The sequence below is a fragment of the Streptomyces sp. SID8352 genome, assembly GCF_009862265.1.
Taxonomy (GTDB): domain Bacteria; phylum Actinomycetota; class Actinomycetes; order Streptomycetales; family Streptomycetaceae; genus Streptomyces.
Map to the genome: position 1 here is coordinate 1 of NZ_WWGX01000030.1, position 399878 is coordinate 399878.

Annotated in this window: 298 protein-coding genes, 10 tRNA genes, 1 other RNA gene, 8 pseudogenes and 1 riboswitch; of the genes and pseudogenes, 167 read left to right on the forward strand and 150 right to left on the reverse strand. The window is 74.3% G+C overall.

The features are described from left to right. Window positions 1-1146: 1146 nt before the first annotated feature. Window positions 1147-1947 (reverse strand): annotated as a pseudogene (locus GTY84_RS09390) (ABC transporter ATP-binding protein); the annotation flags it as partial. Next, a complete protein-coding gene (locus GTY84_RS09395) occupies window positions 1940-2896 on the reverse strand; it encodes an ABC transporter permease (protein ID WP_161225694.1) in 957 nt (318 codons plus the stop codon). The pseudogene GTY84_RS09390 and the gene GTY84_RS09395, both read right to left, overlap by 8 nt. 209 nt (window positions 2897-3105) lie before the next feature. Between GTY84_RS09395 and GTY84_RS09400 the strand changes: the two genes are divergently transcribed. Beyond that, the gene (locus tag GTY84_RS09400; protein WP_161225695.1) at window positions 3106-3729 is read left to right on the forward strand and encodes a TetR/AcrR family transcriptional regulator; all 624 of its coding nucleotides are present in this window, start codon (window positions 3106-3108) and stop codon (window positions 3727-3729) included. Between the two features lie 564 nt (window positions 3730-4293). Here the strand turns inward: GTY84_RS09400 and galE are convergent. Both galE and GTY84_RS09410 read right to left on the reverse strand, forming a co-directional pair. After that, on the reverse strand, window positions 4294-5274 hold the full coding sequence (gene galE, locus GTY84_RS09405; protein ID WP_161225696.1) for a UDP-glucose 4-epimerase GalE: 981 nt from the start codon (window positions 5272-5274) through the stop codon (window positions 4294-4296). A 98-nt stretch (window positions 5275-5372) separates the two neighbouring features. Beyond that, entirely contained in the window at window positions 5373-5915 is a 543-nt protein-coding gene (locus GTY84_RS09410) for a MarR family transcriptional regulator (RefSeq protein ID WP_161225697.1), read from the reverse strand. A 144-nt stretch (window positions 5916-6059) separates the two neighbouring features. Here GTY84_RS09410 and GTY84_RS09415 point away from each other — a divergent pair, with 144 nt between their 5' ends. After that, window positions 6060-6473 (forward strand): organic hydroperoxide resistance protein, encoded by a 414-nt coding sequence (locus tag GTY84_RS09415; RefSeq protein WP_161225698.1) that lies wholly within the window; start codon window positions 6060-6062, stop codon window positions 6471-6473. A gap of 125 nt (window positions 6474-6598) precedes the next feature. Here GTY84_RS09415 and GTY84_RS09420 read toward each other — a convergent pair whose 3' ends face one another. The 13 genes from GTY84_RS09420 to GTY84_RS09480 form a co-directional block, all read right to left on the reverse strand. Continuing rightward, window positions 6599-8155: a hypothetical protein gene (locus GTY84_RS09420; RefSeq protein WP_161225699.1), complete on the reverse strand. Its 1557-nt coding sequence runs from the start codon at window positions 8153-8155 to the stop codon at window positions 6599-6601. 92 nt (window positions 8156-8247) lie between these two features. After that, a complete protein-coding gene (locus GTY84_RS09425) occupies window positions 8248-9525 on the reverse strand; it encodes a hypothetical protein (RefSeq protein ID WP_161225700.1) in 1278 nt (425 codons plus the stop codon). Beyond that, entirely contained in the window at window positions 9522-11750 is a 2229-nt protein-coding gene (locus tag GTY84_RS09430; protein WP_161225701.1) for a bifunctional glycosyltransferase/CDP-glycerol:glycerophosphate glycerophosphotransferase, read from the reverse strand. Before GTY84_RS09430 ends, GTY84_RS09425 begins: the two co-directional genes overlap by 4 nt. A 7-nt stretch (window positions 11751-11757) precedes the next feature. Then, window positions 11758-13995, reverse strand: coding sequence for a CDP-glycerol glycerophosphotransferase family protein (locus tag GTY84_RS09435; protein ID WP_161225702.1), 2238 nt, complete (start codon window positions 13993-13995; stop codon window positions 11758-11760). A 145-nt stretch (window positions 13996-14140) separates the two neighbouring features. Then, the gene (locus GTY84_RS09440) at window positions 14141-14458 is read right to left on the reverse strand and encodes a hypothetical protein (RefSeq protein ID WP_161225703.1); all 318 of its coding nucleotides are present in this window, start codon (window positions 14456-14458) and stop codon (window positions 14141-14143) included. 214 nt (window positions 14459-14672) lie between these two features. Further along, on the reverse strand, window positions 14673-15587 hold the full coding sequence (locus GTY84_RS09445; protein ID WP_161225704.1) for a carbohydrate ABC transporter permease: 915 nt from the start codon (window positions 15585-15587) through the stop codon (window positions 14673-14675). Further along, window positions 15584-16867 carry a sugar ABC transporter permease gene (locus GTY84_RS09450; protein WP_161225705.1) on the reverse strand — a complete coding sequence of 428 codons (1284 nt, stop codon included), beginning with the start codon at window positions 16865-16867 and terminating at the stop codon, window positions 15584-15586. Before GTY84_RS09450 ends, GTY84_RS09445 begins: the two co-directional genes overlap by 4 nt. A gap of 100 nt (window positions 16868-16967) precedes the next feature. After that, a complete protein-coding gene (locus tag GTY84_RS09455) occupies window positions 16968-18383 on the reverse strand; it encodes an extracellular solute-binding protein (protein WP_161225706.1) in 1416 nt (471 codons plus the stop codon). A 465-nt stretch (window positions 18384-18848) separates the two neighbouring features. Further along, complete coding sequence (gene fabG, locus GTY84_RS09460; protein ID WP_161225707.1) at window positions 18849-19631, reverse strand: 3-oxoacyl-ACP reductase FabG; 783 nt, start codon at window positions 19629-19631, stop codon at window positions 18849-18851. Further along, complete coding sequence (locus GTY84_RS09465; protein ID WP_161225708.1) at window positions 19628-19897, reverse strand: acyl carrier protein; 270 nt, start codon at window positions 19895-19897, stop codon at window positions 19628-19630. Before GTY84_RS09465 ends, fabG begins: the two co-directional genes overlap by 4 nt. A gap of 50 nt (window positions 19898-19947) precedes the next feature. Continuing rightward, complete coding sequence (locus GTY84_RS34560) at window positions 19948-20955, reverse strand: beta-ketoacyl synthase N-terminal-like domain-containing protein (protein ID WP_161225709.1); 1008 nt, start codon at window positions 20953-20955, stop codon at window positions 19948-19950. Next, window positions 20952-22085, reverse strand: a complete 1134-nt coding sequence (locus GTY84_RS09475; protein ID WP_161225710.1) for a beta-ketoacyl synthase N-terminal-like domain-containing protein — start codon at window positions 22083-22085, stop codon at window positions 20952-20954. Before GTY84_RS09475 ends, GTY84_RS34560 begins: the two co-directional genes overlap by 4 nt. Continuing rightward, window positions 22082-24028, reverse strand: coding sequence for an AMP-binding protein (locus tag GTY84_RS09480; RefSeq protein WP_161225711.1), 1947 nt, complete (start codon window positions 24026-24028; stop codon window positions 22082-22084). The genes GTY84_RS09475 and GTY84_RS09480 overlap by 4 nt, the downstream gene beginning before the upstream one ends. 456 nt (window positions 24029-24484) lie before the next feature. On the opposite strand from GTY84_RS09480, the gene GTY84_RS09485 reads away from it, so the two are divergent. The 4 genes from GTY84_RS09485 (at window position 24485) to asnB (ending at window position 30175) form a co-directional block, all read left to right on the forward strand. Next, the gene (locus GTY84_RS09485; protein ID WP_161225712.1) at window positions 24485-26194 is read left to right on the forward strand and encodes a class I adenylate-forming enzyme family protein; all 1710 of its coding nucleotides are present in this window, start codon (window positions 24485-24487) and stop codon (window positions 26192-26194) included. After that, entirely contained in the window at window positions 26191-26673 is a 483-nt protein-coding gene (locus GTY84_RS09490) for a hotdog fold thioesterase (RefSeq protein ID WP_265294875.1), read from the forward strand. The genes GTY84_RS09485 and GTY84_RS09490 overlap by 4 nt, the downstream gene beginning before the upstream one ends. A gap of 133 nt (window positions 26674-26806) precedes the next feature. Beyond that, window positions 26807-28264, forward strand: a complete 1458-nt coding sequence (locus tag GTY84_RS09495) for an MFS transporter (protein ID WP_161225713.1) — start codon at window positions 26807-26809, stop codon at window positions 28262-28264. Between the two features lie 57 nt (window positions 28265-28321). Further along, window positions 28322-30175 carry an asparagine synthase (glutamine-hydrolyzing) gene (asnB, locus tag GTY84_RS09500; RefSeq protein ID WP_161225714.1) on the forward strand — a complete coding sequence of 618 codons (1854 nt, stop codon included), beginning with the start codon at window positions 28322-28324 and terminating at the stop codon, window positions 30173-30175. A gap of 566 nt (window positions 30176-30741) precedes the next feature. Here the strand turns inward: asnB and GTY84_RS09505 are convergent. After that, window positions 30742-34233: an FHA domain-containing protein gene (locus GTY84_RS09505; RefSeq protein WP_161225715.1), complete on the reverse strand. Its 3492-nt coding sequence runs from the start codon at window positions 34231-34233 to the stop codon at window positions 30742-30744. An 842-nt stretch (window positions 34234-35075) separates the two neighbouring features. Here GTY84_RS09505 and GTY84_RS09510 point away from each other — a divergent pair. From GTY84_RS09510 to GTY84_RS09525, 4 genes are all read left to right on the forward strand, one after another. After that, window positions 35076-36722 (forward strand): serine/threonine-protein kinase, encoded by a 1647-nt coding sequence (locus GTY84_RS09510; RefSeq protein ID WP_161225716.1) that lies wholly within the window; start codon window positions 35076-35078, stop codon window positions 36720-36722. 633 nt (window positions 36723-37355) lie between these two features. Beyond that, entirely contained in the window at window positions 37356-38597 is a 1242-nt protein-coding gene (locus GTY84_RS09515; protein ID WP_161225717.1) for a serine/threonine-protein kinase, read from the forward strand. 67 nt (window positions 38598-38664) lie between these two features. Continuing rightward, the gene (gene prfB, locus GTY84_RS09520; RefSeq protein ID WP_161225718.1) at window positions 38665-39771 is read left to right on the forward strand and encodes a peptide chain release factor 2; all 1107 of its coding nucleotides are present in this window, start codon (window positions 38665-38667) and stop codon (window positions 39769-39771) included. A gap of 287 nt (window positions 39772-40058) precedes the next feature. Further along, complete coding sequence (locus GTY84_RS09525) at window positions 40059-40730, forward strand: hypothetical protein (protein WP_161225719.1); 672 nt, start codon at window positions 40059-40061, stop codon at window positions 40728-40730. 95 nt (window positions 40731-40825) lie between these two features. Here GTY84_RS09525 and GTY84_RS09530 read toward each other — a convergent pair whose 3' ends face one another. Further along, window positions 40826-41011, reverse strand: coding sequence for a hypothetical protein (locus GTY84_RS09530; RefSeq protein WP_161225720.1), 186 nt, complete (start codon window positions 41009-41011; stop codon window positions 40826-40828). A gap of 242 nt (window positions 41012-41253) precedes the next feature. Here GTY84_RS09530 and ftsE point away from each other — a divergent pair, with 242 nt between their 5' ends. The 13 genes and pseudogenes from ftsE (at window position 41254) to GTY84_RS09595 (ending at window position 60569) form a co-directional block, all read left to right on the forward strand. After that, complete coding sequence (gene ftsE / locus GTY84_RS09535; protein WP_161225721.1) at window positions 41254-41943, forward strand: cell division ATP-binding protein FtsE; 690 nt, start codon at window positions 41254-41256, stop codon at window positions 41941-41943. Between the two features lie 29 nt (window positions 41944-41972). Further along, window positions 41973-42890: a permease-like cell division protein FtsX gene (gene ftsX / locus GTY84_RS09540; protein ID WP_161225722.1), complete on the forward strand. Its 918-nt coding sequence runs from the start codon at window positions 41973-41975 to the stop codon at window positions 42888-42890. A gap of 68 nt (window positions 42891-42958) precedes the next feature. Further along, window positions 42959-44131, forward strand: coding sequence for a S41 family peptidase (locus GTY84_RS09545; RefSeq protein ID WP_202550235.1), 1173 nt, complete (start codon window positions 42959-42961; stop codon window positions 44129-44131). Between the two features lie 111 nt (window positions 44132-44242). Continuing rightward, entirely contained in the window at window positions 44243-44722 is a 480-nt protein-coding gene (gene smpB, locus GTY84_RS09550) for an SsrA-binding protein SmpB (RefSeq protein WP_161225723.1), read from the forward strand. A gap of 148 nt (window positions 44723-44870) precedes the next feature. Beyond that, window positions 44871-45270, forward strand: a transfer-messenger RNA (tmRNA) gene (gene ssrA / locus GTY84_RS09555). A 2071-nt stretch (window positions 45271-47341) separates the two neighbouring features. Beyond that, a complete protein-coding gene (locus GTY84_RS09560) occupies window positions 47342-48079 on the forward strand; it encodes a hypothetical protein (RefSeq protein WP_161225724.1) in 738 nt (245 codons plus the stop codon). Then, on the forward strand, window positions 48079-50277 hold the full coding sequence (locus GTY84_RS09565; RefSeq protein WP_161225725.1) for a glycosyltransferase: 2199 nt from the start codon (window positions 48079-48081) through the stop codon (window positions 50275-50277). The genes GTY84_RS09560 and GTY84_RS09565 overlap by 1 nt, the downstream gene beginning before the upstream one ends. 509 nt (window positions 50278-50786) lie before the next feature. Next, window positions 50787-52025, forward strand: a complete 1239-nt coding sequence (locus tag GTY84_RS09570; protein ID WP_345943392.1) for an acyltransferase — start codon at window positions 50787-50789, stop codon at window positions 52023-52025. A 108-nt stretch (window positions 52026-52133) separates the two neighbouring features. Then, complete coding sequence (locus GTY84_RS09575) at window positions 52134-53066, forward strand: hypothetical protein (protein ID WP_161225726.1); 933 nt, start codon at window positions 52134-52136, stop codon at window positions 53064-53066. A 229-nt stretch (window positions 53067-53295) separates the two neighbouring features. Then, window positions 53296-54261, forward strand: a pseudogene (locus GTY84_RS09580) (uroporphyrinogen-III synthase); the annotation flags it as partial. Between the two features lie 809 nt (window positions 54262-55070). Beyond that, window positions 55071-57446 (forward strand): UvrD-helicase domain-containing protein, encoded by a 2376-nt coding sequence (locus GTY84_RS09585; protein WP_161225727.1) that lies wholly within the window; start codon window positions 55071-55073, stop codon window positions 57444-57446. Window positions 57447-58252: 806 nt separating this feature from the next. Next, entirely contained in the window at window positions 58253-59668 is a 1416-nt protein-coding gene (locus tag GTY84_RS09590) for an NAD-dependent malic enzyme (protein ID WP_161225728.1), read from the forward strand. Window positions 59669-60287: 619 nt separating this feature from the next. Continuing rightward, on the forward strand, window positions 60288-60569 hold the full coding sequence (locus GTY84_RS09595) for an HU family DNA-binding protein (protein WP_003950507.1): 282 nt from the start codon (window positions 60288-60290) through the stop codon (window positions 60567-60569). Window positions 60570-60852: 283 nt separating this feature from the next. On the opposite strand, the gene murA is transcribed toward GTY84_RS09595, so the two are convergent. Beyond that, window positions 60853-62199, reverse strand: a complete 1347-nt coding sequence (gene murA / locus GTY84_RS09600) for a UDP-N-acetylglucosamine 1-carboxyvinyltransferase (protein ID WP_161225729.1) — start codon at window positions 62197-62199, stop codon at window positions 60853-60855. Between the two features lie 233 nt (window positions 62200-62432). Between murA and GTY84_RS09605 the strand changes: the two genes are divergently transcribed. From GTY84_RS09605 to GTY84_RS09655, 11 genes are all read left to right on the forward strand, one after another. Further along, the gene (locus GTY84_RS09605; RefSeq protein ID WP_161225730.1) at window positions 62433-63005 is read left to right on the forward strand and encodes a YqgE/AlgH family protein; all 573 of its coding nucleotides are present in this window, start codon (window positions 62433-62435) and stop codon (window positions 63003-63005) included. Between the two features lie 30 nt (window positions 63006-63035). Then, the gene (locus tag GTY84_RS09610) at window positions 63036-63323 is read left to right on the forward strand and encodes a DUF3039 domain-containing protein (protein ID WP_161225731.1); all 288 of its coding nucleotides are present in this window, start codon (window positions 63036-63038) and stop codon (window positions 63321-63323) included. Window positions 63324-63570: 247 nt separating this feature from the next. Beyond that, window positions 63571-64881 (forward strand): extracellular solute-binding protein, encoded by a 1311-nt coding sequence (locus GTY84_RS09615; RefSeq protein WP_161225732.1) that lies wholly within the window; start codon window positions 63571-63573, stop codon window positions 64879-64881. Then, on the forward strand, window positions 64878-65873 hold the full coding sequence (locus GTY84_RS09620; protein ID WP_161225733.1) for a sugar ABC transporter permease: 996 nt from the start codon (window positions 64878-64880) through the stop codon (window positions 65871-65873). The genes GTY84_RS09615 and GTY84_RS09620 overlap by 4 nt, the downstream gene beginning before the upstream one ends. Beyond that, window positions 65870-66715 (forward strand): carbohydrate ABC transporter permease, encoded by an 846-nt coding sequence (locus GTY84_RS09625; RefSeq protein ID WP_161225734.1) that lies wholly within the window; start codon window positions 65870-65872, stop codon window positions 66713-66715. Before GTY84_RS09620 ends, GTY84_RS09625 begins: the two co-directional genes overlap by 4 nt. Window positions 66716-66721: 6 nt before the next feature. Beyond that, window positions 66722-68344 (forward strand): beta-N-acetylhexosaminidase, encoded by a 1623-nt coding sequence (locus tag GTY84_RS09630; RefSeq protein WP_161225735.1) that lies wholly within the window; start codon window positions 66722-66724, stop codon window positions 68342-68344. A 319-nt stretch (window positions 68345-68663) separates the two neighbouring features. Then, window positions 68664-69557 carry an FAD binding domain-containing protein gene (locus GTY84_RS09635; RefSeq protein ID WP_161225736.1) on the forward strand — a complete coding sequence of 298 codons (894 nt, stop codon included), beginning with the start codon at window positions 68664-68666 and terminating at the stop codon, window positions 69555-69557. After that, window positions 69554-71944, forward strand: a complete 2391-nt coding sequence (locus tag GTY84_RS09640; RefSeq protein ID WP_161225737.1) for a 2Fe-2S iron-sulfur cluster-binding protein — start codon at window positions 69554-69556, stop codon at window positions 71942-71944. Before GTY84_RS09635 ends, GTY84_RS09640 begins: the two co-directional genes overlap by 4 nt. Continuing rightward, window positions 71941-74247 (forward strand): molybdopterin cofactor-binding domain-containing protein, encoded by a 2307-nt coding sequence (locus tag GTY84_RS09645; protein WP_161225738.1) that lies wholly within the window; start codon window positions 71941-71943, stop codon window positions 74245-74247. The genes GTY84_RS09640 and GTY84_RS09645 overlap by 4 nt, the downstream gene beginning before the upstream one ends. Before the next feature lie 136 nt (window positions 74248-74383). Further along, a complete protein-coding gene (locus GTY84_RS09650) occupies window positions 74384-75547 on the forward strand; it encodes an SUKH-4 family immunity protein (RefSeq protein WP_161225739.1) in 1164 nt (387 codons plus the stop codon). Between the two features lie 185 nt (window positions 75548-75732). Beyond that, complete coding sequence (locus GTY84_RS09655) at window positions 75733-76218, forward strand: hypothetical protein (RefSeq protein WP_161225740.1); 486 nt, start codon at window positions 75733-75735, stop codon at window positions 76216-76218. A gap of 89 nt (window positions 76219-76307) precedes the next feature. On the opposite strand, the gene GTY84_RS09660 is transcribed toward GTY84_RS09655, so the two are convergent. After that, window positions 76308-76379: transfer RNA gene (locus tag GTY84_RS09660), tRNA-Cys, on the reverse strand. Between the two features lie 881 nt (window positions 76380-77260). On the opposite strand from GTY84_RS09660, the gene GTY84_RS09665 reads away from it, so the two are divergent. From GTY84_RS09665 to GTY84_RS09680, 4 genes are all read left to right on the forward strand, one after another. Next, the gene (locus GTY84_RS09665) at window positions 77261-78751 is read left to right on the forward strand and encodes an MFS transporter (protein WP_161225741.1); all 1491 of its coding nucleotides are present in this window, start codon (window positions 77261-77263) and stop codon (window positions 78749-78751) included. A 302-nt stretch (window positions 78752-79053) separates the two neighbouring features. Then, complete coding sequence (locus GTY84_RS09670) at window positions 79054-80850, forward strand: DEAD/DEAH box helicase (protein ID WP_161225742.1); 1797 nt, start codon at window positions 79054-79056, stop codon at window positions 80848-80850. 301 nt (window positions 80851-81151) lie between these two features. Then, window positions 81152-81802, forward strand: coding sequence for a helix-turn-helix domain-containing protein (locus GTY84_RS09675; protein ID WP_161225743.1), 651 nt, complete (start codon window positions 81152-81154; stop codon window positions 81800-81802). A gap of 367 nt (window positions 81803-82169) precedes the next feature. Further along, window positions 82170-82961 carry a S16 family serine protease gene (locus tag GTY84_RS09680; RefSeq protein WP_161225744.1) on the forward strand — a complete coding sequence of 264 codons (792 nt, stop codon included), beginning with the start codon at window positions 82170-82172 and terminating at the stop codon, window positions 82959-82961. 49 nt (window positions 82962-83010) lie between these two features. On the opposite strand, the gene GTY84_RS09685 is transcribed toward GTY84_RS09680, so the two are convergent. From GTY84_RS09685 to GTY84_RS09705, 5 genes are all read right to left on the reverse strand, one after another. Beyond that, window positions 83011-83973 (reverse strand): glycine betaine ABC transporter substrate-binding protein, encoded by a 963-nt coding sequence (locus tag GTY84_RS09685; RefSeq protein ID WP_345943382.1) that lies wholly within the window; start codon window positions 83971-83973, stop codon window positions 83011-83013. 299 nt (window positions 83974-84272) lie between these two features. Next, window positions 84273-85166 carry an ABC transporter permease gene (locus GTY84_RS09690; RefSeq protein ID WP_161225745.1) on the reverse strand — a complete coding sequence of 298 codons (894 nt, stop codon included), beginning with the start codon at window positions 85164-85166 and terminating at the stop codon, window positions 84273-84275. Continuing rightward, window positions 85163-86431, reverse strand: a complete 1269-nt coding sequence (locus GTY84_RS09695; protein ID WP_161225959.1) for a betaine/proline/choline family ABC transporter ATP-binding protein — start codon at window positions 86429-86431, stop codon at window positions 85163-85165. The genes GTY84_RS09690 and GTY84_RS09695 overlap by 4 nt, the downstream gene beginning before the upstream one ends. A gap of 13 nt (window positions 86432-86444) precedes the next feature. Beyond that, window positions 86445-87092: an ABC transporter permease gene (locus GTY84_RS09700; RefSeq protein WP_161225960.1), complete on the reverse strand. Its 648-nt coding sequence runs from the start codon at window positions 87090-87092 to the stop codon at window positions 86445-86447. Window positions 87093-87119: 27 nt separating this feature from the next. Further along, on the reverse strand, window positions 87120-87605 hold the full coding sequence (locus GTY84_RS09705) for an Lrp/AsnC family transcriptional regulator (protein WP_161225746.1): 486 nt from the start codon (window positions 87603-87605) through the stop codon (window positions 87120-87122). A gap of 125 nt (window positions 87606-87730) precedes the next feature. Here GTY84_RS09705 and hppD point away from each other — a divergent pair, with 125 nt between their 5' ends. Continuing rightward, window positions 87731-88876 carry a 4-hydroxyphenylpyruvate dioxygenase gene (gene hppD, locus GTY84_RS09710; RefSeq protein WP_161225747.1) on the forward strand — a complete coding sequence of 382 codons (1146 nt, stop codon included), beginning with the start codon at window positions 87731-87733 and terminating at the stop codon, window positions 88874-88876. A 636-nt stretch (window positions 88877-89512) separates the two neighbouring features. After that, on the forward strand, window positions 89513-90940 hold the full coding sequence (locus GTY84_RS09715) for an FAD-linked oxidase C-terminal domain-containing protein (protein ID WP_161225748.1): 1428 nt from the start codon (window positions 89513-89515) through the stop codon (window positions 90938-90940). Window positions 90941-91058: 118 nt separating this feature from the next. Here the strand turns inward: GTY84_RS09715 and GTY84_RS09720 are convergent, their stop codons facing one another. Continuing rightward, window positions 91059-91472: an SsgA family sporulation/cell division regulator gene (locus GTY84_RS09720; protein WP_161225749.1), complete on the reverse strand. Its 414-nt coding sequence runs from the start codon at window positions 91470-91472 to the stop codon at window positions 91059-91061. 235 nt (window positions 91473-91707) lie between these two features. Here GTY84_RS09720 and GTY84_RS34880 point away from each other — a divergent pair. The 3 genes and pseudogenes from GTY84_RS34880 to GTY84_RS09730 all read left to right on the forward strand — a co-directional run. Beyond that, window positions 91708-91830: pseudogene (locus tag GTY84_RS34880) on the forward strand (DUF2510 domain-containing protein); the annotation flags it as partial. A 231-nt stretch (window positions 91831-92061) separates the two neighbouring features. After that, window positions 92062-93339 (forward strand): RDD family protein, encoded by a 1278-nt coding sequence (locus GTY84_RS09725; RefSeq protein ID WP_345943393.1) that lies wholly within the window; start codon window positions 92062-92064, stop codon window positions 93337-93339. A 64-nt stretch (window positions 93340-93403) separates the two neighbouring features. Further along, entirely contained in the window at window positions 93404-94243 is an 840-nt protein-coding gene (locus GTY84_RS09730; protein WP_161225751.1) for an RDD family protein, read from the forward strand. Between the two features lie 15 nt (window positions 94244-94258). On the opposite strand, the gene GTY84_RS09735 is transcribed toward GTY84_RS09730, so the two are convergent. Continuing rightward, window positions 94259-94576, reverse strand: coding sequence for an ABC transporter ATP-binding protein (locus tag GTY84_RS09735; protein WP_161225752.1), 318 nt, complete (start codon window positions 94574-94576; stop codon window positions 94259-94261). Between the two features lie 492 nt (window positions 94577-95068). Between GTY84_RS09735 and GTY84_RS09740 the strand changes: the two genes are divergently transcribed. Both GTY84_RS09740 and GTY84_RS09745 read left to right on the forward strand, forming a co-directional pair. Beyond that, window positions 95069-97375, forward strand: a complete 2307-nt coding sequence (locus GTY84_RS09740; protein WP_202550389.1) for an immune inhibitor A domain-containing protein — start codon at window positions 95069-95071, stop codon at window positions 97373-97375. 134 nt (window positions 97376-97509) lie between these two features. Next, window positions 97510-97857, forward strand: coding sequence for a hypothetical protein (locus tag GTY84_RS09745; protein WP_161225754.1), 348 nt, complete (start codon window positions 97510-97512; stop codon window positions 97855-97857). Window positions 97858-98325: 468 nt separating this feature from the next. Here the strand turns inward: GTY84_RS09745 and GTY84_RS09750 are convergent, their stop codons facing one another. Together GTY84_RS09750 and GTY84_RS09755 are read right to left on the reverse strand one after the other, a co-directional pair. Then, window positions 98326-98913, reverse strand: coding sequence for a nicotinamidase (locus tag GTY84_RS09750; RefSeq protein WP_161225755.1), 588 nt, complete (start codon window positions 98911-98913; stop codon window positions 98326-98328). Window positions 98914-99052: 139 nt separating this feature from the next. Beyond that, window positions 99053-100399, reverse strand: a complete 1347-nt coding sequence (locus GTY84_RS09755; protein WP_161225756.1) for a nicotinate phosphoribosyltransferase — start codon at window positions 100397-100399, stop codon at window positions 99053-99055. Window positions 100400-100576: 177 nt separating this feature from the next. Between GTY84_RS09755 and clpS the strand changes: the two genes are divergently transcribed. From clpS to GTY84_RS09785, 7 genes are all read left to right on the forward strand, one after another. Next, window positions 100577-100894, forward strand: a complete 318-nt coding sequence (clpS, locus tag GTY84_RS09760) for an ATP-dependent Clp protease adapter ClpS (RefSeq protein WP_161225757.1) — start codon at window positions 100577-100579, stop codon at window positions 100892-100894. A 39-nt stretch (window positions 100895-100933) separates the two neighbouring features. After that, window positions 100934-101542 carry a DUF2017 domain-containing protein gene (locus tag GTY84_RS09765; RefSeq protein WP_161225758.1) on the forward strand — a complete coding sequence of 203 codons (609 nt, stop codon included), beginning with the start codon at window positions 100934-100936 and terminating at the stop codon, window positions 101540-101542. Between the two features lie 633 nt (window positions 101543-102175). Further along, a complete protein-coding gene (locus GTY84_RS09770) occupies window positions 102176-103603 on the forward strand; it encodes an amino acid permease (protein WP_161225759.1) in 1428 nt (475 codons plus the stop codon). A 143-nt stretch (window positions 103604-103746) separates the two neighbouring features. Then, window positions 103747-104169 carry a M67 family metallopeptidase gene (locus GTY84_RS09775; protein WP_161225760.1) on the forward strand — a complete coding sequence of 141 codons (423 nt, stop codon included), beginning with the start codon at window positions 103747-103749 and terminating at the stop codon, window positions 104167-104169. Between the two features lie 171 nt (window positions 104170-104340). Further along, window positions 104341-104436 carry a putative leader peptide gene (locus GTY84_RS34885; protein ID WP_321162673.1) on the forward strand — a complete coding sequence of 32 codons (96 nt, stop codon included), beginning with the start codon at window positions 104341-104343 and terminating at the stop codon, window positions 104434-104436. A gap of 98 nt (window positions 104437-104534) precedes the next feature. Further along, window positions 104535-104813, forward strand: a complete 279-nt coding sequence (locus GTY84_RS09780) for a MoaD/ThiS family protein (RefSeq protein WP_161225761.1) — start codon at window positions 104535-104537, stop codon at window positions 104811-104813. 7 nt (window positions 104814-104820) lie between these two features. Next, window positions 104821-105771: a cysteine synthase gene (locus GTY84_RS09785; RefSeq protein ID WP_161225762.1), complete on the forward strand. Its 951-nt coding sequence runs from the start codon at window positions 104821-104823 to the stop codon at window positions 105769-105771. 15 nt (window positions 105772-105786) lie between these two features. On the opposite strand, the gene GTY84_RS09790 is transcribed toward GTY84_RS09785, so the two are convergent. After that, a complete protein-coding gene (locus GTY84_RS09790) occupies window positions 105787-106242 on the reverse strand; it encodes a type II toxin-antitoxin system PemK/MazF family toxin (protein ID WP_161225763.1) in 456 nt (151 codons plus the stop codon). 206 nt (window positions 106243-106448) lie between these two features. Here GTY84_RS09790 and GTY84_RS09795 point away from each other — a divergent pair, with 206 nt between their 5' ends. Then, window positions 106449-107201, forward strand: a complete 753-nt coding sequence (locus GTY84_RS09795; protein ID WP_161225764.1) for an MBL fold metallo-hydrolase — start codon at window positions 106449-106451, stop codon at window positions 107199-107201. A gap of 229 nt (window positions 107202-107430) precedes the next feature. Here the strand turns inward: GTY84_RS09795 and GTY84_RS09800 are convergent, their stop codons facing one another. Both GTY84_RS09800 and GTY84_RS09805 read right to left on the reverse strand, forming a co-directional pair. Next, window positions 107431-108696 carry a PTS transporter subunit EIIC gene (locus tag GTY84_RS09800; protein ID WP_161225765.1) on the reverse strand — a complete coding sequence of 422 codons (1266 nt, stop codon included), beginning with the start codon at window positions 108694-108696 and terminating at the stop codon, window positions 107431-107433. Between the two features lie 759 nt (window positions 108697-109455). Continuing rightward, complete coding sequence (locus tag GTY84_RS09805; RefSeq protein WP_161225766.1) at window positions 109456-110748, reverse strand: PTS transporter subunit EIIC; 1293 nt, start codon at window positions 110746-110748, stop codon at window positions 109456-109458. Between the two features lie 184 nt (window positions 110749-110932). On the opposite strand from GTY84_RS09805, the gene GTY84_RS09810 reads away from it, so the two are divergent. The 4 genes from GTY84_RS09810 to rdgB all read left to right on the forward strand — a co-directional run bounded on the left by GTY84_RS09810 (window position 110933) and on the right by rdgB (window position 113363). Further along, entirely contained in the window at window positions 110933-111166 is a 234-nt protein-coding gene (locus GTY84_RS09810; protein ID WP_161225767.1) for a PTS glucose/sucrose transporter subunit IIB, read from the forward strand. 111 nt (window positions 111167-111277) lie between these two features. Continuing rightward, window positions 111278-112015, forward strand: coding sequence for a ribonuclease PH (gene rph, locus GTY84_RS09815; protein WP_161225768.1), 738 nt, complete (start codon window positions 111278-111280; stop codon window positions 112013-112015). A gap of 234 nt (window positions 112016-112249) precedes the next feature. Continuing rightward, on the forward strand, window positions 112250-112651 hold the full coding sequence (locus tag GTY84_RS09820) for a hypothetical protein (RefSeq protein ID WP_161225769.1): 402 nt from the start codon (window positions 112250-112252) through the stop codon (window positions 112649-112651). 109 nt (window positions 112652-112760) lie between these two features. Further along, window positions 112761-113363, forward strand: a complete 603-nt coding sequence (gene rdgB / locus GTY84_RS09825; RefSeq protein WP_161225770.1) for an RdgB/HAM1 family non-canonical purine NTP pyrophosphatase — start codon at window positions 112761-112763, stop codon at window positions 113361-113363. Window positions 113364-113473: 110 nt separating this feature from the next. Here rdgB and GTY84_RS09830 read toward each other — a convergent pair. Continuing rightward, a tRNA-Leu gene (locus GTY84_RS09830) sits at window positions 113474-113546 on the reverse strand. 284 nt (window positions 113547-113830) lie between these two features. Continuing rightward, a complete protein-coding gene (bcp, locus tag GTY84_RS09835) occupies window positions 113831-114298 on the reverse strand; it encodes a thioredoxin-dependent thiol peroxidase (protein ID WP_161225771.1) in 468 nt (155 codons plus the stop codon). Window positions 114299-114391: 93 nt separating this feature from the next. Between bcp and GTY84_RS09840 the strand changes: the two genes are divergently transcribed. The 3 genes from GTY84_RS09840 to GTY84_RS09850 all read left to right on the forward strand — a co-directional run bounded on the left by GTY84_RS09840 (window position 114392) and on the right by GTY84_RS09850 (window position 115640). Beyond that, window positions 114392-114721 carry a DUF3618 domain-containing protein gene (locus tag GTY84_RS09840; RefSeq protein WP_161225772.1) on the forward strand — a complete coding sequence of 110 codons (330 nt, stop codon included), beginning with the start codon at window positions 114392-114394 and terminating at the stop codon, window positions 114719-114721. A 24-nt stretch (window positions 114722-114745) separates the two neighbouring features. Beyond that, window positions 114746-115102, forward strand: a complete 357-nt coding sequence (locus tag GTY84_RS09845; RefSeq protein WP_161225773.1) for a co-chaperone GroES — start codon at window positions 114746-114748, stop codon at window positions 115100-115102. A 110-nt stretch (window positions 115103-115212) separates the two neighbouring features. Further along, window positions 115213-115286: riboswitch (guanidine-III (ykkC-III) riboswitch) on the forward strand. Between the two features lie 33 nt (window positions 115287-115319). Next, window positions 115320-115640 (forward strand): SMR family transporter, encoded by a 321-nt coding sequence (locus GTY84_RS09850; protein WP_161225774.1) that lies wholly within the window; start codon window positions 115320-115322, stop codon window positions 115638-115640. On the opposite strand, the gene GTY84_RS09855 is transcribed toward GTY84_RS09850, so the two are convergent. Next, window positions 115634-118060 carry a transglycosylase domain-containing protein gene (locus GTY84_RS09855; RefSeq protein ID WP_161225775.1) on the reverse strand — a complete coding sequence of 809 codons (2427 nt, stop codon included), beginning with the start codon at window positions 118058-118060 and terminating at the stop codon, window positions 115634-115636. The two genes, GTY84_RS09850 and GTY84_RS09855, sit on opposite strands and share 7 nt — an antisense overlap. A 209-nt stretch (window positions 118061-118269) precedes the next feature. Here GTY84_RS09855 and GTY84_RS09860 point away from each other — a divergent pair, with 209 nt between their 5' ends. The 7 genes from GTY84_RS09860 (at window position 118270) to GTY84_RS09890 (ending at window position 124674) form a co-directional block, all read left to right on the forward strand. Continuing rightward, a complete protein-coding gene (locus GTY84_RS09860; protein WP_161225962.1) occupies window positions 118270-119070 on the forward strand; it encodes an ABC-2 family transporter protein in 801 nt (266 codons plus the stop codon). Between the two features lie 115 nt (window positions 119071-119185). Beyond that, window positions 119186-119950, forward strand: a complete 765-nt coding sequence (locus GTY84_RS09865; protein WP_161225776.1) for an ABC transporter permease — start codon at window positions 119186-119188, stop codon at window positions 119948-119950. Between the two features lie 192 nt (window positions 119951-120142). Continuing rightward, the gene (locus tag GTY84_RS09870) at window positions 120143-121147 is read left to right on the forward strand and encodes an ATP-binding cassette domain-containing protein (protein ID WP_345943394.1); all 1005 of its coding nucleotides are present in this window, start codon (window positions 120143-120145) and stop codon (window positions 121145-121147) included. Between the two features lie 131 nt (window positions 121148-121278). Further along, window positions 121279-121614 (forward strand): hypothetical protein, encoded by a 336-nt coding sequence (locus tag GTY84_RS09875; RefSeq protein WP_237532158.1) that lies wholly within the window; start codon window positions 121279-121281, stop codon window positions 121612-121614. Next, a complete protein-coding gene (gene tgmB, locus GTY84_RS09880; protein WP_161225777.1) occupies window positions 121614-122582 on the forward strand; it encodes an ATP-grasp ribosomal peptide maturase in 969 nt (322 codons plus the stop codon). Before GTY84_RS09875 ends, tgmB begins: the two co-directional genes overlap by 1 nt. Further along, window positions 122579-123757, forward strand: a complete 1179-nt coding sequence (locus tag GTY84_RS09885; RefSeq protein WP_345943383.1) for a protein-L-isoaspartate(D-aspartate) O-methyltransferase — start codon at window positions 122579-122581, stop codon at window positions 123755-123757. Before tgmB ends, GTY84_RS09885 begins: the two co-directional genes overlap by 4 nt. A gap of 98 nt (window positions 123758-123855) precedes the next feature. Then, window positions 123856-124674, forward strand: a complete 819-nt coding sequence (locus GTY84_RS09890) for a DUF1707 domain-containing protein (RefSeq protein ID WP_161225778.1) — start codon at window positions 123856-123858, stop codon at window positions 124672-124674. A gap of 483 nt (window positions 124675-125157) precedes the next feature. Here GTY84_RS09890 and GTY84_RS09895 read toward each other — a convergent pair whose 3' ends face one another. Further along, entirely contained in the window at window positions 125158-126546 is a 1389-nt protein-coding gene (locus GTY84_RS09895) for an SGNH/GDSL hydrolase family protein (protein ID WP_161225779.1), read from the reverse strand. A gap of 443 nt (window positions 126547-126989) precedes the next feature. Here GTY84_RS09895 and GTY84_RS09900 point away from each other — a divergent pair, with 443 nt between their 5' ends. From GTY84_RS09900 to GTY84_RS09910, 3 genes are all read left to right on the forward strand, one after another. Further along, on the forward strand, window positions 126990-128252 hold the full coding sequence (locus GTY84_RS09900) for a DUF445 domain-containing protein (protein ID WP_161225965.1): 1263 nt from the start codon (window positions 126990-126992) through the stop codon (window positions 128250-128252). A gap of 117 nt (window positions 128253-128369) precedes the next feature. Next, on the forward strand, window positions 128370-129935 hold the full coding sequence (locus GTY84_RS09905; RefSeq protein ID WP_161225780.1) for an MFS transporter: 1566 nt from the start codon (window positions 128370-128372) through the stop codon (window positions 129933-129935). A gap of 88 nt (window positions 129936-130023) precedes the next feature. Further along, on the forward strand, window positions 130024-130383 hold the full coding sequence (locus tag GTY84_RS09910) for a VOC family protein (RefSeq protein ID WP_161225781.1): 360 nt from the start codon (window positions 130024-130026) through the stop codon (window positions 130381-130383). Between the two features lie 279 nt (window positions 130384-130662). Here the strand turns inward: GTY84_RS09910 and GTY84_RS09915 are convergent, their stop codons facing one another. Continuing rightward, window positions 130663-130965, reverse strand: coding sequence for a hypothetical protein (locus GTY84_RS09915; protein ID WP_161225782.1), 303 nt, complete (start codon window positions 130963-130965; stop codon window positions 130663-130665). A 281-nt stretch (window positions 130966-131246) separates the two neighbouring features. Here GTY84_RS09915 and GTY84_RS09920 point away from each other — a divergent pair, with 281 nt between their 5' ends. Then, complete coding sequence (locus GTY84_RS09920; protein WP_161225783.1) at window positions 131247-131717, forward strand: carboxymuconolactone decarboxylase family protein; 471 nt, start codon at window positions 131247-131249, stop codon at window positions 131715-131717. A 102-nt stretch (window positions 131718-131819) separates the two neighbouring features. On the opposite strand, the gene GTY84_RS09925 is transcribed toward GTY84_RS09920, so the two are convergent. After that, a complete protein-coding gene (locus tag GTY84_RS09925; RefSeq protein ID WP_161225784.1) occupies window positions 131820-134960 on the reverse strand; it encodes a DEAD/DEAH box helicase in 3141 nt (1046 codons plus the stop codon). Between the two features lie 783 nt (window positions 134961-135743). Here GTY84_RS09925 and GTY84_RS09930 point away from each other — a divergent pair. Beyond that, entirely contained in the window at window positions 135744-136745 is a 1002-nt protein-coding gene (locus tag GTY84_RS09930; RefSeq protein ID WP_202550247.1) for an LLM class flavin-dependent oxidoreductase, read from the forward strand. A 909-nt stretch (window positions 136746-137654) separates the two neighbouring features. Here GTY84_RS09930 and GTY84_RS09935 read toward each other — a convergent pair. After that, window positions 137655-138689 (reverse strand): SEC-C domain-containing protein, encoded by a 1035-nt coding sequence (locus GTY84_RS09935; RefSeq protein WP_161225786.1) that lies wholly within the window; start codon window positions 138687-138689, stop codon window positions 137655-137657. A 632-nt stretch (window positions 138690-139321) separates the two neighbouring features. Here GTY84_RS09935 and GTY84_RS09940 point away from each other — a divergent pair. The 4 genes from GTY84_RS09940 to GTY84_RS09955 all read left to right on the forward strand — a co-directional run bounded on the left by GTY84_RS09940 (window position 139322) and on the right by GTY84_RS09955 (window position 145910). Beyond that, window positions 139322-139651, forward strand: a complete 330-nt coding sequence (locus GTY84_RS09940) for a DUF6412 domain-containing protein (RefSeq protein ID WP_161225787.1) — start codon at window positions 139322-139324, stop codon at window positions 139649-139651. Window positions 139652-139767: 116 nt separating this feature from the next. Then, a complete protein-coding gene (gene yidC, locus GTY84_RS09945) occupies window positions 139768-140487 on the forward strand; it encodes a membrane protein insertase YidC (RefSeq protein ID WP_161225966.1) in 720 nt (239 codons plus the stop codon). A 154-nt stretch (window positions 140488-140641) separates the two neighbouring features. Beyond that, window positions 140642-141499 (forward strand): fumarylacetoacetate hydrolase family protein, encoded by an 858-nt coding sequence (locus GTY84_RS09950; protein WP_161225788.1) that lies wholly within the window; start codon window positions 140642-140644, stop codon window positions 141497-141499. Between the two features lie 781 nt (window positions 141500-142280). Beyond that, window positions 142281-145910 carry a SpaA isopeptide-forming pilin-related protein gene (locus GTY84_RS09955; RefSeq protein ID WP_161225789.1) on the forward strand — a complete coding sequence of 1210 codons (3630 nt, stop codon included), beginning with the start codon at window positions 142281-142283 and terminating at the stop codon, window positions 145908-145910. 258 nt (window positions 145911-146168) lie between these two features. Here the strand turns inward: GTY84_RS09955 and GTY84_RS09960 are convergent, their stop codons facing one another. Further along, complete coding sequence (locus GTY84_RS09960; RefSeq protein WP_161225790.1) at window positions 146169-147047, reverse strand: LLM class F420-dependent oxidoreductase; 879 nt, start codon at window positions 147045-147047, stop codon at window positions 146169-146171. A 1057-nt stretch (window positions 147048-148104) separates the two neighbouring features. Here GTY84_RS09960 and GTY84_RS09965 point away from each other — a divergent pair. The 4 genes from GTY84_RS09965 to GTY84_RS09980 all read left to right on the forward strand — a co-directional run bounded on the left by GTY84_RS09965 (window position 148105) and on the right by GTY84_RS09980 (window position 151781). Next, window positions 148105-148995, forward strand: coding sequence for a hypothetical protein (locus tag GTY84_RS09965; RefSeq protein WP_161225791.1), 891 nt, complete (start codon window positions 148105-148107; stop codon window positions 148993-148995). A 578-nt stretch (window positions 148996-149573) separates the two neighbouring features. Then, on the forward strand, window positions 149574-150353 hold the full coding sequence (locus GTY84_RS09970) for an HAD-IIA family hydrolase (protein WP_161225792.1): 780 nt from the start codon (window positions 149574-149576) through the stop codon (window positions 150351-150353). A 124-nt stretch (window positions 150354-150477) separates the two neighbouring features. Beyond that, the gene (locus GTY84_RS09975) at window positions 150478-151029 is read left to right on the forward strand and encodes a hypothetical protein (protein WP_161225793.1); all 552 of its coding nucleotides are present in this window, start codon (window positions 150478-150480) and stop codon (window positions 151027-151029) included. A 98-nt stretch (window positions 151030-151127) separates the two neighbouring features. Then, window positions 151128-151781, forward strand: coding sequence for a class F sortase (locus GTY84_RS09980; RefSeq protein ID WP_345943395.1), 654 nt, complete (start codon window positions 151128-151130; stop codon window positions 151779-151781). A gap of 200 nt (window positions 151782-151981) precedes the next feature. Here the strand turns inward: GTY84_RS09980 and GTY84_RS09985 are convergent, their stop codons facing one another. Genes GTY84_RS09985 through GTY84_RS09995 form a run of 3 tightly spaced genes read right to left on the reverse strand, consistent with a single transcriptional unit; the run spans window position 151982 to window position 155312 of the window. Continuing rightward, window positions 151982-153451 carry a hypothetical protein gene (locus tag GTY84_RS09985; protein WP_161225795.1) on the reverse strand — a complete coding sequence of 490 codons (1470 nt, stop codon included), beginning with the start codon at window positions 153449-153451 and terminating at the stop codon, window positions 151982-151984. Next, window positions 153451-154776 (reverse strand): ParA family protein, encoded by a 1326-nt coding sequence (locus tag GTY84_RS09990; RefSeq protein WP_345943384.1) that lies wholly within the window; start codon window positions 154774-154776, stop codon window positions 153451-153453. Before GTY84_RS09990 ends, GTY84_RS09985 begins: the two co-directional genes overlap by 1 nt. 53 nt (window positions 154777-154829) lie before the next feature. Continuing rightward, window positions 154830-155312 (reverse strand): hypothetical protein, encoded by a 483-nt coding sequence (locus GTY84_RS09995; RefSeq protein WP_161225797.1) that lies wholly within the window; start codon window positions 155310-155312, stop codon window positions 154830-154832. A 433-nt stretch (window positions 155313-155745) separates the two neighbouring features. On the opposite strand from GTY84_RS09995, the gene GTY84_RS10000 reads away from it, so the two are divergent. Both GTY84_RS10000 and GTY84_RS10005 read left to right on the forward strand, forming a co-directional pair. Continuing rightward, a complete protein-coding gene (locus GTY84_RS10000) occupies window positions 155746-156513 on the forward strand; it encodes a transposase family protein (RefSeq protein ID WP_161225798.1) in 768 nt (255 codons plus the stop codon). A 256-nt stretch (window positions 156514-156769) separates the two neighbouring features. Then, entirely contained in the window at window positions 156770-157795 is a 1026-nt protein-coding gene (locus GTY84_RS10005; protein ID WP_161225799.1) for a glycoside hydrolase family 6 protein, read from the forward strand. 72 nt (window positions 157796-157867) lie between these two features. On the opposite strand, the gene GTY84_RS10010 is transcribed toward GTY84_RS10005, so the two are convergent. From GTY84_RS10010 to GTY84_RS10020, 3 genes are all read right to left on the reverse strand, one after another. Next, entirely contained in the window at window positions 157868-159805 is a 1938-nt protein-coding gene (locus GTY84_RS10010) for a kelch motif-containing protein (RefSeq protein ID WP_161225800.1), read from the reverse strand. Further along, window positions 159802-161763, reverse strand: a complete 1962-nt coding sequence (locus GTY84_RS10015; RefSeq protein WP_161225801.1) for a cellulose synthase catalytic subunit — start codon at window positions 161761-161763, stop codon at window positions 159802-159804. Before GTY84_RS10015 ends, GTY84_RS10010 begins: the two co-directional genes overlap by 4 nt. Before the next feature lie 321 nt (window positions 161764-162084). Further along, window positions 162085-162158: transfer RNA gene (locus tag GTY84_RS10020), tRNA-Lys, on the reverse strand. A gap of 196 nt (window positions 162159-162354) precedes the next feature. On the opposite strand from GTY84_RS10020, the gene GTY84_RS10025 reads away from it, so the two are divergent. The 3 genes from GTY84_RS10025 (at window position 162355) to GTY84_RS10040 (ending at window position 166457) form a co-directional block, all read left to right on the forward strand. After that, on the forward strand, window positions 162355-163653 hold the full coding sequence (locus GTY84_RS10025) for a peptidoglycan-binding protein (RefSeq protein WP_161225802.1): 1299 nt from the start codon (window positions 162355-162357) through the stop codon (window positions 163651-163653). A 57-nt stretch (window positions 163654-163710) separates the two neighbouring features. Beyond that, window positions 163711-164979: an SPFH domain-containing protein gene (locus GTY84_RS10035; protein WP_237532159.1), complete on the forward strand. Its 1269-nt coding sequence runs from the start codon at window positions 163711-163713 to the stop codon at window positions 164977-164979. Between the two features lie 872 nt (window positions 164980-165851). Continuing rightward, a complete protein-coding gene (locus GTY84_RS10040) occupies window positions 165852-166457 on the forward strand; it encodes a lytic polysaccharide monooxygenase (RefSeq protein ID WP_161225803.1) in 606 nt (201 codons plus the stop codon). A gap of 44 nt (window positions 166458-166501) precedes the next feature. Here the strand turns inward: GTY84_RS10040 and GTY84_RS10045 are convergent. From GTY84_RS10045 to ehuB, 5 genes are all read right to left on the reverse strand, one after another. After that, a tRNA-Lys gene (locus GTY84_RS10045) sits at window positions 166502-166575 on the reverse strand. 226 nt (window positions 166576-166801) lie between these two features. Continuing rightward, window positions 166802-167587, reverse strand: coding sequence for an amino acid ABC transporter ATP-binding protein (locus GTY84_RS10050; RefSeq protein WP_161225804.1), 786 nt, complete (start codon window positions 167585-167587; stop codon window positions 166802-166804). Next, window positions 167577-168227 (reverse strand): ectoine/hydroxyectoine ABC transporter permease subunit EhuD, encoded by a 651-nt coding sequence (gene ehuD, locus GTY84_RS10055; protein ID WP_161225805.1) that lies wholly within the window; start codon window positions 168225-168227, stop codon window positions 167577-167579. Before ehuD ends, GTY84_RS10050 begins: the two co-directional genes overlap by 11 nt. After that, on the reverse strand, window positions 168224-168931 hold the full coding sequence (gene ehuC / locus GTY84_RS10060) for an ectoine/hydroxyectoine ABC transporter permease subunit EhuC (protein WP_237532160.1): 708 nt from the start codon (window positions 168929-168931) through the stop codon (window positions 168224-168226). The genes ehuD and ehuC overlap by 4 nt, the downstream gene beginning before the upstream one ends. Continuing rightward, complete coding sequence (gene ehuB, locus GTY84_RS10065; RefSeq protein ID WP_161225806.1) at window positions 168928-169857, reverse strand: ectoine/hydroxyectoine ABC transporter substrate-binding protein EhuB; 930 nt, start codon at window positions 169855-169857, stop codon at window positions 168928-168930. Before ehuB ends, ehuC begins: the two co-directional genes overlap by 4 nt. A gap of 196 nt (window positions 169858-170053) precedes the next feature. On the opposite strand from ehuB, the gene GTY84_RS10070 reads away from it, so the two are divergent. Together GTY84_RS10070 and GTY84_RS10075 are read left to right on the forward strand one after the other, a co-directional pair. Then, window positions 170054-170791: an aspartate/glutamate racemase family protein gene (locus GTY84_RS10070; RefSeq protein ID WP_161225807.1), complete on the forward strand. Its 738-nt coding sequence runs from the start codon at window positions 170054-170056 to the stop codon at window positions 170789-170791. 674 nt (window positions 170792-171465) lie between these two features. Beyond that, window positions 171466-172566, forward strand: a complete 1101-nt coding sequence (locus GTY84_RS10075; RefSeq protein ID WP_161225808.1) for an LLM class flavin-dependent oxidoreductase — start codon at window positions 171466-171468, stop codon at window positions 172564-172566. Here GTY84_RS10075 and GTY84_RS10080 read toward each other — a convergent pair. Continuing rightward, on the reverse strand, window positions 172542-174527 hold the full coding sequence (locus GTY84_RS10080; protein WP_161225809.1) for an EAL domain-containing protein: 1986 nt from the start codon (window positions 174525-174527) through the stop codon (window positions 172542-172544). The genes GTY84_RS10075 and GTY84_RS10080 overlap by 25 nt on opposite strands. Before the next feature lie 449 nt (window positions 174528-174976). Between GTY84_RS10080 and GTY84_RS10085 the strand changes: the two genes are divergently transcribed. After that, the gene (locus tag GTY84_RS10085; protein ID WP_345943385.1) at window positions 174977-176215 is read left to right on the forward strand and encodes a M6 family metalloprotease domain-containing protein; all 1239 of its coding nucleotides are present in this window, start codon (window positions 174977-174979) and stop codon (window positions 176213-176215) included. A 206-nt stretch (window positions 176216-176421) separates the two neighbouring features. Here GTY84_RS10085 and GTY84_RS10090 read toward each other — a convergent pair. The 7 genes from GTY84_RS10090 to GTY84_RS10120 form a co-directional block, all read right to left on the reverse strand. Continuing rightward, window positions 176422-176495, reverse strand: a tRNA-Lys gene (locus tag GTY84_RS10090). Beyond that, a complete protein-coding gene (locus GTY84_RS10095; RefSeq protein ID WP_161225811.1) occupies window positions 176486-177070 on the reverse strand; it encodes a hypothetical protein in 585 nt (194 codons plus the stop codon). Before GTY84_RS10095 ends, GTY84_RS10090 begins: the two co-directional genes overlap by 10 nt. Before the next feature lie 336 nt (window positions 177071-177406). Then, complete coding sequence (locus GTY84_RS10100) at window positions 177407-177778, reverse strand: hypothetical protein (protein WP_161225812.1); 372 nt, start codon at window positions 177776-177778, stop codon at window positions 177407-177409. Window positions 177779-178078: 300 nt separating this feature from the next. Then, window positions 178079-179434 carry an AAA domain-containing protein gene (locus tag GTY84_RS10105; protein ID WP_161225813.1) on the reverse strand — a complete coding sequence of 452 codons (1356 nt, stop codon included), beginning with the start codon at window positions 179432-179434 and terminating at the stop codon, window positions 178079-178081. A 31-nt stretch (window positions 179435-179465) separates the two neighbouring features. Further along, complete coding sequence (locus tag GTY84_RS10110; protein ID WP_161225814.1) at window positions 179466-181067, reverse strand: hypothetical protein; 1602 nt, start codon at window positions 181065-181067, stop codon at window positions 179466-179468. Next, window positions 181058-182125: a hypothetical protein gene (locus tag GTY84_RS10115; RefSeq protein WP_161225968.1), complete on the reverse strand. Its 1068-nt coding sequence runs from the start codon at window positions 182123-182125 to the stop codon at window positions 181058-181060. Before GTY84_RS10115 ends, GTY84_RS10110 begins: the two co-directional genes overlap by 10 nt. A gap of 1 nt (window position 182126) precedes the next feature. After that, on the reverse strand, window positions 182127-183116 hold the full coding sequence (locus GTY84_RS10120) for a phosphatase PAP2 family protein (RefSeq protein ID WP_161225815.1): 990 nt from the start codon (window positions 183114-183116) through the stop codon (window positions 182127-182129). Window positions 183117-183314: 198 nt separating this feature from the next. Here GTY84_RS10120 and GTY84_RS10125 point away from each other — a divergent pair, with 198 nt between their 5' ends. After that, window positions 183315-183911 carry a histidine phosphatase family protein gene (locus tag GTY84_RS10125; RefSeq protein ID WP_161225816.1) on the forward strand — a complete coding sequence of 199 codons (597 nt, stop codon included), beginning with the start codon at window positions 183315-183317 and terminating at the stop codon, window positions 183909-183911. A 287-nt stretch (window positions 183912-184198) separates the two neighbouring features. On the opposite strand, the gene GTY84_RS10130 is transcribed toward GTY84_RS10125, so the two are convergent. From GTY84_RS10130 to GTY84_RS10140, 3 genes are all read right to left on the reverse strand, one after another. Next, a complete protein-coding gene (locus GTY84_RS10130; RefSeq protein ID WP_161225817.1) occupies window positions 184199-185596 on the reverse strand; it encodes a VanZ family protein in 1398 nt (465 codons plus the stop codon). Between the two features lie 79 nt (window positions 185597-185675). After that, on the reverse strand, window positions 185676-186125 hold the full coding sequence (locus GTY84_RS10135; RefSeq protein WP_161225818.1) for a hypothetical protein: 450 nt from the start codon (window positions 186123-186125) through the stop codon (window positions 185676-185678). Window positions 186126-186743: 618 nt separating this feature from the next. Continuing rightward, entirely contained in the window at window positions 186744-188183 is a 1440-nt protein-coding gene (locus GTY84_RS10140; RefSeq protein WP_161225819.1) for a hypothetical protein, read from the reverse strand. 286 nt (window positions 188184-188469) lie between these two features. On the opposite strand from GTY84_RS10140, the gene GTY84_RS10145 reads away from it, so the two are divergent. Together GTY84_RS10145 and GTY84_RS10150 are read left to right on the forward strand one after the other, a co-directional pair. Further along, window positions 188470-188880 carry a hypothetical protein gene (locus GTY84_RS10145; protein WP_202550444.1) on the forward strand — a complete coding sequence of 137 codons (411 nt, stop codon included), beginning with the start codon at window positions 188470-188472 and terminating at the stop codon, window positions 188878-188880. A gap of 538 nt (window positions 188881-189418) precedes the next feature. Continuing rightward, a complete protein-coding gene (locus tag GTY84_RS10150; protein WP_161225820.1) occupies window positions 189419-190297 on the forward strand; it encodes a fused MFS/spermidine synthase in 879 nt (292 codons plus the stop codon). Here GTY84_RS10150 and GTY84_RS10155 read toward each other — a convergent pair. Then, window positions 190291-190857, reverse strand: coding sequence for a hypothetical protein (locus tag GTY84_RS10155; RefSeq protein ID WP_161225821.1), 567 nt, complete (start codon window positions 190855-190857; stop codon window positions 190291-190293). The genes GTY84_RS10150 and GTY84_RS10155 overlap by 7 nt on opposite strands. A gap of 829 nt (window positions 190858-191686) precedes the next feature. Here GTY84_RS10155 and GTY84_RS10160 point away from each other — a divergent pair. The 7 genes from GTY84_RS10160 (at window position 191687) to GTY84_RS10190 (ending at window position 201846) form a co-directional block, all read left to right on the forward strand. Beyond that, window positions 191687-192406 carry a response regulator transcription factor gene (locus GTY84_RS10160; protein WP_161225822.1) on the forward strand — a complete coding sequence of 240 codons (720 nt, stop codon included), beginning with the start codon at window positions 191687-191689 and terminating at the stop codon, window positions 192404-192406. Continuing rightward, complete coding sequence (locus GTY84_RS10165; protein WP_161225823.1) at window positions 192403-193800, forward strand: HAMP domain-containing sensor histidine kinase; 1398 nt, start codon at window positions 192403-192405, stop codon at window positions 193798-193800. The genes GTY84_RS10160 and GTY84_RS10165 overlap by 4 nt, the downstream gene beginning before the upstream one ends. A 1461-nt stretch (window positions 193801-195261) precedes the next feature. After that, window positions 195262-196572, forward strand: a complete 1311-nt coding sequence (locus GTY84_RS10170) for an ABC transporter substrate-binding protein (RefSeq protein ID WP_161225824.1) — start codon at window positions 195262-195264, stop codon at window positions 196570-196572. Window positions 196573-196957: 385 nt separating this feature from the next. Next, window positions 196958-197929 carry a sugar ABC transporter permease gene (locus GTY84_RS10175; protein WP_161225825.1) on the forward strand — a complete coding sequence of 324 codons (972 nt, stop codon included), beginning with the start codon at window positions 196958-196960 and terminating at the stop codon, window positions 197927-197929. 14 nt (window positions 197930-197943) lie between these two features. Then, entirely contained in the window at window positions 197944-198864 is a 921-nt protein-coding gene (locus tag GTY84_RS10180) for a carbohydrate ABC transporter permease (RefSeq protein WP_161225826.1), read from the forward strand. A gap of 322 nt (window positions 198865-199186) precedes the next feature. Next, a complete protein-coding gene (locus GTY84_RS10185; protein WP_161225827.1) occupies window positions 199187-200629 on the forward strand; it encodes a GH1 family beta-glucosidase in 1443 nt (480 codons plus the stop codon). Window positions 200630-200790: 161 nt separating this feature from the next. Beyond that, window positions 200791-201846, forward strand: a complete 1056-nt coding sequence (locus GTY84_RS10190) for a LacI family DNA-binding transcriptional regulator (RefSeq protein ID WP_161225828.1) — start codon at window positions 200791-200793, stop codon at window positions 201844-201846. Window positions 201847-201944: 98 nt separating this feature from the next. On the opposite strand, the gene GTY84_RS10195 is transcribed toward GTY84_RS10190, so the two are convergent. From GTY84_RS10195 to GTY84_RS10205, 3 genes are all read right to left on the reverse strand, one after another. Then, window positions 201945-202017: transfer RNA gene (locus tag GTY84_RS10195), tRNA-His, on the reverse strand. Between the two features lie 109 nt (window positions 202018-202126). Continuing rightward, a complete protein-coding gene (gene orn / locus GTY84_RS10200; protein WP_161225829.1) occupies window positions 202127-202729 on the reverse strand; it encodes an oligoribonuclease in 603 nt (200 codons plus the stop codon). Between the two features lie 279 nt (window positions 202730-203008). Continuing rightward, the gene (locus tag GTY84_RS10205) at window positions 203009-204190 is read right to left on the reverse strand and encodes a helix-turn-helix domain-containing protein (RefSeq protein WP_161225830.1); all 1182 of its coding nucleotides are present in this window, start codon (window positions 204188-204190) and stop codon (window positions 203009-203011) included. A 1131-nt stretch (window positions 204191-205321) separates the two neighbouring features. On the opposite strand from GTY84_RS10205, the gene GTY84_RS10210 reads away from it, so the two are divergent. Together GTY84_RS10210 and GTY84_RS10215 are read left to right on the forward strand one after the other, a co-directional pair. Further along, window positions 205322-205849, forward strand: a complete 528-nt coding sequence (locus tag GTY84_RS10210; protein WP_161225831.1) for a universal stress protein — start codon at window positions 205322-205324, stop codon at window positions 205847-205849. Between the two features lie 438 nt (window positions 205850-206287). Continuing rightward, window positions 206288-206851, forward strand: coding sequence for a GPR1/FUN34/YaaH family transporter (locus GTY84_RS10215; RefSeq protein ID WP_161225832.1), 564 nt, complete (start codon window positions 206288-206290; stop codon window positions 206849-206851). 89 nt (window positions 206852-206940) lie between these two features. Here GTY84_RS10215 and glmS read toward each other — a convergent pair whose 3' ends face one another. The 8 genes from glmS to GTY84_RS10255 form a co-directional block, all read right to left on the reverse strand. Next, the gene (glmS, locus tag GTY84_RS10220) at window positions 206941-208758 is read right to left on the reverse strand and encodes a glutamine--fructose-6-phosphate transaminase (isomerizing) (RefSeq protein ID WP_161225833.1); all 1818 of its coding nucleotides are present in this window, start codon (window positions 208756-208758) and stop codon (window positions 206941-206943) included. Window positions 208759-208772: 14 nt separating this feature from the next. Then, window positions 208773-209030, reverse strand: coding sequence for a hypothetical protein (locus GTY84_RS10225; protein WP_161225834.1), 258 nt, complete (start codon window positions 209028-209030; stop codon window positions 208773-208775). A gap of 491 nt (window positions 209031-209521) precedes the next feature. Next, window positions 209522-211528, reverse strand: coding sequence for a transketolase (gene tkt / locus GTY84_RS10230; RefSeq protein ID WP_237532175.1), 2007 nt, complete (start codon window positions 211526-211528; stop codon window positions 209522-209524). Window positions 211529-211623: 95 nt separating this feature from the next. Then, entirely contained in the window at window positions 211624-212391 is a 768-nt protein-coding gene (locus GTY84_RS10235; protein WP_161225836.1) for a glucose 1-dehydrogenase, read from the reverse strand. Then, entirely contained in the window at window positions 212388-213095 is a 708-nt protein-coding gene (locus GTY84_RS10240) for a nucleoside/nucleotide kinase family protein (RefSeq protein WP_161225837.1), read from the reverse strand. Before GTY84_RS10240 ends, GTY84_RS10235 begins: the two co-directional genes overlap by 4 nt. Continuing rightward, window positions 213092-213946: an ATP-binding cassette domain-containing protein gene (locus GTY84_RS10245; protein WP_345943386.1), complete on the reverse strand. Its 855-nt coding sequence runs from the start codon at window positions 213944-213946 to the stop codon at window positions 213092-213094. Before GTY84_RS10245 ends, GTY84_RS10240 begins: the two co-directional genes overlap by 4 nt. Continuing rightward, complete coding sequence (locus GTY84_RS10250; protein WP_161225838.1) at window positions 213943-214980, reverse strand: ABC transporter permease; 1038 nt, start codon at window positions 214978-214980, stop codon at window positions 213943-213945. Before GTY84_RS10250 ends, GTY84_RS10245 begins: the two co-directional genes overlap by 4 nt. Further along, window positions 214947-215960: a substrate-binding domain-containing protein gene (locus GTY84_RS10255; protein ID WP_161225839.1), complete on the reverse strand. Its 1014-nt coding sequence runs from the start codon at window positions 215958-215960 to the stop codon at window positions 214947-214949. The genes GTY84_RS10250 and GTY84_RS10255 overlap by 34 nt, the downstream gene beginning before the upstream one ends. A gap of 215 nt (window positions 215961-216175) precedes the next feature. On the opposite strand from GTY84_RS10255, the gene GTY84_RS10260 reads away from it, so the two are divergent. Beyond that, complete coding sequence (locus GTY84_RS10260) at window positions 216176-217408, forward strand: ROK family transcriptional regulator (RefSeq protein ID WP_161225840.1); 1233 nt, start codon at window positions 216176-216178, stop codon at window positions 217406-217408. 86 nt (window positions 217409-217494) lie between these two features. On the opposite strand, the gene GTY84_RS10265 is transcribed toward GTY84_RS10260, so the two are convergent. Continuing rightward, complete coding sequence (locus GTY84_RS10265) at window positions 217495-218436, reverse strand: DUF4429 domain-containing protein (protein ID WP_161225841.1); 942 nt, start codon at window positions 218434-218436, stop codon at window positions 217495-217497. 299 nt (window positions 218437-218735) lie between these two features. Here GTY84_RS10265 and GTY84_RS10270 point away from each other — a divergent pair, with 299 nt between their 5' ends. Further along, window positions 218736-220373, forward strand: a complete 1638-nt coding sequence (locus GTY84_RS10270; RefSeq protein WP_161225842.1) for a beta-N-acetylhexosaminidase — start codon at window positions 218736-218738, stop codon at window positions 220371-220373. Window positions 220374-220511: 138 nt separating this feature from the next. Here the strand turns inward: GTY84_RS10270 and GTY84_RS10275 are convergent, their stop codons facing one another. The 4 genes from GTY84_RS10275 to GTY84_RS10290 are packed head-to-tail and all read right to left on the reverse strand — an operon-like array spanning window position 220512 to window position 226423. Next, entirely contained in the window at window positions 220512-221672 is a 1161-nt protein-coding gene (locus GTY84_RS10275; protein WP_161225843.1) for an acyl-CoA dehydrogenase family protein, read from the reverse strand. A gap of 4 nt (window positions 221673-221676) precedes the next feature. Next, window positions 221677-222636, reverse strand: a complete 960-nt coding sequence (locus tag GTY84_RS10280; protein WP_161225844.1) for a hydroxymethylglutaryl-CoA lyase — start codon at window positions 222634-222636, stop codon at window positions 221677-221679. Then, window positions 222633-224774: a biotin carboxylase N-terminal domain-containing protein gene (locus GTY84_RS10285; protein ID WP_161225971.1), complete on the reverse strand. Its 2142-nt coding sequence runs from the start codon at window positions 224772-224774 to the stop codon at window positions 222633-222635. Before GTY84_RS10285 ends, GTY84_RS10280 begins: the two co-directional genes overlap by 4 nt. Window positions 224775-224806: 32 nt before the next feature. Further along, window positions 224807-226423 (reverse strand): carboxyl transferase domain-containing protein, encoded by a 1617-nt coding sequence (locus GTY84_RS10290; RefSeq protein ID WP_161225845.1) that lies wholly within the window; start codon window positions 226421-226423, stop codon window positions 224807-224809. A gap of 96 nt (window positions 226424-226519) precedes the next feature. Here GTY84_RS10290 and GTY84_RS10295 point away from each other — a divergent pair, with 96 nt between their 5' ends. Next, window positions 226520-227149 carry a TetR/AcrR family transcriptional regulator gene (locus GTY84_RS10295; RefSeq protein ID WP_161225846.1) on the forward strand — a complete coding sequence of 210 codons (630 nt, stop codon included), beginning with the start codon at window positions 226520-226522 and terminating at the stop codon, window positions 227147-227149. A gap of 383 nt (window positions 227150-227532) precedes the next feature. After that, window positions 227533-228690: an acyl-CoA dehydrogenase family protein gene (locus GTY84_RS10300; protein WP_161225847.1), complete on the forward strand. Its 1158-nt coding sequence runs from the start codon at window positions 227533-227535 to the stop codon at window positions 228688-228690. Window positions 228691-228862: 172 nt separating this feature from the next. Here GTY84_RS10300 and GTY84_RS10305 read toward each other — a convergent pair whose 3' ends face one another. Further along, window positions 228863-229654 (reverse strand): phosphatase, encoded by a 792-nt coding sequence (locus tag GTY84_RS10305; protein ID WP_161225848.1) that lies wholly within the window; start codon window positions 229652-229654, stop codon window positions 228863-228865. An 83-nt stretch (window positions 229655-229737) separates the two neighbouring features. After that, complete coding sequence (locus GTY84_RS10310; protein ID WP_161225849.1) at window positions 229738-231624, reverse strand: PucR family transcriptional regulator; 1887 nt, start codon at window positions 231622-231624, stop codon at window positions 229738-229740. A 163-nt stretch (window positions 231625-231787) separates the two neighbouring features. Between GTY84_RS10310 and speB the strand changes: the two genes are divergently transcribed. Next, complete coding sequence (gene speB / locus GTY84_RS10315) at window positions 231788-232759, forward strand: agmatinase (protein ID WP_161225850.1); 972 nt, start codon at window positions 231788-231790, stop codon at window positions 232757-232759. A gap of 153 nt (window positions 232760-232912) precedes the next feature. Here the strand turns inward: speB and GTY84_RS10320 are convergent, their stop codons facing one another. Then, entirely contained in the window at window positions 232913-233800 is an 888-nt protein-coding gene (locus GTY84_RS10320; protein WP_161225851.1) for an endonuclease, read from the reverse strand. 127 nt (window positions 233801-233927) lie between these two features. Beyond that, entirely contained in the window at window positions 233928-234530 is a 603-nt protein-coding gene (locus tag GTY84_RS10325) for a hypothetical protein (RefSeq protein ID WP_161225852.1), read from the reverse strand. Window positions 234531-234897: 367 nt separating this feature from the next. Here GTY84_RS10325 and GTY84_RS10330 point away from each other — a divergent pair, with 367 nt between their 5' ends. From GTY84_RS10330 to GTY84_RS10340, 3 genes are all read left to right on the forward strand, one after another. Beyond that, window positions 234898-238617 carry an ABC transporter ATP-binding protein gene (locus tag GTY84_RS10330; protein ID WP_161225853.1) on the forward strand — a complete coding sequence of 1240 codons (3720 nt, stop codon included), beginning with the start codon at window positions 234898-234900 and terminating at the stop codon, window positions 238615-238617. Between the two features lie 96 nt (window positions 238618-238713). Further along, window positions 238714-239103 carry a hypothetical protein gene (locus tag GTY84_RS10335; RefSeq protein WP_345943396.1) on the forward strand — a complete coding sequence of 130 codons (390 nt, stop codon included), beginning with the start codon at window positions 238714-238716 and terminating at the stop codon, window positions 239101-239103. A 76-nt stretch (window positions 239104-239179) separates the two neighbouring features. After that, window positions 239180-240604 carry a S28 family serine protease gene (locus GTY84_RS10340; RefSeq protein ID WP_161225854.1) on the forward strand — a complete coding sequence of 475 codons (1425 nt, stop codon included), beginning with the start codon at window positions 239180-239182 and terminating at the stop codon, window positions 240602-240604. A 185-nt stretch (window positions 240605-240789) separates the two neighbouring features. Here GTY84_RS10340 and GTY84_RS10345 read toward each other — a convergent pair whose 3' ends face one another. Both GTY84_RS10345 and GTY84_RS10350 read right to left on the reverse strand, forming a co-directional pair. Beyond that, window positions 240790-242634 (reverse strand): glycoside hydrolase family 3 protein, encoded by a 1845-nt coding sequence (locus GTY84_RS10345; RefSeq protein WP_161225855.1) that lies wholly within the window; start codon window positions 242632-242634, stop codon window positions 240790-240792. Between the two features lie 193 nt (window positions 242635-242827). Further along, window positions 242828-243745 carry a LysR family transcriptional regulator gene (locus GTY84_RS10350; RefSeq protein WP_161225856.1) on the reverse strand — a complete coding sequence of 306 codons (918 nt, stop codon included), beginning with the start codon at window positions 243743-243745 and terminating at the stop codon, window positions 242828-242830. 93 nt (window positions 243746-243838) lie between these two features. Between GTY84_RS10350 and GTY84_RS10355 the strand changes: the two genes are divergently transcribed. Beyond that, window positions 243839-244849 (forward strand): EamA family transporter, encoded by a 1011-nt coding sequence (locus GTY84_RS10355; RefSeq protein WP_161225857.1) that lies wholly within the window; start codon window positions 243839-243841, stop codon window positions 244847-244849. 175 nt (window positions 244850-245024) lie between these two features. Continuing rightward, on the forward strand, window positions 245025-246110 hold the full coding sequence (locus GTY84_RS32915) for a DUF2637 domain-containing protein (protein WP_202550278.1): 1086 nt from the start codon (window positions 245025-245027) through the stop codon (window positions 246108-246110). On the opposite strand, the gene GTY84_RS10365 is transcribed toward GTY84_RS32915, so the two are convergent. Both GTY84_RS10365 and GTY84_RS10370 read right to left on the reverse strand, forming a co-directional pair. Then, entirely contained in the window at window positions 246094-246891 is a 798-nt protein-coding gene (locus GTY84_RS10365; protein ID WP_161225858.1) for a sugar phosphate isomerase/epimerase family protein, read from the reverse strand. The genes GTY84_RS32915 and GTY84_RS10365 overlap by 17 nt on opposite strands. 11 nt (window positions 246892-246902) lie before the next feature. Then, entirely contained in the window at window positions 246903-247898 is a 996-nt protein-coding gene (locus tag GTY84_RS10370; RefSeq protein ID WP_161225859.1) for a ribokinase, read from the reverse strand. Window positions 247899-248173: 275 nt separating this feature from the next. Here GTY84_RS10370 and GTY84_RS10375 point away from each other — a divergent pair, with 275 nt between their 5' ends. Together GTY84_RS10375 and GTY84_RS10380 are read left to right on the forward strand one after the other, a co-directional pair. Then, window positions 248174-250423, forward strand: a complete 2250-nt coding sequence (locus GTY84_RS10375) for an ATP-dependent RecD-like DNA helicase (RefSeq protein WP_161225860.1) — start codon at window positions 248174-248176, stop codon at window positions 250421-250423. Window positions 250424-250686: 263 nt separating this feature from the next. Beyond that, entirely contained in the window at window positions 250687-251976 is a 1290-nt protein-coding gene (locus GTY84_RS10380; RefSeq protein ID WP_161225861.1) for a citrate synthase, read from the forward strand. 733 nt (window positions 251977-252709) lie between these two features. On the opposite strand, the gene GTY84_RS10385 is transcribed toward GTY84_RS10380, so the two are convergent. From GTY84_RS10385 to GTY84_RS10395, 3 genes are all read right to left on the reverse strand, one after another. Next, entirely contained in the window at window positions 252710-255019 is a 2310-nt protein-coding gene (locus tag GTY84_RS10385; protein ID WP_161225862.1) for a heavy metal translocating P-type ATPase, read from the reverse strand. Between the two features lie 143 nt (window positions 255020-255162). After that, window positions 255163-255402, reverse strand: coding sequence for a cation transporter (locus GTY84_RS10390; protein ID WP_161225863.1), 240 nt, complete (start codon window positions 255400-255402; stop codon window positions 255163-255165). 315 nt (window positions 255403-255717) lie between these two features. Next, on the reverse strand, window positions 255718-255918 hold the full coding sequence (locus tag GTY84_RS10395; protein WP_161225864.1) for a MarR family transcriptional regulator: 201 nt from the start codon (window positions 255916-255918) through the stop codon (window positions 255718-255720). Between the two features lie 925 nt (window positions 255919-256843). On the opposite strand from GTY84_RS10395, the gene mmsA reads away from it, so the two are divergent. Then, window positions 256844-258346, forward strand: coding sequence for a CoA-acylating methylmalonate-semialdehyde dehydrogenase (mmsA, locus tag GTY84_RS10400; protein WP_161225865.1), 1503 nt, complete (start codon window positions 256844-256846; stop codon window positions 258344-258346). 153 nt (window positions 258347-258499) lie between these two features. Here the strand turns inward: mmsA and rdlB are convergent, their stop codons facing one another. Then, window positions 258500-258892 carry a rodlin RdlB gene (gene rdlB / locus GTY84_RS10405; RefSeq protein ID WP_161225866.1) on the reverse strand — a complete coding sequence of 131 codons (393 nt, stop codon included), beginning with the start codon at window positions 258890-258892 and terminating at the stop codon, window positions 258500-258502. Between the two features lie 261 nt (window positions 258893-259153). On the opposite strand from rdlB, the gene rdlA reads away from it, so the two are divergent. The 4 genes from rdlA (at window position 259154) to GTY84_RS10425 (ending at window position 262644) form a co-directional block, all read left to right on the forward strand. Beyond that, the gene (gene rdlA / locus GTY84_RS10410) at window positions 259154-259546 is read left to right on the forward strand and encodes a rodlin RdlA (RefSeq protein WP_161225867.1); all 393 of its coding nucleotides are present in this window, start codon (window positions 259154-259156) and stop codon (window positions 259544-259546) included. A gap of 290 nt (window positions 259547-259836) precedes the next feature. Then, window positions 259837-260064, forward strand: coding sequence for a chaplin ChpD (gene chpD / locus GTY84_RS10415; protein WP_161225973.1), 228 nt, complete (start codon window positions 259837-259839; stop codon window positions 260062-260064). A 130-nt stretch (window positions 260065-260194) separates the two neighbouring features. Then, window positions 260195-261271, forward strand: coding sequence for a chaplin family protein (locus GTY84_RS10420; protein WP_345943387.1), 1077 nt, complete (start codon window positions 260195-260197; stop codon window positions 261269-261271). 320 nt (window positions 261272-261591) lie between these two features. Beyond that, complete coding sequence (locus GTY84_RS10425) at window positions 261592-262644, forward strand: glycosyl hydrolase (RefSeq protein ID WP_161225975.1); 1053 nt, start codon at window positions 261592-261594, stop codon at window positions 262642-262644. A 316-nt stretch (window positions 262645-262960) separates the two neighbouring features. Here the strand turns inward: GTY84_RS10425 and GTY84_RS10430 are convergent, their stop codons facing one another. The 8 genes and pseudogenes from GTY84_RS10430 to GTY84_RS10465 all read right to left on the reverse strand — a co-directional run bounded on the left by GTY84_RS10430 (window position 262961) and on the right by GTY84_RS10465 (window position 273595). Beyond that, window positions 262961-264103: a GNAT family N-acetyltransferase gene (locus GTY84_RS10430; protein ID WP_161225868.1), complete on the reverse strand. Its 1143-nt coding sequence runs from the start codon at window positions 264101-264103 to the stop codon at window positions 262961-262963. After that, the gene (locus GTY84_RS10435) at window positions 264100-264735 is read right to left on the reverse strand and encodes a lipopolysaccharide biosynthesis protein (protein ID WP_345943397.1); all 636 of its coding nucleotides are present in this window, start codon (window positions 264733-264735) and stop codon (window positions 264100-264102) included. The genes GTY84_RS10430 and GTY84_RS10435 overlap by 4 nt, the downstream gene beginning before the upstream one ends. Before the next feature lie 446 nt (window positions 264736-265181). After that, window positions 265182-266333, reverse strand: coding sequence for a glycosyltransferase (locus GTY84_RS10440; RefSeq protein ID WP_161225869.1), 1152 nt, complete (start codon window positions 266331-266333; stop codon window positions 265182-265184). 1 nt (window position 266334) lies between these two features. After that, window positions 266335-267087: a polysaccharide deacetylase family protein gene (locus tag GTY84_RS10445; protein ID WP_202550284.1), complete on the reverse strand. Its 753-nt coding sequence runs from the start codon at window positions 267085-267087 to the stop codon at window positions 266335-266337. Then, window positions 267062-268729: a lipid II flippase MurJ gene (locus GTY84_RS10450; protein ID WP_202550495.1), complete on the reverse strand. Its 1668-nt coding sequence runs from the start codon at window positions 268727-268729 to the stop codon at window positions 267062-267064. Before GTY84_RS10450 ends, GTY84_RS10445 begins: the two co-directional genes overlap by 26 nt. A 1037-nt stretch (window positions 268730-269766) precedes the next feature. Next, window positions 269767-270882: pseudogene (locus tag GTY84_RS10455) on the reverse strand (O-antigen ligase family protein); the annotation flags it as partial. Window positions 270883-270887: 5 nt separating this feature from the next. Further along, window positions 270888-272312, reverse strand: a complete 1425-nt coding sequence (locus GTY84_RS10460; protein WP_161225871.1) for an exopolysaccharide biosynthesis polyprenyl glycosylphosphotransferase — start codon at window positions 272310-272312, stop codon at window positions 270888-270890. Further along, on the reverse strand, window positions 272309-273595 hold the full coding sequence (locus GTY84_RS10465; protein WP_161225872.1) for a glycosyltransferase: 1287 nt from the start codon (window positions 273593-273595) through the stop codon (window positions 272309-272311). Before GTY84_RS10465 ends, GTY84_RS10460 begins: the two co-directional genes overlap by 4 nt. A gap of 370 nt (window positions 273596-273965) precedes the next feature. On the opposite strand from GTY84_RS10465, the gene chpG reads away from it, so the two are divergent. From chpG to GTY84_RS10490, 5 genes are all read left to right on the forward strand, one after another. Beyond that, window positions 273966-274205, forward strand: a complete 240-nt coding sequence (gene chpG, locus GTY84_RS10470; protein ID WP_161225873.1) for a chaplin ChpG — start codon at window positions 273966-273968, stop codon at window positions 274203-274205. A 244-nt stretch (window positions 274206-274449) separates the two neighbouring features. Next, a complete protein-coding gene (locus GTY84_RS10475; RefSeq protein ID WP_161225874.1) occupies window positions 274450-274731 on the forward strand; it encodes a hypothetical protein in 282 nt (93 codons plus the stop codon). Between the two features lie 40 nt (window positions 274732-274771). Then, window positions 274772-275290: a hypothetical protein gene (locus GTY84_RS10480; RefSeq protein ID WP_161225875.1), complete on the forward strand. Its 519-nt coding sequence runs from the start codon at window positions 274772-274774 to the stop codon at window positions 275288-275290. Between the two features lie 148 nt (window positions 275291-275438). Further along, a complete protein-coding gene (locus GTY84_RS10485; protein WP_161225876.1) occupies window positions 275439-275987 on the forward strand; it encodes a tyrosinase family oxidase copper chaperone in 549 nt (182 codons plus the stop codon). Then, complete coding sequence (locus tag GTY84_RS10490; protein WP_161225877.1) at window positions 275971-276837, forward strand: tyrosinase family protein; 867 nt, start codon at window positions 275971-275973, stop codon at window positions 276835-276837. The genes GTY84_RS10485 and GTY84_RS10490 overlap by 17 nt, the downstream gene beginning before the upstream one ends. Window positions 276838-276943: 106 nt before the next feature. Here GTY84_RS10490 and GTY84_RS10495 read toward each other — a convergent pair whose 3' ends face one another. From GTY84_RS10495 to GTY84_RS10525, 7 genes are all read right to left on the reverse strand, one after another. Beyond that, window positions 276944-277207, reverse strand: a complete 264-nt coding sequence (locus GTY84_RS10495; protein ID WP_161225878.1) for a chaplin — start codon at window positions 277205-277207, stop codon at window positions 276944-276946. A 208-nt stretch (window positions 277208-277415) separates the two neighbouring features. Beyond that, window positions 277416-278669, reverse strand: a complete 1254-nt coding sequence (locus tag GTY84_RS10500) for a cytochrome P450 (RefSeq protein WP_161225879.1) — start codon at window positions 278667-278669, stop codon at window positions 277416-277418. Then, the gene (locus GTY84_RS10505; RefSeq protein ID WP_161225880.1) at window positions 278666-279904 is read right to left on the reverse strand and encodes a cytochrome P450; all 1239 of its coding nucleotides are present in this window, start codon (window positions 279902-279904) and stop codon (window positions 278666-278668) included. Before GTY84_RS10505 ends, GTY84_RS10500 begins: the two co-directional genes overlap by 4 nt. Beyond that, window positions 279901-280512, reverse strand: a complete 612-nt coding sequence (locus GTY84_RS10510; RefSeq protein ID WP_237532163.1) for an ATP/GTP-binding protein — start codon at window positions 280510-280512, stop codon at window positions 279901-279903. The genes GTY84_RS10505 and GTY84_RS10510 overlap by 4 nt, the downstream gene beginning before the upstream one ends. Before the next feature lie 4 nt (window positions 280513-280516). After that, window positions 280517-280876 carry a DUF742 domain-containing protein gene (locus GTY84_RS10515; RefSeq protein WP_161225882.1) on the reverse strand — a complete coding sequence of 120 codons (360 nt, stop codon included), beginning with the start codon at window positions 280874-280876 and terminating at the stop codon, window positions 280517-280519. Then, window positions 280873-281292 (reverse strand): roadblock/LC7 domain-containing protein, encoded by a 420-nt coding sequence (locus GTY84_RS10520; protein WP_161225883.1) that lies wholly within the window; start codon window positions 281290-281292, stop codon window positions 280873-280875. Before GTY84_RS10520 ends, GTY84_RS10515 begins: the two co-directional genes overlap by 4 nt. Beyond that, on the reverse strand, window positions 281289-282761 hold the full coding sequence (locus GTY84_RS10525) for an ATP-binding protein (protein ID WP_161225884.1): 1473 nt from the start codon (window positions 282759-282761) through the stop codon (window positions 281289-281291). The genes GTY84_RS10520 and GTY84_RS10525 overlap by 4 nt, the downstream gene beginning before the upstream one ends. 477 nt (window positions 282762-283238) lie before the next feature. On the opposite strand from GTY84_RS10525, the gene valS reads away from it, so the two are divergent. Together valS and GTY84_RS10535 are read left to right on the forward strand one after the other, a co-directional pair. Beyond that, on the forward strand, window positions 283239-285809 hold the full coding sequence (valS, locus tag GTY84_RS10530; RefSeq protein WP_345943388.1) for a valine--tRNA ligase: 2571 nt from the start codon (window positions 283239-283241) through the stop codon (window positions 285807-285809). Between the two features lie 357 nt (window positions 285810-286166). Then, complete coding sequence (locus GTY84_RS10535; RefSeq protein ID WP_161225885.1) at window positions 286167-286985, forward strand: SAM-dependent methyltransferase; 819 nt, start codon at window positions 286167-286169, stop codon at window positions 286983-286985. A gap of 331 nt (window positions 286986-287316) precedes the next feature. On the opposite strand, the gene GTY84_RS10540 is transcribed toward GTY84_RS10535, so the two are convergent. The 8 genes from GTY84_RS10540 to GTY84_RS10575 all read right to left on the reverse strand — a co-directional run bounded on the left by GTY84_RS10540 (window position 287317) and on the right by GTY84_RS10575 (window position 303088). Continuing rightward, window positions 287317-288561 (reverse strand): helix-turn-helix transcriptional regulator, encoded by a 1245-nt coding sequence (locus tag GTY84_RS10540; protein WP_202550290.1) that lies wholly within the window; start codon window positions 288559-288561, stop codon window positions 287317-287319. 796 nt (window positions 288562-289357) lie between these two features. Continuing rightward, on the reverse strand, window positions 289358-291601 hold the full coding sequence (brxL, locus tag GTY84_RS10545) for a BREX system Lon protease-like protein BrxL (RefSeq protein ID WP_161225886.1): 2244 nt from the start codon (window positions 291599-291601) through the stop codon (window positions 289358-289360). A gap of 16 nt (window positions 291602-291617) precedes the next feature. Then, window positions 291618-294113 (reverse strand): BREX-1 system phosphatase PglZ type A, encoded by a 2496-nt coding sequence (gene pglZ / locus GTY84_RS10550; protein WP_161225887.1) that lies wholly within the window; start codon window positions 294111-294113, stop codon window positions 291618-291620. Continuing rightward, window positions 294106-297618: a BREX-1 system adenine-specific DNA-methyltransferase PglX gene (pglX, locus tag GTY84_RS10555; RefSeq protein ID WP_161225888.1), complete on the reverse strand. Its 3513-nt coding sequence runs from the start codon at window positions 297616-297618 to the stop codon at window positions 294106-294108. The genes pglZ and pglX overlap by 8 nt, the downstream gene beginning before the upstream one ends. After that, on the reverse strand, window positions 297618-301124 hold the full coding sequence (gene brxC, locus GTY84_RS10560) for a BREX system P-loop protein BrxC (protein ID WP_345943389.1): 3507 nt from the start codon (window positions 301122-301124) through the stop codon (window positions 297618-297620). Before brxC ends, pglX begins: the two co-directional genes overlap by 1 nt. Continuing rightward, window positions 301121-301720 carry a DUF1788 domain-containing protein gene (locus GTY84_RS10565; RefSeq protein ID WP_161225889.1) on the reverse strand — a complete coding sequence of 200 codons (600 nt, stop codon included), beginning with the start codon at window positions 301718-301720 and terminating at the stop codon, window positions 301121-301123. The genes brxC and GTY84_RS10565 overlap by 4 nt, the downstream gene beginning before the upstream one ends. Next, a complete protein-coding gene (locus GTY84_RS10570; RefSeq protein ID WP_161225890.1) occupies window positions 301717-302343 on the reverse strand; it encodes a DUF1819 family protein in 627 nt (208 codons plus the stop codon). Before GTY84_RS10570 ends, GTY84_RS10565 begins: the two co-directional genes overlap by 4 nt. Window positions 302344-303000: 657 nt before the next feature. Further along, window positions 303001-303088: transfer RNA gene (locus GTY84_RS10575), tRNA-Arg, on the reverse strand. A 463-nt stretch (window positions 303089-303551) separates the two neighbouring features. Between GTY84_RS10575 and GTY84_RS10580 the strand changes: the two genes are divergently transcribed. Beyond that, complete coding sequence (locus GTY84_RS10580) at window positions 303552-304157, forward strand: protein kinase (RefSeq protein WP_345943390.1); 606 nt, start codon at window positions 303552-303554, stop codon at window positions 304155-304157. Between the two features lie 103 nt (window positions 304158-304260). Here GTY84_RS10580 and GTY84_RS33645 read toward each other — a convergent pair whose 3' ends face one another. The 8 genes and pseudogenes from GTY84_RS33645 to GTY84_RS10620 form a co-directional block, all read right to left on the reverse strand. Continuing rightward, window positions 304261-304527: a hypothetical protein gene (locus tag GTY84_RS33645; RefSeq protein ID WP_237532164.1), complete on the reverse strand. Its 267-nt coding sequence runs from the start codon at window positions 304525-304527 to the stop codon at window positions 304261-304263. Between the two features lie 47 nt (window positions 304528-304574). Beyond that, window positions 304575-305615 carry a serine hydrolase domain-containing protein gene (locus tag GTY84_RS10590; RefSeq protein WP_161225892.1) on the reverse strand — a complete coding sequence of 347 codons (1041 nt, stop codon included), beginning with the start codon at window positions 305613-305615 and terminating at the stop codon, window positions 304575-304577. A gap of 54 nt (window positions 305616-305669) precedes the next feature. Then, window positions 305670-306773 (reverse strand): glycosyltransferase family 4 protein, encoded by a 1104-nt coding sequence (locus GTY84_RS10595; protein WP_161225893.1) that lies wholly within the window; start codon window positions 306771-306773, stop codon window positions 305670-305672. After that, entirely contained in the window at window positions 306770-307306 is a 537-nt protein-coding gene (locus tag GTY84_RS10600) for a deoxycytidine triphosphate deaminase (RefSeq protein WP_161225894.1), read from the reverse strand. The genes GTY84_RS10595 and GTY84_RS10600 overlap by 4 nt, the downstream gene beginning before the upstream one ends. Then, on the reverse strand, window positions 307303-307842 hold the full coding sequence (dcd, locus tag GTY84_RS10605; protein WP_161225895.1) for a dCTP deaminase: 540 nt from the start codon (window positions 307840-307842) through the stop codon (window positions 307303-307305). Before dcd ends, GTY84_RS10600 begins: the two co-directional genes overlap by 4 nt. Next, window positions 307839-309053 (reverse strand): bifunctional metallophosphatase/5'-nucleotidase, encoded by a 1215-nt coding sequence (locus GTY84_RS10610; RefSeq protein ID WP_161225896.1) that lies wholly within the window; start codon window positions 309051-309053, stop codon window positions 307839-307841. Before GTY84_RS10610 ends, dcd begins: the two co-directional genes overlap by 4 nt. Continuing rightward, window positions 309050-310369 carry a UDP-N-acetylglucosamine 1-carboxyvinyltransferase gene (locus tag GTY84_RS10615; RefSeq protein ID WP_161225897.1) on the reverse strand — a complete coding sequence of 440 codons (1320 nt, stop codon included), beginning with the start codon at window positions 310367-310369 and terminating at the stop codon, window positions 309050-309052. Before GTY84_RS10615 ends, GTY84_RS10610 begins: the two co-directional genes overlap by 4 nt. Window positions 310370-310466: 97 nt before the next feature. Then, window positions 310467-310985, reverse strand: a pseudogene (locus GTY84_RS10620) (ATP-binding protein); the annotation flags it as partial. Between the two features lie 2 nt (window positions 310986-310987). Here GTY84_RS10620 and GTY84_RS10625 point away from each other — a divergent pair. The 4 genes and pseudogenes from GTY84_RS10625 to GTY84_RS34570 all read left to right on the forward strand — a co-directional run bounded on the left by GTY84_RS10625 (window position 310988) and on the right by GTY84_RS34570 (window position 313593). After that, the gene (locus GTY84_RS10625; RefSeq protein ID WP_161225898.1) at window positions 310988-312274 is read left to right on the forward strand and encodes a helix-turn-helix transcriptional regulator; all 1287 of its coding nucleotides are present in this window, start codon (window positions 310988-310990) and stop codon (window positions 312272-312274) included. Beyond that, window positions 312271-312798 (forward strand): flavoprotein, encoded by a 528-nt coding sequence (locus GTY84_RS10630; protein WP_161225899.1) that lies wholly within the window; start codon window positions 312271-312273, stop codon window positions 312796-312798. The genes GTY84_RS10625 and GTY84_RS10630 overlap by 4 nt, the downstream gene beginning before the upstream one ends. A gap of 237 nt (window positions 312799-313035) precedes the next feature. After that, a pseudogene (locus GTY84_RS34565) lies at window positions 313036-313287 on the forward strand (DDE-type integrase/transposase/recombinase); the annotation flags it as partial. A 45-nt stretch (window positions 313288-313332) separates the two neighbouring features. Beyond that, window positions 313333-313593 carry an IS3 family transposase gene (locus GTY84_RS34570; RefSeq protein ID WP_272919178.1) on the forward strand — a complete coding sequence of 87 codons (261 nt, stop codon included), beginning with the start codon at window positions 313333-313335 and terminating at the stop codon, window positions 313591-313593. A 5-nt stretch (window positions 313594-313598) separates the two neighbouring features. Here the strand turns inward: GTY84_RS34570 and GTY84_RS10640 are convergent, their stop codons facing one another. Together GTY84_RS10640 and GTY84_RS10645 are read right to left on the reverse strand one after the other, a co-directional pair. Further along, window positions 313599-314009: an Imm10 family immunity protein gene (locus GTY84_RS10640; RefSeq protein WP_161225901.1), complete on the reverse strand. Its 411-nt coding sequence runs from the start codon at window positions 314007-314009 to the stop codon at window positions 313599-313601. A gap of 514 nt (window positions 314010-314523) precedes the next feature. After that, a tRNA-Arg gene (locus GTY84_RS10645) sits at window positions 314524-314596 on the reverse strand. Between the two features lie 321 nt (window positions 314597-314917). Between GTY84_RS10645 and GTY84_RS10650 the strand changes: the two genes are divergently transcribed. The 7 genes from GTY84_RS10650 (at window position 314918) to GTY84_RS10680 (ending at window position 324939) form a co-directional block, all read left to right on the forward strand. Beyond that, window positions 314918-316525 carry a dynamin family protein gene (locus GTY84_RS10650; protein ID WP_161225902.1) on the forward strand — a complete coding sequence of 536 codons (1608 nt, stop codon included), beginning with the start codon at window positions 314918-314920 and terminating at the stop codon, window positions 316523-316525. Between the two features lie 709 nt (window positions 316526-317234). Beyond that, on the forward strand, window positions 317235-319256 hold the full coding sequence (locus GTY84_RS10655) for a YfjP family GTPase (protein WP_345943391.1): 2022 nt from the start codon (window positions 317235-317237) through the stop codon (window positions 319254-319256). A gap of 387 nt (window positions 319257-319643) precedes the next feature. Further along, window positions 319644-320192, forward strand: coding sequence for a single-stranded DNA-binding protein (locus tag GTY84_RS10660; RefSeq protein ID WP_161225904.1), 549 nt, complete (start codon window positions 319644-319646; stop codon window positions 320190-320192). Between the two features lie 364 nt (window positions 320193-320556). Further along, entirely contained in the window at window positions 320557-321972 is a 1416-nt protein-coding gene (locus GTY84_RS10665) for a Cys-Gln thioester bond-forming surface protein (protein ID WP_161225905.1), read from the forward strand. 163 nt (window positions 321973-322135) lie between these two features. Beyond that, complete coding sequence (ettA, locus tag GTY84_RS10670) at window positions 322136-323800, forward strand: energy-dependent translational throttle protein EttA (protein ID WP_161225906.1); 1665 nt, start codon at window positions 322136-322138, stop codon at window positions 323798-323800. Window positions 323801-323806: 6 nt separating this feature from the next. Further along, window positions 323807-324250 (forward strand): thioesterase family protein, encoded by a 444-nt coding sequence (locus tag GTY84_RS10675; RefSeq protein ID WP_161225907.1) that lies wholly within the window; start codon window positions 323807-323809, stop codon window positions 324248-324250. Next, the gene (locus GTY84_RS10680) at window positions 324247-324939 is read left to right on the forward strand and encodes a hypothetical protein (protein ID WP_161225908.1); all 693 of its coding nucleotides are present in this window, start codon (window positions 324247-324249) and stop codon (window positions 324937-324939) included. Before GTY84_RS10675 ends, GTY84_RS10680 begins: the two co-directional genes overlap by 4 nt. A gap of 137 nt (window positions 324940-325076) precedes the next feature. On the opposite strand, the gene GTY84_RS10685 is transcribed toward GTY84_RS10680, so the two are convergent. Further along, the gene (locus tag GTY84_RS10685) at window positions 325077-325481 is read right to left on the reverse strand and encodes a globin (protein WP_161225909.1); all 405 of its coding nucleotides are present in this window, start codon (window positions 325479-325481) and stop codon (window positions 325077-325079) included. A 219-nt stretch (window positions 325482-325700) separates the two neighbouring features. On the opposite strand from GTY84_RS10685, the gene GTY84_RS10690 reads away from it, so the two are divergent. Next, a complete protein-coding gene (locus tag GTY84_RS10690) occupies window positions 325701-326702 on the forward strand; it encodes a methyltransferase domain-containing protein (RefSeq protein WP_161225910.1) in 1002 nt (333 codons plus the stop codon). 94 nt (window positions 326703-326796) lie between these two features. Here GTY84_RS10690 and GTY84_RS10695 read toward each other — a convergent pair whose 3' ends face one another. The 11 genes from GTY84_RS10695 to GTY84_RS10745 form a co-directional block, all read right to left on the reverse strand. Beyond that, the gene (locus tag GTY84_RS10695) at window positions 326797-328119 is read right to left on the reverse strand and encodes an FHA domain-containing protein (RefSeq protein WP_161225911.1); all 1323 of its coding nucleotides are present in this window, start codon (window positions 328117-328119) and stop codon (window positions 326797-326799) included. A gap of 65 nt (window positions 328120-328184) precedes the next feature. Then, window positions 328185-329531, reverse strand: coding sequence for a VWA domain-containing protein (locus GTY84_RS10700; RefSeq protein ID WP_161225912.1), 1347 nt, complete (start codon window positions 329529-329531; stop codon window positions 328185-328187). A 111-nt stretch (window positions 329532-329642) separates the two neighbouring features. Continuing rightward, on the reverse strand, window positions 329643-331118 hold the full coding sequence (locus GTY84_RS10705; protein WP_161225913.1) for a PP2C family serine/threonine-protein phosphatase: 1476 nt from the start codon (window positions 331116-331118) through the stop codon (window positions 329643-329645). A gap of 3 nt (window positions 331119-331121) precedes the next feature. After that, a complete protein-coding gene (locus tag GTY84_RS10710) occupies window positions 331122-333773 on the reverse strand; it encodes a serine/threonine-protein kinase (RefSeq protein ID WP_161225914.1) in 2652 nt (883 codons plus the stop codon). 28 nt (window positions 333774-333801) lie between these two features. Then, on the reverse strand, window positions 333802-335205 hold the full coding sequence (locus GTY84_RS10715) for a hypothetical protein (RefSeq protein WP_237532165.1): 1404 nt from the start codon (window positions 335203-335205) through the stop codon (window positions 333802-333804). Window positions 335206-335436: 231 nt separating this feature from the next. Continuing rightward, the gene (locus tag GTY84_RS10720) at window positions 335437-336483 is read right to left on the reverse strand and encodes a glutamate ABC transporter substrate-binding protein (RefSeq protein WP_161225915.1); all 1047 of its coding nucleotides are present in this window, start codon (window positions 336481-336483) and stop codon (window positions 335437-335439) included. Between the two features lie 58 nt (window positions 336484-336541). Next, a complete protein-coding gene (locus tag GTY84_RS10725; RefSeq protein WP_161225980.1) occupies window positions 336542-337909 on the reverse strand; it encodes a hypothetical protein in 1368 nt (455 codons plus the stop codon). A gap of 276 nt (window positions 337910-338185) precedes the next feature. Then, on the reverse strand, window positions 338186-339157 hold the full coding sequence (locus tag GTY84_RS10730; protein ID WP_161225916.1) for a BadF/BadG/BcrA/BcrD ATPase family protein: 972 nt from the start codon (window positions 339155-339157) through the stop codon (window positions 338186-338188). Continuing rightward, window positions 339148-340413, reverse strand: coding sequence for a 6-phospho-beta-glucosidase (locus tag GTY84_RS10735; RefSeq protein ID WP_161225917.1), 1266 nt, complete (start codon window positions 340411-340413; stop codon window positions 339148-339150). The genes GTY84_RS10730 and GTY84_RS10735 overlap by 10 nt, the downstream gene beginning before the upstream one ends. Before the next feature lie 76 nt (window positions 340414-340489). Beyond that, window positions 340490-341701, reverse strand: coding sequence for an ROK family transcriptional regulator (locus tag GTY84_RS10740; protein ID WP_161225918.1), 1212 nt, complete (start codon window positions 341699-341701; stop codon window positions 340490-340492). A 581-nt stretch (window positions 341702-342282) separates the two neighbouring features. Beyond that, window positions 342283-342819 carry an HNH endonuclease gene (locus GTY84_RS10745; protein WP_161225919.1) on the reverse strand — a complete coding sequence of 179 codons (537 nt, stop codon included), beginning with the start codon at window positions 342817-342819 and terminating at the stop codon, window positions 342283-342285. 307 nt (window positions 342820-343126) lie between these two features. Between GTY84_RS10745 and GTY84_RS10750 the strand changes: the two genes are divergently transcribed. Beyond that, window positions 343127-344209: a mechanosensitive ion channel family protein gene (locus GTY84_RS10750; protein ID WP_161225920.1), complete on the forward strand. Its 1083-nt coding sequence runs from the start codon at window positions 343127-343129 to the stop codon at window positions 344207-344209. A gap of 74 nt (window positions 344210-344283) precedes the next feature. On the opposite strand, the gene GTY84_RS10755 is transcribed toward GTY84_RS10750, so the two are convergent. The 3 genes from GTY84_RS10755 to GTY84_RS10765 are packed head-to-tail and all read right to left on the reverse strand — an operon-like array spanning window position 344284 to window position 346888. Next, window positions 344284-345651, reverse strand: a complete 1368-nt coding sequence (locus GTY84_RS10755) for an FtsX-like permease family protein (RefSeq protein ID WP_161225921.1) — start codon at window positions 345649-345651, stop codon at window positions 344284-344286. Then, the gene (locus GTY84_RS10760) at window positions 345648-346358 is read right to left on the reverse strand and encodes an ABC transporter ATP-binding protein (RefSeq protein ID WP_161225922.1); all 711 of its coding nucleotides are present in this window, start codon (window positions 346356-346358) and stop codon (window positions 345648-345650) included. Before GTY84_RS10760 ends, GTY84_RS10755 begins: the two co-directional genes overlap by 4 nt. Next, entirely contained in the window at window positions 346355-346888 is a 534-nt protein-coding gene (locus tag GTY84_RS10765) for a PadR family transcriptional regulator (RefSeq protein ID WP_161225923.1), read from the reverse strand. Before GTY84_RS10765 ends, GTY84_RS10760 begins: the two co-directional genes overlap by 4 nt. Window positions 346889-347229: 341 nt before the next feature. On the opposite strand from GTY84_RS10765, the gene GTY84_RS10770 reads away from it, so the two are divergent. From GTY84_RS10770 to GTY84_RS10785, 3 genes are all read left to right on the forward strand, one after another. Next, window positions 347230-347610 carry a hypothetical protein gene (locus GTY84_RS10770; RefSeq protein ID WP_161225924.1) on the forward strand — a complete coding sequence of 127 codons (381 nt, stop codon included), beginning with the start codon at window positions 347230-347232 and terminating at the stop codon, window positions 347608-347610. A 10-nt stretch (window positions 347611-347620) separates the two neighbouring features. Continuing rightward, window positions 347621-350176, forward strand: a complete 2556-nt coding sequence (gene malQ, locus GTY84_RS10775) for a 4-alpha-glucanotransferase (RefSeq protein ID WP_237532166.1) — start codon at window positions 347621-347623, stop codon at window positions 350174-350176. 73 nt (window positions 350177-350249) lie between these two features. After that, the gene (locus GTY84_RS10785) at window positions 350250-350528 is read left to right on the forward strand and encodes a hypothetical protein (RefSeq protein WP_161225925.1); all 279 of its coding nucleotides are present in this window, start codon (window positions 350250-350252) and stop codon (window positions 350526-350528) included. A gap of 355 nt (window positions 350529-350883) precedes the next feature. Here the strand turns inward: GTY84_RS10785 and pepN (GTY84_RS10790) are convergent, their stop codons facing one another. From pepN (GTY84_RS10790) to GTY84_RS10800, 3 genes are all read right to left on the reverse strand, one after another. Further along, a complete protein-coding gene (pepN, locus tag GTY84_RS10790; protein ID WP_161225926.1) occupies window positions 350884-353460 on the reverse strand; it encodes an aminopeptidase N in 2577 nt (858 codons plus the stop codon). A 231-nt stretch (window positions 353461-353691) separates the two neighbouring features. Further along, window positions 353692-354708 (reverse strand): aspartate-semialdehyde dehydrogenase, encoded by a 1017-nt coding sequence (locus tag GTY84_RS10795; RefSeq protein ID WP_161225927.1) that lies wholly within the window; start codon window positions 354706-354708, stop codon window positions 353692-353694. A gap of 611 nt (window positions 354709-355319) precedes the next feature. Then, window positions 355320-358634 (reverse strand): S8 family serine peptidase, encoded by a 3315-nt coding sequence (locus GTY84_RS10800; RefSeq protein WP_161225928.1) that lies wholly within the window; start codon window positions 358632-358634, stop codon window positions 355320-355322. Window positions 358635-358930: 296 nt separating this feature from the next. On the opposite strand from GTY84_RS10800, the pseudogene GTY84_RS10805 reads away from it, so the two are divergent. Next, window positions 358931-359496: pseudogene (locus tag GTY84_RS10805) on the forward strand (NUDIX domain-containing protein). A 69-nt stretch (window positions 359497-359565) separates the two neighbouring features. Continuing rightward, window positions 359566-360735: a serine hydrolase domain-containing protein gene (locus GTY84_RS10810; protein WP_202550314.1), complete on the forward strand. Its 1170-nt coding sequence runs from the start codon at window positions 359566-359568 to the stop codon at window positions 360733-360735. A gap of 342 nt (window positions 360736-361077) precedes the next feature. Here GTY84_RS10810 and GTY84_RS10815 read toward each other — a convergent pair whose 3' ends face one another. Continuing rightward, on the reverse strand, window positions 361078-362121 hold the full coding sequence (locus GTY84_RS10815) for a hypothetical protein (RefSeq protein WP_161225929.1): 1044 nt from the start codon (window positions 362119-362121) through the stop codon (window positions 361078-361080). Between the two features lie 377 nt (window positions 362122-362498). Continuing rightward, on the reverse strand, window positions 362499-365081 hold the full coding sequence (gene pepN / locus GTY84_RS10820) for an aminopeptidase N (protein ID WP_161225930.1): 2583 nt from the start codon (window positions 365079-365081) through the stop codon (window positions 362499-362501). Window positions 365082-365335: 254 nt separating this feature from the next. On the opposite strand from pepN (GTY84_RS10820), the gene GTY84_RS10825 reads away from it, so the two are divergent. Beyond that, window positions 365336-365974, forward strand: coding sequence for a DsbA family protein (locus tag GTY84_RS10825; RefSeq protein WP_161225931.1), 639 nt, complete (start codon window positions 365336-365338; stop codon window positions 365972-365974). 188 nt (window positions 365975-366162) lie between these two features. Here the strand turns inward: GTY84_RS10825 and GTY84_RS10830 are convergent, their stop codons facing one another. Next, complete coding sequence (locus GTY84_RS10830) at window positions 366163-366804, reverse strand: superoxide dismutase (protein ID WP_161225932.1); 642 nt, start codon at window positions 366802-366804, stop codon at window positions 366163-366165. A gap of 368 nt (window positions 366805-367172) precedes the next feature. Here GTY84_RS10830 and GTY84_RS10835 point away from each other — a divergent pair, with 368 nt between their 5' ends. The 5 genes from GTY84_RS10835 (at window position 367173) to GTY84_RS10855 (ending at window position 371291) form a co-directional block, all read left to right on the forward strand. Next, a complete protein-coding gene (locus GTY84_RS10835) occupies window positions 367173-367751 on the forward strand; it encodes a biotin transporter BioY (RefSeq protein WP_161225933.1) in 579 nt (192 codons plus the stop codon). 141 nt (window positions 367752-367892) lie between these two features. After that, window positions 367893-368378, forward strand: coding sequence for a ribose-5-phosphate isomerase (locus GTY84_RS10840; protein WP_161225934.1), 486 nt, complete (start codon window positions 367893-367895; stop codon window positions 368376-368378). Between the two features lie 118 nt (window positions 368379-368496). Further along, window positions 368497-369441: a DNA-formamidopyrimidine glycosylase family protein gene (locus GTY84_RS10845; protein ID WP_161225935.1), complete on the forward strand. Its 945-nt coding sequence runs from the start codon at window positions 368497-368499 to the stop codon at window positions 369439-369441. 121 nt (window positions 369442-369562) lie between these two features. Then, window positions 369563-370753: a PP2C family protein-serine/threonine phosphatase gene (locus GTY84_RS10850; protein ID WP_161225936.1), complete on the forward strand. Its 1191-nt coding sequence runs from the start codon at window positions 369563-369565 to the stop codon at window positions 370751-370753. 31 nt (window positions 370754-370784) lie between these two features. After that, window positions 370785-371291, forward strand: a complete 507-nt coding sequence (locus GTY84_RS10855; RefSeq protein ID WP_161225937.1) for an HD domain-containing protein — start codon at window positions 370785-370787, stop codon at window positions 371289-371291. A gap of 196 nt (window positions 371292-371487) precedes the next feature. On the opposite strand, the gene GTY84_RS10860 is transcribed toward GTY84_RS10855, so the two are convergent. Continuing rightward, window positions 371488-372672 (reverse strand): acyltransferase family protein, encoded by a 1185-nt coding sequence (locus GTY84_RS10860; protein ID WP_161225938.1) that lies wholly within the window; start codon window positions 372670-372672, stop codon window positions 371488-371490. A 598-nt stretch (window positions 372673-373270) separates the two neighbouring features. Here GTY84_RS10860 and GTY84_RS10865 point away from each other — a divergent pair. Next, window positions 373271-373465, forward strand: coding sequence for a hypothetical protein (locus tag GTY84_RS10865; RefSeq protein ID WP_161225939.1), 195 nt, complete (start codon window positions 373271-373273; stop codon window positions 373463-373465). Window positions 373466-373747: 282 nt separating this feature from the next. Here the strand turns inward: GTY84_RS10865 and GTY84_RS10870 are convergent. After that, window positions 373748-373821 (reverse strand) — tRNA-Gly (locus GTY84_RS10870). Window positions 373822-373997: 176 nt separating this feature from the next. On the opposite strand from GTY84_RS10870, the gene GTY84_RS10875 reads away from it, so the two are divergent. The 5 genes from GTY84_RS10875 (at window position 373998) to clpX (ending at window position 378869) form a co-directional block, all read left to right on the forward strand. Further along, a tRNA-Pro gene (locus GTY84_RS10875) sits at window positions 373998-374074 on the forward strand. A 247-nt stretch (window positions 374075-374321) separates the two neighbouring features. Next, the gene (tig, locus tag GTY84_RS10880) at window positions 374322-375722 is read left to right on the forward strand and encodes a trigger factor (RefSeq protein WP_161225940.1); all 1401 of its coding nucleotides are present in this window, start codon (window positions 374322-374324) and stop codon (window positions 375720-375722) included. Between the two features lie 341 nt (window positions 375723-376063). Continuing rightward, window positions 376064-376669 (forward strand): ATP-dependent Clp protease proteolytic subunit, encoded by a 606-nt coding sequence (locus GTY84_RS10885; protein ID WP_030399935.1) that lies wholly within the window; start codon window positions 376064-376066, stop codon window positions 376667-376669. A gap of 50 nt (window positions 376670-376719) precedes the next feature. Next, window positions 376720-377400 carry an ATP-dependent Clp protease proteolytic subunit gene (locus GTY84_RS10890; protein ID WP_161225941.1) on the forward strand — a complete coding sequence of 227 codons (681 nt, stop codon included), beginning with the start codon at window positions 376720-376722 and terminating at the stop codon, window positions 377398-377400. A gap of 182 nt (window positions 377401-377582) precedes the next feature. After that, complete coding sequence (gene clpX / locus GTY84_RS10895) at window positions 377583-378869, forward strand: ATP-dependent Clp protease ATP-binding subunit ClpX (protein ID WP_161225942.1); 1287 nt, start codon at window positions 377583-377585, stop codon at window positions 378867-378869. 70 nt (window positions 378870-378939) lie between these two features. Here clpX and GTY84_RS10900 read toward each other — a convergent pair whose 3' ends face one another. Further along, window positions 378940-379899, reverse strand: a complete 960-nt coding sequence (locus tag GTY84_RS10900; RefSeq protein ID WP_161225943.1) for a hypothetical protein — start codon at window positions 379897-379899, stop codon at window positions 378940-378942. A 195-nt stretch (window positions 379900-380094) separates the two neighbouring features. Between GTY84_RS10900 and GTY84_RS10905 the strand changes: the two genes are divergently transcribed. From GTY84_RS10905 to GTY84_RS10945, 9 genes are all read left to right on the forward strand, one after another. Further along, window positions 380095-381615: a folylpolyglutamate synthase/dihydrofolate synthase family protein gene (locus GTY84_RS10905; RefSeq protein WP_161225944.1), complete on the forward strand. Its 1521-nt coding sequence runs from the start codon at window positions 380095-380097 to the stop codon at window positions 381613-381615. Window positions 381616-381620: 5 nt separating this feature from the next. Continuing rightward, a complete protein-coding gene (locus tag GTY84_RS10910) occupies window positions 381621-381980 on the forward strand; it encodes a DUF4233 domain-containing protein (protein WP_161225945.1) in 360 nt (119 codons plus the stop codon). A gap of 211 nt (window positions 381981-382191) precedes the next feature. Beyond that, window positions 382192-382605, forward strand: coding sequence for a nucleoside-diphosphate kinase (ndk, locus tag GTY84_RS10915; RefSeq protein WP_161225946.1), 414 nt, complete (start codon window positions 382192-382194; stop codon window positions 382603-382605). A 307-nt stretch (window positions 382606-382912) separates the two neighbouring features. After that, window positions 382913-383932 carry a rod shape-determining protein gene (locus GTY84_RS10920; RefSeq protein ID WP_161225982.1) on the forward strand — a complete coding sequence of 340 codons (1020 nt, stop codon included), beginning with the start codon at window positions 382913-382915 and terminating at the stop codon, window positions 383930-383932. A gap of 316 nt (window positions 383933-384248) precedes the next feature. Next, window positions 384249-385328 (forward strand): rod shape-determining protein MreC, encoded by a 1080-nt coding sequence (gene mreC / locus GTY84_RS10925; RefSeq protein WP_161225947.1) that lies wholly within the window; start codon window positions 384249-384251, stop codon window positions 385326-385328. Between the two features lie 14 nt (window positions 385329-385342). Beyond that, on the forward strand, window positions 385343-386014 hold the full coding sequence (mreD, locus tag GTY84_RS10930) for a rod shape-determining protein MreD (protein WP_161225948.1): 672 nt from the start codon (window positions 385343-385345) through the stop codon (window positions 386012-386014). 146 nt (window positions 386015-386160) lie between these two features. Then, window positions 386161-388557: a penicillin-binding protein 2 gene (mrdA, locus tag GTY84_RS10935; protein ID WP_161225949.1), complete on the forward strand. Its 2397-nt coding sequence runs from the start codon at window positions 386161-386163 to the stop codon at window positions 388555-388557. Beyond that, entirely contained in the window at window positions 388554-389753 is a 1200-nt protein-coding gene (rodA, locus tag GTY84_RS10940; RefSeq protein ID WP_161225950.1) for a rod shape-determining protein RodA, read from the forward strand. The genes mrdA and rodA overlap by 4 nt, the downstream gene beginning before the upstream one ends. Window positions 389754-389960: 207 nt before the next feature. Then, on the forward strand, window positions 389961-391901 hold the full coding sequence (locus GTY84_RS10945; protein WP_161225951.1) for a TIGR03960 family B12-binding radical SAM protein: 1941 nt from the start codon (window positions 389961-389963) through the stop codon (window positions 391899-391901). 224 nt (window positions 391902-392125) lie between these two features. On the opposite strand, the pseudogene GTY84_RS10950 reads toward GTY84_RS10945, so the two are convergent. Further along, window positions 392126-393253 (reverse strand): annotated as a pseudogene (locus tag GTY84_RS10950) (recombinase family protein); the annotation flags it as partial. Window positions 393254-393636: 383 nt separating this feature from the next. Between GTY84_RS10950 and GTY84_RS10955 the strand changes: the two are divergent. The 3 genes from GTY84_RS10955 to GTY84_RS10965 all read left to right on the forward strand — a co-directional run bounded on the left by GTY84_RS10955 (window position 393637) and on the right by GTY84_RS10965 (window position 399850). After that, window positions 393637-394404 carry a TIGR03936 family radical SAM-associated protein gene (locus GTY84_RS10955; protein ID WP_161225952.1) on the forward strand — a complete coding sequence of 256 codons (768 nt, stop codon included), beginning with the start codon at window positions 393637-393639 and terminating at the stop codon, window positions 394402-394404. 278 nt (window positions 394405-394682) lie between these two features. Further along, complete coding sequence (locus GTY84_RS10960; RefSeq protein ID WP_161225953.1) at window positions 394683-398981, forward strand: Rne/Rng family ribonuclease; 4299 nt, start codon at window positions 394683-394685, stop codon at window positions 398979-398981. Window positions 398982-399097: 116 nt separating this feature from the next. Beyond that, window positions 399098-399850 (forward strand): phosphocholine cytidylyltransferase family protein, encoded by a 753-nt coding sequence (locus GTY84_RS10965; protein ID WP_161225954.1) that lies wholly within the window; start codon window positions 399098-399100, stop codon window positions 399848-399850. Window positions 399851-399878 lie beyond the last annotated feature (28 nt).

A 399878-nucleotide genomic window follows, 5' to 3' on the forward strand; every position in this document is an offset into this window, starting at 1 on the left:
CGACCGGCGACCGGCGACCGGCGACCGGCGACCGGCGACCGGCGACCGGCGACCGGCGACCGGCGACCGGCGACCGGCGACCGGCGACCGGCGACGGTTGCGCTGCGGCTGCGGCATGGGTGCTGGTCCGTGGAGGGCGGGCTCCGGTGCCCGGCTCTCCGTCTCGGGTTCGGGCTCCGGCTCGACTCCGCTCCGGCCTGGGTATCGGGCCTGCTGCCGACCCGGGCCTGCTGTCGGCCGGGCCCCGGCCTCGGTCCCGGTCCCAGCCCTGGTCCCGGTCCCAGCCCTGGTCCCGGTCCCAGCCCTGGTCCCGGTCCCAGCCCTGGTCCCGGTCCCAGCCCTGGTCCCGGTCCCAGCCCTGGTCCCGGTCCCAGCCCTGGTCCCGGTCCCAGCCCTGGTCCCGGTCCTAGCCCTGGCCCCAGCCCTGGCCCCAGCCCTGGCCCCGGTCCCAGCCCTGGCCCCGGTCCCAGCCCTGGCCCTGGCCCTGGCCTTGGTTCCGGCCTCGGCCCCGGTCCCGGCCTCGGCCCCGGTCCCGGCCTTGGTTCCGGTCCCGGCCTCGGCCCTGGCCTCGACCTCGGCCCCGGCCCCAGCCCCGGCCCGCGCCCGGGCCCCGGCCCTCGCCCGGAGCTGGAACCGGTCCCGAGAGGGGTGGGGCGGAGTCCGTTCCATCGCGGTCGGTGGGTCTTCCGGTCGCGGCGCGGGCCGGGGAGCGGGTTCCGGCCGGGGCCTGTCCGACCCTTGCCGTTGTCGCCCGTGGGGCGGCAGCGCGGCGTCGGGTGCGTGCTCCCGGCGCGCCGGCCCCGGGCCTTCGTACGGGACGTACTCGGGGCCGGGGGCGGTGCGGGGCGGGAGTGCGTGCGTGGCGTCGTGCGGCAGACGGGAACCGTCAGACAGGCCTCAGGGTCTCGGCCCGGACGCGGGAGCCGTCGAGGACGGCGCGACCGGTGCCGGTGCGGGGGTGGCGACCGGGACCGCCCCGGGCTTCGATGTCGCCCCGGGACCCGGTTCCGCCCCGGGCTTCGGTTCCCTCCCCGGCCCCGGTTCCGCCCCGGACCTCGGTTCCGGCACCGTCGCGGGGGCGGGTGCTGCCGCTGCCGGCGGCTTCGGCGCTGTCGCGGGCTTCGGCTTCGGCTTGGGCTTCGCCGGGCCGCCGGTGAACTTCTCGTACTCCTTCAGCACCTCCTCCGTCGGCCCGTCCAGGCGCAGTTCGCCCCGCTCCAGCCACAGCACCCGCTCGCAGGTGTCCCGGATGGACTTGTTGCTGTGGCTGACCAGGAAGACCGTGCCCGCGTGCCGCCGCAGCTCCCGGATGCGCTCCTCGGACCGCTTCTGGAAGGAGCGGTCCCCCGTGGCGAGCGCCTCGTCGACGAGGAGGACGTCGTGGTCCTTGGCGGCGGCGATGGAGAAGCGCAGCCGGGCGGCCATCCCGGAGGAGTAGGTGCGCATCGGCAGGCTGATGAAGTCGCCCTTGTCGTTGATCCCGGAGAAGTCGACGATCTCCTGGTACCGCTCCCTGATCTGCGCCCGGGACATGCCCATCGCCAGGCCCCCGAGGTGCACGTTGCGCTCGCCGGTGAGGTCGTTCATCAGGGCCGCGTTGACGCCTAGCAGGGAGGGCTGGCCATCGGTGTAGATGCGGCCGTTCTCCACCGGGAGCAGTCCGGCGACGGCCTTGAGCAGCGTGGACTTGCCGGAGCCGTTGGTGCCGATGAGCCCGATGGCCTCGCCCCGGTGGGCGACGAAGGAGACGCCGCGCACCGCGTGCACCCGGCGCACCCCGGCGGCCCGCTCGGCGGCCCCCCGGCGCAGGATGCGGCTGAGGGCGGCGGTCGCGGAGCCCCGCCCGCCGCCGGCGCCGTTGACCCGGTAAACGATGTCGACGCCGTCGACGACGACGGTGGGGACGCGCTCGTCCCGCTGCGGGGTGGTGCCGGTGTTGTCAGCCACGACCGTACGTCTCCTCGGCCTTCCAGAAGTAGATGAAACCGCCGACGCCCGCCAACAGGGCCCAGCCCGCGGCCAGCGCCCACACGTGGGGCGGCAGCGCGGCGGCGCCGAAGCTGTCGATGAGGGCGAAGCGCATCAGGTCGATGTAGACGACGGCGGGGTTGAGCTGGAGCAGCGGCCCGAGCCAGGACGGGCGGCCGCTGTCCGGGCCGGTCATGTGGTGGATGCTGAACATGACGCCCGAGGCGTACATCCAGGTGCGCAGCACGAACGGCATGAGCTGCGAGACGTCGGGGAGGCGGGCCCCGACGCGGGCCAGGACCATCGCCGCCCCGGCGTTGAACACGGACTGCAGCGCCAGCGCCGGGACCGCCAGCAGCCAGGACGGGCGCGGCGGCACCCCGAAGGCCAGCAGGATCAGGGCCAGGGCGCCCATCGAGAACAGGAGCTGCTGGAGCTGCTGGAGGCAGAAGGCGGCCGGCAGCGCGGCGCGCGGGAAGTGCAGGGCCCGGACGAGCCCGAGGTTGCCGGAGACGGCGCGGGTGCCCGCCAGGATCGAACTCTGGGTGAACGTCCAGACGAAGACGCCGGTGACCAGGAAGGGCACGAAGTCCTCGACGCCCCGCCTGGTGTTCATCAGGACGCCGAAGACGAGGTAGTACACCGCCGCGTTCAGCAGTGGCGTCATCACCTGCCAGACCTGGCCCAGCTTCGCCCGGCTGTACTGCGCGGTGAGCCGGGCGGTGGCGAAGGCGCCGATGAAGTGCCGGTGCGCCCACAGCCGGCGGGTGTAGTGGGGGAGAGAGGGCCGGACGCCACTGGCGGAGAGGCCGTGGCGGGCGGCGAGCGCCGCGAGGTCGGTGCCGGTGCCGGTGCCGCGGTCGGCGGGGGCCGGGGTGGTGCCGGCCGGGGCGGCGGCCGGCGGCGGTGGGGAGAGGGCCTGGCTCACATCCGCTCTTTCGCTCGGAGGAGGGGGGAGCCGCACGGGCCGCCGGAGAGGAGGCGCCGGTGCGGCGGGAGCGGCGCCGCCCCGCGTTCGCCGGAGGGACCCCGGACGTTCACTTACGTCGGGACGGCACCGTATCGTCGTGACGGGAGCGTAGGGCGTGCCGGCGTCGGAACGCAACCGTGCCGTCGTCCCGTCCTATGCTGGCCCGCATGACGACCGAAGCCGACGAGCCGCAGCCGCGCCCGCGCCGGGCCCCCGCCGGGGCGGCGGTGCTGCGCGAGGACGTGACGGAGGCGATCCGCGCGGCGGTCTTCGGGGAGCTCGCGGCCGTCGGCTACGCGCGCATGTCCATCGAGGGCATCGCCCGGCGCGCGGGCGTCGGCAAGACCGCCGTCTACCGGCGCTGGCGCTCCAAGCTGCACCTGGTGCTCGACGTCGTCTCGGCGCTGGCGGTGCGGGGGCTGCCGGCGCCGGACACCGGTTCCCTGGAGGGGGACCTGCGGCTGCTGTACGAGGTCATGTCCCGGGCGCTGCGCCACCCGGTGGCCTCGCAGATCGTGCCCGACCTCCAGGCCGAGGCGGCCCGCAGCCCGGAGATCGCGGAGGCGCTGCGCAAGGCCCTGCGCGAGGGTCAGGACGGTGCCGCCGGGCAGATCCTCGCGGCGGCGGCCGGACGCGGCGAGGTCCGCGCGGACCTGGACGCGGAGCTGGCACTGGATCTGATCTCGGGCCCGCTCTACTGGCGCGCCATCGTCATCCGCGCCCCCCGGCTGCCCGCCTCCCACCTCCCGGACCTGGCCAGGGCGACGGCCGCGGCGCTGAAGGCCCTCTGACCCCCGCCGCACGGCCCCGACGTTCGCGTGCGAAGCCGCCCGGCCCGACGCGCGGAGTGCGGGGGCGCGGTGCGGAACGCGGCGGTGCGGGGCGGCGGCTCCCGGTGACGGGGGCGCTCCGGTGGGAGGCCCCGGTATCGCCGCCGGGCCCTTCCACCGGTCCGGCGGCCCCGCCGCGCCCCGGCCGCAGCTCCGGGGGACGCCCGGTGCGGCCGGGTGGGGGTTGCCGCGCCTCGGCGCGGCCCGCGAGCCCCGGGCCCGGGGCGGCGCCGGACTCCCGCACCGCCCGTGCCGTCGGGGACTGGGCAAGGTCCGCCGGTGCCGCCGGGGCCGGGAGCCTCCGCCGGTGCCCCGCCCGCACCGTCGGGGCTCGCCTCGACGTACGCCCGTCCCGGGCGCCGCACGGTGTCCCGGCGCCCGCCGTCCGGGGACGGTGCCGGGAGCGGGTGAACCCGGCGCGGTGACCGGCTTCCGAGAGGCGCCCCCGCGCGGCGCCCCCGGGCGCGACCCCCCGCGCGCGGGGCGCCGGGGGCCGCGAGCCCGGCATGATCCAAACGAGAGGCCCTAGTCGCGGGCCGCCTCCGGGTGGCGGTGGAGCCAGCCCTCCCAGGCCGAGGTGATCATGTCCTGGACGTCGTACTTGGCCTTCCAGCCCAGTTCGGCGGCGGCGCGGTCGGCCGAGGCCACGACGCGGGGCGGGTCGCCGGGGCGGCGCGCGGTGACGGTGGCCGGGCGGTCGTGGCCCGTGAGGGTGTTGATCCGGTCGATCATCTCGCGGACCGAGACGCCCTCGCCGCGGCCGATGTTGAGGGTCAGCGCGCGGCCCGGGGAGGCCGTCAGGGCGCGGGCCGCGGCGACATGGGCCTCGGCGAGGTCGGCCACGTGGATGTAGTCGCGGACGCAGGTGCCGTCGGGGGTCGGGTAGTCGTCGCCGAAAACGCGCGGTGCCTCGCCCGCGGTGAGCTTCTCGAAGACCATCGGCACGAGGTTGAAGACCCCGGTGTCGGCCAGTGCGGGGCTCGCCGCGCCCGCCACGTTGAAGTAGCGCAGCGAGGCCGTCGACAGGCCCGAGGCCCGCCCGGTCGCCCGCACCAGCCACTCACCGGCCAGCTTGGTCTCGCCGTACGGCGACATCGGCAGGCACGGCGTCTCCTCCGTCACCAGGTCCACGTCCGGCATGCCGTAGACGGCGGCGGAGGAGGAGAAGACGAAGGACGGGACGGCGGCGGCGGTGACCGCCTCCAGCAGGACCCGCAGGCCCTCCACGTTCTGCCGGTAGTAGTGCAGCGGCAGCTCGACGGACTCGCCCACCTGCTTCTTCGCCGCGAGGTGCACCACGCCGGTGATCCCGTGGTCGCCGAGGGCGCGGGCGACGCGCTCGCCGTCCAGCACCGAGCCCACCACCAGGGGCACCCCGTCGGGGACGCGGTCCGCGATCCCGGTGGACAGGTCGTCGTACACCACCGCCCGTTCGCCCGCCTCGGTCATCGCGCGGACGACGTGCGCCCCGATGTAGCCGGCGCCGCCGGTGATCAGCCAGGTCATGTGGGGTGGTCCCCTCGTTCGGTGGTTCCGGTTGGTCGTGCAGTGGTTCCGGACGGACATGGTCCGTCATGGGGCTCCGCGCCGGAGCCCCGCCCCCCTCACAACGAGCCGGACGGCCCGGTGGTGCCGTGGGCGTCCAGGGCGGCGGTGAGCAGGTCGAGGCGGGCGCGCAGGTCGGCGATGTCCGCCGCGCCGAGTCCGGTGGCCGCCATGACCCGGCGCGGCACCCCGGCGGCCCGCTCGCGCAGGGCCGTGCCCGCCTCGGTCGGGCCGACCCGCACCGAGCGCTCGTCGCGCGCGCTGCGCTCGCGCCGGACGAACCCGGCCGATTCCAGCCGCTTCAGCAGCGGGGACAGGGTGCCCGAGTCGAGGCGCAGATGCTCGCCGAGCCGCTTGACCGGCAGCTCGCCGTGCTCCCAGAGCACCAGCATCACCAGGTACTGCGGGTAGGTGAGCCCGAGGTCCCTCAGCAGCACCCGGTAGACGCCGCCGAAGGCGCGGGACGCGGCGCTCAGGGAGAAGCAGATCTGCTGGTCCAGGCGGAGCCGGTCCGCAGGGTCCGCCCCGCCCGGGGAGAGCGCGGGGCCGGCCGGGTCCGCGGGGGCCGCCGGGTCCGGCGCGGGTGTGGCGGGCGTGGTCATGGCTCCAGCCTAGCTTTGGCGGAATTCGATCCCGGGCATTCTTTTGGCGCACCAGTGGAACGCCCACAAGTGAGTTGTGCACAACTTAATTGTCTGATCTACTCGTGGGCGTCCGACAACGCTTCCTTCGAGGGACGGTCAGCCATGGATCCGCTCTACACCGCAGCAGCCACCGCCACCCACGGCCGCGCCGGCCGTGCCGTCACCTCCGACGGCAGGCTGGACCTCGGGCTCGCCGCCCCGGTGGAGATGGGCGGCGGCGGGGAGGGCACCAACCCCGAGCAGCTGTTCGCCGCCGGGTACGCGGCCTGCTTCGGCGGCGCCCTCGGCCTGGTCGGCCGGCGGGCCGGGGTCGACGTCGGCGAGGCGGCGGTGACGGCCGAGGTGACCCTCGGCAAGGAGGGCGAGGACTTCGCGCTCGCCGTCATCCTGCGCGTCGAGCTGCCCGGGGGCATCGACGCGGAGACCGGCCGCAAGCTGGTCGAGGAGGCCCACCAGGTCTGCCCCTACTCGCGCGCCACCCGCGGCAACGTCCCGGTCGAGCTGGTCGTCGAGTAGTCCTCGGCTCCACCCCGCTCCGCCCCGCCCGTCCACCCCGCCCCGCCGTCCGCCCCGCCGCGCGTCCGCCCACGGGAACGCCCGCGCGAGGCGGACCCGGCGCCCTCGGCGCCGGTGCCGGACGCTCAGCCCCCGACCCGGGCCAGCACCTCGCCCGTCCGGCCGCTCCACGCCACCACCACGGCCTCCCCGGGGACCCGCTGCCAGCGGGTCAGCAGCAGCCAGCGCACGTGGTAGCGGCGGACGACGGCGGCCCGCAGGGCGGGGGTCGACTCCGGCGACAGGTACGCCCGGACGTCGGCCACCCGCCGCCGCCGCTCCGTCTCGTCCAGCGCCGGGTCGGGCCAGGCGGGCGCCGCGAGGTCGGGTCCGTACCCGGCGATGAGGTGCCCCGCGTAGTAGCCGTCGGTGATCACCGCCTCGCCGGGGCCGATGTACCGGGCCGCCCAGTCGTACGTCGGCCAGCGCGGCGGCTGGTCGAAGCCCACCGGGTCCAGGGCGCGCGGCACCACCGCCCCGGCCTGCACCGTGAGGAACCCCACCAGCGCCCCCGCCCCCGCCGCCATGCCCAGCGCCCGCCGCGGGCGCGCCCACGGCCGGGGCGCGGCCAGCTCCACCGCCAGCGCGAACTGCGGCGGCACCAGTGCCAGCCCGAGGATGCGCCCGTAGGTGTAGTGGCCGCTCCACCAGCCGTACGCCACCACCGCGCACTCCAGCGCGAACATCAGCACCAGCGGATCGCGCGCCGAGCGCCGGGCGCGCAGCCACAGCGCCGGGAGCCCGAGCAGCGCCAGCCAGAACTGTCCCGGCAGGTCCCGGTACAGGACCCGGTGCATCGCGTCCACACTGCCGTCCGAGGCCAGCGCGAAGACGTCGAAGTACGGCCAGGCCGCCGCCGACGCCACCGCCGCGGCCCCGGTCACCGCCCAGCGCGTCGCCACCGGCCGGCGCGGGTCCCGCTCCCACCCGGCGACCAGCGCCACCGCGCCCAGCGCCGCGGCGACCGCGGTGATCGGGTGCACCAGCAGGATCAGGCCGTACAGCAGGCCCAGCGCCGCGTACCCGGTGTAGCCGCGCAGCCCGCTCGGGCCGACGTAGCGCACCCGGTGCTCGTCGCGGGCCCGCGCCCCGGTCAGCGCCCATGCCCAGAAGGTCAGCCCGATCGCGAACGCCGACGGGTAGCCGAGGTTGCCGGTCATCGACATCAGCCCGAGGTAGCCGCTCCACCAGGCCCGCTCGGTGCCCCACAGCAGCGTCATCGCGCCCAGCGCCAGCACCGGCGCCCACGGCCGCGGGGTCAGCACCCGCACGAAGCGGTTCAGCCCGGTCAGCAGCACCAGCAGGTTCAGCGGACCGGCCAGCCGCACCACCTCCCAGCCGCCCAGCCCTGTCAGCCGGGCGAACACGCCCTCGGCGAGCGCGTACGGCGAGTAGTAGGCGCTGCCCGCGCCCGGCAGGTCGGCCATCGGGTGCCGGGGGTGGAGCAGGGACGCCCGCAGCCGCTCGACGACCGCCGCGTGCTGGCCGGCGTCGCAGCACATCGGCACCTGCCAGTGGGCCAGCGTCATCACCAGGAGGAACAGCAGACCGACGGCCTGGAACGGGGTGGGACGCCACAGGCGGCCGCCGCGCAGCGCCGTCGCGCCGCGCACCGGCCGCCGGACGAGGAGGCCGCCGCTCACCGGGTGGGCGGAGGAAGGGACTTTCGGGGCATTTGCCCTATGTTCCCGGTGGGGTCAACGCTATGACCCCGCGTCACCTCAACGGGTGATCCTCAGCCGGGGGCGCCGACCCGCTGCGGCGGACCCTGCGCGGGCAGCGCCACCCGCTCCCGCACCACCGGCTCCAGCAGCAGCGGCACCCCCACCACCGGCAGCAGCCAGGCCAGCACGATCAGCCGCCCGCCCCAGATGGAGATGTCCGGATGCGCGGCCTGGGTGAGGAACCCGGTGAACGCCGCCGCCACCACGAACACCCCGGCCGCGCCGCCGCGCCGCAGCGCCCCCCACGCCCCCGCGCAGAGCGCCGCCGCGAACAGCGGCTCCCACGCCTGGCGGCGCAGCCACTCCACCCAGAAGTTCCCCTGCAACTGCCGGAACTCCGCCCAGGGGCGCTCCCGGTCCGGCCGCGCGAAGTGGTCGGTGAGCAGGTCCTGGAGGCTGTCGCCCTCCGACGGGTAGCCCAGCAGCCGCGCCAGGACCAGCGCCACCACCACCCCCGTCGCCCCCACCGCCGCCAGCGACAGCACCCCCCGGCCCGGGGAGCGGCCCCGTCTCCGGCGGCGCAGCGCGACCAGGACGCCCGCCACCGCCAGGCACAGCCCCAGGAACATCGCCTGGGAGTGCTTGACCGTGAACAGCGCCAGCAGCGCCCCGGCGACCAGCGCCGGACCCGACCGGGTCCGCCCGGCCCGCAGCGTCAGCGCGCAGCCCCAGACCGCCACCAGGGTCAGCGCCATCAGCAGCCCCTCGGTCATCGGGCGCATCGCCGTCGTCCCGCACGGCAGCACGTAGTAGAGCGCCTGCCCCACCAGTGCCAGCGGCACCGGCGCGGACAGCGTCCGCAGCACCAGCGCCACCAGGGCCCCGCCCGCGCAGGCGATCACCACCCCCGCCGCCCACAGCCCCCACACCGGGCCGAGCGCCAGCACAAAGGGGACCAGGAACACCGGGTACCCCGGCCGCGCCTCGAAGATCGCCATGTAGCGCTCCGTCAGATACGGCACGGTGTGCCCGCCGGTCCGCCCGGCCGCCAGCCGCGGCTCCACCTGCCGCCATTCCGCCGCCCGGCACCGCTCCGTCACCGCGTCGCCGGGGTCGGCCCGGTGGAAGCGGACCACGTCCACGCCCTGCGCGCGCCGCGCCACGTCCGCCCGGCTCGCGCACACGTAGTCGATGGTGGCCTCCGCCACCCCCCGCTCGTCCCCGCCGGCCAGGCTCAGCGCGTACGACAGGTAGTTCTTGGTGTCGGGGGTGTCCCGGCCGGTGACGTTGGCCAGTTGCAGCACGGCGAACAGCGCGGCCAGGACCAGCACCCACGTGCGCGTCCTCACGGGTGCGTCAGCAGGTCGCGCCCGGCCGGTTCCGCACGGGAACCCGGCACCACCGGGCCCGGCGGCGGGGCGGGCATCTCCTCGCCCAGCATCAGCGTGCGCACCACCCGCTCGGCCGCCCGCCCGTCGTCGAAGGCGCAGAACCGGCTCCGGAACACCGACCGCCGGCGCTCCGCCTCCGCGTCCCGCCAGGCCCCCGACTCCAGCAGCCCGACCAGCTCCCGGTACGACCGGGAGACCGCGCCCGGCGCCTCGGCCGTGATGTCGAAGTACGCGCCCCGGCTCGCCGTGTACGCCTCCCAGTCGTCGGCGTGGACCACGACGGGCCGGTCCAGCAGCGCGAAGTCGAACATCAGGGCCGAGTAGTCGGTGATCAGCAGGTCCGCCGCGAGCAGCACCCGCTCGGCGTGCGGCTCGTCGGTCGCGTCGATCAGCACGCCCCGCCGGTGCAGCTCCGACAGGCCCAGCCCGCGCGCCGGGCCGGTGGCCAGCGCGGGGTGCAGCCGCACCACCAGGGTGTGGCCCGGCCCCAGGTCGGAGGCGAGCCGCGCCGGGTCGATCCGCTCCACATGGCCGCCGCGCCGGTACTCCCGCCGGGTCGGGGCGTACAGCACCACCCTGTCCCCGGCCGGGACCCCGAGCAGCTCCCGGGCCCGGCGCACCTCCTCGGGCCCGGCGCCCACCAGCACGTCGTTGCGCGGACTGCCGGTGCGCGCGGACGCGAAGTGGCACGGGTACGCCCGCTCCCACACCCGCTCCGAGTGCAGGTTGGCGACCAGGCTGTGGTCCCAGCGGTCCGCCCGGCGCAGCATCTGCGGCACGTCCAGCCCGTGCCGGGCGCCCGGCTTGCGCAGCAGGTCGGCGCCCATGTACTTCAGCGGCGTCCCCTGGTGGGTCTGGATGTGGACGCTGCCGGGGCGCTTGGCCAGCGCGCCGGGCCAGTTGACGTTGTTGACGAGGAACGAGGCCCGCTCGGTCACCCTGCGGTACTCCGCGCCGCCCACGACCACGTGCTCGGTGTCCGGCGGCAGCAGCGCCGCCGTCTCCTCGTCCCGCACCACCCACACCCCGCGCAGCCCCGGCGCGAACTCCCGGGCCGCGCGGTGCACCGCCGCCGGGTCGCCCAGCACGCCCCGGTGCGAGAACGCGGAGTAGACCACGAGGTCCGGATCGAGCGGACGGCGCCCGCGCACCGCGGTCCGCACCCGCTCCAGCCGCCCCGCGACCGCGCCGCGCGCCCGCCCCGCCCGCCGCTCCAGCCCGGCCCCGGCCCGCCCGGCCCGCAGCCGCAGGCGGTAGGCGGCGTACCCGTGCTCCAGGACCCGCAGCCCGGCGGGGACCTCCGCGTCCGCCGGGCGGTGGCGGCGGAACATCTCGGCGGTGCGGCGGAAGAACTCGCCCTTGTCCGAGGGCGGCAGCCGGTCCGGCTTGGACAGGATGTCCAGGCAGTGCTCGCCCATCTTGGCGTGCAGGAACGGCCGCCAGTGCGCCAGCTCCGGGCGGGCGTCCACGAAGGCGAAGACCCGCTCGTACTGCTCGTGGATGTCGAAGTGCTTGCGGCTGGTGGTCGAGAGGATGTTGCCGCTGCGCCGCTGCCGGTAGTTGAGGCAGATGCGGTCCAGGGCGGCGATCCGCCCGGCGCTGAGCATCACCGGGAACGTCCACGGGGTGTCCTCGTAGTAGCCCGGCGGGAAGGTGAAGCCCTCCGCCTCGACGAAGTCCCGCCGGTAGAGTTTGTTCCACACCACCATCAGCAGATCGAGGATCTCCGGGCGCCCGGCCGCGGTGAAGGTGCCGTCCCCGGCCTCCGCGAGGACCCGGGCCAGCGCGTTGCGCCGGGTCCCGCCCCACCAGTAGGTGCGCGCGTAGTCGAAGACCAGCACCTCCGGGTCGTCGGTCTCGGCGAGCCGGTCGGCCATCGCGGCCAGCGCGCCCGGGGTGAGGGTGTCGTCGCTGTCCAGGAAGAACAGGTAGTCGCCGGTGGCCAGCGGCATCCCGGCGTTGCGGGCCCGGCCGAGACCGGCGTTCTCCTCCAGGTGCAGCACGCGCACCCGCTCGTCGCGGGCCGCGTAGGCGTCGAGGATCGCGCCGCAGCCGTCCGGCGAGCAGTCGTTCACGGCGATGACCTCGACGTCCCGGAAGGACTGGGTGAGGACCGAGTCGAGGCACTCGCCGAGAAAGCCCTGCACCCGGTAGCAGGGGACGATGACGCTGAAGCGGGGCACTGCGGGGTCAGCTCCTTACGAGGGGGACGGCGGCGGGCGCCGGACGGCGCCGCGCGAGCGGGATCACGGGCGGGATCGCCTCCGGCGGCTCACCGAGCAGCACCCGGCGGACCACCCGCTCGGCGGCCCGGCCGTCGTCGAACGCGCAGAACCGCTCGCGGAACGCGGCCCGCAGCGCCGTGGCGCCGGGTCCCGCCCAGTCGCCGTCGCGGAAGACGCGGGCCAGTTCGCCGGGGGTGCGCGCGACCGGGCCCGGCGGCTCGGCCATCAGGTCGAAGTAGACGCCCCGGGTCTCCCGGTACACCTCCCAGTCGTCGGCGTACACGACGATCGGCCGGTCGAGGCAGGCATAGTCGAACATGATCGACGAGTAGTCGGTGACCAGCGCGTCGGCGGCCAGGCACACCTCCTCCGAGGAGCGGTGCCCGGTCACGTCGATGACCCGGCCGCCACCGCCGCCGGGGGCGCCCCGGTCGTAGAAGTAGTGGGCGCGCAGCAGCACCACCACGTCCTCGCCGGCCGCCGCGCAGAACGCCTCCAGATCCAGGCGGCCCGCGCCGAACCCGTCCTCGTGGTCGCGGTGCGTGGGCGCGTACAGCACGGCCGTCGCCCCCTCGGGCACCCCGAGTTCGCGGCGGACCCGGGCGACGTCCGCGGCGGTCGCCGTGAGGAACACGTCGTTGCGCGGATAGCCGTACTCCAGTTGCTCGTAGGAGCCGGGGAAGGCCCGCTCCCACATCCGGGTGGAGTGCGGGTTGGCGGACAGGTTGTAGTCCCAGCGGTCCACCCGGCCCAGCAGCCGGGTGAAGCTGCCGCTCACCGCCGCCACCACGGGGTACGTCGACTGGTCCACGCCCATCGTCTTCAGCGGGGTGCCGTGCTGCGTCTGGAGGTGGACGCTGCCGGGGCGCTTGACCACGCCCTCCGCGAAGTTGGCGTTGTTGACCAGATAGGTGGCTCGGGCCAGCACGTCCCAGTAGCGGCGGCTGCCGATCACCGCGTGGTCCACCCCCTCGGGCACGGTGTGCGCCTGGTCCGGCTCGACCAGGAACACCCCGTGCAGGTGCGGGGCGAGGGCCCGTGCCTTGGCGTGGATCGCGGCCGGGTTGCAGGCGTAGCCCCGCCCCCAGTAGGCGCAGTAGGCGACCAGCCGGGGGTCCAGCGGACGGCGCAGCCGGGCGCGGTAGTACAGCCGGGTGCGCAGCCCGCGCGCCCGCCGCAGCCGGGACGGCAGCGCGCCGGCCACCCGCCCGGCCGCGCGCAGGACGCGGAAGCCGGTGTACGAGCCGGCGGCCAGCAGCCGGTGCTGCACGCCGATCCGTCCGCCCGGGGGCCGGAACCCGGCGGGGCGGTGGCGCCGGTAGAGGCGGCTCGCCCGGCGGAAGAAGGACCGGCGCTCCCGGCGGGTCAGCCGGCGCGGATGCGTGGCCGTCTTCAGGACCGCGGCGAAGAGCTGCTCGAACAGCGGCCCGCGCCGCTCCACCGGAAGGTCCCGCCCGGCGGCGCGGTCGAGCGCCTCCTCGGCCCGGTCCAGCAGTTCGGCGTGGTGCCCGCCGGGCAGCCCGAGCCGGTTGCCCTGGCGCCGCACCCGGTGGCGCACGGCCACCGCGCGCAGCACCGCCATCCGCTCGGCCTCCGCCGCGACCCGGGTGCCGAAGCCGATGTCGGTGAAGTGCCCGGCGGGGAACTCCAGCCCGCGCTCCGTGAGGAACGCCCGGCGGTAGGCGGCGCTCCACGCCGGGAGGACGGCGCCGGTCAGCCGCGGGGCCCGGTCCGGGGCGAAGGCGTCCCGGGGGGCCCCGGCCAGCAGCGGGTCGGCCGGGTACGAGGGCTCGCCCTCCCACCAGGGAACGCGCTCGTGCCCGAAGTACAGGACGTCGGCGCCGCCGGTCTCGGCCAGCCGCGCGTCCAGGGCCGCCAGGGCGCCCGGCGCGAGCAGGTCGTCGCCGTCGAGGAAGAGCACGTACGTCCCCGTCGCCGCCCGCAGCCCGGCGTTGCGCGCCCCGGCCAGCCCCTCCGACGGCGGCGAGTGCACCGGGGCCACCCGCGGGTCGCGGGCGGCGCGGGCGGTCACGGTCTCCGCCGCCGCGGCGTCCGGCGCGCCGTGGCCGGCGGTCCCGTCCGGGGCGTCCTGGACCGGGATGAGCTGGAGGTCGGCGAAGGACTGGCCGAGGACCGAGTCCAGGGCCTCGGACAGCCGCCCTGCGACCCCATGGGACGGGACGACGATGCTGAAGCGGGGCATTCTGCTCTTTCTCTCGATGGCCGGGTCCGGCGGGCGGTCCCCGCGGAACGGACCGCCCGGCGGCCGGGGCGCCCTGCGGGCGGCCGGGACGGAGCGGGCCGCGACGAGCCGCGGGGCATGAGGACTCCCGGAGGGCGTACGGCGGTCAGGGGACGTCGGCGGGCGGCGCTCCCGGGGCGGTGTCGCCGTCGGGAAGGACCGGGCGGTCGGCGCGGGCCCCCTCCGCCCCGGCGTCGGGGGCCGGGCCGGGACCGCCGCGGGCGGGCGGGCGCACCCGGCCGTGCCGGGCCGCGGTCTCGTCGTCCGGACCGCCGCGGGCGTCCGGGGAGGGGCCGCCCGGGGAGCGGTCGTCCACCGCGATCGGTCCGGGGCCGGCGTACGACGGGGACGGCACCGGCTCCGGGCGCACGGGCGGACACGCCCGGACCTGGTACGCGGGGACGATGACACTGAACCGGGGCACGGGGACATCCATGGGTCGGCACGGGCGTTCGGCCCGGCAACGGCCAACGGAGTGACTTGGTTACGGTCCTTGTGGCATCCGGGCGACCGCACCCCTCCCCACGTGCGGCCGGACCGGTCAACGCGCCTCGCCCGCAGGGGTGGTGGCGCGGCGCCCGCTTGACGCCCCCCGCGCGCACGGCGGCACCCGTACGGCGGGGGGCGTCCGGAGGCGGTTACTTGACGGCGCCCGCCATCACACCGGAGACGAACTGCCGCTGGAACGCGAAGAACACGGCCAGCGGGACCACCATCGAGAGGAACGCGCCCGGGGCCAGCACGTCGACGTTGCTGCCGAACTGCCGCACCTGCGTCTGGAGGGCGACCGTGATCGGCTGGCTCCCCGCGTCGGAGAAGATCAGCGCGACCAGCATGTCGTTCCACACCCACAGGAACTGGAAGATGCCGAGGCTCGCCAGCGCGGGCGCGCCCAGCGGCATCACCACCCGTACGAACAGCCGGAGTTCACCGGCGCCGTCCAGCCGCGCGGCCTCCAGCAGCTCCCGGGGGATCTCCGCGAAGAAGTTCCGCAGCAGGAACACCGCGAAGGGCAGGCCGAAGCCGACGTGGAACAGGACCACGCCCGCGATGGAGCCGAACAGGCCGATGGAGCCGAAGAGTTCGGCGATCGGGATGAGCGCCACCTGCACGGGCACCACCAGCAGGCCCACCACCGCGAGGAACCACCAGTCGCGGCCCGGGAACTCCATCCACGCGAACGCGTAGCCCGCCAGCGCCCCGATCACCACCACCAGCACCGTCGCCGGGACCGTGATCAGCGCCGTGTTGAGCAGCGACGAGGTGATGTCCCCGTTCCCCAGCAGGTCCGCGTAGCTGCCGAAGGTGATCCGGGACGGCTCGGAGAGCACCTTCCACCAGCCGCTCGCCGCCATGTCCTCGGGCGCCCGCAGCGAGGACAGCAGCAGCCCGACCGTGGGCACCAGCCAGAACAGGGCCACGAGGACCAGGAACACCCGCACCAGCCCGCCGCCCGCCCGCTCCGCGAGCCGTGCCCCCAGCGGGCGGCGGCCGGCGGCCCTCCGGGAACCCGGGGGCGCCGTCCCCGCGGGGGAATCCGCTGCCGTGGTCATCGCCGGGCCTCCCGCCGCAGTCGCCGCACGTTGAACCACATCACCGGAACGACCAGCAGCAGCAGGAACACCGCGATGGCGCTGGCCACGCCCGGCTGGTCGGCGGCGAAGCCCTTGCGGTACAGCTCCAGGGCGAGCACGTTCGCGTCGTCCTGGGAGGAGCCGGGGGCGATGATGAAGACCAGGTCGAACACCTTCAGCACGTTGATCATCAGGGTGACGGTGACGACCGCCAGCACCGGTGCCAGCAGCGGCACCGTGATCCGCCGGAACACCTGCCACTCGCCCGCCCCGTCCACCCGGGCCGCCTCCAGCAGTTCCCGGGGGACCCCGGCCAGCCCGGCCCCGATCAGCACCATCGCGAAGCCCGCCCACATCCACACGTACGAGCCGATGATCGCCGGGGTGACCAGGGAGGGACCGAGCCAGTCCAGGCCGTTGTACGGCTCCTGGAAGTTGTCGGCGGGCAGCCGCAGCAGCGCCCCGTCGGCCGCCGCGGGCAGGCTGAACGTGCCGTCGCCCGCCGCCCTGGTGGACGCCACCACCTCGCCGTCCCGGACGGCCTCGATCCGCATCCCGGCGTAGCCCACCTCGGAGGCGTCGACCGCGTTGAGCGTGCCGGAGCCCCGGCCGCGGGTGAAGTCCTGCCAGACAGTGCCGGTGATCCCGCCCTCCTCGGGCCGGGCCGCCGCGGCCGGTCCGGTGCCGTCCGGCAGCCGGTCCGGGGCGACACCCACCAGCGGCAGCGCGACCGGCACACCGGCCCGCACCGGCAGCTTCGTGACGAACGCGCCGCCCCCGGCCGCCTCCAGCGGGGAATCGCGTCCCGGGTGCGCCCGGGGGAAGGCCGACGACGTGACGAAGGTGTCGTGCACCCCGACCCACACCGCGTTCGCCACGCCCTTCTCCGGCGCCTGGTCGTACACCAGGCGGAAGATGATGCCCGCGGCCAGCATGGAGATCGCCATCGGCATGAAGACGACCAGCTTGAACGCCGTCGCCCAGCGCACCCGTTCGGTCAGGACGGCGAAGACCAGGCCGAGCGCGGTGGCGACGGCGGGCGCGAACACCACCCAGACGACGTTGTTGCGCAGGGCGGTGCGGATGCCGTCGTCGGTGAACAGCGCCCGGTAGTTGTCCAGTCCGGCGAAGGAGTCGCCCGACCGGTCGTAGAAGCTGCGGACCACCGAGTACCCGACCGGGTAGACCACGAGCGCGCCGAGCAGCACCAGGGCGGGCAGCAGGAACAGGACCGCCAGTGTCCGGCGGGTGCCGGTCACGCCCCGGCGCGGCCCGCGCCCCCGGACGGGCGCGGCGGGAGCGGGCACGGGGGCGGCGGGGGCCGCTGGGGGCCCCGCCGCCGGGTTCGGCGCCACCGCGTCAGTTCCCGTAGGCGGCGGCGGCCTCCGCCTCCAGGGCCGCCTGGGCGCCCGCGACGTCCCGGGGGTTCTTCAGGAAGTCCTGGAGGATCTTCCACTCGCCCTTGCCGGGGGTGCCGCCGAAGGACTGCGGGGCCTGGTCCGACATGTCGAAGCGGACGTCGTCACCGGCCGCGACCAGCGCCTCGGCGATCCTGCGCTGCACGTCGTTCGGGTACACCGAGGGGTCCAGGGCCTTGTTCGGGGAGAGGAAGCCGCCCAGCCGCGCCTGGATCGCCGCCGCGTCCGGGGAGGCCAGGTAGGTGGCGAGGGCCTGCGCCGCCGCGGAGTCCTTGAGGATCACCGCCGCGTCGCCGCCGGACACCAGCGGCGCGGTGCCGCCGACCGCCGGGAAGGGGAACACCTTCGCGTCCTCGCCCACCTCGGCCTTGGTCTCGGCGATGGTGACCTGCACGAAGTCGCCCTCGTAGACCATGCCGGCCTTGGGCTGGTCGCCGCCGGTGAAGGTCTGCGTCACGGAGGCGGGGAACTCCGTCTGGAGGGCGCCGTCCGCGCCGCCCGCGACGAAGTCCTTCTCGCCCCAGATCCCGGCGAGCGTGGTCAGCGCCTCCTTGACGGAGGGGTCGGTCCACTTGATCTCGTGCCGGGCGAGCCGGTCGTACTTCTCCGGGCCCGCCTGCGAGAGGTAGACGTTCTCGAACCAGTCGGTGAGCGTCCAGCCGTCCGCGCCGCCCACCGAGAAGGGGGTGACGCCGGAGTCGTAGACCGTCCGCGCCGTGTCGAGCAGTTCGTCCCAGGTCTTGGGCTCGTCGGCCCCGGCGTTCTCGAAGACCCGGGTGTTGTACCAGATCAGGGACTTGTTGGCGGCCTTGTAGTAGACGCCGTACGGCTTGCCGTCGACCGAGCCGATCTCCTGCCAGCCCCGGGAGTAGTTCTTCGCCAGCTCCGCGGTCGCCGCGCCGCCCAGCGGCTTCGCCCAGCCCTTGGCGACGGCCTGCCGGATGGCGCCGGGCTGCGGCAGCATCGCCACGTCGGGCGGGGCGCCGCCGGCCACCTTCGAGCCGAGGAAGTTGACGATCGGGTCCTGGGCGGGGACGAAGGTCACCTCGGCCCCGGTGCGCTTCTCGAAGTCGGCGAGGACCTTCTTGAAGTTCTCCTGCTCGGTGCCGGACCAGACGGCGGCGACCTCCAGCCGCGCGCCGTCCAGCTTCGGCAGGACGAGGGCGGAGCCGGAGGTGCTCCCGCCGCCGGTGGGCCCGGCGCCCCCGTCGTCGTCCCCGCCGTCGCCGCCCCCGCAGGCGGTGAGCGAGAGCACGAGGGCTCCCGCGGCGAGGACGGCGGGGAGCCCGGTGGTTCTCGTCGGCCTCGTGGGCCGCCCCGCGGTACCGCGTTTCCGGATGGTGCTGCTTGCGCGCATCACTGCCCCGTTTCGTTCCTCGTCGAACGTCTGGCGCTGTCCCGTGCGGTCCGGTGTACGCCAGGGGGATGAGGGCGGCAAGGGCGCGTCGGCGGTTGGACGGGGGATCGTGATTCCCTTGTGATGAGCCCAACGGGCTAGTGAGCGCGTGTGGTTGGGTTGACCGGCACTTGTCGCCCCGTCAGCCGGGGTGCGGGGTGTGCCCCCATATGTCGTGCGGGGAAGGTGAGTCGGGGTGGACTCATGCAACACGCCCGCACCGCAAGGTGGTTGCGAGGTGTGGCGGGAGAACGGGGCCGTGGGCAGCCGTGGGTGACCCGGCGCACCGCACCCGTCCGCGCCCCCGCTCGTCGCAACCCGGCGGCACCTCACCCCACCGTTCGGCGCGGCGCGGCGCGGCCCGGCGCGGCCCGGCGCGGCACGGCAGGGTGGGTGCCCCGCCGTGCCGCGCCGTCGCGCGGGTCGTCAGCCGGAGAGGCCGCCGTTGACCTCGACGACCTGGCCGGTGATGTACGAGGCCCGGTCCGAGAGCAGGTAGGCGACCAGGTCGGCGACCTCCTCGGGCCGCCCCGCGCGGCCGAGCGGGATGTTGGCGAGGTGCCGCTCGGCCACCTCCGCCGGGAGCGCGGCCGTCATGTCGGTGTCCACCAGCCCGGGGGCGACGACGTTGGCCCGGATGCCGTAGCGTCCGCACTCCTTGGCCAGGGACCGGGTGAAGCCGATGATCCCCGCCTTGGACGCCGCGTAGTTGGTCTGCGCGGCGCTGCCGTGCACCCCGGCGATGGACGAGAGCGTGACGATCGCGCCCCGGCGCCGCCGCATCAGCGCGTAGACCGCCGCCCGGCACACGTGGTAGGTGCCGTTCAGGTTGGTGTCCATCACCTCCCGCCACTCGTCCTCCTTCATGAGGGCGAGCGGGCGGTCGCGGGTGATCCCCGCCGAGGTGACGACCGCCGTGAGCGGACCCAGCTCCGCCTCCGCCCCGGCGAGGAACTCCTTCACCCGGTCGAAGTCGCCGACGTCGACCGGCCGGTGGTGGACGCGGGCACCGGCCTCCTTGGCGGCGAGGGCGGTGCTCTCGGCGGCCCCGACGTCCGAGCGGTAGCAGAAGGCGACGTCGTAGCCCTCCCGCGCGAGCCGGAGGACGACGGCGCGGCCGATGCCCCGCGAACCGCCGGTGACCAGCGCGACCGGGCGCTCCGCGACCGGGCTGCCGGGCGGCCGGCGCCCGGTGGCGTCGGCGCTCATGCGGCCGGCTCGGCGCCCAGGCCGTCCGCGACGAGGTCGCGCACCAGGCGGAAGGTGCCCATCTCGGTGAGCTGGGACTCGTCGATCTTCACGCCGTAGTTCTCCTCGACGCGCACCGCGATCTCCAGCGAGATCAGCGAGTCCACCTCCAGGTCCTCCTTGAAGCGGGCGTCGTCGGTCACTTCCTCGACGGGAAGGTCCAGTGCTCCGGCGATGACGGAGCGCAGCTTTTCGACGTCGAGCGGCTTGCCGGTGCGTTCGGGCATGCGATGTCTCCTTGTCTGGTACGGGCGGGTCCGGTTCGGGAGGGGCGGGGTCAGAAGGCGCGGCGGGGGCCGCCGAGCACGACGGCGGCGACCGCGTCGTCCCCGGGCCCGCCGCAGGTGGCGAGGACGGTGTCGGCGGCGTGCCCGTCCAGGTGGGCCACGGCGGCGGCGGCCTGGAGCACTCCGCGCGCGCCCGAGCTGTGGCCGAGGAAGGCGGTCGGGTCCAGCCGGCGGCTTCCGGACCCGGCGGGCCCGGGGGCGCCGTCGTCCGCCAGGTCGGTCAGCCACAGGGCGGCGTCGGGGGAGGTCCGCTCCGCCGCCGTCGGACGGGCTCCGGGGCCCCCGGCGCGGGCGGCGGCGACGGCGGCGTCCAGCGTCCCGGCGCGGGCGCACCCGGCGAGCGCGGCACGCACGGTGGCGCCGCGCGCGGCGGCGTGCGCGGCGGACTCGACGACGAGGGCGGCGGCGCCGTCCAGGGCGTCCCCGCCGAGCAGCTTGGCGACGGCCTCGCCGTGCGGCTCGACCCCGATCACCAGGGCGGCGTCCGCCCGGCCGGCGACGATGAGCGCGCGGGCCCAGTACAGGGCGTCCAGCCCGCTGGTCGGCCCGTTGCACAGGGTGACGCTGGGGCCGCGCAGCCCGTGGGCCATGGCCACCGACCCGGCGACCACGTTGCTGGAGGTCTGCGGCAGGCCCAGCGGGCTGAGGCCGGTCACGGTGTCCCGGGCGATGATGTCGGCGAAGGAGCAGACGCTGTCCAGGATGCCGGCGTTGGTGCTGACCAGGACGGCGGTGCGGTCGCCGGTGCCCCGGTAGCCGTCCTCGCCGAGGAGCCCGGCGTCGCGCAGCGCGGGGGCGGCGGCGCGCAGCGCCAGCCGTGAGGCGCGGTCCTTGTGCCGCAGGTCGCGGCCGGTGAGCCCGGTGCGGGGGTCGAAGCCGCCCTCGCGGACGGTGCCGAGGAGTTCGTCGGGCAGGGTGAGGCCGGGGACGGCCAGGCCCACGCCGGTGACGACGGGCGGGCCGGGGGCGGGCCGCGCGGGGGAGTGTGCGGTGGTCATCGGGCAGCCTCCAGGATGGCGGCGGCGTTGATCCCGCCGAAGCCGAACGCGTCGATCTGGGCGAGCGTCAGGTCCGCGGTGGCGGCCCGGTCGCGGACCAGGCGCAGTCCGGCGGCCTCCTCGATCGGGTCGGTGAGGCCGAGGACCGGCGGGACCTGGCCCCGCCGCAGGGCGATGGCCGCCACGACCAGGCTGAGCAGTCCGGAGCCGCCGAGGGTGTGCCCGGTCATCGACTTGACGGCGGTCATCAGCGGCCCGTCGTCGCCGGGGAAGAACCGGGAGAGCACGGCGGCCTCGGTGGAGTCGTTCTTCGGGGTGCCGCTGCCGTGCAGCATGACGAGGTCGACGTCCTCGGGGGTGACCTCCGCCCGCCGGTGGGCCTCGCGCAGGACCCGGGTGATGCCCTCGGGGTCGGGCGCGGTGGAGTGGAAGGCGTCGCAGTTGATGCCGACGGAGCGCACCCGGGCGTGGACCGCGCGGCCGGGTGCGGCGGCGCGGGTGAGGACGACGGCGACGGCGCCCTCGCCCATCAGCATGCCCCGGTGCGAGCGGTCGAAGGGGCGCAGGGCGTCCGGCACCTCGTTCTGGACCCGGTCGAGGGTGCCGTAGGCGCTCTCCCCGATGGAGTCGGTGCCGGCCACGACCACGGTGTCGGCCTCGCCCAGGCCGATCAGGTCGGTGCCCATGGCGAGCGCGTAGAGGGCGGCGGCGCAGGCGTTGGCGAAGGTGTACGTCCGGGTTGCGCCGAATCGTTCCCGCAGAGCGGTGCCGAAGTGCAGGGAGGCGGGGTCGAGGGGGGCGCCGTGACGCCACCACAGCTCGGCGCTGCGCTGCTCCTGGAGGGTGGTGCCGACCAGGACGGGCACGTCGGCCAGGTCCTCGCCGTGCCCGGCGTCGGCGAGCGCCTGCTCGACGGAGGCGATCAGCCAGCGGGTGGCCCGGCCCGGCTCGTCGGTGCCCGGCACGGCCCGGTCGCTGATCTCGTACGCCTGCCGGGCGCGGTACTTGTCGTGGTCGAAGACCTCCAGCGGGCGCAGCCCGCCGCGGCCCGCGCAGAGCGCGTCGAAGATCCGGGACGGGGTGTCGCCCACGCAGGCGACCGCTCCCATCCCGGTGATGTCCCAGCTCATGCCTGCTCCCGAAGTCGGTAGGCGGCCACCTTGCCGGTGGTCGTGGTGGGCAGCGCCTCGACGAACTCCAGCCGGGCCGGGCGCTTGTAGGGGGCGAGCCCGGCGCGGATGCGGGACCGCACGGCGCGCCGGAGGCTGTCGTGGTCGGCGGCGGGATCGGTGGTGAGGAAGGCCACGGCGCTCTCCAGCCCGCTCGCGTCCGGGCTGCCGACCACCGCGCAGTCGCGCACCCCGGCGACCTGGCGGACGACCGCCTCGATCTCGGCCGGGGGCACCTTGTAGCCGCCGAGGTTCAGCACGTCGTCGGCGCGGCACAGGTGGGTGAGGACCCCGTCGGGATCGCGCCGGACGAGGTCGCCGGTGTAGGCGCCGCCCTGCGCGAAGGTGGCGCGGTCGGCGTCGGGCCGGTTGAGGTAGCCGATGGAGACGGTGGGGCCCGCGATGTGCAGGCGGCCCTCGGTGCCGTCGGGCACCGGGCGGCCGTGCTCGTCGCGGACGGTGGCGGTGACGCCGGGCACGGGCAGTCCGGCGCGGCCGGGCAGCGGGCGGCCGGGCGGGGTGGCGATGACGACGTGCATCACCTCGGTGGCGCCCAGGCAGTTGAGCACCGTGGCGCCCAGGGCCTCCCCGATCCGGGTGTGCAGGGGGGCCGGGCAGCTCTCCCCGGCGGTCAGGCAGAGCCGCAGCCCGGCTGTGGCGGGGTCGCCGGGGGCGAGGGTGTCGAGCAGTGCGGCGTACAGCCGGGGCACGGAGCACAGCACCGTCGGGCGGTGGCGGCGCAGCGCGGCCCCGACGGCGTGCACGTCGACGGCGCCGCGGATCAGGGCGGTGGCGGCCCCGGCGTCGAGGGGGCACAGGACGGAGCTGCCGAAGCCGTAGCCGAAGGACATCCGCGCGGTGGAGAGGACGACGTCGTCGGGGCGCAGGGCGAGCAGCGCGCCGAAGCCGTCGAGCATGGCGGTGATCGCGGCGGCGGTGTGCCGCACGCCCTTGGGGGCGCCGGTGCTGCCGGAGGTGTACTGGATCAGGGCGGCGCGGCCCTCGGGGTGCGGGGCGGGGGCCGGTGCGGCGAGGGCGGGGCGGTGGGCGGTGGTGGGGCCGCCGGTGCGCATCCCGGCGCGCACGTCGTCGCCGGTCAGCAGGACGGGGCCGGCGGGCGGGCCGGGCCGCTCGGGCAGGGCGTCCAGGTGGAGGACGGCGGCGTCGCAGTCGGCGGCGATGAAGTCCCGTTCGGTCTCCGAGAGCAGGGGGCTCACGGGGACCGGGACGCAGCCGTGCCACCAGAGGCCGAGCACGGCGGCGACCGTGGCGGCCGAGTCCTCGGCGACCACCAGCGCGCGGCTGCCGGGGGGCACCCCGTGCGCCCGCAGCGCACCGGCGTAGCCGAGGGCGGCCTCGTACAGGGCCCGGTAGCGGACGGTGCCGAGCTGGGGGTCGAGGTAGGCGGTCCGCTCGCCGTGCCCGGCCGCGAGGTGGCGGCCCACCAGCCGGTGGACCAGCCCGGTGCCGCCGGTGACCGCGCGGGCCCGGGGGGCGGCCGGGGAGGCGGGAGCGGTGCGGGGGAGGGCGGCGGAGGCGTGCGGGACGGCGGCGGAGGCGGGGCTCCCCGCCGCGGGGTCCGTCGGCGTGCCCGCGGTCGCGGTCGCCGGGGCCGGTGAGGACGGGACCGCCGGCCCGGGGAGGCCGTCGGGGGCGTCGGCGGCGGCGCTGATCAGGGCGGCGAGGTCCAGGACGCTGTCGGCCGAGCTGATCGCCTCGTTGCCGAGCAGCACCCCGAGGGTCTGCTCGACGCGCGCGGCGATCTCGACCTTCTCCAGCGAGTCCACCTTCAGCTCCCGCTCGAAGGAGGCGTCGGCGGGCACCGAGTCGAGGTCGAGTTCGAGGACGGACGCCACGATGACCCGCAACCGCTCCACAGGATCGGATATCCGCTCAGGCGGCATGGGTGCACTCCTTGTCGGGCAGGACGACTTGTCGGGCAGAACGACGGCAGGTCGGGGCTGGCTCCCGGAGGCCACAAGGACGGTATCCACGCCGGATTCGGCCCGTCAGCGGATGCGGAGGGAGTCCGTCAAGTCCGCCCGCACCCCCGCCCACCGGCCTCTAAAGGCTGTCAACAGGCTTGCGGGACAACGATATTGACGCGATGTCAGGATCGTTTCGCGCCGACCTGACGCACTGTGCGGGGCGCGCTGGCGACGGCCCCCTGGCCCCCCTAGCGTCGGGAGCCGAGCCGCCGGTGCGGGCTGCCCGCACTGGATCGCACCGGGGGCCGGACCGTCCGGTGCCCCGCGCCGGGACGCGCGGGGCACCGCGCGCCCACCCGCGTTCCGGCCGCGCGGCCCAGGCGGAGTCGGACGTCCACCGAAGTCTTCCCCCGACCGGAACCAGGTGATCCCATGCCGCTCACGTCCAAGACCCTGCTGCCCCCGGAGACCCGCGCCCGGCTCGCCGCGCTGCCCGGCCTCGGCGGCGGCAACGCCTGGCGGATCGCCGCCGAGACGAACCCGGCGGCCGACCTGCCCGTTCTGCTCGCCGACCGCCCCCTCACGGGCCTGGACGGACGCCCCAAGGAGGAGTTCAGCCTCCGCGAGCTGGACGCGCTCGCCGACGGATGGGCCGCCTGGTACCTGGACCGCGGGATCGGCCCCCGCGACCGGGTCGCCGTGTACCTCGCCGACACCTTCGCCTACCAGGTCCACCTGACCGCCCTGGCCCGGATCGGCGCCATCGGCGTGCTGATCAACGGCCGGATGGTGCCGGAGACCGCGCTCGGCCTGGTGCGCCGCACCGGCGCCGTCGGCCTGTTCACCGACGGCGAGCGCCGCGAGGGCCTCGCCGGCGCCGAACGCGCGCTGCCCGACCTGCGCTGGACGGCCCTCGACGAGGAGACCGGCACCCTCGGGGCGCGCGCCCCGCGCCCCGCCGACCTCTTCCGGCACGGCGACGACGACGCCGTCGTCATCTGCCACTCCTCCGGGACCACCGGCAACCCCAAGCCGGTGATATGGGCCCACCGGCAGAGCGTCTCGGGCGCCTGCTACCGGCTCCTCAACCACCCGGAGCCGGACACCGCGCGGGTGCTCGCGGGCGCCCCCCAGTCCCACTCCAGCGCCATCGCCTTCACCTTCTACTCCCTGCTCGCCGGGGTGCCCACCGTCGGCTGGTCGGACCCGACGGGCCCCGGCATCGCGCGCGGCAGCGCCACCCACCGCCCCACCGTCGTCCTCGCCTTCAACGAGGCCCTCTCCCACCTGGCCACCCACGAGCCCGACCCGGCCGACGTCGCCACGGTCGAGGTGTGGGTGAACCTCGGCGACTGCGGCCACGACGCGCACATGCGGCGTCTGATGGCGCTGGGCCGCACCACCACCCCGGACGGCCACGTCCCCGGCTCGGTCATCGACGACGGCCTCGGCTCCTCCGAACTGGGCTGGGCCGCGCTGCGCAAGGTCCTCACCCCCGACTCCCCGGCCCGCGCCCGGCACCTGGGCACCGTCGTCCCGATCGCCGAGGTGGCGGTGCTGCGCGAGGACGGCAGCCGCGCCGCCGACGACGAGGTCGGCATGCTCGGTGTGCGCGGCGAGGCCGTGGCGCACGGCTACTGGAACGACTCCGACACCACCTACCGCTCGATGCTCTCCGGCCACTGGCTCTCCGGGGACCTGGTGCGGCGCACGGCGGACGGCGAGTTCTTCCACGTGGACCGCGTGGTCGACCGCATCCGCACCGACGCTGGCGACGGCCACTCGGCGCTGATGGAGGAGGAGATGCTGCTCGGCCTGCCGGAGCTGGCCGACTGCTCGGTGGTGGCTGGGCGGGACCGGGGCCGCACCGTCCCCGTCGCCCTGGTGACGCTCCGCGAGGAGGCCGACCCCGCCGACCTGCTGGCCCGCGCCAACAGGGTGCTGTCCGCCGCGGGCGAGCCGCGGCTCGCGTACCTGGAGATCGCGCCCTCCGCCGCCGACATCCCGCTCGGCCCCACCGGCAAGGTGCTCAAGCGCCGGCTGCGCGAGAAGTACGCCGCCCTGGAGGAGTACCGGCCCGCGGGACCCGCCGCCGCGGCCCCCGGCACCCCGACCCCCGCCACCGCGGCGGCCGGCGCGTGAGCGCCCCCGCCCCGGCGGCCCCCGGCGGCACCCTCCCGGCCGGACCGCCCGAGGCGGTCGTCGCCTGGGTCAACGAGGCGGGCGCCGGGACGCTGGCCGGCCGGATGGGCGTGACCTTCCAGGAGGCCACCGCCCAGCGGGTGGTCGCGACCATGCCGGTGCGGGGCAACACCCAGTTGCAGCGCATCCTGCACGGCGGTGCCTCCGCGGCCTTCGCCGAGTCCCTGGGCTCGCTGGGCGCCGCGCTGCACGCCGGGGAGGGGCGGATCGCCGTCGGCGTCGACCTCAACGCCACCCACCACCGCCCGGTCCGCGCCGGAACGGTCACCGGCGTGGCCACCGCCCTCCACCTCGGCGCGACCACCGCCAGTTACGAGATCGTCGTCTCCGACGAGGCGGGCCGACGGGTCTGCACCGCCCGGATCACCTGCGCCATACACGGCGGACGCGGCACCAGGGGCGCCCGCGGACGCGGCTGAACGGCCGGGCCCGGCCGCCACCGGTGGCGCGCCCCGGGCCCGGCCGCCCCCGCCCGGTCACGGCCCCTCCCGGCCGGTGACGGCCCCGGACCCACCCCGCACCACCCCGACACCACACCCCGAGGAACCCCCCATGACCACCACCCACGATCCGCACGAGACCCAGACCGGGGCGCCGCCGACCGTGCAGCGCACCGGCCCGGTCCTCCTGGTCCTGCTGTCGGCCATGTTCTTCGCCCAGTTCGACTTCTTCGTCGTGAACGTGGCCGCGCCCTCCATGGAGGAGAGCATCCACGCCACCTCCGGCCAGCTCGAACTGGTCGTCGGCGGCTACGCGTTCGCCTACGCGGCCGGAATGATCACCGGCGGGCGGCTCGGCGACGGCTTCGGCCACCGCCGCCTCTTCATCATCGGCACCCTCGCCTTCGGGGTCACCTCGCTGCTGTGCGGCCTCGCCGACACCCCCGCGCAGCTCATCGTCGCCCGCCTCGCCCAGGGCCTGGCCGGAGCGGTCATGGTCCCGCCGGTGCTCGCCGTCATCACCGCCTACTTCCCGGACGAGAAGAAGGGCCGCGCGATGGCCTGGTACGGGGTCGCCGCCGGCCTCGGCTCCATCGCCGGACAGGTCCTCGGAGGGGCGCTCGTCGCCTCCGACTTCGCCGGGCTCGGCTGGCGCACCATCTTCCTCATCAACGTGCCGTTCTGCCTGCTGATCGCGCTCGCCGCGCTCAAGGTGCTGCCCGCCCGCACCCGCCTCGGCCGGACCGGCCTGGACCCGGTCGGCGCCCTCGGCGTCTCCGCGGCGCTCGCCCTGCTGCTGGTGCCGCTGACCACCGGACACGCCTCCGGCTGGCCCGCCTGGACGTGGATCAGCATGGCCCTGGCCCTGCCGTTCGGCGCCGCCACCCTCTGGTACGAGCGCTCCCTGGCCGCCCGCGGCGGCAACCCGGTGCTGGTGATGTCCCTGTTCCGCAGCGAGTCCTTCCGCAGCGGCGTGATCGCCGGTGTGGCCTTCATGATCTACTTCGGCAGCTTCATGTTCACCCTGACCCTGCTGCTCCAGTCCGGCCTCGGCCTCGACCCGCTGGAGGCGGGCCTGGTCTTCTCCCCGATGGGCGTGCTCTTCACCGCCACCTCGATGGTCGGCGGCCGGCTCACCGCCCGCTGGGGCATGAACGCCCTGGTGGTCTCCGGCGGGGTGACCGCGCTCGGCCTCGCCCTGCTCGCGCTGCGGCTGGCGACCGCCGGTGCCGACACCGGCCTGCCCTGGATCGTGTTCTGCCTCTGCCTGATCGGCGGCGGCAACGGCGTCGTCCTGCCCGCCCTCTTCGGCGCCGCCCTCACCACGGTGCGCCCGCAGGACGCGGGCACCGCCTCCGGCATCCTCACCACCACCCAGCAGTTCGCCAGCGCCGCCGGTGTCGCGGCGGTCGGCGCCCTGTTCTTCGCGACGGCCGGCAAGGCCCCCACCGACGGCGACTGGGCGGGGGCGATGGCCTGGGCGACCTGGGTGTGCTTCCTGCTCGTCCTCGTGGTGATGGTGACGACCTGGACCTTCAAGCGCTTCAGCCCGCCCCCCGTCCGCTCCTGACGCCCCCGGGGGCGGGGTCCCGCCCCGCCCCCCTTCCCGCCCCGAGAGGTGGCACCCATGTGTGGAATAGCCGGCTGGGTCTCCTTCGACCCGGACCGTCCCGTCACGGCCGAGGCCGCCCGCGCGATGACCGCCACCATGGCGTGCCGCGGGCCGGACGCCGAGGGCCTCTGGACCACCCCCCTGGTCGCCCTCGGCCACCGGCGGCTGTCCGTCGTCGACCCGGTGGGCGGCACCCAGCCGATGTTCGTCGAGCACGAGGGCGAGACCGTCGTCGGCCTCACCTACAGCGGCGAGCTCTTCAACCACCGCGAGCTGCGCAAGGACCTGACCGTCCGCGGCCACGCCTTCCGCACCTCCAGCGACACCGAGGTCGTGCTGCGCGCCTACCTCGAATGGGGCGAGGACTTCACCGAACGCCTCAACGGCATGTACGCCTTCGCCGTGTGGGACGCCCGCACCCAGGAACTGCTCCTGGTCCGCGACCGCATGGGCATCAAGCCGCTCTACTACCACCCGGTCCCCGGCGGCCTGCTCTTCGGCTCCGAGCCCAAGGCGATCCTGGCCCACCCCGCGGTGCGGCCGGTGATCGACTCCGAGGGCTTCGCCGAACTCCTCGGCTTCACCAAGACCCCCGGCCACGCCCTCTACCGCGGCATGCGCGAGCTGCGCCCCGGCCACACCCTGCGCTGCGGGCGCGGCGGCACCACCGTGCGCCGCTACTGGGAGCTGCGGTCCCACGAGCACACCGACGACCTGCCCACCACCATCGCCCGGGTGCGGGAGCTGCTGGAGGACATCGTCGACCGCCAGCTCGTGGCGGACGTGCCGGTCGGCACCCTGCTCTCCGGCGGGCTGGACTCCAGCATCATCACTGCCCTCGCCGCCCGCCGCCGCACCGCGCTCGGCGCCGACCCCATCAAGTCCTACGCCCTGGACTTCGCCCGGCACGCCGACTCCTTCCACGCCGACGACTGGCGCGGCACCCCGGACGCCCCCTTCGCGGAGATGCTGGCCCGGCACGTCGGCTCCGACCACTCCGTGGTCTCCCTCCCGCCCGACGCCCTGCTGGACACCGCCGCCCGCGAGGCCGTGATGCGCGCCCGCGACCTGCCCTTCGACCTCGGCGACGGCGACACCTCCCTGTACCTGCTCTTCAAGGAGGTCCGCCGGCACTGCCGGGTCGTCCTCTCCGGGGAGTCGGCCGACGAGGTGTTCGGCGGCTACCGCTGGTACGCCCACCCCGAGACCGTCGCCGCGGACACCTTCCCGTGGCTCGCGCCGCCCTTCGGCACCGGGATCGCCGGGCCCGGCAGCGGCCCCGGCGAATCACTGATCGACCGGGGGCTGCTCGCCCGGATCGACCTCCAGGGCTACCGGAAGCAGCGCTACCGGGAGGCCCTCGCCGAGGTGCCCCACCTGCCGGGCGAACCGGCCGCCGAGCGGCGGATGCGCGAGATCGGCTATCTGCACCTGACCCGGTTCCTGCCGTGGATGCTCGACCGCAAGGACCGGGCCAGCATGGCGGTGGGCCTGGAGGTCCGGGTGCCGTTCTGCGACCACCGGCTGGTCGAGTACGTCTTCAACACCCCGTGGGCGATGAAGTCCTTCGACGGCCGGGAGAAGAGCCTGCTGCGCGCCGCCACCCGCGACCTGCTGCCGGACGAGATCGCCGACCGGGTCAAGGCCCCGTACCCGATCACCCGCGACCCGCTGTACCTGGACGGGCTGCGCGCCTCCCTCAAGGAGGCCGTCGACGGACCCTCCTCCCGGGTGCGCGACCTGCTCGACGAGGAGGCGCTCGCCGCCGCCACCGCCGACGCCCCCGTCCCCGGCTACCGCACGGGCACCGAACTGGTCCTCGCGCTGGACTTCTGGCTCCGCACCCACGAGGTCGACCTGGACCTCTGACCCGCCCTCCGCCGGACCCCCGGCCCCGGCCCCCGCCGGACCCCCGACCCCGGCCCCCGCCGGGGCTTCCCGCTCCGGCACCGGGGCCCGGCGGGTCCCTCCGGGTTCCTCCCCGGCGGGCGCGCCGGGCCCTTCGGACGGGGCCGCCCGGCGCCTCCCCCACGGGTCCGGCCCGGTTTCCCCCACGGCTCCCGCCGTCGGGCCCCTCCGACGGCACCTCCCGCACCCGGCCCGGGTCCGGCGCCCCCTCCCGCGCCGGACCCGGGCCGCGCGCGCTCCGCCCGGCGCGCCGGTTAGCACCGGCCCGGGCGCGTCACCGTGCGCCGTCCACCGGCGGGCGCGGGACCCCCTGCGGTGCGGACCCCCGGCGGAGCCCCGCGTGCTCGGGCGCTCCGGCCGGACGGCCGGGTCGCGGGCCCGGCACCCGGGGCCCCGGACGCCGACCCGCCGTCCGCCGACCCGCCGTCCGCCAGCCCGCCACCCGCCGGGCCGCAGCTCTCGGGGCCGCCGCGCCACCGGCCGGATCCGCGTCGCGAAGCCGCACACGGCCCGACGCTCCCCGGTGTCTACCGGAGGAGGGACGGGACCCGTGGTGCCGAGACCTGGCGGGAGGCCCGGTCCAGGGCGCTGGCCAGGAGGGCCAGATCGGTGGGGCCGTTGCCCAGTTCGCGGACCGGGCGGCGGGCCGGGGGATCGCCCATGCGGTCCCACTCCAGGGCCACCACCGTCGGCCGCAGCGTCGCCGTGCGCGGGATACGGCCCGTGACCCGGCCGCCCTGGAACCCCACACCCCGCCCGTCCGCCCCGGTCAGCCGGCCCCGCCCGGGCGCCGGTTCGTCGGGACCGGCGGCGGGCGCGTCGAGCACCACCCGCAGCGCCGCGAGGCGCACCGGCTCCGTCCGGGCCGTACGGCCCCCGGGGCCGGTGGCGGCCACCAGATGCACCCCGAGCCGGTCCCCCTCCCGCGCCACGGCCTCCAGTGCCCGCACCACCGACCCGGCGGCGGGCCGCCCGGTGGAGCCGAGCGAGGGGGCGACGAGGTCGTCGAGATCGTCCACGACCACGACCAGCCGGGGCAGCGGCGGCACCGGCTCCGTCCGGGCCCGCGCCGCCCCCGGCCGCAGCCGTATCGTGGAACTGGGCGGCGATTCCAGGTCCCCGGTGTCCGAGACACCGGGCACGACACCACCGGCGGTGCGCTGGGCGACCATCCGGCCCGACACCGCGCGCCCGGTGTGCCAGGTGGTGAAGTCGGACCGGCCGAGCAACTCTGCCCGCCGCTTCAGCTCCGCGCTCAGCGACTGTGCGAACTCCCGCATCAGCACGGGGTCGTTGGCGGCCAGATGGGTCGTCACGTGCGGCACGTCCGTGCACACCCGCAGTCCCTCGCCCGAGGTGGCGCCGCCGGTGCCCGCGCCGTCCCGCCCGTCGATCAGCACGATCCCGAGCCGGTCCGGGCGCTCGGCCGAGGCCAGCGAGGCGACGACGGCCCGCAGCAGCTCCGTACGGCCGCTGCCGGGAGGCCCCTCGACCAGCAGGTGCGGACCCTCCGCCGCGAGGTCCACCGCGACCGGGCCGCGCGGCCCGGCGCCCAGCACGGCCTGCGCCCGGCCGCCCAGGGTCTGCGGATCGTCGGCCGCCGCGGCCCAGCGGGCCATCAGGGACGCGGGCGTGGCACGGGCCAGCCCCAGCTCGTCCAGCAGCCGGGCGGCCCGGGGCAACGGCGCCGACACGCGCCGCCCGCCGCTCGCGCCGTCGGTGCGCAGCGGCGCCAGCGCCCGCGCGAACCGCTCGGCCCACGCCGGGGACACGGCGTCCACGGTGCCGAGGACGCCCTCCCCGGCCGGGCCCGGCGGCACGCCGGGGACGTCGGCGTCCACGATCCGCAGCAGCCGCACGGCCGTCGCCACGTCCCCGCTGAGCAGCGCCACCGCCCCGCACTCCCGGAGGAGCGGGGAGCCGGCGCAGGCCGCCTCGTACGCCTCCGCCACCGGTGCGGCCGGGGCGGCGGGAGCGGTCTCGGCCACGCACAGGACATGGATCCCGGCCCGCGGCCCCTCCACCGCCAGCCGCGCCACCGCCTCGCGCAGCTCGGCACCGCCCGGGTCACCGTCGACCACCACCACGGTGTACGGCCCCGTGCGCCCGCCCGTCCCGCCGGGCGCCCCCGGATACTGCTCCCGGCCGGAACCGGGACCGGACCCGGCCGCCTCCGCCCCGGCACCCGGTATCGCGCCGGGGGCCGGAAACGGGGCGGGAGACGGCGCCATGGCCCGACCCGGGGTGTGAACCGGACCCGGACCGTGGACCGGACCCGGACCGTGGACCGGACCCGGCACCGGGAGACGGGTCGGGACTTCCACACGGGGGCCGTCGCCCGGACGGTCCTCCAGGCGGCGCAGCAGCTCCCCGATCCGGGCGGCGGCCTGGTCCGGGTCGTGGGCGAGCAGCAGCCGGCAGTCCTGGCCGTGCCCGGGGCGCACCTGGGGCAGCCAGCCCAGCCAGGACCACTCGGCCACCCGCGCGTCCAGGGGCCGGGCGCGGTCCGCGCCGATCAGCACGATCTCCAGGACATCGGGGGAGTGCAGCGCCGCGAGCTGGGCCAGCACCGAGCGGGCCAGCCCGGACAGCCGCGCCCGCGGCCCCGCCAGCCCCAGCGCCCCGGCCCCGCGCAGCCCGACGGTGACCGGCACGGCGGGCAGCGGCGCGGCCCGGCCCGGCACCGCCCGGTCGGCCGTGCCCAGCCGCACGGACAGCGCCTCCGGGTGGGCGGCGCCGCGCTCCCAGAGCCGGGGGCCCGGCCCCAGGGCCGTCAGCAGCAGCGCGGCCGGGTCCGGCCAGGTCTCCGGGGCGCCCGCGACCAGCGGCGGGACCGGCTCGCCGGGCCCGGGGACGGGGGCCTCGCCGTCGGGGAGGCACGCCTCGGGCCCCTCCGCCTCCCGCGCCCCGGCGCCTCGCCCGCCGGCCAGCCGCCGCGCCCACGCGCCGAGCCCACCGCGCCGCCGCCCGCCCTGCTGCGCCCCCGCAGCGGACTCCGAGGGGTCCCCGGGCTCCGGGGCCGCGCCGGGACGGGTGTCGTGGGGGCCGTACGCCCCGGTGAGGGGTGCACCGGGGGCGGGGGCGGGGGCGGGACCACGGCTCTCGATGCCCGGGGCGCCGCCCTGCCCGGGAACCGTGGGCGGCTGCCCGTACGCCGGGGCGCCGTACCCGCCGACCGGGGCCGCCGCGCCGCCCGCCCCGCCCGGCCGTGCCGCTCCCTGGTGGGCCGAGGTCCCGTACGCGTGACGGGTCGGCCCGCCGGGAACCCCGGGGAGTCCGGGCGCGCCCGCCGGGCCGTACGGGGCCGCCGGGCCGTCCGCCGGTCCGGGGCCCGCCCCGTCCCCGGCCGGGCCCGGCGTGCCCAGGACCGGCAGCCGTACGTGCCCCTCGCCGTCCGGCGTGGCCCGCGGCCCCCGGGGCTCGGCCTGCCCGGCGGGCACCAGGCGCAGCACCGACTCGCCGATCCGCAGCAGGGCCCCCGGCGGGAAGCGCACCGGGCGGGCGGTCACGGGCACCCCGTCCAGGGTGGTGCCGTTGGTGGAGCCGAGGTCGGCTACGGTGACGCCGCCCCCGGCGTCGACGGTGACCGCGCAGTGCGTCCGGGAGACGTCGGGGTCGTCCAGCGCCACGTCGGCGTCGGCGGAGCGGCCGAGCCGGACGCACCCCCCGTGCAGCAGGTGGACGCCGCCCGCGTCGGGTCCGGCGACCACGTGCAGCCGGGCCGGGAGGTCGCCGGGATGCGGCTCCGGCTCGCCGGGGGCTCCCAGGGACAGCACGGCGCCGTCGGTCAGCGGGGGCTCGCCCAGGGTGCAGCGCTGGGTGTCCAGCCGCTGGGCCCCGGCGTAGAGGACCACCGGCCCGGTGCCGCCGTCGCCCGGCAGCGCCGCGGCCAGCGCGGAGGCGACCGCGGCCAGGGCCGTGCCCGCCGGCGCCGTGACCAGCACGTCGCGGCTCGGGGCTCCGCCCCCGGGGGCGGCGGGCGGGCCCTGCGGGTCTACGACGGTCAGCCGGATCTGCATCGCCGTCAGCGGTCCCTTCGCGCGGGCGCCCGCGGTCCGTAAGGGGACGAAGCCGTCCGACCGCGGTCCCCCACCACGGACTTCCCCACCGTCACACGAGCACGTCGGCCAGTAACTGTGAGCATCCTCGCACCTGCCACCGACACCGCGCCCGCCGACCGGCGTTGAATGATCTTGATTGGTCTGCTCTGCCCGCAAAAGTGCCCGTCCGGCGCCACGCCGGTGGCCGAAAGGCGCCCCTCGGGACGCCCCTTGGCCCTCGCGGTCTCGCGGTCTCGCGGTCTCGCGGCCGCCCTCCCGGCCCTGGCCCCGGCCCCCGCCCCGGCCACCTGGCCCTGTCCCCGGGCCCCGGGCCTGGCCCTGTCCCAGGACCTCCGGCCCCCGGAACCCTGGATCCCTCCAGGCCCGGCCTCCGGTCCCCGAAGCCTTGGTCCCCGGAGCCCCGGCCCCCTCAACCCCGGTCCCCTCAACCCCGGTCCCCGGCCCGCCAACCCCGGTCCCCGGGCCGCCAGGCCCGGATCGCTGGGCCGCCGGGCCCCGATGCCGGGCCCGGACGCGCCGCCGGGCCCGCCCTCGCGGACGGCAGGGCGCCCCGCCCCGGCAACCAACCCGTCCGTCGCCGCGTCTTCCCTCCGACGGCGCGCGCCGGACGCCCCGCGGGGGCGCGCGCCCACCGCGCACCGGGCACGCCGGGGCCCGCGCGCGGTCTGCGCGGCGCGTCCGCGGGCCGTGAGGGCGGCGACGGGGACCATGGGAGGCGCGGCCGCGCGGACCACCCGGTGCCGCACCCCTCGGCACTACAGTGTGTCGGAACAGCCAGCAAGCAACAGGGAGCGCATGACGTGCGGCCGGTCGGCAGCAAGTACCTCCTGGAGGAGCCCCTGGGCCGCGGTGCCACGGGGACCGTCTGGCGTGCCCGCCAGCGGGAGACCGCGGGCGCCGAGGCGGCCGTGCCCGGGCAGCCCGGGGAAACCGTCGCGATCAAGGTCCTCAAGGAGGAGCTGGCCGGCGACCCGGACATCGTGATGCGCTTCCTGCGGGAGCGCTCGGTCCTGCTCCGGCTGACCCACCCCAACATCGTCCGGGTCCGCGACCTGGTCGTCGAGGGCGAGCTGCTGGCCCTGGTCATGGACCTGGTCGACGGCCCCGACCTGCACCGCTACCTGCGCGAGAACGGCCCGTTCAGCCCCGTCGCCGCCGCGCTGCTCACCGCGCAGGTCGCGGACGCGCTGGCCGCCAGCCACACCGACGGCGTCGTCCACCGCGACCTCAAGCCGGCCAACGTGCTGCTGCGGCAGGACGGCGGCGGGATGCACCCGATGCTCACCGACTTCGGCATCGCCCGCCTCGCGGACTCGCCCGGCCTCACCCGCACCCACGAGTTCGTCGGCACCCCCGCCTACATCGCGCCGGAATCCGCCGAGGGCCGCCCGCAGACCTCCGCGGTCGACGTCTACGGCGCGGGCATCCTGCTGTACGAGCTGGTCAGCGGGCGTCCGCCGTTCTCCGGGGCGTCCGCCCTGGAGGTGCTGCACCAGCACCTCAGCGCCGAGCCCCGCCGCCCCTCCACGGTGCCCGACCCGCTCTGGACGGTCATCGAGCGCTGCCTGCGCAAGGAGCCCGACGAGCGGCCCAGCGCCGAGAACCTGGCCCGGGGGCTGCGGGTCGTCGCAGACGGCATCGGTGTGCACGCGAACAGCGCCCAGATCGGCGCCGCCGAGAACGTCGGCGCGCTGCTCGCCCCCGACCCGGCGCCCACCGCGGTCCCCGGCGCCGCCGACCCCACCCAGGTCCTCCCGAACCACCCGGGCGCCCACGACCCCAACGCCGCCACCAGCGTCCTGCCGCACACCGGCGGGCCCGGGGGCGCCGCCGACCCCACCGCCGTCATGCCCCCGGTGCCGCCGGGGCAGCCGGGCGGCGGGCCGCAGGACCCGCACCCCTGGCAGAACCAGCTCCGGGCCGCCCGGGACCGGAACGACCAGACGCAGGTCCAGTACGTCGATCCCCAGCAGGACCCGCTGCGCCGCCGCCCGCAGCGCCAGGCCGCCCGCCCCCAGCAGCCGCCCCACCAGGCGCCGCCCGGCCCGCAGCCGTACCAGCCGGGCCCGGACGGCTACGGCTACCCGCAGCAGCACCAGTACCAGCCCCAGCAGTACCAGCAGCAGCGGTACGCGACCCCGCAGCCGCAGCAGCCCCAGCAGCCGCCGCCCCAGCGCTACGCGCCGCCGCCCGCCCCGGCTCCCGAGCCCCGCGCCCCCCGGCAGCCGCGGCAGCGCAGCGCCAATCCCGTGCGGATCCCCGGCCTGGGCTGCCTCAAGGGGTGCCTGGTCACGATCCTCGTGCTGGTCGTGGCCGGCTGGCTGATCTGGGAGCTGAGCCCGCTCCAGGGCTGGATCGGCACCGGCCGGGGCTACTGGTCCCAGCTCGGCGCCTGGTTCGACACCGCCAGCGGCTGGGTCAGGGACCTGGGCGGAACCGGAAACTGAACCGTCCCGGGGCCCGCTCACCCATGGGCCCCGGACCACCCCGGCCCCGGGCCACCCCGGCCCCGGGCCACCCCGGCCCCGGGCCACCCCGGCCCCGGGCCACCCCGGCCCCGGGCCACCCCGGCCCCGGACCACCCCGGCCCCGGACCACCCCGGCCCCGGGCCGCACCGGCCCCGGGCCGCACCGGCGCCCTGGGGCCCCGGCCCCGGCCGATTCCCCGGGCCCGGCCGCGGGCGCCGCCCCGGGGCCCACCTCCCGCCCCGCACAGCCGACGCGGCCGCCGAGCCCGTCCGCGCCCCGGTGGCCGCGCTCGCCCGGCCGTACACGACCGCCGTGCCCGGCCGACCGCCGTGCCCGGCCGACCCCCGTGCCAGCGCCCGGCCGGACGCTCCCGTCGGTCGCGAACCGCGCACCGTCCGGTGGGCCACCGAGCCCGCCGCACTCACACCCCGTATGCCCGGACCCGTCCCCGTGCCCCGACCGGTCTCCGGGGCCGTCCGTCCGGACACCGGGCCGCCGGGACACCGGTCAGGGGATTTGTCGACAACCGCCGGGTGATTTCCGCCTCCCCCGTGAAGGCGGGCTCCGGGGACGCGTAGGTTTGGCCGCAACACGCGTCGGTAGGAGCAGCCTTGGCACGGAAGATCGGCAGCCGGTACACCGCCCACCAGATCCTCGGGCGGGGCAGCGCCGGCACGGTGTGGCTGGGAGAGGGCCCCGAGGGCCCCGTGGCGATCAAGCTGCTGAGGGAGGACCTGGCCTCCGACCAGGAGCTGGTCTCCCGCTTCGTGGGCGAGCGCACCGCCCTGCTCGGCCTGGAGCACCCGCGCATCGTCTCGGTGCGCGACCTCGTCGTGGACGGCAACGACCTCGCGCTGGTCATGGACCTCGTCCGCGGCACCGATCTGCGCACCCGCCTCGACCGGGAGCGCCGCCTCGCCCCCGAGGCCGCCGTGGCCATCGTCGCGGACGTGGCCGACGCCCTGGCCGCCGCGCACGCCGCCGGGGTCGTGCACCGCGACGTCAAGCCCGAGAACGTCCTGCTGGACATGCAGGGGCCGCTCGGCCCCGGCGCCTCGCACCCCGCCCTGCTCACCGACTTCGGCGTGGCCAAGCTGATCGACACCCCGCGCCGCACCCGCGCCACGAAGATCATCGGCACCCCCGACTACCTCGCCCCCGAGATCGTCGAGGGGCTGCCCCCGCGCGCCTCCGTCGACATCTACGCCCTCGCCACCGTCCTGTACGAGCTGCTCGCGGGCTTCACCCCGTTCGGCGGCGGCCACCCCGGCGCCGTACTGCGCCGCCATGTGACCGAGACGGTCGTCCCGCTGCCCGGCATCCCGGACGAGCTCTGGCAGCTCCTCGTGCAGTGCCTGGCCAAGGGGCCGGCCTCCCGGCTGCGCGCCTCCGAGCTGGCGGCCCGGCTGCGCGAGCTGCTGCCGATGCTGGCCGGGATGGGCCCGCTCGACGTGGACGAGCCCGGCGACGACGCCGAGGACGGCCCCGAGGAGCCCGCCGCGGCGGCCCCGGCGCCCCCCGGCGACCCGGTCCGCCGCGGAACGGTCCCGCTGGTGCCCGGGGCCCGGCCCGCCGACGCCAACCGCGACACCCACACCTCGATGCGCGTCCCCGCCCCCGACGAGCTGGCCGGCGGCGCCCGCGGCACCGCCCGCGCCCCCCGCGCCGCCGGTGCCCCGCGCCCCGGCTCGGCCCGCAACCGGGCCGTCGCGCGCCGCCGCCGGGCGGTCCTGGGCGCGGGCGCGGTCGTGCTGGCGGCGGCGGTCGGCGCCGGCGCCTGGCTGGCCGGCGGGGGCGACGGGGACGACCCCGGCCCCCGGGACACCGGGAACTCGGCCCCGGCGGCGCCCTGAGCGGCCCGGCGGCCGCGACCGCGCACGCCCTGCGTGGGCCGGGCGGCGGAGCCGTTACGCTGGACACGTGGCAGTCGTCGATGTATCCGAAGAGCTGAAGTCCCTCTCCTCGACCATGGAGTCGATCGAGGCCGTCCTGGACCTCGACCGGATGAGGGCAGACATCGCCGTGCTCGAGGAGCAGGCGGCAGCACCCTCCCTGTGGGACAACCCGGACGAGGCGCAGAAGATCACCAGCAGGCTCTCGCACCTCCAGGCCGAGGTGCGCAAGGCCGAGGCCCTGCGCGGCCGGATCGACGATCTCGGGGTGCTCTTCGAGATGGCCGAGGAGGAGGACGACCCGGACACCCGGGCCGAGGCCGAGTCCGAGCTGACGTCCGTGCGCAAGGCGCTGGACGAGATGGAGGTCCGCACCCTGCTCTCCGGCGAGTACGACGCGCGCGAGGCGCTCGTCAACATCCGCGCCGAGGCGGGCGGCGTGGACGCCGCCGACTTCGCCGAGAAGCTCCAGCGGATGTACCTGCGCTGGGCCGAGCAGCACGGCTACAAGACCGAGGTCTACGAGACGTCGTACGCGGAGGAGGCCGGCATCAAGTCGACCACCTTCGCCGTGCAGTCGCCCTACGCCTACGGCACCCTCTCGGTGGAGCAGGGCACCCACCGGCTGGTGCGCATCTCGCCCTTCGACAACCAGGGCCGCCGCCAGACCTCCTTCGCGGGCGTGGAGATCCTCCCCGTCGTCGAGCAGTCCGACCACGTCGACATCGATGAGTCCGAGCTGCGCATCGACGTCTACCGCTCCTCCGGCCCCGGCGGCCAGGGCGTGAACACCACGGACTCCGCGGTCCGCATCACCCACATCCCCACCGGCATCGTGGTCGCCTGCCAGAACGAGCGCTCGCAGATCCAGAACCGGGCCACGGCGATGAACGTCCTCCAGGCCAAGCTGCTGGAGCGGCGCCGCCAGGAGGAGCGGGCCAAGCTGGACGCCCTCAAGGGCGACGGCGGCAACTCCTGGGGCAACCAGATGCGTTCGTACGTGCTGCACCCCTACCAGATGGTCAAGGACCTGCGCACCGAGCACGAGGTGGGCAACCCCGAGGCCGTGTTCAACGGCGAGATCGACGGCTTCCTGGAGGCCGGGGTTCGCTGGCGCAAGCAGCAGGAGAAGTAGCGGAGGACCGGCACCGGCCGGTCCCGCCGCTTTGTCGACAAGGCAACTGCCGCCCCGAGTGCGGCAGTTGCCTTTTTCCGTTCGTCAACCCGGCATATACCCCCTCCCGGGGCATCACGTACGCAACGACCTTGACGCCGCTTTGAACATTGGGAAGGGTGAGCCGCGGCGTGCGTAATTTCCGGGGCGCATGTGAACCGGGGGCTGAGCGGGCACCGTTGCCACCCCTGTCGATCACGGCCCCGTACGCGCCGCACCGACCATTCGCTACTGGGGGTAGCAGCTACATGACGAAGAAGACGCGCATCCGCATCGCGCGGGTGGCGGCGGGCGCCGTGATCGCCGCCGGTGCCTCGCTGACGGCCGCGGGCGCCGCTTCGGCGCTGGACATCAACATCGGCATCCAGTCCGAGGACGAGCCGTCCGGCCCGCCGCCCACCACCATCCCGACCACGGAGGAGCCGACCACCGAGCCGCCGACGACGGAGATCCCCACCTCGGAGCCCCCCGTCACGGAGCAGCCCACCTCGGAGCCCCCCGTCACCGAGGGGCCCACCGAGGTGCCCACGACGCCGCCCGTCACGGAACAGCCGACCGGGCAGCCCTCGGGGACGCCCACCCAGGGCCCGACGGGCACCCCCGTCCCCACCCCGACCGATGCCACCACGAGCCCCGGCGACCCCGGCCCCGGCCCGGGTGAGACCGACGGCACCTCGCCCGACGGCGGCAACAGCGAGGTCGTCCAGGAGGAGGGCTCCTCCGGGCTCATCGACACCGGCGACCAGGGCCCCGGCACCGGCTCCGGCGCCGCCGCGCAGGGCAGCGGCGAAGAACTCGCCGACACCGGCGCCGCCGAGACCACCTTCCTGCTGGTCGGCGCCGCCACGATGATCGCCGGCGGCATCGGCTTCCGGATGCTGCCGCGGACGATGAACGGCCGCCGCGGGGCAGCCGCCTGAGGGTGGCCGCACCGCCACGCACGGTGAAGGGCCCGGAGCGCGCCACGCGCTCCGGGCCCTTCCGTGTCCCTGGACGGCCGCTCCGGTCGGTCCCGTCAGACCGTCTGGTGGGCCAGCAGCGCCACCGCGGCGATCAGCACCGCCAGCAGGGCGACCAGCGCCATCGGATTCACCCCGGTGAAGAAACTCTCCTGCCGCTGCCGGTGGGCCCGGCACACCGGGCACCGGCCCTCACTGACGGGCGCCGCGCAGTTCGCGCACACCAGCCGGTCGTACGTCACGCGCCTCGCCTCCTCGCCGCCGCTCTCACACTCTCCAACGCCCACACCCTGGTGAACGTTCCCGTTTCCCTTCCACTGTGCCAGGTTCCGGGGGCCGCCGCGCGCCGCCCGGAGGGCTCCGCCGGGCTCCACCGCGGGGACAAAACGCGCAACCGGCGCGCAACGGCCGCCGGTGCCTGCGGCGGGCTCCGCGGTTCGCGTAAGGTCACGCACATCTACCCCCGGCGACCCGTGGTGCATCCGTGATCCGATTCGACAACGTCTCCAAGGTCTACCCCAAGCAGAGCCACCCAGCCCTCAGGGACGTCTCCCTGGAGGTCGAGAAGGGCGAGTTCGTCTTCCTCGTGGGGTCATCCGGCTCCGGAAAGTCCACCTTCCTGCGGCTGATCCTGCGCGAGGAGCGCTGCAGCCACGGCCAGGTGCACGTGCTCGGCAAGGACCTCGCCCGCCTGTCCAACTGGAAGGTGCCGCAGATGCGCCGCCAGTTGGGGACCGTCTTCCAGGACTTCCGCCTGCTGCCGAACAAGACGGTCGGCGAGAACGTCGCCTTCGCCCAGGAGGTGATCGGCAAGTCCCGCGGCGAGATCCGCAAGTCCGTCCCCCAGGTCCTCGACCTGGTCGGGCTCGGCGGCAAGGAGGAGCGCCGCCCCGGCGAGCTGTCCGGCGGTGAGCAGCAGCGCGTCGCCATCGCCCGCGCCTTCGTCAACCGGCCGAAGCTGCTGATCGCGGACGAGCCCACCGGCAACCTCGACCCGCAGACCTCCGTCGGCATCATGAAGCTGCTCGACCGGATCAACCGGACGGGCACCACCGTGGTGATGGCCACCCACGACCAGAACATCGTGGACCAGATGCGCAAGCGCGTCATCGAGCTGGAGAAGGGCCGCCTCGTCCGCGACCAGGCGCGCGGCGTCTACGGCTACCAGCACTGACGGAGAACGGAAAGGCTTAACCAGACGCCATGCGCGCCCAGTTCGTGCTCTCGGAGATCGGTGTCGGTCTCCGTCGCAATCTGACGATGACCTTCGCGGTCATCGTCTCCGTGGCCCTGTCCCTGGCCCTGTTCGGCGGCTCGCTGCTGATGAGCGACCAGGTCAACAGCATGAAGGACTACTGGTACGACAAGGTCAACGTCACCGTCTACCTCTGCAACAAGAGCGACGCCAAGTCGGACCCCAACTGCGCCGAGGGCGCGGTCACCGACGACCAGAAGCAGCAGATCCTCACCGACCTCAAGAAGCTGTCGGTCGTGGACACGGTGACGTACGAGTCCCAGGACGAGGCCTACAAGCACTACAAGGAGCAGTTCGGCGACTCGCCGCTGGCCAGCTCCCTGTCACCGGACCAGATGCAGGAGTCGTACCGGATCAAGCTGACCGACCCGGAGAAGTACGAGGTCATCGCGACCGCCTTCGACGGCCGGGCCGGCGTGCAGTCGGTGGCCGACCAGCGGGACACCCTGGACAGCCTCTTCGAGCTGCTGAACGGCATGAACTGGGCCGCCCGCGCGGTGATGTCGCTGATGCTGGTCGTCGCCCTGATGCTGATCGTCAACACCGTGCGCGTCTCGGCGTTCAGCCGACGGCGTGAGACCGGCATCATGCGGCTGGTCGGCGCCTCCGGCTTCTACATCCAGGCGCCGTTCATCATGGAGGCGGCCGTCGCCGGGCTCATCGGCGGCGGTGTGGCCTGCGGATTCCTGATGACCGCGCGGTACTTCATCATCGACCACGGCCTCGCCCTGTCGCAGAAGCTCGCGTTGATCAACTTCATCGGCTGGGACGCGCTGCTGACCAAGCTGCCGCTGATACTGGCGGTCAGCCTGCTGATGCCCGCGGCAGCCGCGTTCATCGCGTTGCGCAAGTACCTGAAGGTGTGACACACGCCCCGAGGGTCGTGCGGCCGAGGGGCCGTACGACCCTCTCGGCTTGTCCTAGACTCACCGCCATGTCAGGTCGTGACCCGTTCTGTCAGCCCCGCCGCGCACGCCACGGGGCCGTCCTGACGCTGGTGTTCGCGGGTGTACTGGTCGCCGGGGCGGCCTCCGGGGCCTTCCCCCACGGCGACCGGAGGGCCGCCCGGGACACCGCCCGCTCCGCCGCCCCCGCCGGGCACCACGAGGACGTGGCGCGGGCCGCCGCCGAGGCCATGGCCGACGGCAAGTCCCCCCTGGAGGCCGCCGAGCGCGCCGTCAGCCGCAGCGGCGACCGCTGGGGCGCCGTCTACTCCCGGGGCGAGTACGAGGAGCTGGAGGACGCCCTCGACGGCCGCTACACCGGCGTGGGCCTGTCCGCGCGCCGCGAGCGGGACGGCCGGATCGCCATCTCCCGGGTCCGCGCCGGATCGCCCGCCGACGACGCCGGCATCCGCGCCGGCGACCGGCTGCGCAGCGTCGACGGCGAGCCCGCGGACGGCCGCCCCGTCACCGAGGTCGTGGCCGCCCTGCGCGGCGACGCCGCCGGGGCGGGCGCCGGGTCCCCCGTGCGGCTGGGCCTGGAACGCGGGGCGCGCTCCTGGACCGAGACCCTGCGCCGGGCCCGGCTCTCCACCGAGCCGGTGACCGTGGGCGCGCTCGCCGACGGGGTCACCGTGATCGAGGTCTCCTCCTTCAGCAAGGGCGTCGGCGACCAGCTCCGCACCGCCCTGACGAGGGTCCCGGCCGGCGCCGGGGTCGTGCTCGACCTGCGCGGCAACTCCGGGGGCCTGGTCGCCGAGGCGGTCACCGCCGCCTCCGTCTTCCTCAACGGGGGCCTCGTCGCCACCTACGACGTCGACGGGGAGCAGCGGGCCCTGCACGCCCGGCCCGGCGGCGACCTGACCCGGCCCCTGGTCGCCCTGGTCGACGGCGGCACCATGAGCGCCGCCGAGCTGCTCACCGGCGCCCTCCAGGACCGGGGGCGGGCGGTCGTCGTGGGCTCCCGCACCTTCGGCAAGGGCTCCGTCCAGATGCCCAGCAGGCTGCCCGGCGGCTCCGTCGCGGAGCTGACCGTCGGGCACTACCGCACCCCCTCCGGCCACTCCGTGGACGGCACCGGCATCGCCCCCGACCTGGAGACCGACCCCGCCGGACCGGCCGCCCTGGAGCGGGCGCGCGCCATCCTCAGCGGGCCGCGCGGCTGAGGACCGGTCCGTGCCCCGCGCCCGCCGGGGACGCGGCACCGCCCGGGAGGGCCGCACCCGCGCAAACGCCTTTCCCCCGGGCGCCCGCGTAGTGCCAAGATGGGCGGCACTATGGCTAAGGAAAAAGGGCGCAAGCTGATCGCCCAGAACAAGAAGGCGCGGCACGACTACCAGATCCTCGACACCTACGAGGCCGGACTGGTCCTCACCGGCACCGAGGTGAAGTCGCTGCGCCAGGGGCGGGCCTCGCTGGTCGACGGCTTCGTCCAGATGGACGGGCACGAGGCGTGGCTCTACAACGTGCACGTCCCCGAGTACAGCCAGGGCACCTGGACGAACCACAGCGCCCGCCGCAAGCGCAAGCTGCTGCTGCACCGCACCGAGATCGACAAACTGGAGTCGAAGTCCCAGGAGACCGGGCACACCATCGTGCCCCTCGCCCTGTACTTCAAGGACGGCCGGGCCAAGGTCGAGATCGCGCTGGCGCGCGGCAAGAAGGAGTACGACAAGCGGCAGACCCTCCGCGAGAAGCAGGACCGGCGCGAGGCCGAGCGGACCATCTCCGCGATCCGCCGCAAGCAGCGGGCCTGACCGGCCCGCCGCGCCGCCGGGGGCGGTGGGCCACGGGGAATACGCTGGCATCGATGTGCGTTGTTCACGTACGATGGCACTCGCACCTCGAAGCGGGTGCACACCCCTCCTCGGAGGGCCTCTTCGGAGGGTTTTGAAAAAACAACATGGGGATGATCGGTTTCGACAGCGGCTGTCGAAGCAGGGGAAGCGTGTCGAGGAAGCGGCCATGATCTCGTAAACCACAGGCCGAAAACAATAATCGCCAACACCAAGCGCGATTCCTCCCAGCAGGCCTTCGCCCTCGCTGCCTGATCTCAGGTAGCAGAGCGAGCCTCCTATACAGGGAGTGTCAGCCCGGGGATGTTCCCGACCCGGATCCTGGCATCAGCTAGGGGACTAAACCTTGATCCCGGTCACGGGGTGAAGAGGGAAACCAAACAGTGACTGGGCCCGTCGGAGACTTGTTCGCGTGATCTCCGGGGCCAAGAAAATCGCAGCGAACTGCACACGGAGAAGCCCTGGTTCCACATCGTTGGACGCGGGTTCGATTCCCGCCATCTCCACAATTCCCATGTGGGCGAAGGCCCCGCCGCTCCAGCGCGGCGGGGCCTTCGCCATGCCCGGCCCCGGCGCGGGGCCTCTTCGCCCGGCACCCCGCGGCCCCGGGCGCGGTGGTCGGTACGGGCGCCGGACGGGGCGCCCCCGGGCCGTTCGCCCACCTCCGCCGCGCCCCGCCCCTCTCCGTCGCGCCCCGCTCGCATTCACCGCGCCCCGCACGGGTCCGGACCCTCGTGCGTCCGGGTCGGTCGCCGTGCGGTGGCTCCGTCCTCGTGCGTCCGGGTCGGCCTCCGTGCCCCGCCCCCGTCGCCGGTGGTCGCGCACCCGGCGGCGGTGCCCCGATGGGGTGGGGCCGCGAGCGGCTGCCGAGGGGTGGAGCGCCGTCTTCGCTGCCCCGCGGTCCACGGCAGCGGCGCCACCGGTCCGGCCGTCCCGTATGCGGCGCCCCGAGCGGCAGCCCCGCCGCGCGGAGGACGTCGCTCGAATACCGACGCCACCCCGAGGCCGTCATGCGGTGCCCGCGCTCCTCCGCGCACGCGACGGTGAGGACCGCGCCCGCCCCGGGCATCCGCTCGCCCCGGACATTCCACCCGCCTCCGAAGGCACCGCCGACGCGCCGGGTCGCCGGGTGCCCGCCGCGGGGTGGAAACGCGCCCGGTCCCGGGTGGCCGGGCCCGCGCACCACCTGTTCGGGGGACGGGGAATCACGGGGGCGTCATCCGTTCCGATGGCTTTGGGGGAGGGGGAGTGCCGGGGTTCACGAGGGGAGGGCGCGGTGCCCGGCCCTCGCCGTGCTGGACCTTTCGGCCATGCCGGGAACCATGGTGTGCCCACTTGTCGAACCGGTGCCGTTGTCGCCGGTATCACTTGTCCGGCGGGACGGTCTGGCGCGGCCCGCCCCGGATGCGCTCCGACGTGCGGCTTCCCAGGTCACGGCCGAAAACCGGTGGCTCACCCCGTCTTCGGGGGGATCACTTTCGGACATCGATCACCTGATCGCCTCCGCGCACAGGTGATCCACGGCGATCGGACGTTCTCTGCGTGCGCTACATTCATGGCCCGAGCGCGGTGTGGTACAGGGGGGCGCGAGAACCTGGTGGGGGCCGGTTCGACCGACGGATGCTCGGAGTCGTCCGTGCGTCCCGAACCGTCCCCTGGGGGGTGCGCGTAAGCGTGGAGAAATGGCAAGAAGACGACCAACCGGGGTGGCGTGACGCCGTACCCCCCGCCGGTGGTCTCCCGATGGCGCCCCCCGACGACGACTCCACCCGGGCCCTTCCGACCACCCACCCCTCGTCCGGCCCCGCGCACCCCTTCCCGGGTGCCGCGCACCCCTCACCGGGAGACACGGACGGCGGCGTCGACTGGTTCGGCGCGGGCCGTCCGGCCGCCCGGCGCGGACCGGGCCCGACCGGAGCGGACGCCACCGGCCCCGGCACGACCGGCGGCCGGGCGGAGCCCGGCCGGACGGACGGCGACGGCTGGAACGGCGCCCCCGTGGTCCGCCCGCAGTTCGGCCGGACCCCGGCCGGTGCCTCCGGCGCGCCCGCGGCCCCCGGCATCCCCGGCCCGTCCGGAATACGCCGCCCGGGGACCCCCGACGGGCCGTCCGGGGACCCCGGGACCTCCCACGACCCCGGCCTGTCCGGGATACCAGGCCCCGCGGGCCCTGCCGCCCCCGGCACGCGCGCCCCCGCCGCCCGCCCCGGCCGCTTCGCCCCGGGCACCGGCCGCCGCAGGGCCGCGGGCCCCGGCCGCCCCGCCCTCCGCACCGACCGCACGACCCCCTTCCCCCCGCAGGGCGGCACCGTCCCGTTCCCCCGCACGGCCCCCGAGGCCGTCCCGCCCCAGGCGGAGCCCACCTCCCTCCTGCCCCGGACCGGTCCCGACGACCGCTTCCCGAGGACCCCGGGACCGGGCGCGCCCACCACCGCCCTCCCCGCCGGCCACGACCCCGCCACCGGCGGCCCGGCCGGCCCCTGGGAGGGGACCCCGGCCCCGTTCGGCGCCCCGGAGCCCCTCGACGGCGACCCCGGCGACCGGGACGGCGACACCGGGCAGACCCACGACCCGCACGAGGTGACGGTCCAGCTCGACGCGGTCCAGCTCCGCGGCGGGACGCTCCGCAAGGCCGGCCCGGCGCATGTCGCCGCGGTCCGCTCCGAGGCGTCCGACGGCCCCGTCTTCGTCGACGAGTCCGGCCGCCGGGGCCGCCACTTCCGCCGCCTCGGCATCGTCGTCGGCATCGCCTGCGCGGTCTACGCCGTCGTCATCGTCTCCACCCTGATGTCCGGCAACTCCGACGCGCCCTGGCTGCCCGTGCCCGGCCAGGAGCAGGGCCGTCCCGCCGGGGAGCTCGACACCACCCCGGGGCCCTCCGCCTCCGCGGAGCCCTCCGCCGACGGCAGCTCCGCACCACGGGCCACCCCCGCGGACGCCCCCGGGACCTCCGCCGCCCCCACCGGCGGGAGCCCGGCGCCCGCCCCCACCGGCGCCGTCCGGCCGCCCGGCACCGGCGCCACCACCGGACCCGGCCCGACCGCCACCGGCGGCGCCGGCGGCGCCACCCGCCCCGGCGACGGCACCGCCCCGACCGCGCCGGACCCGACGGCCACGGCGACCCGGGCCCCCACCGTCCCGGACACCCCGACCTCACCGGGGGGCGGCGGCGACCCCACGGCCACCGCTCCGACCGCCCCCGCCGGCACCGGCGAGCCGGCGGACCCCACCCCCGACGGCGGCTCCTCCCCCCTCGCCGCGGCGGCGCCCGCGGGCCACCTCACCTCCTCGTCCCTGTCCCCGGAGAACATCCTCTGATGGCCACCCAGTCCCGCCGTCACGGAGCCCCGAGAAAGGCCCGTGACGGCTCCCGGCGGCGCCTGCCCCTGCGGCTGCTGCTCCCGCTGCTGGTCCTCGTCGCCCTGGCCGCGATGCTCATGCTGCGCGGCTACGTGCACAGCGAGATCCTGGCCGACCACCGGATCCGGGAGCCCGCGCCGACCACCGGGGTGCCGGAGCGGATCCTGGAGGGCGGCCCGGTCATCGACACCCGGGGAGGCCGGGCCGAGACCCTGCGCGTGCCCGACCGGCACATCGTCCTCACCTTCGACGACGGCCCCGACCCGACCTGGACGCCCAAGGTGCTGGACGTGCTGAAGAAGCACGACGCGCACGCGGTCTTCTTCGTCACCGGCACCATGACCTCCCGCTACCCGGACCTCGTCCGGCGCATGGTCGACGAGGGCCACGAGGTGGGCCTGCACACCTTCAACCACCCGGACCTCTCCTTCCAGTCCGAGCGGCGCATCGACTGGGAGCTGTCCCAGAACCAGCTGGCGATCTCCGGCGCGGCCGGCATCCGCACCTCCCTGTTCCGCCCGCCGTACTCCTCCTTCGCCGACGCCATGGACGACGAGTCCTGGCCCGTCACCGAGTACATCGGCTCCCGCGGCTACATCACCGTCGTCAACGACACCGACAGCGAGGACTGGCAGAAGCCCGGCGTCGACGAGATCATCCGGCGCGCCACCCCGGAGCACGGCAAGGGCGCCATCGTCCTCATGCACGACTCCGGCGGCGACCGCCACCAGACGGTGGCCGCCCTCGACCGGTTCCTGCCCGACATGAAGGAGAAGGGCTACGCGTTCGACAACCTCACCGAGGCCCTGGACGCCCCCAGCGCGATGAGCCCGGTCACCGGGTCCGCCCTGTGGAAGGCCAAGGCGTGGATCTTCCTGGTCCAGGCGTCGGAGATGCTCACCGACGGCCTGGTGGTGGGCCTCGCGGTGATCGGCACCCTGGTCATCAGCCGCTTCGTGCTGATGCTCCTGCTCTCCGGCGCGCACGCCCGCCGGGTCCGCCGACGGCGCTTCCGCTGGGGCCCGGCGGTCACCGAGCCGGTGACGGTGCTGGTACCGGCGTACAACGAGGCCAAGTGCATCGAGAACACGGTGCGTTCGCTGATGGCCGGCGACCATCCGATCGAGGTCGTCGTCATCGACGACGGCTCCAGCGACGGCACCGCCCGCATCGTGGAGGCGATGGGCCTGCCCGACGTCCGGGTGGTCCGGCAGCTCAACGCGGGCAAGCCGGCCGCCCTCAACCGGGGCCTGGCGAACGCCCGGCACGACATCATCGTGATGATGGACGGCGACACGGTCTTCGAGCCGTCCACCGTCCGCGAGCTCGTCCAGCCCTTCGGCGACGCCCGGGTCGGCGCGGTCGCGGGCAACGCCAAGGTCGGCAACAAGGACAGCCTCATCGGCGCCTGGCAGCACATCGAGTACGTGATGGGCTTCAACCTGGACCGCCGCATGTACGACATCCTGGGCTGCATGCCGACCATCCCCGGCGCGGTCGGCGCCTTCCGCCGCTCCGCCCTGGAACCCATCGGCGGCATGAGCGACGACACCCTCGCCGAGGACACCGACGTCACCATGGCGCTGCACCGCGCCGGGTGGCGGGTCGTCTACGCCGAGAACGCCCGCGCCTGGACCGAGGCGCCGGAGAGCGTGCAGCAGCTCTGGTCCCAGCGCTACCGCTGGTCCTACGGCACCATGCAGGCCATCTGGAAGCACCGCCGGGCCGTCATCGAGAAGGGGCCCTCCGGCCGCTTCGGACGCGTCGGCCTCCCCTTCGTCTCCCTGTTCATGGTCCTGGCGCCCCTGCTGGCCCCCCTGATCGACGTCTTCCTGCTCTACGGCATCGTGTTCGGCCCGACCCAGAAGACGATCGTGGCCTGGCTGGGCGTCCTCGCCATCCAGGCGGTCTGCGCGGCCTACGCCTTCCGCCTCGACCGCGAGCGCATGACCCATCTGATCTCGCTGCCCCTCCAGCAGATCCTCTACCGCCAGCTCATGTACGTCGTGCTGCTCCAGTCCTGGATCACCGCGCTCACCGGGGGCCGTCTGCGCTGGCAGAAGCTGCGCCGCACCGGTGTCGTGGAGGCCCCGGTGGCCGGCGCGGTGCCGCGCCGGCGGACGCACGGCGGCAATGATCGGAGGCCCGTGGCATGACCCCCGGACATCCGGCCGGACCGGGGACGCCCCCGGAGCCGGCCGACCCCAGCGGCTCCCCGTACGGGGCCGCCCCCCACGGCGTCCCCCCGCAGGGCGGCCCCTACGGGTCCCCGCACCCGGACGACTCCTACGGGTCCCCGCACCCGGACGACTCCTACGGGAACCGTTACCCCGGGGCCCCGTACGGGCAGCCCCGGCAGGACTCCCCCTACGGGACCCCCGGGCCGTACGACCCCTACGGGCAGCCGCGGCCGGCTGACCCGTACGGCACCCCCCGGGAGAGCGACCCGTACGGGCCGTGGCACCGGCCGGAGACCCCCGGCCGGCCGGGCGGACCGGACCCGTACGGGCGACCGGGCGCGCACGACCCGTACGCGCCCGCGCCCGGGGGCGGCCTCCACGGACCGCCGCGCCAGGACGGCCTGTACGGGAGCCCGGCGCCGGGCGCGGACCACCGCGTCCCCGGAGCCGACGACCCCCACGGCGTCCCGCGGCAGCGCACGGCCGTGTCCGCGCCGGCGGCCCCGCCCGCACCGGCCCGGCCCCCGGAGCCGGAGACCGCCGCGCCCGCCGCCCCCACGAAGCCGGGCCGCGACCGCTACCTCGACCTGCTGCGGTCCGTCGCCCTGGTCCGCGTCGTGGTCTACCACCTGTTCGGATGGGCCTGGCTGTCCGTGCTGTTCCCGTCCATGGGCGTGATGTTCGCGCTGGCGGGCTCCCTGATGGCGCGGTCCCTCAAGCGCCCGGCGCTCGGGGTCGTCCGGGGCCGCGTCCGACGGCTGCTGCCGCCGCTGTGGATCTTCAGCGCGGTGGTCGTGACCATGATGTTCGCCAACGGCTGGAACGTCGTCGACGATCCGGACCACGGCGGCACCCTGGGCGTGGTCGGACTGCTCAACTACGTCTTCCCGCTCGGCGCCCCGCCCTTCCCCTGGAGCGTCGGCTCCCAGTCCGGGCTGCTGGAGCAGACCTGGGCGGTGCAGGCCGCCGGGCCGCTCTGGTACCTGCGCGCCTACCTGTGGTTCGTCTTCGCCTCCCCGCTGCTGCTGTGGCTGTTCCGCCGGGCGCCCTGGCCGACCCTGCTGGCCCCGCTGGGGCTCACCGCCGTCGTCGGCACCGGCCTGGTGACGATCCCCGGCGAGACCGGCAACGCCGTCACCGACTTCGCGGTCTACGGGAGCTGCTGGGTGCTCGGCTTCGCCCACAACGACGGCCTGCTGAAGCGGATCCCGCGGTACGCCGCCGTCTCCGGGGCGTCCCTCGTGATGGCCTTCGGCCTGTGGTGGGCCTCGGGCCACCTGGGCCCGGACGGCTGGGACCTCAACGACATCCCGCTCGCCCAGGCCGCCTGGTCGTTCGGCTTCGTGGTGATCCTGCTCCAGTACTCCCCGTCCTGGCGGGAGCTGCCGGGGCGCCTGGCGAGGTGGGACAGGCTGGTGACGCTCTCCAACAACCGCGCGGTCACCATCTACCTCTGGCACAACCTGCTGATCCTGGCCACCGTCCCCCTCATCGACCTCGCCTACGACCTGCCGTTCATGCAGAGCGACCGCGCGACCGCCGCCCTCGACGCGGCCTATCCGCTGTGGATGTTCGCCCTGGTCTGGCCGCTCATCGGCCTGATGATCGTCGCCGTCGGCTGGGTGGAGGACGTCGCGGCCAAGCGGCGCCCCCGGCTGTGGCCGAACGGCGCCGGGCGCGCGGCGGCGCGCCGGACCGCGTCCGGCGGGGGCCACCGGGGCTGACGGTCCGGCCGCCGGGCGGTGTCCCGGCGGCCGGACCGGCCCTGTCACCTTCCGTACGGGCGTGCGACACTGCCCCCGGCCGCCGGTGGAACAGGGGAGACGGGCGCGATGAGCAAGAAGCAGACGAGCAGGATGCTGGCGCGGATGGCGAGCGGGGAGCCGGTCGAACTGGCCAGTCCCATGGCGTCCGTGAAGAAGCTGGCCCGACTCGCCTTCGTCGCCCAGCAGTTCGGCTACGAGTACGCCGACGTGCGGCAGGGCGGCGGCGCCAACAACAGCGCGCTCCGCATGCTGATCGTCCCCGACCCCAGTCCCCGGGCGCGGGCCAGGGCAGCGCAGAACTGGGCGCAGTACCCGAACGCGGGGGACGGCGTCTCCGTGCCGCCGCCGGTGCCGGACGCCCTCGAACTGCTCAAGGCCCGCATCAACTTCGACCTCACCGGCAGGAACGGCGACAGGCGGATCGGCTACGGGGCGCTCGGCGTCACCGTCGGCTGCGTCGTCCTCGCCTTCCGGGCCGGGGGCCGCTCGGGGCACTTCGTCATGGCCGCGGCCATCTGGCTGTTCGTGATGGTCCTGCTGGCCATCGGCTTCGTCGTCAACCGCAGGCGCAACGCCAAGTTCGCGGCGCTGCTCGGGGCCGCCGGATTCGTGCCGGTCCCCGACGCCACCGGGCGCACGCGCTACCTCCCGCCGGGGGCGCTGCCGCCGGGCCACGGCCTGCCGGGCGTCGGCCCCGGCTCCCCGTACGGCCACCCCGCCCCGGGCCCCTACGGGCAGCAGCCGCCCCCGCAGCCGTACCCGCCGCAGCAGCCGGCTCCCGGCCCGTACGCCCCGCAGCAGCCGGCCCCCGCCGACCAGTACGCCCCGCAGCAGCCGGCCCCCGGCCCGTACGCCCCGTCGCAGGCCCCGTACGGACAGCAGCCGCAGGCCCCCTACGGGCAGGGGGCCCAGCCCCCGTACCCCCAGCAGGGGCCCCACGGGGCGTGGCCGCCCGCGCAGCAGCCCCCTCACTGGGGCCCGCAGCCCCCTCCGCACTGACCGGCCGCACCACCGGGTGCCCGTCCCGGCGCCCGGAACGGACCGTCGGCGCGGATCGCCGGGCGGTCCCCCGAGCGCGCCGCCGGGTGGCGCGCTCGGGGGAGTGACCCCTGGACACGCCGTCCGGGCGGGGTTGTCACACTGGGGCGCACGGGGGAACCGGGCGCGGCGCGAGCGGCGGCGGGTTCCGCCGGTGCGAGCGACGGCGGCCGATCGGAGTGCGTGGGACATGGACGACGGGGAACAGCGGACCGGGCAGGGCCCCCTGACCGGATTCACCGTGGGCGTCACGGCCGCCCGCCGGGCCGAGGAACTGATCACCCTGCTCCAGCGGCGCGGAGCCGAAGTGCTCCACGCCCCGGCGCTGCGGATCGTCCCGCTCGCCGACGACAGCGAACTCCTCGCGGCGACCCGGGAACTGGTCGCGCGGGCGCCGGACGTGGTGGTGGCCACCACCGCCGTCGGCTTCCGCGGCTGGACCGAGGCGGCCGACGGCTGGGGGCTGGGCGGGGCCCTGCTGGAGCGGCTGCGCGCGGCGGAGCTGCTGGCGCGCGGGCCCAAGGTCACCGGCACGGTCCGCGCCGCCGGACTGAGCGAGAGGTGGTCACCCGCCTCCGAGTCCATGGCCGAGGTGCTGGAACGGCTCCTGGCCGAGGGCGTCGCGGGCCGCCGGATCGCCGTCCAGTTGCACGGCGAGCCGCTGACGGAGTTCGTGGGGGCGCTGCGGGCGGGCGGCGCCGAGGTCGTGGGCGTTCCCGTCTACCGCTGGCTGCCGCCGGAGGACCTCGGGCCCGTGGACCGGCTGCTGGACGGCGTCCTCGCGGGCGGTGTGGACGCCGTGGTGTTCACCAGCGCGCCCGCCGCGGTGTCGCTGCTGGACCGGGCGGGGCAGCGCGGCCGACTGCCCGCACTGGTCGCCGCGCTCCGCGACGGCGTGGTGGCGGCCTGCGTGGGGCCGGTCACCGCCCAGCCGCTGCGGGCGCACGGGATCGACACGGTGGAGCCGGAGCGGTTCCGGCTGGCGCCGCTGGTCCAGGCACTCTGCCGGGAACTGCCCGTCCGGGCCCGCCCTCGCCCCTGATCCGGGCGCACCCTCGCCCCCGCTCTGCCCCGGGCCCGCGCCCTGCCCCGCCTCCGTCCCGGGCCGGCCCCGACCAGGGTTTCAGCCCCGGCCCGTTCCGGGGTTCGCCGACCCCGGACCGGGCCATCCGGCCGCAACCCCGGCTCCGGCCACAGGGGCGGTCTGCCCCTGAGCTGCCCCGGGCCTCGATCCCGGCCCGATCCCGGGCTCGGGCCACCCGGTGTCAATCTCGGCCCCGGCCTCGGGGGCGGCCCGGTCCCGCCCTGCCCCGGGCCCGCCCCTGACCTTGATCCCGGCCCGATCCCGGGCTCGGGCCACCCGGTGTCAATCTCGGCCCCGGCCTCGGGGGCGGCCCGGTCCCGCTCTGCCCCGGGCCCGCCCCCTGCCCCGCCTCCGTCCCGGGCCGGCCCCGACCTGACCCGGGTCGCAAGCCCGGCCCGGCCTTGACCCCGGCCTCAGCCCCGGGCCCGGCCCACCCGGCCGCGGCCCCTGCCCGCCCGAGCACGGGCCCAGGGCGGCCGATCCGGCTCTCGACCCCGCGGCCCCGGCAGCGGCCCGATCCGGGTCGCGACCTCGACCCCGGGCTCGACCACCCGGTGTCAACCCCGGCCCCGGCCCCGGCCTCGGGGGCGGCCCGATCCCGGCCTCAGCCCCGGGCCCGGCCCGCCCGGCCCGAGCCCTGACCGGCCCGGTCCTGGCCCCGGCCAGGGCTCCGGGCCCCGCTCCGTTCCTGGCCCCGGTCGCGTTCAGGCGCCCTCCGTCGGGGGTCCTCTCCGGCCCCTCCCGGCCCTCCCGTCCTCCGCGCGGCCCCCGGGGACGGGGCCAAAGGGCGGTGGACGCGCGTTTCCCCGGCCGCCCCGTGGCCTCCCGGCCCCCTTTTCGCGTACGGTTGACGGCTGCCCAGCACGTCAGAAGGGGGCCCGGTGGCCGCACAGGCACAACAGGATTCAGCGGTCGACGCCGTGCACGACGACGCGGACCGCGGTCCCGCGGGGGACGCGGAGCGCGACCCCGGTGGCGACTCCGTGCGCGACCGCGAGATCCGGGGGGAGCAGGCGCACCTGGACCGGGTGTACCGGCGCCTGGAGGAGAAGATCCACGAGGCCGAGTTCCTCATGAACGACGCCGCCCAGCGCGGCCAGGTCGGCACCCCCGGCGCGCTCGCGGAGCGCGACGCGCAGGTCTTCCGGGCGGGCATCCACCTCAACCGCCTGAACAACGAGTTCGAGGACTTCCTCTTCGGCCGCATCGACCTGCTCCTCGGCAAGGACGGCAAGAAGGGACCCGACGGCGCCTACACCGCCGTCGAGCCCGCCGAGGGCACCCTGCGCCCCGACGGCACCGCCGACATCGCCGAGACACTGCACATCGGCCGCATCGGCGTCCTCGACGCGGAGTACGCCCCGCTGGTGATCGACTGGCGCGCGCCCGCCGCCGCGCCGTTCTACCGCTCCACCCCGGTCGACCCCGGCCGCGTGGTGCGCCGCCGGGTGATCCGATCCAAGGGTCGGCGCGTCCTCGGCGTCGAGGACGACCTGATGCGGCCCGAGATCACGGCCTACCTGGACGGCGAACGGCTCGCCGTCACCGGGGACGGCGCCCTGATGGCCGCCCTCGGCCAGGCCCGCACCCACAGCATGCGGGACATCGTGGCCTCCATCCAGGCCGAGCAGGACCGGGTGATCCGCGCCCCCGCCGCCTCCGTCACCTATGTCGAGGGCGGTCCCGGCACCGGCAAGACCGCCGTCGCCCTGCACCGCGCCGCCTACCTGCTCTACCAGGACCGGCGGCGCTACGCGGGCGGCATCCTGATCGTCTCCCCGACCCCGCTGCTGGTGGCGTACACCGAGGGGGTGCTGCCCTCGCTGGGCGAGGAGGGCCAGGTCGCCATCCGCGCCATCGGCTCGCTGGTCGACGGCGCCGAGGCCACCCTGTACGACTCTCCGGCCACCGCCCGCGCCAAGGGCTCCGCCCGCATGACCGGCGTCCTGCGCAGAGCCGCCCGGGGCACCCTGGAGTCGGCCGGGGCGCCGGACCGGCTGCGCGTCGTGGTCTTCGGACGGCGCCTCGAACTGGACGCCGGGCGGCTGGCCGCCGTCCGGCGCACCGCCCTCGGCGGCACCGCCCCGGTCAACCTGCTGCGCCCGCGCGCCCGCAGGCTGCTGCTGGACGCCCTGTGGGACCTCTCGGGCGCCGCCGGACGGCACACCGACCCGGAACTGGCGGCCGAGCTGCGCTCCTCCTTCGACGAGGACGTGAGCACCGAGGACTCCTTCACGGAGTTCCTGGACGCCTGGTGGCCGGAGCTGACCCCGGCGGCGGTCCTGTCGGCCATGGCCGACGAGCGGCGGCTGGGCCGCTGGGCGCGGCGCGTCCTCAACCCGGGCGAGGTCCGCCGGGTGGCCCGCTCGCTGCGCCGGGACGGCCGCACCGTGCACGACATCGCCCTGCTGGACGAGTTGCAGGCCGTCCTCGGCACCCCCGCGCGCCCCCGCAGACGGCGTGAGGCCGACCCGCTGGACCAGCTCACCGGGCTGGAGGAGCTGATGCCGCAGCGCGAGGAGACCCAGCGGGAGCGCGCCGAGCGGCTGGCGCAGGAGCGGACCGAGTACGCGCACGTCATCGTGGACGAGGCACAGGACCTCACGCCCATGCAGTGGCGGATGGTCGGCCGCCGGGGCCGGCACGCCACCTGGACGGTCGTCGGGGACCCGGCCCAGTCCTCCTGGTCCGACCCGGACGAGGCGGCCCAGGCCCGTGACGAGGCCCTGGGCAGCCGTCCGCGCCGCCGCTTCGAGCTGACCGTGAACTACCGCAACCCCGCCGAGATCGCCGAGCTGGCGGCCAGGGTGCTGGCCCTCGCCATGCCCGGCTCCACGGCGCCGTCGGCGGTCCGCTCCACCGGGGTCGAGCCCCGCTTCGTCACCGCGGGCCCGGCCCGGGGCGCGGGCGGGGGCGCGGGAACGGCGGCGGACACCGTCCGGGCGGAGGCCGCGCGGCTGCTGGAGCTGGTCGACGGCACGGTCGGCGTCGTCGTGGCCATGAACCGCCGCGAGGAGGCCCGCCGCTGGCTGGCCGGACTGGGCGACCGGGTGGTGGCGCTCGGCAGCCTGGAGGCCAAGGGGCTGGAGTACGACGCGACGGTCGTCGTCTCCCCGGCCGAGATCGCCGACGAGTCGCCCGCCGGGCTGCGGGTGCTCTATGTCGCCCTGACCCGGGCCACCCAGCAGTTGACGGTCGTCTCCTGCGAGCGGGACGAGCCGGACGCGGCCGGGATCCCGGACCTGCTGCGCGACTGAGCGCGAGCGCCCCGCGTGCCCCGAGCGCCCCGGAGGGGGCCGCCGGGGAGTCCGTGGGGGAGCCGCCTCTCACCGGGAGGCCCCTACGGGGAGCCGCTCCCTGGAGAACGGCCTCCGGCCCCTACGGGGAGGGCCCCTACGGGGAGGGCCCCTACGGGGAGGGCCCCTACGGGGAGGGCCCCTACGGGGCCCCAAAGGGGAAGTGCACCCCCGGGCGGGGACACCCCTGAGGGCCCGGGCCGGGGGCTCCCGGCGGGCGCGCCCCGGGCGCGTTCACCGCGCGTCCTCCCGGACGGCGCCCGGCGGGGAGGAGGCGCGGACAGGCGAAGGGGCCCGCGCCGTCACCGACGGCGCGGGCCCCTCGCGTTGCGCTGAGAGTGACACCGGCCCGCCATGCTCGCCTCGCGGCAAGTGGTCGCTCGAAGCGACGAAGGTTGGGCCCGGGGGCTTGGATCGAGCCGGTGTCACATCCACGGTAACAAACGATTCCCGCCCGGCGATTCCCCTTCGCCGGGTTCTTTCCGGAAGGGCCCGGACGGACCCGTCCCGGGACCCGGGGCCGGGACCCGGCACGCCCCGGCCCGGCCCCGAACCCGGCCCAGGGAGCCGCCCGGAACCGCCCTCCGGAGGCCCTTCCGTCCGCCGTTTCGGTCTCGTAAGGTGGAAATCGTTTTCCGAAAAAAGGGCCCTCCGATCGGACCGCGGTGAACAAAAAGTTCGCAATACGGGGCGGCTACCGTGTACTCGGCGGTAGGTGCGACGATCGGACGGCACAACACGCGACACGGTGAAAGAGGAAGCCCGCCATGGCAACGGCGCCCAGCGTCTCCTACTCGATGACCATCAGGTTGGAGGTGCCCGCGAGCGGAACCTCCGTCTCGCAGCTCACCACCGCCGTGGAATCCTCCGGCGGGTCGGTGACCGGCCTCGACGTCACCGCGTCCGGCCACGAGAAGCTCCGCATCGACGTCACCATCGCGGCCAGCTCGACCTCCCACGCCGACCAGATCGTGCAGCGGCTGCGGGACGTCGAGGGCGTCGTCCTCGGCAAGGTCTCCGACCGTACGTTCCTGATGCACCTCGGCGGCAAGATCGAGATGGCGTCGAAGCACCCCATCCGCAACCGCGACGACCTCTCCATGGTCTACACGCCCGGCGTCGCCCGGGTCTGCATGGCCATCGCGCAGAACCCCGAGGACGCCCGCCGCCTGACGATCAAGCGCAACTCCGTTGCGGTCGTGACGGACGGCTCCGCGGTGCTCGGCCTGGGCAACATCGGTCCCAAGGCCGCGCTGCCGGTCATGGAGGGCAAGGCCGCGCTCTTCAAGCGCTTCGCCGGCATCGACGCCTGGCCGCTCTGCCTCGACACCCAGGACACCGACGCGATCGTCGAGATCGTCAAGGCCATCGCCCCGGGCTTCGCCGGGATCAACCTGGAGGACATCTCGGCGCCCCGCTGCTTCGAGATCGAGGCCCGGCTGCGCGAGGCCCTCGACATCCCGGTCTTCCACGACGACCAGCACGGCACCGCCATCGTCGTCCTCGCCTCGCTCACCAACGCGCTGCGGGTCGTGGGCAAGAGCATCGACGGCGTGCGCGTCGTGATGTCCGGCGCGGGCGCGGCCGGCACGGCCATCCTGCGGCTGCTGATCGCCGCGGGCGTCAAGAACGCCGTCGTCGCCGACATCCACGGCGTCGTGCACGCCGGGCGCGCCGACCTGGTGGACGCGGCCCCGGAGTCGGCGCTGCGCTGGATCGCGGACAACACCAACCCGGAGAACCTGACCGGCACGCTGAAGGAGGCCGTGGCGGGCGCCGACGTCTTCATCGGCGTCTCCGCCCCGGACGTGCTGGCCGGCGAGGACGTGGCGACCATGGCCGAGGGCGCGATCGTGTTCGCGCTCGCGAACCCGGATCCGGAGGTCGACCCGGCGGTCGCCCGGGAGACCGCCGCGGTGGTGGCCACGGGCCGGTCGGACTTCCCCAACCAGATCAACAACGTGCTGGTCTTCCCGGGCGTGTTCCGCGGTCTGCTGGACGCCCAGTCGCGCACGGTCACCACCTCGATGATGCTGGCCGCCGCGCAGGCTCTCGCGGACGTGGTGACCAGCGACGAGCTGAACCCGAACTACATCATTCCGAGCGTCTTCAACGACAAGGTCGCCGGGGCGGTCGCGGGCGCCGTGCGCGACGCCGCGAGGGCGGCCGGGGTGGCCTCCTAGGGGTTCCTCCCGGTCCCTCCCGCTCCCCTCCTCGCCGGGGGCCAGGACCCCGGACCCGTCACCCCGGGGCCGCCCGGGTCCCCCACGGGTGACGCGGACCCCGCGCGGCCACGGGTGACCCGGACCCTGCGGGCGGACGCGACCCCCGTACGGAGGACGTGATCCCCGAGGGGCACGGACACGCCCCCCTGGAGGGCCGGACCCGGTGCCTCCGGGGGAGCGTGCGCGCCTCCTCCGGGGCCGGTCGTGCCCGGTCCCGGGCACCGGGGACCCCGTCGGTGCCGGACGGCCGCGCTGCGGCTGTGAGGATGGCCACGGCGGGCCGCCGTACCGGCGCGTCGCGGGGCGGGGCGCCTCGGGTCGCCCTCTAGGGTGGCGCAAGGCTCAGGCGCCTGCTCCGTGTGACCCTCACGGGTGTTCTCACGGCTTCCGGGGGTGGCCGGATTGGCATTACCGCCGCAGGTGCAGGCAGGATGCCTCTCTGGGCGCGAGGGTCCGAGGACGGACCCGGGTGAGGGAACTGTCCGAGGGCCCTGGCAGCATCGGCTTTCGCTGTGCCTGACGCGCGGGTCCACCGCGTGGCACGCCTCAACGGCAAGAAGAACACGGGAGTAACAACATGAACCGCAGTGAGCTGGTGGCCGCTCTGGCCGACCGCGCCGAGGTGACCCGCAAGGACGCCGACGCCGTGCTGGCCGCGTTCGCCGAGGTCGTCGGCGACATCGTCTCCAAGGGCGACGAGAAGGTCACCATCCCCGGCTTTCTGACCTTCGAGCGCACCCACCGTGCCGCTCGCACCGCCCGCAACCCGCAGACCGGCGAGCCCATCCAGATCCCGGCCGGCTACAGCGTGAAGGTCTCCGCGGGCTCCAAGCTCAAGGAAGCCGCCAAGGGCAAGTGAGCGCTCCCCGCTGAGCGCCGGGTGGCTGCGGGGCCGCCGTGGGTCCCCGGGCCCAGCGCGGCCGGCCGCGCGGTCCCCGGGCCCCGTGAGGGGCGCACCGTATACGCCGATGGGGCGACCACCCGGATTCGGGTGGCCGCCCCATCGGCGTATCGCAAGGGTGTGATCCAGCCATTCGTTCCGCCACGCGGCGTCACTTTCCCGCCCCGTTTTCCCCCGCGTTTGGGCCAGGGCCCCAGGGGCCCCGGCCCGGGGAGCGGTCCGCCCGCCGTGGTCGTGTGGGTCAGCCGAGGGCCTTGCCCGGGAGTTCCACCTTCGCCCCCAGCTCGACCAGCTTCTCCATGAAGTTCTCGTAGCCGCGGTTGATCAGGTCGATGCCGTGGACGCGGGACGTGCCCTGCGCGGCGAGGGCCGCGATGAGGTAGGAGAAGCCACCGCGCAGGTCGGGGATGACCAGGTCGGCGCCCTCCAGCTTGGTGGGGCCGGAGACGACCGCCGAGTGGAGGAAGTTGCGCTGCCCGAAGCGGCAGTCGGAGCCGCCGAGGCACTCGCGGTAGAGCTGGATGTGGGCGCCCATCTGGTTCAGCGCGGAGGTGAAGCCGAGCCGGGACTCGTAGACCGTCTCGTGGACGATGGACAGCCCGGTGGCCTGCGTCAGGGCGACCACCAGCGGCTGCTGCCAGTCGGTCTGGAAGCCGGGGTGGACGTCCGTCTCCAGGGCGATGGACTTCAGCCTGCCGCCCGGGTGCCAGAAGCGGATGCCCTCGTCGTCGATCTCGAAGGCGCCGCCCACCTTCCGGAAGGTGTTCAGGAAGGTCATCATCGACCGCTGCTGCGCCCCGCGGACGTAGACGTCGCCCTCGGTCGCCAGCGCCGCCGACGCCCAGGAGGCGGCCTCCAGGCGGTCGGAGAGCGCCCGGTGGGTGTAGCCGCCCAGCTCGTCCACACCGGTGATGCGGATGGTGCGGTCGATGTCCAGGGCGATGATCGCGCCCATCTTCTGCAGGACGCAGATCAGGTCCTCGATCTCCGGCTCGACCGCGGCGTTGGACAGCACCGTGACGCCCTCGGCGAGCACCGCCGTCAGCAGCACCTGCTCGGTCGCGCCGACCGACGGGTACGGCAGCCGGATCTTGGTGCCGCGCAGCCGCTGCGGTGCCTCCAGGTACTGGCCGTCCGCCCGCTTCTCGATGCGCGCGCCGAACTGCCGCAGCACGTCGAAGTGGAAGTCGATGGGCCGCCCGCCGATGTCGCAGCCGCCCAGGCCCGGGATGAACGCGTGCCCCAGGCGGTGCAGCAGCGGCCCGCAGAACAGGATCGGGATGCGCGACGAGCCCGCGTGGGCATCGATGTCAGCGACGTTCGCGCTCTCCACGTGGGTCGGGTCGAGCACCAGTTCGCCGGGCTCCTCGCCCGGACGGACCGTCACCCCGTGGAGTTGCAGCAGTCCGCGGACGACGCGCACGTCGCGGATGTCCGGCACGTTGCGCAGCCGGCTCGGCGCACTGCCCAGCAGGGCGGCGACCATGGCCTTCGGTACGAGGTTCTTCGCACCGCGGACCCGGATCTCGCCCTCCAGCGGGGTTCCGCCGTGGACAAGGAGTACGTCATCAGCGCCGTTGACGGTCATGGATCTCGCGTTTCGTGGGTGGGGTCCAGGGGGCACAGGAGGGAAAGGGTAGTCGCCCCGCACCCCCCCTTCGTAGGCCCGGACCGGTTCCCGCCACGTCATGGGTTCGTCACAACACGCTGCGCTCCGCCACGGGTGCGGAGGGTCACGGGGGCGCGTGCGCGGGGCCCGGTTCACCCCCGTGCCCCCGATCGCCTCCCCGTCCGGGGGGAACATGCGGGATCATGTCAGGCATGACCGAGGTGTCCTCACTCGCGGGACGGCTGCTCGTGGCGACGCCCGCCCTGGCGGACCCGAACTTCGAGCGTGCCGTGGTGCTCCTGCTCGACCACGACGAGGAGGGTTCCCTCGGCGTGGTCCTCAACCGGCCGACGCCCGTCGGTGTCGGCGACATCCTGGGCGCCTGGGCCGAGCTGGCCGGCGAGCCGGGCGTCGTCTTCCAGGGCGGCCCCGTCTCCCTGGACTCCGCGCTCGGCGTCGCGGTCGTCCCCGGCGGCGCCTCGGGCGGGCGGGCCCCGCTGGGCTGGCGCCGGGTGCGCGGCGCCATCGGCCTCGTCGACCTGGAGGCCCCGCCGGAGCTGCTGGCCCCCGCCGTCGGCTCGCTGCGGATCTTCGCCGGGTACGCGGGCTGGGGCCCCGGCCAGCTGGAGGGCGAGCTGAAGGAGGGCGCCTGGTACGTGGTCGACTCGGAACCGGGCGACGTGTCCTCCCCGGCGCCCGAGGGGCTCTGGCGCGAGGTGCTGCGCCGCCAGCGCGGCGACCTGGCCATGGTGGCGACGTATCCGGACGACCCGTCCCTCAACTGAAGCCCCCGGCCTTCAGTACCCTTGGCGGTTATGAGCACTCTTGAGCCCGAGCGCGGGACTGGTACGGGGACCCTCGTCGAGCCGACACCGCAGGTGTCCCACGGCGACGGCGACCACGAGCGCTTCGCCCACTACGTCCAGAAGGACAAGATCATGGCGAGCGCCCTCGACGGCACCCCCGTCGTGGCGCTCTGCGGCAAGGTCTGGGTGCCCGGTCGCGATCCCAAGAAGTACCCGGTGTGCCCCATGTGCAAGGAGATCTACGAGTCCATGAGCGCCGGCGGCGACCAGGGCGGCAAGGGCGGCGACAAGAAGTAGCGCCCCGGCCCCCACCGCGCCGGGCCGGTCGGAGCCCCCGAAGTGCGTTTTGACGCATTTCGGGGGCTTTCGCGCGTTCTGCGCCGACCACGCGGTCCCCCCGCGTTGCACAGGATGCGTCGCGCGGTCACAGAGTGGTTGAGACCTCTTGTGGGCGCGTTCATGGAGTACCTAGCCTCCGAGGTGTTGTGCAGAGCAAAACCAGCATTGCGCATGCTGCAACGCCCCTTGACCGGAGGACCGCTCCATGAAGCTCCCCGCCAGACTGCCCGCCCGCCTGGCCGTGTTCCTGGCCGCCGCTGCCGTCAGTGCCACCGCCTGCGCCCCCCAGACCACCGACAACTCCTCCTCCGGCAAGGACGAGAAGAGCGGCACGCTGCGCGTCTGGCTCTTCCAGGAGGTCGACACCAAGCCCAAGCAGAAGGTCGTCGACGCCGTCCTGGCCGACTTCCGCAAGGAGCACGAGGACACCAAGGTCAACATCGAGTACATCCCGGTCGAGACCCGTGCCCAGCGCATCAAGGCCGCCTTCAACGACCCCAAGAGCGCCCCCGACATCATCGAGTACGGCAACACCGACACCGCCGGCTACGTGAAGGACGGCGGCCTCCTGGACATCACCAAGGAGTTCGAGGCCTGGGACGAGGCCAAGGACACCGACCCGACGGCCCGCCAGTCGGTCACCGTCGACGGCAAGGTCTACGGTGCCCCCTACTTCGTCGGCGTCCGCGCCCTCTACTACCGCACGGACATCTTCAAGGAGCTGAAGCTCAAGCCCCCGACGACCCTCGCGGAGCTGGCGACCGCCGCCCGCGCGGTCCGCGCCGCCGAGCCCGGCATGTACGGCATCGCCGTCGGCGGTGCCTACACCTACGGCGCCATGCCCTTCCTCTGGGCCAACGGCGGCGAACTCGCCAGCGGCAAGGACGGCTCCTACGCCTCCGGCATCGACAGCGCCGAGGCCCAGAAGGGGATCAAGGAGTACACCTCCCTCTTCTCCGACGACAACTGTCCCGCCGCCAAGTGCGCCGGGATGGGCGGCAACGACACCGTCACCGCGTTCGCCGCGGGCAAGGCGGGCATGGCCATCGGCGGCGACTTCAGCCACGCGGCCATCGAGGCCGGCAAGGTCAAGGGCAAGTACGCCGTCGTGCCGCTGCCCGGCGTGAAGGCCGGCTCGATCGCCCCGGCGTTCGCGGGCGGCAACAACCTCGGCGTCCTCAAGAGCACCACGCACCGCACGCTCGCCGTCGACCTGATGCAGCGCCTCGCCTCCAAGAAGACGCAGACCGAGATGTTCGACGCGATGGGCTTCCTGCCCACCTTCTCCGACGCGCGCCGCGACGTCGCCGAGAAGGAGCCGTTCGTCAAGCCCTTCGTCGACACCCTCGCCGCGGGCACCAAGTTCGTGCCGGCCTCGCCCGCGTGGGCCCAGATCGACTCCTCGCTGGTGCTGCCGACCATGTTCCAGGAGGTCGTCAGCGGCAAGAAGGACGTGGCCACCGCCTCCGGCGACGCGGCGAAAAAGATGAATGACGCGTTTGGCTCCGCCGGATGACCGTGGTACCCGGTGAACAGGGGGGCGCGGTGCGCCCGGCGGAGCGTCCGGACCCCGGTCCGGGCCGCCCGCGCGGCGCCCGCCCGCCCGGCCCCGCCCCCCGCCGCGGCGCGCGGCGGGGCGGGGCCGCCACCCCCTGGCTGTATCTCGCCCCCGCCCTGGTCGTCCTCGGCGGGCTGCTCATCTACCCCGTCTACCAGCTCGGCCTGATCTCCTTCCTGGAGTACACCCAGGCCCAGGTCAGCGGTGGGGAACCGACCACCTTCCAGGGCTTCGGCAACTACGCCGAGCTGTTCGGCGACGACGAGTTCTGGCGGGTCCTGCTCTCCACGGTCTTCTTCGCCGCGGCCTGCGTGGTCACCACCCTGGCCGTCGGCTGCGCGCTCGCCGTGCTGCTCACCCGGATCCGGGCCCTGCCCCGGCTGGCGCTGATGATGGCCGCCCTGGGCGCCTGGGCGACACCGGCCGTCACCGGCTCCACGGTCTGGCTGCTGCTGTTCGACGCGGACTTCGGCCCCGTCAACCGGATGCTCGGCCTCGGCGACCACTCCTGGACGTACGGGCGTTACAGCGCATTCCTGCTCGTCCTGCTCGAAGTCGTCTGGTGCTCGTTCCCGTTCGTCATGGTCACCGTCTACGCCGGCATCCGGGCCGTCCCGTCCGAGGTGCTGGAGGCCGCCTCCCTGGACGGGGCCTCGCAGTGGCGGATCTGGCGCTCGGTGCTGGCCCCGATGCTGCGGCCCATCCTGGTCGTCGTCACCATCCAGTCGATCATCTGGGACTTCAAGGTCTTCACCCAGATCTACGTTATGACCAACGGCGGCGGCATCGCCGGCCAGAACCTCGTCCTCAACGTCTACGCCTACCAGAAGGCGTTCGCGTCCTCGCAGTACAGCCTCGGCTCCGCGATCGGCGTCGTCATGCTGCTGATCCTGCTCGTCGTGACGCTGGTCTACCTGCGGCTGCTGCGCCGCCAGGGGGAGGAGCTGTGAACCTCACGCGTCTGCGCGTACGCCGTCCGTGGCGGCTGGCGGCGGAGAGTTCGGCGCTGCTGATCGCCGTCGTGGTGGCCTTCCCGCTGTACTGGATGGTGCTGAGCGCCTTCAAGCCGGCGGGCGAGATCGAGTCGACCGAACCCCGTCCCTGGACGACGTCCCCCTCGCTGGATTCCTTCCGGCGGGTCTTCGGGCAGCAGGAATTCGGCCGTTACTTCCTCAACAGCCTGCTCGTCGCGGGAACCGTGGTGGTCGCCTCCGCGCTCATCGCGTTCCTCGCCGCGACCGCCGTCACCCGTTTCCGTTTCCGCTTCCGGACCACCCTGCTCATCATGTTCCTGGTGGCCCAGATGGTGCCCGTGGAAGCCCTCACCATCCCGCTGTTCTTCCTCATGCGGGACTTCGGCCAGCTCAACACCCTGGGTTCGCTGATCCTGCCGCACATCGCCTTCTCGCTGCCCTTCGCGATCTGGATGCTGCGGGGATTCGTCAAAGCCGTCCCGGAGGCCCTGGAGGAGGCCGCCTACATCGACGGCGCGAGCCGGACCCGGTTCCTGTGGCAGATCCTTTTCCCCCTGGTCTTCCCGGGACTCGTGGCCACCAGCGTGTTCTCCTTCATCTCGACCTGGAACGACTTCCTGTTCGCCAAGTCGTTCATCATCAGCGACACCTCCCAGTCCACGCTGCCCATGGCGCTGCTGGTCTTCTACAAACCCGACGACCCGGACTGGGGCGGGGTCATGGCGGGCTCCACCGTCATGACCATTCCGGTACTGGTGTTCTTCGTACTCGTGCAACGACGACTCGTCTCCGGCCTCGGCGGAGCGGTGAAGGACTGACCTGACGTGACCGAACTCATTCCGGCGCCCCGCGCCGTGGCGGGACCGGACCACACCGGTGTGCCTCTGGCCCCGGACACCACCCTGTGGGCCGCGCCCGGCACCGAGACCACCGAACGCTGGCTGCGCGCCACCCTCGGCGCCGCCCTCGGACTGCCCCTGCGCCCCGGCCCCCGGGACGCCCCCGGCGGCCTGCGGCTGCTGCTGGACGACTCCCTCGACCCGGAGGCCTACCGGCTCACCGCGGACGGCGAGCGGGGCGTCGAGATCCGCGGCGGCGGCCCCGCGGGCGTCTTCTGGGGCGCCCAGACGCTGCGTCAGCTCCTCGGCCCGGAGGCCTTCCGCCGCGCTCCCCTGCGGCCCGGCCGCACCCCGGTCGTGCCGGGCGGGACCGTCGAGGACGCGCCCCGGTTCCGCTGGCGCGGCATGATGCTCGACGTCGCCCGGCACTTCATGCCCAAGGACGGAGTCCTGCGCTATCTGGATCTGATGGCGGCGCACAAACTCAACGTCCTCCACTTTCATCTGACGGACGATCAGGGATGGCGCGTCGAGATCAAGCGCCACCCCCGGCTCACCGAAGCCGGCTCCTGGCGCGCGCGCACCAAATGGGGCCACCGCGCCTCGCCCCTCTGGGACGACACTCCGCACGGCGGTTTCTACACCCAGGACGACATCCGCGAGATCGTCGCCTACGCCGCCGAACGGCACATCACCGTCGTTCCCGAAATCGACGTCCCCGGACACTCGCAGGCCGCCATCGCGGCCTATCCGGAACTCGGGAACAACGATGTCGTGGACACCGCCTCGCTCACCGTCTGGGACACCTGGGGCGTCTCCGAGAACGTCCTCGCGCCGACCGACACCACCCTCCGTTTCTACGAGGGCGTGTTCGAGGAACTCCTCGATCTGTTCCCGTCCCGCTTCATTCACGTCGGCGGCGACGAATGCCCCAAGACGCAATGGCGGGCCAGTCCCGTCGCGCAGGCGCGGATCAGGGAACTGGGACTCGCCGACGAGGACGAACTCCAGTCCTGGTTCATCCGGCACTTCGACTCCTGGCTCACCGAACGCGGCCGGCGGCTCATCGGCTGGGACGAGATCCTGGAGGGCGGGCTCGCCGAGGGCGCGGCCGTCTCGTCCTGGCGCGGCTACGCGGGCGGGGTCGCCGCCGCGCGCGCGGGCCACGACGTGGTGATGTGCCCCGAGCAGCAGGTGTACCTGGACCACCGTCAGGACGCGGGCGAGGACGAGCCGGTGCCGATCGGCTTCGTGCGCACCCTGGAGGACGTCTACCGCTTCGAGCCCGTCCCCGCCGAACTGATGCCCGAGGAGGCCGTCCACGTGCTCGGCACCCAGGCGAACGTCTGGACCGAGGTGATGGAGAACCAGGGCCGCGTCGACTACCAGGTGTTCCCGCGGCTCGCCGCCTTCGCCGAGGTGGCCTGGAGCGCGCTGCCCGCCCCCGGTGAGCGGGACTTCGCCGGATTCGAGCAGCGGCTGACCGCCCACTACCGGCGGCTCGACGCCCTGGGCGTCGCCTACCGGCGGCCCGGCGGCCCGCTTCCCTGGCAGCGGCGGCCCGGCATCCTCGGCCGCCCGATCGACGGGCCGCCGCCGCGGCAGTAGCGGCGGGGCGGGGTGATCCGGCCGCCGGGCCGGTGGCCGGATCACCCCGCACGCAACCCTTCCGTAAGGGAAAAGCCGGACAAGTCCCGGAATGCCTCCCAAGGGTGGCAACCCGTACACGTCTTCGATCGTCCGTCATGGCCGGTGAACCCGGGGCAAATCGGGTCATCTCCCGGGTGAGGCGGGCGAATGCCTCCTAGCGGACCCCTGCGTTCGGGCCCTGCGAAGATGTGCCAGAGTTGCCACGTCCGCCCTCTCAGCACGTACCGTACGGCCACACGGGCGGGATCAGGTGGGACGGCGGGAAGGGGCAGTCGGTTTGACCACGCACGCACCGCAGGCGGCGCAGGCCGTCACGCTGCCCACGACACTGGACGAGGCCGTGGCGGCGCTCACCGCCCTGCCCGCGGCCGTGCCGGTGGCGGGCGGCACCGATCTGATGACCTCCGTCAACTCCGGGCAGCTCAGGCCCGCGGCCCTGGTCGGCCTCGGCCGGATCAGCGAGATCCGCGGCTGGCAGTACCAGGACGGACACGCCCTGCTCGGCGCCGGACTCACCCACGCCCGGATGGGCCGCCCCGACTTCGCCGCGCTCATCCCCGCCCTCGCCGCCGCCGCCCGTGCGGCCGGACCGCCGCAGATCCGCAACGCGGGCACCCTCGGCGGCAACATCGCCACCGCCGCCCCCACCGGGGACGCGCTGCCGGTGCTGGCCGCCCTGGAGGCCGCGCTGGTCATCGCGGGTCCGGGCGGGGCCCGCCGCGAGGTGCCGGTCTCGCACCTGCTGGCCGGGGTGGAGATGCTCCGCGCGGGCGAGCTGATCGGCTTCGTGCGGGTGCCGCTGCTGCACGCCCCGCAGGTCTTCCTGAAGGCGACCGGCCGCACCGGGCCCGGCCGCGCGATGGCCTCCGTGGCCCTGGTCCTCGACCCCGCGCGGCGCGGGGTGCGCTGCGCCGTCGGCGCCATCGCGCCGATGCCGCTGCGGCCGCTGGACGCCGAGCAGTGGGTGGCCTCGCTGATCGACTGGGACAACGGCCGCGCGATCGTCCCGGAGGCCCTGAGCGCCTTCGGCGAGTACGTCGCCGCCGCCTGCGTCCCCGACCCCGCCCCGGCCGGGGACGGAACCGTGGCGGAACTGTCGCCCGCCGTACTGCACCTGCGGCGTACCGTCGCCGCGCTGGCCCGGCGAGCACTGGGGAGGGCGCTGTCGTGACCGACGACCGGCACGGAGAGGGCATGCCGCAGGGCGGCGGGCGCTGGAACCCGCTGCCCCAGGGTGACTACGACGACGGCGCGACCGCCTTCGTCCAGCTTCCCGAGGGCGGCGTCGACGCGCTGATGGCCTCCGCCGACAGCCCGCTCGCCGCGCCGGGCCACGGCTACGTGCCGCCGCAGATAGCGGTCGCGCCCGCCACGACCGCCGGTGCCGACCCGGCGGACACCGGGAACTGGGCGCTGCCCTCCGCCCCCGTCGACGGCGCCCAGTGGCACGTCCCGGAGGACCGGGGCGGGGCGCCGGGCCAGGAGTACGCCGGGGGACCGGAGTACGCCGTGCGCGGCGACCACGCGGCCACCGGGTACGTCGGCCGGGGCTATCCGGAACAGCCGCCCGGACGGGAGCACACCGGCCAGGAGCACGGCGTCCAGGGGGGCCCGGAGCCGCTCCACCCCGGGTACGGCCACCCCGGGTACGGCCACCAGGACCCTTACGGGACGGCCCAGGACCCCTACGGGACGGCCCAGGGGCACGTCCCCGACGACCGGTTCACCTACCCCGCCGGGACCGACACCGGCCAGTGGGACTTCTCCGGGGACGCCGGGCAGAGCGCCCCGGCCCCCGGGCACGACGTCACCGGGCAGTGGTCCATCCCCGTCGCCGACGGCGACCTCCCGGACGACTCGGGCGAGTTCGCCGCGTCCGCGCTGGCCGGGCAGTGGGGCGGCAACCCGCCGGACACCCTCCCCGGCGGCGCCCCGGCGCCCTGGGCGGCCCGCACGGCGGAGCCGCTCCCGGCCGAGCCCCTCGCCGACGGTCCGGACCCGGCCGGACCGCCTCCCGCGGAGCCGCCGCCCGCCGGGCCGGTCGCGGGCGCGCCCGTTCCGGGCGGGCCCGGCTCCGGGGACGTTCCCTCGGACCCCGCGCCCGCCGGTCCCTCGGCGGACGGACCGCTCCCCACCGGACCCGTTGGCGGCGTCGAGGGCGCCGACCGGGCCGAGGACGCCGGCCGGGCGCCCGGGGCGCCCGCCGGGCCGGACACGGAATCCGACCCCGCGTCCAAAGCCGCCGACGAGCCGGTGGAGCCCCCGGCGGCCGGAGCCGCGCCGGAGCCCGCCGCCGACGCCGCCGGTCCCGCCCACGAGGACGGCGCCGCCCCCGCGCCGGACGACGCGCCCCAGGACACCCCGCACGGCACCGCGGAGGACGCGCCCGCGCCGGGCGCCGCCCCCGGGCCCGGACCCACCGGCACCACCGCCCCCGGCACGCCTCCCGGGGCCGACGGGGACGACACCACCGGCGCGGACGACACCGTCGCCGACGGGAGCCCGGCCGGCGCCGGTCCCGTGGGGGAGGACCCCGGACCCGCCCCGGACGCGGCCCCCGGGCCGGAGCCCGGCTCCGGGTCCGCCCCCGGCGACGGCACCGCCCCGGCCGACGGCACCGCCCCCGGCGACGGCACCACGCCCGGCGACGCCGCCGCGCACCCCGGAGGGGACGTCCCGGAGGACGCCCCCGGCACCGAGGCGCAGGCACCGCCCGCCGCCGGGACCCCGTCCACCCTGGGGCCGCAGGACGAACACCCCCTCGCCTCCTACGTGCTGAGCGTCAACGGCACCGACCGCCCCGTCACCGACGCGTGGATCGGGGAGTCGCTGCTCTACGTGCTGCGCGAGCGGCTCGGCCTCGCGGGCGCCAAGGACGGCTGCTCGCAGGGCGAGTGCGGTGCCTGCAACGTGCAGGTCGACGGCCGGCTGGTCGCCTCCTGCCTGGTGCCCGCCGTGACCGCCGCGGGCAGCGAGGTCCGCACCGTCGAGGGCCTGGCCGTCGACGGGAACCCCTCCGACGTGCAGCGGGCGCTCGCCCGGTGCGGGGCGGTCCAGTGCGGCTTCTGCGTGCCCGGCATGGCGATGACCGTGCACAACCTCCTGGAGGGCAATCCCGCCCCCACCGAACTGGAGACCCGGCAGGCCCTCTGCGGCAACCTGTGCCGCTGCTCCGGCTACCGGGGCGTCCTGCAGGCCGTCAACGAGGTCGTCGCCGAACGCGGGACGCACGCCGCCGCGCCCGGCGCGGAGGGTGACGAGGCCCGCATCCCGCACCAGGCCGGACCGGGCGCCGGCGGGGTCAACCCGTCCGCCTTCGGCTCCCCGCCCGCCCACGACGAGCGCCCCCGCCCCGAGGGGCCCCACCCCGACGGCCCCGGCCCCGACGGGACCCACGGCGACGGGACCCACACCGCCGCCCACGACGGGACGTACGACGGCGGAACGTACGACGGCGGCTCCGGTGGCGGCCCGTACGACCACCAGCCCTACGACGAGGGACCGCCCGGCGGCCCGTACGGAGACCGGCCCCACGGCCGGGAGGGAGGCCACGCGTGAGCGACGAAGCCGCCACCGCGGAGGCCGCCGACCAGCCGGAGACCGGCCCCGGGACGGTCCCGCACGGCCTCGGCACCTCCCTGCCGCCCGCCGATGTCCGCGCCAAGACCGAGGGCACCTTCCCCTACGCGGCCGACCTCTGGGCCGAGGGCCTGCTGTGGGCCGCCGTGCTGCGCTCGCCGCACCCGCACGCCCGCATCGTGTCCATCGACACCCGCCACGCCCGCGAGATGCCCGGCGTCCGCGCGGTCATCACCCACGAGGACGTCCCCGGCAGCCCCGTGCACGGCCGCGGCCGCGCCGACCGTCCGGTGTTCGCCTCCGAGGTGGTGCGCCACCACGGCGAGCCCATCGCCGCCGTCGCCGCCGACCACCCCGACACCGCGCGGATGGCCGCCGCCGCCGTCATCGTCGAGTACGAGGTCCTGGACCCCGTCACCGACCCCGAACTGGCCTTCGAGGCAGAGCCGCTGCACCCCGACGGCAACCTGATCCGGCACATCCCGCTGCGCCACGGCGACCCCGAGGCGGCCGGCGACCTCGTGGTCGAGGGCCTGTACCGCATCGGCCGCCAGGACCCCGCCCCCATCGGCGCCGAGGCCGGACTCGCCGTGCCCCGCCCCGACGGCGGCGTCGAGCTGTACCTGGCCTCCACCGACCCGCACGCCGACCGGGACACCGCCGCGGCCTGCTACGGGCTGGCACCCGAACGGGTGAAAATCGTCGTCACCGGGGTGCCCGGCGCCACCGCCGACCGCGAGGACCAGGGCTTCCAGCTCCCGCTCGGCCTGCTGGCCCTGAGGACCGGCTGCCCGGTGAAGCTCACCGCCACGCGCGAGGAGTCCTTCCTCGGCCACGCCCACCGCCACCCCACCCTGCTGCGCTACCGCCACCACGCGGACGCCGAGGGCCGGGTCGTGAAGGTCGAGGCGCAGATCCTCCTGGACGCCGGCGCCTACGCCGACACCTCCTCGGAGGCGCTGGCCGCCGCCGTCTCCTTCGCCTGCGGCCCCTACGCGGTGCCCAACGCCTTCATCGAGGGCTGGGCGGTGCGCACCAACAACCCGCCCTCCGGCCATGTGCGCGGCGAGGGCGCCATGCAGGTCTGCGCCGCCTACGAGGCGCAGATGGACAAGATCGCCAAGAAGCTCGGCCTGGACCCGGCCGAGGTGCGGATGCGCAACGTCATGGCCACCGGCGACGTCCTGCCCACCGGCCAGGCCGTCACCTGCCCGGCCCCCGTCGCCGAACTCCTCACCGCCGTGCGCGAGTTCCCGCTGCCCGCGCTGCCCAAGGACACCCCCGAGGACGAGTGGCTGCTGCCCGGCGGCCCCGAGGGCGCGGGCGAACCGGGCGCGGTGCGCCGGGGCGTGGGCTACGGCATCGGCATGGTCCACATGCTCGGCGCGGAGGGCGCCGACGAGGTCTCCACGGCCACCGTGAAGGTCCACGACGGCGTGGCGACCGTGCTGTGCGCGGCGGTGGAGACCGGCCAGGGCTTCACCACCCTGGCCCGCCAGATCGTGCAGGAGACCCTCGGTATCGAGGAGGTGCGGGTCGCGCCCGTCGACACCGACCAGCCCCCGGCCGGCGCGGGCTGCCGGAGCCGCCACACCTGGGTGTCGGGCGGCGCGGTGGAGCGGGCCGCCAAGATGGTCCGCACCCAGCTCCTGCAGCCCCTCGCCCACAAGTTCGGCATGTCCACCGAACTGCTGCAGATCACCGACGGCCGGATCACCTCCTACGACGGCGTGCTCTCCACGACGGTCGCCGAGGCGCTGGACGGCAAGGAGCTGTGGGCCACCGCCCAGTGCCGTCCGCACCCCACCGAGCCGCTGGACGCCTCCGGCCAGGGCGACGCCTTCGTCGGCATGGCCTTCTGCGCCGTCCGCGCCGTCGTCGACGTCGACATCGAGATCGGCTCCGTACGGGTCGTGGAGCTGGCCGTCGCCCAGGACGTCGGCCGGGTGCTCAACCCCGCCCAGCTCGCCGCCCGGATCGAGGCCGGCGTCACCCAGGGCGTCGGCATCGCCCTCACCGAGAACCTCCGCGCCCCCCGCGGACTGGTCCGCCACCCCGACCTGACCGGATACGCCCTGCCCACCGCCCTGGACGCGCCCGACATCCGCATCGTGCGGCTCGTCGAGGAACGCGACGTGGTCGCCCCGTTCGGGGCGAAGGCGGTCAGCGCCGCGCCGGTGGTGGCCTCCCCGGCCGCCGTCGCCTCCGCCGTGCGGGCCGCCACCGGCCGGTCGGTGAACCGCCTCCCGATCCGCCCGCAGGCCGCGGTGGTGACCGCCTGACGCGGGCGCGGGCCCCGTTGTCAGTGGCGGCCCGTAGTGTCGGGGGCAGTGGGGACGACCACCGGCCGCCGCGTCCGGCGCGCGGCGGCGCGGCGGTCGCGCCCGCCCACGACGGCACGACACGCACGGGGGAAGCATGACCACCATCACCTTGGCCGGGGACCGCATCGGCCCCCACGTCACCCACGCGCCCTCGCGGCTCCTGCTGTCCGGCGGGGTGCTGCCGGCCGCGGGCACCCTGCTGAGCTGCGCGGCGCTGGAGCGGGACGGCCTGGTGCGGGTCGCGGACGCGGCCGGGGTCCCCGGCGCCCGGCTCGCGGGCGACCTGGGCGGTCGGCTCGTCGTGGGCGAGCTGCTCCACCACGACGGCGAGGGCGCCGACACCGTCGTCCTGGACGGGGCGACGGGCGAGGTCTCCACCACGTACTTCCTGCCCGACCGCCCCGATCTGATGGAGCTGGAGCCGTTGGCGCCCTCCCTGCGGGCGCTCGCCGACTTCGCCACCGCCGTGGACGAACTGGCTGCCCTGCGCGGCCGGTTCGCCTTCTGCGCGGGGCGGTACGGGCCGGAGGTGGCCGCCGAGGCGTCCGGTCTGCTGCTCACCCTGTTCGAGGAGGGCTCGGCGGCCGGCGAGCCGGCCCCGCTCTGGCTGATGACGGCCCTGATCCGGCCGCTGGCCCTGGTGGCGGGCCCGGGCGGCCGCTCCGGCCTCACCCTGGACCTGCCGTCCCGGTTCCTGGACGAGGAGTTCGGGGCGGGGGAGACCGTCCGCTTCGAGGACGTCGACTTCCCGGCCGCGCTGGCCCACGAGCCGAGCCGCCGCTTCCTGCGGGAGGTGGGGCTGCCCGAGGACGGGGTGTGGTTCTCCCTCAACACGGAGACCCCGCTGCCCACGCTCGCGGAGTACGGCGCCGACGACCCCGCGTCCGGTCCGCCGCCGCCGGGCGCCGACCGGCTGATCCGCCTCGGGTACCTGATCGAGGACACCAGCCTGGTCGTCGACGGCACCACGGGCGCGGTGCTGTCCTGGAGCGAGGCGGAGGGCGTGCTGCGTCCCCTCAACGCCGACCTGTCCACGCTGGCGTTCACCCTGTGGCTGATCCACCGCGAGCGGGCGCTCGACGAGGAGCACGAGCTGTCCGACGCCTACGAGCAGTTGGCCGACACCATGATCCGCACTCTCGCCGCTGTCGACCCGGTCGCCTGCGACCCGGCCGCCCGCACCGTCCCCGGCGACGACGGCCTGCGCTACTGGCCGGGCGTCTTCGAGGACTACGCGGGCGCGGGACTCTGCGCCTGATCCCCGGAGCGGCGCGGGCCCGCCCCACCCGGCCTCGCCCCGGCCTCGTTTCGTCCCGCCGTGCCCTGCCGCACGCCGCCACGCGTCGTCTCGCCCTGCCCCGTCCCGCCACCGTGCCGTGCTCCGTGCCCCGCCCGTGACGTGAGGGCAACACCCCGGTGAAGCGCGGCGGTTACGGTACGGGGATGACTCTCCTCAGTCCCGAAACGCTGCCGGCCGTGGCTCTGGGGTCCCTGGGTGTCGCGACCGCCTCGCTCCTCACCGCCTTCACCGCCTACCGTGCGGGAGGGCCGAGGACCGGCTTCCGCTGTCACCTCGTCAGGTACGGGACGGGGGAGTACGCGCTCCGCCTCGTCGCGTCGAACAGGGGGCGGGCGCCGGTCACGGTCGACGTCCGCGAGCTCGACGTCTCCTGGCAGTACGACGACCGGCCCTGGCGGGACACGCACCGCACCCTCTGGCCGGTGTTCCCCGCCGACTTCCCCTTCCGGCTGGAGGGGAACACCCGGGTGGAGTGGTCCTGTCCGGCGACGGAGCTGATGACGGAGGCGGCCGGCCGCACCCCCAACACCTGGCGCCTGCACGTCAGGACCGGCCACCGCGAGCGCCGGGTGCGCGTCTCACGGACCATCACGCTGGTGGACAGGGCCGTGGCGGCCCCCCTGCGATAGCCGCCGCCGAGCCGGGACGCGGCAGGGGCGCCACGCCCCCACAGACGGAGCGGCCCGCTCTCCCGGACGAGGGAGGAGCGGGCCGACGGAGGCCATGGCGGGATTCGAACCCACGTAACTCGCTTTGCAGGCGAGCCCCTGAACCACTCGGGCACACGGCCGTGTCCCCGGATCCTTCGGCGTCCGCCGCGAACCCGGTGATACGACCGTAGGCCCGGCCGGGGCGGGTGCTCAAGGAATCCGGGGGCGCCGCAACACGACTGCCATGTGCCGTTCACGAACGGTCCGGAGGGACCGGGCTGACGGGTGTGCCGTGGACCCCGGGCAGTGGCCGGGGGCATGAGGTGGCGATGGGTGCGTGCACCGGCTGCGACGGGGCACGGGGCGACGGGGCACGGGGCGGCAGAGTCCGGAGCGCGGCGCACGCGGGGGCGGCGGAGTCCGGAGGGCGGCGCACGTGGCGGGTACGGGCGTGGTGCGCGGACCGGGGAGGGGCGCGGCGGACACGGGGCGGCCGAACCGGGCGTCCGGCGGTCGCGGGCGCGACAGGCACGGGCATGGTGGCGCGGACCGGGAGGGGGCGCGCGAACCGGAGGTGCACACGGACCGGGGGGAGGGCACGCGGGATGGGCGGGGGGCGGACAAGAGAGGGGGCGCGGGGTTGGCGGGGCGGACGGGGAAGGCGGGCGGGGGCGGACTGAGGAAGAGGTGCGGGGCCGGCGGGGCGGACCGGGAAGGCGGCCCGGCGGCGAACCGGGGAAGAGGTGCGGGGCCGGCGAGGCGGACCGGGAAGGCGGGCGGGGGCGAACCGGGCAAGAGGTGCGGGGCGGGCGGGGCGGACCGGGAAGGCGGGTGGAGGCGGACGGGGCAGGCGGAGGCGGGCGGGGGTGGACAGGGGAGGGGGCGCGGGGCCTGCGGGGGGCGGGCGGGGATGCGGTGGGGAGGGACGTAAGGGGCGGCCGGAGGCGTAGGACCATGGTCCGGGTCCGATAGCGCCTCCCGACAGGTGTCACCCCGTACCGTGCCCCTTACGCTGGCGGTCATGAGTGTCCCTGAGCCGCACGACACCGATGTCGCCGTCACCCCCGGCACCGCGCCGCCCCCGCTGCCCCCCGTCCCGCCGACCGGGGCGGACGGGGTCGCCGAGGGCGTGCTCGGGCGTGCCCACCGGGCGCTGAGCATCGGCATCGTCTCCGTCGTCCTCCTCATCGCCTTCGAGGCGACGGCCGTGGGAACGGCGATGCCGGTGGCCGCGCGGGAGCTGGACGGGGTGTCGCTGTACGCGTTCGCCTTCTCGGGATACTTCACGACCAGCCTGTTCGGCATGGTGCTCTCCGGGCAGTGGTCGGACCGCCGGGGTCCGCTGGCCCCGCTGACCGGCGGCATCGCCGCCTTCGCGGCCGGTCTGGTGCTGTCCGGGACGGCCGCCGCGATGTGGCCGTTCATCCTCGGCCGGGCCGTGCAGGGCTTCGGCGGCGGGCTGGTGATCGTCGCCCTCTACGTGGTCGTCGGCCGGGCCTATCCCGAGCGGCTGCGGCCCGCGATCATGGCCGCGTTCGCGGCGTCCTGGGTCGTCCCCTCCGTCGTCGGCCCGCTCGCCTCGGGCGCGGTCACCGAGCACCTCGGCTGGCGCTGGGTCTTCCTCGGCATCCCGGCGCTGGTGGTGTTCCCGCTGGCCCTCGCCCTGCCGCAGATCCGCAGCCGCGCGGCGGGCCCGGTGGGCGGTCCGGACGGGCGGGCGGCGCCGCGCTCCTTCGACCGCCGCCGCATCCGGCTGGCGCTCGCCATCTCGCTCGGCGCGGGTCTCCTCCAGTACGCCGCGCAGGACCTGCGCTGGATCTCCCTGCTGCCCGGCGCGGCGGGCCTCGCCCTGCTGGTGCCGGCCGTCCTCGGGCTGCTGCCGCGCGGCACCTACCGGGCGGCGCGGGGGCTGCCCGCCGTGGTGCTGCTGCGCGGAGTGGCCGCGGGTTCGTTCATCGCGGCCGAGTCCTTCGTGCCGCTGATGCTGGTCACCCAGCGGGGGCTCAGCCCGACCCTCGCCGGGCTCTCCCTGGCGGCGGGCGGCGCGACCTGGGCCGCGGGCTCCTGGGTGCAGTCCCGGCCCCGGCTGGAGCACCACCGGGAGCGCCTGATGGCGGTCGGCATGGTGCTGGTCGCGGCGTCCATCGCGGTCGCGCCGAGCGTGCTGATCGACTCGGTGCCGGTCTGGACGGTGGCCGTGGCCTGGGGCTTCGGCTGCGCGGGCATGGGCCTCGTGATCTCCTCCACCAGCGTGCTGCTGCTCAAGCTGTCCGCGCCCGAGGAGGCCGGCAGCAACTCCGCCGCGCTCCAGATCTCCGACGGCCTGTCCAACGTGGTCCTGCTGGCGGCGGGCGGCGCCGCCTTCGCCGCCCTCGGCGGCGGCGCGGTCACCCAGGCGCCCACCGCCGCCACCGCCTCCCACCCGGCCGCCTTCGCGGTGGTGTTCCTGCCGATGGCCGCGGTGGCCCTGGTGGGCGCCTGGGTCGCCACCCGCGTCCGGGCGACCGACTGAGCGGGACCCGGCAGCGGCGCCCGGCAGCGGCGCCCGGCGGAGGCGCCCGGAGGCGCCCGGGAGCGGCGCCCGGGGGAGCGGTCGGCCCGCCCGGCGAGCCCCCGGTCCCGCCCGGTCCGCCCCCTCCGGCCGTGCCCGCCCCCGCTGCGGGGGCGCGCCCGCGGCGGGGCCGGGCCGGGGCGTGTGACGTCGGTCCCACCCCGCGGGGGCGCGGCGGGGCCCGGGCGGTGGCGGGGGCCGGGCGCCGGTAGGGTGGCCCGGTTGTCATACGTGGCCGAGCCGTTCCAACCCCATCGGAGACCGTGACTACCACCGCCAGCCCCAGCGCCTCCCACCACCTGTCCCCGGCCTTCCCGGGCCGTGCCCCCTGGGGCACCGCCGGCAAGCTGCGGGCCTGGCAGCAGGGGGCGATGGAGAAGTACCTCCAGGAGCAGCCCCGGGACTTCCTGGCCGTCGCCACCCCCGGGGCCGGCAAGACCACCTTCGCCCTGACCCTCGCCTCCTGGCTGCTGCACCACCACGTCGTGCAGCAGGTGACCGTCGTCGCCCCGACCGAGCACCTGAAGAAGCAGTGGGCCGAGGCCGCCTCCCGGATAGGGATCCGGCTCGACCCCGAGTACAGCGCCGGGCCGCTCGGCCGCGACTACCACGGCGTCGCCGTCACCTACGCCGGTGTCGGGGTGCGGCCCATGCTGCACCGCAACCGCTCCGAGCAGCGCAAGACCCTCGTGATCCTCGACGAGATCCACCACGCCGGCGACTCCAAGTCCTGGGGCGAGGCCTGTCTGGAGGCGTTCGAGCCGGCCACCCGGCGGCTCGCGCTGACCGGCACCCCGTTCCGCTCCGACACCAACCCCATCCCCTTCGTCGCGTACGAGGAGGGGGACGACGGCATCCGCCGCTCCGCCGCCGACTACACCTACGGCTACGGCTCCGCGCTCGCCGACGGCGTCGTGCGCCCCGTGATCTTCATGAGCTACAGCGGCAACATGCGCTGGCGCACCAAGGCCGGCGACGAGATCGCCGCCAGGCTCGGCGAGCCGATGACCAAGGACGCCGTCAGCCAGGCCTGGCGCACCGCCCTGGACGCGCGCGGCGAGTGGATGCCGGCCGTGCTGCGCGCCGCCGACCAGCGGCTCACCGAGGTCCGCAAGGCCATCCCGGACGCCGGGGCCCTGGTCATCGCCACCGACCAGGACTCCGCCCGCGCCTACGCCAAGCTGATCCGCGAGATCACCGGTGACGGACCCACCGTCGTCCTCTCCGACGACACCGGCGCCTCGCAGCGCATCGACGACTTCAGCGGCGGCACCGACCGGTGGATGGTCGCGGTGCGGATGGTGTCCGAGGGCGTCGACGTGCCCCGCCTCGCGGTCGGGGTGTACGCGACGACGATCTCGACACCGCTGTTCTTCGCCCAGGCCGTGGGGCGCTTCGTGCGGTCCCGGCGGCGCGGCGAGACCGCCTCCGTGTTCCTGCCGACCGTGCCCGACCTGCTCACCTTCGCCAACGAGATGGAGCGCGAGCGCGACCACGTCCTCGACCGGCCCAAGAAGGGCGGCGAGGAGGACCCGTACGCCGAGTCCGAGCAGGAGATGGCCGAGGCCAACCGGGAGCAGGACGAGGACACCGGCGACCAGGACATGCTGCCCTTCGAGGCGCTGGAGTCCGACGCCGTCTTCGACCGGGTCATGTACAACGGGGCCGAGTTCGGCATGCAGGCCCATCCCGGCAGCGAGGAGGAGCAGGACTACCTCGGCATCCCCGGGCTGCTGGAGCCCGACCAGGTGCAGCTCCTGCTCCAGAAGCGGCAGGCCCGGCAGATCGCGCACAGCCGCAAGCGGCCCGACGACGAGGCCGATCTGCTCGAACTGCCCGCCGAGCGGCGCCCGGTCGTCTCCCACAAGGAGATGATGGAGCTGCGCAAGCAGCTCAACACCATGGTGGGTGCCTACGTCCACCAGAGCGGCAAGCCGCACGGCGTGATCCACACCGAGCTGCGCCGGGTGTGCGGCGGTCCGCCGAGCGCCGAGGCCACCGCCGGGCAACTGCGCCAGCGCATCGCCAAGGTGCAGGAGTGGGCTACGCGAATGAAGTGAGGCGCGGGGCGTGCGCGCACCACCGTTTCCCTTTCGTTACCGGGGCAAACAGGGGCAGTTCATATCCGTCGGTGACCGGATTCTGGACGGAGACTTCCGCTGAGCGGACCGGCTCGCTACTGTCCCGCTACGCACACGCCCCGTGGCAGCGCTGCCGCGGAGCGCAGCCGTGAAGCGACTGGGCCCGGGGCAATGCCGGGCCGTCTGCCGATCGGCGGCCTCTCGAGCGCGTCGCTGACGGGACTCGGCGACGCATCCGCCGCGCGAGGGCCGCCGACCTCACCACTAAGGAGTGGGCGTCGTGACCGCGGAGACCTCTCAGACGCTCGACCGAGGACTGCGGGTCCTCAAACTGCTGGCCGATACGGACCACGGGCTGACCGTCACCGAGCTATCCCAGAAACTGGGCGTCAACCGGACCGTCGTGTACCGGTTGCTCGCCACACTTGAGCAGCACGCACTCGTCCGCCGTGATCTGGGCGGACGCGCCCGGGTCGGGCTCGGGGTACTGGGCCTGGGTCGCCAGGTGCATCCCCTGGTGCGCGAGGCGGCCATGCCCGCCCTGCGCTCCCTCGCCGAGGACATAGGGGCGACGGCCCATCTGACCCTGGTGGACGGCGCCGAGGCGCTGGCCGTGGCGGTGGTCGAGCCGACCTGGACGGACTACCACGTGGCGTACCGGGCGGGGTTCCGGCATCCGCTGGAGCGGGGGGCCGCCGGCAAGGCGATCCTGTCCGCCCGGCAGCGGCCGGTCCTCGGTCCCGGTGATCCCGGATACACCCTGACCCAGGGCGAGTTGGAGGCCGGGGCCTGCGGGGCGGCGGCACCGCTGCTCGGGGTGACGGGCGTGGAGGGCAGCGTGGGTGTGGTGATGCTGTCCGAGGTGGTGCCGGAGCGGGTGGGCAACCGGGTGATGGACGCGGCCCGGGAGGTGGCCGAAGCGCTGAGGTGAGGCGGGCGTCCGCCGTGGCCGGAGGGTCGCGGCGGGGTCCGGCCGGGCGGTGGCCCGGCGCCGGAGGGCGCGTACCGGCGGGTTGCGCGGCCCCGGTGTCCGGGGCGTCCGTGCCCGGCGGCCCCCGCCGCCCTTCCCGTCGCGCCGGACGCCGCCGCTGCCTCCTCCGCCGTTCCGGAGGGGGGCACCCCGTAGGCTCCCTACGGCCCCTACGGCCCCTACGGCCCCTACGGCCCCTACGGGAGGCCCGGGCATCCGGTCCCGTACCCCCACGGGGCCGCCCTCGGGGAGCCCCGGGGAGGGGCGGGCCCGGTGGCGAGGTGGCCGTGCGCCGGGTGGGGCGGCGGGGGCAGGTTAGATTTGCCGGATGCTCTCTCGTCTCACGCGTTCCCGGGCCCTGGCCGTCTGCGCCCTCCCGGTGGTGGGCCTGCTGGCCACCGCCGTGTTCGCGCCGTTGCCGTTCTCGCTGGCTCAGCCCGGAATGACGGCCGACGTGCTCGGCAGCCACCAGGGCACCCCGGTCATCAGCGTCAGCGGCGCGCCGGTCCGCACGACGACCGGGCAGTTGCGGATGACGACGATCGAGGCGACCGGCCCCGACGCGGACGTCTCGCTCGGCGACGTGGTCGACGGCTGGTTCGCCACCGACCGCGCCGTGATGCCACGCGCCGCGGTGTACCCGGAGGGCGGGGACGTCAAGGAGATCGAGCGGTACAACGAGAAGCAGATGCGGCAGTCCCAGGACGCGGCGACCACCGCCGCCCTGGCCCTGCTCGGCCTCGACCCGGCCGACGTCCGGGTCACCCTGAGGCTCGCGGACGTCGGCGGCCCCAGCGCGGGGCTGCTGTTCGCCCTCGGGGTGGTCGACAAGCTGGACGGCGACGGCAGCGGCGGCGACCTCACCGGCGGCCGGACCATCGCCGGCACCGGCACCATCACACCCGGCGGCGAGGTCGGTGCCGTCGGCGGCGTCCCGCTGAAGACGCAGGCCGCCCGGCGGGACGGGGCGACGGTGTTCCTGGTGCCGGAGGCGGAGTGCTCCGAGGCGCGGGCCGAACTGCCGGACGGGCTGCGGCTGATTCCGGTCACCACCCTCAAGGGCACCGTCGACGCGCTCCGGGCCCTGGCCACCGGCAGGGGCGAGGTCCCGGCCTGCTGACCGCCCGCCCGACCGGGCCGCCCGGCCGTTCGCCCGGCCGCCCGCCCGGTCAGCCCGCCGTCACGAAGCCCTTCTCCTTCATCCAGTCCAGCGCCACCTGGTGCGGGTCCTGCCCGTCGACGTCCACCTTGGCGTTGAGGTCCTGTGCCACGTCGTTGTCGAGCGCCCTGGTGACCGGGTCCAGGACGGAGACGATGGCCGGCCACTTCTCCAGCGTGGCGGTGCGGACCATGGGCGCCGCGTTGTAGTTGGGGAAGAATCTGCGGTCGTCCTTCATCACCACCAGGTCCATGGACTTGATCCGGCCGTCGGTGGTGTACACCTCGCCGAAGGTGCAGACGCCCTTCGCGGTCTGGGTGTAGATGATCCCGGTGTCCATCTGGGTGATGTTCCGCGCCGGCACGTGCATGCCGTACGCCTTCTCCATGCCCGGCAGCCCGTCCGCGCGGTTGGCGAACTCCCCCTCCACACACAGCGTCACCGCGCCCGGGTCGCGCTTGGAGAGCGCGGCGACCTCGGACAGCGTGTTCGTGCCGTACTGCGCGTGGTGGGCGCGGTTGGTGGCCAGGGCGTAGGTGTTGTTCAACGAGGACGGCGCGAGCCAGGTGATGCCGTGCCGCAGGTCCTGGTCGTGCACCGCCTGCCACTGCTCGCGCGGGTCGGGGATCGGCCTGTTGTGGCCGAGGTAGGTGATCCAGGCGGTGCCGGTGTACTCGTAGGCGGCGTCGGCGTCGCCGTTCTCGACGGCGGCGCGGGTGCCCACCGAGCCCTGGATGCCGGTGCGGTCCAGCACGTCCGCCCCGGCCGCCTGGAAGGCGATGCCCATGATGGCGCCGAGGACGAGCTGCTCGGTGAACTCCTTGGAGGTGACCGTGAGATCGGCGCCCTCCAGCGGCCGGCCCCGGCCGATCGTGCCGGGCTCCACGTTGTCGACCATGGGGGAGCCGCTGGTCAGGCCGCAGCCCGAGGCCGCCGCCAGTACCGAGCAGACCAGTACCGAGCCCGCCAGCACCGGCCCGGACAGCAGCGCGCGGGCTCGCCGTCGCAGCCCCGCCCGCCTCCCGGCGGCCGTGCGCGACCGCGCCGCCGTGCCCTTCCGGACCCCGGGGCGCCCCGGCACGCGTGCGGGCCGCCGCCCCCGCCCCCTACGGCCGCGGCGTGCCGCCTCGCCCATCTCCGTCCGGTCCGTTTCCGTCCCACCCGCTTCCGCCCCGCCCGTTTCCGTCCGCTCCGGTTCCCCCCGGTCCGGCTCCGTCCGGTCCGGCTCCGTCCGGTCCGGCTCCGTCCGGTCCGGCTCCGGCACCTTCCGGTTCACGGCGCCACCTCCAGCCCGCGCGGCTTCAGCAGCACCTCGGCCAGCGAGGCCAGCCAGTCGACGAGGAGGGCCAGGCTGACGGTCAGGAGCGAGCCCAGCACCAGCACCGGCATCCGCTGGCTGGTGATTCCGGTGGTGATCAGCACACCCAGGCCGCCGCCCCCGCCGAAGGTCGCCAGGGTCGCCGTGCCCACGTTGAGGACCAGGGCGGTGCGCACCCCGGCGAGGATCAGCGGTACCGCCAGCGGCAGTTCGACCCGGGTGAGCACGCCCAGCGGGGACATGCCGATGCCGCGGGCGGCCTCCAGCAGCGTCGGGTCGTTGGCCCGCAGGCCGGCGATGGTGTTGGAGAGCACCGGCAGGATGGCGTAGACGATGATGCCGATCAGCGCGGACCGGCGGCCGATGCCCAGCCAGATCACCAGCAGGGCCAGCAGGCCGATCGCCGGGGTGGCCTGGCCCATGTTGGCGAACGACATCACCACCGGGGTGGCCCGGCGGAAGGCGGCGCGGGTGAGCAGGATGCCCAGCGGGATCGCGATGACCAGCACGAAGAAGGTGGAGATCACCGTGAGCTGCACGTGCTGCCAGAGGGCCTTGGTGACCTGGCCGTCGGAGAGGGCGTTGCGGCTCAGCGCGTCCAGGTCGGCCCCGTGGAACCACAGCCAGGTGGCCAGCAGGATCGCGATCAGCACGGTGGGCAGCACCGTCAGCTTCTGCCAGGTGAGCCGGGGCCGGGCCGGGGACGGCGGGCGGGCCGCGCCCCCCGCCGCGCCCCCGGCCCCGTCGTCGGTGGCGCCCTCCGCCCCGTCGTCGCGGAGGGCGAGCCCCCCGGTCCCGGGCTCCTCCCCCGAGGGCGGGCCGGAAGGGGGGCCGGAAGCGGTGCTCACGCCCTGCTCCCCTCCTCGCCGAGACCCTCCTGCTCGGCATGGGTGCGGTCGGACCGGACCTCCTCCAGGTCGTGCTGGTGCTCCAGCGCGTCCAGCCGGTCGGCCTCCAGCAGTTCGTGCACGGAGTTCATCAGCGTCTCCATGTCGACGACGCCGGTGTACTCCCCGCGCCGCCCGGTGACCGCGACCCGCCCCGTGTTGTCCGTCAGCACCGCCTCCAGCGCGTCCCGCAGCGTCGCGTCCCGGGTCACCGTGTCGCTCACCAGGGTCCCGGCGCGGGCCAGGGAGCCCTTGGCCCGCATCAGGTCGCCGCGCCGCAGCCACTTGTAGGGGCGGCCACGCCGGTCGAGGAGCAGGATCTCGTTGGTGCCGGCGTTCCGCAGCCGGTCGATGATGTGCTGGAGCGGCTCGTCCACCGTCACCGTCGGGCAGTCGGTGATCCCCACGTCCCGCACCCGGGTCAGGTTCAGCCGTTTCAGGGCCGCCCCGGCGCCGACGAAACCGGAGACGAAGTCGTCCGCCGGATTGGTCAGGATCGCCTCCGGGGTGTCGAACTGGGCGATGTGGGACCGCTCGCGCAGCACGGCGATCCGGTCGCCCAGCTTGATCGCCTCGTCGAAGTCGTGGGTGACGAAGACGATGGTCTTGTGCAGCTCGTGCTGGAGCCGGATCAGCTCGTCCTGGAGGTGGTCGCGGGTGATCGGGTCGACGGCGCCGAACGGCTCGTCCATCAGCAGCACCGGCGGGTCGGCGGCCAGGGCCCGCGCCACGCCCACCCGCTGCTGCTGGCCGCCGGAGAGCTGGCGCGGATAGCGGTCGTGGAACTCGGCCGGGTCCAGCCCGACGAGATCGAGCATCTCCTCCACCCGCGCCCCGGTCCGGCTCTTGGACCAGCCGGTCATCCGGGGGACCAGGGCGATGTTCTGGGCGACCGTCATGTGCGGGAACAGCCCGGAGGACTGGATGGCGTAGCCGACCTGGCGGCGCAGCCGTACCGGGTCCATGTCGGTGACGTCCTCGCCGTTGATGCGGATGCGTCCGCCGCTCGGCTCGATCAGCCGGTTGATCATCTTCAGGGTGGTGGACTTCCCGCAGCCCGAGGGGCCGACGAGGATGACCGTCTCCCCGGCCCTGATCTCCATCGACACGTTGTCCACGGCCGGCTGGGGGCTGCCCGGGTAGTGCTTGGTCAGCCCCTCCAGTTCGATGCCGGCGCCGGTGGTGCCCGCCGCTCCGTCCGGTCCGGCGGCCGGGGCCCCGGGCAGGGTGCCGCTGGTGTCAGACACGGATCCCCCTGGGAATGGTCAGCCGCCCCAGCAGGACGTAGGCGGCGTCGAACAGCAGCGCCAGGACGATGATGCCGAGCGTGCCCGCGAGCACCTGGTTGAGCGCGTTCCTGCTGCCCAGCGAGGAGATGCCGCGGAAGATCTCGTTGCCGAGACCGGGTCCGGAGGCGAAGGCGGCGATGGCGGCGATGCCCATCAGCATCTGCGTGGAGACGCGGATGCCGGTCAGGACCGGCGGCCAGGCCAGCGGCAGTTCCACCCGCAGCAGCCGGGCCGTCCGGGACATGCCGATGCCCTTCGCCGCGTCCACCAGGGCCGGGTCGACGCCGCGCAGCCCGACGATCGTGTTGCGCACGATCGGCAGCAGCCCGTACAGGGTCAGCGCCGTGACCGTCGGCGGCACCCCCAGCCCGACGATCGGGATGAGCAGGCCGATCATGGCCAGCGAGGGGATGGTCAGCACCGCCGAGGTGGTCAGCGTCGCCAGGTTCCCCGCCCACGGGCTGCGGTAGGTGGCGACGCCGATCACCACGCCCAGCAGGGTGGCCGCCACCATGCACTGGAGGACGGCGCTGGCGTGCTGGTAGGCGTCGGTGAGCAACTGCTGGTGGCGGCTGCCCAGGAACTCCCAGAAGTTCACTCCGCTCACCTCCGGGATCGGGCGCTCTCACTCACGGCGTTGGTCGTGGTCCCGGGCCGCCTGCTCCACCAGGGGTATGACCCGCAGCGGGACGGGGTTCTCCATGACGATCGTCGTGGAGGCCCGGACGATGCCATCAAAGCCGACGACCAGGTCGATCACCCGCTGGAGATCGGCGTTGGAGCGGGCCACCAGACGGCACAGCATGTCCCCGCTGCCGGTCGTGGTGTGCAGTTCCAGCACCTCCGGGACATGCACCAAGTGGGCCCGTACGTCAGCCCCTTGGCCCTGCCGGATCTCCAGCGTCGCGAAGGCGGTGACCGGATAGCCGAGCGCGGCCGGATCGACCTGGGGACCGAAGCCGCGGATGACTCCGTTCGACTGAAGCCGGTCCAGCCGGGCCTGTGCGGTGCCCCGCGCCACCCCCAGCCTCCGGGACATCTCCAGCACCCCGATCCGGGGCTCCCGCGCGAGCAGGGCGATGATCCGCCCGTCCAGATGATCGATCACCATGATTGTGCCCCTCCGGCTGGTCATCCTGTACAGATCGCCCGGTGCTACCGAGGTCTCGCTGGACGGATTGCCCAATGGAAACAGAAACTATTGCGCACCTTGCCGACGCGGGAGATTCTGCGGCTATGACGCAGACCACAGACCACACCCCCGACACCGCTCGGCAGGCCGATCCCTTCCCGGTGAAGGGGATGGACGCGGTCGTCTTCGCCGTGGGCAACGCCAAGCAGGCGGCGCACTACTACTCCACGGCCTTCGGCATGCAGCTCGTGGCCTACGCCGGACCCGAGAACGGCAGCCGGGAGACCGCGAGCTACGTCCTGGAGAACGGCTCCGCCCGCTTCGTCCTCACCTCGGTGATCAAGGCCACCAGCGACTGGGGCCGTTTCCTGGAGCGCCACGTGGCCGAGCACGGCGACGGCGTCGTCGACCTGGCCATCGAGGTCCCGGACGCCCGCGCGGCCTTCGCCTACGCCGTCGAGCACGGCGCCCGCCCCGTCACCGAGCCGTACGAGGTCAAGGACGAGCACGGCACCGTCGTCCTCGCCGCCATCGCCACCTACGGCGAGACCCGGCACACCCTGGTCGAGCGGAGCGGCTACGACGGCCCCTACCTGCCCGGCTACGTCACCGCCGAGCCCCTGGTCGCGCCGCCCGCCCAGCGCACCTTCCAGGCGGTCGACCACTGCGTCGGCAACGTGGAACTCGGCCGCATGAACGAGTGGGTCGGCTTCTACAACAAGGTCATGGGCTTCACGAACATGAAGGAGTTCGTGGGCGACGACATCGCGACCGAGTACAGCGCGCTGATGTCCAAGGTCGTCGCGGACGGCACGCTCAAGGTCAAGTTCCCGATCAACGAGCCCGCCATCGCCAAGAAGAAGTCCCAGATCGACGAGTACCTGGAGTTCTACGGCGGCGCCGGCGTCCAGCACATCGCGCTGAACACCAACGACATCGTGGAGACCGTGCGCACGATGAGGGCGAACGGCGTGCGGTTCCTCGACACCCCGGACTCGTACTACGACACGCTCGGCGAGTGGGTCGGCGACACCCGGGTGCCGGTCGACACGCTGCGCGAGCTGAAGATCCTCGCCGACCGCGACGAGGACGGCTACCTGCTCCAGATCTTCACCAAGCCGGTCCAGGACCGTCCGACCGTCTTCTTCGAGATCATCGAGCGGCACGGCTCCATGGGCTTCGGCAAGGGCAACTTCAAGGCCCTCTTCGAGGCCATCGAGCGCGAGCAGGAGAAGCGCGGCAACCTCTGAGCCATCCCCCACGGGCTCTCCCGTCCCCGTCCGGGCCCCAACCCGGCACGGCCCCGACGGGAGGCTCCGGGTCCGCGCACCCGGACCCCTCCGGGTCCCGCGTGCGGACCCCCAGGGCTCCCCGCGCCCGGGACGCCCCCGGGTCCGTGGGGAGCGCCCGCGCGCCCCACTCCCGGGCCGCCACGAAGTCCCGCCGCGGCGCCGCCGGCACCGCCATCCCCTCCAGGGCCGCCGGTTCGCGCCCCGACCCGGTCCGCAGGGCCGTGCGCAGCGCCCGTTCGGCCTCGGGGTAGTCCTCCGCGTCGGTGGTCCGCCGGGCCCGCTCCGTGTACGCCGCCCCAGCACCGCCCAGGCCGCCGCGTCCCCCGGGCGCGCCCGCACCCGCGCGGCGCGCCTGCGCCGCCGGGCCCGCCGGGGGCCGGCGCAGCGGACTGCGGTCCCCGGGACAGCGGCATCAGCGCCCCGCCCAGCACGGCGCACCCGGCGCCGCAGGCGACCAGGGCCCGGCGCCCGCGGTGACCGGACCGCCTCCGTGGGCTCTCCACGGCGCACACTGTGCGCCGGTACGACGAACGCGCCGGGCAGGTGAAGGGCACCGTACGCGGGGTTCACACCGATGGCCCCGGGTGCCACGCTGTGATCATGAGCCGTATCGAAGCGCCCCGCGACGACGACGCGGCGGACGACCGCGCGGACACCGGTCCGCTCGTCGGCCGGCTGCGGGCCGGACTGCCCCACGACGCCGTCCTCACCGACCCCGACGTCCTCGCCTCCTACGCCCATGACATGGCGGGCTTCTGCCCGGCCGGAGCCCCCGCCGCCGTGGTCCTGCCGCGCACCGTGGAGCAGGTCCAGCACGTGATGCGCACGGCCACCGCCCTGCGCGTCCCGGTCGTCCCGCAGGGCGCCCGCACCGGCCTGTCCGGCGCCGCCAACGCCACCGACGGCTGCGTCGTGCTGTCCCTCGTCCGGATGGACCGCATCCTGGAGATCAGCCCCGTCGACCGGATCGCCGTCGTCGAGCCGGGCGTCGTCAACGCCGTCCTCTCCCGTGCCGTGGGCGAGCACGGCCTGCACTACCCGCCGGACCCCTCCAGCTGGGAGAGCTGCACCATCGGCGGCAACATCGGGACCGCCTCCGGCGGCCTGTGCTGCGTCAAGTACGGGGTGACCGCCGAGTACGTCCTCGGCCTCGACGTCGTCCTCGCCGACGGCCGCCTGATGTCCACCGGCCGCCGCACCGCCAAGGGCGTCGCCGGATACGACATGACCAGGCTGTTCGTCGGCTCCGAGGGCACCCTCGGCGTCGTCGTGCGGGCCGTGCTCGCCCTGCGGCCCGCTCCGCCGCGGCAGTTGGTGCTGGCCGCCGAGTTCGCCTCCGCTGCCGCCGCCTGCGACGCGGTCTGCCGGATCATGGAGGGCGGTCATGTGCCCTCCCTCCTGGAGCTGATGGACCGCACCACCGTGAAGGCGGTCAACGACCTGGCCCGCATGGGACTCCCGGAGACCACAGAGGCCCTGCTGCTCGCCGCCTTCGACACCGCCGACCCGGCCGCCGACCTCGCCGCCGTGGGCGCCCTCTGCGAGGCCGCCGGGGCCACCGCGGTGGTCCCCGCCGACGACCCGGCCGAGTCCGAACTGCTGCTCCAGGCACGGCGGCTGGCGCTTCCCGCGCTGGAGGCCGTCCGGGGCGCCACGATGATCGACGATGTCTGCGTGCCCCGCTCCCGGCTCGGGGAGATGCTCTCCGGCGTCGAGCGCATCGCCGCCCGGCACGGGCTCACCATCGGGCTCTGCGCCCACGCGGGCGACGGCAACACCCACCCCACGGTCTGCTTCGACGCGTCGGACCCGGGGGAGTCGGGGCGGGCCCGGGAGTCCTTCGACGAGATCATGGCCCTGGGCCTGGAACTGGGCGGCACCATCACCGGCGAGCACGGGGTCGGGGTGCTCAAGAAGGAGTGGCTGGCCCGCGAGATCGGCCCGGTGGGCCTGGAGATGCAGCGCGCCGTGAAGCGCGCCCTCGACCCGCTCGGCATCCTCAACCCGGGCAAGCTGTTCTGACCGCCGGGGCGGCGGCTCCGTCGGCACGGGCCGGTCCGGGCGCCGGGCAGCGGCCGGGCGCGGTGGGTCGGCCGGTGCCGGTCCAGGGGGTGGCGCCGGTTCACCCGAGGGCGCCCGCTCATCGCGCGAGCAGGGCGGCGAGCCCCTCGTCGAGGTCCAGGTGCGGGCCCTCGGAGCCCGGCGGGACCGCCCGCAGGGTGCGCTCCAGCCACGCCGAGACCTGGGCGGACGGCGCCTCCAGCAGGGCCTCGCCGTCCGGGCTGCTCAGCGCCATCAGCACCACGCCGCGCCCCTCGGAGCGCGACGGCCACACCCGCACGTCGCCCTGACCGCACGGCCGGAACACCCCCTCCACCAGCAGTTCGCGGGCGAAGGTCCAGTGCACCGGGCGGTGCGAGTCGATGTGGAAGGCGACGTGGACGGCGTAGGGGTCGTCGGCCCGGTAGGCGAGCCGGGCCGCGACCGGGACGCTGTACTCGGGCGACAGGATGAGGTTCAGTTCCAGTTCGCGTTCGACGGTGACGGGGCGCATCGTCGGTCCTCTCTCTCGTTCCGGCCGGGGCCCTCGGGAAGGACCCCCTACGAGGGAGAGCGGGCACGGCGCCGGGCATTACGCGGGTTCGCGAAACTTTTTTTCCGGGAGAGTTCCGGGAGAGGATGTTGCCCCGTTGGGGGCGGGTCGTGCCGGAGGGGCGGTGCGGATTGCGCCGGTCTGGTAGATGTGGAGCCCCCCATATCCACCCCCGAGCAGATACGGGACGACGGACATGAGCGCCCCCACCCCGGCACCCGGCGACGACCGGCCCCGCGAAGGGTATTACCCGGACCCGTCCATCCCTGGATACGTCCGGTACTGGAACGGCGCCTCCTGGGTGCCGGGCACCAGCCGGCCGGCGCCCCGGGACGGCGAGACCCTCGCCCCGCCACCGGGCGCGGGCGCCGTGCCCGCGGCTCCGTCCGCCGTCCCCGGACCCGTTGCCGCCGTGCCTCCCGCCTCCGGTCCCACCGCCTCCGGTGCCGCCCCCGCCGCGCCTCCCGGGGCAGCTCCCGCCGGGACCGGACCAGCCCTCCCCGGGCCGTCGCCGTCCGGGCGGCCGGCCCCCGCGGTTCCGTCCCCGGCGGTGCCCGTGCCCGACGTGCCGTCGGTCGAGGAGACCGGGCCGCACTTCTTCGACGAGGACCCGGACCCGTCCCCGCCGCTCGCCCTCCCCGCCCCGCACGGCCACCACCCCGGCCCCGCCTCCTCCTGGACCACCGGTCCCCGGCCCTCCCCGGAGCAGCACGTCGCCTGGCCGGAGCCCCGGGGCGCCGACCCGAGGGTGCCGCACGCCGCGGCCGGGGGAGCGCACGACGGGGCGGGGCTCGCCGCCGCGGTGCCGGGCGGCGCGCTGCCCGGGGGCGCGGCGGGCGCGGGCGTGCCCGCCGGCGCGGTGACCGGGGCCGCGGTGACCGGGGCCGCGGTGACCGGGGCGGCGGTGCCCGGCGGCGAAGGGCCCGGCGCCGCCGCCGTGTTCGCGTCCGGCGGCGCGGGGGCACCGGGGGAGGGGGCACCCGTGGCCGACGCGGGGACCATCGCCCTCCGCCCCTCCGCGCCGCGTCCCGCGCCCTCCCCGCCGGCGGCGCCCTCCGGCCCGCAGCGGGCGCCCGCCGAGCCGGTCCCGCCGTCCCCGGCGGTCCCCCGGCAGGGTCCGGCGCCCGTGCCCGTGCGGCAGGGGCCGGCCGAGGACCCCGCGCCCTCCCCGCCCGTGCCGCCCGCCACGGTCCCGGCGCCGTTCGCCCCCGGGACCGGCGCCGCTCCCCCCTCCTGGGCGCAGCAGGTGCAGCGGCTCGCCGGGGCCGGGGCGCAGGATCCGACGGCCGCGCCCTGGAAGCCGCCGGTCGAGGACGTCTTCCAGGCCGCCGCCCGGCAGCGGGCGGCGGCCCGGCCCGCCGGGCTCGGCCGACGGCTGGCCGCCCGGCTGATCGACACCGTCGTCGTCGCGGGTGTCACCGCGGCGGCGGCCGTCCCCCTGGGCCACCGCGCCGCCGAGCACATCGACGGGAAGATCGAGGCGGCCCGGCTCGCCGGGGAGACCGTCACCGTGTGGCTGCTGGACGGGACGACGGCCGGGTACCTCGGCATCGTGCTGGCGGTCCTCCTCCTCTTCGGCGTCCTCTACGAGGCGCTGCCCACGGCCCGTTGGGGCGCCACGCCGGGCAAGCGGCTGCTGGGGCTGCGGGTGCGGGACATCGAGGAGCACGAGGCGCCGGGCTTCGGCGCGGCCCTGCGCCGCTGGCTGGTGTACAGCGTCTCCGGCCTGCTGGCCGTCGGCCTGGTCGGCGTCGTGTGGTGCCTTTTCGACCGGCCGTGGCGTCAGTGCTGGCACGACAAGGCGGCCCACACGTTCGTCGCGGGCTGACCGGGGTACTCCGGACGGCGGTTCGCCGGATGCGCCGCGGGGTGGTTCGCGGTCGACTCGGGCCATGAGCCATGAACCGCCCCCCGGCTCCGGCGGGCAGCCGCCGGAAGACGATCCGTTGAGGAAGCGACCTCCGTCCCCCGGGCCGGAACCCGGCACGGGCGGCACCGGGTCGCCGTACGGCGACCCGCCCCCGCCCCCCACGGGAGCCGGCGGCCCCCCGCCCTCCGGCGGCGACCCCTACGGGCCGGGCGGCGCGACCGGGGGCGGCTCGGGGAACCCCTACGGGCCCGGTGGCGGTGGCGCGCCGGGCGGCGGCAACCCCTACGGGCCGGGCGGCGGCGCGCCCGGTGGCGGTGGCGGCCCCTACGGGCCGGGCGGTGGCGACGACCCCTTCGGCGGGCGCGGACGCGATCCCTTCGGGGGCGGCACCCGTCCGCCAGACCCGCTGGCCGGGATGCCCCCGCTGGCCGACAGCGGGCGGCGCACCCTCGCCCGGATCCTCGACATGATCCTCGTGGGCATCGTGGTCTGGCTGCTGAGCTGGGCGTTCGACGTCCAGGAGTACCGGGTCAACGGCGACGACATGTCGGTCGGCAAGTCGTTCGGGCAGTCGCTGATCGCCGCCGTGCTCTACATCGGCTACGACACCTACATGATCGCGCGCAACGGCCAGACGCTGGGCAAGAGATGGCTGGGCCTGCGGGTGGCCAACCTCGACAACGGCTCCACCCCGGTCACGCAGACCTCGCTGATCCGCGCCCTGGTGCTGTGGATCCCGTTCGCCTTCTGCTGCGCCTGCGTCTGGACGATCATCGCGGGCGGCTGGAGCTTCTTCGACCGGCCGTACAAGCAGGGGCTGCACGACAAGGCGGCCAAGACCGTGGTGGTCAGCACCCGTTGACGGCCGGAGAGGGGGTCAGGCGGCGCGTCCCCGCACGGTGTCGCCCGCGGCGGCGGAGACCCGGGGGTCGGCCGGCTCCTGGCCCGTCCGCCGCGCCGGCAGCGGCTCGCCGGCCCCGGCCGGGGTGAGCGGCGCGGCCGGCCGGCCCGCGGCGCCGCGCCCGGCGGACAGCGGGACCTTCAGGGCGACCAGCAGGCCCAGGGCGAGCGAGGCGAGGGTGACGAGCGCGATACCCGGTCCCGAACTCGTCTGCGACAGCAGCAACATGACGAGGGCGGAGACGATCACGGTGCACGAACCGTAGGCGAACTGTGCGGCGGCCGGACGAGGCATGGCAATCGTGTCCTCGGAAGACGGTCTGTGGGGTGGGGCGGGAGGTCGGCCTGACTTTCCGCCGGTTTTCCGGGCGTTCCGCCAACCGACTCTAACGGGCTGTGTGCCCGGGCGGAACGGGGGGTAAGCACCCCTGTGCCCCGGGCGCCGATGCACGGGGGGCGCACGGATTCATGGAGTCCGGGGAGCGGACGGAACCGCGCGCCCGTGCTGCGGCGTCCGCGTCCGGTGCCCCCAGGGGTGTCCGGTAAGCGAACCGGCAATCCGCATAGTGCAGTTGTCCTGCTCAAGTCAAGGTCTGTCTTTTTGAGCGAAGCTCTAGTCGAATGTCGTCACTTGACTAACACGCGTTGATCACGTGTGCGCGGACCTTTGCCATGTCCTTGGCCCTCCATCCGCGCGCGTGAGCGCGGGGGAGGAACTCAAGTGGCCAGTAGATCTTTGAAGTTCAGAACGGCGGCGATCGCGGTCGCCGTCGCGACGGCGGGCGCCATGCTCTCCGCCGCCGGGGTGGCCCAGGCGGGGCCGTCGGCCCGCCCCGCCCTGGAGGGGAACGACCCCCACCCGGCCACGGGTGTCGAGGGGCACAACCTCGACGGTCCGCTCAGCAAGACGCAGGAGGCGCAGCGCCAGGAGGCCCTGAAGCAGGTCATCTCCGGCCAGTCCTCGGTCCAGAAGCGCAACGGCTCCAACGTCGTCGAGCTCAAGGGCCACGGCAAGGGCAAGGACAAGAGCAGGAAGAGCGACCGCAAGTACGTCGAGCTGGGCCGCGAGAAGACCGACAAGATCTTCACGATCCTCGTCGAGTTCGGCGACCAGGTCGACAGCCGCTACGGCGGCACGCCCGGTCCGCTGCACAACAAGATCGCCAAGCCGGACCGCCGCAAGGACAACTCGACGGCCTGGAAGGCCGATTACAACAAGAAGCACTTCCAGGACCTGTACTTCGGCACCGGCAAGAAGACCGAGTCGGTCAAGAAGTACTACGAGACCCAGTCCTCGGGCCGCTACTCGGTCGAGGGCGAGGTCTCCGACTGGGTCAAGGTGCCCTACAACGAGGCGCGCTACGGCTCCAACTACTGCGGAGCCAGCACCTGTTCCAGCGTCTGGAACGTCGTCAGCGACGGTCTGAACGCCTGGGTCGCGGACCAGAAGGCCAAGGGCCGCACCGACGCCCAGATCAAGACCGACGTCGCCAAGTACGACCAGTGGGACCGCTACGACTTCGACGGCGACGGCGACTTCAACGAGCCCGACGGGTACATCGACCACTTCCAGATCGTGCACGCCGGCGAGGACGAGTCCGCCGGCGGCGGTGCCCAGGGCACCGACGCGATCTGGGCCCACCGCTGGTACGCGTTCGGCTCCGACGCCGGCGCCACCGGCCCGGCCGACAACAAGCTCGGCGGCACCCCGGTCGGCGACACCGGCATCTGGGTCGGCGACTACACCATTCAGCCCGAGAACGGCGGACTGGGCGTCTTCGCCCACGAGTACGGCCACGACCTCGGTCTGCCCGACCTCTACGACACCGCCGGCGGCGACAACTCCACCGGCTTCTGGACGCTGATGTCGTCCGGTTCGTGGCTGGGCACCGGCCGCGAGTCGATCGGTGACCTGCCCGGCGACATGAACGCCTGGGACAAGCTCCAGCTCGGCTGGCTGAACTACGACACCGCCAAGGCCGGGGTCAACTCCTGGCACAAGCTGGGCGTCGCGGAGTACAACACCAAGCACAAGCAGGGCCTGGTCGTCGAGCTCCCGAAGAAGGCCGTCACCACCGAGGTCGTCGTGCCCTCCGAGGGCAGCACCCAGTGGTGGAGCGGCAGCGGCGACAACCTCAAGAACACGCTGACCCGCGGCGTCGACCTGACCGGCAAGTCGTCCGCCTCCCTCTCCCTCGACGCCTGGTACGAGATCGAGGCCGAGTACGACTTCCTCTACGCCGAGGCGTCCACCGACGGCGGTGCCAACTGGACCGCCCTGGACGGCACGTTCGACGGCCAGCCGATCTCCCGTGACGGCAGCGGCAAGCCGGTCGTGTCCGGCACCTCCGGCGCCTACGGCAAGCTCGTCTACGGCCTCGACGCCTACGCCGGCAAGAAGTTCGACCTGCGCTTCCGCTACCAGACGGACGGCGGCGTCGCCCTGAAGGGCTTCGCGGCCGACCGGATCGTCCTGACGGCCGACGGCGCCACGGTGTTCTCCGACAACGCCGAGACCGCGGACCCGGCGTGGACCGCCGCGGGCTTCTCCCGCCTGGGCGCCTCCTTCTCGAAGGACTACGCGCAGTACTACATCGCGGAGAACCGCCAGTACCTGTCCTACGACAAGACCCTTGAGGTCGGCCCGTACAACTTCGGCTTCGCGTCCCGTCCGGGCTGGGTCGAGCACTACCCCTACCAGACCGGTCTGCTGATCTGGAAGTGGGACACCTCCCAGGCCGACAACAACACCAGCCAGCACCCGGGCACCGGCCTGGTCCTGCCGGTCGACTCGCACCCGAAGGCGCTGAAGTGGAAGGACGGCACCCTGCTGCGCAACCGCATGCAGGCGTACGACTCGCCGTTCAGCCTCTACCGCACCGACGGCATCACGCTGCACAAGGCCGACGTCAAGACCAAGTTCAAGTCGTCGCCCGGCGTGTCGGTCTTCAACGACCACACCAGCAGCTACTACGACCCGGCCAACCCGACCGGTGGTGTGAAGGTCACTGACACCAACACCAAGATCAAGATCAACAAGCAGGCCCGCGACGGCTCGTCCATCGAGCTGGAGGTCCAGCGCGCGGTGAGGTAGACCGCATAGCAGCAGGTCAGAGCGTGATCGGCGGTGGCCCCCTGGCGGGTCGCCGCCGATCCGTGTTTAGGTGCGTCCTGTGACTCTCTTATTGACACCGGTACCGGCACCGACGCACAGGGAGGTGTGAGCGCATGGCCGCGGGAGGCTTCTGCAAGCTGCCGAACGGCACGGTCGTGGTGGCACTCAACCTGCCCAGCCCCGCCGCCGCGGGCGGCAGCGTCCGGGTCCTCGTCCACGCCCGCAACCGGGCGCGCGCCCTGACCAGGCTGCGTAATCTGGGACTCCGGGCGGTCTATCTGCGGGGCAACGCCGCGCCGCCCGACCCGGACGAGATCACGGCGGTCCTGCACCACCCCGACGGGCTCATATGGCGCACCGCGCCGGTGGCCGGGGCGCAGGGCGGGCCCGACCTCGTCCAGGAGCTCTGGCATCCGATCCGGGCGCTGCTGCGGCCCCGGACGGCCCCGACGGGGCCCTGAGCCGGTCCGGCCGCCGGACCTGACCCGCCCGCCCGCCGTCTCCCGCCCGCGCCGACGGCCGGGAGACGGCGGGCGCGCCGCGCGGCGACGTGGCGGGCGCGCAATGGCGGTGGCGGGCGCGCACCGGCGCGGCACCGGCGGCGTCCGGCAGCCGGACGGTCACACCGCTCCCGTGAACGGGGAGGGCGTGCGGGCCGACGGTGCCGACGGCGGGCGGGCCGCGGCCGTCACGCGGCACCGGTCGGCGGCCCGGCAGTGGGCGGGGCGACGGCGCGCGGGTCGACGGTGCGTGGGCCCGCGGTGGCGGCCCCGGACGGTGCGCCGATCCTGACGCGTACCGGCGACGGCGCGGGACCGGCCGCCGCCCGCCGGGCGGCGGTCGGCGGGCCGGGTCGCGCCGCTCCGGCGCGGACACCGCCGACGGGCGAGCCCCCGGGGGAGGCCCGCCCCGTGACCGCCGCGGGCGGTCTACTGCACGACCGGCTTCCCGGTCAGCGCCACGCCCGCCTCCCGCAGCTCCTCCAGCGCCCGCTCTGTCGTCTCCGGGGCCACCCCTGCGGTCAGGTCGAGCAGCACATGGGTGCGGAAGCCCTCCCGCGCCGCGTCCAGGGCGGTGGCCCGGACGCAGTGGTCGGTGGCGATGCCCACGACGTCCACCTCGTCGATCCGGCGCTCGCGCAGCCAGTCCGCGAGCCCGGTGCCGTTCTCGTCGGCGCCCTCGAAGCCGCTGTAGGCCGCCGAGTACGCCCCCTTGTCGAAGACGGCGTCTATCGCGCCGGAGGCGACGGCCGGGGCGAAGTTCGGGTGGAAGCCGACGCCCTCGGTCCCGGCCACGCAGTGCGCGGGCCAGGAGCGGACGTAGTCGGGGTTGTCGGCGAAGTGGCCGCCCGGCGCGATGTGGTGGTCGCGGGTGGCCACGACGTGGCGGTAGCCGGCGGGCGCCTGCCCGATCAGCTCGGTGATGGCGGCGGCCACGTCGGCACCACCGGACACGGCGAGGCTGCCCCCCTCGCAGAAGTCGTTCTGCACGTCTACGACGATCAAGGCGCGGCGCATGGTCGGTGTCCTTCGGCTGCTCGACTACGGGGTTTCTCGACGGGGGACGGGGACGGGGGACGGGATCGCTGGGACGGGGACCGCGGGACGGGCGGGGTCCGGGGCGCGGACGGTGCGCGGCGCGTGCCGCGCACCAGTTCTAGCTACCCGAGCCCCCGTGCGCGTACTCCGTCGGAAGGACGGGTTCCCCCCGGGAGAGCTGTGTAGCGGACAGCGGCAGATTGGCGCGGGCCGCCGCGTGCCGGTCCCGGGCCACGTCCAGCGACTCGCGGGCCGTGACCCGTCCGCCCCGGACCAGCTCGACCAGCAGCTCCCGGCCGGCCAGCTCCCCGGGCAGCGGTCCGGTGCCGACCACCTCGGCCTCGGCCACCCCGTCCCGGTCCAGCCGCCGGGCGGCCCACTTGCGTCCGCCGACGGAGGTCTTGCCGCCGGTGGACCGCTTGGCCACCGGCACCAGCGGCGCCCCGGCGTCGCCGCTCGTGGCGCGGGCGACCAGCTTGTAGACCATCGAGGCCGTCGGGTGGCCCGAGCCGGTCACCAGCTGGGTCCCGACGCCGTACGCGTCCACCGGCGCCGCCGCCAGCGAGGCGATGGCGTACTCGTCCAGGTCGGAGGTGACCACGATCCTCGTCCGGGTGGCGCCCAGCTCGTCGAGCTGCTGCCGTACCCGGTGGGCGACCAGCAGCAGGTCCCCGGAGTCGATGCGCACCGCGCCCAGCTCCGGTCCGGCGACCTCCACGGCCGTGCGCACCGCCTCGGCGACGTCGTAGGTGTCGACCAGCAGGGTGGTGCCCCGGCCCAGCGACTCCACCTGGGCCCGGAAGGCGTCCCGCTCGCTGTCGTGCACGAGGGTGAAGGCGTGGGCGGAGGTGCCGACGGTGGGGATGTTGTAGCGGAACCCGGCGGCCAGGTCGGAGGTGGTGGCGAAGCCGCCGACGTAGGCGGCGCGCGCGGCGGCCACCGCGGCCAGCTCATGGGTGCGCCGGGCGCCCATCTCGATCAGCGGCCGGTCCCCGGCGGCCGAGGACATCCGGGAGGCCGCCGCGGCGATGGCCGAGTCGTGGTTGAGGATGGAGAGGATCACCGTCTCCAGCAGCACGCACTCCCCGAAGGTCCCCTCCACCCGCATCAGGGGCGACCCGGGGAAGTACACCTCGCCCTCGGGGTAGCCCCAGATGTCGCCGGTGAAGCGGTACCCGGCGAGCCACTCCAGGGTCGGGGCGTCGACGATCTCGCGGTCGCGCAGGAAGCGCAGCACGTCCGGGTCGAAGCGGAAGTTCTCCACCGCGTCCAGCACCCGCCCGGTGCCCGCCACCACTCCGTACCGGCGCCCGTCCGGCAGCCGCCGGGTGAAGACCTCGAACACGCTGCGCCGCCCGGCCGTACCCGCCCGCAGGGCGGCCTGGAGCATGGTCAGCTCGTACTGGTCCGTGAAGAGCGCCGTCGAGGGGACGTCCACCGGCAGCCCTAGGTCCGCTACGTTCACCGAACTCTCCCAAGCTGTGACATTCAAGGCGCCCCCGGGCAGGCCGGGGACCCGGGGCGGTCCCCCCGGCGGGTGCGGCACGACCACGATGCTACCCCCATTTCGTCAGTCTGACGATTTAAGGTCGGGGCCGCCCCGCCGGGCCCGTTTGTGCGCGGACCCCCCAGTGGTGGCAGCATGGGCGGTGTGACGGCAGCCGCACCCATGGAGATCGAGAAGACCGAACCGGCGGAGGAGGTCCTCGCCGTACCCGAGCCCGACGTGCCCTGGGTGACGATCGTCCACAACGATCCGGTCAACCTCATGAGTTACGTGACCTACGTCTTCCAGTCGTACTTCGGCTATCCGAAGGACAAGGCCACCAAGCTGATGCTCGACGTGCACCACAAGGGCCGGGCGGTCGTCTCCAGCGGCTCCCGCGAGGAGATGGAGCGGGACGTCCAGGCCATGCACGGCTACGGTCTGTGGGCCACCCTCCAGCAGGACCGGAAATGACCCGCCCGCCCGCAGGACGGAAGTAGCTGAATCGCCTTCATGCCCGGACAATTCGAACCGATCCCCGGCGGCGGCGCGGCCGTCGCCCTCGACGACGTCGAGGTCTCCATCATCCGGTCCCTCGCCGTGCAGCTCCTGGAGCTGATCGGCCCCGGCCCCGCCGAGGACGCGCCCGACGACCCGCTGGCGGAGCTGTTCGCCGAGGGCCCCAGCGAGCCTCCCTCGGACCCGGTGCTGCGCCGCCTCTTCCCGGACGCCTACGGGGACCCCCTGGGCACCCCGCAGGCCGCCGAGGCCGAGGAGCAGCGGGCGCACTCCGCCGAGTTCCGCCGCTACACCGAGAACGACCTGCGGACCGGCAAGCGCGAGAGCGCCCTCGTGGTGGTCCGCACCCTGGACGCGCTGTCCACCGGCGCGGCGGGGGAGGGCGGGGCGGTGCTGAAGCTCTCGCCGGAGGAGTCCCGGCAGTGGCTCCGCGCCCTGAACGACCTGCGCCTCGCGATCGGCGCCCGGCTGGAGATCGCCGACGAGGACGACACGGACCTGCTGTACCGGCTGCCCGACGAGGACCCCCGCAAGCCGATGGTGATGGCGTACCTGTGGCTGGGCGGGCTCCAGGAGTCCCTGGTCGCCACGCTGCTGCCCTGAGGGGCCCGCCCCTGCGGCGTGCGGCTCACCCCGACCCCGGAATGGTCGTCCGGAGCCCCGGGCGGCTCCCCGAGGTGCCGCCCGGGGCTCCGGCGCGGGCCGCGGCGGACGCCCCGAACGGCGCCGCGTCCCGCATGACGCCGCGCGTGCCCGGGGGCGCCGCCCCGAACCCGGCGGGTCATCCGCCCGGCGGAACCCCCTCACCCGGGCGGCGGCGGTGCCGGGCCCCGCCCACCCCGTCCGCGACCCCTTCGGCGCGCCCCGCGCCCGCCCGCTCCCACCCCGTGCCGTCCCCGCCGTCCTTCCCGGGCACCCGCTCGCACCGCCCCGGCGCACCGCCCCGCTCGCACCGCCCGTACCCCGCCCCCGGCGTGCCCCGGAGCCCGCCGCCCCGCATTCCGGTATGACTGTCCGGCGTCCACCGGGGCACCCGCTGTCACCGAGCGGCGCGCCGACCGTGCCGCGACCGCCCGGCGGGCACCGATCGGACGCCCGGCCGGGTGCGCCACCGGGCCGGTGACCGCCGGCCGGGCACGGGCGGGAGGGGACCCGCCGCACTCCGTCGACCGGGGGGCCGAGGACCGGTCCGGTGCCGACGGGGCCCGGGGCGGCTGGGAGAGAGGCGCACCGCACATGACCGCTGGGCAGGTCGAGAAGGAGAGGGCCCCGGAAGAGGGGTACGAGCGCGGACTCGGCAGCCGCCAGGTCCAGATGATCGCGATCGGCGGCGCCATCGGCGTCGGGCTCTTCCTGGGGGCCGGGGCGAACATCGCCAAGGCGGGCCCCGGCATCATCCTCATGTACGCCCTCGCGGGCCTCATCATCTTCTTCGTCATGCGGGCCCTCGGCGAGCTGCTGCTCTACCGCCCGGTCTCGGGCTCCTTCGCGGAGTACTCGCGCGAGTTCCTCGGCCCGTTCTTCGGCTACTTCACCGGGTGGACCTACTGGCTGATGTGGGTGGTCACCGGAATGGCCGAGCTGACCGCCGCCGCCATCTACATCCACTACTGGTTCCCCGGGGTGCCCCAGTGGCTCTCGGCCCTGGTCTTCCTGCTCGTGCTGTTCACGGCCAACCTGATCTCGGTGCGGCTGTTCGGTGAGATCGAGTTCTGGTTCTCGATGGTCAAGGTCACCGCCATCGTCGGCATGATCGTGATCGGGCTCGGGGTGCTCACCCTCGGCTTCAGCCAGGCCGGGGACACCGCCGCCGTCTCCAACCTCTGGGCCCTCGGCGGCTTCTTCCCCGAGGGCGTCGGCTCCTCCCTGATGACCCTCCAGGGCGTCATGTTCGCCTACCTCGCCGTCGAGCTGGTCGGCGTCACCGCGGGGGAGTCCGAGAACCCCGCCGAGACCCTCCCCAGGGCCATCAACACCCTGCCCTGGCGCATCGCCCTGTTCTACGTGGGCTCGCTCACCGTCATCCTCGCGGTGGTCCGGTGGACCGAGTTCGGGGAGGGCGTCAGCCCCTTCGTGCGGGCCTTCGCGGTCATCGGCATCCCGGCCGGCGCCGGCATCGTGAACTTCGTGGTCCTCACCGCCGCCCTGTCCTCCTGCAACTCCGGGATGTACTCCACGGGCCGCATGCTGCGCACCCTCGCGGACAACGGCGAGGCACCCGCCGTCCTGCGCCGGCTGTCCTCCACCAGGACGCCCGCCGTCGGCATCACCGTCTCCACGGTCTGCATGGCCGTCGGCGTGCTGCTCAACTACGTGGTTCCCGAGCGGGCCTTCCTGTACGTCACCTCCGTCGCCACCGCGGCCGGCATCTGGACCTGGCTGATGATCCTGGTCTGCCACGTCCGCTACCGCCGCGGGGTGGCCGCCGGACGGCTGCCCGCCTCGTCCTTCCCCGCGCCCGGCGGCTCGGCCTTCTCCTGGGTCGCCATCGCCTTCCTCCTCTTCGTCACCGGACTCATCGCCTGCGATGCCGAGGCCCGCGTCTGCCTGTACGTGATGGCGGGCTGGGCCGCCGCCCTGGGCGCCGGCTGGGCGGTGCTGCGCGTCCGCGCCGCCCGCGCCGCCGGGCGCCGCGGCGAGCCCGAGTTCGAGAGGCTCGGCTGACCGGCGCGTTCGCGCGTCCGAGGACGTCCGGCCGCCGGGGAGGTCCGTGGCGGCCCCGCGGTCACCGCTCGGGGCGTCCGGCATGTGGGCCGCCCCGTACCACTCCTCGGTACGGGGTCGACCCCGCGCCTATGCTGGCCGACATGCTGACCATCACCCAGGCGCTGTACGACCGGATCGTCGACCACGCGCGCGAGGACCACCCCGACGAGGCGTGCGGCGTGATCGCCGGGCCCGCGGGGGAGGGCCGTCCCGAGCGGTTCATCCCGATGCTGAACGCGGCCCGCTCGCCCACTTTCTACGAGTTCGACTCGCAGGACCTGCTCAAGCTCTACCGCGAGATGGACGACCGCGACGAGGAGCCGGTGGTCGTCTACCACTCCCACACGGCGACCGAGGCCTTCCCCTCCCGCACCGACATCACCTACGCCAACGAGCCCGGCGCCCACTACGTCCTGGTCTCCACCGCGGACACCGACGGGGCCGGGGAGTTCCAGTTCCGGTCGTTCCGGATCGTGGACGGCGAGGTGACCGAGGAGGAGGTCCGGGTGGTCGGGGCGTACTGAACCGGCCACCACCGCGGCCCCGCGCCGCCCCGTCCCGCCCGGCACGCCGGGCCGCCCCGCACCGCCCGCGCACCGTGTCCCGGCCACGGGCTTCCCGCAGTACGGACGGATTGCGTCCGAAGGATGAGATCACACTCCGGAATCCGGACCGGGAATCGATACGATGAGCCCATGGTTCTTCTCGACGTGAGTGAAAAGGCGCGGGGCATCCGGCTCGTGGCGCGACTGCACGTCGACCTGTGCAGGCTGAACAGCGCCATCTGTTGATCCTCCGCTGCCGCCGTACGGCCCGTGAGCCGCGGCGCGCCGCCGCGCCGCCGCGCGCCCTCCGAACCTACGACACCTTCCGACAGGAGCCCTGAGCCATGGCCATCGAGGTCCGCATCCCCACCATCCTCCGCACGTACACCGACGGCCAGAAGGCGGTGGAGGGCAAGGGAGACACCCTCGCCGAGCTGTTCGCCGACCTTGAGACCCGCCACACCGGCATCGAGGCCCGCATCGTCGACGACGGCAAGCTGCGCCGCTTCGTCAACGTGTACCTCAACGACGAGGACGTCCGCTTCCTGGACGGCCTCGGCACCCGGCTGGGCGACGGCGACAGCATCACGATCCTGCCGGCGGTCGCCGGCGGCATGGCCTGATAGCCCCATGCGCTACGACTCCCCGCTGGCCGCGGTGGGCAACACCCCTCTGGTGTGCCTGCCGCGGCTCTCGCCGTCCGACGACGTCCGCATCTGGGCCAAGCTGGAGGACCGCAACCCCACCGGCTCCGTCAAGGACCGGCCCGCGCTGCACATGATCGAGCAGGCGGAGAAGGACGGCCGCCTCACCCCGGGCTGCACGATCCTGGAGCCCACCTCCGGCAACACCGGCATCTCGCTCGCCATGGCGGCCCGGCTCAAGGGCTACCGCATCGTCTGCGTGATGCCCGAGAACACCTCCCAGGAGCGCCGGGACCTGCTCGCCATGTGGGGCGCGGAGATCATCTCCTCACCGGCCGCCGGCGGCTCCAACACCGCCGTGCGGGTCGCCAAGGAGCTGTCCGCCGAGCACCCGGACTGGGTGATGCTCTACCAGTACGGCAACCCGGACAACGCGGGCGCCCACTACGCGACCACCGGTCCGGAGATCCTGGCCGACCTGCCCTCGATCACCCACTTCGTGGCCGGACTCGGCACCACCGGCACCCTGATGGGCGTCGGCCGCTATCTGCGCGAACACAAGCCCGGCGTGCAGATCGTCGCCGCCGAGCCGCGCTACGACGACCTCGTCTACGGACTGCGCAACCTCGACGAGGGCTTCGTCCCCGAGCTGTACGACTCCTCCGTGCTCACCACCCGCTTCTCGGTGGGCTCGGCCGACGCGGTCACCCGCACCCGCGAACTCCTCCAGCAGGAGGGCATCTTCGCGGGCATCTCCACCGGCGCGGCCCTGCACGCCGCGATCGGCGTCGGCAGGAAGGCGGTGAAGGCCGGCGAGAGCGCCGACATCGCCTTCGTCGTCGCCGACGGCGGCTGGAAGTACCTCTCGACGGGCGTCTACACGGCGGCCACCACCGAGGAGGCCATCGCCACCGTCCAGGGCCAGCTCTGGGCCTGACCGCGGCCGCCGCCGCTACCGGGCGAGGTGCCTGACCCGGTCCCACAGGGCCGGGTCCACCTCGCCCACCCGGCGCCGGAAGTCCCCCACCGGGACCCGGCGCAGCTCCTCCGTCTCCAGGAAGCCCACCCGGCCGCGCGCGTCCCCGACCGCTCCGGGCGGCAGCGCGATCACCCCCGGCCGGCCCTGCCGGTCCCGGCTGGTGATCTTCGCGACCAGGGCCCGCCGCCCGCGCACCGCGAGCACCAGACAGGGCCGGTCCTTCGCCCCCGGCCCGTCCTCGAAGGGCACCCGCGCCCACCAGATCTCCGCCGGCCGCGGCCGGGGCGCCCGCTCCCGCGCCCCCCGGGGACCCCGGGGCGGACGCCGGGTACCGGCCGGCCGCCGCCCCCGGCCCCAGCCGTCGACGGCCGAGGCCACGAGGGCCAGCAGCACCACCGCCGCCAGAGCGAGCCACCATGACGTGTCCATAGCCACGACCGTACCGGCGCGCGGAGGCCGCGCGCGCCCCCTCCGCGGCCCCGGGCGCCCCGCGTCCAGCCGAACCGGTGACACCACAGGTGAGTTCGCCCACAACCGCCCCTGGCGGAGGAGCGACCCGCGGATTCCCGCCTTACGCTCGACGGACCGTACGCCCCCCGCCCCTCCCCCCACCCGCCAGCGGAGGTTTCTGCAGCATGAAGCTCACCGTCGTCGGCTGCTCGGGGTCGTTCCCGTCCGCGGAATCGGCCTGTTCGAGCTACCTCGTCGAGGCCGACGGCTTCCGGCTGCTCCTCGACCTGGGCAACGGCGCCCTCGGCGAGCTGCAGCGCCACTGCGGTCTCTACGACCTCGACGCGATCTTCCTCAGCCATCTGCACGCGGACCACTGCATCGACATGTGCGGCTACTTCGTGGCGCGCTACTACCGGCACGACGGCGGGCGCTGCGCCCCCCTGCCGGTCTACGGTCCCGAGGGCACCGAGCACCGGCTGACCACCGCGTACGCCGACACCCCGTCCGCGTCGTCGATGAGCGAGGTCTTCGACTTCCACACGGTCAAGCCCTCCAGCTTCGAGATCGGCCCCTTCACCGTGCACACCGAGCGCGTCGCCCACCCCGTGGAGGCCTACGCCATCCGCGTCGAGCACGGCGGGCGCTCACTGACCTACTCCGGGGACACCGGGGTCACCCCGGTGCTGGACGAACTGGCCCGGGACACCGACCTGTTCCTGTGCGAGGCCGCGTTCACATACGGCAAGGAGGACATCCCGGACCTCCACCTCAACGGCCGCGAGGCGGGGGAGACCGCGGCGCGGGCCGGGGTCCGCCGCCTGGTCCTCACCCACATCCCGCCGTGGACGGACCCCCGGGTCAACCTGGCCGACGCCCGCCGGGCCTACCGCGGCCCGGCCTCGGTGGCCGAGGCCGGCGCGGTGTACGAGATCTGACGCCCCGGGCCCGGCGTCCCCTTTCCGGGTGGCGGCCCGGCGCCCCCTCTCCCTCCGTGCGGCGGCCCCGCCCCTCTCCTCCCGAGCGGCCCGCCCCTGCCCGCGGCATCCCGCCCCGGGCGGCGACCCGCCCCGCTCCACCTCGCGCCCGGACGCACCGCACCCCCGGGCGTCGGTCGCCCGGGGGTGCGGTGGGGGTGCTGCGGAGGCGCGGGACTCCTCCGGAGTCCTACTTGGCCTCGGCCTTCTGCAGTTCGGCCAGCTCCTCGTCGGACTCGCGGCCCGGCGTCGGCAGGTTGAACCTGCTGATGGCGAAGCGGAAGACGAAGTAGTAGACCACCGCGAAGCAGAGGCCCACCAGCGCCAGGCCCCAGGGGTTGTTGGCGATGCCCAGGTTCAGGAAGAAGTCGACCGCGCCGGCCGAGAAGCCGAAGCCGTCCTTCATGCCCAGCGCCCAGGTCAGCGCCATCGAGACACCGGTGAGCACCGCGTGGATCGCGTACAGCACCGGGGCGATGAACATGAACGTGAACTCGATGGGCTCGGTGACACCGGTGACGAACGAGGTGAGCGCGAGCGAGAACATCATGCCGCCGACGACCTTGCGACGCTCGGGGCGGGCGCAGTGCACGATCGCGAGACAGGCCGCGGGCAGCGCGAACATCATGATCGGGAAGAAGCCGGTCATGAACTGCCCGGCGGTCGGGTCGCCGGCGAGGAAGCGGGCGATGTCACCGCTCTTGCCCTCGTAGTCGCCCGCCTGGAACCACGGGAAGGAGTTCAGCAGGTGGTGCATGCCGATCGGGATGAGCGCGCGGTTGGCGACACCGAAGATGCCGGCGCCCGCGGCACCCGAACCGACCAGCCACTCACCGAAGTTGTGCAGGCCCGTGCCGAGCACCGGCCAGATGTAGCCGAAGACGATGCCGAGCAGCAGGCCCGCGAAGGCGGACAGGATCGGCACCAGGCGGCGACCGCCGAAGAAGCCCGCCCAGTCGGGCAGCTTGGTCCGGTAGAAGCGCTGGTAGAGCAGCGCCACCACGAGGCCCATCACCACACCGCCGAGGACCTTGGCGTCCACCGGCGCGTCCGTCATGACCACCTTGCCGTCGACGGCCTTGGCGATCTGCGGGAGGTTCTTGTCGGTGAACGTGGCCAGCACGTTCTTGAAGACGAGGTAGCCGACGACCGCCGCGAGCGCGGTCGAACCGTCCGACTTCTTGGCGAAGCCGATGGAGATGCCCACGGCGAACAGCAGCGCCATGTTGTCGAGGATCGCGTTGCCGCCGGCCGCCATGAACCCGGCTATCTTCGTCAGGAAGGCCGGGAACTCCGGTCGGCCCAGCATGTCGTCGTTGCCGAGACGCACCAGGAGCGCGGCGGCGGGCAGCACGGCCACCGGCAGCATGAGGCTGCGGCCGATGCGCTGCAGGACAGACATCACACCGGCACCCTTCTTCTTGTCGGCCGCGGGCGCGGCGCTGTCCGTGGACACAACTTCCTCCATTGAGACAGGGGCGCCGGCCCGGTCGGGGGAGAGGGGGACGGCGGCAGACAGGTCTACACCACTCAGTGGTTTAGACCTGTTGTACACGATGAGGGCCACGTAAGGAACCCGTGATTCCGCGACCGGACCGCTACGCGGAGTGCCGGGCCGGGAAGCCCCGGCCGGACGCCGGGGAAGGTCGGCGGAGGGCGGCGCTCCGCCGCCGGGGAACCCGCCGTCCGGGGCCGGATTCCTTGCCCAGGGTGCCATGCGGCCCTTGTGCGGCCAAGACCCCGGAGCCCCTCGCGCACCGCCGCGACGGTCGGGGCGCCATGGGGAGCGGCGGCCCTCCGGACCCCCTGTGAACACGTTGCGTGACGATCCGCTCGCCCGTCGGCGCCCCCCCGCCGGCGCGAGCACCGGCCCCCGCGTCCCCTCCCCGGGACCCCGCGCCCCTCCTTGGGCGCCCGCGCCCCTTCCTGGGACCCCGCACCCCGTTCCGGAGTCCGCGCCCGCTTCCCCGTTCCGGCCGTCCCGCCCCGCGCCCGGGCGCGTCCCGCCGGTCCCGGCCCGGCAGGGTGCCGTCCACCCCGGTCCGGAAGGGCACCCCCATCCCCGGCCGGGAAGGGCGCCGTCCACGCCCCGGCCCGGCAGGGCCCCGACCACCCGGCAGGCCCCCCGCCCGGAGGGGCCCCGCACGCACGGGCGCCCGGCCGGATCGTCCCGGCCGGGCGCCCCCACGGTGCCGCCGGTCCGGCGGCGCGCGGTCTACTTCGTGACGTCCTCCACCTCGTCCTCCGGCTCCCGGCCCGGAGTCCTCAGGTCGAACTTCATGATCGCGAACCGGAAGACCGCGTAGTACACCACCGCGAAGCCCAGGCCGATCGGGATGATCAGCCACGGCTTGGTCGCCAGGTTCCAGTTGATGATGTAGTCGATCAGGCCCGCCGAGAAGCTGAACCCGTCCTTCACCCCCAGCGCCCAGGTCAGCGCCATCGACACACCGGTGAGCACCGCGTGGATCGCGTACAGCACCGGCGCGATGAACAGGAACGAGTACTCCAGCGGCTCCGTGATGCCCGTCACGAACGACGTCAGCGCCACCGACAGCATCAGGCCGCCGACCTCCTTGCGGCGGTGCGGCTTCGCGCAGTGCGTCATCGCCAGTGCCGCGGCCGGCAGCGCGAACATCATGATGGGGAAGAAGCCCGTGGTGAACTGACCCGCGGTCGGGTCGCCCGCCAGGAACATGTTGATGTCACCGTGCACCACCGTGCCGTCCGGCCTGGTGTAGCTGCCGAACTGGAACCACATCGGCACGTTGAGGAACTGGTGCAGCCCGATCACCAGCAGCGCCCGGTTGGCCAGGCCGAACACGCCCGCGCCCCAGGCGCCGATCCCGTTCAGCCAGTCGCTGAAGCTCTCCAGCGCGTCACCGATCGGCGGCCAGATCCACAGGCACACCGCGGCGAAGAGGATCGCCACGAACGCCATGATGATCGGCACCAGCCGGCGGCCGTTGAAGAAGCCCAGCCAGTCCACCAGCTTCGTACGGTGGAAGCGCTGCCAGAAGTACGCCGTCATCAGCCCCATCACGATGCCGCCGAACACCCCCGGGTTCTGGAAGACGAACGACGTCACGTCGCCCGAACCGTCGGTCGCCTGGCAGCCGACCTGCGGCACCACCTTCGACCCTCCCGGGCAGTCCTCCGGGAACTGGCGCAGCACGTTGAAGTAGACGAGGAAGCCCGCCACCGCCGCCAGCGCGGTCGAACCGTCCGACTTCCTGGCCATGCCGATCGCCACGCCCACGCAGAACAGCAGCGGCAGCCCCAGCGAACCGTCCAGCAGCGCACCGCCGGCGCCGGTCATCACCTTGGAGGCGTTGGTCCAGCCCAGTCCGTCGTCGCCGAAGACGTCCGGCTGCCCCAGCCGGTTGAGAATGCCCGCCGCGGGCAGGACCGCGATGGGCAACTGAAGACTCCGGCCCATCTTCTGCAGTCCCTGGAACAGGGTGTTCCAACGGGCACGAGCGGGGCCAACCGCGGCATCGGCACTCATCCGGTCTCCCTCCGGCCGTCCTGAGGCGGTGGTTTGGCGGCCGTTGGTCGGGTGGTGTAGACCAGTTGACGAACGGTTCCGCTGTCGTGACGCCATCATTCGGTACACACCGGACGACCGCTCGCGAAGTTGGGCCGACTGTGGGTTACTGCCACAAAGCGGTTTCGGATCAGGGAGAACGAACATGGCCAGCAAGGCTGAGAAGATCGTCGCCGGCCTCGGCGGCATCGACAACATCGACGAGATCGAGGGGTGCATCACGCGCCTGCGCACCGAGGTCAACGACCCCGCCCTGGTCGACGACGCCGCGCTGAAGGCCGCCGGCGCCCATGGCGTCGTCAAGATGGGGACCGCCGTCCAGGTCGTCATCGGCACCGACGCCGACCCGATCGCCGCGGAGATCGAAGACATGATGTGAACCACCGGTTCACCGCCCGAGGGGCCCCTCCACCGCGGAGAGGGCCCCTCCGGCATGCCCCCTCCTCCCGGGGGAGGGACCCCTCCGGACGGGCCCGCTAGGCTCACCCGCATGTCACGCATCGACGGCCGCACCCCCGAACAGCTCCGCCCCGTCACCATCGAACGCGGCTGGAGCAAGCACGCCGAGGGCTCCGTCCTCGTCTCCTTCGGCGACACCAAGGTGCTCTGCACCGCCTCCGTCACCGAGGGCGTCCCCCGCTGGCGCAAGGGCAGCGGCGAGGGCTGGGTCACCGCCGAGTACGCCATGCTGCCCCGCGCCACCAACACCCGCGGCGACCGCGAGTCCGTCAAGGGCCGCATCGGCGGCCGCACCCACGAGATCAGCCGCCTCATCGGACGCTCCCTGCGGGCGGTCGTCGACTACAAGGCCCTCGGCGAGAACACCGTCGTCCTGGACTGCGACGTCCTCCAGGCCGACGGCGGCACCCGCACCGCCGCCATCACCGGCGCCTACGTCGCCCTCGCCGACGCCGTCACCTGGGCCCAGGGCCGCAAGATCGTCAAGGCCGGGCGCAAGCCCCTCATCGGCACCGTCTCCGCCGTCTCCGTCGGCATCGTCGGCGGCACCCCGCTCCTCGACCTGCGCTACGAGGAGGACGTGCGCGCCGACACCGACATGAACGTCGTCTGCACCGGCGACGGCCGCTTCGTCGAGGTCCAGGGCACCGCCGAGGCCGAACCCTTCGCCCGCGACGAACTGAACGCCCTCCTCGACCTCGCCGCCGCCGGCTGCGCCGAGCTGACCCGCGCCCAGCGCGCGGCCCTCGAAGCGGTCTTTGGCCAGTAGGCCCGGCCCGGCCCCCGGAGACACCCGCGGGGCCCCGCACACCTCCGGAAGCACCCCGAGGACAGGGCGAGGGGCACACCGGGAACGCGGAAGGCCGGCCGACCGCGCAACTCGGCCGCCCCCGGAGGCGTCCACACCAGTACAGCCGCACGGGCGTACGGCAGCACCGCCGTACGCCCGGCGCCGTACCGAACCCGGGCGCCCGGCCCGGTCACCAGGGGAGGACCGAAGACCATGGCCGCGACCCGACGCAGCCGCCGTACCGCCACAGCCGCCGCGGTCCTGGCGGCCGTCGCCCTCACCGCCGGACTGACCACCGGCTGCGACGCCGTCGGCAAGGCGCTCGACTGTGTCACGACCGCCGACGCCATCGCGGACGCCGTCACCGACCTCCAGCAGACCGTGGAGAGCGCGCCCGACGACCCCGGCCGGCTCAAGGAGTCCCTCGACGCCATCGAGAAGAACATCGACGACATCAAGAAGGAGACCGACGACGCCGACGTCGGCAAGGCCGTCGAACGGCTGGGCGCGGCCGTCGGCGGCATCCGCACCGCCGTGGACGACGGCGACACCACCCCCGACCTGAGCCCCCTCACCGACGCGGCGGGCGAACTGACCAAGGTCTGCACCCCGTAGGGCCGTCCCGGGCGCCGCGGCGGACCGCCGTGCCCGCCCGGGAGCACGGGACACCCCCGGCCGGACGGCGGGTGACGGCGAAGCGGGGGCGGCCGGGATACTGGACCCCATGAGCCGCCTGATCCTCGCCACCCGCAACGCCGGAAAGATCGTCGAACTGAGGGCCATCCTCGCCGAAGCGGGACTGCCGCACGACCTCGTCGGCGCGGACGCCTACCCGGACGTCCCCGACGTCAGGGAGACCGGCGTCACCTTCGCCGAGAACGCCCTCCTCAAGGCCCACGCCCTGGCCCGCGCCACCGGCCTGCCCGCCGTGGCCGACGACTCCGGGCTCTGCGTCGACGTCATGAACGGGGCCCCCGGCATCTTCTCCGCCCGCTGGGCCGGGCGCCACGGCGACGACCGGGCCAACCTCGATCTGCTCCTCGCCCAGCTCGCGGACATCGCCGACGAGCACCGCGGCGCCCACTTCGCCTGCGCCGCCGCCCTCGCCCTGCCCGACGGCACCGAACGCGTCGTCGAGGGCCGGCTGACCGGCACCCTGCGCCACGAACCCGCCGGAACGGGCGGCTTCGGCTACGACCCGGTCCTCCAGCCCGAGGGCGGGACCCGCACCTGCGCCGAACTGACGGCCGCCGAGAAGAACGCGATCAGCCACCGCGGCAAGGCCTTCCGCGCCCTGGTCCCGGTGGTCCGGGAACTGCTGGGCTGAGCGGCCTGGGGTCTTTCGCCTGGATCGGGCCGGACCCCGCGAGCCCGGCATGATCCGAACGAGAGGCCCCAAGGCCCCCGCCCCGTGAAGGAGCGGGGGCCGGTGTGCAGTGCGCCCGGTCGGATTCGAACCGACAAACACAACCACCTAAAGATTGCCGCTCGGCCATTGGCGTACGGGCGCCCAACCCGGCCCATTCTACTGGGGATCGCCGGGGCGCCGACGCCCGCCTCCGCACCGGGTGCCGGTCGTCGCGCGGCGGTTCGGACTCGGCGGCCGGGGATCCGTCCGCCGGTCGGCGCACCGGGGCCGCACCCGGAGGCGCGGCACGTCCACCCCGGGTCCGGCCGCGCGTCCGCGGCCCCGTACGGAGCGGCGAACCGGATGCCGGACGGTCACGCGTGGAACGCGGAAGGGCCCGTACCGGGTCCTGTCGGGAGCCGGTACGGGCCCTGCGGGGGGATCCCTCAGATGCCCAGGTCCTTGATGATCTTGGCTACGTGGCCGGTCGCGCGGACGTTGTAGAGGGCGCGCTCGACCCTGCCCTCCTCGTCCACGACGATCGTGGAGCGGATGACGCCCATGTAGGTGCGGCCGTAGTTCTTCTTCTCGCCGTAGGCGCCGTAGGCCTCCAGGACCTTCTTGCCGGGGTCGGCGAGGAGGGTGACCTTCAGGGACTCCGCCTCGCGGAACTTCGCCAGCTTCGCGGGCTGGTCGGGGGAGACGCCGATCACGTCGTACCCGGCGCCGGCCAGCAGCTCCAGGTTGTCGGTGAAGTCGCACGCCTGCTTGGTGCAGCCGGGGGTGAGGGCCGCGGGGTAGAAGTAGACGATGACCTTGCGGCCCTTGTGGTCGGACAGGGACACCTCGGTGCCGTCGGCGTCCGGGAGGGTGAAGGCGGGGGCCACGTCGCCGGGCTGGAGTCGCTCGCTCATCGATCCAGCGTAACCGGGGGTGCTGACCGTGCGCGGCGGCGTGGAGCTGACAGACTGTCCGGGACAGCGTCAGCAGACTTCGGAGGCCCCACGGTGGCGGACACGTCGGACACCAGAACCCCGGCGCAGATCGAGGCGGACATCAGGCGCCGCCGCGAGACCCTGGCCGAGACGCTCGACGAGATCGGGGTGCGGGTGCACCCCAGCACGATCGTCGGCGACGCCCGCGCCCGGGTCGCGTCGAGCATCGACCACACGCTCGGGCGGGCGTACGTCGGCGTGAACCGCGCGCTCAGCGGGGTGAGGGCGCGGTTCGTGGACGAGGAGGGCGCTCCGCGGCCGGAGCGGATCGTGCCCGCGGCGCTCCTCGCCGTCGGTGTGGTGGGGCTGGTCGTCCTGGGCACCCGGCGGCGCGGGGACTGAGGCGGGGCAGGTAGGTTCTGGTCCGTGAGCGCCAACAGAAACGAGCCCGGCAGCCCCGACGACAAGCTGCCCATCCGCATGCTCCACGACCGCGTCCTCGTGCGTCAGGACGCCGGAGAGGGCGAGCGCCGTTCCGGGGGCGGCATCCTCATCCCCGCCACGGCGGCGGTCGGCAAGCGACTGGCCTGGGCCGAGGTGGTCGCGGTGGGACAGAACGTACGAACCGTGGAGCCGGGTGACCGGGTGCTGTACGACCCGGAGGACCGGGCCGAGGTCGAGGTGCGGGGCACCGCGTACGTGCTGATGCGCGAGCGGGACCTGCACGCCGTGGCCGCCGACCGGTTCGAGGGGTCGGAGGACTCCACGGGGCTGTACCTCTGACACCGCGGGTCCGGTGCCGTCGTCGGCGCCGGGGCCCCGCCGGGACATCTCCCGGCCCGTTCCCGCCCGTTCGTGCCCGAGGGGCCGGTGACCGAGGTCACCGGCCCCTTCGCGTGCCCTTTGCTACGGTGGGGCCATCCCGACGAGACGCGCCGTACCGGGCCGAAGGAAAAGACGACGCACCACCGTTCCCCTTTTCTTTCGCGGAGGTGCCGTCATGGCATGGGTTCTGCTGGTCATCGCCGGTCTGCTGGAGGTCGGCTGGTCGATCGGGATGAAGTACACCGACGGGTTCACCCGGCTGGTGCCCAGTCTGTTCACCGGTGCCGGGATCGTCGTCAGCATGGTGCTGCTCTCCTACGCGGCCCGGACGCTGCCCATCGGCACCGCCTACGGCGTGTGGGTCGGCATCGGCGCGGCCGGCGCGGCGGTGCTCGGCATGCTGGTGCTCGGTGAGCCGGTCACCGCCGCCCGGATCTTCTTCATCTCGCTGCTGCTGGTCGCCGTGGTGGGGCTGAAGGCGACCTCGGGTCACTGACGCCGGGGCAGGGCGGGCGGGCTGTCGCTCGGCTGACCGGTGCCCGGCGCGGCGCCGCCCCCGCCGGCGCCGGCCGGGCCGCCGGTGCCCTCGGGGGTGCCGTCGCCGTCCCCGGTGCCGTCACCCGTGCCCTCGCCGTCCCCGATGATGCCGGGTCCGGTGCCGGGGTCGCCCGCGGTGGGGCCGGTGGTGGGTCCGGCGGTGCCGCTGTTGCCGTTGCTGCCGCCGGGCTCGGTGCCGGTGTCCGTGCCGGGGGTGCCGGTGGTGGTGCCCTCGTCGTCGCCCGGGGTCTCGGCGGTGTCGCCGCCGGGGCTCTCGCCGGTGCCGGGGGAGGCGGAGGCGTCGTCCTCGGGGGGCTCGGTGGCGTCCGCGCCCGGCTGGAGCCGGAGCTGGAAGTCGGTGACCGGCTGGCCCTCCAGGGCGTCGCGGGTGTACTGGGCCCAGATCTCGGCGGGCGCCCCGCCGCCGTTGATCCGGTCCAGGCCCATCGCGCCGTACAGCGGCATGTGCTTGGCGTTCACCGGGTCCTGGCCCATCACGGCGACGACGGTGACCAGATCGGGGGTGTAGCCCGCGAACCAGGCGGCCGTGTCCTGCTCGGCGGTGCCGGTCTTGCCGGCGGCGGGGCGCCCCGCCGCCAGGGCGGCGGTGGCGGTGCCCTGCTGGACGACGCCGCGCAGCACGGCGGTGGTGGTGTCGGCGGCCTCGCGGCTGACCGCCTGGCGCTCGCGCCGCTCGGGCAGCTCGACCTCGTGGGTGCCGTCCCGGACGACCTTCTCGACCAGCGTGTACGTGCCGTGCCGCCCGTGGTTGGCGAGCGTGGCGTAGGCCTGGGCCATGTCCAGGGGGCTGGCGGTGGCGGTGCCGAGCGCGAGGGCCGGCCCCTCGGGCATCTCGGGGGTGTCGGGGGACAGGCCGAGGTCGATCGCGGTCTGCCGGACCTTGGCGCCGCCGACGTCCACGGCCATCTGGGCGTACACGGCGTTCACCGACTTGTCGGTGGCCTCGCGGACGGTGATGTGGCCGTAGTCGCGGTGGTCCTCGTTCTCGGGGGCGTAGCGTCCGCCGGGCCAGCCCTCGACGGGGCGTTCGCTGGTGCCGTCGTAGCGGGTGTTGGGTTTGATCACCCGGCCGTCCTGGGTCTCGGCGTGGTTCTCGACGGCCGAGGCGAAGACGAACGGCTTGAAGGTGGAGCCGACCTGGAAGTCGCGGCGGGTGGCGTTGGGCGTGTACTGCTTCACGTAGTCGATGCCGTTGTACATCGCGACGACCTTGCCGGTCCTCGGGTCGATGGAGGCGCCGCCCGCGCGGACGTAGGTGTCGGCCTTGCGCTCCTTGTCGAGGCGGGCGACCAGCTTCTCGTCGACGGCCCGGACGAACGCGTCCTGCTTGTTCTTGCGCAGGGTGGTGGTGATGCGGTAGCCGCCGCGCTCGAACTCGGTCTCGTCGACGATCCCGTTCTGGATCAGGTGGTTCTTGACGATGCCGACGACATAGCCGCGCTGGCCGGACATGCCGGTGGAGGCGGTGGACGCCTTGGGCTCGGGGAAGGTCAGCCCGGCCCGTTCGGTGGCGGTGAGCCACCGCTGCTTGACCATGCCGTCCAGCACGTAGTTCCAGCGGGCCCGGGCGGCGGCGGTGTTCTCCGGGTGGGCGACGACGTCGTACTGGCTGGGGGCGTTGAGCAGGGAGGCCAGGTAGGCGCCCTGGGCGGCGGTGACGTCCTTGGCGTCGATGCCGTAGTAGGCCTGTGCGGCGGCCTGGATGCCGTAGGCGCCCCGGCCGAAGAAGCTGGTGTTGAGGTAGCCCTCCAGGATCTCGTTCTTGCTCTTCTCCCGGTCGAGCTTGACCGAGATGAAGAACTCCTTCACCTTGCGGGTGACGGTCTGCTCCTGGGCGAGGTAGTAGTTCTTGACGTACTGCTGGGTGATGGTGGAGCCGGACTGCTTGCCCTTGCCGGTGGCGGTGTTCCAGCCGGCCCGGATCATCGCCTGGGGGTCGACGGCGGACTCGGTGTAGAAGTCGCGGTCCTCGGCGGCCAGGACGGCGTGCTGGGCGTTCTCGGAGATCCGCTCCAGGGCGACGTTCTCCCGGTTGACCTCGCCGTCGCGGGCGAGGACGGTGCCGTCGGCGTAGAGGTAGACGTTGCTCTGCTTGGTGGCGAGGGCGTTGGCCGAGGGGATCTGCACCAGTGAGTAGCCGAGGAAGAAGCCGCCGACCACCAGCAGGGCGGCGACGACGAAGGTGCCCAGCACCATGCGCCAGGTGGGGATCAGCCGCCCCCAGCCGGTCCGCTTCGGCCGCCCGGACCTCTTCTTCCCGGCGGCTCCCGGACCCCCGGGCTCCGGGGCGCCCGCGGTCCGCGGCTCCCTCGGTTCCCAGCCCTGGTGCGGCTGCTGGGGCTGCGGCTCGTCGCTCATGTCGTGCACGGACTCCTGTTTCGCGTCGTACGGTCCCGTACGGCCTTGTGCGCTTCTGCGCCCTCTTGACGCCTCTGGTGAAGACTCTCGCACCGGGTGTTCCGTTCCCGCCCGACGGCACACGTGCCGGAGAAAACCCGTGGCCGGGCCCGCCGCCATCGCACTAGGCTCCTGCGCTTCGGTGCCGGGCGGAGGAGGAGACGGTGGGTGTGGGCTCGGGACGGTTGTACGCGGCCGTGGCGGCGGGGGGCTTCCGACGGTACGCGACATACCGGACGGCCACCGCCGCGGGCGTGTTCACCAACACGGTCTTCGGGCTGGTCCTGGTGTACACCTATCTCGCCCTGTGGGACGAGAAACCGCAGCTCGGCGGCTACGACCAGGCCCAGGCGGTGACCTACGTATGGCTCGGACAGGCGCTGCTGTCCACGCTGGCGATCGCGGGCGGGGGCATCGAGGACGAACTGATGGAGCGCATCCGTACGGGTGATATCGCCGTCGATCTGTACCGGCCGGCCGATCTCCAGCTCTGGTGGCTGGCGGCGGACGTGGGCCGGTCGCTGTTCCAGTTGCTGGGGCGCGGGGTGCTGCCGTTCGTGTTCGGATCGGTGTTCTTCCCGGTGGCGCTTCCGGGTGACGTGGCGACCTGGGCGGCGTTCCTGGTGGCGGTGGGGCTGGCGATGCTGGTCGGCTTCGCGCTGCGGTTCCTGGTGGCGCTTTCCGCGTTCTGGCTGATGGACGGCGTGGGGACGACGCAGCTCGCGATGATCGCGGGGATGTTCTGCTCGGGCATGCTGCTGCCGCTGAACGTGTTCCCGGGCACGCTGGGCGAGGTGGTGCGGGTCCTGCCGTGGTCGTCGCTGCTCCAGGCGCCTGCGGACGTGCTGCTGGGGGAGGCCGACCCATGGGGGACGTTCGCCTTCCAGGGGGCGTGGGCGGTGGCGCTGCTGGGGGCGGGGCGGCTGGTGCAGGCGGCGGCGACACGGCGGGTGGTGGTCCAGGGTGGCTGAGAGGGGGACGGGGACGGCGCGGGCGGCGCTTCCGGGGCCGGGCACGCCCGGGGACGGGGACCGCCGCGGCGGGCGGGTCGCGGAGGGGGTGCGGGCCTACGGTCTGATCGCCGCCATGTGGATCAGGTCGGCCCTGGCCTACCGGACCTCCTTCGTGCTGATGGCGGTCGCCAACTTCGTGATGAGCGGTCTGGACTTCGTCGCGATCCTGCTGATGTTCTCCAGGGTCGAGGCGCTCGGCGGCTACGGGCTGCCCGAGGTGGCGTTCCTCTACGGGCTGTCCGCGGTCGCCTTCGGCCTGGCCGACCTGGCGATCGGTCCCGCCAACCGGCTCGGCGCGCGGGTGCGCGACGGGACGCTGGACGTCCTGCTGGTGCGTCCGGCGCCGGTGCTGGCCCAGGTGGCGGCGGACCGGTTCGCGCCGCGCCGGGTGGGCCGGGTGCTCCAGGGCTCGCTGGTGCTGGGGTACGCGCTGACGAGGATCGACGTGGAGTGGACGGCGGACCGGCTGCTGCTGATGCCGGTGATGATCGTCAGCGGGGCGGGGATCTTCTGCGCGGTGATGGTCGCGTCGGGCGCCTTCCAGTTCGCCGCCCAGGACGCCTCGGAGGTGGCGAACGCGTTCACCTACGGCGGGACGACGCTGCTCCAGTACCCGCCGACGGTGTTCGCGCGGGAGATGGTGCGCGGGGTGACCTTCGTGGTGCCGCTGGCCTTCGTCAACTGGCTCCCGGCGAGCCATGTGCTGGGGCGCCCGTTCCCGGTGCGGCTGCCGGAGTGGGTGGCGTTCGCGCCGCCGCTGGTGGCGGTGGCCTGCGGGGCGCTGGCGGGGCTGGCCTGGCGGGCGGGGCTGCGGTCGTACCGGAGCACGGGGAGCTGAGGGATGGGACGCGGAGTGGACGGTACGGGCGGAAGGAGCGGTGACGTGACGGAGCCGGGCGGGCCGGGGGTGCGGGGGGACGCTGCGGTGCCGGGGGGCGCGGTCGCGCCCGAGGGGGCCGTCGCGCCGGAGGGCGGGGTGGCGCCGGAGGGCGTGTCGGTGCCGGAGGGCGGGGTGGCGTCGGAAGGGGCGGTGGCCCCGGAGGGGTGGGTGGACGCGGCTGCCGGGTCCGACGCGGGCTTCATCGCGCTGGACGGCGTCGAGAAGGTCTTCGACGTGCGCCGGCGCACCGGTCTGCTCCGGCGCGAGCGGCGGCGGGTCCGGGCGGTGGACGGGCTGTCGTTCAAGGTGGCGCGCGGCGAGGTGGTCGGGTTCATCGGACCGAACGGCGCGGGGAAGTCCACCACGATCAAGATGCTCACCGGCATCCTGACGCCGAGCGGCGGGCGGCTGCGGGTGGCGGGCATCGACCCGTCCCGGGACCGCCTCCGGCTCGCGCGCCGGATCGGTGTCGTCTTCGGCCAGCGCACGACCCTCTGGTGGGACCTGCCGCTGATCGACTCCTACCGGCTGATGCGCCGCATGTACCGGGTGCCGGAGGCCCGTTACCGGGAGAACCTGGACCGCTGCGTCGAACTCCTCCGGCTGGGGGACCTGCTGGACGTCCCGGTGCGGCAGCTCTCGCTCGGGCAGCGGATGCGCGGCGACATCGCCGCGGCGCTGCTGCACGACCCGGAGGTGCTGTACCTGGACGAGCCGACGATCGGGCTGGACGTCGTCTCCAAGGCCCGGGTGCGGGAGTTCCTGCGCGACCTGAACACGGAGCGCGGCACCACGGTCCTGCTCACCACGCACGACCTCCAGGACATCGAGCAGCTCTGCTCCCGGGTGCTGGTCATCGACCACGGGCGGCTGATGTACGACGGCTCCCTCGCCGGGCTGCACGGGGCGGGCCGCAGCGAACGGACCCTGGTGGTGGACCTGGAGCGGGAGCTGCCGCCGATCGAGGCGCCGCTCCCGGCCCGGGTGGTGCGGGTGGAGGGGCCCCGCCAGTGGCTGGCGTTCCCGGCGTCGGAACCGGCGGCGGGGCTGGTCGGCGCGATCGCGGCCCGCTACCCGCTGGTCGACCTGTCGGTGCGGGAGCCGGACATCGAGGCCGTGATCGCCCGGATGTACGCGGACCGGACGGGCGGGTAGCGCGGCGCGGAAGGTGTGCCCGGGGCGCGCCTCCCGTTCCGAGCGGCCCGAAAGGGGCTGAACCGGGGGCTTACCCGCTCCCCGCGCGCAGGGAAGAATCAGTACGCCCATCCCTGGAGAAAGGGGAAGAGATGCGCACCATCGTGGAGGAGCGCCGCCCCGTCGGCCTCGCTCTCGACGTACCGGAACTGCGGTTGCCGCTGAGTACCGACGGTGCCCCGACCATGCCGGATCTCTCCGGTGGCGACGGGCCGTCGCCGTACGCCTTCCGGTTCCTCGTGCCGGTGTCGGCCTCGGGCGGCATCCTGCCGAGTGATGTCGAGTACGACGAGGACACGCAGACGGGCCGTTACGAAGGCATGCCGCCCGGCGTCTACATGACCAAGAACCCGCCGAAGACCTATGGCCCCACGAAGCCCACGGGCCAGATGGACGCGCCGGACGATCCGGGTCCGAGCGACGACTGATGGCGGACGCCGGACAGGTCCTCGTCCTGGCGGGTCACTTCGATCCGACCTGTGATCTGGTGGTCGAGGAACTGAACCGGCGTGCCGTGCCCGTCTTTCGGGCGGACATGGCCGAGTTCCCGCTGAGGCTCGTTCTCGCCGCGAGCCTCAGCGGCGGCCGCTGGCACGGCACGCTGGCCAACGAACGCCGCACACTCGATCTCGCAAGGGTCCGTTCCGTCTTCTACCGCCGTCCCACCCGTCCCCGGTTCCCCGAAGGGATGTCCCGCGAGGCGCGCAAAGTCGCCGAGACGGAGGCCCGCTGGGGCTTCGGGGGTCTGCTGTCGGCTCTGCCCTGCCGGTGGCTTCCGCCACCGGGGAAGGCGGCCGACGCCGAGTACAAGCCACTGCAACTGCGCGTTGCGGCCGAGGCCGGACTGAGCGTGCCCCGGACGCTGGTCACGAACGATCCCGACGCCGCACGCGACTTCGCGGAGGAGGTCGACGGCCCCCTCGTGTACAAGCCGTTCTTCCATGTGCGCGGCACCGCCGAGGGGCGGACCGTGGCCGTGTACGCGAACGTCCTCCGGCCCGGCGACCTGCCGCATCCCGATATCGCGACCACCGCGCACCTCTTCCAGGAATGGGTGCCCAAGGCATACGAGGTGCGCCTGACAGCGGTCGGCGGCAGGATCTTCGCGGCGGGGATCCACGCCGGCTCTGACGCCGGCCACGTCGACTGGCGCAGCGACTACGCCAGCCACACCTACTGGGTCTGCGAACCGCCGGTCGACGTGTCGGCGGGGGTGCTGCGCATGCTCGCGAGGCTCGGACTGCCCTACGGCGCCTTCGACTTCGTCGTAACCCCGGAGGGCGAGTGGCGGTTCCTGGAGGTGAATCCCAGTGGGCAGTACGGATTCATCGAGCAGGCGACCGGCCTGCCCATCACGGCCGCGATCTGCGACTACCTGGAGGGAACCGACCGGTGACACGCATCCTCGACGACGAACGGCGCCTGATCGAGGCCCGGGTCTCCCTCACCCGGCAGATCGACCGGGGCGGCGTCGTGCTCTCCTCGGAGCTCGCGGGTGCCTTCCTCAACGTGCCCCGGCACCCCTTCGTCCCCGTCTTCTACCGCCGCGACGGCGAGCGGTTCGTCCCCTGGCGCGGCACCGACGATCCGGACGCGTGGCTCGACGCCGTCCACACCGACGACTCCCTCATCACCGAGGTGGACGGCGTCCACGCCGAGGACGCGGCCCCCGAGGGGGTGTCCGGGGTGCCCACCTCCTCCTCGACCGCTCCGAGCCTGATGGCGGACATGCTCGACGCCCTCGACGTGCACGAGGGCCACGAGGTCTACGAAGCCGGTACCGGCACGGGCTACAACGCGGGCATGCTGTGCTTCCTCGCCGGAGCCGGCCACGTGACCACCGTCGAACACACCGGGACCCTGGTCGAGAGGGCGCGGACGCGGCTGAACGCCATCGGCTACGACCCGCGTCTCCGGCACGGGGACGCCGCGCGCGGCCTGCCCGCCGGTGCTGTGTACGACAGGATCATCGCCACCGCGTCCGTCCGCCGCGTCCCACCCGAATGGGTGACACACCTGCGGACGGGCGGCATCATGGTCGTCCCCTTGCGGAGCACCCTCGCCGGGGGTTCGGTCGTCCGTCTCACCAAGCTCGCCGACGGCGCCGCCGCCGGTCACTTCCTGCACACGCCCGCCGCGTTCATGCCGCTCGGGAGCGGCGTGGAGGCCGCGGTGCCCGCCCCCGGCCTCCCGGACGGGCCCGGCGCGCAGGCCCGGCTCTCGGGGCGCGTGCTGGACGACTGGACGTTCTCGTTCTTCGCCCAGCTCCACCTGCCCCCCGGTCTCGTCCGCACCTACGGGCTCAATGATGCCGGGCTGCACGTCACCACCCTGCACGATCCCGCCGACGGCTCCGTGGCCCGCGTCGAGGACACCCCGGACGGTCCGGCGGTGGTCACCGTCGGCGGGCCGCGGGATCTGTGGGGACCGGTGGAAGCCGCCCACGCCCTGTGGCAGCGGCTCAACCGGCCCCGTCGCGAGTGGTTCACCGTCGAGGTCAACGGGGGTGAACAGACCGTGGCCCACACCGCCCCCGGCGGGCGGGTGCACCGCTGGAGGCTGCGGGCGTGACGCCCGCCGGCCCGGAGCCTCCGGCGGCGGTACCGCTTCCGCCGCCGGAAGGGGCGGGCGCGTAGTGAACGGGCGGGGACAACTCGTAGGCTGCTGTCATGACCGACGACGCCCCGGAGCTCCGCGCATCCGACGCCGACCGTGAAAGAGTCGCCGAGGTCCTGAGGGACGCCCTGGCCGAAGGGCGCCTGGACATGGCGGAGTTCGAGGAGCGGCTGGACGCCGCCTACCGGGCCCGCACGTACGGGGAGCTGGCACCGATCACCCGCGACCTGCCCACGGGCGCGGCCCCGGTGGTGTCGATGTCCAAGGAGCCCGCGCCCGGGGACGACTGGACGGACCGGGTCACCGGCGGCGAGGGTTCGTCCTCGTGGGCGGTCGCCGTGCTCTCCGGCTTCCAGCGCAAGGGCCGTTGGACAGCGCCGAGGAAGTTCACCTGCTTCACCCTCTTCGGCGGCGGCGAGGTCGACCTGCGCGAGGCCAACTTCGTGGACCGCGAGGTCGTCATCAACTGCGTCGCCGTCATGGGCGGGGTGAACGTGATCGTGCCGCACGGGGTCGAGGTGGTGGTGCGCGGCATCGGCATCATGGGCGGCTTCGACCACCGCGAGGAGGGCGTCCCGCCCGAGCCGGGTGCCCCGCGCGTGATCGTGACGGGCTTCGCCCTCTGGGGCGGGGTCGGCGTCGAGCGGAAGCTGACCCGGGCCGAGAAGCAGCGGCTCAAGGAGGAGCGCCGCCAGGACAGACTGGACCGCAAGGCGGCCCGCAGGGACCTGCACGACGCCATCCGCGACGAGGCGGAGGGCTCCCACCGCCGGATGATCGACGGCCACCGCGAACGGGCGCGGGAGCACCGCGACGAGATCCGCGCGGAGCGCCGGGAGCGGCGGGACCGCCGCCGTTACGACGAGTACTGATCTCCCGCCGGGCGGGGCGCGGGCCGGGATGCCGGTGCGGCGTCCGGGGCGGGTCCCCGGAGTGCGGTGCGGGGTGACGGGTCACGGGTCCGGTGCCGTGCGGCGCGGGTGCGCGGAGGGTGCGCGGGAAGGTGCCGGGGGACCCGGGCGGGCCCGGCGGTACGGCCCGGCGTCACCGTCCCGCAGTCGTGACCCGGGGTGCCGTGCCGTCCGGGTGCGGTGATCCCCCGGTGCGGTGCGGTGCGGTGCGGTGCGATGTCGTGCCCGGTGAGAGGTCCGGCGTCGGCACCGGGCTGCGCGACGGCCCGGGCACCGCTCCCCGTCCGGTGCGCTCCGCCACCTCCCCCGGGCGGTGGGCCCCGGTGCCGCGGACCGCGTGGCGCGTTCCGGTGCCGTGCGCCGCGTGGCGCGCCCGGACCCGCGCGGCCCGGTCACGCGCCCCGCGCCCTGGTCGCGCTCCCCGGGTTCGCGGTCCGGCCGGGGTCAGAGCTGGGCCCGGGGGGCCTCCTTCAGCAGTGCGCGCGGGTCGAGGGTCTCGGCCATTCGGGCGTATCCCCGGTCGCCCGGGTGCAGATGGTCGCCGGAGTCGTACTCCGCGCGCAGCCGGCGCGGGTCGGCGGGGTCGCGCAGGGCCCGGTCGAAGTCGACGACCGCGTCGAACACCCGGCCCGAGCGGATCTCCGCGTTGATCTCCTGGCGCAGGGCCTCGCGGGCCTCCGTGTAGCCGCCGTATCCGCCGAACGGCGTCACCGTCGCGCCGACGACCCGCAGCCCCCGGGAGCGGGCCTCGTCGGCCATGGTGCGCAGCCCGGCGAGCAGGCTGTCCCGGTCGGCCAGTTCGGGGCTGTGCAGGATGTCGTTGACGCCGAGCGCGATGACGACGGCCCGCACGTTGGTACGGCCCAGCACGTCCCGGGAGAACCGGCTGAGCCCGCTGGGGTTGTCCGCCGGGCGGCCCGACTTGCTGGTCAGCACCCGGTTCCCGCTGATGCCCCCGTTGACGACGCTGTAGCGGGGCACGTCCCGGTGCCCGTCCCCGCCCTTGTGGCCCGCGGCGGCGCGCAGCCGGGCGCCGAAGACGTCCGGCCAGCGGCGGTTGGCGTCCGGGGTGGAGCCGTAGCCGTCGGTGATCGAGTCGCCGAAGGCCACCACGGTGCCGTCCGCCTCGTGGGTGAGCACGTCCAGCGCGGTCAGGTAGCGCCAGTACGGCGTCCGCTCGGTGTACGCGGCGCCCGCCGTGTCCTCGGTGCGGTCGCCCTCGGCGAGGAAGCTCGTCTGCAGGGCGCGCGGATGGTAGGTGACCGGCCCCGAGGGGGTGGGGGAGTACGTGGTGACCAGGACGTCGCCGCCGTACGGCACGGGGATCCGGGCGGCGTCGCTCATCACCTGGCCGCCGGGCGGGATGACGACGGCCGCGCTCCCGGCGAAGGTGAGCCGGCGCATGCTGGTGGCGACCGCGGTCGGGGCGCCGCCCCCGGCGGCCAGGGCGACCGAGGCGTGGCTGATGGTCAGCGGGGACTGGCCGTAGAGGTTGGACAGGGTGACCCTGGCCCCCGTGCCGCCGACGCCGGAGTGCACGACGTTGCGCACGGAACGGCCCGCGACGCCGGTCTCCTCCGTACCCGGCTCGGCCGCGGCCGGGGCGGCGGCCCAGGCACCGGCCCAGACGCCGGTGGAGGCCGGTGCGACGCCGCCCTCGCCGCGGGGGTGGCCCGGGGCCACGCGGACGGGGCCCCGGGCCGTGCCGTCGTCGGACGCCGTCGCGGCGTATATGGCGCTGGACAGGGCCAGGATCAGGACGACGATCGCGGCGATCAGGGCACGGTGCTTTGCGGGGGACGCCTGGGCGTTCCCGTCACGACCCCGGGTCATGCTGTGGTGTTCTCCTCGGGCGAGGGGAGCCCTCGACGCTGCTCGGGCTCCGGTTCCGCTGAACCCATGATGGGCCATGGGCCGGGGAAGTGCCGCCGGAACCCCGGGCGTTCCCCCTCGGGAACAGACGCCGGGAACTCCCGCGTCGTTCCCGGAGTCCCCAGGAAGAGACAATGGCCACGCGACAAGACGGAGAACGGACGAACGGCATGAACGGCGACCAGCCACACCCCTCGCCCGGCCACGGCCCCCGGCCCGGGGACGGCGACGGGGACGGGGACCGGCGCCCCGGCCGGGGCACGGCGGACGACGGGGCTCCCGGCGGGGACACGGGCACCGGGGCGGGCGCCGCCCGGGGCGCGGGGGAGGCCGGAGCCGCCTCCGTCGCCCCCGCCGCCGCCTCCGCGGCCCCCTCCGCCCCCGGCGGTGTCGCCGCCCGCGCCATGGCCGCCTTCAGCGCCGCCGACGAGGAGAAGCAGCGCGGCGTACGGCGGATGAAGACGATCGCGCTCGGGCTGCTGCTGTTCGTCGCCGTCGTCTACGCCCTGGCCGAGTGGGCCGCCCACCGGGGCGCCGGAGCCTGGGCCGGATACGTGTCGGCCGCCGCCGAGGCCGGCATGGTCGGCGCGCTCGCCGACTGGTTCGCGGTCACCGCCCTGTTCCGCCGCCCGCTCGGCCTGCCCATCCCGCACACCGCCATCATCCCCACGAAGAAGGACCAGCTCGGCGTCTCCCTGGGCGAGTTCGTCGGGGAGAACTTCCTCTCCGAGGACGTCGTGCGGGGACGGCTGCGCGCCGTCGGCATCGGCGGCCGCCTCGGCGCCTGGCTCGCCGTACCCGACCACGCCGACCGGGTCACCGCCGAACTCGCCGCGGCCCTGCGCGGCGCGCTCACCGTGCTGCGCGACTCCGACGTCCAGGCCGTGGTGGGCGAGGCCATCACCCGGCGGGCCGGGGCCCAGGAGATCGCCCCCGGCATCGGCCGGATGCTGGACCGGGTCGTCGCCGACGGCGGCCACAAGCGCGTCGTCGACCTCGTCGTCACCCGCGCCCACGACTGGCTGGTGCTGCACGGCGACTCCGTGATGGGCGCCGTGCAGGGCGGCGCCCCCGGATGGACGCCCCGCTTCGTCGACCGCAAGGTGGGCGAGCGCGTCTACAAGGAGCTGCTGCGCTTCGTCACCGAGATGCGCGACATGCCCGCCCATCCCGCGCGCGGCGCCCTGGACCGCTTCCTCACCGACTTCGCCGCCGACCTCCAGTCCGACACCGAGACCCGCGCCCGTGTGGAGCGGCTCAAGACCGAGGTGCTCGGCCGGGGCGAGGTCCAGGACCTCATCGCCTCCGCCTGGACGGCCGTGCGGTCCATGATCGTCTCCGCGGCGGAGGACGAGCGCAGCGAACTGCGCCTGCGGGTCCGGGCCTCGCTGCTGTCGCTGGGTGCCCGGATGGCCCAGGACGCCCGCCTCCGGGACAAGGTCGACGGCTGGGTGGAGGGCGCGGCCGTCTACGTCGTCACCACCTACCGCAAGGAGATCACCTCCCTGATCACGGACACCGTGGCGAGCTGGGACGCCGAGCACACCACCCGGAAGATCGAGGCGAACATCGGCCGGGACCTCCAGTTCATCCGGATCAACGGCACGGTCGTCGGCTCCCTCGCCGGACTGCTGATCCACACGGTCTCCCGCATGCTGGGGGCGTAGCGGCGCGACGGCGGTGCGTGAGCCGCCCGGACGCGGGCACCCGCTCCGGGCCGCCCGGTGTTCCCGGGGGCGCCCGCGGGCCACCGCCGGAGCAGTCCTCACCCCCGAGAGGGAGCCATGACAGCGGACGCGTCGTCCCCGGGGTCCGTGCCCGGAGCCACCGGAACGGTCACCACCGCGGTCCCGGCCCGGCTGGACCGCCTGCCCTGGTCCCGCTGGCACTGGATGATCGTGATCGGCCTCGGCACCGTCTGGATCCTGGACGGCCTAGAGGTCACGATCGTCGGCAACGTGGCCGGCCGGATCGCCGAGGACGGCAGCGGACTGGACATCACGTCCGCCCAGATCACCGGCCTGGCCGCGGCCCTCTACGTGGCCGGCGCCTGCTCCGGCGCCCTGTTCTTCGGCTGGCTGACCGACCGGCACGGCCGCAAGAAGCTGTTCATGATCACCCTGGTGGTCTATCTGACGGCGACCGCGCTCACCGCCGTCTCCTTCGAGTCCTGGTGGTTCTTCCTCTTCCGGTTCCTGACCGGCTTCGGCATCGGCGGCGAGTACGCGGCCATCAACTCCGCCATCGACGAGCTGATCCCCTCCCACTACCGGGGCCGGGTCGACCTGATCATCAACGGCAGCTACTGGCTCGGAGCCATCGGCGGCTCCCTGCTGTCCATCGTGATGCTGGACACCGCCGTCTTCCCGAAGGACCTCGGCTGGCGGCTCAGCTTCGGCCTCGGCGTCGTCCTCGGGCTGGTCATCCTCCTGGTGCGGCGGCACGTCCCGGAGAGCCCGCGATGGCAGTTCATCCACGGCCACGGCGAGGCGGCCGACCGGCTCGTCACCTCCGTCGAGCGGGAGATCGAGCGGGAGAAGGGGATCCGGCTGCCGGAGCCCGCCGGTGAGATCACCATCCACCAGCGCAAGAGCATCGGCTTCGGCCTGATCGCCCGGACCGTCTTCGGCCGCTACCCGCGCCGCGCCGTCCTCGGCCTGTCGCTCTTCATCGGCCAGGCGTTCCTGTACAACGCCATCACCTTCGGCTTCGGCACCATCCTCATCACCTTCTTCGACGTGCCGACCGGCCACACCGGCTACTACTTCGCGGTGATCGCCGCCGGGAACTTCATGGGACCGCTGCTGCTCGGCAGGCTCTTCGACACGGTCGGGCGCCGGATCATGATCTCCGGCACCTATCTCCTCTCCGGCCTGCTGCTGTTCGGCACGGCCTGGCTGTTCGACCGCGGCTCCCTGTCGGCGACGACGATGACGGCCTGCTGGTGCGTGGTGCTGTTCTTCGCCTCGGCGGGCGCCTCCAGCGCCTACCTCACGGTCTCCGAGATCTTCCCGATGGAGACCCGCGCCATGGCCATCGCCTTCTTCTACGCCCTCGGCACCGCCGCGGGCGGCATCAGCGGCCCGCTGCTCTTCGCCGACCTCACGGAGTCCGGGGTGGTCGGCGACACCGTGCTGGCGTTCCGGATCGGCGCCGGGCTGATGTGCGCGGCGGGGCTGGTCGCGGCGTTCCTCGCGGTGAACGCGGAGCGCCGGTCGCTGGAGGACATCGCGGAGCCGCTGTCGGCGGCGGGAACGGCGGCGGGGAAGGGGCCGGACGTGGGGCCGGGGTCGGGCGCGAGGTCCGGGTCGGGCGCGGGTCCGGGGTCCGGGCCGGGCGGGAAGGGCTGACCCGGGCGGGTCCTCCCGGCCCGGCCCCGGGCGGACGTACGGTGCGGGGACCGGCACGACAGGACCGCCACGAGGGAGCGCGACGACGATGACCATCCGCAGGATCGTCCCCAACATCGAGGTCGGCGACGGGGAGGGGATGCGCGCGAACGGCGACTTCTACGGCCTGCTGGGCTTCGAGGAGGTCATGGACATGGGCTGGGTGCGCACCCTGGCCTCCCCCTCCGAACCCACCGCGCAGATCAGCTTCTTCACCCGGGAGCGCACCGGGCCCGTCGTCCCCGACCTGAGCGTGGAGGTGGAGGACGTGGACGCGGTGTACGCCCGGATGCGGGCCGCGGGCGCCGAGATCGTCCGCGAGCCGCAGGACGAGGAGTGGGGCGTCCGCCGCTTCTTCGTCCGCGACCCGAACGGCCGCGTGGTGAACGTCCTGACGCACCGGGGGTGACGCGGGGCGGTCCCCGGGCGGCCGGGCACGGAGCGGCGGCCCGGGGCGGCCCGGGGCGGGACGGGGCGGCCCGGGAGGGAGCCGCGCGCCCGGGGCGGGGCGGTGCCTCGGCGGAACGGTGCGTCGGCGGGCGTCGCGTCGGCGGGGCGTCGCGCGGACGGGGGCCCGGCCCCGTACCGGTACGGCCCCGTGCCGGTAGGCCATGGGGCGTGGGTCACTCGTCGCCGCACGGTCCCGCGAGCGCAGGGGGCGCCGGGGGCGCCGTCGTCGGCCGGCGGCTCAGGCGCGGCGGTCGGCGACGGCCCAGGAGGCCAGGGCGACGGCCCCGGCGACCCCGAACACGGCGGGCCATGCGCCGACCTTCTTGGCCAGCGGATGCGATCCGGCGAAGGCGGCGACGTAGCCGGCGGACAGCGCGCCCGCGGCCGGGCCCCCGGCCCGCTCCCGCCACTGCCGCGCGGCGGCGGCCCCGGCGGCGGCCAGCACGACCCCGCCGAGCTGCCGCTTCCCGGTCCAGCGGGCCACGCCGTACCCGCCGACGAGACCACCCGCGGCGACCACCGCGCTGGGAACCCTGGCCATGCCTGCCTCCTGTCCTGCCGACGCCCTGCGTCCGTCACCGCGAGGGTAGACCGCGCGGGCGGGGCCGCTCACGCCGGGCCGGTCCCGGCGGGGCCCGGCGCGCACCACCGGACGGCCCAGCGGCCCCGGCGACCCCGGCGGCTCCGGCGGGAGTGAGACGCAGGTCACCATACGAACAGCGCGCGTACCCGTCACATCGGCGGCCCCGCGTCCGTCGTAGCTGTGTGGACCGGGGCGAGGCCCCCACCCAGCGATTCGACCTGAACGACGGAGGCACCACCATGGAAGCGCGTCTCAACATGTTCGGCAGCCCGCTCGCGGGCAAGTTCCTGCGCCACATCAACTCGGCCGGCAAGATCCTCGGCGACTCGTCCCTGCCGGAGGCGACGCAGGAGCTGGTGAAGATCCGCGCCAGCCAGATCAACGGCTGCGGCTTCTGCCTCGACATGCACACCAAGGACGCCGCGAAGGCGGGCGAGACCTCGCTCCGCCTCAACCTGATCGCGGCCTGGCGGGAGGCGAAGGTCTTCACCGACGCCGAACGCGCCGCCCTCGAACTGACCGAGCAGGGCACCCGCCTCCCCGACGGCGGCCACGTCACGGACGAGGCCTGGGCCGACGCGGCCCGCCACTACGACGAGGAGCAACTCACCGCGCTGGTCGGGCTGATCGCCCTGATCAACACGTACAACCGCCTGAACGTCATCGTCCAGCAGCCGGCCGGCGACTACGAACCGGGCATGTTCGGCTGATCCGTTCCCGACTGTCCCCGGGCCCCCTCGGCAGAGCGCTCCGGCACGGCGCGCGCCTGGGGCAGGGAGGGAGATGCACCCCTCCCTGCCCGGACGGTGGGATCAACTGGCTTGGATGGCTGCTGAATAGGCCCACACGTCGGCTGGCAACTCGTGACGGAGATGCCATTTGATGGCCACCGGCTTGCTACCGGTGTGGTCGACATAGCTTGCCGGGCCGAGGAGCATCCAGGGTTGGGCCTTCTTTATGTCCGTGTTCTTGTACCGCCGCATGAAAAGAAGGACGTGACTGCCGCGCTCTGCGTGCTGCTGGTAGCGCAGTCCAGTGGAAGAATCGGCCGCAGTCGCGTTCTGTGACTCCCAGTGGAAAAGGGAGGGGCTCAGTGCGTAGTCCTTGTAGCGGACCGTGGGAGAGAACTCCCTCTCGTTCTTATCCGAGGTGATGAGAAGGACATCTGTTTGGAACTCTTCGGCCCATCCGACACCCTGGGCGAAACTCTTGGGCATCCTGCCCCCGAGGCGGGCGACTCCGAGAGCAGCCAGGATTTCCGACCGGTTGTACGAGCTGTGGACCTTCATCGGGATGCCGCTGAGGCGACCGGACAAGGGGATCGGAACGTGGTCGGCATGCTGCATGACATGGGCCAGCACTTGGCGAAGCTCGTCTCGAACGGCACGGAGCGGGCGCAATGACGCGAGGCCGTCTTCGTAGCTGGTGAACCCGCCCGCGTCATCCCAGAGGGTGAAGAACAGCATGCGGGCATAGGCCTGGTCGCGGGGGCTCAGTGCATCGTACGGGGGAGCCTGGTCGTCCAGGATGCGGTCATACGCCTGAGCTCGTTCAGGATCATCTACATGCAGGAAGGAGTGGATCCGCTTCAGTAGCGCTGACTCGGCCTCCGGGGTGCTTCCGGTGAGTAGGGAAGCCCGGCGGAGGATCGCCGTCCATGAGTGGTTGCTCCGATAGAGCTCGCTGATATCGCGACGGCTCTCTCGAAGGTAATCCGACAGTCGGGGAGTGCTGTATGCCTTCACCTCCTTCACGAGCGTGTTCACCGTCGCGCCCAGTTGGGTGCGGATGTTGTCGAGGACGAGATCCTTCGCCTTGCCTTCCAGGATGATCTGACACCCGGACGGCAACTGTGGAAAATCCCGCTCCATGTGTTCGACGAGCCGATTACGTGAAAGGTTGGTCAGGGCGCGGAACTGTTCTTCGAAGCGAAATTCGGCTCGGTGCTGTCCAATGAAGTCCAGTACGGTCAGTACTGGCTTCGTCTCCGTACGCCTAAGCCCTCGCCCGAGTTGCTGGAGGAAGATCGTCGCGCTGCTGGTGGGGCGCAGAAGGAGCAGGGTGTCCACGTCAGGGATGTCGAGTCCCTCGTTGAACAGGTCCACCGAGAAGATCACCTGCAGCTTGCCGTCACGGAGATCGGCGAGAGCAGAGGCACGTACATCGGGCGGGGAGTCGCTGTCGAGCGCCACCGCTTGGAAGTTCGCCCTGCGGAAGAAGTCCGCCATGTAGTGGGCATGTGCCTTGGACACACAGAACCCGAGGGCCCGCATGGCGCCGGGATGAGAGATCTTGTCCTGGATCTGCTTGACCACGATGCGGGCACGGGCATCCGTGCCGGTGAACAGGTTACCGAGTTCCTGATCGAGGTAGGCGCCCTTCCGCCAGCTCAGTCTTGTCAGATCCATGCCGTCGGGGATGCCGAAGTAGTGGAACGGGCTGAGCAGCTCGTTCTCCAGGGCTTCCCACAATCGCATTTCGGCGGCGATCCTGCCCTCGAAGTATTCGTCCTGCACATTGCGGCCGTCCATTCGCTCCGGCGTCGCAGTGAGGCCGAGCAGCTCCTTCGGGAGGAAGTGATCGATGATCCTCCGGTAGGTGCTGGCCGTGGAGTGGTGGAACTCATCGATGACGATGATGTCGAAGTGGTCAGGAGCCAACTGCTCCAGCCGTTGGGCATGCAGGGACTGGACACTGGCAAAGACATGGTTCCACTCGCGGGGGTCCGCACCGCCGTGCAGCAGTTCACCGAAGGAGGCGTCGTCCAGAACCTCGCGATAGGTGCGGAGGGACTGCTTGAGGATCTCCTTGCGGTGGGCCACGAAGAGCAGCCGCGGACGGCCTTCGGCCGCGTTTGTGCACAGACTTCGGTAGTCGAGGGCAGCCATCACGGTCTTGCCCGTCCCCGTGGCCGCCACGAGCAGATTGCGGTGCCGGTCGTGGACCTCGCGCTCCACGTTCAACCGCTCCAGCATGTCCCGCTGGTGGGGGAACGGGCGGACGGTCAGGCCGGACAGACTGATCTTCAGATCGCTGGGTGCGGTGGAACTGCCCGCCTGAGCCAATGCGCTGTCGAGGCGCTCGGCATGCTGATCGGGGTCGTACGTCTCGAACGCGCCGTCGTTCCAGTAGGCGTCAAAGGTTGCCTCGAACTTGTCCAACACGGCTGGTGTGGCCACCGAGGAGAGGCGCACATTCCATTCCAGCCCATCGAGGAGCGCTGCCCGAGACAGGTTCGAGCTGCCGACGTACGCGGTGTCGAAGCCCGACCTTCGTCGGAAGAGCCAGGCTTTGGCGTGCAAGCGGGTCGAGCGAATCTCGTAGTTGACCTTCACCGTAGCGCCGAAGTCGCGTACGAGACGGTCGAGGGCGTGGCGATCGGTGGCGCCCATGTACGTGGTGGTGATGACACGGATCGGTACGCCGCGTTCCTTGGCGACGCGCAGCACGTCCTCTAGGACGCGGAGGCCGTACCACTTCACGAAGGCGCACAGCAGATCGATGCGGTCCGCGGTGGCGAGTTCCGCCCTCAGCTCTGTGCCCAGGCTGAGATCCTCGGGCGCGTTGGTGAGCAGCGAGGTCTCAGAGAGCGGGGTCAACGGGCGGAGCGCGTAGGCTCCGGGAGCCTCCTGCTCGGCCAGCGCCAGCAGCTGACGCGGGCCCTCGACAATCGACTCGGTTGTCCCCTGCCCGGGGGCAGTGTCGTGCAGGGAACGCAGTATGCGGTTGGCGAAGGGCACCTGCTGGTCGAGCGGGAGGCTAAGAAGCCGCTCTGTGATCACCTCGGCGATGTGCCGTGCCAGTACATGAGGCGATGACTCCGCGCTCACTTGCGCGTCCACCGCCTTCCATCCCGCGGCTTCGAGACGGTCCAGATCACCGCGCACACCGTCGGTGATCAGCCTCTCGTAGACGCCCGCAATCGGCTGCGCTGTACTTCCCGCCTCGTCCACTTGGCCCCCTTGCCCTACTCATCAATGTGACCCAGTTCTAACAGGAGTCACTGACGCAAGGGGAAGCCCATCCCCCCATGGTGCGGGTGAGTTGATCTGGGAGCGCAACACCACCCCGCATGTCCCCTATGCCGTTCTCCTTCTCTGGCCTCCTCGGCGAGAGGAGTGGCTGGGGCACCCTCACCGTCGAGTGCTGACTGAACTACAACGGACGTCTGCCGGAAGGAGCCTGTCGTGCCCTCCCGCTCGCGACGGGCCTGTAATTGTGGGGGAGTTGCTGCCGCGATCCGCGTAGGTCGGGTCGACCTCGCCCCGGGTGATCGGCCCTGATGCCGAGCCGCCCGGTGGCGGCCTCGACCGGTCCCGTCGGCACCTCGACCGTGCTGGAGGGCGTGATCCTCCGCTGCGCCGGGCACGGCGAACCGGTGCCGCGAGCCGTCCCGCCGGCCATCGCGGCGGGCTCGCGCGGCGCGTCGGTCGGGCCGTCCGGGGCTGGAAGCAGCCTCAGGAGGCTCATCTCCCGTCCGTACGGACCGAGTTCGGGTACCGTGCGGTCGGCGGGTTCCCGGCGCCCGGTGCGGCCGGGACGCGCTGCGGCGCGGCGTCGGACACATCCCGCAGGAGGCGCATCCGCACGATCGCGCGGTCCCGGTGAACCTGGCCTCCGACAGGACCTGCCGCCGGAGCAGTGCGGGAGCACCGCACCGGGGTGGATGTCCTCGGCTTCCTCGACGGCCTGCCCACGGGACCGCACATCCCGGCCGGCCGAGGAAAGGAACGGTGATGAAGTACTCCCTCCTGCTGCCCATCGGCGCCACCCGGCCCGAGCAGGCCGTCCCCTTCGCCAACCTGGTGCAGTGGACGGCCGCCGAACGGCTGTGGCTGGGGCAGGGCATGGTGCTGGAGTCGCAGCACCTCGTGAGCTGGCTCTCCGGGCTGGGCATCCGGGTGCCCATCGGATTCGGCGTCTCGCTGATGCCGTTCCGGTCGCCCTACCACGCCGCGGTCGAGGCGCGTTCCGTCGCGCTCACCACCGGGTTTCCGGTGGTCGCCGGGTTCGGCCCCGGCGCGGTCGCGCTCCAGCGGGGCCTGCTCGGACGGCCCTACACGAGCCAGATCGGCGCCGCCAAGGAGTACGTACGGATCGTGCGGGAGCTGCTGGCCGGCCGTACCGCGGAGGCGGAGCGCGGGCACTTCACCGTCTCGGCGACCCTCGTCCCGGCCCTGGCACCGCCCGTCTCGGTCGGGCTCGGGGTGCTGCGCGAGCGGATGGCGGTCGCGGCGGGGGAGGTCGCCGACGCGGCCGTCACCTGGATGGCGGGCGCGCGGTACCTCGCGGACACGCTGGTCCCGGCGATGCGCGGCGCTGATCGTCGTGGCCCCGGCGCCCCGCTGCGGGTGAGCGCCATCGTGCCCTTCGCCCTGGCGGCACCCGGCCGCGACCCGGTCGCCCTCGCGTCGGCCGCGTGCGGTGCGCACATGCGACTGCCGCACTACCGGGACACGTTGCGCCGGGCCGGCGTCGTCGTGCGGGGCGAGGCGGGCGAGGACGCGCGGGCGCTGGTCGACGCCGGGGTGTTCCTGTACGGGAGCGCCGACGAGATCCACGGCGCGCTGGGGGAGTTCGCGGCGGCCGGGGTGGACGAGGTGGTGCTGAACGCCACGGGGGTGGCCCTGGCCCACGGTCCCAGGGCGGCGGCCGACGACCTGCTGGAGATGCTGCGGGGCGTCGCCCCCGGGGCGGAGCCGGGGGCGGTGGGCCGGAGTGACGGCGGGCCGGGGTGACGGCGTCCGGCCCCCGGCGGGCACGGGCGGCCGCGCGTCGGCGGCGCACACCGGGGCCGGTGACGCCCGGGGCACGGGCGCCCGTGCTCGCGGGACACGCGGCGACGATCCGCAGGGGGGCGTCCCGGTCCCCGGCGGGGGTCATCGCCCGCACTGCCGCCACCTGGGGCGGCAGCTCGGCACCGGGTCCCCCTCGGGCACCCGCGCGCTCCGCTCGGCGGCGGTCGTCACCCGGTCGCGTCGCCGGTGGAGCAGTGGGCCGCGATCGGCACGCCCACTGCTGCTAGCGGCACCGGCGGCACCTACTGCCGCTGCCGGTGATCCGGCTCCGCGCTCACACTCTCGGTTCGGTGTACCGACTTCGCGTTCACGGCCTCGATCCGATCGGGCGAACGCTCCGTCCGACCGGTACACAGGTGGTGAAGGGGTCCTGACGGGCCTCAGGGCGGGCGCAGTTGAGACCCGGAGGTGCGCGCGCCGAACCATTCGGGCGGGCGGCAGCTCGTGGCGAACGCCCCCTGCCGGAGCGCCGTCCCGCCTCCGGCTCGGCCACCGCCGTGTGCGTCCCGCCTCCGGCTCGTCCACCGCCGTGTGCGTCCCGCCTCCGGCTCGGCCACTGCCGCGTGCGCCCCGCCCCGCGGCGGCCTCCGGCCGCGCCGCGTGTGCCGGGTGAAGTCGGCCGGGCCCGCCTCGCCCCCTGGCGCGCGGCGCGCAGCCCCCGGTCGCGCCGCGGAAGGTGCGCGGCCGGTCGCCGAGCCCGAGGAGCGTGCGGTCGGGGTCGCGGCGGAGTCCGGTCGGGCGGCTGCGGATACCGGCGGCGGCCGAACCGGGGGCTCGTCCAGGCGCCAAGGGCGTTGCGGGAGGCCGCGACGCCCCTGGTCGGGAAGGGCGTCGCGGCCGCCGGGCCGGTCAGCCCGCTTCGGCCGCCCGGGCGCCGGGCCCGTGGCACTCCGCGTAGGGGCGCCCCGAACCGCACCAGCACTCCGCCCCCCGCTCCGGCGGCCACGCGGTCGCCCGGCCCCGGGCCGCCAGGGTGGTGGCGTACTGGGGGAGCAGGGAGGCGTCGGACGGGGAGGCGGCCTCGGAGGCGGCGAAGGCCTCGTAGGAGGGGACTGTGCCGTGGACGACGCCCAGGTTCGGGGTGCCGGACGCGGCGAGCTCGCGCAACGCGTCCTCCACGGTGGCGGAGTGCTCCGCGGGCGAGGGGTACTCGGCGGCCAACGCCGGGTGGGAGTCGAGCAGTTCGGCCAGTTCGTCGGCCGGCCAGTGCAGCACGGCGACCGGGAAGGGACGCGAGAGCGCCTCGCGGTGGGCGCCCAGTTCGGCGCGGAGCAGGGAGATCTCCGCCTCCAGGTCGGCCGGGTCGTCCGAGCCCAGCGACCACACCCGGCCCGGATCGTGCAGTTCGTCCAGGGTGACCGGCATCGAGTGCAGGGTGTCCGCCAGACGGTCCCAGTCGTCGTGCGGCGCGCCCAGCATCCGCCGCACCCGGTGCCGCCCGTAGAGCAACGGGTGAGTGGCGTAAGGGGGTTCGGTCACGCCGGTCAGCAGCAGGCGGGCGCCCTCGGTGAACGTCTCCTGCGCCGCCTCCAGTTCGTCGTGCGCCTCCAGGGCCTCGGCGGCGATCACCCACGGTGCCGGATCGCGGGGGGCCGCCGTGCGCACGCCGTCGATGATCGCGCGGGCCTCCGCCTCGTGGCCGTACTCCCACAGGTTGGACGCCTTGAGCGCGCGGACCAGGGCCGGGCCGTCGAGGCCGGCGGGGGAGGAGAGCAGACGGTCGTAGAGCGTGGTCGCGGCGGCCCGGTCGCCGGACAGCTCCAGATGGGCCGCTGCGCGCAGCAGCAGCGCCTCGGCGTCCTCCGGGTAGAGCCCGGCGGTCCGTTCCAGGCGGGCCGCTTCGGCGGAGTGGTCGACGTTCTCGGCAGGCGTGTCGGGGCGCATGGGTGACACGGTACTGCGGCCGGATGACGGGAGAGGGGCGCCGGCCGCCGCGACGGGTGAACCGGACGGGACGGTCCCGGGACCCCGGTCCGCCCGGGGCGGGTCCGGACACCGGTCCTGGTGGCGGTGTCGCCCGGTGGGTTCGGCCACTGGCTCCGGCTCCGCTCCCGCCCCGTGGCTTCAGCTTCTCGTTCTGGTCCCGGTCCCGACCGGTGGGTCCGGTCCCCGGCCCTGGTCCCGGTGTCGCCCGGTGGGTTCGTCCTCTTCCCCTCCCTTTCCCCGTTCCATTCCCCGTGCCCGCTCGGGGTCCCATCGGTGCGGGTTCGGACTCCGGGCTCGCGGGTGGGTCGGGGTCCCGTTCCCGATCCGCCGGTGCGAGTGCCGACCCGGCCCCGGCTGCGCCGGTCGCGCCTCCGGTCCACCGCGCGGGGAGCGGAGGGCGGCTTCCCCTCCCGTGCCGCGAGCTGCCGTCCTCCCCGGGACGTCCCGGGGAGGGGCGGACGCCCGCCGGGTCCGGCCGCGGGCCCGGGAGCCCCGGGGGCGCCGGCACCCGCCGCCCTGGGGCCGCGGGGCCCGCCGGGGTATAAAGGGCGGACGCGTTCCTGAGCGGGCGAGCGGAGGGAGGGGTGCCGATGGGTTCCGGGAGAACCGGCCGGGCCGCCGTCCCGCGCCCCCTGCTCGTCCTGCTGCTCGTGCTGCTCCCCGCCGCCCTCGTCGAGGCCGGCGGCCTCTCCGCCGGGCTCGCGCTCGCCGTGACCGCCACCGCCGCGGCCGGGGCGGCGCTCGCCGTCTGCGCGGTCATCACCGCCCGCTGCGCGCCCGCCGTGCCGCCCACCCGGGTCCGCACCGCGATCCGCGACCGCGATCTGCGCACCGCCTTCCTGCCGCAGCGCGACCCCGATGCCCCCGGCCGCCGCAGGCCCAGGGCACCGGGCGCGGCCCTCCCGGCGACCGCCGCGTAGGGCACCCCCGGACCGTCTCCGAGGCCCCGCGCGGGCCGCGTCGTCATGCCGCATTCCCACCGCCCGGCACGACGAGACCCCCGGAGGGCTCCGTACCCATGTCCCCGTCCGCACCCCTGGCCGCCTTCGCCGCCCTGGTCGAGCACCTCGCCGACCTGCTCCAGCCCCTGTTCGGCGCGTCCGCCGCGGCCGCCGCCGTCGTCCTGTTCACCGCGCTCGTACGGCTCCTCGTCCACCCCCTGTCCCGGGCCGCCGCGCGCGGCCAGAAGGCGCGTGCCGCGCTCCAGCCGAGGATCGCGGAGCTGCGCCGACGACACGGCCGCGATCCCGAGCGTTTCCAGCGGGCCCTGCTGGAGCTGCACGCCGCGGAGAAGGTGTCGCCGCTCTCCGGCTGCCTGCCCGGCCTGTGCCAACTGCCCGCCTTCTTCCTCCTCTACCAGGTGTTCTCCCGCTCCTCGATCGGCGGGGAGGCCAACGCCCTCCTCTCCCACCGGCTGTTCGCCGCTCCGCTCGGCGGCCGGTGGGCCGACGCCCTCGCCGACGGCGGCCCCGCGGGCGGCGCCGGACTCGTCCACGCCGGGCTCCTCGCCGTGGTCGCGGTCGTCGCCCTGGCGGGCTACCGGCTGACCCGGCGGACGATGGACCGGCAGCCGCCGGTGCCCGCCGCGGCCGGGGACGGGGAGCGCGTGCCCGGACTGGCCGCCGTCGGCCGGATCATGCCCTTCATGTCCTTCTTCACGCTGGTCACCGTGGCCGTCGTGCCGCTGGCCGCCGGGCTGTACCTCGCCACCAGCGCGGCCTGGAGCACCGTCGAACGGGCCGTGCTGTACGGCTGACCGCCGCCGCCCGCCCGGCCCGGGTGGTCCGGAGGATGAACGGTTGTTGCGGACCGGGCCCCGCCGCTGGACGATCACACCGTCCTCCCGGGGCCCCGGCCGTGTCCGGGCGCCCGTCGTCGGGCGGGCGCCCGCGAGCGAGGGAGTTGTGGACATGAGGCTGCTGCGAGTCGGCGCGGCGGGGGCGGAACGGCCGGCCCTGCTCGACGCGGAGGGAACCCTGCGGGACCTCTCGCATCTGGTGCCGGACATCGACGGCGCGCTGCTCGCCGACGAGGAGGCCCTCGCCCGGGTCCGGGCCGCCGGGGAGGACGGCACGCTGCCCGTCCTGGACCCGGCCGGGCTGCGCGTCGGACCGCCGCTCGGCTCCATCGGCAAGATCGTGTGCATCGGCCTGAACTACCACGACCACGCCCGGGAGATCAGTGCCGCGCCGCCCGCCGAGCCGGTCGTCTTCCTGAAGACCCCGGACACCGTGGTCGGGCCCGAGGACACCGTGCTGGTGCCGCGCGGCTCCACCCACACCGACTGGGAGGTGGAGCTGGCCGTGGTCATCGGGCGCACGGCCCGCTATCTGGAGACCGCCGAGGAGGGCCTCGCCCACGTCGCCGGGTACGCCGTCGCGCACGACGTCTCCGAGCGGGAGTACCAGCTGGAGCGCGGCGGCTCCTGGGACAAGGGCAAGAACTGCGAGACCTTCAACCCGCTGGGCCCCTGGCTGGTCACCGCCGACGAGGTCCCCGACCCGCAGGCGCTGTCGCTGCGGCTGTGGGTCAACGGGGAGCTGATGCAGGACGGCACCACGGCCGCGCAGATCTTCCCGGTGGGGGAGGTCGTGCGGTACCTGAGCCACTTCATGGTGCTGCGCCCCGGCGACGTCATCAACACCGGGACACCGGCGGGGGTGGCCAAGGGACGGCCCGCCCCGCAGCCGTACCTGCGGGCCGGGGACGTGGTGGAGCTGGAGGTCACCGGACTGGGCCGCCAGCGCCAGGAGCTGAAGGACGCCTGACCCGGCCGCCGGCTGCCGGGCGGCCCGGTACCGGGGAGCGTGTGGCGCCCGGTGTGGGCGTGCGGCGGACGGCCCGCGGTGGACGGGTACGGGGTGACCGGCGCCGTCGCCCGGATACCGCACCGGGTCGCGTGGACACCCGCCGGTCGGCAACCTGCGGCGGACGGCCCCCGGGGGGGGTACGGGGTCGCCCCGGCGCCGTCGCCCGGATACCGCACCGGGTCGCGCGTGGGTGCCCGCCGGTCGGCAACCGTGCCCTGGGCCCGTCCAGGCTCCGGTACCGGCACGCCGTACCGCCCCGGCCGCGCGTCCGGTGCCGGCACCCGGTTCCGCGTCCGGCCCCGCGCCCGTCGCAGGCACCCGCTGAGGGTCCCGGCGCTCCTGCCGTGTCATCCGGCCCGGTCACGCGCCACCCACCCCGGCCGCAGCACCACCTTGGCCGCAGCGCCACCCCGGCCCCAGCACCACCCTGGCCCCGGCATCCGCCCGCCCCGGCCCCGGCATCCGCCCCATGCCCGTGACGCTCCGCCCGACGCCTGGGGCGGGCACGGGCGCAGCGGCGTCCGGCGACGCCACCGCTCCCGGCCGCACGGGGAACGCGCGGCGGGCACGCCGTTCACAGCGCCGGGCGGAGCATACGCAGCGCCCCGCCCGTTCCCGCGCGGCGCGCACGGTCCGCGCCCCCGACGGGCCGAACGGATGCGGGCCGTCCGCGTGACAACCGCCCGGTCCGGGAATGTCGCACCCCTTCCGCGCGGCCCGGCGGCGAAGCCTGGGAGCCATGCATTCCATCAGAAGACGCGTGGCCGCGCTGCGCCCCAGGCTGGGGCGGACCGGACTGGCGTGCGCACTCGTGGCAGGGCTCGCCCCCGCCCTGGTCCTCGGGGTGGGGGTCGCACCGGCCCAGGCCGCCCCGCTGCCGGGCGGGCTCGGGCCCTGCGTCCCGGGAGACTGCCCGGATCCCTTCCCGGGCATCAACAACGGCCCGTTCGCCGGCCGGGACAACGGCATCAACATCTTCGTCGGCGACGACTTCCTCGTGCGGGGCCGGGCCGCCGAGGCCGAGGGCCGGGTCGTCGTCCTCGACGACTTCGACATGGACAAGGACACCGCCGGCAGCTCCATCTACAACATCGGCATCGTCGGCGTCGGCTCGCGCGTGCCCCCGCCCGAAGGCGCGGACTTCCTCACCACCGGCGGCGACATCACCATCGCCGCCGGCCAGCGGCTGATCGCGGAGGGCGGGGTCGTCCGCTACGCCGGAACGCTGACCGGCACGGTCGACGGCGAGCTGGTCCAGGACCCGAACGCCGCGCAGCCCTACATCCCGCTGCGCGGACAGCTCACCGCCGCCAGCCAGTGCTACGCCAGGGTCGACGGAGCGCCCCGCCCGGCCACCGGCACGGCGGTGAACCAGGGGTTCCAGACGCTGTTCACGGGTGACGGCACCTCCGCCATCCAGGTGTTCAACGTGGACTTCGACCTCACCGGCCCCGGCGGCGGCCAGCAGGGCCTCGCCTTCGAGGACATCCCCGCCAACGCGACGATCCTGGTCAACATCGTCGGCGCCAACCGGGTCATCAACACCTACAGCGGCGGTCTGGACGACGCCACCGACCCGATCAACGCCTACCGCGAGCGTCTGCTGTGGAACTTCCCGGACGCCACCACGGTCGACCTCGTCGGCTCGGGCCAGTTCCAGGGCAGCGTCCTGGTGGGCCAGCCGGAGTCGATGACCACGGTGTCCCTGCCGGGGGTCAACGGACGCTTCCTCACCAGCGGTTCGCTCACCCACACCAGCGCCCAGACGGGCGTGGAGTTCCACGCGTACCCCTTCGACGGCGATCTGCCGGACTGCGGCGAGCCGCAGCCGGTGACCGGCGAGGTGCGGGTGGAGAAGACCGACGCGGAGACCGGCGACCCGCTGGCGGGCGCGGAGTTCGAGCTGTGGGAGGAGACCAACGGTGTTCCCGGTCTCCAGACCACCGGTGCCGCCCCGGACACCCAGGTCGGTGACACCTGCACCACGGGCGACAACGGTCTGTGCACGCGGACGGTGGAGACCGGTACGTACTACTGGCTGGAGACGGCGGCCCCGGACGGCTACGAGCTGCCGGACCCGAACGTCTTCGGCCCGCTGGTGCTGACCGAGGCCAACGCCCCCGACGGCGTCCAGGTCTCGGCCGAGAACACGCCGTCCGGTCCGTTCACCCGGACCGGCGAGGTGCGGGTGGAGAAGACCGACGCCGACACCGGCGACCCGCTGGCGGGCGCCAAGTTCGAGCTGTGGGAGGAGACCAACGAGGTTCCCGGTCTCCAGACCACCGGTGCCGCCCCCGACACCCAGACCGGGGACGTGTGCACCACCGATGCGGACGGTCTGTGCACGCGGACCGTGGAGATCGGTACGTACTACTGGCTGGAGACGGCGGCCCCGGACGGCTACGAGCTGCCGGACCCGAACGTCTTCGGCCCGCTGGTACTAACCGAGGCCAACGCCCCCGACGGCGTCCAGGTCGAGGCGGCCAACACCGCGAGCGGTGAACCCCAGCCGGTCACCGGCGAGGTGCGGGTCGAGAAGGTCGACGCCAACACCGGAAACCCGCTGGAGGGCGCGGAGTTCGAGCTGTGGGAGGAGACCAACGGCGTGGCCGGTCTCCAGACCACCGGCGCCGACCCCGACACCCAGGTCGGCGGTTCCTGTGTCACCGGCACCGGCGGCGCGTGCTCCCGGACGGTCGAACCGGGCACGTTCTACTGGCTGGAGACGGCCGCTCCGGACGGCTACGAGCTGCCGGATCCGAACGTCTTCGGTCCGCTGGTGCTGACCGGGGCCAACGCCGAGCAGGGCGTCGAGGTCCAGGCGGAGAACACCCCGGTCACGGTGCCGGTCTCCGGTGAGGTGCGGGTCCACAAGACCGACGCCGACACCGGGAACCCGCTGGAGGGCGCCGAGTTCGAGCTGTGGGAGGAGACCAACGGCGTGGCCGGTCTCCAGACCGACGGCGACAACCCCGACACCCAGGTCGGCGACACCTGCACCACGGGTGCCGACGGCCTCTGCACACGCACCGTCAACACCGGTACGTACTACTGGCTGGAGACGGCGGCCCCGGACGGCTACGAGCTGCCGGACCCGAACGTCTTCGGCCCGCTGGTGCTGACCGGGGCCAACGCCGACGAGGGCGTCCAGGCCGAGGCGGAGAACACCCCGGTCAACGTGCCGGTCACCGGTGAGGTGCGGGTCGAGAAGACCGACGCCGACACCGGGAACCCGCTGGCGGGTGCCAAGTTCGAGCTGTGGGAGGAGACCAACGGTGTTCCCGGTCTCCAGACCGACGGCGGCAACCCCGACACCCAGGTCGGCGACGTCTGCACCACGACCGCCGACGGCCTCTGCGTGCGGACGGTCGACCCCGGTACGTACTACTGGCTGGAGACGGCGGCCCCGGACGGCTACGAGCTGCCGGACCCGAACGTCTTCGGCCCGCTGGTGCTGACCGAGGAGAACGCGTCGGACGGCGTCCAGGTCGGGGCCGAGAACACCCCGAGCGGCGAGCCGCAGCCGGTGACCGGTGAGGTCCGCGTCGACAAGACCGACGCCACGACCGGTGCACCGCTGGCCGACGCGGTCTTCGAGCTGTGGGAGGAGACCAACGGCGTTCCCGGTCTCCAGACCACCGGCGCCGACCCGGACACCCGGGTCGGAGGCACCTGTGTCACCGGCGCCGCGGGCGTGTGTGCGCGGACGGTGGACACCGGTACGTACTACTGGCGGGAGACGGCGGCGCCGGACGGCTACGAGCTGCCGGCCCCGAACGTCTTCGGCCCGCTGGTGCTGACGGAGGACAACGCCGAGCAGGGCGTCACCGTCGAGGCCGAGAACACGCCGAGCGAGCAGCCCGGCGAGGAGGGGTCCATCACGGTGGAGAAGACCGACGCCAAGAACGGCGAGCCGCTGGCCGGCGCGGTCTTCGAGCTGTGGGAGGAGACCAACGGGGTCCCCGGTCTCCAGACCACCGGTTCCGACCCGGACACCCGGATCGGGCGGTCCTGCACCACCGACGAGCGGGGCACCTGTGCCTTCGACGACCTCGCGCTCGGTGAGTACTACGTGCTGGAGACCGCCGTGCCCGAGGGCTACCGGCCCCCGGCCGACCCGGTCACCGGCCCGCTGGAGCTGACCGAGGACAACGCCGAGCAGGGCATCACCGTCCGGCTCAGCAACAAGCGCGGTGAGCACGGCGGGGGCGGCTACGGCGACTCCGGCAAGGACGGCTACGGCGAGTCCGGCAAGGACGGCTACGGCGACTCGGGCAAGGACGGCTACGGCGAGTCCGGCAAGGGTGGTTACGGCGAGTCCGAGAAGGACGGCCACGGCCGGCCCGGAAAGGGCTACGGGGCCGAGTAGCGGCAGTACGGCACCGACACCCGGCACCGCCGGGGAGCGCCGGCCACGGGGCACCCGCCCCGCGGCCGGCGCTCGCGTTCCGGGAGGGCCCGGAGCCGGGCGCGCACCGCGACGGGGAACACCGGCTCCGGGGCGCGGCGACGGCCGGACGCGCACCGTGCCCGACCTCCGGCGCCCCGCGTACGGCGCCCCGCGTACGGTGTCCCCGGAGCCCGGAGCCCGGAGCCCGGAGCCCGGAGCCCGGAGCCCGGAGCCGCCTCAGCCGAGGAGCGCGGCGGCCAGCCTCCGCCAGCCCTCCCGGGGCAGTCCCGCCGCCCCGTCCTCCTCCACCAGCTGCACGGCGACATGGTCCGCGCCGGCCGCGTGGAAGACGGCCACCCGCTCGCGGACCGCCCGTTCGTCGCCCCACGCGAAGACCGCGTCGATCAGGCGGTCGCTGCCGCCCCCGTCCAGGTCGTCCTCGGTGAAGCCCAGCCGCAGGAAGTTGCGCGTGTAGTTGGGGAGTTCCAGGTACCGGGCGAGGGCCGCGCGGGCGGTGGCCCGGGCCCGGCCCGGATCGGTCTCCAGCACGGCCTTCAGCTCCGGCGCCAGCAGCGGGCCCGCGCCCAGGATCCCCCGGGCCTCGGCGGTGTGCTCCGGCGTCACCAGATACGGGATCGCGCCCGTCGCCCGGTCCCGGGCCAGCTCCAGCATCCTCGGCCCCAGCGCGGCCAGCACCCGGCGCTCCGCCGGGACACCCTCGCGGTCCAGCGCGTCGAGATGGCCGGTCATCGTGGCGTACGGGCGGCCGTAGCCCGCCACCCGGGGGCCGTGGCTCACCCCGAGGCCCAGCAGGAAGCGGCCGGGGTGGGTGGCCTCCAGCCCGGCGAAGTCGGCCGCCGCCGCGGGCGCCGGGTGCTCCCAGACGCTCTGGATGCTGGTGCCGACGGTGATCCGTCCGGTCGCCGCCAGCAGCGGGGCGGCGTGCCCGGCCGAGCTGTTGCCGCCGAGCCAGAGCGCGCCGAACCCCAGCTCCTCCAACTCGGCGGCGGCCTCGGCCCGTTCCCCGGCGGAGGCGGGGCCGTCGGGGCGGAGCAGCGTGGTCCACACGCCGTACCGTCCGATCGCGCTCTTCGTGGCTGCCGTCGCGTCGTTCATCGTCGCCGTCCCTCCGGTGGGTGTCGTGCCGTGCCCGTCAGCGGGTGGCAACCGTCGGGAGCGGACGAGGATTCCCGCTCCCACCCGAACGGGTCACCGCCCGGGGAGGTGAGGCTCGGGTTCCTCCAACACCCTTCGGTGGTAAGTCGGTTGCGGGCCGCCGCCCCGGCGTCCGCCGCGGTGAGCCGGGGGACGAGCCGCCGTGCGAGGGCTGGTGGGGACGCCGACGCGGCGCACCTCGCCCCGGCGCCGGTCGCCCGTCCAGTAGGACGCCGACCCGTCCCGCTCCGCGGCGCGGCGCTCGCGGGCGATCCGGGCACCGTGGGGCGGGGGCGGGCCGGACAGGGCCTCGCGCGGGGGCCGTTGCCCGGCCCTTCGGCCACCCCGTCCGCCCGCCCGACGCCGGCCCGCGCGCTTCCGGCGATGTCCCGGCCCGGCTCCCCGGATCTCGCCCCGGGCCCTTGTCCTCTCTTCGGCGCCCTCCCCGCCGGGCCCCGGCGCAGGCTCCCGGCGCACCGTCCCGCTGCGGCCCGCTTCGGCCCGGTCCCCGGCCGGTGTCCCGGTCCCGGGGCGTCAGCGCGCTGTCGTCCCGTCCGGGGCCGACTCGTGTGCTCGGCCCCGCTCGGGCGGGGGTTCCGGGCGCCGTTCGAGCGGGGCCGTGCCTTCGGTGTCCCGTCCGTCCGGCGCCGGCCCGCGCGTTCGGCCTCCGCCCGCTCGCCCGGCGCTGGTCCGTGCTTTGGGTTCCCGCTTCGCGTGGCCCCGGATCGCGCCTGCTCGGCCGTGCCCGCTTTCTCCGGGCCTCGCCCCGGGGCCACGCCTTCGGCGCCGCGCCCATCCGCCTCGTGTGCGGGGCCCGCTCCGGCCCCGGGTCTCCGTGCGTCGCTGTCCCGGAAGCGGTCCCGGAGGCGGTCCCGCGGTCTCCCGGCCCGCCCCTCCCGCGCGCCGGGTCCCGGCGCAACACGGGTGCGCCGAACGTGGGGTGGGGCGGGGCCGTTGGAGGGGCCTGCCCCGAACGGCGGTCCCGCCGGTCGCGGTCCCAAGAGATGCTCATGGTCCTATGCGACTGTTCACGTCCCCGTCCCCCCGCCGGTCCGCGGCATCCCTCCGCCGGCCGACGGCAGCCGCCCTCCTCGCCGCCCTCGCCACCGCCTCCGTCGCCGCGGGCACGGCCGGCCACGCCGCCGCCGCTCCCCGCACCCGGGCCCCCGCCGATCCGGCCCCCCTCGCCCCGCTGCCCGCCTGCGCCGCCGCCGGGGACCGCGGTTTCCCCCTCACCGCCCGGCTGCGCGGCGGGCCGGACGGCTACCGGCCCGGTGCCGGACCCGCCGTCTGGTACCTGGACCTCACCAACACCACCTCCCGCTCCTGCGACGGCGTCCACCCCGTGCTGGTGCTCGTCGACGAGCGGCGGGTGCTGACCCCGTCCCAGCCCCGGCTGGAGTTCCACGACGGGGCCCACGCGTACCCCGTGGCCTTCCGCGCCACCGACCGGGACGAGCTGATCGGCCCCTTCGACGGCGAGGGCCCCGGCTCCGCCGGGGACGGCGGGTCCTCCGGGGGCGGACGGGCCGACGCAGCCTTCCCCGGCTTCACCGTCCCGTCCGGCCGGACCGTCACCGTGAAGCTGCGGCTCGCCCTCGCCCCCGGCACCCTCCCCAACGAGGTCACCGCGACCGCGGCCGTCGTCCAGCGGCGCGGCGACGACGGAGAGTGGATCGGCCGCTCCAACGACTACCGCTTCCGCGTCGAGGGCACGGAGGCCGCCGCCCGGGACGGCGACCCGATCGCCCCCTCCGTCGCCTCAACGCCGGACTTCCCGGGCGCCGGGCTCCCCTTCGCGGACGAACTCGCCAGCACCGGAACGCGCCGCGCGGGTGCGGCCCTGGCCGCCGGTGCCCTCCTGGTCGCGGCGGGTGCCGCGGCCGTCCTGCTCGCCCGCCGCCGCTGACTCCGGCACCCTCGCCCCGGATTGCCGCCGCACCGGCCGCCGGCGGCCGCCGACGGTCCCGGTCCCGTCGGCGGCCGTCCTCCCGGCACCCGTCGGCCGGGGCGGCGCCCCGAGGAACGCCCCCGGGCCCGGCTCCGGCCGAGGACGCCGTCCACGCGGGCCGTCCGCGAGGAGACCGCCGCACGACTCCGCCACCGCGGAGCGCCGGCCACCCCGCTGGGGTGGACACCACGGACCGCCGCCCGCTCCCGCGCCGGGCGAGCCTCGCACGAAGCCCGCCCCCGCCCCCCGGCCTTCTGCACCTGAACCTCGGGCACCGCCCCGCCGCCTCCGGCCCCGGCCCGGCATCCGCACGCCCCGCCGACGGACCCCGCCGCCCGACCGCCCCGACGGCCGGACCGGCCGCCGTCCCCGTCCGTCCGAGTCCGTCCGCGTCCGCAGCGCCCCGCCATCTGCCGGTCACCCCCGCGTCGTCCCGTGTGCGCGGAAGGCTCACAGGACCCGCACCGTTCCCTCAAGATCCGGCTCTGTCTAGGCTGGGGCGCAGGCAGGACCGCGTACGGCAGGAGATCCCGCACATGGCAGACCGCAAGCCCATCGAGTCATGGCTCACCGACATGGACGGGGTGCTCATCCACGAGGGCGTCCCGATCCCCGGCGCCGACGCCTTCATCAAGAGGCTCCGCGAGTCCGGCAAGCCGTTCCTCGTGCTCACCAACAACTCGATCTACACCCCGCGCGATCTGCACGCCCGGCTGCGCCGCATGGGCCTGGAGGTGCCGGTCGAGGCCATCTGGACCTCGGCGCTGGCCACCGCCAAGTTCCTCGACGACCAGCGGCCCGGCGGCTCGGCGTACGTCATCGGCGAGGCCGGTCTCACCACCGCGCTGCACGACATCGGGTACATCCTCACCGACCACGACCCCGACTACGTGGTGCTCGGCGAGACCCGCACCTACTCCTTCGAGGCCATGACCAAGGCGGTGCGGCTGATCAACGGCGGCGCCCGGTTCATCTGCACCAACCCGGACGAGACCGGCCCCTCCACCGAGGGCCCGCTGCCCGCGACCGGCGCGGTGGCCGCGCTGATCACCAAGGCGACCGGCAAGCAGCCGTACTTCGCGGGCAAGCCCAACCCGCTGATGATGCGCACCGGGCTCAACGCCATCGGCGCGCACTCCGAGGCCAGCGCCATGATCGGCGACCGGATGGACACCGACGTGCTGGCCGGCATCGAGGCGGGCATGCAGACCTTCCTCGTGCTCACCGGGCTGACCCGCCCCGAGCAGGTCGAGGACTTCCCCTACCGCCCGTCCCACGTGGTCGACTCCATCGAGGACATCGTCGGCCTCGTCTGACCCCCCGGTCGCGGGCCCCGAAACCCGGGGGCCCGCGACCGCACCCGTTCGGCCCAGCGAAGCCCCCGCACCGGATGCGGCGGCCGGGCGACCGGGGCAGCCTCCAGATGACTGGAGGTACACGATGGGCTCGACGAAGGTCACTCTCTGTGCCGCGGCCGCGCTGGCCGCGCTGCTCACCACCCCCGCGCACGCCGCGGACGGGGTCTCCGTGACCCCCTCCTCCCCGGCACCCGGCGGCGACGTCACGCTCCGCGTGCCCGACTGCACCGAGCGGACGGCCGTCGCGGTGTCGGCGGCGTTCGAATCGGACGTACGGCTCACCCTGACCGCCCGGGACGGCGTGCTGACCGGCTCCAGCCGGGTCCGCACCTCGGTGTCGGCCGGTGTCTACGCCGTCCGCGTCACCTGCGGCGACCGCGCCCGCCAGGGCACCCTCACCGTCACCGAACCGCGGCACCGGCCGACCGGCCCCGCCGCGCCCGCCACCCCCGTCGCCCCCGTCGACGCGGGCGGCGGCGGCACCGCCGGGCTGGCCGCCGCGGGCGCCGGTGACGGTGCACGCGCCGACGGCCCCGGCACGCCCCACACCGTGACCGGCCTGGCCCTCGGCGGCCTCGCCGCGCTCGCCGTCGCCCTGCGCGGACTGCGCGGCCGCCGCCGCGGGACGCGCTGACCGTGCCCGGCCCCCGCCCCCCGGCGGCCCCCGCGCCGGACGGACCGGCCGCCGCCGCACCGGGCACCCCGGGAACCGCCCCGGCCCGCTCCGGCCGGGTGGTGACCGGTGTCGCCTGGGTGGTGCTGCTGCTCGGGCTCTGGCTGTGGGGCCGGGACGGCGCCGGGCTCCCCGGCGGCCCGTTCCGCCCCGCCACCGGCGACATGGCGGCGGCCGGACGGCCCCCCGGCGTCGCCCTGCCCCCGGCCCGCGCGCCGCTCGGCGACGCGGTGCCGCAGCGGCTGGAGATCCCCGGTCTCGACGTCCGGGCCCCCGTGATGGCGCGCGGCCTGAACACCGCGGGCGCCGTCGAACCCCCGCCGTTCGACCTGCCCGGCACCGTCGGCTGGTACTCCCCGGGCGTCACCCCGGGGGAGGCGGGCACCGCGCTGATGGTGGGCCACGTGGACACCGAGACCCGGCCCGCCGTCTTCTACCGGGTCTCCTCCTTGGAACCCGGTGACACGATCCGCGTGGTCCGCGGTGACGCCGGGGTCGCCGAGTTCACCGTCGACGACGTCCGCGTCCTGGACCGCGAGGGCTTCGACGCCCGCCAGGCGTACGGTCCCCGCGCCGAGGGCCGCGCCGAACTGCGGCTGATCACCTGCGGCGGCACCTACGACCGCACCGCCCGCGCCTACACCGCCAACGTCGTCGTCTCCGCCTACCTCACCGCCGCCGATCCCGCGCCGCCGCCCGGCAGGGGTGTATGAGATGTTTCAGTGTGGTGAAGGTGACGTTGGACAGCCAGTTGCGCCGCAGCGGGGACCAGATCTCTTCCACGCGTTAATATTTCGTGCGAGGAAGGAAAACAGTAGAGCATGAGATGTCCCAATGCCGAACCCACCGGAAACGGGTGGAATCGCGTATTCCTCCGCCACCCGGGAACCAAGTAATCTCCAGCCTCGGGCAATCAGCCAGCGATTCGGGGTACTCCACCTTTGCGGCCGACGTTGAAAGCGATACGATACACGTCGGGAAGATCAATTCGGTCGTCACGCCGACGACGCATCACACCGAGGGCAATCAACTCTTCAATGAGGCCCCCGGGGTCGTCTGGGTGCCGAGGGCCGGTGCGCACTAGGGTGTCCTCGTCCTGAGCTTGGTACCGCTCTGCTTCCTTGCGTAGAGTGTCGGTCAACCTGGCCTCTTCCCAAAGCTCCAGAACCGTCTCCTGATCGATGGGGACCTGTCGGCCAGCTAGGGGATCGACCGCCAAACGTACCCACGGCATGTCTTCGCCAACTTCTCGCACTCGGGTTTCCGAGGCGGTCTGGACGCCTCGGCGGATGCCTTCGTGGTGGATGGCGTACTCGTGGCCTGCATATTTGCCGCGAGTCTCCGAGACAGCCTTGCCCAGCGCGCTGAGGAAGCTACGTGGGCTCACTTGCTCGACTCCGTCCATGAGGTGGTTGGGTAGCCAGGTATATGTATTACCCTTGCGATAATTGGCACCCATATAAGGTCCGGCGATGAGCGCGAACTGCTCGGCTTGGTACTGCTCGTCACCGCTTAGTAGGGCAGGTGGGAGGTGGCGGTGTCCGTCGGCATCGGCACCCCAACCACCGGTTAGGTCACGGAACCGGTTGGAATATTCGCTGTTGTGATTTCCTAGATAATGGAAGAGCAGCCCGTACAAACTGGCGCGAGACCAGGAAAGACTGGCGGCGTTCGCTGTCAACTTTGATGCATCGGGGAAGTGAAGCAAGGCGCCGTCAAACATGTCAGGGCGAATGAATACTTTGAAACGAATGTTGCGGGTCCCGAGGCGCATAGCAAGGGCAAGTTCCAGAATACCGCTGACAAGACGGTCGGCCTGGGCGCGGACCCGGTGGAGGTGTTCCAGTGCGTCAAAGAGAATCAGATGAGTGGTGCCCTGCTCCTGCGCCTGCTGGTCGGCCTGCTGCACCGTACGTTCTGACGCGCCCGGGTTCGCGCGTACCCAGGCAACTCGGTCGCGCCATTCCACGAGCTCTCGTAGTTCAGGCTGGCCAAGTGTCGATAGCAGTACCGTGTACCAAATGTCGTAGGGCCGGATACTGGCCTCCGCGAGTTGACGCAGGACACTCGTGCCCGGATACAGGTCGGGTCTGACGGACGCGCCGTATCCGGCGGAGACGGTGAGCCGGCGCAACCGTTCGATCCCATACTCCTGCGCAGCGACTTGGCGCAGGGTGTCGTCGAGTAGGGAGCGGTACCAGAAGGTCTTACCGACGCCCCGCCCACCGCGTACGACAGTGCTGTCGACATAGAGGGCTGCGCGGTGGCTGTCTGGGGTAAACAAGGTGTGCAGGTCAGGCAAGAGGGTGTCAGCGTCGGTCGCCTCGGGCAGAGTGTCCGAGAGGAGATCGCGGTACTCCTCGGCCCCCAATGCGGTGGTCATCAGGTTCCTTCATTCTGCGGTTCGGCGGTGATCAAGCGGGCGGCGGTCTCAAGGAAGTCACGATACGCGGCCTGGACGAAGGCGCGGTCCTGCCAGCCCGGAGCATTGTCCGCGTCCAGACCAACCAGTCCCGGCTCGAACAGGATAGGAATCGGGTAATGGGGGGCCGAGTCGTCCTCCAGGGAAGGAGAAAAGGCCCCGGGGAAGAGCTCGCCAGTCGCTTCCAAGGGCGCGTCGTCGTCGTACAGCACGTTGAAACATTCCCAGGAGTGCTCGCGGAACGACTGCAGATACGCGCCCATGGGACGTTGCGGAGAGTCCGGAACCATGGACGCGACCATACGTAGCTTCTCACGGATGCGGCGAGCTTGACCGGAAGCGTTCCACGCCCTGAAGAGATCCCCATAGCCGGACCAGGTCTGCTTATTGTCAGTGCCGAACAACAGGGCGAGATCGCAGAGCCGAGAGATGGTGACGGCAGCGATGTCGTGGATCCCGGCCCGGCTGTCCAGCAGCACCACATCGGGGCGGCGGCCGCTCTCGCTGCCCTGCGCAACGGCTGTCTCACAGGCCCAGACGGCGGACTCCAAGCGATCGGCAAAGTCAGCACCTGGAATATCGGCGTACACACGATTGAGCTTGTCGACGTATGAGTAGGGCACGCTCGCCGATCCCTGGCCTCGTGCGGGTGCGACCCAGAGCTCGCCGCGTCCAGTGCGGGGAGCGTAGCCAGTGGGTGCTACCAGATCCAGGCTGACGGAATTATTGACGGCCGACTCGACAAGTTGATCAACGATACCGTGACAGGGTAGTTCTGCTCCTGCGCTGAGCAGTGGCCCAGCTCCGGGAGACTCGAGGTCGAGGTCGATGGCCAATACGATGTGCCCACGGTCTGTGAGATGACGGGCAAGGATGGCAGTGGCGGTGGTCCGCCCCACGCCGCCCTTGAAGCCGTAGAGGGCAGTGCGATGAGTGCGCGAGCCGTCCAATTCGAGAGCGGGCGTGGAGACCTGTGCCCAATCCTCCCCGACCACGGTATTGTCCAAGAGGCGAACGTCGCCGTGATCACCTCCTGGGCGATGCTCCGGATCCGGCTGACTCCTGGCGGAGTTCAGTAGGTCATCTGCCGAGAATAGAACGGAGGCGAGCGCGAGGGGCCGGTCCGTTGCGTACTGGCAGAGGTCGGCGGTAAGCCGCTCGCTCCAGATCTCTGTCTTGTCTGACTCGACCTGGTGCCCACGGTCGTCAACAACCAGAGTGAACCGCCCCAGAACGTCCCGTACGAGCAATACGTCCAAGCCCTCGGCGGCCACCTCATAGGCCACGGCGAGTGCGCGAGGGCGGGCCTCGTCGAAGAGGACGGGGTGAGGGAGCGGGGTCACAGCAGCCTTCCGGTGATGAGAGCCTGCTCATGCAGGGTGATGATTTCCTGTGCCACGGTACGCCGCCGAGTGACGTGAGCTTCGACAACTGTGGTGCCGTCAAGGTAGCGATCATCGACTGACCAGGAGTCGAAGGCGCCCAAATTGCCGAGCGCGGCGGACAGGTGAGCGGCAGATCTACCATGCGTCAGCAGGGCCAGGTCGGCTGCTACCCAGGGTAGGTGGCCATAGTCGTGCGCAGCTTTACCCGTGACTGGATCTGCGACCCAGGGGCGCGTGGCTGGGGGGCTGTTGGGCCTTCTGGGGTTCATGGTGGCTGCAGTGAAGCGTAGGACCATGCTCTTGAGGGCACACTCGACCGCGAAGCCGAAATGGTGATCGGCGTTGGGTAGACGGTTGTCGTCGTGAAGGTAGACAGCGTCGTCATAGTGGCGCACAGCGGCGTGGGCATAGTGATGCTCTGCTCGATTCCCCGACACGTAGAGATCATAGGGCGAGTCTCACCTGATTGGCCTTGTAAGTCTGTTCTTCCATCGCATGTAGCTCCCCGGGGAGGGGCGTCCCTCACAGGTCGTCAATGCTTTGCATGCTGGCCGTCGCCGTACGGTGGGCCAGCGAATGAATGGTATTAGGATTATTTACAGACATGTACTATATTTAGAATTTTTGCCCGTACTGCGAGTTGATAGCGGTGGCCGGAGGGGCAACTGCTCAAAGTGGTGTCTCTGCGCATGAACGCGGTGCTGCATCGGCCCGCAGCGGGATTCCGTGTCTCCATCGCGATTGTTCAGCGGTATGTCAATGAACCTTTTCCAACCTGCTGGTGGTGCTGTGCAGTTGGGGTGACAGCATGGCGAAGCCCCTGGTAGATGGGTTTTCGACCAAGAGAACCGTGTCCACCAGAGGCTTCACATGCTTGTCTACCCGTCCGGCGTGGACGTGTCCAGCTCCACCCTTCGCTTCCTCGCCGAGCGTCTGCGGCGGCATCGCCGTGCGATCAGCTCCCGCTGGCGACGGTTGAACGCCGGCCGCCAAGCCCTCCTCGCTCTGGCCCACCTGCGCATGGGGCACACCTACGCCCAGCTCGCGGCCGGGTTCGGCGTCGGGACCACGACGGCATACCGCTACGTCACCGAGGCCGTCGACATCCTGGCCGACCTCGCACCCACCCTGGCCGATGCCGTCCCCGCCGGGTCGACGAAGGCGTTCGTCCTCCTGGACGGCACCCTCCTACCGATCGACCGCATCGCCGCGGACCAGCCCTACTACTCCGGCAAACACAAGAAGCACGGCATGAACGTGCAGGTCCTCACCGATCCGTTCGGCCAGCTGCTGCGGGCCTCGCCGACCCTGCCCGGAGCTGTCCACGACATCCGCGCGGCCCGCGAACACGGCATCATCGACGCCCTCGCTCAGGCCGACGTCCCGTGCTGGGCCGACAAGGGCTACCGAGGCGCCGGCGGAACAGTCCGTATCCCGTACTGGGGGCGTTGGCATTCGCTTTCCGCCGGTCAGCAGGCCGTGAACCGGTCCTATGCCAAGATCCGCGCACTCGTCGAGCAGGCCATGGCCAGCCTCAAGAACTGGCGCCTCCTGCGCAAACTCCGATGCTCCACCACCCGGATCACCGCCCTCGTCAAAGCCGTACTCACCCTGCATCTGGCCAGCTCAGACCGATGATGGAAAAGGCTCAATGAGACCCGTGAAACCTGACTTCATAGACCTCCGGCTTGGGCGAGACCTCCGTCTGCCGAGAGAGAGGCTTCGTCATCGTCGACGCACGCTGGCCGTAGCGATGGCACCGCCGCCCGGCAGGGCCGCCTGAGACGGGCCCCGGGTCCCCGCGCCCGTGCGGCGCCCCGGCGCCCCCGGCCCCGGCGGCCCGCCGGAGCCGTATGCCAGGATTGGGCACTCGGGACGGCGTGCGGGGGACTGGATGAACGGCGGCAGGGGGCGGGGCACGGCGCCGGCGGGGCGGATGACCGCGGCGGTGCTCGGGGCGGCGCTGCTGCTCGCCGGGTGCTCGGCGTCCGGCGGCGTGGGCGCGGCGGACACGGGCATCACCCAGCGGCCCGAGGAGACCGCCCCCTACTGGGTCAACCCGGACAGCACCGCCGCCCAGCGGGTGGTGGAGCTGGAGAAGTCCGGCCGGGAGGAGGACGCCGGGCGGATACGCCGGATAGCGGAGCAGCCCACCGGCGAGTGGATCGGCCCGGAGAACCCCGAGGAGCAGGCCCGCGGCTTCACCGAGGCCGCCGAGCGGGCCGGGCGCACCGCGCTGCTCGTCCTCTACAACATCCCGCACCGCGACTGCGGCCAGTACTCGCGCGGCGGGGCCGCCGACGGCGACGCCTACCGCGCCTTCGTCGACGCCGTCGCCCGGGGCATCGGCGACCGCCCGGCCACCGTGGTCCTGGAACCGGACGCGGTGCTGCACCTGGTGGACGGCTGCACCCCCGAGGAGTACCACGGGGAGCGCTACGACCTGCTCAGGGGCGCCGTCACCACCCTGAAGACCCTCGGGAACACCAAGGTCTACCTGGACGCCGGGAACGCCGGCTGGGGCCACCCCGACCAGATCTTCGGGCCGCTGACCCGGGCGGGCGTCGGCCGCGCCGACGGCTTCGCGGTCAACGTCTCGAACTACTACGGCACGTCGGAGTCCATCGCCTACGGCAAGCGGCTCTCCGCCAAGGTCGGCGGCAAGCCCTTCGTCCTCGACACCAGCCGCAACGGCAACGGCCCCTACGGCGGGGGCGACCCCGCCGAGCGCTGGTGCAACCCGCCGGGCCGGGCCCTCGGCGAGGCGCCGACGGTCCGCACCGCCGACCCCCTGGTCGACGCCTATCTGTGGATCAAGCGGCCGGGCGAGTCGGACGGCGAGTGCAAGGGCGGCCCGAAGGCGGGCGAGTGGTGGCAGGAGTACGCCCTGGAACTGGCGAGGACCGGGGACACCGGCTGAACCGCCGGGCGGACGGCGGGAGGGGGCGCGGCCGGCCGGCCGCGCCCCCTCCCCGTGCTCCGCGCGCACGCCCTACGGCACGCGCACCCACTGCGCCTTGGACGGCGTCCCGTCGCCGTCGACGGCGAACAGCATGTACCAGCCCGACTGGACGAGGTTCTTGCCCCGGGGCACCGTCACGGTCAGCCGGTCGCCCTCGGCGGTGAAGTCCACCGCGATGGACCGCTGGTCGATGTCGGTCACATGGGTCGAGGCGCTCGGCCGGATCAGCCGCATCCTCTTGACCGTCGACGCCGCCCGCGAGGTGAACGTCGCGGTGCCGCCCCGCTCGACGGTCTGCGGACCGCCCGCGAGGTCGGGCCGCGTGTCCCGGTACAGGTACGGCGGGGTGTAGATCTCGACGCGCTGCTCGAACCGGCCCGGCTTGGTGTTGGCCTTGTCGGCGTAGAGCGGGTCCGAGCCGAAGAACATCACGCGTCCGTCGGGCAGCAGGATCGACCCGGCGTGGTAGTTGCGGCCCACCAGCGGGTCCGCGACCCGGTCGAAGGTGTTGCCGTCCGGGCGGTAGAGCCGGGCCTCCAGGATGTCGGAGGCGCCGCGGCCCCGGTAGTCCCCGGAGCCGCCGGAGACGAGGACGCTGTCGTCGGGCAGGATCGACGCCTGCGGGTACCGGGTGCCCTTCGCGAGCGAGGGGCCGTCCTCGAACCGGGGCTCGTCGGCCCGCAGGTCGACGATGCGGGTCTTCTCGCTGGCGAGCGGGGACTCGCCGACCCCGCCGCCGCCGATCACCATGTACCGCTCGTCCTGCGCGGGCGGCAGCAGCACCGTGCCGGACGTCTCCAGCATGTCGGGGTCGCTCAGCCCGGGGACCTCGGTGAACCGGTTGGACTCCACGTCCCACACGCCCGGGTCGCGGCCGACGTCGTCCGGGCCGTACCCGGCGTTGGATCCCGAGTAGAAGACCTTGCCGTTCCGCATCAGGAACAGCGCCGGGTAGGTCGGGAACTGGCGGACCGTGTCGGTGTAGGTCCACTTCCCGGTCCCGGGGTCGAAGACCTCGTTCTTGCCCGGGACGAGCTGGCCGATGTCGTCGAGGCCGGAGACGCTGAGCACCTTGCCGTCGCTCAGGGTGGTGAGCGTCGGGTACCAGCGGGCCTCGTTCATCGGGTCGACCTTGATGTACTTCTCGGCGACCGGGTCGAACTCGAAGGCGTCCCGGATGCCCTGGAAGTCCTTCTTGTCGAGGGCGAGCTTCTGCGCGATGCCGTAGGTGTTGCGGGCGTCGGCGCCGGCGAGGCCCTCGATGCGGTAGTTGTCCTCGGTGCCCGTCTCGTGCTCGGAGCCGCTCTCCTGCGCCTCGACGTAGATCCGGCCGTAGCCGGGGTCGTTGCGCAGGAACGCGCCGGTGCCCTTGTCGAAGACCTTCTCGGCGCGCGGCACCAGCACCGGGTCCTTGGAGACGAAGGTCTTGCCGTTCTCCTTGCCGGTGAACCTGGTGCCCGCGGGCAGGGTCATCGGCTTGTCCGGGTTCTCGTTGTGGACGATCATCAGGCCGCCGGCCTTGGTGACGTCGCCCTTGAGCTTCTCGTACCGCTTGGTGCCGCCCGCGATCAGCAGGTTGCCGTTGGCGAGCTGGGTGTGGCCGGTGCAGAACAGGTCACTGGGCGTCGGCACCTTCTTGATGGTCCCGTTGGCGGGGTCCCAGATCCGGGTGTCGTACCTCTTGCGGTCGAAGTTGTCCTGGTTGTTGCCCGACCCGGCGACGAGCAGCACCTTTCCGGTGCGCAGCAGCGCCGCGTGGATGGTGTTCTGCCGGTACTGCTCGGGGAACTCGACGATCTCCCACTTGCCGTTGGCGGCCTTGTACTCCGGCTTGTTGATCTTGTACTGGTGGTATTGCGCGGTTCCGAAACGGTAGAGCCACGGCCCGTTCATCCCGGCCAGCGCGACTACCACCGCCGTGCCTATCGCGAAGCGACGGGCCCGGCGGCGGCCGGCACGGTCCTTCATTCCTTACGTCCCCCAAGTCCACCCAGGGCGATTTGCATGGTCTCGTCGTCCCCGCCGGCCGGTCCGGGCCGGGGGGACCGCGGTCGCGGCGCGTACGTCTCCGCGGACGCCGTGTCCGGCCGTTCGGCGCGCGGCTCCGCGGGAGCCGCCGCGGAGGGCTTCTTCCTCGCCTCCCGCAGGGAGTGCCGCCAGGCGAACATCGGGGAGGCGGTGATCAGCAGCGCGAAGGCGGCCCAGACGATCATCGCGGGATGGGCGTGGCCGAGGACGAGGCCGGCGGTGATGGACCCGCCGAAGACCGCGATGAAGTACCAGTGGTAGCGGAAGGTGCCGAACAGGGTGTCCGGGCTCGCGGAGTCGCCCTTGGGCGTCACCACGAACTTGCTCTTGCGGCGCAGCACGGCGTCGATCAGGGCCTTGGCGTACAGCGGCGCGGAGAGCGCGGACATGACCATGCCGGCCACGCCGCCGGAGCCCTCCGGCTCGTGCGGGGAGACGTTGTGCCGCCGGTTCCAGACGTACAGGCCGATCTGGAGGGCGGAGGCGTTGCCGTAGAGCATCAGCCAGACCACCGGGTCGATGTTGACGCCCGAGGCTCCCGCGCCCAGGAACAGGGCGCAGCTCACCGCGGCGAGCAGCCAGTTCAGCGCCGACATCGGATAGAAGATGATCATCATCGTGTAGTTGAAGAGCTTGCTCGGCGGAAGCGAGTACCAGCCCTTCCAGTACTGCTTGAGGATCGTCTCGTACGTCCCCCGCGACCAGCGCATCTGCTGGGTGAAGAAGTCCGTCCAGGCGTTGGGCCCCTCGCCGACGGCGAGCACGTCCGGGGTGTAGACCGAGCGCCATCTGCGGCCGGTGGCCGGGTTCTTGTGGCGGTGCATCTCGAACCCGGTGGCCATGTCCTCGGTGATCGAGTCGTACAGGCCGCCGATCTGCTTGAGCGCGGTGATGCGCACCGCGTTGGAGGTGCCGACGAACATCGGGGCGCCGTAGCGGTTGCCCGCCCGCTGGATGAGGGCGTGGAAGAGGAACTGCTGGGACTCGGCGGCCTTGGTGATCGGGTTGTCGTAGTTGCCGTACACCTGGGGGCCGATGACGAAGCCGACGTCCGGGTCGCGGAAGAAGCCGAGCATCCGCTCCAGGTAGTTGGGCAGCGGCACGTGGTCGGTGTCGACGGAGGCGAAGAAGTCGTACGCGTCGCCGTGCGCGTCCAGCCAGGCGTTGTAGTTGCCGTGCTTGGTCCGGGCGCGGTGCGGGCCGCTCGGCCGGTTCCACCGGGCGACGCCCTTGCGGGAGAAGTGGTGCACGCCCAGCCGGGCGCAGACCTCCTTGACCGCGGGGTCGTCGCCCTCGTCGAGCAGCCAGACGTGCATCGTGCCCCGGTGGCGGATGCGCACGGCCGCCTCCAGGGTCCGGGTGACCATCTCCAGCGGCTCCTTGCCGGGCACGAAGGAGGTGAGGAAGGCGACGCGGGTGCCGGTCTCGGGCACCACCGGGACCGGGTCGCGGGCGACCAGGGTGGCGTGCGCGTTGGAGAGCACGTTGAGGCAGCGGAACAGCTCGATCAGGCCGATGGAGACGAGCATCACGATGTCGAGGGCGGGCAGCCAGGCGAAGTCCGGGTAGTCGCGCTCGGTCCAGTGCCGGGGCTGGAGCAGCCAGACCAGCAGCACCACCGACAGCAGGGGGGCCGCGACCAGCATCAGGGCGACGCGGAGGCGGTGCGGCTCCTGGGAGAGCAGCGAGCGGTAGCGCACCCGGTACGGCCGGTTCGGATCGGGCTGGGTGAGAGGTCCCGCGAGCCGGCTGTAGTGCTCGTAGTCGTACTTGGGCAGTGTCTTCTTTATTCGCCGGAAGGAACCCGTGTTCCCGCTCCGGGGCGACACCACCCTGAGCCGGGTGGTGTGGGACGGGTCGGTCCGGTCGTCTCCGGCGCCCGACGGCGTCGAGGTCATGAGTCATCCCCCCACACGCGGTCCGCGCGTGATTCGTCGCTTGCTCCGTGCGCGCTTGCCTCGACTGGCCGGGCCCCCTCAGCCGCCGCAGTCGCCTCAGTGGTGCACTGCCGTCACCACGGCATCCACACTTTATCCAGACCCGGAACAGGGCCGACCGGTTGCAGTGGCATGCCTCGCATGGCGCGTTCCCGCCCCCCGGCCCGGGTCCGGCTCCCCCCGAACGACACAGGGTTCTACGGCCGCGGTCATGATCGCAAGGCGCCCGTCGGCCCCGCATGCCGAAGGCCCCTCGTGGTCGCGAGGGGCCTTCGGTTGTCGTGCGCCGCCAGGGACTCGAACCCCGGACCCGCTGATTAAGAGTCAGCTGCTCTAACCAACTGAGCTAGCGGCGCCTGCTGACCCGGACAACCCTACCCGACGCTGGGGGGTGCTCCGGACCGCCGCCCCGGCCGCCTCCCCCGGACGGCACCCGCCGTACATCGTTCGGACCGTCAACATGCGCGCGAGGAGAGCAGTTGAGAAACTGCCCGGGTGAGTGGCCGCGATGCTTTTCACGCGGACTTTTCCGGCGGGAGCGAGGGGAATCGCATGGAGAATCCGGCATTCGGGAAGCCGGTGTCCGGAGTTCCGGTGTTCGAGGAATTCGAACCGGCGGGTGACTGCGCCTGCCGGGGCTGCCGGGCCCTTCCGGGGGCCCCGGCCGCCCGCGTCCCCGCCCGCGTCCCCGGCCGCCCCGCGGCCCGCCCGGCGCTGGTCGTGGCCGCCGCGACGACCGCCGGGGCGATCCTCGGCGCTGTCCCGGCGGCGGCGGTCCCGGCCGCCGGGGCGCCCGTCCCGCCCGGTGTCCCCGCGCCCGGGGAAGGGGCCACCCGGCAGGGGCCGCAGGGCCCGCTGTTCGGGACGGCGGGGCTCCCGGTGGTGCAGAGCACGAGCGCCGCGCTGCCCGCCACCACCCGCGCCGAGATCATCGTCCGGGCCGAGAAATGGGTCACCGCGAAAGTCCCCTACAGCACCACGGCGCACTGGTCCGACGGTTACCGGCAGGATTGCTCGGGCTATGTCTCGATGGCCTGGAACCTGCCCGCGAACGAATGGACGGGAAGCCTCGCGACATTCGCGGACCGCATTTCCCGGGACGAACTCCAGCCCGGCGACATCCTTCTCTTCCACAATGCGGCCGACCCGCAGAACGGCTCCCACGTGGTGATCTTCGGAGGCTGGACCGACGGCGCCCGCACCCACTACACCGGCTACGAGCAGACCCCGCCGAGCACCCGCCGGCAGACCACGCCGTACGCCTACTGGAGCAATTCGGCGCAGTACGTCCCCTACCGCTACAAGGGCGTCGAGCCCGCCACCACCGGCGGCGCCCCGTCCCGCGCCGCCTACCCGGGGGCCTCGGCCTTCGGGCCCGGCGCCGTCGACGCGCACGTCACCGAGCCGGGCCGGATGCTCGCCGCCCGCGGTGGCAGCGGCTACCACACCTCTGGGCCGGGCCCCGGCCGGACGGCGGCGGACCGCGCGGCGACCGGGGCCTTCCAGCGGGCCCAGGACCGGCGCGGCGCGGACGCCGACGGGCTCCCCGGCCCCGCCGCCCGGCGGCTGCCGGTGACGGGCGGCGGCCGGGACGCCACCGCCCCCGCCGCACCGCCCGGTTACCCGGGCCGGGACCTCTTCCGCCCCGGCGCCGTCGGCGACCACATCACCCGGCTCGGGCGGCGACTGGTGGAGAAGGGATACGGCAGGCACTACACGATCGGGCCGGGACCGCGCTGGAGCGAGGCGGACCGACGCAACGTCGAGGCGTTCCAGCGCGCCCAGGGCTGGCGCGGCGGCGCGGCGGACGGCCATCCCGGTCCGGAGACCTGGCGGCGGCTGTTCTCCTGACCGCCCGCCCGTTGATCACCCGTCCATCACGCGTCTGGCGCGGAGGCTGGAGCACGTATGAGCACGACCCCGTCATCGATCCCCCCACCCGTCCCCACGACCGCCCCCGACCCCGTGACCACCCCTGTCCCCCCGCCCGCCCCCGCGGCCACCCCCGTTCCCTCGCCCGCCGCCGGGCCGTCCGCCACGGCCGCGGCGGACGGCCCGGGTGGCGCCTCCGTCCCCGGGCCCGGCGCGCTCCTCGCGGACGGGGCCGCCGCCCGGCCCGTCCGGCTGATCCACAACGAGGCCACCACCGAGATCCCCGTGCACCTCCTCTTCCGTGACGACCCCGTCCCCGCCCCGGTGCCGCTGCGCCCGGCGGTCGTCGGCCGCCGCCTGGGCACGGGGGAGCATCCCCGGCTGCGCCGTCCCGCCGCCCCGCCGCCCCGCCCGGCGGCGACGGTCGCCCCCGGCCCGGCGGAGCATCCGGCGCGGGTGCTGCCCGGCGCGGCCGGGGTGGCCGCCGGGATCTGCGGGGCGGCGGGCTGCGCGGTCACCTCCTGGTGGGCGGGGGTGCTGCCGACGCCGGTGGTGTCCGCCTCCGGTCTGTCCGCGTTCGCGGGGGCGGGGCTCGGCCCGGCCCAGTGGGCGGCGTACGCGGCGGCCGGGGCGCTGGGGCTGTTCGGCTTCGGCGGGCTGGCCCGCGGGCGCACCGGGCGGGCCTGGGTGCTCGGCCTGTTCGGCCGCTACCGGGGCACGGTGCGCCGCACCGGCCTGCTCTGGGTCAACCCGCTGCTCCTGCGCCGCCGGGTCGACGTGCGGCTGCGGCACTGGCGAGGCGGGCCGGTGCCCGCGGCGGACGGCGACGGGGTGGCGCTGCGCGTGGTGACGCTGGTGGTGTGGCGGGTGCGGGACACCGCGCGGGCCGTGCTGGGGGTCGACGACCACGAGGCGTATCTGGGGGAGTGCGTCGAGGCGGCCCTGGCCCGGGTCCCGGTGGACCCGCCGGGCGCGGCGCGCGGCACGGCGGACGCGGTCGGCGAGGCGCTGACCCGGCTGGTGGCGGCGGACGCGGCGGCGGTCGGCCTGGAGGTGTTCTCGGTGCGGCCGGTGCGGGTGGAGTACGCCCCGGAGGTGGCCGCCGTGATGCACCGGCGCCGGATCGCCGAGCTGGACGCGGCCCGGCGGGCCCGCGCGCTGTCCTCGGTGGTGGACTCGGTGGAGGACACGGTGACCCGGCTGACGGTGCGGGGGCTGGTCGAGCTGGACGACTACGAGCGGAAGGCGCTGGTGAAGGACCTCACGGTGGCGCTCTGCGCGGGCCGCGCCGAGCCGGGGACGTGAGCGGAGCCGCTCCCCGGGCGGAGCCGCTCCCCGGGCGGAGCCGCGCCCTGGGCGACTCCGTTCCGCGGGGCGGAGCCGTGCCTGGGCGGAGCCACGCCCTGGGCGGACCGTTTCCCTGAGCGGAGTTGCCCCCTGAGCGGACCTGCTACCGGGGCCGGGGCCGGGGCCGGGGCCGAGGTCGTTCCCGGGGCCGGGGTGGCGGGGCCCGACCGCCCGGCGTTCCGGGGCGGCCCGGGCTTCCGGCGCCTCGGGCCCGGACCGGGCATGGGTCTCCGGGCCCCGGCCCCTGGGCGACTCCGTTCCGCGGGGCGTGGCCGCTCCCCGGGCGGAGCCGCGCCCTGGGCGACCCCGTTCCACGAGGCGGAGCCGTCGGAGTCGCCCCCTGAGCGGACCTGGTCCCGGGGCCGGGGCCGAGGTCGTTCCCGGGGCCGGGGTGGCGGGGCCCGACCGCCCGGCGTTCCGGGGCGGCCCCGGCTCCCGGCCCCTCGGGCCCGGCTCGGGCGTTGGTCTCCGGGTCCCCCGGAGGGGCTGCCCGCCGCTCCCCCCGGGGGACCCGGCGCGCGGCCTCCCGGACGGTGGGTTTCGGTTTCCCCGCCCCCGGGCGAAGCGCGGCTCCCCGGTCCTCCGGCCGCCCGGCCTCCCCGGCGAGGCGGCTCCGGACCGCCGGGCGAGGCGGCTCCGGCGCGGCTCCGGACGGCTCGCGAGCAGGCTCCGGACGCCCCCGGAACACCGGGGTGGGGCCCGCCGGGCACCCCCGGACCGTTTCCCTTTTTTGGTATGGACATGTTCAACTCACGCCCATAACCTGAGTCTTGGTCTAGACCAGCATGCAACGCCTCACTGCACTTCCCCCACGTCACAGGAGCAGCAGTATGCGCACAAGGACCAAGATGTACGCCGCCGCGGTGGGCATGGCCACCACCGGGGCCCTCCTCCTCTCCTCCGGCGGTGCCACCGGTCACGGCTACACCGACTCGCCCATCAGCCGCCAGAAGCTCTGCCAGAACGGCACCGTCACCGGCTGCGGCGGAATCCAGTGGGAGCCGCAGAGCGTCGAGGGCCCCAAGGGGTTCCCGGCCGCCGGACCGGCCGACGGCCGGATCTGCTCCGCGGGCCGCGGCGGGTTCGCCCCGCTCGACAGCCCCAAGCGGCCCAACGGCCAGGACTGGCCCACCACCCAGGTGAACGGCGGCCAGAGCTACTCCTTCCGCTGGCAGTTCACCGCGCGGCACGCCACGACGGACTTCAAGTACTACGTCACCAAGCCGGGCTGGAACCAGGACCACAACCTGTCCCGCTCCGACCTCAACCTCACCCCGTTCTTCACCGTGCCCTACGGCGGCAAGCAGCCCCCGGCCACCCTCTCCCACAGCGGCACCCTGCCGACCGGGCTGAGCGGGCACCACGTGATCCTCGCGGTGTGGACGATCGCGGACACGGGCAACGCGTTCTACGCCTGCTCGGACGTGAAGTTCTGAGCGACGAACGAGGGCCCCTCGCGTGTGCGAGGGGCCCTCATCTGTGCGCCGCCAGGGACTCGAACCCCGGACCCGCTGATTAAGAGTCAGCTGCTCTAACCAACTGAGCTAGCGGCGCATGACTCCCGCCGTCCGCTTCCCGCGTTCGGCGACAGGAAAAATACTACCCGCTCCCGGGGGGTGCTCCCGACCACCCCGCGGCCCCGGTGGGCTGGGCCCGGGGCCCCGGTGGGCGGCCCCGGCGGGGGAGCGCGCGGTCCCGGGACGGCTCCGCCCCTCCGGGGGCACCGCGGCCCCCGGGACGGCCCCGCGCCCGTCCGGGGCGCCGGGCCGTCCCGTACGGGTCAGAGCACCGCGCTCAGGAACTCCCGGGTCCGGTTGTGCTCCGGCTCGCTGAAGATCTTCTCCGGCGGGCCCGCCTCGATGACCCGGCCCGAGTCGAACATCAGGACCTGGTCCGAGATGTCCCGGGCGAAGTTCATCTCGTGGGTCACGCACAGCATGGTGATGTCGGTGCTGCGCGCGATGTCCCGCAGCAGGTCCAGAACACCCGCGACCAGCTCGGGGTCGAGCGCCGAGGTCACCTCGTCCAGCAGCAGCACCTTGGGCCGCATCGCCAGCGCCCGGGCGATGGCCACCCGCTGCTGCTGGCCGCCGGAGAGCTGGGCCGGGCGGGCGTCGCACTTGTCGGCCAGGCCCACCATCTCCAGCAGCCCCCGGGCACGCTCCACCGCCTCGTCCCGGGACATGCCCAGCACGGTGACCGGCGCCTCGGTGATGTTCCGCAGCACGCTCATGTTCGGGAACAGGTTGAACTGCTGGAAGACCATGCCGATCCGCTTGCGGACCTCGCGCCGCTGCTTCTCGCCGGCCGGGTGCAGCAACTGCCCGTCGACGGTGATCGTGCCCTCGTCGGGCTTGAGCAGGGTCATCAGCAGCCGCAGGATCGTCGTCTTGCCCGAGCCGGACGGGCCGATCAGGGTGACGTGCCGGCCCGCGTCGACGGAGAAGTCCAGGTGGTCGAGGACGGTGTTGTCGCCGAACCGCTTGGTCACCCCCTCCAGCCGGATCAGCTCGCCGGAACGGCGCTCGGGACTCTTCTCGGGGTGGGGGAGGGTGTCAGTGGGCAAGGCGTCGCTCCAGGGCTCGCAGGGCAAGGGAGGCCAGGTAGGAGACGATGACGAAGGCCACGCCGATCACCGTCAGGGGCTCGGTGAACTGGAAGTTCTGCTGCGAGAACAGCCGTGCCTCGCCGAGCATCTCCAGCACCGTGATCGCCATCAGCAGGGGCGTGTCCTTCAGCATCGAGATCACGTAGTTGCCGAGGGCGGGCACCACCCGGCGGACGGCCTGCGGCAGGATCACCGCGGTCCACGTCCGGGCGAGCGGCAGGTTCAGCGCCGTCGCGGCCTCCCACTGGCCGACGGGCACCCCCTCGATCCCGGCCCGGTAGACCTGCATCGTGTAGGTCGAGTAGTGCAGACCGATGCCGACCACGCCCGTGGTCAGCGCGGAGAACGTCAGTCCCCACTCGGGCAGCACGTAGAACAGGAAGAAGAGCTGCACCAGCAGCGGCGTGTTGCGGACGAACTCCGTGACCACGCCGACCGGCCAGGTCACCCAGCGGGACGGCACCCGCGTCAGCAGCGCCCACACCAGGCCCAGCGCGAAGGAGATCAGCGACCCCAGGACGAGGATCCGCAGGGTGACCAGCAGTCCGTCCCAGAAGTGCGGCATGAACTCCGAGACCGCGTTCCAGTCCCAGGTCATCGGACACCCCCGGCCCCGGCCGGCTCGGCGGCGGGGGCGGGCCCGCTCCCGGACGCCGTCCTGCCGACACCCGCCTTCAGCCGCTTCTCCAGACCGCGCATCCCCCGCGTCAGCAGGAACGCGATCACGAAGTAGAGCAGCAGGACGTACGTGTAGATCTCCGCGCTCTCCTGGAGCGCCAGGCGCACCAGGTTGCCGCTGAACGCCAGGTCACCCATGCCCATGATCGACACCAGGGCGGTGCCCTTGAGCAGCTCCACCAGCAGGTTGGAGAAGGGCGGGATCATCTCCGGCACCGCCTGCGGCAGCAGGATCAGCCTCATCCGCTGCCACGGCGTGAAGCTCAGCGCGATGCCGCCCTCCCGCTGCGCCGGATCGACCGCGCCGAGCGCGCCGCGCACGATCTCCGAGCCGTACGCCCCGTAGGTCAGGCCCAGCGCCAGCGTGCCCGCCCACATCGGGACGAGCTGCCAGCCGAAGGCCGGGGGGAGCACGAAGAACACCCAGAAGATCATCACCAGCGCGGAGGTGCCGCGGAACACCTCGGTGTAGAAGCCCGCGAGGAAGCGGACGATCCACAGCCGGTGGGTGCGCGCGACGCCCGCCACGAAGGAGACGGCCGTCGCCAGCAGCGCGCTGAAGAAGAGGAGCTGGACCGTGACCCAGACCCCCCGCCATACGAGTTCCCAGAGTCCCGAAGTCATCCGCCGCACAACTCCTTCGCGGTCAGATCGGTCATCTCGTCCTCGGTGAACCCGAACGGCCGCAGGATCCGGAGCAGTTCACCGCTCCGCTTGAGCTTGCGCAGCTCGCCGTTGAAGGCGTCCCGGAGGTTGGTCTCCGTCGGCCGGAAGGCGAAGCCGCCCCCGTCGACGTGCGGTTCGCCGTCGACGAGCGGCTTGAACGCCTCCGTCGCCTCGGCCTTCCGGGACTTCCTGACCACCTCGCGGGTGGTCAGCGCCGTCCCCGCGAAGACGTCCACGCGCCCGGCCTCGACGGCGTTGAGGCCGGCCACCTGGTCGGGGACGATCAGGATGTCGTCCTCCTCGTACCCGGCCTCCACCGCGTACGCGATCTCGGCGTAGCCGGTGCCGGTGGCGAACCGGGCCTTCTTCTCCACGACGTCCCGGTAGTCGTGCAGACCGAGCGGATTGCCCTTGCGCACGATGAAGGAGTCGAGCATCTGGTAGTCGGGGTCCGAGAAGATCACCTGCGCGCACCGGTCCGGGTTGATGTACATCCCGGCCGCGACGACGTCGAACTGCTGCGAGGCGAGCCCCGGTATGAGGGAGCCGAACTCTGTCGGCACCGGCTGCACTCGGTCGACCCCGAGGCGCTTGAAGACGACCTCGGCGAGCTTCGGCGCCTCGCCGGTCAGCTCACCGTTCCGGTCGATGTACCCGAAGGGGATCTCGCCCGCGATGCCGAGCCGGGCGACCCCCTGGGCCCGCAGGCGGCCGAGCAGGTCGCCCCCCTCCACGTTCGACGCGGAGGCCACCCGGGAGCAGCCGGCCGCCCCCAGCGCGCCGAGCGCCGCCGCCCCCGCGAGCAGCGTCCGGCGGGCGGGTCCCGGACTCGTTGGTTCTCGGACGGGTATTCCCCATGGCGGGGTTCTGTGTGGTGGAGCCATGGGCGCGCAGCTACCCGGAGCCGAACGGGTTATGCCGGTTCTTTCCGGTCCGGTGCTGAGGCCCGGCCCGCATACGGGGCATCTCGGCCGACCCGGGGACGGAGTGGGGCGCGGTCGCGCCGACGGGGTACCCGTCCCATGGGACCGCGCCGGGGCACCGGCCCCGCGGGACGCGGACGAGAGCGGAAGGGCGGACATGACAGCACTGGGATTCCTGTACCCGGGCCACCTCGGCGAGGACGACTATCCGCGGATGGAGCAGTTGCTGGGCGGCGATGTCCGGGTGGACCTGGTGCACACCGACATCGACCAGGACGCCCACGAGGTCGACGCCCTGCGGGAGCTGGGCACCCCCGAGCGGATCACGGCCGGTGTGGAGGAGCTGCGCCTGTCCGGCGCCGACGCGGTGGTGTGGGCCTGCACCAGCGGCGGCTTCGTGCACGGCTGGCAGGGCGCGCGGGAGCAGGTGCGCGCCCTCGCCCGCGCGGCCGGGATGCCGGCCTCCTCCACCTCCTTCGCCTTCGCCCACGCGGCCCGGGAGATCGGCGCCCCCCGGGTCGCCGTCGGCGCGCCCTACACCGACGACGTGGCGGAGCTGTTCGCGGACTTCCTGCGCGCCGGGGGCCTGGACGTGACGTCCGTCGCCGCGTTCGGCCCGCTCACCGAAGCCGGGGCCGCGGCGGGCGACTGGGGCGCCGAGCGGATCACGGAGATGGCGCGGGCCGCCGACCACCCCGAGGCCGACGCGGTCCTGCTGCCGGACAACGCCCTGCCCACGGTGGCGCACATCCCGGAGCTGGAGAAGGAGCTGGGCAAGCCCGTGCTCACCGCCAACCAGGTGGCCGTCTGGGAGGCCCTGCGCCTGTCCGACCGCCGGGTCAACGCCCCCCGGCTGGGCGCCCTCTTCACCCGCGAGCCGCTCGTCCAGGCCTGAGCCGCCGCCGTCTCCCGGCCGGGGGCCGGTTGCGTGCCGGGGGCGGGAGGTCGGCCGGGCCGCGGCGGGGAGGTCGGCCGGGCCGTGCTCGTGGAGCGGGGGTGCCGGGGCCGGGCGGGCGCCGTCCCCGCGCGACGGCGCGCCGAGGCGCGCCCCGGGCGCGCGGCGCGGCGCCGGACCCCTGGACCGGGGAGGGAGCGCACCCCGCATATTGTCCGGAAAACGCGCGGCGTACGCCGGTGGTATCACTGCGGAAACGGAGCCCGGTCGAGCCCCCGGGCGCACGCTCCCCAGATCCCGAGCGCCCTGCCACCACCCCAGCCGGGAGCACCCTCGGGACCCCGAGGGCGGCCTCCCCCGCCCTCCCGGTGCCGGGGGACGGTACCGCGCCGGTGGCCGGGCTCCGTACCGACGGCGCCCGGCACCGGTGCGAAGCCCGTCGGCCGCCGGTACGCGCCGCGCCCCGCGCCCCCTGCCCGGCCATCCCGGCCGCGCACCCGCGGTCACCCCGCGCCCGCGGTCACCCCGCGCCCGCGGTCACCCCGCGCCCGCGGTCACCCCGAGCCCGCGGTCACCCCGAGCCCGCGGCCCGTCGGGAATATCCCGGCCCGCGCCCCCGTTGCCCGCGCAGTGTCCGCCGTACCACCCGCCGTACCCACAGGAGGCATCCCGTCATGGCCGCAGACGCCGCAGAGGAGATCCGGGGCACCGCCCACGGCACCGCGCCGGTCCCCCTCTCCGTGCTGGACCTGGTGACCGTCGGCGCCGGGTACACCGCGAGCGACGCCCTGCGCACCAGCGTCCGCATCGCGCGCCTCGCGGAGTCCCGGGGCTTCCACCGCTACTGGGTGGCGGAGCACCACTCCATGCCCGGCGTCGCCTCCTCCTCCCCGGCGGTGATCCTCGCCCACCTCGCCGCCCACACCGACCGGATCCGGCTCGGCTCGGGCGGCGTCATGCTGCCCAACCACGCCCCCCTGGTGATCGCCGAGCAGTTCGGGACGCTGGAGGCCATGGCCCCGGGCCGGATCGACCTCGGCCTCGGCCGGGCGCCCGGCACGGACGGCGCCACCGCCGCCGCGCTGCGCCGCACGGAGCGGCTCCACGAGGGCGCCGACGACTTCCCCCAGCAGCTCGCGGAGCTGATCCGGTTCCTGGACGACCGGTTCCCCGACGGGCACCCCTACGGCCGCATCCACGCCGTCCCCGGCCCCGTCCAGGCGACCTCCCCCGGGGGCGTCCAGTCCCCGCACCGGCCGCCGGTCTGGCTGCTGGGGTCGTCCGGATTCAGCGCCCGGCTGGCCGGCACCCTGGGGCTGCCGTTCGCCTTCGCCCACCACTTCTCCGCCCAGAACACCGTCCCGGCGCTGGACCTGTACCGCGAGTCCTTCCGCCCGTCCGCCGTCCTGGACGCCCCCCACACCCTGATCGGCGTCTCCGCGCTGGCCGCCGACGACGAGCGGGAGGCCCGCCGCCAGGTGCTCGCCGCCGCGCTGAACATGGTCCGGCTGCGCACCGGCCGCCCCGGACTGGTGCCCACGCCCGAGGAGGCGGAGGCGTACGACTTCAGCCCGGTGGAGCGGGACTTCGTCACGTCCTGGAACGCCAACGTGGTGCACGGCACCCCCGACGAGGTGCGCGCCGGACTGGACCTCCTCCAGAAGCGCACCGGCGCCGACGAGCTGATGCTCACCGCCAACGCGCACGGCCCGGGCGTGCGGCTGCGCTCCTACGAGCTGATCGCCGACGCCTACGGCTTGCCGACGCCGGCCTGAACCCCGGCCGCGCCCGGCCCGGCGGCGGCCAGCAGCGCGGAGATCCGGTCCGGCGCCACCGGGCGGGAGTACAGCCAGCCCTGCCCGGTGTCGCAGCCGATGCGGCGCAGCCGCGACGCCTGGTCCGAGGTCTCCACGCACTCGGCGGTGACCGTCAGGCCCAGACGGTGGGCGAGCTGGACCATGGCCTCGACGATCACCTCGTCGGCCGGGCTCGCCGCGCGGGCGGTGCCGTCGGCCGGGCCGCCGCCCGCCCCGGCGCCGTCGTACTGGAAGCCCCGTACGAAGGCGCCGTCCAGCTTCAGGGCCGACACCGGCAGCCGGCTGAGGTAGGCGAGGTTCGAGTAGCCGGTGCCGAAGTCGTCGATGGCGATCTGCACGCCCATGTCGCTGAGCGCCTTCAGCACCTGGAGCGGCCGGCCGGCCGAGCCCATCACCGCGGACTCGGTCAGCTCCAGTTGCAGCAGCCCGGGGGCGAGGCCGGTCTCCTCCAGGGTCGCGGCCACGTCCGCCACCAGGTCCGAGTCCCACACCTGGCGGACGGCCACATTGACGCTGACGAAGATCGGCGGTTCGCCGGGATGCGCCAGCTGCCAGCGGCGCGCCTGTGAGCAGGCGGTACGCAGGATCCAGCGGCCCAGGGGAACGATTGAGCCGTCCTCCTCCGCCAGTGCGATGAACCGATTCGGCGCCAGGACGCCGAACTGGGGGTGGTTCCAGCGGATCAGCGCCTCCACCCCCCGGACCCGGCCGTCCTCCATGCCCACCAGCGGCTGGTACTCCAGGGCGAACTCGCCCCGGTCGATGGCCGGACGCAGGGTGGCGGCCAGCGCCTGCCGGGTCATCCGGTGGGCGTTGCGCTCGGGGTCGAAGAGGGTCCAGCGGGCCCGCCCGTCGGCCTTGGCCCAGTACAGGGTGGTGTCGGCGGCCTGCATCAGCGCGGTCGCCGTGGTCCCGGCCGTGTGGCGCTCGACGACGCCGACGGAGGCGGTGACCGAGAGCCGCCGGTCGCGGATCTCGAACGGCTCCTGGAGCGCGGCCAGCACGCTCTCCGCGAGGTCCGCGAGCTGCTCGGTGCCGGTGGAGTCCGCCACCAGCAGCGCGAACTCGTCACCGCCGAGCCGGGCCACCAGGGGGGCGCCGGAGCGGGCGTGGGCGGCCTGCTCGGCGCAGCGCGCGAGCCGTTCGGCGACGGCGGCCAGCAGCCGGTCCCCGACCCGGTGGCCCAGGGTGTCGTTGACCGCCTTGAAGCCGTCCAGGTCCAGGTAGCACAGGCCGATCCGGCCGGTGCCGCCGTGCTCGTAGCCGTCGTTCTCCAGCGCGGCCGTGAGGCGTTCGAAGAACAGCGCGCGGTTGGGCAGCCGGGTCACCGGGTCGTGCATCTGGAGGTGGCGCAGCCGGGCCTGCAGCTCGCGCCGGGCGCTGATGTCCGCGACCGAGAGCAGCAGCCCGGGCGCCTCGCCGGACGGGGCCAGCGGCGAGAGCGTCACCTGCGCCCACAGCGCGTGGCCGTCCGCCCGCTTCAGCCGCCGGGTGCAGCGCATCCGGGAGCGGTCGCCGCGCAGCACCTCGCGGTAGGCGTGCCAGGTGCCGGCGTCGGAGGCCAGGTCGACGAGGTCGGCGGCGGCCCGCCCGGGCAGGTCCGCCGGGTCGGTGCCGAGCAGGGCGCCCAGGGTGTCGTTGGCGCTGACCACCAGGCCGTCGGGGTCGACGACGGCCATGGCGAGCGGAGCGGTGGCGAAGACGGAACGGTACGGCGCGGTGCCCGCGCAGGGCTGCGGCACCGACGGCCGCGGGCCCCCGGGCACCGCGGCGCCCGGGGGCTCCGCGCCCGCTCCGGGCTCCGCGCGTCCCGTGGTGTCCGTACTCGTAGCCAGATCCACGTCACTGTCTGTGACGGCTGTGGCGACTGACCGGTAGAGGTCTGCCGCGGGCGCCGGCCCTTCGGACGTTCCGCTCACCGCTCGCTCCCGCAGTGCCTCGATCTCTGTCCGTATCTGTCCGTGCAGGAAAGTGTGCCGATCATAGAGGCTGGCCTTCCGGCCTTCCAGCCGCCGTACCGCCCCGAAAGCCGGGTGATCTTCACCGCGGACCGTTTGTGTCCGTGCGTGGACTGCCGCTTTGCGCCTCCGACCAGTTGTGACGATCCGTGAGTGCAATCGGGTGACGCTCCGTGCGGGCACCGGAGGGATGACGACTCGCTCACCCGTCCGGTTCAGGCGAACAGGGCGCGATATGACAAATATGCACAAGCTGGGTGCGGTGTTCCCGCGAGCCGCATCCGGAGGTCCCCGTGCCCCGCCAGCGTCCCCTGAGGCGACCCGTCCGTGAGGCCCCCGGGGCGCCCGGCGCGGGCCGCCGCCCGGCCGGTCCGGGAGTGTTCGGGCCCCGGCTGCGCGGGACGACCGCGGTGTGCACCACCCTCTCGGCGGTCGCCGCGACCTGCCTGATCACCGTCCCCGCGGAGGCCCGGCCGTTCTCCCCGGACCCCTGCGCGCTGGCGCGGACCGCCGCCCACCACTCGGAGGGGGTGGCGACCTGGAACTCCGCCTATCCGCGGCCCACGCGCGCCCTGGACGCGGTGATGGTCTTCCTCTCCTTCCCGGACTCCCAGCCGCTGACCACGCCCGCGGAACTGGCCGCCGACCACTTCCCGGCCACCACCGGCTTCTTCCGCCGCGCCTCCTACGGCAGGTTCACCCTCCGTCCGCACCCGTTGCGGCACTGGGTGTCGATGCCCCGCCCCTCCACTGCCTACGCCATACGGCGCGACTGGAGCCCCGGGCACCGCTCCGCCTATCTGCGCGACGCGCTGGCGGCGGCCGACCCGCACGTGGACTTCCGCCGCTACGGCGTCGTCTACTTCGTGGCCGACCCGGACGCGCCCGGGGTCGACTCCGACGCGACGAAGGTCGTCAACCTGGACACCCCGCTGCGGGCCGACGGCACCGACATCCGGCGGGTGGTCACCGTGTTCGAGAACCATCCGCCGGACCGGCTGGTCCTGGCCCACGAGACCGGCCACGTCTTCGACCTGCCCGACCTGTACCGGCGCCCGGTCGACGCGGACGGTGACTGGGACACCCACGTCGGTGACTGGGACCTCATGGGCAGCCAGTTCGGGCTGGCCCCGGACCTCTTCGGCTGGCACAAGTGGAAGCTGGGCTGGCTGGAGCCCCGGCAGGTGGCCTGCGTCCGCGGCACCGGGCCGGTCCGGCTCACCCTGGAGCCGCTGGGCGCGGGGCCCGGCGTGCCGGTGGCGGGTGCCGCGGGGGCGCCGTCGTTCGGGCTGGGCCGGGGGACCAAGCTGGCGGTGGTGCGCACCGGGGCGGACACGGCGCTGGCCTTCGAGGCGCGCGGTCCGGTGGGCGACGACGCGGCGGCCTGCCGGGCGGGGGTGCTGGTCTACCGGGTGCGCGGGGGCACGGAGTCCGGCGCGGGGCCCGTCCGGGTGATCGACGCCCATCCGCGCACCGAGGCGTGCGGGCGGGACTCGGTCTACCCGCCGCTGGCGGACGCGCCGGTCGGTCTCGGGGAGAGCTTCACGGTGCCCGGCGACGGTGTGCGGGTGGAGGTGCAGGGGCGGACCCCGTCGGGCGCCTGGACGGTGAGCATCACCCCGGGGGCGGGAGCGCCGGGGCGGGGGTGAGGCGGGGGAAGGGGCGGCGGACCCGGGTGGCGGGGCGCGGTGGCGGTGCGGGCCGCGGGTGGGGCGAGGCGCCGTACCGGGTGCCGGTCGGGGACCAGGCCCCGTGCCGGGCGCGGAACGCGTCCCCGGAGGCAGGGCCTGACATGCGGAAGGGCGTTCCCGGAGACCGGGAACGCCCTTCGTCAGTCAATCCTGGCTTTCGCCGGTGCGCCGCCAGGGACTCGAACCCCGGACCCGCTGATTAAGAGTCAGCTGCTCTAACCAACTGAGCTAGCGGCGCCTGCTGACGTCGTAGACCTTAGCACCCTGGTCGGCGGGAGGAAAAATCGAAATCCGCACCACCGCCCGGGCCGCCCGCACGGCCGCCCAGAGCAGGATCTCGGGGCCCGGCAGCCACGGCCGCCGGGTGTCCGGGGCGACCAGCCAGCGGTCCCCGGGGTGGTCGGTCCCGGCCTCCGGCGCCGGAACGGTCACCGTGTCGCCCACGCCGTGGCAGAGCAGCGGCGGGACCCCGCCGGTGCGGCCGCGCTCCCGGCCGCGCGTGCCCCACTCCTCCCACTCCAGCAGCGACGGCAGCCGCTGGGCCGTGCCGGGGGCGGCGAACACCAGCAGCCGCCCGCGCACCTCGGCCACCGGCCCCGAGCCCGGCCCCTCCTCCCACATCCGGTCCAGCATCCGGCGGCCGAACAGCGTGGGGGTGCTCACCACGTCGAAGACCGGGCCGCAGGGCAGGGCGACCGGGACCGAGGGCCGTTCCTGCCACGAGGCGAGGGCGCGCCGGGCGCGGGGGTCCGCCGAGGCCAGCCAGGCGGCGCCGTCCGAGGTGAGGTCCGAGGCGTTCCGTGTGCTGCTCATGCCGCCCAGGTCTACCGTCGGTAAGCAAACCGTTTCACCGTGTTGCGGGAATCCGGGACAGGCGGCGCGGGGGAGGGGTATCGTGCCCGCCTGGCATATGCCCTGGTGGTACGGCACGGGGCACGGGGCACGGCGTGGGGTCCGCCGCGCGGCCGGGTGACGGGGCCGGGGCGAGCGGGCGGTGCCGGGGGTCTCGGCCGACGGGCGCTCCGTCGGGGCCACGGAGACGCCGGGGTCACGGAGACCGAGGGGCCGGAGCCGAGGCGGGCCGACGCGGCGGTCGGGCCGCGGAGACCGTGGAGCCGTAGGGCGTGGGCCGGGCCGCCGGCCGCCGGGTCAGACCGGGCCGACGAGTCCCGGGCCGCCGCGCTCCGCCCCGCTCAGCAGGTCGCGGCCGAACTCGACCATCTTCTTGGCGTAGTCCTCGGTCCAGTCGGCCCGGTCCGCGATCTCCGCCGCCGTCAGCCGGTCGAACCGCCGGGGGTCCGCGAGCTGCGCGGCGGCCATCGCCTGGAACTCCACCGCCCGGTCCGCCGCCGCCCGGAAGGCCCGGGTCAGCTCAGTGGACCGGTCCAGCAGGGCGCGGGGGTCCTCCATGGACTCCAGGTCGAAGAAGTGCTCGGGGTCGGCGGCGGCCTCCGCGGGCTCGAAGAGCAGGGGCGCGGGGCGCAGCCGCCGTTCGTTCCGGTGCGGCGCGGGCTCCGCCATGGTGTCGCCTCCTGGCTGGGCCGTTCACGACCCGTCGGGGAAAAGGTCCACCGTCCATTCTCCCGCGCCCGCGCAAGAGCACGGAAACCTTTCACCCCACCCGCGCGCGTCCGCCCGCCCCCGCGTCCCGTCCCCGCGCCCCGCCCGCCGCCCCGCCCGGCTCCGGGCCGCACGGGGGACGCGTCCCGTGCCCGGCAGGGGCGGCCCGGCCCGCCTTTGGTCAGATCCGCTCCCGGTCAGGCCCGCTCCCGGTCAGGCCCGCTCCCGGTCAGATCCGCTCCCGGTCAGGGCCGCCGTCGGTCAGGGCCGCCAGGACACCCGGTGCTCCGCCAGATGGGAGAGGACCGAGTGGTTGGCCTCCCAGCCGTCGGGGAACTTCACCAGCGTCCCGAGCTGCACCGGTTCCGTCGACGGGTAGTCGTCCAGCAGGGCGTCCACCCCCGCGCGGCACACCACGACGCAGGCGTGCCGGTGGCGCGAGGCCAGCACACAGAGCCGCCCCGTCTCCAGATGGAACGCGGTGGCGTCGGGGCGGCCGGACAGCGGGTGCAGCACGACCGTCACGTCGTACTCGCGGCCCTGGAGCCGGTTGGCCGTGTCGACCGTGACGTCCCGCACCCCGAGCCCGGCCAGCGCCTCCCGCACGGCCGCCGCCTGGTCGCGGTGGGCGGTGCCGACGGCGACGCGCGCGGCGGTCAGGGGCACCGGCTCCGGTCCCCGCTCCGACACCGCCGCCCCGCCCCGCTCCAGCAGCCGCCGGACCACCTCCGCCACCGCCCCCACCGCCTCCGGGTCGGTGCGCGGGGTGTGCCGGGCGGGCAGCTCCAGCAGGCCCCAGCCCGAGGCCGCCGCCTCGTCGATCACCCGGTCGGGGCCCGAGCCGTCCGACGGCACGGCGAAGGACAGCCGCCGGTCCCCGGGGCCGGTGCCGCTGCGGAACGGCGTGTACGGGTAGAAGGCCTCCGAGACCAGCGGCGCCGCCGACGCGGGCAGCCGCCACGACACCGGCAGCCGGTGCTGCGGCAGGGACGGGTTGTGGGCGAGCAGGGTGCTGACCGCGGAGGCGGAGGGATCGTGCGACAGGCCCGCCCACTGCTCACCGCCCACCGTCGAGAACGGGTCGAGCTGGCCCGGGTCGCCCACGAACAGCGCCCGCTCGAACAGCCCGGCCACCGCCAGCAGCGCGTCCGAGCGCATCTGGTACGCCTCGTCGACGATCGCGTGCGACCACGGCTCGTCCACCCCGACGTGCGCCCACTTGGCCGCCGTCGACAGCACCACCGGCACGCCCGCGAGCTGGTCCGCCTTCGCCGACGTCCGCACGTTCGGCAGGGCGTCCAGCGCCCGGTCGTACGGGTCGGCGTCGCTGCTGTGCAGACGGCCCACCGGCAGCTCCGGGGCCTTCTCGGCCAGCCGCAGCACCAGATCGTCGACCTGCGCGTTGGTCTGCGCCACCACCATCAGCGGGCGGCCCGCCTCCGCCAGCTCCAGCGCGGCCCGCACCACCAGCGTGGACTTCCCGGCACCGGGCGGGGAGTCCACGACGACCCCGCGCTCCGTGCCGCCCAGGGTGTCGGCGAGGATCGCGGCGGTGGCCCGGGCGGCCTCCGCGCCCGGGTCGAAGGCGGCCCGCGGGCGGACGTCCTCGGCGGTCACAGCGGATCCTCCCCGGTCCGGTGCTCGGCGGTCACAGCAGATCCTCCTCGGTCCGGTCGTCGGCGGGCTCCGGCAGGAGCGCGCCCAGCGCCTCGGGCGGCCCGCCGTGGGTCCACGGAGTGTGCTCCGGGTCGGGCAGCTTTGCCCCGCCCCGCTGCTCGTGCTCGAAGAGCGTGAAGGTGACGGCGTCGCCCTTCCCGGGCACCGATCCCGCCTCCGGCTCCCGGCCGCGCCCCATCTTGTCCACGATCCGCAGCACCACGCCGCCGTCCTCGTCCCGCCCCGCGAACTCGGCCGCCTGCGGGCGCCCGCCCAGCGACCGGTACACCTTCACCCGCTCGGCCAGATGGGGCAGGTCCTCGGTCCGGACGGTGACCAGCGGGCGCGGGGCGGGCCGCTTCCCCTCGCTGTACGCCATGACCACATCGGTGACCTCCCCGGCGAACGCGTCCCCGGCCAGCCGCCGCCCCGCCATCACCAGCGGGTCGTCCAGCGCCTCCTGTGCGTCCAGCCGGGCCTGCTCCCGCTCGCGGGTGGCCAGCTTGTTCGCCGCCGTCACCGCGTCGTCGCGGCGCGGCTGCGGCGGCTCCCCGGCGAGGACCCGGTCCCGGTGCGCGGTGAACGACCAGCGGTCGCGGGTCCACCGCTCCTCCGTCCGCGCCCCGGCGGGCAGCTCCCGCAGCAGGTCCAGGCCCCGCCACACCGCGTCCCAGGTGGGCCGGGTGCGGCTCTCCACCAGCTCCCGGATCTCCCGCTCGGCGGCGGTGAGCGCGCCCATCCGGTCGTCCGCCTCCAGACCGTCCTCGGCGGCGGCGAACGCGGTGCGGGCGCGGTCGTAGCGCTCGATGGCGGGGGCGAGCAGATCGTTGTCGAAGGCCGGGTCGGTGGCCGGACCGGCGGGCGGGCACAGCAACTGGCCCCGGTCGTCCCGGGCCAGCTCCGCGCGCAGGGCCGCCGCCGCGCCGGAGGGCGCGTCCCCGGGCGGGGCGATCCAGGCGAGCAGCTTCCCGAGGTGCTGGTCCTCCGGCGAGGACTGCCCCGTCGCCCAGTGCCTGCCCAGCAGATCGGTCATGGCCAGCAGCAGCGACGAGCCCGGCACCCGCGCCCGCTCCCCGTAGTGGGTCAGCCACCGGCCGAGCAGCGGAACCCTCGGCGGCGCCGGATGCGGGGTGTCCGGGTCCTCCTCCGCCGTGCGCCGGAACCGCATGGCCCGGCCCAGCAGCCGCACGAACTCCAGGCCCGCCCGGCTCGGCACGATCACCTGCGCGGCGTCCGCGCACAGCTCGACCTCGACCTTGACCCGGCGGCCCGTCTCCGGGTCCGTCCCCGTCCGCTCGGCGGCCTCGACCGCCTCCGCGCACGCCTCGATGTGCGGCAGCACCAGATCCGCCAGATCGGCGAGGAAGGCGAACCGCAGGTCCCGGTCCCGGGGCTGCGGCACGACCAGCAGCCGCGGCGCCTCCCGGTCGGTGCCGACCAGCGCCCCCAGCGGGGCGCCCGCCTCACCGGCGGTGGTCAGCGGCACGAACACCAGGGGGCGCTCGGACAGATGCCGGTGGCGGACGGTCGCGGCCGGCTGGGCGAGCCCGGTGCGCACGGCCTCCAGCCGGGCCAGCGTGGTGATCAGCGACATGCCGCCCCCAGGGCCTCCGCGCGCAGCCGCGCCGCGCGGCGCAGCGCCGCCACCGCGGGATCACCGGCGTCCCCCAACTCGCCGCGCGCGGCGGCGAGCACCTCCGCCACCCGGGTCAGCCCGCCCAGCTCGGCGCGGACCGGGCGGCCGAGCGCGGTCACCGCGTCGGCCTCCCGGGCACGGGCCCGGCAGTGGAAGGCCAGCTCGCACGCGGACAGGCACTCCGGCGCGTACGACGCGGGCACCGCCTCGACGGCGGCGGCTAGTTCCTCCGCCGGAAGCGCGGGGGAGAAGCAGACGCCCTCGGGCAGCGCGTCGGCGATCTCCTCGATCCGGGTGAGCCGGTCGAGCTGGCGGGCGGTCACCGCGCGCTGCCTGCGCACGTCGACGGCGGAGGCGGTGGGCAGGTTGGTGAAGTCCTTGGGGCACACCAGCAGCACCCGGTGGCGCACCCGCGGCGCCGGGTCCAGCCGGGCCGCGATCCGCTCCAGGGCCAGCACGTAGACCGCCGCCTGCCGGGCTGCCGCGCCGACCTTCGCCGGGTCCGCCGAACCGTCCAGCATCGGGAAGGACTTGATCTCGACGACCGACCAGCCGCCGTCGGGGTGCACCACCACCGCGTCCGGCTCCAGGAAGGCGGGGGAGCCCGCCACGTCGAGCGCGACCATCGGGTGGTCCAGCAGGGCCCAGCCGCCCGCCGCGGTGGCCTCCCGCAGGGTCAGCGCCGTACGGGCCGCGCGGCCCTCGGGGCCGGTCGCCGACAGGTCGGGCACCCGCGCCCCCGCGGGCGGCTCGGCGCCCGGGTCCAGCCGCTCGTGCACCAGCCGCAGCAGCTCCGCGCCGCCGTCCGCCTTGACCCGGGCCTCGAAGGCGTTGCCGCGCATGAAGGCGAACTGGGACATGCCGAAGACCGAGGGCGCGCCCAGCGCGCTCGCGAGCGACGCCTTGTCCACCCCCGCGCCGTCGAGGATCGCGCGGCGCCCGCACCCGGGGTTGGCGGCGAGGGCGGCCAGGGCGCGGGCGTCCAGCGCCTTGGCGGGGACATCGGGACCGCGCAGCTCAGCGAGCCGGTGCCGGAGCCCCGTCGTCCGCGTCCGAGGGGGAGGCGTCCGGCCCGGCTCCCGCCGCGACCCGCTGCTCGCGCTGCCGTGGAAATCGCTCACCCGCGGAAGTCTGGCATCCGCCACTGACAATCGGGGACACCACGCCGCCCGGACCGCCCGCGGCCGGTGCGGCGGCGGGCGCGAGCCGCGCCGTGACGGAGGCGGGCAGCCGGGCGGCGAGCCGGGCCCGGGCCCGGTCCGCGCCGCGCATCGCCAGCGGTGTCAGCAGCAGTCCCGCGCCCATCACGGCGGCCCCGGCCACCGCGTCCAGGAGGTAGTGGTTCGCGGTGCCCATCACCACGATGGTGGTCACCAGCGGATAGACGACGCCCGCCACCCGTGCCGTGCGGGTGCGCCCGTGCCGCCAGAGCAGCACGCCGCACCAGAGGGCCCAGCCCACGTGCAGGCTCGGCATGGCCGCGTACTGGTTGGTCATCCCGCCCAGTCCGCGCGGCGCGCTCGCCTCGCCGCCCCACCAGCCGTACGAGCTGTACTGCGCCATGGTGTCGACGAAGCCGTGGCCCGCGTCCAGCAGCCGGGGAGGGCAGGTGGGCAGCAGGGTGAAGCCGATCAGGCCGATGAACGTGGAGACCATCAGCCAGGTGCGGGCCGCCCGGTAGCGCACGGTGTGCGAGCGGAACAGCCAGACCAGCACCGCCGGGGTGACCACGTAGTGCAGCGAGGCGTACCAGAAGTCGGCCGGCACCCCGATCCAGGGCTCGCGGGTGAACAGCCGGTTCAGCGGGTGCTCGGCGTTGAGGAACAGCGCCTTCTCGATGTCCAGGATCGCCAGGCCGTGGTCCACGGCGTCGGAGATGTCGCCGCGCACCAGGAGACGGCCGGCCGAGTAGCAGGCGTACACCAGGGCGATCAGCGGCAGTTCGGTCCACCAGCGCGGACGGGTCCGCGGGGTCGCCCCAGTACCCGGTGTCTCGGTATGAGGCAATCCGATCGCCCTCCCCTTCCGTTCTCCCACGCGTCCTTGCGCGGACACGGGCGTGCCACTCTACGGCCTTCGCGCACCCCCTCACCGGGTGGCCCCGGCCCTGATAGACGCCGGTATCGCCCCCCGGGTTGCGTGCCCGGGGCGTGCGCGATGATGGAGGGGTTCCCGCCTCGTATTCCTCCCGGAGGGTCCCTTCCCATGGCACCGCGCATCCTGCTGGCCCGGCACGGACAGACCGAGTGGTCGCTGTCCGGCAAGCACACCGGCAGGACCGATGTGCCCCTCCTGGAGGAGGGCCGCCGGGGCGCCGGGCTGCTGGGGGAGCGGCTGCACCGGGCGCCGCTGGACGGACTGCCCGGCGTCGAGGTGCGCACCAGCCCCCTCTCCCGCGCGCGGGAGACCTGCGACCTGGCGGGCTTCGGCGAACGCGCCGCCAACTGGGACGCGCTCCTGGAGTGGCACTACGGGGAGTACGAGGGGCTGAAACCGGAGGAGATCCAGGCGCTCCGGCCGGGCTGGCTGATCTGGCGGGACGGCGTCCCCGGCGGCGAGAGCCCGGCCGAGGTGTCCGCCCGCGCGGACGAGGTCGTCGCCTGGGCCCGGGAGGCGGACCGGGACGTGCTGGTCTTCGCGCACGGCCACATCCTGCGCGCCATAGGCGCCCGCTGGCTCGGCCTCCCCGTCGACTTCGCCGCCCGCATCCGCCTCAACCCGACCTCCCTGTCGGTCCTGGGCTGGGCCTACGGCGACCCGGCCATCGAGGCGTGGAACGACCTGGGGCACCTGGCGGGGTAGGGCGCGCGAGGCGGGGCCCCGGTCCGCGTCGTCCTTCCGGTGGCGGGACACCGAGGCTTCCCGTACAGGGGGCGACGGCCAGGAGCAGTCCTTCGGGCCCGCACACCACTCCCTCTCCTCTCCGGCGGGCGCGGAACCAGGCTCCCTTCGGTCGGCGGTGAGATGAGCGGGATCGCCACGCCGACGACGAGAGGCCCTGTCTCGTCATCACCCACTGACCGCAACTTCATCCGCCGGCACGGGATGAAAGAAGTCAGGTGCGATCGGCTACGGACAACCGCTTGCTCTCAGCCTGCCTCGACCGAGTCGGACCGCGTCGTCACAACGTCTCCGGTAACGGCATCCAGCGTGATCACACGGATGGCGGGAGCACTCGTGGACTGTGAGGAGTCGTCGTCGGGAGGGCCGTCCTGGGCAACGCCGTCCTGGGAGGGGGCCGTGTCCGCGCCGGGTGGGCCGACACTCAGCATCCAGTACGGGTGCCAGCGGCCGATGCCGTCGGTGCGAGCCAGCAGTTCGCCGGAGTGGACTATGTCACCGGGGAACTTGTGCGTGGCGATGGCCTGAGCCTGTTGCCGGCCGATGCGTACCGAGGGCAGTTCGGGGTCGGGTATGTGACGTGCGGTGAATGAGGTGATCTTGAGATCGGGCCCGACCAGGACGTCCATCCGCATGGGCATCAGCACGCCGTTCTCACGAGAGCGCCAGGAGACCAGTTTCGAGGCTTGTCGAGGACCGGCAGCACTCACGTCGGTGTCCCCGGCGAGAGCCCAGGGAAAGTGGTCCCGCACGAATGCGGTGCCGGCCCTCAGAGCAGCGTCGTCACTGACAGGTGCGGTACCGGGTCCGACGGCCGGGCTGATGGGCCGCAGCAGACCGGAGGTCACTTCGCGGGAGGGCCACTCGATGTCGAGTACCCCGCGGTCGGTGTTGGCCGAGATCCGTCCGGGACCTCCTGCCGGCCCGGGGAAGAACTGCACCGACGTGGCTCGGGCCTGCTCACCAAGGAAATCGGTGATTGCCCTCCGGGCGGTCTCCCGCTGTTCGGGGGAAGCGGCGTTCGCCGATGCCACCTCAGCCATCACGAAGGTGACGGTGAAGGCACTGATCAGGCCGAGTACGGCGATTCCGGAAGCGAAACCGATGAGGGAACGGCGCACCTGATGCCTGCTGATGAGGATGACGGTGTCCCGTCCGCCACGGGTCGCTTCCCAGTGCAGCCCGGCGCCCACGATCAGGGCACCGGCAAAGGCGCCGAGGCTGTTGGTCCACAGGTCGGTGCTGTCACAGGCGCGCCCCATACCCGGCGTAAGCGCCTGCACCACCTCGATGGTGGCCGAGAGAGCGACACAGGTCAACGCGACCGGAATCGGACGTCGTGTCAGCCAGGTTGCCAGGGCGGCCAAAGGAATGAAGAGGAGGACATTCAGCAACCCTTGGGCGGTGAACGTTTCCGTGGCGATACTACGTTCGATGAAACACGTTGCCGAGGCGGGCGCGTCCGGAGAAATGGGATAGAGTGTGGCGCTCACGACAGCCGCGAGCGCGGCACCCGTCAGAGCGCAAGGGATTCCGGGCTTCCCGAGACGGCGCCCCAGGAAATAGGACATCAGAGCCGCAATCATGGAGAGGGTGACGGCAGTCACCAGCATTCCTTGATTGCCATTGAATACTGCCTGAATCATGCGGTCGTTTCCTGGGCTCGCGCGGGAGGATCGGTGCAGGTGCGGGGCCCGCTCGTGAGCGGGCCCCGCGTTCAGCGTTTCAGCACTGGGTGACCGGCGCGTTGTTGAAGGTCTGCTGACCCTGAACTTCCATCCAGCCGATCACGGCGTTACAGCCGCTGAGGTTGTAGTTGGACCACTTGGTGCTCTTGGTCGTGCCCGACGACTGGGAGAACCACGATCCGGTGTGCGCGGTGCCGACGTGGGTCCATCCGAAGCGCGCGGTGATGGACCCGCCACCAGTCTTGTCGTACGCGTCCGTCACGTTCCAGGAAGAACCGGTGCCGCTGGTCAGCGAGGTCCACAGGACGCCGTTGCTCAGCTTCGTGCGGGATGTGCCGTAGTCGAAGTTACCGCCGGCTACCGCGGCCGGGGCGATGACCCCCATGCCGATGAGCACGGCTGCCGAAGTGGCGATGACGCGTCGGGCTGCGGTCATTTCCTGAACCTTCTTTCCGATGGATTTAGTGAAGATCATCTTCTCGGACATGAAGGAATCTAGCGGATTCGGTAAAGGGGGGTGCAGTGATTATGTCGAGATGTGGTCCAGTTCACACCGTGGAGTCGAAGATGTGCGACTTGACGCACTGTTGGCCATAAGTCTTTCTTAATCTCGACTTGAGGTGCCACCTTTTCCGATTTTCGCTCTGAAGTGTGTCCTCAATGGGTCTTGTCTCGTCGGAAGTAATAGACTAATGATCGCTCTGGTTGTGGGCCGGCCCTCGCCTCCCATCGGGGTGAACCCGTGGTGTCGATCCGCTTTTCAGGCGTTGATCCGAACCGGTGCGAGTTCCAGGGGCATGGCTGCGCGCGATCCGGGAGCTCGGCGTTCTTCGCGCCCGTCCTGGCCTCGCGGGTGCAGGGGCGGGCGATGCTGCGCATCGCGAACCCTGGCAGGTGGCCGACCTCGTCGTCCGGGCCGTGCGGGTACGCCGGACCCCGTGCCCGCGTGGGGGAGGCGTGGCAGGGCGGGTGGGGCACATGGATCGGTCCCCGCGTCCGCGGGCACCGGTCCCCGAGCGTCGGGGGACGCCTCCCCTCCCCGGCGCGGAGCGGCGGCCCGTACGGCGGTGGCCGGGCCGCCCGCGCGCCTCCGGCGTGACCACTCTCACGCCGTGCGGGGCAGCGCGGCGTGCCGGTCCAGGAAGGCCGAGACGCCCTGGACCCGGCGGTGCGGGAGCAGCACCCGCGCGGTGCCCGCCAGCATCCCGCGCACGCGGGAGGACTGGACCTCGCCCAGCAGGTCCAGGACCCGCATCCCGGCCCCCGCCGCCTCGTCGGGCCGCCCGCCCCGGGCCAGGTCGTCGGCCAGCTCGGCGGAGTACAGGGCGAGGTTGCGGGTGAAGTGCGGCTCCTGGAGCTCCGCCGCCCGCCGCGCGTGCCGGGCCGCCCGGGACCAGTCGCCCAGCGCGGACCAGCACTGCGCCTCCAGCCCCTCCAGCTCGGCCTCCCCGTAGAAGCTCATCCACTCCGGATCGGCCGCGGAGCTGCCCCGCCCGAACAGGGCCTGGGCGCGGATCAGCGCCTGCTCGCAGCCGACGCGGTCGGCCATCCCCGCCCAGCCGCCCGCCTCGCGCAGCGCCAGCAGCGACATCAGCCGGTCGGAGCCCAGCGCCCGCGCGACGCGCTGCGCGGCCTGCGCCGCCCGCACCGCCTCCCGGGGGCGGCCCGCGTCCCGGGCCAGGAACGCCGTGTTGCAGAAGGCGTGCGCCTCCACCCCCGCGTCGCCGCCCGTCCGCGCCGTGGCGAGCGCCTCCGCGTAGTGCGACCGGGCGTCCTCGAAGCGGCCCGAGTCATGGGCCAGCCAGCCCACCGAGAGGGCCAGTTCACCGGCGCCCGCGCAGAGCCGGTCGGCCGCCGCCCGCCGGGTCACGCCGGCGTCCAGCAGCGCGTACGCGGCGCGAAGCGGGGCCGCCGCACGCCGGTAGAGGCCGTCGGCCCCGTGCCGGTCGTCGAGCAGCCGGATGCGGCGGACGGCGTCCTCCACGGCGCCCGCGCCGTCCGTCCCGGGGCCGCCCGCGGTGCGGGGGGCCGCCGAGGCGTCCGGGGCGGCACCCAGGGGGGCCAGTGAGGCGGCCGCCATCGTGGCCCCGCCCGTCATGAATGCGCGACGCAGCACGTCGCTCTCCTCGTGGTCGTCGTGCGGTCCGTACGGTGCGTACGGCTCATGCGCCCCACCCGGCCCGCGCGGGGGGCGCGGGCGGCGGTCGGGGCATGCCGGGGGCGTCTCCTCGGCGGCGCGCGCCCTCCGCCCGCGGACGGACGAACGGGGCGCGAAGCCCAGGTCGGTGAGCGTGCGGCCGGGGAACATGTGCAGGAACACCCGTTCGTACGCGTAGTTGGGGCAGCGGATCTCGCCCGCCTCGACCCGCCCGACGTACCGCGCGTCGCAGCAGACCCGCTCGCCGATCTCGCGCGCGGCCCGCCGGACGGCCGCCGCGAACTCGGTGGGCGAGCGCCGCCCGCGCAGCCGCCGGAAGACGAGGTTGGGCCTCGGGGGCCGGTCGGGCCGTGCGGAGTCCGCCGCTGCGGTCGATGCCGTCGCCATGGCCGGGCCCTCTCGTGCGAACCGTCGAACCCCGCCGGGCCGGGGCGGGTCGCGCCGACTCCGCTCGCCGTCCCGTTCCCGGCGACCCCGAACGTACCGGTTGTGACGGAGTGGACACAGGGAGTTTGGTGACAAAGCGGAAATCGCCTCCACGATCCGCCATGAAGTGCCATCCTTTGCGGCCCACTTCGCCCGTAGCCGTTGACGCGCTCGCGCGTTGAACCCCGTGGCCCCGGGAGCCGGGGAGGCGGGGGAGGCCGAGGAGGATTCCGTGGGAGAGGCCGGGATGGAGAGCAGCCGGTTCGGTGCGTCCGGGAGCGTTGGCGCCGTGTGCGGGGCCGATCCCCGGTGCGAGGTGGTGTCCGTGCCGACCCGGCACGGACTGGAGGCGGTCGACATCCTCCGGCGGGGGGCCGGCGAGGGGATCGGCCCGGTCCTCCACGACGGCAGCGGCGACACCCTCGGCTTCCTGGTGCCGCCCGGTACGGCCGCCGCGTGGGACCTGCCGGGGAGCACCTGCGCGGAGACGGACGGCCGGGGCGCACGCCTCCCGCTCGCCCCGGAGCCGCCGGTGCGCGGCTCGGACTGGCTGCTGCCGCCCGCCGCCGCCGCGGACCCGGCGACCGACCCGGCCGTGCTGCGCGCCGCCCTGGGCGAGGCGGCCCGGCTGCTCGAAGTGGCGGACAGCTGCTGTTGATCCCACCGGGGGCGGAGGGTTCGGATGCGAGGCCCCGCGCGGGTCGGGTGGCGAGGCCCCGCGCGGGTCGGGGTGACTCGGTGCGGCTCAGGCCGGCCCGGCCCCGGGCTGGGCCGGAGCGGGACCCGTGCGGCCTGGCCCGGGGCGGTCTGGTCCGGCTCGGGAGGGTCCGGGCCCGGACTGGCGCGGTCCGCTGCGGCTCGGTGCGGCCCGGCGCGGGGGCCGGACTTCGTTCCGTCCGCCATCCGCGCCTCGCACTCGGGAGCGGGGCCGTCGGCTCGGCCCGGATTGGTGACCCGGCCCGGATCGGTCACCCGGTCCCGTCCGGCGCGACCCGGTCAGGTTCGGTCCCGCCCGGCGTGATCCGGTCCGGGCCGATCCGGCCGGGAGCCCGCCCCCGTTCCGTCCTCCGCCTCCGTTCCGCATCCGGGACCGGCGCGGCCCGTGCCGTACGGGCACGTCAGGGGGGCGCGCGGTGCGGTGCGCCCCGGGCGGGACCGGCGGACGTCCGCTTCGTGCCCGCCCGGATAATGGGGGGATGGGAAAGGCCAGGAACCCCCGCCGAGGGCGGGTCGCGGTGGAGTCCGTCGTCGAGGACGTCGACGGCGGCCGTGCCGAACTGGTGCCCGACCGGGAGCGGGCCAGGGCCTGGACGCTGCTGATCGACGGCGCCCCGCAGTCCCACGTCGACCTGGACGACCCCGCGCACCTCTCCTTCGAGTACCAGCGCCGCATGGGCCACGTCATCGACCTGGCAGCCCCGCCCGGCAGACCCGTCCACGCCGTCCATCTCGGCGGCGGCGCCCTCACCCTCGCCCGCTACACCGCCGCCACCCGTCCCCGCTCCACCCAGCAGGTCGTCGAACGCGACGCCGCCCTCGTCGCCCTGGTCCGCCGCGCCCTGCCGCTGGACCCCGGCGCCCGGATCCGCGTCCGCTCCACCGACGCCAGGGCCGGGCTGGCCAAGGCGGGCGACGGCTGGGCCGACCTCGTCGTCGCCGACGTGTTCAGCGGCGCCCGGACCCCGGCCCATCTGACGTCCACCGAGTTCCTCGACGAGGTCGCGCGCGTGCTCCGCCCCGGCGGGCTCTACGTTGCCAACCTCGCGGACGGGCCGCCGCTCGCCCATCTGCGCGGCCAGATCGCCACCGCCGCGGCCCGCTTCCCCGAACTGGCCCTGATCGCGGACCCCGCCGTGCTGCGCGGACGGCGCTTCGGCAACGCGGTCCTCGTCGCCGGCCACCGGCCCCTCCCGGTCGCCGAACTCACCCGCCGCGCGGCCTGCGATCCGCACCCCGGCCGGGTGGAGCACGGGCGCGCTCTCACCGACTTCACCGGCGGCGCGGCGCCCGTCACGGACGCCTCGGCCGTGGACTCACCGGCCCCGCCGCCGTCCGTCTTCGACCGGGCTCAGTAGGTCCCGATCTCCACCCGGGGCGCGCTGTCGTGCCAGGTGCAGAACACCGACACCCGCTGCTCGCCCGAGGCGAACTCGACCCTGATCCACTTCTCCGTCTTCCAGACCTGCATCGACCAGCCCGCCGCGGGCGTCGCCGACACCAGCGACGCCGACGACGGCCCCAGGTCGAACACCGCACGCCCGCCGTCGGTGTCGTAGCCCTTGACCCGCCCGGTCGCGGACGCCGAGGGAGAGGGCGAGGAGGACATGACGGCGGGACCGGAGGGCGGCTCGGTGCGCGAGGCCGCCTTGTCGGGCGTACCCACCGGCTCCTCCGGCGGCGGGGCCGCGTCGCCCGGGGGCGTGTGCGACGGCTCGGCGGCGGACGGCGTGGGAGTGCCGGTCGGGGTGACGGTGGGGGAGTGACCCCCGGCCCCCTCCGAGGCCGTGATCGGCAGGGTGCGCGGGGCGTCGTACGCGGTCCCCGCGAGCACCGTGCGGACACCCCACCAGGACAGCGTGACCGCCGCACCCGTGGCGAGCAGCCAGGCCAGTACGTGTACGAGTCCTCTGCGCATCGCGGCCATACTGCCTCACAGGTCACCGGCCTGTCGCCCCCTGTGCGGGGCTGTTCCCGGCCGTCCGCGCGGGCGGGGTGGAAGCCATCCCTCCGGCGGTGCGGAACGCAGAAGTCCGGGCGTGGAGGGAACGATTCCGGAGCCTTTGCGAGGGTCGTCGGGAGCCCCTCCGGGGCCTGATTCGCGTTCCGCGCGGCGGGAGGTGGTGTCGCTGCCCGAAAGCGGGTCGGATCCGGCTGTCGGAGGGCGGTCGCGGCGCGGTCCGGAGCCCGGCGGGTCGGCTGGGCCGAATCCGGACAATTGCTGTCCGGAACGCGGCGGTCGAGACCGCCCGGGGCCACGCGGAGGCCCGTCCGGTGGGTGATGGGTGGTGAGGCGCTCGGCGGGCGGTGGGCCTTCGGGGTGGGCCCGGGGGCGCCTGACGGCGGTGGGTCTCCGCCCCGATCCCCTCTCGCCCCGTCCCGTTGGCCCCGGTCCCTCCGGGAGCGCCGGGTGGGCCGCCGCGAGGGCGGTGGGTTGCCGCCCTCGGGGAGCCGGGGGACGCGGCCCGGGGGACGGCGGACTCTCGGCACGCAGGGGCCGGCCGGGGCGCCGCGCGACGGACGGCACGGCTCCGCTCCGCCGGAACGCCCACCGCCCGCTGCCCGGACGGCGGGTGACGCCCTTTCGTCGGCCTCCCCGGGCGGGCGGCCGCCGGACGGCGGACGGCCTCCCCGGAATCCGGCCGGGCCGCTGGTCGGACCGGCTTCACCCGGTCTTTCCACAGGCTCCTCACGGAGTTGTCCACAGGCCCGCCGCGGCCCGGTCCGCATGGCGTACGGTGCGGCGCATGGCAAGTGTGCTCGTGGTCGAGGACGACCAGTTCGTACGCTCGGCGCTCATCCGGCATCTGACCGACGCCACGCACCTGGTGCGCAGCGTCGGTACGGCGCTGGAGGCGCTGCGCGAGGTCGCCCATTTCAGTTTCGACGTGGTGATACTCGACCTCGGACTCCCCGATCTGGACGGGTCCGAGGCGCTGAAGATGCTGCGCGGCATCACCGACGTCCCGGTGATCATCGCCACCGCGCGCGACGACGAGACGGAGATCGTCCGGCTGCTCAACGCGGGCGCCGACGACTACCTCACCAAGCCCTTCTCCGTCGAGCATCTCTCCGCCCGGATGGCCGCCGTGCTGCGTCGCGCCCGCTCCGGCACCGCGGGGGCACCGCCGTCCACCGTGCTGAGGGTCGGCGGCCTCACCGTCGACCCCCTGCGCCGCCAGGCCGAACTGGACGGCGAGCGGCTGGACCTGACGCGCCGCGAGTTCGACCTGCTCGCCTTCCTCGCCGCCCGTCCCGGCGTCGTGGTGGCCCGCAGGGACCTGCTGGCCGAGGTCTGGCAGCAGGCCTACGGCGAGGACCAGACCATCGACGTCCATCTCTCCTGGCTGCGGCGGAAGCTGGGCGAGACGGCCGCCCGGCCCCGCTATCTGCACACCGTGCGCGGCGTCGGCGTGAAGCTGGAGCCGCCCGCGCCGCGCTCCCCGGACGAGGAGCCGCCCCGATGAGATGGGCTCTGGTCAAGGTGTCGCTGGCGGTCACCGCGATGGTCGTGGTGGCCTTCGCCGTGCCGCTCGGTCTCGCGGTCCGCGAACTGGCCCGCGACCGCGCCTTCTCCAACGCCGAGCGGGAGGCCGCAGCAGTCGCCCCGGCGCTTTCCATCACCACCGACCGGGACGAGCTGGAGCGCGTGGTGGCCTCCGCCGGGATGGACGACGGCATGGCCGTGCACCTGCCGGCCACCGGCACTGACCCGGTCCGCTCCCACATCGGCCAGCGGCGCGCCACCGACGAGGACATCGCCGCCGTGCGGCGGGTGGGCCGTGCCTCCAGCACCGAGGTCCGCGGCGGCTCGGCGCTGCTCCAGCCGATCGCGCTCAGCTCCGGCGAGATCGCCGTCGTCGAGGTGTACGTGCCGGAGTCCGAGGTGACCAACGGCGTCGGCACGGCCTGGGCGGTGCTCGCCGCCGTCGGCGTCGCCCTGATCGTCGGCTCGGTCGCCGTCGCCGACCGGCTGGGCGTGCGCATGGTGCGACCCGCCCGGCGCCTCGCGGAGGGGGCGCAGGACCTGGGGGAGGGGAAGCTGACGGCGCGGGTGCCCGAGGAGGGCCCGCCCGAACTGCGGCGTGCCGCGGTCGCGTTCAACTCCATGGCCGACCAGGTCGTCCAGCTCCTCGACAACGAGCGGGAGCTGGCCGCCGACCTCTCCCACCGGCTGCGCACCCCGCTGACCGTGCTGCGCCTCAACGCCGCCTCGCTCGGGGACGGCCCGGCCGCCGACCAGACCCGGGCCGCCGTCGAGCAGTTGGAGCGGGAGATCGACGGCATCATCCGCACCGCCCGGGAGGCCAAGCCGCAGACCGGCGCGGCGGGTCCGGGAACCGGGTGCGACGCGATGGAGGTGGTCCGCGAGCGGATGGGCTTCTGGTCGGCGCTGGCCGAGGACCAGGGGCGGGAGTGGCGGCTGGCCGGCGGCGACCGGGCGGCGCGGGTCCCGGTGGCCCCCGCCGACCTGGCCGCGGCCCTCGACGCCCTGCTCGGCAACGTCTTCCAGCACACCCCGGAGGGGACCGCCTTCGTGGTCGACGTCTGCGAGGGCGAGGACGCGGTGACGGTGCGGGTCTCCGACGCGGGGCCCGGCATCACCGACCCGGAGGCGGCCGTGGCGCGCGGCCGGGGCTCGGGGACGGACGGGTCGACGGGGCTGGGGCTGGACATCGTGCGCCGCCTCGCCGAGTCGGCCGGCGGCAGTCTGCGCATCGGCCACTCCGCGCTCGGCGGGACCGAGGTACGGCTCCGCCTGCGGCTCGACGGGCGGACCGCGCCGGTGCGCCGGGGGCAGCGGGGGACCGTCCGGCGCCGCAGACCCCTCCGACGGGCGGTCGTCACCGAGGGCTCCTGACCTGCCACCGGTGGCCTCCCGCAGGAGAGGGCGGGGGAGGAGCCCGCTCCGGCAGGGACGGCGTCAGGTGGGCGGCGGTGTATCTGACGGGTGGCGGTGCCCGGCAGGAAGTGGCGCACAGGCGGGAAGCGGCATCCGGCGGGTGGCCACCAGGAGGGAAGCGGCAATCCGGTGGGTGGCACCAGGCGGGAAGCGGCGCCCCGAAGGGAGGTGGTGCCGGGGCAGGGAGTGACACCCCGGCGGGCAGCGGGGCCGACGAGGGGCGTCCCCCGGCGGAGAGTGGCACCCGGCGGGGAACGCCTCCGAGGCGCCGGATGCCCGCCGTTGCCCGGAAGCTCTCTCGGGGCGGTCCCCGGGTGGCGTCCGCCCCGGTGTCGGCGTGGGCGTGGCCGAGGGCTCCCGCTCGCCGCGCCGTCCGCCTGGCGCGGCCGGGGGCGGAGCGCCTCCGGCCGGACCGGTCGGGCCGTGTGCCGCCGTCGGGCACCGCGATCATCAGAGCCGGTCGACGTGCTGCCCGGCCGGCTACGGGGCAAGCCGCGCGTACCCTCGCTCGTCGCGCGCCGTCACCAGCGGCAGGCGAGTCCCGGCGCCCGCGAACCCGGCGGAGACGCCCCGGACGATCCCGGAGGAGTAGGGCTCGGAAAACGGCCGGATCCGCGCCTCGGGGACCACGACGGGCACGCCGCCGCCGGTGCGCCGGGTGACCGGTGAGCGGGCGGCGGGGTGGGGGACGTGGCCGAGTTCCGCGATGACCCGCCGACGGTCCGGGAGCGGTCGCTGCCGCCCGGGCGAGCCGTTGATGACCCGGAGGACCGCGCCGCGGCCGACGCCGACGCGGATGGTGACATCGTTCAGGACCCGTTCCGGCAGGACCCTTTCGGGCAGGGCCAGTTCAGGCGGGGCGGCGCCGGGTCCAGGGCGGGGCGGTGCCGGCCGTCCTGGGGGCGGACGGCGGCTCGACGGAGATCATCGTTCACCTTCCGGTGGGTGGTGGGGGCACCGTCCTGATTCCGCCCGGCGGCCCCGTGCGCCGCCCGCCAGGATTCCCGCGGACCGGCCCCGGCCACCGGACCGGCCCCGACCTGCCGGGACGCCGGGCAGCCGGAACCGGCGGCGGCCCACGGCGGGGAAGCGGCGCGAACCGTTCCCCTGCCGTGCCGCGCACGCCCGTGCAACAACGCCGTCTTCAACTCTTGACACCCGCCCCCGGCACCGAGGAGTCTTCGGGGCAAGCCGCGTGGGAGCGTTCCCATGGAGTTCGGGGCCTCTCCTTCCGTGCGGCCCGAAACACCGTCGGCCCTTCCCTCCACCTCGCACGGCGCACCGCTGACCAGCTACTTCGCACCGTGCTCCGGGGTGCGTGGGTGCGGTCGGCGCGCGCGGCGGGAGGCGGCCGGACCGCCGGACCCGGCGGCCCGATTCCCGAGGTCCCCGTTCCCCCCTGGAACAAGGAGTAGTGGAATGCGCATCACCCGAACCGGCGGTCGTGGCCGCAGAGCGGCGGTCCTGGCGACGTCGGTCCTGACGGCCTCGGCCCTGCTGCTGACCGGCTGCGGCGGCGACCCGGACTCCCCGGACTCCGGAGGGAAGATCACCCTCAAGGTGGCCGACTTCGGGCAGTTCGGCTACAAGGAGGCCGGACTGTTCCGGAAGTACCAGGACCTCCACCCGGACATCGTGGTGAAGGAGGAGACCACCGCCAACGAGCAGGACTACTACCCGAAGCTCCTCCAGCAGCTCAACACCGGCAGCGGGCTGGGCGACGTCGTCGGGATCGAGGTGGCCCGTGTCAAGGAGGTCGTCGACACCCAGGCGGACCGGTTCGTGGACCTCAGGGAGAGCATCGACGTCGGCCAGTGGGTCGAGTGGAAGGCCCGGCAGGCCACCGCGCCCGACGGCAGGGTGATAGGCGCCGGGACGGACATCGGCCCGATGTCGCTCTGCTACCGCAGGGACCTGTTCGAGAAGGCCGGCCTGCCCGCCGACCGCGAGAAGGTCGCCGAGGCCGTCGCGGGCGGCTGGGAGGACTACCTCGCACTCGGCGAGAAGTACCGGGACAACGCGCCCGGCGGCACGTACTTCATGGACTCGGCCGGCGCCATGTTCAACGGCGTGGTCAGCTCCTCCGAGCAGCAGTACTACGGCTCCGACGGCAAGCCCGTCTACAAGGACAGCCCCGCCGTGCGGAAGGGCTGGCGCCTGGCCGCCGAGGCCGCGGAGAAGAAGCTTAGCCAGGGCCTCCCGCAGTTCCAGGACCCGTGGAAGGCGGCCTTGCGGAAGGGCAGCGTGGCCACCGTCGTGTGCCCGGCGTGGATGGCCCTCCAGATCGAGAACTACTCCGGCGACGACTTCCGGGGCAAGTGGGACATCACTGCCGCGCCCGGCGGCACCGCGGCCAACTGGGGCGGCTCCTTCCTGGCGGTGCCCAGGAGCGGCAAGCACGTCAAGGAGGCCACCGAGCTGGTCGAGTGGCTGACCGCGCCCGAGCAGCAGGCCGCCGTCTTCAAGGCCGTCGGTGTCTTCCCGTCCAACCGGGGCGCGTACGGGATCGCGGACGTCAAGGACGCCGAGCTGCCCTATTTCAACGACGCCCCGGTCGGCCGGATCTACGCCGAGGAGGCCGGGACCATCCCGGTGGCCGTGCTCGGCCCCAAGGACGGCGTGATCAAGGACACGATCTCCACCCAGATCACCAACATGGAGCAGCGCGGCACCAAGCCGGACGACGCCTGGAAGGCCGCCACCGAGGCGATCGACAAGGCCATCGGCTGAGGCGGGGCCGTCCGCTGACGGGGGGTCACCGGCCGGCACGGGATCGCCGGCGGGCGCGCGGCCCCGCCCGCCCGCCGGTCCCGCCCGCCCGCGAGGCCCCGGCGCCCGGCTCTCCCCGGCGGGGCCGCTCCCGCCGTCAGCTCTCCTCCCGGCCGCCTCCCTGCGGCGACCCGGTGCCGGAGCCGTCGGCCCGGCACCGCCCCCACCGGCCGCCGCCCGCGCCACCGGCCGCCGACCGGAGCCCGCCCCCACCGGCCGTCGGCCCGGCACCGCCTTCACCGGCAGGGACGCCGCCGCCCGCCCTCACCGGCAGGGACGCCCGCGCCCACGCCGACGCCCCGCCCCCGCCGTACCCGGCCCGATCTCCCAGGGAAGGACCCCCTCCGTGGCAACGACCACCCCCGCACGGGGTGCCCGCACCCCGCCCCGCCGCGGGCCCGGCGCGTGGCGCACCCGACTGTGGCGACTCGACGACAAGGTCTCGCCGTACGCCTACATCGCCCCCTTCTTCCTCGTCTTCGGCGCCTTCGGGCTCTACCCGCTCCTCTACACCGGCTGGATCGCCCTGCACCGGGTGGAGATGACGGGCCTCGACCGGTCCGAGTGGGTCGGCTGGGACAACTTCGCCAGGATCCTCCAGGACTCCGAGTTCTGGACGGCGGTCTCCAACACCTTCGTCATCGGCGTCCTGTCGACGGTGCCGCAACTGCTCGTCGCCCTGGGACTGGCCCATCTGCTCAACTACAGGCTGCGCGCCAGCGCCTTCTGGCGGACCGTCGTCCTCACCCCCTACGCCACCTCCGTCGCGACCGCCGCCCTGGTCTTCGCCCTGGTCTTCCGGGCCGACGGCGGCCTCCTCAACTGGGTGCTCGGCTTCGCCGGACTCGGCGACACCGACTGGGGCAACGGCACATGGACCTCCAAGACCGCCATCTCGGTCATCGTGATCTGGCGCTGGACCGGCTACAACGCCCTGATCTATCTCGCGGCCATGCAGGCGGTCCCCACCGACCTGTACGAGGCGGCCTCCCTCGACGGGGCCTCGCGCTGGCAGCAGTTCCGCAGGGTGACCATCCCCTCGCTGCGGCCGACGATCCTGTTCACCGTCGTCATCTCGACCATCGGCGCCATGCAGCTCTTCGGCGAGCCGCTGCTGCTCCAGGGCGGCACGCTCGGCGCCGTCGGCGGCAGCGAGCACCAGTACGAGACGCTCAGCATCTACCTCTACAACTACGGCTGGAAGCTGGGCCATCTGGGACCGGCCGCCGCCGTGGCCTGGGCCATGCTCGCCCTGCTGCTGCTCATCGCCCTCATCAACTGGATCGTCGGCCGGGTCGCGCGCAGGAGCGCGGCGTGACGGGAGCGACAACGATGACCACGACCCACACCCCCGCCCAGGCCGGAACGGGAACGGTCCCGCCCGCGCCCGCCGTTCCCGCGGGCCGGGGCCGAAGGCTGCGGATCGGCGCGGGCCGGCAGCTCGACGGCGGTCCGTTCACCTATCTGGCGCTGGCCGTCGTCGGCCTGGGCTCCCTCTTCCCGCTGTACTGGACGCTGGTGGCCGCCTCGCACGACCAGCAGCGCGTCCTCGACGACCCGCCGCCGTTCGTGCCGGGCGGCAGGCTGCTGAGCAACCTGGAGGCGGCCTGGGAGCAGGCGGGCCTCGGCAGGGCCATCGTCAACAGCGTCGTCGTGGCCGGCTCCATCACCGCGGCGACGCTGCTGTTCTGCACCCTCGCCGGGTACGCCTTCGCCAAGATGCGCTTCCGCGGGCGGAACGCGCTGATGACCGCGGTCATCGCCACCCTCACCATCCCGCCGCAGCTCAGCGTGGTGCCGCTGTTCATGATGATGTCCGACATCGGCTGGGGCGGACGGCTGGAGTCGGTGATCTTCCCGACCCTGGTCGGTGCCTTCGGCGTCTTCTTCATGCGCCAGTACCTGCTGGAGGCCCTGCCGTACGAGCTGATCGAGGCGGCCCGGGTGGACGGGGCGAGCAACCTCCGCATCGTGCGCAGCGTCGTGCTGCCCGCGGCCCGGCCCGCGATGACGGTGCTGGGCATGCTGACCTTCGTCCAGGCGTGGAACGACTTCTTCTGGCCCTTCCTCGCCCTCAGCCAGGAGAGCCCCACCCTCCAGGTCGCCCTCGGCCAGCTCAGCGCCTCCTACACCCCCGACCAGAGCATCGTCATGGCCGGCGCGCTGATCAGCACCCTGCCGCTGCTGGTGGTCTTCGTGGTGTTCGGCAAGCAGATCGTCGGCGGGATCATGGCGGGCGCCGTCAAGGGGTGACCCGGCCCGCTCCGGCCCTCCCGTGCTCACCCCGTGCCCGGTCCGCCCCATGCCCGGTCCGCCCCGCCGGGCACCCGCACCGGCCCCGCGCCGGAGCCACCGGTCCGCACCGGCCGCTTCCACCAACGCCCACCGACGCCACGGAAGCCCAGCGTCCCCACCGCACACCCTTCCCACCGCCCATCACCCACCGTCCGCACGAGCCCGGCGGGCCCCGCACCCGGGCCCGCCGGGCCGGGCGCGCACCCCGCGCCCCACGCGCCGTCCCGTGTCCGGGCCACACCGCCCGGCCCTCCTCACGCCAATTGGGAGCGTTCTCACCATGACCGCCGTACGACCCGAGAGCACCGCCCGGCCGGCCTCCGGCACCTCCTTCCCCGCCGGCTTCGTCTGGGGCACCGCCACCGCCGCCTACCAGGTGGAGGGGGCCGCCGCCGAGGCCGGCCGCACGCCCTCCATCTGGGACACCTTCAGCCACACCCCCGGCAAGGTCCGCAACGGCGACACCGGGGACATCGCCGCCGACCACTACCACCGCTACCGCGACGACGTGGCCCTGATGAAGGACCTCGGACTGAACGCCTACCGCTTCTCGGTCTCCTGGTCCCGGGTCCAGCCCACCGGCCGGGGCCCCGCCGTCGAACGCGGGCTGGACTTCTACCGCCGCCTCACCGACGAACTCCTGGCCGCGGGCATCACCCCCGTCGCCACCCTCTACCACTGGGACCTCCCCCAGGAGTTGGAGGACGCGGGCGGCTGGCCGCACCGGGACACCGCCGACCGCTTCGCCGAGTACGCCGGCATCATGGCCCGCGCCCTCGGCGACCGCGTCGGCGTCTGGACCACCCTCAACGAGCCCTGGTGCAGCGCCTTCCTCGGCTACGGCTCCGGTGTGCACGCCCCCGGCCGCACCGACCCGGCGGCCACCCTGCGCGCCGCCCACCACCTGAACCTCGCCCACGGCCGCGCCGTCGGCGCCCTGCGCGCCGGGCTGCCCGCCGCCGCCCAGGTCTCCCTCACCCTCAACCTGCACCAGGTGCGCCCCCTCACCGACGCCCCCGGGGACGTCGGGGCGGCCCGCCGTATCGACGCCGTCGGCAACCGGATCTTCACCGGCCCGGTCCTCGACGGCGCCTACCCCGAGGACCTCCTCGCCGACACCGCCCACCTCGTGGACTGGGACGGCCTGGTCCGCGAGGGCGACCTCGCCGAGACCTCCCGCCCCCTCGACCTGCTCGGCGTCAACTACTACGCGCCCACCGTGGTCTCCCGCCCCGCCGAGGGCTCCGGCGCCACCCGCGACGACGGCCACGGGGCCGCCGACCGCTCCCCGTGGACCGGCTGCGACGACATCGCCTTCCACCTCGCCAACGACGACCTCACCGCCATGAACTGGGCCATCGACCCCGACGGGCTGCACACCCTGCTCACCGGGCTGGCCGCCGCCCACCCCGGACTGCCCCTGATGGTCACCGAGAACGGCGCCGCCTTCGACGACTACGTCTCCCCCGAGGGCGTGGTGAACGACCCCGAGCGCATCGCCTACCTCCACGCCCACCTGGACGCCGTACGGCGCGCCATCGCCGACGGCGCCGACGTCCGCGGCTACTTCCTCTGGTCGCTGCTGGACAACTTCGAATGGTCCTACGGCTACTCGAAGCGCTTCGGCACCGTGTACGTGGACTACGCCAGCCAGCGCCGCATCCCCAAGGCCAGCGCCCACTGGTACGCCGGGGTGATCCGCCGCAACGCCCTGCCCGGCTGACGCACCGGGGCCGGGCCCCGCGCCGGTCCGGACGGCCCCGCGCCGGTCCGCCGGGCCCCGGCCCGTGCCGGCGCCGGTACGGCGGGACGGGGAGACCGGGGAGCGCGGGACGGCTGCTGTTACATTCCAGGCCTCATTGCTGCGAGGGGAAGGCGACGGCCATGGCGGTCAACGGTGGGCGGAGCCGGGGCGCCGGGCGCCCGACCCTGGAGGAGGTGGCCGCCCGCGCCGGGGTCGGCCGCGGCACGGTCTCCCGCGTGATCAACGGCTCGCCCCGGGTGAGCGACACGACCCGGGCCGCCGTCGAGGCCGCCGTCGCCGAACTGGGCTACGTCCCCAACACCGCGGCCCGCGCCCTGGCCGCCAACCGCACCGACGCCATCGCGCTGGTGGTGCCCGAGCCGGAGACCCGGTTCTTCGCGGAGCCGTACTTCTCCGACATGCTGCGGGGCGTGGGAGCGGAGATCTCCGACAGCGAGCTGCAACTGCTGCTGATCTTCGCGGGCAGCGACCGGGAGCGGCAGCGGCTCGCCCGGTACCTCGCCGCCCACCGGGTGGACGGAGTGCTGCTGGTCTCCGTGCACGCCGACGACCCGCTGCCCGACCTGCTGGCCCAGCTGGAGATCCCCGCGGTGATCAGCGGCCCCCGCTCCGCCGGGGAGACGCTGGCCTCGGTCGACTCCGACAACTACGGCGGCGCCCGCTCCGCCGTGGAGCACCTGCTCTCCCGGGGGCGCGCCCGCGTCGCGCACATCACCGGCGCCCCCGACGTCTACGGTGCCCAGCGCCGCGTCGACGGCTACCGGGACGCGCTCAGGGAGGCGGGGCACGCCGAGGACGACGGGCTGATCGAGCCCGGTGACTTCACCGAGGAGGGCGGTCACCGTGCGATGGCGGAGCTGCTGCGCCGCCGCCCGGACCTGGACGCGGTGTTCGCCGCCTCGGACGTGACCGCCGCCGGTGCCCGCCGGGCGCTGCGCGAGGCGGGCCGCCGCATCCCGGAGGACGTGGCGCTGGTCGGCTACGACGACTCGGTCATCGCCCGCCACCTGGACCCGCCGCTCACCAGCGTCCGCCAGCCGATCGTGGAGATGGGCCGGGCCATGATCGACCTGCTGCTCGCGGAGATCGCCGCGCCCCGTCCGCCGGTCCCCGGCGCTCCGGCCCGCAGCCGGATCGTGCTGCCGACGGAACTGGTGGTCCGCGCCTCGTCCTGACCCACCCCGGCCCGTGCCTCACGGAGGGCACGGCATCCGCGCGGACGAAAGCGAGGGGCCGGTGACCTTCTCGCGAAGATCACCGGCCCCTCGACCAGGGTGAGTGACGGGACTCGAACCCGCGGCATCCTGGACCACAACCAGGTGCTCTACCAGCTGAGCTACACCCACCATGACCGGTGCTCGAACCCCTCGGTGAGAGGTCCGCGGGTTTCCCCGACCAGCCGAGAAAAAGTGTACAGGGTCCGAAGGGGTGCTCGCGCCCGCCTTTCCGCCGCCCCTACCCGGCGGGCAGGACGTGCCGCGCGGCGATGGTCCGGGCGGTGTCGCCGTCCGGACCGGGCTGCGGGACGAAGACGGCCTCGCGGTAGTAGCGCAGCTCCGCGATGGACTCGCGGATGTCGGCGAGCGCGCGGTGGTTGCCGCTCTTCTCCGGGCTGTTGAAGTACGCCCTCGGGTACCAGCGGCGGGCCAGCTCCTTGACGGAGGAGACGTCGACGATCCGGTAGTGGAGGTAGCCCTCCAGCGTGGGCATGTCGCGCAGCAGGAAGCCCCGGTCGGTGCCGACGGAGTTCCCGCACAGCGGCGCCTTCCCGGGCTCCTTCACGTACTCCTCGATGTACGCCAGGACCCGGGCCTCGGCGTCGGCGAGGGTCGTGCCGCCCTCCAGCTCGGCCAACAGGCCGGACGCGGTGTGCATCTCCCGCACCACCTCCGGCATCGTCTCCAGGGCCCGGTCCGGCGGGCGGATGACGATGTCGACACCGTCCCCGAGCACGTTCAGTTCGGAGTCGGTGACGAGGCCGGCCACCTCGATGAGAGCGTCGTCGGACAGCGAGAGGCCGGTCATCTCGCAGTCGATCCAGACCATGCGATCGTTCATGCCGCAACCTTACGGCGCCCGTAGCGCCCTGTGACCGGGGCGTGCCGGGCCCGCGGCCCCGGGCCGGGGTGCGGAAGGGGGCGCGGGCCCGGTCGGGTCCGCGCCCCGGGTACGCCGGCCGGGTCCCGAGGGACCCGGCCGGCGCCGCACCTGCCCGAGGCATGTCCGGCGATTCCCGTCTGCCTGCGGGCGACGACGGGAATCGCCGGACCGCCCTTGGGGCCTCTCGTTTGGATCATGCCGGGCTCGCGGGGTCCGGCCCGATCCAAACGAAAGACCCTAGGGCGCGCTGCGCTGTCCCGGCACGCTCGCCGCCGGGACGGGCACCGGGGTGCGGCGGGTCTGGAACGGCACCCCGTTCTCCGCCGTCAGCAGCGGCGGCATGCTCTCGGCGGGCAGGGCCACCCGCGCGGCGGCCTCGGCGTCGGCCTGCCGGTCGCCCTGCGGACGCCGGGCCCGGTAGGCGGCCCGGTAGGCGGCCGGGGACGAGCCGAGCTGGCGGCGGAAGTGCCCGCGCAGCGCCACCGGCGAGCGGAAGCCGCAGCGGCCCGCCACCTCGTCCACGGAGTAGTCCGAGGTCTCCAGGAGCCGCTGCGCCTGGAGCACCCGCTGGGTGATCAGCCACTGGAGCGGCGCGCTGCCGGTCAGCGACCGGAAGCGCCGGTCGAAGGTGCGGCGGCTCATGTACGCACGCGCGGCCAGCGTCTCCACGTCGAACTGCTCGTGGAGGTGCTCCAGTGCCCAGGCGACGACCTCGGCGAGCGGGTCGGCGCCGATCTCCTCGGGTAAAGACCGGTCGAGGTAGCGCTCCTGGCCGCCGTTGCGGCGCGGCGGGACCACCAGGCGGCGGGCCAGCGCGCCGGCCGCCTCGTTGCCGTGGTCCGTGCGCACGATGTGGAGGCACAGGTCGATGCCGGCCGCGGTCCCCGCGGAGGTGAGCACGTCGCCGTCGTCCACGAAGAGTTCACGCGGATCGACGTGCACCGACGGATAGCGCTTGGCCAGCGTCGGCGCGTACATCCAGTGGGTGGTGGCCGGACGGCCGTCCAGCAGTCCCGCCGCCGCCAGGACGAAGGCGCCGGTGCACAGCCCGACGATGCGGGCGCCCTCCTCGTGCGCCCGGCGCAGAGCGTCGAGCGCCTCCTCCGGTGGCGGTGAGGTGATCGACCGCCAGGCGGGCACCACGACGGTGCCTGCCCGGGAGATCGCCTCCAGCCCTTGTGGCGCGGTGAGTTCGAGACCGCCCGTGGTGCGCAGCGGGCCCTCTTCACCCGCGCACACCAGCAGGCGGTAGCGCGGTACGCCGGCGTCCTGGCGGTCGATGCCGAACACCGACAGCGGTATGGAACTCTCGAAGATGGGGCCGCCGCTGAACAGCAGCACCGCGACGATCTCCTTGCGGCGTCGCCCGGAAAGCTTCCGGGCCGCGGCTTCCGGCGCGGCAGTGGAGTCGTGGCTCATCCTGCTAAGCCCCCCTCGGTGGTCGCGGCTCCTCGGTCGTGTCGCTCCTGCACGTTTCCCCTTGGTCCTGCACGAGTCCCCCGCCGTAACAGTCAAGATCGAATCTACTGCGTCCCGTCATGCCCGGATGGCCGGTTCGGCACTTGGGACATTGCCGACATGGCAACTTGGCGTGAAGCATTCGATCACGAAGCGTTGCACTCCCGGACGCCGCAGGGAAGTGCGCCGTACGGCAGTGGCCAATCCCCGTAGGGTGCGCGGGGTCGTCGGGACCCTTTTTGTGCAGGTGGAACGGGGGTTGGGGGGCGGTCGGGGCAGGAGTCGGGCCACATGCGGAAGTTGGCTGAAAAGAGGCGTGTGCGTGCGCGGAAACCGGTCAGTCGTCCGGTCTGTTTTCCCGAATCCGCTGCTCCCGGGCCTCCGTTGCGAGGGTCCGGCGCTCCGCCCGGCGCAGCAGCAGCCGGCACGCGCCGGTGACCGCGGCCAGTCCCACGGCCGTTCCGGCGGTGCCCGCGAGCGAGGCGCCGTACCAGAGCAGCGCGACCGGGATGAGGAAGCAGCTGAAGGCCGCCCAGCGGACGGCGTCGGTGGCGCCGTACCGTGCGGAGGGGACCCGGCGGCCCGCCGGGGGCGCGGCCGGAGGGTCCCGCAGAGCGCCCTCCGGGCGGCCGGGCGGTTCCCGGCCCGGGGGGCCGGGAGGGCAAGGGGCGCACGGGCCGGGACCGGACGGCAGGGGGTCCGGGGGCGGCCCGGGGCGCGGCGGTCCGGACGGGGGTGCGGGGCGGTGGGGATCGGACGGCGGTTCGGCGGGCCGGTGCGGTCCGGGCATGAGGGCTCCCTGGGGCGAGGCTCACCCGGTTCAACGGCCGGGCGGCGCCCGGGTCACGACGCCGTGATCGCCACAGATTGTTGAATCCTGTGCAAACCGCCTGTACAGCACAGCAACCATTGCGTTACGGGCGCGGCCTCGGGCATGCTCCGGTGGACCCCACGACCGGGGGCCGCGGGATCAGGGCGAGGAGAGGAGTGCCGCCGTACCCTTGGGGGTATGGGGTTGGGAAGACGATTCCCGGACACAGCTCAGCCGCACCCTGTGGTCCCACCCAAAAGGATTGACACGCCGAGACAGCCATGGCCGGTCACGAATTCTTCGAACCCGCGGACCGCAAGCGGCCCGTCGCCGAACCCACGGCGGCCGAGCCCCAGGCGGCCGAACAGCCACGTCAGCGATGCGACCCCGCCTTCAAGCACGGCGTCGTCGTCGGCTTCGACGGCTCCACGTCCAGTGAGCGCGCCCTCGCCTACGCCGTGGGCATGGCCCGCAGGCTCGCCGCCGGACTGGTGATCGTGCACGTGGCCAACCGCCTGCCCACCACGGTCTGGGCGGGCTGCGAGCCCCCCGTCTTCGTCGACGTCCCGGACCACCGCACCGAGGTGCTCGGGCTGGAGCTGGCCTGCGCCGACCACCTCTGCGAGATCCCTTGGATCCTCGTCGAGCGCGGCGGCGACATCTGCCACGAACTGGAGGAGGTCGGCCGGGAGTACGAGGCGGACGCCATCGTCGTCGGTTCCAGCCATGGACTGGTGGGCCGCCTCTTCGGCTCCGTCGCCGGACGGCTCGCCAAGCGGGCCCGGCGCCCGGTCGTGGTCATTCCCTAGGGGGCGCCTCCCGCCGGGCCCCGAGAGCAGCCTCCCCCGCACCACGGCGGCCGTCCCGCCGGGCCGTGAGGGCCGCCTTCCGCCCGGCCGTGTCCCGCCTCGGAATCCCCCCGTCAGGGGGAGTACCGAGGGGGAGCCCCGAAGGGGAGATCCGGGTCCCGGGGCCCTCCCTCCGGGGGCCCGGCCGGGTCCCGCCCGCCCTTCCTCCGGGGGCCCGGCCGGAACCCCGCGCGCCGCTCCCGCCGTCGCTCCCGCCCCGTCCGGCCCGCCCGACCCCGGTGGTACCGGGTCCTCCCGGGCTCCTGAGCGCGCCCCCGGCGCGCCCCGGCGCGCGCTCCGATCGCCTCCGGTGAACCTACCGATGCGTACAGGTGTTTGGTCCCTTGTAAGGGGCATATAAGGCTCACCACAACTGCACATGGACGAAGGGAGCCCGCCGTGGACCAGCACGTCTCCGCGGGAAGCACCACCACCATCGTCGGCCGACTCGCCCTGGGGGTCACCCTGTTGGCCTTCGGTCTCGGCCACACCGCCGTCATCGACGGCGTCACGGCGGGCGACGCCGTGACCCTCGCCCGCCATGTCGGCGGCATCGCGCTGTTCCTCGTCGGACTGCTGGCCCTGCGCGACGGCGACACCGCCTCCGGCACGGCCTTCACCGCCTTCGGCGCGCTCTGGTTCACCTGGGCGTCCGCCGCGTCCGGGGGTCGGGTCTCCGCCAACGCGGCGGGGCTGTTCCTGCTCCTGTTCGCCCTCGTGGCCCTCTCCCTCGCCGCCGCCGGCGGGGACCCGCTGACGCGGGGCGGCCACGGGCTGTTCGCCGTGTCGCTGCTGCTGATCGCGGTGGCGGTCTTCTCCGAGAGCACGGCCCTCGTCAAGGCCGGCGGCTGGTTCGCCGTCGCCGCCGGGGCGGTCGTCTGGTACTCCGCCACCGCCGCCCTCGCCCACTGGCCCACGGCGCTGCCGCGGGGCCGGGCGGGGCGCCGGGCGACGGCGGCGTAGCCGGCCCCCCCCGGGCGGACCGCCCGCGGGCCCCGGGTGCCGGTGGCGCGCCCGGGGCCCGCGCTCCGCGCCCGCCTGGCGCGGAGCGGCTACTCCACCGTCACCGACTTGGCCAGGTTGCGCGGCTTGTCGATGTCCCGGCCCAGGGCCAGCGCCGTGTGGTAGGCGAGGAGCTGGAGCGGGATGCCCATGAGGATCGGGTCCAGCTCGTCCTCGTTCTTCGGGACCACGATGGTGTGGTCGGCCTTCTCCTGCTCCCGGTGCGCCACGGCGAGGATGCGGCCCTCGCGGGCCTTGATCTCCTCCATGGCCGCGCGGTTCTTCTCCAGCAGGTCGTCGTCCGGCACGATCGCCACCGTCGGCAGGGCGGGCTCGACCAGGGCCAGCGGGCCGTGCTTCAGCTCCGAGGCGGGATAGGCCTCGGCGTGGATGTAGGAGACCTCCTTGAGCTTCAGGGAGGCCTCGCGGGCGACCGGGTAGCCCCGCACCCGGCCGATGAAGAGCATCGAGCGGGCGTCGGCGTAGAGCGCGGCCAGCTTCCTGATCTCGTCCTCGCGCTCCAGCATCTCCGCGATCTGCGCCGGGAGCCGGCGCAGGCCCTCGATGATCCGCCGGCCGTCGCGCACCGACAGGTCGCGGGTGCGGCCCAGGTGCAGGGCGAGCAGCGCGAAGGCGACCGTCGTGTTGGTGAAGCACTTGGTGGACACCACGCACACCTCGGGCCCGGCGTGCACGTACATGCCGCCGCCGGCCTCGCGGGCGATCGCCGAGCCGACCACGTTGACCACGCCGAGCACCCGGGCGCCCTTGCGCTTCAGCTCCTGCACGGCGGCCAGGACGTCGTAGGTCTCGCCGGACTGGGAGACGGCGACGTACAGCGTGTCCGGGTCGACGACCGCGTTGCGGTAGCGGAACTCCGAGGCGGGCTCGGCGTCGGCGGGGATGCGGGCCAGCTCCTCGATCATCTGGGCGCCGATCATGCCCGCGTGGTACGAGGTGCCGCAGCCGAGGATCTTCACCCGGCGCACCGCGCGGGCCTCGCGGGCGTCGAGGTTGAGGCCGCCCAGGCGCACGGTGGAGAAGCGGTCGTCGATCCGTCCGCGCAGCACCCGGTCCACGGCCTCGGCCTGCTCGTGGATCTCCTTGTGCATGTAGGTGTCGTGGCCGCCCATGTCGTAGGAGGCGGCCTCCCACTCCACGGTGGTCGGCTCGGCTGTGGTGCTGGTGCCCTCGGTGGTGTAGGTGCGGAAGTCCTCCGCGGTGAGGGTCGCCATCTCGCCGTCGTCCAGGGTGACTATCTGCCGGGTGTGGGCCACCAGCGCGGCGATGTCCGAGGCGACGAACATCTCCTTCTCGCCGATGCCGAGGACGACCGGCGAGCCGTTGCGGGCGACGACGATCCGCTCGGGGAATCCGGCGTGCAGCACGGCGATGCCGTAGGTGCCCTCGATCAGCCGCAGCGTCTCGCGGACCTTGTCCTCCAGCCTCTCCGCCTCGGACCGGGCGATGAGGTGGACGAGGACCTCGGTGTCGGTCTCGGACGCGAACGCGACGCCCTCCGCCTCCAGCTTGCGGCGCAGTTCGGCGGCGTTGTCGATGATGCCGTTGTGCACCACCGCGACCCGGCCGTCGGCGGACATGTGCGGGTGGGCGTTGACGTCCGAGGGGGCGCCGTGGGTGGCCCAGCGGGTGTGGGCGATGCCGGTGGTGCCCTTGAAGCGGGCCGGGACCCGGGCCTCCAGGTCCCGCACCCGCCCCTTGGCCTTGACCATCTTCAGCCCGGCCGCCTTCGGCGAGGTGACGACGATGCCCGCGGAGTCGTAGCCGCGGTACTCCAGCCGCTGCAGACCCTCCAGGAGCAGGGGCGCGACGTCACGCCTGCCGATGTATCCCACGATTCCGCACATGTACAGGTATTCCCTCAGCCGTAGACGATGCGGCGCAGTTGACGGAGCGACAGCTCCGGGGGCGCGACCGCGCGGTAGCGCAGTTCCGCCGCGACCCGTTCGAAGATCGTCGCGTTCACCAGGCCCTGCGCCTGCAGCTCGCGGTGACGGCGACGGACGTACTCCTCGGTCGTCTCGTCGAAGTAGGCGAGCACGTCCTGGACCACCCGCAGTGCCTCGCCCCGGCTCAGGGGGGTGGACCGCGTCAGGTGATCTACGAGTTCGTCGTGCACCCGCTAGATCCTGGAGTAATGAAAGGTTCTTTCGCAAGAATCCTGCCCGATTTCGGGCAGGGGGTGGGGGTCCGGGTCGCGCCGGGGCCTCCGCGGAGGTCCTCCTCGGATCTCCGGCGCCCGCCGGGACCCGTGGGATCACCCCCGGATCTCCGGGAATCCTCCGTGTCCTCCCGGACCAGGGCCCCGGAACCCGGGTCCTGAGCCCCGCCCCGGACCCCCTGAGCTTCCTCGGGGCCCCGACCCCCGCCCCGGGCCCCCGGTCCCCGTCGGGACCCCTGAGCCCCGCCCCAGACCCCCGGGCCCCGTCGGGACCCCCGAGCCCCGCCCCGGGAAAACTTTGGAAGGGGGCACACCTCGGTGTGCCCCCTTCCCGGTGCCCGGACCCGTCGTCCGGGGCGGACGGCCCCGGCGCGGGCCCGGCACCGCTCCCCGACCGGGACCGGGACGGAACCACTCGCGCGACGCGCCCGGGGCGGCGCGTCACGCCCTCACAGGAGTGCGCGCGCGGCGTCCGCCACGGCCTCCGCGGTGATCCCGAAGTGCGCGAACAACTCGTCGGCCGAGGCGCTGGCCCCGAACTCCTCCACGCAGACGGCGCGTCCGTCCAGTCCCAGCAGGTCGTGCCAGCCCTGGCTGACCCCCGCCTCGACCACGACCCGCCGCCGCACCGAGGGCGGGAGGACCGCGTCGCGGTAGGCGGCGGGCTGCCCGGCGAACCACTCCCGGCACGGCATGGAGACCACGCGGGCCCGGATGCCGTCCGCCGTCAGCGCGCGGGCCGCCTCGACGGCGACCGCCACCTCGGACCCGGTGGCGATGACGACGACATCGGGATCGCCGTCCCCCCGTCCCGGGGTCTCGTAGCGCACATAGCCGCCGCGCACCGCGCCCTCCGTCGGCCGCAGTCCGTCCCCGGCGTCCGGCAGGACCGGCAGGTCCTGCCGGCTGAGGCTGAAGCCCACCGGGCGACGCCGCTCCCCGAGCACCTTCCACAGGGTGACGGCGGTCTCGTTGGCGTCCGCGGGACGCACCACGTCCAGCCCCGGCACAGCCCGCAGCGAGGCGAGGTGCTCCACCGGCTGGTGGGTGGGTCCGTCCTCGCCGAGACCGATCGAGTCGTGCGTCCACACATAGAGGGCCGGCAGCCCCATCAGCGCCGCCAGCCGGACGGCGGGCCGCATGTAGTCGCTGAAGACGAGGAAGGTCCCGCCGTAGGGGCGGCTGACGCCGGAGAGGGCGATGCCGTTCATCGCCGCGGCCATGAAGTGCTCCCGGATGCCCCAGTGGACCGTCCTGCCCGCCGGATCGGCGCCGGGCAGCGGGCTGGAGGCGGGGAGGAACGAGGACGCCGCGTCGACGGTGGTGTGGTTGGAGTCGCCGAGGTCCGCGGAGCCGCCCCACAGCTCCGGCAGCCGGTCCGCGGCCTCGCGCAGCGCCCGGCCGAACGCCTTCCGGGTGGCGACGGGGGTGCCCGGGGCGAACACCGGGCGCGCGTCCTCGAAGCCGGCGGGGAGGCGCCCGCTCCTGATGCGGGTCAGCAGGGCGTCCCGGTCGGGATGGGCCCGCGCCCAGCGGCCGTAGGCCTGCTCCCACTCCTCCCGCGCCCTTCGGCCCCGCTCCCGTGCCGACCGGGAGGTCCACTCGAACACCTCCGCCGGCACGGCGAAGACGGCCTCGGGATCGGTTCCCAGGAGCGACTTCGCCTCGTGGACCGCCCGCGCGCCGAGGGCGGAGCCGTGGGAGGCCGCGGTGTCCTTCGCGCCGGGCACGGGCCAGGCGATGGTGCTGCGCATCACGATGATCGACGGCCGGGAGGTCTCCGCCGTGGCCGCTTCCAGCGCCTCCGACAGCCCGGGGACATCGATGTCACCGTCCGCCGCCAGGGCCACGCTCTGGACGTGCCAGCCCTGGGCGGCGTAGCGGGCGGACACGTCCTCGCTGGTCGCGAGTTCGGTGCTGCCCTCGATCGATATGCGGTTGTCGTCGTGGACCACCACGAGGTTGCCGAGCCCCTGGTGGCCCGCGAAGGCGGCGGCCTCGGCGCTGACGCCCTCCTGGATGTCGCCGTCGGAGCAGAGCACGAAGACGCGGTGGTCGAAGGGGCTGGCGCCCTCCGGGGCGTCGGGGTCGAACAGGCCGCGCTCCCGCCGGGCGGCCATGGCCATGCCCACGGCGGTGGCGATGCCCTGCCCGAGCGGCCCGGTCGTGGTCTCCACGCCGGGTGTGTGCCCCCACTCCGGGTGGGCCGGGGTGAGGCTGCCCTTCTTCCGGTAGCGGCGGAGGTCGTCGAGGGTGAGGGGGTAGCCGGCCAGGTGGAGCTGTATGTACAGGGTGAGGCTGGAGTGGCCGCAGGAGAGCACGAAGCGGTCCCGGCCCGGCCATTCGGGGTCGGCCGGGTCGTGCCGGAGGAAGCGGTGGAAGACGAGATGGGCGGCGGGGGCCAGGCTGACCGCCGTTCCCGGATGGCCGTGGCCCGCCTCCTCGACGGCGTCCATGGCGAGGACCCGGGCGGTGACGACGGCCCGCCGGTCCTCGTCGGTCCAGCGGAAGGGGGCGGGGGCGGCCGCGGACCGCTCCCCGGCCGGGTTCTCTACCACAGCGTGTATCCGCCGTCCACGACGAGGACCTCGCCCGTGACGAAGGAGGAGGCGGGGCTGGCCAGGTACAGGGCCGCCGGGGCGATCTCGGAGGCCTGCGCGTACCTCCGCATGGGCACCTCGTCGATCCAGTAGTGCCGGTACTCGGGGCGGTCGATGTCGGAGATCTCGGTCTTGGTGTATCCCGGCGCGATCGCGTTCACCCGCACCGAGTGCGGCGCCCACTCGGCGGCGAGGGACTTGGTCATGTGGTGCACACCGGCCTTGGAGACCGCGTAGGGCGCGTGCCACTGGGGCCGGTTGATGATCATCCCGGACATGGAGCCGACGTTGACGATCGCCCCCGCGCCGCGCTCGACCATGGCGGCGCCGAAGACCTGGCTCGCCTTCCACACGGCGTCCAGGTTGGTGGCGAGCACCCGGTCCCAGTCCTCGTCGCTGAGGGACAGGGACTCGCCGTGGATGCCGATGCCGGCGTTGTTGACGAGGATGTCGACCGGGCCGAGCCGCTCGGTGACCCCGTCGCGCAGGGCGGTCAGGTCGGCCCGGCTGGTGACGTCGGCCCTCATCGCCATGGCGTCGGCACCGGCGGCGACGAGTTCGGCGACGGCGCGCTCGTTGCGCTCCTCGTCCCGGCCCGCGATCGCCACGGCCGCGCCCGCCTCGGCGAACGCCGTGGCGATCGCCCGGCCGATGCCCCGGTTCCCTCCCGTCACGACGGCGACCTTGCCGTCCAGGCGGAATCTGTCCAGTACGTTCATGCGGTGCGCTCCTCGGTGGGGTGGTCCGGGCCGTCCGCGGCGACGACGCGCAGGACGCGGTCGGCGCGGTGCCCGGTGCGGCCGATCAGCTCGGCGTTGGTCTGGTCGGAACCGTGTGAGCGATCGTGCGCCTCCTCGGCGGAGCGCCCGTACGCCATGTGCCGGGAGACGAGACGCCGCAGGCGGGTCTCCTCCCCGGGCTCCAGGAACCAGCACGCGTCGAGCAGTCCGCGCACCTGGCCCCACGGCCCCTCCTCGACCAGGAGGTAGTTGCCCTCGGTGATGACGAGGGGGACCTCCCGGGGGACCGGCACGGCGCAGGCGATGGACTCCTCCAGGCTCCGGTCGAACAGGGAGGCGTAGACGACGTCCTCGTCCCCGGCCCGGAGCCGGCGCAGGAGGCTGACGTACCCGGCGGCGTCGAAGGTGTCGACCGCGCCCTTGCGGGGCCGTCTGCCCAGCCGGTCCAGCTCGGCGTTGGACAGGTGGAAGCCGTCCAGGCCGACGAGGGCCGCCCGGTCGCCCAGTGCGGACGCCAGGACCTGGCCCAGGGTGGACTTGCCGGAGCCCGGCGCGCCGACGATGCCCAGGAGGGTGCGCCGCCCGGGGACGATCAGCGAGCGCGCCGCGGCGACGAGGGCCTCGGTGCCGACCTCCTCCACCTCGGGCGGGGCACTGCCGCCGGTACCGCTGTCGCGGCTCATCGCCGCTCTCCCTTCTGCTTCGCCGAGGTCCCCGTCGGACCGTCGGCCGGACGGGTGTGCGCGCCGCCGGTGTGGACGGGGTCGGGTTGTTTGGCCCCGGTCATGATCGCGACGGCCTCCTCCATGGAGATGTTCTGCGGCTCGACGAGCGCGATGCGGCGCCCCAGCCGGTGGATGTGGATGCGGTCGGAGACCTGGAACACGTTGGGCATGTTGTGGCTGATGAGCACGACCGGCAGGCCGCGGTCCCGCACGCGCAGGATGAGGTCCAGGACCTGGTTGGTCTCCCTCACCCCCAGGGCCGCCGTCGGCTCGTCCATCACCACCACCCGTCTCGCCCACGCGGCGACCCGGGCGACCGCGACGGCCTGGCGCTGCCCCCCGGACAGGGTCTCCACCTTCTGGGTGATGGACTGCACCCGGATGCCCAGGTCCGCCATCTGCCGGGCGGACTCGTGCCGCATCCCGCGCCGGTCGAGCTGCCGGAACACGGTGCCCAGCACCCCCTTGCGGCGCTGCTCCCGGCCCAGGTAGAGGTTCTGCGCGATGTCGAGGGCCGGGGCGACGCCCAGTTCCTGGTAGACGGTCTCGATGCCGGCCCGCCGCGCGTCCAGCGGGCTGCGGAACTGCACGGGCTCCCCGTCGAGCCGCAGGGTGCCCGAGTCGGGAACGACCGCGCCGGTCAGCGACTTGATGAGGGTGGACTTGCCCGCCCCGTTGTCGCCGATCACCGAGAGGATCTCGCCGGGACGCAGGTCGAAGTCGCAGTCGTCCATCGCGACGACGTGCCCGTAGTGCTTGGTCAGCCCGCGTGCCTCCAGCACGTTGGCCGTGGGGTCGGTGGCCTTCACCGCACCTGCCTCCTTCGCACCAGGCGGTCCACACCCACCGCGACGATCACCAGGACGCCGGTCGCGACCTGCTGGTAGAGCGAGTCGATGCCCGCCTGGGTGAGGCCGTTCTGCAGCACCGTCACGATCAGCGCGCCGATGAGCGTCCCCACGACGCCGCCCCGGCCCCCGAAGAGACTGGTGCCGCCGATGACGACCGCGGTGATGCTGTCGAGGTTGCCGTTCACGTACCCGCTGGGATCGGCGGTCGGTGTGCGGCCCAGTGCCTGCCACGCCGCGAGGGCGTAGACCAGCCCGGCGACCACGTACACGCTCAGCAGGACCCGCCGGACCTTGATCCCGGCCAGCTCGGCCGACCTCGGGTTGTCGCCGACGGCGTAGACCCGTACCCCCCAGGAGGTCTGGGTGAGGGCGTATCCCAGCAGCGCGGTGAGCCCGATCCAGAGCATCACCCCGTAGGTGATGGTGACCCCGCCGATCACCGGTCCGTCGTTCAGCGCGGTGAGGAAGCCGGAGGTGATGGGGTAGCTCTGGGAGTTGGTGTAGAGGCGCGCCGCGGCCATGACCACCGACATGACGCCGAGCGTCACGATGAACGGCGGCAGCTTCAGCCAGGACACCAGCGCGCCGTTGACGGCGCCGAGGGCCAGGCAGACCAGCACACCGAGCATGGCCGCGAGAACCGGGTCGTGGCCGACGGCCATCTTCCCGATGACCACGGAGCCCAGCACCATGATGGCGCCGTTGGCGAGGTCGATCCCCGAGGTCAGGATGATCAGGGTCTGGCCGAGCGCCAGGGTGCCGACCACGACGGACTGCTGGGCGATCAGCGCCAGGTTGTCGGGGTTGAAGAAGGTGGTGGTGGTGAGGCTGAAGACGACGACCGCGACCACGAGGGCCAGCAGCGGCCCGAAGATCTGGTGGGCGACCAGGCCGCGCAGGTCCCGCCGCGGGTGGAGGGGTGCCTCCAGCGCGGCGACGTCGGGTGCGGACGGGCCCGTCACTTCGGTCCCCAGCAGTGCTCGAGACCCCATTCCGAGGTCTCGGAGGGGAGACCCTCCACCGGGCGGTCGGTGATGAGCGCGGTCCCGGAGTCGATGACGCCGCCCTTCGGCTTCGTCCCGTCCTCCAGGAAGGCGGCGACGGCCTCGACCGCCTTCTCGCCCATGCGGTCGGGGAACTGCATGGCCGTGGCGCCGATCACGCCCTTCTTGACGTCCTGCACACCGCTGCACGCGCCGTCGACCGAGACCAGCACGGTCTTGCCGCTCAGGCCCTTGTTCCTGATGGCGGTGTGGGCGCCGCGGGCGGCCGGCTCGTTGATCGTGTACACCACGTTGATGTCCGGGTGCGCCGACAGCAGGTTCTCCATCTCCTGCTGACCGGTGTCCTCGGTCCCCTTGGTCAGGGCGCTCCCGGCCAGGGCGGACTTGGAGATGCCGTAGCCGGCCAGGAAGCCCTCGTGCCGGTCCGCCGCCGGGGCGTCCGAGAGGTCGAAGTCGAGCATCGCGACGCGCGGCTTCGCCGGCGAGGAGGCCTTGGCCCACTGGCCGATGAGCCTTCCGGCGGCGACGTTGTCGGTGGCGAAGGTGGCGTCCGCGACGCTCTCGGGGCTGAGCGGCGCGTTGACCGCGAGGACCAGGATGCCCTGGTCCTTGGCCCGCTGGAGGACCCCGTTGAGGGCGGTGGCGCTGGCCGGGGTGACGACGATCGCCTTCACCTTGTTGGCGATCATGTTCTCGATGGCCGTGACCTGCGTCGCGGAGTCGCCCGGCGTCTTGGCCTCGGCCTTCATGACCTTCCAGCCCTTGGCCTTGGCGGCGTCCTCGGTCGCCTTCTCCAGCGTGCCGAAGAACGGGTTGCTGAGGTTCAGGGCGACCACGCCGATGGTGGGCTTCCCGTCGGAGCCGGCCCCGCCGTTCCCGCCGCAGGCGACGGCGGCGAAGGCGACGGCGAGGGTGAGGGCCGAAACCCTGAGCCCGGTGGGGCGAGGAGCACATCTGACGTTCTTCATTGACCCGGTCCTCATTGGTTGGCGCCGCCCGTCGTGCCCCATGGGCTCCCGATGTCCTGAGATCGGTCGGTACGACGGGATGTTGCGTTGATGCTGCGCATGATTAGGTTTTCTGTCAAGCATAAGTCTGGGATTTATGCGTGCTGGCTGACATAATGAAGCTCGTTGGCTGTGCTGATCACTGATGGACCGACCACCGAGGGAACGGGAGCACGATGACCGGTAGAACGCCTGCGGCCACGCAGGGTTCGGGGCCCTGGCACCCGGACGACGGGCCGGGCCGCATTCTCGAACTGATCACCAGCGGCCGGGCGCGGACGCGCAGCGGCATCGCACGGATCACCGGGCTCTCGCGGTCGACCGTGGGCCAGCGGCTCGACGCCCTGTTCGAGGCCGGTCTCGTGCGGGAGGGCGCCGCCAGCACCTCGGCGCGGGGCCGCCCCTCGCGCGCGCTCCACCTGAACGAGAGCGCGGGCATCGTCATCGCCGTCGACATCGGCGAATCGCGCACCCGCGTGGCGGTCACCGACCTGGAGGCGAGGGTCCTCGCCGACGCCGTGGAGCCGCTCGCCCTGAGCGAGGGCCCCGAGGCGCTGCTCGGCCGGATCACGGCGACGGTGCACGAGGTCGTCCGGGACGCCGGTGCCGGGGGGAGGCCGATAGCGGGCATCGGCTTCGGGCTGCCCGCCCCCGTCGACTACGAGGCCGGACACGTGCTCGGCTGGTCCATCATGACCGGCTGGGACACCTATGACATCCGCGCCCACCTCCGTGCCGACTGGCCGGTCCCCATCCTCATCGACAACGACGTCAACCTGCTCACCCTCGCGGAGCACCGGCGCTTCTGGAGCGACCAGCGGAACCTGCTCTACATCAAGGCCGGGACCGGGGTCGGCAGCGGCATGGTGATCGACGGCCGCGTCCACCGGGGGAGCCAGGGCGCGGCCGGGGACATCGGGCACGCCCACGTGAGCGGATTCGGGGACCCCCAGTGCCGCTGCGGCAACCAGGGGTGCCTCGAATCACTCGTCGGCGGCTGGGCGCTGGCCCGCGACCTCGGTGGCGGCCGTCCCGGCGAGGAGGGGGACGCCCGCTCCGTCGTCGAGCACGTCAGGCGCGGTGACAGCCGTGCGATCGCCGCGCTCAGGAAGGCCGGCCGGGTGCTGGGCGAGTCCGCCGCCTACGCCACCAGCCTCCTCAATCCGGACGTCATCGTCCTGGGCGGGCTGCTCGGCACCACGGGGGGCCATCTGATGGCCGGTGTCCGCGAGGTCGTGTACCAGCGCTCGCTGCCGCTGGCCACCCGGCAACTGCAGATCGTCCCCACCCGGTACAAGTCCCACGCCGGGATCACCGGGGCGGCCCATCTCGTGCGCGACCACGTGCTGGCGCCCGCCACGCTGGACTCGGCGCTCGCGGCGGGGAGTTCGCCGTTCCCCGCGCCATGACACCGGCGCGTCACCGCGCCGCGGCGGCACCCGGGGGCCGGCGGGGGTGAGCGGTGCGGGGGCGGGGTCCGGGGCCGCCCCCGCCGCTACATGCGCCGCAGCACCGCCTGCTTGGCCGCCGTGAACTCCTCGTCCGTCAGGACGCCCGAGCGGTGCAGGTCGCCCAGTTCGCGCAGGCGGCGCAGCAGGGCGTCGTGGTCGGCCCCGCCGGGGGCCGGTGCCGCGGCGGTGCCGGGCGGGGGCGCGGGAACCGCGGGGCCGGGCGCCGGAGTACCGGCGGCCGGGGCGGTGGTCCCGGCGGCCGGCGGGGCCGCGGGTGCCGGACGGCGGGCGGGGTGGGGGAGGCGGGCCTGGACCGCAGCGGCCACCAGCGCCATCAGCGGGTCCTTGCGGAACCCCCACAACTCCACCGCGTTCGGGTCGTACTTGGGCGGCACCTTCGTCGGCACGCCCCGCACGGTGAAGCGTAGGTGCCCGTTCTCCAGGCCCGCCGACGGCCGCCACTCCACGCCGGTGATGTCCGCCAGCGCCAGGGTCCGCGGACCGCCCGCCGACTTGGCGTCCTCCGCCTGCCACTTCCACTCCAGGCGCACCACCTCGCCGTCGAAGCCCGCCGTCCCGTCACCGGCCGACACCGACAGGGGCACGGGCGGCCCCGGCAGCAGATAGGAGTCGACCGGGTCCGGGGGGACGCCGTCCAGCAGCAGGGCGTTGCGGACCTCGTCCACCAGGTACTCCGCGACGCCGTGGCGGTCGGGCTCCACGGTCAGTCGGTACGGATCGTGCGGTTCGGCCAGCCGGCCGCCGGTCGCCAGCAGCAGCGGGTCCGCGCCGTCCCGCAGCCGCAGCCTCAACAGGCCCGAGCGGCGGCCGTGTTCGAACGAGAGGCCCGCCAACGCGGCCAGCGGCACGGTCAGTTCGCCCAGCTCCCGGCGGAGCAGTCCGACCCCTCTGTCCCGGCCCGGCGTGAGCCGCAGCGCCTCGCCGTCGAAGACCCAGGTCCCGTCCCGCTGGATGATTTCCGCCATACGGAGATTGTTCCACCGCTTCCGCGCGGGGCCGTTGACGGGGGAGAGTGGTCCATACCAGTCGGGCCCCGCCGACGGTCCCGGCCGCCGCACCACGGCGGCGGGCCGCGCGGCCGGTCACCGCCCGCCGTGTCCGCTCGACCGAGCGCGCCCCGCCCGCACCCGTCTCCGCCGCCCCCGACCCGTACCCGGCCGCCCCGGTCCGTCCGTACCGGCCCCGCCCGCCACCGCCACTCCCGCCCCACCCCGTTCCACCCTGTCCCGATCCATCCGTTCCCCCTCTCGTGAAGGGAGTGCGTGTGAGCCCGCTTCTCCGGCGCCGCGACACGACCCCCCGGACGTCCCGCCTCCTCGGCGCGCTGCTGCTCGTGGCCGCGACCGGGGCGCTCGCCACCGGAGCGGTGCCCACCGGGGGCACCGCCGACGCCGCGCCCGCGCCCCGGCCCCCCGGCCTGACCCCGCTGGACCGGGTGATACCCGCGCCCGCCGTCGTCCGCCCCGCGGGCGGCCCCTACACCGTCACCCCGGGCACCCACATACGCGTCGACGGCGACCCCGAGACGCTCCGGATCGCCGAGTACCTCGCGGACGTCCTGCGCCCCTCCACCGGCTTCCGGCTCCCCATCACCGACCGGGGCTACGGCGGCATCCGGCTGCGCCTGGCCGACGGCCCCCACGGCGCCGAGGGGTACCGGCTCGACAGCGGACCCGACGGCGTCGTCGTCACCGCGGGCAAGCCCGCCGGGCTCTTCCACGGCGTCCAGACCCTGCGCCAGCTCCTGCCCGGCACCGTCGAGGCGGACACCGTCCAGCTCGGTCCCTGGAGGGTCGCCGGCGGCACCATCGAGGACACCCCGCGCTACGCCTGGCGCGGCGCCATGCTCGACGTCTCCCGGCACTTCTTCGGCGTCGACACCGTCAAGGAGTACATCGACCGGCTCGCCCTCTACAAGATCAACAAGCTGCACCTGCACCTCAGCGACGACCAGGGCTGGCGCATCGCCGTCGACTCCTGGCCCCGCCTGACCAGCCACGGCGGCTCCACCGCCGTCGGAGGCGGCGCCGGCGGCTTCTACACCAAGGCCGACTACCGGGAGATCGTCCGCCATGCCGCCTCCCGCCATCTGGAGGTCGTCCCCGAGGTCGACATGCCGGGCCACACCAACGCGGCCCTCGCCTCCTACCCCGAGCTGAACTGCGACGACGTCGCCCCGCCGCTGTACACCGGGATCAAGGTCGGCTTCAGCTCGCTGTGCGCCGGGAAGGACGTCACCTACGACTTCGCCGAGGACGTGGTGCGCGAACTGGCCGCCCTCACCCCGGGCCGCTACCTGCACATCGGCGGCGACGAGGCGCACTCCACCAGCCACGACGACTACGTGACCTTCATGGACCGGGTGCAGCCCCTCGTCGCGAAGTACGGCAAGACCGTCGTCGCCTGGCACCAGTTGTCCGGCGCCACCCCCGCGAAGGGGGCCCTCATCCAGTACTGGGGGATGGACCGCACCGGCGACCCCGAGAAGGCGCGGGTCGCCGAGGCCGTGAAGAACGGCGCCGGGCTGATCCTGTCCCCGGCCGACCGGACCTACCTCGACATGAAGTACACCGAGGACACCCGGCTGGGTCTGTCCTGGGCCGCGCTGGTGGACGTGCGCCGCGCCTACGACTGGGACCCGGGGGACTACCTGCCGGACGTCCCCGCCTCCGCGGTCACCGGGGTGGAGGCGCCGCTGTGGACGGAGACCCTCTCCGAGCCCGGCGAACTGGAGTACATGGCCTTCCCGAGGCTGCCCGGGATCGCGGAACTCGGCTGGTCCCCGGCCGCCACCCACGACTGGGACGCCTACAAGGTGCGGCTCGCCGCGCAGGGCCCCCGCTGGGAGGCCATGGGCATCGACTACCACGCCGCCCCGCAGGTGCCCTGGCCCCGCGACTGACGGCGGACCGCCCGCCGACGCGACGGGGGGCACCGGCTTGTGTGCGCCGGGTCCCCCGTCGGGCGGGAACGCCCCGTGTGCGAGGCGCCGCCTCCCGGGTGTGCCACGGGGCGGGCCCGTGCGCGGGGGGCGGGCCTCCTAGCCGGTCAGGCCCAGTTCGCGGGCGATCAGCATGCGCTGGACCTCGCTGGTGCCCTCGCCGATCTCCAGGATCTTGGAGTCCCGCCACATGCGGGCGACCGGGTACTCGTTCATGAAGCCGTAGCCGCCGTGGATCTGGGTGGCGTCCCGGGCGTTGTCCACCGCGATCGTCGAGGAGTACAGCTTCGCCAGGGCCGCCTCCTTCTTGAACGGCTCTCCCGCCACCAGCCGGGAGGCCGCGTCCCGCCAGGCCAGGCGGGACGTGTGGGCCTTCATCTCCATGTCCGCGATCTTGAACTGGATGGCCTGGTTGGCGCCGATGGGCCGGCCGAAGGCGTGACGTTCCTTCGCGTAGCGGACCGACTCGTCCACGCATCCCTGCGCCAGCCCCGTGGCCAGCGCGGCGATGGCGATGCGGCCCTCGTCCAGGATGCGGAGGAACTGGGCGTAGCCCCGGCCCGTCTCGCCCACCAGGTTGGCCGCCGGGACCCGCACGTCGGCGAAGGACAGCTCCCGGGTGTCGGAGGCGTTCCAGCCGACCTTGGAGTACGGCGCCGCCACCGTGAAGCCCGGGGTGCCGGACGGCACCAGGATGGCGGAGATCAGCGGGCGCCCGTCGGGCTTGCGGCCGGTCACCGCCGTGACCGTCACCAGACCGGTGATGTCCGTGCCCGAGTTGGTGATGAAGCACTTGGTGCCGTTGATCACCCACTCGCCCGACGCCTCGTCCAGCCGGGCCGTCGTCCGGGTCGCGCCCGCGTCCGAACCGCCGTCCGGCTCGGTCAGGCCGAACGCGCCCAGGACCTCGCCGGAGCACAGCCGGGGCAGCCACTCCCGCTTCTGCTCCTCCGTGCCGAACAGGTACAGCGGCATCGCGCCCAGCGAGACCCCCGCCTCCAGGGTGATCGCCACCGACGAGTCGACCCGGGCCAGCTCCTCCAGGGCGATGCCGAGCGCCAGGTAGTCGCCGCCCATGCCGCCGTACTCCTCCGGGAACGGCAGCCCGAACAGGCCCATCCGGCCCATCTCGCGCACGATCCCGTACGGGAACTCGTGCCGCTCGTAGTGGTCACCGATCTTGGGCGCCACCACGTCGTGGGCGAACTCCTCCACCGTGCGGCGGAGTTCCTCCAGTTCGGGGGAGAGCTTGTGGTCCATGTCGTCACTGCTCCTTGTGGGAGTCGGCGCGGGCGAGGGCGCGAACGGTGCGGGACGGGCTCGGCCGTCCCAGGTGGGCGGCCATCCAGACGCTCGTGGCGACCAGACGGCCGAGGTCCACCCCGGTGTCGATGCCGAGGCCGCGCAGCATCCACACGAGGTCCTCGGTGGCGAGATTGCCGGTGGCGGACTTGGCGTAGGGGCAGCCGCCGAGGCCGCCCGCGGAGGCGTCGACGGTGGTGACGCCGTGCCGCAGCGCGGTCAGGGTGTTGGACAGCGCCTGCCCGTAGGTGTCGTGGAAGTGGACGGCGGTCCGCTCCACCGGGACCCCGGCCCCGGCGAGCGCCGTCAGCAGCGCGGAGACATGGCCCGGGGTGGCCACGCCGATGGTGTCGCCGAGGCTCAGCTCGTCGCACCCCATGTCCAGCAGGGCCCGGGACACCGTCACCACCTGCCCGACGGGGACGGGGCCCTCCCAGGGGTCGCCGAAGCACATCGACAGATAGCCCCGGACATGGCCGCCGGCGTCCCTGGCGCGCGCCACCACCGGCGCGAACATGGCCAGCGCCTCGTCCACGGTGCGGTTGAGGTTGGCCTTGGCGAAGGACTCCGTGGCGCTGGCGAACACCGCGACCCGGCGGGCGCCGAGCGCCAGGGCCCGGTCCAGGCCCCGCTCGTTGGGCACCAGCACCGGCAGCTCGACGGGCAGCTCCGCGATCTCGGGGAAGAGCCGCTCCGCGTCGGCGAGCTGGGGCACCCAGCGGGGGTGCACGAAGCTGGTCGCCTCCACGGTCGTCAGCCCCGTCGCCGCCAGACGGCGGATGAACTCCGCCTTCACCGCCGTCGGCACGACCGCCTTCTCGTTCTGCAGGCCGTCGCGGGCGCCGACCTCGTGGATGCGGACGCGGGAGGGCAGGCCCTCTGCCGGCACGGCCATGGGCAGGCCCGGCTCGGGCGCGTTCATGCCGTCTCCTTCTCGGGGGTGCCGGGGGACGCCGCCTCCGGCGCCGGTGCGACCGGTGCCGCCCGCACCGCCGGTACGGCTCGTGCCGCCGGGTCCGCCGGGCCGTCGTCCGGGGCGGCCGGGGCCACCGGGGCGATGACCGCCAGTACCTGGTCCATCGCCACCGTCGTGCCCGGCGCCACGTCCAGCTCCGCGACCGTCCCGGCGTGCGGGGCGGAGATCACGTGCTCCATCTTCATCGCCTCCACCACCAGCAGGCTCTGCCCCGCCGCGACCTCGTCGCCGACGGCGACCTTCACCACCGTCACCGTGCCCGGCATCGGCGCGGTCAGCGAGTCGGCGCCCGCGTGGGCGGCCCGGCCGAGCGACGCGGCGACCGGGTCGTGGTCGCGCACCTCCCAGGAGTCGCCGTCCCGGGCGAGCCAGGTGCCGTCCGGCAGCGCCGCGAACGTGTGGGCCACGCCGTCGAGCCGGAAGGCGTACCCGTCGCCGCCGGGCAGCGGCGTGATCTCCGACGCGCTCAGCGGCTCCGGCGCGCCGTCGGGCAGCAGCTCCGTGCCCCCGTCCCGCGTCCGGCGCACCCGCACGGTGACCGGATCGTGGCCCGGCACCCGCAGCGGGTGCGCCGTCCACGCCGGCTCCGCGCCCAGCCGCCAGCCGTCCCCGGCGGCGAACGGATCGGCCCATCCGCCCGTCTCCCCGGCGGGCGCCAGTGCCGCCTGGCGCAGCAGGGCCGCCGCCGCGTACACCTCCTCGGGGACCCCGTCCGGCACCAGCGCGTCCACGTCCCGCTCGACGAGCCCCGTGTCCAGCTCGCCCGCCACCACCGCCGGATGGGCGAGCAGCCGCCGCAGGAAGCCGGCGTTGGTCGGCACGCCCAGCGTCACCGTGTGCGCCAGCGCCGCCCGCAGCCTGCGCAGCGCGGTCGCCCGGTCGGGGCCGTGGGCGATCACCTTGGACAGCATCGGGTCGTAGAGGCTGCCGACCTCGGTGCCCTCGCTCAGCCCCGAGTCGGTGCGCACCCCCTCGCCCCGCGGTTCGCCGAGCCGCAGCACCGTGCCGCCGGACGGCAGGAAGCCGCGGGCGCCCTCGCGCACCGACACCGTCTCCGCGCACAGCCGCGCCTCGACCGCGTGCCCGGTCAGCCGGACGTCCTCCTGGGCGAACCCGAGCGGCTCGCCCGCCGCCACCCGGAGCTGCCACTCCACCAGGTCCAGGCCCGTGACCAGCTCCGTCACCGGGTGCTCGACCTGGAGGCGGGTGTTCATCTCCATGAAGTAGTACCGGGACGGGTCGCCGCCCGGCACGATGAACTCCACCGTGCCCGCGCCCCGGTAGCCGCAGGAGCGGGCCGCCTGCACCGCCGCCCCGCCCATCGCCGCCCGGGTCGCCGGGTCCAGGAGCACGCTGGGCGCCTCCTCGACGAGCTTCTGGTGCCGGCGCTGGAGCGAGCACTCGCGCTCGCCCAGGTGCACCACCCCGCCGTGGCCGTCCGCGAGGACCTGGATCTCGATGTGCCGGGGCCGGTCGATCCACCGCTCGACGAGCAGCGTGTCGTCACCGAAGGAGGCGCGGGCCTCGCGGCGGGCCGCGGCGATCTCGTCCCCGAGCGCGGCGGCGTCCCGCACCAGCCGCATGCCCTTGCCGCCGCCGCCCGCCGACGGCTTCAGCAGCACCGGCATCCCGATCCCGCGGGCCGCGTCGGCCAGTTCCGCGTCGCTCAGGCCGCTGCCGCTGGAGCCGGGCACCACCGGCACCCCGGCCGCCCGCACCGTCTCCTTGGCCCGGATCTTGTCGCCCATCAGGGCGATGGCCGCGGCCGGCGGGCCGATGAAGGCCAGCCCCGCCTCCTCGCAGGCCCGCGCGAAGTCCGCGTTCTCCGCCAGGAAGCCGTACCCCGGGTGCACGGCCCGCGCACCGGTCCGGGCGGCGGCCTCCAGCAGCCGGTCGGCGCGCAGATAGCTCTCCGCCGCCGCGGGCGGGCCGATCCGCACCGCCGTGTCGGCCTCCCGCACGTGCCGGGCGTCCGCGTCGGCGTCGGAGAAGACCGCCACCGAGCGCACGCCCATCGCGCGCAGCGTCCTGATCACACGCACGGCGATCTCGCCCCGGTTGGCGACGAGCACCGTGTCGAACATCGGACCGCTGGGGTGTCCCATGGGTCCCCTCCTCACATCCGGAAGACGCCGAACTGGGGGTCGCCCAGCGGCGCGTTGGCACAGGCGGTCAGGGCCAGCCCCAGCACCCGGCGGGTGTCGGCGGGCTCGATGATCCCGTCGTCCCACAGCCGGGCGGTCGCGTAGTAGGCGCTGCCCTGGCGCTCGTACTGGGCGCGGACCGGCGCCCTGAACGCCTCCTCCGCCTCCGCGGACCACTCCTCGCCCCGGCCCTCCAGCTGGTCCCGCTTCACCGTGGCCAGCACGGACGCCGCCTGCTCGCCGCCCATCACGGAGATCTTGGCGTTGGGCCACATCCACAGGAACCGGGGCGAGTACGCCCGCCCGCACATCGAGTAGTTGCCCGCCCCGTACGACCCGCCGACCACCACCGTCAGCTTCGGCACCCGGGTGCAGGCCACCGCCGTCACCATCTTGGCGCCGTGCTTGGCGATGCCGCCCGCCTCGTAGTCCCGGCCGACCATGAAGCCCGAGATGTTCTGCAGGAACACCAGCGGGATGCCGCGCTGGTCGCACAGCTCCACGAAGTGCGCGCCCTTCTGGGCCGACTCGGAGAACAGGATGCCGTTGTTGGCGACGATGCCGACCGGGTGGCCGTGGATCCGGGCGAAACCGGTGACGAGGGTCTGCCCGAACTCCGCCTTGAACTCCGCGAACCGCGAGCCGTCCACCACCCGCGCGATGACCTCCCGCACGTCGTAGGGGGTGCGCGAGTCCACCGGCACCACCCCGTACAGCCCCTGCGGGTCGGCCTTCGGCGGGGCGGCGGGCCGCACCTCCCAGGGCAGCGCCCCGCGCGCGGGCAGCGTGCCCACGATGTTCCGCACGATGCGCAGGGCGTGCGCGTCGTCCTCCGCGAGGTGGTCGGTGACGCCCGAGACCCGGGAGTGCACCTCGCCGCCGCCCAGCTCCTCGGCCGTCACCACCTCGCCGGTGGCCGCCTTCACCAGCGGCGGACCGCCCAGGAAGATCGTCCCCTGGCCGCGGACGATCACCGCCTCGTCGCTCATCGCCGGGACGTACGCGCCGCCCGCCGTGCAGGAGCCGAGGACCGCGGCGATCTGCGCGATCCCGGCGCCCGACATCCGGGCCTGGTTGTAGAAAATCCGCCCGAAGTGCTCCCGGTCCGGGAACACCTCGTCCTGCATCGGCAGGAACGCGCCCCCGGAGTCCACCAGGTAGAGGCACGGCAGCCGGTTCTCCAGCGCCACCTCCTGGGCCCGCAGGTGCTTCTTCACCGTCATCGGGTAGTAGGTGCCGCCCTTGACCGTGGCGTCGTTGGCGACGATCACGCACTCACGGCCGCTGACCCGCCCGATCCCGGCGATGACCCCCGCCGCGGGCGCCTGCCCGTCGTACAGCCCGTCGGCCGCGAGCGGCGCCAGCTCCAGGAAGGGCGAGCCCGGGTCGAGCAGGGTGTCGACGCGGTCGCGCGGCAGCAGCTTGCCGCGCGCGGTGTGCCGGGCCCGCGCCCGCTCCCCGCCGCCGAGCCGGGCCGTCGCGAGCCTGGCGCGCAGCTCCTCCACGAGGACGCGGTGCGCCTCCTCGTTGGCCCGAAAGGCCTCCGACGCGGGATCGGCCGCGCTCGTGAGCTCCGGTGCCTCGTGCATCCTGCGGTCCCCTCACCCAGTGGTCACCTGTTAATGAGCGTTAACCCCTTTCCCTCAGGTTAACGAGCGCTAACCTCCCTGTCTAGAATCGGACCCATGGCCACCAGAACCGACGCCCCGACCCGCCGCGAGCAGATCCTCAAGGAGGCCGCGCGGCTCTTCGCCGAGCGCGGGTTCCACGGGGTCGGGGTGGACGAGATAGGCGCCGCGGTCGGCATCAGCGGCCCCGGCCTGTACCGCCACTTCCCCGGCAAGGACGCGATGCTCGCCGAGCTGCTGGTCGGCATCAGCGGTCAGCTCCTCACCGGCGCGAAGCGGCGCCTGGCCGAGGCCGAGGGGGCGGCCGGCTCCGGTCCGGGCGCCGGCGCCCGGCCGGGACCCGGGGAGGTCCTCGACTCGCTCATCGAGGGGCACATCGACTTCGCGCTCGACGACCGTCCGCTCATCACCCTGCACGACCGGGAGCTGGACCGCCTCCGGGACACCGACCGCAAGCTGGTGCGCCAGCTCCAGCGGCAGTACGTGGAGCTGTGGGTGGGGGTGGTCCGCGAGGTCTACCCGGAGGTCGCCGAGCCGTCCGCCCGGTCCGCCGTCCACTCCGTCTTCGGCCTGCTGAACTCCACCCCGCACCTGGGCGGCTCCGTGTCCCTGCCGGGGCGCGAGGCGACGGCGGCGCTGCTGCACCGGATGGCGCGGGGGGCGTTCGCGGCGGTCGCCGAGGGCTGAGCCCGCGTCCGGCGTCCGGCGTCCCGCGTCCCGCGTCCCGCGTCCCGCGTCCCGCGTCCCGCGTCCCGCGTCCCGCGTCCCTCGGTCCGGGCTCCGGGCCTTGCGTCCCGGGTCCCTCGGTCCGGGCTCCGTGTCCCGGGTCCCTTGGTCCGGGCTCCGTGCCCTGGGCCCTATGTCCCGGGCTCCGGCTCCCGCGTCCCGCGTCCCGCGTCCCGCGTCCCGCGTCCCGCGTCCCGCGTCCCGCGNCCCGCGTCCCGCGTCCCGCGTCCGCCGTCCGGTGGGGGAGGGCGCCGTCGAGCCCCGTCCGCCCTGGACCTGTGGCGCTACCCGCCGGTACCGTGGGTCTGAGCAAGCGCTTAGACACGTACCCTGGAGGTGGCGCCGTGCGCCGTACGGTGTTCAACGAGGACCACGAGGCGTTCCGGGAGACCCTCCGCGCCTTCATCGAGGCCGAGGTCGTCCCCGTCCACGACGCGTGGTTCGCCGCCGGCCAGGTCCCCCGCGAGTTCTACCGCCGGCTCGCCGGACTCGGCCTCTTCGGCATCAACGTGCCCGAGGAGTACGGCGGCGCCGGACTCGACTCCCACACGTTCGAGGCCGTCCAGTACGAGGAGACCGCCCGCGCGGGCGTGTCCTTCGGCGGCTCCGGCGTCCATGTGCTGCTCGGCCTGCCCTACCTCAAGTCCCTCGCCACCGACGAGCAGAAGCGGCGCTTCCTGCCCCGGTTCGTCACCGGCGAGGACATGTGGGCCATCGCGATGACCGAGCCCGGCACCGGCTCCGACCTCGCCGGCATGAGGTCCACCGCCCGGCTCTCCGAGGACGGCACCCACTACGTCCTCAACGGCGCCAAGACCTTCATCACCGGCGGCGTCCACGCCGACCGGGTCATCGTCTGCGCCCGCACCGCCGCCCCCACCTCCGGGGACCGCCGCCACGGCATCTCCCTCCTCGCCGTCGACACCCGCTCCGAGGGCTACTCCGTCGGCCGCAAGCTCGACAAGCTGGGCCTGCGCACCTCCGACACCGCCGAACTGGCCTTCTCCGACGTCAAGGTCCCCGTGGAGGACCTCCTCGGGGAGGAGAACCGGGGCTTCCACTACCTCGGCGCCAACCTCCCCTCCGAGCGCTGGGGCATCGCCTTCAACGCCTACGCCCAGGCCGCCGCCGCCGTCCGGTTCACCCAGGAGTACGTGCGGGAGCGCACCGTCTTCGGCCGGACCGTCGCCGACTTCCAGAACACCAAGTTCGAACTCGCCGCCTGCAAGGCCGAGGTGGACGCCGCCCAGGCCGTCGCCGACCGCGCCCTGGAGGCCCTGGACGCCGGGGAGCTGACCGCCGCAGAGGCCGCCGGGGCCAAGCTCTTCTGCACCGAGGTGGCCCACCGCGTCATCGACCGCTGCCTCCAGCTCCACGGCGGCTACGGCTACATGAACGAGTACCCCATCGCCCGTCTGTACGCCGACAACCGCGTCAACCGCATCTACGGCGGCACCAGCGAGGTCATGAAGATGATCATCGCCAAGGACATGGGGCTGTGACCGGCGGGGCATGAGCGCCCCGTCCGGGGGCAGCCGCCGCTCGCCTCCCCGTACGGGGAGGCGCCGGGAGGCGCCCACCGAACGGACACCGACCGGTGCCGCCGCCCGGCGGGCGCCCCCGCGGGCCTCGGGGACGGAAGCGCCGGCGCCCCGGCCCCGACCGGCCCGGGGGCTACGCCGTCAGTCCCGCCTCCGTCAGCAGGAACGCCGTCATCGGGTCGTAGTGGCGGGGGCTCACCACATGGTCGTCCAGCGGCACCGCCACCTGGAGGGTGCCCTCCGACTCGGCCACGAAGAGCGCCGGGTCGTTGCAGTCCGCGTAGCCGACGGAGTCGACGCCGTGCTGGGCCGCGCACCCCGCCCAGCCGTGGTCGGCGACCACCAGGTCCGGCAGCGGGCGCCCGGCCCGCTCCAGCCCGGTCAGCACGGCCTTCATCGGGGCGCCGGAGTGGGTGTGCCACAGCGAGGCGCCGTGCTCCAGCACCGCCACGTCCGCGAACTGCTGCACATACCCCTCCTCCGTCGTCAGCCCCTCCGGGATCACCACGATCTCGCAGCCCGCGGCCCGCAGCGCCGCCGCCGTCGCCCGGTGCACGTCCAGCAGCCCGCCCGGGTGCCCGGTGGCGAACAGCACCCGCTGCCCGCCGTCCGCCGCCTTGCGCAGCCGCGCCGCCATCCGCTCCAGGGCGGCCACGGTCAGCTCCGGGTCGATGGTGTCCTGCCCGTACCGGTACTCCGGGTCGTCGTTGACGCCGACCCGCTCCGCCATCACGGCGAGCACGTCCTGCTCGTCGCTCCAGCGCCCGCCCAGCTCCAGGCCGAACCAGAAGTTGCGGTCGCCGTTCGCCAGCCTGCGGTAATGGTCGAGGTTGTTCTCGCGGGGAGTGGCGACGTCGCCCGCGATACGTGTTCTGACGAGGTGCTCGGTGAGTTCGGCGCGGCTGGGTGTCCCGGGTATCGGCATGGCTCCATTGTGGGGCAGCGGGGCGCGCCGGTCCCGGGCATGCCACAGGCCGTGACGGGCGCCCGCCCGGCCCGGCGCCCCGCTCACCGTCGGCGCAGCGCGAACCACAGCTCCGTACGGACGTCCATGTCGTCCAGGTCCGCGCCGAGCAGCGCCGCGCAGCGGGCCACGCGCTGCCGCACGGTGTTGCGGTGCACGGACAGGGCCACGGCCGTGCGGTCCCAGCTCCCGTGCAGCGACAGCCAGGCGCGCAGCGTCTCGACCAGCGTGGGGAAGGCCTCCAGCGGGGCGAGCAGTGCGCGGGCGTACGCCTCCGCCTCGTCGTCCGGGACCAGCCCGGCCAGACCGGTCCGCCCGGTGTGCCGGACCACCGCCGTCCGCCCGGCCCTCGCCCGTGCCAGCGCCCGCCCGGCCTGTACGTCGCCCGCCGCCCAGTCCCGCGCCGTCACGGGCGCGCTGACGCCCAGCGTCCAGCCCGGCCGGGCCGACGGCCCCTCGGGGGCACCGGGGGCGGCGGGCGTGCCGGGGGCGCCGGAGGGCGCGGGCGTGCCGGAGGATGCGGTGGCGCCGGACGGGTCGGGCTCCGCGGCGGCCCCGGTGCCGGTTTCCCGGGCGGCGGCCGGACCCTGCCCTCCGGCCCCCTGCCGTCCGGCCCCGCGGGCCGGGACCAGCAGCCGTACGACCTCACCGGCCGGGTCCACGAGGGACGTCCCCAGGGCGGCCCCCAGCGCCGCCGCCGGCACCGGGCCCGCGTCCCCCGCGTCCGCCCGGGCGTGCACCACGTACCAGTCCCCGTCCACCCCGCCGTCGAGCAGCGGCGCCACCTCTTCGGGCCGCGCCCCCAGCAGCAGCCGCACCAGCGCCGACGACGAGGCCCCGCCCGTCCCGCCGAACCGCTCGCCCGCCGGTCCCGTCAGCAGGGAGAGCAGGACGGCGGCGACCGAGGCGAGCGCGTGGTCCCCCGGCTCCCGCCGCGGAGCCGCCACGGACCCTGGCCCCCGCCCCGGCACCACGACCCCGAGCACGCCCCCCTGCCCCGCGCCGAGCCCGTACGCGGCGAGCCGCGCGCCCGCGACCCCGTCGGACGCGGTCGACACCGCCCCGTCCGCCACCCGCCGCACCAGCGCCGCCAGCGCGCGCCCCACGGCGTCCCCGCCGTCTTCACCGTCCCCGTCCGCCCCGCCGTCCCCGTCCGCCCCGCCGTCCCCGGACCCGTCGGACGCCGGGCCCGAAGCGCCGTGGGACCCGGGCCGCCCGGCGGTCCGGCCCGCCGCGTCCCCCGTCCCGGGCGTCGTCGCCGTCTCAGCCGTCTCCGCCTCGTCCGCCGCCCGCCCGGGCCGCCGGGCGCCGTCCGCCCCGGCCCCCGGAGCCGGACCGCGCCCCGCCGAGGCCAGCGGGACGCCCTCCGGCGAGTACAGGACGGCCCGGCCGTCCAGGAGCGAGGCGAGGCGCCGCAGCACCGCGGACACCGGGTCCGGGCGGGACGCCGCCACCGCCAGGCTCCGCTGCGCCTCCGCGACCCGGCGCACCTCCGCCAGCCCGGCCCGGGTCATCAACCGTCCCACCGCGCGCGCCACCCCCGAGAACGTCGTCCCCGGCGGCACCTCCACCAGCGGCAGCCCCCGCTCCGCACAGGCCGCCACCAGAGCTTCCGGCACCTCGTCGTGCACCGGGGTCACCCCGAAGCCGAGCGCCGCCCCGCCCGCCGCGACCACCCGGGCCACGTACTGTGCGCAGGCCGCGCCCACGTCCCCCGCCGACGGCACCCAGACGCCGGCCGTCAGCAGCAGCTCCCCGCCCAGCAGGTAGGGGCCGGGGTCGGCCATCTCGGAGGCGTGCGCCCCGTGCAGCGCCACCCCGGCGGCCGGCGGCCCGGCGAGCCGCCGCAGCTCCAGCTCGTCACGGGCCAGCAGGTCCGCCAGGGACACCGGGGAGGCGGGAGGGCCCTGCGGCCCGACCGATGCCGACATGATGGATGATTCCTCCCTTACGCTGATGAATGGTGGAGGAAACATACACTTCGCGGCCCTCGCCCGGCCGCCTAGGGTCGGTCCGGAACCGCCGTTCCGGCCCACCGCCGAGGCCGCACGGCAGCAGGACACACGCGGCGAAGCGTCAGAAGGAAGGCAGCGCATGACCCCCCACGAGACCCCCCGCGGCCCCGTCGACTCCTCCCGCGTCCCGCGCTACGCCGGTCCCGCCACCTTCGCCCGGCTGCCCCGGCTGGACGAGGTCGGCACCGCCGACATCGCCGTCGTGGGCGTCCCCTTCGACTCCGGCGTCTCCTACCGGCCCGGCGCCCGCTTCGGCGGCAACGCCGTACGCGAGGCCTCCCGCCTCCTGCGCCCCTACAACCCGGCCCAGGACGCCTCCCCCTTCGCCCTCGCCCAGGTCGCGGACGGCGGCGACATCGCCGTCAACCCCTTCGACATCCACGAGGCCGTGGAGACCGTCGAAGCCGCTGCCGACGAACTCCTCGGCACGGGCGCCCGCCTGATGACCCTCGGCGGCGACCACACCATCGCCCTGCCGCTGCTGCGCTCCGTCGCCAGGAAGCACGGCCCCGTCGCCCTGCTCCACTTCGACGCCCACCTCGACACCTGGGACACCTACTTCGGCGCCGAGTACACCCACGGCACCCCCTTCCGCCGCGCGGTCGAGGAAGGCGTCCTCGACACCTCCGCCCTCTCCCACGTCGGCACCCGCGGCCCCCTCTACGGCAAGCAGGACCTCACCGACGACGAGAAGATGGGCTTCGGCATCGTCACCTCCGCCGACGTCTACCGGCGCGGCGCCGACGAGGTCGCCGACCAGCTCCGCCAGCGCGTCGGCGACCGCCCCCTCTACATCTCCATCGACATCGACTGCCTCGACCCCGCCCACGCCCCCGGCACCGGTACCCCCGAGGCGGGCGGCATGACCTCCCGCGAACTGCTGGAGATCCTGCGCGGGCTCTCCTCCTGCAACGTGGTCTCCGCCGACATCGTCGAGGTGGCCCCCGCCTACGACCACGCCGAGATCACCGCGGTGGCCGCCTCCCACACCGCCTACGAACTGACCACCCTCATGTCCCGCCGCGTCGCCCGGGAGAAGTCCGCGCGGTGACCCACGGCCACGACCGGGTCCCGCGCCCCGCCGCCGCCCGGACCGGGGCTGCCTCCGCCCCGCCCCGGCCGCGGCGGCACGGACCTCGTCGTGGCGGCCCCGGCCGCTCGGCGCCCCCACCGGGCGGGTGACCGGCGGGCGCCGCCCCCGCCGCTACCAGATCGCCCTCACCCACTCCGGGTGGTCGACGAACGGGTTGCGGTTGTGCTGGTAGGAGTCGTAGATGACCTGGTTGCGGCGCTTCTCGAAGGCGTCCGGCGGGTCCAGCTCGTTCCACGCCCTGAGCACGTCCAGCCGCCCCATGTACGGGCTGCTGCCGTTGCCGACCTGTCCGTTGACCTCCAGGTCGGGCCTGCCGTCGTCCCCCTCGTAGCGGACCGCCATGTAGAAGACCATGCGGGCCACGTCGCCCTTCACGGCGTCACGGGGCTCGAAGGAGTCGGCGTCGGTGCGGCTGCCCCCGCCGTTCGCCACGGCGCTGCCGCCGTTGTCGAAGTCCTTGTTCCCACGGACGCCGTTGACCTGGACGTCCTCGGGACGCAGATGGTGCAGGTCGGTGCCCGGGCCCGTGGAGGTGCCGAAGTCGCCGTGGGACTTGGCCCACACGTGCTCCCGGTTCCAGTCCCCGGTCGCTCCGCCGTTGCGGGACTTGCCGCGCGAGACGCCCGAGTAGAGCAGGATCACGTTGCCGCTGTTGGCCGGGTCCTGGTCGGTGTCCTTGAGGGCGTTCCAGACCGCCGCGTACGACAGCTTCGTCTGGGAGCCGATGATCGTGTGGAGCGCGGACCTGAGACCGGCGCCGGTCTTTCCGATCGCGTCCCTGTAGTACGTGTCGTCGTAGGACACCGCGGCGCCGAGGGCGCCCGGGGCCGCCGCGACCGCGGTGGCCCCGGTGGCCGTGGCCGGCGGCGTGATCGGGGCGGCGGCCGTGGCGGGAGCGGCGGCCAGGGGGGTGGCGAGGAGGCCGGCGAGCACGGCCGCCGTGCCGAACGCCCTGACCGGCCGACGGCACGAGTCCTTGACTGTGCGTATCGCGAGCATGTGGATGTCCGATCTACGCGAGTTGAGTGCGGTATCGCGATCGTGACATGGACATGCGGGCGTGATGATGTACGGACAGTGATGATTGCGTGACGAATTGGCCGATGTCCGGCGGTACGGGGCCGGGCTACTCCCGGTCGGCCCAGGGCGCGAGCAGGTCGAGCGCCAACTCCCCGAAGAGGCCGTCGAGCGCCTCCTCCCGCGCGGGGTCGCCGACGGCCCCGGGGCACAGGGCCGCGGGCCGGGCGATCCACAGCAGCTTCCACGGCCTGGAGTCCAGCCGGGGATCGCTCCAGACGCCACCGTGCGGTGCGAGGGGGTGCAGCAGGTCGCCGATCAGCCCGGCCGCGGTCCGCAGGACGGGGCCGTCCAGCGCCGTGTGGGAGGACAGGAGGGCCGTGGGGTGGGTGCGGGCGACCGCCGCCGTCGTCGGATGGCGCCGGACCAGCCGCACGGCCTCCGTCAGATGGGAGACGATGCCCGGCACGGTGCCGTCGGAGGGACGGGTGCGGCGCGCGGTGTCGAAGACCTGGCCGAGTTCGGCCCGGAGTGCCCGGACGTGCAGCGCGGACGCCGACTTCCAGTTGGCGTAGAGGAAGCCGCGCGAGGTCCCGGAGGCGCGGGCGACGGCCGCCAGGGACACCCCCAGGCCCCCGGTGCGCATCAGCGCGCGCACCGTGTCGATCACATGGCCGGTGCCATGGGGGTTCCGGAGGTCTCCAGGGGTCATGGGCCCATGCTGGACAAAAATGTGTGGGCAGATGGAGGCGAAATGCCCACGTGTCACTCAAATGAGCGGTGAATGAACGAATGTGCCATGAGTGTCCACCGAAAAAACCGCCCATGGGGGACCCGGCCCACGCGGACACCGCGGGGCTCCCCCTGCCGTGCCCCGGGCGGCAGGCACGACCGAGGCGCGTGTCCGAGGGGACCCGGGTCCCGGAACGGCGGCGGCGTGAGCGCCTTCCCGGCCACCACGCCTCCGCCGCCGCCGTCACACCGCCGCGAATTGTTACAGCGGGATGAAATGGCCGGTCGCGGGTGTTGCAGCCTTGCGGAAGAGCAGCGGGACAGGACGACCGACCGGAGGGCACGGCGTGGAAGCGCAACGGGGCTGGGCACGACGACTGGCCGCCTACGCATGGCGGCACCCCAGGGACGTCGTCCTCGCGCTCGGGTCCTCCCTGGCCGGCATGGCCGTCATGGCGCTGGTCCCGCTGATCACCAAGGTGATCATCGACGACGTGATCGACGCCAGGACCCGGGACATGTCCGTCTGGGCCGGTCTCCTCATCGGCGCCGCGCTCGCCGTCTACGTCCTGACGTACGTCCGCCGCTACTACGGCGGACGGCTGGCCCTGGACGTCCAGCACGACCTGCGCACCGAGATGTACGGCACGATCACCCGCCTCGACGGGCGACGGCAGGACGAACTGTCCACGGGGCAGGTCGTCGGGCGGGCCACCAGCGACCTCCAGCTCATCCAGAGCCTGCTGTTCATGCTGCCCATGACCATCGGGAACATCCTGCTCTTCCTGATATCCCTGGTCATCATGGCCTGGCTGTCGCCGGTGCTGACCCTCGTCGCCCTCGCCGTCGCCCCCGCCCTCTGGATCATCGCCCGCCGCAGCCGCACCCGTCTGCATCCCGCCACCTGGTACGCGCAGGCCCAGGCGGCGGCCGTCGCGGGCGTCGTCGACGGCTCCGTCAGCGGTGTGCGCGTGGTGAAGGGCTTCGGGCAGGAGGACCAGGAGACGGGCAAGCTCCGCGAGGTGGGCCGCAGGCTCTTCGCCGGACGGCTCCGCACCATCCGGCTGAACGCCACCTACACCCCGGCCCTCCAGGCCGTGCCGGCCCTCGGCCAGGTCGCCATGCTCGCCCTCGGCGGCTGGCTCGCGGTGCGCGGACACATCACGCTCGGCACCTTCGTCGCCTTCTCCACCTACCTCGCGCAGCTCGTCGGCCCGGTGCGGATGCTCGCGATGGTCCTCACCGTCGGCCAGCAGGCCCGCGCCGGCACCGAACGCGTCCTGGAGCTGATCGACACCCAGCCGTCGATCGAGGACGGCGCCAAGGACCTCCCCGGCGACGCCCCCGCCACCGTCGAGTTCGACGACGTGTCCTTCGGATACTCCCCCGACCGGCCCGTCCTGGACGGCCTGTCCCTGGAGATCCGGGCCGGTGAGACCCTCGCCGTCGTCGGCGCCTCCGGCTCCGGCAAGTCCACGGTCTCCCTGCTCCTGCCGCGCTTCTACGACGTCACCCGGGGCGCGGTGCTCATCGGCGGCCACGACGTGCGCGAACTGACCCAGGACTCGCTGCGCGCCGCGATCGGCCTGGTGCCGGAGGACTCCTTCCTCTTCTCCGACACCGTGCGCGGCAACATCGCCTACGGCCGCCCCGGGGCGGCCGACGAGGAGATCGAGGCCGCCGCGCGGGCCGCCCAGGCCCACGGCTTCATCAGCGAACTGCCCCAGGGCTACGACACCCGGGTCGGCGAGCACGGGCTCACCCTGTCCGGCGGCCAGCGCCAGCGGGTCGCGCTCGCCCGCGCCCTGCTCACCGACCCCAGGCTGCTGGTCCTGGACGACGCCACCTCCGCCGTGGACGCCCGGGTCGAGCACGAGATCCACGAGGTGCTCCGCGAGGTCATGCGGGACCGCACCACCCTGCTCATCGCGCACCGCCGCTCCACCCTGAACCTCGCGGACCGGATCGCCGTCCTCGACCGGGGCCGTCTCGCGGCCCTCGGCACCCACGAAGAACTCCAGGAGCACTCCGCGCTCTACCGGCGGCTGCTCACCGACCCCGAGGAACTGGGCGCCGTGTCGCCCGGCCATTCCCGGCCCGCCGCGCCCGCCGAGGACACCTCGGTGAGGGACGAACTGGACGCGGAGTTCGACGCCGAGCGCGGGGTCACCCCCCGGCTGTGGACCGGTGAACGGCAGCCCCGGGACCCGGCCCTCGCCGGTACCCCGGCCACGCCCGCGCTGCTCGCCCAGGTGGAGGCCCTGCCCCCGGCGGTCGACACCCCCGAGGTGGACGAGGCGCAGGCGGTGCGGCCGGAGGTCTCCTACGGACTGCGGCGCCTGCTGCGCGGCTTCGGCGCCCCCCTGCTGATCAGCCTCGCCCTGGTCGCCGTCGACGCGGGCGCCGGGCTGCTGCTCCCGGTGCTGATCCGGCACGGCATCGACCAGGGCGTCAGCCGGCTCGCGCTCGGCGCGATCTGGGCCGCCTCACTGCTGGCCCTGTTCGCGGTGCTCGCCCAGTGGGTCGCGCAGACCGGCGAGATCCGGATGACCGGCCGCACCGGCGAACGCATCCTGTACGCCCTGCGCCTGAAGATCTTCGCGCAGCTCCAGCGGCTCGGCCTGGACTACTACGAGCGCGAGCTGACCGGCCGCATCATGACTCGGATGACGACGGACGTGGACGCCCTGTCGACGTTCCTCCAGACGGGCCTGGTCACGGCCTTCGTCTCGGTGGTCACCTTCTTCGGCATCCTGGTCGCGCTGCTGGTCATCGACGTCCAGCTCGCCCTGGTGGTCTTCGTGACCCTGCCGCCGCTGATCGTCGCCACGTACTACTTCCGCCGGGCCAGCGTGAAGGCGTACGAGCTGGCCCGGGAACGGGTCTCGGTGGTCAACGCCGACCTCCAGGAGTCGGTGGCCGGGCTGCGGATCGTGCAGGCCTTCCGGCGCGAGCGGGACGGAGTGGACCGCTTCACCGAGCGCAGCGACGGCTACCGCCGCGCCCGTGTCCGCGGCCAGTGGCTCATCTCGGTCTATTTCCCGTTCGTGCAGCTCCTGGCGTCGGCCGCGGCGGCGGCCGTGCTGATCGTGGGCGCCCGGCGGATCGACGGCGCGACGCTGACGACCGGCGCGCTGGTGGCGTACCTGCTCTACATCGACCTGTTCTTCGCGCCGGTCCAGCAGCTCTCCCAGGTCTTCGACGGCTACCAGCAGGCCTCCGTCTCGCTGGGCCGCATCCAGGAACTCCTGCGCGAACCGGCCTCCACCCGGGTCCCCGGGAAGCCGCTCGACGTGCCGGAGCTGCGCGGGGACATCGCCTTCGAGAACGTGAGCTTCAGCTACGGCGACGAGGAGGAGGCCCTCAGCGGGGTCGACCTGCGCATACCGGCCGGGCAGACCGTGGCGTTCGTCGGGGAGACCGGCGCGGGCAAGTCGACCCTGGTCAAGCTGGTCGCCCGGTTCTACGACCCGACCGGCGGCCGGGTCACCGCCGACGGCCGGGACCTGCGCACCCTCGACCTGACCGCCTACCGGCACCGGCTGGGCGTCGTCCCGCAGGAGGCCTACCTCTTCCCGGGCACCGTGCGCGACGCCATCGCCTACGGCCGTCCCGAGGCCACCGACGCCGAGGTGGAGGCGGCGGCCCGGGCGGTCGGCGCGCACGAGATGATCGCCACCCTGGAGGGCGGCTACCTGCACGAGGTCGCCGAGCGCGGACGCAACCTGTCCGCCGGGCAGCGGCAGCTCGTCGCGCTGGCCCGCGCCGAGCTGGTCGACCCGGACGTGCTGCTTTTGGACGAGGCGACGGCCGCCCTCGACCTGGCCACCGAGGCCCAGGTCAACCAGGCCACCGACCGGCTCGCGGGCCGCCGCACCACCCTGGTCGTCGCCCACCGGCTGACCACCGCGGCCCGTGCCGACCGGGTCGTCGTCATGGACCGCGGGCGGGTCGCCGAGGACGGCACCCACGACGAGCTGCTCGCCCTCGGCGGACGCTACGCCCGGCTGTGGCGGACCTTCACCGGAGCGTCCGGACCGGGGGAGACGGTCGGCGCGGTCCGGTAGCCACCGGCGGGCCCGGGGGCAACCAAGCGGCCGGGCCGCGCGTCCGTACAGGCGTACGCCGGGGAACGTCGTCGCGCGTACGGAGGGGCGGTCGTGGTGGGAGGGACGGGCATACGCGGGCTGCTGGTGTTCGGCACGGCGGTGCTGACGGCGGCCGGGCTGCTCACCGTCGCCGCGCCGGGGGAGGCGCGGGCACGGGGGGCGGTGTGCGCGGGGCGCACGGTCCGCACCCTGCCGTTCGCCACCGGAACGGTGGTCGTGCACCGGCGCGGCGGCTATGTGTGCGCCTTCACCGTCCCGAAGCGGCCCGGGGCGGCGCGGTGGATGACGGTCGGCGTGCAGGCGCGCGGCGGGCGTCCCGTCGTCGACGCCGGGCGGTACGCCCACCGGGCCGGACCGGTGACCGTGTACGCGGGGCAGCGCTGTGTGCGGCTGCGGGGGAGCGCCGGCGCGGGATCGGTCGATTCCGGCTGGATCCTGTGCTGAACCGCCGCCGCTCTGCCTGGTGCGGGGGCACCCGGCTCCGATAGCTTCCGGCGCACATCCCTACACAGGAGGATGCATGCGCAAGGCGCTCAGATGGCTGCTGGCCCTGGCGATGCTCATGGGCACCGTCGGCACGGCGGGGGCGGCGACCGCCGCCGAGCCGGAGGCCACCGACATCAAGGACCGGCTCCTCGCCGTACCGGGCATGAGCCTGATCGAGGAGAAGCCCTACCCGGGCTACCGCTTCTTCGTACTGAACTACACCCAGCCCGTCGACCACCGGAACCCGTCCCGGGGCACCTTCCAGCAGCGGATCACCGTGCTGCACAAGGACACCGCCCGCCCGACGGTCTTCTACACCAGCGGCTACGACGTCTCCACCGCGCCCCGCCGCAGCGAGCCGGCGCAGATCGTGGACGGCAACCAGGTCTCCCTGGAGTACCGCTTCTTCACCCCGTCCCGGCCCTCGCCGGCCGACTGGACCAAGCTGGACATCAGACAGGCCGCCGACGACCAGCACCGGGTGTTCGCCGCCCTGAAACCGCTCTACCCCCGCAACTGGATCGCCACCGGCGGCTCCAAGGGCGGCATGACCGCCACCTACTACGAGCGCTTCCACCCCGGGGACATGGACGGCGTCGTCGCCTACGTCGCCCCCAACGACGTGGTGAACACGGAGGACTCGGCCTACGACCGCTTCTTCACCCGGGTCGGCACCAAGGAGTGCCGGGACCGCCTGAACGCCGTGCAGCGCGAGGCGCTGGTGCGCAGGGCGCCGCTGGAGAAGAAGTACGCCGAGGTGGCCGCCGCGAAGGGGTACACCTTCGGGACCACCGGCAGCCTGGACCGCTCCTACGAGGCCGTCGTCCTGGACTACGTCTGGAGCTTCTGGCAGTACAGCACCCCGCAGGACTGCGCCGCCGTCCCGGCCGACGCCCGCACCGCCGGCGACGACGAGATCTGGGCGACCCTCGACGCGGTCTCCGGCTTCTCCGCCTACACCGACCAGGCCCTCGCCACCTACACGCCGTACTACTACCAGGCGGGCACCCAACTCGGGGCGCCGACGATCCGCTTCCCGCACATCGAGAAGAGGTATGTGCGCTACGGCTACCAGCCGCCGCGCATCTTCGTGCCCCGGTCGATCCCGATGCGGTTCCAGCCGTCGGCGATGCGGGACGTCGACACCTGGGTACGGCACAACGCCCGGCGGATGCTCTTCGTGTACGGCGAGAACGACCCGTGGGGCGCCGAACCGTTCCGCCTCGGCGCCGGGGCGCGCGACGCGTACGTCATGACCGCGCCCGGCATGAACCACGGGGCCAGGGTCGCCGGACTGACGCCGGACGAGCGGACGCTCGCCACCGCGCGGATCCTGGACTGGGCGGGTGTCACCCCCGCCGCCGTCCGGGCCGACCCCTCGGCCGCGAGGCCGCTGGCGTCCTTCGACGCGAAGCTGGACCGGCCCGACCCGCGGCGCGGGCCGGGACCGCGCCTGTAGCGGCCCGCCGTGCCCGGCCGACGCGGTTCGCGGTTCTTCCCGCGTCGGCCGGGCACGGCTCCCGCGGTCCATTCCGCGTCGGCCGGGCACGGCTCCGCGGCGGCCGTCCGGTCCGCCGCGTCCGTCCGGGCCGGGCCCCGCTCCCGGCCGGGGCAGGTCCGGCCCGCGCCGCGGCTCCCGGGCGGCTACCCCCGGTAGGACAGGCCGTGCCCGACGGGGAGGAGCACCGCCGAGGGATCGTCCGCCCGCACCACCGGCACGGGCAGCCGCCCGCGCGGCCGGACCCGTCCGGCGATCACCCGGGCCGCCGCCCGGACCTCGACGTCCGTCCAGGAGTAGGCGGCCAGGACGGCCGGAACGCCCGGCAGTTGGGCCACGTCGTAGGGGTTGCGGACGGCGACCGCGATCACCGGCCGCCCGGTGGCGAGCAGCCGCTCGACCAGGGTCCGCTGGGCGCTGCCCGCGGTGACGTTGTAGGTGGTGACGACCACCGCGTCCGCGTCGCCCGCCGCCGCGGCCGCCTGCTCGACGAGGGCGCCGGTGGGGGCGGTGCCGGTGGACAGGGCGGTGGCGGTGAACCCGAGGTCCGCCAGCGCCCCGGCGAGGACGGCGGTGGGCGGGCCGGTGGTGCCCGACGGGGAGGCCGGGTCGGCGCCTACGACGAGCAGCCGCCGGTGCTCGCGGCGGGACAGCGGCAGCAGGCCCCGTTCGTTGACGAGCAGCGTGGTGGTCCGCTCCGCGATCCGGTCGGCCGCCGCCAGGTGCGCGCGGGTGCCGACGACGCGGTCCACGTCCCGGCGGCTGGTGTACGGGTCCTCGAAGAGGCCGAGCCCGGCCTTCAGCCGCAGGATGCGCAGGATCGATTCGTCGAGCCGTTCCTCCGTCAGTTCGCCGTCGCGCACCGCCTGGAGCACCGCGTTCCAGGCGAGGTCCAGGTCCGGCGGGTTGAGGAGCTGGTCGACGCCCGCCTTCAGGGCCAGCACGGGCACCCGCCGGTCGCCGTACTTGCTCCGCACGCCCTCCATGCCGAGGGAGTCGGTGACGACGACGCCGTCGTAGCCCAGTTCCCCGCGCAGGATGCCGGTGAGGATGCGGTGGGAGAGGGTGGCCGGGTCGCCGGAGCCGTCGAGCGCCGGGACCATCAGATGGGCCGTCATGACGGAGCCGATGCCGGCCGCGACGGCCGCGCGGAACGGCGGCGCGTCCAGCCGCTCCCACTCCTCGCGGCTGTGGGTGATGACGGGGAAGCCGGTGTGGCTGTCGGTGGCGGTGTCCCCGTGCCCGGGGAAGTGCTTGGCGCAGGCGGCGACGCCGGAGCTCTGGTAGCCCTTCACCTCGGCGGCCACCAGACCGGAGACGGCCTCCGGGTCGGAGCCGAAGGAGCGGACGCCGATGACGGGGTTGGCCGGGTTGACGTTCACGTCGGCGACCGGGGCGTAGTCCTGGCGGATGCCCAGCGCGCGCAGCTCGGCACCGGCGAGCCGGCCGAGGGCGCGGGCGTCGGACCGCGAGCCCCCGGCGCCGACGGCCATGGCGCCGGGGAAGAGCGTGGCGGGTCGTCCCACGCGGGCCACGATCCCGTGCTCCTGGTCGGTGGAGATCAGCACCGGCAGACCGCGCGGCAGGCCGAGCGAGGCCCGCTGGATGCCGTTGGACAGGTCGGCGGTCTGGTGCGGGTCGCGGGTGTTGTGCGCCCAGGAGAAGTAGATGATGCCGCCGACCCGGTATCTGGCGATCAGTTCGGCGGCGGTGCGGACGCCGGTCTCCCTGAGGTTGGCGTCGATGTCGGCCTGGTCGGGGGCGGTGGCGGAGTGGCCGTAGACCCGCGTCACGAAGAGCTGGCCGACCTTCTCCTGGGGCGTCATGCGGGAGACGAGCGCGCGGAGCGCCCGGTCGTCGGGGCGCCGGGGCCCGGCGTGGGCGGTGCCGCCGGCCGCGAGGACCGCGGCGGCGCCCGCGGTGGCGGCGAGGACGGTGCGTCTGGAGGGCGGGGCGGTGCTTCCCGGGCCGGCCGTGCTGCTGTGGTGCACGTGCGCTCCTTCCGGAGTGATCCGTGGGGGAATCGCTGGAGCTGCTGAAGGAAACTGCCGAGGTGTCACCAATATCCGGGAAGTTTTCGCCAGTCAAGGGACCGCACGGCGCGCGGCGCGGGCCTCCGCGCCGGGCCCGGCGCGGGCCTCCGGACGGGTCGGGCGCGGGTCTCCCGAGGTCCGGCGCGCCCGCTCAGCCGGCGGGGCGACCGGTCGCGCGGGGCCAGTGGGCGCGCAGCGTGCGGACGGTCTCCGCGATGGCCGGACGGCGGGCGGCGCCCTCGCGCCAGAGGGCGTACAGGTGCCGCTGGGGCATCGGGTCGAGCGGCACCTCCACCACCCCGGCGGGCAGCGGGCCCCGGCCCAGCCGGGGGATGAGGGCGATCCCCAGCCCGGCGGCGACCAGCGCGACCAGGGTCGGGTTCTCGTCGGCCCGGTGGACGATGAACGGCTCGCACCCGGCCTCCCGCAGGGTCCGCACCAGCCAGTCGTGGCACACCCGGCCGGGCGGCTGGCAGATCCACCGCTCCCCGGCCAGCTCCTCCCGCCGCACCGGGCCCCGCCCCGCGAAGCGGTGCCCCTCGGGGACCAGGAGGTCGCAGAGGTCGTCGCCGATCCACGCCTGTTCCACCCCGGCCGGGGCGGGCAGCGGGGCGATGTCCCAGCCGTGCGCCACGACCAGGTCGACGGCGCCCTTCGCCACCAGGTCCACCGAGAGATGGGGGTCGACCTCGGTGAGCCGGGTGTCCAGCGCCGGGTGACGGGCCGCCAGCTCGGCCAGCACCCCCGGCATCAGCCCGCGTGCCGCCGACGGGAACGCGGCGACGGCCAGCCGCCCCTCCGGCGCCCCGCGGCCCGCCTCCAGCTCGGTCTCGGCGCGCTCCACGATGGCCAGCAGCTCGCGCGCCGTGCGGGCCAGCCGCCATGCCTCGTCGGTGAGCCGGACCCCGCGTCCCTCCCGCTCCAGCAGGACGGTCCGGGTCTCCCGCTCCAGCTTGGCGATCTGCTGGGAGACGGCGGACGGGGTGAAGCCCAGCGCGGCGGCCGCGGCGCCGACGCTGCCGTGCACGGACACCGCGTGCAGGGCCCGCAGCCGCTGCAGATCGAGCATGCCGCTCCTCCTCGTCATCGGTCAGCGCTGCTTCATCCAACCATGCAGCAAGCTTTGCTGGTGCTTCACGGTCCGGGCGGCGATCCTCGACGTATGCGACCCTCCCACCTGCTCCTCGGCGTGCTCGTCGCCGTCCTCTGGGGCGTGAACTTCACCGTCATCGAGATCGGCCTCGGCCATTTCCCCCCGCTGCTCTTCTCCGCGCTGCGCTTTCTGGTGGCGGCCGTCCCCGCGGTGTTCCTGGTGGGCCGCCCGAGGGTGGCGTGGAAGTGGATCGTGGGGGTGGGGCTGGCGCTGGGGGTGGCCAAGTTCGGCCTGCTGTTCGTCGGTATGGACATGGGCATGCCGGCCGGACTGTCCTCGCTGGTGCTCCAGGTGCAGGCCGTGTTCACGGCGGTGTTCGCCGCGGGGTTCCTGGGCGAGCGGCCCTCCCGGGTGCGGGCGGCGGGCATGGTGGTCGCGCTGGCCGGGATCGGGGTGGCGGCGGTCGACGAGGGCGCCTCGGGTCCCCTGGGCGGCTTCCTGATGGTGGTCGCGGCGGCGGCCGCCTGGGGGGTGTCCAACGTCCTCACCCGCCGGGCCGCGCCGCCCGACGCGCTGAACTTCATGGTGTGGGTCTCCACCGTCCCCGTGCTGCCGCTGCTGGTCCTCTCGCTGCTGACCGAGGGCCCCGCCGAGGACCTCGCGGCCCTGCGCGCCCTGGACCCGGCGGGCGTCGGCGCGCTGCTCTACGTGGCCTGGGGTGCCACTGTCCTCGGCTTCGGCGCCTGGGGCTGGCTGCTGCGCCGTCACCCGGCCTCCACGGTCGCGCCGTTCTCGCTGCTCGTCCCCGTCTTCGGCATGCTCTCGGCGGCCGTGTTCCTCGACGAGGCGGTGACACCGCTGCGGTGGTGCGCGGCGGCGCTGCTGGTGGGCGGCGTGGCGCTGACGTCGGTGGTTCCCGGGCGGCGCGGCGGACGCGCCGGGGTGCCACCCGCCGCGCGCCCGCCGGCCGCCGCGGTGCCGTCACTCGCCGCGGCCCCGCAGTCCGAACCGGCCGGGCTGCCCGTGCGCCCGTCCGCACACTCATCAGACATTACCGATATGGGTGAATCGCGCATATAACAACCTACTAGTGTGCATAAAACGTTCACTCTTCTGCCGCGCATCCGCATGAGGCGGCCCGGCGTTAGGGGGAGCATGACCACACACACAGGGGGAGAGCGGCAGGGCGAGCCGGCCCGCGCGCGGGCCACCGACAGGGAACGGTCCGTCTCCTCGCGAGCCGAGTGACGAGCTCGTGCACAGCGAAGAACCGGACTACGGCCCCGGCTTCCACGCCTCCCACCCCGAGCCGTATCCGGGCCCCTACACCCGTCCCCACCCCGATCCCTACTCCAGCCCCTACGCCCGCCCGTACGCCCCCGACACCGGTCCCGGCCGCCATCGCGCCCCCGCCGGGGACTTCGGCCCGCCGCTCGACCCGGGCCTGTCCTGGGACCCGGCGGAGGAACTGGCGTTCATGCTCCAGGACGCCATGGGGGAGCAGGTCCCGAAGGCCGCCCCCCACCCGGAGCCCCCGCCCGCCCCGGCCCCCGCGCCGCCGCGTCGCGGCACTCCGCTGGAGAACCTCCAGGAGATCACCGCCAGCCTGCCCCGCCTGCGCGCCGGAACCGCCCGCGGCGGCCCCCGGAGCAGCGGCCACCGCAAGGTCCGGGAGCGCCGCCGCCCCCGGGGGCGGGACGCGGCCAGCTATCTCATCGCCGCCGCCATCACCGTCATCACCTCGGCGGTGAGCCTCTTCGGGGGACTGGTCGCCTACGGCCCCCTCCGCTTCATCGCCCTGACCCGGCTCCAGACCGACGCCGTCTCCTGGTGGCCGCTGCTGGTCTACGGGCCCTGGCTGGCGGCCTCGCTGTCCGTGCTGCGGGCGGCGCTGCACCACCGGCGGGCCGTGCACTCGTGGTGCGCGGTACTGGCCTTCTCGCTGATCGCGATGTTCCTGTGCGTGGCCGCCCAGACGCCCACCACCGCCATGGACGTCACCGCCGCGGCCCTGCCCGGTCTCGCCTCCCTGACCTGCTTCCAGCAACTGGTCCGGCAGATCACGCTGACCCGCCCGCCCCGCCGACCCAAGCGCCGCCACCGGGTCCGCGCGGCGCGCCCGCAGCCCCCCGGCCCGGCACCGAGGACGACCGGTGGCACCCGGATCGGCCGGCCGGGCTCCGACGGGTCCGCGCGTTCCGGCGGCGGGCCGGACCGGCGGAACCCGGGGGCGGCCTCCCTCACCTACGCGATCAGCGACACCCGTCCGCTGCGCACCCCCCGCCGGCCCGGCCCGTTCCCGCAGCCCCGCGGCTCCGGCTCCCTCAGGCCGACTCGGTGAGCAGCCGGGCCAGATGACGGCGGCCCCCGTCCAGCAGACCGGACAGCGGGGCCGCCGACCCGTACCACCGCTTCTCGTACTCCCAGCACAGCCAGCCGTCCCACTCCTGACGGGACAGCACCTCCACGCACTCGGCCAGCGGCAGCACCCCCGCCCCGAGCGGCAGCGGGGCGGTGTCCTCGGCGGAGGCGATGTCCTTGACCCGGACGTAGCCGAGGTACGGGGAGAGGGCCGCGAAGGACTCGACCGGCTGCTCACCGCCCAGCCAGGTGTGCATCACGTCCCACAGCGCGCCGACCTGCCGGTGCCCGACCAGCCCCAGGACGCGCATCGCGTCGGCGCCGGTGGGGTGCGAGTCATGGGTCTCCAGCAGGATGCGCACCCCCGCGTCGGTGGCGTGCTCGGCGGCGGTGCCCAGCCGCCGGGCGGCCGTCGCGTCCGCCTCCCCCGGCGACGGACCGGCCCCGCCGGGCAGCACCCGGACGTACGGGGCGCCCAGGTCGTGGGCCAGGTCGACCAGGGCGCGGACCTCGTCGATCACCGCACCGTCGTCGCCCGGCGCGGCGACCCGCGCGCCCCCCGTCAGACCGAGCACCTCCAGGCCCGCCGCACGGAACGCGGCCACCACGCCGGCCCGTTCGCCGGGGGTGAGACCGGGGTGGACGGGCTCCTCGGGGTGGGCGCGCAGTTCGACGCCGTGGTATCCGTGGGACGTCGCGAGCGGCAGCACATCGGTGAGCGGCAGTCCGGGAAGTCCGAGGGTGGAAAACGCCAGCTTCATGCCGGGGCACCCTACCCGCCGTACGCCCGCTCACTCCGTACGCCACTCAGCGCGCCCCGGTGAGCCGCCGTCGGCCGGGCGGGCGCGGCGGGGCCCGCCGCGCCGTCCGGCTCCAGCTCGGCCGCCGTCGGGTAGGACGCCTGGGCGCCCGCGCGGGTGACGGCGACCGCCCCGACCCGGGCCGCGTGGGCCGCCGCGACGGGGAGCGGGTCGCCGGCGCCGAGCCGCCAGGCCAGCGCCGCCGTGAACGCGTCGCCCGCGCCGGTGGTGTCCACCGCGTCCACCCGCACGGCGGGGACCCGGTGCACCTCCCCGGCCGCCGACGCCGTCAGCGCGCCCTCGGCCCCGAGCGTGACGACCACCGAGCGCGGCCCCGTGGCCAGCAGGCCCCGGGCCCATTCCTCCGGCCCGCCGCCCGCCCCGTCCGCGCCGAGGAGGACCCGCGCCTCGTGCTCGTTGACGATCAGCGGGTCGCAGGCCGCCAGGACCTCCGGCGGCAGCGGCCGGGGCGGCGACGGGTTGAGCACGAAGCGGCTGCCCGGCGCCAGAGCCCGGACCACCTCCGCGACGGTCCCCGGCGGGATCTCCAGCTGCGCCGACACCACCCGGGAGGCCCGCAGGAGGCCCCCGGCCGCCCGGACGTCCTCCGGGGCCAAACGCCCGTTGGCGCCCGGCGACACCACGATGCTGTTGTCCCCGGACGGATCGACGGTGATCAGCGCGACGCCGGTCGGCGCCCCGCCCGTCAGCACCCCGGACGTGTCCACCCCGGCCGCCCGCAGGGAGCCGAGCAGCAGCCGCCCGTGGCCGTCGTCGCCCACCCGGGCCAGCAGCGCGGTGCGCGCGCCGAGCCGGGCGGCGGCCACGGCCTGGTTGGCGCCCTTGCCACCCGGATGGACCACCAGGTCGGAGCCGAGCACCGTCTCCCCGGCGCCCGGCCGCCGCTCGACGCCGATCACCAGATCGGCGTTGGCCGACCCCACGACCAGCAGGTCGTAGTCGTACATGAGCCCCTCCTCGTCCCCGCGGTCCCCGCGCGGTCCGGCCGCGCGCCTTCCGCCCACCGCGATCCTGCCCCGTCCGGGCCCGCCGATCCGGGGAAGCGCGGCCCGGAGGCCCCCCGGCCCCCGGGACCCTTTCGTCATGCGTGAACACTTCGGCCCGAAGTGTTCACGCATTTTCCGACCACCCCTCCCCGCCGAGGCCCCGGCCCCGCCGCCTCCGCGCGGGGAAAGCACCGGTCCCCGCCCGGGATGTCACCGGCCACCGGTACCGTCGGGCCATGTCCAACCAGCCCGCAGCGGCCCCGGGCGAGCGCCGGCTCGCCGTCCTCGAAGGCGTCCTGGAGCGCGTCACCTACGCCAACGAGGAGAACGGCTACACCGTCGCCCGGGTGGACACCGGCCGGGGCGCGGGCGACCTGCTCACGGTCGTCGGGGCGCTGCTCGGGGCGCAGGTGGGGGAGTCCCTGCGAATGGAGGGCCGCTGGGGCTCGCACCCGCAGTACGGCAAGCAGTTCCACGTGGAGAACTACACGACCGTCCTGCCGGCCACCGTCCAGGGCATCCGCCGCTACCTCGGCTCCGGCCTGGTCAAGGGCATCGGGCCGGTCTTCGCGGACCGCATCACCCAGCACTTCGGGGTGGACACGCTCACCGTGATCGAGGAGGAGCCCAAGCGGCTCATCGAGGTCCCCGGGCTCGGCCCCAAGCGGACGAAGCGGATCGCGGAGGCGTGGGAGGAGCAGAAGGCGATCAAGGAGGTGATGCTGTTCCTCCAGACCGTCGAGGTGTCGACGTCGATCGCGGTGCGCATCTACAAGAAGTACGGGGACGCCTCCATCTCCGTGGTCAGGGACCAGCCCTACCGCCTCGCCGCCGACGTCTGGGGCATCGGCTTCCTCACCGCCGACCGGATCGCCCGGTCCGTCGGCATCCCGCACGACAGCCCGGACCGGGTGCGGGCCGGGCTCCAGTACGCGCTCTCGCAGGCCACCGACCAGGGCCACTGCTACCTCCCCGAGGAACGGCTGATCTCGGACGCGGTGAAGCTGCTCCAGGTGGACACCGGCCTGGTCATCGAGTGCCTCGCGGACCTGGCCGCCGCACCGGAGGGGGAGGACCCCGGGGTGGTGCGGGAGCGGGTGCCCGGTCCGGACGGTGGGGAGCCGGTCACCGCCGTCTACCTCGTCCCCTTCCACCGCGCCGAACTCTCCCTGTCCGCCCAGCTCACCCGGCTGCTGCGGACCGAGGAGGACCGGATGCCCGCCTTCCGCGACGTGGACTGGGACAAGGCGCTCGCCTGGCTGAAGGGCCGTACCCGCACCGATCTCGCCCCCGAACAGGAGGCCGCCGTACGGCTGGCGCTGACCCGGAAGGTCGCCGTCCTCACCGGCGGTCCCGGCTGCGGCAAGTCCTTCACGGTGCGCTCGATCGTGGAGCTGGCCCGCGCCAGGCGGGCCAAGGTCGTCCTCGCCGCCCCGACCGGCCGTGCCGCCAAGCGGCTCGCGGAGCTGACCGGGGCCGAGGCGTCCACCGTGCACCGGCTGCTGGAGCTGAGGCCGGGCGGTGACGCCGCCTACGACCGGGACCGGCCGCTCGACGCCGACCTCGTGGTCGTCGACGAGGCGTCCATGCTCGACCTGCTGCTCGCGAACAAGCTGGTCAAGGCGGTGCCCCCGGGCGCCCATCTCCTCTTCGTCGGGGACGTCGACCAACTCCCCAGCGTCGGGGCGGGCGAGGTGCTCCGGGACCTGCTGGCCGAGGGCGGACCCGTCCCGGCGGTCCGGCTCACCCGGGTGTTCCGCCAGGCACAGCAGTCCGGGGTGGTGACCAACGCCCACCGGATCAACGCGGGGCAGCATCCGCTCACCGACGGCATGAAGGACTTCTTCCTCTTCGTCGAGGACGACACGGAGGAGGCCGGACGGCTCACCGTGGACGTGGCGGCCCGTCGCATTCCGGCCAGGTTCGGGCTCGACCCCCGGCGCGACATCCAGGTGCTCGCGCCCATGCACCGGGGCCCGGCCGGGGCCGGCACGCTGAACGGCCTGCTCCAGCAGGCGGTCACCCCGGGCCGGCCCGACCTGCCCGAGAAGCGGTTCGGCGGGCGGGTGTTCCGGGTCGGGGACAAGGTGACCCAGATCCGCAACAACTACGACAAGGGCGAGAACGGCGTCTTCAACGGCACCGTCGGCGTCGTCACCTCCCTCGACCCGGTCGAGCAGCGCCTCACCGTCCGCACCGACGAGGACGAGGAGGTGCCGTACGACTTCGACGAACTGGACGAGCTGGCCCACGCCTACGCGGTCACCATCCACCGCTCCCAGGGCAGCGAGTACCCGGCGGTGGTCATCCCCGTGACCACCGGCGCCTGGATGATGCTCCAGCGGAACCTGCTGTACACGGCGGTCACCCGGGCCAAGCGGCTGGTGGTCCTGGTCGGCTCGCGGCGCGCCCTCGGGCAGGCGGTGCGCACGGTCTCCGCGGGCCGCCGCTGCACGGCGCTGGACTTCCGGCTCCGCGGCCACTGAACCGGTCCGCGACCGGCCGCCGCACCGCCCTCCGTGCCGTCCGTCGCATCGTTCGGGGGGAAATGATCGATCAAATGAGTCGTAAAGGTCACAGTGCCCTTCCGGAAGCCGGAAGGAACGGGCAGGATGGGCAAGTTGGCGGCACTCAGTGCCGCCAATAGGCCCTATGGTCGACCCCGAGTGCACTCTCCTGAGCCAAGTGGGGGATGGTAGAGACAGTCAGGGCACCTCGAAGATGAGGCACTACGTCGGTGAGGGAAGACGTGAGCGACAACTCTGTAGTACTGCGGTACGGCGACGACGAGTACACCTACCCGGTGATCGACAGCACCGTCGGCGACAAGGGCTTCGACATCGGGAAGCTCCGCGCCCAGACCGGTCTGGTGACGCTGGACAGCGGATACGGGAACACCGCCGCCTACAAATCCGCGATTACGTACCTGGACGGCGAGGGCGGCATCCTCCGCTACCGCGGCTACCCGATCGAGCAGCTCGCCGAGCGCTCCTCCTTCGTGGAGGTCGCCTACCTGCTGATCAACGGTGAGCTGCCGACCGTCGACGAGCTCGCCGCGTTCAAGGGCGAGATCACGCAGCACACCCTGCTGCACGAGGACGTCAAGAACTTCTACACGGGCTTCCCGCGCGACGCCCACCCGATGGCGATGCTGTCGTCGGTCGTCTCCGCCCTGTCCACGTTCTACCAGGACAGCCACAATCCGTTCGACGAGCGCCAGCGCAACCTCTCCACCATCCGGCTGCTCGCCAAGCTTCCGACGATCGCGGCCTACGCCTACAAGAAGTCGATCGGCCACCCGTTCGTCTACCCGCGCAACGACCTCGGCTACGTCGAGAACTTCCTGCGCATGACGTTCTCGGTGCCGGCGCAGGAGTACGAGCCCGACCCGATCGTCGTCGCGGCGCTGGACAAGCTGCTCATCCTGCACGCGGACCACGAGCAGAACTGCTCGACCTCCACGGTCCGTCTGGTGGGCTCCTCCCAGGCGAACATGTTCGCCTCGATCTCCGCCGGCATCAACGCGCTGTGGGGCCCGCTGCACGGCGGCGCCAACCAGTCGGTGCTGGAGATGCTGGAGGGCATCCGCGACGCGGGCGGCGACGTCGACTCCTTCATCCGCAAGGTGAAGAACAAGGAGGACGGCGTCCGGCTGATGGGCTTCGGCCACCGGGTCTACAAGAACTTCGACCCGCGCGCCAAGATCATCAAGGCCGCCGCCCACGATGTGCTCTCCGCCCTCGGCAAGTCCGACGAACTGCTGGACATCGCCCTGAAGCTGGAGGAGCACGCGCTCTCCGACGACTACTTCGTCTCGCGCAGCCTCTACCCGAACGTCGACTTCTACACGGGCCTGATCTACCGGGCCATGGGCTTCCCGACCGAGATGTTCACGGTCCTGTTCGCCCTCGGCCGGCTGCCGGGCTGGATCGCCCAGTGGCACGAGATGATCAAGGAGCCGGGCTCCCGCATCGGCCGCCCGCGCCAGATCTACACGGGGGTCGTCGAGCGCGACTTCCTCCCCGTCGAGGAGCGCTGAGCCCCACCGCTCACCTCACCGGCGAACCTGGGTCCCGTACCGCACACCGCGCGGTACGGGACCCTTTCGCCGTGTGCGGGGGAGCGGCGGGCGCGATGGCCGGAACGGAGCGGTTGGCAGTGGGCGCGCGGCGGTGGCGCGTCGCGGGGCGGGGTGACGGTGGGGGCGGAGGCGGAGACGCGTGGGCGCGGGCGTACCGGACGCGGACAGCAGAAGGCGCCCCGGCGCCGGTCCCCCCACGGGCCGACGACCAGGGCGCCTTCCCATGTCCCGGTGCGGATTCCCCCCACGGGATCCGGCCGGGCGTCTGTGAGGACAGCGCCTGAATCGCTGTGTCGAGTACGGCGGGCGAACCCGCCGTACTCTTGTGTGCTGCGAACGTACGGCGATGGTGCGGTCTGCCGGGACAGCGCACCCGGGAGGGCCGCTCAAAGCTTCCCGGTGTACGTGTCCCGGCAACGCAACTCTGGAAGACGTCCCCCAAGACATCTCCAGATGCCGGTTCGCGCCCCCCAAGACGCTCCCCGACATCGCCAACTTAGACCTTCGAACCCCTTCGATGGTTACGTTCGCATCACTGTGATCTGCGTCTCTTGCATATGTCCGTTAAATTCGCAAGACCCCAATACGTCGATCGGGGCCCAGCGTAAGGAAGATGCGCGAGCCTTGTGAAGAGCTTATGTGAGGTCGGTTCCGGACTCCAGGGGTCCCAGGCCACGGATCGGCTTCGGTCTCAGCGGAACGCGCGGAGCCGCAGGCTGTTGGTGACCACGAAGACGGACGAGAAGGCCATGGCCGCCCCGGCGATCATCGGGTTCAGCAGCCCGGCCGCGGCCAGCGGCAGCGCGGCCACGTTGTAGCCGAAGGCCCAGACGAGGTTGCCCTTGATCGTGGCGAGGGTCCGCCGGGAGAGCCGGATCGCGTCGGCGGCCACCCGCAGATCGCCCCGGACCAGGGTCAGGTCGCTCGCCTCGATCGCGGCGTCCGTCCCGGTGCCCATGGCCAGGCCCAGGTCGGCGGTGGCGAGCGCGGCGGCGTCGTTGACCCCGTCACCGACCATGGCGACGGTGCGCCCCTCGGCCCGCAGCCGCCGCACGACCTCGACCTTCTCCTCGGGCAGCACCTCCGCGATCACCTCGTCGATGCCGACCTCGGCCGCCACCGCCTCGGCGACGCGCCGGTTGTCACCGGTCAGCAGCACCGGGGTGAGGCCCAGGCGGCGCAGTTCGGCCACCGCCTCGGCGCTGGTCTCCTTGACGGCGTCCGCGACGGCCACGACACCGCGTGCCACCCCGTCCCAGCCGACCACGACGGCCGTACGGCCGTCCCGCTCGGCCCGGTCCGCCGCGCGGGCCACCTCGGGCGGCACCGCCTCGTGCAGCCGCCCCACGGTCACCTCGTGACCCTCCACGCGCCCGCGCACGCCCCGGCCGGGCACGTTGGCGAAGTCCTCGACGGCGGGCAGCGCGCCGACCCGCTCCTCGGCACCGGCGGCGACCGCGCGGGCCACCGGGTGTTCGGAGGCGTGCTCGACGGCGCCCGCGTACCGCAGCAGCTCGCGCTCGTCGGTGCCGTCGGCGGCGTACACCTCGTGCAGGGTCATCCGGCCGGTGGTGACGGTGCCGGTCTTGTCCAGGACGACGGTGTCGGCGCGGCGGGTGGACTCCAGCACCTCGGGGCCCTTGATGAGGATGCCGAGCTGGGCGCCGCGCCCGGTGCCGACCAGCAGCGCGGTCGGAGTGGCGAGGCCCAGGGCGCAGGGGCAGGCGATGATCAGGACGGCGACGGCCGCGGTGAACGCGGCGGCGGTGTCGCCGGTGACGCCCAGCCAGGTGCCGAAGGTGCCGGCGGCGATGAGCAGCACGACGGGCACGAAGATCCCGGAGATGCGGTCGGCCAGCCGCTGCACCTCGGCCTTGCCGCTCTGCGCGTCCTCGACCAGCTTCGCCATCCGGGCGAGCTGGGTGTCGGAGCCGACCCGGGTCGCCTCGACGACCAGCCGGCCCCCGGCGTTGACGGTGGCGCCGGTGACGGTGTCCCCGACGGACACGTCCACCGGCACCGATTCGCCGGTCAGCAGCGCGGAGTCCACGGCCGAGCGGCCCTCGACGACGGTGCCGTCGGTCGCGATCTTCTCGCCGGGCCGGACGACGAAGCGGTCGCCGACGGCCAGCGCCGAGACGGGGACACGCACCTCCCGCCCGTCCCGCAGGACGGCCACGTCCTTGGCGCCCAGCTCCATCAGCGCCCGCAGCGCGGCACCGGCGCGGCGCTTGGAGCGGGCCTCCATCCAGCGGCCGAGCAGCAGGAAGGCGGTGACACCGGCGGCGGCCTCCAGGTAGATCAGGGAGGAGCCGTCGGTGCGGGAGACGGTGAGGTCGAAGCCGTGGCGCATGCCGGGCATCCCGGCGTCCCCGAAGAACAGCGCCCACAGCGACCAGCCGAACGCCGCCAGGGTGCCCAGCGAGATCAGCGTGTCCATGGTGGCCGCGCCGTGCCGGGCGTTGGCCCAGGCGGCGCGGTGGAAGGGCAGTCCGCCCCAGACGACCACGGGCGCGGTCAGGGTCAGCGAGAGCCACTGCCAGTTGTCGAACTGGAGCGGCGGGACCATCGCCAGCAGGACGACGGGCAGGGCCAGCAGCCCGGAGACGATCAGCCGCTGCCGCAGGCCGGTCGTCTCGCGGTCGTCCTCCCCGGCCCCGGACCCGGCACTGGGCCCGGACGCGTCCGCGTCCCCGGAGGAGGGGGCGGGCGGGGGAGCGGGCGCGGGCGGCGGCTCGGCCGAGTACCCGGTGCGGACGACGGTGGCGATCAGGTCGTCCACGCCGGTCGACGCCGGGTAGGAGACGCGGGCCTTCTCCGTCGCGTAGTTCACGGTGGCGGTGACGCCGTCCATGCGGTTGAGCTTCTTCTCCACCCGGGCCGCGCAGGAGGCGCAGGTCATGCCCCCGATGCGCAGCTCGACCTCGGCGCGCTCCGGCCCGTCGGCCGGGGCGGCACCGGGGGTGGCGGAGCCGGTCGGTTCACCTGTGGTGGTCGTCATGCTCACTGCTCCAGACGGCCGACCGGACCGGGGCGGTGTCCGCGGACCGGTCGGCGGGAATGCCGGGTGCGCCGGAGGGCCGGTGCGCCCGGGACGTGCGAGGGGTACGAGGGGTGCGGGAGGCGCGGTGCGGTGCCCGCCGCTCAGGCCCGGCCGACCAGCTCGAAGCCGGCCTCGTCCACGGCGGCACGCACGGACTCGTCGTCGAGCGCGGTCCGCGAGACGACGGTGACCTCGCCGGCGGCGGCGACGGCCTTCACCGAGTCGACGCCGGTGATCTGCGAGATCTCGCCGGACACCGCGCCCTCGCAGTGGCCGCAGCTCATGCCGCTCACCTTGTAGACGGTGGTGATGGAGCCCGGGGTGTCGGTCTGGGCGGTCATGTCGTCGCTCCTCCTCGGTGGTGTGCGGGACGGGTACCCCTGGGGCAGGAGGGTCCTGCGGGGGCCCGCACATCTCCACTGTACCCCTAGGGGGTATGGATGCGGTGCCCGCCGTACCTCCGGATTCACGGGTCCCCCCTGAGCCGACGGTGAGGCCCCGGTCTCCCCGGCCCCGCAGGGCTCCCGTCCGGCCCCGGCCCCGGCCGACCCTGGCCCGGACCCCGGCCCCGGTCGGCCCCGGACCCCGGCCCCGGCCCGTGCGGGCCCCCGCCCCGCGGGCCGGTGCCCCGTCCTCGGTCCGTCCGCGCCCCGCCCTCAGTCCGTCCGCCGCCCCCGGTTGCCCGGCCGCGCGGCCACCCAGGCCCGCACGGTGTCGGCGTACCAGTACGGCTTGCCGGCCTCCACGTGGTCCGGCGCGGGCAGCAGGCCGTGCTTTCGGTACGAGCGCACGGTGTCCGGCTGCACCCGGATGTGGGCGGCGATGTCCTTGTAGCTCCAGAGCCGTCGGTCGGTCACGGGACGCACCTCCCCGCGCGCGCCGCGGCGGCGACCGGGACGGTCGCCGGTGGGAGCCGGGCGCTGCGCTGGCGGTCACCAAGCCTGTGCCGGACGGGCCGCCGCGCACCGCGGACGGCCCGGGCGGTTCCCGGGTGTGACACGGAAACCGCGCGCACGTGACATGTGTGACGCAAAGGGGTTCTTTGTGACACGAGTACCGCAAAGCCGGACGCTCCCGTCCGGGCGCGGCGGGTTGACCCGGCAGCCCCGGGCACCCGACCGGGCGGAGTGCGCGCCGCCCTGACGCCGCGCCGGACACCCCGGTGCCCGCTCCGCGCGCACCGGCGGCACCCTCCGGCACATGTCCCGGACATGTCCGGCGGATGGCGGCATCATGTCGTCCGAATGTCCGGACAAAACGTTGACAGAGAAGGTGAGCGCCGCTAGAAACCGGGGAAGACCCAAGGACGGGTACGAAGGGAAACGCGATGGCGCACGACCTGAACGCCGCGGTGCCGCCGTGCGCCGCGGGCGCGCCACTCGCCCCGTCCTCTTCGCCGCCCGTCGTCCCGGGCCGTCCCGACGGGACCCGGCGCCGCCGCCGGTCCGCCGGGGCGCCGAGGCCCGGACCCGGAACGCCTCCGGCGCGGGAGGCCGCTTCGCCCTGGCAGGAGCGAAGTGCGAGCGCCGACTCCCCGCCCGCCCCGGCCCCGCGCCGGAGGTCTCGGGTCCGACCCGACCGGATACGCACGGCCGGCACCCCCGCACCTGTCTACGCGGCCGCCCGAACCGCAGACACTGTGTCGGCCCCGCGCCGGGGCGGACGGCTGCTGGGATGGACTCCCGGCCCCCGCCGCGGCCCGGCGTCCACCGGCTCCGGCAGGTGACCGTACGAACGGCACGCCCCGTCCCGTCGCCGCCCTCTGCGAAGGAGTTCTCGGTCATGACGAAGATCGTCAACCACTGGATCGGCGGCAGGACCGTCGAAGGCACCTCGGGCAGGTCCGGACCGGTGACCGACCCGGCGACCGGCGAGGTCACCACCGAGGTCGCGTTCGCCTCGGCCGGCGAGGTGGACGCCGCGGTCGCCGCGGCGAAGGCGGCCTTCCCGGCCTGGGGCGGCTCCTCGCTGGCCCGCCGGACCTCCGTCCTCTTCAGGTTCCGCGCGCTGCTGGACGCGCACCGCGACGAGATCGCCGCACTGATCACCGCCGAGCACGGCAAGGTGCACTCCGACGCGCTCGGCGAGGTGGCGCGCGGCCTGGAGGTCGTCGACCTGGCCTGCGGCATCAGCGTCCAGCTCAAGGGCGAGGTGTCCACCGAGGTGGCCGGCCGTGTCGACGTGGCCTCGATCCGGCAGCCGCTCGGCGTCGTCGCGGGCATCACCCCGTTCAACTTCCCGGCCATGGTGCCGATGTGGATGTTCCCGCTGGCCATCGCCTGCGGCAACACCTTCGTCCTCAAGCCCAGCGAGAAGGACCCGTCGGCCGCCAACCGGATCGCGGAGCTGCTCGGCGAGGCCGGTCTGCCGGACGGCGTCCTCAACGTCGTCCACGGCGACCGGACGGCCGTGGACCGCCTGCTGGACCACCCCGACGTGCGGGCCGTCTCGTTCGTCGGCTCGACCCCCGTCGCCCGCCACATCCACACCACCGCCGCCGCCCGCGGCAAGCGGGTGCAGGCCCTCGGCGGCGCCAAGAACCACATGCTGGTGCTGCCGGACGCCGATCCGGACGCCGCGGCGGACGCCGCCGTCTCGGCGGCCTACGGCTCGGCGGGCGAGCGCTGCATGGCGGTCTCCGTGGTCGTCGCCGTCGGTTCCGTCGGGGACGACCTGGTGGAGCGCATCCGCGAGCGAGCCGAGAAGATCGTCATCGGCCCCGGCGACGACCCGGCCTCCGAGATGGGCCCGCTGATCACCCGGGCCCACCGCGACCGGGTCGCCTCCTACGTGGCGGGCGCGGCGGCCGAGGGCTGCGAGGTGGTCCTGGACGGCACCGGCCACACCGTGGAGGGCCACGAGGGCGGCCACTGGATCGGCGTCTCCCTGCTCGACCGGGTGCCGACGACCGCGAGCGCGTACCGGGACGAGATCTTCGGCCCGGTCCTGTGCGTGCTGCGCGCGGAGACGTACGAGGAGGGGCTGGCGCTCATCAACGCCTCGCCGTACGGCAACGGCGCGGCGGTCTTCACCCGGGACGGCGGCGCGGCCCGCCGCTTCCAGTTGGAGGTGGAGGCCGGGATGGTCGGGGTGAACGTGCCGATCCCGGTGCCGGTGGGCTACCACTCCTTCGGCGGCTGGAAGGACTCGCTGTTCGGCGCCCACCACGTCTACGGCAATGACGGCACGCACTTCTACACCCGCGGGAAGGTCGTCACCACCCGCTGGCCGGACCCGGCCGACGCCCCGGCCGGTGTCGACCTGGGCTTCCCCCGCAACCACTGACCCGCCGCCCGCTGCCCCGTCCCGCCCGCGCGGGGCGGGGCAGCGCCGCGGCCGGGTGCCCCGCGCGGGCCCCGGCCGCCCGGCGGCCTCCCGGCACGGCGAAGGGGCGGCCCCGCCGGGAGATCCCGGCGGAACCGCCCCCGGCGGTGTCCGTCAGCCCTGGCCGTTGGTCGACAGGATCGAGACGTCCTCCAGCAGGTGCGCCAGCGCTCCGTCGCGCTTGGCCTGCGTGGAGTTCTCGGTGCACTGCTGGTTCAGGTCGTCCGACAGGATCGGGATGTCCTGGATCGGAACCAGTCCCACGACGCTGACCGGGATGTCGCTCACCGCGATGCAGGGCTTGTTGAACGAGCCCTGGATGAGCGCCATCTGCGGGCTCATGTTGCCGTACGTCGCGGAGTTGCCGAAGTACTGCGCTGCGGCGTTTCCGTTGGCCACGTTCGGGCCGCTGTCGTCGCCGATCGCCATAGCCTGCGGGGCCGCGGCAGCGGAGGCACCCATGACGGAGGCGGCGATCGCGGCGTAGGCGACAACCTTCTTGATCATTTGGCCGGTCCTTTCTGAAGAAACCCCGTCCACCGGAGCCCCCTGGTCAACTCCGCGGGGCCGTACGGGTTTCTCCCGTTCACTCCGTCGGTCGACAACGGGAAATCTGTGCGGGTCGCCGCGGGCGCCCGGATTCCCCCGGAATCCCTGGATTTCTGTGCGCCCGTACAGGGCCAACCGGGTGAACGCCCGCAACCATTCACCCCGCGCCCTGTTGATCTGGCCGTAGGACAGTGCGTCGCTACGAGGAAAGGAACCGAAGTGCTCAAGAAGGCTATGGTCGCCGCGGCGGCCGCCGCTTCTGTGATCGGCATGTCGGCGGCAGCCGCCCCCCAGGCGTTCGCCATCGGGGACGACAGCGGACCGAACGTGGCCAACGGCAACGGCGCCGTGTCGTCGTTCGGCAACGCGTCCACCAAGGGCGACATGAGCCCCCAGCTCTCCCTGGTCGAGGGCTCGCTGAACAAGCCGTGCCTGGGCGTCGAGGAAGTCAACGCCGCCGTCATCAACCTGATCCCGATCCAGGACGTCAACGTCCTGTCGGACGACCTGAACCAGCAGTGCTCGGACAACTCCACGCAGGCCAAGCGGGACGGTGCCCTGTCGCACATCCTCGAGGACCTGTCGGTGCTGTCGGCGAACGGCCAGGCCTGAGCCGTATCCGGACCGGTCCGGACGGCCCGCTGACTTCCGCGCGGGCCGTCCGGTCGTCTCCGGGGCGGGTCCCCGCAGGGTGAGCGGGGGCGGCCCCGGTCGCTCTCCTGGACGTACGGTCATACCGGCTCATGGAGCATCCGGGTGAATTCAGGGGTGTCCCACGTTCCGGAATCTCTCCGGCCGTCAATTCCTCGTTTGCAGGCTGCTGGTCATGGTGCGAGCCGTCAATGCTGTGCTCGCGCGGTTTCGGCCGTCAATCAGGCATGACCGCAGAGAAGGGAAAGTTCATGAAGAAGAGCGCTGCTGTCGTCGCGGGCGCGATCATGGCCCTCGGCATGGCCACCCCGGCCTTCGCCGACGCGGGTGCCGAAGGCGTTGCCGTCGGTTCCCCGGGTGTGCTGTCGGGCAACGTCATCCAGGTTCCCGTGCACGTTCCCATCAACGTGTGCGGCAACAGCATCAACGTGATCGGTCTGCTCAACCCGGCCTTCGGCAACGTGTGTGTGAACGACTGACGTCGTTTCCCACCGGCCGCCGGGCTGGACCACGGCCGGCCCCTGGCCAACTCGCTTGGTGAGGGGCCGGCCTTTTCCCCTTTTCGCAGCCTGCCCGTCACCCACCTCATCAAGCAGGAAGACAACTAGAGTGCGACAAACCCTGAGCAGGGGGATGATCGCGGCGGCCGCCGCGACGACTGTCCTGTCCCTGTGCGGCAACCCCGCCTTCGCCGACTCCGGTGCGGAGGGGGCGGCCATCAACTCGCCGGGCGTGCTGTCCGGCAACACCATCCAGGTTCCGGTCCACATCCCGGTGAACATCTGCGGCAACACGGTCGACGTGGCCGCCGCGCTGAACCCGGCCTTCGGCAACGCCTGCGCCAACACCTCCGACGGGCGGTCCGAGCACAAGGGCTCCGCCGCCCACGGTGAGGAGCACGGCTCCGAGGACGAGGGCTCCGAGGAGGGGGCCCGCGGCTCCGCCGACCGGGGCGCGACCGCCGCCGGTGAGGACGACCGCAGCGGCGGCGCAACGGCCGAGGGCGCCGCCGTCGGGTCGCCCGGGGTCGCCTCCGGGAACACCGCTCAGGTACCGGTCGAGATCCCGGTGAACGTCTGCGGCAACACGGTCGACGTGATCGCCGCGCTGAACCCGGCCTTCGGCAACTCCTGCGAGAACGAATCCGGTTACGGCGAGGAGGAGTCCTCGTACGGCGAGGAGGAGCCGTCGTACGGCGAGGAGAAGCCGTCGTACGGGGAGAAGGAGAAGCCCTCGTACGGAGAGGAGAAGCCCTCGTACGGAGAGGAGAAGCCCTCGTACGGAGAGGAAGAGCCTCCCTCCTACGGCGAGGAGCCCCCGTCATACGGCGAGGAGGAGCCTCCCTCCTACGGTGAGGAGGAGCCGCCCTCGTACGGTGAGGAGCCTCCCTCGTACGGTGAGGAGGAGCCGCCTTCCTACGGTGAGGAGGAGCCCCCTTCGTACGGCGAGGAGCCCCCGTCCTACGGCGAGGAGGAGCCTCCCTCGTACGGTGAGGAGGAGCCGCCCTCCTACGGCGACGAGGAGACCCCGCCCTCGCACCACCCGCGTCCGCATCCGCACGGCAAGCCGCCCGCCATGGCGGAGACCGGTACCGAGGGCGCCCTGGGCGCCGCTGCCGCCGGTGCCGTGCTGCTGGCCGGCGGGATGATCCTGTTCCGGCGTGGCCGCGTGGCCGCCCGCCGCTGAACCCCGGGGCCGCGGCCCCATTCCCCCGTCGCCCCCGGCCGGTACCGCACCACCGGCCGGGGGCGACGCGTGCCCGGCCGCGGCGCGCCCGTCGGCCGCGGTACGGGCGCGGACCCCGGCGTACCGCCGGAGGCAGGACGGGGCTTCGGACGACGGGGTGCCGACGGACGCCGGGCGAGCAGAGGAGAGGAGCGGACATGGGGGATCGGGGAACGAGTGTGCCCCGCCGGCACCGGACCGGGGGCACCGGGGCCGGGTCCGGGGGCAGGCGCCTCACGTGGGCGGTGGCCGCGAGCGCGCTGGCGGCGGTGGCCGCCCTGATGGCGGGTTCCCTGACCGGCGCGGACGCACCGGCCGGGTCCCCTCGGCCTCCCTCCGGCGTGGCCCTCCCGTCGGACGCGTCCGGAGACCCGGTCCGGGGCGCGCCGGAGGAGGCGGCCGACCCGGCGGACGGAGGGGCGCCGCCCGCCGGGGCGTCGGCCGGGCCGCCGGGTCCGGACTTCGGCGCCTATCTGGACTACGGTTCCCGGGGCGTCGCGCGGATGGCCGGGCTGAGCCGGTGGCTGGGCGGTGCCGAGCCGAGGGTCGGCCGCACCTATCTGCCCGGCGACCGCTGGAGCAACATCGAGGGCGCCCCCGGCTTCCTCGACCTCTGGGCGGACTGGCGGACCGGCCGCGCCGACCGGACGCTCGTCCTCAACGTGCCCATGCTGGAGCGGAACGAGGAGGGCGTCGGCGACCGCGAGGTGCGGCGGCTGCTCCGCCGGGGCGCGGCCGGGGAGTTCGACCACCACTTCCGGGCGCTGGCCCGGCGGCTGGTCGCCCTGGAGGTCCCGGACACCGTGCTGGTGCTCGGCTGGGAGATGAACGGCATCACCTACACCCACCGCTGCGGCCCGGACCCGGAGGCGTGGAAGGCGTACTGGAGGCGGATCGTCACCGCCATGCGCGCCGTGCCCGGCCAGCGGTTCCGCTTCGACTTCACGCCGAGCCGCGGGCTGGACGCGGTGCCCTGGACCGCGTGCTACCCGGGCGACGCCGTCGTCGACGTCATCGGCATGGACGCCTACGACCAGCCGCGCGGCATGCCCTTCGCGGAGCAGGTGCGGGAGCCGTACGGCCTCCGGGCGCACGTGGACTTCGCGAAGGCGCACGGGAAGCCCGTCTCCTACCCGGAGTGGGGGCTGTTCCGCAACGGCGACAACGCGGAGTACATGCGGGGGATGCTCGCCTGGATGGACGAGCACCGGCCGCTCTACCAGACGCTCACCGACTACTGCCCGCACGGTGTCTGGCAGTGCGGCGACAACCCCCGGGCGAGCGCCGTCTACCGGGCCGCGCTCCGGGGCCGCGCCGACGTTCCGCGGACGTAGCCCGCGTGGCGGCGGGGCGGAGCCGGGCCCGGGCGGGGCATCGGCCGGGCCCACGTCGCCCGCACCGAGGGGTGGGCCGGGAGGCCGTCGCGGCCCGCGGGGAGGGGGAGCCCGAGGGACCGTCGCGGCCCGCGCCGCCCCGTCGCCGGGACCGCCCACCGGACGTCCCGGTCGGCCGGGATTCCCCGGTGCCGGGCCGGTTCCGGGGAGTCCCGGCGGACCGCGGGGTCCCGCCGTCCCGTCGGTCCGCCCGGGGAAGGAGCGCGCCGCTCGCTCTCCGCCCCCGGCCGCTCAGTCCCCGCCGCCTCCCGGCCGCTCAGTCCCCGCCGCAGGCGGGCTCCCCGGGGCGGAGCAGGCCCCGGACGGTCCGCCGGGCGGCGGCGCCGCCCAGGGCCGCCGCCAGCAGCGGTGCGGTGCGGCGCCGGGCGAGCAGCAGCCGCCGGTTGGCGACCGGGCGGGGGTGCCAGTGCCGCTTGTAGGGTTCGCTGCCCCGCAGCAGGCTCAGCACGGCGGGACGGGGGCCGGGACCCGTGCCGGGGTCCCCGGTGTCCGCCTCCGGGCCGGGGCCGGTGAGGGTCCCGGCGCAGGCGGACAGCAGCATCACCGCCACGTCGGCGCGCAGCTCGCGCAGCCGGGGGTGGGCGCCGTACAGGTAGCCCCCGGCCAGCCGGGGCGAGCACAGCGTCACGTCGACGGCGACCACCTCGTCGTCCAGCCGGAACTCGGTGACCACGGCGTCCCCGTCGGCCACCATCGGGCCGGCGGCGCGCGCCAGGTGCTCGTGGAACCGGGGGCGCAGATGCTCGCCGGTCACCCCGCGGTCCCGCCACTGCAGGCGGTGCAGCTCCAGCAGGCGGCGGACGGCCTCCCCGGTCTCCTCGGGGAGCACGGGGCGGCTCTTCACGCCGAGCGCGTCCAGCCTGCGCAACTGGGCGCGGGCCCGCTGCCGGGCCCTGGCGGCGGGGAGCCGGGCGATCAGCGCGTCCATCGGGACGGCGGGCAGTTCCAGGCAGAGCGAGTCGTCCCGCACGCGGCGGGGGCCGCGCCAGTGCTCGTGGAGGGCCTCGGCGGCGGCGCCGGGCCGCACCTCGCGCAGATCGACCAGCGCGGTGCGGGCCGCCCGGGACAGGGCCCCGGCGAGCGCGGCGGCGGCGGCCGGTCCGCGGCCGTCGTCCAGCAGGACGTCCCCGTGGTCGCAGAGGGCCCCGCCGAGCGGGACCAGGGCCGGGAGGGGGCGGTGGACGCGCATCAGCGGCGCGGCGGCGACGAGGTCGGGGCCGTCGCGGACCAGGAGCAGTCGCAGCCGTCCGGGGCGGCCGTACGACAGCCACCAGGAGTGCAGCCAGGCGTGGCTCTGGAACGGGGTGGCGGCGGCGCACCGCCGGTACAGGCGCCGCCAGTCGGGCGCCAGGGCGGCGAAGTCACCGGCGTCGGTGACGAGTTCGTGGGTGAGGGTCATGGCCGGGCGGTGGCGTCGGGGGCGGTCGCGGCGGCACGTCCGGCGGGTGCCGGGGCGGGTCCGGGCACGGCGGGTCCGGTGGCGGTTCCGGCGGCGGAGTGGCCGCCCGGCGGGGCCGGGGCGCGGCGGGGGCGGACCAGCAGGGCGAGCCCGGCGAGCAGGCCGCCCGCGCTCGCGCCGACCAGGGCGGTCAGGACGGGGGAGGCGGAGGACGGGGCGGCGGGCTTGGTGGCGCGGGCGAACGGGCGCAGCCGGACCCGGGTGTCGGCGGCCTCGGCCTCGGCGTGCTCGGTGAGGGCGAGGGAGACGGCGTCGGCCATGGCGACGGCCCGGGCGGGGCGGGTGGAGGTGGCGGCGACGGCGATCATCGGGGCGTCCGGGGAGGTGGAGGTCCGCACGGACCGCTCCAGCGTCGCCACCGGCACCCGGGCCCGCGCCTGCGCGTCCCCCAGCACGGCGAGCTGGGTGGCGATCCGGCCGTAGGCCTGGGCGAAGCCGAGGGCGGAGGCCGGGTCGGCGCCCTCGGCGGCGACGGCGACGACATAGCTGGTGGCCGTGTACTCGGGCGGTGTGGTCAGGCCGTGGGCGCCGCCGAGGAGACCCCCGGCGAGGATGCCCGCGGGGAGCAGGATCCAGCGGGGCGGCCTGCGCCGCCGCCGGGGTGCGGGCGGCGCGGGGACGGCGGCACGGTCGGGGGAGGCGGTGCGGTCGGGGGCGGCGGGCGCAGAGGGCACCGACCCGGCTCCGGGGCCGGCCGCGGCGGACTTGCCCCGGGGTGTCGCGGCCCCGCTCCGGGGCGCGGCGGTCCCGCTCCGGGGCGTGGCGGACTTGCCCCGGGGCGCGGCGGTCCTGCTCCGGGCCGGGGAGCCCGTGTCCCGTGCCGGGGGGTCCGTGTCCCGGGCCGGGACGGTTCCGGCTGCGGCTTCCTTCGCGGCCGGGGGCGGTGTCCCCTCTCCGGCCGGCGGCTCGGCCGTGCGCCCGGCCCGGGACCAGATCCTTCTCCTCTTCCCGGCCCCGGTTCCCTCGCGGGTCCCGGACTTCCCGGTGGCGTCGGCGGTGGCGGTGGGTCCGGTGGTGGTCATACGGGGCTGACTCCCTGGGGTGCCGGGCGCGCCGCGGGTGTCAGGGCGTGGGCGTACACGTCCGTCAGCCGGGCGGCGCTGCGGGTGATGCAGTAGTGGCGGGCGGCCTCGGGGGCCGTACGGGTGCGGGGTCCGGCGGCGCGGACCGCGGCGAGCGCGCGGGCGAACTCCGCGGCACCGCCGGTGACCCGGCGGGCGGCGGGCGCCGCGTCCGGCGGCAGGTCCTCGACGGCGGGGCAGGAGGAGTGGAGCACCGGCAGCCCGGAGGCCAGGCCCTCGACCACGGCCAGGCCGAACGCCTCCTCGGCGGACGGGGAGGCGAGCACGTCCATGGCGGCGGCCAGGGCCGGCAGGCCGGGGCCGGGCGAGCCGTCCGGGACGCCGGGGCGCACACCGGTGAACACGACCCGGTCGAGGACCCCCGCGCGGTGGGCGGCCCGGCGCAGCCGCTCCTCCTCGGGGCCGCCGCCGACGAGCAGCAGCCGCCAGTCCCCGGGCAGCAGCGCGAGGGCGTCGACGAGGACGCCGAACCGCTTCCCGGCCACCAGCCGTCCGACCCCGCCGACGACGAAGGCCCCGTCGGGCAGGCCCAGCCGGCGCCGGGTGCGCAGCCGCAGCGCCGGGTCGAAGCGGAAGCGGGCCAGGTCGACGCCGTTGGGGACGACCTCGATGCGGGCGCCGGGCACGCCCCAGCGGCGCAGCCGGGCGGCGACGGTGGGGGAGACGGCGACCGTGGTGCGGCCCAGCCGCTCCCCGGCCAGGTAGAGGGCGCGCACGCCCGGGGTGAGGGGGCGGCCCTCCATCAGGGAGTTGCCCAGGGAGTGCTCCGTGGCGACGACGGCGCGGACCCCGGCCAGCCGGGCGGCGATCCGGCCGTAGAGGCAGGCCCGGTAGAGGTGGGTGTGGACGAGGCCGTAGCCGCCGCGCCGGATCAGGCGGACGAGGCGGGGCAGCGCGGTCAGGTCGCGGTTGCCGGCCATGCCGAGGTGGGCGACCCGGACCCCGTCGGCCCGCAGCCCGGCGGCGACCGGCCCGGGTTCGGTGAGGGTGACGACGTCGCAGTCGACCGGCAGGTGCCGCAGCAGCAGCCGGAGCTGCTGTTCGGCGCCGCCGACGCCGAGGCCGGTGATGATGTGCAGGGCCCGCATCTCACACCCCCGCCGGAGGGCGTCGGCGCAGCCGGTGCAGCCGGGTCTTGAGCAGCAGCCGGACGGCGGTGTCGTGCTGGCCGACATGGGCACGGGGCAGGGCGTGCGGGCCGGTCAGCGGGCCGGGGTCGATGGCGCAGGCGTAGCGGTACCCGGCGGCGCGGACGGCGGCCACGGCCCGGCCGTCGACCGCGCCGTACGGGTAGCAGAACCCGGCGGCCGGAGCACCGGTCACCTCCGCGAGCAGTGCTCTGCTCCCGGCGGTCTCGGCCCGGAGCGCTGCGTCGTCCGCGGCGGTGAGGTCGACATGGGCCAGGCCGTGCGAGCCGATCTCGATGCCCTCGGCGGCGGCGCGCCGGACGCCGTCGGCGCTCAGCAGCGGTCTGCGCGGACCCAGTGGGTCCCAGGTGTTGACGCCGCCGAGTCGCCCCGGGAGCACGAACAGCGTGGCGCCGCAGCCCCAGCGCCGCAGCCGGGGCAGGGCGTGCTCGACGAAGTCGGCGTAGCCGTCGTCGAAGGTCAGCCCCACCAGGCCCCGGCCGCCGCCGCGCGCCCGCTCGGCCAGCAGCTCGGTCACGGACACCCCGCGCAGCCCGTGCCGCCGCAGCCAGCCGAGCTGCGCGTCCAGCCGCTCGGGGGTGACGGTGATCCGGTAGGGGTCGTCGGAACGGTCGCCCACGGAGTGGTACATCGCCACCCAGGGGACCGCGCCGGGGCGGGGGCGGGCGTCAGCGGACGCTGCGGTTGCGGCCATGCGGAAGCCTTTGCGTGACGGAGCGGACGAGGACGGGGACGGGGGCGAGGCCCCGCAGCCGCAGGAGGCGGCCGAGCAGCACCAGGACACCGGTGGCGGTCGCGGTGCCGACGGCGACCTGGAGGGCGGTGCCGGGGACCCGGTCGGCGGCCACCGCCCCGGCCAGCGCCGCCAGGCCCGCCGCCGGGACCGCCCGGCCCAGGTCGGCCAGGACGCGCCGGACCCGGAGCGGGACGCCGCGCGGCCCGGTCCCGGCGAGCAGCAGCGCGGCGGAGAGGGTGATCCCGGCGGCGTTGGCGGCGGCGATGCCGGTGACGCCCCAGGAGGGCGCGAGGGCGGCCCCGGTCCCGGCGGTGAGGACGATCCCGGCGGCCATCGCGCCCAGCGGGTACCAACTGGCGCGGCCCGCGGAGAAGTAGGAGCGGGCCAGCGCGCCCACCACCGTCTGGCCGAGCAGCCCGAGCGCGTACACCCGCATGACGCCCGCCGTGGCCGCGGTGTCGGCGGGGGTGAACGCCCCGCGCTGGAAGAGGAGCCGGGTGATCCCGGGGGCGCAGGCGACGACCGCGGCCGTGCCCAGCAGCACCAGGAACGCGGCCACCGCCACGTCCCGTTCCACCCGGTCGCGGGCGCCCGCGGTGTCGCCGTCGGCCAGGGCGCGGGCCACCACCGGGAAGGTGACCGTGCACAGCATCAGCGACAGGGTCATCGGGATCTGCGCCACCTTCTGGGCGTAGTTCAGGTGGGAGATGGCCCCGGACGGCAGTCCCGAGGCGAGGAACCGCTCGATGAGCACCTGCGACTGGCGGCACAGCGCGAAGAGGAGGACCGCGCCGAACAGGCCGGCGGCCGGCCGCCGCCGGGCGGCGGGGGTGCCCGGGGTGCCCGGGGTGCCCGGGACGGCCGGGACGTTCCGCGCGGGGTCGGGCTCCGTGTGCCGGGGGCCGGTGGCCCGGGCCCGGCCGTCCTCCGGTCCGGGGGCCCGGGACGCGGGTGCTGCCGGGGGCTCGGGGCGGCGCAGTTCCCGCAGCAGGGAGGGGAGTTGGACCGCCGCCATCAGACAGCCGCCCAGCGCCACCCCGGCCGCCGCCGAGCGCACCCCCCACCGGCCGCCCAGCAGGAGCATGGTGGTGATGACGCCGGTGTTGTGGGCGACGTAGATCGCCGCCGGGGCGAGGAAGCGGCGGTGGGCGCGCAGGGCCGCGCTGAAGTAGCCGGCCAGGCCGAAGCTCAGGACGCAGGTCGCGGTGAGCCGGGTGCAGTCCACGGCCAGCGCCCGGTCGGGCAGCCCCGGCGCCAGGACCCCGACCAGCCAGGGCGCGGCGGCGGCCAGCAGGGCGCCGACGGCGGAGAGGATGAGGGCCAGCCGGGGCAGGGTGGAGGCGGTCAGGGCGCGGACCGGGTCGCCGGCGCCGTCCCGGGCACGGCGGGCCAGGGCCAGGCTGAACATCGGGACCAGGGCGAAGGCCAGCCCGTCCTCGATGAGCAGCGTCGCCGCGAACTCCGGCACCGTCCAGGCCACCAGGAACGCGTCCGTCCCGCTGCCGGCCCCGAACAGCCGGGCGAGCGCCTGGTCCCGGGCCAGTCCCAGCACGGAGCCGGCCACCGACAGGGCCGCCGTCAGCAGCGCGGCCCGCGCCAGGAAGTCCCCGGAGGACCGGCCGGCGCGGCCGGCCGGGGCCGGGGCGTCGGTCGTCCCGGGCGGTGCGGCGGCAGGAGCGGGGGAGGGGGGGACCGTCACGCCGCCTCCCGGGGGCCCAGCGCCCAGTGGGCGGCCAGGCCGAGGCAGACGGCCGTCAGCACGGTCGAGGGACCGCCGATGTCGGCGTAGGCGAAGTCGGTGAGCTGCCAGACCAGCAGCCCGCAGGCGGTCAGCGCGCAGCCGTCCGCCCCGCGCGCCCCCTCGGCGCGCCGGGTCCCCCCGGCACGGGGCGCGCCGGTGACTCCGTCCGCCCTCAGGGCACTCGGCGCCGTCATGGCGCCGGGCACGTCCCCGGCACGGCGGGCACCGGTGGCGCCCGGCGCTCCCGTGGTGCGCGGCGTCCCCGTGGCGTCCGGCGTCCCGGTGGTGCGCGGCGTCCCCGTGGTGTCCGGCGTCCCCGTGGCGTCCGGCGCCCCGGTGATGCGTGGCGCTCCCGTGGTGCGCGAGGCCCCTGTGGCCCGGGCTTCCCCCGTGGCGCCGAGGGCCGTCACGGCCCCGGGCGGGGCGACGGCCCCGGGCGCTCCCGCCCGCCCGTGGGTTCCGGTGGCCCCGCGGGTCTCCACGGCAGCGGTCGCCGTCACGGGCCCGAGTGCTCCCAAGACCCCTTCGGTTCGTCTCGCCCCGGGTGTTCCCGTGCTCCCGGGCACCCCGGGTGACGTCCGGGCGCCGGGCACGTCTCCGGTGCCGCATGTTCCCCCGGCACGGGGCGCGCCCGTGACTCCTGGGCCCCTCGCGGCGCCGTGATCCGCGACGGCACCGCAGGTTGCCACGGCACTGGGCGACGCCCCGGCCCCGGGCGCTCCCACGGCTCCGCCGGCCCGCTCCGCACCGTGTGCCCCCGCGATCGCGGGCCGCCCCGCCGCACTCCGCGGCGCCGCGCCGTCGGGCGTCCCCGCAGCGCCGTGGCCCCCGGCCCCGGGGCGCGTTCCCGCCTCCCCGCCGTCCGACCCCGCCTCCGCGCGCGCCCCCGTCGCGTACAGCCGCCGCAGGCCGAGGGCGAGGAGGGCCAGCCAGCATCCGGCCAGGCCCGACAGGCCGATGAGCCCCTGCTCGGCCAGGACCAGCAGATACATGTTGTGCGGGGAGAGCAGCGGCTGCCGCACGTAGCCCGTCCCCGCACCGTCGGTCTCGCCGCCCGACGACAGGGCCAGCGAGGCGTGGGTGTCCCGGTGGTCGGGGAAGCCCTTGAGGCCCACCCCGGTCAGCGGGCTCTCCCGCCACATGTCCACCGCCGCCGCCCACATGGTGTACCGGTCGGTGACGGACCGGTCGGGCGCGTCGGCGACCCGGGTGATGCTGTCCAAGCGCTCCTGGAGCATCGCCGTGCCGACCCCGAGGCCGCCGACCAGCACCACGCCCGCCGCGACCGCCGCCGCCCCTACCGCCAGGGCCCGCCGCGCCCCGGTCAGCAGCACCTGCGCGGCACACGCCACCGCCGTCGCGATCCAGGCGCCCCGGCTGAAGGAGAGGGCCAGCGGCAGCAGCAGGACCAGCGCGCACCCGGCGGCGACGGCCCTGCGCCGCACGGGGGCGTGACCCAGCGCGAGGCCCACCGCGCAGACCAGGCCCAGGGAGACCACCGTCGCCATCCCCATCACGTCCTGCGACCCGAAGGTGCCCACGGCCCGGATCGGCGCGCCCCGGTAGAAGGCGCCGGTCCCGGTGGCGTACTGGTGCACGCCGATGGCCCCCTGCCAGAGCGCGAGCCCCACGAGGGACCAGGCCGTCAGCCGCGCGTCCCGGCGGTCGCGCACCAGCAGCAGCACGGCGGCCGGGACGAGGACGAAGACCTGGAGGTAGCGGCCGAACCCCGCCGGCCCGGCGCCCGCCGAGGCGCCCGCGGCGGCCAGCGCGAGCCCCGGCACCGGCAGCGCCAGCACCGCGACGGCCCGGCGGGACAGGGGACGCCGCCGCCCGCGAGCCAGCCGCACCGCGCAGTACAGCACCGCCAGCGCGGAGACCACGTCGGCCGGATGGGCGCCGCCGCCCGGCGCGACGGGCAGGGCGAGCAGCGCGACGACCGCCACCAAGGCCAGGACGGGCGGCGGGCGCCGGACCGCCGCGGCGGACCACCGGGGCACGGCGTGGCTCACGGCGGTCAGCTCCCCGAGGGGCGGACGAGCGCGGCGGCGGTGCGCAGCAGGATGCAGACGTCCAGCCACAGCGACCAGTCGTCGATGTAGGCGTTGTCGAAGCGGGCCCGGTCCTCGATGGAGGTGTCCCCGCGCAACCCGTTGACCTGGGCGAGGCCGGTGATCCCAGCCGGCACCCGGTGGCGGGCGGCGTAGCCGGGGTGGGTCCGGACGAACCGGGCGACGAAGTAGGGGCGTTCGGGGCGCGGGCCGACCAGGCTCATGTCGCCGCGCAGCACGTTCCAGAGCTGGAGCAGCTCGTCCAGCGAGGTGCGGCGCAGGAAGCGGCAGAACCACGGCATGCGCCGCTCGTCGGCCACGCTCCAGCGGGTGGCCGCCTCGTGGTCGTCGGCCGGGCGGTGGGTGCGGAACTTCAGCAGGGTGAAGGTCCGGCCGCCCTGGCCGACGCGTTCCTGGCGGAAGACCACCCCCGGGCCGCCGCTGACCCGCAGGGCCCCGGCGCAGACCAGCAGCAGCGGGGCGAGCAGGAGCAGCAGCGCCGCCGAGACGGCCACGTCCAGGACCCGCTTGCCGGTGCCGCCGGGCCGCCCGGTGCCGTCGCCCGCCCGGCGGCAGGCGAATCCGGCGAGCCGCTCCCGGCCCGGGGCGGCGGGGGCGTCGGCCTCGACCTCCCACACCGCGCAGCCCGACTCGGCCAGCATCCGCAGCAGGGCCGCCCGCCGGGCCGGGGCCGGCGGGCGCACCGCCAGCACCTCGCGGACGCCGTTCTGCACCACGGCCCGCCGCACCTCCTCGCGGGTGGTCAGCACCGGCAGGCCGGGTGCGCCGCGCGGCCCGTCGGCGACCACCCCGACCGGGCGCATCCCGCAGCGCGGATGGCGCAGCACGGCGGCGGCGACCCGCTGGGCGGCCTGGGCGGGGCCCACGACGAGGGCGGCGCGCGGCCGGCGCAGCAGCGCGGCGCGGTGCCGCCGGTGCGCGGCGCCCCGGGCGGCGCAGGCCGCCGCCGTGTGCAGCAGGAACCCGAGCAGCAGGGTGCGCGCGGACAGCGCGCTCGGCGGGGAGTACGCCGCCAGCAGCGCCGCCAGGGCCAGCCACAGCACCGCGATCCGCCCGCACAGCGCGGGCAGTTCGTCCAGGACGCCGGGCAGCCGCCGGGCGGGGCGGAGATGCAGCAGCAGCGCCCCGGCGGCCAGGAGGGCGACCAGCAGCGAGCGGTGCGGGGCGCCGTCGAGGACCAGCGCGCCGGGCAGGGCCGCGGCGCCGTCGGCGGCGAGCAGCGGCAGCACGGCCGCGGGGCGGGGCGCCGGGGGCCCGGCGGGCGGCCGGGATTCGTCCGCGCCGGGGCGCGGGGCCAGCACCGACACGGGCGACGGACCCAGGGTCCGCGGCTCACCGGCGGGGGTGGGGACGGTGCTTTCCGCGGTCACGGCTGGGGGCTCTCCCCGCACTCGGGGGACAGGGCGGCGGGCCGCGTCCCGCCCGGCGCGGCGGGGCGCGGCGGGCGGACGGCGGGGCCGGGAGGCGGGCGCCGGGGGCCGGGAGGCGCGGCGGCGGGCAGCAGCTCGCGGTAGAGGGAGGTCAGGGCGGCGGCGGTGCGCCGCACATCGTGCGCGGCGAGGACGTGGGCGCGGCCCCGGCGGCCCAGCGCGGCGCGCAGCCGGGCGTCCTGGAGCAGCGCGACGAGCGCGCCGGCCAGGGCGGCGGGGTCCTCCGGCGGCACCAGGCAGTGCGCGGCGAGCGCCCTCGGCAGGGCCTCCCGGGCGCCGTCGGTGTCGGTGACGACCACCGGCCGCCCGCAGGCCAGCGCCTCCAGCGGAGCCAGCGCCATGCCCTCCCAGCGCGAGGGCAGCACGACCAGGTCGGCGGCCCGGTACCAGTCGGCGGGGTCGCGGACGGCGCCGGCGAACCGCACCGTCGCCGGGGCGCGCGCGGCGAGCGCGGCCCGGTCGGGACCGTCGCCGACCAGCACCAGCCGGGCCCCGGGCAGCCGTGCCGCCACCGCCTCCCAGGCGCGGAGCAGCACGTCCTGCCCCTTCTGCCGGCACAGCCGTCCCACGCACACCACCAGCGGCCCGGCGGCCCCGTCCCCGGCCGGGCCGCCCGCCGGAGTACCGGCGCCGGCCGGGGAGCCCGTACCGGTCCCGCTCCCGGGCGCGGCCGGGCGGAAGAGGAGGGTGTCCACCCCGTTGGGGAGCACCGCCCACCGTCCGGGCACGCCCGCCCGCTCGCCCCGCCGCCGCTCCGCCTCGCTCACGCACACCGTCCGCGCAGCCCAGCGCGCCGCGTACCGCTCCCAGCGCAGCGCCAGCCCCAGCGCCGCCGCCGTCCCGCCCACCGCCTCGAACGACCAGGCGTGCGGCTGGAACACCGTCGGCACCCGTCCGCGCACGGCGAGCCGGGCGGCGAGACCGGCCTTGGCGCTGTGCGCGTGCAGCAGATCGGGCCGCACCTGTCCGACGAGCCGGGCCAGCCGGGCCGTCTCCGCCCCGAGCGCGGGGCCCGGCGTCCGGGAGGCGGACCAGTGCCGTACGTCCGCGCCGAGCGCCCGCAGCCGGTCGGCGAGCGGACCGTCCGGACAGGCGACCACGACGTCCAGCCCGTCGAACAGTTGACGGCACGTCATGTCGCCGACGACGCGGGCGACTCCGCCGTCCACCGGCTGGGTGATGTGCAGGACCCTCGGCCGGGACCCGGTCGGTGGCGGATGCATGCGCGTCTCCTCGCTCGCGGGGGTGCTGGGGGCCGACGGAGCGCGTCTCATCGCGCGGTTCCGGCCGCGCCGCGGCGTACGCCGGCGGGCGGAACCGGTGAACTGTGCATGACCGGCGTGCCCTTTCGGAGCTTCGGACAGTGCCTCGGCCGGAGTCCCGCGGAGGGCGCGGGGTGCCTCGGACGCTGGGACTCTAACCGCAATCAGTACTAAAACGGTGAAATCGGGTATCCGTGTTGGAACGGTGAAGGGCGGCCCCCGGGGAGATCACCCCTTTGGCGGCACAACCCCCGGGAGCGCGGGGCGTTGACACTGCGCCGGGCATCCCCGCCCGGATGTCTGACGAGCAACCCCCAAGGAGCACCTCTCCATGTCGCGTATCGCGAAGGGCCTGGCCCTGACCTCCGTCGCCGCCGCCGCGGTGGCGGGCACCGCCGGTGTCGCCGCTGCCGACAGTGGCGCGCAGGCCGTCGCCGCCCACTCCCCGGGCGTCCTGTCCGGCAACGTGCTGCAGATCCCGGTCCACGTCCCGGTCAACGTCTGCGGCAACACCATCGACATCATCGGCCTGCTGAACCCCGCGTTCGGCAACGGGTGCGTGAACGACTGACGCCGGTTCCGGCACCCGGGCCGGCCGTCCGCCGCGCGGTTCCCGCGCGGGCGGGCGGCCGGTTCCGTCCTCCCCGGCACGCTTCCGGCCGGTTCCGCCCTCCCCGGGGCGCGGGACCGGCCGGGAGTGTGCCGGGGATCTCATATGTCTTGCGCCGGGCGTGGTTTCCCCGCCCCCTCCGCGCTCGTTGGGCACGGCGCCAGCACGTCCACCGGCGACCCCCGTCGCCGACGAAAGGAACACGATGAAGTCCCTGAAGGCTGCCGCTGTCGTTGCCGGGTCCCTGGCCCTCGCGGGCGCCGCCGCGCCCGCGTTCGCCCAGAACACCGCCGACCTCACGCCCACCAGCCTCAACGGCGCGGTCAACTCCCTCACCAAGGGCCCCATCGACGTGATGCCGCTCAAGCACCAGTCGGACGCGCTCGACACCGAGAACAAGGACTCCGTGCTGCACACCGTGAACGGCGCGACCCGGAAGCTCAACACCGGCACCGGCCTGCTCGGCGGCCTCCCGCTCGGCGGCTGACCCGCCCCGTCCCGCACTCCCGAAAGGAGCCGCGCCCGCCATGAAGCGGACCACCAGAGGCGCCCTCGCCGCCGCCGTCGCCGGTCTGGCCGCCGCCCTCGGCGCCACCGCCACCGCCACCCCCGCCGCGGCCGCCGCGGCGGTCCCGGTGCCGGTGCCGCTCGGCGGCGCCGAGACCGCCCTCGGCACGGAACTGCCCGAGATCGCGGGCGAACTGCCCGTGCCCACGGCCGGCGCCCCCGAGGGCCCCCGGTACACCGAGGGCCGCCTGCTGCCCGACCGGACCCTGCCCCAACTGCCGGTGACCGGGGGGCTGCCCGGCCTCGACGTCCGCCAGCCCCTGCCGCACCTGCTCGGCGAGGGCTTCGACCACGCCGCCCTCGACGCCCCCGCCGCCGGGCTGCGCACCCTGACGCCCGGCCTGGCCCTGGACACCCCGCTGCGCGCCCCCGCGGCCGACGGCGGGCTCCCGTCCCTCGGCCTCCCCCGCGCGGGTGTACTCGCGCCCGTCGTCGAAACGGTCCCCTCGGCCGGTCTCGGAGTCGGACCGGGCCTGTAGGAGGCCGTCGCCCGTTCCCGGCGCGGCGGCCGGACGTCCGGCCGGCCGGTGCTCCGTGTGGCCCTGCGGGGAGTGACCGCAGGGCCCGTCGCCCGGTTACCGCTACCGAGCGCGGACCAGCGCACCGAACGAGAACGAGGAGCGAGCCATGGCCAACACCACCGGCACAGCGGCGGACCCGGCGGACGGCACCGGCCGGGAACCGGACGGCCCGGCGAGAGGCGGACCCTTCCGCGGCACCAGGCGGGAGATGATGCGGGGACTGCTCGCCCCCGCCCTCGCCCTGTCCGTGGCCCCGCTGATCGCGGCCTCCGCCCCCGCCGGTGCCGCCCGCCCCGCGCCCCCGCTGCCGGGTGCCGAACCGCCGTCCGGCGGACGCACCGCCACCCGGCCCCTGACCGGCGCCGTGTTCGACGAGACCTACCGGGGCCACCGCATCCGCGGCGTCCGCACCGCCGTCGACCGCTCGGCCGAGGGCGACACCTGGCACGTCACCGTGGACGGCCGCCCCCTGCACCTGATGCGCCGGGCCGACGGCACCTGGCTCAGCATGATCGACCACTACCAGTCGTACCCGACCCCGCTCGACGCCGCCCGCGCCGCCGTCGACGAGATGGGGCCGGGCGCCCGGCTGAACGAGGAGCCGTCCGACGGCGGCCGCACCCACCTGGGGGGACACCGTGGCGTACACGCGTAAGGACGTCAGCACGCTCACCCGGACCGAGAAGCGCCGCTTCGTCGACGCGCTCCTCGCGCTCAAACGGAGCGGCGAGTACGACGAGTTCGTCCGGCTGCACATCGACTACTACGTCTCCGACGGCGAGAAGAAGCTGCGCACCGCCCACATGGCGCCGTCCTTCCTGCCCTGGCACCGCCGCTTCCTGCTGGACCTGGAGAACGCGCTGCGCCGCGTCGACTCCTCGGTGACCGTGCCCTACTGGGACTGGACCAAGGACCGCTCCACCACCGGCGCGCCCTGGACGGACGACCTCCTCGGCGGCACCGGCCGGCGCTCCGACCACCGGGTCACCACCGGGCCGTTCGCGCACGCCACGGGCAACTGGCCGATCAGGGTCAACGTGGTGAGCACCTCCTTCCTCACCCGGAACCTCGGCCGCCCCGCCGACCCGCTCGCCCTGCCGACGAGGAGCGACGTCACCTGGGCCCTCGACGACCCGGTCTACGACACCTCGCCCTGGGACTCCACCGTCCGCACCGGCTTCCGCAACAAGCTGGAGGGCTGGGGCAGCGGCAGCGGCAGCGTCTCCTGGCGCAACCACAACCGCGTCCACCGCTGGGTCGGCGGCGCCATGGTGGGCGGCGCCTCCGTCAACGACCCGGTGTTCTGGCTGCACCACGCCTTCGTGGACCTCCAGTGGACCCGCTGGCAGGCACGGCACAGCAGCCACCGCTACCTGCCCGCCGCACAGCCCGCCCAGGGCAGCGCCCAGCGCGGCCGGATCGTCGCCCGGCACGAGAAGCTGCCGCCGTGGAACGTGACCCCGGACCAGCTGGACGACGTCGGCGGCATCTACCGGTACGCCTGAGCCGCCCCGCCCGGCCCCCGGTGTCCGGCGGCGGGCCGGACCCGCGGCGAGGGGCCCCGGCGTCATCGTCGTGACGCCGGGGCCCCTCGGTGTGCCCGGAGCGGATTCAGCCGCCGTAGCCGCCGTGGCCACCGCTGTTGACGCAGGTGTTGCCGAAGGCCGGGTTCAGCACACCGATCACGTCGATGGTGTTGCCGCACAGGTTGACCGGGATGTTCACCGGGACCTGGACGACGTTGCCCGACAGCACACCGGGCGAGCCGACGGCCGCGCCCTCCGCGCCCGCGTCCGCCATGGCCAGGCCGGTGCCGCTGAGCACCACGGCACCGGCGCCCAGGGCGACACCGGCAGCCTTCGCGATGCGAGACATCACGTTCTCCTTCTGACTCGGGGGAGCGCGGCGGCAGGACGTGCCACCGCACTGCCGGGTTCAACGCGGGGGAGCGGGCGGGGTCACGGGAGGGAATGCGTGGATCACCCTTTTTGGGCGCGGGGGCGGCCGGGGACCGCGCGCCGGTCCGCGCGCCCGGCACCGGGCCGGACCGTGCCCCGGACCGCGCGCGGACCGGCGGGGGCGGTCAGGCGTCCCCGGCCGGGCGGGTCAGCCGGACGGGGATCTCCTGCCAGCCGTAGGCGATGAACGACGGCACCTGCCGCAGCCCGTCCGGCCCGTACGCGGGCGCGATGTCCGGGAAGCGGTCGAAGAGCGCGGGCAGCGCCGCCATCGCCTCCATCCGGGCCAGCGGCGCGCCGATGCAGCGGTGCACCCCGATCCCGAACGACAGGTGGTCCTCCGCGCCCCGCGCGGCGTCGAACTCCGCCGCGTCCGGGCCGTAGCGCGCCGGGTCGCTGCCCGCGGCGGCGTACGTGGTCAGGATCGCGTCGCCCGCCGGGATGGTGACGCCCGCCACGGTGATGTCGGTGACGGCGTAGCGCAGCGGCAGGTTCGCGATGGACGGACGGGACCGCAGCGTCTCCTCGATCACCTGCTCCCAGGAGATCTCGCCCGCCCGCACGGCGGCGAGCTGTCCGGGCCGCTCCAGCAGGGCGACGACGCCGTTGCCGATGAGGTTGACGGTGGTCTCGAACCCGGCGCCGATGACCAGCAGCAGCGTGTAGAGGAGTTCCTCGTCGCTGAGCCGGCCGCCGTCCTCGTCGCGGACCCGGAGCAGCTCGGTGGTCATGTCGTCGCCGGGGTGCCCGGCCTTGTGGGCGATCAGGGCGCCGAGGACGGCGGCCGTCTGCTCCTGGACGAGGGCGCCGTGCTCGGGGCTCGGGTCCGAGGTGTCCATCAGCGCGGCGATCAGCCGCCCGGTGGCGTCGACGAGATGGTCCGGCACCCCGAACAGGTCGCAGATCATCCGCATCGGCAGCGGATGGGCGAGGGCGGCCCGCAGGTCCACCACCGAGCCGTCCGCCCCGGCGGTCCCCAGTGCGCCCAGCAGCTCCTCCGCGATGGCCTCGACCCGGCCCCGCATGGCCTCGGTGCGCCGGGCGGTGAAGCTGGGGGCGACCAGCCGGCGCAGCCGGGTGTGGTCGCCCCCGTAGGCGCTGAGCATGTTGACGACGCCCACCCAGCCGAGGATCCACACCCACTCCGGGTTCTCCGGGACGCGCGGGAACAGCGACCAGTGCCGGCGCGGGTCCTTGCTCACCCGGGGGTCGAGGATCAGCTCCTTCAGCACGTCGTGCCCGGTGGGGGCCCAGGCGGGGATGCCGCCCGGCAGCTCCACGGGCACCACCGGGCCCAGGGAGCGCAGCCTCGCGCTCTCGGCAACGATGTCGGAGCCGAACGGATCGATGACGACGCGGGTGGGGTCGGACACGGTCATGCACGATCTCCTGCCTGGTCGGGAACACGGGCGGTGAAGCGGACGGGCAGTGCCGTCAGGGAGCGGTGGAAGGGGCCTGGACGCCACTGGAGGCGCTCGCGGGCGACGGTGGGCCGCAGGTCCGGGAGCCACTGGGTGAGGCGCTCGACCGCCTCCGTGGCGATCAGCAGGGCGGGCTGCTTGACCGGGCAGGAGTGGGGACCGGCGCCCCAGGACAGGTGCGAGGCGTCGTGCGGGTGGTGCGTGCCCGCGTGGTCCCGCTCCGAGAAGTGCCCCATCGCGCCGAAGGAGATGATGATCGGCACCGCCGCCTGGAGCCACATCCCGTGGAAGCTCATCGACCGCCGGGCGAAGTGCACCCCGTAGTTGGAGAGCGGCGTCTCGTAGCGCAGCACCTCCATGACCGCGTCCATGACCGGCCGCGCGCCCGAGGTGAGCGTCGAGTAGTAGGCGGGGTTGCCGAGGATGCGGGAGAGGGCGTTGGAGATCAGGTTGGCGGTGGGCTCGTGGCCCGCGCCCAGGGTGAGGAACACCTGCCAGGTGACCTCCTCCGGGGTGAGCCGCAGCGGGTGGTCCAGCAGCCGGCTCGGCAGGTCGTCGCCGCGCCGCGCGGACTTGACCGCGATCAGCTCCATGACGTACTTGCCGTACTCGGCCTCGCCCGCGGCGGACTCCTCGCCGCCCTCCATCATCAGGCCCAGGGCCGCCTCCAGGCGGCCGGACTCGCTGTCCGGCAGGCCGAAGAGGTTGTTGAGGACCAGCGTCATCAGCGGGCGCGCGAACTGGCGGACGAGGTCGGCCTCGCCGTCCGGCCCGAAGCGGGAGACCAGGATGTCCACCGAGCGGTGCACCCGCTCCCGCAGGTCGTGCGGCTCGACGAGGTCGAAGGCGTCCAGCAGGGTCTGCCGGTAGCGGATGTGCTCCCCGCCGTCCGCGAACAGGCAGTTGGGCCGCCAGCGCATCATGGACAGGAGCTGGGAGTCCTCCGGGACGGTCCGCTCCCAGGGGCGGGGGTCCACGGAGAAGGACCCGGTGTCGTGCAGCAGGTCCAGCGCGGCCCGCCGGTCGGTGACCACGTACGCCGACTGCCCGGGGGCCAGCTCGGCCCAGCCGATGGGCCCCTGGGCGCGCAGGGCGGCGTAGTAGGCGTGGGGGTCGAGGGCGAAGCCGTCCTCCCACAGGCGCACCGGCGTGCCCTGGGCGAAGGCGTCGGAACGGGCTGGGTGGGTGGTCACCGTACCTCCGCGGACATGCGGTCGATGAGATGCTGGACGAGGGAGATCAGCGCGTCGAGGGACGAGTTGGTGTCCCGGGCGTCGCAGACCACGAGCGGGGTGTCCGGCTCCAGGTCGAGGGAGCGGCGGAGCTGCTCCTCCGTGTAGCGGGGGGAGTCGGGGAAGGTGTTGAGCGCGACGGCGTAGGGCACCCCGCTCTCCTCGACGAGGCCGAGGACGTCGAAGGACTCGTCGATGCGCCGGGTGTCGACGAGGACCAGCGCGCCGAGTGCCCCGTAGGCGATGTCGTCCCACAGCGGGCGGAACCGTTCCTGCCCGGGGGTGCCGAACAGGTAGAGGACGACCGAGTCGCCCAGCGACGCCCGGCCGAAGTCGATGGCGACGGTGGTCGTGGTCTTGTCCCGGACGCCGGCCAGGTCGTCGACGGCCACGGACGCCTGGGTCAGGTGCTCCTCGGTGTGCAGGGGGCGGATCTCGGACACCGCGTCGATCAGGGTGGTCTTGCCCACCCCGAACGGCCCGGTGACCAGGATCTTCACCAGCTCCCGCGCGGTCTCCGGGAGATGCAGCTCCGATGCGGTCGGGGGCGGGGCGGACGCGCTGTACATCCGGTCAGAGCTTGAGGGCGCGGAGGCCATCGGCCACTCTCTCCAAGAGGTCACGGTCGGGCAGGGCGGCGAGCGGGACGGGCGGGCGGGCGCTCACCAGTCCCTGGTCGGTCAGGGCGGCGGCGAGCACTCGCAGCGCGGAGACCGGCAGCCGCAGCAGGGCCGCCGCCTCCACCACGGTCAGCGAGCCGCCCTCCAGCGCGCCGAGCAGGGCGTGCTGTGCCGCGGGCAGGCCGGCCGGGGCGGGGCCCCCGGTGCCGGTCAGGACGGACAGCCGCTCCAGGCTGTTGCGGCTGGGCCGGGCGACGCCCCCGGTCGAGAGGTACGCGGGGACGAGCGGGCGGCTGGTGCGGCGGCCGGTCATGCCGGGTGGCCGTCGGCCCCGCGGGGCGCGGCGGCCATGGCCTTCTGGCCGAGCCGGGCGACCTGGGAGTGGACCCGGTGGCCGAGCAGGTCCAGCCGCACCTCGGGACCGCCGTAGGCGGCGACGCAGGTGCCGTGGTCGGTGGGCGCCACCAGGATGTAGCCGTGGTCGGACTCGATGACGACCTGGCGCAGCAGCGCGCCGGGGGCGTCCGCGAAGGCCGCGGCGGCGGTGCGGCAGGCGCCCTGCACGGTCGAGGTGATCGCGGCGACCCGCTCGGCGGACTCCTGGGCGAGCGCAGCGGAGTATCCGGAGACCAGACCGTCCCTGGTGAGCAGCACGGCGGCCCGTACGTGCGGGATCTCCAGGATCGGGTCGAGAACCCAGGCGGTGTCGCCGGTCTCGCGGCTGTTCATAGCGGGTCGCTCCCTTCGGTGGCGGCGGCCTCTCGGGCCGCGTTGGTGGCGGACTGGAGTGCGCCGAGCGCGGCGGCGGATTCCTCGGGGGTACGGACGGGGGACCTCGGCGGTGCCGCCCGGTCGGCGGCCGCGGCGGTCCGGGCCCGGCGGCGGCGCTGCGGGAGCAGGTCGCCGTCGGGGTAGCCGCCGGGTGCGGGCCGGGGGGTGGCCCCGGGCCCGGCGTCGGGGGCGGCGGCCGGTGCGGGCGGCGGCGGGGGGTCCGCGGGAGCGGGCGGCTGCGGGAGCGGGGTTTCGAGAGCGGCGCCCCGCGCGGCCTCCTCCCGGGTGGGACGCCGGTCGGCGAAGGCGTCCGGGTGCCCCTCGGGCCCCTCGTGCTCCTCCGTCCGGTACTGCCGGGTGGAGGGGGCGGCGCTGGCGGAGGGCGGGTGGAGCAGGGGGTCGATGTACGACAGCAGATGTGTCTTGATCAGCAGGACGGCGCGGACGCCGCCGTAGGGGGAGGGCGTCGACAGGTCCACGGAGAGGTCGAACTGCCGGGTGAGCTGGCCGATGGCGGCGAGGCCCATCCGGGGCGGGTCGCCGAGGTCGGACAGCATGATCGGCTCGGTCCCGGCCACCAGCCCCTGGGCGGTGCGGCGCTCGTCGGGGGCCATGCCGACGCCCGCGTCGTCCACGGTGACGGTGACACCGTGGTGGGCGCGTTCGAGGTTGACGACGACGGCGGTCTCGGGCGAGGAGTGGCGCAGGGCGTTGTCGAGCAGCTCGGCCATGATGATGGCGACCGGTTCCACGGCGTGCGAGACCAGCGCGGTGCCGGGTTCGAGGTGGTTCTGCACCCGCACCCGGTGGTAGCCGACGAGCCGGGCCTGGCCGCCGGTGACGGCGTCGACGAGGTGCGACTCCTCGCGGGCCAGCCCGACCCACGCTCCGCAGATCACGGCCGCCACCTGGGCGCGGCGCAGCGACTGCTCGTTCTCGTGGTCGAGGGCGTAGAGGGTCTGCGCCAGCTCCGGGTCGTCGTAGCGGAGCTGGAGCCCGTGCAGCACGTCCTGGAGGCGGTAGAGGCCGGCCTGGATCTCGCGGGTGGTGCCGCGCATCCCGGAGCGGGCGGCGGCGTCGACCCGCTTGCGCTCCTGGAGGACGGCCCGGCGCAGCTCCGCCAGCACGGGCTCGGTCCCGGCGCCGACCGGGCCGAGCGGCCCCGGCACGGGGACGTGGGGGTGGGCCAGGCGGGAGGCCTCGGCGGGCATCCGGTGGGCGGCGAGGTGGTCGAGCTCCGCGGAGAACGCGGCCTGTGCCCGGACCAGTTGGGTCTGTGCGGCGTCGAGTCGCTCGCGCACCGCCTCGATCTCGGCGTTCTGGCGGGCTCGTCCCCGCCGCGCGCTCAGCAGTCCGCCGCCGAGTGCGAAGGCGGTCAGTGTCCCGGCGGCCAGGCCGGCTGCGGCCAGCTCCGGTATCTCGATCATGGAAAAGGACCTCGGAAGGGGCAGGGGAATGCCCACGCGATGTGGACGCGCCAAGTACACACTGCAATCAGCCACTTGTCCGCAGTTTTGGCCGGAGATCCTTTTTGTTTTGTCCGAACCACGACTTTGCTGTCACGGTGTCTTCTGTGTGACGGGTCACACACACCGATATCCGGTGGTCGCGGTACCGCTTTCCCGGGCACGGCCCCCGCGGGCCGCGCCGTCCGGTGCGCCGGCGGGATGCCGCCCGGGGTGTGGTCCGGGGCGGCGCGCGCGGGGCCTCGTACGGCTGTGCGGGGCGTCGCGCCGCGGGCCGCCGCGCCGGGCCCGGCCGGGGCCGGGCCGTCTACACTGGGCGCGGGGTCGTGTTGCATCTCGGGATCACTGATCATCTGCGCATGAGGCGAATACCGGCCGACGGCGTCGGTCGCCCAGCCGGCCTCTGGAAGTAGAACTGACTGGGAAGGGTGTGTCGGAGTGACGCGCTATGGGTCTCCGCTGCCGGAGAAGCCACTGCTCGACGGACTGGAGACCAAGTGGTCCCAGTTCTGGAGCGAGGCCGACGTATACCGCTTCGACCGGCCGGGCACCCGCGACACGGTCTTCTCCATCGACACCCCGCCCCCCACGGTGAGCGGATCGCTGCACGTCGGGCACGTGTTCAGCTACACCCACACCGACATCGTCGCCCGCTACCAGCGGATGCGCGGCAAGCACGTCTTCTACCCGATGGGCTGGGACGACAACGGCCTGCCGACCGAGCGCCGGGTGCAGAACTACTACGGCGTGCGCTGCGACCCCTCGCTGCCCTACGACGCCGCCTTCGTGCCGCCGGTCCCCGTCGCGGAGCGCACCGGCAAGGACAAGAAGGCGCCGGCCGTCAGCATCTCCCGGCAGAACTTCGTCGAGCTGTGCGAGCGGCTCACCGCCGAGGACGAGCAGGTCTTCGAGGAGCTGTGGCGCAAGCTGGGCCTCTCCGTCGACTGGTCGATGACCTACACCACCATCGGCAAGGAGGCCCAGAAGGTCTCCCAGGCCGCCTTCCTGCGGCTGCTCGGCCGCGGTGAGGCGTACCAGTCCGAGGCGCCGACCATGTGGGACGTCTCCTTCCAGACCGCGGTCGCCAACGCCGAGGTCGTCGAGAAGGAGGTCGCGGGCGCCTACCACCGCCTGGCCTTCAAGCACGGCGACGAGGACGTCTTCATCGAGACGACCCGCCCCGAGCTGCTGCCCGCCTGCGTCGCCCTGGTCGCCCACCCGGACGACGAGCGCTACCGGCCGCTCTTCGGCCAGGAGGTCTCCTCCCCGCTGTTCGGCGTCCGCGTCCCGGTGGTCGCCCACCACGCCGCGGACCCCGAGAAGGGCAGCGGCATCGCCATGATCTGCACCTTCGGCGACATGAACGACGTGCTGTGGTGGCGCGAGTTCAAGCTGCCCACGCGCACCGTGATCGGCCGCAACGGACGGCTGCTGCCGGTCGACTTCACCGAGCTGCCGTGCGAGGACGCCGCGCGCGCCCAGGAGATCTACGACACCGTCGTCGGCAAGACCGTGCACACCGCCCGGGAACTGCTGGTGGCCGAGCTGCGCGAGTCCGGCAGCCTTGTCGGCGACCCCCGGCCGACCACCCGTCCGGTGAAGTTCTTCGAGAAGGGCGACAAGCCCCTGGAGATCGTCAGCAGCCGGCAGTGGTTCATCCGCACCGTCGAGCACCGCGACGAGCTGCTCGCCCGGGGCGAGGAACTCCAGTGGCACCCCCGGCACATGCAGTCGCGGTACAACGACTGGGTCAAGGGCCTGAACATCGACTGGCTGATCAGCCGCCAGCGCTTCTTCGGCGTCCCCTTCCCGATGTGGTACCGGCTGGACGAGGCCGGTCAGCCGGACTACGACGCGCCGATCGTCCCGGACGAGTCGACGCTGCCGGTCGACCCCTCCAGCGAGTGCCCGCCCGGGTACACCGAGGAGCAGCGCGGCGTGCCCCACGGCTTCATGGGCGAGCCGGACGTCATGGACACCTGGGCCACCTCCTCGCTCAGCCCGCAGCTCGCGGGCGGCTGGCTCTCCGACCCGGAGCTGTTCGCCCAGGTCTACCCGATGGACCTGCGCCCCCAGGCCCACGACATCATCCGGACCTGGCTGTTCACCACGGTCGTCCGGTCCCAGCTGGAGTCCGGCGTCCTGCCCTGGAAGCACACGGCGCTCTCCGGCTGGATCCTCGACCCGGACCGCAAGAAGATGTCCAAGTCGCAGGGGAACGTCGTCACCCCGGGCCACCTCCTGGAGGAGTACGGCGCGGACGCGGTCCGCTACTGGGCGGCGAGCGGCCGTCCGGGCACGGACACCGCCTTCGACCCCCAGCAGATGAAGATCGGCCGCAGGCTGGCCATGAAGCTGCTGAACGCGAGCAAGTTCGTGCTGTCCCTGCCCGCGCCGGGCGAGGGCGCCCGGACGACGGACCCGTTCGACCGGGCCCTGGCGGCGCGGCTCGCGGGCACGGTGCGGGAGGCCACGGAGGCGCTGGAGGGCTTCGACTACACGTCGGCGCTGGACAGCATCGAGCGGTTCTTCTGGTTCTTCTGCGACTACTACGTCGAGCTGGTCAAGGAGCGCGCCTACGGCAAGGAGTCCCAGGAGGGCGCCGAGTCGGCGCGGGCCACGCTGCGGCTCGCCCTGGACGTGGTGACCCGGATGCTCGCCCCGGTGCTGCCCTACACCACCGAGGAGACCTGGTCCTGGACCCATGACTCCACCGTGCACCGGGCCGCCTGGCCGGTGGTGGAGGAGCTGGCCGGGGCCGCCGCCGAGGGCCGCCCGGAGCTGACCGAGGTCGCCTCCTCCGTGATCACGGTCATCCGCAAGGCGAAGTCCACGGCGAAGGTGTCCATGCGCGCCGAGGCCGCCCGGGTCGTCCTGCGGGCCCCGGCCGCGGTGCTGGATGACGTCCGGCTGGTGAGCGCGGACGTCCGGGCCGCCGGCGCGGTGCGGGAGTTCGAGTTCGTGGCGGACGAGGACGCCGAGCTGACCGTCGAGGTCGAGCTGGCGTGACGCCCGCGCGGCGGTGACCGCCGCCCCGAACGCCCCCGAGGGCCCCCTCCGCGCCGCGGTCGGGGCCCTCGGCCGTGGCGGGGGGCGGGGGACGCACCGGGCGGACGGGGAACGGCGGTCCGGGGCCGCGGGGTGGCGCCGGTGGCGTCGGTGGCGGGGCGCGCGGGGGCGGTGGGGCCGGTGGGGCCGTCGGGCGGACTCCGGGCCCGGCGGTACGCTTCTGATCCACCGTCATTCACATCGGGCGGCCCGGGACATTCGCCGGTGAACGGGCCGGTCCGCGGGGGGACGCGGCGCACCGGCGCCCGGTTCCGGCGCGGACGGCGTCCGGCGCCCGGGGCCGCCGGGGAGCAGCCCGTGCCTGAGCCGGAACAGAGTGGTGCGCACACCGATTTGGGACAGGACCGGCCCCACGGCGCCCGGATCTACGACTACCTCCTCGGCGGGTCGACGCACTACGCCGTGGACCGGCGCGCGGGCGACGAGCTGACGCGGGCGTTCCACCCCATCGAGACCACCGCCAAGGTCAACCGGGCCTTCGGGCTGCGGGCCGTGAGGCGTCTCGTGCGCCTGGGCGTCCGGCAGTTCGTCGACGTGGGCACCGGCCTCCCCCACGCGCCCCACCTCCATGACGAGGCGCAGGCGATCGCCCCCGAGTGCCGGTTCGTCCATGTGGACAACGACCCGCTCGTGATCGTCTACGCCGACGAACTGCTGCACGGCACCCCCGAGGGGCGTACGGAGCGGGTCCGGGCCGATGCCACCGATCCGTCGGGGCTCTGGGAGGCGGTGACGGGGCTGGGCGTCCTCGATCCCGGCTCCCCGGTCGCCCTGATCCTGCACGGACTGCTGCACCTCGTCCCCGACGGACGGGCCCACGAGAGCGTCGCCCGGCTGCTGGAACCGCTGCCGCCGGGGTCGTACCTGAGCCTGAGCCACTGCACCGGGGACTTCGCCCCCCGGGAGTGGCGGGCCGTCGCCGAGGTCTGCGCGCGGTACGGCACCCCGCTGCGGGTGCGGGGGCACGCGGAGGTGGCCGCCTTCTTCGACGGCCTCGAACCGGTCGGCCCCGGGCTGGTCCCCGCCCACCGGTGGTTTCCGGAGCCGGGCAGCGGGCCCGGGGTGGTCAGCGACCGGCAGGCGTCGCTCTACGCGGGTGTCGCCCGCAAGCCCTGACCGCCGCCTCGGCTGTCGCCCGCGCCGCCGGGGGAGGGCACGGGGCCGGGCCCGAGGCCCCGGCGCGGGGGCGATGTCCCTGCCCGGGTGGGCCGGAGGGCGTGCCGGGCAGGGGCGACCCGGGGGCGCGGCCATGACGGGCGGGCCGGGAGGTGTGACAGGCGGGCGGGCGGTCCGGGCCCCGGGGACCGGTGTGCCGCCGCCCGTGCTCGCGCCCGCGCGCTCGTCGCGCCGCTCCAGCCCCGGCGCCTTCCGCGCCAGCCGTGCAGCCCGTGCCGTCCGCGTCTGCCGTGGTCTCCGCGCCGCTTCAGCTCCCGGGCCCGCCGTGCGGTCAGTGTCCTCGGAGCCCTGTCGCGCAGTCAGTGCCCTTCGAGTCGTCCACGCTCGCCGTGCCTGCCGCGCTCGCCTGGCCGTCCGTGTCCGCCGCCCTCGCCGCGCCGCTCCGGTCCCCGGTGCCTTCCGCGCCCGCCGCGCAGTCAGCGCGCTCCGAACCTGCCGCGCCGCCCGCGCCCGTCGCGTCCTCCGCGCTCGCCGTGCCGCCCGCGCTCGCCGTGCCTGCCGTGTCCGCCGAGCCGCCCGCGCCCTCCGCTCCCGCCGTGCCGACGGCCCCGCCGCGTCCCGTGGACCGGCCGTCGGCACGGTAGCGCTCCGCCAGTTCGTGGAGCAGGCTCCGGGACGCCTCCGGTTCCAGCGCGTGGGCGCGCAGCCGGTCGAAGGCGCGTTCCCGGTGGTCCACCATCTCCTCCTCCTGGATGAACAGCCCGCCGTCCAGGTTCTCCGCGTAGGCGACCTTGGGCACCCGGCCCTCGAAGTCGAAGAGCAGGGTGCTGCCCAGCTCGACCGGCAGGTCGTAGTGGCGCCCCTGTTCGGCCACGCGCACCTGGTGGCCGCGCCGCCGCGAGAGGGTGATCAGGTGCTCCATCTGCCCGGCCATGATCTCCGGCGAGCCGACCGGGTTCAGCAGCGCCGACTCGTGGACCACGCAGATCAGGTTCTTCCCCGGCGCCGCGGCGAACCGCTCCCGGCGGGCCCGGCCCAGCCGCAGCAGCGCGTCCTGCGCCCCGCCCCCGCCGGGGCCGCGCCGGATCAGGGCCTCGGCGTAGGCGGGCGTCTGCAGCAGCCCGTACAGCAGGACGCAGTCGTTGGCCTTGACGCGGGTCGCCATGTCCTCGAAGCTCACCACCGCCTGGAGGTACGGCGGGGCCACCGTCGACCACCTGTCCCACCAGGTCGGCTGGTTGGCGAGTTCGGCCAGGCGGAGCAGCCGGTCGCGCTCCCGCGCCTCCTCGACCCCGTAGACGAAGAGCAGTCGCAGCAGGTCCTTCTCCTTGAACAGGTGGTGGCCGCGCTCGATCCGGCTCAGCTTGGAACCGGAGCAGCCCATGTGGCGGGCCACGTCCTCCAGCTTCAGGCCGTGCTCCAGGCGCCGGGCGCGCAGGGTGCGGCCGAGCAGCATCCGGGGCGCCGAGGGGCCGATCTCGTTCCGGAGGTAGCGCACCGCGCTCCGATGGCCCTGCCGCTCGCCCCCGCCTCCGCCGTCGCCAGGCTCCGCGGTGCCTGTCGTCTGCCTGACCAACGTTCGCTCCTCGTGTCCGGAATCGTCACCGAGCGTGACCTCCCGGGGCCCGTAGCGCGCGGTGCCGTGCCTCGCGGGGTGTGTCGCGGGGATGCCCCGGTGGTACGCGTGTCCGACCGCCCGCCGGCCCCGGCCGTGTGCCGCCGGTCGCGCGCGGTGGGCGTCGCGGTGGTCAACGTAGCGTCCTCCGGCGGGGGCCGGGGCGCTCGCGGGCGGCCGGGATGGCGCATTCGCGCGGTCGCGGCGCCCCCGGAGGGTGCCGCCGCCCCCGCCGCGGCCTCTGCCACCGGGGGTGATGCGGCGTGCACGGTGGGTACGCGGCGGAGGGTGGGCGCGGGGGTACGGCCGGTTCCGGGCGGGTGGGCGGGAGCGTCCGCCAACGGGGTGCGGCGGGGGCCCCGATGTGGGCGGGCGCACACGGGCCGAGCTGCGGAAACGCCGCCGGACCGAGGGGTTCCGGGGTCGTCCCGGGCGAGGGTGGAAGGCGTGGCCGGGACCCGGGGGAGGGGTCTCCCGCCGGTGCTCCGGCACGGCCTTTCGCGGGGCCCCGGAGGTGGGCCGGGGGCGCCGCGGGGACGGCCCGGCGGGGTCCGGTCCGTCCGGGCCGCCCATTCTGGCCGGTATGCGAGGGTGGTCCGGACGGTCCGCGCCCATCGTGTGGGCATATGTGGACGTCATGTGCCATGGTTGCCGGAGGCATATGGCCACGCGCGGTCGCGCACCGCCGGACCGTCCGGAGCCGGTCGGCCCGGCCGCCCGCGCCGGATGCCCGGACCGGGGCGGCGGTGCCCCGCGGTCACCCGCCGTCGCGGATGTACGTCACACCGAACGCCCGCACCTGGCGGTACTCCTGGAGCCTCGTGGCGAGGTCGAAGGCGTCGCCGGTGATGTACTGGAAGATGTCCAGGCCCCGGCCGAGCAGGATCCGCCACCCCGTGTCGGTGACGACCGAGCGGTCGTGGATGGTCCCGGAGAACGAGACCTCCAGCCGGATGCCGGCCGCCGCCGCGCCCTCCCGCACCTTGAGCAGGAACTCGAGCTGCTTGCGGACCTTCTCCTCGCCGCCGGTGCTCTCCGAGGTGACGAGCGCGACCTCCACCTCGTCGGCCGCGTCCTTGGCGGTGGCGATCCCCTCCAGCAGTTCCATCAGGTTGCGGGCCTGGTGGAACTGGCGGATGTAGGGATCGGTGACGGTGATCCGCCCGGCGCCGCGCAGATACGGCACGAGGAGCGTGCCGAACGAGACGCCGCGCTGGTTCTCCTGGAACTCGCGGTGCCCCTCGAACAGCGGGGCCTCCCCGTGCGGCGCGGGCTCGCCGGGGCTCCCGTTCCGCGCGGGCGGCACCGCGGCGGCGGCCTCCGGCCCGGCGGTGGCCTCCGGCTCCCCGGCGGTGCCCTCCGCCTCCCCGTCGGCGCTACCGCCGGTGTCCGCGGGGCCGCCGTGGGAACCGGCGCGCCGCCGGGAGTGGTAGTACGCCGGGTACTCGTCCTCCTCCAGCGTGGACACCGGGTGCCAGGACCCGTCGCCGTCCAGGTAGCCGAACCTGACGCCGGGCATCGTCGGGTCGATCCGCAGGATCTGGTCCTTGACGCGCTTGCGGCCCTCGATCGCGAACCGCAGGATCTCCTCGGTCTCCCGGAGCGAGGCGTCCCCGTGCGGGTGGAGGATCTTCATCATCCCGGAGAACGTCTTGTGGACCCCGTCGCGGTCGCGCGTCGAGATGTCCGGGGAGAGCGAGAGGCCGTGGCGCAGGTAGCGGTCCGAGAAGTCCTGGGAGCGCATCGACTTGAGGACCTCGGCGATGTAGTCGACGACGAAGCCGTACCCCCGCGAGAACATCTCGCCGCGGATGGTGTCCACCTCCCACCCGGGGAGGTAGCAGTGCAGCCGGTCCAGGTAGGCGGAGTCGTGGTAGCTCTCGGGCAGTTCGTCGAACAGGTCGGAGTGCTTGAGCATGTACGGCACGGTGTGCGAGGTGTTGCCGACGAACACCATCGACGCCTCGGCGCCCAGCGTCTCCACGCCCCGGGAGAAGGACTTGTTCGCCATGTAGTTCTTCAGGATGTCCACGAGCGCCCGGTCGGCCCGCTTCCTCCGGCCCGCGAACTCGTCGAACGCGACGACGTCCCAGTAACCCACCAGGCCCAGGCGCCCGTTGGCGTTGTTGACGAACAGCTTCGGCACGGTGACCTCGCCGCCGGAGACCAGCATGCCGTGCGGCGAGAACTCCGAGAAGACGTGGGACTTCCCGGTCCCCTTGGGGCCCAGTTCGACGAGGTTGTAGTTCCGCTCGGCGAACGGGACGAGCCGGGCGAGCTGGAGGAGCTTGGCCCGCTTCCCGAACAGCGCGGGGTCGAACCCGACGGACTGCACCAGCAGGTCGATCCACTCGTCGGTGGTGAACTCGCGCCGGGCCGCCAGATAGCCGTCGACGTCGAAGTTCGACAGCTGGATGGGCTTGAGGGACCCGAGGATCCACGGCACGGCCCGCAGCTCGGAGCTGTGGAAGTACTCGATGTCGCAGATGCACCACACCCCGCCGACCAGCAGCTTCGGATGGGCCTTGACCGTGGCGGGCTCCACCGGCACGCCCTTGACGCCGAGGTTGGCGAACTCGGCCTCGTAGACGTCGTCCTTCTCGTTGAGCGTGACCGTGACCCTGTCGATGATCCGGTGCCGGCCCCGCTCCCGGATGGTGGACTTCACCAGCTCGGACTGGTTCCGGTGCACGTAGTGGTCGGCCAGGATCCTGCGCACCGTGTCGATGCCCGCCCGGATGGTGGCCTCGTCGTCGGAGGCCGCGTACTGCCCGAGCAGGTACTCCAGCACGTAGGACGGCACGATGGCGTTGCCCTTGACGGCCTTGACCAGGTCCTTGCGCACGACGGCGCCCGCGAAGAGCCGGTTGGCCTTCAGGTCCAGGGCGCTCCTGACCGGGGCGGCGCCGTCCGTGCCGCCGGCGCCGCCCGCGGCCTCCGGGGCCGCCGCCGTGCCGGGACCCGCCGGACCGGCCGGAGCGGCCTCGCTCACGTCACTCACTTCCGCACACCCTCCCTTAGAAGTCGAAGTCCGAGGCGAACGAGCGCTTGAGCGTGTACAGCGCCCGGCCGTGGACGCGCCACTGGTTCGTGTGGGGGATCTGCTCCTCCAGCCTGAACTCGACCGTCCGGTCGTTGTGCTGGTTCGCGTCCCGGCCGAGGAGCATGACGGCGCTCTGGTACCGGTCGCGCTTGTCGGCGGACTCCTGGTCGAACACCAGCCGGACCTGGTTGGAGATCAGGGTGTCGCCGCAGTACAGACCGGCCCGCACGGTGCGCGGCTGGACCTTCGCGCTGACCGGTTCGCTCTGGAACAGCTTGACCACGAGCTGGCCGGTGGTGATCTTGTCCGTCTCCGGGAGGATGTCGATGTTCACCGGCCGGGTGTCGCTCCGGCGCTTGCGGTTGACGGTGAGCACGGGCACGACGATCTCCTGGAGGGCCGCACCGCCGTGGACGAACCGGGCGCCGGAGCCCCGGAGCCGCAGCCGGTGCACCGACTTGGGGATCTGCACCTCCAGGTCGCTGTCCAGTCCGAGCTGCGCCGGGGTGAACGTGTGGAACGCCGGGTCCTCCTTCAGCCCCGTGCCGAGGACGAAGCGGCGCGCCTGCACGGCGATCCGGTCGCCCTGCGGCGCGACGGACAGATGGCCCCCGTCGCCCGGGGCCGAGTCCTGGAAGAGGAAGCCGTGGTCGGCGGTGACCAGGATGTTGGTGGCGTCGGCGCTCGTCAGCCGCTTGATCAGGGCGACGAGTTCCCGCAGCGTCTCCTCCGCGGCCTCGAACACCTGCCGCTCGGTGCTCCGCTTGTCCCCGGTCGCGTCGATGCGGTTGTGGTAGACGTACAGGACCTGGTGGCGGCGGTACAGCTCGCGGACCTCGTCGCGGGTCATCCCGAGCAGGTCCTCGGCGGGTACCGCCGTGCCGCCCTCGTCGGCGAGGATCCTGCCGCGGTTCTCGCTGCCCGCGGTCGGCCGCCCGTCCACGTGGACCAGATCGCGCCGGCCGGTGTGCCCGAGCGTGGTGTGCGGCAGCAGCGCGGCCATCCCGAGCTGGGTGTAGCTCGGCAGCACGCCCAGGACGGCGTCCAGGGCCGCGTCGAACCGGTCCTCCTTGCGCACGCGCTCGCCCAGTTCCTCGGCGATCTCGTAGCGCAGGGCGTCGGAGACGATCACGACGGCCTTGCGCCGGCCGTCCCGGACGAGGGGGCGGACGTGGTCCGCGAAGAACGAGGTCTGGGGGCGCAGGACGGCCGAGTGCCACCGGCCGACCCCGTCGACGTGCCGCTGCCAGGCCGCGCCCAGGGGGTGCAGGAACCTGTTCGCGTAGAACGCCTCGACCTGCGCCCGCAGTTCCTCCAGGGGCCCGCCGTGCTCGGCGGCGCGCGCCGCGCGGATGAACCGCCGGTAGAGCTGGTCGACGCGGAACCACTCGCGCCGGTAGCGGTCCAGCCCCTCGTCGAACGAGCCCATCGACAGGTCGATCGAGCCGAGCGCGGTCAGCAGCTCGGAGGCGCTGCCGATCGCGGCGTACAGATTGCGGTACCCCTCGATCCAGATGCTGCTCTGGCGGGCGCGGACGATCTCGGTGACCTCGCGGGCCGGGAGGGTGCGGTCGGCGACGGCCCGGGCGAGATCGCTGATGATCTTCCGGTCCACGTCCTCGAACAGGTCGTTGCCCACGAGGTCCGCCAGGGCCGCGTCCTCGATGGCTGCCACGTGGTCCAGGTCGCGGGCGGCCCGCCGGGCGAGGGTGCTCATCGCCCCCCGGCTGCGGACGTCGTAGCGCAGGCTGCCGAAGTCGAGCTGGATGTTGCGCAGTCCGCCGGGGTGCTCGGCGGCGAACCCGGCGGCGGCCTGCCGGAACATCCACAGCACGAAGTCGTCGACGCCCGGCCGCTCCGACCGGTAGCCGTAGATCCTGGCGACGCCCCGCCAGTGGAACGCTTCCAGGCCGTGGTCGGCCAGGAGGCCGTACCCGGCGTCGTCGCCGGCGGCGTTCTCGACGAGCAGGGCGCGGGTGATCTCCAGCAGGCTGTGCTCGCTCCCGCCCAGCAGCACCGCCGCCATCTTGGCGCGCAGCCGGTCGGCGTCGTCCCCGGGGTGGAGCAGTGCCCTGAGGGCCTGCACCCGCTTCGCGGACCGGAAGAACCGCTCGTGCTCCCGCACCACCTCGCCCGTTCCCTCGTCGGTGAGCCCGAGTTCCTTGCGCGTCAGGGAGACCCGGTCCGCGGTGAACACCCCGTGGGCCAGCTCCAGGTCGAGCAGCCAGTTGTCGATCCCGGTGGGCACCGGGCCCCGCCGGTAGACGAGGAACTTCGCGGTGGGCTCCGCGCGCAGCAGCCGGTGCTTGACCGTGTACTCGTCGTTGGCGACCCGGACGACCTCGACGCCCTCCAGGCCGAGCGCATCGAGGTCGGCGGCGTACTCGCCCTCCGGGTCGTGCCAGAACACCACCCGGCGCGTCTCGAACCGGCGCTCCAGGTGGGAGCGGACGGCGGACGCCTCACTCATGGCCCGCCTCCAGCCCGGGGATCCGCCGCAGGGCGGCGCCGAGCCTCGGGTAGTTGGCCCGCACCCCGTCGTCGAGGTCGAGCCGCACCTGCTGGGTGGCCAGCGGGTACAGCACGTCGTGCTCGTAGGAGTCGAGTTCGAGCAGGACCTTGCGCAGCCGGTCGGTCTCCTTCTGGGCGGCGGCCCGCTCCCGGGCGGTGCCGGTCCCGGCGGCGATCCCCTCGTGGTGCCTGCGTCCCGCCTCCAGCTTCCCCCGGTACTCGCGCAGGTACTCGTTGAGCACCGTGGAGACGGTCGAGGGCGTGTAGCGGTGCGCGTAGACGAGGGCGTTGAACGAGCCCTTGGGGCTGGAGAACATCCAGTAGACGGGGCGCTTGCGGTACCGCTGGACGTGGTCCTTGTAGAACGACTTCAGGAAGTAGTCGCGCAGGTCCCCGACGCCGAGCGACGCGGTGACGAAGCGCAGGTTCTCCTCGAAGTGCTCGTCGCCGAACGCGGTGCGCAGGAACCGGCGGAAGCGGGCGGCGATGTCGTCCTCGAACCAGTCGCCGCCGACGATCGGGATGACGTTGTCCTTCTCGGGCGGGAACGACGGCTCGGGCACCTTCGCCAGGTAGTCCCGGAGGGTGGCCCCCTGGTCCGCGAGGACCAGTCCGGGCACGTCGAGGCTGTAGCGGCCGAACATGCAGCCCACGGCGTAGGAGACGAGGTCGGCCAGCCACTCGGGGGCCCGCTTGCCCTCGGACTCCGTGGTGAAGCGGGTGAAGTCGGTCGCCGTGTCCGGCGGGGTGTAGCCGTACGTCCGGTTGAGGACGGCCTCGTTCTCCAGCTCCAGCTCCCGCGCCTCGGCCCCGAGGCCGGCCCACTCCTCGCACAGGCCGTCCAGGAAGGCGGGGAGCGGGGCCCGGCCGTGCCGCGCGATGCGGTCGCCGAACCCGGTGAAGTCCCAGGAGGTCTCCGACGCGTCCCAGTCCGCGCGCGCGATCTCCACCAGCCGCCGCGCGTTGCGGACCAGGACCGCGGCGTCCGGCGCGGACGGCTCGGCGAAGGGGATCTTCGCGAGGTCGCCGACCTGGATCGTCGTCGAGGGGTTCAGCGCCGCGGTGAACTCGTGGGTGACCCTGCTGTTGAGCAGCGCGAGGACGATCTCGGACGGGACGCCGTCGGGGAAGCCCGAGGACCCCTTCACGTCGAAGAGGAACCCGGCGGGGGAGTGGCGGGCGGCGAAGCCGGAGGTGGAGATGTCCGACCAGGTCACACCGGGCCGGAAGTACCACTCCTCGTTGGAGATCTTCCAGCTCAGGTTGTCGGGCGAGAGCTGGGGGTAGGCCGCGAGGGTGGCGGCCTTGATGTCGCGCCCGTCGTCGAACCAGTCGACGACGAAGTCCTGGTTGCCGTACCAGCGCCGGAGCCCACCGCCCTTGTGGTACGGGAACCAGCGGCGCCCGGAGGCCACGGCGGCGTCCGCGCTCTCGCAGCCGCGGCCGATGCCGCCGTGGGAGACCTCGTACCAGCGCCTAAGGAAGCGCTCGTTGTCGCCCGTCCGCATGCCGATCTTCGGCCGGAGCGCGGTCCTGAGGGCGACGGGCAGGGCGAAGGCCGCCGCCAGCGCGTCGTCCAGCCAGTAGGCGAGCGGGGCGCCGGGCAGCGCGAGGAAGAAGCCGGACGACCGCAGGAAGGTCCGCGAGGCGTCCCGTCCCGCGGCGGCGTCCCGCAGGGCCGCGTCCTTGGCGGCCTCCGTCCCCTCGGCGGTCAGGCGGACGAAGGTCCCGGCCCGGTCCGCGGCGCCGCCCGCCTCCACCACGAAGGCCGCCGTCGACACGACCTCGCCGTTGATCGCCCCGAAGGCCCGCGTGCCGAGGTGGGCGAAGGCGGTGGGCCGGTTGGCCGCCAGCAGTTCCTTGCGCATCGCCTCGTACGCGCTCAGGAACATCCACGTCTGCATGGTGACCATGGCGACCGAGCCGCGCGGCGCGACGAGCTGGAAGGCGCGCTCGATGAACATCGCGTACAGGTCGTGCCGGGTGCGGGGGAAGACCCGCTTGGCGAAGGCGGTCAGCTCCGGCCCGAAGCTCCGGGCGCCCATGTAGGGCGGATTGGCCACCACCACGGTGTACTGCCGCAGCAGGGCCTCGGCCTGGGCGACGACGCGGTGGGCCCGCTCGACCACGTCCTGGCTCATCAGGTCGTCGCCGTCGGGGGCGCCGCTCGCGAGGTGGGCGGCGAGCCGCGCCGTCAGCTTCTCGTCGGGGCGGATCAGCGAGCCCAGCACGTCCGCGTCGGCGAACTGGTTCCAGAACGCCTCCTCGGCCGCACGCGGCCCCTCGGCGGTGAGGAGGAGGTCGAGTTCCTGCCGGGTGAAGGAGTGGGGTTCGAGGACGCGGATGCCCGGCTCGATCCCCTTGGCGAAGAAGGTGCGCTGGCGGGCGCGGCCCTTCATCGAGAGCGCGAACGCGGCCAGTGCTCCGGCCCGGGGGTCGATCTCGGTCCCGTGGAGGTTGTGGGTCAGGATGAGCCCGGGGATGTCGGAGGGCGCGTAGCCCTCCTCCTCGTAGATGGCGTACAGCAGGTCGAACGCGTAGGTGAGCAGGTGGCCGGAGCCGCACGCGGGGTCGATGATCCGCAGTTCCTCGGGGCCGCCGATCCTCGGGTGGTCGCCCTGCTCGCCGTCCGGGGCGATGTAGTGCTCCATCCGGTCCGCGAGCCGGGAGTCGGGCCGGTTGAGCAGCCAGATCCGCCCGAGGGAGTTCTCGACGAGGTAGCGGACGATCCAGTGCGGGGTGAAGAGCTGGGTGGCGGCGGGGATCTCGGCGGCGCCGGCCTTCCGCTTCCGCTTGAACCCGGCGAAGACCTCGTCCTTGCGCTCGGAGATGTAGAACTGGTAGAGCCAGCCGATGACCTCGACGTCCTCGCAGACCTCGGGGGTCAGCACGGCGGCGGCGCGGGCGAGCACCGAGTCGTCCGCGAGGAGGTTCGCGGGGATGAGCAGTTCGGTGTAGTCGCCCTCGCGCTCGAACATGAACGGCATCGAGCGGTTCCAGTGGCGGCAGTACTCCGCGAGCAGCAGGGCGTACGCCTCGCCCTGCGGGTCGTCGCTGCGGCGGGTGCCGTCGAGCAGGTCCGTGACGGTCCGGGCGGCGAGCGGGCCGACGACCGCGCCGTCGACGCTCCCGCGCTTGGCCTCGGCGAGTATCTCCGGCTGGCCCGCCGCGCCGTCCCGGCCGGCTGAGACGACGCCGACGCCGGTGTAGCCCCTGGCGTCCATGAACCGCAGGGCGACGACGCGGTTGAACCAGGTGTAGGCGACCCGGTCGGCGACGGCGGCACGGCCCTTCTCGCCACCGCCGGCCGCCGCGACGGCCCTCTCCAGTGCCGCGACGGCGCCCCGCCGCTCCACCCGCTCCGGCGAGGCGGGGGCGAGGACGACCGCGACGCGGGCCGCCACCTCGCGGATGAGGGCGGAACGCGCCCAGGTGGCGAAGGACTTGAGCGGGGCGGTTTCCATCAGAGGGCGATTCGCTTTCCGTCGTCGAGCGTGGACAGCAGGGCGCCGCGGAGCGCGTCGAGGTAGCGCTCGACGTCCTCGGCCGTCTCCAGCACCCCGTGGGCGCCGGGCACGGAGACCGTCCTGACCGAGACGGTCCGCCGGGCGGGCGCGGGCGGGGCGCCGTCGGCCCCGCCGCCGCCGGTGTCGGCGGGGCGGGCGGCGGCGAGCCGGTCGAGCAGTTCGGGGTAGGTCTTCTCGTCGAAGCCGTTGCCCGCCTCGCGGACCAGGGCGATCTGCGTCTCCCGCGCCAGGCGCAGCAGGACGCTGTCGATCTCCTCCGTGACCCGCTGCCGGGCCTCCTCGGCGGCCGCCGCGTAGGAGGGCCCGGCCAGTAGTTCGGACCGGCGGGCCTCGACCGCGGCGGTCACCGCGGCGCGGCCGGCCGTGAGCGTCCGGTCGATCAGGTCGCCGAGCGCCTGCGCGGCCTGCTTCAGCCGGCTCATGCGGTTGCCGCGGAACGCGTCGGGGTCCGCCAGCAGCCGCCGGACGTCGGCGTCGCTGCCCGGGGGCAGATAGCCGAGGTTGGTGGTGTTGGCGGCGAGCAGCGCGGCGGCCTCGTCGTAGATGACCCGCTGGGCGCCGTTGAGGAACGACTGGACCGGATCGATCACGGAGTCCTTGGCGTCGAGCAGTTCGTCGCCGAGACCGAAGCCGGTCAGGTACCACTCGTGGGGTTTGTCGACGACCTGTTCGAGCAGGGCGATCGGCTCCGCCAGCCGCTCGGTGAAGGGGTAGGCCGCCGGGTCCCGCCGGGCGCGCAGCTCGTCGAGCAGGGCGCGCAGCCGCTCGCCGCCGTGCCGGGCGAGCTCCAGGGGGTCCTTCGGTGCGGACGCCTCGTCGAAGAACTCGCCGCAGAAGGCGCGGAACGCCGCGACCCGCCGCTCGTCGAAGACCTTCTGCGGGGCGAGCAGCGCGTGGGCGTGCTTCTGGGTGTTGCGCAGCACCGGCGCGACCTCGGTGCGCTTGAGCGTGTTGCCGTCGACGAGGACGGTGAGCTTCGAGGTGCCGACCAGCCAGGCCACGACGGCCTCGATGCTGGCGAGGTCCCAGCCGTAGGGCTTGGTCTGGAAGGCGGCCACCACCGACTTGACGGTCACCTGCTCGCCGAGCCGGTCGCGCCGCACCACGTACGAGAGGACCTCGTCGGCCGGGGCGGCGAGCCGGGACAGCGCCGCGTCGTCGAAGAGGCCGGCCGCGTCGGGGTTGGCGAACGGGGCGATCTGCTGCTCGCCGTAGGTCGCCCCGCCGAGCAGGCCGAGCTGGGTGTAGGTGCGGCCGACGAGGTCCTGGAAGCCGTCGGTGACCCGGGTCAGGGCGTCCCGGGACGCGGAGGCCACCTCGGCGGCGTTGATCACCAGCGTCGCCCTGCCGACCGCCTGGCCGACGCGGTCGGCCAGCTCCCGCTCCCGGTCGACGTTCTGCGCGGCCCGGGAGTTCAGGATCTGGGTCTCGACCGCGGAGAGCGAGGTCGTCTGCTTGCGCTTGGTGTACTTCTCGGTCTTGATCAGGAGCCGCAGGTCGGACAGGACGCGCTCGTCGGGGTCCAGGACGACGCGCAGCTCGTCCTTCCCGGCGCTGTGCATCCGCGTCTCCTCCGGACCGAAGGGGTACTCGGGGGTGATGAAGTGGACGGACAGCTCGTGCTGCTTGCCGTGCACCTGGTCGTCGAGCCGGTAGCCGAAGGTGAAGTCCTGCCCGTTCCGGGCGTAGCGCAGCCGGTTGGTGCGGATGACCTCGCCGGACAGGATCCGGAACAGCCGGGCGGAGACCTCGGAGGCGTCGATGTCGACGTTCTTGATCTCCTCCTCGATGATCTGCTCCTCGTTGCTGAGGTACGCGTAGACGGTGCCGTTGCGCTGGACGTAGGTCTGCGCCTCCAGGACCGCCAGCGCCTCCTGCACCTGCCGGGAGAGGGCGGGCAGGTCGAGCCCGAACCGGTCGTGGACCAGGACGGTCAGGTTGCGCGGGGTGGCCTGGAACCCCTCCACGTACTTGACCAGGAACAGGGCCTTCAGCAGGCGCACGGCCAGCTCGTCGGGGAGGTTGCGCTCCGCGACGTCGATCGAGCGCTGGGCGGCCGACTTCAGCGAGGCGCGGATGCCGGAGAACATGCGGTCGAAGGTGGCGAGGGTGCCGACCTGGGCGTCGCCGACGTCCTTGGCGACCTGCTGCACCACGCCGAGCATGGAGCGCTCGCCGACCGAGCTGTTGCGCCCCTCGAACACGTTGTGGTCCGACAGGCCCTCTATCGCGGCCTGGAACAGCGGGAACTGGTAGCTGACGAAGGGGTACGTGCCGGTGAAGTGCGCCTCGTCGGTGTAGTTGCGGTAGGTCTTCGCGCCGTCGGCGAAGTCGAAGAGGGTCTTGAAGTCCGCGTGCCGCTCGGCGTGGATCCGGGCCAGGGCGGCCCGTCCCGCGTCGTTCTTCTCCAGCAGCCGCTTGCGGATGACCTCCTCGACGTCGGCGCTGGTGAGCTTGACCCGGGTCCGGAACCGCGCCTGGATCTTGGAGAAGTCGTTGCCCTGCTGCCGGGTGCGGTCGCCGACGACCTTGTCCATGTCCTCCTGGGAGGTGACGAACACCCAGGCCCGCCCACGGCACTTGGTGTTCAGGGACTCGGCGATCGTCTGGAGGTTCAGCATCAGATGGGTGCTGGACCCGATGAACTGGCCGACCTCGTCCACGAAGAAGTTCAGCCGGAAGCCCTCGCCCTGCCGGTCGACCCAGGCCGCGACCTCGTGGGCGAAGTCCTCGATCGAGACCCCGTACTCCTTGCGGTACTTGGTCAGGATGTCGGTCGGCGTCCCCTCGCCCCCGCCGCTGATCTCGGCGTAGGCCCTGGCCACGTTGGCCTCCTCGAGGACGCCCTCCTCGCGGCCGTGCGTCCAGTCGCGGCCCGCGATCCGGGCGTACGCCTCCTTGAAGGCGCCGTACTGGCCCCGGTTGTCCAGGTCCCGCTCGAAGCGGGCCACATGGCCCTGGTTGCCGTAGTAGCCGCAGCTCTCGTCGAAGACCTTGACGAACACCTTCAGCAGGGCGTCGCCCTGGTCCTTGGTGATCAGTGTGGCCTTCTGGTCGATGTTGAACAGCAGGCTCTTCGCCGGGACGCGGGCGGCCCGGTCCAGCAGGGCCGGGAGGAAGGAGCCCTGCGCCTTGGCCCGGAAGCTCTCCGAGACCCGCTCGCGCGGGAACTCCCGGCCGTCCACGTCGCCGAGCAGATGCGCGAGCATCTTCAGCAGGTGGGACTTTCCGGAGCCGAAGAAGCCCGAGATCCACACCCCGTTGGCGTTGGTGTAGTCCGTGTACGCCTCCAGCAGGAGTTCGAGCCCCTTGGCCGCCTCGTTGGTCAGGACGTACTCGTCCACCTCGGTGCCCAGGTGCGCGGTGTCATCGGCCTTGATGACGCCCTCGATCGGACGCTGGACGTCCTTGGCGAAGATCTCGTTCAGCTTCAATACGGTCACGCCTCCTGCTCCAGGATGTTCTTGGCCCGGTAGTACTGGTCGTCCGTGAGCCGTCCGAAGAGCACCAGCGACGAGCCCAGGGTGTCGGACTGCCGGTAGTGGCCCGGGAAGAACAGCAGCATCGGCCGGCCGGTCACGACGCTCTGCAGGTTGTTCAGGACGTTGTGCGAGCGGATGTACGGGAAGACCTCGCCGATGCCGGTGAGGAAGAGGACGTCGAAGTCGTCCCCGGCGAGCCGGCCCCGGACGGCCGGCGCGAGGTGGTCCTGGGGATCGAGCATCCCTTGGAGCAGCTCGCGGAAGTCGGCCTTGTCCTGCCCGGGTTCCAGGGCCAGCAGCCGGTCCCAGACCCCGCGCTCGGTGAGCAGCTCCACCGACAGGTCGTAGAGGTCGATCTCGCGGACCGTGATCCCCTTGTTGGCCAGCCGGTTCCTGACGCGCCTGCGGGCGCCCGCGACCGCGAGGGCGTCCTCGGGGTCGTAGGGGTAGAGGAAGAAGGGGACCTCGTTGCTCAGGCCCTCCATCCGCAGGAACCGCTCGCCGCTGAGCACCTGGAACAGGTGCTCCTCCTGCTCGGACAGTTCGGTCGGTGTCACCGCTGGGCCCTTCCGGTGGCGTCGTCGGGGGTCGGGAAGAACCGCAGGTCGCCCGGGGGCCGCGCGGACAGGGCGGCGGCGACGCGGCCCGACGGCACGGCCCGCAGGAGCCGCCCCTCCGCGAGCAGGCCGGCCTCGGCCAGCATCAGGAACAGGTTCGAGCGCAGCTTGCGCAGGGTCGCCCCGCTGACCTCGGCCAGCTCGGGGTGCCACAGCGTCCTGCCCCGCACGAAGGCGTCGAAGTCCTCGTGCCCGAGGGACGGCGTCAGCAGCAGGAACCGCTCGCGCACCACCTCCTCGGCGAACTCGCCGATCAGGGCGTAGCGGCGGCAGGCGGCGGCCCACAGCAGGTGCGCGCGCTCGGTCGCGGTGGCCCCGGTCAGCAACTCCAGCTCGCCGTCGGTGAGCACGGAGAGCCGCTGGGCGACCTCGCGGGCGGAGCGCCGGCCGGACGCGACGGTGCGGGCCTGGAGCAGGTTGTCCCGCTCGATCGCCGCGCGCGTGCGCGGCCAGTCGCGCTCGCGGAGGTACAGCGGGGCGGCGACCAGGGCCTCGCGCATGAGGAGGGCGCCGCTGGTGAACGAGAGCGCGTAGCGGGGCGCGGGGGCGGTCCCTTCCGCCACGGGGCGTCTCCTTCCGGGTCAGGTCGGTCATTCAGGATACGGCGGGCCGGACCCGTCCCGGACGGTGGCCGTGCGGTCCCTCGCCTCCCCCCGGACGGGCACGCCCGCGCCCCTCCCCGGCGGCGGTCCGCCGCCGACGAGTGTAGGCCGACCGGCCCACGGGGAGCGGGGGCGGAGGCCGCCCCGGGGTCCGGGTCCGGACCTCGCCGTCCGGGCATGGCGGGCGCCTCGGGAGGCCGCGGGTCCGCGGGCCGTCCGTCGGCCGGCGCCGTCGGCCGGGTGCGGGGGCCGGACCGCGGAGCCGGGGCGCGGGCGGGCGGAGCGGCCCGGGAAGCGGGCGCGAGGGGCCCCGGCCGGGGCGCGGGCGTCGTGGGCCCGGGGCGCGGGTCTCCGGGCGGGCCGGGACGGGGACGGGCGGGGACGGCCCGGACAGGGGCGCCGCGGTGTCCGGGAGCGGTGCGTGGACGGGGCGCGAAGGGGGAGCCGGGCGGGGCGCGGCGGGCGTCGTGAACCCGGGGCGTGGGCGGGCCGTGGGCCGGGAGCGGGCGGGCCGTCCGCTCGGGGATGGCGCAATACCACTGATCGGCCGCCAGAGGAAGGGCCCTCCGCGAAGTTCTCGCGAAGGGCTCGGAACGGCCCATGGCCGACACGACCGCGCGCCCCCGGCAGGACTCGAACCTGCGGCCAAGTGCTTAGAGGGCACTGGGTGGGTGGGGGGAATGAGGTGGCGCTGGCCTGCGGGAACGTTCTCGGTTGATGGCTGGCGCCCGAAACTTCGAGCGTTCTCGGGACAGCTGGGCTGCCGCGGTCCCCGTAGCGTGCGGAGGTATGGGTGAGAAGGAGGCGGCACACTGGCGTACGCGGACAGATTCGAGGCCTCAACGCCGAAAGGTGGTCGGGAGCCACGGGGGCGGGACGGCGTTGTCTGACTGGCTCTCCCCCGGGGCAGGAGGCGCGGGGAGAGGCCGCGTACTCGCCAGGTGGTCTGACGTACGTGACGAATCTCCCGGCCAGGGGCTCGTCCGCGCCTGGCGTGAGGTCCGATCGCTTGTCCGAGTTGCTGGCGCGCTTCTCCCGGCGGCTGCAGTGCACCGCCCCTGACTGTGCTCGATCCGTGAGCACAGCTGAGTTGATGAACTTCTCCTCCTAGCCAGGCGGGCCTGTCGCAATGATGATCGGATAGGGAGCCTGGGGGCGAGGAGTTGTTTGTGGTCAACCAGATGATCAACGACAGGTTCTTGCTGCTGCCAGCTGATACACGCAGGGGCGGCCTGTCCGAGGTCCGTAAGGCCATCGATACGCACCATCCTTCGGGCGCCGCTGCGGCAGTGAAGCTGCTCCTTCCGCGCGAGAACGACGAGATCATCGAACTGTTCCTGGAGCGGGAGACTGGCGCGCTGAAAGAGCTGCGGCACCCCCATATCGTCGAGATGCTCGACTCAGGCTGGGACTCTGGTCTGGGGCGGTACTACATCGTGCTGGAGTGGATCGATCGAAGTCTCAAAGAGGAGATGGAGAAGGGGCGCCCGATGCCTTGGGGCTCCTTCTTCGAAGGCATCGGTCGCCCGCTGGCCTCCGCGCTGGCCCACGCCCACGCTCTTGAGATCGAACACCGGGACCTCAAGCCCGACAACGTCCTACTCGCAGACGACGGCACGGTCAAGCTTGCGGACTTCGGCATCGCGAAGATCCGGTCAAAGGTTGCACCGACGGACGAGACGGTTGCTGGCTTCCGCTCAAACCTCTATTCGCCGCCCGAACCAGGCGTTGACCCATGCCAGGCGGCACGTCCTAATCATTTCTCCCTGGATTAAGCGGGCTGTCATCACCACCGATTTCCTGGGAAAGCTTGAGGGGCGCCTCCGTAGCAGAGTCCCTGTGGGCATCGCTTATGGTTACAGCGAAAATGCCTCGGAGTCAGATGCCGACGCCGTCCGCAAGCTGCAGAATCTTGCCGACCGGTACCCGGACCACTTTCATTTCACTCGGCTTAAGAGTGCGCACGCCAAGGTGCTGCTCTTTGGCGATGTATGGATCACCACTAGCTTTAACTGGCTGCCATTCCGGGGAGATCGAAATAGGACTTACCGTAGCGAGGAGGGAACCCTGGTCAGAGGTAGAAGCAGGGCAGATGACCAGCGCCAGCGCTACCTCGCGCAGATCGATGCGGAGCGAGCCTGACAATAATCGGCCGAGCCGAATCTACACGTCGCTGGCTGAGAGGCAGGCTTTCAGTCAGCGACGCGCATCACCGCTCCGCGAAACGTGTTGCGCAACGTTGTGAGGGGTTCGCGTTCGCGGGTGAAGTAGAGCTTGTTGGTGAGGAGGGCCGCCCAGCGTTGCTGCTTCGGGCTGATCCACATACCTGTGCCGGTGAAGCCGTAGTGGACCCAGACATCCTCACGCAGATCGGTGCCGGGTGCGGGGTGCCAGAAGAGTCCGCGGGAGGGGGTGAGCTCGCCGGTACGAATGCGGAGGGAGTCAGCGATCCAGGCCGGGCCGAAGGCGGCCTGCGTCGGGGCGAGCATGTGCTGGAGGAACCGGATGAGGTCGGGGAGGGTGGAGAAGGCGCCGGCGATGCCGCAGGTGCCGCCGAGGAGGCGGGCGGAGAAGTCGTGGGCGGTGCCCTTGAGATGGGTGCCGGTTTCCTCGTCGAGTTCGGTGGGGGCGCAGCGGGCGATCGTGTCCGCAGGCATGGGGCCGAAGCGGGTCTCGGTCATGCCGAGGGGTTCCCAGATGCGGCTGGCTGCCAGGACGTCGAGGGGCTGACCGGCGAGGTATTCGGCGAGGTAGCCGAGGATCAGGGCGGCTCGGTCGGTGTACTCGACGGCCTCGCTGGGGGCGCGGTGGAGGGTCTCGTGGAGGACGCCGTCGCGGATGTCCTGGGGGTCGGTGCCGTACAGGTTCTTGAGGTTGGCGCGGAGAGGCAGGCCGGCGGTGTGGGTCAGGAGCTCGTGGGTCGTGACCTGGCCGAGTGGGTGGCCGGTGGCCTCGGCCCAGAAGGTGCCGAGCGGGGTGTGGAGCTGGAGCTTGCCCTTTTCGACGAGGGTGCCGATGACGGCCCACACAGCGACGATCTTGGTGAGGCTGGCGATGTCGAAGACGGTGTCGAGCCGCATCGGCTCGCGGGGACGAGTCGGGTCGAGGAGGCCGACCGCCCCGCTCGCCGTCGTACCGGAGGCGTTGCCGACGGCCCAGACTGCTCCCGGGTAAACCCGGTCGCGGACGCCGTCCTGGACGAGCTGCTCAATGCGCGGAATGTCGAGCGTCATGGTGTTCCGATCGTAGTGAGATGCCCGGCCCTGGTGGGGGTGCGCCACGGGTGATCAGGCGAGCCGCCTGCCGACCTCGGCGAGGGCTTCGGCGGTGGCGCTCAGGGGAAAACGGGCCGCGTTGGTGGTGCCGACCGCGCGGAGGGCCGGCAGGAGGCCGGGGCTGGTACGGAGGCGGTCGAGTTCGCGGGCGACGGCGTGCGGGTCGGCGAAGTCGGTCGCGAGGCCGGTGCCGCCCAGCGCCTCGGTGAGGCCGGGTACGGGTTGGTGGAGAACGGGGAGCCCGCATGCCTGGGCTTCGAGCGCGACGAGGCCCATGGCCTCCAGCGTCGTGGAAGGCATCACCAGGACGTCGTGGTCGGCGAAGGTCCTCCAGAGCTGTGGCCGGCGTAGCCAGCCGAGGTAGTGCACGTGTACTCCGCGCTGGTGGAGCCGGGGTCCCAGGGCGTGGAACTCGGCTAGGGGTGCGGCGATGGACAGTTCGGCGGACTGGGTGAGGGGGAGGGCCGTCAGCAGGGTGTCGAAGCCCTTCTCGGGGGTGAGGCGGCCGGCGTACAGGATCCGCAGGAGGCTGGAGGGCTGGTTCCGGCGCCGTGGGGGAGGGCTGGCGATGAGGTGGTCGGGGATGCCCCAGGGGATCTTCTCGATCTTGCGGCGTCGGGCGTCGGGGGCGAGGAGAAGCAGTCGGTCCGCCATTGCTCCTGTCGGCACCACTATCGTGTCGGCGGCCCAGGCTGCCTCGCGCAGAGTGGCCAACTGTTCGGGGTGCGTTTCGGCGAAGAGAAGGTCTGTCCCGTGGACCAGGGCGATCCGTGGGAGCTTCGGGAAGGCTCTGAGCAGGGCCGGTGTGGCGCCGAAGGCCAGGTGCTGCAGATGCAGGACTCCGGCGTCGCCCGGATTCACCGCCTCGGCCAGGACTTGCTGGAGGGTGGCGACGTAGCGGCGGAAGGCGTACCCCGTCAGGCACTTTCCCGGCGCCTGCACCAGCTCCAGACCCGCCGGCATGGGCGGCCGCAGGCCCCTGCGCTCGGGCGCGAGCATGAAGGCGCGGGCGGACAGGAGGGGAGCGCGGCCGGTGTACAGGTCGAGGAAGAGCTCGACGCTTCCGCCGGGGCTCGGGAACGGCAGGTCGAGGGCCGTGACGACGGTGGCGTTCACGCGGGGCCTCCCGGGTTCTCCTCGTACAGGCGGGACGTTTCGATACCCTGGCTGGCCCGGTACTTCAGGCCGTGATTCTGGTAGCTGGCCGTGGCACCGAGGGCTTGGAGGAAGACCAACTTGCCGAACTTCATGCGCGGGTAGACCCGGACCGGCCTGCTCGCCCGGATCTCCAGGGTCCAGCGGATGGCGTGGCCCTGGTGCCCGAGAGGAGCGGACACGTGGACCCAGATGCCGAGCGCGCCGATCGTCCTGTCGCCGTTGAGGAACTGTGCGTACGTCTCCGAGCCGGTCCGTTCAAACGTCGTCCCCAGGTAGAGGACCTCTGGCAGCAGCACGTACCCGGACTCGTGGATCGGCCCCTCCTGGAACTCGGTCGGCCTCGCCGCGTCCAGGGAGCCGTCGTGGAAGCGGAGGGTGTCGCCGAGACGCCAGTCGTAGGCGTTGGGGGAGATCCTCCGCGGCTCGTACGGTTCGATGGTGATCTCACCGGCGGCTCTGGCGGCGGCAATGGCGGGGCCGGTGAGGATCATGAGGCCACTGCCCCGAGGGCGGCGAGGTCGCGCCAGTACGCGGAGGGCTGAGGGCCGGTGGACGACTGGTACTTGCCCGCGTAGAGGGCCACTGGGCCGACCGACACGAAGAACATGATCTGGCCGATCCGCATGCCCGGGTACACGCGCAGGGGCCGGATCGGGGAGAGCATGAGCGTCCACTGGCCGTGGAAGCCGATGTCCCCTATGGGAGCGGTGATCTCGACGAACAGGCCGAGGCGGCCGACCGAGGAGCGGCCGAAGAGCAGAGGGACGAAGGTGTCCGAGCCGACCTCCTCGATGGTGTGGCCGAGGTAGAGCTGGCCGGGCTGGAGCTCGAAGCCGTCCGGCCCGATCTCGATCGACTCGGTGGCGTTCGGCCGGTGGGCGTCCAGGGCCTGGGCGGTGTAGGTGAGCAGGGTCCCGCCGAGACGGACGTTGTAGCTGTTCGGGTTTACCTGAGTCGGCTCGAACGGGGAGATACGGATGCGGCCGTCGGCCGCGGCCTGGGTGATCTCGGGGCCGGTGAGGATCATCGGGAATCTCCATCGGTGAGCGTGCGCTGTACGGCCTGGCTGAGACGGATGCCGGCCTGCCGGGTGCGGCCCCCGAGGTACGCGTCGGCGAGATAGCCGGTGGTCAGTACGGTCGGCAGGCGGTCGGGCAGGGGGTGGGGCGTGGACTTGACCGGGCCCGCTTGCGCGGTGAGGCGGGCGAAGAGGGCTGCCGGGTCTGTGAGGAAGCGCTCGGGTACGTGGGCGTGCACGAGCTGGTTGTCGAAGGGCTCGATGGCCAGGAGATCGCCCTGCGTAAGTACGGTCCCTAACTGGGGAGACCGAAGTGTGGTCTCGTTCAGCAGCACGGCTTCGGCCCCCAGACCGTTGTGGAGGCGGTCGGCGACGTCGGAGAGCAGGGCGCGACGGTCGAGCGGACCGTTCGCGTACGGGGGTCTGAGCAGACCGAGCGGTGCGCGCAGTTCCTCGTGGATGGCGGCGATGGCCTCCCGTGTACGGCCGAGTTCGTGGGGGAGGGCGGCTGTCTGCGGGAAGGAGCCCACCTGGGCGGCCCAGCCCGCGCCCACGGGTTCAGTCAGCGCGTACCCGGTCGCGAGTTCACGCCCCTTGAGGACGAGCGTGTCCCCGACGGACACCGGCTTCGGACGCTCGCTGTGACAGTGCCCGGCGAAGACGATGTCCAGGAACGGACAGGCAGCGGCCAACTTGAGGTCCTCGTCGAACCCGGAGTGGCTGAGCACCACCCAGGAGTCGGCCCGGTGGTGATGGGTCAGCATCAGCTTGCGCAGTGCCTGGACCGGTTCGGTGACACGGTGTCCGGCGCGCTGGTCGGCGGGGATGGCATTGAACGCCTGGGGACCGATGATGCCCGTGACGGCGACGCGGCGGGTGCCGACATTCACGAGGCGGGCAGGATGAAAGAGCGGATCGCCCGTCTCGGCGTCCACGGCGTTCGCGCACACCGTGATGGCGTGGAGGTCCGGTCGGAAGTAGTGGCCCCAGCCGTGGTTGCCCGGAGCCACGGCGTCGTAGAGACGGACCAGGACGTCCCGCTCGATCCGGCCTTGACCGAGCCGGTAGTAGCCCGTGCCCTCGAAGAAGTCCCCGCAGTCGACGACGAAGCTGTCGTGCCTCATGGCATGCAGGTGCGCGAGCATCGGTACGGCGTCGTCGAAGGCCGAGTGGAAGTCGGTGGTGGCGATGATTCGCTGGAAGCGTCTGGCTGCGGTCATGGGGTGACCTCGCAGATGTCGGCGCCGAGCGCGAGGAGCTTGCCGGGCAGGTCGGCGTGCCCGCGGCGGACCTGGTCGACTCCGCCGAGCGTGGTGACGCCACGGGCGGTGAGCCCGGCGACCATCAGCGTCGAACCCGTGCGGATGTCGGTCGCCTCCACTCCGGCACCCGTCAGCCGCTGGGGTCCGGTGAACCGGCACTCGGTGGAGGACAGTTCGGTGATCTCCCCACCCATGCGGACGAGCTGCGGGACGAGGTTGCTGTGGCGCCCGGGGTTGATCGGGTCCGAGAACAAGTGCGTGCCGGGGAAGCCCAGGGCGAGGCCGAGGAGCGGCGGTTCGAAGTCGGCGTCGAGGCCGTTGGGGGAGAGGGTGGCCATGGCACGCAGGGGACGGCCGGTCGGCTGGGTGTTCCGGCCGTGAACGACGAGTGCCTCGGCTCCATCGGCCGTGGGGATGCCCATCCGGTTCAGGGCGGAGACCAATGGTGCAATGTCGGGTCCGTGGATGCCCTCGATCCGTGCCGTGCCACCGGTGGCGGCCACGGCACAGGCCAGGGTCCCGGCCTCGATCTTGTCTCCCGGCACCTTCCAGGCGGGTACGTCCTCCGAGGTGGAAGGCGGCGGTACGAGGGTGAGGATGCGCTCGCCGGCACGGTACGCGTACCCCACGGTCGTCAGAGCGTCCAGAACGCAGAGGACCTCCGGGGAGAGGTTCGGCTGCCCGAGTCGAAGCGGTGTACCCGCTACCACGGCGCGCAGCACCGCGGCGATCGTCGCCCCGCGCGAGCGGAATGGCAGGACCAGCGACACCGTGCCACGGACCACCTTGCCGGCTTCGACCACGTACCCGCGATCGTCCACACGGACGCGGTCGCCGAAGGCTTCGTACACCTTGAAGTGCTGCTCCATCCCGCGGTCGCCGATCCGGCATCCGCCCGGCCAGGGGAGCCGGGTACGGCCGCGCAGGGCGATCAGAGCGGGGACGAGATAGTACGAGGCGCGGATGCTGGAAGCGGCCTCGCCCAGGCCGTCGGGCGTCGGGGTCGCCTCGCCGGGGAGGACGAGGACGGTGTGGCTGTCACCCACGGGGTGGGAGGTGTTCCAGCCCGCCTGGTGCAGCAGGCCCAGCAGCGTCTGGACATCCGAGCTGGCGGGGACGTTGTCGAGACGTACGGGGCGAAGGAGGGCAGCCGCAGCGGCGACGAGCGGGAGCGCGGCGTTCTTCGAACCGTCGACCGTCACTGCACCGGCGAGGGGCGGACCGGGCCGGATGGCGATCACCTGGGATGTGACGGCGGGGACGCGGGTGCTCACGTGTACTCCTCTGTACGGGAAGGGACGCGGCGGCCGTGGCCGCGACGGATGAGGGCTCGGCCATGTCGATCTCGGCCCAGCAGGACTTGCCGGAGTCCGTGGGCGTCGTACCGAAGCGGTCGGCGAGCACGCCGACCAGGAAGAGGCCGCGTCCGCCCTCGCCGTCGTCCTCCGGCAGCGTCGGGGCGGGCAACGCGGGACCGCGGTCGCGGACCTCTACTCGCAGCACCGCGCCGGACAGACGGACGTCCACAGGGATCGTGTGGTGCCCGGCGTACCGGATCGCGTTTGTCGCGAGCTCGCTGAACACCACTTCGGCCGTGTGGACGACGTCGGAATCCGGTGGGGTCTCCGCCCAGTCCTGGACGGCGTCCCGAACCCGCCGACGTGCCGTGGTCACGGCGGCCGGTGTCGGCAGGATGAAGAAAGTGATCTGGTGCGCTTCCACGAGCGGCCTCCAGGGGTGGGATCGACCAGCCCAAGGAACCGTGGAACGCAATGTGTTTGCGATGGCCTGTGCTCGTGGTGCATCGCGTATGCAGAAGCTGCATGTCGACCCCGTACGGCTCGCATACGCTCGCCCGCACGGGCATGCTCGACACGGACGGAAGGGCATGGATGGCCGATGTGAGGACCGAAGCCGAGAAGATCGGCGAGACGATCAAGCGCGCCCGCCAACTCAGCGGACGTTCGCAGAAGGACGTAGCTGCCGCCCTGGGCTACCACCAGTCCAAGCTCAGCCGCCTGGAAGGTGGACGAGGCACGGAGGACATCCGCGTCTTACGCGCCGTCGCCGCCGAACTCCGCATTCCGCCACACCTCCTCGGCCTGAGCTACGCCGACGTGTCCGCCGCACCACATCCCGACGATCCCGAGACAGAAGACATGCGCCGCCGCACCTTCCTGGCCGCGAGCATCGCCTCCCTCACGACCCCGGCCACGCCCGCCACCGCCGCACATGACGACCTCGTACGCTCACTTCTCCCCGGCCCCAGAGCCGCCACTGCCTCTTCGTGGAACGGAGAGATCCAGCCCTTGCGGGACAGGCTCACCACCGCCCGCCGCCTCTTCTGCACCTGCGACTACGCGGAGCTGGAGGCGATGCTGCCCGGTCTCATCACCGATCTGCGGCAGGCAGCCAGCGACCATCGCAACGCCGAGGAGACGGCCGGGCTTCTGGCCACCGCGTACCGGACGTCGACGAGTCTGCTGCTCAAGCAAGGCGACCAGGGCAACGCCTGGTTGGCGGTGGGACGCGCCATGGCGGAGGCCGAGTGCTCCGGCGATCCCGTCGTCCTCGCCTCCAGCGTCCGCCTTCACGCTCACGTTCTGGCCCGTGAGAAGCACACCGCCCAGGCCGTCACCCTCGTCCGCCACACGGCAGGCCAGCTCGTCGGCTCCTACGATCGGCACTCGTCCCGGTACCTCGCCGCCGTCGGCCTGCTGCTCCTACGAGGAGCGACTGCGGCCAGCCGCGGCGGCGACCGTGCAGCAACCCGGGAGTTCCTCGACGAGGCACGGGAGGTCGCCCGGTACGTCGCTCTCGACCAGCCCGACGATTGGGCCAACTTCAGCCCAACCAACGTCGCGATCCACGCCGTCAGTGCCTCGGTGTCATTCGGTGACGCAGGCATCGCTTTGACTGCCGCAGCGCCCCTCATGCGCCGGCACATCCCCGCTCCCGAACGCAGGGCAGCGCTCTGGGTCGAAGCCGCCCGCGCCTACGGCCAGCAGGGCCGCCTCGCCGAGGGCTATCAGGCCCTCCGCATCGCCGAGACCTGTGCCGCCCAGGACGTACGCCGTCCCGCCGTCCGCGACCTGGTCGCCGACATGGCCGCCCGGGACCGACGACGTACGCTGCCCGAGCTCCACCACTTCAGCCGCCGACTGGGAGTCCCCGCGTGACAGCACAGCCGTTCCTGTACGTCGTTGTCTGCGCCGCCGGCATCGCGGGCGACGCCCACAAGCTGATCACCGCGGCCCAGGAGCGGGGCTGGGGCGTGGGAGTCGTCGCGACACCGCAGGGACTCGGCTTCCTCGACACCAAGGCGATCGAGGCTCAGACCGGCTACCCGATCCGCTCGGCCTGGCGCAGTCCCGGCGACCCGCGCCCGCTTCCGCCGGCCGACGCCATCGCCGTCGCGCCGGCCACGTTCAACACCGTCAACAAGTGGGCCGCCGGCATTGCGGACACCCTGGCGCTGGGCATCCTGTGCGAGGCGTACGGGATGGGCATACCGACGGTCGTCCTGCCGTACGTGAACGCGGCCATGGCCGCGCATCCGGCGTACGGCCGGAGCCTGGACCGGTTGCGGGAGATGGGAGTGCTGGTCGGGGCGTACGAGCCGCACCGGCCGAAGGCGGGCGGGGGAGCGGATCGCTTCCGGTGGGAGGAGGCGTTGGAGCTGTTGGAGGGCAAGATCGACTGATCGCGATCCGGCCTACCCTCTCAGCACCGTGGTGGGTGTGTTCCGAATCGGAACAGGTTCGTTGTTCCGAAACGGAACGGCGCGGGTGTTCCGAATCGGAACGCGAGCGCTGTTCCCTCGGGGAACACATTGGCTGTTCCTTCAGGGAACGCGTTCGGTCTTCCCTGAAGGAACGGGCCCGCCTCCGCACGCCAGTACTGGGGAGCGGGCTGCGGAACGTGGAGGGTCACCGACCTCACCATGATCCCCACCGGTGAGGGGCCCTTGTGGCTGTCGGCGATCAGGGACGCGTTCTCCCGCCGCGTGGTCGCCTGGGAGTCCTCCGCCCACGCGGACGCCGACCTCGTACTGACCACCCTCAAGTACGTCCTCGCCTCCCGGGAGGTCGAACCGGGCCGGCTGATCCACCATGCCGACCACGGCTGCCAGTACACATCCGTGAAACTCACCACACGGCTGCTACGGGCAGGAATCGAGGCATCCATGGGATCCGTCGGCGACTCGTACGGCAACGCTCTCGCGGAGAACCTGTGGATGCTCAACAAGACCGAGGGCCTGCGCGGCCGCACCTTCGCCACCCGAGCCGACGCGAACCTCGCACTCTTCGAGTACATCGACGGGTCCCACAACAGTCGGCACATCCAGAAACGGCTCGGCCACCTCAGCCCCGTCGAGTTCGAAGAGAAGCACTACGCCGAGCAGGCAGCGGCCGAACGAGCGAACCTGAAACCCCACCCACCCGCTCTGACCGTTGATCAATCCCTCCCGGGCAACGGGGGAGCCTCAATCCGGTAGCTGGCTCAGACGGCTACATGAATGGGCCGAGCATCGGCGCGTCCGTGGGAGAGCACCTGGGCGAGGACTTCTCGGAACAGGACGACGTCCCTGGGCGGTGCTTCGATGACGGCTTTGATCTCGCCGTCGCTCAACCGCAGGTCTGCCAGTGCCTCAGGGCGGAGCGAGACGCGGAGGGCGTTACCTGCCAGAACGGCTTCGCGTACACAGCCGTACGCGGTCCCCTGCCTGGCTGCGACCAGGCAGTGCGTGTCCATGCTCAGGGCGACCTCCTGATCATCCGGGTCTTCCTCGCCTGCCATGAACATCAAGATGAAGCCGCTTCTGTCCTCGCCCTCGGCAAGAGCAACCTCGGTGAAGCAGCCATCAGGGTTGATCTCGGTTGTGGCGACCCGCGTAGTGAATCGGTATGTCATGACGGGGTTTCTGTCAACGCGTCCAGCCGGGACAGGACATGAGGGCGGGGCGTCGGCGTTCCGCCCCCATGTGATGGTGCCCATGACGCTGACTCCGGGATCCCCCTGGGAAAGTCCGGGGAGCATCCGGTTCACCCGAGGCAGACGGGGAAGAGCACGAAAGGACTGGTCACGGCCCTGGGGCCATGTCATCGCGATCTTCGCTTCCTCGCTCGCCTCGCCTCATCCGGTACAGCGTTCATGCCTGCCCGACGGAGTCGAGGGCCGGCTCGCCGTCATCCACCCGGAAACCCGGCGGCAGCGAAGAGCGCGCAGGCCGGAGTGATGCAGGGCAGCGGGCGACGCCAAAACTTCGGGAAGTTTTCGGGAGAACCAGCCGCCAGAGGCCGCCTCTGACCGGATTCAGCCGGACAGGTTCAGCCACCAGGGGCGCCCTTCCCGATCTCCTCGCCGCTGGCCGAAAACCACCTCTGGCCAGCAAAGAGGCCCTCCCGAAGGAGGGTCTGGGATCTTGCGCCCCCGGCAGGACTCGAACCTGCGGCCAAGTGCTTAGAAGGCACCTGCTCTATCCACTGAGCTACGGGGGCCTGATGGGGTGGCCGCTGCCCTGGTGGCCCGTGCGGGGCCGGTCCGTGGCAGTGCCGGGGACAAGGATAGGGCTCCCGGTTCCATGTCCCTGGTGCCTCGCCTCCGTGGCTCAATGTGGAGGTTCGGTGAAGCGGTCCTGATAATCGCAGGCGGGTACGAATCGTGCAGCGCTTTTCACGCCTCGCGCGGCGGGTGTTGTGCACTCGTTATGCCTGGACCGCCCCCGCGCCCCACTCGCCCTCTCCGTCCGAAGTGTCCGGTCGGCGCGCAGGCATGCGCATATGCTTCAGAATTCCCCTAAAATTGGGCATTCTTCCCATGTGGTGACCTTGGACGTACGGCCTCAACTGCTCGACGCGCTCTCCGCGCTGCGTGACCGCGTCGCGGCCGCACGCTTCCCGCTGCCCCTGCCCGGGGCCCCCCGCGCGCGTGCCAACCGCGACGAACTGCTCGCCCAGCTCGACGACTACCTCGTGCCCCGCCTGAGAGATCCGGAAGCACCGCTGCTCGCCGTGGTGGGGGGCTCCACCGGCGCCGGCAAGTCCACCCTCGTCAATTCGCTCGTGGGGCGCCGGGTCAGCGAGGCCGGCGTCCTGCGGCCCACCACCCGGACACCGGTGCTGGTCTGCCATCCCGAGGACCACCACTGGTTCAGCGGCATGCGCGTGCTGCCCGACCTCGCCCGGGTGTGGACCCCCCGCCGGGAGGCCGACGACGACCTGCTGCCCCCGGGCGAGGACCCCGCGCGGGTGCTGCGCATCGAGACCGCCGAAAGCCTCCCGCCCGGCGTCGCCCTGCTGGACGCCCCCGACATCGACTCCCTCATCGCCGACAACCGCGTCCTGGCCGCCGAGTTGCTCTGCGCCGCGGACATCTGGGTGATGGTCACCACGGCCGCGCGCTACGCCGACGCCGTGCCCTGGCACCTGCTGCGCACCGCCAAGGAGTACGACGCCACCCTCGTGACCGTGCTCGACCGGGTGCCGCACCAGGTCGTCACCGAGGTCTCCCGCCGGTACGGCGCGCTGCTCACCAAGGCCGGGCTGGGCGACGTCCCCCGCTTCACCGTGCCCGAGCTGCCCGAGTCCGCCTGGGGCGGCGGGCTGCTGCCGGCCACCGCCGTGGCCCCGCTGCGCGCCTGGCTCGTCCACCGGGCCCAGGACCTCGGCGCCCGGCACCACGCCATGGCCCGCACCGCGCACGGCGTCCTCGACTCCCTCGGCGCCCGGATGCCCGAACTGGCCGGGGCCAGCGCCGCCCAGTACGCCGCCGCGCTGCGGCTCACCACCGCCGTCGACGAGGCGTACGACGGTGAGCACGCGCGGGTGCGGGGCAGGCTGAAGGCGGGCGCGGTGCTCGCCGGGGACGCGCTCAAGCGCTGGCGGGCCTTCCCCCTGGACTGCTCCCCGGCGGAGCTGCTCGACTCGCTGGTGGAGAGCCTCACCGCCCTGCTGCTCTGCTCCGTCACCGCAGCCGACGAACGCGTCGACGCGGCCTGGCGGCGCGAACCGGCCGCCGGCGCCCCCGGGCTGGAGGACCCCGACCCCGAGCCGGACACCGCCGAGCACCGCATCGGCATGGCCGTCCGGCGCTGGCGGCGGGAGCTGGAGGAGTACGCCGAGGAGGAGGCGCGCGGGCTGGACCGCGCGGTGGCACCGGAGCCCGAGACGGTCGCCGCCCTCGTCGCCACCGCGCTGCTGGGCGGACGCCGGGCGCGCGGCGCCGGGGAGGGCCTCGCCGAGCGGCTCGGCGCCCACGGCGCGCTGCGGCTGCGCGACCGGGGCGGACGGCTGCTGGCCGAGCAGGTCGACCTGGTGGTGCACACCGAGCGCGAGCGCCGCCTCGCCCCGCTGGACGCGCTGGACGTCCACCCCGAGCCGCAGGCCGAACTCATCGCCGCGCTGTCCGTACTGCAGAAGGAGAGGTGACCCGGTGACCGCCGTCACTGACCAGGACCCCACCGAGCACACCGACCACACGGAGGGGCAGGGCCCCGAGAGGCACGGGGGAGCGGACGAGCGCGGCGCGGGGGGCGGGGCGGGGAGCGCCGCGCCGGGGGAGGGGACCGGGGGCGTGCGACCCGGCGCGGGAGCGGGGGGCGGTTCGCGCCCCGGGGACGGCTCGGGTCCCCGGGACGGTGTGGGCCCGGCCCGGGGCGGGGACGCGGCGGCGGGCGGTGCCGGGGCGGGGGCCGGTGGTGGAGAGAGCCCGGGGTCGGGCTCGGGCCGGCGCCACGGCTCGGGCCACGGACCGGTGACTGCGGGGCCGGAAGCGCGGGGCGGGGCGGGCCGCGGGAGCGAGGGCGCCGGTGGTCCCGAGGGCGCGGCGCGGGGGGCTGCCCGTGGGGCGTGGGGTTCCGTGGACGCGGGGCGTGCGGTGCGTGCGTCTGGTGAGGCCGGGGCGGGGGCCGTGGGACACGGGGCCGGTACGGAGGGCACGGGGGGTGCCGGGGACGTCGGGGGCGTGGGGAGCGCCGGAGCCAGTGGGACCCGTGGTACGTCCCGTGGCGGGTCCGCCGGGGCGGGAGGTGCCCGGGGCTCCGGAGCCGGTGCCGCCCCGGGAGTCGTCGGTGTGACGGGTGGGACCGGTAGGACGGGCGGGACGGCCGGGCCCGGAGCCGCCGGCGGTCCTGGTGAGGTGGGAGCCGCCAAGGGTGCCGGTGGGGTCGTAGCCGCCAGTGGCCCCGTCGGGCCCGGTGGAGCCGGCGGCGAGGGGAAGGGAGCCACCCGTGAGGACCGTGCCGGGACTCCGCCCCGGAGCGGGCACGCCGGACGCGCCCCGGAGCACGGGCGGACGGAGGACGTGTCCACGCGCGGGCACGCGCACGGGCACACCGGGGACCGTTCCCCCGCGCGCGGGCACGACACCCCCGGCGGCTTCCGGCGCGCGGCACCGGAGGACGGCGGCGCCGCCGTCGGCACCGCGCCCGCGCAGGCCGCGGCCCGCGGCCGTACGCCTGAGGAGGGCCTCTGGGGCGACGGGCTGATCGCCCGCCGGGTGGACGAGAGCGGCGGCGCGGAACGCCACGCCCCCGCCGAGCGAGGGCTCCCCGGCTCCACCGCCGTGACCCCGCTCGCCTACGACGGTCCGCTGCGCGCCCGGCTGGACGCGCTGCGCGAGCTGGTCGGCCTCTCCCGGGCCCGCGTCGACAACGGGACGCTGGCCGAGGCCGGCCGGGTCCTCGACGAGGCCGCCGCGCGCCGCAGGCTCTCCGGCCGGCACACCGTCGTCGCCATCGCGGGCGCCACCGGCAGCGGCAAGTCGCAGCTCTTCAACGCGCTCGCCGGGGTGGCGATCTCCGAGACCGGGGTGCGCCGTCCGACCACCTCCGCGCCCATCGCGTGCAGCTGGAGCGACGGCGCGGCGGGCCTCCTGGACCGGCTCGGCGTCCCCGGGCGGCTGCGCCGCCGCCCCCTGGGTCACCCCGAGGAGGACTCGCCGCTGCGCGGGCTGGTCCTGATCGACCTGCCCGACCACGACTCGGCGGCCGTGGAGCACCGCGCGCAGGTCGACCGCGTCCTCTGCCTCGTCGACGCGGTCATCTGGGTCGTCGACCCCGAGAAGTACGCCGACGCCGTCCTCCACGAGCGCTATCTGCGGCCGATGGCCGGTCACGCCGAGATCACCCTCGTCGTGCTCAACCAGGTAGACCGGCTGCCCGGGGAGGCCGCCGAGCAGGTCCTCGACGACCTGCGCCGACTGCTCGACGAGGACGGGATCGCCCTGGGCGAGCACGGCGAACCGGGCGCCACCGTCATGGCGCTCTCCGCGCTCACCGGCGACGGCCTGGACGAACTGCGCGAGGTGCTCGGCCGGTTCGTCGCCGAACGCCAGGCACCGGCCCTGCGCGTCGCGGCCGACCTGGACGCCGCCGCCGGACGGCTCCGGCCGGTCTACGTCACCGGGCGGCGCACCGGGCTCAGCGAGGAGGCGCGGGAGGAGTTCGCCGACCGGCTCGCCGACGCGGTCGGCGCCACCGCGGCCGGCGACGCGGCGGAGCGCGCCTGGCTGCGCAACGCCAACCGGGCCTGCGGCACGCCCTGGCTGCGGCTGTGGCGCTGGTGCCACGACCGCCGCGAACCGGCCACCGGGCGGCTCGCCGTGCGCGCCCAGCACGACGAGGAGGCCACCGCCCGGCAGCGGGTGGAGCAGGCGGTGCGCACCGTGACCGACCGGGCGTCGGCCGGGCTGCCCGCGCCGTGGGCCCAGGCGATGCGGGAGGCGGCGGCCCGCGGCCTGCGGGGGCTGCCGGAGGCGCTGGACGAACTGGCGGTGCGCAGCGCCCCGCCGCAGGGGCGTCCGCCGCGGCCGGGATGGTGGCCGGCGGCCGTGCTCGCCCAGGCGTCCATGACCCTGCTCCAGGTGCTGGGCGGCCTGTGGCTGCTGGGGCAGATCGTCGGCTATCTGTCGCCCGAGCTGGGGGTTCCGGTGCTGTTGATGATCTCCGGGATCGTGGGCGGGCCGGTCATCGAGTGGAGCTGCCGGATGGCCGCCCGGGGCCCGGCCCGCCGTTACGGCGACGAGGCGGAGCGGCGGCTGCGGGAGGCGGCGGCGGGGTGCGGCCGGGCCAGGGTGCTCGATCCGCTGGCGGCGGAACTGCTGCGCTACCGGGAGGTGCGGGAGCAGTACGGGAGGGTCACGGGGGCGGGGGCTCGGTAGGGGGCGGGACCGGGTGCGGCCGGAGCCGTGGGAGCGGGACCGGGTGGGGCCGCCGGACCCCGTGGCTGCCGGGCCGTGTTGCCGCCGTCCTGCCGTGCCGCCGTCCTGCCGTGCCGCCCGGGGTGGCCGACCGCTTGTGGCGTGAGGTGGCGCTGATGTCCCGCCGCTGATGTCCCGGGTCCCGCCGGGGCCGGCGGTCCCGGTGGGAGAGGGGCCCGGGCGCGGGGCCGGGGTCCGGTGGTTCACGGAACGGCTCACTCGTCCGGGTGGCGGAGTTCTCCACAGGCCCGGGGCCGTCCACAGGCCCCGGCGGGATCGGGCCGAAGGGAGCACTCTGGCCTCACGGCGATCGCGACGGACGCGGTCGCCCCGAGGGAGGCATCCGCGATGAACGACACGATGATCTGCGCCGTGGGCAATGTGGCCACCCAGCCCGTGTTCCGGGAGCTGCCGAGCGGGCCGTCGGCGCGGTTCCGGCTGGCGGTCACCGCGCGCTACTGGGACCGGGAGAGGAACCAGTGGGCGGACGGCCACACCAACTTCTTCACGGTGTGGGCCCGCGGCCGGCTCGCCGCCAACGCCGCCACCTCCCTCACCGTGGGGGAGCCGGTGATCGTGCGGGGGCGGCTCAAGGTCCGCTCCGAGGCGCGCGAGGGGCAGAACCGGACCTCGGCGGACATCGACGCGGTGGCCATCGGCCACGACCTGGCGCGCGGCACCTCGGCGTTCCGCCGCCCGAGCAGGCCGGAGGGCGCCGTCCCGTCCCCTTCCGGCCCGGAGCCCCGGTGGGAGACCCCGGGGCCCGGATCACCGGACGCCGCGCCGACGGCGGCGGCCGGGGCGCCGGACGGCGCGGTGGGGGAGGCGGACGGAGTGGTGGAGGCGGCGGCGTGGGAGGGCACCGGCCGGAGCCGGGAGCCCGCCGCGGTGGGGTGACCGGACGGGAGAACCGCGCCGGGCGCCCGCGCCGGGACCTCCACCGGGACGCCCGCTCCGGAGGCCGCCCCGGGAGCCCGCGCCGCACGCCGGACGTCGCCCGCCGCACCTCGGCCGGCCGGGCGGTCCCGCGCGCTCCCCGGATGAACGCCCGCCGGGTGATGTCCGGTTGCTTTGTCGACAAGCCCTGTCGGGCAAGGCCGCCGGGATAACGATTCCGAGTCGGATCACCGCTCGGACGACCCTCCCCGGGGAGCGTGGTGCGCACGGTACTTAGGATGCCGAACAAGCCCTCCGGGGCAACTGAATCTGCTGGTGGGACCGTTTCCCCCGCATTAACGGGTCCCGCCGGAAGGGGAGTTTGGTGTTTTCTTCGCTCGCTCTGCTGTCCCGGCCCGGCCGGGGCGCGGCCCGTGCCGCCGTCGCCGCACTGGTGTCGGCCCTCACCGCGGCCGGGGTGCTCGCCGGCGCGGGACCGGCCGCGGCCGAGGGCGTCGGCCAGGAGCGGGGCGGGGCGACGGCCACGATGGGCGGGCTCAAGACGTACGGCGCCGCGGTGATCCACGGACCCGACGGCGACCAGCGGGTGTCGGCCGGGCTGTTCGAAATGGCCGTCGAGGGCGGCGGCACCCTCCAGACCTACTGCGTCGACGTCCAGACCTCGGTCCAGAAGGACGCCAAGTACCACGAGACACCGTGGGGCGGCACCTCCCTGGGTACCAACAAGGACGCCGGGCGCATCGCCTGGATCCTGCGGAACTCCTACCCCCAGGTCGACGACCTCACCGAACTCGCGAGGAGGGCGGGAGTCCCCGGCGGGCTCACCCGGCAGGAGGCGGCGGCCGGCACCCAGGTGGCCATCTGGCGCTACTCCGACCACGCCGACGTCGAGGCGGTCGGTGCCCGGGCCGAGCGGCTCGCGGACTACCTGGAGAAGAACGCCCGCGCCCAGGCGGAGCCCGGGGCGTCTCTCACCGTGGAGCCCCGCGCGGTCGCCGGACGCCCCGGCGAACCGATCGGCCCGGTCACCGTCCGCACGGGGGCCGGAAGCGCGACGGTGACACCGCCCGCGGACGCCGCCGCCAACGGTGTACGGATCGTCGACCGGAAGGGCCGGCCCGTCACCTCCGTCGCCTCGGGCACCCGCGTCTACTTCGACGTGCCCGAGGACGCACCGCCCGGCACCGCCCGGCTCACCGTGCAGGCGTCGACGACGGTCCCGGTCGGCCGGGCCCTCGCCTCGGAGAACCGCAGCCAGACGCAGGTCCTCGCCGGTTCCAGCGAATCGACGGTCTCCGCGACCGCGACGGCGGCCTGGGCCGCCACCGGGGCGGTCCCCGCCCTGTCCGCCGAGGAGAACTGCGCCGAGGGCGGGCTGGACATCACCGCCGTCAACAAGGGCGACGAGCCCTTCTCCTTCACGCTGCTGGACACCGAGTACACCATCGCGCCGGGCGAGCGCCGGACGGTGGCGCTCCCGCTGCCCGAGGACCGCGCCTACGACTTCACCATCAACGGCCCCAACGGCTACGCGCAGCGGTTCGCCGGCGTCCTCGACTGCCGCACCCAGGCCGGGACGGCCGCCGACATCCGCACCCAGACCGCCGCCGGGCCGCCCCTCGCCCCGGTGAACGTCCCCGCTCCGTCCGCAGGCCCCGATCTGGCCTCGACCGGCGGCTCCAGTCTCACCCCCGTGATCGGTGTGCTGGCCCTCACCCTGATCGCCCTCGGCGGCGCCACCCTCCTGGTCATCCGCCGCCGCGAGACCCACCAGGACTGACGCCCCCCGCCCGGCCGCCCCGGGACCGGCCCCCGGCCCGGCCCGCCCCTCCGTCCGCCCGGGCCGGGGCGCCCGATGAGGACGGGTTTTCGCCCAGGGCTGGCGGTGCGGCAAGATGGGGTGTATCTGCCCACTGCCTGATCGAGCTGCCGGACGGTTTCTCTTGGCTGAGTTCATTTACACCATGCGCAAGGCGCGCAAAGCGCACGGCGACAAGGTGATCCTCGACGACGTCACCCTGAACTTCCTGCCGGGGGCGAAGATCGGCGTCGTCGGCCCGAACGGCGCCGGAAAGTCGACCGTTCTCAAGATCATGGCCGGTCTGGAGCAGCCGTCGAACGGCGACGCCTTCCTCAGCCCCGGCTACACCGTCGGCATCCTGCTCCAGGAGCCGCCGCTGAACGAGGAGAAGACCGTCCTGGAGAACGTCCAGGAGGGTGTCGCCGAGGTCAAGGGCAAGCTCGACCGGTTCAACGAGATCGCCGAGCAGATGGCGACCGAGTACACCGACGAGCTGATGGACGAGATGGGCAAGCTGCAGGAGCAGCTCGACCACGCCAACGCCTGGGACCTCGACGCCCAGCTCGAACAGGCCATGGACGCCCTGGGCTGCCCCCCCGGGGACTGGGCGGTGAGCAACCTCTCCGGTGGTGAGAAGCGCCGCATCGCGCTCTGCAAGCTGCTGCTGGAGGCCCCCGACCTGCTGCTCCTCGACGAGCCCACCAACCACCTCGACGCCGAGTCGGTGAACTGGCTGGAGCAGCACCTCGCCAAGTACGAGGGCACCGTCGTGGCCGTCACCCACGACCGGTACTTCCTGGACAACGTCGCCGGCTGGATCTGCGAGGTCGACCGGGGCCGTCTGCACGGCTACGAGGGCAACTACTCCAAGTACCTGGAGACCAAGGCCACCCGCCTCAAGGTCGAGGGCGCCAAGGACGCGAAGCGCCAGAAGCGCCTCAAGGACGAGCTGGAGTGGGTCCGCTCCAACGCCAAGGGCCGCCAGGCCAAGTCCAAGGCGCGGCTGGCCCGCTACGAGGAGATGGCGGCCGAGGCCGACAAGATGCGGAAGCTGGACTTCGAGGAGATCCAGATCCCGCCGGGCCCCCGGCTGGGCAGCATCGTCGTCGAGGTCGACCACCTCAGCAAGGCCTTCGGCGAGAAGGTCCTCATCGACGACCTCTCCTTCACGCTGCCGCGCAACGGCATCGTGGGCGTCATCGGCCCCAACGGCGCGGGCAAGACCACGCTGTTCAAGATGATCCAGGGCTTCGAGCAGCCCGACTCCGGCTCCATCAAGGTCGGCGACACGGTCAAGATCTCCTACGTCGACCAGAGCCGGGAGAACATCGACCCCAAGAAGACGCTGTGGGCCGTCGTCTCCGACGAGCTGGACTACATCAACGTCGGCCAGGTCGAGATGCCCTCGCGGGCCTATGTCTCCGCGTTCGGCTTCAAGGGCCCGGACCAGCAGAAGCCCGCGGGCGTGCTGTCCGGCGGTGAGCGCAACCGCCTCAACCTCGCGCTCACCCTCAAGCAGGGCGGCAACCTGCTGCTCCTCGACGAGCCGACCAACGACCTCGACGTCGAGACCCTCTCCAGCCTGGAGAACGCGCTGCTGGAGTTCCCCGGCTGCGCCGTGGTCGTCTCCCACGACCGGTGGTTCCTGGACCGCGTCGCGACCCACATCCTCGCCTACGAGGGCGACTCCAAGTGGTTCTGGTTCGAGGGCAACTTCGAGTCGTACGAGAAGAACAAGATCGAGCGGCTCGGCCCGGACGCCGCGCGTCCGCACCGCGCCACCTACAAGAAGCTCACCCGGGGCTGATCGGTCTTGCGGCATCTCTACCGCTGCCCGCTGCGCTGGGCGGACATGGACGTGTACGGCCACGTCAACAACGTGGTCTTCCTCCGCTATCTGGAGGAGGCCCGTATCGACTTCCTGTTCCGTCCGGACAAGGAGTTCAAGCAGGGGTCGGTGGTGGCGCGCCACGAGATCGACTACAAGCGGCAGCTGGTGCACCGGCACGCCCCGGTCGACATCGAGCTGTGGGTCACGGAGATCAGGGCCGCCTCCTTCACCCTCACCTACGAGGTGAAGGACGGCGACCTGGTCTACGTCCGCGCCTCCACGGTGATCGTGCCCTTCGACTTCGAGGCACAGCGGCCCCGGCGGCTCACCGAGGAGGAGCGGGAGTTCCTCCGGGAGTACCGGGACGAGCCCGAGGGGCCCGGCCCCGGCCGGGCGAAGGACGAGGAGGAGGCCGTCGCGGCATGACGGTGCTGCACCTCGCCGACGAGGGGGAGGCCGCCGACCTGGCGGCCTTCCTCTCGCGGCTGCTCCACTACGACCGCGCGGCGGCGGTGCGCCTCCAGGCCGCCGGCACGACGCTCGCCGTCTTCGGCCGCCCGCCCTCCTTCGAGGTGCTGGCGATCCGCACGGCACGGCTGTCCAAGCCCTACGAGAAGGGGCTGGAGGCCGCCCTCGACACCACCGTCTCCGCCGGTGAACTGCTGGACTCGGTGGACGACCGGGCCGTCACGGCCGCCGTCCCCGCCCCGGTGACCGGGCCCCCGTGGGCGGGGGTGCTGCCCCCGCGCGGCGGCTGGCGCCCCGTGCCGGGTCTTCCCGCGCCGGAGGCGCTGCGCGCGCTGGTCTCGGCCGCGGTGGCCGAGTTCCGCGCGCGGACCGGGGCGCTGGCGCCGGAGCGGCGGACCCGGGCCGTACTGGACTCCGTGGGGCGGGAGATCTGGTCCCGCACCGTCGCGGAGACCGCGCTGCCGGTGCGCGCGGTGCACGCCGCCCAGTCGCTCGGCTTCCTGCGCCCGTCCGGGGGCCCCTCCGGCGCCGGGGCGCCCGCGCTGGTCGCCGCCGGGTCCTGGCTGCGGCTGCGCACCCCGTTCGGCTCGGTGGCGCTGCGCCGGACCGGGGCGGGCCTCGGTGATCTGGGCGTCAGCGTGCGCTGACCCCCGCGGAGCCGGTGCGTCCGGCGGGCCCGCGCCCGCCGGACGCACCGGCTCCGTACCGCCGTGCTCGTACCGTCGGCCCCGTACGGCCGGGGCCGGGCGGGAGTGCCCGCCGCGCGGACCCGGCGGGTGCGGGGTCAGTCCGGGGCGTTGATCAGGGTGGCCGCCGCGTAGGTCAGGTACTTCCACAGCGTCTGCTCGTGCTCCTCGGAGAGCCCCAGCTCGTCGAGGGCGTCCCGCATGTGCTTCAGCCAGGCGTCGTGCGCCGCGCGGTCGACGGTGTACGGGACGTGCCGCATCCGCAGCCGGGGGTGGCCCCGGGTCTCGTTGTACGTGGACGGGCCGCCCCAGTACTGCATCAGGAACAGGGTGAGGCGGTCCTCCGCCGGGCCGAGGTCCTCCTCCGGGTACATCGGCCGCAGCAGGGGGTCGGTGGCGACCCCCTCGTAGAAGCGGTGCACGAGACGGCGGAAGGTCTCCTCCCCGCCGACCTGCTCGTAGAACGTCTGCTCCTGAAGCGTGCCGCGCCGAATCTCGGTCACCGTGTGTGCCCCACCAATCTCCTGCCGGTCCGCCCCGGGCGTCGGGCCGGGGCGTCCGGGGTCGCGCCCCCGGAATGCAGTACCCCTCCATCGTCTCAGACCGGGGGAACCAGGACTCGGGACGTAGGCCGTCCCCCCCCGTGACCGCCCCGGCCCCCGGACCGCCCGGCCGGACGGGCGCCGTTCGCCCCGGAGCCCGGTCCGCAGCACAGTGGAGGCATGGGCGGACACGACGACGGCGACGGACGGGACGGCGGGCCCCCCGGCCCCGTTCCCGCGGAGGCCGCCGCGTCCGCGCGGGCGGCGCTGGTGCGCGAGATCGGGCTGAGCGGGGCCTGGGACGCCGACCCGGTGTGGCGGGAGGCGTTCCTCGCCGTCCCCCGCCATCTGTTCGTGCCGTACTACTACGAGGGCGGACAGGAGCGCCTCTGGTGCGAGGACCCCGACCCGGCGGTCCGGGCGCGCTGGCTGAGCGGTGTCTACGCCGACGCCCCGCTGGCCACCCGGCTGCGCGACGGCGAGCTGCTCTCCTCCAGCAGCCAGCCGTCCCTGATGGCCATGATGCTGGTGGCGCTGGAGGTCCGGGACGGCGACCGGGTCCTGGAGATCGGCGCCGGAACCGGCTACAACGCCGCCCTGCTCGCCCACCGGCTGGGCGACGACGATCTGGTCACCACCGTCGACCTGGACCCGGAGATCACCGAGTCGGCCCGACGGCACCTGGCCGCCGCCGGTCACCGCCCGGCCGTCGTCACCGGCGACGGCGCGCTGGGCGTGCCCGGACGCGGCCCCTACGACCGGATCATCGCGACCTGCGCCCTGTCCGGAGTGCCGCCCGCCTGGCTCACCCAGTGCCGGCCGGGCGGTCGCGTCCTCACCCCGTTCGCCACCGGCCTGCTGGCCCTCACCGTCCACGACGCCGGCCGCGCCGAGGGGCGCTTCCTGCCCACCCCGGCGTACTTCGTGCCGCTGCGGGGCGCCGGCGGCACCCCGGCGCCGGAGCCGGTGCCGGGCGGGGTGCCGCGCACGGTCCGGGTGGACGACCGGTTCCGCTTCCTGCTGGCGCTGAGCCGGGGCGGGCTGGAGCCGGGCGAGGCGTACGCGCTGTGGCGGCGTGAGGGGGCCCCGCCGCGCGAGCGCTTCGGCGTCACGGTGGACGACGGCCGCGCCCGCGCCTGGCTGGACGACCCCGGAGGCCCGGACACCTGGCCGCTGCCCTGACGGACGCCCGCCCGCCCGTGCCGGGCCCGCCCGTGCCGGGCCTCGCCCGTGGGGCGCGCGGCCGACGGACCGGAGCCCCGGCGGGGCGCCGGTCTCAGCTCCGGTGGATGGTGATGGTCGTCCAGGCGCCGACGTGCACCCGGTCGCCGTCCTGGAGCGGCACCGGGACGAAGGGCTGGATCGGCTCGTCGGAGCCGTTGACCGTGGTGCCGTTCGTCGAGTTCTGGTCGACGACCGCCCAGCTCCCGTTCGGCTGCTGCACCAGCATCGCGTGCTGGTGCGAGACCCCCGGGTCCTCCGGCGGCACCGAGAGGTCGATGTCCGGGGTGTCACCGGTGGAATGGCGGCGGCGGCCGATGGTGATCTGGTCGCCGGCCAGCGTGCGCTGCTGCTCGGGCGAGTACGCGGGCAGGTTCAGGCCCGCGGCCTCGGGGCCGGAGCGCTGCATCATCGCCATGAAGTACTCGCGGTCCGGGCCGATGGTCGCCGTCCAGGTCACCGGCTGCCGCGGCGCCGGGGGCTCCGGATAGCCGTGACCGCCGTGGCCGGGCGGGGGCGGCGGGGCCTGGGTGGCTCCGGGCTGGGGGTAGCCGTAGCCACCGCCCTGCGGGGGGCCGCCGGGGCCGCCGTGGCCGCCGGGACCGCCGGGACGGCCCTGGCCGCCGGAGGACGGCGGGGAGAGCACCCAGTCGTCGTCCCCGCCGAAACCCGGGCCGCCGGGCTGCGGACGGCCGGTCTCCTGCGGGAAGGCGGGCGGGGCCGGGGGGCCGGCCTGGTACGCGTGCGGGGCGCCGCCGGGACCGCCGGGACCCTGCGGGCCGCCGTGGCCGGACGGGCCGCCGGGGCCGGGCGGCACGGACCGCGACGGGTCGGCGCCGAAGCCGGGCGGGGGCGGCGGGCCGCCCGGACCGCCCGGGCCGAAGGGCCCCGGACCGATCGGCTCGGCGGGCCGGTTCACCTGCGAGGGGCGCGAGCCCTGGTAGTCGTAGCCGTCACCGCCGCCGTACGACGGGCCGCCCGGCGGCTGCGGGAAGCGCGGGGCACCCGGCCCTCCGGGACCCCGCAGGTCGGGCGCCGGGGGGCGCGGTGCCGCCGGGGTGTACGACGTGGCGGTGTTGGTGAGGAAGTTCCACCGGCACTCCTCGCAGAACGGCGCCCCGCCCTCCCGGGGCGTGCGGCACTGCGGACAGAGCTGCGGTCCGGCGCCGGGGTGCCCCCCGGGAGCCCCGTGGCCGCCTCCCGGGGTGCCGTGGCCGCCCCCGGGGCCGCCGGGGACGCCCGGCGGCGGGAAGCCGTAGCCGCCGCCCGGGGGCGGCGGGGGCGGGGGCGGGGGTGGGACGGCACCGGCCATGCGGTGACCGCAGACCTCGCACCAGTCGTCGGAACCCGACTGGTGTCCGTTCGGGCAGGTCGGCATGTCGGAGCTTCCCCCTCTTGCGGGCTAGTCGCTCCTCGCGGAGCTGGTCGCTGTGGTCTTCGCTGTCACTTCTTGACGCGCACGGTCTTGGTGGACCGGGTTTCGAGAGTCATCTCGTCCGCCTCCTCGACCTTCGCTTTCAGTCGCACAGTACCTTCCGCGGCGTCGACCACGTCCACCACCTTCGCAAGCAGTTTCGCGGTGTCCGCGTTCCCCGAGGCTCCGGCGAGCTGGACCGCCCGCCCCAGTTTGGCCGTGGCTCCCTCCATGTCTCCCGCTTTGCGCAGATCCAGCCCCTGCTGGATGACCCGGGCCAGTTCGGCCTGGCCCGTGTAGTGCGCCACCTGCGGGTTGATCGAGGTCGAGGCCGTGGTGTCGGCGGTCCACACGGCCCGTACGAGGCCCTGCGCGCCCGGTTCCCCGGCGGCGCCGCCGGACTCCGGGACGACCAGGGAGATCCGGGCGGCCAGCATCTCCCGGCCCAGGGCGGCGGGCGGCACCTCGACGCAGACGTGGTAGTCGCGGGACTCGTCGCCCCAGGAGCCGGTGGGGTAGTCCCCGGCCCGCGGTCCGGCCTCGGAGCGACGGCCGGTGAGGTCCTCGACGGTGGGCGCGACCTGCTTGACGAACCGCACGGTGGTGCCCTGCGGGGTCCACAGGCGCAGGGCGACGTCCGTGACCTCCTTGCCCATGGCCTTCTCCATCATCCCCGTGAAGTCCTCCGCCAGCCGCGCCGGATCGGCGACGATGTCGGCGGTGCCGAGCAGGGCGGAGGCGATGGCGGTGACCTCCTTCACCTCCCAGTCGGTGCCCACCCCGCGGGCGTCGCAGGTGAGGCGTCCGGCGCAGGCGTCGAGCGCCGCCCGGAGCTCCTCGGGCGACTCGTGCTCGTTGCGGCCGTCGGTGAGCAGGATGCCGTGCCGGATGGTGACGTCGGCCGAGGAGAGCAGCCGGCCGGCCAGCCGCAGCCAGGTGCCGATGGCCGTGCCGCCGCCCGCGCTCAGCCGCCGCAGCGCCTGCTTGGCCCGGTCCCGGGTGGTGGCGTCCGCGACGGCCAGCCGCCCGTCGCCCGGATAGACCTCCCGGGCCGTGTGCGTGCCGCCGACCACCGCGAAGTGCACGCCGTCGCGCAGGGTGTCGACGGCGGCGGCCGTCGCCTCGCGGGCGTTGCGCATCTTGGCGGGCGGGTAGTCCATCGAGCCCGAGCAGTCGACCATGAGCACCACCGCCGCGGACGGCCCCGCGCCCGGCGGGTACCGGTCGGGCGCGGCGACGGCGGTCCCGACAGTGCCGCCGCCGGTCGCCGTCACCGTGACGATGGCGTTGACCTCGTGGCCGCCCTCGGGCAGGAACTCGTTCTGGTAGACGTCCACCGAGAACCGCGGCACGTTCGACTTCGCGAAATTGGCCATGCCGGATCGCTTCCCCCTCTGCGGCCCCACGGTGGTGGGGCACTGGCTGCTGGCGCGGGCCGCCCCCTGCGGCCCGCGAGGCCGCACCGCGCGTCCCTCCACGGCGCGGTCTCAGGCCGATCCTGCCCCCTGCGGCGGGCCCGGGAACGGTACGAGGGCCACTGTTACGTTGTCGTGGCCCCCGCCGTCGAGGGCGTGGCCGACCAGGACCCGGGCGCCGTGCAGCGGGTGCGCGGCGGCGTCGGGCGGGACGGCGGCGGCCATCTCCTCGGCGGATTCGGCGTAGTTCCAGAGGCCGTCGGTGCAGACCACGACCACTCCGGGGCGGTCGGGCTTGAACGAGGCGGTGTGCGGCTCCAGTTCGTAGGCGTCCGCGCCGAGCCAGCCCGTGATGGCGTGGGCCCGCTCGTCGGCGTAGGCCTCGGCCTCGTTCATCAGGCCAGCGGCGACCATCTGCGCGGCCCACGAGTCGTCCTCGGTGAGCCGGGCCGCCGGACCGCTGCGGTCCTCCGGCACCCAGTAGACGCGGCTGTCCCCGACCCAGCCGACGATCAGCAGACCGGCGGTGACCACCGCGCCGACCAGGGTGCAGGCGGGGGCGTTCTGGTGCGGCCCCTGCTCGCGGGCGGTGGCGGGCTCGTCGGCCAGCGCGTTGACGGCGTGCGAGGCGGCGATGATCGCGTCGTGCATGGCCTGCTGCGGGTGGGTGCCCCGGGGCAGGGCCGCGAGCAGCGCGTCCCCGGCGGCCCGGGAGGCGGCGAGGGAGGCGTCGTCGGGGCGGGTCGCGGACGACACCCCGTCGCAGACCACGGCCAGGGTGGCGGGGCTGCCGTCGGGCAGCGCGGTGCGGCCCACGCAGAAGGCGTCCTCGTTGCGGTGGTGGCGCAGGCCCCGGTCGCTGACGGCGGCGGCGGGCCCGCACTCCTGTTCCATGTGGTCGCGTTCGCGGGGCTGGGCGTGCCCGCAGTTCTCGCAGTAGCCGTCGCCGTCCACCCGGCCGGTGCGGCAGGCCACGCAGACGACGGCGCCGGGCGGCGGCGCGGCCGGGGCGGGCGCGGGGACGGCTGCCGGGGCGGGCGGGGCCGCGGGCGGCGGCAGCGGGTCGGCGGGCAGGCGCGGGTCGGGCGCCTGGAGCGGGTACTCGTCGGGCTCCGACGGCCGGTCGAACCGCACCCCGGTCCCCGCGCCCGGAGCCGGGACCGGCGGGGCGGCCGGCGGCGGGGGAGGAGGCGGAGGCGGCACGGCGGGCGCGGCCGGCGCCGCCGGGGGCGGAGGGAGCGGGGGGAGGGGCGGGGACGGGGGCAGCGGGGAGCCGCCCGAGTCCGTGCCCGCCATGTCGGACGGCGAGTGCGCGGGCAGCGGATTGCCGGAGCCGTCCGAGTCCCGGGCCGTCGGCCAGTCCACACCATCGGGGGACGCCGAGACCGGCGCCGGGCCGTCCGGGACGCGGTCCGGGCCGTCCGGGGACCGCGCGGTCACGGCGGACAGCTCGTGTCCGCACGCACCGCAGAAGCGGTCCCCCGGCTCCAGGGGTTCCGCGCAGCTCGGGCACATCGGCACTGCGGCCTGCTGGGGCTTCTGCGACATCAACTACACCCACGTCCGGGGGCGGTAACGGTTGGCACGTTCCACCAGGTCGATCCTTTCCTCGCCGCCCCGCGCCAGCCGGGCCAGCATGCGGTACGAGCGCTCCAGGCCGAAGCGCAGGCCCCGTTCGTCGAGGCCGCTGCCCAGCAGCGTCCGTCCTCCGGCGGCGGGAGGGACGGAACCTCGGCCCCCGGAGAGTACCCAGTCCAGCGCGCAGCCGAGGACCTCGACGGACAACTGCTCGCGGCGCGCCGGGTCCAGACCGTATCCCTCCAGCGCCTCGACCTGCCGCGCGGAGGCGGTCAGATCGTCCAGGAACGCCGTGTCCCCCGGGTCCGCCGCGCGCCGCCGCAGCCGCGCCCGCACGGCCGCCACCCGGGCCGCCGTGCAGTGCACCGAGGACTCCGGCACCGAGTCCAACGTCCGTACGGCGCCGGGCCGGTCGCCGCCGGCCAGCAGCACCCGGGCGAGCCCGAAGGCGGCGCTCACATGGCTCGGGTCGGCCGACCACACCAGGCGGTAGTACTCGGCGGCGTTGTCGAGCTGGCCCAGCACCTCGGCGCACAGGCCGAGCGCCAGCTTCGGCGCGATCTCGCCGGGGAAGGCGTCGTACAGGGCGTCGAAGGCCAGCGCGGCGTCCTCGTGACCACCCGTCACCAGCGCCGCCAGGCCCCGGTACCAGACCACCCGCCAGTCCTCGGGCCGTTCGTCCTCCAGCGCCCCCAGCGTCGCGAGGGCCCCGGGCGTGTCGCCCAGTTCCAGCCGGGCCCGGACCTCCCTCAGCCGGGTCTCGGCCGACGGCGCCGGGGCCGCGGCCAGGGCGGTCAGGAGTTCGCCCGGCGCGGAGGCCGACAGGCCCGCCAGGAAACCGGCGTTGGGGTCGGCCGGGTCGACCCGGGGCACCGGGAGGGCCAGCGCGGCGGCGGGCACGTCGGCGGCCCGCACCAGCGCCCCGCCGGGGGCCGCGGCGCCCGTCGTACCCGCTGTACCCGCCGTGCCGCCGGTGGCGGCGCCCGCGGCGCCGGGCGGCAGGGCGGGCCGGGCCGCGCCCGGGGGGAGCGCGGCGGCGGCGCGCCCCCGGCGCCGGACGGGCCGGGCGCCCAGCACCGACACCTCCCCGTCCAGCAGGGGGAACAGCTCCGTGTCCGTCACCCGGGTCTCCGGGCCGAACAGCGTGGACAGCGCCGGTCTGGCCCGGCCCGTCCGCACCGAGACGATCTCCCGCAGCACCCCCGTCAACTGCTCCGCCATCTCCCGCGCGGAGCCGAACCGGCGCTGCGGATCGGGGTCGGTGGCCCGCGCCAGCAGCCGGTAGAAGGACTCGTGCCGCCGGAAGACCTCCACGCTGTCCGGGTCCGGCAGCGAGTCGGCGTGCACCGTGGTGTAGCCCTGGAAGTCGAAGGTCAGCACGGCCAGTGTGCGCCCCACCGTGTACAGGTCGGACGCCACCGACGGACCGGCCTCCGCGACCTCCGGCGCCTGGTAGCCCACGGTGCCGTAGATCGCCGACTCCTCGTCGTCCGCGCGGCGCACCGCGCCCATGTCGATCAGCTTGAGCTGGTCCTCGGTCTGGATCGCGTTGTCGACCTTGAAGTCGCAGTAGAGCAGGTTGCGGCTGTGCAGATGGCCGAGGGCCTCCAGCGCCTCGATGCCGTACGCGCACGCCTGCTCCACCGGCAGCGGATCGCGGCGGCCGTCCGGGGCGCGCCGCTCGTTGGCGATCTCCTTGAGCGCCTTGCCGCCCACGTACTCCATGACGATGTACCCGTCGAGGGAGCCGGTGCGCTGGTCGAGGTGCTCGACGAAGTTGTAGATCCGCACGATGTTGGCGTGCTCGATCTCCGCGAGGAAGCGCCGCTCGTTGATGGCCGCCGCCATCGCGTCGTGGTCGCCGGTGTCCAGCAGGCCCTTGAGGACCACCCAGCGGTCGGCGACCGGCCGGTCGATGGCGAGGTAGATCCAGCCGAGCCCGCCGTGCGCGAGGCAGCCCACCACCTCGTACTGGCCGTGCACCACGTCCCCGGCGGCGAGCTTCGGCACGAAGGAGTACGGGTGGCCGCACTTGGTGCAGAAGCCCTCCGTGCGCCCCGGCCGCTCGCCCCGCGCCCGCCCCACCGGCGCCCCGCAGTCCGACCGGGAGCAGAACCTCTTGCGCTCGGGCACCTCGGGCCGCTCCAGGACCATGGCGCGCGGGTCGGGCCGGGGGATCGGCGGGACCTCGACCAGCCCGGCGCCGAGCCGGCCGCTGGAGCCCGCGTCGCTCCCGGTGCCGGAACTGCGCACCGAAACCGACCGGTTGGTGGCCCGCCCCGACAGGGACGACGACAGCCGCCCGGAGACCGAGCGGCGGGACCGCGAGGACTGGGAGGAGGAGCGCGCACCGCGCCCGCCCGTGCCGCCGCGCCCGCCCGTGCCGCCGTGCCCGCCCGTGCCGCCGTGTCCCGCGCCGCCGCTCCCCGGGCCGGGGTGGCCGCCGGACGGGGAGCCGCCCGGCCCCCGGCGGGCCGTGACCCCGGTGGGCGCGGCGCCGACCGTGCCGCCGGCCGACACCACGGGCGCCAGCCCGCAGGTGCCGCAGTACAGCTCGCCGCCGCCCATGTCCTCGTACGTGCCGTCGCAGTCGGGACGCTGGCACGCGCTCCGCTCCTGGCTCATGACGCCTCCCCGGTGTCCCCGTAACAGCTCATGCGCCCGGCCCCGTCCGATCGCGGTCGGTGCGGTGCGTGCGGTCCGCCGCGGACCGCTCCCCGGGGACGACGGCCTGGCCGGGCACCCGGGGGTCGGCGGCCGGGCCGGGCACCCGGGGGTCGGCGGCGAGCGACTCGGCCGCCACCCGCTGGTAGCGCAGCACCGCCTGCTCGGCGACGCGCAGGTCGCAGGGCGCGCTCCACAGCATGCGCCGGGCCCGCTCGTAGGTCTCGACCAGCTCCGGGTCCTCGGAGAAGCCGAGCCGGGTCATCTTCGCCCGGTACGCGTCCAGCCGTCCGCGCAGCTCCGCGCGGACCGCCAGCGGCGCGGTGACCGCCGTCAACGACTCGCGGGCGCGGAGCAGTTCGTCCTCCGCCCGGCCCTCCAGGGACTCCAGGAGCGGGGACAGCCGGTGCCACTGGGCGTGTCTGCGGTACTCCGCGGCCGTCGCGACCTGCTCGTGCAGCGCCGTCGGGGGGCCGCTGACCACGGGCACCTCCGTCGCGGCGATCTTCGCCAGCACCTCGCCCCGGGCGGTGCGCGCCTCGGCCAGGGTGCGGTCGGCCCGGGAGAGCACGTCCCGCAGCCGCAGGATGCGCTGCTCGGCGTCCTGGCGGACCGCGAGCACGGCGTCGATCTCCCGGCGCACCTCCTCCAGGGCGCGCGCCTCCCGGTCGTAGACCGTGGTGTCGGGGCGGCCCCCGCCGGGCGCCGAACTCCCCTCTGCGGGAACCCAGTAGGCCAGCGGGTCCGACACCACCCGCTCGCGCAGCCGGGCCAGGGTGCGGGTGATCCGCTCCAGGTCGTCACCGGCCGGGTGCTCGCCCGGGCGCACCCCGACCGAGTGGGCGAGGCCCAGGGTGCGGCGCAGCTCGGCGGCGAGCAGGTCGATCCGGGCGGGCAGCGCCGACCAGACCGCGTCGGCGGCGACCACCAGGTCCAGGGCGGCGGCGTAGAGCCGGTTCATGCGGTCCACCAGCGTCTCCAGCGAGTACCGCTCGCTGAGCCGCCCCCCGCCGCCCTCCGGGGCACCGGCGCCCGCGGCGGCGGTGGCGGCGCCGGGGACCACGACGGCCTCGCCGCGCAGCAGTTCGGTCAGCTCCGCCAGGTCCTCACGGCTGGACCAGCGGCGCCGGGCGCGGATGCCCCGGGCGGTGCGCAGGGCCTGGGTGTACGCGTCGAAGTAGGTCCACAGCAGGGTGATCGACGCCTCGGCGGCGGCCCAGCGCCCGGCGGTGACCCCGGTCAGCTCGGCGCCTTCCAGGAGCCTGCGGCCCGCGTGGTCCTGGAGCGCGAACAGCGAGGTCTCGACCGCCTCGTGCTCCGCGCCGAGCCGCGCCAGCGCACGGTCCACCTCGTCCCGGTCCATCACCGGCCCGGCGGGTCCCGCGTCGCCCATCGATCACCTCTCGCTGCTGCGGATCCGGTCCGCGACGTGTACGGCTGCGTTGGCTGTGTCCGTGTGGGGGTGGTCTGTCCGTGGCGGTCCGTCCGTGAGGTCTCTTCGTGGGGGAGGCCGGGGTGCCGGCCGTGGGGTGGGGGCCTCGGCACGAGGGGGCGCGGGGCGGTGGGCGCCCCCGCGGCCTCCGGGACCGTGCCGTCCGGGGCGGGCCCCGGAGGCGGCCGTCCGTCAGGCCCGGCGCAGATAGCGCGGGCGCGGCGGGGCCGACTTGGCGGAGTCGGCGCCCAGGGTCGCCTTCAGCCAGGTGTCGTAGGAGTGCTGCCAGCCCCGCTCCCGGTCGGCCCGCCACTCCACCAGCACCCGGTTGACCCGGCGCACCAGGTCGTCGGCGTCCTTGCGCATCGCCACGCCGTAGTACTCGGTGGTGAAGGCGTCGCCCTTGAGCTGGACCGTCGGGTCCTGCGCGGCCTGGCTGGCGGCCAGGGCGCCGTCGGTGACCACCGCGTCGACCTCGCCGAGCTGGAGCCGCACCAGGCAGTCGAGCTGGTTGGGCACCGTGGTGCTCAGGTCGGCGGAGCGGACCAGCCGGCCCTCGGCCCGGTCCCGCTCCAGCGTGCTGAAGGCGGTGGAGCCGTCCGCCGAGCAGATCCGCCTGCCCGCGAGGGAGGCGTCGTACCCGGTGATCGGGGAGGACTTGGGCGCGAGGATCTGCTGTCCGGTCCTGAAGTACGGCGCGGAGAAGGCGACGTCGGCCATCCGCTCGCAGTTGATCGTCATGGTGCGGACCACCATGTCGACCCGGCCGTTCTGGATCGCCGGTATGCGCTGGTCGGTGGGGATCGCCTTGAACTGCACGGCGTCGCGGTCCCCGAGGATGTCCTGCGCTATCCGGTGCACCAGATCGATGTCGAAGCCCTCCAGCCGGGCGGCGCCGCCGCTGTTCGGGTCGCGGTAGCCCCACCGGTAGCTGCTCTGGTCGACGCCGACCACGAGCTTGCGCTTCTCGCCCTTGCGGCTCTTGATCGCCTCGATGGTGGGGCCGTCGGCGCCCGAGGGCTCCAGGGTCTGCCGCTCGGGCGCCGTGCAGTCCGGGGCGACCCGGGCCTGGCTGCCGCGGGCGACGCCCTGGACGGCGCCGGTGCCCCTGACCGCCTCCCCGTGCGAGCGGACCAGGGGCAGCAGCAGCGCGAAGACGACCGCGAGGGCGCAGGCGACCGCCATCGCGCCCACTCCGCCCCAGCCCCTCAACCCGGCCCGGAGTCGTCGTGCCCCCATCCTCACGCCCCCTTCCACGGGTTCCCCTTCCCACCGGCCCACGCCGCCATGATGCCGCTCACCGGTACTCCGAGAGGCGCCGGCCGATGCCCAGCACGGCCCCGGCCGCGCCCAGCAGGGCGAGCGCGCCCGCGCCCTCCGGCAGCCCCGTCATCGCGTCCCGTCCGGCTCGCGCGGCCTGCCGGAACTGCCCCTCCTCGTGGGCCAGGGCCTCGGCGAGCGCGCCGTCCACGGCGTCGAAGTACTCGGCGGTGGAGCCCCTGCCGCCGATCACCAGATCGAGTGCCTGCTGGTAGTTGCCGTTCTCGTCCTGCTCACGGGCGGCGATGTGGCGCTCGCGCCACCGCTTCATGTCGGCCTCGGCCGCCGCGACCGGCCGTCCGCCCGCCGTGTCGTCGGCGAGCCGCCGGGCCTCGGCCAGCCCCTTGCCGAGGTCCGTCATGTTCGTCCCGAAGTCGAAGTCGTAGGCGTCGTACGTCTCGCCGTTCACCTTCGTGGTCTCCGCGCCGCGCGCCACCAGGGTGAGGTTCTCGTTGCCCCGGGCCTTGAGCGAGGCGATGCGGGCCTCGTGCAGCGCGTCCAGCGAGCGGACGCCGTGGGCGCGGGAGTCGCTCAGCCGGGTGACGGCGACCGAGTGCCCGACGGCCAGCCAGACCAGGACGGCCGCGGTGGCGGCGCTCGCGGCGACCAGGCCCCGGTTCAGGACCCGGTTGGTGTGCCGGTAGGAGCGGTGCTGCGCCCAGGCCAGCACCGCCAGGGCGAGCACCCCGAGGCCGATGGCCGCCCACGGGTAGGGGCGCGCGTCGGCGTAGTCGTCCCGCAGCCGCTGGTTCTCCGTGTTGTACAGGTCCTCGGCGGCCGGGAGCATCTCCCGCTGCATCTTCTCGTTGGCGTAGCGCAGATAGGCGCCGCCGACCGGGAAGCCCTGCCGGTTGTAGGTGCGGGCCCGCTCGACCAGGCCCTTGTACTCCGGCAGCAGCCGGTTGAGCTTCGCCACCGTCGCCGCCGAGGCCGAGTCGGGGTCGGAGTTGGCGGCGGCCCGCACCAGCTTGGTCGCGGCGGTCCGGATGCCCTTCTCGTAGCGGTCCCTGGACTGCCGGGTCTCCTGACCGCCCGCCAGGAAGCCGCTGGACGCGGCCGTGTTGGCGTCGGCGAGGGAGCGGTATATGTCGGCGGCGTCGGAGGTGAGCGGCTGACTGCGGGTCAGCACGTCGTCGGCGGCAGCGGCCCGGGTGCTCGTCTGCCAGGCCGTCACGGAGCCGAAGGCGACCACCAGGACGGCCAGCAGGGCGCCGATGATGCGCAGTCGGCCGGGCTCGGTGACGGCCGCCGCCCGCAGCCGGTCCAGGCCCTCGGCGAACGCCGTGCGCCGCGGCCGGGGCGGCTGCGGCGCCGGGAGGAGCCCGCCGGGGCGCCGGGCGGGCACCGACTGACGGGGCACGGCGGGCGGACGGGACGGATCCGCGGCGGCCGGTGCCGTCGCCGCGCTGCTCCTCGGCGGTCGATTCACTGCCTGACCTCCCCCGTGGTCGTCCGTCGCCGTACCCGTCGCCGCCCTCGCCGGCCCGCGGACCGGGCCGTGACCCGATCATGGGGCTTACGGGGCGTCACGCACCACCCCTGCCCATGAATACGTGACGGGAACCGGTTCGGTTCCCCGGTTCCCGTCGGGGGCGTGCCCGGAGCGCTTCTCAGGGGCGCGTCAGCCCCCGAAGTGCTCCCGCGCCCGCTCCTGCGCCCCGGCGTCCGCGCCCACCCGGTCGAGTCCCAGCAGCACCGCGCCCAGCACCGGCGGGGAGGTCACCACCCGGGGCACGGCCAGGGGCGCGCGCTCCGCCAGCCGCTCCCGGATCCGGCCGTCCAGCCGGGGGTGCCGGGCGGCCAGGACGCTGCCGCCGAGCAGCACCGGCGTCTCCTCGTCCAGCAGTTCCAGCCGGGTCAGCGCGACCACGGCCATGGCGACCACCTCGTCCGCCTGCCGGTCCACGAGCCCCCCGGCGATCCGGTCGCCGTCCGCCGCCGCGGCGAACAGCACCGGGGCCAGCTCGTGCCGCCGCGCGCCCTCCACCCGGCCCAGGTGCAGCGCCTCGATCAGGGCGTACATGGAGGGCAGCCCGAAGTGGCCGGGCAGGTCGCGGGCCAGGGAGGTGGGCTCCCCGCGGCCGTCCTCGGCGCGCGCGGCGTGGTGCAGCGCGTCCTCGACCAGGCCCCAGCCGCCGCCCCAGTCCCCGGAGATGCGGCCGATGGCCGGGAACCGGGCGGTGCGGCCGTCGGGGCGCATTCCGGCGCAGTTGATGCCCGCCCCGCAGACGACGGCGACGCCGCGCGGTTCGGTCACCCCGGCCCGCAGCACGGCGAAGGTGTCGTTGCGCACGTCCACCGAGTCGCCCCAGCCGCGCGCGTGCAGCGCGGTGGCCAGCCCGGCCTCCTCCACCGGCAGGTCGGCGTTGGCCAGACACGCCGAGACATGGCCGGCCCGGGTGACGCCCGCCGTCGCGAAGGCGCGCTCCACCGCCTCCCCGAGGACGTCCACGGCGGGCCCGACGCCCACGGACGGCGGCTGGAACCCCCCGCCCCGTGCGGTGGCGAGGACGGTGCCGTCGCCCGTCACGACCGCCACGTCGGTCTTGCTGTTGCCCGCGTCGACGGCGAGGACGGTCGCGCTCACGCCCACGGCAGATGCTCCCGGTTGTGCGCGATCAGCTCGTCGGTGAGCCGCTCGGCGTAGGCGTACTGGCCGATCAGCGGGTGGGCGAGGAGGGCCCGGAACACCCGGTCCCGCCCGCCGCGCAGGGCCGCGTCCAGGGCCAGGCCCTCGTAGGCCGTCACGTTCGCCATCAGCCCCGCGTACAGCGGGTCCACGCGCGGTACCGGCAGCGGGGCCGCGCCCTCGGCGCCCACCGCCGCCTGCACCTCGACCACCGCGTCGTCGGGCAGGAAGGGAAGCGTGCCCCGGTTGTACGTGTTCACCACCTGGTACGGCGATCCGCCGCCGCCCAGCAGGGTCGCCGCGAGGTCCACGGCCGCCTCCGAGTAGAAGGCGCCGCCGCGCTTGGCCAGCAGCGCGGGCTTCTCGTCCAGGGCCGGGTCCCCGTACATCTCCAGCAGCTCGCGCTCCATCGCGGCCACCTCGGCGGCACGGGACGGCTTGGTGCGCAGCTCGTCCACGACCTCGTCGTGGGAGTAGTAGTAGCGCAGGTAGTAGGAGGGGACGACGCCGAGGCGCTCCAGCAGCGGACGGGGCAGCCGCAGGTCGTCCGCGACGGCGTCGCCGTGCTCGGCGAGCAGCCGGGGCAGCACGTCCTCGCCGCCGGGGCCGCCGAGGCGGACGGCGGTCTCCCAGGTGAGGTGGTTCAGGCCGACGTGGTCCAGGTGGACCGCCGAGGGCTCGGTGCCGAGCAGGGCGGCGAACTTGCGCTGGAGCCCGATCGCCACGTTGCACAGCCCGACCGCGCGGTGCCCGGCCTCCAGGAGGGCGCGGGTGACGATGCCGACGGGGTTGGTGAAGTCGATGATCCAGGCGTCCGGGTTGGTCCGGCGCACCCGCTCGGCGATGTCCAGCACCACCGGCACCGTGCGCAGCGCCTTGGCCAGGCCGCCCGCGCCGGTGGTCTCCTGGCCGACGCAGCCGCACTCCAGGGGCCAGGTCTCGTCCTGCTGCCTGGCGGCCTGGCCGCCGACGCGCAGTTGCAGCAGGACCGCGTCGGCGCCGTCCACGGCCGCGTCCAGGTCGGAGGTGGTGACGACGCGGCCGGGGTGGCCCTGCTTGGCGAAGATCCGCCGGGCGAGCCCGCCCACCAGCTTCAGCCGGTCGGCGGCCGGGTCGGCCAGCACCAGCTCCTCCACCGGCAGCGTGTCCCGCAGCCGGGCGAAGCCGTCGACGAGTTCGGGGGTGTAGGTCGAACCGCCGCCTACCACGGTGAGTTTCATCCGGTCATCAGCCCTTTGCTCCAGTCGGTGCGGTGCCCGTGCGGGCGGCCTTCGGTGGGTGGGGAGGGTGCGGGGGTCAGCGGGAGGTGTCGAAGACCTCGTCGCGGGTGGCGGCCAGCGCGCTCTCCAGCGCGCCGCGCAGGACGGGGTGCCCGGTGACGGTGGCGACGGCCAGCCGGGGCTGGGCGGCGGCCAGTTCCGCCATCTCGTCCTCGACGAGGGCGCGCAGCGTCTCGCCCCCGGCGGTCAGCACGGTGCCGCTGAGCACCACCAGTTCGGGGTCGAGGACCGAGACGAGCGAGGCCAGACCGGTGGCCAGACGGGTGGCGTAGGCCCGCAGCAGCCGCAGGTGCGGGGCGTCGCCGGTGCGGGCGGCGCGGGCGATCAGCGCGGCGGCCGTATCCGGGTAGGGGCCGTCGGGCACGGGCGGAAGGCCGTACTCGCGGGCCAGGCGCGGGATGACCTGGGCCCCGGCCAGCTCCTGGAAGCCGCCGCTGCCGGTCCGCCCGACGCCGCGCGCCAGCGGGGTGCCCGGCACCGGCAGGAATCCGATCTCCCCGGCGCCGCCGGTCCAGCCGCGGTGCAGCCGCCCGCCGAGCACCAGGGCGGCGCCCAGGCCCTCCTGGTTCCACAGCAGGACGAAGTCGCCGTGGCCGCGGGCGGCGCCGAGCCGCTGCTCGGCCAGGGCGGCGAGGTTCACGTCGTTCTCGTACCCGACCGGCATCGGCAGGGCGGCGGTGAGTTCGCCGAGGAGGGCGGGGGAGTGCCAGCCGGGCAGGTGGTCGGCGTAGCGCAGCCGCCCGGTGTTCGGGTCGAAGGCGCCGGGGGTGGCGATGACCAGGCGGCGCACGGCGTCCGGGGTGATCCCGGCGGCCCCGACGGCGCCGTCGAGCGCCTCGGTGACCCGCCGGACGACGGAGGCGCCCGGCAGGCGGCCGGGGACGGGCAGCTCGTGGTGGCCGACGGTGCGGCCGGTGAGGTCGGCGACGGCGGCGCGGATGCGGCCGGGGGTGACGTCCAGCGCGGCGGCGTGGGCGGCCGCCGGGTTGACCTCGTAGAGCCGGGCGCCGGGGCCGGGGCCGCCCTCGGTGGTGCCCCCGGCGAGCACCAGCCCGGCGGCCTCCAGCCGGGCGAGCAACTGGGAGGCGGTCGGCTTGGACAGCCCGGTGAGCCGGCCGATCCGGGCGCGGGAGAGGGGCCCGTGCTCCAGGAGCAGCTCCAGGGCGGCGCGGTCGTTCATGGCCCGCAGCACGCGTGGGGTGCCGGGCCCCCCGGTGACGGCCGCCATGCGCACCGCCTCCCCTCCGCGCCGGTCGAGCACTGTTAGGAAACTTTCCTGTCTCTCGTCCGGAACGGTAGGGCGGCCCCCGAGGAGCCGTCAAGAGCGGCTGGGGGAGAGGGACGGCGGGGAGCGCGGCCTCGGCGGAGCCCCGCGGGAGGGGCGGGCCCGGCGGGTGGGGGAGCGTGGTGGAGGGGAGCGGAGGCGGGCGTACGCGGGGAGCGCGGTGGGCCGGGGGAGGAGCCCGCCCGGTGCGGGCGGCGGGAGCGGGGAGCCACGGGCCGTGGACGCCGGCGGGCCCGGAGGTCCGTCACCGGTCCGGGACGCCGTGCCGTGCCCCTGCCGAGCGCCCCGCGCCGGGAGCGGACCCCCGCGGGCCCCGGTCGTGGGCCCGGACGGGACGGGGCGTGGGCCCCGGGAGAGCGGCATGCGGGCCGCGCGTCGCCCCCGGCGTGGGCCCGCGGACGGCAGGGGGCCGGGGGAGCGGCGGTCGAGTGGGCCCTGGACGGGCTGACGGACCGCCGGGAGCCGGGCGGGGCGCCGGAGGCCGGGCGGACGCCGGGCGCCGGGCGGACCGGCGGGGCCGGTGGTCAGGCCGAGATGCCGTCGATCCGGGCCAGCGCGTCGTCGGCGCCGTAGGGCTGGAGGTAGGGGAGCCAGCGCGGATCGCGGTGGCCGGTGCCGATGATGCGCCAGGCCAGACCGGTGGGCGGGGCGGGCTGGTGGCGCAGCCGCCAGCCCAGCTCGACCAGGTGCCGGTCGGCCTTGACGTGGTTGCAGCGGCGGCACGACGCCACCACGTTCTCCCAGGCGTGCTGCCCCCCGCGGCTGCGCGGGATCACGTGGTCGACGCTGGTGGCGATGGCGCCGCAGTACATGCAGCGGCCCCCGTCGCGGGCGAACAGCGCCCGCCGGGTGAGCGGGACGGGCCCCCGGTAGGGCACCCGCACGAAACGCTTGAGCCGGACCACGCTGGGGGCGGGCACGGTGAGGGTCGCGCTGTGCAGATGGGCGCCGGACTCCTCCAGGCACACGGCCTTGTTCTCCAGGACGAGGACGAGCGCGCGGCGCAGCGGTACGACGCCGAGTGGCTCGTACGACGCGTTGAGCACCAGGACATGCGGCACGGAGGCCTCCTTGTACGCCGGCGGCGCGTGGCTCGCGCCGGGACGATCCGTAGTCAGTCTCCCCTCATGCCTGGCAGGAGCGCCACCATGTGCCGGTAACGGGCCGGAAGTGTTCTCGGCCACACGGCGGGCGCCCCGGGGGCCCCGGCCCGTCCCGGCGCCGGGCGGCGGGGCCCTTCGGCCGGGCGGCGGGCCGGGGCGGGAACCGTGCCCCGTTAGTGTGGTGGGGCCGCCCTTTCGACGACTCCCACCCGACGCCGGACCGCCCGCGCACGAGGGGACGGCCGCCGTACTGGAGGTATCCGCCGTGTCCCTGTCCGCCGCTCCGACGGCCACCGGCCCGTCGCCGTCACCGGCCCCGACGGCCCCGGTGGTGCCCACGCTCCAGGACGCCCAGGAGCACGCCACCAACGCCGCGAGCTGGGTCGAGGAGAACTGGTCGACCTGGCTCGCGATCGGACTGCGGGTCACCCTCATCGTGGTGATCGCGGCCGTGCTGCGGGCGGTGGTGCGGCGTGCGATCACCAAGCTGATAGACCGGATGAACCGCACCGTCCAGGCGGTGGACGGCACCGCCCTGGGCGGGCTGCTGGTCAACGCCGAGCGGCGGCGCCAGCGCTCCCAGGCGATCGGATCGGTGCTGCGCTCGGTGGCCAGCTTCCTGATCCTGGGCACGGGCGCCCTGATGGTCCTCGGCACCTTCGAGATCAATCTCGCCCCGCTGCTGGCGTCCGCCGGTGTCGCGGGCGTCGCGATCGGCTTCGGCGCCCGCAATCTGGTGACGGACTTCCTCTCCGGCGTCTTCATGATCCTGGAGGACCAGTACGGCGTCGGCGACACCGTCGACGCGGGCGTCGCCTCCGGTGAGGTCGTCGAGGTAGGGCTGCGGGTCACCAAGCTGCGCGGCGACAACGGCGAGATCTGGTACGTCCGCAACGGCGAGGTCAAGCGGATCGGCAACCTCTCCCAGGGTTGGTCCACGGCCGGGGTGGACGTGACCGTGCGCGCGGACGAGGACCTGGACCGGGTCAAGGAGGTGCTGGACGGGGTCGCCGCGCGGATGGCCAAGGAGGAGCCCTGGAACGAGATGCTCTGGAGCCCCGTCGAGGTGCTCGGTCTGGACTCGGTGCTGCTGGACTCCATGGTGGTCCGGGTCTCCGCCAGGACCATGCCCGGCAAGGCCGTCACCGTCGAGCGCGAGCTGCGCTGGCGGATCAAGCGGGCCTTCGACGCGGCCGGCATCGCGATCGTCGGCGGCGCCGTCCCGGTGGAGGACCTGCCCGCCTCCGACCCGGCGGCGGGCGTCGCGGCCCCGTCGGCATACGCGAGCGCGGTGTCGCCGCAGTCGATGGCGGCGGCGCCGATCCCGCCGCCCAACATCGCCAAGTAGGCCGCCGGGCCGGGCCGCCGGCCCCGGCCCCGTCCGCCCGACGGGCCGGGGCCGGGCGGCGGCCACGGCGGTCGCTACGCGTACCGCAGCTCCCCCGGCCGCACCGCCCGTCCCAGCAGGGGCAGGGCCGTCGCCGAGGCCAGCAGGCAGGTCCCGTAGAGGGCGGGGGCGACCAGCAGGGCGCTCCACGGCAGCCCGGGGCTGTCCGTGATGCGGCCGTACACGAGACCGGCGGTCAGTCCGCCGCCCCAGGCCAGCAGGACGGCCGGGGCCAGCGGCAGCGCCGTCTCCAGGAGCAGGGCGCGGTTCAGGACGCCGCGCGGCACCCCGGAGGCGACCTGCGCGGCCAGGGCGCGGCGGCGGCCGGTGAGCGACTCCGCGGTGCCCACGGCGAGGCCGGACAGGGCGACGGCGAACGCGACCAGGAGCGCGGCCCCGGTCAGGTTCAGGCCGGTGGTGTAGAAGGCCGGGGGCGCGGCGGACACCTCGCCCCGGTCCAGCCAGCCGAGCATGGAGTGCCGCACGCACAGGAACATCGTCGAGGAGGCCGTCACCAGGAACACGGCCGCCTGGGCGCGGGCCGCGGCCCACGGGTCGTCGCGCAGCCGCTCCGCCGCGAGCAGGACCGCCGCCGACCGGGCCCGCCCGGCGGCCAGCCGGCCGAGGAGCCGGGACGCGGCCCCGGACAGCCACACGGCCCCCGCGCCGAGTGCGACGACCGCCAGAAGGGCCGTCAGCGCCGGCAGCCAGGTGAGCCGGCCCGGGGCGCCCCGGCCGGAACCCGTGCCCCACGCCGCCGCCGCGGTCAGCAGGACCAGCGTGCCCAGGACCGCCCACCCCGGCCGGCGCCCCTCCTCCGGACGCGTCCGGCGCACCCGGCCCAGTGGGGAGGCCACCACCCGGCGCAGCGCCAGCGCCGCCGCCGCGGCGCCCAGCAGCGGCACGGCGGCGGCGACCAGGGCCATGCCCGCCCACACCCGGACGGGCGGGGCGGGCCACGACCGCGCCACCAGCAGGGCGGCGAAGACGGTGGCGACCGCCGATCCCGCGAGGCACGCCGGAGCGGTCTCCAGGGCCGCGATCCGCCGCACCTGCCAGGGCGTCGCCCCGGCCAGCCGCAGCGTGGCCAGCCGCCGGTCGCGGTGCGCGGCGCCGATCCGCGCGCACTGCCCGAGGAAGGCCAGCACCGGCACCAGCGACAGCAGCAGCCCGGTGATCACCCCGTACCGGGTGCCGGACTCGCTCACCAGCCCGTGGAAGTGGGAGACGGAACGGCCGTCGGGCACCGCCGCCAGCACGACGGCGGCCAGTGCGAAGCCCGTCGCGGCCGCCGTGCCGACCGAGGTGAGCAGGAGGCGCGTCCACTCCCGGCGGTCCGATCCGCGCAGCAGGTGCCGGGCCAGCCGGGCGTCCGACAGCGGCGTGGGGCGGCGCGCGCTCACGCGGTCACCTCCTGCGGGGTCACCGCTCCGTCCCGCAGCCGGATCTCGCGGTCCGCGTACGCGGCCACCTGGGCGTCGTGGGTGACCAGCAGCACCGCGGTGCCCGACTCGCGGGCGGTGCGCGCCAGCGCCGTCATCACCTGTTCGCCCGCCAGGGAGTCCAGCGCCCCGGTCGGCTCGTCCGCGAACACCACCCGGGGCCCGGTGACCAGGGCGCGGGCCAGTGCCGCCCGCTGGGCCTGGCCGCCGCTCAGCTCGCCCGGCCGCAACTCCTCCTGCCCGCGCACCCCGAACCGCTCCAGCCATTCGGCCGCCCGCTCCAGCGCGCCGGCCCGCCGGGCGCCCGCCAGCATCAGCGGCAGCGCCACGTTGTCCCGGACCGTCAGCTCCGGGATGAGCTGCCCGAACTGGAAGACCACCCCGAACTCGGTGCGCCGCAGTTCGCTCAGCCGCTTCTCGGGCAGCAGATCCAGCCGCTGCGACCGCCCGGGTCCCGGGGCGTAGGCCACCGTGCCCGCGTCCGGCCGGACGATGCCGGCCAGGCAGTGCAGCAGCGTCGACTTCCCGCTGCCGCTGGGGCCGGTGAGGGCGAGGATCTCGCCCGCGCGCAGTTCCATCGAGGCGCCGCGCAGCGCCCGCGCCGTGCCGTGCGCCTTGCGCAGGCCGTCGGCGGCGAGCAGCGGCAGTGCCGTGTCCCCGTTCGTCATCGGGAGCGGACCTCCGTGGTCAGAGTGGTGAGCCGGGCCGCCGTGGTGGTCATCCAGCGGAGGTCGGCGTCCAGGTGGTTGAGTGCGTAGTCGGCCGAGAGCACGGTGGTCAGATCCGCGTCCGGGGCCGTCTTGAGCGCCGTGAGTTCCCGCATGCGGGCCATGTGGGCGGCGCGCTGGGCCCGCAGATGGGCGTCCGCGTCGCCGCCGGTGAGGATCAGGACGACGAGCCGGGTGAAGATCTCGTTCGTCACATGGGGGGCCGGCGGTGCGATCTCCCCCGTCCAGCGGGCCAGTTCGCGCGTCCCCGTCTCCGTCGTCCGGTAGGCCGTGCGCTCCGGGCCGCCGTCCGAGGCGGTGCCGTCGACCTCCGCGAAGCCGTCCCGGACCAGCCGCTGCAGGGTCGTGTAGACCTGCCCGTAGGCCAGGGGGCGGGCCTGGGGGAAGCGCTCGTCGTGGCGGCGCTTCAGGTCGTAGCCGTGGCTCGGCCCCCGGGCGAGCAGCCCCAGCAGGATGTGACGGGTACTCATGGCGATCAGTATTCACCACGTACATGTACTGAGTGAATAGATGGGCCGGGGGTGGGGCCGCCGGTTCCGGAAGGAGTGATTCCGACGGAACCCGGCGGCGCTCCCGGGGCCCTCCGGCGGTGCCCGCGGGACTCCGCGAGCGGAGAGTGTGACCGATTTGTGTGATCCTGGGTGGGTCGGTGACCGGCGCGACCGCGCGCGGGGCAGTGATCGCAGGGCCCGGACGTGACCAAGGTCACCTTGCCCGCCCCTGGGGGCCTGTCCTCGCGCCGACTGGGTAGGCGCGGCCGTGACCCGACCCCCGATCGCGTGCTCCCGCACCGAAACACGAGGAGGCCCCCGTGGCTGCGTTGGTACCCCTCCTGCTCCCGGCCCCGTCCAAACCCGTGGCGGAGGACACCGGGACCGGCGGACGCCCCGGACCGGCCGGGCCCGTGAGCGAACCCTCCGCCGCCCTCGACAGAGCCTTCGACACGGCCTTCGACACGGCCTTCGACACGGCCTTCGACACCCCGCACTACCGCGTCTTCGGCACCACCGGCTCCGGCGTCGGCGCCCCGCTCACCAGCGAACCGCCGCTGCCCGAGGCCGAGCCCCTCACCAGCGAGTCCCCCTTCGCCGACGCCGTGCCGCTGACCAGCGAGTCCTCGCCCGAGCTCACCGCCGACGTCCCGGAGCAGGGCGGCCCCTCCTTCGCCGTGCCGGAACCCACCGGAACCTAGGGGCCACCGGATGACCGCCGCGCGGCCGGCCGGACCCGCCCTCCGGGAACTCCCCGGTGACCTGACCCGGCTCGCTGCCCTGCACGGCGTCGCCACCTCCCACCGCGCCTCCCCGGACCGCACGGTCACGGCCCCGGCCGCCGCCGTCACCCGCGCGCTGGCCGCCCTCGGCGTCGACGCCGGGACCCCCGGTGCGGTGCGCGCCTCCCTGGCCGCCGCCCGCGCCGAACGGGCCGCCCGCCTGCTGCCGCCCACCGTGGTCGCCCGCGCCGGCCAAGGCACCGCCGCGGCTCTCACCGGGCTGCCCGGGGGCACCCGGCTGCGCGTCGACACCGAGGACGGCGGCACCCTCGACGGCACCGCGGAGCTGCCGCCGGGCGTGCACCGGCTCACCGCCACCGCGCCCGGCGGACACCGCGCCGAGGCCCATCTGATCGTCGCCCCCGACCGGCTTCCCGCCCCCGCCGGGCGGTCCTACGGGCTCCTCGTCCAGCTCTACTCGCTGCTCTCCCGGCGCTCCTGGGGCATGGGCGACCTCGGCGACCTCGGAGAACTCGCCGCCTGGGCCGGGCGCTCCCTCGGTGCGGGATTCGTCCAGGTCAACCCCCTGCACGCGGCCGTGCCCGGTCCCCCCGTCGACCCCTCCCCCTACCGGCCCTCCTCCCGGCGCTTCCCCGACCCCGTGCACCTGCGCGTCGAGGACGTGCCCGAGTACGCCTACGCCGACGACCCCCGGCTGCGCGCCCTCGGGGAACGGGCCCGTTCGCTGCGCGAGGCGGTGCTCTCGGGCGGCGCTCTCATCGACCGGGACGCCGTCGGCCGGCTCAAGCGCGAGGCCCTGGAACTGCTGGCCCGGGTCCCCCTCGGCCCCGGCCGCCGCGCGGCCCTCGCGGACTACCGGGCCGAGGGCGGCGGCGCCCTGGAGGACCATGCCACCTGGTGCGCCCTGGCCGAGGTCCACGGCCCCGACTGGCACCGGTGGCCCGAGCCGCTGCGTGACGCCCGCTCGGCGGCGACCGCGCGGGCCCGCGCCGGCCTGCGCGCCCGGGTCGACCTCCACGCCCGCCTCGCCTGGCTCACCGACGAGCAGCTCACCGCCGCCCAGCGGACCGCCCGCGAGGCGGGGATGCCGGTGGGGATCGTGCACGACCTCGCCGTCGGTGTGCACCCCGGCGGTGCCGACGCCTGGGCCCAGCGGGAGTTCTTCGCCGCCGGCATGTCCGTCGGCGCCCCGCCGGACGCCTTCAACGCCCGGGGCCAGGACTGGGGGCTGCCGCCCTGGCGCCCCGACCGGCTCGCCGCCGCGGGCTACGCGCCCTACCGGGAGTTGCTGCGGGGCCTCTTCCGGTACGCGGGGGCGCTGCGGATCGACCACGTCATGGGCCTGTTCCGGCTCTGGTGGGTCCCCGAGGGGCATCCGCCCACCGAGGGCGCCTACGTCCGCTACGACGCCGAGGCGATGCTCGCCGTGCTGGTGCTGGAGGCGGCCCGGGCCGGTGCCGTCGTCATCGGCGAGGACCTCGGCACCGTCGAGCCCGGGGTGCGCGAGGCGCTGCGCGAGCGCGGGGTGCTGGGCACCTCGGTGCTGTGGTTCGAGCGGGACTGGGCGGGCGACGGGCGGCCGCTGCCGCCCGAGCGGTGGCGCGCCGACTGCCTGGCCACCGCCACCACCCACGATCTGCCGCCCACCGCCGCCCGGCTCGGCGGCGAGCACGTCGCGCTCCGCGACCGCCTGGGCCTGCTCACCCGCCCGGCGGCCGTCGAGCGGGCGGAGGCGGAGGCGGACACGGCGGAGTGGCGGGACGCGCTCACCCGCCTGGGCCTGCTGCGGCCCCCTCCCGGGCGGGACGGCGCCACCCCCGCCGCGCCTCGGGAGCAGGCGCGCCCGGACGGGGCCGGGCACTCCCACGGTTCGGCCGGCCCGGGCGGCCCCGAGGCCCCTTACGGGTCCGGCGGTACCGGGCACCCTCACGGACCCGGGACCCCTCGCGTACCCCGGCACCCTCACGGGCCGCGCGGGCCCGAGGTCTCCTGTGCGCCCCGGTACCCCCATGTGCCGGGCGGGCCGGGCGGGCCGGACGTGCCGGACGTGCCGGGCGTGCCGGGCGGGTCCGAGGCACCCCGCCGGTCCGAGGACTCCCGCGCCCCCGGGAACACCGGCGTCCCCCAGGCCCCGCACACCCCCAGCACCGTCCCTGCCCACGCTCCCCGCGCTCCCCGTGCTCCCCGTGCTCCCCGCGCTCTCCACGCCCCCGTCACCCTCGCCGCCCCGCCGCCGGAGGCCCGCGCCCCCGGCCCCGATCCCGCCGTCTCCTCGGAGGAGGCCGAGATCCGGGCCGTCCACCGGTTCCTGCTCCGCACCCCCGCCCGCATGGTCGGCCTCTGGCTGCCCGACGCCGTCGGGGACCGGCGCCCGCAGAACCTCCCCGGCACCCGGGACCAGTACCCCAACTGGCGCCTGCCCGTCGCGGACGCCCGGGGACGCCCCGTGACCCTGGAGGACCTGGCCGGCTCACCCCGGCTGCGGGCCCTGATCGACGCGATGCGGAGCCCGTCCGGCGACTGAGCGGCGCCCCGGGGGAGCCCCGTACGGCACCCCGGGCGCGCGCCCCGTTCGGCCGTTCGCTAACTTGGGCTCCGTGGACAAGAAGAACGCCCTGCGCGCCGGCGCCCTGGCAGCCGGTACGACGCTGATGATGCTGCTCATGACGTCCCCCGCGCTCGCGCTGACGCGCGACGACGGCGACGACCCCGGCCAGGGTCTGAGCGTCGTCGAGACGCTGGGCCTCTACGTGCTGGCCCCGGTCGGCCTGTTCGTGGTCATCACCGCCCTGGTGATGGTCCTGGACCGGTCCAAGGCGGAGCACCGGGTGATCGCCCCCGGCAAGGCGAAGGCCAAGGCGGGCGCGGGAGCCTGACGGCCGCCCGGCCCGCGTGAACGGCGCCGCACCCGGCTCTCCCCCCACGGGAAGCGGAGCGGCGCCTTCGCCATGCCCGCCTGGCCGCCCCTTCCGGCCCCGGCCCACCGCCGCCCCACCCCGACACGCGCCTCAGGAGCGCCCGGCACCGTACCGGGCGCCCCTGAGGCATGTGTCGTCGGGGGATCAGGGGCGGAGCGGGCGGGAGCGCCGCGAGGGGCCGCCCGAGCACGCCGCGAGCACGGTACGGGAGCGCCGGTGAGCCGCTCGGGAAGGCCGCGAGGGCCGGGCGGGAACGCCGCGGGGGCCGCCCGGCGCACCGCCGGACGGCCCCCGCGGACCCCGCGCGACGGGGTCAGGCCGCCGCGGCGGCCGTGTCGGCCGCCTGGGCCCTCAGCGCGCGGTCGACGCCCGACCTGGCCTCGGAGACCAGGCGGCCCAGCGCCGCGTTGGGCCCGGCGGAGGCCAGCCAGGCGTCCGTGCGCTCCAGGGTCTCCCGGGAGACCTGCTCCGACGGGTAGAGGCCCACGGCGATCTGCTGGGCGATCTCGTGCGAACGGGCGTCCCAGACCTCCTTGAGCGCCTCGAAGTACCGCTCCGCGTAGGGCGCCAGCAGCTCGCGCTGATCGCTCTGCATGAAGCCGTCGATCACCGCCTCCTGCACGGCGTTCGGCAGCTTGTCGGACTCCACGACCGAGGCCCACGCCTCCGCCTTGGCCTCCTCGGACGGGCGGGCCGCCCGCGCGTGGGCGGCGTGCCGCTCACCCGCGGCCGTCCGGTCCCGCTCGTACTCGGCGGCGATCTCCGCCTCGTCGAAGCGGCCCACCGCCGCGAGCCGCTGCACGAACGTCCAGCGCAGCTCGGTGTCGACGGCCAGGCCCTCGATGCTCTCGCCGCCGACCAGCAGGGCCTCCAGCAGGTCGAGCTGCTCCGGGGTCCTGGCCGTCGCCGCGAAGGCGCGCGCCCAGGCGAGCTGGTGGTCGCCGCCCGGCTCGGCGGTCCGCAGGTGGGCCAGGGTGGCCTCCGTCCAGCGGGTCAGCAGCGCCTCCCGCCCGGCGGGGTCGGTGTAGTGGTCGACGGCCAGCTTCACCTGGCGGTGGAGCGACTGGACGACGCCGATGTCGGACTCCTTGCCGATGCCGGACAGCACCAGCGACAGGTAGTCGCGGGCCGCCAGCTCCCCGTCCCGGGTCATGTCCCAGGCGGAGGCCCAGCACAGGGCGCGCGGCAGCGACTCGGTGAAGTCCCCGAGGTGCTCGGTGACCACCGCGAGCGACCGCTCGTCCAGGCGGACCTTGGCGTACGACAGGTCGTCGTCGTTGAGCAGCAGCACCGCCGGGCGGGCCCGGCCCACCAGCTCCGGCACGGCCGTCAGCTCGCCGTCGACGTCCAGCTCGATCCGGTCGCCGCGCACCAGGCGCCCCTCGGTGTCGAGGTCGTAGGCACCGATGGCGATGCGGTGCGGGCGCAGCGTCGGCTCGCCCTTGGCCCCGGCGGGCAGCGCGGGCGCCTCCTGGCGGACGGCGAAGGAGGTGATGACCCCGGCGGCGTCCGTCTCGATCTCCGGGCGCAGGACGTTGATGCCGGCCGTCTCCAGCCACGCCTTCGACCAGGTCCGCAGGTCCCGGCCGGAGGTCTCCTCCAGCGCGCCCAGCAGGTCGGACAGGCGGGTGTTGCCGAACGCGTGCCGCTTGAAGTACGCCCGCACGCCCCGGAAGAACGCGTCCTCGCCGACGTGGGCGACGAGCTGCTTGAGAACGGAGGCGCCCTTGGCGTAGGTGATGCCGTCGAAGTTGACGAGCACGTCGTCCAGGTCGCGGATGTCCGCCATGATAGGGTGCGTGGACGGCAGTTGGTCCTGCCGGTACGCCCAGGTCTTCATGGAGTTGGCGAACGTCGTCCACGAGTGCGGCCACTTGGAGCCGGGCGCCTCGGCCTGGCAGGCGGCCTCGGCGTAGGTGGCGAACGACTCGTTCAGCCACAGGTCGTTCCACCACTCCATGGTGACCAGGTCGCCGAACCACATGTGGGCCAGCTCGTGCAGGATCGTCGCGGCCCGGCCCTCGTACGCCGAGTCCGTCACCTTCGAACGGAACACGTACTGGTCGCGGATGGTGACCGCGCCCGCGTTCTCCATCGCGCCCGCGTTGAACTCGGGGACGAAGAGCTGGTCGTACTTCCTGAAGGGGTACGGGTAGTCGAACTTCTCCTGGAACCAGTCGAAGCCCTGCCGGGTCACGTCGAAGATCGCGTCGGCGTCGAGGTGCTCGGCGAGCGAGGGGCGGCAGTAGATGCCGAGCGGCACCGACTGGCCGTCCCGCTCGTACACCCCGTGCACGGCGTGGTACGGGCCGACGATCAGGGCCGTGACGTACGACGAGATGCGCGGCGTCGGCTCGAACGCCCAGACGTTGTCCCGGGGCTCGGGGGTGGGCGAGTTGGAGATGACCGTCCAGCCCTCCGGCGCCGTCACGGTGAACCGGAAGGTCGCCTTGAGGTCGGGCTGCTCGAAGCTGGCGAAGACCCGCCGGGCGTCCGGCACCTCGAACTGGGTGTACAGATACGCCTGGTCGTCGACCGGGTCGACGAACCGGTGCAGGCCCTCGCCGGTGTTGGTGTACGCGCAGTCCGCGACGACCCGGAGCACGTTGCGGCCCGCCAGCAGGCCCGGAAGGGCGATGCGGGAGTCCCGGAACACCGTGCCCGCGTCCAGCGCGCCGCCGTTCAGGGTCACCTCGTGGACCGTGGGCGCGACCAGATCGATGAAGGACTCGGCCCCGTCCTCCGCGACGTCGAAGCGCACCGTGGTCACGGACCGGTAGGTGCCGCCCTCCTGCGCGCCGGTGAGATCCAGGTCGATCTCGTACGAGTCGACGGTCAGCAGGGTCGCCCGCCGCCGTGCTTCTTCGCGAGTCAGGTTTGTGCCAGGCACGCGGTCATCTCCTCGATATGGGTGGTCGCGCCATCCTTCCACGGGAGCTGTCCGGAACGCGATCTCCAAAAGGCCGGACGGGCCGGGGCGGCCCCGGGGGCCGGGCCGGGCACCCGGCGCCCCCCCCGGGAACGCCGACGGCCCGGGGAACGCCCGCGGCCCGGAGGCGGCGCGGGCGCCTCCGGGCCGCGGGGTCACGGCCGGCCCCGGCACGGCGGGGGCAGCGGGTGCTCAGCCCTTGAGCTCGGCCGCCACCAGCTCCGCGATCTGGACCGTGTTCAGGGCCGCGCCCTTGCGCAGGTTGTCGTTGGAGACGAACAGGGCGAGGCCGTTGTCGACCGTCTCGTCGCGGCGGATGCGGCCGACGAAGGACGGGTCCTGGCCGGCCGCCCCGAGCGGGGTCGGGACCTCGGTGAGCGCCACGCCGGGCGCGCCCGCCAGCAGCTCCCGGGCGCGCTCCACGTCGAGCGGACGGGCGAAGCGGGCGTTGATCTGGAGCGAGTGGCCGGTGAAGACGGGCACGCGCACACAGGTGCCGGAGACCTTCAGCTCCGGGATGCCCAGGATCTTGCGGGACTCGTGGCGGAGCTTCTGCTCCTCGTCCGTCTCGTGCAGCCCGTCGTCGACGATGGAGCCGGCCATCGGGAGCACGTTGTACGCGATCGGCGCCACGTACGTCCCGGGCTCCGGGAACTCGGCCGCCGAGCCGTCGTGGGTCAGCTTCGGCGCGTCCTCGCCGACCTTGCGCACCTGCTCGAACAGCTCGTTCACACCCGCGAGGCCGGAGCCGGACACGGCCTGGTAGGTGGAGACGACCAGGGCCTCCAGGCCCGCCTCGGCGTGCAGCGGACGCAGCACCGGCATCGCGGCCATCGTGGTGCAGTTCGGGTTGGCGATGATGCCCTTGGGGCGGTCCGCGACGGCGTGCGGGTTCACCTCGGCCACCACCAGGGGCACCTCGGGGTCGCGGCGCCAGGCCGAGGAGTTGTCGATCACCACGGGCCCCTGGGCGGCGACCTTCTCGGCCAGGGCCCGGGAGGTGGCGCCGCCCGCCGAGAACAGCACGATGTCCAGGCCGGAGTAGTCGGCGGTGGCCGCGTCCTCCACCGTGACGCCGTCCAGCTCCTTGCCGGCGGACCGGGCCGAGGCGAACAGGCGCAGCTCGGTGACCGGGAACTCCCGCTCGGTGAGGATGCTGCGCATGACCGTGCCGACCTGACCGGTGGCTCCGACGATTCCGACCCTCACAGCGACTCCTTATGACGACGTGCCTGTACCCGGCCGGGGGGCGGGGCGGTTCCATCATGCGCGGCATCCCGGTCGGTGTGTCCAATCGATTGCCCGGGTAATGGACGGGTATGCCCCCGGAGGGGCGGCTCAGTCGTGCCGTTCGACGGACCGGTCGCCCAGCGCCGGACGTGGTAAATCCCTTCCGGCAGGCGGTAGGGGCCGGAAGTTGCGGTCAGCTTGTACCGGGGGAACAGATTTTCGTCGAGCCGGAAGGGGCGCTGGACGCCCCCGGTGGCGACGAAGGGCACCTCCGCGTCCGGCCCGGTGTGACGTACGACTCCATGGGCCGTGCCCCGGGTCCGCCGCCCCAGCGGGACCGCCCCGGTGAAGGGTGCCGACTCCGGCCGCCACCACCCGCGCGTACAGCCCGGGGACCTGCCCGGACACCCCGTGCTCGCAGGACCCGGTGACCAGCACCCGCTGGACGGCGGGCTCCGTCCCCGGCAGGTCCGGCTCCAGTCACTCGGCGCGCTGCCCGCCGCCCCCGTCCGCCCGGAGGGCGGGCCCGGCGGCACCCGGGCGTGCGGGGTGCCGTCGGGCGGACGGGGGCGACGGGTACGACGCGGGTACTACCGGGGCACGACGCTGCCGATCCGGACGCTGCCCGTCCCGGCGACGGTGCCCCGCGCGTTGACGAGCTGGACCCGGCCGAAGAACTCGCGGCCCTCCGGCGCGGCGGCCAGCGCCGTCACCCCGCCCGTGAACGTGGCGGAGGCGCCCGTGGCGAGCCGCACCGGCGCCGCGTCGCCCACGGTGACCGAGCCGAGGGCGGGCGAGAAGTACACGTCGCGGTAGTCGTACTCGGTGGTGCCCGACGGCACCGAGTAGGCGTCGACCTCGATGGTGTAGGTGCCCGGGGCGGGGTCGGGCAGGGTCACCGCCTCCTCCGAGTCGCCGTCCGCGGACTGGGCGACCGCCCGGCCGTCGCGGTAGACCGTGAGGTCCAGGTCGGCGGCGGCGTCGGAGACGCCCCCGACGGAGACCGACAGCGAGGTGGCGCCCGCGGGCACCTCGACGGTGGAGACCGCCGTCGAGCCCTGCGCGATGCGGGGCCGGGAGGACACGGAGGAGCCGAGCGGGCCGCCGACGAGCCTGCCCTCCAGGGCCGCGTTCCGGTTGGTCACGGTCCAGGAGGCCGTGGCCGGGACGCCCACCCGGGCCTCGGGGACGGTCACCACCTCCGGGGCGAAGTCGGCGCCGAACACCCCGACGTCCAGCGTGTAGGGGTTGTCCAGCAGCGGCGAGGTGCGCCGCGACTCGACCTCGATCTCCCAGACGCCGGGCTGCGGATCGGCGTAGGAGCGCACGTCGGGACGGCAGCCGTTGCCGTCCAGGTGGTTGTTGTAGCAGTACGGCGTGGAGGTCCGGTCGACCGGGAGGCCGTGCGGGTGGACGGCGATGAAGCGGGTCTGGCTCCCGGCGTCCAGTCCGCCGATGGCCACCTCCAGCGTCCGCGCGCCCTCGGGGACCGTCACGAAGTACGAGCGGGTGCCGTTGCGCTGCACCGAGCCCTCCGCGGTGAAGGAGTGCCGCAGCGGCGCGGAGACCACGACCGTGGTGAGGATCTGGCGGTCGACGCCCTCGGTGCGCGGGTCGTCCAGCTCCAGCACCGCGCTCCTCACGCCCGCCGTGCCGGGCCGGGCCTCGACCCGGACGGTGACCGGCCGGTTCAGCGGCAGCGACACCACGTCCGGGCCGACGACGCGGAAGGTGCCGCCGGGGTCGTTCTCGAAGTGCAGCTCGTGCCGGACCGGGCGGTCGGCGCCGGAGGTGCGGGTCAGCGTGATCTCGTACGTCCTCCGCTGCCCGGCCCGCAGGCCGCCCTCGCGGTCGTAGAGGCCGGTGCCGCGGCCCGGGACCTCCAGGAATCGGTCGAGGGCGGTGTCGACCGGCGCCTCGACCCGGTACGTGTGGGCGGTGGCGCCGCGCCGGACCGACCGCCAGGCGTCGACCACGTTGATCAGGCCCGCGCCCTGCTCGTGCGCCTGGACGCCCCTGACCCGGTCGGCGGTGGAGGTCAGGGCGGTGCGCAGACCGGCCGGGGTCAGCGCGATCCCGGCGCGCCGCGCGGCGGACAGCAGCAGCGCCGAGGCACCGGTGGCCTGCGGGGCGGCCATGGAGGTGCCCTGGAGCATGGCGTATCCGGCGGGCAGGGCGTAGCCGGCCTCCGGGACCGGGCCGCCCGCCATCCAGGTCTGGATGGTGTTGACCGCCGCGCCGGGAGCGGTGAGCGTCGGCGTGAACCCGCCGTCCTCGCGCGGGCCCCGGGAGGAGAACGGCATCATCGCGTAGGCGGTGCGCACCACGGAGCCGTAGTTGGCGGCCCAGGTCTCGCGGGAGGCGGCGGCGCCCACCGAGACGACCTTGTCGGCCAGCCCCGGGTCGCCGATGGTGTTGGTGCCGGGGCCGGAGTTGCCCGCGGAGACGACGAGCTGGACGCCGTAGGTGTCGATCAGACGGGTGTAGAGCCTGGCCCGCGCGTTGTTGCCGTCGTTGAGGGCCGGGAGGCCGCCGATCGACATGTTGACGATGTCGACGCCGCGGTGGGCGACGAGGTCGATCATGCCCTCGGTGAGCGCGATGGTGGTGCAGCTCCCGGTCCAGGTGCAGGCGCGCGAGGAGACCAGCTTCGCGCCCGGGGCCGCGCCGTTCATCCGCCCGCCGAACAGCCCGTTGGCGGCGGTGATGCCGGCCACATGGGTGCCGTGCTCGGACTCGATGAGGCCGATGTTGACGAAGTCGGCCCGGGTGCCCGCCGTGTCGACGACGACGTCCTCGCGGATCTCCACCACGAACGGCTGGCGCTCGGCGACGTCGGTGGCCGGGTCGTCGGTGCCGAAGTACCCCGTTTGGAAGCCGTCCTTGTAGGGCTTCATCGGGACGTCGTCGGTGAAGTCGTGGTCGTTGTCGAGGTCGACGCGGACGGTGCCCGACAGCGGGTCGTAGAGCACGCCCCAGACGTCGGTGGTGTCGCCGTCCCGGTTGACGTCGCCCGCCGCGTCGCCGCCGAGGGTGGCCGACTCGCGGAAGACGTTCATCCGGTAGGACCCGGCGGGCGCGGTCCAGGTCCGTCCGCCGTAGGTGAACACCGGGCCGGAGACCCGGGTGGTCATCGGGCGCCAGGTCTCGTCGCCGTCGGCAACCGGGTCGGTCGCGGTCACCCAGTCGACGATCTTGCGCTCGCCGGTGGTGGTGCGCTGGAGCGCCGGGTGGGCCAGGTCCACGCCCGAGTCGAGGATGCCGATGGTGATCCCCCGGCCGTCCGCCTTCGGGTTCTCGCGGACGAAGTCCACGGCGCCCGTCTCGAAGGACGGGTTGTACGGGTTCTCGGCGGGGGTGCCGCGGCCGGGCGCGGGATACGCGCCCCGCGCGGCGACGGCGGCGCCCGTTCCGCCGCCCCGGGCGGCGCCGTCCGGGCGGCCGTCCTCCAGCGGGATCTCGTCGCGCAGGTCGATCCCCTGCACGGAGGAGAGCTTCGCGGCGGCGGCGATCACCGCGTCCGCCCGGCCGGTGGGCACGGTGGCGCGCACATAGCCGAGCCGGTCCTCGGTGCGGCCCACGGTGGCGCCCCGGACCGCGTCGAGCTGCGCGGTGACCTGGCCGGTGCGGCCGGGCTCGGTGGCGATCATCATCGTCACCGTCCGCGCGCCCTCGGCGCGCGCCTCGGCGAGCAGGTCCGCGTCGTCGGCGCCGAGCTTGTCGGGGGCGGGCTTGACGGCGGCTCCGGCGGGCGGGGGCGCCGGTGGCGCCGCCGGTCCGTCGGCGGCCAGGGCCGCGGGTATCGGTCCGGCCGCACAGAGCGCGGCGGCGATCCCCGCGGCCAGGACGGCCCGGGCGGCGCGCCCGGTGCCGGGCACCGGTCCGCGCTGGGGGGTGTGGGTCATCGGCATCCCTTGTCGAGGAGGGAACGGGAAGGGGCGGGAACGGGTGGAACGGGGGACCGGGCGGGACGGCGCACCCGGACCGGCCGGTCCCCGCACGCCCGGAAGATGTTCCGGGCGATCGTCAGCCTTACCCAACGGTTCACCGGTTGGGGGGAGTTGTCCTGGACCGGATGGACCATGGCGCACTTCCGCCATACCCCAACGGGGACACAGGGGGCGGGCCGCGACATTCCGCCGGCCTCTGCCCGTCCGGCCGCGCGCCGGGTTACCTTCCCCGGGTGCGCCGGAGACCCAGGGTGGCGGCCTACGCCGTGTGCGTCCGTGACGGCCGGGTGCTGCTCGCCCGCTCCCCGGTACCGGACGGGGAGCCCGAACGGGTGCTGCCGGGCGGCGGCGCCGACCACGGCGAGGACCCCCTGGACACCGTCGTGGGCGAGGTCGCCGAGGAGACCGGCTACCGGGCCGAGCCCACCGCCCTGCTCTGGGTCGACTCGCTGCGGCTCACCGGGCCCGCCCGCTTCCGGCCGGCCCCTTCGGGCTGCGGGGCCGCCGCCGGGTGGACCACCACGGCGTGCGGACCGTCTACGAGGCGAGGATCACCGGCGGCGCGCTCCGGCCCGAGACCGCCGGTTCCACCGATCTGGCCGCCTGGCACGACCCAGGGCCTCTCGTTTGGATCATGCCGGGCTCGCGGGGTCCGGCCCGATCCAACCGAAAGACCCTGGCCGCCGTCCCCGCGCCGACCCGCGTCCCGCTGGTCGACACCGGGCTGCGGCTCCGGCGCGAGCGCCCCGCCGCGGGCCGGGTCGCACGCCCCGGGGCGCACGACGACCGGAACACGCCCAACCACCCCGAAGGGTGACAACCTTCCCCGCGGTGGCGGGGTCCCTCCTCCCGACCGCACTCCACCACGCACAGCTTGGGGGAAGAGATGACAGCACGCGCCCGCGCCCTCCTGGTGACGGCCACAGTCGTGGCCCTGTCCGCCGGAGCGGCCCTGCCCGCGTCGGCCGCGCCCGTGACCGGCGCGCCCGCCGCCGGTCACGGCACGGCCCGCGGCGGCCACGACGCCACCCGCGCCGCCCTGCGGGCCGCCGTCGCCGACGGCGTCCCCGGTGTCACCGCGACCGCCCGCGACGCCCGCGGCACCTGGAGCGGCACCGCCGGGGTGGGCGACCTCCGCACCGGCGCGCCGCGCTCGGCGGACGACCGCTACCGGGTCGGCAGCATCACCAAGACCTTCGTCGCCACCGTCCTGCTCCAACTGGAGGCCGAGGGCCGCCTCTCCCTCGACGACACCGTCGACTCCTGGCTGCCCGGCCTGGTCCGGGGCAACGGCCACGACGGCCGCCGGATCACCCTGCGCCGGCTCCTCAACCACACCAGCGGCGTCTACAACTACACCTCCGACGAGGGCTTCGTCCGCGACTACTTCCTGGCCGAGGGCTTCCTCGCGCACCGCTTCGACCCGGTGGCGCCCCGGGACCTCGTCCGCATCGCCATGGCCCACCGGCCGGACTTCGCGCCCGGCGCCGGCTGGAACTACTCCAACACCAACTACGTCCTGGCCGGCCTGGTCGTGGAGAAGGCCACCGGCCGCCCCTACGGCGAGGAGGTGCGGCGCAGGATCATCGCGCCGCTCGGGCTCCGCGCCACCTCCGTCCCCGGCGACCGGACCGGTGTGCCCGCGCCCAGCGGCCGGGCCTACTCCCGGTTCGACGAGCCGCTGACCGGACCGACCCACGACGTCACCCGGCTCAACCCGGCGATCGCCTTCTCCGCCGGGGAGATGATCTCCGACTCCGCCGACCTCGGCCGCTTCTACAGCGCCCTGCTGCGCGGCCGGCTGCTGCCCCGCGAGCAGCTGTCCGAGATGACCACGACGGTGCCGGTCGCCCCGGGCGCCGGCTACGGGCTGGGGCTGATGCGGCGCGACCTCGGCTGCGGGGTCGCCGTCTGGGGTCACGGCGGCGGCATCCACGGCTCCGCCTCGGAGGCGGTCGCCACCCGGGACGGGCGCCACACGCTGGCCTTCAACTTCAACGGCGACTGGGCGGGCGACGGAGGCGCCGTGATCAAGGCGGAGTTCTGCGACAAGTAGCCACCGGGGAGGGACCGCCGGGGCGGGGCGGCCCGGCGCCGCCCCGCCCCGGCGGCCCGGCTCGGCTCCGGTGGCCTGGCCCGGTCCCTGTGGTCCGGCGCTGCCCAGGCGGTCCGGCTCGGTCTCGGCGGCCTGGCTCGGCTCCAGCGGTCCGGCGCACCTTGGCGGTCCGGCCCGGTGTCGGTGGCCCGGCTCGGCTCCGGTGGCCCGGCCCGGTTCCGGCGGTCCGGCGCTGCCCCGGTGGTCCGGCTCGGCTTCAGTGGTCCGGCCCGCCCCGGTGGTCCGGCTCGGCTCCGGTGGTCCTCCCGCCGTGCCTCCCGCGCCCCGGGGCGCTGCCCCGCGCTACCGGGGCAGCACCACGAGGTGCTCGGCCGGTTCCCGGTCGTTCGCCGCCATCAGCGCCGTGCGGACCACCGCCGCCTGGTCCTCCGGGTGGTCCCGCAGCCCGCGCGGGGAGATCCGCACCACGATGACGCCCAGCCCCTCCAGCCGCTCCCGTTCACGGGCCCGCTCCCCGCCCGGCGTGCCGTCACCGCCGCGGGCGCCGCCGGGGTCCAGGACCACCGCCACCCCCTGCTCGGGCCAGAAGGCGTCCGCGCCGCCGACCAGGGGGCCGCCCGGCAGCCGCAGGACGACGTCCCACACCGGGTCCGGGAGCCGGTGCTCGCGCACCGTCCGGTACAGCCGGTCCTCCGCCGTCGCCCGTCCCTCGGCCACCAGCGACTCCACCGCGTCCACCACGTGCGGCCGGTCCAGCAGCCGTGCCCGGCTCAACTCCCGCACCACCGCCGCCGCCTCGCAGTGCCCGTCGCGCACCGCCTCGGTCAGCAGCCCGCGCACCGTGCCCGCGTCGGAGGGGCCCGCCACCGCGTCGGCCAGGGCCCGCGCCACCGGTGCCACCGGCAGCCCGTCGATCCGCTCGGCGGTCGGCAGCGCCGCCGTGCGCACGACCCGCGCCCACCCCGCCGACCGCAGCCGCCGCAGCAGCGGGACCAGGACGTCGACGCGCTCCAGCGCCGCCGCCGGGGGAGTGCCCGCGAAGCCGTGCAGCGTCAGCGCCGCCGCCCCGGTGATGACCGCCTCCGTGTAGACGGGCGCCGCCCCCGCGCCGGGGGGCTGCGCGGGGACCCCCGGGCTGCCGTCCGGCGTCCGCTCACGCGCCGCGTACAGCAGGACCGCGCGCAGCCGCTCCTCGGCGGTCGGTGGTCCCGGGTGGAGCAGCACCACGCCGGGCAGGAGCCATGACCAGGGGCCGCCGGGGCGGCACCGCTCGGCGGTCTCGGTGGCCGGGACGCCGTGCGCCCGCAACTGGGCGGCCGTCAGCAGCCGCCGCCCGTCGGCGAGGTGGTGGAGGGGGCGGGGGGAGAGGGGGGTGTCGTACGTCATGACCCGGAATCTCCCGCACTCCGCCCGCCACCGAACCGCTGTTACACAAGTGGCACCGAACCAGGACGGAACGCCCCTCGGGGACGGGTGTTCGGTTGCCCGTCGCCCCTGTTCCGGGCGGGTGCGGACGGGAGGTTACGGCCTCGGCCGCGCCGGTCCTGTCACAACCCGTGAACCCGCCCCTGGGCCGGGCGCAACGTTCCTGCCGTGAGCCGTGAGCCGTGAGCCGTGAGCGGCCGGCGGCGGGGCGTGAGCGGCGCCGGCGCGGTGCCGGGCGCGGCGGGCGCGGTCACCCGGCGGCCGGGCGGCGCCCCGCGCGGACGGCGCCCGGCGGCGGGGGCACCGCCCGTGCGGGCCCCCGTCCGCCGGTCCGCCGTTCAGCCCCCGGTGACCGCCGCGTCGCACGCCTGCCCGCGCAGCGCGCGCGCCAGGTCGTCCCGCGCCTCCAGCACCAGCCGCCGCAGCGCCGGGGCCGCGTCCTCGTGCGCCGCCAGCCACGCGTCGGTCGCGGCGAGGGTCTCCGGCGAGTCCCGCAGCGCCGGGAAGAGGCCGCGCACCACGTCCATGCCGATCTGGATGGACCGCTCCTCCCAGACCCGCTCGACGGCCGCGAAGTACTTCTCCGCGTACGGCGCGAGCAGCTCCCGCTGCGAGGGCTGCGCGAAGCCGTCGATGGTGGCCTCCACCAGGGCGTTGGACAGCTCGTCGGACTCCACCACGGCCTCCCACGCCCGCGCCTTGACCTCCGCCGAGGGGCGGGCGGCCAGGCAGCGCACCTGATGGCGCCTGCCGGACGCGGTGTCGTCGCGGGCCAGCTCGGCGGTGAGCGCCTCCTCGTCCGCCTCGCCGTGTGCCGCCAACGGTGTCAGGAACGCCCAGCGCACCTCCTGGTCCACCTCCAGGCCGTCGATCTTCTCGGTGCCGTCCAGCAGCTCGCGCAGCAGCCGCAGCGCGTCGCCGCCGGAGGCCGTCGCCGCGAAGAAGCGCGCCCAGGCGAGCTGGTGCTCGCTGCCCGGCTCCGCGCTCCGCAGCTCCCGCAGCGCGCCCTCGGACAGCAGCCGGCCGCACTCCTCGCGCCGCTCCGGCGCCGTGTACTGCACCAGCGCCGAGTCCGCCCAGGAGTGCAGCATCTGGAGCACCCCGATGTCGGTCTCCCGGCCCGCGAACCGCAGCACCAGGGCCACGAACTCCCGGGCCGGCAGCAGCGCGTCCCGGGTCAGGTTCCAGAGGGCCGACCAGCACAGGGCGCGGGCCAGCGGGTCGGTCAGGGAGCCCAGGTGCTCGCGCAGGGTGGCCAGCGAGGTGGCGTCGAAGCGGATCTTGCAGTACGTCAGGTCGTCGTCGTTGACCAGCACCAGCTCCGGCGCCTCGGCACCGGCCAGCGCGGACACCACGGTGCGCGGCCCGTCGACGTCCGCCTCGGCGCGGGCGTACCGCTCGAGCGTGCCCCGCGGGGTGCGCCGGTACAGGCCCACCGCCACCCGGTGCGGGCGCAGTTCGGGGTGCGACTCGGCGGCCTCCTGCACCACGGCCAGCTCGTCGACGGTGCCCTCGGCGGTCAGCAGCACCTGCGGCGTCAACGAGTCGACCCCGGCCGTCTGGAGCCAGGAGCGCGACCAGGCGGCCATGTCCCGCCCGCTGGTCTCCTCCAGGACCGACAGCAGGTCGCCCAGGCGGGTGTTGCCGTAGGCGTGCCGCTTGAAGTAGCGCCGGGCCCCCTCCAGGAACGCGTCCTGGCCGACGTAGGCCACCAGCTGCTTGAGCACGGAGGCGCCCTTGGCGTAGGTGATGCCGTCGAAGTTGAGCTTGGCGTCCTGGAGGTCGCGGATGTCGGCGGTGACCGGGTGCGTGGAGGGGAGCTGGTCCGCCCGGTAGGCCCACGCCTTGCGGCGGTTGGCGAAGGTGATCCAGCCGTCGGTGAAGCGGGTCGCGCCGACCAGCGAGAAGGTGCCCATGAAGTCCGCGAAGGACTCCTTGAGCCAGAGGTCGTCCCACCACTCCATGGTGACCAGGTCGCCGAACCACATGTGCGCCATCTCGTGCAGGATCGTGGTGGCGCGCGCCTCGTAGGACGCCCGGGTCACCTTGCCGCGGAAGATGTACTCCTCGCGGAAGGTCACCATCCCCGGGTTCTCCATCGCCCCGAGGTTGTACTCGGGCACGAAGGCCTGGTCGTACTTCCCGAAGGGGTACGGGTAGTCGAAGTGGTCGTGGAAGAAGTCCAGCCCCTGCTTGGTGACGAGGAAGACGTCGTCGGCGTCGAAGTGCGGCGCGAGCCCCTTGCGGCACATGGCGCCCAGCGGGATCTCCAGACGGGTGCCGTCGGGCAGGGTCCGCTCGTAGGAGTCGGTCACGTAGTGGTACGGCCCGGCCACCACGCAGGTGATGTACGTGGAGATCGGCTCGGTCTCGGCGAACCGCCAGACGCCGTCGGCGCGTTCGCCCGCGCCGTTGCTCCACACCGTCCACTCCTCGGGCGCCCGCACCTCGAAGCGGTGGGGGGCCTTGAGGTCCGGCTGCTCGAAGTTGGCGTACACCCGCCGCGCGTCGGCCGGCTCGTACTGGGTGTACAGGTACACCTCGCCATCCTCCGGGTCCACGAACCGGTGCAGGCCCTCGCCGGTGCGGGAGTAGGCGCACCGGGCGTCGACCACCAGTTCGTTGTCGGCGGCCAGGTCCTCCAGGAGGACGCGGGTGCCGTCGAAGACCTCGCCCGGGTCGAGGTCGCGGCCGTTGAGCGAGACGGCGGTGACGGACGGGGCGATCAGGTCGGCGAAGCTGCTCGCCCCGGGCTCGGCGCAGCTGAAGCGCACCGTGGTGACGGACCGGAAGGTGCGCGGGCCGTCCCCCTCCGGGTCTCCGAGGGCCGACCGCACATCGAGGGACACCTCGTACCCGTCGACGGACAGCAGTGCGGCCCGCTCGCGGGCCTCGTCGCGGGACAGATTCTCACCGGGCACGGGCGGCACTCCCTCGTGTCGTTTCACTCTTCGGGCCGGTCGGGTTCGACCGCGGGGCGGATCGGCGGGCGGAGCGGTGGGGCGTGGCCGGTCCGGTGGTGCGGGGACCGCTCCGCGTGTCCGCCGGTGTTCAGTATGCGGACAGCCGAGTCCGATCCTGCCATGTCCCCCCGCGTCCCGGCAGACCGGGAATGCCCCGGCGGACGGTCGCGTTGCGGCGAGGGAACGCTCGCCCGCGCATCCCGAGGAGAGACATGCCGGCCAAGACCCCCGTCGACTTCTGGTTCGATCCGCTGTGCCCCTGGGCCTGGATGACCTCGCGCTGGGTGCTGGAGGTGGAGAAGGTGCGCGACATCCAGGTCCGCTGGCACCTGATGAGCCTGGCCGTGCTCAACGAGGACAAGCTCGACGACCTGCCGGAGGAGTACCGCGAGCTCCTGGAGACCAAGGCGTGGGGCCCGGTCCGCGTCGTCATCGCCGCCCAGGAGGAGCACGGCGCCGAGGTGCTCGGGGACCTCTACACCGCGCTCGGCACCCGCATCCACAACCAGGAGGCCGGGCCGGAGCGGGAGGCGGTGGCCGCGGCCCTTCAGGACGTCGGTCTGCCCGGGTCCCTGATGGAGCACTGGGACGGCACCCCGTACGAGCCGCAGCTGCGCGCCTCCCACCAGGAGGGCATCGACAAGGTGGGCCAGGAGGTGGGCACCCCGGTGATCGCCGTGCCCGGCGCCGACGGCGACCAGATCGCCTTCTTCGGCCCGGTCGTCACCCCCGCGCCGAAGGGCGAGGACGCGGCCCGCCTGTGGGACGGCACCCTGGCGGTCGCCTCCGTCCCCGGCTTCTACGAGATCAAGCGGACCCGCACCAAGGGTCCGGACTTCAGCAACCTGTAGCCGGGCCCGGATCGGTGTCCGGACCCGGCTCGGCCGGTGTCCGGACCCGCATCCGTTCCGGGCGCGGGTCCGCGCCGCGCACGGGGAAGCCCCCGCGAGTCACGTCCTCGCGGGGGCTTCTGTTTTCCTCCGCCCGCCGCCGTGAAGGGTGAGAAGACGATCACGAGGCGGGACGACCGGGGCCGGCGTCAGGGCGCCAGCAGCAGCACATCGGTCCGGGACTTCGCCGCCGCGTAACGGCGGGCCACGTCCTGCCAGTTCACGACCTGCCACATGGCCTCGATGAAGTCCACCTTCTGGTTGCGGTACTGGAGGTAGAAGGCGTGCTCCCAGGCGTCGAAGACCAGGATCGGGACCGCGCCCTGGCCGACGTTGCCCTGGTGGTCGTAGACCTGCTCGACGATCAGCCGGCCGCTCAGCGGCTCGTACGCCAGCACGCCCCAGCCGGAGCCCTGCGTGGTGGCGGCGGCCTTGGAGAGCTGGGCCTTGAATCCCGCGAAGGAGCCGAAGTACTCGGTGATCGCGTCGGCCAGCTCGCCCACGCCGTCCTTCGCCAGCGGCTCGCCGCCGCCTTCCCCTGTCATGTTCTGCCAGTAGACGGAGTGCAGGATGTGGCCGGACAGATGGAAGGCCAGGCTCTTCTCCAGGCCGTTGATCGACCCCCAGGACTCCTTGTCCCGCGCCTCCGCGAGCTGCTCCAGCGTGTCGTTGGCGCCCTTCACATAGGCCGCGTGGTGCTTGTCGTGGTGCAGCTCGATGATCTCGGGGCTGATCACGGGAGCCAGCGCGGAGTAGTCGTACGGCAGTTCGGGAAGCGTGTAGACGGGCATGGCGGAATCCTCCGGACCCTCTTATTGCAACAGACTTGCAAGTGCACGCTAGCAGCAATACGGCGGAGGGGAGCGGGAGGCCGCGCGGGCGGTCCGCGCCGCGCCGGGGTGTCAGGCGCGGGTCAGGCGGCGGTCTTTGGTGACTTCCCACAAGTCGACGCGCTCCCTCCGTCCCGCTTTCGCCGTGGCGCACACCTCCTCACCTCAGTGACCGGCGTCACGCCCGGGGAGGTGTGGAGCGCGGCCTTTGTCGGGAACCCACCAACGGTTCGATCACGCCTTTGTCGAACGCTGCTCCTGTCCGGCCCCGGCGGGCTGGGATAGCGTCGCCGTGTCCCGACATGTCCCCGGTTTCCAGCGGAGTTCCCATGAGCAGCGCAGTCGTCCCCGTCCGTTCCGGGCAGGTCCTCGCCGACCTCATCCCCTCCTCCCGAGTGAGGGACGCCGCGCTCGTCGCGGGCGGCGCGGCGCTCGTCGGCGTCGCGGCCCAGATCGCGGTGCCCGTGCCCGGCTCGCCCGTGCCGGTGACCGGCCAGACCTTCGCCGCCCTGCTCGTCGGCACGGCCCTCGGCGCCGGCCGCGGCCTGCTCGCCCTCGTCGTCTACGCGCTCGCCGGCCTCGCCGGGACCCCGTGGTTCGCCAACGGCTCCTCCGGCCTCACCGTCTCCTTCGGCTACGTCCTCGGCATGCTCCTCGCCGCCACCGTCGTCGGCGCCCTGGCCCGCCGCGGCGCCGACCGCTCGGTGTGGCGCGTGGCCGGCACGATGCTGCTGGGCGAGGCGGTCATCTACGCCATCGGCGTCCCGTACCTGGCGGCCTCCGCCGGGATGTCCCTCACCGCCGCCGTCGCGGCCGGGCTCACCCCCTTCCTGATCGGCGACGCGGTCAAGGCCGCCCTGGCGATGGGCCTGCTGCCGAGCGCCTGGAAGCTCGTCGGCAGGCGCTGACCGCCCGCCGTCCGCACCGGCCCGGCCACCGCGCCGGACGACGCCCCCGGGGTCCCTCCCCGGGGGCGTCTCCCGTGCTCCCGGGCGGCCGGTCGAGGGTCACCCGGCCGCACCCGGCCGGGCACATGTCACACTCGACGCATGCGCGTGTATCTCGGCTCCGACCATGCGGGCTTCGAACTCAAGAACCACCTCGTCGAGTGGCTGAAGGAGGCGGGCCACGAGCCCGTCGACTGCGGCCCGCACATCTACGACGCCCAGGACGACTACCCCCCCTTCTGCCTCCGTGCCGCCGAGCGGACGGCCGCGGACCCCGACGCCCTCGGCATCGTGATCGGCGGCTCCGGCAACGGCGAGCAGATCGCGGCGAACAAGGTGAAGGGCGTCCGGGCGGCCCTCGCCTGGAGCGAGGAGACCGCCGCCCTCGGCCGCCAGCACAACAACGCCAACGTCGTCGCCGTCGGCGCCCGCATGCACACCGAGGAGGAGGCCACGGCGTTCGTCGGGGCCTTCCTCGCCACCCCGTTCTCGGGCGACGAGCGCCACATCCGGCGCATCGACATGCTCTCCGAGTACGAGACGTCCGGCACGCTCCCGGCCATCCCCCCGCACCACCCCAACGCCTGACCCGACCGCTCCCGGCCCGGGGCTCCCGCCCCGGGCCGCCGGCGCCCAGGGCGGGAGGCGGGAGGAAGACGGCCCGCCCCGGACGGCAGGGCGGGCCGAGGAAAGGAAGAGAGCGACCGTGCCAGAAGGGCATACGATCCACCGCCTGGCCCAGGACTACGCCGAGGCGTTCGCCGGCACGGAGGTCCGGGTCACCAGCCCCCAGGGCAAGTTCAGCGACGCCGCGGACCTCCTCACCGGCGGCCGGCTCACCCGCACCGACGCCCACGGCAAGCACCTCTTCCTCGGCTTCGGCCCGGCGGGCCACCCGACCCCGGCCGAGTCCATACCGGCGCGCCCCGCCGCCCCCGGCCGTGCCGCCCCCGGTCCCGCGACGGCCCCGGCGCCCGCCGCCCAGGACCACGACGACCCGGACCACGACGACACCGCCCCCTCGGGCTGGGTCCACATCCACCTCGGCCTCTTCGGCAAGGTCGCCTTCGGCCCGGTCCCCGCGCCGCCGCCCGCCGACACCGTCCGCCTCCGCCTCGTGAACGACACCGCCCACGTCGACCTCCGGGGCCCCACCACCTGCGCCCTGATAACCGCCCCCGAGAAGCGCGCGGTCCACGACCGCCTCGGCCCCGACCCGCTGCGCGAGGACGCCGACCCGGGCGCCGCCCACCGCCGGATCTCCCGCAGCCGCACCACCGTCGCCGCCCTCCTCATGGACCAGAAGGTCATCGCGGGCGTCGGCAACGTCTACCGCGCCGAGGTCCTCTTCCGGCACGGCATCGACCCGTACCGCCCCGGCCGGGACATCACCCCCGCCGAGTGGGACGCCCTCTGGAGCGACCTCGTGGACCTCATGCGCGAGGGCGTCCGCGCCAACCGCATCGACACCGTCCGCCCCGAGCACACCCCCGAGGCCATGGGCCGCCCGCCCCGCGTCGACGACCACGGCGGCGAGGTCTACGTCTACCGCCGGGCCCATCTCCCCTGCCTGCTCTGCGGGACCCCCGTCCGCACCGCCGGCCTCGCCGCCCGCAACCTCTTCTGGTGTCCCACCTGCCAGCAGAGGTGAACCACCGCGAACACGGCACGACGGCCGAACGTGAAGTTGACCGTGCAGTCCGGCCCCGGACGGGGGACAAGTGACACCTCCCGTACCGTGCGGCCGGTCCGATGGATAGGGTCCCCAACTGATGGCAGCAGGACGAGAACGGCGCGCGGCGGCCGACACGTTCCCGGCCCGGTGGAAGAAGCAGTGGCACCGGGCCCGCGTCGGCGTGCGCCGGGCCGCCGTGGACTACTTCCGCGGCAACGGCTCCGACTGGGTCGCGTTGACCGGTCTGCTGCTGATGATCCCCGTGATCGCGGTCAGCACCATGGCCAACCCCGTCTGGTGCTCGCCCAGTGCCCTGGTGCTGCCCATCGTCGCCGGGGGACTGCTGCTGCGCCCCGCGAGCCTGCTCGGCCTGTACGCGGCGGCGGCCACCGCGCTCATCGTCGAGTCGGTCCGCCTCGGCCCCTACACCGAGGGCCCCGCCCGGGTCACCCCGGGCGTCGTGCTGGTCGTCGCCGCCTGCGGCTTCTTCGGGCTGCTGGTCGCCCAGTTCCGCAGCCGGGTCGGCGTGCCCTGGCGGCGGGGCGGCACCATGCTCTTCGACCTGCGCGAACGCATCCGCGTCCAGAGCGAGTTGCCGCCGCTGCCGACCGGCTGGCACCGGGAGATGGCCCTGCGTCCGGCCGGCGGCCAGTCCTTCTCCGGTGACTTCGTGGTCGCGGCGCGCACCAACGGGGGCCGCACCCTGGAGGTCGTCCTCACCGATGTGTCCGGCAAGGGCATGGACGCGGGCTCCCGCGCCCTGCTGCTCTCCGGAGCCTTCGGCGGACTGCTCGGCAGCCTGCCCCCGCACGCCTTCCTGCCCGCCGCCAACGGCTATCTGCTCCGCCAGGACTGGGACGAGGGCTTCGCCACCTCCATCCACCTCGTCCTCGATCTCGACTCCGGCGACTACGAGTTGTTCTCCGCGGGCCATCCACCGGGCCTCCAGCTCAGCGCCGGCACCGGCCGCTGGGAGGAGAAGGCCGCGGAGGGCCCGCTGCTCGGGGTGTACGACGGCGCCCAGTTCGACCCGGTGAAGGGCTCGCTGCGCCCCGGCGACGTCCTGATGCTGTTCACCGACGGCCTGGTGGAGACCTCCGAGCGGGACATCGCCGAGGGCATCGACCGGCTCACCGGCGAGGCCGACCGCTATGTCGCCGGCGGCTTCCACGGCGCCGCCTGGCACCTGATCGAGGCGGTCGCCAAGGACGTCAACGACGACCGGGCGCTGCTGCTGATCTCCCGCGAGGGCCCCACCGCCCAGGCGCTCGCCGCCCGCGGGGACTGACGCCCGCCCGGCCGCCGGGCACACTGGGGGCATGCCCGACACTCCACGACTCACCCCGCGCGAAGTGGCCGCCACGGCCCGCGCCGCCCACGCCGCGCAGACGGACAAGGCGGGACGGCCCTACACCGAGCACCTGGCGGCCGTCGCGGACGGCGTACGGCGCCGCGGCGGGGACGACGACCAGATCGCGGCGGCCTGGCTGCACGACGCCGTGGAGGACGGCGCCCTGTCCGAGGAGTGGCTGCGCGGGGCGGCGCTGAGCGGCCGGACCAAGGACATCGTCCTGGCCGTCACCAAGCGGGCCGGGGAGCCGCCCGAGGCGTACGCGGCCCGGGTGCTCGCCACCCCGGGCGCGCTGCTCGTCAAGGAGGCGGACCTGGCGCACAACGCCGACCCGGCCCGCCTCGCGGCCCTGGACCCGGCCACCCGGCTCCGGTTGACCGCGAAGTACGCCCGCATGCGCGCCCTGCTGGGCCTGGCCGGACCGGCGCGGCCGGACCCGGGGGAGAGCGGGGGAGCGCCGCTGCCGCCGTCCTGACGCGCGCCCGGCGCGGACGCCGCCCCGGGCCGGACGCCGACCCGGACGCGGACCCAGGCCGGACGCCGACCCGGACCCCGCGCACGGCTCCGGCGTACGGTCCCGTCGGGCGGCTCGGAGGCGCCCGGTGCGTCCCGGCCCCCGGACGTGGAACGGCCCGGTCCCGGCCGGTGGGCCGGGACCGGGCCGAGCCCGGCTACACCGGGGCCCGCTCCTCCCGAGCGGCATCCCGGGCGGCATCCCGGGAGGAGCCCGCCGGGGCGTCCGCGGTGCCGGTGGCCCCGGCCCGGGAGGCGGTCTTCCCGGCCGTCTCGGCAGGCCGCCGCTCCGGCCGCTCCGGGGCACCGGCACCCGTGCCCGGGAGGGGCTTGAACGCCCACTCCATCCGGGGCTCCACCACACACCGCAGCACCCGCCGCACGGGCTTGGTGCACAGCAGCGTGACGATGGCGACGCCGGCCACGGTCAGCCCGATCGCGCCCTCCGGCCGGTCCAGCACGGGCGCGTGGAACCAGCCGAGGTAGGTGCCGGTCCGCACCAGCAGGCCGTGCAGCAGATAGCCGTAGATCGTTCCGGCGCCCAGCGCGGTGAACCACATGCGCCGTCCGGGCACCCAGGCGAAGAAGCAGGCGCTCAGGACCACCGAGCAGCCGAACAGGGCCAGGGTCACCACCGGACCGCTCCACCACGGGGCGTCCGTGGCCTGCGCGGCCGCGTTGCGGTAGAACCACGCGATGTCCATGCGGGGCACCGACCACCAGGCGACGGCCACCGCCACCGCGCACACCGGCACCGCCGCGATGCGCGCCGAGCGGCGGCGCACCAGGGAGAAGTGCTCCGGGCGCAGCAGCAGCCCCAGCACGAAGCAGGGCAGGAACTGGAGCACCCGCTGCATGTTGAGGTCGTTGCCGACCGACGGGGCCATGGACGCCAGCGCGGCGATCACCAGGGAGATCGGCAGCGGCCAGCGGACCGTCTGCCAGATGGGCGTGGTCAGCCGCCAGACGAACAGCGCGCACAGGAACCACAGCAGATACGTGGGGTCGAGCAGGCTGATGGGGTGGTCGGGGGCGTCGTCGACGACGCGGCGGTGCAGCGAGTACACCACCTCGAAGACGACGTAGGGGACGACGACGCCGGTCACCAGCCGCCTGACACGCTTCGGGCTCAGGTCGAAGGTGCGGGAGAAGTAGCCGGAGATGACGATGAACGCCGGCATGTGGAAGGTGTACACGAAACGGTACAGGGCCTCCACGGACCGGTTGCCGTCCAGGATCTGTCCCCAGGCGTGGCCCATGGCGACCAGGACGATCGCCAGGTACTTGGCGTTGTCGAAGAACGCGTCGCGTTGTCTGTTCCGTCGGTTCAGCGAGGCCGTCATGCGACCCCCCGCCGGATGAACGGCGAGAGGGTCGGTGGCCCCGCTGCGGGGGTGGGGGACGAGGCAGCGGAGAACATTTGAGGCACCCTAGCGTTGTCGGTGGGAATCCGTAAAACTCCTGAAGTCATTCCTGTATTCGGGCCGTGAGTACTCCGCGAGTACCCCGTATTCCCCGGAACTTGACCCTTTCGGCCAGGTGACGGAGGCCACGCCGACGGTGCTCCCGGAGCCCGAACGCGCCCTGCTTGTGCCGGAATCAGACGGTTGGCGCCCGTCGGGACGCGACGGGTGACCTTGGCCGGTATCGCTCCGTCGGTGTGCCCCCGGACCCATTCGAATTGTCTGCGAACGCGGTGTGTGGACATGGAAACGAAACGGGCGTCATTCCAGGTCGGAGCGCATTTCCGAATTCCCTCGCGGAACGGGAGGGTTGTCCGGCCGCCACCCGGGTGAACACCGCCCTGCTCCGGCGGGGCGGGCCGGACGGCGTGTCACCTGTCGCATAAGGGAGCCCGGTTGGTGGCACGATGGTCATGTCGGGGGGTGTGCGGGTCGTACCCCCCGGGCGGGTGCGGACCGACCGAGGGTGTGATCAGTTGTGGCCATTTCGCTGTCAGTCGTACTGCTGTTGGCGATCATCCTGGTGGTGCTCGTCCGAGGGGGGTCCCTGCGGCCGGGCCCCGCGGTCGTCGCCGTCCTCTTCGGCTTCTTCCTCGCCTCGACCGGCATGGCGGACGACATCCAGAACTTCCTGGACTCCATAGCCCAGTCCATCAACTCCATCCGCTTCTAGGCCCGTTCGCCCGCGCTGAGAGATGGATCACCCCGGGGCGCCCGGCGGCGTCCGCTCCGGGGTGCCGGGGTGCCGGGGTGCCCGGGTAGGCCCGGGGGTGCTGCGCAGTGCCGGAGGTGTGGCGGGAGTGGCGGGGTGGCGGGAGTGGCGGGGTGGCGGCGCGGGCGTCGCCGCCACCGGGACGGCCCACCCGGACGGCCCGCCCGGGAGCCCGCGGGCCCCGACGGGAACGGCCGTGGGCCGGGCCGGAGGAATCCGCCTCCGGCCCGGCCCACGGCCGTATGGAGCGGGCGACGGGAATCGAACCCGCGTAGCCAGTTTGGAAGACTGGGGCTCTACCATTGAGCTACGCCCGCACGGTGCGCGCCGCCGGTCGATGACCGCGGCACAGGAGGCATCGTAGCGGGTCGTCCGCCCTCGTCGCACACCGCCGTCCCCGCGCGCCCCGGGGTCCGGAGCGGCCCGCTGTGGGGGTCCGGTGAACGGAGGGGCCCGACCGCGCGGGGACATGTACCCTACGTGTCGCACCAGACGGGGTGTGGCGCAGCTTGGTAGCGCGTCCGCTTTGGGAGCGGAAGGCCGTGGGTTCAAATCCCGCCACCCCGACCATCCGGCACCATCCGGCGCCTTTCCCCACCGTCCGACGGGCCCTTCCCCGGCCCACCGGCGGCCGTCCGACCGCCCTTCCGGCGGCGATGATCGCGAGCGGTCGCCTTTTGGGCCGTGTAGTCGCTGCCGTTACTATGCAAGCTGCACGCCCGTGTGTCTCAGCGTCTGAAGTCTCCGGGCGGCGAAATCCGCCGGACCTCCCAGGTTCCGGCAGAACCCAAGAAGTCAGCCACAAGGAGACCGAACCGTGAAGAGCGCCGTGGAGACCCTGAACCCGACCCGGGTTCGGCTCACTGTCGAGGTGCCCTTCGAGGAGCTCAAGGACAGCCTCGACGCGGCGTACAAGAAGATCAACCAGCAGGTCACGGTCAAGGGCTTCCGCAAGGGCAAGATCCCGGCCCGGGTCATCGACCAGCGTTTCGGCCGCGGTGCGGTGCTGGAGGAGGCCGTCAACGACGCGCTCCCCAAGTTCTACACCGAGGCGGTCAACGAGGCCGAGCTGAACCCGCTCGGCCAGCCCGACGTCGACATCACGGAGCTGAAGGACGGCGAGACGCTGAACTTCACCGCCGAGGTCGACATCCGCCCGGCCATCGAGATCCCGGACTACTCCGGCATCGAGGTCGAGGTCGACGCCATCGAGGTCACCGACGAGGACGTCGACAAGTCGGTCGAGCAGCTCCGCGACCGCTTCGCCTCCACCTCCCCGGTCGAGCGCGCGGCCGAGGACGGCGACGTCGTCACCCTCGACCTGGCGGCCAAGGTCGACGGCGAGGTCCTGGAGGACGGGATCGCCGACGGCGTCTCCTACACCATCGGGTCCGGCGAGCTGCTCGACGGCATCGACGAGGCCGTGAAGGGCCTGGAGGCCGGTGGCGAGGCCACCTTCACCTCCGAGCTGAAGGGCGGCTCGGGGGCCGGCAAGGAGGCCGAGGTCACCGTCAAGGTCACCCAGGTCGCCCACCGTGAGCTGCCCGGTCTGGACGACGAGTTCGCCCAGCTCGCCTCGGAGTTCGACACCATCGAGGAGCTGCGCGCCGACAGCCGCAAGCGCCTGGCCACCATGAAGCAGTACGACCAGGCCACGCAGGCGCAGGAGCGCGTGCTGGAGAAGTTCCTCGACCTGGTCGAGATCCCCGTCCCCGAGAAGCTCCTCGAGGACGAGATCAACACCCGCAAGCACAACCTGGAGCACCACCAGCTCCCCCAGATGGGCCTGACCCTCGACAAGTACCTGGAGATCCAGGGCAAGACCGCCGAGGAGTTCGAGACCGAGACCCGCGAGGCCGCGGTCAAGGGCATCAAGACCCAGTTCGTCCTCGACGAGCTGGTCAAGCAGGAGAAGCTCAACGTCAACCAGGAGGAGCTCACCGAGCACCTCATGCGGCGCGCGGCCTCCTCCGGCATGTCCCCCGACCAGTTCGCCCAGGCCGTCGTCGAGCAGAACCAGGTTCCGCTGCTCGTCGGCGAGGTCGCCCGCGGCAAGGCCCTGGCCGTCGTGGTCGAGAAGGCCACGGTCAAGGACACCAACGGCGAGGTCGTCGACCTGGACGACGAGGAGGACGAGGAGGCGCCCGCCGCCGCGTCCGCCGACGAGGCGTCCGCCGACGCCGCCGAGGACAAGGCCGACGAGAAGACCGAGGGCTGACCTCCGCGTCGCATCTGACCGCCGTACGACGGGCCCCGGACGACCAGTGCCGGGGCCCGTTCGCATCACGGCCGCGCGGCCCCGGGCGGGCCGTGCCGCGGCCCCGGTGCCCCGCGGTGCCCGCCGGGTCCCGGGACGGGCCCGCACCGCGCCCCGCGGGGGCACCGGCCGCTACGCCCCCGGCGAACACCCGCTGAACCGGGATGGCGGCGCAGGCACACCGCGTTAGGGTCCATGAATACGAGGGCAGGGGAGTCCCCGAAGCGGCTCCAGCCCCGCAGGGAAACGTGAGACGGCCCGGCGCCGTCGTAAGACGAGCAGGTGGATACGTGACGAATCTGATGCCCTCAGCCGCCGGCGAGCCCTCCATCGGTGGCGGCCTCGGCGACCAGGTCTACAACCGACTGCTCGGCGAGCGGATCATCTTCCTCGGCCAGCCGGTGGACGACGACATCGCCAACAAGATCACCGCGCAGCTTCTGCTCCTTGCCTCCGACCCGGACAAGGACATCTTCCTCTACATCAACAGCCCCGGCGGTTCGATCACGGCCGGCATGGCGATCTACGACACCATGCAGTACATCAAGAACGACGTGGTGACCATCGCCATGGGCCTCGCGGCCTCCATGGGCCAGTTCCTGCTCAGCGCGGGCACCCCCGGCAAGCGGTTCGCGCTGCCGAACGCCGAGATCCTGATCCACCAGCCCTCGGCCGGCCTCGCCGGTTCCGCGTCGGACATCAAGATCCACGCCGAGCGGCTGCTGCACACCAAGAAGCGCATGGCGGAGCTGACCTCCCAGCACACCGGCCAGACGGTCGAGCAGATCACCCGGGACTCGGACCGCGACCGCTGGTTCGACGCCTTCGAGGCCAAGGAGTACGGCCTGATCGACGACGTCATCGCCACGGCCGCCGGAATGCCGGGCGGCGGCGGCACGGGCGCCTGAGCCGTCCCGCGTCCCGAGCCGACCGCCTCAGCCCTTTTACAGGAGACACTGTGAACGACTTCCCCGGCAGCGGCCTGTACGACCGCCCCCGCGCCCAGTACACCGGCCCGACCGCCGAGTCCCGGTACGTGATCCCGCGCTTCGTCGAGCGCACCTCGCAGGGCGTGCGCGAGTACGACCCCTACGCGAAGCTCTTCGAGGAGCGCGTGATCTTCCTCGGCGTGCAGATCGACGACGCCTCGGCCAACGACGTGATGGCCCAGCTGCTGTGCCTGGAGTCGATGGACCCCGACCGGGACATCTCCATCTACATCAACAGCCCCGGCGGCTCCTTCACGGCGCTCACGGCCATCTACGACACGATGCAGTACGTGAAGCCGGACATCCAGACGGTGTGCATGGGCCAGGCCGCCTCCGCCGCCGCCGTCCTGCTCGCCGCCGGCACGCCCGGCAAGCGCATGGCGCTGCCCAACGCCCGCGTCCTGATCCACCAGCCGTACAGCGAGACCGGCCGCGGCCAGGTCTCCGACCTGGAGATCGCCGCCAACGAGATCCTGCGGATGCGCGCCCAGCTCGAGGACATGCTGGCCAAGCACTCCACCACGCCGGTCGAGAAGATCCGCGAGGACATCGAGCGCGACAAGATCCTCACGGCCGAGGACGCGCTCAGCTACGGCCTGATCGACCAGATCATCACCACCCGGAAGTTGGACAACTCCTCCCTCCGTTGAGGCGGGAGGCTGTATTGTCTGCCGCTCCCCGGCACGGCCCGCACGCGCTGCGCGCCCGAGCGAACCGTGCCGAGGGGGGCCCGAACGGGGGGCCCGGCAAGGTACCGTCGACATAAGGCAGCACCAGGAGTCGCTGGACTCGAAGGCGTCCAGGCGGCTCCCAGGCGAAGGGGAAGCACACCGTGGCACGCATCGGTGACGGCGGCGATCTGCTCAAGTGCTCGTTCTGCGGCAAGAGCCAGAAGCAGGTCAAGAAGCTCATCGCAGGGCCCGGTGTCTACATCTGCGACGAGTGCATCGACCTCTGCAACGAGATCATCGAGGAAGAGCTGGCGGAGACCAGCGAGGTCCGCTGGGAGGAACTGCCCAAGCCCCGCGAGATCTACGAGTTCCTGGAGGGCTACGTGGTCGGCCAGGAGGCCGCCAAGAAGGCCCTGTCCGTCGCGGTGTACAACCACTACAAGCGGGTCCAGGCCGGTGAGAACGGCGGTGGCCAGGGCCGCGAGGACGCCATCGAGCTGGCGAAGTCCAACATCCTGCTGCTGGGTCCCACGGGCTCCGGCAAGACCCTCCTCGCCCAGACCCTCGCCCGCATGCTGAACGTCCCGTTCGCCATCGCCGACGCCACGGCCCTGACCGAGGCGGGCTACGTCGGCGAGGACGTCGAGAACATCCTGCTCAAGCTGATCCAGGCGGCCGACTACGACGTCAAGAAGGCCGAGACGGGGATCATCTACATCGACGAGATCGACAAGGTCGCGCGCAAGAGCGAGAACCCGTCCATCACGCGCGACGTCAGCGGCGAGGGCGTGCAGCAGGCCCTGCTGAAGATCCTGGAGGGCACCACGGCCTCGGTGCCGCCCCAGGGCGGGCGCAAGCACCCGCACCAGGAGTTCATCCAGATCGACACGACGAACGTGCTGTTCATCGTGGGCGGTGCCTTCGCGGGCCTGGAGAAGATCATCGAGGCGCGGGCCGGCGCCAAGGGCATCGGCTTCGGGGCGCAGATCCTCTCCAAGCGGGAGCGGGAGTCCACGGACCGCTTCGAGGACGTCATGCCCGAGGACCTGGTCAAGTTCGGCATGATCCCCGAGTTCATCGGCCGCCTCCCGGTGATCACCTCGGTCCACAACCTGGACCGCGAGGCCCTGCTGAAGATCCTGATCGAGCCGCGCAACGCGCTGGTCAAGCAGTACCAGCGGCTCTTCGAACTCGACGGCGTGGAGCTGGACTTCGAGCGCGAGGCGCTGGAGGCCATCGCCGACCAGGCCATCCTGCGCCAGACCGGCGCCCGCGGCCTGCGCGCCATCATGGAGGAGGTCCTCCAGGGGGTGATGTACGAGGTGCCGTCCCGCAAGGACGTCGCCCGGGTCGTCATCACCGCCGACGTGGTCCTCTCCAACGTCAACCCGACGCTCATCCCCCGCGACAACCGCGGCCGGGGCGCCGGGGAGCAGAAGACGGCGTAGCCGCCGTCCCCGGGCACGCGAAGGGGCCCCGGCGTCGGCCGGGGCCCCTTCGGCGTACCTCAGGACGGCGTCAGAGCTTGACGCGGACGTCCTTGCGGAACTTGGCGGTCAGTTCGGCGGCCTTCCCCAGGTCGGCGGACTTGCCCGACAGGGCGTCGACGAGGTTGATGTTCATGACGACGCCGAGCGTGCTGTGGTCGCTCCAGATGCAGATCGGCATGCTGAAGTTCTCCGGCCCGACGGCGGGTTCCGAGGAGCCGCCGCTGTCGTTCGCGGCGCTGGCCTCCTGGCACTTCATGACCGCGCCGTCCAGACCGGCCGGGGAGAACGCCTTGGGTTCGCCGACGAGCTTGCCCTCGCTGTCGTCCTCCTTGAGGGCGTTCTTCAGCATCTCGTCGAACATCGAGTCGACGAGCTTCTCCGGGTCCTCGATCTCCCCGTAGACACCCATGAAGGAGATCATCTTCATGGCGAGCGGGTTCGACTTGTCGCCGGCCTCGTACTGGGCGGTGACGTCCTTGGGGTTGGTGACGCCGTACTTCTCGGCCTGCTTGATGTCGTCCTTGTCGAAGCTGCTGCTGTCCTCGGATTCGCCCTTCTTGTACGTGCCGTCGAGCACGGTGCCGGGCGTCGTGAGCTTGTGGGGACCGTCGTCGGCGATGTCGCTGCCGCCGCCCTTGCCGCCGAGGACGAAGTACGCGCCGACGGCCAGAGCCACCACGAGGGCCGCGCCGCCGATGATCAGGCCGGTCTTCTTCCCGCCGCCCGAGGGGGGCGGCGGCTGCGGCGCACCGTAGGGGGGCTGGCCGTACGGCGGCTGCTGGCCGTAGGGGGGCTGCTGGGGCGGGACGCCGCCCTGCTGGGGCTGCTGCTGCGGGTAGCCGTATCCCGGCTGCGGGGGAGGGGCCTGCTGCGGGTAGCCGTAGCCGGGCTGGGGGGCCTGCGGCTGCTGGCCGTAGGGCCCCTGCTGGCCGTACGGTCCGGGCTGCTGGGGCTGCCCGCCGTACGGGCCCGGCTGGTTGTGACTCATGACGGGGTTCCCCTCCAGATGTTTACACGGTGCTGACATCCTGACGCAGACATGCCTTCCGCAGAGCATCGGGGGCCCCACCGTTACAAAGCGCGCGGGTTTCGGAACAGAGCCGTGACGCCGCCGGGCGGCACGCTGTCCGGGGAGACCCGGGTGCCGCGCCGGAAGGGCGCGGCCCTCCGTAGACTGGGGCCCGTGAGTGAGCTTCCCCCGCGTGACAGCAGCGAGCAGCCCGACCCGTCGGAGGCGTTCGAGGAGATCGTCGCCGCCGAGACCGGGCGCGACCCCGATCTCGCGGTGATCGAGGCCGGCAGCCGGACCCTGCGCACCCGGGGCGGTCCGCCCCGGGGCGAGGAGCCGGCGCGTCCGAAGGACCCGGAGACCGACCGGGCGCTGCGCGAGGTGGAGGCGGAGCTGGCGTCCCGCTGGGGCGAGACCAAGCTGGAGCCCTCCGTCTCCCGGATCGCCGCCCTGATGGACATCCTGGGCGACCCGCAGCGGGCCTACCCCTCCATCCACATCACCGGGACCAACGGCAAGACCTCCACGGCCCGCATGATCGAGGCCCTGCTCGGCGCCTTCGAGCTGCGCACCGGCCGGTACACCTCGCCGCACGTGCAGTCGGTCACCGAGCGGATCAGCCTGGACGGGGCGCCCGTCTCCGCCGAGCGGTTCGTCGAGACGTACCGGGACATCGCACCCTACGTGGCGATGGTCGACGAGCGGCAGGAGTACCGGCTCTCCTTCTTCGAGGTGCTGACCGGCATGGCCTACGCCGCCTTCGCCGACGCGCCGGTCGACGTGGCCGTCGTCGAGGTCGGCATGGGCGGCACCTGGGACGCCACCAACGTCATCGACGCGCGGGTCGCCGTCGTCACCCCCATCTCCCTGGACCACACCGACCGGCTGGGCGGGACGCCCGCCGAGATCGCCGCGGAGAAGGCCGGGGTCATCAAGTCCGACGCCACGGTGATCCTCGCCCAGCAGCCGGTGGACGCGGCCCGGGTGCTGCTGAGGAAGGCAGTCGACCTGGACGCCACCGCGGCCCGCGAGGGCCTGGAGTTCGGGGTCGTCGCCCGCCGGGTCGCCGTCGGCGGTCAGCTGATGACCCTGCGCGGACTGGGCGGCGACTACCCGGAGCTGTACCTGCCGCTGCACGGCGCCCACCAGGCGCACAACGCGGCCGTGGCGCTCGCCGCCGTCGAGGCGTTCTTCGGCGTCGGGGCGCAGCACTCCGAGCCGCTGGACGTCGAGACCGTCCGCAAGGCGTTCGCCGCGGTGACCTCGCCGGGGCGGATGGAGGTCGTCCGCAGCTCGCCCACCGTCGTCCTGGACGCGGCGCACAACCCCGCCGGGGCCCGGGTCACCGCCGAGGCCATCGGGGAGGCGTTCCAGTTCAGCCGGCTGATCGGGGTGGTCGGCGCGAGCGACGACAAGGACGTGCGGGGTCTGCTGGAGGCGTTCGAGCCGGTCTTCGCGGAGATCGTCGTCACCCGCAACTCCAGCCACCGCGCCATGGACGTGGACGCGCTGGCCGCCGTCGCCGTCGAGGTGTTCGGCGAGGAGCGGGTCCAGGTCGAGCCCCGGCTGCCCGACGCCCTGGAGGCCGCGATCACCCTGGCCGAGGAGGAGGGCGAGTTCTCCGGCGGCGGCGTCCTCGTCACCGGTTCCGTCATCACCGTCGGCGAGGCCCGACTGCTCCTGGGGAAGGGCTGAGATCCGTGCGCACGCTCTGTTCTTCGACACTGATCGGTGAGTTCTTCGTCATCGGGTTCGCCGGACTGGTCGCCATGAAGGACCCGGACCTGTCCATGGGGACGGTCTGGACGGTCAGCGGCATCGCCATGTTCCTGTGCGTCGCGCTGTGCGGCGTGGTGACCCGGCCCGGGGGCGTGGCCCTCGGCTGGGCGCTGCAGATCGCCCTGCTCGCCTCGGGCTTCGTCGTGCCGACGATGTTCTTCCTGGGCGTCGTCTTCGCCGGCCTGTGGTGGGCCTCGGTGCACTACGGGCGGAAGGTCGACGAGGCCAAGGCCCGCTTCGCGGCCCAGGCGGAGGCCGCCGCCGCGCCGGACACCGCCTGACCGAGGGCGGCCCGGCCGGGGGCCCGGGGAGGGGAACTCCGGGGGCGGGAACCCCCGAGGGACCCGCGGGCCGTACGCGGCCGTCCGGGTGACCGGGGCGCTCCGGCTCCTCCGGGCGGACCTCCGCGCCTGACGCTGCGTGACGGGCGGCGCGACACGCCCGGTAACCTCAGTCATCAGCCGGCACAACCGCACTCCCAAGGAGCCTTCCGTGACCCAGCGCAGCCTCGTCCTCCTCAAGCCCGACGCCGTCCGGCGCGGTCTGACCGGCGAGATCATCAGCCGTGTCGAGCGCAAGGCCGGCTGGCGGATCACCGCGCTGGAGCTGCGCACCCTGGACGCCGGGACGCTGGAGCAGCACTACGGCGAGCACAAGGGCAAGCCCTTCTACGAGCCCCTGGTCGCGTTCATGGCGTCCGGCCCGGTCGTCGCGATGATCGTCGAGGGCGAGCGGGTCATCGAGGGCGTGCGCGCCCTGGCCGGCCCGACCGACCCCATCGCCGCCGCCCCCGGCTCCATCCGCGGTGACTTCGGTGTCATCGTCCGGGAGAACCTGATCCACGCCTCCGACTCCGAGGAGTCCGCCGAGCGCGAGGTGAAGATCTTCTTCCCCGACCGGGCCTGAACCACCGGGAGCGGTTCCTCCTGACGGGCCATCAGTTCGATGCCGGGCGGCGGGGCCGGGGGCGGTCGCGCCGACGGCGGCCCGCCCCGTGGCATGCGCGTGCCGATCGGGGGAACGCGTGCCACCGTTGGCCCGTCTCCACAAGCGGGGCGCCCCGCCATCTGCTGACAATGGCGAAGACCCTCGCGCGGTGCTCGCGAAAGCGCGTCTACCATGGAAGCCTTCACGTCACCGCACCCACCCTCCGCCCTCCTGAAACGCCCTCAAGGGCTCCGGGAGGGCCAGTCGAATCCTGATGGGGAACTCAATGTCGTTCATCGGCCGTGACATGGCTGTCGACCTCGGGACCGCCAACACGCTGGTGTACGTCAGGGGTCGCGGGATCGTACTCAACGAGCCCTCCGTCGTCGCGATCAACACCAACACCGGTGGCATCCTCGCGGTCGGCGCCGAGGCGAAGAAGATGATCGGACGCACCCCCGGCAACATCGTCGCCGTGCGCCCGCTGAAGGACGGCGTCATCGCCGACTTCGAGATCACCGAGCGGATGCTCCGCTACTTCATCCTCAAGATCCACAAGCGGCGCTACCTGGCCCGGCCGCGGGTCGTCGTCTGCGTCCCCTCGGGCATCACCGGCGTCGAGCGCCGCGCCGTGATCGAGGCGTCGTCCCAGGCCGGCGCCCGCCAGGTGCACATCGTGGAGGAGCCCATGGCCGCGGCCATCGGCTCCGGCCTGCCGGTCCACGAGGCCACCGGCAACATGGTGGTCGACATCGGCGGCGGCACCACGGAGGTCGCGGTCATCTCGCTCGGCGGCATCGTCACCGCCCAGTCCATCCGCGTCGCGGGCGACGAGCTGGACAACGCGATCATCCAGTACGTCAAGAAGGAGTACAGCCTCCTGCTGGGCGAGCGCACGGCCGAGCAGATCAAGCTCACCATCGGCTCCGCGTACGACCTCGACGCCGACGAGCACACCGAGATCCGGGGCCGCGACCTCGTCTCCGGACTGCCCAAGACCGTGGTCATCTCGGCCGCCGAGGTCCGCAAGGCGATCGAGGAGCCGGTCAACGCCATCGTCGACGCTGTCAAGACGACCCTGGACAAGTGCCCGCCGGAGCTGTCCGGCGACATCATGGACCGCGGCATCGTGCTCACCGGCGGCGGCGCCCTGCTGCGCGGCCTCGACGAGCGGCTGCGCCGGGAGACCGGGATGCCGATCCACATCGCCGAGGACCCGCTGGACAGCGTGGCGCTCGGTTCCGGCAAGTGCGTCGAGGAGTTCGAGGCGCTGCAGCAGGTACTGGACGCCCAGCCGCGTCGATGACGGCAGTGCTCCGGTTCCGCCGTACGAGACGCTCCCCCCTCGTACGGCGGAACGTTGACATAGAGACAGGGGCCCGTCTCCCGGCGGGCCCACCCGGACACCGTCCCGCGCGTCCGCCCGGGCGGACGCGCGGACACCGGCGCGGAGGGCGCCGGGACGACGCGGACCACGGGGGCCGCGACCGCCCCGCGGCCCGCGCGGGCACCCCCCGGAGACACCGTCCGCCACCTGCCCGCTGACCACCTGACCGCCCCGCACACCGCACACCGCACACGAAGACTCTCCGACTCCGACGAGGAAGGCACGGCCGCCGCACGTGAGGGACACGAAAGAGAGCCGGCTGCTCCTGGTACTGCTGATCGCCATCGCGTTCGCGCTGATCACGGTGGACATCCGCGGCGGCCAGGACTCACCGGTCGACGGTGCCCGGCAGGCCGCGGCCAATGTCTTCGGTCCGATCGAGAGCGGGGTGTCGGCCGCGGTCGACCCGGTCGCCAACGCCGTCTCCGCGGTCCGCGACTCCGGTGACCGGCACGACCGGCTCGCCGCGCTGGAGACGGAGAACGCGGCCCTGAAGGCGAGGCTCGGCAGCGACGAGCGCGGACGCAGCAGACTGCGGCAGTTCGACCGGATGCTCGGCCTGGCCGGCGCCGGCCAGTACGGCATCAAGGGCGCCCAGGTCATCGCCGTGGGAGCGGCCCAGGGCTTCTCCTGGACCATCACCATCGACGCGGGCGCCAACGACGGCGTCCGGCGCGACATGACCGTCCTCAACGGCGACGGACTCGTCGGCCGCGTCACCACCGTCGGCCCCGGCACCGCCACCGTGCTGCTCGCCACCGACCCCGACTTCACCGTCGGCACCCGCATGGAGAGCGGTGACGAACTGGGCTTCGCCTCCGGCCAGGGCGACCGCCCGCTGCGCGTCGAACTGCTCAACGGCAAGGCCGACGTGAAGAAGGGCGACCGCCTCGTCACCTTCGGCTCCCAGGGCGACAAGCCCTTCGTGCCGGGCGTCCCGGTGGGCACCGTCACCCGTGTCGACCCCGCCGGCGGCGATCTGACCCGCACCCTCTACGTCACGCCGTTCGCCTCCTTCACCAAGCTCGACATCATCGGCGTCGTCGTCAAGGCGCCCGCCAAGGACCCGCGCGACACGGTGCTCCCGGAGAAGTCCCGGCCCAAGCCCGTGCCGACCGTGACGGTCACCGTGACCCCGTCCGCCGGGGTCCCCGACGGCCTCACCCCCGACGGCCTCACCCCCGGGGGCCGGGTGCCCGACGGACAGGACCCCGCCGCCGGGGGCGACCAGCCGGACCAGGGCGTCCAGCCGGACCAGGGCGTCCAGCCGGGCGTGACCGCCCCGCCCGGCCCGTCCGGACAGACCGAGCCGTAGGAGCCATCCGTCCCATGCGCGTCAACCGAATCCTGCTCTCCGTCTCCCTCGTCGTCGTCGCCCTGGTGGTCCAGGTCAGCGTCCTGTCCCGGCTCCATCTGCCCGGCGCCGTCCCCGACCTGCTGCTCCTGACCGTGCTGGGCCTCGCCCTGGTCTACGGACACGTCGGCGGAGCCCTCGTCGGTTTCGGCGCCGGACTCCTCGCCGACCTCGCCCCGCCCGCCGACCACGCCGCCGGCCGCTACGCCCTGGTGCTCTGCGTCGTCGGCTACCTCGCCGGGCTCGCCAAGCCGGAGAACGGGCGGCTCCGCTCGGCCACCGGGGCGATGGCCGTCGTGGTCGCCGCCGCCGTCGGCACCACCCTGCTCTACGCCGGGGTCGGCGCCCTGGTCGGGGACACCGCGGCCCGCCATGTCGGGCTGCCGGGGCTGCTCTTCACCGCCGCCCTCTACGACCTGCTGCTGGCGCCGTTCGCCGTGCCCGGCATCATGGCCCTGGCCCGGCGGGCCGAGAACGACCCGCTGGCCGACGCCAACGCCGCCGCCCAGACCTCCGACATCGCCACCGGCTGGCACGCCTCCGGCACCGGGCTGCGCATCGGCAGCCAGCGCAACGGGCTGCGGGTGAAGGCGGCGCGGGCCCGGGGCGCCCGGGCGGGCCGCATCAAGGGGGTCAAGCGCCTGTGACGACGACCCCGGCGGCGCCCCACGCGACGACCGTCCCGGCGGCGCCCCGCACGACCACGACCACGACCACGACGACGGGGGAGGAGCGGCAGTGACCAGCGCCCGCCCGTCGTCCACCAGCACCCTCGACCGAATGGGCCGCGCCCATGACTAACATTCCGGAGACCGGCCGCAGCACCCGGGTGCAGACCCGGCTCGTCGTCATCCAGATCCTCGTCCTCTCCCTCCTCGGCACCCTCGGCGCCCGGCTCTGGTACCTCCAGATCCGCCAGGGCGACGAGTACGCCCGGGCCGCCTCCGGCAACCACGTCCAGCAGGTCGTCCAGCCCGCCACCCGCGGCTCCATCCTGGACGCCCGCGGCGTGGCCCTCGCCGACAACGAGACCCGCCTGGTCGTCTCCGCCTCCCGCACCGAGCTGCTCAAGATGCGCGACGACGGCGAGGCCGTCCTCACCAAGCTCGCCGGGGTGCTCGGCATGAAGCCCCGGGAGGTGCTGGACAAGGTCCGTCTGTGCGACGCCAAGACCCCCCAGCCCTGCTGGAACGGCTCGCCCTACCAGCCGATCCCGGTCACCGACGAGGCCACGCCCAAGCAGGCCCTCCAGATCCGCGAGCGCGCCGAGGACTTCCCCGGCATCACCGCCGAGCCCATGGCCGTCCGCCGCTACGCCGCCCCCGGCAAGTCCAACACCGCCCAGGTCCTCGGCTACCTCTCGCCGGTCACCGACGAGGAGATCCAGAAGGCCCAGGACACCGACTCGCCCTTCCTCCGCTCCGACCAGGTCGGCCGCTCCGGACTGGAGCGCCAGTACGACAAGGCGCTGCGGGGCAAGGCCGGAGTGACCCGGTACGAGGTCGACAACCTCGGCCGGGTCATCGGCCGGGCCGAGTCCGACGCGGGCCAGCCCGGCTCCAACCTCGTCACCAGCATCGACGCCCGCGTCCAGCGGGTCGCCGAACACGAGCTGGACGCGGCGATGAAGGCCGCCCGGCACGAGTTCGACCGCAACACCAACACCACCTACAAGGCCGACGCCGGGGCCGTCGTCGTCATGGAGGCCAGGACCGGCCGGGTGGTCGCCATGGCCTCCAACCCGACCTACGACCCCAACGCCTGGGTCGGCGGGATCTCCGCCGCCGACTACCGCAAGCTCACCGGCAAGGACTCCAACTACCCGCTGCTCAACCGGGCCACCCAGGGGCAGGCCGCCCCCGGCTCGATCTTCAAGGTGGTCTCCTCGGCCGCCGCGGTGGAGGCCGGCTACGACTTCGACGGCCGCTACGACTGCTCCAGCTCCTACTCCGTCGGCAACCAGGTCTTCAAGAACTTCGAGTCCGCCGACGAGGGCGCCATCACCATCGGCCGCGCCCTGGAGCTCTCCTGCGACACCGTCTTCTACCGGCTCGCCCACGAGCAGTGGAAGAGGGACGGCGGCGCGGACGGCAAGAAGCCGAACGACTACTTCTACAAGGCCGCCCACCAGTTCGGCCTCGGCAAGGAGACGGGCATCGACCTGCCCAACGAGGTCTCCGGCCGCGTCCCCGACCGCCAGTGGAAGCAGCGGTACTGGCAGGCCAACAAGGACGGCTGGTGCAAGACGGGGAAGAAGGACGGCTCGTACGTCGAGATGATCGCGTACGAGAACTGTCTGGAGGGCAACAAGATGCGTGCCGGTGACTCCATCAACTACTCCATCGGCCAGGGCGACACCCTCGTCACCCCCATCCAGATGGCCACCGTCTACGCGGCCCTCTCCAACGGCGGCACCCTGTACGACCCGACGATCGGCAAGGCCGTCGTCAGCCCCGACGGCAAGCGGGTCGAGGAGATCAAGCCCACCTCCCACGGCCGGCTGCCCCTCAGCCGCACCACGCTGGCCAGCATGGACGAGGCCCTCGCGGGCGTCGCCACCCGTGGCACCGCCGCCTGGCGCTTCGGCGGCTGGCCCCAGGACGAGATCCCGATGCATGCCAAGACCGGCACGGCCGAGGTCTACGGCAAGCAGACCACCTCCTGGTTCGCCACGTACACCAAGGACTACTCGATCGTCATGACGATCTCCCAGGGCGGTACGGGCTCCGGCGCCTCGGGCCCCGCCGTCCGCAACATCTACAACGCGCTGTACGGGGTGTCGCCGGACGGCGCGATCGACGCCCGCAGGGCGCTGCTGCCCCAGCCGCAGAAGGCGCTGCCGAAGATCAAGGCGGACGGCACCATCGTCTCGCCGCGGCTCGCCGAGGACCCGGTGAAGACGCTCCGGCCGGCCCCGGTGGCCACCGGCGACGCCACCGCCCCCGGCACGGGCCAGGACCAGCAGACCGGGCAGACCGGGCAGGACGAGCAGACCGCGCGGGACCCGGCCGGGAACCCGCCGGACGGCCAGGACCCGCAGGCGACCCTGAACACCCGGGACGGCGTCAACCGCGACACCCGCCGCCGGCGACGGCGGCGCGGCGGCGCACCGGGCCGCGGCGGAGCCCCCGGCGGCGGCGCGGGCGGCGGACGCGGCGCACACGGCGGACGACGGGGGGCCCGCGCATGACCGGCGTCAACAGCTTCCAGGTCTCCGGATACGGCCCCGAGCGGGCCGGCTGGACCCGGCTGCTCGCCCGCGACTCGCTGGCCCGGCGGCTGGACTGGCCGATACTGCTGGCGGCGACCGCGCTGTCCCTGACGGGCTCGCTGCTGGTCTACTCGGCCACCCGCAACCGCACCGAACTCAACCAGGGCGACCCCTACTACTTCCTCACCCGGCACCTGCTGAACACCGGCATCGGCTTCGTCCTGATGGTCGGCATCGTCTGGCTCGGCCACCGCGCCCTGCGCACCGCCGTGCCGATGCTGTACGGCCTGTCCCTCTTCCTGATCCTGCTGGTGCTCACCCCGCTGGGCTCGACCATCAACGGCGCCCACTCCTGGATCAAACTGCCCGGCGGCTTCTCCCTCCAGCCCTCGGAGTTCGTGAAGATCACGATCATCCTGGGCATGGCGATGCTGCTGGCGGCGCGGGTCGACGCCGGTGACAAGCCGCACCCGGACCACCGCACCGTGCTCCAGGCCCTCGGCCTGGCCGCCGTCCCCATGATGATCGTGATGCTGATGCCCGACCTCGGGTCGGTCATGGTCATGGTCGCCATCGTGCTCGGCGTCCTGCTCGCCTCCGGCGCCTCCAACCGGTGGGTCTTCGGCCTGCTCGGCACCGGCGCGCTCGGGGCGCTCGCGGTGTGGCAGCTCGGCATCCTGGACGAGTACCAGATCAACCGCTTCGCGGCCTTCGCCAACCCCGAACTGGACCCGGCGGGCGTCGGCTACAACACCAACCAGGCCCGCATCGCCATCGGCTCCGGCGGGCTGACCGGCTCCGGGCTGTTCCAGGGCTCGCAGACCACCGGCCGGTTCGTGCCGGAGCAGCAGACCGACTTCGTCTTCACCGTCGCCGGCGAGGAACTGGGCTTCCTCGGCGCCGGGTTCATCATCCTCATGCTCGGCGTGGTGCTCTGGCGGGCCTGCCGCATCGCCCGGGACACCCCGGACCTGTACGGCACGGTCGTCGCCGCCGGGATCGTGGCCTGGTTCGCCTTCCAGGGCTTCGAGAACATCGGCATGACGCTCGGCATCATGCCGGTCACCGGGCTGCCGCTGCCGTTCGTCTCCTACGGGGGCTCGTCGATGTTCTCGGTGTGGGCCGCCGTCGGCCTGCTCCAGTCCATCACCGTCCAGCGGCCGATGTCGGCCTGACCGGCGGCGGGGGCCGGCGCGGCGCCCCCACCGCCACCCGGCCGCCGCGTCCCGCCCCCACCCGGCCGCCGCGCCCCCTCCGCCGCGCTCCGGCCCCCGCGGGACGGCGGCGGTGCGGAGGACCCCGCGCGCCGGGTTAGGCTGGATGGTCACCCGCCCCCAGCCTGCGACCGGGGGACCCCGGTCACCACACGAAGGTTCCGTGAGATGCCTGCCGAAGCCGCCGAGTCGGTGTTCCCGCAGCTCGAAGCTCTGCTCCCGCATGTGCAGAAGCCGATCCAGTACGTCGGCGGAGAGCTGAACTCCACGGTCAAACCCTGGGACGAGTGCGACGTCCGCTGGGCCCTGATGTACCCGGACGCCTACGAGGTCGGCCTGCCCAACCAGGGCGTCATGATCCTCTACGAGGTGCTCAACGAGCAGCAGGGCGTCCTCGCCGAGCGCACCTACAGCGTGTGGCCGGACCTGGAGGCCCTGATGCGGGAGCACACCGTCCCGCAGTTCACCGTCGACAGCCACCGCCCGGTGCGGGCCTTCGACGTCTTCGGCCTGTCCTTCTCCACGGAGCTGGGCTACACCAACATGCTCACCGCCCTGGACCTCGCGGGCATCCCGCTGGAGGCCCGTGACCGGGGCATCGACGACCCGGTCGTGCTGGCCGGCGGGCACGCGGCGTTCAACCCCGAGCCCATCGCCGACTTCATCGACTGCGCGGTCATCGGCGACGGCGAGCAGGCCGTCCTGGAGATCACCGCCATCGTCCGCGCCTGGAAGGCCGAGGGCCGCCCCGGCGGGCGCGAGGAGCTGCTGCTCCGGCTGGCCAGGACCGGCGGCGTCTACGTCCCCGGCTTCTACGACGTGGAGTACCTCCCCGACGGCCGGATCGCCCGCGTCGTGCCGAACCGCTCGGGCGTGCCGTGGCGCGTCTCCAAGCACACGGTGATGGACCTCGACGAGTGGCCCTACCCCAAGCAGCCCCTGGTGCCGCTGGCCGAGACGGTGCACGAGCGGATGTCCGTGGAGATCTTCCGCGGCTGCACCCGCGGCTGCCGCTTCTGCCAGGCCGGCATGATCACCCGCCCGGTGCGCGAGCGCTCCATCACCGGCATCGGCGAGATGGTCGACAAGGGGCTGCGGGCCACCGGCTTCGAGGAGGTCGGCCTGCTCTCCCTGTCCTCCGCCGACCACACCGAGATCGGCGAGGTGGCCAAGGGACTCGCGGACCGGTACGAGGCGGACAAGATCGGCCTGTCCCTCCCCTCCACCCGCGTCGACGCCTTCAACATCGACCTGGCCAACGAGCTGACCCGCAACGGCCGTCGCTCCGGGCTGACCTTCGCCCCCGAGGGCGGCTCCGAGCGCATCCGGCGGGTCATCAACAAGATGGTCTCCGAGGACGACCTCATCCGCACCGTCGCCACCGCCTACGGCAACGGCTGGCGCCAGGTGAAGCTGTACTTCATGTGCGGCCTGCCCACCGAGACCGACGACGACGTGCTCCAGATCGCGGACATGGCCACCCGGGTCATCCAGAAGGGCCGCGAGGTCTCCGGTTCCGGCGACATCCGCTGCACCGTCTCCATCGGCGGCTTCGTCCCCAAGCCCCACACCCCCTTCCAGTGGGCCCCGCAGCTCTCCGCCCAGGAGACCGACGAGCGCCTGGCCAAGCTGCGCGACAAGATCCGCGGCGACAAGAAGTACGGCCGGTCCATCGGCTTCCGCTACCACGACGGCAAGCCCGGCATCGTCGAGGGCCTGCTCTCCCGGGGCGACCGCCGGACCGGCGCCGTGATCCGCGCGGTCTACGACGACGGCGGGCGCTTCGACGGCTGGCGCGAGCACTTCTCGTACGACCGCTGGATGTCCTCGGCCGACAAGGCCCTGGCCCCCTTCGGCGTCGACGTCGACTGGTACACCACCCGCGAGCGCTCCTACGAGGAGGTCCTGCCCTGGGACCACCTGGACTCCGGTCTCGACAAGGACTGGCTCTGGGAGGACTGGCAGGACGCCCTCGACGAGACCGAGGTCGACGACTGCCGCTGGACCCCCTGCTTCGACTGCGGGGTCTGTCCCCAGTTCGACACATGGCCGCAAACGGGCCCGACGGGCAAGAAGCTGCTGCCTCTGACGGTCAAGAAATCCGGCTGACCGGCGGAAACGGCAGCGGGAGTGAGCCGCTGCACCGCATCGCTGAAGCCGTGGCTGACGTCACGGAGCCGGACGCGGTGACGGTGCTGACCGCGCTCGGCTTGCGGAAGGATCGGCGGCGGCCGGCGAAGAAGGCACGGAGAACGCCGCTCCCGTCGCCCGGCGCTCCCTCGGACGTCTCGTCGGACGTGAAGTGGGTCTGAGACCGAGGCCGACGAAGCCGCCTCTCCGAGAATCCTGAGTACGTCCTGCACCAGGGCTCGTACACCCGCTCGGGGGCGGGTGCTCCGAGCCCTCCGCTCTTGCAGTCGCGGCACCGCAGGTACTGGTACGTCCCGTGCGTGTTGTCGGTGATCTGCACGGTCATGTTGGTCTTGCAGTCGGCGCACAGCAGGACGCCGAGGAACTGTGTCGCTCCTCCGGCACGACGCGGGGGCTGGCTCTTCTTGCGCTTGTCGAGCGCGGCGCCGAGGGTTTCGAACTCCTCCTCGGTGAAGAGGGGAGGGGCGACTCTGATCGGTCGCCGTCCTTGCCGAGGAGCGGCTTCGATCGTCGCTGTCCGCCGTTCCTGTCCTCTTCCACCCGGTAGCCGAGGAGCGCGGGGTTGCGCAGGCGCCGGTGGAGCGTCGCCACGGTGAGCCCTCGGGTCATCAGGCCGGACCGCTTCAGGCAGCGCACCATGAACCCGGCGGAGCGTCCCCGGAGCGCCATGTGCCGGGCCCAGTGCAGAGCCTTGGACGCCTCGGGATCGATGACGAGAACGACCTTCCCCGGGTCGTCCTCGTCCGTGACGTAGCCGTACGTCGGCTTCCCGATGATCCAGTCCTGCTGCGACTTCGCGCAGTCCCACAGGCTCGTGACGCGGGTCGAGGTGTTGGCCGCCTCGATCTCGGCGATGCCGCCGATGATCGTGACCATGGTCTTTCCGGCGGTCGTCGTGAGGTCGAGGCTGTCGTTCCTCGAGCCAGGTTCTTCCCGCGCTTCAGGCTCCACTCGATCACCGTCGAGAGATCGGAGAGACGCCGTACGAAGCGGTCGAGCTTCCGGAACAGAAGCTCGTCGAACTCGGGGGAGCGGTTGTTCAGCCACTCCCCGAGTTCCTTCCGCTTCCACGGCGGGACCTTCGTCGCGGACACGTTCAGGTCGGAAGCGACGCCGACGACTCGGCTCCCCCGCTCCCCGGCCAGGATGCGGAGACCGAGCTCCTGGCGTACGGGCGACGTTGTGTCGTCCGTCAGCACGGACAAGCGGATCGACAGGAGTGCCCGGGGAGCCTCCTGGGGGAGCAGGGTCTCAGCCCGTTCGAGCTCCTCCAGCAGGGCGAGGTCGGCCTCGGTCCACTCGGCTCCCACGCTGTAGGCCGCTCGATCCGCCGCGTTCCGCCGCTGTCCTCGTCTTCTCATGCCGCACAGCGTGGCGCAGTTCGCGAACAATCCCGGACGTTTTTCCATATCTCCACCATGGACACCCATATCCATGTCCCACCGGGAAGAAGCCGCTGCCGCTGACCGTGGTGCGGTAGGCGGTGCGGCCGTCCCTCCCCGGGTGGGAACCCGGGGAAGGACGAACGCGTACTCTAGGAGGAGGACCGGGCACGAGGAGTCCCCGTGGTTCACGGGGGCGAGCCGGGCGGTTCCCGCCGGGTGCGGGGACGGCGCCGCGGTCCGACCGCCCGTACGCAAGGAGAAGTCCCCTGGGCAAGCGACAGCCCGAAGGCCCGCCGCCCGTACCCGCGGTGCAGCGCATCCGACTGCGCTACACCAAGCGCGGCCGCCTCCGGTTCACCAGCCACCGCGACTTCCAGCGCGCCTTCGAGCGGGCGCTGCGCCGCGCCGAGGTGCCCATGGCCTACTCGGCGGGGTTCACCCCGCACCCCAAGGTGTCGTACGCCAATGCCGCGCCCACCGGCACCGGCAGTGAGGCGGAGTACCTGGAGATCGCGCTCACCGAGGCGCGCGACCCCGGGCCGCTGCGGAGGCTCCTCGACGAGTCGCTGCCCCCCGGGCTCGACATCGTCGACGCGGTCGAGGCCCGTACCTCGGGGCTCGCCGACCGGCTGACGGCTTCCGTCTGGGAGCTGCGGCTGACCGGGGTGGACCCGGCGGACGCCGAACGCGCCGCCGCGGCCTTCGTCTCGGCACCGGCCGTCGAGGTCCAGCGGCGCACCAAGAACGGTGTCCGCACCTTCGACGCCCGCTCCGCCGTGGTGAGCATGGAGACACGGAGCGCGCCGGCCGATGGGCCGGGCGACCGGCCCTGTGCGATACTGCGCCTGGTTGTTCGGCACGTGACGCCTGCCGTACGACCCGACGACGTCCTGTCCGGTCTCCGCGCCGTGGCCGACCTGGCGCCGCCGGTCCCCGCAGCGGTGACCAGGCTGGCGCAGGGGCTGTTCGATGAGGAGACCGGCGCGGTGACCGACCCGCTCGCGCCCGACCGCGAGGCAGCAGCGACCGCGCCGCAACCGGCCGACGCTCCCGCCGCCGCGACGGCGCCCGCGTAGGGAAGGTCCCGCACAGGGACGGACGTCGTAGCGCCGCCCTCGAACTCGGGAGCCACCTGGGTCGGGCAGCGCACCCACCACAAGACTTTTCGCCAGGCCGTGCACGACAAGGGGTACGGAACCGGCGAGACAAGACACGGATAGCTCCCGAGCGGCGCCCGCGCCCCGGACGGCGGCGAACGCGCACCGCGCGCGCCGCGGACGTCACCGGCGGTCGGCCGAATCGGCCCCGCCGGACCAGGCGCGGCGCCCGGGAGCCTGACGGGAGAAACCCCCGCATGCTCGAACCGACCGAAGCCACCGAGTCCGCGACCGTCTCGACGGACCCCGCGGCGAACAACACCCCCAGCGACACCCTGCCGCCGCGCCGCCGGCGCAGGGCCGCCTCCCGCCCGGCGGGCCCGCCCGGCGGTGCCCCCGAGGCGGTGGCCGAGACCACCGCCCCCGCCGCCGAGCCCGCCGCCCCGGCCGCCGTGGCCGGGGAGAACGCGGACTCCGAGGGCGACGCCGCCCCGGCCCGCCCGAGGCGCCGCGCCGTGCGCCGTGCCTCCGCCCCCGCCGGGGCACCCGCCGCCGGAAGCGCCGAGACCGTCGTCGCCGCGGCCCCGGCCGCCGAGGTCGCCGCTCCCGCCGCCGAGGCCGCCGAGCCCGTGGAGGAGGCGGCACCGCGCCGCACCCGCCGCCGCGCCACGCGCGGTGCCGCGTCCCCCGCCGGGAACGGGGCCGCCGTCCCGGCCGAGCCCGTGGCCGCCGAGGAGGACCCGGAGGCCGAGGAGGACGCCGAGGCCGCCGCCGAGGAGACCGCTGCCCCGGCCGCCGAGGAGGCCGCGCCGCGCCGCGCCCGCCGCCGCGCCACCCGGGTCACCGCCTCTCCCGCCGCGGAGACCGCCGCGTCCGACGCCGCTCCGCGGGAGACGCCGGAGCCCGCCGTGGCGCCCGCGGCCGCGGAGAGCGCCGAGACCGACGGCACCGACGACGACGCCGCCCCCCGCCGCACCCGGCGCCGGGCCACCCGCAAGGTGACCGCCCCGGCGGCGTCCCCCGCCGCCGAGCCCGCCGCCGCGGCCGAGCCCGCCGCGGCCGAGCCCGCCCGCGCCGTCGAGCCCGCCCGCGCCGCGCAGCCGGTCCAGGCCGCCGAGCCCACCCGCGCCGCGCAGCCCGTCCAGGCCGCCGAGCCCGCCGAGGAGGGCGGCCCGCGCCGGGCCCGCCGCCGGACCGCGCGCAAGGCCGCCTCCGGGTTCGCCGCCCCGCCGCAGACCGCCGGTTCCGGCGGGGCCGACGACGCCCCGCGCCGTCCCTCGCGCCCGGCCGTCGCGGTCTTCCAGCCGCCGGTCTTCGCCGAGCCCAAGTTCCAGTTCCAGACGCCCGAGCGGGCCGCCGCCGAAGCAGCCGCCGAGGCCGCCGGGGCCGAGCCCGCCCGTGCCGACGAGGACGGCGAGGACATCGCGGAGGAGCTGTCCGCGGCCTCCCGCCGCCGTCGCCGCCGCCGGGGGGCCGAGGAGGCCCCCGCCGAGCAGGCCCCGGCCGCCGCCCCCGCCGTCGAGCCCGCGCCCGCCGCCCAGGAGGAGGCCGAGGCCGAGGCCGAGGAGGGCGACGACGACCACGACCACGACGACGCCGAGGGCTCCGAGGACTCCGGTTCGCGCCGCCGCCGTCGCCGGGGCGGCCGTCGCCGTCGCCGGGGCGACTCCGCCGACGCCGACACCGGTGACGACGCCGAGGGCGACCACGGCCACGCCGACGCCCACCAGGACGCCGAGGACTCCGCCGAGCAGGGCGAGGACGACGCGGAGGACGGCGACCACGGCCACGACGGGGAGGGCGCCGGCGGCTCCAGCAGCAGCCGCCGTCGTCGCCGTCGCCGCCGCCGGGCCGGGGACGGCTCCGGGGAGGCCGAGGGCTCCTCCGACGACCCCGAGCGCACCGTCGTCAAGGTCCGCGAGCCCCGCAAGGCCGCCGAGCCCTCCGACGAGGTGCAGTCCATCAAGGGCTCCACCCGTCTGGAGGCCAAGAAGCAGCGCCGCCGCGAGGGCCGCGAGCAGGGCCGCCGCCGGGTGCCGATCATCACCGAGGCCGAGTTCCTGGCCCGCCGCGAGGCCGTCGAGCGCGTCATGGTCGTCCGCCAGTACGGCGAGCGCACCCAGATCGGCGTCCTGGAGGACGGGGTGCTCGTCGAGCACTACGTCAACAAGGAGCAGGCCACCTCGTACGTCGGCAACGTCTACCTCGGCAAGGTGCAGAACGTGCTGCCGTCGATGGAGGCCGCCTTCATCGACATCGGCAAGGGCCGCAACGCCGTCCTGTACGCCGGCGAGGTCAACTTCGAGGCGCTCGGCATGGGCCACGGCCCGCGCCGCATCGAGGCGGCCCTGAAGTCCGGGCAGTCCGTGCTGGTCCAGGTCACCAAGGACCCGATCGGCCACAAGGGCGCCCGTCTCACCAGCCAGGTCTCCCTGCCCGGCCGTTACCTGGTCTACGTGCCCGAGGGCTCGATGACCGGCATCAGCCGCAAGCTGCCCGACACCGAGCGCTCCCGGCTCAAGGGCATCCTCAAGCGGATCGTCCCCGAGAACGCGGGCGTCATCGTGCGCACCGCCGCCGAGGGTGCCAGCGAGGACGAGCTGCGCCGCGACGTCGAGCGGCTCCAGGCGCAGTGGGAGGAGATCCAGCGCAAGGCGAAGAGCGGCAACGCCCCGACCCTGCTCTACGGCGAGCCGGACATGACCGTCCGGGTCGTCCGCGACATCTTCAACGAGGACTTCTCCAAGGTCGTCGTCAGCGGCGAGGACGCCTGGCAGACCGTCCACGGCTACGTCTCCCATGTGGCGCCGGACCTCGCGGACCGGCTGTCGCGGTGGACCTCCGAGGTCGACGTCTTCGCCACGTACCGGATCGACGAGCAGCTCGCCAAGGCGCTGGACCGCAAGGTCTGGCTGCCCAGCGGCGGTTCGCTGGTGATCGACCGGACCGAGGCGATGGTCGTCGTCGACGTCAACACCGGCAAGTTCACCGGCCAGGGCGGCAACCTGGAGGAGACGGTCACCAGGAACAACCTGGAGGCGGCCGAGGAGATCGTGCGCCAGCTCCGGCTGCGCGACCTCGGCGGCATCATCGTCATCGACTTCATCGACATGGTGCTGGAGTCCAACCGGGACCTGGTGCTGCGGCGTCTGCTGGAGTGCCTGGGCCGGGACCGGACCAAGCACCAGGTCGCCGAGGTCACCTCGCTGGGCCTGGTCCAGATGACCCGCAAGCGGGTCGGCCAGGGTCTGCTGGAGTCCTTCTCGGAGACCTGCGTCCACTGCAACGGGCGCGGTGTCGTCGTCCACCTCGACCAGCCGTCCGCCTCGGGCGGTGGCGGCAAGCGGCGCAAGCGGGCCCGCGCCGGTGCCGGTGAGCACGAGCACGAGACGGTGGCGGTGGCCGGGCCGACGGCGGAGCAGGAGGCGGACGCCGAGTCGGAGTCCGTGGCCGAGGTCGCCGCCGAGGCGGCGGAGCCTGTCGCCCTGCCCGCGCCCGAGTTCACCCCGGACGAGGAGCTGTACAGCAGCGCCGCCGAGGCCGAGGCCGCCGCCACCCGCGGCCGGACCCGGCGCCGGGCGAGCCGCAGGGCGTCCGCCCCGGCGGGTGCGCCGCGGACGGCGCGCGGCGAGGGCCGCGCCGCCGACCGGGACGCCGCGCAGGCGCCCACCGCGCAGGACGTCACGGCCGCCGACGAGACCGGCCGTCCCGAGGTGCGCTCCGCCGCCGAGGTGCTGGCCGAGCCCGCGGCCGTCGAGGACGCCGTCTCCGGCGCCCCGGCGCCCGTCGCGGCCGAGGCCGCCGCGCCCGTCGCGGAGGAGGCCGCGCCCGTCGCGGAGACCTCCGCGCCCGTCGCCGAGGAGGCCGCGCCCCAGGGCCGTACCCGCCGCCGGGCCACCCGCAAGGTGTCCGCGCCGGCCGGTTCGCCCGCCGGTGCCGAGGCAGCCGTCGTGACGGTCGCCGAGACCGCGCAGGACGGACAGCGGACGGAGGAGGCCGCCGAGGCCGCCCCGGCGGAGGAGGCCCCGGCCGCGAGCGCCGCCCCGGCCCGCCCGCGCCGTCGCGCCGTGCGCAAGGCCACCGCGCCGACCGCGTCCGAGGAGACGGCCGTCGTGGTCCTCCCGTCCGCCGCGGAGCCGGTGGAGACGGAGACCGCCCCGGCCGAGGAGCCCGCCGCCGAGGAGACCGCCCCCGCGGAGGTCCCCGCCGAGGACGGGAGCGCCGACGCCGCCGAGGAGGCCGCCCCGGCCAAGAAGGCTGCGGCCCGCAAGACGGCCAAGAAGGCGACGGCGAAGAAGGCCGCCACCAAGACGGCCGCCACCAAGACGGCCGCCACCACGGCCGCGGCCAAGAAGACCGCGGCGAAGAAGACGGCCGTCAAGAAGGCCACGGCCAAGAAGGCGGCCAAGACCACGACCGCCAAGAAGACCGCGGCCAAGACGACGACGGCCAAGAAGACCGCGGCCAAGTCGGCCACGACCCGCAAGACGGCGGCGAAGAAGACCGCGGCGACCGCCCCGCAGGCGTCCGCCGCCGGCGCCACCGACGAGGGCTGACCCAGCCCTCACCGACGAGGCTGGAACCCCAGCCGCCGCCGCACGTGTGGTCCTGCCCGTCCGGGGCAGGACCACACGCGTCCGCGGAACCACCACTCCAGAGGAGAAGAACCGCGATGATAGGCCTCGTGCTCGCGGCCGGCGCCGGCCGGCGTCTGCGCCCCTACACCGAGACGCTGCCCAAGGCTTTGGTGCCGGTGGGTCCGGAGGGTGCGGAGGAGAGCATCACGGTGCTGGATGTGGCGCTGGGGAATTTCGCGGAGGTCGGGCTGACGGAGGTCGGTGTGATCGTGGGGTACCGCAAGGAGGCGGTGTACGCGCGCAGGGAGGCGCTGGAGGCGAAGTACGGGGTGCGTCTGACGCTGATCGACAATGACCGGGCGGAGGACTGGAACAACGCGTATTCGCTCTGGTGCGGTCGGGAGGCGCTGGCGGACGGGGTGATCCTGGCGAACGGTGACACGGTGCATCCGGTGTCGGTGGAGCGGACTCTGCTGGCGGCGCGGGGTGAGGGGCGTCGGATCATTCTGGCGCTGGACACGGTGAAGTCGCTGGGTGAGGAGGAGATGAAGGTCGTCGTGGACCCGGAGAAGGGGGTGCGGCGGATCACGAAGCTGATGGATCCGGCGGAGGCGTCGGGTGAGTACATCGGGGTGACGCTGATCGAGGGGGGTGCGGCGGCGGATCTGGTGGACGCGTTGCGGGTGACGTTCGAGCGGGATCCGCAGCTGTACTACGAGGACGGTTACCAGGAGCTGGTGGACCGGGGTTTCCGGATCGACGTGGCGCCGATCGGCGAGGTGGAGTGGGTGGAGATCGACAACCACGAGGACCTGGCCAGGGGCAGGGAGATCGCGTGCCGGTACTGACGCGGCTCATCCCGTCACCGGTCGTCGT

Excerpts from the sequence above, each read along its gene's own strand:
- GTY84_RS09400 (WP_161225695.1), top strand. The coding sequence starts at position 3,106 with ATGACGACCGAAGCCGACGAGCCGCAGCCGCGCCCGCGCCGGGCCCCC.
- galE (WP_161225696.1), bottom strand. The coding sequence starts at position 5,274 with ATGACCTGGCTGATCACCGGCGGCGCCGGCTACATCGGGGCGCACGTC.
- GTY84_RS09410 (WP_161225697.1), bottom strand. The coding sequence starts at position 5,915 with ATGACCACGCCCGCCACACCCGCGCCGGACCCGGCGGCCCCCGCGGAC.
- GTY84_RS09415 (WP_161225698.1), top strand. The coding sequence starts at position 6,060 with ATGGATCCGCTCTACACCGCAGCAGCCACCGCCACCCACGGCCGCGCC.
- GTY84_RS09435 (WP_161225702.1), bottom strand. The coding sequence starts at position 13,995 with ATGCCCCGCTTCAGCATCGTCGTCCCGTCCCATGGGGTCGCAGGGCGG.
- GTY84_RS09445 (WP_161225704.1), bottom strand. The coding sequence starts at position 15,587 with ATGACCACGGCAGCGGATTCCCCCGCGGGGACGGCGCCCCCGGGTTCC.
- GTY84_RS09455 (WP_161225706.1), bottom strand. The coding sequence starts at position 18,383 with ATGCGCGCAAGCAGCACCATCCGGAAACGCGGTACCGCGGGGCGGCCC.
- fabG (WP_161225707.1), bottom strand. The coding sequence starts at position 19,631 with ATGAGCGCCGACGCCACCGGGCGCCGGCCGCCCGGCAGCCCGGTCGCG.
- GTY84_RS09465 (WP_161225708.1), bottom strand. The coding sequence starts at position 19,897 with ATGCCCGAACGCACCGGCAAGCCGCTCGACGTCGAAAAGCTGCGCTCC.
- GTY84_RS34560 (WP_161225709.1), bottom strand. The coding sequence starts at position 20,955 with ATGACCACCGCACACTCCCCCGCGCGGCCCGCCCCCGGCCCGCCCGTC.
- GTY84_RS09475 (WP_161225710.1), bottom strand. The coding sequence starts at position 22,085 with ATGAGCTGGGACATCACCGGGATGGGAGCGGTCGCCTGCGTGGGCGAC.
- GTY84_RS09480 (WP_161225711.1), bottom strand. The coding sequence starts at position 24,028 with ATGCCGCCTGAGCGGATATCCGATCCTGTGGAGCGGTTGCGGGTCATC.
- GTY84_RS09485 (WP_161225712.1), top strand. The coding sequence starts at position 24,485 with ATGCCGCTCACGTCCAAGACCCTGCTGCCCCCGGAGACCCGCGCCCGG.
- GTY84_RS09495 (WP_161225713.1), top strand. The coding sequence starts at position 26,807 with ATGACCACCACCCACGATCCGCACGAGACCCAGACCGGGGCGCCGCCG.
- asnB (WP_161225714.1), top strand. The coding sequence starts at position 28,322 with ATGTGTGGAATAGCCGGCTGGGTCTCCTTCGACCCGGACCGTCCCGTC.
- GTY84_RS09505 (WP_161225715.1), bottom strand. The coding sequence starts at position 34,233 with ATGCAGATCCGGCTGACCGTCGTAGACCCGCAGGGCCCGCCCGCCGCC.
- GTY84_RS09525 (WP_161225719.1), top strand. The coding sequence starts at position 40,059 with ATGACGAAGAAGACGCGCATCCGCATCGCGCGGGTGGCGGCGGGCGCC.
- ftsX (WP_161225722.1), top strand. The coding sequence starts at position 41,973 with ATGCGCGCCCAGTTCGTGCTCTCGGAGATCGGTGTCGGTCTCCGTCGC.
- GTY84_RS09545 (WP_202550235.1), top strand. The coding sequence starts at position 42,959 with ATGTCAGGTCGTGACCCGTTCTGTCAGCCCCGCCGCGCACGCCACGGG.
- smpB (WP_161225723.1), top strand. The coding sequence starts at position 44,243 with ATGGCTAAGGAAAAAGGGCGCAAGCTGATCGCCCAGAACAAGAAGGCG.
- GTY84_RS09565 (WP_161225725.1), top strand. The coding sequence starts at position 48,079 with ATGGCCACCCAGTCCCGCCGTCACGGAGCCCCGAGAAAGGCCCGTGAC.
- GTY84_RS09575 (WP_161225726.1), top strand. The coding sequence starts at position 52,134 with ATGAGCAAGAAGCAGACGAGCAGGATGCTGGCGCGGATGGCGAGCGGG.
- GTY84_RS09590 (WP_161225728.1), top strand. The coding sequence starts at position 58,253 with ATGGCAACGGCGCCCAGCGTCTCCTACTCGATGACCATCAGGTTGGAG.
- GTY84_RS09595 (WP_003950507.1), top strand. The coding sequence starts at position 60,288 with ATGAACCGCAGTGAGCTGGTGGCCGCTCTGGCCGACCGCGCCGAGGTG.
- murA (WP_161225729.1), bottom strand. The coding sequence starts at position 62,199 with ATGACCGTCAACGGCGCTGATGACGTACTCCTTGTCCACGGCGGAACC.
- GTY84_RS09605 (WP_161225730.1), top strand. The coding sequence starts at position 62,433 with ATGACCGAGGTGTCCTCACTCGCGGGACGGCTGCTCGTGGCGACGCCC.
- GTY84_RS09610 (WP_161225731.1), top strand. The coding sequence starts at position 63,036 with ATGAGCACTCTTGAGCCCGAGCGCGGGACTGGTACGGGGACCCTCGTC.
- GTY84_RS09615 (WP_161225732.1), top strand. The coding sequence starts at position 63,571 with ATGAAGCTCCCCGCCAGACTGCCCGCCCGCCTGGCCGTGTTCCTGGCC.
- GTY84_RS09620 (WP_161225733.1), top strand. The coding sequence starts at position 64,878 with ATGACCGTGGTACCCGGTGAACAGGGGGGCGCGGTGCGCCCGGCGGAG.
- GTY84_RS09650 (WP_161225739.1), top strand. The coding sequence starts at position 74,384 with ATGACCACCATCACCTTGGCCGGGGACCGCATCGGCCCCCACGTCACC.
- GTY84_RS09655 (WP_161225740.1), top strand. The coding sequence starts at position 75,733 with ATGACTCTCCTCAGTCCCGAAACGCTGCCGGCCGTGGCTCTGGGGTCC.
- GTY84_RS09665 (WP_161225741.1), top strand. The coding sequence starts at position 77,261 with ATGAGTGTCCCTGAGCCGCACGACACCGATGTCGCCGTCACCCCCGGC.
- GTY84_RS09680 (WP_161225744.1), top strand. The coding sequence starts at position 82,170 with ATGCTCTCTCGTCTCACGCGTTCCCGGGCCCTGGCCGTCTGCGCCCTC.
- GTY84_RS09705 (WP_161225746.1), bottom strand. The coding sequence starts at position 87,605 with ATGGTGATCGATCATCTGGACGGGCGGATCATCGCCCTGCTCGCGCGG.
- hppD (WP_161225747.1), top strand. The coding sequence starts at position 87,731 with ATGACGCAGACCACAGACCACACCCCCGACACCGCTCGGCAGGCCGAT.
- GTY84_RS09720 (WP_161225749.1), bottom strand. The coding sequence starts at position 91,472 with ATGCGCCCCGTCACCGTCGAACGCGAACTGGAACTGAACCTCATCCTG.
- GTY84_RS09730 (WP_161225751.1), top strand. The coding sequence starts at position 93,404 with ATGAGCCATGAACCGCCCCCCGGCTCCGGCGGGCAGCCGCCGGAAGAC.
- GTY84_RS09735 (WP_161225752.1), bottom strand. The coding sequence starts at position 94,576 with ATGCCTCGTCCGGCCGCCGCACAGTTCGCCTACGGTTCGTGCACCGTG.
- GTY84_RS09740 (WP_202550389.1), top strand. The coding sequence starts at position 95,069 with ATGCTCTCCGCCGCCGGGGTGGCCCAGGCGGGGCCGTCGGCCCGCCCC.
- GTY84_RS09745 (WP_161225754.1), top strand. The coding sequence starts at position 97,510 with ATGGCCGCGGGAGGCTTCTGCAAGCTGCCGAACGGCACGGTCGTGGTG.
- GTY84_RS09750 (WP_161225755.1), bottom strand. The coding sequence starts at position 98,913 with ATGCGCCGCGCCTTGATCGTCGTAGACGTGCAGAACGACTTCTGCGAG.
- clpS (WP_161225757.1), top strand. The coding sequence starts at position 100,577 with ATGGGCGGTGTGACGGCAGCCGCACCCATGGAGATCGAGAAGACCGAA.
- GTY84_RS09765 (WP_161225758.1), top strand. The coding sequence starts at position 100,934 with ATGCCCGGACAATTCGAACCGATCCCCGGCGGCGGCGCGGCCGTCGCC.
- GTY84_RS09770 (WP_161225759.1), top strand. The coding sequence starts at position 102,176 with ATGACCGCTGGGCAGGTCGAGAAGGAGAGGGCCCCGGAAGAGGGGTAC.
- GTY84_RS09775 (WP_161225760.1), top strand. The coding sequence starts at position 103,747 with ATGCTGACCATCACCCAGGCGCTGTACGACCGGATCGTCGACCACGCG.
- GTY84_RS34885 (WP_321162673.1), top strand. The coding sequence starts at position 104,341 with ATGGTTCTTCTCGACGTGAGTGAAAAGGCGCGGGGCATCCGGCTCGTG.
- GTY84_RS09780 (WP_161225761.1), top strand. The coding sequence starts at position 104,535 with ATGGCCATCGAGGTCCGCATCCCCACCATCCTCCGCACGTACACCGAC.
- GTY84_RS09785 (WP_161225762.1), top strand. The coding sequence starts at position 104,821 with ATGCGCTACGACTCCCCGCTGGCCGCGGTGGGCAACACCCCTCTGGTG.
- GTY84_RS09790 (WP_161225763.1), bottom strand. The coding sequence starts at position 106,242 with ATGGACACGTCATGGTGGCTCGCTCTGGCGGCGGTGGTGCTGCTGGCC.
- GTY84_RS09795 (WP_161225764.1), top strand. The coding sequence starts at position 106,449 with ATGAAGCTCACCGTCGTCGGCTGCTCGGGGTCGTTCCCGTCCGCGGAA.
- GTY84_RS09805 (WP_161225766.1), bottom strand. The coding sequence starts at position 110,748 with ATGAGTGCCGATGCCGCGGTTGGCCCCGCTCGTGCCCGTTGGAACACC.
- GTY84_RS09810 (WP_161225767.1), top strand. The coding sequence starts at position 110,933 with ATGGCCAGCAAGGCTGAGAAGATCGTCGCCGGCCTCGGCGGCATCGAC.
- rph (WP_161225768.1), top strand. The coding sequence starts at position 111,278 with ATGTCACGCATCGACGGCCGCACCCCCGAACAGCTCCGCCCCGTCACC.
- GTY84_RS09820 (WP_161225769.1), top strand. The coding sequence starts at position 112,250 with ATGGCCGCGACCCGACGCAGCCGCCGTACCGCCACAGCCGCCGCGGTC.
- rdgB (WP_161225770.1), top strand. The coding sequence starts at position 112,761 with ATGAGCCGCCTGATCCTCGCCACCCGCAACGCCGGAAAGATCGTCGAA.
- bcp (WP_161225771.1), bottom strand. The coding sequence starts at position 114,298 with ATGAGCGAGCGACTCCAGCCCGGCGACGTGGCCCCCGCCTTCACCCTC.
- GTY84_RS09850 (WP_161225774.1), top strand. The coding sequence starts at position 115,320 with ATGGCATGGGTTCTGCTGGTCATCGCCGGTCTGCTGGAGGTCGGCTGG.
- GTY84_RS09855 (WP_161225775.1), bottom strand. The coding sequence starts at position 118,060 with ATGAGCGACGAGCCGCAGCCCCAGCAGCCGCACCAGGGCTGGGAACCG.
- GTY84_RS09865 (WP_161225776.1), top strand. The coding sequence starts at position 119,186 with ATGTGGATCAGGTCGGCCCTGGCCTACCGGACCTCCTTCGTGCTGATG.
- GTY84_RS09875 (WP_237532158.1), top strand. The coding sequence starts at position 121,279 with ATGCGCACCATCGTGGAGGAGCGCCGCCCCGTCGGCCTCGCTCTCGAC.
- tgmB (WP_161225777.1), top strand. The coding sequence starts at position 121,614 with ATGGCGGACGCCGGACAGGTCCTCGTCCTGGCGGGTCACTTCGATCCG.
- GTY84_RS09890 (WP_161225778.1), top strand. The coding sequence starts at position 123,856 with ATGACCGACGACGCCCCGGAGCTCCGCGCATCCGACGCCGACCGTGAA.
- GTY84_RS09895 (WP_161225779.1), bottom strand. The coding sequence starts at position 126,546 with ATGACCCGGGGTCGTGACGGGAACGCCCAGGCGTCCCCCGCAAAGCAC.
- GTY84_RS09900 (WP_161225965.1), top strand. The coding sequence starts at position 126,990 with ATGGCCGCCTTCAGCGCCGCCGACGAGGAGAAGCAGCGCGGCGTACGG.
- GTY84_RS09905 (WP_161225780.1), top strand. The coding sequence starts at position 128,370 with ATGACAGCGGACGCGTCGTCCCCGGGGTCCGTGCCCGGAGCCACCGGA.
- GTY84_RS09910 (WP_161225781.1), top strand. The coding sequence starts at position 130,024 with ATGACCATCCGCAGGATCGTCCCCAACATCGAGGTCGGCGACGGGGAG.
- GTY84_RS09915 (WP_161225782.1), bottom strand. The coding sequence starts at position 130,965 with ATGGCCAGGGTTCCCAGCGCGGTGGTCGCCGCGGGTGGTCTCGTCGGC.
- GTY84_RS09920 (WP_161225783.1), top strand. The coding sequence starts at position 131,247 with ATGGAAGCGCGTCTCAACATGTTCGGCAGCCCGCTCGCGGGCAAGTTC.
- GTY84_RS09930 (WP_202550247.1), top strand. The coding sequence starts at position 135,744 with ATGAAGTACTCCCTCCTGCTGCCCATCGGCGCCACCCGGCCCGAGCAG.
- GTY84_RS09935 (WP_161225786.1), bottom strand. The coding sequence starts at position 138,689 with ATGCGCCCCGACACGCCTGCCGAGAACGTCGACCACTCCGCCGAAGCG.
- GTY84_RS09940 (WP_161225787.1), top strand. The coding sequence starts at position 139,322 with ATGGGTTCCGGGAGAACCGGCCGGGCCGCCGTCCCGCGCCCCCTGCTC.
- GTY84_RS09950 (WP_161225788.1), top strand. The coding sequence starts at position 140,642 with ATGAGGCTGCTGCGAGTCGGCGCGGCGGGGGCGGAACGGCCGGCCCTG.
- GTY84_RS09955 (WP_161225789.1), top strand. The coding sequence starts at position 142,281 with ATGCATTCCATCAGAAGACGCGTGGCCGCGCTGCGCCCCAGGCTGGGG.
- GTY84_RS09960 (WP_161225790.1), bottom strand. The coding sequence starts at position 147,047 with ATGAACGACGCGACGGCAGCCACGAAGAGCGCGATCGGACGGTACGGC.
- GTY84_RS09965 (WP_161225791.1), top strand. The coding sequence starts at position 148,105 with ATGCGACTGTTCACGTCCCCGTCCCCCCGCCGGTCCGCGGCATCCCTC.
- GTY84_RS09970 (WP_161225792.1), top strand. The coding sequence starts at position 149,574 with ATGGCAGACCGCAAGCCCATCGAGTCATGGCTCACCGACATGGACGGG.
- GTY84_RS09975 (WP_161225793.1), top strand. The coding sequence starts at position 150,478 with ATGGGCTCGACGAAGGTCACTCTCTGTGCCGCGGCCGCGCTGGCCGCG.
- GTY84_RS09985 (WP_161225795.1), bottom strand. The coding sequence starts at position 153,451 with ATGACCACCGCATTGGGGGCCGAGGAGTACCGCGATCTCCTCTCGGAC.
- GTY84_RS10000 (WP_161225798.1), top strand. The coding sequence starts at position 155,746 with ATGCTTGTCTACCCGTCCGGCGTGGACGTGTCCAGCTCCACCCTTCGC.
- GTY84_RS10005 (WP_161225799.1), top strand. The coding sequence starts at position 156,770 with ATGAACGGCGGCAGGGGGCGGGGCACGGCGCCGGCGGGGCGGATGACC.
- GTY84_RS10010 (WP_161225800.1), bottom strand. The coding sequence starts at position 159,805 with ATGAAGGACCGTGCCGGCCGCCGCCGGGCCCGTCGCTTCGCGATAGGC.
- GTY84_RS10015 (WP_161225801.1), bottom strand. The coding sequence starts at position 161,763 with ATGACCTCGACGCCGTCGGGCGCCGGAGACGACCGGACCGACCCGTCC.
- GTY84_RS10025 (WP_161225802.1), top strand. The coding sequence starts at position 162,355 with ATGGAGAATCCGGCATTCGGGAAGCCGGTGTCCGGAGTTCCGGTGTTC.
- GTY84_RS10035 (WP_237532159.1), top strand. The coding sequence starts at position 163,711 with ATGAGCACGACCCCGTCATCGATCCCCCCACCCGTCCCCACGACCGCC.
- GTY84_RS10040 (WP_161225803.1), top strand. The coding sequence starts at position 165,852 with ATGCGCACAAGGACCAAGATGTACGCCGCCGCGGTGGGCATGGCCACC.
- ehuD (WP_161225805.1), bottom strand. The coding sequence starts at position 168,227 with ATGACCTGGGACTGGAACGCGGTCTCGGAGTTCATGCCGCACTTCTGG.
- ehuC (WP_237532160.1), bottom strand. The coding sequence starts at position 168,931 with ATGACTTCGGGACTCTGGGAACTCGTATGGCGGGGGGTCTGGGTCACG.
- ehuB (WP_161225806.1), bottom strand. The coding sequence starts at position 169,857 with ATGGCTCCACCACACAGAACCCCGCCATGGGGAATACCCGTCCGAGAA.
- GTY84_RS10070 (WP_161225807.1), top strand. The coding sequence starts at position 170,054 with ATGACAGCACTGGGATTCCTGTACCCGGGCCACCTCGGCGAGGACGAC.
- GTY84_RS10075 (WP_161225808.1), top strand. The coding sequence starts at position 171,466 with ATGGCCGCAGACGCCGCAGAGGAGATCCGGGGCACCGCCCACGGCACC.
- GTY84_RS10095 (WP_161225811.1), bottom strand. The coding sequence starts at position 177,070 with ATGAGCAGCACACGGAACGCCTCGGACCTCACCTCGGACGGCGCCGCC.
- GTY84_RS10100 (WP_161225812.1), bottom strand. The coding sequence starts at position 177,778 with ATGGCGGAGCCCGCGCCGCACCGGAACGAACGGCGGCTGCGCCCCGCG.
- GTY84_RS10110 (WP_161225814.1), bottom strand. The coding sequence starts at position 181,067 with ATGTCGCTGATCACCACGCTGGCCCGGCTGGAGGCCGTGCGCACCGGG.
- GTY84_RS10125 (WP_161225816.1), top strand. The coding sequence starts at position 183,315 with ATGGCACCGCGCATCCTGCTGGCCCGGCACGGACAGACCGAGTGGTCG.
- GTY84_RS10130 (WP_161225817.1), bottom strand. The coding sequence starts at position 185,596 with ATGATTCAGGCAGTATTCAATGGCAATCAAGGAATGCTGGTGACTGCC.
- GTY84_RS10135 (WP_161225818.1), bottom strand. The coding sequence starts at position 186,125 with ATGTCCGAGAAGATGATCTTCACTAAATCCATCGGAAAGAAGGTTCAG.
- GTY84_RS10140 (WP_161225819.1), bottom strand. The coding sequence starts at position 188,183 with ATGGCGACGGCATCGACCGCAGCGGCGGACTCCGCACGGCCCGACCGG.
- GTY84_RS10145 (WP_202550444.1), top strand. The coding sequence starts at position 188,470 with ATGGAGAGCAGCCGGTTCGGTGCGTCCGGGAGCGTTGGCGCCGTGTGC.
- GTY84_RS10150 (WP_161225820.1), top strand. The coding sequence starts at position 189,419 with ATGGGAAAGGCCAGGAACCCCCGCCGAGGGCGGGTCGCGGTGGAGTCC.
- GTY84_RS10155 (WP_161225821.1), bottom strand. The coding sequence starts at position 190,857 with ATGCGCAGAGGACTCGTACACGTACTGGCCTGGCTGCTCGCCACGGGT.
- GTY84_RS10160 (WP_161225822.1), top strand. The coding sequence starts at position 191,687 with ATGGCAAGTGTGCTCGTGGTCGAGGACGACCAGTTCGTACGCTCGGCG.
- GTY84_RS10165 (WP_161225823.1), top strand. The coding sequence starts at position 192,403 with ATGAGATGGGCTCTGGTCAAGGTGTCGCTGGCGGTCACCGCGATGGTC.
- GTY84_RS10170 (WP_161225824.1), top strand. The coding sequence starts at position 195,262 with ATGCGCATCACCCGAACCGGCGGTCGTGGCCGCAGAGCGGCGGTCCTG.
- GTY84_RS10180 (WP_161225826.1), top strand. The coding sequence starts at position 197,944 with ATGACCACGACCCACACCCCCGCCCAGGCCGGAACGGGAACGGTCCCG.
- GTY84_RS10185 (WP_161225827.1), top strand. The coding sequence starts at position 199,187 with ATGACCGCCGTACGACCCGAGAGCACCGCCCGGCCGGCCTCCGGCACC.
- GTY84_RS10190 (WP_161225828.1), top strand. The coding sequence starts at position 200,791 with ATGGCGGTCAACGGTGGGCGGAGCCGGGGCGCCGGGCGCCCGACCCTG.
- orn (WP_161225829.1), bottom strand. The coding sequence starts at position 202,729 with ATGAACGATCGCATGGTCTGGATCGACTGCGAGATGACCGGCCTCTCG.
- GTY84_RS10205 (WP_161225830.1), bottom strand. The coding sequence starts at position 204,190 with ATGAGCCACGACTCCACTGCCGCGCCGGAAGCCGCGGCCCGGAAGCTT.
- GTY84_RS10210 (WP_161225831.1), top strand. The coding sequence starts at position 205,322 with ATGGCCGGTCACGAATTCTTCGAACCCGCGGACCGCAAGCGGCCCGTC.
- glmS (WP_161225833.1), bottom strand. The coding sequence starts at position 208,758 with ATGTGCGGAATCGTGGGATACATCGGCAGGCGTGACGTCGCGCCCCTG.
- tkt (WP_237532175.1), bottom strand. The coding sequence starts at position 211,528 with ATGGACGCCGTCGAGGAGGCGGGCCACGGCCATCCGGGAACGGCGGTC.
- GTY84_RS10235 (WP_161225836.1), bottom strand. The coding sequence starts at position 212,391 with ATGAACGTACTGGACAGATTCCGCCTGGACGGCAAGGTCGCCGTCGTG.
- GTY84_RS10240 (WP_161225837.1), bottom strand. The coding sequence starts at position 213,095 with ATGAGCCGCGACAGCGGTACCGGCGGCAGTGCCCCGCCCGAGGTGGAG.
- GTY84_RS10250 (WP_161225838.1), bottom strand. The coding sequence starts at position 214,980 with ATGGGGTCTCGAGCACTGCTGGGGACCGAAGTGACGGGCCCGTCCGCA.
- GTY84_RS10255 (WP_161225839.1), bottom strand. The coding sequence starts at position 215,960 with ATGAAGAACGTCAGATGTGCTCCTCGCCCCACCGGGCTCAGGGTTTCG.
- GTY84_RS10260 (WP_161225840.1), top strand. The coding sequence starts at position 216,176 with ATGACCGGTAGAACGCCTGCGGCCACGCAGGGTTCGGGGCCCTGGCAC.
- GTY84_RS10265 (WP_161225841.1), bottom strand. The coding sequence starts at position 218,436 with ATGGCGGAAATCATCCAGCGGGACGGGACCTGGGTCTTCGACGGCGAG.
- GTY84_RS10275 (WP_161225843.1), bottom strand. The coding sequence starts at position 221,672 with ATGGACCACAAGCTCTCCCCCGAACTGGAGGAACTCCGCCGCACGGTG.
- GTY84_RS10280 (WP_161225844.1), bottom strand. The coding sequence starts at position 222,636 with ATGAACGCGCCCGAGCCGGGCCTGCCCATGGCCGTGCCGGCAGAGGGC.
- GTY84_RS10285 (WP_161225971.1), bottom strand. The coding sequence starts at position 224,774 with ATGTTCGACACGGTGCTCGTCGCCAACCGGGGCGAGATCGCCGTGCGT.
- GTY84_RS10290 (WP_161225845.1), bottom strand. The coding sequence starts at position 226,423 with ATGCACGAGGCACCGGAGCTCACGAGCGCGGCCGATCCCGCGTCGGAG.
- GTY84_RS10295 (WP_161225846.1), top strand. The coding sequence starts at position 226,520 with ATGGCCACCAGAACCGACGCCCCGACCCGCCGCGAGCAGATCCTCAAG.
- GTY84_RS10305 (WP_161225848.1), bottom strand. The coding sequence starts at position 229,654 with ATGCCGATACCCGGGACACCCAGCCGCGCCGAACTCACCGAGCACCTC.
- GTY84_RS10310 (WP_161225849.1), bottom strand. The coding sequence starts at position 231,624 with ATGTCGGCATCGGTCGGGCCGCAGGGCCCTCCCGCCTCCCCGGTGTCC.
- speB (WP_161225850.1), top strand. The coding sequence starts at position 231,788 with ATGACCCCCCACGAGACCCCCCGCGGCCCCGTCGACTCCTCCCGCGTC.
- GTY84_RS10320 (WP_161225851.1), bottom strand. The coding sequence starts at position 233,800 with ATGCTCGCGATACGCACAGTCAAGGACTCGTGCCGTCGGCCGGTCAGG.
- GTY84_RS10325 (WP_161225852.1), bottom strand. The coding sequence starts at position 234,530 with ATGACCCCTGGAGACCTCCGGAACCCCCATGGCACCGGCCATGTGATC.
- GTY84_RS10340 (WP_161225854.1), top strand. The coding sequence starts at position 239,180 with ATGCGCAAGGCGCTCAGATGGCTGCTGGCCCTGGCGATGCTCATGGGC.
- GTY84_RS10350 (WP_161225856.1), bottom strand. The coding sequence starts at position 243,745 with ATGCTCGATCTGCAGCGGCTGCGGGCCCTGCACGCGGTGTCCGTGCAC.
- GTY84_RS10355 (WP_161225857.1), top strand. The coding sequence starts at position 243,839 with ATGCGACCCTCCCACCTGCTCCTCGGCGTGCTCGTCGCCGTCCTCTGG.
- GTY84_RS10365 (WP_161225858.1), bottom strand. The coding sequence starts at position 246,891 with ATGAAGCTGGCGTTTTCCACCCTCGGACTTCCCGGACTGCCGCTCACC.
- GTY84_RS10370 (WP_161225859.1), bottom strand. The coding sequence starts at position 247,898 with ATGTACGACTACGACCTGCTGGTCGTGGGGTCGGCCAACGCCGATCTG.
- GTY84_RS10375 (WP_161225860.1), top strand. The coding sequence starts at position 248,174 with ATGTCCAACCAGCCCGCAGCGGCCCCGGGCGAGCGCCGGCTCGCCGTC.
- GTY84_RS10385 (WP_161225862.1), bottom strand. The coding sequence starts at position 255,019 with ATGACGACCACCACAGGTGAACCGACCGGCTCCGCCACCCCCGGTGCC.
- GTY84_RS10390 (WP_161225863.1), bottom strand. The coding sequence starts at position 255,402 with ATGACCGCCCAGACCGACACCCCGGGCTCCATCACCACCGTCTACAAG.
- mmsA (WP_161225865.1), top strand. The coding sequence starts at position 256,844 with ATGACGAAGATCGTCAACCACTGGATCGGCGGCAGGACCGTCGAAGGC.
- rdlB (WP_161225866.1), bottom strand. The coding sequence starts at position 258,892 with ATGATCAAGAAGGTTGTCGCCTACGCCGCGATCGCCGCCTCCGTCATG.
- chpD (WP_161225973.1), top strand. The coding sequence starts at position 259,837 with ATGAAGAAGAGCGCTGCTGTCGTCGCGGGCGCGATCATGGCCCTCGGC.
- GTY84_RS10425 (WP_161225975.1), top strand. The coding sequence starts at position 261,592 with ATGGCGGGTTCCCTGACCGGCGCGGACGCACCGGCCGGGTCCCCTCGG.
- GTY84_RS10430 (WP_161225868.1), bottom strand. The coding sequence starts at position 264,103 with ATGACCCTCACCCACGAACTCGTCACCGACGCCGGTGACTTCGCCGCC.
- GTY84_RS10440 (WP_161225869.1), bottom strand. The coding sequence starts at position 266,333 with ATGCGGGCCCTGCACATCATCACCGGCCTCGGCGTCGGCGGCGCCGAA.
- GTY84_RS10445 (WP_202550284.1), bottom strand. The coding sequence starts at position 267,087 with ATGGCCGCAACCGCAGCGTCCGCTGACGCCCGCCCCCGCCCCGGCGCG.
- GTY84_RS10465 (WP_161225872.1), bottom strand. The coding sequence starts at position 273,595 with ATGCATCCGCCACCGACCGGGTCCCGGCCGAGGGTCCTGCACATCACC.
- chpG (WP_161225873.1), top strand. The coding sequence starts at position 273,966 with ATGTCGCGTATCGCGAAGGGCCTGGCCCTGACCTCCGTCGCCGCCGCC.
- GTY84_RS10475 (WP_161225874.1), top strand. The coding sequence starts at position 274,450 with ATGAAGTCCCTGAAGGCTGCCGCTGTCGTTGCCGGGTCCCTGGCCCTC.
- GTY84_RS10480 (WP_161225875.1), top strand. The coding sequence starts at position 274,772 with ATGAAGCGGACCACCAGAGGCGCCCTCGCCGCCGCCGTCGCCGGTCTG.
- GTY84_RS10485 (WP_161225876.1), top strand. The coding sequence starts at position 275,439 with ATGGCCAACACCACCGGCACAGCGGCGGACCCGGCGGACGGCACCGGC.
- GTY84_RS10495 (WP_161225878.1), bottom strand. The coding sequence starts at position 277,207 with ATGTCTCGCATCGCGAAGGCTGCCGGTGTCGCCCTGGGCGCCGGTGCC.
- GTY84_RS10500 (WP_161225879.1), bottom strand. The coding sequence starts at position 278,669 with ATGACCGTGTCCGACCCCACCCGCGTCGTCATCGATCCGTTCGGCTCC.
- GTY84_RS10510 (WP_237532163.1), bottom strand. The coding sequence starts at position 280,512 with ATGTACAGCGCGTCCGCCCCGCCCCCGACCGCATCGGAGCTGCATCTC.
- GTY84_RS10515 (WP_161225882.1), bottom strand. The coding sequence starts at position 280,876 with ATGACCGGCCGCCGCACCAGCCGCCCGCTCGTCCCCGCGTACCTCTCG.
- GTY84_RS10520 (WP_161225883.1), bottom strand. The coding sequence starts at position 281,292 with ATGAACAGCCGCGAGACCGGCGACACCGCCTGGGTTCTCGACCCGATC.
- GTY84_RS10525 (WP_161225884.1), bottom strand. The coding sequence starts at position 282,761 with ATGATCGAGATACCGGAGCTGGCCGCAGCCGGCCTGGCCGCCGGGACA.
- pglZ (WP_161225887.1), bottom strand. The coding sequence starts at position 294,113 with ATGAGTGAGGCGTCCGCCGTCCGCTCCCACCTGGAGCGCCGGTTCGAG.
- pglX (WP_161225888.1), bottom strand. The coding sequence starts at position 297,618 with ATGGAAACCGCCCCGCTCAAGTCCTTCGCCACCTGGGCGCGTTCCGCC.
- GTY84_RS10590 (WP_161225892.1), bottom strand. The coding sequence starts at position 305,615 with ATGACGCTCGACATTCCGCGCATTGAGCAGCTCGTCCAGGACGGCGTC.
- GTY84_RS10600 (WP_161225894.1), bottom strand. The coding sequence starts at position 307,306 with ATGATCCTCACCGGCCCCGCCATTGCCGCCGCCAGAGCCGCCGGTGAG.
- dcd (WP_161225895.1), bottom strand. The coding sequence starts at position 307,842 with ATGATCCTCACCGGCCCCGAGATCACCCAGGCCGCGGCCGACGGCCGC.
- GTY84_RS10610 (WP_161225896.1), bottom strand. The coding sequence starts at position 309,053 with ATGACCGCAGCCAGACGCTTCCAGCGAATCATCGCCACCACCGACTTC.
- GTY84_RS10625 (WP_161225898.1), top strand. The coding sequence starts at position 310,988 with ATGGCCGATGTGAGGACCGAAGCCGAGAAGATCGGCGAGACGATCAAG.
- GTY84_RS34570 (WP_272919178.1), top strand. The coding sequence starts at position 313,333 with ATGCTCAACAAGACCGAGGGCCTGCGCGGCCGCACCTTCGCCACCCGA.
- GTY84_RS10640 (WP_161225901.1), bottom strand. The coding sequence starts at position 314,009 with ATGACATACCGATTCACTACGCGGGTCGCCACAACCGAGATCAACCCT.
- GTY84_RS10660 (WP_161225904.1), top strand. The coding sequence starts at position 319,644 with ATGAACGACACGATGATCTGCGCCGTGGGCAATGTGGCCACCCAGCCC.
- GTY84_RS10680 (WP_161225908.1), top strand. The coding sequence starts at position 324,247 with ATGACGGTGCTGCACCTCGCCGACGAGGGGGAGGCCGCCGACCTGGCG.
- GTY84_RS10690 (WP_161225910.1), top strand. The coding sequence starts at position 325,701 with ATGGGCGGACACGACGACGGCGACGGACGGGACGGCGGGCCCCCCGGC.
- GTY84_RS10695 (WP_161225911.1), bottom strand. The coding sequence starts at position 328,119 with ATGCCGACCTGCCCGAACGGACACCAGTCGGGTTCCGACGACTGGTGC.
- GTY84_RS10700 (WP_161225912.1), bottom strand. The coding sequence starts at position 329,531 with ATGGCCAATTTCGCGAAGTCGAACGTGCCGCGGTTCTCGGTGGACGTC.
- GTY84_RS10705 (WP_161225913.1), bottom strand. The coding sequence starts at position 331,118 with ATGTCGCAGAAGCCCCAGCAGGCCGCAGTGCCGATGTGCCCGAGCTGC.
- GTY84_RS10710 (WP_161225914.1), bottom strand. The coding sequence starts at position 333,773 with ATGAGCCAGGAGCGGAGCGCGTGCCAGCGTCCCGACTGCGACGGCACG.
- GTY84_RS10715 (WP_237532165.1), bottom strand. The coding sequence starts at position 335,205 with ATGGGCGACGCGGGACCCGCCGGGCCGGTGATGGACCGGGACGAGGTG.
- GTY84_RS10720 (WP_161225915.1), bottom strand. The coding sequence starts at position 336,483 with ATGGGGGCACGACGACTCCGGGCCGGGTTGAGGGGCTGGGGCGGAGTG.
- GTY84_RS10735 (WP_161225917.1), bottom strand. The coding sequence starts at position 340,413 with ATGAAACTCACCGTGGTAGGCGGCGGTTCGACCTACACCCCCGAACTC.
- GTY84_RS10740 (WP_161225918.1), bottom strand. The coding sequence starts at position 341,701 with ATGGCGGCCGTCACCGGGGGGCCCGGCACCCCACGCGTGCTGCGGGCC.
- GTY84_RS10760 (WP_161225922.1), bottom strand. The coding sequence starts at position 346,358 with ATGACGAACGGGGACACGGCACTGCCGCTGCTCGCCGCCGACGGCCTG.
- GTY84_RS10765 (WP_161225923.1), bottom strand. The coding sequence starts at position 346,888 with ATGAGTACCCGTCACATCCTGCTGGGGCTGCTCGCCCGGGGGCCGAGC.
- malQ (WP_237532166.1), top strand. The coding sequence starts at position 347,621 with ATGACCGCCGCGCGGCCGGCCGGACCCGCCCTCCGGGAACTCCCCGGT.
- GTY84_RS10800 (WP_161225928.1), bottom strand. The coding sequence starts at position 358,634 with ATGACCCACACCCCCCAGCGCGGACCGGTGCCCGGCACCGGGCGCGCC.
- GTY84_RS10810 (WP_202550314.1), top strand. The coding sequence starts at position 359,566 with ATGACAGCACGCGCCCGCGCCCTCCTGGTGACGGCCACAGTCGTGGCC.
- GTY84_RS10815 (WP_161225929.1), bottom strand. The coding sequence starts at position 362,121 with ATGACGTACGACACCCCCCTCTCCCCCCGCCCCCTCCACCACCTCGCC.
- GTY84_RS10825 (WP_161225931.1), top strand. The coding sequence starts at position 365,336 with ATGCCGGCCAAGACCCCCGTCGACTTCTGGTTCGATCCGCTGTGCCCC.
- GTY84_RS10830 (WP_161225932.1), bottom strand. The coding sequence starts at position 366,804 with ATGCCCGTCTACACGCTTCCCGAACTGCCGTACGACTACTCCGCGCTG.
- GTY84_RS10835 (WP_161225933.1), top strand. The coding sequence starts at position 367,173 with ATGAGCAGCGCAGTCGTCCCCGTCCGTTCCGGGCAGGTCCTCGCCGAC.
- GTY84_RS10840 (WP_161225934.1), top strand. The coding sequence starts at position 367,893 with ATGCGCGTGTATCTCGGCTCCGACCATGCGGGCTTCGAACTCAAGAAC.
- GTY84_RS10850 (WP_161225936.1), top strand. The coding sequence starts at position 369,563 with ATGGCAGCAGGACGAGAACGGCGCGCGGCGGCCGACACGTTCCCGGCC.
- GTY84_RS10855 (WP_161225937.1), top strand. The coding sequence starts at position 370,785 with ATGCCCGACACTCCACGACTCACCCCGCGCGAAGTGGCCGCCACGGCC.
- GTY84_RS10860 (WP_161225938.1), bottom strand. The coding sequence starts at position 372,672 with ATGACGGCCTCGCTGAACCGACGGAACAGACAACGCGACGCGTTCTTC.
- GTY84_RS10885 (WP_030399935.1), top strand. The coding sequence starts at position 376,064 with ATGCCCTCAGCCGCCGGCGAGCCCTCCATCGGTGGCGGCCTCGGCGAC.
- GTY84_RS10900 (WP_161225943.1), bottom strand. The coding sequence starts at position 379,899 with ATGAGTCACAACCAGCCGGGCCCGTACGGCGGGCAGCCCCAGCAGCCC.
- GTY84_RS10920 (WP_161225982.1), top strand. The coding sequence starts at position 382,913 with ATGTCGTTCATCGGCCGTGACATGGCTGTCGACCTCGGGACCGCCAAC.
- mreD (WP_161225948.1), top strand. The coding sequence starts at position 385,343 with ATGCGCGTCAACCGAATCCTGCTCTCCGTCTCCCTCGTCGTCGTCGCC.
- mrdA (WP_161225949.1), top strand. The coding sequence starts at position 386,161 with ATGACTAACATTCCGGAGACCGGCCGCAGCACCCGGGTGCAGACCCGG.
- rodA (WP_161225950.1), top strand. The coding sequence starts at position 388,554 with ATGACCGGCGTCAACAGCTTCCAGGTCTCCGGATACGGCCCCGAGCGG.
- GTY84_RS10945 (WP_161225951.1), top strand. The coding sequence starts at position 389,961 with ATGCCTGCCGAAGCCGCCGAGTCGGTGTTCCCGCAGCTCGAAGCTCTG.
- GTY84_RS10960 (WP_161225953.1), top strand. The coding sequence starts at position 394,683 with ATGCTCGAACCGACCGAAGCCACCGAGTCCGCGACCGTCTCGACGGAC.
- GTY84_RS10965 (WP_161225954.1), top strand. The coding sequence starts at position 399,098 with ATGATAGGCCTCGTGCTCGCGGCCGGCGCCGGCCGGCGTCTGCGCCCC.